General features: G+C 72.0%; 420 protein-coding genes and 7 tRNA genes (1 of these 427 only partly in view). 172 read left to right on the top strand and 255 right to left on the bottom strand.

Annotation, left to right across the window (positions count from 1 at the left end; all coding sequences use genetic code 11):
- Positions 1-216 carry the start of a type I glyceraldehyde-3-phosphate dehydrogenase gene (gene gap, locus ACH35V_RS12670; protein ID WP_395972192.1) on the bottom strand. It extends 789 nt beyond the left edge of the window, so only the first 216 of its 1005 coding nucleotides appear in the window; the start codon lies at positions 214-216; its stop codon lies off the left edge, out of view.
- 199 nt (positions 217-415) lie between these two features.
- On the opposite strand from gap, the gene ACH35V_RS12675 reads away from it, so the two are divergent.
- From ACH35V_RS12675 to ACH35V_RS12690, 4 genes are all read left to right on the top strand, one after another.
- Positions 416-1162: a hypothetical protein gene (locus ACH35V_RS12675; RefSeq protein ID WP_395972194.1), complete on the top strand. Its 747-nt coding sequence runs from the start codon at positions 416-418 to the stop codon at positions 1160-1162.
- Positions 1159-2436 (top strand): hypothetical protein, encoded by a 1278-nt coding sequence (locus tag ACH35V_RS12680; protein ID WP_395972196.1) that lies wholly within the window; start codon positions 1159-1161, stop codon positions 2434-2436. The genes ACH35V_RS12675 and ACH35V_RS12680 overlap by 4 nt, the downstream gene beginning before the upstream one ends.
- Positions 2437-2440: 4 nt before the next feature.
- Positions 2441-3664 (top strand): hypothetical protein, encoded by a 1224-nt coding sequence (locus ACH35V_RS12685; RefSeq protein ID WP_395972197.1) that lies wholly within the window; start codon positions 2441-2443, stop codon positions 3662-3664.
- An 88-nt stretch (positions 3665-3752) separates the two neighbouring features.
- Complete coding sequence (locus ACH35V_RS12690) at positions 3753-5612, top strand: heparinase II/III family protein (protein WP_395972198.1); 1860 nt, start codon at positions 3753-3755, stop codon at positions 5610-5612.
- Positions 5613-5614: 2 nt separating this feature from the next.
- Here the strand turns inward: ACH35V_RS12690 and whiA are convergent, their stop codons facing one another.
- The 4 genes from whiA to uvrC form a co-directional block, all read right to left on the bottom strand.
- Entirely contained in the window at positions 5615-6595 is a 981-nt protein-coding gene (gene whiA / locus ACH35V_RS12695; protein WP_395972199.1) for a DNA-binding protein WhiA, read from the bottom strand.
- Positions 6596-6657: 62 nt separating this feature from the next.
- On the bottom strand, positions 6658-7623 hold the full coding sequence (gene yvcK / locus ACH35V_RS12700) for a uridine diphosphate-N-acetylglucosamine-binding protein YvcK (RefSeq protein WP_395972200.1): 966 nt from the start codon (positions 7621-7623) through the stop codon (positions 6658-6660).
- A gap of 100 nt (positions 7624-7723) precedes the next feature.
- Positions 7724-8602 (bottom strand): RNase adapter RapZ, encoded by an 879-nt coding sequence (rapZ, locus tag ACH35V_RS12705; protein ID WP_395954401.1) that lies wholly within the window; start codon positions 8600-8602, stop codon positions 7724-7726.
- On the bottom strand, positions 8599-10659 hold the full coding sequence (gene uvrC / locus ACH35V_RS12710; RefSeq protein WP_395972202.1) for an excinuclease ABC subunit UvrC: 2061 nt from the start codon (positions 10657-10659) through the stop codon (positions 8599-8601). Before uvrC ends, rapZ begins: the two co-directional genes overlap by 4 nt.
- Before the next feature lie 171 nt (positions 10660-10830).
- Here uvrC and ACH35V_RS12715 point away from each other — a divergent pair, with 171 nt between their 5' ends.
- Positions 10831-11970, top strand: a complete 1140-nt coding sequence (locus ACH35V_RS12715) for a mechanosensitive ion channel family protein (RefSeq protein ID WP_395972203.1) — start codon at positions 10831-10833, stop codon at positions 11968-11970.
- On the opposite strand, the gene ACH35V_RS12720 is transcribed toward ACH35V_RS12715, so the two are convergent.
- The 4 genes from ACH35V_RS12720 to ACH35V_RS12735 all read right to left on the bottom strand — a co-directional run bounded on the left by ACH35V_RS12720 (position 11957) and on the right by ACH35V_RS12735 (position 17335).
- Positions 11957-12502 (bottom strand): Rieske (2Fe-2S) protein, encoded by a 546-nt coding sequence (locus ACH35V_RS12720; protein WP_395972204.1) that lies wholly within the window; start codon positions 12500-12502, stop codon positions 11957-11959. The two genes, ACH35V_RS12715 and ACH35V_RS12720, sit on opposite strands and share 14 nt — an antisense overlap.
- Before the next feature lie 124 nt (positions 12503-12626).
- Positions 12627-13031: a Rieske (2Fe-2S) protein gene (locus tag ACH35V_RS12725; RefSeq protein WP_395972205.1), complete on the bottom strand. Its 405-nt coding sequence runs from the start codon at positions 13029-13031 to the stop codon at positions 12627-12629.
- 456 nt (positions 13032-13487) lie between these two features.
- The gene (uvrA, locus tag ACH35V_RS12730) at positions 13488-16325 is read right to left on the bottom strand and encodes an excinuclease ABC subunit UvrA (RefSeq protein WP_395972206.1); all 2838 of its coding nucleotides are present in this window, start codon (positions 16323-16325) and stop codon (positions 13488-13490) included.
- A gap of 218 nt (positions 16326-16543) precedes the next feature.
- Positions 16544-17335 (bottom strand): MBL fold metallo-hydrolase, encoded by a 792-nt coding sequence (locus ACH35V_RS12735; protein WP_395972208.1) that lies wholly within the window; start codon positions 17333-17335, stop codon positions 16544-16546.
- 72 nt (positions 17336-17407) lie between these two features.
- Here ACH35V_RS12735 and ACH35V_RS12740 point away from each other — a divergent pair, with 72 nt between their 5' ends.
- Positions 17408-18154, top strand: coding sequence for a maleylpyruvate isomerase family mycothiol-dependent enzyme (locus ACH35V_RS12740; protein ID WP_395972209.1), 747 nt, complete (start codon positions 17408-17410; stop codon positions 18152-18154).
- 43 nt (positions 18155-18197) lie between these two features.
- Here the strand turns inward: ACH35V_RS12740 and ACH35V_RS12745 are convergent, their stop codons facing one another.
- The 3 genes from ACH35V_RS12745 to ACH35V_RS12755 all read right to left on the bottom strand — a co-directional run bounded on the left by ACH35V_RS12745 (position 18198) and on the right by ACH35V_RS12755 (position 23412).
- On the bottom strand, positions 18198-18920 hold the full coding sequence (locus ACH35V_RS12745; protein ID WP_395972211.1) for a Crp/Fnr family transcriptional regulator: 723 nt from the start codon (positions 18918-18920) through the stop codon (positions 18198-18200).
- A gap of 96 nt (positions 18921-19016) precedes the next feature.
- Positions 19017-22913, bottom strand: a complete 3897-nt coding sequence (locus tag ACH35V_RS12750; protein ID WP_395972212.1) for a tetratricopeptide repeat protein — start codon at positions 22911-22913, stop codon at positions 19017-19019.
- 4 nt (positions 22914-22917) lie between these two features.
- On the bottom strand, positions 22918-23412 hold the full coding sequence (locus ACH35V_RS12755) for a hypothetical protein (protein WP_395972213.1): 495 nt from the start codon (positions 23410-23412) through the stop codon (positions 22918-22920).
- A gap of 190 nt (positions 23413-23602) precedes the next feature.
- Here ACH35V_RS12755 and ACH35V_RS12760 point away from each other — a divergent pair, with 190 nt between their 5' ends.
- The 4 genes from ACH35V_RS12760 to ACH35V_RS12775 all read left to right on the top strand — a co-directional run bounded on the left by ACH35V_RS12760 (position 23603) and on the right by ACH35V_RS12775 (position 26830).
- Positions 23603-24268, top strand: coding sequence for an MBL fold metallo-hydrolase (locus ACH35V_RS12760; RefSeq protein WP_395972214.1), 666 nt, complete (start codon positions 23603-23605; stop codon positions 24266-24268).
- A gap of 159 nt (positions 24269-24427) precedes the next feature.
- Entirely contained in the window at positions 24428-25003 is a 576-nt protein-coding gene (locus tag ACH35V_RS12765) for an AAA family ATPase (RefSeq protein ID WP_395972215.1), read from the top strand.
- Between the two features lie 112 nt (positions 25004-25115).
- Positions 25116-26201: an S-(hydroxymethyl)mycothiol dehydrogenase gene (locus tag ACH35V_RS12770; protein ID WP_395972216.1), complete on the top strand. Its 1086-nt coding sequence runs from the start codon at positions 25116-25118 to the stop codon at positions 26199-26201.
- Complete coding sequence (locus tag ACH35V_RS12775) at positions 26198-26830, top strand: MBL fold metallo-hydrolase (protein ID WP_395972729.1); 633 nt, start codon at positions 26198-26200, stop codon at positions 26828-26830. The genes ACH35V_RS12770 and ACH35V_RS12775 overlap by 4 nt, the downstream gene beginning before the upstream one ends.
- A gap of 1 nt (position 26831) precedes the next feature.
- On the opposite strand, the gene ACH35V_RS12780 is transcribed toward ACH35V_RS12775, so the two are convergent.
- Complete coding sequence (locus ACH35V_RS12780; RefSeq protein WP_395972218.1) at positions 26832-28427, bottom strand: adenylate/guanylate cyclase domain-containing protein; 1596 nt, start codon at positions 28425-28427, stop codon at positions 26832-26834.
- Positions 28428-28583: 156 nt separating this feature from the next.
- On the opposite strand from ACH35V_RS12780, the gene ACH35V_RS12785 reads away from it, so the two are divergent.
- Together ACH35V_RS12785 and ACH35V_RS12790 are read left to right on the top strand one after the other, a co-directional pair.
- Positions 28584-28919, top strand: coding sequence for an SPW repeat protein (locus ACH35V_RS12785; protein ID WP_131962309.1), 336 nt, complete (start codon positions 28584-28586; stop codon positions 28917-28919).
- Positions 28920-28989: 70 nt separating this feature from the next.
- On the top strand, positions 28990-29559 hold the full coding sequence (locus tag ACH35V_RS12790; protein WP_395972219.1) for a TetR/AcrR family transcriptional regulator: 570 nt from the start codon (positions 28990-28992) through the stop codon (positions 29557-29559).
- A 24-nt stretch (positions 29560-29583) separates the two neighbouring features.
- Here ACH35V_RS12790 and ACH35V_RS12795 read toward each other — a convergent pair whose 3' ends face one another.
- Positions 29584-30078: a winged helix-turn-helix transcriptional regulator gene (locus ACH35V_RS12795; protein ID WP_395972220.1), complete on the bottom strand. Its 495-nt coding sequence runs from the start codon at positions 30076-30078 to the stop codon at positions 29584-29586.
- 94 nt (positions 30079-30172) lie between these two features.
- On the opposite strand from ACH35V_RS12795, the gene ACH35V_RS12800 reads away from it, so the two are divergent.
- Positions 30173-31549: an MFS transporter gene (locus ACH35V_RS12800; RefSeq protein WP_395972221.1), complete on the top strand. Its 1377-nt coding sequence runs from the start codon at positions 30173-30175 to the stop codon at positions 31547-31549.
- On the opposite strand, the gene ACH35V_RS12805 is transcribed toward ACH35V_RS12800, so the two are convergent.
- Together ACH35V_RS12805 and ACH35V_RS12810 are read right to left on the bottom strand one after the other, a co-directional pair.
- A complete protein-coding gene (locus tag ACH35V_RS12805) occupies positions 31546-32943 on the bottom strand; it encodes a VWA domain-containing protein (protein ID WP_395972223.1) in 1398 nt (465 codons plus the stop codon). The two genes, ACH35V_RS12800 and ACH35V_RS12805, sit on opposite strands and share 4 nt — an antisense overlap.
- On the bottom strand, positions 32943-33809 hold the full coding sequence (locus ACH35V_RS12810) for an AAA family ATPase (RefSeq protein WP_395972224.1): 867 nt from the start codon (positions 33807-33809) through the stop codon (positions 32943-32945). The genes ACH35V_RS12805 and ACH35V_RS12810 overlap by 1 nt, the downstream gene beginning before the upstream one ends.
- Positions 33810-33907: 98 nt before the next feature.
- Between ACH35V_RS12810 and ACH35V_RS12815 the strand changes: the two genes are divergently transcribed.
- Positions 33908-34261 (top strand): hypothetical protein, encoded by a 354-nt coding sequence (locus ACH35V_RS12815; RefSeq protein ID WP_395972225.1) that lies wholly within the window; start codon positions 33908-33910, stop codon positions 34259-34261.
- Between the two features lie 4 nt (positions 34262-34265).
- On the opposite strand, the gene ACH35V_RS12820 is transcribed toward ACH35V_RS12815, so the two are convergent.
- The 11 genes from ACH35V_RS12820 to ACH35V_RS12870 all read right to left on the bottom strand — a co-directional run bounded on the left by ACH35V_RS12820 (position 34266) and on the right by ACH35V_RS12870 (position 47992).
- Complete coding sequence (locus tag ACH35V_RS12820) at positions 34266-36452, bottom strand: acyl-CoA dehydrogenase (RefSeq protein ID WP_395972226.1); 2187 nt, start codon at positions 36450-36452, stop codon at positions 34266-34268.
- Positions 36453-36527: 75 nt separating this feature from the next.
- Positions 36528-37544 (bottom strand): TerC family protein, encoded by a 1017-nt coding sequence (locus ACH35V_RS12825; protein WP_395972228.1) that lies wholly within the window; start codon positions 37542-37544, stop codon positions 36528-36530.
- A 198-nt stretch (positions 37545-37742) separates the two neighbouring features.
- Positions 37743-38948 carry a glycosyltransferase family 4 protein gene (locus ACH35V_RS12830; protein WP_395972230.1) on the bottom strand — a complete coding sequence of 402 codons (1206 nt, stop codon included), beginning with the start codon at positions 38946-38948 and terminating at the stop codon, positions 37743-37745.
- On the bottom strand, positions 38941-40569 hold the full coding sequence (murJ, locus tag ACH35V_RS12835) for a murein biosynthesis integral membrane protein MurJ (RefSeq protein WP_395972231.1): 1629 nt from the start codon (positions 40567-40569) through the stop codon (positions 38941-38943). The genes ACH35V_RS12830 and murJ overlap by 8 nt, the downstream gene beginning before the upstream one ends.
- 42 nt (positions 40570-40611) lie before the next feature.
- Positions 40612-41577, bottom strand: a complete 966-nt coding sequence (locus tag ACH35V_RS12840) for a hypothetical protein (RefSeq protein WP_395972232.1) — start codon at positions 41575-41577, stop codon at positions 40612-40614.
- A gap of 4 nt (positions 41578-41581) precedes the next feature.
- Complete coding sequence (locus ACH35V_RS12845) at positions 41582-42538, bottom strand: copper transporter (protein ID WP_395972234.1); 957 nt, start codon at positions 42536-42538, stop codon at positions 41582-41584.
- Positions 42535-43773, bottom strand: coding sequence for a putative cytokinetic ring protein SteA (gene steA / locus ACH35V_RS12850; protein WP_395972235.1), 1239 nt, complete (start codon positions 43771-43773; stop codon positions 42535-42537). The genes ACH35V_RS12845 and steA overlap by 4 nt, the downstream gene beginning before the upstream one ends.
- Positions 43774-43876: 103 nt before the next feature.
- Positions 43877-45583 (bottom strand): DNA repair protein RecN, encoded by a 1707-nt coding sequence (gene recN, locus ACH35V_RS12855; protein WP_395972236.1) that lies wholly within the window; start codon positions 45581-45583, stop codon positions 43877-43879.
- A gap of 110 nt (positions 45584-45693) precedes the next feature.
- Positions 45694-46674, bottom strand: coding sequence for an NAD kinase (locus tag ACH35V_RS12860; RefSeq protein ID WP_395972237.1), 981 nt, complete (start codon positions 46672-46674; stop codon positions 45694-45696).
- Between the two features lie 112 nt (positions 46675-46786).
- On the bottom strand, positions 46787-47590 hold the full coding sequence (locus ACH35V_RS12865) for a TlyA family RNA methyltransferase (RefSeq protein WP_395972238.1): 804 nt from the start codon (positions 47588-47590) through the stop codon (positions 46787-46789).
- A gap of 9 nt (positions 47591-47599) precedes the next feature.
- Complete coding sequence (locus ACH35V_RS12870; RefSeq protein WP_395972240.1) at positions 47600-47992, bottom strand: hypothetical protein; 393 nt, start codon at positions 47990-47992, stop codon at positions 47600-47602.
- Positions 47993-48107: 115 nt separating this feature from the next.
- On the opposite strand from ACH35V_RS12870, the gene ACH35V_RS12875 reads away from it, so the two are divergent.
- Positions 48108-48449 carry an SCP2 sterol-binding domain-containing protein gene (locus ACH35V_RS12875; RefSeq protein WP_395972241.1) on the top strand — a complete coding sequence of 114 codons (342 nt, stop codon included), beginning with the start codon at positions 48108-48110 and terminating at the stop codon, positions 48447-48449.
- Position 48450: 1 nt separating this feature from the next.
- Here ACH35V_RS12875 and ACH35V_RS12880 read toward each other — a convergent pair whose 3' ends face one another.
- Both ACH35V_RS12880 and ACH35V_RS12885 read right to left on the bottom strand, forming a co-directional pair.
- Positions 48451-49452 (bottom strand): HAD-IIA family hydrolase, encoded by a 1002-nt coding sequence (locus tag ACH35V_RS12880; RefSeq protein WP_395972242.1) that lies wholly within the window; start codon positions 49450-49452, stop codon positions 48451-48453.
- A gap of 20 nt (positions 49453-49472) precedes the next feature.
- A complete protein-coding gene (locus ACH35V_RS12885; RefSeq protein ID WP_395972243.1) occupies positions 49473-49916 on the bottom strand; it encodes a tetratricopeptide repeat protein in 444 nt (147 codons plus the stop codon).
- Positions 49917-49988: 72 nt separating this feature from the next.
- On the opposite strand from ACH35V_RS12885, the gene ACH35V_RS12890 reads away from it, so the two are divergent.
- Positions 49989-51326, top strand: a complete 1338-nt coding sequence (locus ACH35V_RS12890) for a DUF1015 family protein (RefSeq protein WP_395972244.1) — start codon at positions 49989-49991, stop codon at positions 51324-51326.
- Between the two features lie 2 nt (positions 51327-51328).
- Positions 51329-52267 (top strand): MBL fold metallo-hydrolase, encoded by a 939-nt coding sequence (locus tag ACH35V_RS12895; RefSeq protein ID WP_395972730.1) that lies wholly within the window; start codon positions 51329-51331, stop codon positions 52265-52267.
- 7 nt (positions 52268-52274) lie between these two features.
- On the opposite strand, the gene ACH35V_RS12900 is transcribed toward ACH35V_RS12895, so the two are convergent.
- Positions 52275-54173, bottom strand: a complete 1899-nt coding sequence (locus ACH35V_RS12900; RefSeq protein WP_395972731.1) for a hypothetical protein — start codon at positions 54171-54173, stop codon at positions 52275-52277.
- Positions 54174-54603: 430 nt separating this feature from the next.
- Between ACH35V_RS12900 and ACH35V_RS12905 the strand changes: the two genes are divergently transcribed.
- Positions 54604-54888: a CD225/dispanin family protein gene (locus ACH35V_RS12905; RefSeq protein WP_395972245.1), complete on the top strand. Its 285-nt coding sequence runs from the start codon at positions 54604-54606 to the stop codon at positions 54886-54888.
- A 3-nt stretch (positions 54889-54891) separates the two neighbouring features.
- Positions 54892-55377, top strand: coding sequence for a DUF2752 domain-containing protein (locus ACH35V_RS12910; protein WP_395972247.1), 486 nt, complete (start codon positions 54892-54894; stop codon positions 55375-55377).
- Between the two features lie 6 nt (positions 55378-55383).
- Here the strand turns inward: ACH35V_RS12910 and ACH35V_RS12915 are convergent, their stop codons facing one another.
- The 10 genes from ACH35V_RS12915 to ACH35V_RS12960 form a co-directional block, all read right to left on the bottom strand.
- Positions 55384-55875, bottom strand: coding sequence for a metallophosphoesterase family protein (locus tag ACH35V_RS12915; RefSeq protein WP_395972249.1), 492 nt, complete (start codon positions 55873-55875; stop codon positions 55384-55386).
- Between the two features lie 313 nt (positions 55876-56188).
- Positions 56189-56614, bottom strand: coding sequence for a rhodanese-like domain-containing protein (locus ACH35V_RS12920; RefSeq protein WP_395972251.1), 426 nt, complete (start codon positions 56612-56614; stop codon positions 56189-56191).
- A gap of 87 nt (positions 56615-56701) precedes the next feature.
- Positions 56702-57577, bottom strand: coding sequence for a Gfo/Idh/MocA family protein (locus ACH35V_RS12925; RefSeq protein ID WP_395972253.1), 876 nt, complete (start codon positions 57575-57577; stop codon positions 56702-56704).
- A 34-nt stretch (positions 57578-57611) separates the two neighbouring features.
- Entirely contained in the window at positions 57612-58001 is a 390-nt protein-coding gene (locus ACH35V_RS12930; protein WP_395972254.1) for a hypothetical protein, read from the bottom strand.
- 84 nt (positions 58002-58085) lie between these two features.
- Complete coding sequence (narI, locus tag ACH35V_RS12935) at positions 58086-58808, bottom strand: respiratory nitrate reductase subunit gamma (protein WP_395972256.1); 723 nt, start codon at positions 58806-58808, stop codon at positions 58086-58088.
- A complete protein-coding gene (gene narJ, locus ACH35V_RS12940) occupies positions 58805-59470 on the bottom strand; it encodes a nitrate reductase molybdenum cofactor assembly chaperone (protein WP_395972258.1) in 666 nt (221 codons plus the stop codon). The genes narI and narJ overlap by 4 nt, the downstream gene beginning before the upstream one ends.
- Positions 59467-61197, bottom strand: a complete 1731-nt coding sequence (gene narH / locus ACH35V_RS12945) for a nitrate reductase subunit beta (protein ID WP_395972260.1) — start codon at positions 61195-61197, stop codon at positions 59467-59469. The genes narJ and narH overlap by 4 nt, the downstream gene beginning before the upstream one ends.
- A complete protein-coding gene (locus ACH35V_RS12950) occupies positions 61197-64862 on the bottom strand; it encodes a nitrate reductase subunit alpha (RefSeq protein WP_395972733.1) in 3666 nt (1221 codons plus the stop codon). Before ACH35V_RS12950 ends, narH begins: the two co-directional genes overlap by 1 nt.
- A 78-nt stretch (positions 64863-64940) precedes the next feature.
- On the bottom strand, positions 64941-66185 hold the full coding sequence (locus ACH35V_RS12955; protein WP_395972261.1) for an MFS transporter: 1245 nt from the start codon (positions 66183-66185) through the stop codon (positions 64941-64943).
- 89 nt (positions 66186-66274) lie between these two features.
- Positions 66275-66733, bottom strand: coding sequence for a MarR family winged helix-turn-helix transcriptional regulator (locus ACH35V_RS12960; protein ID WP_395972262.1), 459 nt, complete (start codon positions 66731-66733; stop codon positions 66275-66277).
- Between the two features lie 116 nt (positions 66734-66849).
- Between ACH35V_RS12960 and ACH35V_RS12965 the strand changes: the two genes are divergently transcribed.
- Positions 66850-68307 carry an MFS transporter gene (locus tag ACH35V_RS12965; protein WP_395972264.1) on the top strand — a complete coding sequence of 486 codons (1458 nt, stop codon included), beginning with the start codon at positions 66850-66852 and terminating at the stop codon, positions 68305-68307.
- 113 nt (positions 68308-68420) lie between these two features.
- Here the strand turns inward: ACH35V_RS12965 and ACH35V_RS12970 are convergent, their stop codons facing one another.
- From ACH35V_RS12970 to ACH35V_RS13010, 9 genes are all read right to left on the bottom strand, one after another.
- On the bottom strand, positions 68421-69275 hold the full coding sequence (locus ACH35V_RS12970; RefSeq protein WP_395972266.1) for an ABC transporter permease: 855 nt from the start codon (positions 69273-69275) through the stop codon (positions 68421-68423).
- Complete coding sequence (locus tag ACH35V_RS12975) at positions 69268-70128, bottom strand: ABC transporter permease (protein WP_395972267.1); 861 nt, start codon at positions 70126-70128, stop codon at positions 69268-69270. Before ACH35V_RS12975 ends, ACH35V_RS12970 begins: the two co-directional genes overlap by 8 nt.
- On the bottom strand, positions 70125-70958 hold the full coding sequence (locus ACH35V_RS12980; protein WP_395972268.1) for an ABC transporter ATP-binding protein: 834 nt from the start codon (positions 70956-70958) through the stop codon (positions 70125-70127). The genes ACH35V_RS12975 and ACH35V_RS12980 overlap by 4 nt, the downstream gene beginning before the upstream one ends.
- A 16-nt stretch (positions 70959-70974) precedes the next feature.
- Positions 70975-72099 carry an ABC transporter substrate-binding protein gene (locus ACH35V_RS12985; RefSeq protein ID WP_395972269.1) on the bottom strand — a complete coding sequence of 375 codons (1125 nt, stop codon included), beginning with the start codon at positions 72097-72099 and terminating at the stop codon, positions 70975-70977.
- 19 nt (positions 72100-72118) lie between these two features.
- A complete protein-coding gene (locus ACH35V_RS12990; protein ID WP_395972271.1) occupies positions 72119-73168 on the bottom strand; it encodes an alcohol dehydrogenase catalytic domain-containing protein in 1050 nt (349 codons plus the stop codon).
- Positions 73165-73902: an RraA family protein gene (locus ACH35V_RS12995; RefSeq protein WP_395972272.1), complete on the bottom strand. Its 738-nt coding sequence runs from the start codon at positions 73900-73902 to the stop codon at positions 73165-73167. Before ACH35V_RS12995 ends, ACH35V_RS12990 begins: the two co-directional genes overlap by 4 nt.
- Positions 73899-74804, bottom strand: coding sequence for an amidohydrolase family protein (locus ACH35V_RS13000; protein WP_395972273.1), 906 nt, complete (start codon positions 74802-74804; stop codon positions 73899-73901). Before ACH35V_RS13000 ends, ACH35V_RS12995 begins: the two co-directional genes overlap by 4 nt.
- A 174-nt stretch (positions 74805-74978) precedes the next feature.
- Positions 74979-75827 (bottom strand): alpha/beta fold hydrolase, encoded by an 849-nt coding sequence (locus ACH35V_RS13005; RefSeq protein WP_395972274.1) that lies wholly within the window; start codon positions 75825-75827, stop codon positions 74979-74981.
- 56 nt (positions 75828-75883) lie between these two features.
- Entirely contained in the window at positions 75884-76849 is a 966-nt protein-coding gene (locus tag ACH35V_RS13010) for a GlxA family transcriptional regulator (protein ID WP_395972275.1), read from the bottom strand.
- A 70-nt stretch (positions 76850-76919) separates the two neighbouring features.
- Between ACH35V_RS13010 and ACH35V_RS13015 the strand changes: the two genes are divergently transcribed.
- The gene (locus ACH35V_RS13015; protein ID WP_395972276.1) at positions 76920-77252 is read left to right on the top strand and encodes a cupin domain-containing protein; all 333 of its coding nucleotides are present in this window, start codon (positions 76920-76922) and stop codon (positions 77250-77252) included.
- 29 nt (positions 77253-77281) lie between these two features.
- Positions 77282-78106 carry a glutamate racemase gene (locus tag ACH35V_RS13020; RefSeq protein ID WP_395972277.1) on the top strand — a complete coding sequence of 275 codons (825 nt, stop codon included), beginning with the start codon at positions 77282-77284 and terminating at the stop codon, positions 78104-78106.
- 8 nt (positions 78107-78114) lie between these two features.
- Here ACH35V_RS13020 and ACH35V_RS13025 read toward each other — a convergent pair whose 3' ends face one another.
- The 4 genes from ACH35V_RS13025 to ACH35V_RS13040 all read right to left on the bottom strand — a co-directional run bounded on the left by ACH35V_RS13025 (position 78115) and on the right by ACH35V_RS13040 (position 81037).
- Positions 78115-78858 carry a GAP family protein gene (locus ACH35V_RS13025; RefSeq protein ID WP_395972278.1) on the bottom strand — a complete coding sequence of 248 codons (744 nt, stop codon included), beginning with the start codon at positions 78856-78858 and terminating at the stop codon, positions 78115-78117.
- Positions 78855-79448, bottom strand: coding sequence for a TetR/AcrR family transcriptional regulator (locus ACH35V_RS13030; RefSeq protein WP_395972279.1), 594 nt, complete (start codon positions 79446-79448; stop codon positions 78855-78857). The genes ACH35V_RS13025 and ACH35V_RS13030 overlap by 4 nt, the downstream gene beginning before the upstream one ends.
- A gap of 30 nt (positions 79449-79478) precedes the next feature.
- A complete protein-coding gene (locus ACH35V_RS13035) occupies positions 79479-80033 on the bottom strand; it encodes a dihydrofolate reductase family protein (RefSeq protein ID WP_395972280.1) in 555 nt (184 codons plus the stop codon).
- A gap of 98 nt (positions 80034-80131) precedes the next feature.
- A complete protein-coding gene (locus tag ACH35V_RS13040; RefSeq protein ID WP_395972282.1) occupies positions 80132-81037 on the bottom strand; it encodes an NAD(P)-dependent oxidoreductase in 906 nt (301 codons plus the stop codon).
- Between the two features lie 191 nt (positions 81038-81228).
- Here ACH35V_RS13040 and ACH35V_RS13045 point away from each other — a divergent pair, with 191 nt between their 5' ends.
- The 3 genes from ACH35V_RS13045 (at position 81229) to ACH35V_RS13055 (ending at position 85581) form a co-directional block, all read left to right on the top strand.
- Positions 81229-81639 carry a hypothetical protein gene (locus tag ACH35V_RS13045; protein WP_395972283.1) on the top strand — a complete coding sequence of 137 codons (411 nt, stop codon included), beginning with the start codon at positions 81229-81231 and terminating at the stop codon, positions 81637-81639.
- A 69-nt stretch (positions 81640-81708) separates the two neighbouring features.
- Positions 81709-82689 (top strand): 2-dehydropantoate 2-reductase, encoded by a 981-nt coding sequence (locus ACH35V_RS13050; RefSeq protein WP_395972284.1) that lies wholly within the window; start codon positions 81709-81711, stop codon positions 82687-82689.
- Between the two features lie 117 nt (positions 82690-82806).
- Complete coding sequence (locus ACH35V_RS13055) at positions 82807-85581, top strand: FAD-binding and (Fe-S)-binding domain-containing protein (protein WP_395972735.1); 2775 nt, start codon at positions 82807-82809, stop codon at positions 85579-85581.
- On the opposite strand, the gene ACH35V_RS13060 is transcribed toward ACH35V_RS13055, so the two are convergent.
- Positions 85578-86324, bottom strand: a complete 747-nt coding sequence (locus tag ACH35V_RS13060; protein WP_395972285.1) for an IclR family transcriptional regulator — start codon at positions 86322-86324, stop codon at positions 85578-85580. The genes ACH35V_RS13055 and ACH35V_RS13060 overlap by 4 nt on opposite strands.
- Before the next feature lie 116 nt (positions 86325-86440).
- Between ACH35V_RS13060 and ACH35V_RS13065 the strand changes: the two genes are divergently transcribed.
- Genes ACH35V_RS13065 through dmpG form a run of 3 tightly spaced genes read left to right on the top strand, consistent with a single transcriptional unit; the run spans position 86441 to position 89174 of the window.
- On the top strand, positions 86441-87253 hold the full coding sequence (locus ACH35V_RS13065; RefSeq protein WP_395972286.1) for a 2-keto-4-pentenoate hydratase: 813 nt from the start codon (positions 86441-86443) through the stop codon (positions 87251-87253).
- Complete coding sequence (locus ACH35V_RS13070; RefSeq protein ID WP_395972736.1) at positions 87247-88146, top strand: acetaldehyde dehydrogenase (acetylating); 900 nt, start codon at positions 87247-87249, stop codon at positions 88144-88146. Before ACH35V_RS13065 ends, ACH35V_RS13070 begins: the two co-directional genes overlap by 7 nt.
- Positions 88143-89174 carry a 4-hydroxy-2-oxovalerate aldolase gene (gene dmpG, locus ACH35V_RS13075; RefSeq protein WP_395972287.1) on the top strand — a complete coding sequence of 344 codons (1032 nt, stop codon included), beginning with the start codon at positions 88143-88145 and terminating at the stop codon, positions 89172-89174. The genes ACH35V_RS13070 and dmpG overlap by 4 nt, the downstream gene beginning before the upstream one ends.
- A gap of 25 nt (positions 89175-89199) precedes the next feature.
- Here dmpG and ACH35V_RS13080 read toward each other — a convergent pair whose 3' ends face one another.
- Positions 89200-89568 (bottom strand): STAS domain-containing protein, encoded by a 369-nt coding sequence (locus ACH35V_RS13080; RefSeq protein ID WP_395972289.1) that lies wholly within the window; start codon positions 89566-89568, stop codon positions 89200-89202.
- Positions 89569-89717: 149 nt separating this feature from the next.
- Here ACH35V_RS13080 and ACH35V_RS13085 point away from each other — a divergent pair, with 149 nt between their 5' ends.
- Together ACH35V_RS13085 and ACH35V_RS13090 are read left to right on the top strand one after the other, a co-directional pair.
- Positions 89718-90320, top strand: coding sequence for a TetR/AcrR family transcriptional regulator (locus ACH35V_RS13085; RefSeq protein ID WP_395972290.1), 603 nt, complete (start codon positions 89718-89720; stop codon positions 90318-90320).
- Positions 90321-90412: 92 nt separating this feature from the next.
- Positions 90413-91264, top strand: coding sequence for an SAM-dependent methyltransferase (locus ACH35V_RS13090; protein WP_395972291.1), 852 nt, complete (start codon positions 90413-90415; stop codon positions 91262-91264).
- On the opposite strand, the gene ACH35V_RS13095 is transcribed toward ACH35V_RS13090, so the two are convergent.
- On the bottom strand, positions 91261-92154 hold the full coding sequence (locus tag ACH35V_RS13095) for a universal stress protein (protein ID WP_395972292.1): 894 nt from the start codon (positions 92152-92154) through the stop codon (positions 91261-91263). The two genes, ACH35V_RS13090 and ACH35V_RS13095, sit on opposite strands and share 4 nt — an antisense overlap.
- Positions 92155-92192: 38 nt before the next feature.
- Between ACH35V_RS13095 and dacB the strand changes: the two genes are divergently transcribed.
- Positions 92193-93725: a D-alanyl-D-alanine carboxypeptidase/D-alanyl-D-alanine-endopeptidase gene (dacB, locus tag ACH35V_RS13100; RefSeq protein ID WP_395972293.1), complete on the top strand. Its 1533-nt coding sequence runs from the start codon at positions 92193-92195 to the stop codon at positions 93723-93725.
- On the opposite strand, the gene ACH35V_RS13105 is transcribed toward dacB, so the two are convergent.
- From ACH35V_RS13105 to ACH35V_RS13125, 5 genes are all read right to left on the bottom strand, one after another.
- Complete coding sequence (locus ACH35V_RS13105; protein ID WP_395972294.1) at positions 93722-94735, bottom strand: hypothetical protein; 1014 nt, start codon at positions 94733-94735, stop codon at positions 93722-93724. The genes dacB and ACH35V_RS13105 overlap by 4 nt on opposite strands.
- Positions 94732-97176, bottom strand: coding sequence for an AAA family ATPase (locus tag ACH35V_RS13110; RefSeq protein WP_395972295.1), 2445 nt, complete (start codon positions 97174-97176; stop codon positions 94732-94734). The genes ACH35V_RS13105 and ACH35V_RS13110 overlap by 4 nt, the downstream gene beginning before the upstream one ends.
- Positions 97176-98348 (bottom strand): exonuclease SbcCD subunit D, encoded by a 1173-nt coding sequence (locus ACH35V_RS13115; protein WP_395972297.1) that lies wholly within the window; start codon positions 98346-98348, stop codon positions 97176-97178. Before ACH35V_RS13115 ends, ACH35V_RS13110 begins: the two co-directional genes overlap by 1 nt.
- A gap of 16 nt (positions 98349-98364) precedes the next feature.
- Complete coding sequence (locus ACH35V_RS13120; RefSeq protein ID WP_395972298.1) at positions 98365-100116, bottom strand: ATP-binding protein; 1752 nt, start codon at positions 100114-100116, stop codon at positions 98365-98367.
- A 145-nt stretch (positions 100117-100261) separates the two neighbouring features.
- On the bottom strand, positions 100262-101686 hold the full coding sequence (locus tag ACH35V_RS13125) for a hypothetical protein (RefSeq protein WP_395972299.1): 1425 nt from the start codon (positions 101684-101686) through the stop codon (positions 100262-100264).
- A 263-nt stretch (positions 101687-101949) separates the two neighbouring features.
- Between ACH35V_RS13125 and ACH35V_RS13130 the strand changes: the two genes are divergently transcribed.
- Positions 101950-102567, top strand: coding sequence for a hypothetical protein (locus ACH35V_RS13130; RefSeq protein ID WP_395972300.1), 618 nt, complete (start codon positions 101950-101952; stop codon positions 102565-102567).
- A gap of 11 nt (positions 102568-102578) precedes the next feature.
- Here the strand turns inward: ACH35V_RS13130 and ACH35V_RS13135 are convergent, their stop codons facing one another.
- From ACH35V_RS13135 to ACH35V_RS13155, 5 genes are all read right to left on the bottom strand, one after another.
- On the bottom strand, positions 102579-103205 hold the full coding sequence (locus ACH35V_RS13135) for a dihydrofolate reductase family protein (RefSeq protein WP_395972301.1): 627 nt from the start codon (positions 103203-103205) through the stop codon (positions 102579-102581).
- On the bottom strand, positions 103202-103678 hold the full coding sequence (locus ACH35V_RS13140; RefSeq protein ID WP_395972303.1) for an SRPBCC domain-containing protein: 477 nt from the start codon (positions 103676-103678) through the stop codon (positions 103202-103204). The genes ACH35V_RS13135 and ACH35V_RS13140 overlap by 4 nt, the downstream gene beginning before the upstream one ends.
- Complete coding sequence (locus ACH35V_RS13145; protein WP_395972304.1) at positions 103668-104012, bottom strand: ArsR/SmtB family transcription factor; 345 nt, start codon at positions 104010-104012, stop codon at positions 103668-103670. The genes ACH35V_RS13140 and ACH35V_RS13145 overlap by 11 nt, the downstream gene beginning before the upstream one ends.
- 93 nt (positions 104013-104105) lie before the next feature.
- Positions 104106-104603, bottom strand: a complete 498-nt coding sequence (locus tag ACH35V_RS13150; RefSeq protein ID WP_395972305.1) for a DUF1992 domain-containing protein — start codon at positions 104601-104603, stop codon at positions 104106-104108.
- A gap of 572 nt (positions 104604-105175) precedes the next feature.
- A complete protein-coding gene (locus ACH35V_RS13155) occupies positions 105176-105886 on the bottom strand; it encodes a MerR family transcriptional regulator (protein ID WP_395972306.1) in 711 nt (236 codons plus the stop codon).
- Between the two features lie 69 nt (positions 105887-105955).
- On the opposite strand from ACH35V_RS13155, the gene ACH35V_RS13160 reads away from it, so the two are divergent.
- The gene (locus tag ACH35V_RS13160; protein WP_395972308.1) at positions 105956-106459 is read left to right on the top strand and encodes a DUF6194 family protein; all 504 of its coding nucleotides are present in this window, start codon (positions 105956-105958) and stop codon (positions 106457-106459) included.
- A 74-nt stretch (positions 106460-106533) separates the two neighbouring features.
- Here the strand turns inward: ACH35V_RS13160 and ACH35V_RS13165 are convergent, their stop codons facing one another.
- Entirely contained in the window at positions 106534-106893 is a 360-nt protein-coding gene (locus ACH35V_RS13165; protein WP_395972309.1) for a DUF397 domain-containing protein, read from the bottom strand.
- Positions 106890-107714 carry a Scr1 family TA system antitoxin-like transcriptional regulator gene (locus ACH35V_RS13170; RefSeq protein WP_395972310.1) on the bottom strand — a complete coding sequence of 275 codons (825 nt, stop codon included), beginning with the start codon at positions 107712-107714 and terminating at the stop codon, positions 106890-106892. The genes ACH35V_RS13165 and ACH35V_RS13170 overlap by 4 nt, the downstream gene beginning before the upstream one ends.
- A gap of 548 nt (positions 107715-108262) precedes the next feature.
- Between ACH35V_RS13170 and ACH35V_RS13175 the strand changes: the two genes are divergently transcribed.
- Positions 108263-108703, top strand: coding sequence for a hypothetical protein (locus ACH35V_RS13175; protein ID WP_395972311.1), 441 nt, complete (start codon positions 108263-108265; stop codon positions 108701-108703).
- Positions 108704-108769: 66 nt separating this feature from the next.
- Here the strand turns inward: ACH35V_RS13175 and ACH35V_RS13180 are convergent, their stop codons facing one another.
- Positions 108770-109273, bottom strand: a complete 504-nt coding sequence (locus ACH35V_RS13180) for a hypothetical protein (RefSeq protein ID WP_395972314.1) — start codon at positions 109271-109273, stop codon at positions 108770-108772.
- Between the two features lie 208 nt (positions 109274-109481).
- On the opposite strand from ACH35V_RS13180, the gene ACH35V_RS13185 reads away from it, so the two are divergent.
- A complete protein-coding gene (locus ACH35V_RS13185) occupies positions 109482-110120 on the top strand; it encodes a maleylpyruvate isomerase family mycothiol-dependent enzyme (RefSeq protein WP_395972315.1) in 639 nt (212 codons plus the stop codon).
- Positions 110121-110242: 122 nt separating this feature from the next.
- Positions 110243-110653 (top strand): RidA family protein, encoded by a 411-nt coding sequence (locus ACH35V_RS13190; RefSeq protein WP_395972316.1) that lies wholly within the window; start codon positions 110243-110245, stop codon positions 110651-110653.
- Positions 110654-110680: 27 nt separating this feature from the next.
- Here ACH35V_RS13190 and sigJ read toward each other — a convergent pair whose 3' ends face one another.
- From sigJ to ACH35V_RS13215, 5 genes are all read right to left on the bottom strand, one after another.
- Entirely contained in the window at positions 110681-111547 is an 867-nt protein-coding gene (gene sigJ / locus ACH35V_RS13195; protein WP_395972317.1) for an RNA polymerase sigma factor SigJ, read from the bottom strand.
- Positions 111544-112185: a carboxymuconolactone decarboxylase family protein gene (locus ACH35V_RS13200; RefSeq protein ID WP_395972318.1), complete on the bottom strand. Its 642-nt coding sequence runs from the start codon at positions 112183-112185 to the stop codon at positions 111544-111546. Before ACH35V_RS13200 ends, sigJ begins: the two co-directional genes overlap by 4 nt.
- A 100-nt stretch (positions 112186-112285) precedes the next feature.
- Positions 112286-113263, bottom strand: coding sequence for a sugar ABC transporter substrate-binding protein (locus tag ACH35V_RS13205; protein ID WP_395972319.1), 978 nt, complete (start codon positions 113261-113263; stop codon positions 112286-112288).
- A gap of 10 nt (positions 113264-113273) precedes the next feature.
- Positions 113274-114248: an ABC transporter permease gene (locus tag ACH35V_RS13210; RefSeq protein ID WP_395972320.1), complete on the bottom strand. Its 975-nt coding sequence runs from the start codon at positions 114246-114248 to the stop codon at positions 113274-113276.
- Positions 114245-115747, bottom strand: a complete 1503-nt coding sequence (locus ACH35V_RS13215; protein WP_395972321.1) for a sugar ABC transporter ATP-binding protein — start codon at positions 115745-115747, stop codon at positions 114245-114247. Before ACH35V_RS13215 ends, ACH35V_RS13210 begins: the two co-directional genes overlap by 4 nt.
- Before the next feature lie 462 nt (positions 115748-116209).
- Here ACH35V_RS13215 and ACH35V_RS13220 point away from each other — a divergent pair, with 462 nt between their 5' ends.
- Positions 116210-116911 carry an SDR family oxidoreductase gene (locus ACH35V_RS13220; protein ID WP_395972322.1) on the top strand — a complete coding sequence of 234 codons (702 nt, stop codon included), beginning with the start codon at positions 116210-116212 and terminating at the stop codon, positions 116909-116911.
- 15 nt (positions 116912-116926) lie between these two features.
- Here the strand turns inward: ACH35V_RS13220 and ACH35V_RS13225 are convergent, their stop codons facing one another.
- The 4 genes from ACH35V_RS13225 to ACH35V_RS13240 all read right to left on the bottom strand — a co-directional run bounded on the left by ACH35V_RS13225 (position 116927) and on the right by ACH35V_RS13240 (position 121252).
- Positions 116927-117988: a hypothetical protein gene (locus tag ACH35V_RS13225; protein ID WP_395972323.1), complete on the bottom strand. Its 1062-nt coding sequence runs from the start codon at positions 117986-117988 to the stop codon at positions 116927-116929.
- A gap of 269 nt (positions 117989-118257) precedes the next feature.
- Positions 118258-118758: a hypothetical protein gene (locus ACH35V_RS13230; protein ID WP_395972324.1), complete on the bottom strand. Its 501-nt coding sequence runs from the start codon at positions 118756-118758 to the stop codon at positions 118258-118260.
- Positions 118759-118991: 233 nt separating this feature from the next.
- Complete coding sequence (locus ACH35V_RS13235; RefSeq protein WP_395972325.1) at positions 118992-119267, bottom strand: carbohydrate-binding protein; 276 nt, start codon at positions 119265-119267, stop codon at positions 118992-118994.
- A gap of 578 nt (positions 119268-119845) precedes the next feature.
- Positions 119846-121252 carry an XRE family transcriptional regulator gene (locus tag ACH35V_RS13240; protein WP_395972326.1) on the bottom strand — a complete coding sequence of 469 codons (1407 nt, stop codon included), beginning with the start codon at positions 121250-121252 and terminating at the stop codon, positions 119846-119848.
- A 386-nt stretch (positions 121253-121638) separates the two neighbouring features.
- Between ACH35V_RS13240 and ACH35V_RS13245 the strand changes: the two genes are divergently transcribed.
- A complete protein-coding gene (locus ACH35V_RS13245; protein ID WP_395972327.1) occupies positions 121639-121863 on the top strand; it encodes a hypothetical protein in 225 nt (74 codons plus the stop codon).
- On the top strand, positions 121856-122464 hold the full coding sequence (locus tag ACH35V_RS13250; RefSeq protein ID WP_395972328.1) for a DUF2637 domain-containing protein: 609 nt from the start codon (positions 121856-121858) through the stop codon (positions 122462-122464). Before ACH35V_RS13245 ends, ACH35V_RS13250 begins: the two co-directional genes overlap by 8 nt.
- A gap of 117 nt (positions 122465-122581) precedes the next feature.
- On the opposite strand, the gene ACH35V_RS13255 is transcribed toward ACH35V_RS13250, so the two are convergent.
- From ACH35V_RS13255 to ACH35V_RS13275, 5 genes are all read right to left on the bottom strand, one after another.
- Positions 122582-125671, bottom strand: coding sequence for an ATP-binding protein (locus ACH35V_RS13255; protein ID WP_395972329.1), 3090 nt, complete (start codon positions 125669-125671; stop codon positions 122582-122584).
- Between the two features lie 500 nt (positions 125672-126171).
- Complete coding sequence (locus tag ACH35V_RS13260; RefSeq protein WP_395972330.1) at positions 126172-126411, bottom strand: hypothetical protein; 240 nt, start codon at positions 126409-126411, stop codon at positions 126172-126174.
- A 173-nt stretch (positions 126412-126584) separates the two neighbouring features.
- Positions 126585-128228, bottom strand: a complete 1644-nt coding sequence (locus ACH35V_RS13265; protein WP_395972331.1) for a hypothetical protein — start codon at positions 128226-128228, stop codon at positions 126585-126587.
- A 129-nt stretch (positions 128229-128357) separates the two neighbouring features.
- The gene (locus ACH35V_RS13270) at positions 128358-128879 is read right to left on the bottom strand and encodes an NUDIX domain-containing protein (protein WP_395972332.1); all 522 of its coding nucleotides are present in this window, start codon (positions 128877-128879) and stop codon (positions 128358-128360) included.
- A 12-nt stretch (positions 128880-128891) separates the two neighbouring features.
- Complete coding sequence (locus ACH35V_RS13275) at positions 128892-130334, bottom strand: helix-turn-helix domain-containing protein (RefSeq protein ID WP_395972334.1); 1443 nt, start codon at positions 130332-130334, stop codon at positions 128892-128894.
- Between the two features lie 344 nt (positions 130335-130678).
- Here ACH35V_RS13275 and ACH35V_RS13280 point away from each other — a divergent pair, with 344 nt between their 5' ends.
- Positions 130679-131251 (top strand): ATP-binding protein, encoded by a 573-nt coding sequence (locus tag ACH35V_RS13280; RefSeq protein ID WP_395972336.1) that lies wholly within the window; start codon positions 130679-130681, stop codon positions 131249-131251.
- Positions 131252-131659: 408 nt separating this feature from the next.
- On the opposite strand, the gene ACH35V_RS13285 is transcribed toward ACH35V_RS13280, so the two are convergent.
- The 3 genes from ACH35V_RS13285 to ACH35V_RS13295 form a co-directional block, all read right to left on the bottom strand.
- A complete protein-coding gene (locus ACH35V_RS13285) occupies positions 131660-131818 on the bottom strand; it encodes a hypothetical protein (RefSeq protein ID WP_395972337.1) in 159 nt (52 codons plus the stop codon).
- Between the two features lie 1024 nt (positions 131819-132842).
- Positions 132843-132917 (bottom strand) — tRNA-Val (locus ACH35V_RS13290).
- Between the two features lie 53 nt (positions 132918-132970).
- On the bottom strand, positions 132971-133396 hold the full coding sequence (locus ACH35V_RS13295; RefSeq protein ID WP_395972339.1) for a TIGR02611 family protein: 426 nt from the start codon (positions 133394-133396) through the stop codon (positions 132971-132973).
- A gap of 265 nt (positions 133397-133661) precedes the next feature.
- On the opposite strand from ACH35V_RS13295, the gene ACH35V_RS13300 reads away from it, so the two are divergent.
- The gene (locus ACH35V_RS13300; protein WP_395972340.1) at positions 133662-134069 is read left to right on the top strand and encodes an SsgA family sporulation/cell division regulator; all 408 of its coding nucleotides are present in this window, start codon (positions 133662-133664) and stop codon (positions 134067-134069) included.
- On the opposite strand, the gene sthA is transcribed toward ACH35V_RS13300, so the two are convergent.
- Together sthA and ACH35V_RS13310 are read right to left on the bottom strand one after the other, a co-directional pair.
- Positions 134066-135469 (bottom strand): Si-specific NAD(P)(+) transhydrogenase, encoded by a 1404-nt coding sequence (gene sthA, locus ACH35V_RS13305; RefSeq protein WP_395972341.1) that lies wholly within the window; start codon positions 135467-135469, stop codon positions 134066-134068. The genes ACH35V_RS13300 and sthA overlap by 4 nt on opposite strands.
- Before the next feature lie 47 nt (positions 135470-135516).
- Positions 135517-136119 carry a TetR/AcrR family transcriptional regulator gene (locus ACH35V_RS13310; protein WP_395972342.1) on the bottom strand — a complete coding sequence of 201 codons (603 nt, stop codon included), beginning with the start codon at positions 136117-136119 and terminating at the stop codon, positions 135517-135519.
- 109 nt (positions 136120-136228) lie between these two features.
- Between ACH35V_RS13310 and ACH35V_RS13315 the strand changes: the two genes are divergently transcribed.
- The 3 genes from ACH35V_RS13315 to ppgK are packed head-to-tail and all read left to right on the top strand — an operon-like array spanning position 136229 to position 138032.
- Entirely contained in the window at positions 136229-136972 is a 744-nt protein-coding gene (locus ACH35V_RS13315; RefSeq protein WP_395972343.1) for an SDR family NAD(P)-dependent oxidoreductase, read from the top strand.
- Positions 136972-137292 carry a DMT family transporter gene (locus ACH35V_RS13320; RefSeq protein ID WP_395972344.1) on the top strand — a complete coding sequence of 107 codons (321 nt, stop codon included), beginning with the start codon at positions 136972-136974 and terminating at the stop codon, positions 137290-137292. Before ACH35V_RS13315 ends, ACH35V_RS13320 begins: the two co-directional genes overlap by 1 nt.
- 44 nt (positions 137293-137336) lie before the next feature.
- Positions 137337-138032, top strand: a complete 696-nt coding sequence (gene ppgK / locus ACH35V_RS13325) for a polyphosphate--glucose phosphotransferase (protein WP_395972345.1) — start codon at positions 137337-137339, stop codon at positions 138030-138032.
- A gap of 54 nt (positions 138033-138086) precedes the next feature.
- Here ppgK and ACH35V_RS13330 read toward each other — a convergent pair whose 3' ends face one another.
- The 9 genes from ACH35V_RS13330 to ACH35V_RS13370 all read right to left on the bottom strand — a co-directional run bounded on the left by ACH35V_RS13330 (position 138087) and on the right by ACH35V_RS13370 (position 148971).
- Positions 138087-140873 (bottom strand): alpha-mannosidase, encoded by a 2787-nt coding sequence (locus ACH35V_RS13330; protein ID WP_395972346.1) that lies wholly within the window; start codon positions 140871-140873, stop codon positions 138087-138089.
- On the bottom strand, positions 140864-142069 hold the full coding sequence (locus ACH35V_RS13335) for a CehA/McbA family metallohydrolase (RefSeq protein ID WP_395972347.1): 1206 nt from the start codon (positions 142067-142069) through the stop codon (positions 140864-140866). Before ACH35V_RS13335 ends, ACH35V_RS13330 begins: the two co-directional genes overlap by 10 nt.
- 2 nt (positions 142070-142071) lie before the next feature.
- The gene (locus ACH35V_RS13340) at positions 142072-143226 is read right to left on the bottom strand and encodes an ABC transporter ATP-binding protein (protein WP_395972348.1); all 1155 of its coding nucleotides are present in this window, start codon (positions 143224-143226) and stop codon (positions 142072-142074) included.
- Complete coding sequence (locus ACH35V_RS13345) at positions 143226-144053, bottom strand: carbohydrate ABC transporter permease (RefSeq protein WP_395972349.1); 828 nt, start codon at positions 144051-144053, stop codon at positions 143226-143228. Before ACH35V_RS13345 ends, ACH35V_RS13340 begins: the two co-directional genes overlap by 1 nt.
- Positions 144050-144988: a carbohydrate ABC transporter permease gene (locus tag ACH35V_RS13350; protein WP_395972350.1), complete on the bottom strand. Its 939-nt coding sequence runs from the start codon at positions 144986-144988 to the stop codon at positions 144050-144052. The genes ACH35V_RS13345 and ACH35V_RS13350 overlap by 4 nt, the downstream gene beginning before the upstream one ends.
- The gene (locus ACH35V_RS13355) at positions 144960-146387 is read right to left on the bottom strand and encodes an extracellular solute-binding protein (protein WP_395972351.1); all 1428 of its coding nucleotides are present in this window, start codon (positions 146385-146387) and stop codon (positions 144960-144962) included. The genes ACH35V_RS13350 and ACH35V_RS13355 overlap by 29 nt, the downstream gene beginning before the upstream one ends.
- A gap of 79 nt (positions 146388-146466) precedes the next feature.
- Positions 146467-147303 (bottom strand): aminotransferase class IV, encoded by an 837-nt coding sequence (locus tag ACH35V_RS13360; protein ID WP_395972352.1) that lies wholly within the window; start codon positions 147301-147303, stop codon positions 146467-146469.
- Positions 147254-148051: a chorismate-binding protein gene (locus ACH35V_RS13365; RefSeq protein ID WP_395972353.1), complete on the bottom strand. Its 798-nt coding sequence runs from the start codon at positions 148049-148051 to the stop codon at positions 147254-147256. The genes ACH35V_RS13360 and ACH35V_RS13365 overlap by 50 nt, the downstream gene beginning before the upstream one ends.
- A gap of 215 nt (positions 148052-148266) precedes the next feature.
- Positions 148267-148971: a winged helix-turn-helix domain-containing protein gene (locus ACH35V_RS13370; protein WP_395972354.1), complete on the bottom strand. Its 705-nt coding sequence runs from the start codon at positions 148969-148971 to the stop codon at positions 148267-148269.
- 114 nt (positions 148972-149085) lie between these two features.
- On the opposite strand from ACH35V_RS13370, the gene ACH35V_RS13375 reads away from it, so the two are divergent.
- From ACH35V_RS13375 to ACH35V_RS13390, 4 genes are all read left to right on the top strand, one after another.
- Positions 149086-149157, top strand: a tRNA-Gly gene (locus ACH35V_RS13375).
- A 40-nt stretch (positions 149158-149197) separates the two neighbouring features.
- A tRNA-Cys gene (locus ACH35V_RS13380) sits at positions 149198-149268 on the top strand.
- A gap of 5 nt (positions 149269-149273) precedes the next feature.
- A tRNA-Val gene (locus tag ACH35V_RS13385) sits at positions 149274-149348 on the top strand.
- Between the two features lie 248 nt (positions 149349-149596).
- Positions 149597-151312, top strand: a complete 1716-nt coding sequence (locus ACH35V_RS13390; protein WP_395972355.1) for a family 20 glycosylhydrolase — start codon at positions 149597-149599, stop codon at positions 151310-151312.
- Positions 151313-151335: 23 nt separating this feature from the next.
- Here ACH35V_RS13390 and ACH35V_RS13395 read toward each other — a convergent pair whose 3' ends face one another.
- The 12 genes from ACH35V_RS13395 to ACH35V_RS13450 all read right to left on the bottom strand — a co-directional run bounded on the left by ACH35V_RS13395 (position 151336) and on the right by ACH35V_RS13450 (position 164651).
- The gene (locus ACH35V_RS13395) at positions 151336-151872 is read right to left on the bottom strand and encodes a bacterioferritin (RefSeq protein WP_395972356.1); all 537 of its coding nucleotides are present in this window, start codon (positions 151870-151872) and stop codon (positions 151336-151338) included.
- A 105-nt stretch (positions 151873-151977) separates the two neighbouring features.
- Complete coding sequence (locus ACH35V_RS13400; RefSeq protein ID WP_395972357.1) at positions 151978-154017, bottom strand: catalase; 2040 nt, start codon at positions 154015-154017, stop codon at positions 151978-151980.
- 106 nt (positions 154018-154123) lie between these two features.
- Positions 154124-155248 carry an acyl-CoA dehydrogenase family protein gene (locus ACH35V_RS13405; RefSeq protein WP_395972358.1) on the bottom strand — a complete coding sequence of 375 codons (1125 nt, stop codon included), beginning with the start codon at positions 155246-155248 and terminating at the stop codon, positions 154124-154126.
- A gap of 1 nt (position 155249) precedes the next feature.
- Complete coding sequence (locus tag ACH35V_RS13410; RefSeq protein WP_395972359.1) at positions 155250-156461, bottom strand: acyl-CoA dehydrogenase family protein; 1212 nt, start codon at positions 156459-156461, stop codon at positions 155250-155252.
- Between the two features lie 11 nt (positions 156462-156472).
- Positions 156473-158692 carry an acyl-CoA dehydrogenase family protein gene (locus ACH35V_RS13415; protein WP_395972360.1) on the bottom strand — a complete coding sequence of 740 codons (2220 nt, stop codon included), beginning with the start codon at positions 158690-158692 and terminating at the stop codon, positions 156473-156475.
- Positions 158693-158703: 11 nt separating this feature from the next.
- Positions 158704-159840, bottom strand: a complete 1137-nt coding sequence (locus ACH35V_RS13420) for a steroid 3-ketoacyl-CoA thiolase (protein ID WP_395972361.1) — start codon at positions 159838-159840, stop codon at positions 158704-158706.
- A gap of 26 nt (positions 159841-159866) precedes the next feature.
- Positions 159867-161069 (bottom strand): DegT/DnrJ/EryC1/StrS family aminotransferase, encoded by a 1203-nt coding sequence (locus ACH35V_RS13425; protein ID WP_395972362.1) that lies wholly within the window; start codon positions 161067-161069, stop codon positions 159867-159869.
- A gap of 71 nt (positions 161070-161140) precedes the next feature.
- Positions 161141-162325, bottom strand: coding sequence for a lipid-transfer protein (locus tag ACH35V_RS13430; protein ID WP_395972363.1), 1185 nt, complete (start codon positions 162323-162325; stop codon positions 161141-161143).
- Positions 162322-162753, bottom strand: a complete 432-nt coding sequence (locus ACH35V_RS13435) for a hypothetical protein (protein WP_395972365.1) — start codon at positions 162751-162753, stop codon at positions 162322-162324. Before ACH35V_RS13435 ends, ACH35V_RS13430 begins: the two co-directional genes overlap by 4 nt.
- The gene (locus tag ACH35V_RS13440) at positions 162750-163175 is read right to left on the bottom strand and encodes a Zn-ribbon domain-containing OB-fold protein (protein ID WP_395972366.1); all 426 of its coding nucleotides are present in this window, start codon (positions 163173-163175) and stop codon (positions 162750-162752) included. The genes ACH35V_RS13435 and ACH35V_RS13440 overlap by 4 nt, the downstream gene beginning before the upstream one ends.
- Positions 163172-163741, bottom strand: a complete 570-nt coding sequence (locus ACH35V_RS13445) for a MaoC family dehydratase N-terminal domain-containing protein (RefSeq protein ID WP_395972368.1) — start codon at positions 163739-163741, stop codon at positions 163172-163174. The genes ACH35V_RS13440 and ACH35V_RS13445 overlap by 4 nt, the downstream gene beginning before the upstream one ends.
- Positions 163742-163769: 28 nt before the next feature.
- Positions 163770-164651 carry a MaoC/PaaZ C-terminal domain-containing protein gene (locus ACH35V_RS13450; RefSeq protein WP_395972369.1) on the bottom strand — a complete coding sequence of 294 codons (882 nt, stop codon included), beginning with the start codon at positions 164649-164651 and terminating at the stop codon, positions 163770-163772.
- 241 nt (positions 164652-164892) lie between these two features.
- Here ACH35V_RS13450 and ACH35V_RS13455 point away from each other — a divergent pair, with 241 nt between their 5' ends.
- On the top strand, positions 164893-166569 hold the full coding sequence (locus tag ACH35V_RS13455; protein ID WP_395972371.1) for a class I adenylate-forming enzyme family protein: 1677 nt from the start codon (positions 164893-164895) through the stop codon (positions 166567-166569).
- 3 nt (positions 166570-166572) lie between these two features.
- Here ACH35V_RS13455 and ACH35V_RS13460 read toward each other — a convergent pair whose 3' ends face one another.
- Together ACH35V_RS13460 and ACH35V_RS13465 are read right to left on the bottom strand one after the other, a co-directional pair.
- The gene (locus tag ACH35V_RS13460) at positions 166573-167190 is read right to left on the bottom strand and encodes a TetR family transcriptional regulator (RefSeq protein ID WP_395972372.1); all 618 of its coding nucleotides are present in this window, start codon (positions 167188-167190) and stop codon (positions 166573-166575) included.
- A 36-nt stretch (positions 167191-167226) separates the two neighbouring features.
- Complete coding sequence (locus ACH35V_RS13465) at positions 167227-168072, bottom strand: IclR family transcriptional regulator (protein ID WP_395972374.1); 846 nt, start codon at positions 168070-168072, stop codon at positions 167227-167229.
- 279 nt (positions 168073-168351) lie between these two features.
- Here ACH35V_RS13465 and ACH35V_RS13470 point away from each other — a divergent pair, with 279 nt between their 5' ends.
- Positions 168352-168600: a DUF4873 domain-containing protein gene (locus tag ACH35V_RS13470; protein WP_395972375.1), complete on the top strand. Its 249-nt coding sequence runs from the start codon at positions 168352-168354 to the stop codon at positions 168598-168600.
- 362 nt (positions 168601-168962) lie between these two features.
- Positions 168963-170051 carry an MBL fold metallo-hydrolase gene (locus ACH35V_RS13475; RefSeq protein WP_395972377.1) on the top strand — a complete coding sequence of 363 codons (1089 nt, stop codon included), beginning with the start codon at positions 168963-168965 and terminating at the stop codon, positions 170049-170051.
- 61 nt (positions 170052-170112) lie between these two features.
- On the opposite strand, the gene ACH35V_RS13480 is transcribed toward ACH35V_RS13475, so the two are convergent.
- From ACH35V_RS13480 to ACH35V_RS13490, 3 genes are all read right to left on the bottom strand, one after another.
- Complete coding sequence (locus ACH35V_RS13480; protein ID WP_395972379.1) at positions 170113-170616, bottom strand: flavin reductase family protein; 504 nt, start codon at positions 170614-170616, stop codon at positions 170113-170115.
- Positions 170617-170692: 76 nt separating this feature from the next.
- Positions 170693-171355 carry a TetR/AcrR family transcriptional regulator gene (locus ACH35V_RS13485; RefSeq protein ID WP_395972380.1) on the bottom strand — a complete coding sequence of 221 codons (663 nt, stop codon included), beginning with the start codon at positions 171353-171355 and terminating at the stop codon, positions 170693-170695.
- Positions 171352-171987: a TetR/AcrR family transcriptional regulator gene (locus ACH35V_RS13490; protein ID WP_395972381.1), complete on the bottom strand. Its 636-nt coding sequence runs from the start codon at positions 171985-171987 to the stop codon at positions 171352-171354. Before ACH35V_RS13490 ends, ACH35V_RS13485 begins: the two co-directional genes overlap by 4 nt.
- A 191-nt stretch (positions 171988-172178) precedes the next feature.
- On the opposite strand from ACH35V_RS13490, the gene ACH35V_RS13495 reads away from it, so the two are divergent.
- From ACH35V_RS13495 to ACH35V_RS13510, 4 genes are read left to right on the top strand one after another with little or no spacing between them, the layout of a single operon-like run.
- Positions 172179-173498, top strand: a complete 1320-nt coding sequence (locus ACH35V_RS13495) for an ABC transporter substrate-binding protein (RefSeq protein ID WP_395972382.1) — start codon at positions 172179-172181, stop codon at positions 173496-173498.
- A 20-nt stretch (positions 173499-173518) separates the two neighbouring features.
- On the top strand, positions 173519-174433 hold the full coding sequence (locus tag ACH35V_RS13500; RefSeq protein ID WP_395972383.1) for a branched-chain amino acid ABC transporter permease: 915 nt from the start codon (positions 173519-173521) through the stop codon (positions 174431-174433).
- Positions 174434-174437: 4 nt separating this feature from the next.
- Complete coding sequence (locus ACH35V_RS13505) at positions 174438-176138, top strand: ATP-binding cassette domain-containing protein (protein WP_395972384.1); 1701 nt, start codon at positions 174438-174440, stop codon at positions 176136-176138.
- Positions 176139-176152: 14 nt separating this feature from the next.
- Positions 176153-176875 (top strand): ABC transporter ATP-binding protein, encoded by a 723-nt coding sequence (locus ACH35V_RS13510; protein WP_395972385.1) that lies wholly within the window; start codon positions 176153-176155, stop codon positions 176873-176875.
- A 61-nt stretch (positions 176876-176936) separates the two neighbouring features.
- Here ACH35V_RS13510 and ACH35V_RS13515 read toward each other — a convergent pair whose 3' ends face one another.
- From ACH35V_RS13515 to ACH35V_RS13535, 5 genes are read right to left on the bottom strand one after another with little or no spacing between them, the layout of a single operon-like run.
- The gene (locus ACH35V_RS13515) at positions 176937-177797 is read right to left on the bottom strand and encodes an alpha/beta fold hydrolase (protein ID WP_395972386.1); all 861 of its coding nucleotides are present in this window, start codon (positions 177795-177797) and stop codon (positions 176937-176939) included.
- Positions 177794-178969, bottom strand: a complete 1176-nt coding sequence (locus tag ACH35V_RS13520; protein ID WP_395972387.1) for an acyl-CoA dehydrogenase family protein — start codon at positions 178967-178969, stop codon at positions 177794-177796. The genes ACH35V_RS13515 and ACH35V_RS13520 overlap by 4 nt, the downstream gene beginning before the upstream one ends.
- Positions 178966-179814 (bottom strand): alpha/beta fold hydrolase, encoded by an 849-nt coding sequence (locus ACH35V_RS13525; RefSeq protein WP_395972388.1) that lies wholly within the window; start codon positions 179812-179814, stop codon positions 178966-178968. The genes ACH35V_RS13520 and ACH35V_RS13525 overlap by 4 nt, the downstream gene beginning before the upstream one ends.
- Positions 179811-180728: a VOC family protein gene (locus ACH35V_RS13530; RefSeq protein WP_395972389.1), complete on the bottom strand. Its 918-nt coding sequence runs from the start codon at positions 180726-180728 to the stop codon at positions 179811-179813. The genes ACH35V_RS13525 and ACH35V_RS13530 overlap by 4 nt, the downstream gene beginning before the upstream one ends.
- Positions 180725-181900 (bottom strand): hypothetical protein, encoded by a 1176-nt coding sequence (locus tag ACH35V_RS13535; RefSeq protein ID WP_395972390.1) that lies wholly within the window; start codon positions 181898-181900, stop codon positions 180725-180727. The genes ACH35V_RS13530 and ACH35V_RS13535 overlap by 4 nt, the downstream gene beginning before the upstream one ends.
- Before the next feature lie 181 nt (positions 181901-182081).
- On the opposite strand from ACH35V_RS13535, the gene ACH35V_RS13540 reads away from it, so the two are divergent.
- From ACH35V_RS13540 to ACH35V_RS13575, 8 genes are read left to right on the top strand one after another with little or no spacing between them, the layout of a single operon-like run.
- Positions 182082-183071 (top strand): oxaloacetate decarboxylase, encoded by a 990-nt coding sequence (locus ACH35V_RS13540; RefSeq protein ID WP_395972391.1) that lies wholly within the window; start codon positions 182082-182084, stop codon positions 183069-183071.
- Positions 183068-184483, top strand: a complete 1416-nt coding sequence (locus ACH35V_RS13545) for an FAD-dependent oxidoreductase (RefSeq protein WP_395972392.1) — start codon at positions 183068-183070, stop codon at positions 184481-184483. The genes ACH35V_RS13540 and ACH35V_RS13545 overlap by 4 nt, the downstream gene beginning before the upstream one ends.
- The gene (locus tag ACH35V_RS13550) at positions 184477-185253 is read left to right on the top strand and encodes an SDR family oxidoreductase (RefSeq protein WP_395972394.1); all 777 of its coding nucleotides are present in this window, start codon (positions 184477-184479) and stop codon (positions 185251-185253) included. The genes ACH35V_RS13545 and ACH35V_RS13550 overlap by 7 nt, the downstream gene beginning before the upstream one ends.
- Before the next feature lie 24 nt (positions 185254-185277).
- Positions 185278-185865 carry a cysteine hydrolase family protein gene (locus tag ACH35V_RS13555; RefSeq protein WP_395972395.1) on the top strand — a complete coding sequence of 196 codons (588 nt, stop codon included), beginning with the start codon at positions 185278-185280 and terminating at the stop codon, positions 185863-185865.
- Positions 185866-185876: 11 nt separating this feature from the next.
- Positions 185877-187319, top strand: coding sequence for an FAD-dependent oxidoreductase (locus tag ACH35V_RS13560; RefSeq protein WP_395972396.1), 1443 nt, complete (start codon positions 185877-185879; stop codon positions 187317-187319).
- A 2-nt stretch (positions 187320-187321) separates the two neighbouring features.
- The gene (locus tag ACH35V_RS13565; protein WP_395972397.1) at positions 187322-188125 is read left to right on the top strand and encodes an aspartate/glutamate racemase family protein; all 804 of its coding nucleotides are present in this window, start codon (positions 187322-187324) and stop codon (positions 188123-188125) included.
- Complete coding sequence (locus ACH35V_RS13570) at positions 188122-189453, top strand: FAD-dependent oxidoreductase (RefSeq protein ID WP_395972398.1); 1332 nt, start codon at positions 188122-188124, stop codon at positions 189451-189453. The genes ACH35V_RS13565 and ACH35V_RS13570 overlap by 4 nt, the downstream gene beginning before the upstream one ends.
- A gap of 38 nt (positions 189454-189491) precedes the next feature.
- Positions 189492-190079, top strand: coding sequence for a DUF1707 domain-containing protein (locus ACH35V_RS13575; RefSeq protein WP_395972400.1), 588 nt, complete (start codon positions 189492-189494; stop codon positions 190077-190079).
- A gap of 35 nt (positions 190080-190114) precedes the next feature.
- On the opposite strand, the gene ACH35V_RS13580 is transcribed toward ACH35V_RS13575, so the two are convergent.
- Complete coding sequence (locus tag ACH35V_RS13580) at positions 190115-190909, bottom strand: MMPL family transporter (protein WP_395972401.1); 795 nt, start codon at positions 190907-190909, stop codon at positions 190115-190117.
- Entirely contained in the window at positions 190857-191480 is a 624-nt protein-coding gene (locus tag ACH35V_RS13585) for a superoxide dismutase family protein (RefSeq protein ID WP_395972402.1), read from the bottom strand. The genes ACH35V_RS13580 and ACH35V_RS13585 overlap by 53 nt, the downstream gene beginning before the upstream one ends.
- Before the next feature lie 248 nt (positions 191481-191728).
- Between ACH35V_RS13585 and ACH35V_RS13590 the strand changes: the two genes are divergently transcribed.
- On the top strand, positions 191729-192373 hold the full coding sequence (locus ACH35V_RS13590) for a dihydrofolate reductase family protein (RefSeq protein ID WP_395972403.1): 645 nt from the start codon (positions 191729-191731) through the stop codon (positions 192371-192373).
- A gap of 67 nt (positions 192374-192440) precedes the next feature.
- Here ACH35V_RS13590 and ACH35V_RS13595 read toward each other — a convergent pair whose 3' ends face one another.
- The 6 genes from ACH35V_RS13595 to ACH35V_RS13620 form a co-directional block, all read right to left on the bottom strand.
- Positions 192441-193352 (bottom strand): hypothetical protein, encoded by a 912-nt coding sequence (locus ACH35V_RS13595; protein ID WP_395972404.1) that lies wholly within the window; start codon positions 193350-193352, stop codon positions 192441-192443.
- Between the two features lie 477 nt (positions 193353-193829).
- A complete protein-coding gene (locus ACH35V_RS13600; RefSeq protein WP_395972405.1) occupies positions 193830-194756 on the bottom strand; it encodes a ketopantoate reductase family protein in 927 nt (308 codons plus the stop codon).
- A gap of 17 nt (positions 194757-194773) precedes the next feature.
- Complete coding sequence (locus ACH35V_RS13605; protein ID WP_395972406.1) at positions 194774-195892, bottom strand: enolase C-terminal domain-like protein; 1119 nt, start codon at positions 195890-195892, stop codon at positions 194774-194776.
- Positions 195893-195954: 62 nt separating this feature from the next.
- Positions 195955-197499: an AMP-binding protein gene (locus tag ACH35V_RS13610; RefSeq protein WP_395972407.1), complete on the bottom strand. Its 1545-nt coding sequence runs from the start codon at positions 197497-197499 to the stop codon at positions 195955-195957.
- A gap of 62 nt (positions 197500-197561) precedes the next feature.
- The gene (locus ACH35V_RS13615; protein WP_395972408.1) at positions 197562-198629 is read right to left on the bottom strand and encodes a phosphotransferase family protein; all 1068 of its coding nucleotides are present in this window, start codon (positions 198627-198629) and stop codon (positions 197562-197564) included.
- 25 nt (positions 198630-198654) lie between these two features.
- On the bottom strand, positions 198655-199857 hold the full coding sequence (locus ACH35V_RS13620; protein ID WP_395972409.1) for an acyl-CoA dehydrogenase family protein: 1203 nt from the start codon (positions 199855-199857) through the stop codon (positions 198655-198657).
- Positions 199858-199968: 111 nt separating this feature from the next.
- Here ACH35V_RS13620 and ACH35V_RS13625 point away from each other — a divergent pair, with 111 nt between their 5' ends.
- Positions 199969-201168, top strand: a complete 1200-nt coding sequence (locus ACH35V_RS13625; RefSeq protein WP_395972410.1) for an RNA-guided endonuclease InsQ/TnpB family protein — start codon at positions 199969-199971, stop codon at positions 201166-201168.
- 41 nt (positions 201169-201209) lie between these two features.
- Here the strand turns inward: ACH35V_RS13625 and ACH35V_RS13630 are convergent, their stop codons facing one another.
- The 13 genes from ACH35V_RS13630 to ACH35V_RS13690 all read right to left on the bottom strand — a co-directional run bounded on the left by ACH35V_RS13630 (position 201210) and on the right by ACH35V_RS13690 (position 212737).
- Positions 201210-201725, bottom strand: coding sequence for a VOC family protein (locus tag ACH35V_RS13630; protein ID WP_395972411.1), 516 nt, complete (start codon positions 201723-201725; stop codon positions 201210-201212).
- A gap of 68 nt (positions 201726-201793) precedes the next feature.
- Positions 201794-202561 (bottom strand): enoyl-CoA hydratase/isomerase family protein, encoded by a 768-nt coding sequence (locus tag ACH35V_RS13635; protein ID WP_395972412.1) that lies wholly within the window; start codon positions 202559-202561, stop codon positions 201794-201796.
- Between the two features lie 3 nt (positions 202562-202564).
- Positions 202565-203332 carry an SDR family NAD(P)-dependent oxidoreductase gene (locus tag ACH35V_RS13640; RefSeq protein WP_395972413.1) on the bottom strand — a complete coding sequence of 256 codons (768 nt, stop codon included), beginning with the start codon at positions 203330-203332 and terminating at the stop codon, positions 202565-202567.
- 37 nt (positions 203333-203369) lie between these two features.
- Positions 203370-204152: an ABC transporter ATP-binding protein gene (locus ACH35V_RS13645; RefSeq protein ID WP_395972414.1), complete on the bottom strand. Its 783-nt coding sequence runs from the start codon at positions 204150-204152 to the stop codon at positions 203370-203372.
- Complete coding sequence (locus ACH35V_RS13650; RefSeq protein ID WP_395972415.1) at positions 204149-204952, bottom strand: ABC transporter ATP-binding protein; 804 nt, start codon at positions 204950-204952, stop codon at positions 204149-204151. The genes ACH35V_RS13645 and ACH35V_RS13650 overlap by 4 nt, the downstream gene beginning before the upstream one ends.
- 13 nt (positions 204953-204965) lie before the next feature.
- On the bottom strand, positions 204966-206072 hold the full coding sequence (locus ACH35V_RS13655) for a branched-chain amino acid ABC transporter permease (RefSeq protein WP_395972416.1): 1107 nt from the start codon (positions 206070-206072) through the stop codon (positions 204966-204968).
- Entirely contained in the window at positions 206072-206947 is an 876-nt protein-coding gene (locus ACH35V_RS13660) for a branched-chain amino acid ABC transporter permease (RefSeq protein ID WP_395972417.1), read from the bottom strand. The genes ACH35V_RS13655 and ACH35V_RS13660 overlap by 1 nt, the downstream gene beginning before the upstream one ends.
- 18 nt (positions 206948-206965) lie before the next feature.
- Positions 206966-208222: an ABC transporter substrate-binding protein gene (locus ACH35V_RS13665; protein WP_395972418.1), complete on the bottom strand. Its 1257-nt coding sequence runs from the start codon at positions 208220-208222 to the stop codon at positions 206966-206968.
- Positions 208223-208291: 69 nt separating this feature from the next.
- Positions 208292-208819: a DoxX family protein gene (locus ACH35V_RS13670; protein WP_395972420.1), complete on the bottom strand. Its 528-nt coding sequence runs from the start codon at positions 208817-208819 to the stop codon at positions 208292-208294.
- Positions 208816-209937: an alpha/beta hydrolase gene (locus tag ACH35V_RS13675; protein ID WP_395972421.1), complete on the bottom strand. Its 1122-nt coding sequence runs from the start codon at positions 209935-209937 to the stop codon at positions 208816-208818. Before ACH35V_RS13675 ends, ACH35V_RS13670 begins: the two co-directional genes overlap by 4 nt.
- A gap of 126 nt (positions 209938-210063) precedes the next feature.
- Entirely contained in the window at positions 210064-210663 is a 600-nt protein-coding gene (gene leuD, locus ACH35V_RS13680) for a 3-isopropylmalate dehydratase small subunit (protein WP_395972423.1), read from the bottom strand.
- Positions 210663-212069, bottom strand: coding sequence for a 3-isopropylmalate dehydratase large subunit (leuC, locus tag ACH35V_RS13685; RefSeq protein WP_395972424.1), 1407 nt, complete (start codon positions 212067-212069; stop codon positions 210663-210665). The genes leuD and leuC overlap by 1 nt, the downstream gene beginning before the upstream one ends.
- Positions 212070-212110: 41 nt before the next feature.
- Positions 212111-212737 carry a TetR/AcrR family transcriptional regulator gene (locus tag ACH35V_RS13690; protein WP_395972425.1) on the bottom strand — a complete coding sequence of 209 codons (627 nt, stop codon included), beginning with the start codon at positions 212735-212737 and terminating at the stop codon, positions 212111-212113.
- 143 nt (positions 212738-212880) lie between these two features.
- On the opposite strand from ACH35V_RS13690, the gene ACH35V_RS13695 reads away from it, so the two are divergent.
- Positions 212881-213438, top strand: coding sequence for a VOC family protein (locus ACH35V_RS13695; RefSeq protein WP_395972426.1), 558 nt, complete (start codon positions 212881-212883; stop codon positions 213436-213438).
- Positions 213439-213574: 136 nt separating this feature from the next.
- Positions 213575-214747, top strand: coding sequence for a 4-hydroxybenzoate 3-monooxygenase (locus tag ACH35V_RS13700; RefSeq protein ID WP_395972428.1), 1173 nt, complete (start codon positions 213575-213577; stop codon positions 214745-214747).
- Positions 214748-214768: 21 nt separating this feature from the next.
- Here the strand turns inward: ACH35V_RS13700 and ACH35V_RS13705 are convergent, their stop codons facing one another.
- Genes ACH35V_RS13705 through ACH35V_RS13715 form a run of 3 tightly spaced genes read right to left on the bottom strand, consistent with a single transcriptional unit; the run spans position 214769 to position 218015 of the window.
- Positions 214769-215557: an ABC transporter permease gene (locus ACH35V_RS13705; RefSeq protein ID WP_395972429.1), complete on the bottom strand. Its 789-nt coding sequence runs from the start codon at positions 215555-215557 to the stop codon at positions 214769-214771.
- Positions 215554-217065: an ABC transporter permease subunit gene (locus ACH35V_RS13710; protein ID WP_395972430.1), complete on the bottom strand. Its 1512-nt coding sequence runs from the start codon at positions 217063-217065 to the stop codon at positions 215554-215556. Before ACH35V_RS13710 ends, ACH35V_RS13705 begins: the two co-directional genes overlap by 4 nt.
- Positions 217062-218015: an ATP-binding cassette domain-containing protein gene (locus tag ACH35V_RS13715; protein WP_395972432.1), complete on the bottom strand. Its 954-nt coding sequence runs from the start codon at positions 218013-218015 to the stop codon at positions 217062-217064. The genes ACH35V_RS13710 and ACH35V_RS13715 overlap by 4 nt, the downstream gene beginning before the upstream one ends.
- Positions 218016-218176: 161 nt before the next feature.
- On the opposite strand from ACH35V_RS13715, the gene ACH35V_RS13720 reads away from it, so the two are divergent.
- From ACH35V_RS13720 to ACH35V_RS13730, 3 genes are all read left to right on the top strand, one after another.
- Positions 218177-218839 (top strand): response regulator transcription factor, encoded by a 663-nt coding sequence (locus ACH35V_RS13720; RefSeq protein WP_395972434.1) that lies wholly within the window; start codon positions 218177-218179, stop codon positions 218837-218839.
- The gene (locus tag ACH35V_RS13725) at positions 218836-219990 is read left to right on the top strand and encodes a sensor histidine kinase (RefSeq protein ID WP_395972436.1); all 1155 of its coding nucleotides are present in this window, start codon (positions 218836-218838) and stop codon (positions 219988-219990) included. The genes ACH35V_RS13720 and ACH35V_RS13725 overlap by 4 nt, the downstream gene beginning before the upstream one ends.
- A 74-nt stretch (positions 219991-220064) precedes the next feature.
- A complete protein-coding gene (locus ACH35V_RS13730) occupies positions 220065-220568 on the top strand; it encodes a GNAT family N-acetyltransferase (protein WP_395972438.1) in 504 nt (167 codons plus the stop codon).
- Positions 220569-220722: 154 nt separating this feature from the next.
- On the opposite strand, the gene ACH35V_RS13735 is transcribed toward ACH35V_RS13730, so the two are convergent.
- Together ACH35V_RS13735 and ACH35V_RS13740 are read right to left on the bottom strand one after the other, a co-directional pair.
- On the bottom strand, positions 220723-221226 hold the full coding sequence (locus ACH35V_RS13735; protein WP_395972440.1) for a lytic polysaccharide monooxygenase auxiliary activity family 9 protein: 504 nt from the start codon (positions 221224-221226) through the stop codon (positions 220723-220725).
- Between the two features lie 287 nt (positions 221227-221513).
- The gene (locus tag ACH35V_RS13740) at positions 221514-222704 is read right to left on the bottom strand and encodes an MFS transporter (protein WP_395972442.1); all 1191 of its coding nucleotides are present in this window, start codon (positions 222702-222704) and stop codon (positions 221514-221516) included.
- Positions 222705-222763: 59 nt separating this feature from the next.
- Here ACH35V_RS13740 and ACH35V_RS13745 point away from each other — a divergent pair, with 59 nt between their 5' ends.
- Positions 222764-223834: a winged helix-turn-helix domain-containing protein gene (locus tag ACH35V_RS13745; RefSeq protein WP_395972444.1), complete on the top strand. Its 1071-nt coding sequence runs from the start codon at positions 222764-222766 to the stop codon at positions 223832-223834.
- Positions 223835-223849: 15 nt separating this feature from the next.
- On the opposite strand, the gene ACH35V_RS13750 is transcribed toward ACH35V_RS13745, so the two are convergent.
- Positions 223850-224638 (bottom strand): SAM-dependent methyltransferase, encoded by a 789-nt coding sequence (locus tag ACH35V_RS13750; protein WP_395972446.1) that lies wholly within the window; start codon positions 224636-224638, stop codon positions 223850-223852.
- 103 nt (positions 224639-224741) lie between these two features.
- On the opposite strand from ACH35V_RS13750, the gene ACH35V_RS13755 reads away from it, so the two are divergent.
- Complete coding sequence (locus ACH35V_RS13755; protein WP_395972447.1) at positions 224742-226244, top strand: hypothetical protein; 1503 nt, start codon at positions 224742-224744, stop codon at positions 226242-226244.
- A 25-nt stretch (positions 226245-226269) separates the two neighbouring features.
- Here ACH35V_RS13755 and ACH35V_RS13760 read toward each other — a convergent pair whose 3' ends face one another.
- Positions 226270-227379, bottom strand: a complete 1110-nt coding sequence (locus ACH35V_RS13760; protein WP_395972449.1) for a LacI family DNA-binding transcriptional regulator — start codon at positions 227377-227379, stop codon at positions 226270-226272.
- A gap of 152 nt (positions 227380-227531) precedes the next feature.
- On the opposite strand from ACH35V_RS13760, the gene ACH35V_RS13765 reads away from it, so the two are divergent.
- The 3 genes from ACH35V_RS13765 to ACH35V_RS13775 are packed head-to-tail and all read left to right on the top strand — an operon-like array spanning position 227532 to position 231795.
- The gene (locus ACH35V_RS13765) at positions 227532-228752 is read left to right on the top strand and encodes a hypothetical protein (protein WP_395972450.1); all 1221 of its coding nucleotides are present in this window, start codon (positions 227532-227534) and stop codon (positions 228750-228752) included.
- Complete coding sequence (locus ACH35V_RS13770) at positions 228749-230371, top strand: amidohydrolase (RefSeq protein ID WP_395972452.1); 1623 nt, start codon at positions 228749-228751, stop codon at positions 230369-230371. Before ACH35V_RS13765 ends, ACH35V_RS13770 begins: the two co-directional genes overlap by 4 nt.
- Before the next feature lie 29 nt (positions 230372-230400).
- Complete coding sequence (locus ACH35V_RS13775; protein WP_395972454.1) at positions 230401-231795, top strand: amidase; 1395 nt, start codon at positions 230401-230403, stop codon at positions 231793-231795.
- Here the strand turns inward: ACH35V_RS13775 and ACH35V_RS13780 are convergent.
- Positions 231792-232352, bottom strand: coding sequence for a TetR/AcrR family transcriptional regulator (locus ACH35V_RS13780; protein ID WP_395972456.1), 561 nt, complete (start codon positions 232350-232352; stop codon positions 231792-231794). The genes ACH35V_RS13775 and ACH35V_RS13780 overlap by 4 nt on opposite strands.
- A gap of 49 nt (positions 232353-232401) precedes the next feature.
- Here ACH35V_RS13780 and ACH35V_RS13785 point away from each other — a divergent pair, with 49 nt between their 5' ends.
- The 3 genes from ACH35V_RS13785 (at position 232402) to ACH35V_RS13795 (ending at position 234617) form a co-directional block, all read left to right on the top strand.
- Positions 232402-232833, top strand: coding sequence for a hypothetical protein (locus ACH35V_RS13785; RefSeq protein WP_395972457.1), 432 nt, complete (start codon positions 232402-232404; stop codon positions 232831-232833).
- Between the two features lie 91 nt (positions 232834-232924).
- Positions 232925-233800 carry a S1 family peptidase gene (locus ACH35V_RS13790; RefSeq protein WP_395972458.1) on the top strand — a complete coding sequence of 292 codons (876 nt, stop codon included), beginning with the start codon at positions 232925-232927 and terminating at the stop codon, positions 233798-233800.
- A gap of 139 nt (positions 233801-233939) precedes the next feature.
- Positions 233940-234617, top strand: a complete 678-nt coding sequence (locus ACH35V_RS13795; protein WP_395972459.1) for a hypothetical protein — start codon at positions 233940-233942, stop codon at positions 234615-234617.
- Between the two features lie 14 nt (positions 234618-234631).
- Here the strand turns inward: ACH35V_RS13795 and ACH35V_RS13800 are convergent, their stop codons facing one another.
- The gene (locus ACH35V_RS13800) at positions 234632-235549 is read right to left on the bottom strand and encodes a class I SAM-dependent methyltransferase (RefSeq protein ID WP_395972460.1); all 918 of its coding nucleotides are present in this window, start codon (positions 235547-235549) and stop codon (positions 234632-234634) included.
- Between the two features lie 282 nt (positions 235550-235831).
- Here ACH35V_RS13800 and ACH35V_RS13805 point away from each other — a divergent pair, with 282 nt between their 5' ends.
- From ACH35V_RS13805 to ACH35V_RS13815, 3 genes are read left to right on the top strand one after another with little or no spacing between them, the layout of a single operon-like run.
- Positions 235832-236743 (top strand): SIS domain-containing protein, encoded by a 912-nt coding sequence (locus ACH35V_RS13805; protein ID WP_395972461.1) that lies wholly within the window; start codon positions 235832-235834, stop codon positions 236741-236743.
- Positions 236740-237663, top strand: coding sequence for a 1-phosphofructokinase family hexose kinase (locus ACH35V_RS13810; protein ID WP_395972462.1), 924 nt, complete (start codon positions 236740-236742; stop codon positions 237661-237663). The genes ACH35V_RS13805 and ACH35V_RS13810 overlap by 4 nt, the downstream gene beginning before the upstream one ends.
- Positions 237641-238492, top strand: coding sequence for a ketose-bisphosphate aldolase (locus ACH35V_RS13815; protein ID WP_395972463.1), 852 nt, complete (start codon positions 237641-237643; stop codon positions 238490-238492). The genes ACH35V_RS13810 and ACH35V_RS13815 overlap by 23 nt, the downstream gene beginning before the upstream one ends.
- Here the strand turns inward: ACH35V_RS13815 and ACH35V_RS13820 are convergent.
- The 4 genes from ACH35V_RS13820 to ACH35V_RS13835 all read right to left on the bottom strand — a co-directional run bounded on the left by ACH35V_RS13820 (position 238461) and on the right by ACH35V_RS13835 (position 242592).
- Positions 238461-239645, bottom strand: a complete 1185-nt coding sequence (locus ACH35V_RS13820) for a hypothetical protein (protein ID WP_395972464.1) — start codon at positions 239643-239645, stop codon at positions 238461-238463. The genes ACH35V_RS13815 and ACH35V_RS13820 overlap by 32 nt on opposite strands.
- The gene (locus ACH35V_RS13825) at positions 239642-240622 is read right to left on the bottom strand and encodes a WxL protein peptidoglycan domain-containing protein (protein ID WP_395972465.1); all 981 of its coding nucleotides are present in this window, start codon (positions 240620-240622) and stop codon (positions 239642-239644) included. The genes ACH35V_RS13820 and ACH35V_RS13825 overlap by 4 nt, the downstream gene beginning before the upstream one ends.
- A 73-nt stretch (positions 240623-240695) precedes the next feature.
- Positions 240696-241664 carry a hypothetical protein gene (locus ACH35V_RS13830; RefSeq protein WP_395972466.1) on the bottom strand — a complete coding sequence of 323 codons (969 nt, stop codon included), beginning with the start codon at positions 241662-241664 and terminating at the stop codon, positions 240696-240698.
- 85 nt (positions 241665-241749) lie between these two features.
- Positions 241750-242592: a hypothetical protein gene (locus ACH35V_RS13835; RefSeq protein ID WP_395972467.1), complete on the bottom strand. Its 843-nt coding sequence runs from the start codon at positions 242590-242592 to the stop codon at positions 241750-241752.
- A 102-nt stretch (positions 242593-242694) separates the two neighbouring features.
- On the opposite strand from ACH35V_RS13835, the gene ACH35V_RS13840 reads away from it, so the two are divergent.
- The 6 genes from ACH35V_RS13840 to ACH35V_RS13865 all read left to right on the top strand — a co-directional run bounded on the left by ACH35V_RS13840 (position 242695) and on the right by ACH35V_RS13865 (position 249709).
- Positions 242695-243369 carry a hypothetical protein gene (locus ACH35V_RS13840; protein ID WP_395972469.1) on the top strand — a complete coding sequence of 225 codons (675 nt, stop codon included), beginning with the start codon at positions 242695-242697 and terminating at the stop codon, positions 243367-243369.
- A complete protein-coding gene (locus ACH35V_RS13845) occupies positions 243366-244388 on the top strand; it encodes a hemin ABC transporter substrate-binding protein (protein ID WP_395972470.1) in 1023 nt (340 codons plus the stop codon). Before ACH35V_RS13840 ends, ACH35V_RS13845 begins: the two co-directional genes overlap by 4 nt.
- Positions 244388-245419, top strand: coding sequence for a FecCD family ABC transporter permease (locus ACH35V_RS13850; RefSeq protein WP_395972471.1), 1032 nt, complete (start codon positions 244388-244390; stop codon positions 245417-245419). Before ACH35V_RS13845 ends, ACH35V_RS13850 begins: the two co-directional genes overlap by 1 nt.
- On the top strand, positions 245416-246246 hold the full coding sequence (locus tag ACH35V_RS13855) for a heme ABC transporter ATP-binding protein (protein ID WP_395972472.1): 831 nt from the start codon (positions 245416-245418) through the stop codon (positions 246244-246246). Before ACH35V_RS13850 ends, ACH35V_RS13855 begins: the two co-directional genes overlap by 4 nt.
- A gap of 157 nt (positions 246247-246403) precedes the next feature.
- Positions 246404-248035, top strand: a complete 1632-nt coding sequence (locus ACH35V_RS13860; protein ID WP_395972473.1) for a sulfatase — start codon at positions 246404-246406, stop codon at positions 248033-248035.
- A gap of 15 nt (positions 248036-248050) precedes the next feature.
- Positions 248051-249709 carry an ArnT family glycosyltransferase gene (locus tag ACH35V_RS13865; protein WP_395972474.1) on the top strand — a complete coding sequence of 553 codons (1659 nt, stop codon included), beginning with the start codon at positions 248051-248053 and terminating at the stop codon, positions 249707-249709.
- Here ACH35V_RS13865 and ACH35V_RS13870 read toward each other — a convergent pair whose 3' ends face one another.
- The 4 genes from ACH35V_RS13870 to ACH35V_RS13885 are packed head-to-tail and all read right to left on the bottom strand — an operon-like array spanning position 249710 to position 255627.
- The gene (locus ACH35V_RS13870; RefSeq protein ID WP_395972475.1) at positions 249710-252550 is read right to left on the bottom strand and encodes a hypothetical protein; all 2841 of its coding nucleotides are present in this window, start codon (positions 252548-252550) and stop codon (positions 249710-249712) included.
- 52 nt (positions 252551-252602) lie between these two features.
- Positions 252603-253151 carry a carboxymuconolactone decarboxylase family protein gene (locus ACH35V_RS13875; RefSeq protein ID WP_395972476.1) on the bottom strand — a complete coding sequence of 183 codons (549 nt, stop codon included), beginning with the start codon at positions 253149-253151 and terminating at the stop codon, positions 252603-252605.
- A gap of 54 nt (positions 253152-253205) precedes the next feature.
- Entirely contained in the window at positions 253206-254018 is an 813-nt protein-coding gene (locus tag ACH35V_RS13880; protein ID WP_395972477.1) for an SAM-dependent methyltransferase, read from the bottom strand.
- Between the two features lie 52 nt (positions 254019-254070).
- Positions 254071-255627 carry an FAD-dependent monooxygenase gene (locus tag ACH35V_RS13885; RefSeq protein WP_395972478.1) on the bottom strand — a complete coding sequence of 519 codons (1557 nt, stop codon included), beginning with the start codon at positions 255625-255627 and terminating at the stop codon, positions 254071-254073.
- An 87-nt stretch (positions 255628-255714) separates the two neighbouring features.
- Here ACH35V_RS13885 and ACH35V_RS13890 point away from each other — a divergent pair, with 87 nt between their 5' ends.
- Genes ACH35V_RS13890 through ACH35V_RS13910 form a run of 5 tightly spaced genes read left to right on the top strand, consistent with a single transcriptional unit; the run spans position 255715 to position 259679 of the window.
- Complete coding sequence (locus ACH35V_RS13890; RefSeq protein WP_395972479.1) at positions 255715-256599, top strand: DUF4129 domain-containing protein; 885 nt, start codon at positions 255715-255717, stop codon at positions 256597-256599.
- Positions 256596-257090 carry a hypothetical protein gene (locus tag ACH35V_RS13895; RefSeq protein ID WP_395972481.1) on the top strand — a complete coding sequence of 165 codons (495 nt, stop codon included), beginning with the start codon at positions 256596-256598 and terminating at the stop codon, positions 257088-257090. The genes ACH35V_RS13890 and ACH35V_RS13895 overlap by 4 nt, the downstream gene beginning before the upstream one ends.
- Positions 257075-258058, top strand: coding sequence for an AAA family ATPase (locus ACH35V_RS13900; RefSeq protein ID WP_395972483.1), 984 nt, complete (start codon positions 257075-257077; stop codon positions 258056-258058). Before ACH35V_RS13895 ends, ACH35V_RS13900 begins: the two co-directional genes overlap by 16 nt.
- On the top strand, positions 258055-259353 hold the full coding sequence (locus ACH35V_RS13905) for a DUF58 domain-containing protein (protein WP_395972485.1): 1299 nt from the start codon (positions 258055-258057) through the stop codon (positions 259351-259353). The genes ACH35V_RS13900 and ACH35V_RS13905 overlap by 4 nt, the downstream gene beginning before the upstream one ends.
- Positions 259350-259679, top strand: coding sequence for a hypothetical protein (locus ACH35V_RS13910; protein ID WP_395972487.1), 330 nt, complete (start codon positions 259350-259352; stop codon positions 259677-259679). Before ACH35V_RS13905 ends, ACH35V_RS13910 begins: the two co-directional genes overlap by 4 nt.
- On the opposite strand, the gene ACH35V_RS13915 is transcribed toward ACH35V_RS13910, so the two are convergent.
- Both ACH35V_RS13915 and polA read right to left on the bottom strand, forming a co-directional pair.
- The gene (locus ACH35V_RS13915) at positions 259624-260124 is read right to left on the bottom strand and encodes an inorganic diphosphatase (protein WP_395972489.1); all 501 of its coding nucleotides are present in this window, start codon (positions 260122-260124) and stop codon (positions 259624-259626) included. The two genes, ACH35V_RS13910 and ACH35V_RS13915, sit on opposite strands and share 56 nt — an antisense overlap.
- Before the next feature lie 48 nt (positions 260125-260172).
- Positions 260173-262806 (bottom strand): DNA polymerase I, encoded by a 2634-nt coding sequence (gene polA, locus ACH35V_RS13920; protein ID WP_395972490.1) that lies wholly within the window; start codon positions 262804-262806, stop codon positions 260173-260175.
- Between the two features lie 63 nt (positions 262807-262869).
- On the opposite strand from polA, the gene ACH35V_RS13925 reads away from it, so the two are divergent.
- Complete coding sequence (locus ACH35V_RS13925) at positions 262870-263709, top strand: LLM class F420-dependent oxidoreductase (RefSeq protein WP_395972492.1); 840 nt, start codon at positions 262870-262872, stop codon at positions 263707-263709.
- 78 nt (positions 263710-263787) lie between these two features.
- On the opposite strand, the gene ACH35V_RS13930 is transcribed toward ACH35V_RS13925, so the two are convergent.
- Positions 263788-265299, bottom strand: coding sequence for a M20/M25/M40 family metallo-hydrolase (locus ACH35V_RS13930; protein WP_395972493.1), 1512 nt, complete (start codon positions 265297-265299; stop codon positions 263788-263790).
- A 257-nt stretch (positions 265300-265556) separates the two neighbouring features.
- Here ACH35V_RS13930 and ACH35V_RS13935 point away from each other — a divergent pair, with 257 nt between their 5' ends.
- From ACH35V_RS13935 to ACH35V_RS13975, 9 genes are all read left to right on the top strand, one after another.
- Positions 265557-268199 carry a nitrate- and nitrite sensing domain-containing protein gene (locus tag ACH35V_RS13935; RefSeq protein WP_395972494.1) on the top strand — a complete coding sequence of 881 codons (2643 nt, stop codon included), beginning with the start codon at positions 265557-265559 and terminating at the stop codon, positions 268197-268199.
- A complete protein-coding gene (locus ACH35V_RS13940; protein WP_138646391.1) occupies positions 268196-268639 on the top strand; it encodes a roadblock/LC7 domain-containing protein in 444 nt (147 codons plus the stop codon). The genes ACH35V_RS13935 and ACH35V_RS13940 overlap by 4 nt, the downstream gene beginning before the upstream one ends.
- A gap of 7 nt (positions 268640-268646) precedes the next feature.
- Positions 268647-269021 (top strand): DUF742 domain-containing protein, encoded by a 375-nt coding sequence (locus ACH35V_RS13945; protein WP_395972495.1) that lies wholly within the window; start codon positions 268647-268649, stop codon positions 269019-269021.
- 127 nt (positions 269022-269148) lie between these two features.
- Positions 269149-269748 carry a GTP-binding protein gene (locus ACH35V_RS13950; RefSeq protein ID WP_395972496.1) on the top strand — a complete coding sequence of 200 codons (600 nt, stop codon included), beginning with the start codon at positions 269149-269151 and terminating at the stop codon, positions 269746-269748.
- 71 nt (positions 269749-269819) lie between these two features.
- Positions 269820-270962, top strand: coding sequence for an acyl-CoA dehydrogenase family protein (locus tag ACH35V_RS13955; protein ID WP_395972498.1), 1143 nt, complete (start codon positions 269820-269822; stop codon positions 270960-270962).
- Positions 270963-270985: 23 nt separating this feature from the next.
- On the top strand, positions 270986-271804 hold the full coding sequence (locus ACH35V_RS13960) for a PaaX family transcriptional regulator C-terminal domain-containing protein (protein ID WP_395972500.1): 819 nt from the start codon (positions 270986-270988) through the stop codon (positions 271802-271804).
- Between the two features lie 188 nt (positions 271805-271992).
- A complete protein-coding gene (locus ACH35V_RS13965) occupies positions 271993-272790 on the top strand; it encodes a 4Fe-4S dicluster domain-containing protein (protein ID WP_395972737.1) in 798 nt (265 codons plus the stop codon).
- Positions 272787-273827 (top strand): NrfD/PsrC family molybdoenzyme membrane anchor subunit, encoded by a 1041-nt coding sequence (gene nrfD, locus ACH35V_RS13970; RefSeq protein ID WP_395972501.1) that lies wholly within the window; start codon positions 272787-272789, stop codon positions 273825-273827. The genes ACH35V_RS13965 and nrfD overlap by 4 nt, the downstream gene beginning before the upstream one ends.
- Positions 273828-273866: 39 nt before the next feature.
- Positions 273867-274463: a TetR/AcrR family transcriptional regulator gene (locus ACH35V_RS13975; RefSeq protein WP_395972502.1), complete on the top strand. Its 597-nt coding sequence runs from the start codon at positions 273867-273869 to the stop codon at positions 274461-274463.
- Here ACH35V_RS13975 and ACH35V_RS13980 read toward each other — a convergent pair whose 3' ends face one another.
- Positions 274464-275021, bottom strand: a complete 558-nt coding sequence (locus ACH35V_RS13980; protein ID WP_395972503.1) for a DoxX family protein — start codon at positions 275019-275021, stop codon at positions 274464-274466. It abuts the gene before it with no gap.
- Between the two features lie 209 nt (positions 275022-275230).
- Between ACH35V_RS13980 and ACH35V_RS13985 the strand changes: the two genes are divergently transcribed.
- Together ACH35V_RS13985 and ACH35V_RS13990 are read left to right on the top strand one after the other, a co-directional pair.
- The gene (locus tag ACH35V_RS13985; RefSeq protein WP_395972504.1) at positions 275231-275887 is read left to right on the top strand and encodes a hypothetical protein; all 657 of its coding nucleotides are present in this window, start codon (positions 275231-275233) and stop codon (positions 275885-275887) included.
- A gap of 136 nt (positions 275888-276023) precedes the next feature.
- Positions 276024-277712: a cytochrome bc complex cytochrome b subunit gene (locus ACH35V_RS13990; protein WP_395972505.1), complete on the top strand. Its 1689-nt coding sequence runs from the start codon at positions 276024-276026 to the stop codon at positions 277710-277712.
- 33 nt (positions 277713-277745) lie between these two features.
- Here ACH35V_RS13990 and ACH35V_RS13995 read toward each other — a convergent pair whose 3' ends face one another.
- From ACH35V_RS13995 to ACH35V_RS14010, 4 genes are all read right to left on the bottom strand, one after another.
- Positions 277746-278330, bottom strand: coding sequence for a TetR/AcrR family transcriptional regulator (locus ACH35V_RS13995; protein ID WP_395972507.1), 585 nt, complete (start codon positions 278328-278330; stop codon positions 277746-277748).
- 39 nt (positions 278331-278369) lie between these two features.
- Positions 278370-279074, bottom strand: coding sequence for a Crp/Fnr family transcriptional regulator (locus ACH35V_RS14000; protein WP_395972508.1), 705 nt, complete (start codon positions 279072-279074; stop codon positions 278370-278372).
- A gap of 64 nt (positions 279075-279138) precedes the next feature.
- Positions 279139-279927: a DUF427 domain-containing protein gene (locus ACH35V_RS14005; RefSeq protein ID WP_395972510.1), complete on the bottom strand. Its 789-nt coding sequence runs from the start codon at positions 279925-279927 to the stop codon at positions 279139-279141.
- A gap of 195 nt (positions 279928-280122) precedes the next feature.
- Positions 280123-281097, bottom strand: coding sequence for a helix-turn-helix domain-containing protein (locus ACH35V_RS14010; RefSeq protein WP_395972511.1), 975 nt, complete (start codon positions 281095-281097; stop codon positions 280123-280125).
- A 259-nt stretch (positions 281098-281356) separates the two neighbouring features.
- On the opposite strand from ACH35V_RS14010, the gene ACH35V_RS14015 reads away from it, so the two are divergent.
- Together ACH35V_RS14015 and ACH35V_RS14020 are read left to right on the top strand one after the other, a co-directional pair.
- Positions 281357-281998, top strand: a complete 642-nt coding sequence (locus tag ACH35V_RS14015; protein ID WP_395972513.1) for a dioxygenase — start codon at positions 281357-281359, stop codon at positions 281996-281998.
- 244 nt (positions 281999-282242) lie between these two features.
- Positions 282243-283412 (top strand): DUF2637 domain-containing protein, encoded by a 1170-nt coding sequence (locus ACH35V_RS14020; RefSeq protein ID WP_395972514.1) that lies wholly within the window; start codon positions 282243-282245, stop codon positions 283410-283412.
- A 19-nt stretch (positions 283413-283431) separates the two neighbouring features.
- Here ACH35V_RS14020 and ACH35V_RS14025 read toward each other — a convergent pair whose 3' ends face one another.
- From ACH35V_RS14025 to ACH35V_RS14060, 8 genes are all read right to left on the bottom strand, one after another.
- On the bottom strand, positions 283432-284031 hold the full coding sequence (locus ACH35V_RS14025) for a YbhB/YbcL family Raf kinase inhibitor-like protein (protein ID WP_395972515.1): 600 nt from the start codon (positions 284029-284031) through the stop codon (positions 283432-283434).
- Positions 284032-284214: 183 nt separating this feature from the next.
- The gene (locus tag ACH35V_RS14030) at positions 284215-285357 is read right to left on the bottom strand and encodes a hypothetical protein (protein ID WP_395972516.1); all 1143 of its coding nucleotides are present in this window, start codon (positions 285355-285357) and stop codon (positions 284215-284217) included.
- Between the two features lie 36 nt (positions 285358-285393).
- Positions 285394-287499 carry a hypothetical protein gene (locus ACH35V_RS14035; protein ID WP_395972517.1) on the bottom strand — a complete coding sequence of 702 codons (2106 nt, stop codon included), beginning with the start codon at positions 287497-287499 and terminating at the stop codon, positions 285394-285396.
- A 10-nt stretch (positions 287500-287509) separates the two neighbouring features.
- A complete protein-coding gene (locus ACH35V_RS14040; RefSeq protein ID WP_395972518.1) occupies positions 287510-288142 on the bottom strand; it encodes an SRPBCC family protein in 633 nt (210 codons plus the stop codon).
- Complete coding sequence (locus ACH35V_RS14045) at positions 288139-288495, bottom strand: ArsR/SmtB family transcription factor (RefSeq protein WP_395972519.1); 357 nt, start codon at positions 288493-288495, stop codon at positions 288139-288141. Before ACH35V_RS14045 ends, ACH35V_RS14040 begins: the two co-directional genes overlap by 4 nt.
- A gap of 42 nt (positions 288496-288537) precedes the next feature.
- Positions 288538-289149, bottom strand: coding sequence for an FMN reductase (locus tag ACH35V_RS14050; RefSeq protein WP_395972520.1), 612 nt, complete (start codon positions 289147-289149; stop codon positions 288538-288540).
- Positions 289146-290225 (bottom strand): LLM class flavin-dependent oxidoreductase, encoded by a 1080-nt coding sequence (locus ACH35V_RS14055; RefSeq protein WP_395972521.1) that lies wholly within the window; start codon positions 290223-290225, stop codon positions 289146-289148. Before ACH35V_RS14055 ends, ACH35V_RS14050 begins: the two co-directional genes overlap by 4 nt.
- A 79-nt stretch (positions 290226-290304) precedes the next feature.
- On the bottom strand, positions 290305-290886 hold the full coding sequence (locus ACH35V_RS14060; protein WP_395972523.1) for a YceI family protein: 582 nt from the start codon (positions 290884-290886) through the stop codon (positions 290305-290307).
- Positions 290887-290995: 109 nt separating this feature from the next.
- On the opposite strand from ACH35V_RS14060, the gene ACH35V_RS14065 reads away from it, so the two are divergent.
- The 5 genes from ACH35V_RS14065 (at position 290996) to ACH35V_RS14085 (ending at position 293207) form a co-directional block, all read left to right on the top strand.
- A complete protein-coding gene (locus tag ACH35V_RS14065) occupies positions 290996-291808 on the top strand; it encodes a universal stress protein (RefSeq protein WP_395972525.1) in 813 nt (270 codons plus the stop codon).
- A 156-nt stretch (positions 291809-291964) separates the two neighbouring features.
- Positions 291965-292921, top strand: coding sequence for a CHAP domain-containing protein (locus ACH35V_RS14070; protein ID WP_395972527.1), 957 nt, complete (start codon positions 291965-291967; stop codon positions 292919-292921).
- Positions 292922-292954: 33 nt separating this feature from the next.
- Positions 292955-293027: transfer RNA gene (locus ACH35V_RS14075), tRNA-Gly, on the top strand.
- A 29-nt stretch (positions 293028-293056) separates the two neighbouring features.
- A tRNA-Cys gene (locus ACH35V_RS14080) sits at positions 293057-293127 on the top strand.
- Positions 293128-293132: 5 nt separating this feature from the next.
- Positions 293133-293207: transfer RNA gene (locus tag ACH35V_RS14085), tRNA-Val, on the top strand.
- Between the two features lie 50 nt (positions 293208-293257).
- On the opposite strand, the gene ACH35V_RS14090 is transcribed toward ACH35V_RS14085, so the two are convergent.
- The gene (locus ACH35V_RS14090) at positions 293258-293656 is read right to left on the bottom strand and encodes a tyrosine-type recombinase/integrase (RefSeq protein ID WP_395972528.1); all 399 of its coding nucleotides are present in this window, start codon (positions 293654-293656) and stop codon (positions 293258-293260) included.
- A 462-nt stretch (positions 293657-294118) separates the two neighbouring features.
- On the opposite strand from ACH35V_RS14090, the gene ACH35V_RS14095 reads away from it, so the two are divergent.
- The 3 genes from ACH35V_RS14095 to ACH35V_RS14105 are packed head-to-tail and all read left to right on the top strand — an operon-like array spanning position 294119 to position 297586.
- Entirely contained in the window at positions 294119-295570 is a 1452-nt protein-coding gene (locus ACH35V_RS14095) for an amidohydrolase family protein (protein WP_395972529.1), read from the top strand.
- A 39-nt stretch (positions 295571-295609) separates the two neighbouring features.
- Positions 295610-296773: an FAD-dependent oxidoreductase gene (locus tag ACH35V_RS14100; protein WP_395972530.1), complete on the top strand. Its 1164-nt coding sequence runs from the start codon at positions 295610-295612 to the stop codon at positions 296771-296773.
- A 9-nt stretch (positions 296774-296782) separates the two neighbouring features.
- Positions 296783-297586, top strand: a complete 804-nt coding sequence (locus tag ACH35V_RS14105) for an alpha/beta fold hydrolase (RefSeq protein ID WP_395972532.1) — start codon at positions 296783-296785, stop codon at positions 297584-297586.
- 472 nt (positions 297587-298058) lie between these two features.
- On the opposite strand, the gene ACH35V_RS14110 is transcribed toward ACH35V_RS14105, so the two are convergent.
- The 14 genes from ACH35V_RS14110 to ACH35V_RS14175 all read right to left on the bottom strand — a co-directional run bounded on the left by ACH35V_RS14110 (position 298059) and on the right by ACH35V_RS14175 (position 315510).
- The gene (locus tag ACH35V_RS14110) at positions 298059-298361 is read right to left on the bottom strand and encodes a hypothetical protein (RefSeq protein ID WP_395972533.1); all 303 of its coding nucleotides are present in this window, start codon (positions 298359-298361) and stop codon (positions 298059-298061) included.
- 407 nt (positions 298362-298768) lie between these two features.
- Positions 298769-299689 carry an SDR family NAD(P)-dependent oxidoreductase gene (locus tag ACH35V_RS14115; protein WP_395972535.1) on the bottom strand — a complete coding sequence of 307 codons (921 nt, stop codon included), beginning with the start codon at positions 299687-299689 and terminating at the stop codon, positions 298769-298771.
- 198 nt (positions 299690-299887) lie between these two features.
- Positions 299888-301678, bottom strand: a complete 1791-nt coding sequence (locus tag ACH35V_RS14120; protein WP_395972537.1) for an AMP-dependent synthetase/ligase — start codon at positions 301676-301678, stop codon at positions 299888-299890.
- Positions 301679-301886: 208 nt separating this feature from the next.
- Positions 301887-302831 carry a hypothetical protein gene (locus tag ACH35V_RS14125; RefSeq protein ID WP_395972539.1) on the bottom strand — a complete coding sequence of 315 codons (945 nt, stop codon included), beginning with the start codon at positions 302829-302831 and terminating at the stop codon, positions 301887-301889.
- A 27-nt stretch (positions 302832-302858) separates the two neighbouring features.
- On the bottom strand, positions 302859-304127 hold the full coding sequence (locus ACH35V_RS14130) for a phosphotransferase family protein (RefSeq protein WP_395972540.1): 1269 nt from the start codon (positions 304125-304127) through the stop codon (positions 302859-302861).
- On the bottom strand, positions 304124-304921 hold the full coding sequence (locus ACH35V_RS14135) for an enoyl-CoA hydratase/isomerase family protein (RefSeq protein WP_395972541.1): 798 nt from the start codon (positions 304919-304921) through the stop codon (positions 304124-304126). Before ACH35V_RS14135 ends, ACH35V_RS14130 begins: the two co-directional genes overlap by 4 nt.
- Positions 304918-305778, bottom strand: coding sequence for a 3-hydroxyacyl-CoA dehydrogenase family protein (locus ACH35V_RS14140; protein ID WP_395972543.1), 861 nt, complete (start codon positions 305776-305778; stop codon positions 304918-304920). Before ACH35V_RS14140 ends, ACH35V_RS14135 begins: the two co-directional genes overlap by 4 nt.
- Positions 305779-305866: 88 nt before the next feature.
- Positions 305867-307375: a class I adenylate-forming enzyme family protein gene (locus tag ACH35V_RS14145; protein WP_395972739.1), complete on the bottom strand. Its 1509-nt coding sequence runs from the start codon at positions 307373-307375 to the stop codon at positions 305867-305869.
- A gap of 2 nt (positions 307376-307377) precedes the next feature.
- On the bottom strand, positions 307378-308601 hold the full coding sequence (locus ACH35V_RS14150; protein ID WP_395972544.1) for a thiolase family protein: 1224 nt from the start codon (positions 308599-308601) through the stop codon (positions 307378-307380).
- A 12-nt stretch (positions 308602-308613) separates the two neighbouring features.
- Positions 308614-309762: an acyl-CoA dehydrogenase family protein gene (locus tag ACH35V_RS14155; RefSeq protein WP_395972545.1), complete on the bottom strand. Its 1149-nt coding sequence runs from the start codon at positions 309760-309762 to the stop codon at positions 308614-308616.
- 57 nt (positions 309763-309819) lie between these two features.
- The gene (locus ACH35V_RS14160; protein ID WP_395972546.1) at positions 309820-310782 is read right to left on the bottom strand and encodes an LLM class flavin-dependent oxidoreductase; all 963 of its coding nucleotides are present in this window, start codon (positions 310780-310782) and stop codon (positions 309820-309822) included.
- A 57-nt stretch (positions 310783-310839) separates the two neighbouring features.
- Positions 310840-311547, bottom strand: coding sequence for an ABC transporter ATP-binding protein (locus ACH35V_RS14165; RefSeq protein ID WP_395972547.1), 708 nt, complete (start codon positions 311545-311547; stop codon positions 310840-310842).
- Positions 311544-314303 carry an ATP-binding cassette domain-containing protein gene (locus ACH35V_RS14170; RefSeq protein WP_395972548.1) on the bottom strand — a complete coding sequence of 920 codons (2760 nt, stop codon included), beginning with the start codon at positions 314301-314303 and terminating at the stop codon, positions 311544-311546. The genes ACH35V_RS14165 and ACH35V_RS14170 overlap by 4 nt, the downstream gene beginning before the upstream one ends.
- Before the next feature lie 31 nt (positions 314304-314334).
- Positions 314335-315510 (bottom strand): ABC transporter substrate-binding protein, encoded by a 1176-nt coding sequence (locus ACH35V_RS14175; protein ID WP_395972549.1) that lies wholly within the window; start codon positions 315508-315510, stop codon positions 314335-314337.
- Positions 315511-315930: 420 nt separating this feature from the next.
- Between ACH35V_RS14175 and ACH35V_RS14180 the strand changes: the two genes are divergently transcribed.
- Positions 315931-316824 (top strand): SDR family NAD(P)-dependent oxidoreductase, encoded by an 894-nt coding sequence (locus ACH35V_RS14180; protein ID WP_395972550.1) that lies wholly within the window; start codon positions 315931-315933, stop codon positions 316822-316824.
- 90 nt (positions 316825-316914) lie between these two features.
- Here ACH35V_RS14180 and ACH35V_RS14185 read toward each other — a convergent pair whose 3' ends face one another.
- From ACH35V_RS14185 to ACH35V_RS14200, 4 genes are all read right to left on the bottom strand, one after another.
- The gene (locus tag ACH35V_RS14185; protein WP_395972551.1) at positions 316915-317703 is read right to left on the bottom strand and encodes a nuclear transport factor 2 family protein; all 789 of its coding nucleotides are present in this window, start codon (positions 317701-317703) and stop codon (positions 316915-316917) included.
- On the bottom strand, positions 317700-318827 hold the full coding sequence (locus ACH35V_RS14190) for a CaiB/BaiF CoA transferase family protein (protein ID WP_395972553.1): 1128 nt from the start codon (positions 318825-318827) through the stop codon (positions 317700-317702). The genes ACH35V_RS14185 and ACH35V_RS14190 overlap by 4 nt, the downstream gene beginning before the upstream one ends.
- Positions 318824-319159: an enoyl-CoA hydratase/isomerase family protein gene (locus ACH35V_RS14195; protein ID WP_395972554.1), complete on the bottom strand. Its 336-nt coding sequence runs from the start codon at positions 319157-319159 to the stop codon at positions 318824-318826. The genes ACH35V_RS14190 and ACH35V_RS14195 overlap by 4 nt, the downstream gene beginning before the upstream one ends.
- A 72-nt stretch (positions 319160-319231) precedes the next feature.
- Positions 319232-320134: an acyl-CoA dehydrogenase family protein gene (locus ACH35V_RS14200; protein WP_395972555.1), complete on the bottom strand. Its 903-nt coding sequence runs from the start codon at positions 320132-320134 to the stop codon at positions 319232-319234.
- Between the two features lie 99 nt (positions 320135-320233).
- On the opposite strand from ACH35V_RS14200, the gene ACH35V_RS14205 reads away from it, so the two are divergent.
- Positions 320234-322009, top strand: a complete 1776-nt coding sequence (locus ACH35V_RS14205) for an acetyl/propionyl/methylcrotonyl-CoA carboxylase subunit alpha (protein WP_395972557.1) — start codon at positions 320234-320236, stop codon at positions 322007-322009.
- Positions 322010-322063: 54 nt separating this feature from the next.
- Here the strand turns inward: ACH35V_RS14205 and ACH35V_RS14210 are convergent, their stop codons facing one another.
- The 5 genes from ACH35V_RS14210 to ACH35V_RS14230 form a co-directional block, all read right to left on the bottom strand.
- Entirely contained in the window at positions 322064-322831 is a 768-nt protein-coding gene (locus tag ACH35V_RS14210) for an SDR family oxidoreductase (protein ID WP_395972558.1), read from the bottom strand.
- Between the two features lie 95 nt (positions 322832-322926).
- Positions 322927-324129, bottom strand: a complete 1203-nt coding sequence (locus tag ACH35V_RS14215) for a thiolase family protein (protein WP_395972560.1) — start codon at positions 324127-324129, stop codon at positions 322927-322929.
- A complete protein-coding gene (locus ACH35V_RS14220) occupies positions 324129-324833 on the bottom strand; it encodes a TetR/AcrR family transcriptional regulator (protein WP_395972562.1) in 705 nt (234 codons plus the stop codon). Before ACH35V_RS14220 ends, ACH35V_RS14215 begins: the two co-directional genes overlap by 1 nt.
- 2 nt (positions 324834-324835) lie before the next feature.
- Entirely contained in the window at positions 324836-326359 is a 1524-nt protein-coding gene (locus ACH35V_RS14225; RefSeq protein ID WP_395972563.1) for an acyl-CoA carboxylase subunit beta, read from the bottom strand.
- A gap of 29 nt (positions 326360-326388) precedes the next feature.
- Complete coding sequence (locus ACH35V_RS14230) at positions 326389-327147, bottom strand: enoyl-CoA hydratase/isomerase family protein (protein ID WP_395972565.1); 759 nt, start codon at positions 327145-327147, stop codon at positions 326389-326391.
- Between the two features lie 288 nt (positions 327148-327435).
- On the opposite strand from ACH35V_RS14230, the gene ACH35V_RS14235 reads away from it, so the two are divergent.
- Positions 327436-328218 (top strand): IclR family transcriptional regulator, encoded by a 783-nt coding sequence (locus tag ACH35V_RS14235; protein ID WP_395972566.1) that lies wholly within the window; start codon positions 327436-327438, stop codon positions 328216-328218.
- Between the two features lie 37 nt (positions 328219-328255).
- Here ACH35V_RS14235 and ACH35V_RS14240 read toward each other — a convergent pair whose 3' ends face one another.
- The 5 genes from ACH35V_RS14240 to ACH35V_RS14260 form a co-directional block, all read right to left on the bottom strand.
- Positions 328256-328744: a flavin reductase family protein gene (locus tag ACH35V_RS14240; RefSeq protein WP_395972741.1), complete on the bottom strand. Its 489-nt coding sequence runs from the start codon at positions 328742-328744 to the stop codon at positions 328256-328258.
- A gap of 16 nt (positions 328745-328760) precedes the next feature.
- Positions 328761-329969 carry an acyl-CoA dehydrogenase family protein gene (locus ACH35V_RS14245; protein ID WP_395972568.1) on the bottom strand — a complete coding sequence of 403 codons (1209 nt, stop codon included), beginning with the start codon at positions 329967-329969 and terminating at the stop codon, positions 328761-328763.
- A 25-nt stretch (positions 329970-329994) separates the two neighbouring features.
- Positions 329995-331491 (bottom strand): aldehyde dehydrogenase family protein, encoded by a 1497-nt coding sequence (locus ACH35V_RS14250; RefSeq protein ID WP_395972569.1) that lies wholly within the window; start codon positions 331489-331491, stop codon positions 329995-329997.
- Positions 331488-331886 (bottom strand): YybH family protein, encoded by a 399-nt coding sequence (locus ACH35V_RS14255; RefSeq protein WP_395972571.1) that lies wholly within the window; start codon positions 331884-331886, stop codon positions 331488-331490. The genes ACH35V_RS14250 and ACH35V_RS14255 overlap by 4 nt, the downstream gene beginning before the upstream one ends.
- Before the next feature lie 78 nt (positions 331887-331964).
- Positions 331965-333020, bottom strand: a complete 1056-nt coding sequence (locus ACH35V_RS14260) for a LuxR C-terminal-related transcriptional regulator (RefSeq protein WP_395972572.1) — start codon at positions 333018-333020, stop codon at positions 331965-331967.
- 122 nt (positions 333021-333142) lie between these two features.
- Between ACH35V_RS14260 and ACH35V_RS14265 the strand changes: the two genes are divergently transcribed.
- From ACH35V_RS14265 to ACH35V_RS14280, 4 genes are all read left to right on the top strand, one after another.
- Positions 333143-333880 carry a VOC family protein gene (locus ACH35V_RS14265; protein WP_395972574.1) on the top strand — a complete coding sequence of 246 codons (738 nt, stop codon included), beginning with the start codon at positions 333143-333145 and terminating at the stop codon, positions 333878-333880.
- Positions 333881-333900: 20 nt separating this feature from the next.
- Entirely contained in the window at positions 333901-334305 is a 405-nt protein-coding gene (locus tag ACH35V_RS14270; protein ID WP_395972575.1) for a nuclear transport factor 2 family protein, read from the top strand.
- Positions 334306-334332: 27 nt separating this feature from the next.
- Complete coding sequence (locus tag ACH35V_RS14275; RefSeq protein ID WP_395972576.1) at positions 334333-335313, top strand: RNA polymerase subunit sigma-70; 981 nt, start codon at positions 334333-334335, stop codon at positions 335311-335313.
- A gap of 67 nt (positions 335314-335380) precedes the next feature.
- Positions 335381-335992 carry a maleylpyruvate isomerase family mycothiol-dependent enzyme gene (locus tag ACH35V_RS14280; RefSeq protein WP_395972577.1) on the top strand — a complete coding sequence of 204 codons (612 nt, stop codon included), beginning with the start codon at positions 335381-335383 and terminating at the stop codon, positions 335990-335992.
- Positions 335993-336022: 30 nt separating this feature from the next.
- Here ACH35V_RS14280 and ACH35V_RS14285 read toward each other — a convergent pair whose 3' ends face one another.
- On the bottom strand, positions 336023-336739 hold the full coding sequence (locus tag ACH35V_RS14285; protein ID WP_395972578.1) for a VOC family protein: 717 nt from the start codon (positions 336737-336739) through the stop codon (positions 336023-336025).
- A gap of 72 nt (positions 336740-336811) precedes the next feature.
- Between ACH35V_RS14285 and ACH35V_RS14290 the strand changes: the two genes are divergently transcribed.
- The 3 genes from ACH35V_RS14290 (at position 336812) to ACH35V_RS14300 (ending at position 339150) form a co-directional block, all read left to right on the top strand.
- A complete protein-coding gene (locus ACH35V_RS14290; RefSeq protein WP_395972579.1) occupies positions 336812-337279 on the top strand; it encodes a MarR family transcriptional regulator in 468 nt (155 codons plus the stop codon).
- 120 nt (positions 337280-337399) lie between these two features.
- Complete coding sequence (locus ACH35V_RS14295) at positions 337400-338140, top strand: SDR family oxidoreductase (protein WP_395972581.1); 741 nt, start codon at positions 337400-337402, stop codon at positions 338138-338140.
- Between the two features lie 44 nt (positions 338141-338184).
- Entirely contained in the window at positions 338185-339150 is a 966-nt protein-coding gene (locus ACH35V_RS14300; protein WP_395972582.1) for an RNA polymerase subunit sigma-70, read from the top strand.
- Here ACH35V_RS14300 and ACH35V_RS14305 read toward each other — a convergent pair.
- The 4 genes from ACH35V_RS14305 to ACH35V_RS14320 all read right to left on the bottom strand — a co-directional run bounded on the left by ACH35V_RS14305 (position 339140) and on the right by ACH35V_RS14320 (position 345209).
- A complete protein-coding gene (locus ACH35V_RS14305) occupies positions 339140-340603 on the bottom strand; it encodes a hypothetical protein (RefSeq protein ID WP_395972583.1) in 1464 nt (487 codons plus the stop codon). The genes ACH35V_RS14300 and ACH35V_RS14305 overlap by 11 nt on opposite strands.
- A 265-nt stretch (positions 340604-340868) precedes the next feature.
- Complete coding sequence (locus ACH35V_RS14310) at positions 340869-341876, bottom strand: SMP-30/gluconolactonase/LRE family protein (RefSeq protein ID WP_395972584.1); 1008 nt, start codon at positions 341874-341876, stop codon at positions 340869-340871.
- Positions 341877-342113: 237 nt separating this feature from the next.
- Complete coding sequence (locus ACH35V_RS14315) at positions 342114-343658, bottom strand: protein kinase (protein WP_395972586.1); 1545 nt, start codon at positions 343656-343658, stop codon at positions 342114-342116.
- Between the two features lie 84 nt (positions 343659-343742).
- On the bottom strand, positions 343743-345209 hold the full coding sequence (locus ACH35V_RS14320; RefSeq protein ID WP_395972588.1) for an amidohydrolase: 1467 nt from the start codon (positions 345207-345209) through the stop codon (positions 343743-343745).
- 111 nt (positions 345210-345320) lie between these two features.
- On the opposite strand from ACH35V_RS14320, the gene ACH35V_RS14325 reads away from it, so the two are divergent.
- From ACH35V_RS14325 to ACH35V_RS14340, 4 genes are all read left to right on the top strand, one after another.
- The gene (locus ACH35V_RS14325; RefSeq protein ID WP_395972589.1) at positions 345321-346112 is read left to right on the top strand and encodes an alpha/beta hydrolase fold domain-containing protein; all 792 of its coding nucleotides are present in this window, start codon (positions 345321-345323) and stop codon (positions 346110-346112) included.
- A 52-nt stretch (positions 346113-346164) separates the two neighbouring features.
- The gene (locus tag ACH35V_RS14330; protein WP_395972590.1) at positions 346165-347193 is read left to right on the top strand and encodes a permease; all 1029 of its coding nucleotides are present in this window, start codon (positions 346165-346167) and stop codon (positions 347191-347193) included.
- A complete protein-coding gene (locus ACH35V_RS14335; protein WP_395972591.1) occupies positions 347190-347927 on the top strand; it encodes a TIGR03943 family putative permease subunit in 738 nt (245 codons plus the stop codon). Before ACH35V_RS14330 ends, ACH35V_RS14335 begins: the two co-directional genes overlap by 4 nt.
- Positions 347928-348033: 106 nt before the next feature.
- Positions 348034-348507 carry a nitroreductase family deazaflavin-dependent oxidoreductase gene (locus tag ACH35V_RS14340; protein WP_395972593.1) on the top strand — a complete coding sequence of 158 codons (474 nt, stop codon included), beginning with the start codon at positions 348034-348036 and terminating at the stop codon, positions 348505-348507.
- A 24-nt stretch (positions 348508-348531) separates the two neighbouring features.
- On the opposite strand, the gene ACH35V_RS14345 is transcribed toward ACH35V_RS14340, so the two are convergent.
- From ACH35V_RS14345 to ACH35V_RS14355, 3 genes are all read right to left on the bottom strand, one after another.
- Complete coding sequence (locus tag ACH35V_RS14345; protein WP_395972594.1) at positions 348532-349350, bottom strand: SAM-dependent methyltransferase; 819 nt, start codon at positions 349348-349350, stop codon at positions 348532-348534.
- A 102-nt stretch (positions 349351-349452) separates the two neighbouring features.
- Positions 349453-350553 carry a PQQ-dependent sugar dehydrogenase gene (locus tag ACH35V_RS14350; RefSeq protein ID WP_395972595.1) on the bottom strand — a complete coding sequence of 367 codons (1101 nt, stop codon included), beginning with the start codon at positions 350551-350553 and terminating at the stop codon, positions 349453-349455.
- Between the two features lie 261 nt (positions 350554-350814).
- Positions 350815-355395: an HAD-IC family P-type ATPase gene (locus ACH35V_RS14355; protein WP_395972596.1), complete on the bottom strand. Its 4581-nt coding sequence runs from the start codon at positions 355393-355395 to the stop codon at positions 350815-350817.
- A gap of 110 nt (positions 355396-355505) precedes the next feature.
- Between ACH35V_RS14355 and ACH35V_RS14360 the strand changes: the two genes are divergently transcribed.
- On the top strand, positions 355506-356534 hold the full coding sequence (locus ACH35V_RS14360) for a Ppx/GppA phosphatase family protein (RefSeq protein ID WP_395972597.1): 1029 nt from the start codon (positions 355506-355508) through the stop codon (positions 356532-356534).
- A 21-nt stretch (positions 356535-356555) separates the two neighbouring features.
- The gene (locus ACH35V_RS14365) at positions 356556-357119 is read left to right on the top strand and encodes a dihydrofolate reductase family protein (protein ID WP_395972598.1); all 564 of its coding nucleotides are present in this window, start codon (positions 356556-356558) and stop codon (positions 357117-357119) included.
- A 9-nt stretch (positions 357120-357128) separates the two neighbouring features.
- On the opposite strand, the gene ACH35V_RS14370 is transcribed toward ACH35V_RS14365, so the two are convergent.
- The 3 genes from ACH35V_RS14370 to ACH35V_RS14380 form a co-directional block, all read right to left on the bottom strand.
- Positions 357129-358412, bottom strand: coding sequence for an RNA polymerase sigma factor (locus ACH35V_RS14370; protein WP_395972599.1), 1284 nt, complete (start codon positions 358410-358412; stop codon positions 357129-357131).
- Between the two features lie 15 nt (positions 358413-358427).
- A complete protein-coding gene (locus tag ACH35V_RS14375) occupies positions 358428-358847 on the bottom strand; it encodes a YciI family protein (RefSeq protein ID WP_395972600.1) in 420 nt (139 codons plus the stop codon).
- Between the two features lie 126 nt (positions 358848-358973).
- A complete protein-coding gene (locus ACH35V_RS14380) occupies positions 358974-360362 on the bottom strand; it encodes an MFS transporter (RefSeq protein WP_395972601.1) in 1389 nt (462 codons plus the stop codon).
- A gap of 83 nt (positions 360363-360445) precedes the next feature.
- On the opposite strand from ACH35V_RS14380, the gene ACH35V_RS14385 reads away from it, so the two are divergent.
- Positions 360446-361054: a TetR/AcrR family transcriptional regulator gene (locus tag ACH35V_RS14385; protein ID WP_395972603.1), complete on the top strand. Its 609-nt coding sequence runs from the start codon at positions 360446-360448 to the stop codon at positions 361052-361054.
- On the opposite strand, the gene ACH35V_RS14390 is transcribed toward ACH35V_RS14385, so the two are convergent.
- Positions 361040-361537: a GNAT family N-acetyltransferase gene (locus ACH35V_RS14390; RefSeq protein WP_395972605.1), complete on the bottom strand. Its 498-nt coding sequence runs from the start codon at positions 361535-361537 to the stop codon at positions 361040-361042. The genes ACH35V_RS14385 and ACH35V_RS14390 overlap by 15 nt on opposite strands.
- Before the next feature lie 104 nt (positions 361538-361641).
- Between ACH35V_RS14390 and ACH35V_RS14395 the strand changes: the two genes are divergently transcribed.
- Complete coding sequence (locus tag ACH35V_RS14395) at positions 361642-362175, top strand: CGNR zinc finger domain-containing protein (protein ID WP_395972607.1); 534 nt, start codon at positions 361642-361644, stop codon at positions 362173-362175.
- Between the two features lie 7 nt (positions 362176-362182).
- Here ACH35V_RS14395 and ACH35V_RS14400 read toward each other — a convergent pair whose 3' ends face one another.
- The 6 genes from ACH35V_RS14400 to ACH35V_RS14425 are packed head-to-tail and all read right to left on the bottom strand — an operon-like array spanning position 362183 to position 367618.
- A complete protein-coding gene (locus ACH35V_RS14400) occupies positions 362183-363376 on the bottom strand; it encodes an acyl-CoA dehydrogenase family protein (protein ID WP_395972609.1) in 1194 nt (397 codons plus the stop codon).
- Positions 363377-363381: 5 nt separating this feature from the next.
- The gene (locus ACH35V_RS14405; RefSeq protein ID WP_395972611.1) at positions 363382-364443 is read right to left on the bottom strand and encodes an acyl-CoA dehydrogenase family protein; all 1062 of its coding nucleotides are present in this window, start codon (positions 364441-364443) and stop codon (positions 363382-363384) included.
- A 49-nt stretch (positions 364444-364492) separates the two neighbouring features.
- Positions 364493-364924, bottom strand: coding sequence for a nuclear transport factor 2 family protein (locus tag ACH35V_RS14410; protein ID WP_395972613.1), 432 nt, complete (start codon positions 364922-364924; stop codon positions 364493-364495).
- Positions 364924-365496: a Zn-ribbon domain-containing OB-fold protein gene (locus tag ACH35V_RS14415; RefSeq protein ID WP_395972615.1), complete on the bottom strand. Its 573-nt coding sequence runs from the start codon at positions 365494-365496 to the stop codon at positions 364924-364926. The genes ACH35V_RS14410 and ACH35V_RS14415 overlap by 1 nt, the downstream gene beginning before the upstream one ends.
- A gap of 2 nt (positions 365497-365498) precedes the next feature.
- Positions 365499-366731 (bottom strand): thiolase C-terminal domain-containing protein, encoded by a 1233-nt coding sequence (locus ACH35V_RS14420; protein WP_395972617.1) that lies wholly within the window; start codon positions 366729-366731, stop codon positions 365499-365501.
- A complete protein-coding gene (locus tag ACH35V_RS14425) occupies positions 366731-367618 on the bottom strand; it encodes an LLM class F420-dependent oxidoreductase (RefSeq protein ID WP_395972619.1) in 888 nt (295 codons plus the stop codon). Before ACH35V_RS14425 ends, ACH35V_RS14420 begins: the two co-directional genes overlap by 1 nt.
- 94 nt (positions 367619-367712) lie before the next feature.
- Between ACH35V_RS14425 and ACH35V_RS14430 the strand changes: the two genes are divergently transcribed.
- Together ACH35V_RS14430 and ACH35V_RS14435 are read left to right on the top strand one after the other, a co-directional pair.
- Complete coding sequence (locus tag ACH35V_RS14430) at positions 367713-369425, top strand: thiamine pyrophosphate-binding protein (RefSeq protein WP_395972621.1); 1713 nt, start codon at positions 367713-367715, stop codon at positions 369423-369425.
- 15 nt (positions 369426-369440) lie between these two features.
- Positions 369441-369779 (top strand): DUF6907 domain-containing protein, encoded by a 339-nt coding sequence (locus tag ACH35V_RS14435; RefSeq protein ID WP_395972623.1) that lies wholly within the window; start codon positions 369441-369443, stop codon positions 369777-369779.
- Between the two features lie 105 nt (positions 369780-369884).
- Here ACH35V_RS14435 and ACH35V_RS14440 read toward each other — a convergent pair whose 3' ends face one another.
- From ACH35V_RS14440 to ACH35V_RS14450, 3 genes are read right to left on the bottom strand one after another with little or no spacing between them, the layout of a single operon-like run.
- On the bottom strand, positions 369885-370802 hold the full coding sequence (locus ACH35V_RS14440) for an enoyl-CoA hydratase (RefSeq protein ID WP_395972624.1): 918 nt from the start codon (positions 370800-370802) through the stop codon (positions 369885-369887).
- Positions 370799-372322: a class I adenylate-forming enzyme family protein gene (locus ACH35V_RS14445; protein WP_395972626.1), complete on the bottom strand. Its 1524-nt coding sequence runs from the start codon at positions 372320-372322 to the stop codon at positions 370799-370801. The genes ACH35V_RS14440 and ACH35V_RS14445 overlap by 4 nt, the downstream gene beginning before the upstream one ends.
- Positions 372323-372330: 8 nt before the next feature.
- Positions 372331-372639 (bottom strand): hypothetical protein, encoded by a 309-nt coding sequence (locus tag ACH35V_RS14450; protein WP_395972628.1) that lies wholly within the window; start codon positions 372637-372639, stop codon positions 372331-372333.
- Between the two features lie 150 nt (positions 372640-372789).
- Between ACH35V_RS14450 and ACH35V_RS14455 the strand changes: the two genes are divergently transcribed.
- Positions 372790-373662, top strand: a complete 873-nt coding sequence (locus ACH35V_RS14455; protein WP_395972629.1) for a VOC family protein — start codon at positions 372790-372792, stop codon at positions 373660-373662.
- A 64-nt stretch (positions 373663-373726) separates the two neighbouring features.
- Here the strand turns inward: ACH35V_RS14455 and ACH35V_RS14460 are convergent, their stop codons facing one another.
- From ACH35V_RS14460 to ACH35V_RS14480, 5 genes are all read right to left on the bottom strand, one after another.
- Positions 373727-374614, bottom strand: coding sequence for an SDR family oxidoreductase (locus ACH35V_RS14460; RefSeq protein WP_395972743.1), 888 nt, complete (start codon positions 374612-374614; stop codon positions 373727-373729).
- A gap of 177 nt (positions 374615-374791) precedes the next feature.
- Positions 374792-375472 carry a TetR/AcrR family transcriptional regulator gene (locus ACH35V_RS14465; RefSeq protein WP_395972631.1) on the bottom strand — a complete coding sequence of 227 codons (681 nt, stop codon included), beginning with the start codon at positions 375470-375472 and terminating at the stop codon, positions 374792-374794.
- 62 nt (positions 375473-375534) lie between these two features.
- Positions 375535-376743: a CaiB/BaiF CoA transferase family protein gene (locus ACH35V_RS14470; protein ID WP_395972632.1), complete on the bottom strand. Its 1209-nt coding sequence runs from the start codon at positions 376741-376743 to the stop codon at positions 375535-375537.
- 20 nt (positions 376744-376763) lie between these two features.
- The gene (locus ACH35V_RS14475; protein ID WP_395972633.1) at positions 376764-378413 is read right to left on the bottom strand and encodes a class I adenylate-forming enzyme family protein; all 1650 of its coding nucleotides are present in this window, start codon (positions 378411-378413) and stop codon (positions 376764-376766) included.
- A 74-nt stretch (positions 378414-378487) separates the two neighbouring features.
- Positions 378488-379378 (bottom strand): acyl-CoA thioesterase, encoded by an 891-nt coding sequence (locus ACH35V_RS14480; protein ID WP_395972634.1) that lies wholly within the window; start codon positions 379376-379378, stop codon positions 378488-378490.
- A gap of 161 nt (positions 379379-379539) precedes the next feature.
- Between ACH35V_RS14480 and ACH35V_RS14485 the strand changes: the two genes are divergently transcribed.
- Together ACH35V_RS14485 and ACH35V_RS14490 are read left to right on the top strand one after the other, a co-directional pair.
- A complete protein-coding gene (locus ACH35V_RS14485) occupies positions 379540-380760 on the top strand; it encodes an amidohydrolase family protein (RefSeq protein WP_395972635.1) in 1221 nt (406 codons plus the stop codon).
- A gap of 92 nt (positions 380761-380852) precedes the next feature.
- The gene (locus ACH35V_RS14490; protein WP_395972637.1) at positions 380853-381380 is read left to right on the top strand and encodes a DoxX family protein; all 528 of its coding nucleotides are present in this window, start codon (positions 380853-380855) and stop codon (positions 381378-381380) included.
- A 244-nt stretch (positions 381381-381624) separates the two neighbouring features.
- On the opposite strand, the gene ACH35V_RS14495 is transcribed toward ACH35V_RS14490, so the two are convergent.
- Genes ACH35V_RS14495 through ACH35V_RS14505 form a run of 3 tightly spaced genes read right to left on the bottom strand, consistent with a single transcriptional unit; the run spans position 381625 to position 384559 of the window.
- On the bottom strand, positions 381625-382308 hold the full coding sequence (locus ACH35V_RS14495; RefSeq protein ID WP_395972639.1) for a TetR/AcrR family transcriptional regulator: 684 nt from the start codon (positions 382306-382308) through the stop codon (positions 381625-381627).
- A 26-nt stretch (positions 382309-382334) separates the two neighbouring features.
- Positions 382335-383483, bottom strand: a complete 1149-nt coding sequence (locus ACH35V_RS14500; RefSeq protein ID WP_395972640.1) for an acyl-CoA dehydrogenase family protein — start codon at positions 383481-383483, stop codon at positions 382335-382337.
- A 2-nt stretch (positions 383484-383485) separates the two neighbouring features.
- Positions 383486-384559, bottom strand: coding sequence for an acyl-CoA dehydrogenase family protein (locus ACH35V_RS14505; RefSeq protein ID WP_395972641.1), 1074 nt, complete (start codon positions 384557-384559; stop codon positions 383486-383488).
- A gap of 413 nt (positions 384560-384972) precedes the next feature.
- Between ACH35V_RS14505 and ACH35V_RS14510 the strand changes: the two genes are divergently transcribed.
- The 14 genes from ACH35V_RS14510 to ACH35V_RS14575 all read left to right on the top strand — a co-directional run bounded on the left by ACH35V_RS14510 (position 384973) and on the right by ACH35V_RS14575 (position 399075).
- Entirely contained in the window at positions 384973-386079 is a 1107-nt protein-coding gene (locus ACH35V_RS14510) for an ABC transporter substrate-binding protein (protein ID WP_395972642.1), read from the top strand.
- A 12-nt stretch (positions 386080-386091) separates the two neighbouring features.
- Positions 386092-386958, top strand: a complete 867-nt coding sequence (locus tag ACH35V_RS14515) for a branched-chain amino acid ABC transporter permease (protein ID WP_131963830.1) — start codon at positions 386092-386094, stop codon at positions 386956-386958.
- Between the two features lie 4 nt (positions 386959-386962).
- Positions 386963-388852, top strand: a complete 1890-nt coding sequence (locus tag ACH35V_RS14520) for an ATP-binding cassette domain-containing protein (RefSeq protein WP_395972644.1) — start codon at positions 386963-386965, stop codon at positions 388850-388852.
- Positions 388852-389622: an ABC transporter ATP-binding protein gene (locus tag ACH35V_RS14525; protein ID WP_395972646.1), complete on the top strand. Its 771-nt coding sequence runs from the start codon at positions 388852-388854 to the stop codon at positions 389620-389622. The genes ACH35V_RS14520 and ACH35V_RS14525 overlap by 1 nt, the downstream gene beginning before the upstream one ends.
- 4 nt (positions 389623-389626) lie before the next feature.
- Complete coding sequence (locus ACH35V_RS14530; protein WP_395972647.1) at positions 389627-391777, top strand: acetate--CoA ligase family protein; 2151 nt, start codon at positions 389627-389629, stop codon at positions 391775-391777.
- 5 nt (positions 391778-391782) lie between these two features.
- Positions 391783-392241, top strand: a complete 459-nt coding sequence (locus tag ACH35V_RS14535) for a MaoC family dehydratase N-terminal domain-containing protein (RefSeq protein ID WP_395972649.1) — start codon at positions 391783-391785, stop codon at positions 392239-392241.
- On the top strand, positions 392238-392660 hold the full coding sequence (locus ACH35V_RS14540; protein WP_395972651.1) for a MaoC/PaaZ C-terminal domain-containing protein: 423 nt from the start codon (positions 392238-392240) through the stop codon (positions 392658-392660). Before ACH35V_RS14535 ends, ACH35V_RS14540 begins: the two co-directional genes overlap by 4 nt.
- The gene (locus ACH35V_RS14545; protein ID WP_395972653.1) at positions 392657-393058 is read left to right on the top strand and encodes a Zn-ribbon domain-containing OB-fold protein; all 402 of its coding nucleotides are present in this window, start codon (positions 392657-392659) and stop codon (positions 393056-393058) included. Before ACH35V_RS14540 ends, ACH35V_RS14545 begins: the two co-directional genes overlap by 4 nt.
- A 14-nt stretch (positions 393059-393072) precedes the next feature.
- Complete coding sequence (locus tag ACH35V_RS14550; protein ID WP_395972655.1) at positions 393073-394242, top strand: acetyl-CoA acetyltransferase; 1170 nt, start codon at positions 393073-393075, stop codon at positions 394240-394242.
- A 59-nt stretch (positions 394243-394301) separates the two neighbouring features.
- Positions 394302-395060: an enoyl-CoA hydratase/isomerase family protein gene (locus ACH35V_RS14555; protein WP_395972657.1), complete on the top strand. Its 759-nt coding sequence runs from the start codon at positions 394302-394304 to the stop codon at positions 395058-395060.
- Between the two features lie 12 nt (positions 395061-395072).
- Positions 395073-395885 (top strand): enoyl-CoA hydratase/isomerase family protein, encoded by an 813-nt coding sequence (locus tag ACH35V_RS14560; protein WP_395972658.1) that lies wholly within the window; start codon positions 395073-395075, stop codon positions 395883-395885.
- A 96-nt stretch (positions 395886-395981) separates the two neighbouring features.
- Entirely contained in the window at positions 395982-397061 is a 1080-nt protein-coding gene (locus tag ACH35V_RS14565; protein ID WP_395972660.1) for an MBL fold metallo-hydrolase, read from the top strand.
- Positions 397062-397113: 52 nt separating this feature from the next.
- Positions 397114-398307 carry an amidohydrolase family protein gene (locus tag ACH35V_RS14570; protein ID WP_395972662.1) on the top strand — a complete coding sequence of 398 codons (1194 nt, stop codon included), beginning with the start codon at positions 397114-397116 and terminating at the stop codon, positions 398305-398307.
- Between the two features lie 108 nt (positions 398308-398415).
- Positions 398416-399075 (top strand): TetR/AcrR family transcriptional regulator, encoded by a 660-nt coding sequence (locus tag ACH35V_RS14575; protein WP_395972663.1) that lies wholly within the window; start codon positions 398416-398418, stop codon positions 399073-399075.
- An 18-nt stretch (positions 399076-399093) separates the two neighbouring features.
- On the opposite strand, the gene ACH35V_RS14580 is transcribed toward ACH35V_RS14575, so the two are convergent.
- The 13 genes from ACH35V_RS14580 to ACH35V_RS14640 all read right to left on the bottom strand — a co-directional run bounded on the left by ACH35V_RS14580 (position 399094) and on the right by ACH35V_RS14640 (position 413209).
- Positions 399094-399729, bottom strand: a complete 636-nt coding sequence (locus ACH35V_RS14580) for a TetR/AcrR family transcriptional regulator (RefSeq protein WP_395972665.1) — start codon at positions 399727-399729, stop codon at positions 399094-399096.
- A 125-nt stretch (positions 399730-399854) separates the two neighbouring features.
- Positions 399855-400925, bottom strand: coding sequence for a Zn-dependent alcohol dehydrogenase (locus ACH35V_RS14585; protein ID WP_395972666.1), 1071 nt, complete (start codon positions 400923-400925; stop codon positions 399855-399857).
- A 13-nt stretch (positions 400926-400938) separates the two neighbouring features.
- A complete protein-coding gene (locus ACH35V_RS14590) occupies positions 400939-402384 on the bottom strand; it encodes an aldehyde dehydrogenase family protein (RefSeq protein ID WP_395972667.1) in 1446 nt (481 codons plus the stop codon).
- A 31-nt stretch (positions 402385-402415) separates the two neighbouring features.
- Positions 402416-403186 carry a hypothetical protein gene (locus ACH35V_RS14595; protein ID WP_395972668.1) on the bottom strand — a complete coding sequence of 257 codons (771 nt, stop codon included), beginning with the start codon at positions 403184-403186 and terminating at the stop codon, positions 402416-402418.
- On the bottom strand, positions 403186-404109 hold the full coding sequence (locus ACH35V_RS14600) for a TIGR03619 family F420-dependent LLM class oxidoreductase (RefSeq protein ID WP_395972669.1): 924 nt from the start codon (positions 404107-404109) through the stop codon (positions 403186-403188). Before ACH35V_RS14600 ends, ACH35V_RS14595 begins: the two co-directional genes overlap by 1 nt.
- Entirely contained in the window at positions 404106-405644 is a 1539-nt protein-coding gene (locus ACH35V_RS14605) for a class I adenylate-forming enzyme family protein (protein WP_395972671.1), read from the bottom strand. Before ACH35V_RS14605 ends, ACH35V_RS14600 begins: the two co-directional genes overlap by 4 nt.
- Positions 405641-406387: an ABC transporter ATP-binding protein gene (locus ACH35V_RS14610; RefSeq protein WP_395972672.1), complete on the bottom strand. Its 747-nt coding sequence runs from the start codon at positions 406385-406387 to the stop codon at positions 405641-405643. Before ACH35V_RS14610 ends, ACH35V_RS14605 begins: the two co-directional genes overlap by 4 nt.
- Positions 406384-407160 (bottom strand): ABC transporter ATP-binding protein, encoded by a 777-nt coding sequence (locus ACH35V_RS14615; protein WP_395972674.1) that lies wholly within the window; start codon positions 407158-407160, stop codon positions 406384-406386. Before ACH35V_RS14615 ends, ACH35V_RS14610 begins: the two co-directional genes overlap by 4 nt.
- Positions 407157-408164: a branched-chain amino acid ABC transporter permease gene (locus ACH35V_RS14620; RefSeq protein WP_395972676.1), complete on the bottom strand. Its 1008-nt coding sequence runs from the start codon at positions 408162-408164 to the stop codon at positions 407157-407159. Before ACH35V_RS14620 ends, ACH35V_RS14615 begins: the two co-directional genes overlap by 4 nt.
- Positions 408151-409026 (bottom strand): branched-chain amino acid ABC transporter permease, encoded by an 876-nt coding sequence (locus ACH35V_RS14625; RefSeq protein ID WP_395972677.1) that lies wholly within the window; start codon positions 409024-409026, stop codon positions 408151-408153. The genes ACH35V_RS14620 and ACH35V_RS14625 overlap by 14 nt, the downstream gene beginning before the upstream one ends.
- 3 nt (positions 409027-409029) lie before the next feature.
- On the bottom strand, positions 409030-410208 hold the full coding sequence (locus ACH35V_RS14630; RefSeq protein WP_395972679.1) for an ABC transporter substrate-binding protein: 1179 nt from the start codon (positions 410206-410208) through the stop codon (positions 409030-409032).
- An 82-nt stretch (positions 410209-410290) separates the two neighbouring features.
- Entirely contained in the window at positions 410291-411484 is a 1194-nt protein-coding gene (locus ACH35V_RS14635; protein ID WP_395972681.1) for an amidohydrolase family protein, read from the bottom strand.
- Between the two features lie 12 nt (positions 411485-411496).
- Positions 411497-413209 carry an amidohydrolase family protein gene (locus tag ACH35V_RS14640; RefSeq protein WP_395972683.1) on the bottom strand — a complete coding sequence of 571 codons (1713 nt, stop codon included), beginning with the start codon at positions 413207-413209 and terminating at the stop codon, positions 411497-411499.
- Positions 413210-413429: 220 nt separating this feature from the next.
- On the opposite strand from ACH35V_RS14640, the gene ACH35V_RS14645 reads away from it, so the two are divergent.
- The 12 genes from ACH35V_RS14645 to ACH35V_RS14700 all read left to right on the top strand — a co-directional run bounded on the left by ACH35V_RS14645 (position 413430) and on the right by ACH35V_RS14700 (position 424886).
- Entirely contained in the window at positions 413430-413885 is a 456-nt protein-coding gene (locus tag ACH35V_RS14645; RefSeq protein WP_395972685.1) for a nuclear transport factor 2 family protein, read from the top strand.
- Positions 413886-413975: 90 nt separating this feature from the next.
- Positions 413976-415145 (top strand): acyl-CoA dehydrogenase family protein, encoded by a 1170-nt coding sequence (locus ACH35V_RS14650; protein WP_395972686.1) that lies wholly within the window; start codon positions 413976-413978, stop codon positions 415143-415145.
- 45 nt (positions 415146-415190) lie between these two features.
- The gene (locus ACH35V_RS14655) at positions 415191-416282 is read left to right on the top strand and encodes an acyl-CoA dehydrogenase family protein (protein WP_395972687.1); all 1092 of its coding nucleotides are present in this window, start codon (positions 415191-415193) and stop codon (positions 416280-416282) included.
- Between the two features lie 21 nt (positions 416283-416303).
- Positions 416304-417473 (top strand): ABC transporter substrate-binding protein, encoded by a 1170-nt coding sequence (locus ACH35V_RS14660; protein WP_395972689.1) that lies wholly within the window; start codon positions 416304-416306, stop codon positions 417471-417473.
- A 10-nt stretch (positions 417474-417483) separates the two neighbouring features.
- Positions 417484-418353, top strand: a complete 870-nt coding sequence (locus ACH35V_RS14665; RefSeq protein ID WP_395972691.1) for a branched-chain amino acid ABC transporter permease — start codon at positions 417484-417486, stop codon at positions 418351-418353.
- A gap of 25 nt (positions 418354-418378) precedes the next feature.
- Positions 418379-419407: a branched-chain amino acid ABC transporter permease gene (locus ACH35V_RS14670; protein WP_395972693.1), complete on the top strand. Its 1029-nt coding sequence runs from the start codon at positions 418379-418381 to the stop codon at positions 419405-419407.
- Positions 419404-420174: an ABC transporter ATP-binding protein gene (locus ACH35V_RS14675; RefSeq protein ID WP_395972695.1), complete on the top strand. Its 771-nt coding sequence runs from the start codon at positions 419404-419406 to the stop codon at positions 420172-420174. Before ACH35V_RS14670 ends, ACH35V_RS14675 begins: the two co-directional genes overlap by 4 nt.
- Complete coding sequence (locus ACH35V_RS14680) at positions 420161-420886, top strand: ABC transporter ATP-binding protein (protein ID WP_395972697.1); 726 nt, start codon at positions 420161-420163, stop codon at positions 420884-420886. The genes ACH35V_RS14675 and ACH35V_RS14680 overlap by 14 nt, the downstream gene beginning before the upstream one ends.
- Complete coding sequence (locus tag ACH35V_RS14685) at positions 420870-421673, top strand: SDR family oxidoreductase (protein WP_395972698.1); 804 nt, start codon at positions 420870-420872, stop codon at positions 421671-421673. The genes ACH35V_RS14680 and ACH35V_RS14685 overlap by 17 nt, the downstream gene beginning before the upstream one ends.
- 11 nt (positions 421674-421684) lie before the next feature.
- The gene (locus ACH35V_RS14690) at positions 421685-422773 is read left to right on the top strand and encodes a zinc-binding dehydrogenase (RefSeq protein ID WP_395972699.1); all 1089 of its coding nucleotides are present in this window, start codon (positions 421685-421687) and stop codon (positions 422771-422773) included.
- A complete protein-coding gene (locus ACH35V_RS14695) occupies positions 422770-423714 on the top strand; it encodes an SMP-30/gluconolactonase/LRE family protein (RefSeq protein ID WP_395972701.1) in 945 nt (314 codons plus the stop codon). The genes ACH35V_RS14690 and ACH35V_RS14695 overlap by 4 nt, the downstream gene beginning before the upstream one ends.
- Positions 423714-424886, top strand: coding sequence for an epoxide hydrolase family protein (locus tag ACH35V_RS14700; RefSeq protein WP_395972702.1), 1173 nt, complete (start codon positions 423714-423716; stop codon positions 424884-424886). Before ACH35V_RS14695 ends, ACH35V_RS14700 begins: the two co-directional genes overlap by 1 nt.
- A gap of 46 nt (positions 424887-424932) precedes the next feature.
- On the opposite strand, the gene ACH35V_RS14705 is transcribed toward ACH35V_RS14700, so the two are convergent.
- The 4 genes from ACH35V_RS14705 to ACH35V_RS14720 are packed head-to-tail and all read right to left on the bottom strand — an operon-like array spanning position 424933 to position 429508.
- Entirely contained in the window at positions 424933-425988 is a 1056-nt protein-coding gene (locus ACH35V_RS14705) for an Ldh family oxidoreductase (RefSeq protein WP_395972703.1), read from the bottom strand.
- On the bottom strand, positions 425985-426845 hold the full coding sequence (locus tag ACH35V_RS14710) for a fumarylacetoacetate hydrolase family protein (RefSeq protein ID WP_395972704.1): 861 nt from the start codon (positions 426843-426845) through the stop codon (positions 425985-425987). The genes ACH35V_RS14705 and ACH35V_RS14710 overlap by 4 nt, the downstream gene beginning before the upstream one ends.
- Positions 426846-426905: 60 nt before the next feature.
- Complete coding sequence (locus tag ACH35V_RS14715; protein WP_395972705.1) at positions 426906-428279, bottom strand: amidohydrolase family protein; 1374 nt, start codon at positions 428277-428279, stop codon at positions 426906-426908.
- On the bottom strand, positions 428276-429508 hold the full coding sequence (locus ACH35V_RS14720) for a CoA transferase (RefSeq protein WP_395972706.1): 1233 nt from the start codon (positions 429506-429508) through the stop codon (positions 428276-428278). Before ACH35V_RS14720 ends, ACH35V_RS14715 begins: the two co-directional genes overlap by 4 nt.
- A gap of 14 nt (positions 429509-429522) precedes the next feature.
- Between ACH35V_RS14720 and ACH35V_RS14725 the strand changes: the two genes are divergently transcribed.
- From ACH35V_RS14725 to ACH35V_RS14740, 4 genes are all read left to right on the top strand, one after another.
- Complete coding sequence (locus ACH35V_RS14725; protein WP_395972707.1) at positions 429523-430578, top strand: enoyl-CoA hydratase/isomerase family protein; 1056 nt, start codon at positions 429523-429525, stop codon at positions 430576-430578.
- A 131-nt stretch (positions 430579-430709) separates the two neighbouring features.
- Entirely contained in the window at positions 430710-431102 is a 393-nt protein-coding gene (locus tag ACH35V_RS14730) for a nuclear transport factor 2 family protein (RefSeq protein WP_395972708.1), read from the top strand.
- A 27-nt stretch (positions 431103-431129) separates the two neighbouring features.
- The gene (locus ACH35V_RS14735) at positions 431130-431978 is read left to right on the top strand and encodes an LLM class flavin-dependent oxidoreductase (RefSeq protein ID WP_395972710.1); all 849 of its coding nucleotides are present in this window, start codon (positions 431130-431132) and stop codon (positions 431976-431978) included.
- Between the two features lie 92 nt (positions 431979-432070).
- On the top strand, positions 432071-432901 hold the full coding sequence (locus tag ACH35V_RS14740; RefSeq protein ID WP_395972745.1) for an undecaprenyl-diphosphate phosphatase: 831 nt from the start codon (positions 432071-432073) through the stop codon (positions 432899-432901).
- A 79-nt stretch (positions 432902-432980) separates the two neighbouring features.
- On the opposite strand, the gene ACH35V_RS14745 is transcribed toward ACH35V_RS14740, so the two are convergent.
- Entirely contained in the window at positions 432981-433463 is a 483-nt protein-coding gene (locus ACH35V_RS14745; RefSeq protein WP_395972711.1) for a VOC family protein, read from the bottom strand.
- 196 nt (positions 433464-433659) lie between these two features.
- Between ACH35V_RS14745 and ACH35V_RS14750 the strand changes: the two genes are divergently transcribed.
- Positions 433660-434967 carry a pyridoxal phosphate-dependent aminotransferase gene (locus tag ACH35V_RS14750; RefSeq protein WP_395972712.1) on the top strand — a complete coding sequence of 436 codons (1308 nt, stop codon included), beginning with the start codon at positions 433660-433662 and terminating at the stop codon, positions 434965-434967.
- 45 nt (positions 434968-435012) lie between these two features.
- Here the strand turns inward: ACH35V_RS14750 and ligD are convergent, their stop codons facing one another.
- Positions 435013-435963: a non-homologous end-joining DNA ligase gene (gene ligD / locus ACH35V_RS14755; protein WP_395972713.1), complete on the bottom strand. Its 951-nt coding sequence runs from the start codon at positions 435961-435963 to the stop codon at positions 435013-435015.
- Positions 435964-436026: 63 nt separating this feature from the next.
- Positions 436027-437493: a serine/threonine-protein kinase gene (locus ACH35V_RS14760; RefSeq protein WP_395972714.1), complete on the bottom strand. Its 1467-nt coding sequence runs from the start codon at positions 437491-437493 to the stop codon at positions 436027-436029.
- A gap of 87 nt (positions 437494-437580) precedes the next feature.
- Here ACH35V_RS14760 and ACH35V_RS14765 point away from each other — a divergent pair, with 87 nt between their 5' ends.
- Positions 437581-440469 (top strand): AAA family ATPase, encoded by a 2889-nt coding sequence (locus tag ACH35V_RS14765; protein ID WP_395972716.1) that lies wholly within the window; start codon positions 437581-437583, stop codon positions 440467-440469.
- Between the two features lie 7 nt (positions 440470-440476).
- On the opposite strand, the gene ACH35V_RS14770 is transcribed toward ACH35V_RS14765, so the two are convergent.
- On the bottom strand, positions 440477-440752 hold the full coding sequence (locus tag ACH35V_RS14770; RefSeq protein ID WP_395972717.1) for a sulfurtransferase TusA family protein: 276 nt from the start codon (positions 440750-440752) through the stop codon (positions 440477-440479).
- Between the two features lie 78 nt (positions 440753-440830).
- Positions 440831-441526 (bottom strand): carbon-nitrogen hydrolase family protein, encoded by a 696-nt coding sequence (locus ACH35V_RS14775; RefSeq protein ID WP_395972718.1) that lies wholly within the window; start codon positions 441524-441526, stop codon positions 440831-440833.
- A 203-nt stretch (positions 441527-441729) separates the two neighbouring features.
- Between ACH35V_RS14775 and ACH35V_RS14780 the strand changes: the two genes are divergently transcribed.
- Together ACH35V_RS14780 and ACH35V_RS14785 are read left to right on the top strand one after the other, a co-directional pair.
- Entirely contained in the window at positions 441730-442071 is a 342-nt protein-coding gene (locus ACH35V_RS14780) for an STAS domain-containing protein (RefSeq protein ID WP_131969176.1), read from the top strand.
- Between the two features lie 164 nt (positions 442072-442235).
- On the top strand, positions 442236-444338 hold the full coding sequence (locus ACH35V_RS14785) for an alpha-1,4-glucan--maltose-1-phosphate maltosyltransferase (protein ID WP_395972719.1): 2103 nt from the start codon (positions 442236-442238) through the stop codon (positions 444336-444338).
- Position 444339: 1 nt separating this feature from the next.
- On the opposite strand, the gene ACH35V_RS14790 is transcribed toward ACH35V_RS14785, so the two are convergent.
- The gene (locus tag ACH35V_RS14790; protein WP_395972720.1) at positions 444340-445227 is read right to left on the bottom strand and encodes an STAS domain-containing protein; all 888 of its coding nucleotides are present in this window, start codon (positions 445225-445227) and stop codon (positions 444340-444342) included.
- 3 nt (positions 445228-445230) lie between these two features.
- Positions 445231-445572: a hypothetical protein gene (locus ACH35V_RS14795; protein WP_395972721.1), complete on the bottom strand. Its 342-nt coding sequence runs from the start codon at positions 445570-445572 to the stop codon at positions 445231-445233.
- A 356-nt stretch (positions 445573-445928) separates the two neighbouring features.
- Between ACH35V_RS14795 and ACH35V_RS14800 the strand changes: the two genes are divergently transcribed.
- Positions 445929-446611, top strand: a 683-nt coding sequence (locus tag ACH35V_RS14800; protein ID WP_395972722.1) for an alpha-amylase family glycosyl hydrolase, incomplete at its 3' end; no start/stop codon positions are given.

The following is a 446611-nucleotide window of genomic DNA, read 5'->3' on the forward strand; positions in this document are numbered from 1 at the left end:
CGCCTTGCCGCCCACGACGATCTCGTCGGCGGTGGCGTGCACGTCCTCGGGGAAACGGCCGAGAATGGTGTCGTACTTGAGCAAATGGGCGAGCGTGGCGTTGTCGGTCAGGTCGTTGACCGCCACGATCTCGATGTCGGCTCCGGACGCCTTCACGGCCCGGTAGAAGTTCCGGCCGATCCGGCCGAACCCGTTGATGCCTACTCGGATGGTCACGGAACGGCTCCTCGCACGTCGAATCGCCCGGTGGTCAGCCGGACTGTTAGCTACGTCTATCCGGGGATCTCCCCCAGGTCCATCCGGGGTTCTCCCCCAGCCTCGACCCTATCCAATGACCGGTGGGTAGCCCGACACCGGTGGCGCGGGAGATCCGCGGGTGCGGGCGTTTTGCCGATCATCAGTAGAATCCGGCTCCATGCGCCCCGGCCGGTTGTTCACCCTTTTTCTGAGCGGGGTCCTGACCTGCCTGTTCGCGGGCCTGGCAGGGCCCTCCGCCGCGGCGTCGGTGGAACGTGCCGACGAGCTGTCCCGCGCCGATCACCTCGCGGCGGCGCTGCGCCGCGACCCCGTGTACGTCACCGACCACGCGCCGCGGTCGCTGCCCCCGGACGCCGCCGCGCGGATCAAGGCGTCTGTCGCCCGGCTCGGCGTGCCCGCCTACGTGGCGGTGACGCCGACCCTCGGCCTCGGGGAGCAGAATCCGGGCGACTCGCTCTCACTCGTGGCGCTGCTCCGCGACCGGCTGGGCAAGGACGGGGTCTACGTCGTGGTCGACCCGTCCGGCGGGCACGGCGAGGCCCGGCAGTTCGGCGGCTCCCGGCGCCTTCCCGTGGACGACGCCTGGTGGGCCGCGAAGTTCGAACTGGCCCACGACGTGAGCGCCCCCGACATGATCGGGCGGTTCGTGGAGATCGCCCTGTCCGGCCGGGCCAGGGAGCGGCGCGATCATCCGGGTCCGAGGCCCGAGTCGGCGACCCGCAAGGCGCTGAACGCCGACGACAGAGCCGACCGGCGGGCCGACCGGATCGAGAAGGCCGCGTTCGGCGGCGGCGCGGCGCTCGGCGGGCTGCCGATCCTCGGCTTGCTCATCGCACGCCGCGTCCGCCGGGCGAAGAGGAGCGAAGGCAACGTCGGCCGCGGCCGGGGCAAGGGGCGGAAATGAGGCGGGCAGGGGTCGCGGCGCTGCTCGCCGTCCTGATCATGGCCGCAGGGCCGGTCGCCGCCGCCGAGCCGGTCGCCACCGCGGACGACCCGCCGCACGCCTACCGGCGCCTCGACCGGGTCGCCGCCGCGCTGGCCAAGGACCCGCTGTTCGTCGACCCCGACGCGAGCGGCGCCCTCGACGCGGCCGAGCGCGGACGGGTGCGCCAGGCCGTCCGGCGGACGGCGAAGCAGCTCGGCACCCCGGTCTACGTCGTCGTGATCCCGAACCCGCCCGACTCGGAGTCGCAGGGACGCAACGACGCTTTCCTGTTCGCCCTGCACGACCGGTCGCGCCGGGACGGGCTCTACCTGATGGTCGACACGCACGGGGGGCTTGACTCCGAGGCGTTCCAGGTGCCGCGCGACTACGACTACTCGTCCCTGGACGACGACGAGCCGGGTTCCTGGCGTCCGGCCGACTCCGACCGTCCGTTCGAGGGGCTCGTGGAGCGGCTCGTCCAGCGGATGAACGGCTACGCCGCGGCGCCCCCGGCGTCCCCGTCCACGCCGAGGCTGTACTCCAGCCCCGATCCGTTCGGGGAGGAGAACAAGCTGAGGCCGCGCGACGCCGAGGTCAAGAGCCCGCTCCTCACCGGGCTCCTGCTCGTCGGGCCGATCTCGGCCGCGCTGCTGTACTGGGCGGGCATCGGCGTCCTCGCCCTGGTCCGCAGGGGGCGATCGCCCGGTCCGGACGACGTCGTGAAGCATCCGCGGGCGCCGAGGAAGCCGAGCATGCGCTGGCTGCGGCGCAACGCGGCCGAGGAGGTGGGGCGGCTCCGCGACCTGCTCGCCACGGCCGAGGCGGAGCGCGGGCGCCTGTTCGCCGTGTCGGCCTACGACGCCGCGCAGATCCTCTACGACGACGCCAAGGACGACGAGGAGCGCGCGATCGATCTCGTCGGCGCGATCGTCCTGGCCCGGCAGGGGCGGATCGCGCTGACGCGGAACGTCGCCCTCCCGCCCGCCCCGTGCCTGGTGAACCCGCTGCACGGCGAGTCGACCGGGCGCGCGTACGTCCCGAAACTCGACGGCGACGGCGTCCTGCCCAAACCGTGCCCGCTCTGCGGCGCCTGCCAGGAGACCGAGCGCCGGACCGGGCTGCGGAGGCATCACCTCATGGAGATCGGGGGCCGTCCGCACACCGCGGTCCGCGGCGTGTGGCGTGACACGGCGTGGGGCGCCGACCGCAAGAAGTTCCTTCCCCGTGTGATGAGGTACCTCGGTGTTGAGTGAACCGGTGTCGAGCGCACCGTCCCCCGGCGAACGGCTGGCCGCCGCGCTGCGCCGCTCCCCCATTTACGTCGACCCTTCGATCGCGTCGGCGCTGCCGATGGCGGAGCGGCGCAGGCTCATCGCCAAGTTCAAGAAGGCGCCGGCGCCGATCTACGTGGTCCTCGTCCCGCTGGTCACGGGCGGGATCTGGGCGGACGCCGACCAGCTCGCCACCGTCGTCCACGACCGCCTCGGCCGCGACGGGATCTTCATCACGCTCCGCGAGGACAGCCAGGACCTGACGGCCCGCGAATGGGGCGGCGACCACCAGGCGCGCGACGCCGCCTGGGCGGTCACGCTGGACCGCGCGATGGACGACACCCCGCTCGCGGCCCGGCTGTCCCGCGTCGCCGACCTGATCATCTCGGGCACCGGCAAGCGGGAGTACGACCGGGTCTCCGCCGAGATCGAGCGCCGCTCCAAGGCCCGGCGGGAGGCGGCGAACCGCACCGGCGAACCCCGTTCCGCAGGGGCTGACGACGGCGGCCTCGCCCTTCCCCTCGGCGCGGGCGCGGCGGGCCTCGCCGTCGTGGGCGTCGGCGGGTTCCTGCTGTGGCGGCGGCGCCGGATGGCGTCCGTCCGGCGCGAGGGCAGCGGCCTGCTGATGCCCCGCACGGTGTTCGCCACGGCGCGGCGGGCGAACGAGGACCAGCTGCGCGAGCAGGCGTCCCACGAGGTCATCGCGTTCGGCGAGCTGCTCGACGAGACCGCGGTCCCGACCACCGGCGAGCGGGCCCGCGCCCTGATGACCGCCGCGCTGGACGCCTACCAGGCCGCGGGCAAGACCCTCGACGCCGCCCGGGGCGTCCCCGACCTGGCGGGCGTGCTGGTGCTGCTCGACCAGGGCCGTGACGCGTTCGCCTCCGCCCGGGCGGTCGCGAACGGCGAGCCGGAGATCCCGCCGGTCCCGCTCTGCTTCTTCAACCCGCTCCACGGGGACGCCACCGCCAAGATCGACTGGCGTCCGCTCGGGTCCCGCAAGAGCCTCCGGGTCCGGAGCTGCCGGCCGTGCGCCCGCGCGGCCCGCGGCAGGGAGACGCCGGACGTCCTCATGGACCGCCGGGACGGCCGCGACGTCCCCTACTACGAGGCCGACCCGGCGGACAGCGTCTGGGCTGAGACCGGTTACGGGCAGCTCCGCGACGACCTCGTCCACCGCGTCCTGCGCGGGGACGCCAAGCCGCGCTGAACGACGGCGCGCGCCGAGTTCCCGGGCTGTTCATCGTCCCGTCATCGGGGGCGGTCAGCCGGAGGGGCGCGTGAGGTGTCCTTGATATGTGATCACTCGATCTTGGCAGGGCGCCCGCCGGGCGGGGAGCGCCGTGCTGGTGCTGGCGCTGTCGGCGGGCTGCGAGCGGGCCGCCGCTCCGGCCGCACCGCCCGTGGTCCCGGTGACGGCGGCGGTCGCGGCCGACAGGTCCGTGTGCCTCGGCTACAACGGCCTCGACGGGCTGAACCCGGCCGCGGAGGTCCGCGCGGGCCGGTTCAGGGTGCCCGGCGTCCCGCCGGTGCGCGTCGCCACCGGCACGGACGTGGACTGGGGCCTCGACCCCTACGGCGACCGGACCTGGCAGCTGTGGCTCCACTCCCTCGAATGGCTCGGCGGCGCGATCAAGGAGTACGCGCGGACGGGCGACCCCGCAGCGCTGGACACGGCCGCCGGCATCGTCCGCGACTGGCTGCGCGACAACGGCGACCCAGGCCGGTTCGGCCGGCATCGGCGGGAGGCGATCTCCGAGGGCACCAAGTTCCGGCTGGCCACCCTGGTCTGCCTGCGCCGGCACCGGAGCGGCCGGTGGCTGGACCACGCCATCGCCGCGCACGCGCGGTGGCTCGCCGAACCCGGGCACTACTTGGGCCCCTGGAACCACGGCACCGACGAGTCGATGATCCTCATGACGGCGGGCTGCGGCATCGGCCGCGACGACCTCGCCGAGATCGGCCACCGGCGGCTGCGCGAGGCGATCCTCGACCCGCCGGGCGGCGCGCGGCCCGCCATCGACGCGGAGGGCGCCAACAACGAGCAGTCCGCGTACTACACGGTCTACAACCGGGGCCGGTGGCGGCTCGCGTTCCAGGTGATGCGCCGGTGCGGACATCCCGTCCCGGACGAGCTCGTCCGGCGGCACCGCCTGCTGGACGAGTTCGTCGCGTTCCAGACGACGCCCGCCGGGGACCTCGTCCAGATCGGCGAGTCGGAGGCGTCGGAGGCGTCGGAGATCGGCGCCCCTGGGGACGGCCCGATCAGGTACGTGGCGTCCCAGGGGCGCATGGGCACCCCGCCGACGCGGCGGGCGCGCGTGTACCAGGCCGGATACGTGATGGGACGCTCCGGATGGGGCCGCGACGGACGCGCGTACACCGATGAGATGGCCTACACGGCGCGTTTCGGCCCCGGCCGGTACGCGCACGGCCAGAACGACCACATGGCGCTGACCTTCCACGCGCTCGGCCGCGACGTCCTCGTCCCGAGCGGCCACATCGGTTACAGCGACCCGGCGTGGCAGGAATGGCTGCGCTCGCCCGACGCCCACAACACGGTCGTGGTGCGGGACGTCCCGTTCCGGCCGGACGCGGCGACGGCGCTGACCGGGCACCAGTTCCGGCCCGGCGCCGACACGTTCTCGTTCACCGACACGGCCTTCACGGGGACGACCCGGTCGCGGTCGGTGCTCGCCGCGTCCGATCCCGACGCGCTCTTGGTGCTGGACGACGTGCGCTCTGCCGTCCCGCACCCCGTGGAGCAGCTCTGGCACCTGCCCGCCGCGTTCACGGCCGTGCCGCGCGGGACGGGCGCCGTCGCCACCGCCGGACGGGTCCGCGTCCACTTCCTGCGGATACCGCTGCCCGGCACGCCGTCGTCACAGGCCCGGACCGTCCGCGGGTCGCTGAACCCCCGGCAGGGGTGGGTCGCGCCGGGGCACCGCAAGAAGACGCCCGCGCCGGTCGTGTCGCTCTCGGCGCGGGGATCGCGGGTGCGGATGCTGACGCTGATCGCCCCCGTCCGCGGCACGGAACGGCCGGACGTGCGCACCCGCTCGCTGCCCGGCGGCGGCGTCCGCGTGGACGCGGCGTTCTCCGGTTACCGGCTCGCCTTCGTGGCCAAGCCTGACGGCGGCCTCCACCGCGTCCGCTGAGGTCAGGGAGCGAGCATCTCCGCGGTCAGGTTGGCGTCCGTGCCGGGGATGCCCTGGTCGCCGGCGCGCTTGTCGGCCATGGCGAGGAGGCGGCGGATGCGGCCCGCGATGGCGTCCTTGGTCAGCGGCGGGTCGGCGAGCTGGCCGAGCTCCTCCAGCGACGCCTGCTTGTGCTCCAGCCGGAGCCGCCCGGCCTTGACGAGGTGCTCGGGCGCGTCGTCGCCGAGGATCTCCAGCGCGCGGGCGACGCGGGCGCCGGCGGCGACGGCGGCGCGGGCCGAGCGCCGCAGGTTCGCGTCGTCGAAGTTCGCGAGGCGGTTCGCGGTGGCGCGGACCTCACGGCGCATCCGGCGCTCCTCCCACGCCAGGACGCTGTCGTGCGCGCCGAGCCGGGTGAGCAGCGCGCTGATCGCGTCGCCGTCGCGGACGACGACCCGGTCGACGCCGCGGACCTCCCGCGCCTTCGCGTGGATCTTGAGGCGGCGGGCCGCGCCGACCAGCGCGAGCGCCGCCTCCGGGCCCGGGCACGTCACCTCCATCGACATGGACCGGCCCGGCTCGGTCAGCGAGCCGTGCGCGAGGAACGCGCCCCGCCACGCCGACTCCGCGTCGCAGGCCGCGCCCGCGACGACATGCCGGGGCAAACCTCGGACGGGCCGCCCGTTGTTGTCGATCAGACCGGTCTGCCGGGCCAGCGACTCGCCGTCCCGGAACACGCGGACGACGTAGCGGTTGCCTTTACGCAGCCCGCTCGGCGCGAGCACGACGACCTCGGAGGTGTGCCCGAACACCTCCGAGATGTCCTTGATCAGGCGCCGGGCCGCGACGCCGGTGTCGATCTCGGCCTCGATCACGATGCGCCCGCTGACCAGGTGCAAGCCGCCAGCGAAGCGCAGCAGCGTCGAGACCTCGGCCTTGCGGCAGCACGGCTTCAAGATCGTCAGCCTGCTTAGCTCGTCCTTGACCACACCGGTCATCGCCATGAGTTGGACCCCTCCCCCTATCGGACTCCCAGCAGTGTCGCCGATCGCGGCGGCGCCGGGCGTCACTCACTGAATATCTGTACGAAGGCTTGGGCCAGACGGGCGGGTTCATGGCGCGGGGACCCGTCTTCGGCGGCATCCTCGGCGGCGACGTCGGCGAGGACGAGCCGCCCGCCGATCTCCTGGACGGCCTTGTCGAGCGCGGCCGGGTCGTCCACCACCCCGCGGTCGGCGAGGACGACGTCCACGCTCAGGCCGGGCGCGTGCGCCCGCAGGACCTCCAGATGGGTCTGCGGGGAGAAGTCGTCGGTCTCGCCGGGCTGCGGCGCGAGGTTCAGCGCGACGGCGCGGCGGGCGCGGGACCCGGCCAGCGCGCGGGCCAGCGCCGGGACCTTCAGGTGCGGCAGGACGCTGGTGAACCACGAGCCGGGCCCGAACACGATCCAGTCGGCGTCGTCGACGGCGGCGAGCGCCTCCGGGCAGGCGGGCGGGTCGGCCGGGACCAGCGAGACGCCGAGCACGCTGCCGGGCGTCTTCGCGCACGCGACCTGCCCCTTGACGTGGGTGATCTCGTCGGGCCTCGCCGGGTCGGCGCCGCGCACCTCCGCGACGATGTCCATCGGGACGGCCGCCATCGGCAGGACGCGCCCGTGCGCGCCGAGCAGCCGCCCGACCCAGTCGAGCCCGTCGACGGCCGCCTCCTGCCCGAGCAGCTCCCACAGCGCGACGATGAGGAGGTTCCCGACCGCGTGGCCCTGCAGGTCGCCCTCGCTGCGGAAGCGGTGCTGGACGACGTCCCGCCACGTCTGGCCCCACTCGTCGTCGCCGCACAGCGCGGCGAGCGCCATCCGCAGGTCGCCGGGCGGCAGCACCCCCAGCTCGCGGCGGAGCCGCCCGCTGGACCCGCCGTCGTCGGCGACGGTGACGATCGCGGTCAGCCGGTCGGTGACGCGGCGCAGCGCCGACAGCGAGGCGTAGAGGCCGTGGCCGCCGCCGAGCGCGACGACCTTCGGGCCGTTGGGCTTCACCGTGCCGTCGACCTGCTCTCCTCGTCCGGGATCCCGCCGGGCGCCAGTTCTTTCCCGGGGGCGTGGGGGTCGTCCCCCAACAAGGGGCCGGACGGGGATTCTACTCGCGGCCGAGGTCGCGATGGGCGACCTGCACCTCGATGCCCTCGTCCCGCAGCCGGGCGGCGATCTGTTCCGCCATGGCCACACTACGGTGTTTGCCGCCGGTGCATCCCACGGCCAGGGTCACGTAGTGCTTCCCCTCGCGCTCGTAGCCGTCGGCGAGGAGCCGCAGCACCTCCGCGTACGCGTACAGGAACTCCTTGGCGCCGCGCTGCCCGAGGACGTAGTCGCGGACGGCGGCGTCGCGGCCCGTCTTCGGCCGCAGCTCAGGCACCCAGTGCGGGTTCGGCAGGAACCGGCAGTCGACGACGAGGTCGGCGTCGACGGGCAGCCCGTACTTGTAGCCGAACGACACGACGGTCGCGCGGAGGCTGGTCTCGCCGGTGTCGTTGCCGAAGAACCCGATGATCTTGTTGCGGAGCTCGTGCACGTTGAGCCCGCTGGTGTCGATCACCAGGTCGGCCTCGGCGCGGACCTCGCGGACCAGCTCCCGCTCGCGGGCGATGCCGTCGACGAGGCGGCCGTCGCCCTGCAGCGGGTGCGGGCGGCGGACGCTCTCGAACCGGCGCACCAGGTCGGCGTCGTTCGCCTCCAGGAACACCACGCGCGGGTGGACGCCGCGCGCCTCCAGCTCGGCGATGGAGGAGTGCAGGTCCTCGGTGAAGGCGCGGCTGCGGACGTCCACGACGACGGCGATGCGGGGCACGGCGTCCTTCACCCGGCCGCCGAGGTCGGCCATCGTGGCCAGCAGGCCGGGCGGCAGGTTGTCGACCACGAACCAGTCGAGGTCCTCCAGGGACTTGGCCGCCGTGCTGCGGCCCGCCCCGGACATGCCGGTGACGATCACGATGTCCGGGATCTTCGTCTCGCTGGTCATGACCCTCTCCCCGTGTGCTCCCCGTCGTTGCGGCCCGTCTCGGCGCCGCCCGTTCCGGCACCGCTCGTTCCGGCGCCGTCCGTCCCGGCGCCGTCCGTTTCAGCACCGTGCGTCCCGGCGCCCCCGCGCGGGACCGCGGCGCCGTGCAGCGCCGCGACGATGCCCTCGGCGCTGCGCAGGCCGATCCCCGGGACCTCGGCGACCTGCTCCGGCGTCGCGTCCTTCAACCGCTTCAGCGAGCCGAAGTGCTTCAGCAGCGCCGCGCGGCGCGCCGGGCCCAGACCCGGAACGTTATCGAGTTCGCTCACCGTCATGGACTTGGACCGCCGCTGCCGGTGGAACGTGATGGCGAACCGGTGCGCCTCGTCGCGGACCCGCTGGACGAGGAACATGCCCTCGCTGTTGCGCGGCAGGATCACCGGGTCGCCTTCGCCGGGCCGCCAGATCTCCTCCAGCCGCTTGGCGATCCCGCAGACCGCGATGTCGTCGACGCCCAGCTCGTCCAGCGCCCGCTGCGCGGCGGCGACCTGCGGCGGGCCGCCGTCGACGACGACGAGGTTGGGCGGGTAGGCGAACTTGCGCGGCCTGCCGGTCTCCGGGTCGATCGGCTGGTGCGCGCCCTCCTCGTCAGGATCGCCGAGGTGGTCGAGCTCGCCCATCTTCTCGCTCTCGGCGAGGTACCGCTTGAACCTGCGGGTGATGACCTCGTGGATGGAGCGGACGTCGTCCTGCCCCTCGACGGCCTTGATCGTGAAGCGGCGGTACTCGCTCTTGCGGGCCAGGCCGTCCTCGAACACGACCATCGACGCGACCACGTTGGTGCCCTGGAGGTTGGACACGTCGTAGCACTCGACGCGCAGGGGCGCGTCGTCCAGCTCCAGCGCGTCCTGGATCTCCTGGAGCGCGCGGCTGCGGGTGGTCAGGTCGGACGCGCGGCGCGTCTTGTGCTGCTTGAGCGCCTCGTGCGCGTTGCGCGCGACCGTCTCCAGCAGCGACTTCTTGTCGCCGCGCTGCGGGACGCGGAGCCGGACGGGCCCGCCGCGCTGCTCGGACAGCAGCTCGGTCATCGCCTCCTCCTCGGGCGGCAGGGCCGGGACGAGCACCTCCCGCGGCACCGATTCGCTCTCGCTGTAGATCTGGATGAGGAAGTGCTCGACCAGGTCGGCGGTGGTGACGTCCTCGACCTTGTCGACGACCCAGCCGCGCTGCCCGCGGATCCGCCCGCCGCGCACGTAGAACACCTGGACGGCCGCCTCCAGCTCGTCCTCCGCGAAGGCGATCATGTCGCAGTCGGTCCGGTCGGGCAGGACGACGGCCTGCTTCTCCAGCGCCCGCTCCAGCGCGCGGACGTCGTCGCGGAGCCGGGCCGCGCGCTCGTACTCCTGCGACGCGGCGGCCTCGCGCATGTCGCGTTCGAGGCGCTTGATGAACCGGGTGGTGTGGCCCGCCATGAAGTCGCAGAAGTCCTCGGCGAGGAGGCGGTGCTCGTCCGGCGTGACGCGGCCGACGCACGGCGCCGAGCATTTGCCGATGTAGCCGAGCAGGCAGGGCCGGTCGAGCTGGTGCTGCCGCTTGAACACGCCCGCGCTGCACGTCCGGACGGGGAACACGCGCAGCAGCTGGTCGACCGTCTCCCGGATCGCCCACGCGTGGGAGTACGGCCCGAAGTAGCGCACGCCCTTCCGCTTGGCACCGCGCATCACCATCACCCTCGGGAACTCCTCGTTCAGGGTGACGGCGAGGTAGGGATACGACTTGTCGTCGCGGTAACGGACGTTGAACCGCGGATCGAACTCCTTGATCCAGGAGTATTCGAGCTGGAGGGCCTCGACCTCGGTCGCGACGACCGTCCAGTCGACCTTGGCGGCGGTGCGGACCATGGTCTGGGTGCGGGGATGCAGCGCGGAGAAGTCGGTGAAGTAGGAGTTGAGGCGCTGGCGGAGGCTCTTGGCCTTGCCCACGTAGATGACCCGGCCGTGCTCGTCGCGGAACCGGTACACCCCGGGTGACTCGGGGATGGAGCCGGGTGCGGGTCGGTAGGTCGCCGGGTCTGCCACGTCCAAAAGCCTAGTGGGCGGCACCGACACGCCGTGCTCCCGCGCATGCCCTCCACGCGCCTCTCCGCGGGTGACGGAGATCTCGCCGTCAGGTTCACATGATCGCAAAACCCCGGGAAAGGGAGGGCCGGAAGAGGTTTCCGCGCGCAGCGGGAGGAGGTCGGTTCGAGCGTGTCCGCGTTCGGGGCCTGGATCGTGCTGGCGGCGGTGGTCACCGCGTCCGTGACCCTCGTGGAGGTGGGACGGCGGCTGCTGGCCGGACGGCTGTCGGCGCGCTGGCCTGGGGCCGGGCTCGCCGCCCGGCGGGTCGCCGCGCCGGCGTTCGCGTTCGCCGCGGTCGTGGGCTGCAGCACCGCGATGCCGTACCGGCTGCTCGCGGACCCGGCCGAGAGCGCGGTCCGGCAGGCGCTGCGGATCGCCGCGATCGGCGTGACGACGTGGCTGGTGCTGCGGATCGGCTACGCGCTGAGCGACCCGCCGCTCGAGCGGCTGATGCGGATCGAGGGCGACCGCAACCGGCGGGCCAGGAAGGCCCGCACGCAGATGCTGCTGCTGCGCCGCATCGCGGCCGTGCTGATCGTGGTGCTGGCGCTGGGCGCCGCGCTGTTCACCTTCCCGGCGGTGCGCACGGTCGGCGCCGGGTTGCTGGCGTCGGCGGGCGTCGCCGGGCTGGTCGTCGGGATCGCGGCGCGGCCGGTGCTGGGCAACCTGCTCGCCGGGCTGCAGCTGGCGTTCAGCGACGCGCTGCGGCTGGACGACGTCGTCGTCGTGCAGGGCGAGTGGGGACGGGTCGAGGAGCTGACCCTGTCCTACGTGGCGCTGCGGCTCTGGGACGACCGGCGGATGATCTTCCCGGTGTCGTACTTCACCGAGCAGCCGTTCGAGAACTGGACCCGGCACTCGTCCCGGCTGCTCGGGTCGGTGGACCTGCACGTCGACTGGACGGTCCCGATCGAGGAGCTGCGCGCCGAGCTGTACGCGGCGCTCCGCGACAACCCGCTGTGGGATCGCCGCGAGTGGATCCTGCAGGCGGTGGGCGTCCAGCCGAACGGGCTGGTCACGATCCGCGCGATGATGAGCGCGGCGGACTCGGCGAGCACCTGGGACCTGCGCTGCGACGTCCGCGAGCATCTCATCTCCCACATCCGCGACCGCTACCCCGAGGCGCTCCCCCGCTTCCGCGTCGAACCGCTGGAGACCGCCCTCGACGGCCGCGGCGACGGCGGCCGCGCCGCGCCCGACGGCGGCGGCGGCCGGGCCGGCCCCGGCGGGGACGGCCCGGTGCACGCGCGGACGGTCAGGCGAGCATGATCTGCCCGCCCTGGACGTTGATCTTCTTCTCCTCCAGGGGCTCCTCCGCGGGCGGGTTCGCCACCGAGCCGTCCGCGATCTTGAACTTGCTGCCGTGGCAGTGGCAGTTGATCGTGCCGCCGGACACCGAGCCGACGGCGCAGCCGCGGTGCGTGCAGGCGGCCGAGAACGCCTTGAACTCGCCCTGGGACGGCTGGCACACCACGACCTTGGCGTCCTTGAAGACCTTGCCGCCGCCGACCGGGATGTCGGCGGCCGCCGCGAGGGCCGTGCCCCCGCCACCGCCGCCGGTCTCCTGGCCGCCGCCGGAGCCGCCGCCCGTGCCGGTGTCCGCCGAGCCGCCCGCGTCGTCGTCGCCGGAGCCGCCGCAGGCCGCCGCCAGCCCGGCGACGCCCGCGAGGCCCGCTCCGACGAGCAGTCCTCTGCGGGTGCCGCCCCCGGCCGCCGCACCCCCCGGCGCGGCGGCCCCCGGCGCGGTGCCCCCCGGCGCCTGCTCCGTCTCGTCCAGTCGCGTCTCGGACCCCTCTGGCATACTCGCCCTCCGGTGACATCTCGATTCCCGTACGTCACCTGGGAGCACGGATCCGCGCCCGGGATGGTTCAATTCCGAACCAGTTCGGCGGGCGCCGGACGGCCGCCGAGCGGGCGCCGGACGGTCAGCTGACGACGATCCCGCCGCCCTTGACCTGCGCCGGATACTCCTTCAGCGGTTTCTCGGCCGGGCCGCGCTGCACCGACCCGTCCGCGATCTTGAATTCGCTGCCGTGGCAGTCGCACGTGATCACCCCGTTGGACACCCCGCCCACGGTGCAGCCCTGGTGCGTGCAGACCGCCGTGAACGCCTTGAAGACGCCCTGGCTCGGCTGCGTCACCACGATCTTCTCCGCCGCGTTGACCTTCCCGCCGCCGACCGGGACGTCGGCGGCCTTCGCGACCTCCTTGCCCTTGAGCTCCTGCGCGGACTTCTCCTCGTCGCCGCCGCACCCGACCAGGGCGGCGGCGCCGGCGACTCCGGCCCCGCACAGCACCGTGCGGCGGCCGATCCCCTCTGCGTCAGTCATGAGGTCCATGATCCTGGACGGCGGCCCCGGACCTGCGGCGACCCGCCCACGGGCGGCACTCCGCGGCGGGCGGCACCCGGCGGCGGGCGGCACCCGGCGGCGGGCGGCACCCGGCGGCGGATGTCCGGGCGGGCGTCCCGGAGGCCCCTCCCCTTGACCGGGAGGGGTCCCGGGAACAGCGGACCGGACCCGCGGCGTCCCTGCCCGCGGGGATGCCCCCGCACGCCGCCGGTCCGGCCGGTCCCGCGTTCGGAAGGAAGCTCGCGCCGCGGTTCCCCGCACTCGCGGCGCCGAGGTGGATGCCGTGGCCGCCCTCCGGTGCGCCTTCCCGCCCGTTCCGGACGGCCTTCCTCCTCCTGCGGGACGCGCTTTTCAGCGCCTCACCCCACAACACGGCCCCGCCCACCCGGAAGGTTCAGCGAACCCGGACGAAATTTCGGCCGTGTCCCGAACCGGTCAGGAAAGGATCTTGGCGAGGAACTGGCCGGTGTAGCTGGCCTCCTCGGCGGCGACGTCCTCGGGGGTTCCGGTCGCGACGACGGTGCCGCCGCGGGAGCCGCCCTCGGGGCCCATGTCGATGATCCAGTCGGCGGTCTTGACGACGTCCAGGTTGTGCTCGATGACGATCACCGTGTTGCCCTTGTCGACCAGGCCGTTCAGGACGCCGAGGAGCCTGCGGATGTCCTCGAAGTGCAGGCCCGTGGTCGGCTCGTCCAGGACGTAGATGGTGCGGCCCGTGGAGCGCTTCTGCAGCTCGGACGCCAGCTTGACGCGCTGCGCCTCGCCGCCCGACAGCGTCGGGGCGGGCTGCCCGAGCCGGACGTACCCGAGCCCCACGTCGTTCAGCGTCTTCAGATGCCGGTGGATCGCCGTGACGGGCTCGAAGAACGTCGTGGCCTGCTCGATCGGCATGTCGAGCACCTCGGAGATCGTCTTGCCCTTGTAGTGGACCTCCAGCGTCTCCCGGTTGTAGCGGGCGCCGTGACAGACCTCGCAGGGGACGTAGACGTCCGGCAGGAAGTTCATCTCGATCTTGATGGTGCCGTCGCCGGAGCAGTTCTCGCAGCGCCCGCCCTTGACGTTGAAGGAGAACCGGCCCGGCTGGTAGCCGCGCACCTTCGCCTCGGTGGTCTGCGCGAACAGCTTGCGGATGTGGTCGAACACGCCGGTGTAGGTCGCCGGGTTGGAGCGCGGGGTGCGCCCGATCGGCGACTGGTCGACGTGGACGACCTTGTCGAGCTGGTCGACGCCGTTGACGCGCTTGTGCTTGCCGGGGACGGTCCGCGCGCCGTTCAGCTTCTTGGCGAGCGCGTTGTAGAGGATGTCGTTGACCAGCGTCGACTTGCCGGAGCCCGACACGCCCGTCACGGCCGTGAGGACGCCGAGCGGGAACGACACGTCCACGTCGCGCAGGTTGTTCTGCTGGGCGCCCTTGACGGTGACCTCGCGGCCGCGCGTCCGCGGGCGGCGGATCTCCGGGACGGCGATCTCGCGGCGCCCGTCCAGGTACGCGCCGGTCAGCGAGCGCTCGGACTTCTTCAGGTCGTCGAGCGTGCCGGACACGACGATCTCGCCGCCGTGCTCCCCGGCGCGGGGGCCGATGTCGACGATCCAGTCGGCGGCCTCGATGGTGTCCTCGTCGTGCTCGACGACGATCAGCGTGTTGCCCATGTCGCGGAGCCGGAGCAGCGTCTCCAGCAGCCGGTGGTTGTCGCGCTGGTGCAGGCCGATGGACGGCTCGTCCAGCACGTACAGGACGCCGACCAGCCCGGAGCCGATCTGCGTGGCCAGCCGGATGCGCTGAGCCTCGCCGCCCGCCAGCGTCGCGGACGCCCGGTCGAGGGTGAGGTAGTCGAGGCCGACGTCCAGCAGGAACCCGAGCCGCGCGTTGATCTCCTTGAGGACGCGCTCGGCGATGTGCGTCTCGCGCTCGTTCAGCTCCATCGCCAGCAGGAACTTCGCGGCCTCGCCGATCGGCATCGCGGCGACCTCGGCGATCGACATCCCGCCCATGGTGACGGCGAGCACGACCGGCTTGAGCCGGGCGCCCTCGCACGTCGGGCACGGGATCTCCCGCATGTAGCCCTCGAACTTCTCGCGGCTGGCGTCGCTCTCGGACTCGGCATGGCGCCGCTGGATGTACGGGATCACGCCCTCGTAGGACGTGTAGTACGACCTCGTCCGGCCGTAGCGGTTCTTGTAGCGGACGTGGACCTGGGTCTCGTGCCCGCCCAGGATCGCCTTGCGCGCCTTGGCGGGCAGCCGCTCCCACGGCGTGTTGAGGTCGAAGCCCATCGCGTCGCCGAGCGCGGACAGCAGCCGCAGGAAGTAGTCGCTGACGTGCCCGTTCGACCACGGCTGGATCGCGCCCTCGCCGAGGCTGATCTCCACGTCCGGGACGACGAGCTCGGGGTCGACCTCCATGCGGGTGCCGAGCCCGGTGCAGTCGGGGCAGGCGCCGTAGGGCGAGTTGAACGAGAACGACCGGGGCTCCAGCTCCTCGAACGACAGGTCGTCGTAGGGGCAGTAGAGGTGCTCGGAGTACATCCGGGTGCGGTGCTCGTCGCCTTCGGGCAGGTCGACGAAGTCGAGGACGATCGTGCCGCCCGCGAGGCCCAGCGCGGTCTCGACCGAGTCGGCGAGCCGCTGCCGGGCCGAGTCCTTCACCGAGAGCCGGTCGACCACGACGGAGACGTCGTGCTTCTCCTGCTTCTTCAGCTTGGGCGGCTCGTCCAGGCGGATCATCTCGCCGTCGACCAGGGCCCGCGAGTAGCCCTTGGACTGCAGCTCGCGGAACAGCTCCAGGTACTCGCCCTTGCGCCCGCGGATCACGGGCGCGAGCACCTGGAAGCGGGTGCCGGATTCCAGCTCCAGCACCCGGTCGACGATCTGCTGCGGCGCCTGCCGGCTGATCGGACGGCCGCATTCCGGGCAGTGCGGGTGCCCGATCCGCGCGTAGAGGAGCCGCAGGTAGTCGTACACCTCGGTGATCGTGCCGACCGTCGACCGCGGGTTCTTGCTGGTCGACTTCTGGTCGATCGACACCGCCGGGGACAGGCCCTCGATGAAGTCGACGTCGGGCTTGTCCATCTGGCCGAGGAACTGGCGGGCGTAGGCCGACAGCGACTCCACGTACCGGCGCTGGCCCTCCGCGAAGATCGTGTCGAACGCCAGGCTGGACTTCCCGGAGCCCGACAGACCGGTGAACACGATCAGGGAGTCACGCGGGAGGTCGAGCGAGACGTCCTTCAGGTTGTGCTCGCGTGCTCCACGCACGATGAGTCGGTCATGCACGGCGTTCTTCCGGTTCCTGTTCTGGGCGCGGGTTCTGGGCGCGGCGATGGGGAGAGACACGTCGGTCTCAAGGCTAGCCAGGGGGTACGACAGAATCCCCGAGGCCATAACAGCGGCGGCCGCCGCCGCATTTCACGGTGCTCCCCGCCCGTCCGGGCGGCACCCTCGCACCGTACACGTGTTCGAACACCACCCGCCACCGGAACGCCCGGGTGCGCCTACTCGTCGTCGAGGGCGTAGGTGAGGTAGCGGTCGGCGGAGCGGCGGACGGCCTGCTTGCCGTCCGTGTACACGATCTTCTTCCACCAGGCGCCGTAGACGCGGTCGAAGTCGTGGGGCTCCAGGAGGCGCAGGGCACGGCGGACGGTGCGGGGACGCTCCGGGATGTAGTTCGGGTAGCTGTACATGAAGCTGACCCAGTCGCGGTCGTTGACGACCTGGAGGATGTCGCCGGAGAACACCGCGCGGGCCTCGCGCCAGTGCAGGACCTGGCCGCCGTCGAAGTGCACGCCCGCGTTGACGAGGGTGAGGCCGTCGGCGAGCTCGTGGGTGTCGCCCGTCCAGTAGACGACGGCGTCGTCGGGGCGGGCGACCCAGCGGCGGTCGGCCTCGTGGATGTAGACGGGCGCGTCGAACGCGTGCGCCCACTCGATCATGCTGCCGTAGAAGTGCGGGTGGCTGATCGCGATGGCGGAGATGCCGCCCAGCTCGGTGACCTGGCGGATCAGCTCGTCGTCGATGTAGGTGATCGCGTCCCAGAGGACGTTGCCGGACGGCGCGCGCAGCAGCAGGGCCCGCTGGCCGATGGCGGTGGACGGCTCGCAGCCGATGCCGACGACGCCGGGGCCCTCCTCGGCGACCCTTCCGCGGTGGTCGGCGCGCAGCTCCTCCAGGGTCGTCCAGCGCTGGCCGTCCCAGCCGACGTACTGGCGCTCGTCCTCGCAGATCGGGCAGTCGGGGCGCGGTCCGGCGTACTGGACGCCGCAGGTCAGGCAGATCGGAAGCTCCATGATCGCCATTGTGTGACACGGGGCGGAACCGTGCGACAGGATGGAGGCTCTTTTTGGGCTAGGGAGGGTCTCATGACTTGGCGCGAGGTCGTCGACGAGCTGGATCCGGGCATGGAACGGATCATCGGGACGCTGTCGGGGCTCAGTGACCAGGACCTGCGGGCCCCGTCGGCGCTGCCGGGGTGGAGCCGCGGCCATGTGGCCACCCACATCGCCCGCAACGCCGACTCGCTGTGGAACCTGCTCGAATGGGCGCGGACGGGCGTGGAGATCCCGCAGTACCCGAGCATGGACGTCCGCAACGCCGACCTGGAGGCGGGCGCCGGACGCGGGCGCGACGAGCTGATCGAGGACGTCCGCGCGACGGCCGCCCGGTTCGCCGAGCAGGCGCGGACGATGCCCGAGGACGCGTGGAACGTGCGGGTGAGCGCGATGCAGGGCTGGCCGCACCCGGCCTGGTTCACGCTGTACCGGCGCTGGCACGAGGTGGAGGCGCACCACGTCGACCTCGCCGCCGGGTACGGGCCCGCCGACTGGCCGGAGTCCTACGTCCGGTGGGCGCTCGGCAGGACGCTGACGGACATGGCCGCGCTGCCCGAGAAGCTGCGCGGCGAGCTCGCCGGGCACCGGATCACCGCGACCGACTCCGGCGAGTCCGCCGACCTGGGCTGGGCGCCGGGCGGGCCGGAGGCGTCCGGGTCGGGGCGGGCGCTGCTCGGCTGGCTGAGCGGCCGCTCGGACGGGGCCGGGGTGACGATCCGTCCGGACGGGCCGCTGCCGAAGCCGCCGCCGTGGCCCCACGAGACCACCGGGTTCTGACCCCGCCGGGTTCTGACCCCGCCGGGTTCTGGCCCTCGGTCCGTCAGTCCGTGTCGTGGCCGGCGAGCCGGTGGACGGCGTCGACGGAGCGGACGACGATCGAGTTGCGGGCCACGGTGAGCCCGCCGCGGACGGGCTCCGCCGCGAGGATCTGCGCGACCTTCCGGCGGCCCATCCCGGCCCAGCGGCCCAGGTCCTGCTGGGACACGGGGACCTTGACCTGGACGCCGCCCTCGTCCACGACGGCGTCCGGCTCGTCGGCCGGGCCGTCCGGGCGGTCCTCCTTGACCGGGGAGCCGAAGCGCGCCACCAGGCGCAGCAGCCGCGTCGCGAGGCGCCGCTCGGGGTCGTCGGGGAAGTGGGCGACGCGCATGTCGTTGGAGTCGCGCAGCCGCTCGGACAGGACGGCGGCGACCGCCCACACCGAGCCGGGATGCGCGTCGAGGACGGTCCGGAACCGCGCGGCGGGCAGCACGAGCGCCTCCACGCGGGTCATCGCCTCGACGTTGGCGTGCCGGACGCCGCCGTCCACGGCCTCCATCTCCCCGACCAGGTCGCCGGGGCCGAGGACGTCCAGGATGGCCATGTCGCCGTCGCGGTCCACCCACACCTTGACGGCCCCGGCGCGCAGCACGAAGACCTGGGACGCGCGGGTGTGCTCGCGCATGAGGAACGCGCCCGGCCTGATCACCACCGGGGCGCCGGCCCGCAGCAGCGCCTCCCGGGCGCGCGCGGGCAGCACGTCCCAGAACCGGGTGGTCTCCATCTCGCCTCCTCCGCCGAACCCGGGTCGGGACGAGGTCCCGCGCGGTCCGTCACGGTCCAGTGAACGCGGCGCTGCGTCGATGGACTAGGTCTTATGTCACATGTCGAGTGATCGATCCGATTCGAGCCAGCTGTCGAGGGCGCGGACGCGGCGGACGCAGTCGGCCGCCGCGGCCTGGTCGCCGAGGGCGAGATGGGAGTCGCGGAGCAGTTCCAGGGCCCGCCGCAGGCCACGCTGGTCGTCCATGTCGCGGCGGATGACGATCTCGGCGTTGACGTGCTCGGTGGCGCGGGCGTGCTTGCCGAGCAGCTGCGACGCGCGGGCCATGGTGTGCAGCGCGTACGCCTGCTCGCGGGTGTCGCCGAGCTCGGCGGCCAGGTCGAGGGCGCGCCGCCCGGTCTCCAGCGCCTCGTCGGCGTGGCCGAGGTCGAGGTGGATGACGGCGAGGTGGACGAGCGCGGTGCCCTCGGAGTGCCGGTCGCCGACCTCGCGGAGGTACTGCAGCGCCTCCAGCTCCCGTTCGAGGGCCTCCTCGGGGCGGCCGGCGCGGCGGAGCACGGCGGCGAGGGTGTCCATGCCGACGCCGAGGCCGTACCAGTCGCCGCCGTCCTCGCGGATCTTCAGCGCCTGCCGCGCGGCGCGCTCGGCGTCCGCGGGCAGGCCGAGGTGGGAGTAGGTGCGGGCCAGGCTGCCGAGCGTCCCGGCCAGACCGCCCTGCGCGCCGAGCTGGTGCCACAGGTCCAGGGCCTCCAGGCCCAGGACGAACGCCTCCTGGTGGCGGCTGAGGCGGCGCATGACGACCGACAGGTGCTCCAGGTCGTGGGCCTCGCCGTGCTGGTCGCCGATCTCGCGGCGGATCTCCACGGCGCGCAGCAGGTGCTCGCGCGCCTCCCGGTACCGGCCGAGTCGCCAGTGGACGATCCCGATCTGCGCGAGCGCCTCCGCCTCGCCGTGCCGGTCGCTGGTGTCGCGGTGCAGGCGCAGCGCCTGCCCGCAGTAGGTGAACGCCTCCGCGAACCTGGTGGCGTCGCACATGAGCATGCCGAGCGTGGTCAGCGTTCGGGCCTCGCCGTGGCGCGCGCCCAGGGCCCGGTAGGTGCGGAGGGCCTGTTCGGCGTCCTGCTGCGCCATGTCGCGCAGGCCGAGCGCGGCGTTCATGCGCGCCAGCTCCGTCAGTGCCTGGGCGGCGCCGTGCATGTCGGCGAGTTCCTGCCGGATGTAGAGGGCCTCCAGGGCGTGCGACACCGCCTCGTGGACGTTCCCCTGCCGCCGGTGGACCTGCGCGACGGTGAGAAGCGTCTCCGCCACGCCCGGCTGGTCGTCGACCCGGCGCCGCACGCGCAGCGCCTTGCCCGCGTGGTCGAGGGCCTTCTCGTAGTCGCCGAGGCCCAGGTGGGCGCGGGCGAGCGTGTCGTGGCCCTTGGCGACTCCGCCGTCGCCGAGGTCTCCGCCCTCGTCCCGCAGCTTCTCGTGGATGTTCAGGGAGCGGCGGGCGTGCTGGATCGCCGTCAAGTAGCGGCCCAGTGCCACGTGCACGTCGGCGAGTGTCGCGAGGGTGACCGCCTCCCCGTACCGGTCGGGCGGGTCGACGGCGCGGAACCCGCGCCGCGCGTCCTCCCCGTACCCGATGGCCTGGACGGACCCGCCCAGCTCGAAGTGCGCCATCGCCAGGTTGTGCAGCATCACGGCCGCGGCCGCCCAGTCCTCCTCGGTGCGGGCCGCGTGCAGGCCCGCCTGGTGGACGGCGATGTTGTCCTCGCTGTAGCGCCGGAACTCCTGGAAGTCGAAGAGGGCGTCGGCGAGCTCCCAGCACGTCCGGTGCAGGCCGAGCCGGGCGGCCTGGTGGACGGCGGCGACGAGGTTGCGCCGCTCGGACTCGAACCAGGCGAGCCCGGCCACGCGTTCGGCGGCGGTGGCCGGACGGCTCCGCGCCTCCCTCCGGTGCACCGCCGGACGGGGCCGCATCGCCAGCGCCGCCCCCGCCCCGCGCGCTTCGGCGAGGTACCCGGCGAGCAGCCGCCGCTGCGCCGCCATCAGCTCGCCGTCGGAGTCCTCCCGCAGGCCGCGCTGGCGGGCGAAGTCGCGCAGCAGGTCGTGCATCCGGTAGCGGCCCGGCCGGACGTCGTGGACGAGGTAGGCCTGCCTGAGCCCCTCCAGGCACTCGCGGGCCTCGTCGACCGTCCGGTCCTGGAGGGCGGCGAGCGCGGCGGGGGTGAAGTCGGGGCCGGTGATGAGGCCGAGCCTGCGGAACGCCTCCCGCTGGTCGCTGCGCAGGCTGCGGTAGGCGACGTCGAACGTCGGGCTGAGGACGGCCTGCAGCCCCGGCCCGGACGAGCCGTGCGACGCGCCCTCGCTCAGCCCGCCCCCGGTCAGGCCCGGCCCGTAGGGGGGCGCGTCCTTCGCGTCCCGCTCGGCCAGCTGCCGGACGGTCGCGGCGATCGACTCGCCGGGGTTCTCGGCCAGCCGTCCCGCCATGACGCCGAGCGCCAGCGGCAGGTGCCCGCATTCGCCGGCGAGCCGCACGACGGCCTTGTGCTCGTCCCGGACGCGGGCGTCCCCCGGCCCGAGCACGTTGGAGATCAGGTCGACGGCCTCCTGCGTGGCCATCTCCCGCAGCTCCAGCGTCCGGATGTCGGCGCCTTCGAGCAGGTCCGGCAGCCGCCGCCGGCTCGTCACGACCACCAGCCCGGACGTCGCCGCGGCCAGCAGCGGCCTGATCTGCTCGGGCCGCGACGCGTTGTCGAGGATCAGCAGCATCCGCCGGTCGGCCAGCAGCGAGCGGCACTGCGCCGCCAGTTCGGCCTCCGTCCGCGGGAGCTGGTCGCCGGGCACGCCCGCCGCGCGCAGCACCTGCCCCATCGCCTCCGCCGGGGTGACGGGGCTGCGGCGCGTGCCGCGCAGGTCGGCGAACAGGACGCCGTCCGGGAACCGGTCGACGACGCGGTGCGCCCAGTGCAGCGCGAGGGTGGTCTTGCCGACCCCGGCCATCCCCTGGACGAGCACGGCGCGCGGCCACTCGGACTGGCCGACCAGCAGGTCCAGCTTCCCGAGGCTGATCGCGCGGCCCGCGAAGTACGGGTTGTCGGCGGGCAGCAGGACCTGCGGCGACCCGCCGCCTTCGAGGCGCACCGGCTCGCGCGCCGCGATCCCGGCGGCGGCCTCGGCCTCCGGCTCGCGCGCGGGCTCGCGTTCCGCGGCGGGCCACTCGTCCCCCCAGGGGCTCGCGGCCCGGCGCAGCCGCTCGGTGTCGAGGACGGTCAGCGGCCGCGGCCTGCGGTCGAGGATCCCCCTGGACCGCCACAGCCGGAACCACCGCACCAGCGTCTCGCGCGAGATGCCCGCCCAGTTCGCCAGCTCCGCCTGGCTGAGCTTCAGCGGGATCCGCGTCCCCTGGCCGCCGGGGGCGGGCTCGCCGAACCGGTGGGCCAGCTCCAGCAGGTGGTAGGCGAGCCGCTGCGGATGGTCGGCGACCCGCACCGCGTGCCGCCGCCCGCCGAACGTGACGCTCTCGGAGATCGCGTGCATCATCGCCTCGGCGACCTGCGGGCTGGCGGCCAGCAGGCTGCGGAACTTGCGGCGGTCCACCCGCAGCGCAGCGACGTGGTCGAGCGCGGCGACCGTGCCGCGCTGCGGATGCCCCCACGGGCCGAGGACGCCGACGAGGTCCCCCGCCCCGAACAGGTCGATGATCGACTCGTCGCCGTCGCTGGAGTCGACGAACTCCTTGGCGACGGCGTTGCTGGCGGCGCGCGGCGACGCCTTGAACACCACGTACACGGCGGGCGCGACCGACCCCTGGTGGCACAGCATCCCGCCGGGCGGGATGTCGGTGCGGCGGCCCATCGCGCGCAGGGCCTGCCGGTCGGTCGGGGCCAGCCGCTCCCAGAAGCTGCCCGGACGGACGTCCAGGCTGAAGCGGGGCGCGGAGGGCGCCTCCCTGCCGAGGGCATCGGCCCGCGGGCCGGTCCCCCCGGCGGGAACGTCGTCGGTCACCCGGTCACCCTCCCGTCATCGCCGCCGCCATCGTCCAGAACAGGAACAGCACCGACGTCGCCACCGCCCACGCGACGGCCTGCCAGGACAGCTCGCCGCAGCGGTGCGCCGCCGACAGCAGCCGCCGCAGCTCCGCGTCCCGGACCCGGTCGTCCAGCGCGGCCGCCGACCCGAACGGCGTCCACGGTACGCCCGGGTCGACCGGCGAGCCGGTGCGGCCGCGGACGCCGGCGAGCACCGACACCAGCGTCCGCCGCGACCGGATCGCGTACGAGGCCGAGACGGCGAACGCCCCGGCCACCACCGGGAGCAGCGCGAGCGCCGCCGGCCCCGGCGGGCCGGCGGCCAGCCGGGACACGGTCCCCACCAGGACCAGGGCGAGGAACACCGCCGCGACGGCGGAGTCCCGGCCGCAGAGCCGGACCAGCGTACAGGCGTGCTGGAGGAGGTCCTCCGGCGTCTCCTTGTCCGGCGGTCCGGGACGGAACGCGGTAACCAACCTTCACCGTCCTCACCAGTGGACACGATCTTCCACTGACCATCATGCGGCGGCAAGACGGAAACGTCCGTCCGTGAGCGCACGGTTCGGCTGCGTCTGGCGACTCATTCGCGTCTCGGGAGGGCCGGGGTGGTCGCGACGGCCGATGATGGAAGATGGTCATCGCGAGCACCGACGGGAAAGGACCCCCATGACCTACACCGGGAACGTCGACGTCGGCGGCCGGCCCGACGTGCGGGAGCTGCCCGGGCTGACGGTCACGAAGGTGGCGGTCGGCCCCTACGACAACAACGCCTACATCCTGCGCTGCACCGCCACCGGCGAGCAGCTGCTGATCGACGCGGCCAACGAGGCGTCCCGGCTGCTGGAGCTGATCGGGGACGGGCCGCTCGCGCGGATCGTCACCACGCACCGCCACCAGGACCACTGGATGGCGCTGAGCGAGGTGGTGCGCGCCACGAGCGCCCCCGTCGTCGCGCATCCCCGCGACGCCGAGCCGCTGCCGGAGCCCGTCGCCGAGCCCGTCGAGCAGGGCGGCACCGTCCGGGTGGGACGCGCGACGCTCGACGTCATCCACCTGCGCGGCCACACGCCCGGCTCGATCGCGCTGCTGTACGACGCCGGCGGCGAGCTGGCCGAGCGCCCGCACCTGTTCACCGGCGATAGCCTGTTCCCGGGCGGCGTGGGCAACACCTGGGGCGACCCGACGCGCTTCAAGCGGCTGCTCACGGACGTCGAGGAGCGCGTCTTCGACCGGCTCCCGGACGCCACCTGGTTCTACCCCGGCCACGGCAAGGACTCGACGCTCGGCCGCGAACGTCCCTCGCTGCCCGAATGGCGCTCCCGCGGCTGGTGACCGGGAACGCGGCCGGCGCCGGTGATCGGGGGCCGGTGATCGGGGGCCGGTGATCCCCGCGTCCGCGACGGAACAAGCGCTCGTGAGCGTTCGTTGCTCCAACCACACCTCGGGCCGAGAAAGCCGATACGGGAGACGACCATCCACGAACTCCAAGCGGTGGACCCGGGACCCGTCCTGTGCTACCCGGCGGGCTCCCTGGTGCTCGTCGCCGGGCTCCCCGGAGCCGGCAAGACCACCCTGCTCGACCGCCTCTACGGCCTGCGCGGCGACGAGACGGCCCCCGTCCCCGCGGGCGACGTCCGCGTGATCGACTCCCGCCAGGCGCGCAACTGGTGGGCGCGGATCCTGCGCCCCCTGCCCGGCCGGCTGCGGACCCCGCTGATCCACTCCACCCACGTGTGGCGGATCGGGCGCGCGATCCTCGCGGGCCACGGCGTCGTCGCGCACACGCGCGGCACGTGGCCGCACATCCTGCACTTCTTCGCGTGGCTGGCCCGCCGGCGCGGGCACCGGCTGCACCTCATCCTCCTCGACGTCGACCCGGAGACGGCCCGCGCCGGGCAGGTCGCCCGCGGCCGCGTCGTCACGGCCGCGACGTTCGCCCGCCACTGCCGCCGCTGGTACCCCCTGGTCGAGCGCGCGCGCGACGGCGGGCCGCTGCCGCCCGCGACCGGCGTGACCGTCCTCGACCGCGACGCCGCCGACCGGCTCAAGACCATCCACTTCGTCTGACGCGGCCCGATTCGCCTGCCGCGGGCCCGGCGGCCCGCCCCCGCTCGACGTGCTCCCCCCGGCGACCGGATATACAAGGTCGTGGGACACCGAGACGACGAGAGGCGGGAGCATGGCGCAGCAGGTACGCGGGGTCGTCGCACCGGGCAAGGGGCGGCCGGTGCGGATCGAGACGATCAACGTCCCGGATCCCGGGCCCGGGGAGGCGGTCGTCGCGGTCCAGGCGTGCGGGGTCTGCCACACCGACCTGCACTACCGCGAGGGCGGGATCAACGACGAGTTCCCGTTCCTGCTCGGGCACGAGGCCGCCGGGGTGGTCGAGTCCGTCGGCGAAGGCGTGACCGAGGTCGAGCCCGGCGACTTCGTGGTGCTGAACTGGCGGGCGGTGTGCGGCCAGTGCCGTGCCTGCCTGCGCGGACGCCCCTGGTACTGCTTCGACACGCACAACGCCGCCCAGAAGATGACGCTGCAGGACGGCACCGAACTGTCCCCCGCGCTCGGCATCGGCGCGTTCGCCGACAAGACCCTCGTCGCCGCCGGGCAGTGCACGAAGGTCGACCCGGCCGCGAAGGCGGAGGTCGCCGGGCTGCTCGGGTGCGGCGTGATGGCGGGGCTCGGCGCGGCGATCAACACCGGCGGGGTCGGCCGGGGCGACTCGGTCGCGGTCATCGGGTGCGGCGGCGTCGGCGCGGCGGCCGTGCTCGGCGCCCGGCTCGCGGGCGCCGCGACGATCATCGCGGTGGACCTGGACGAGCGGAAGCTCGCCACCGCGTCCTCGCTCGGCGCGACGCACACCGTCAACGGCAAGGACAAGGACGTCGTCGAGACCGTCCGGGAGCTGACCGGCGGGTTCGGCGCGGACGTCGTGATCGACGCGGTCGGCCGTCCGGAGACCTACGAGCAGGCGTTCTACGCCCGCGACCTGGCCGGGACGGTGGTGCTCGTCGGCGTCCCGACCCCGGAGATGCGGCTCGACCTGCCCCTCCTGGACGTGTTCGGACGCGGCGGCTCGCTGAAGTCGTCCTGGTACGGCGACTGCCTGCCCTCGCGCGACTTCCCCATGCTCATCGACCTCTACCTGCAAGGACGCCTCGACCTGGACGCGTTCGTGTCCGAGACGATCGGGCTGGACGCCGTCGAGGCGGCGTTCGAGAAGATGCATCACGGCGACGTGCTGCGCTCGGTGGTGGTCCTCTGATGCCGGCCCGCGTCGACCATGTCGTCACGTCCGGGACGTTCTCGCTGGACGGCGGCACCTGGGACGTCGACAACAACGTCTGGATCGTCGGCGACGACACCGAGGCGATCGTGATCGACGCCGCGCACGACGCGGACGCGATCGCGGCGGCGCTCGGCGGGCGGCGGCTCGTGGCGATCGTGTCCACGCACGGGCACGACGACCACATCGACGCGGCGCCCGCGCTGAGGGCCCTCACGGGCGCGCCCGTCCTGCTGCACCCGGACGACCTGATGCTGTGGAAGCAGAAGCACCCGGACGCGTCCCCGGACGGCGACCTGTCCGACGGCCAGGTCATCTCGGTCGCGGGGACGGATCTGACCGTCCTGCACACGCCCGGCCACAGCCCCGGCGCGGTCTGCCTGCACGCGCCCGCCCTGGGGACGGTCTTCTCCGGCGACACCCTGTTCAACGGCGGCCCCGGCGCGACGGGCCGCTCGTTCTCCGACTTCCCGACGATCATCGAGTCGATCCGCGGCCGCCTCCTGACCCTGCCCGAAGACACCGAGGTGCGGACGGGCCATGGCGACTCCACCACCATCGGCGCCGAGGCCCCGCACCTGGACGAATGGATAGCCCGAGGCCACTGACCTAGGACGTGACCCGCCCGTCCGGACGAGGCGACGCCAGCCGCGTGGCCCGCGTCCGGCCCCGCAGGGTGACCTCGTCGCCGAGCGTCCAGTGCGCGGCCTCGTCCGGGCCGGCGCGCTCCACGAGCGACCCGGCGGCCAGCACCCGCTCCTCGGTGCCCTTGGCGAGGTCGGTGAGGCGGGCGGCCTCGTTCACCGGGTCGCCGATCACCGTGTACTCGAAGCGCTCCTCCGCGCCGATGTGCCCGGCGACGGCCTCGCCCGCGGACGCGCCGATCGCGGCCCGCAGCGCGGGGACGTCGCCGCGGAGCCGGCGGGCCAGCTCGCGGGACGCGGCGAGCGCGCGGCCGTGCGCGCCGTCCAGGTCGAGCGGCGCCCCGAAGATCGCGAGAGCGGCGTCGCCCTCGAACTTGTTGATCCAGCCGCCGTGCGCGCCGATGACCTCGACGACCACGGCGAAGAAGTCGTTCAGCAGCCGGACGACCTCGCCCGGCGGGCGGTCGGCGGCGAGCCGGGTGGAGCCGAGGATGTCCACGAACACGACCGCGACCTCGCGCAGCTCGCCGCCGAGGTCGATGCCGCGCTCGACGGCGACGCGGGCGACGTCCGCGCCGACCTGGCGGCCGAACAGGTCCCGGAGGCGCTCGTGCTCGCGCAGCCCGGCGGCCATGTGGTTGAACCCGGCCTGCAGCAGGCCGACCTCGCTGGCGTCGTAGACGGGCACCTCGACGTCCAGGTCGCCGCGCCGCACCCGGGCCAGGCCGAGCCGGACGGACTCGACCGGGTCGGCGATGGCGCGGGCGGCGCCGTAGGTGACGCCGAGGCCGACGACCAGCGCGATGCCGCCGAGCGCGAGGACGGCGAACGCGAAGTCCCGGACGGTGACCCGGGCGATGAGGAACGACCCGACCGCCACCGTGATCAGCCCGAGGATCGGGACGGCGGTGCCGAGCCCCCAGGCCAGCACGGAACGCGCCACGACGCCGGGCAGGCCGGTGCGGCGCGGCGGTTCGTTGCGCAGCGCCGTCGTCACCGCGCGGCGGAGCAGGCGTTCGGTCAGCAGGTAGACGACCGAGCAGGTGGTGAGGCCGCCGAGCAGGCTCGTCAGGCCGAGCTTGACGGCGAGCAGCCCGGAGAACGGCGCGTTGATGACGACCCAGCCGACCGTCCCGATGCCCCACAGGGTCAGGTGGACGGACATGAGCCGCAGCGGTCCGTACAGCAGCAGGGAGCGCTCGTGCCGGTCGGGTTCCTCGTGCCGTTCGACGAGGCGGCGGACGCGGCGGAAGAACCGCTCGCCGAGCAGGAGCCCGACGGGCATCGCGGCGGCGACGTAGGCGATGAAGACGACGAGGTTGACGAGCCGGAGCCGGTCGGAGACGTCGCCGACGGGGTCGGGGACGAGGACGGCGAACGCCAGCACGACGAGCGCGCCGACGAGGTTGGCGAGCCCGGTGGCGATCGTCACCAGGATCCGGGCGCGGCGCGCGATCTGGGCGCGCGAGTCGCCGGGGCCGCCGTCGATGAGCCGCCAGAGGGGGCCGAACGGCGTGCGCCTGGGCCGCGGTGGCGTCGGCTCCGCCGTGTCGGTCTCCATGAGCGTGCAGATTATCCGGTGATATCCGTATATCTCCCGGTCCCGATGCCGTCACCTCGGGGAGGGGCTGGTCACGCCGCCACGGAAGGTTGACCGGTCGGTCAGTCAGGGAACATCTGGAGCGAGAGAGTATCCCGACCCCGCGGAGGTGGCCGAATGCAGAAGTTCGCGTGGCAGGACGGGGTGGCCTTCCTGGCCGGCCTCGTCGCCCTCCTGGCCCCGGAGCTGTGGGGCGACAACGCCGGTCAGCAGCCGCTCATGGTGCTCGGCGCGCTGCTGGCCATGGCCGGCCTCTACGCGCTGCTCGGCAGCGCGGGCCCCACGGCCTGGACGGCGACCGCGTTCGCACTGCTGATCTTCGTCTCGCCGTGGGCGTTCGGCTTCGACGGCTCGGACGCCGCCGCGTGGACGGCGTGGATCACGGGCGGTGTCGCTACTATCGTCGGCGTGTGGGGAGCCACCCAGGCGCGCGGCGGCGAGGCCGCGGCCTGATCGAGACTCCGGGACGGTCCCGGGCGCGCTCGCGCCCGGGACCGCTCGGGCGTGCGGGGGGACGGTGCCGATGAGCGAGCCGACGGCCGATTCCCGGACCCGCATCCTGGACGCCGCCGAGGCGCTGTTCGCCGACCGCGGCTACGAGGCCAGCTCGACCGCGCGGATCGCCGGGCACGCGAACGTCCCGAAGGGCCTGGTGTTCCACTACTTCCCGCAGAAGATCGACGTGCTGGTGGCGCTGGTCGACGAGCGGACGTTCGTCGAGGAGCTGCCGGACGGCCCGGAAGCCGCGGTGGAGGCCGTCCCCGGCGACCCGGCGGGCACGCTGTCGCGGCTGGCCCGGCGGCTGCCCCTGCACGCCTCCCCCGCGATGCGCCGCATCCTGTTCCGCGAGGCCGACACGCACAAGTCCGTCCGGGAGCGGCTCGGGCGGCTCAACTCCGAGGTGTTCCTGCGGGCCCGCCGCGCGCTGGAGCTGGCCCATCCCGGCGCCCGCGGCGACCAGGCCCGCCTGGAGGCGGCCGCCGCCACGTTCACGGCCGTCCTGATCTACCAGGAGAACCTCGCGGGGCTCACCGGCCAGCACATCGATCCCGACGCCGTCGCCGAACTGATCGCCCGCGCCCTCGGCGCCTAGCGCGCCAACGCGGAACGGGGTCGGCTAGGTGCGGATCGGGTCGAGGAGCCGGTGCGGGGAGCGCAGGAGGACGCTGACCGGGTCGGTGCGGCGCCGGACGCCGGGCCCGGCGTGGATCTCCAGGTCTTCCGGCGGGACGTACCGCTCGCAGGCGGCGCACGTCCCGTCCGGTCCGATGCGGGTGCCGCAGGCGATGTGGACGAAGAGCCGGGTCGGCTCGGACGACAGGTGGTTCTCGGCCCAGCGGGCGAGCGTGTGGACGGCGGGCCACAGGTCCTTGCCCATCTCCGTCAGGACGTAGTCGTGGCCGTCCTTTTCCAGCAGCCCGGTCTCCACGAGTGACTGCAGGCGCGCCGACAGCACGGCGCGCGGGATGTCCAGGTGGACGAGGAAGTCGCTGAAGCGGCGCACGCCGTAGAAGGCGTCCCGGACGATCAGCAGCGTCCAGCGCTCGCCCACGACCTCAAGGGCGCGGGCGAGGGAGCAGTCCTGCGCCGCGTAGTCCTTGCCCAGTGCCATGCGCACCACAGTACCGCTCCCCCGGTTCATTGACCGAACCAAAGCGTGCTACCGTCGACCGGTCTGGTTCATTCACTGAACTTGAGGGGACGGGATGACGACTCTGGCGAGGCCGCGGCCCGCGCACCGCGCGCCCGGCTCCACCGCCGCGCTGGCCGTGCCCGCCGCCGCGACGCTGCTGGCCCTGATGAACTACACGGCGCCGATGGCCGTCCTGGCGGACACGGCGCGCGGGCTCCACGCAGGCGCGACGGCCCAGATCTGGCTGATGAGCTCGATCAGCCTCGGCCTGGCGGCGGCGCTGCTGGCCGTGGGCAGCCTGGCCGACGACCACGGCCGCAGGCGGGTGTTCCTGATCGGCGCCGGGGCGCTCGCCGCGTCCAGCGCCGTCTGCGCCGTGGCGCCGGACGCGGGCGTGTTCGTCGCCGGGCGGATCGTCCAGGGCGCGGCGAGCGCGGCGCTGCTGGCGACCGGGCTCGGCATCGTCGCCACGTCGTTCGCGCCGGGCCCGCGCCGGGCGCACGCGACCGGGGTCTGGGGCGCGATGCTCGGCCTCGGCATCGCGCTCGGCCCGATCGCCTCCGCCGGGCTGACCGAGGCGGGCGGCTGGCGGCTCTGGTACTGGACGGCGGCGCTGGCGTCGGTGCTGCTCGGCGGGGCGGCCCTCGTCCTGGACGAGTCCCGCGCCGCCCGCCCGCGCGGCCTCGACCTGCCCGGCCTGGCCACGATGAGCCTGGGCGTGGGCGCGCTCGTCGCGGCGATCACGGTGGGGCGGACGGGCTGGACGCGTCCGGCCGTCCTGGCGCTGTTCGCGGCGGCGGCCGTGCTGCTCGCGGCGTTCACCGCGATCGAGGCAAGGCGGCGGGAGCCGATGCTCGACCTCGGGCTGTTCCGGCGGCCCGCGTTCCTGCTGTCGGTCGGCGGGGCGCTCGTCGTCGGCCTCGCCGTGATCGGGGTGATGAGCTACCTGGCGACGATCATGGCGCTGGTGCTGGGGCTGTCGCCGGTCGCCGCGGCGCTGGTGCTGGCGATCTGGTCGGGGCTGTCGTTCGTCGCGGCGCTGCAGGCCCGCCGGCTCCCGGCCCGGCTGTCCGCCGGGCGCCTGCTCGGCGCCGGGCTCGCGCTCAGCGCGGCCGGGGAGTTCGCGATGCTGGGCCTGGCCCCGGACGGCCACTGGTGGCGGCTCGCCCCCGGCCTGGCCGTGTCCGGGATCGGCAGCGGCCTCGCCAACGCGATGCTCGCCCGGCTCGCCGTGGAGAGCGTCCCGGCCGACCGCGCGAGCATGGGATCGGGGGCCAACAACACCGCCCGCTACGTCGGCGCTTCGGTGGGCGTGGCGATCGTCGGCGCCATCGCGACCGGGTCGGGCGGCGGCGCGTCCGCCCTGGCCCACGGCACGAACGTCGCGCTGCTGGTGTCCGCCGTCGTCGCGCTCATAGGCGCCGCCCTCGCGATGGTGATCAGGGACTAGGCGAGTTCTTCGATGAACGCGGCGAGCTGGGTCAGGTTGCGGCACTCGTACATCGGGACGAGCTCGCCGTAGCGGGACGCGGCGGAGTCGCCCGTGTCCCACTGGCTTCGCGGCTCCGGATTGAGCCAGTAGGCGTGCCGGGCGCGGCCGGTCATCGAGCGCAGGATCGGCAGCGCCAGGTCGCCGTAGTTGGAGCGGGCGTCGCCGAGGATCAGCAGGGACGTCTTGGGCGTGATCGCGTCGCGGTACTTCTCGTCGAACACCGTGAACGCGTGGCCGTAGTTGGACCGGCCGGTGATCCAGACGAGGTCGGCCTCGGCGGCGAGGCGGGTCATGGCGTCCGCGACGTCCGTGCCCGGCGCGAAGAACCGGGTGATCTCGTCGGTGGCGTCGATGAACGCGAACGCGCGGACCTTGCTGAACTGCTCCCGCAGCGCGAACGTCAGCAGCAGCGTGAAGTGCGCGAACGCCGACACCGAGTCGCTGGCGTCGCACAGCACCACCAGCTCGGGCCGGTGCGGGCGGCGCGGCCGGTGGTGCGTGGTGAGCGGCACTCCCCCGCTGGCCAGGGACGCGCGGACCGTCCGGCGGAAGTCCAGCCGCCCGCGCCTGCCGCGCCGCTGCCTCTGGACGAGCCGCGCCGCGAGCCTGCGCGCCAGCGGGTGCACCTCGCGGCGCAGCGCGGCCAGCTCGTCGCGGCGGGCGGCGGCGAAGTCGAGCCGTTCCAGCGGCGGCCGGACGGCGAGGCGCGCGGTGCGCTCGACGCCGGTGTCCTCGGCGATGCGGCGCCGCGCCTCGCCCGCGACGAGGTCCTCGAAGCGGGCGATGCGGTCGCGGAACGTCCGGCGGGCGACCCGCTCGGCCATGCCGCCCCGCTCCCGCCCGGCGAGGACGGCGTCGAGCAGCCGCGCCATGAGGGTCTCCGGCGACAGGGCGCGCAGGACGCCGGACGAGAACCACGACTCCTGTCCCGGAGTCCGGCCGTACTCGGCTACGGCCTGGCGGGCGAACCGCCGCAGCCCGGCGTCGTCGCCGGACAGGAGGAGCTCCGCCAGCTCGTCCCGGCGGGCCTGCACTCGCGGGTCGAGGGGCGGCGGGACGGGGCGTCCGGCGTCGTCCAGCGTCCGGGCGGGACGCTCCGGGTCCGGCGCGGTCCCCGCGCCGTCGCCGACCGCGGCGGGGAACCACAGGTCGAAGAGCGCGTCGAACGCCGGACGATGCTGCGGCCGCTTGACCACCGTCGCGGCGTACGCGGCGCGCAGCGACTCGCGGTCGAGCAGGTCGACGGCCCGCATCGCGCGGACGGCGTCCAGGCCCTCCGCGACCGACACCGGCAGCCCGGCCCGCCGCAGCTCCGCGACGAACCCGGTGTGCCTGTCGATCAGGGAGGCCATCAGGCCAGACCCAGTTCCTTGACGGCGCGCTCCTGGTCGGAGACGTGCTTGAGGACGACGCCGAGCGTCCGGGCGACGGCGGCCTCGTCCAGGTCGTCCAGGCCGAGCGCGAGGAGGGTGCGCGCCCAGTCGACGGTCTCGGCGATCGACGGGGCCTTCTTGATCTCCAGGTCGCGGAGCGTCCCGACGGTTCGGACGAGCCGCTCGGCCAGGTCCGCCTCGATCCCCGGCACCTGCGCGAGGACGATGTCGCGCTCCCGGTCCGGCGCCGGATAGCCCAGGTGCAAGTACAGGCAGCGGCGCTTGAGCGCCTCCGACAGCTCCCGCGCCGCGTTCGAGGTGATGACCACGTACGGGCGGCGGACGGCGCCGACCGTCCCGAGCTCGGGGATCGTGATCTGGAAGTCCGACAAGACCTCCAGCAGCATGCCCTCTACCTCGATGTCTGCCTTGTCCGCCTCGTCGATCAGCAGGACGGTCGGGCCGGTGCGGCGGATCGCGGCCAGCAGCGGCCGCTCCAGCAGGAACTCCTCGGAGAAGATGTCCTCGTGGGTCTCCTGCCAGGCCCGGTCGGAGGGCGCGGCCTGGATCGCCAGGAGCTGCTTCTTGTAGTTGAACTCGTAGAGGGCGCGGGCCTCGTCCAGGCCCTCGTAGCACTGGAGCCTGATCAGCTCCGACCCCGTCGCCGTCGCGACGGCCTTGGCCAGCTCGGTCTTGCCGACCCCGGCGGGCCCCTCCACGAGCAGCGGCTTGCCGAGCGCCTGCGCGAGGTACACGGTCGTGGCGATCGATTCGTCCGCGAGGTAGCGGACCTCGGCCAGCCTGCGGCCCGCGTCGGCGGGCGAGGCGAACATTCCGTCGGTCATCCCTTGCCCTCCAGCGGATGCGTGCTACCTGCGGGGTACTCGGTGATTCGGTCCGGGGGGTGAGGCAGCGCGGGCCCGCCGTTGCCTATAACCGAATCATGACGATTCCTCGGCTGCCCCGCGACGACCTGACGGCGGCGATGGCGGCCCGGCGCGAGCTCGGCCCCGAATACGACGACGCCTTCATCGAGACGGTCGTGGACCGCATCGAGGAGGCCCTCGACGCGCGCTCGTCCGCCGCCGAGCCCAGGGCCAGGGCCAGGCCGCGTCCGGCGGCGGAGCGGTTCCGCGGCGACCGCGATCACAGCCTGGCCATGGCGGTGCTGTCGCTGCTCGCCGCGATCCCGCTGAGCGCCATCTCGGTCATCAACGCCGGCCTCCCCGGCCTGATGTTCACCCTCGCCGCGATCGTCCTGATAAACGTCACCTACACCTTCCGCCCTCGCCCCTGACGGCTCAGCCGCCCGGCTCCGGGTCGCGGGGGAGGCCGAGGAGGCGCTCGCCGATGATGTTGAGCTGGACCTCGGTGGTGCCTCCGTAGATCGTCATCGCGCGGCTGAACAGCATGGCCCGCGCCATGATGCCGCTCTCCGCCAGCGGGACCTCGGTGGCGGCGGCGGCGCCCTGCGCGGCCCAGCAGTGATCGGCGACGTCCTGGTTGAACTGGACGCCGAGGAGCTTGCGGACGCTGGCCTCCGCGCCCGGCTCCACGCCGTTCAGCTGCTTGAGGGTGGCGCGCAGGCCGAGCAGGTCGATCGACTGGCCCTGCGCGACGAGCGCGCCGACCTCGGGGGCGGCGACCGCGTCGACGTCGCGGCCCCGGAGGAACGTCAGCAACTCGGGGACGCCCATGCCGAGGCCGCCGCCGGTCGACAGCGACACCCGCTCGTTGGACAGCGTGTTCCGCGCGACCTGCCAGCCCCGGTTCACCTCGCCGACGACGCGCTCGTCCGGGACGAACACGCCGTCGAGGAACACCTCGTTGAACAGGGCGTCGCCGGTCAGCTCGCGCAGCGGCCTGACGTCCACGCCTTCGGACCGCATGTCCACGAGGAAGTAGGTGATGCCGTCGTGCTTGGGCGCCTCGGGGTCGGTGCGGGCGACGCAGAAGCCCCACTCGGCGTGCTGGGCGAGCGACGTCCAGATCTTCTGGCCGGTGAGCCGCCAGCCGCCCTCGACGCGCTCGGCCTTCATCGACAGCGACGCCAGGTCGGAGCCGGCGCCGGGCTCGGAGAACAGCTGGCACCACACGATCCGGCCGTGCAGGGTCGGGCGGAGGAAGCGCTCCTTCTGCTCGTCCGTCCCGTACCGGACGATGGACGGCACGAGCCATGCGCCGATCCCGATGTTCGGGCCCTTGACCTTGGCGGCCTTCAGCTCCTGCTGGATCAGGATCTGCTCGACGGGCCCGGCCGCGCGGCCCCACGGCTCCGGCAGGTGCGGAGCGGTCCAGCCGCCGTCGCCGAGCCTCCGGTGCAGCTCGTCCTTGCCGGTGACGGCGGCCAGTTCCGCGATCTCGGCGCGGATGCGCTCGCGGAGCGGCTGGGCGTCCTCGTCCAGTTCGAGGACGACCTCGCGGCGGCCGCCGTCCAGCGCGAGCGCCGCGATCTTGGCGGCCCACTCCTTGGACGGCCCGAGCAGCGCCCGCAGAGTCGAGGCGCGGCGCAGGTAGACGTGCGCGTCGTGCTCCCAGGTGAAGCCGATGCCGCCGAGGATCTGGATGGCGTCACGGGCCGTCCGGACGCCCGCGTCGGCGGAAATGACGGCGGCGACCGCGGCGGCGAACCCGGCGTCGGGGGCGTCCTCGTCCAGGGCGCGGGCGGCGTCCCAGGCGGCGGCGCGGGCCTGCTCCAGCGCGATCAGGCTGCGGGCGGCCTTGTGCTTGACGCCCTGGAACTGCCCGATCGGGCGGCCGAACTGCTCGCGGACCTTCGCGTACTCGGCGGCGGTGGTCACCAGCCAGCCGGCGAGGCCCGCGGCCTCCGCGCCGAACAGGGCGGCGGCGAGGTCCCTGACGCGGTCCGCGGTGACGCCGTCCAGCACGCGGTCCGGGGCGACGGCGAGGCCGGAGACCTCGACGGCGGCGACGCGGCGGGTGCGGTCGAGGCTGGCGACGGGCGTGACCGCGGCGTCGGCGGCGTCGACGGCCACCCACCGGTCGCCCTCCACGGGCAGGACGAGCACGTCGGCGAGCCCGGCGCCCAGGACCGTTCCGAACGTGCCGGTCACGACGAGCGAGTCGCCGTCGCGGCGGCCGGTCAGGGCGCCGTCCAGCGCGACGGCGCCGGTCTTCGACCCGTCGGCCAGGGCGGGCAGCAGCTCGGCGCGCACCTTCGCGTTGCCGGACGCGTCGATCGCCGCGCTCGCCAGGACGGTCGGCAGGAACGGTCCCGGCGCGGCGGCGCGGCCCAGCTCCTCCAGGACGACCGCCAGTTCCAGGAGGCCGTAGCCCTGGCCGCCGTGCTCCTCGTCGAGATGCAGGCCGAGCAGGCCCTGGTCGGCCAGGGACCGCCAGAACCCGGGCCTGGTCTCCGCCTCGGCGTCCAGCGCGGCCCGGACCGCCGCCGCGGGGATGTCGCGTTCGGCGAGGCCGCGCACCGAATCGGCGAGCGCCTCGTGCTCCTCGGTCAGCCCGATGCCCATGCCTCGACCCTCTCTCCCACCACTGTTGATTCTTATTCTAGAACAGGGTTCGGTCGAGTGGGGTGCGCGCGGGCGCTAGGCGTCGCGTGTCGCGGCGGCGTCCGCGTCGTCCGCCGCGATCGGCGCCTTCTCCGGCGCGTGCTCCGACGTCTTGCCGGACGGCTTGGCTCCGACGGTGAGGCTGGCGACGGTGGTGGCGGCGAGCGTCCCGGCGATCACCGCGAGGGACAGCCAGATCGGGATCTCCGGCGCCCACGACACGCCGTACTCGTGCATCGCGTGGAAGATCAGCTTCACGCCGATGAAGCCGAGGATGAACGCCAGCCCGTGCCCGAGGTAGACGAGCCGGTCGGTGAGCCCGCCGAGCAGGAAGTACAGCTGGACGAGCCCCATCAGCGCGAACGCGTTGGCGGTGAACACCAGGTACGGCTCGGTCGTCAGCCCGAAGATCGCGGGAATGGAGTCCAGCGCGAACAGCACGTCGGTGGACCCGATCGCGATCATGACGATGGCCATCGGGGTCAGGTACCGGCGGCCGTCCCGCCGGGTGACGAACCGGGAGCCGTCGTACTCGTCGGACGTGGGGATGACCCGCTTCGCCCAGCGCAGCAGCCGGTTCTCCTCGAACTCGTCGTCGTCCCCGCGGACGAGCCCGATCGCGGTCCAGATGAGGAACGCGCCGAAGATGAAGAAGACCCAGGTGAACGTGGAGATCGCCGCGGCTCCGACGGCGATGAACAGGCCGCGCAGCACCAGCGCGATCACGATGCCCGCCATCAGCACGGTGTGCTGGGCGTGCTTCGGCACCGCGAACCGGGCGAGGATCACCATGAACACGAAGAGGTTGTCGACGCTGAGGCTCTTCTCGGTGACGAACCCGCCGTAGTACTCCGCCGCGTACCGTCCGCCGGAGAACAGCCACACGCCGACGCCGAACAGCACGGCGAGGCCGATGTAGATCGCCGACCAGAACGCGGCGCGCCGGGTGGTGAAGTCCCGGGTGTCGTTGCGGTGGATCAGGAACAGGTCGGCGGCGATGACGGCGAGGATCCCAGCGATGGTGAGACCCCACACCAGGGGTGAGACGGCCAAGAGGTGCACCTCCAGCGGACGTGAACGAGCGCTGGAGGTCTCTCCCGCCCTGGACGAGCAACCTGGCCGCCCATCGGGCCCCGGCCCCGGGCCGGTATGGACCGACCGTATTGACGGAAACCGTGCGCGGGGATACTCCCCTCCACTGCCCCCTATAACGCGATCTTCTTCGCCGGAGTTCCCGACCCGGCGAATTCGTCAGATACGGGCGTCCGCAAGCTCCAGATAGAGGGCGGCGAGCTGGTCGACGGCGTCGTCCTCGCCAGGCAGTTGGGCCGAGCGCTGCGCGGCGGCGGAGGCGAGCCGGGCGGCGAGGGCCGGGTCGTCCAGGACGCGGCTCACCGCGCGTTCCAGCGCGTCCGCGTCGCCCGGCGGGACGAGCAGCGCCGCCTCGCTCTCGGGGCCGTGCAGCAGCGGGCCGCCGCCGTCCGCGGGACGCTCGCCCGCGCCGACCATGCCGGGGATGCCGCCGACGCGGGTCGCGACGAGGGGCCGTCCCGCCCGCAGGATCTCCTGGACGACCAGCGGCTGCCCCTCCCACACGCTCGGGACGACCGCCACGTCGGACGCGGCGAGCAGGCCGGGGACGTCCGGGCGGCGGCCGAGGAGCCGGACGGGCAGTTCCTCGGCCTCGATCCGGGCGCGCAGCTCGCCCTCCAGCGGGCCGTCCCCGACGATCGCGACGAGCGGCGGCGGGGTGCGTCCGGCCCAGGCGCGCGACGCGTCCAGCAGCGTCGGCAGGCCCTTCTGCTCGGCGAGCCGGGCCACCGTGACGATCAGCGGCCGCTTCCCCACGTCCAGCTCAGCGCGCAGGTCGGCGCGGACGGCCGGGCCGGGCGGCACCTTCGGCGCGGGCGCGGGGACGATCGCGTGCCCCACCGACCGGGCGCCGAGCGTCCGCATCCGCTCCTCCAGGTCGGGCGACACCCCGAGGACGCGGGTCGCGCCGCGCGCCACGACGCGTTCCAGCGCCCCGTAGACGGCGGCCGTCCGCCCGCCTGTGATGACGGCGTTGTGCAGCGTCACGACCAGCGGCGGACCGCCGCGGGAGAACCGCAGCGGGCCGGGTGCGATCCGCGCGCACGCCGCGACCGCGAGGGCGCCTGCCCGGAGCCCGTGCGCGTGGACGACGTCCGCGCCGCGCAGCAGCGACCGCAGCCGCGCCACGGCCCTGGCGTCGCTCAGCGGACGGGGCCGGTCCGCGACGTCGATCTCACTGAAGCGGACGCCGCCGCCCGCGAACCCGAACAGCTCCTCGGTCGACGCGGGCCCGCACACCAGCACGCGGGCGCCGCGCCCGGCCAGGCGCCGCGCGACGGACCGGACGTGCTTCCCGACGCCGCCCGCGGCGGTCCCGAGGACGATCGCGACGCGCAGCCCGTCCAGCTCGCTCGTGTCAGACATGACGGGTGATCCTCCGGCTCAGGACGGCCCGCAGGTCACGGCCGTCGATCACGAATGCGACGATCAGGAAGACGGCTCCGGCGGCGAGCGCGGCGAGCATACCGGTCCCGGCGCTGCGGAGTTCGCCGCTCGCGCCGGTCCCGCCCGCCCCGAGCAGCGCGGCGACCGCGTACCCTGCCGCGCCGCCCGCGGCGCCGCCCGCCAGCCCGGCCGCCAGCGCGCGCGGAATCCCCGCCACGGACGCGGCGCCTCGGGCGCGCAGGAGCGTTCCCAGCAGCAGCGCGCCCGCGACGGTCATCCCGGCCGCGTTGCCGGCGCCGAGCGCCGCGACCACCCACTGCCGGTCGGCCGACAGGACGAGCACGACGTCCGCGACCATCACGACCAGCCAGCCCGTGACGACCGCCGCCGCGCCCATCCGCCCCCGATGGCAGGCGAACAGCACACGTCCGAGATGCGCGACGAGCCCGTAGCCGAGCAGGCCGGGCGCGAACGCGAGCACCGCGCGGGACAGCACCTCCTGCTGGTCGGGGTGGCCGGGGTTGAACACCGCGCCGATCGGCACGGCGACCGCCGCCAGCGCCGCCGCGCCCGCGCACGACACCAGGATCACCGCGCGGGTGGTGGACGCGGTGACCTGGTCGAACCGCTCCTGCTCCCCGGCGCTCATCCGCGCCGACAGCATCGGGAACGCGCTGGTCGCGATCGGCACGGCCAGGATCGCCCACGGCAGCAGGTAGATCGCCCACGCGTACTGGTAGTTGGCGAGCGCGCCGCCCGTCCCCTCGTAGCTGAGCCGGACGACGAGCAGCGCCGACAGCTGCTGCGCCGCGACGGTCGCGAGCCCTGCGAGCGCGAGCCGCCGCACGCGCCGCGCGACGCCGTCCGGGAACCGCAGTGTGGGACGCAGCCTGAGCTTCAGCCGCCAGGCCGCGATCCCGGCGGTGGCGGCCATCGCGACGCCGCCGAGCGCCGTCCCGATCGACAGGGTCAGCTCCGCGTCCAGCGGGAGGCCCGCGAGGTCGTTCTCGTAGCCGCGGCCGAGCGGCGCGTACGCGACGTACGCGGCGATCACCACGAGGCTCGACATCAGCGGCGCCAGCGCGGGCGCGACGAACCGGCGGTGCGACTGCAGCAGCCCGTACAGGACGACCGCCATCCCGTACATCACCATCTGCGCCGACATGATCGCGAGCATGGTGGAGCCGACGTCCACGATCTGGTTCCGCGAGCAGCCCTTCAGGTCGCCGCCGACGAGCAGCTCCATGATCGGGCCCGAGCCGAGCGCCATCAGCGCCGACAGCGGGACCATCAGCACGACGATCCAGGTCAGCAGCGCCGACCCGATCCGCCGGACCTGCTCGCGGTCGCCGCGCTCGGCAGGGCCCGCCAGGACCGGCACGACCATGCTGGCGAGCGCGCCGCCCGCGACGATCTCGTAGACGATGCTGGGGAACTGCGTCGAGGTGAAGTACGCCTGGCTGAGGCACGACGTGGTGACCGTCTGCGAGAAGGCGTAGGTGCGGCCGAACCCGGCGAGCCGCGCCAGGACGGTGATGACCGCGATGACCACGGCCGCGCCGGCGAGGCCGCCGGTCAGGCGGCGCAGCACAGGGGACACGGTCGTCTGCGGCTCACTCGTCGGGGTCGGGGGGCGGCGCTGCTACGCGGGGTCCGCGGCGACGCCGTCGCCGGACGAGCGGAACGCGTCGTCCGGCTTCTCCGCCTCGCCCGCGGGGGGCGGGACGTGCACGGCGGCGGGACGGCGGCCGAGCATGTCGATGCGGTTCAGCACCGGGTTGCCCGCGATGACCTTGGTGAAGCTGACGAACTCGCTGGCCGCGTTCAGCCCGGCGAGCCCGGCCAGGACGGCGAGGCGCGGCGCGCGGCCGAGCCGGGTCGCGGACAGGCCGAGCAGCGCGCCGAGCGCGTTGGCGCCGGTGTCGCCGAGCATCGCGCGCTCGCCGAGGTCCTCGGGCAGCAGCGCGGCGGCGGCGCCCAGCGGCGCCGCCACGACCGCCGACCCGGACTTGGTCAGCGCGAGCGGCGCGCCGGTGATCAGGCCGACCTTGATCGCGCGTCCCGGACGCAGGTCGAACAGGTTCATCAGGTTCGCGCCCCCGGCGATGATCGCGCCGTTGAGGAAGGCGTCGAACGCGCGTCCCGTCCGGGACGGGGCGGGCGACCCGGCGATCGCGGCGGCGGCGAGGCCGGTCGCGCCGATGCCGAGGATCTTGACCGCGCCGCTGGTGACCTCGCCGCGCGCGAGCGCGGCGAGGTGCCCCTTGAAGCCGCGGGACGAGGACGACCCCGCGATGTCGTCGTACCCGCCGAGCAGCGCGGACCCGGCGCCCGCGAGCAGCGCGGCGGCGCGCATCCGGCCCTCGACGCCCGGCGCGAGGAGTCCGGCCGCGGCGGCGCCCGCGACGACCGCGGGCCCCTCCAGCAGCGTGACCGGCTCACCGCGGTGGTTGGTGCGCCCCCAGACCTCCTCGCCGGGGAGCCCGTTCATCCCGGGCGGGCGCCGCGTCAGCGCGACGTAGGCGGCGCGCGCGGCGGCGGCGCCGAGGCCCGCCCCGGCCAGCAGCCGCGCCGTACGCGCCGCGCCCGAGGTGCTGCGTCGCTTCATCACGTCACCCGTTCTTCCCCGCCGTGGGCGCGGGCGACGGCAGGTAGCCGCTGGCGCCGGCGCCCGTGCCGTACTGCCCGGACTTGCCGCTCATCTCGTTCTGCAGCGCCAGGATCGTCACGACCTGCCCGGAGGCGGTGTCCACCACGTCGACGGCGGAGACCGCGTCCTCGGCGTCGGAGTCACGCAGCGCCGCGATCAGCCCGCCCTCCTGCGCGGAGGTCGGCGGGCCACCGACGACGGTACCGCGCCCGGCGGCATCGAGTGCGGCGGCCAGCGAGATCAGCGCCTTGTTGTCCTCGCCGCCGCCGTCGTAGGCGTACGGGGTGGCGGGCCCGACCATCACGGCGAGCGTCGCGTGCTGCCCCGGCTTGCCGCTCTCGGTGATGTACCCGGCCTGCTTGAAGGCGTTCAGGACGGCGCCGCCGGACGCGTCCTCCCGGCCCGACTTGGCGGGGTCCTTGGTGACGATGGCGGCCGCCAGCACCGTGCCCGCCTTGTCGTAGGCGGACGCGTTGTCGGGGAACTCGACCCCGTCGGGCTTCAGCTGCCCGGCGAGCTCGTCGACCGTGGTGCGCTGGTCGTCGTCCAGGAACTTCTTCTGGACGGTGACGCGCCCGGTGACGGCGGCGCCCGCGTTCTTGGCGAGCTCCCCGACCCGCTCGATGCTGTCGTCGCCCGCGCCGGGCGTCTCGACGAGCACCAGCGACTGGCCCTTGAGCCGGTCGGCGACGATCTGCGGCGACAGCGCCTGGGCGAACTGCTCCTGCCCGTTCACCTGGTCCTGCAGGTGGCGCTGCTGGTTGCGGGCCTGCTGGGCGGTCTTGGCCGCCGCGTTGGCCTGCTGGCGCAGCGTCTCGCTGACCGAGTCCGACAGGGTGGTGGAGCCGAGCACGATGCCGAGCGCCAGCGCGAGGAAGATCGCGACGATGGAGACGAGGTGGTAGCGGAAATCGATCACGTGAAGAGTCCGGTCAGCCAGAAGACGAAGGCGTGCCAGCGGTCGGCGAGCAGGGGACTGATGACGTCCCCCGCCGGGGACATGGCGACGGCGGTGACGATGGCGACGAACGCGCCGAGGACGAGGAACAGCAGCGACCAGGTGGAGATCCGGCTGCGGTAGAGCCGGCTGACGCCCTTGGCGTCCACCAGCTTGCTGCCGACCCGCAGCCGGGTGAGGAACGTGCTGGCCATGCCGGCGCGGCCCTTGTCGAGGAACTCGACCATGTTGGCGTGCGTGCCGACCGCGACGATGAGCGTGGCGCCCTTGTCGTCGGCGAGCAGCATCGCGATGTCCTCGCTGGTGGCGGTGGCCGGGAACGTCACCGCCTCCTGGCCGAGCTCGTGGACGCGCTTCAGCCCGGGCGCCCGGCCGTCCCGGTAGGCGTGCACGACGATCTCGGCGCCGCAGGTCAGCGCGTCGTCGGACACCGAGTCCATGTCCCCGACGATCATGTCGGGGCGGTACCCGGCCTCCAGCAGCGCGTCCGCGCCGCCGTCCACGCCGATCAGGACGGGACGGTACTCGCGGATGTAGGGCCGCAGGGTCGCGATGTCCTCGCGGTAGTGGTAGCCGCGGACGACGATCAGCGCGTGCCGCCCGGCGAGCTTCGTGGCGACCTCGGGGACGCCGACGCCGTCGATGAGCAGGTCGCGCTCGCGCTTGACGTACTCCATCGTGTTGGCGACGAACGCCTCCAGCTGCGTGGCGAGACCCGCCTTCGCCTCCGTCAGCGCCGTCCCGACCGTCTCGGGCGTCTGCTCGGTGCCCTTGGCGACGACCTCCTCGCCCCGGTGCACCACCGGGCCCTCGACGCGGACCTGGTCGCCCTCATGCAGCTTGGTGAAGATCTCGGGGCCGACGTCGTCCACCAGCGGGATGCCCGCGTCCAGCAGGATCTGCGGGCCGAGGTTCGGGTAGCGGCCCGAGATGCTCGGCGCGACGTTCACGACCGCGCCGACCTCGCACGACACCAGCGCCTCGGCGCTGACACGGTCCAGGTCGACGTGGTCGATCACCGCGACCTCGCCGGGCTGCAGGCGCTTGGTGAGGTCCTTGGTGCGGCGGTCGAGCCGCGCCGTGGCGCTGACCCCGGGCAGGCCGTCGTCGCGGGCCAGGCCGAGCGAGAGCACGCGCCGCGGCAGCCGTTGCGAGAGCCGGACGCGCCGCTCTGTGGTGGGTGACGGCTCGTTCATCACTTGCCATCCTGCCAGAGCACGGGACCCGGCACTGGAAACGGCGAGTGTCCAGGCGTGTCCGTTCAATTACTCTCTGTAATTTTTGGGATGCGGTTACCGGTTACCGTTCGGCGGAGGCCATGTCGAGGAGTTCCTCGGCGTGGGCGCGTCCGAGCTCGGAGTCCTCCAGGCCGGCGAGCATCCGCGACAGCTCCCGGACGCGGCCCTCCTGGTCGAGGGTGGTCACGCCGCTGCTGGTGACCGTCCCGTCGTCGGACTTCTCCACCAGCAGGTGCCGGTCGGCGAACGCCGCGACCTGCGGCAGGTGCGTGACGACGATCACTTGCGCGTTGCGGGCGAGCCGCGCCAGCCGCCGCCCGATCTCCACCGCGGCCTTGCCGCCGACTCCGGCGTCGACCTCGTCGAACACGAACGTCGGGACCGGGTCGGCGCCGGCGAACACGACCTCGATGGCGAGCATCACGCGGGACAGCTCGCCGCCGGACGCGCCCTTGTGCAGCGGCAGCGGCTTCGCGCCGGGATGCGGCGCGAGCCGCACCTCGACCTCGTCCACGCCGTGCGGGCCGTACTCGCCGGTCGGGACGACGGTGACGCTGACGCGGGCGTGCGGCATCGCCAGCGCGGTCAGCTCCCCGGTGACGGCGTCGGAGAACCGCTCGGCGGCGCGGGTGCGGACCTCGGTCAGCTCCCCCGCCTCGGCGGCGAGCCGCTCGGTCAGCTCGGCGTGCTCGGCGCGCAGCTCGTCGATGCGGTCGTCGTCGCCCTCCAGCTCGGTGAGCCGCGCCGCCGACCGCCGCGCCCACTCCAGCACCTCGGCGGCGGTGGCGTCCGTCCCGCCGTACTTGCGGATCAGCGCGGTCACGTCGGCCCGCCGCTCCTGGACGACCGCGAGCCGCGCCGGGTCGGCGTCCACGGACTCGGCGTAGGCGGCGAGGTCGGTGCCGACGTCGTTGACGAGGTACCCGGCCTCGGCGAGCCGGTCGGCGAGCCCCGCCAGCTCCGGGTCGTGGTCGCGGACGGCGTCCAGCGCGTTGCGGGCCTGGCCGAGCAGCCCGGTCACGTTCGCGGCCTCGATCGCAGCGGACGGGTCGCCGAGCAGCGCCTCGTGCGCGGTGTCGGCGGCGCCGCGCAGCGCGTCGGCGTGCCCGAGCCGCTCCTCCTCGGCGGCGAGGTCGGCCTCCTCGCCTTCCTTCGGGTCGACCTTCTCGATCTCCTCCAGGCCGAAGCGGAGCATCTCCGCCTCCTGGGCGCGCTCGCGGGCGCGGGTGGTCAGCTCGTCCAGCAGCGCGGTGACCTGCCGGTGCCGCTGGTACGCCGCCGTGTACGCGCGCATCGGCTTGGTCAGCGCGGCGCCCGCGTACCGGTCGAGCGCGCCGCGCTGCCGGGACGCCTGCAGCAGCCGCTGCTGGTCGGACTGCCCGTGCACGGCGACCAGGTCGTCCGCGAGGTTGATCAGCACGTTCACCGGGACGGACCGGCCGCCGAGGAACGCGCGGGAGCGGCCCTCGGCCGACACCGACCGGGTCACGATCAGCGCGCCGTCGTCCAGCTCGCCGCCGGCCTCCTCCACGCGCTCCACCACGCGCCCGCCGGGGTCGACGATGATCCGGCCCTCGACGGTGGCGCGGTCCGCGCCCGGCCTGACCCGCTGCGGGTCGGCGCGCCCGCCGAACATCAGGCCGAGGCTGGTGACCACCATGGTCTTGCCCGCCCCGGTCTCGCCGGTCACGACGTTGAATCCCGGGGACAGGTCGAGCACGGCCTCATCGATCACGCCGAGGCCCTCGATCCGGACCTCATCGACCATCGGACGCACCAGCGTCACAACCCTCCGCAAAACAGTTCCCGGATCAGTGTCCCTCCGGGGGCCGAACCCCGCACCCCCGGGCGACTTCGTCGGATCAGTGCCTGTGGAGATTATCCCCTCTGATCGCCGGACGCCTCCCCGCCGATCGGGGGGCGGTCCGCGACCTGCGAGTCCTCCAGCGGAGGGGACGGGAAGGCCGGCTGCCTGACCCGGCCGCGCCAGCCCGTCACGGGCAGCCCGAACTTCGTCACGAGCCGGTCGGTGAACGGGGTGAGGTGCAGTCGCGCCAGCCGCACCGGCTCGGCGCCCCGCCGGACCTCCACCCGCACGCCCGGCTGCAGGTCGAGGGTGCGGCGCCCGTCGCACCACAGGACGGCGCGCGGCGTCCCCGGCAGCACCTCCACGGCGACCAGCGAGCGCGGCGACACCACCAGCGGGCGCGCGAACAGCGAGTGCGCGCTGATCGGCACGACCAGCATCGCCTCGACCTCCGGCCACACCACCGGGCCGCCAGCGGAGAACGCGTAGGCGGTCGACCCGGTCGGCGTCGCGCACACCACCCCGTCGCAGCCCCAGTTCGACAGCGGCCGCCCGTCGATTTCGGCGACGACCTCCAGCATCCGCTCCCGCTCGGCCTTCTCGATGCTCGCCTCGTTCAGCGCCCACGTCGTGCCCAGCACGGTGCCGTTGAGGCGGGCGGTGACGTCGACGGTCATCCGCTCCTCGACGTCGTAGCGGCGGGTCACGACCCGGTCGACGGTGGCGGCGAGGTCGTCGCGCTCCGCCTCGGCGAGGAACCCGACGTGGCCGAGGTTGACGCCGAGCAGCGGGGTCCCGGCGGTGCGGGTCAGGTCGGCGGCGCGCAGCAGCGTCCCGTCCCCGCCGAGGACCATGACGACCTCGGCGTCCTCGGCGGCCGCCGCGGTGCTCGGCATGACGTCCACGCCCGCGGCGCCGATCGCCGCGGCCTCGCCGTCCAGCACCCGGACGCAGATCCCGGCCTCGCTGAGCCGCTCGATGACCAGCTGCGCGCTGCGGACCGCCTCCGGCCGCCCGGTGTGCGTCACGACCAGCACCGACCTCTTGCTCATGCTCTCGCCCCACTCCCCGCCGCGCTCACGCGTGCTGCCCTCTGGACGGACATCGCTCCGAGGGACGTTCCCGGTTCGGACGCCTTCTGTACGCGCCGCGGCCCGAAGTCGATCATTGCGGGCCGTCCGCGACGGCCTTGGCGAGGTCGGCCTCGTCCAGCGGCGGGGCCTCCGCGCGCAGCCACAGGAAGTACTCCACGTTCCCGGACGGGCCCGGCAGCGGGCTCGCCGTGACCCCGCGGACGCCGAGGCCGAGCGTCTCCGCGTGCGCGGCCACGCCCCGCACCGCGCCGGCGCGCAGCTCCGGGTCGCGGACGACGCCGCCCGCGCCGACCCGGTCCTTGCCGACCTCGAACTGCGGCTTCACCATCATCGCGAAGTCGGCTCCGGGCGCCGCGCACGCGCGCACCGGCCCGAGGACGAGCTTCAGCGAGATGAACGACAGGTCGCCGACGACGAGATCCGGAAGCGCGTCGCCGAGCATCTCCGGGCGCAGGTCGCGGACGTTCGTCCGCTCCAGGACGGTGACGCGCTCGTCCGTGCGGAGGGACCAGGCAATCTGCCCGTAGCCGACGTCCACGGCGTACACGCGCGCGGCTCCGGCCCGGAGCAGGACGTCGGTGAACCCGCCGGTGGACGCGCCGGCGTCCAGGCATATGCGGCCTTTGACGGCCAGGCCCTCGAACGCCTGGAGGGCGCCGGCGAGCTTGTGGCCGCCGCGCGAGACGTAGTCGGGGCCTTCGTCGGCGTCCGCCACGACGATCGCGGCGCCGGTCTCGACCTGCGTGGCGGCCTTCTCCGCCGCCCGCCCGCCGACCCGGACCCGGCCGTCGCCGATCAGCCGCCCGGCGTGCTCCCGCGACCGCGCCAGGCCGCGCCGGACCAGCTCCGCGTCCAGGCGGCGCCTAGTGCCCATCGCCCCGGCTCATGGACGGGGGCGGAGCGCGTCGGGAAAGCCGGGACGCGTCGCCTGCTGTGCCTGGGTGGGCTGCGGCGCCTGGCCGGGGTGTACCGGCTCGCCAGGCTGTGGCGGCTGGGCGGGGCGCGGCACGTGCGGCGGCTGCGGCTCGTCCTGGTCGGCGGAGGCGAGGAGCTCCTGCAGCCGCTGGTGGACGTCCTCGTAGATCTCCACGTGCTCGGGGACGGCCCGCGCGCCCAGCTCGCCGAGGCGGGCGACGGCGGCGTCCACGCGCGGGTCGCCGGTCGGGCCGGGCGGCGGGACGGCCGGGAACTCCGGCTCCTCCGGGGCGGGCCGCGGCTCCGGCGCGCGCTCCGGGGCGGCCGGGACCGCCGGCTCCTCCGCGGCCTCGTCGGACATCACGTTTACCTCCCAGTAGACCCTCCGCGCCCGCGTGCGAGTCGCTTCCGCGTCATCCTGAACGCTACCGTCCCTGAACGACATCGTTGTCGAGGGAACGGGGAACGGCCTGACCATGGCGAACGAGGAGGAGTGCCGCGCGGCGCTCGGCCGCGTCGCGGCCCGCCTGGCGGAGGTGGACGCCGACCGGCTCGCCGAGCACGTGGTCGAGCGGACGATCAGCTGCCGCGTCCCGGACCTCGGGCTGGTCTACCGCACCCGGCTCCACGCGGGCGGCCTCGACCCGTTCGAGCTGGACGGCAACCCGAAGGACGCCGAGGTCCGCCTCACGGTGAACAGCGACGACCTCGTCGCCCTGGCCGCCGAGGAGCTGAACCCCACCAAGGCGTGGGCCGAGGGCAGGCTCAAGATCGAGGCGAGCATCTTCGACCTCCTCCGCCTCCGCAAGCTGCTGTGATCTACAGGCCGAGAGCGTTCAGAGGCGCGGTGAGGGCTTCCCTGGGCGGGGGCGTGTCCGTTTCCCAGGCGGCGGAGGCCAGGGCGCGGAGGCCGTCGTAGGGGTCGCCCGAGCCGTCGATCGTGAACGCTTCGCCGTCGCGGCGGGCCGTCCAGCCGCGGCAGCGGTGGCCGCCGCCCTCCCGGACGATCCCCGGGTGCGGGACGAGGAGGCCCGTCAGGTCGGGGGCCAGGTACGTGGGGCGCCGGTTCGGCGGGGCGGTGAGGGCCTGCATGGGGTCGGTGACGCCGGTGAACACGAGGAGGCTGTCGGCGCCGCCGTTGCGGGCGCCCTCGATGTCGGTGTCGAGGCGGTCGCCGACCACGAGCGGGCGGCGGGCGCCGGTGCGCAGGACCGACTCCTCGTGCAGCGGGCGTTCGGGCTTGCCGGTGACGATCGGCTCGACGCCGGTCGCGGAGCTGATCACGCGGAGCAGGGAGCCGTTGCCGGGATGCGGGGGCCCGTCGCCGCCGGGGATGGTCAGGTCGCCGTTGGAGCCGACGAACAGCGCGCCCCTGCTGACGGCCTGCGCGCCTTCGGACAGCAGCCCGTACCCGACGTCCGGGTGGAAGCCCTGGACGACGGCGGCGGGACGTCCGGCCGCGGTCGACACGGGGCGCAGGCCCTGCGCGTAGAGGGCGTGCCGCAGGCCCGTGCCGCCGACCACGAGCACCTCGGACCCGGCGGGCAGCCGCTCGGCGAGGAGGCGGGCGGCGGCCTGGGCCGAGGTCACCACGTCCTCCGCGTCCGCCGGGACGCCGACGTGGGTGAGGAGTTCGGCGACGGCGGACGGGGTCCGCGAGGCGTTGTTGGTCACGAACGCCAGCCGCTGCCCCGCCGCGCGGGCCTTGGCGAGCGACTCAGCCGCCGCCGGGACGGCCCTGCGGCCGACGTAGACGACGCCGTCGAGGTCGAGCAGGGCGACGTCGTACGCCTCGCACAAGGGCCGGTCGCTGCCTTTCATGAAACTCCTTGTCAACGCCGTCAGCGGCGGAATTTGAGGGTGGCCCTGGCGTGGCGGAGCGCCTTCGCGTAGTCGGGGTTCTCGGGACGCATCGCCGCGGCGAGCGCGAGATGCTCCACCGCGCCCTCGAAGTCGCCCATCCGGCTGAGGGACAGCCCGAGCCCGAACCGGGCGTAGTCCTCGGCGGGCTCCTCCTCGACGATCCCCCGGAAGCTCTCCGCCGCCGCGCCGAACTGCCGCACCCCGAACTGGGCGCGGGCGAGCGCCTCCCGGATGCTGTGCGACCTGGGCTCGGCGTCCGCGGCCCTGGTCAGCAGCTGCAGCGCCGCTCCCGCGCTGCCCGACCTGAGCAGTTCCAGCCCCCGCGTGTACCACTCGTAGACGCCGCCGGCGGGCGGGTCGGCATGCTCGCCGAGGTCGTCCCGCGGGGAATCCTCCGGCCTTTCCCGCCCTTGATGATTCATGTGGATCTCCCCTCGGAATTCGACCGTACCCGCCAAGCCTCCGGGCGCCCTCCGACCATTAGCATTCCCAGGATGGACGACGACCTTTCCTCCGGGCTCGACCTCGACGGGCTCCCCCCGGAGGAGTTCAGCGCCCGCGTTTTCGGGACGTCCGGGCCGCGGACGGGCGGCGGCCTGGAGCTCGCGCCCTTCCGCGGCGTCCGCTTCGTCCCCGAGATCGCCGGCGACCCGGCGTCGGTGACCATGCCGCCGTACGACCTGATCGACGAAGCGGCGGCGACGCGGCTGCTGGCGGAGGGCGGGCACAACATCGTCCGGCTGAACCTGCCGCACACGGCCGGGGAGAGCTACGACGCGGCAGGCCGGCGGCTGCGCCGGTGGCTGGACGAGGGCGCGCTCACCATCGACGCCGACCCGGCCCTGTACGTCTACGAGGCGGCCGACGGCGACACGGTCCTGCAGCGCGGCCTGATCGGCGCGCTCGGGCTGCGCGCGGAGGCGGACGGGGTCGTGCTGCCGCACGAGAACGTCTTCCCGGGTCCGGTCCGCGACCGGCTCGCGCTGATGACCGCCGCGAACGCCAACCTGGAGCCGATCTTCCTGGTGTACGAGGGCGGCGGCGACGCGGCGCGGATCGTGGACGGCGCGACCGCCGGGACGCCTCTGATGGAGTTCCTCGCGGACGACGGGCTCTCCCACCGGCTGTGGCGCGTCGACGACCCCGCCCTGCACGCGCGCGTCGCCGCCGATCTGCGCGACAGGCAGGCGCTCATCGCCGACGGCCACCACAGGTACGCCACCTACCGCGCCCTGCAGTCGCGCCGTCACTCCGCGGGCGACGGCCCCGGCCCCTGGGACTCGGGCCTGGCGATGCTCGTCGACTCCACGCGCTATCCGCCGAATCTGGACGCGATCCACCGCGTCCTGCCGGGTCTCCGTCCCGACCAGGCCGTGGAACGCGCACGCAAGGTTTTCCGCGTCACCGGCTTCCCGGATGAGGCCGCCGCCCTGGAAGCTCTGGCGGCCGCGCCGCGGCCGGCGTTCCTGCTCGGCGGCGGCGACGGCGTGCATCTGCTCACCGAGCCCGATCCCGATGCGTTGAGACGCTCCATGCCGTCCGAGCATTCGCCGCGCTGGCGCGGGCTCGACACGGCCGTTCTCGACCATCTCCTCATCGGGAACGTGTGGAACGTCCCGGAGAACGAGGACGCCATCGACATCGTGCACCACGACGCGTCGGCCGCCATCGCCCGCGCGCGGCGCAGCGGCGGGACGGCCGTCATCCTCAACCCGCTCAAGGTCGAGGACGTCCTGGCCGTGGCGGGCGAGGGCGAACGCGTGCCCCGCAAGTCCACGTCGTTCGGCCCCAAGCCGCGCACCGGCCTCGTCCTGCGCCTCCTCGAGCCGTGACGATGGACACCACGACCACGATCACGCCGCTCGGCGGGGACGTCTACGAGATCGACACGCGGATGGCCGGCTACACCGGGATCACCGCCGGATACCTGATCCTGTCCGACCGGCCGTGCCTGGTGGAGCCCGGCACGTCCGGTTCCGCGCCCGTCGTGCGGCAGGCACTGCGGGAGCTGGGCGTCGGGCCGGACGATCTCGCGTCCGTCGTGGTGACGCACATCCACCTCGACCACGCGGGCGGCGTCGGGGACATCGCGCGCATGTACCCGGGCGCTGAGGTCGTCGTCCACGAGAAGGGCGCCCGGCACCTGGTCGACCCGGAGCGGCTCATGCGCAGCGCCCGGATGGTGTACGGCGACAGCCTCGACACCCTGTTCGGCGAGCTGAAGCCGACGGACGCGGCGCGGATCCGGGCCGTCGAGGACACCGGCGCCGTCGACCTCGGCGGCGGGCGGCGCCTGGAGTCGCACTACTCCCCCGGCCACGCCAAGCACCACGTCGGCCTGATGGACTCGCAGACCGGCGACCTGTACGTCGGCGACGCCGCCGGCATCTACATCCCCGAGACCGCGGACGTGCGGCCCGCGACGCCGCCGCCCGACTTCGACCTCGACACCGCGCTGAAGTCGCTCGGCCGGTTCCAGGCGCTGGGCCCGCAGCGGCTGCTGTTCGCGCACTACGGGCCCGTGTCGGACGTCGGCGGGACGCTGGAGCGGTCGGCGGAGGAGCTGCGGATCTGGGTCGACACCGTCCGGGACGCCAGGGACCGGGGCCTCGACCTCGACCACGCGGTCGCGATGGTCGTCGACCGCACCAAGGACCGCTACGCCATCACGGCCGACGACGCCGACCCGGAGCTGGCCGCCAAATACGAGGTCCTGAACAGCGCGGAGAGCAACGTCGCGGGCATCATGCACGCCCTGAACAGGCACGCCTGACGGCGCGTCACCCGTCCTGCGGAGGGGGCTCCTCGCCGTCCGGTTTCGGCTCCAGGAACAGCGCGGGCGCCTCCGGGGCCTCCTCGTCCGGGGCCTCGACGGTCTCGGGCTCGGGCGGCCTGAACACGAAGTCGACCGGCGACACGTCCTCGACCTCGTCGGTCAGGACCTCTTCGGTCACGACCTCGTCAGTTGTGGGCTCGTCGGCTATGGCCTCTTCGGCGTCGGCCTCTCCGGCGTCGGCGCCTTCGGATTCGGCGTCGTCGGTGTCGACGATCTGGAGCCCGTCGAGTTCGGCGTAGCGCTCGGCGGCGTCGGTCTCGCCGTCCCGGTCGGCCGCGGCGGCGCGCGCGAACCAGTCGGCCGCCTCCGCTTCGCGTCCGGCCTCCGCGAGCGCGTCCGCGTAGGCGTAGAACAGCCGGACGGACCACGGCCGGAGCCGGCGGTCACGAAGCTCGGGGATCTGCAGCGTCACGACGGCGGCGTCGGGCTGCCCGAGGTCGCGGCGGACGCCCGACTCCACGATGCGCAGCTCGATGCGTCCCATCGGGTCGAGGTTCTTCGCCTCCGGCGACTTGATCAGGTCCAGGGCGCGTTCGGGACGGCCGAGACCGCGCTCGCAGTCGGCCATCACCGGCAGGTACGCGTCGTCGCCCATGCTCAGCCGCCGCGCGGCCCGCAGCTCCGCGAGCGCCTCCGCCCATTCGCCCGCGTGGTAGGCGGCGATGCCCGCCGCCTCCCGGACGACCCCGACCCGCGACGCGAGCCGCCGCGCGGCCCGCGCGTGCTTGTAGGCGCGCTCGGGCTCGTCCTCGGCGAGCCTTCCGGCCATCACCAGGTGGCGGGCGACCTTCGTGGCCAGCTCCTTCGGCAGCGTGCGCAGCTCGGCGCGGGCGTCGGCGTCCAGTTCCTCGCCGGTGACGTCGTCCGGAAGGAGCGGGTCGTCGTGCTTCGGCGCGGGGCGTTCACGCTCGTCGGAGCGGGGCCGCCGGTCGTCGCGCCGGTCTCGGGGCGGGCCGGATGGGCGTCCGCCGGTGGGGCGTCCGCCGCCGCGCCTGTCGCGGTCTCCCGGACGCCCGTCGCGCTTGCCGTCGAACCGGCGTCCGCCGCCGCCGCTGCTGCTGCCGGGACGCCGCTCGTCCCGGCCGCCGCGCTCGTCACGGTCTTGGAAACGGCGCCCTTGCGGGCGTCCCTCGTAGCGGCGCTCGCCCTGGCCGCCGCCCGTCCGGGGTCCGCTCGGACGCCCTTCGCGGCGCGGCCCGCCGCCGCCCGAACGCTGACCGCCGCCGCTTGGCCACCGCCCCTGGCCCTGGCTCTGACCTTGGCCTTGGCCGGTGCGGGGGCCTCGGGGCCCGGCGGGACGGCCTTCGCGCCGTTCACCGCGCGGACCGCCCGGACGGCTCTCCCGGCGGTCGTCGGAGCGTCCTTCACGCGAATCGCCGCGCCGGTCGTCGGAGCGTTTGAACGGACGGCCGGGCGTGCGGTCGTCGCGCTTGCCGCGCGCCTCCCGGTCCTTCCAGCCGCCGCCGGACGGACGTCCGCGATCGCCCTTCGGCCCGCCTGCGCGGAATCCGCCGGCCTTCGGTCCACCCGACTTCGGCCCACCTGATTTCGGGCCGCCCGTCCTCGGGCCGCCGCCCTTCGGTCCGCCGGCGCGGGGCCCGCCTGAGCGCGGTGCGCCCGAGCGCGGTGCGCCCGAGCGCGGTGCGCCTGATCGGGGTGCGCCCGACCGGGGCCCGCCTGAGCGGGGTGCGCTTCCGCGAGGACCGCCGCCGCTCTTGCCTGAGCCGGAGCCGCCGGGCCCGCCACGGGCGTCGCCCCCACGACGGGAAGGCGGTCTCCGCCCCCCGTCACCGCCCCGCCGCTCACGGTCCTCACCGCCGCGGGCGTCGTTTTCCGCGCTCATCACGTCCGTCACTGTTCTCGAAGATGGTTCGTGGACCCCTGCAACCCCTGCAGCCTACTTCGCGGCTCCACGGCATGCGTCGACGGCCGCCCGAAAAACGGCGCGACCTGTGCGTTGCAGCGATTTGCGAAAAGGGTGAGAAAAATCATCGCGCGGAAGGCTTCCGCTTCGATGCTTCCAGTGGCCATTCCTGCCGAATGCGCCGATCAGCCATTCCATCAGATCCGGCCCGATTGTCAAAACCGGGCCTTTCTCGGCCACGGCGACGTCATCGGACGCGGCCGGTCAAGCTACGCTCTCCCGGCGGGCACGTCAAATCGATGTCCGGCCCGATCCGCGTGGACGGATTCCTGCGGCTCGGCGGGAACCTGACGTGCGCGACGACCATCTACCTTCTTGGATTAACCAGCCCACGCACGGAGGTACCCCGATGTCCTACCCACCGCCGCCGCCCACGAGCCCCGAGTACGGGGCCGGCAGCCCGCCCCCGAATTACCTCGTCTGGTCGATCCTGACGACGATCCTGTGCTGCCTTCCCGCCGGGGTCGTGTCGATCGTCTTCGCCGCGCAGGTCAACTCCAAGTGGTCGGCCGGAGACCAGGCGGGCGCGTACAAGGCGTCCAACAACGCCAAGACGTGGGCGATCGTGTCGGCGGTCGTCGGCCTGATCGTCGGCGTCCTGTCCTTCATCTACACGCTGTCGAGCGGCGGCTGATCGATGGCGCCCGGCCGCCGGGCCGCCCCGCCCCGGCCGGGCGGGCGGCCATCCGGAGCCCGAGGGGAGCCCCGCGACCGCGCCGCGGTCGCGGGGGCGCTCCGCCTGCTCCGGCCGGGCGCCGTCCTGGTCGCCGCCGTCGCGGCCGTGTCCTATGTCGCCGCGGTCGACCCGAACGAGGACGGCCACTACCCGACCTGCCCGTTCCTCTCGGTGACCGGGCTGCAGTGTCCGGGCTGCGGCTCGATGCGGACCGTCCACGCCCTCGCCCGCGGCCGGATCGACGACGCCGTCGGGCTGAACGTCCTCGCCGTGGCGGCGATCCCCCTCATGGCGTTCTTCTGGCTCCGGTGGGCGCGGGCGCGCGCCCTGGACCGCCCGGTCAGGACGAAGGCGTCCCATCCCGCGCTGATCTGGGCGCTCTTCGGGACGATCATGCTGTTCTGGCTGGTGCGCAACCTGCCGTTCGGCTCGTTCCTCGCCGCGTGACCCGGGTCAGGTGACGGGGACGATCCTCGCGCCGGTGAGGCGGCCGGCGCGGATGTCGAGAAGGCCGATGGTGCCGTGCGGCTGGCGTCGCCGGTCGGTGGGCGATCCGGGGTTGAAGACGCGGACGCCGTCGCCGGTCTCGTCCAGCGGGATGTGCGAGTGCCCGAAGACGACGAGGTCGGCGCCGGGGAACCAGCGGCGCATCCGGGCGGTCCGGCCGCGGGCCTGGCCGCTGTCGTGGACCATCGCGACCGCGAGGCCGTCCAGGTCGAGTTCGAGGCGCTCGGGCGCGCCCCACGCGGCGACGTCCGGCCCGTCGTTGTTGCCTAGGACGGCGTGGACGGGCGCGTACTCCGCGAGCTCGTCCAGGACGGACGCCGTGCACACGTCGCCCGCGTGCAGGATCACGTCGGCGCCGCGCAGGTGCTCGGCCACCCGCGGCGGGCACGACTTCCAGCGCCGGGGCGCGTGGGTGTCGGAGACGGCCACCGCTCTCATGTGACCCATTGTGGTCCGGGCGCCGGACGCCGCTGTCACCGCGGTCTTCGGAGGCGATTCCCGGCGGGTGATTTTGCCACGGCGCGCCCTATACACCAGTGGGAAACAACTGTAAGCACCCTGTCATTACGTAGGGCTGACGGCCGGAGTTAGGCTCTGAATTCCTCGCGTTCGCCCAGGAGGATTCCGGCCGTACGCCCCCGGTCGTTCCGACACGGCGACCCAGCACCGCGAGGACAGTGGGACGGCCAGGTCCCGAGGTGGATGATCCACTCCCTTGCACCGGCCCCGGGACCCGGCCGCTCCCGCGCACCTACGCCCCTTCCGCCACCCCCGGGTCGGCGATCGTCGTGGTGCCGGCGCCGGTCGTCGGCAGGCCCGCGGCGCGCCACGCGCGGAAGCCGCCCGCGACGTCGGTGGCGCGGGTCAGCCCGAGGTCGCGCAGGGACGCGGCTGCCAGGCTGGAGGTGTAGCCCTCCGAGCACAGCACGATGACGCGCAGCCCGTGCCCGGTCGCCTGGGGCAGCCGCGCGTCGGACGCGGGGTCGAACCGCCATTCGAGGACGTTGCGTTCCACGATCAGCGCGCCGGGCACCTCGCCCTCGTCCGCCCGCTGGGCGGCGGGACGGATGTCGACCAGCACGGCGCCGCCGAGCGTCTCCGCGTGGGCCTGGGCGGGGTCGAGGCGTTCGAGCCGTTCGCGCGCCTCGGCAAGGACCTCATCGATCGTTCGAGCCATGCGGTCAAGCATGGCATCTCGGCGGGACCCGGCCTGTGAGCTGCGCCTCAGCCCGCGAGTTGCGCCTCGGCGGCGGCGAGCTGCGCCTCAGCCGGTGAGCTGCGCTTCGGCCGCGGCGAGGATCTCCTGGACGCGCAGGCCGTGCGCGGCGTCGAGCGGGGGCCGGGGGCCGCCGCGCACGGCGGCGGCGAACTCGGCGGCCATCACCGGGAACGCGTCGTCGTCCAGTTCACTCCAGTCGATCTGCGCGGTCCCCTTCCGCCCGTAGACCTCGACGCGGGGCGGTACGGGGTCGTCCGCCCGCGCCATCGACAGGGCCACCTGGCTCGTCGCGCCGCCTTCGTGCTCCAGCGTCAGCGCCACCCAGGCCAGCCGGTCGCCGTGCGCGTGGACGGCGGTGACCCGGCCGAGCGAGGCGTCCAGGAGGTCGATGATGTGGGGGCCGTAGTCGAGCAGCGGGCCCTTCTCCAGCCTCCAGGGGGTGGCGAAGGGGCCGCCCTTCAGCGCCGACGCGATGAACGTGCCGAAGCCGCCGAACGGCTCCAGTTCCCGTGCCCGGTCGACGAAGGCGCGGGCGGCGCGCGAGTAGCGGAGGCTGAACACCATCTGCGAGACGACGCCCGCGTCGGCGACGGCGCCGGCCAGGCGGCGGGCGCCGTCCAGGTCCATGGCGAGGGGCTTCTCCAGCAGGACGGCCTTGCCCGCGCGGGCGGCGCGCGCGGCGAGGTCGGCCTGCACGTCCGGGGGGACGCAGAACGCGACGGCCTCGCACGCGTCGAACAGGTCCTCGATCCGGGCGAACGAGGGCGCGCCGTGCTCGCCGGCCAGCGCGGCGGACGCGTCCGGCCGTCGCGCCCACACGCCCGCCAGCCGCGTGGACGGCCCCGCCGCCAGCACGGGCGCGTGCACCATCCCGGCCCAGGGCCCGGCCCCGACCAGCCCCACCGCCACAACGTCGCTCATGGGGCAAACCTAGACGATCGTTGCGTGACCCCGGTCAGCCGAGCTGGACGCCGAAGAACAGTGCGGCGAGCGCGCCCACTGCGCCAAGTGCGCCCCAGGCGGCGAGGCCGGCCTTGGACGTGGCGCGGGTGTGCAGGAACGCGGCGACCCCGGACAGCAGCACGAACACCAGCTTCACCTCCAGGGTCCGCTGCGCGGCGTCGCCGAGGTCGCCCTCGGTGAGGTTCCAGACGCCGGTGAGCACGAGGACGGCGAACGCGGGCCAGGCGATCGTGTTGAAGCGGCGCGCGGCGACCTTGGTGACGCCCTCGTAGCCGCGCAGCGCCGGGACGAGCGCGCCGAGCGTGATCTGCCCGCCGACCCAGATCGTCGCGGCGAGCACGTGAAGGAAGATCCGGATGTCGGCGGCGGTGACGGCAAGCACGAGTGGGACGCTATCGCCCGCGTCCGCCGCGTCCCGCACCACCCCGGGGAATCCCGGCCGGACGCGCCGGACGCGCCGGACGCGTCAGGTGATCCGTTCCCAGCCCCGCGGGGTGCGGTGCATGCCGAGCTGCTCGTCGCGGCTGCGGTAGACGATGTAGGGGCGGGTCAGGTAGCCGATCGGGGCCGTGAGCATGTGCACGAGGCGCGTGAACGGCCAGATGCAGAAGAGCGCGAGCGCGCTGAGGGCGTGGAGCTGGAACAGGATCGGGACGCCGGTCATGAGGTCGGGGTCGGGCTGGAAGTAGAAGATCGACCGGAACCACGGGGAGACCGTCTCGCGGTAGTTGTAGCCGCCGCCGAGCAGGTTCGCGACGACGGTGGCGGACAGCCCGAGCACGATCGTCAGCGTCAGCACCGCGTACATGAGCTTGTCGTTGCGGGTGGTGACGGAGAAGACCGGGCCGACCGTGCGCCGCCGGTAGACGAGGATCGCGAGGCCCGCGAGGGTGCAGACCCCGGCGACGGTCCCGAGGATCAGCGCGATGGCGTGGTAGGCGGTCTCGCCGATGCCGGCGGCCTCCGTCCAGCTCTCGGGGATGAGGATGCCGCCGATGTGGCCGAGCAGGACGACGAGGATGCCGAAGTGGAACAGCGGGCTGCCGACGCGCAGCAGGCGGCTCTCGTAGAGCTGGGACGAGCGGGTCGTCCAGCCGAACTTGTCGTACCGGTACCGCCAGATGTGCCCGAGGACGAACACCGCGATCGTGACGTAGGGCAGCGCGACCCACAGCAGGACGCCGGTCACGACGGCATCCCCAGGAGGACGGGCCCGGAGCCGCCCGGCCCGTAGGGCGCGAGGCCGACCTGTTCTTCGGGTGGGCCTTCGGCGATGAGGCGGGCGATGGCCTGTTCGGTGCGGCCGGTGAGCGGCGGGAGCGTCGCGGTGACCGCGTCCAGGACGGGCGTCCAGGGTGACGCGGATTCGGTGAGGGCGAGGCGGAGGAGTTCGAGTCCGGCGCGGTGTTCGAGAAGGAGGCGTCGGCCTTGGGCGAGGTCGCCGGTGGCGGCGAATTCCAGGACGACGGCGAGGTGGTCGGGGAGTTCGCCGTCGTCCAGGACGAGCCCGGCCGCCGCGTAGGCCTGTTTGAATCGCAGCAGCGCCATTCCGCGCTTGCGGGTGTCGCCGTAGGCGTAGTAGGTGAGGTAGAGGCAGCAGCGTTTGCGGTGGTCGAAGGTGGCGACGTAATCGGCCGCCAAGTCGGGTGGCGGTGTCTCGTCCAGGTGGTCGAGGAACCGGGTCAGGGGCGTCGCGGCCGGTGCGGGCAGGGTGTCGGCGGCGCGGCGCAACAGTGGGCGCTGTCCCAGCAGTTCGTCGTCGGGGTAGCCGAGCAGCAGCGACGCGGCTTGCCAGGCCGTGGCCAGTTGGGCGTCGGTGAAGCCCGGTTTGCTCGCGGATCTGATCCTCACGGTTTGGGCTCCGTTTCGGCGTCGCCGGAGTCGGCGGGCGGATTCCCTTCGGGAGGCTCGTCCTTGCGTTCGGGGAAGAGCCCGGCGGGGGCGCCCTTGCCGTCCCAGTTGAGGAGGTTGACGCGGTGGCGCTTGTCGGCGGGGTCGGCCGGGTGGTCGGAGGTCTGCCGCTGGCGCAGCATGTGGAAGTTCTCCACCGCGATCGGGTTGGCGCCGCCGGACGTCTCGCCGAACGGCCCCGACCCGCCGCCGCTGCCGGAGCCGCCCATGCCCGGGCCTCCCTCATAGTTCAGCGCGCAGTCGGTGGCGAGTTCTTCGAGGTCGTGGGCCTGCTCGGCGTGCGCGGTGGGGATGACGTACCGCTCGTCGTACTTGGCCAGGGCGAGCAGCCGGTACATGTCGTACATCGCCTCGCCGGTCATGCCGACGCGGGCGGGGACGGCCTCGTCGGGGTCGCGGCCGAGGTTGATGTCGCGCATGTAGGCGCGCATCGCGGCCAGGCGGTGCAGGACGGCGTCGACCGGCGCGGTGTCCCCGGCGGTGAACAGCTCGGCGAGGTACTCGACGGGGATGCGCAGCGCGTCGATCGCGGCGAACAGGTTGGCGGCGTGCTCGGCGTCGTGGCCGGTGTCGCGGACGACGTCCACCACCGGTGACAGCGGCGGGATGTACCAGACCATCGGCATCGTCCGGTATTCGGGGTGCAGCGGCAGCGCGACCTTGTAGGTGTTGATGAGTGCGTACACCGGGGAGCGCTGCGCCGCCTCGATCCAGTCGCCGGGGATGCCTTCGCGTTCGGCGGCCGCGATCACCTGCGGGTCGGCCGGGTCGAGGAACACCTCGCGCTGCGCCTCGTACAGGCCGGTGTCATCGGGGGTGGACGCCGCTTCAAGGACCTTGTCGGCGTCGTAGAGGATCAGGCCGATGTAGCGCAGCCGTCCGACGCAGGTCTCGGAGCAGACGGTGGGGATGCCGACCTCGACGCGCGGGAAGCAGAACGTGCACTTCTCGGCTTTGCCGGTGCGGTGGTTGAAGTACATCTTCTTGTACGGGCAGCCGGACACGCACATCCGCCAGCCCCGGCAGCGGTCCTGGTCGACCAGGACGATGCCGTCCTCGGTGCGCTTGTAGATCGCGCCGGACGGGCACGACGCCGCACACGACGGGTTGAGGCAGTGCTCGCAGATCCGCGGCAGGTAGAACATGAACGTCTGGTCGAACTCCAGCTTGACCTTGTCGGAGATCCGGGCCAGCACCACGTCCTGGTCGCCGTGCTCGGTCGAGCCACCCAGGTCGTCGTCCCAGTTGGCCGACCAGGTGATCTTCATGTCGTCGCCGGACAGCAGCGACTTGGGACGGGCGACGGGGGTGTGCTCCTGCAGCGGGGCGTTGGTGAGGGTCTCGTAGTCGTAGGTCCAGGGTTCGTAGTAGTCGGCGATGCCGGGGAGTTTGGGGTTGGCGAAGATGGTGAGCAGCTTGCGAAGGCGTCCGCCGCCCTTGAGCGCGAGGCGTCCGCGCTTGTTGAGCGTCCAGCCCCCGCGCCAGCGTTCCTGGTCCTCGTAGCGGCGGGGGTAGCCCTGGCCGGGACGGGTCTCGACGTTGTTGAACCACACGTATTCGACGCCGGACCTGTTCGTCCACGCCTGCTTGCAGGTGACCGAGCAGGTGTGGCAGCCGATGCACTTGTCGAGGTTCATCACCATCGCCATCTGCGCCATGACCCGCATCAGTACTCCACCTCCTGCGAGCGGCGGCGGATCACGGTGACCTCGTCGCGCTGGTTGCCGGTCGGGCCGAGGTAGTTGAACGCGAACGACAGCTGCGCGTATCCGCCGATCAGGTGCGACGGCTTGATGAGCAACCGGGTCAGGGAGTTGTGGATGCCGCCGCGCCGCCCGGACGTCTCCGCGCGCGGGACGTCGATCAGCTTGTCCTGGGCGTGGTACATGTACACCGTCCCCTCCGGCATCCGGTGGGACACGATCGCGCGGGCGACCACGACGCCGTTGCGGTTCACCGCCTCGACCCAGTCGTTGTCGCGCACGCCGATCTTGGCCGCGTCCGCGCCGCTCATCCAGATCGCCGGGCCGCCGCGCGCCAGCGACAGCATGAACAGGTTGTCCTGGTACTCGGAATGGATCGACCATTTGTTGTGCGGAGTCAGGTACCGGACGGTCAGCCCCAGCTCGCCCGTCTCGCCGAGTTCGGGCTCGCCGAACAGCGCGGTCATGTTCAGCGGCGGCCGGAACGTCGGCAGCTGCTCCCCGAGTTCGGCCATCCAGTCGTGGTCGAGGTAGAAGTGCTGGCGTCCAGTGAGGGTGTGCCAGGGCTTCAGGCGTTCGACGTTGATGGTGAACGGCGAGTAGCGGCGTCCGCCGCTTTCCGACCCCGACCATTCCGGCGAGGTGAGCACCGGGACGGGGCGGGCCTGGGTGTCGGCGAACGTGATCTGCGTGCCCTCGTGCTCGGCGGCCAGATCGGCGAGCCGCGTGCCGGTGCGTCGCTCCAGGGTGCGGAAGCCCTGCACGGCCAGGTGCCCGTTCGTCGTCCCGGAGAAGGCCAGGATCATCTCGCATGCCTGCACGTCCCGGCGCAGGGACGGGCGTCCGTCCGCCGGACCGCCGCGCACCACGCCGTTGGTGTGCTTCAGGTACTCGACCGGCCGCGCCAGGTCGAACGTGACGCCCTTGGTCGTCGCGCCGAGTCGTTCGGCGAGCGGGCCGAGGGCCGTCATCTTCGCCGCGACCGCCGGGTAGTCGCGCTCGACGGTGACGAGTTTCGGCATCGTCACACCCGGGACCGGCTCGCACTCCCCCTTCGCCCAATCGGCGACGCGGCCGTGCGGGGTGGCCATCTCGTCTTGCGTGTCGTGCAGCAGCGGCACCGCGACCACATCTTTGCGGACGCCGAGATGCCGCACGGCGAGGCGGCTGAACGCGGTGGCGATGTCCTGGAAGGCCCGCCAGTCGCTGCGGGTCTGCCACGGCGGCGCGATCGCCGGGTTGAACGAGTGCACGAACGGGTGCATGTCGGTGGTGTTGAGGTCGTGCTTCTCGTACCAGGTCGCGGCGGGCAGGACGACGTCGGAGTAGATGGTGGTGCTGGTCATCCGGAAGTCCAGCGACAGCAGCAGGTCGAGCTTCCCGGTCGGCGCCTCGTCCCGCCAGACGACCTCCTTCGGCCGGACGTCCGGGGCCGCCTCTGTCGCGCGGACGGCGTTGCCCGCGCCGAGCAGATGCTTGAGGAAGTACTCGTCCCCCTTGGCGGACGAGCCCAGCAGGTTCGACCGCCAGACCGTCAGCACGCGCGGGAAGTTCTCGGGCGCGTCGGGGTCCTGGCAGGCGAACTTCAGCCGGTCGGCCTTCAGCTCGTCCACGACGTGGTCGCCTGCCTGCTTCCCGGCTGCCTCCGCCTCGTCGGCCAGGTCGAGGGGGTTGCGGTCGAACGTCGGGTAGGACGGCATCCAGCCCAGCCGCGCCGCCTGCGCGATGACGTCGGCCGTCGAGCGTCCCGCGAGCTGCCCTCCGCCGGTCGCCGCCGAAAGGGTGCCCGCGCTGAAATGGTCGTAGCGGAACTGGCCGGTGTGCAGGTAGAAGAACGCGGTCCCGATCATCTGGCGGGGCGGACGCGACCAGTCCAGCGCGCCCGCGAGCTGCGCCCACCCGGTCACCGGACGGCATTTCTCCTGCCCGACGTAGTGCGCCCAGCCGCCGCCGTTCACGCCCTGGCAGCCGGTCAGCGTCGTCAGCGCCAGGAACGCCCGGTAGATCGTGTCGGAGTGGAACCAGTGGTTCGTCCCGGCGCCCATGATGATCATCGAGCGGCCATGCGACTCCTCGGCGTTGGCGGCGAACTCCCGTCCGATCCGCTCCGCCGCCTGCGCCGGGACGCCCGTGATGCCCTCCTGCCACGCCGGAGTGCACGGCTGCGACGCGTCGCCGTACCCGGACGGCCACGAACCGGGCAGCCCGTCCCGTCCGACCCCGTACTGGGCCAGCAGCAGGTCGTACACGGTTGTGACCAGATGACCACCGACGTCCCGCGCCGGTACTCCCCTGCGCACCGTCCCGGGCGCGCCGCCGGGAGCGTCGAAACGGGCCAGCTCGACCTCCACCGCTTCGCCGCCTTCGCAGGACAGCAGCGGGTCGGCGTCGCCCAAGTCCAGGTTCCACTTGCCCTGGCCCGACTCGCCGAACCGGAAGCCCAGCGACCCGTTCGGCACCAGCGGGCGGCCGGTCGCCGCGTCCAGGATCACGGTCTTGAACGCGGCATGCTCGGAATCGGCCTCGGCGCCCGGCAGGTCGGCGGCGGTGAGGAACTTGCCCGGCGTGTAGGCGTCGCCGTGCCGCTCCAGGCGCACCAAGAACGGCAGGTCGCTGTAGCGCTTCACATAGTCGACGAAATACGGGACCTGCCGGCCGACGAAGAACTCCTTGAGGACGACGTGCCCCATCGCCATCGCCAGCGCGCCGTCCGTCCCCGGCTGAGCGGCCAGCCACTCGTCGGCGAACTTGACGTTGTCGGCGTAGTCCGGGGACACCGCCACGACCTTCTGGCCCCGGTAGCGCGCCTCGGTCATCCAGTGCGCGTCCGGCGTCCGCGTGACCGGCAGGTTGGAGCCCCACATGATCAGGTACCCGGCGTCCCACCAGTCCCCCGACTCGGGTACGTCGGTCTGATCGCCGAACACCTGCGGGGACGCCACCGGGAGATCGGCGTACCAGTCGTAGAACGACAGCATCGTCCCGCCGATCAGCGACACGAACCGGGCGCCCGACGCGTGCGACACCATCGACATCGCCGGAATCGGCGAGAACCCCGCCACCCGGTCCGGCCCGAACTCCTTGATCGTGTGGACGTGCGCGGCGGCGATCATCTCCGTCGCCTCGTCCCACGACGCCCGCACCAGCCCGCCGCGCCCCCGCGCGCCCTTGTACGCGCGGGCCTTCTCCGGATCGGAGACGATCTCGCGCCACGCCGCCACCGGGTCACCCGTCCGCGCCCGCGCCTCCCGGTACAGCTCCAGGAGTACACCGCGTACATACGGATAGCGGACGCGTGTAGGCGAATAGGTGTACCAGGAGAACGACGCGCCCCTCGGGCAGCCGCGCGGTTCGTACTCCGGACGGTCCGCGCCCACCGACGGATAGTCGGTCTGCTGCGCCTCCCAGGTGATGATGCCGTCCTTGACGTACACCTTCCACGAACACGAACCCGTGCAGTTCACCCCATGCGTCGACCGCACCACCTTGTCGTGCGACCAGCGATCGCGGTAGAACGCGTCCGCCTCACGCCCGCCCTTCTTGGTCAGCGTCCGCAGATCCGGCGACACCCGCGCGCGCGTGAAGAATCTGCGCGTGCTCACGAGCGCGTCCTCCAGCGGCCCGTCCAGCCCCGGACGCCCCGGCCGTTCCGCCCGCGTGTCGTCGTCGCGCCTGCTCGTGCCCACTCTCGAATCCCTTCTCGCCCGCTAGGCGGCGGCCCGGTGGCCTTCGGCGGCGCGCCGGACGACCGTGGCGGTGAACACCGCGGCCCCCGCCGCCACGACCGCGAGCAGCGCGAGACCGACGGCGTAGGAGCCGTACGCCCCGTAGATCGAGCCCATCACCAGCGGCGGGACGAACCCGCCCAGGCCGCCCGCCGCACCGACCACCCCGGTGACCGCGCCGACCTTGTTCGCCGGAGCCAGCCGCGCCACCAGCGCGAACGTCGCTCCGCTGCCCGCGCCGAGCGCCGCCGCCATCGCCAGGAACGCGATCGTCCCCAGCGGCATCAACGGCGGCGCGAACGCCTGCACCGCCGCGCCCACGACCGTCACGACCAGGGACACGAGCATCACCTGCACCGCGCCGATCCGGTCCGACAGCCACCCGCCGACCGGACGCATCACCACCGCCAGCAGCACGAACCCCGCCATCCGGTTCGCCGCGTCCGACTGCGACAGCCCGTACTGCGTCTTCAGATACGTCGGCAGATACACCGAGAACGCCACATAGCCACCGAAGGCCACCGCGTACAGCGCCGACATCTGCCAGGTGACGCCCAGCCGCACCGTCGCCGCCAGCCGCTTGGCGAGCGGCTCGGTGGGCGGCGTCCGTCCGGGCGCCTCCTTCAGGACGAACCAGGACACCACCGCGTACAGCGCGAGCAGGACGGCCATCACCTCGAACGGGAACTCCATGCCGTAGCGGTCGACCTCTTTGACCGTCGTCAGCGCGCTGATCGCGGTGCCGCCCATCCCGGCCCCGAACACGCCGATCGCGAACCCGCGCCGCTCCGGCGGGAACCACGCGTTCACGAACGGCACCCCCACCGCGAACGCCGTCCCGCCGACGCCCAGGAAGAACCCGCCGACCAGGAGCGCCGCCAGCGACGAGTGCCCCAGAAGCCCGAGATACAGGACGGGCACGATCGTGATGAGCGACACCACGGGGAACATCACGCGCCCGCCGAACCGGTCGGTCAGGGCCCCTACCGGGATCCGCCCCACCGACCCGACCACGACCGGCACCGCCACCAGTAGCGACTGCTCGAACGACGACAGCTCCAGCGAGTCCTTGAACCGCGGCCCCAGCGGGCTCAGCAACGCCCACGCCCAGAAGTTCACGGCGAACCCGAGCGTGGCCATGACCAGCATGACCATCGGCATGGCGCCGGCGCCGGACCGTCCCGGCCGCGCCGGTCCGGGCCCGGTCTCCTGCCGCGTCCTCGTCACCGTGCCGTCCCGCCTTCGCAGTCACCACCTCGGTCGCCGGGGATCTTCCCGGGGCTTCCGCGGATAACCGTGATCGGCTTCGGGCCGGGTCACTCGGGGCGGGGCCAGGCGCGTCCGGAGAGGCGTTCGATGTCGGTGTTGAACCGCTTGAGGTAGGCGGCGAAGGCGGCGACGTCGTCGGGCGTCCAGCCGGCCAGGACCTTGTCCAGGCCGCGGATGACGCCGTCGCGGTGCTCGGCGAGGCGCCGCTCGCCGGCGGCGGTGATGCGGAACTTGCGGGCGATGCCGCCGCCGGGGTCGGGGATGCGCTCCAGCAGTCCGGCGCGCGTCATCGCCGACGTCTGCCGGTTCAGGGTGGACTGGTCGAGCCCGAAGGCGTCGCTGAGCTCGCGGATCGACATCGGCCCTTCGGCGCGGACGCGGCTGAGCAGGATGTACGCACTCCGCTCCAGGTGCCCATGGTCCGCCCCGGCGCCGGCGGCGACCGCGAGGGAGTACCGGCCCAGCAGCATGGTCTCGTACTCGATCAGGTGCGTGGGTCTGTCCATCCCGGTCCTTCGCTCGGCCCCTATGTGCATCGTACACATGGGTCATATGTATGATGCACATCGTGTGTATCGTACATACACACAACACCTGAGCCGCCGAACCTGGAGAGACACACGTGGACGACCCCACACGCGCCGGCGCGCCCGCCGGACGTCCCGGCGGGATCGTGGCGGTGCTGGCGGTCGCCGGCGTCATCGCCGCGCTGATGCAGACCCTGGTGGTCCCGCTCATCGGCGAGTTGCCGCGGATGCTGCACACCACCGCGTCCAACGCCTCCTGGGCGGTGACGGCGACGCTGCTCGCCGGGGCGGTCGCGATCCCGGCGACCGGGCGGCTGTCCGACCTGTACGGCAAGCGGCGCATGCTGCTGATCTGCACGGTGCCGCTGATCGCGGGCTCGGTGCTGTGCGCGGTGGCCGGTTCGCTGGCCCCGATGGTCGTCGGGCGCGCCCTGCAGGGCATGGGGATGGGGATCGTCCCGCTCGGCATCAGCGCGATGCGCGACCTGCTGCCGCCCGAGCGGCTCGGATCGGCCATCGCGCTGATGAGCTCGTCGATGGGCATCGGCGGCGCGCTCGGCATGCCCATCGCGGCGGCGGTCGCCGAGAACACCAGCTGGCGGGTGCTGTTCTGGGGCGCGACCGTCCTCAGCGTCCTGATCGCCGCGCTGATCTGGCGGCTGGTGCCCGCCGTGCCCGCCCGCGCCGGGGGACGGTTCGACGCGGTCGGCGCGGCCGGGCTCGGCGCCGGGCTGATCTGCCTGCTGCTGGGCGTGTCCAAGGGCGCCGACTGGGGCTGGACGAGCGGCACCACCCTCGGCCTGTTCGCCACCGCGATCCTCGTCCTGCTCGCCTGGGGCTGGTGGGAGCTGCGCGCCGCCGACCCGCTGGTCGACCTGCGCGTCACCGCCGGACGGCAGGTCGCCCTCACCAACGCGGCGTCCGTCCTGGTCGGGTTCGCCATGTACGCGCAGTCGCTGATCGTGATGCAGCTGCTGCAGCTGCCCGAGGCCACCGGCTACGGGCTCGGGCGGTCGATGCTCGCCGCCGGGCTCTGGATGGCGCCCGCCGGGCTGGTGATGATGGCGGTGTCGCCGCTCGGCGCGCGGCTGTCGCGGGCGCGCGGCCCCAAGGTGACGCTGTGCGCCGGGAGCCTCGTCATCGCGCTCGGCTACGGCTCCTCGGTCGGGCTGCTCGGCTCGTTGTGGGGCGTGCTGGTGGTCACCTGCGTCATCACCGCGGGCGTCGGGCTCGCCTACGGCGCGATGCCCGCCCTCATCATGAGCGCCGTGCCGCAGTCGGAGACCGGCGCCGCGAACAGCTTCAACACCGTGATGCGGTCGGTCGGCACGTCGGTGTCGGCGGCCGTCGTCGGCGTCGTCCTGGCGCAGATGACGACCGACCTGGGCGGCCACGCGCTGCCGTCCGAGAACGGCTTCCACACCGGCATGCTGATCGCGGGCGGCAGCGCCCTGGTCGCCGCCGCGGTCACCCTCGCCCTGCCCGCCGCCAGGGCCCGCCCCGCCACATCCGGCGCCGTCCCGGCGGAAGCCCCCGCCAGAACCCGCACCTGACAAAGAGCGCGGCTGGGGGTAAAGCCGGGCGAGCGGACGTCGGCCGATCACGGGGGATGATGTGCAGGGCTTTTCCGGTGCCCCGCCAGGGAGGGCCGCTGGCGGCCCGCCGATCAGCGGGACGACTCGAAGAAGCGTTCCGTGCCGGCGCGGATCAGGGTGAAGAGGATCTTGTTCTGCAGGACGCCGAGGAGCATCAGCACGGTCAGCACGGAGAACTCGGCGGCCACGTTGATCGCCTCGCTGTAGGTGAGCAGGAGCTGTCCCAGGCCGCCCGCAGAGGGCGCGACGAACTCGCCGACGATCGCGCCGATCAGCGCGAAGGCCATGCTGATCTCCAGCCCGGAGACGATGCCCGGCACGGCGGACGGCAGCGAGATGCGGAAGAAGCGCTGCCGGCGGTTCGCGTCGAACGCCGTCGCCATCTCCAGCCGCGACTCCGACACGGTGGACAGCGCGGCCAGCGTCGCGATCACGGCGGGGAAGAACGCCAGCATCGCGGCGAAGCTGAACTTCATCGTCAGGCCGAAGCCCAGCCACAGCGCGCACACCGGGGCGAGCGCGATCTTCGGCAGCGACTGGAACGCGACCACGTACGGGTAGAGGACGAACCGGACGATCCGCGACTCCGCCATCAGCAGGCCGAGCAGCACGCCCGACCCGGCGCCCAGCACGAACCCGATCAGCGCGGCCTTCCACGTCTCCCAGGTGCTCTGCCCGACCTGCTCCAGGAAGATGTCCGAGCGCATCACCTCGAACACGTCGGTCGGCGCGGGGATCACGACCCCGCTGATCTCGAACCTGGAGATCACGAGCTGGATCAGCAGGACGCCGGCCAGGCCGACCACCAGGGGCGGAAGAAGCAGGAACGCGGCCCTGGCGAGCGGGCCGGAGCGGAACGGCCGCCTGGTCGCCGGGGGCTCCCGCGTCTGGACGCGCCGGTCCGGCGCCTCGGTCACGTTATTCATTGGGCATGCGCTCCAAAACGAAATGCCGGGCGAGGCGGACGAGCAGCGCCAGCGCCAGCCCGACCACGACCAGGATCATCAGCACGGCGAACTCCTCGGCCAGCCGGAACTCGCTCTGGTAGACCTGCAGGATCACGCCGACGCCGGCGTTGGCGCTGATCAGCTCGCCCGCGATGGCGGCGAGGAACGACAGCACCACCGAGATCTCCAGGCCGGAGAAGATCGGCACCACCAGTCCGGGGAAGACGATCTTGCGGCGGATCTGGGCCCTGGACGCGCCGAACGCGGTCGCCATCTCGATCCGGCCCCGGTCGGTCTCCGCCACGCCCGCCATCGTGCTCACCAGGATCGGGAACAGCGTCGCCGCGCCGACCAGCCCGATCTTGGACTCCATGCCGAGCCCGAACCAGATCACGAAGATCGGGGCCAGCGCGATCGGCGGCAGCGCCTGCAAAGCCAGGGCGTACGGGTAGAAGCCCTGGCGGAGGATCCTCGACTCGCCGAGCAGGACGCCGAGCACCACGCCGACGACGAAGCCGATCAGCAGGCCGAAGAACGCCTCGCCGAGCGTGGTGCGCAGCGCGGTCAGGTACTCGCCCCATTCGCCGGACGGCCCGAGCGCCTTGACGACCGCGTCCAGCTTCGGCACCGAGCTGCCGTCGCCCTGCACGTCGGACGGGAAGACCTGCCAGGCGGCGAGCAGGACGGCCGTGACCACCGCGAGGCTGCCCCACCGTGCCGCCGCACCGCCCCGCGAGGGTGCGGCGGCCGGACGCCAGCGGCCTCGCGCGGCCGGACGCCCGGGGCCTCGCGCGGCCGGACGGCCAGGGCCGGTCGCCGGTCCGGCGGTCATCCGCCGACCCCTGCCTCGGAGGCGAACAGCCGGTCGCGGACCTGCCCGCACACCTCGGCGAACTCCGGGGTGGACATCAGCTCCTTCGTCCGCTCCTTCGGGAACGGCGGCGTGACGACCTCGACCACGGTCCCCGGCCGCTCCGAGAGGATCACCACGCGGGTCGACAGGAGCACCGCCTCGTCGATCCCGTGCGTGATGAGCAGGGCGGTCTTCTCCGTCTCCCGCCAGATGCGGTTGAGGTCGATGTTCATCTGCTCCCTGGTCAGGGCGTCCAGGGAGCCGAACGGCTCGTCCAGCAGCAGCAGTCCCGGGTCGTCGGCGAGCGCCCGGCAGATCGCGACGCGCTGCCGCATCCCGCCCGACAGCTCCTTCGGACGCCGCGACTCGAACCCCGCCAGGCCCGCCCGCTCCAGCAGGCCCGACACGCGTTCGCGGGCGGCGTCGGTGACCTTGCCGTGGAGCTCGACGGGGAACAAGCAGTTGGACATCACGTCCCGCCAGGGCAGCAGCGTGGCGTCCTGCAGCGCGATGCCGATGTCGCGGCGCGGCCCGGTGACCGGCTCCCCCCAGACCCGCACGGACCCTTCGGTGGGACGCAGCAGGCCCGCGATCATCTTCAGGATCGTGCTCTTGCCGCAGCCGCTGGGGCCGACGATGCTCACGAACTCGCCCGGCTCGACGGTGAGGTCGACGTCCTTGACCGCCTCGACGTCCCGGACGGCCCGCCGCCCGCGCCCCCGTCCGGGGAACACGTGGCGCAGCCCGGCCAGTTCGACCGCGTGCTCCGCCGTCGTCATGTCAGGGGTCGTCGGTTCAGGGGTCGTCATGTCAGGGGTGGTCATGTCAGCCCTCGAACTTGTAGTTCTTGGCGGTGTTCTTGATCTGCTGGCTGTCGAATGCGTTGAACGCCTTCACGAACTCGTTGGTCACGAAATCCTCGGCCTTGAACGCGGTGGGCGTCAGCTTGGTCGAGGCGGAGAATTCGCTCCACGCCTTGATGCCCGGCTCGGGGAATTCGCCCCAGGTCTTCTTGGCGTCCGGGTCGCCGCTGGTGATGTGCTGGGTCCGCAGTGCGAGGATCCGCTTGTTGTCCTCCATCTTCTTGTCTTCCGGGACGCCCGGGATGTTCGTCTTCGGGTAGACCTCGTACATCATCTTGATGGCGGCCTCCGGGTTGGCCGTGGCGAAGACGTTCGCCTTCGCCATCGCCCGCCCGAATCCCTCGATCACCTTCGGGTTGGCCTTCATGAACGACTGCTTCGCGGAGAACCCGGTCGAGAACAGCTGCTGGCCGAGCGCCGACTTGAAATAGCGCAACTTGGCACCGAGGTTCTCCATCGCCGCGTACTGCGAGTCGAAGAGCATCAGCGCGTCCACCCGCTTGGCCTTCAGGGCGTGATAGGCGCCGGCCTCAAGGCCGACCGACACGAACTGGACGTCGGTGTCCGGGTTCAGGCCCTGCTCGCGCAGCAGCGCCTTGGCCAGCGGGATCGTCCCGCTGCCGAGGCTCTGCGCGCCGATCTTCTTGCCCTTGAAGCCGGCCCAGTTCTGGATGGGGCTGCCGGACTCGACGGCGAAGCTGGCCACCTGCGACCGCGCCCAGTTGAAGAACATCCGCTGGTCTGACTTGTTCTTCACCGCGTCCGGGATGAGCGACTGCGGCACCGGCGCCGCCATTTCCATCTGCCCGGCGGCGACCGCCTGGATCGCCTGCGTCGAGCCGGGCGTGAACGTCGTCTCGACCTTCAGCCCCTCCTCCTTGAAGTAGCCGAGGTAGCGGGCCACGGGAATGGCGGCGAAGCTGGAGTTCATCGCCTTGATGGCCAGGGCGACCTTCACCGTGCGCAGGTTCTCGCCGGTCTCCTTGGAATTGCCGCCTTCGTCGCCGCACCCGGCCGCCGCCAGCGCGACGGCGACGGACGACACCAGGACGCGAAACGCCAGAGAGCCCGCTCTACGAGGTCCCATCTTCGATTCCTCCCACAATTCATCCGGCGGTGTCGGGGACGAGGAGAATCCGCCCGGTCGCCGAGCCGCTCTCCAGGATTTCGTGTGCTCTCGGCGCCTCCGACATGGGAAGCACATCGGTCACGACCGGGGTGACCACGCCCCGTTCCATCAGCGCCAGCACGTCCTCCAGCTGCCGCCGGGTGGTGCTCGCCGCCGACCTGATCGAGATGTCGCGGCCGCGCCACCCCACCAGGTCCGCGTCCACCCGGGGCGGCGTCTTCTGCACTTCTCCGACCAGCACGAGCCGCCCGTGCAGCGCGACGGTCTTCACGCTCGACGGGAACGACGCCGCGCCCACGTTCTCCAGGACGACGTCGCAGCCCCGCCCATCGGTGACGTCCATGACGTCCTTGCTGTAGTCGGCGCCGCGCTCGACCAGGACGATCTCGTCCGCGCCCGCCTCCCGGACGGCCTCGACCTTGTTCGGCGACGTGGTCTGCGCGACGACCCGCGCCCCGGACGCCTTCGCGAGCTGGACGGCGTGCAGCCCCACCCCGCCGCCCGCCCCGGTGACCAGCACCGTCTCCCCCAGTTCCAGGCGCGCGACGTCCCGCAGCGCGTTGAGCTGGGTGCCGACGGCGCAGGACGCGATCGCGACGTTCGGGGACGTGATCCCCGGCGGCACCTTCACCAGGCTGCCGTCCGACACCGCCACCAGCTCGGCGTAGCCGCCGTTCAGCCCGACGTCGCCGAGGAACACCTTGCGCGGGCAGCGCGTCTCCCGCCCCATCCGGCATTCCCGGCATTTGCCGCAGACGCGCTGCCGCTGGTTCGTGACGACCCGGTCGCCGACCGCGAAGCCCACGACGTCGGCGCCGGTCTCGACCACCTCGCCGACGACCTCGTGCCCGGGGATGATCGGGAAAGTGCCCGGCATCTGGCCGCGCCGGACGAGCACCTCGTGCATGCACGCCCCGCACGCCTCGACCTGCACCACGCATTCGTCGGGCGCGGGTTTCGGGGGCTCCGCGTCCGTCCACGTCATCACGCTGGGCGGTCCGGTCTCCTTGGCGACGACGGCCTTCATCGGCTCTCCGTTCTCTCGGTCATGGACCCGTCCCATGCGGCGTCGACGAAGCGTCCGCCGTCGGCGGGGAAGTTTCCGGCCCAGTCGCGCACCGCGAACAGCGACTCCCCCTCGCGCACGCGCGGTGTCAGCGTCGTGGTCTCGCGCAGGTCCCGGGCGGCCGCGGCGTCGGCGACTTCCGCGGCGTCCTCCAGCGGGACGACCGCGACGCCGTCGCCGTCCGCCACGATGAGGTCGCCGGGCCGCACGTACGCGCCGCAGCACACGACGGGCACGTTGCCCCACCCGGCGCGCGTCTTGCCGGTCGCGGCAGGGGTCACGCCCAGCGCCCACAGTGGGAACCCGACCCGCTCGATGTCCGCGATGTCGCGAGCGTGCCCCTCGATCACCGCGCCCGCGAGCCCGCGCGCGGCCGCCGACTCGCTGACGTTGGCGCCCCACACCGCCGAGTCGACCGGCCCGTGCTGCGACGTCCACACCAGGAAGTCGCCGGGCCCGGCCACCTCCAGCATCGCGTGCAGCGTGAGGTTGCTCCCGGACAGGTCGAGCGCCGTGACCGCCCGCCCGACCGCGCGCGTCCCGGGCGCCAGCGGACGGACGCCGCGCAGCAGGTTCCGCTGCCCCATCGCCTCATGGACGGACGCCACCGCCAGCCCGTCATACGCCCGCAGCACCTCGTCGGGCGGCCGGGGCGCGCGGGTGAAGACCGTCCCTCGCGGATGCAACCTGGTCATCGCGGCTCCGCCGGGAAGTCGGCCAGCCCGGCAGGGTTGGCGACGAGGATGCGGTGCCGGTCGGCCTCGTCCGGAACGATCTGCTCGATCAGGTCGACCAGCACCCCGTCATCGGGCATCTCGCGCACGTTCGGATGCGGGAAGTCGGTGCCCCACAGGCAACGCTCCGGCGCCTGCGCCGCGAGCAGGCGCGCCAGCGCGACCGCGTCCGCATACGGCGCGCCCTCGGCGGACAGCCGGTCGGGGGCGCTGAGCTTGACCCACACGTCCCCGGTGTCGAGCAGCCGCCGCAGCGCCCGCACCTGCTCGCCGTCCAGCCCGGTGCCGAGATCGACCCGGGCCATGTGGTCGATGACGGCGGGCAGCCCGGTGAGGCGGAGCGTGTCGTACATGTCCACCACCGCGTCGCCGCCGATGTGGAACGCCACGTGCCAGGCGTGCGGCCGGACGAGATCCAGCACCGCCCGCAGCTCATCGGGGGAAAAGCCGGGCCCGAGATGCGGCATGAACTGCACCCGGACACCGCGCACGCCCGCCTTGTGCAGCGCGGCGACCTCGGCGGGCGTGCTCCGCGGGGTCAGCAGCGCCACGCCCCGGTACCGGTCGGGGTAGGTGCGCAGCGCGTCCAGCAGCGCCGAGTGATCGGTGCCGTGCGCGGCGGACTGGACGATGATGGCGCGGTCCAGGCCCAGCAGGTCGTGCCGGCGGCGCAGGTCGTCCTTCGACACGTCGGGCGGGTCGTAGGCCCGGTCCTCGGGATAGGGGAAGACGTCGCCGGGACCGAAGATGTGGCAGTGCGCGTCGCAGCTTCGCGGCGGCAGCCGCAGGTCGGGGACCTTCGGGTCCGGGTGAGGCGGGGCGGCGACCCTCCGGCCGCCCCGCGTCGCACCGTGGGATGCCATGGGACTCGTTTCACGTGGACGGATGTCGGGGGATGAAGACGAGAGGGACTATCGAATATAGTTCGCCTGACGCACAATTGTGCGCCAGTTGAAGCGAGTGTGCACGACCGGGCATGACTGGTCAAGGGCCCGGACGCGCTACGGCCCGGGCCCCTCCTCCGTCCGCCGGACGGGTCAGTGCGGCTTCGCGAGGATCTCGGCGACTCGGTCCGGCATCGACAGGAACGGCGAATGCGAGGAATCCAGCGTCACGACGGACGTCGGGTTCTCCGGGAAAGCGGCGTCGGCCTCGGCGACGAGCCTCCGCTGGACGGCCGGCCGGAGCGCCCGGTCCCGCTCGCAGACGACGTACGTGCGCGGCACCGAGCCCCAGCCGTCGCGGGTCAGGCGGGTGGCGTCGAGCTGCATGGCGAGCGGGCTGTCGGGCGTCAGCAGCCCGATGGCCGCCTCCGCCGCGTCGGGGGCGAGGTCGTCGAAGAACGCGGCCCGGAGCCGCCGCCGGTAGCCGGCGTCGGCGGAGGCCAGATCGAGCCGCAGCGCGCCGATCACGCCCGGATCGCCCCGCATGACCTGCGCGACGAGGCTGTCCGCGTTCTCGGGCGAGCGGGCGTAGTCGTCGGACGGGACGCCGGAGCCCGGCATGAACGCGGCCAGGTACACCGCGTGCGCCACCAGCTCCGGCGCCTGCTGCACCGCCCGCGTCAGGACGGCCCCGCCCATGCTGTGGGCCACCGCCGTGACGGGCCCGTCCTGGGCGAGCCGCCGGATCTGCGACACCAGCAGGTCTCCGGCCTCGTCAAGGTCGACGTGCGACACGGGCGAGACCTCGGTGGCCAGCTCATCGGGATCGAACGGACGATTGACGAGGCACGCGGGCCGACGGGCGCGCAGCCCGTGCCCCGCCAGATCGACCGCCTGCGCCACGCGACCGGCGGCGGCGACCCGGGCGATGACCTCGCTCCAGCACCAGGAACCGAACCAGAAACCGTGCACCAGTAACAGGGGCGTGGGACGTGGAGACATGGTCACTCCTCGGTGACATTCGGGGGGCTATCTCCCCGACGATGTCACGCCCGTGATCAACGCGCTTTCGTCCCGGCCCGGGTCGTTCGGAAGGCCCGGCGGTAGGCGCCGGGGGTCGTGCCGAGGCTGTCGATGAAGCGTCTGCGGAGGTTGGTGGCCGAGGACAGGCCGGTGCGGCGGGCGATGGCGTCCAACGGCAGGTCGGTGGATTCCAGCAGGTCACGGGCCGCGGTGACCCGCTGGGCGAGGAGCCACTGGCCCGGGCTGGTGCCGAGCTGGTCCGCGAACCGCCGGGCGAGGGTGCGCCCCGAGAGGCCCGCGTGCGCGGCCAGGCTCTCGATGGTCAGCGGCTCGCCGAGCCGTCCGGCGGCCCACTCCAGCAACGGCGCCAGCGTGCCGTCGATCTGCGCGGGGTGCGGCGGCGCCGAGTACTGCAACTGCCCGCCCTCGCGGTGCGGCGGCATGACCATGGTCCGCGCGACGTGGGCGGCGTAGCGGGCGCCCTGGTCGCTGCGGAGCAGATGCATGCACAGGTCGATCCCGGCTCCGGCGCCCGCGCTGGTGGCCACGTCGCCGTGGTCCACGTACAGGACGTCCGGGTCGACCTGGACGCGCGGGAAACGTGCCGCCAGCTCGTCCACCAGCGCCCAGTGGGTGGTGGCCTCTCGTCCGTCCAGCAGGCCGGCGTGCGCCAGCGCGAAGGCGCCGGAGCAGATGCTGACCACCCGCGCTCCGCGTGAGTGCGCGCCGCGCAGCGCCCGGACGACCGCGGGCGAGGGCGGTTCGGTGGCGGGCAGCCAGCCCGGGACGACCACGGTGTCCGCCCGGCCGAGCGCGTCCAACCCGTCGGTCACGAGCATGTCGTACCCGGCGCGCGTGGGGACGGGACCGGGGCGCTCGGTGCAGACGCCGAAGGCGTACCGCGTCGGCAGTCCGGGCCGCTCGATCCCGAACATCTGGGCCGCGCAGGCGAGTTCGAAGGTCGATTGCCCTGGACGGACGAGCGCCGCGACGCGATGCATGGCAAGAAAGTACCGCAGGATGTCTTTCCTGACACTCGGCGGGACGGCGGAGGGCGGCCAGGCTGGTCCCATGACGACAGAGCAGAACGCGCCCGCCTGCGTGTGGTCCGCCGTCCGGGACGCGCCGGTCAGGGAGCTGTTCCCCGGCATCCGGTTGCGGTCGCTGTGGAAGGGGGACGGCGGCGCCACGGCCCACGTCCTGGAGATGGACGCGAACACCCGCTGGCAGGGCGTCGACGTCCACGAGCCGGGTCCCGAGGAGGTCTTCGTGGTCTCCGGCGTCTTCAACGACGGGCACCGGGACTATCCGGCCGGGACCTTCATCCACGCCCCCGCGGGTTCCTCGCACGTCCCGCAGACGACGACGGGTTGCACGCTGTTCCTCTTCTACCCGGAGGGGTAGGCCGTCGCGGGCTTGATAGCTTGACCGGCGTGAAGGTGGCATTGATCGACTCGGGGCTCGGGCTCCTCTCCACCGCCGGTTGGCTGCGGCATCTGGCTCCGCAGCTCGATCTGCTCCTCCTCATGGACCCCGAGGGGGCGCCCTGGGGCCCGCGGACGACGTCCTTCATCACCGACCGCCTGTTCAGCGCCGCTCGTGCCGCGGTCGAGCGGGACGCGGAGGCGATCGTGGTCCCCTGCAACACCGCGACGGTCACCGCGATCGACGTCCTGCGCGAGCAGTTCGAGCCCGAGGTGCCCGTGATCGGGACCGTTCCCGCCGTGAAACCGGCCGCGGCGGCGGGACGGAGCATCGCGGTGTGGGCGACCGTCCGGACGACGGCGAGCAGCTACCAGGCGCGCCTGATCGCCGAGTTCGCGAACGGCAAGCCGGTCGAGCAGGTCGCCTGCCCCGGCCTGGCCGAGGCGATCGACCACGGGGACGTGGCCGCCGCGTCCAAGGCGATCGACGACGCGGCCGGACGGACCCCCCACCACTGCGACGCCGTGGTCCTAGGCTGCACGCACTATCCCCTGGTGGCACCGGAGATTTTGCAGCGTCTACCGGCAGGCACGGCCCTCTACGACAGCGCGGAGGCGGTCGCCCGCCAGACACTGCGGCGCCTGCTCCGGCCCACCGTCCCGGACGGCACCGTCGGCGGCGTCGCCGTGATGCTGAGCGGCCACGGCGGAGACCTCCCGGCAAGCGCCCACGCCTACCCGGTCGGCCGCGCCCTCGCCGCCGCAGGGCAGGTGTCCCGCGAGACCCTTCTCCCCGAGTCCTCCCAGGCACCGCCCGTGGAAGAGCGGGCCTAGCCGGGCGTTCAGGCGGGTTCGGCGAGGAGTGCGATCACGGCGTTGAGGGCCGTCCCGATGCCGATCCCGCCGACCGTCCATCCGAGGGCCTTGGCGGTGTTGCGGGTGAACCAGTCGTTGATCCGCCGCAGCACCGGCTCGGCCCGGTCGTGCGCGGCGATCCGGACGGCGCCGAGCAGCACGGCCGGAAGGATCATCACCGCGCAGTAGCCGGCCAGCGCCCCGCCGGTGACCTGCCAGGTCAGATCGGCATTCGCGATGAGCCCGACGGCCGCCAGATAGGGCACCATCGTGACGACCTCCAGCGCCGTCGCCGCCAGCGCGAGGCTCATCAGCCCGCGCACGCCCCGGCCGCCGGCGCCCTCGCCGTCCGGGGAGGCGCCCGTCATGGCCGCCGCCCGCCAGCGTCGCAGCCGGCCCGGCTCCCCCGCCCTACCGCGGGCGTGTGCCTCCAGCCGGTAGCTCCAGGCGATGACGGCGAGACCGACGACGAGCTGCGCGATCCGCAGATGCGTCGAGGGGACGCCGTCGAAGGCCCCCCGGACCGCGTCCAGCGCCGCATCGGCCCCCAGCACCAGCAGGACGCCGACGCAGAAATAGAACACCGCGACCGTGGCCAGGTAGACCGCGATCCGTCCGGCGCGCACGCGACCCGGGGTGAGCAGCAGCCAGATGGGGATCAGCAGGGTGCCGAAGCTGGTGCTGTCCAGCAGCCCGAGCCCGGTCAGCGCCAGTGCCAGCGTCGCGCTCATCGGCCGAACAGCCGGTCGACGTAGGCGCCCAACGCGGCGCTGATGCTGGACGCGTCGAACCCCTCCCCTGTCGCGGCGTGGTGCAGGCACAGGCCGTCCACGAACGCGACCAGCGCCGCCGCCTCGGCCTCGACATCGGCGCCCGCAGCCAGTTCCCCGGCCCGCTGCGCGCCCCGCAACGCCTCCTCGACGCCCCGCAGGAGCCGCGCCGTGGCGTCCCGGTGGATCGCGGCCATGCCGTCGTCGGTGAGCGACGCCTGCACGAAGCTCAGCCAGACCCGCAGCTCGGCGCGCCGCTCGTCCGTCAGCGGCAGGAACGTCTCCATCAGCCGCACGACGAACTCGCGGATCGGCGGCTGGACCGGGACGGCGGCGGTGCGCTCCTCGGCACGCCGGTAGACGTACTCGATCCCGAACCTGAGCAGCTCGTCCTTGGAGCGGAAGTACCGCTGGACGAGCCCTACGGACACCCCGGCCGTCCGCGCCACGTCGGCGAGCGTGGTCCGCGCGAGCCCCCGTTCGGCGACCACGCTCACCAGCGCAGACGCCACCTGCCCACGTCGCGTGTCGGCATCGGCATGCTGCGTCACAAGGAAAATAATACCGCAATATTTTCAGCGTCAAGCCCGCACGTAGCAAAGGAACATGGTTCCCGACGCGAAGGAACGATGCTCGACCAGGCGCAGCGGCAGCTCCTCACCCACGGGCAGGAACGGCTTGCCGCCCCCGACGATCACGGGGAACGCGTACACCCAGAACTCGTCGATCAGGTCCAGCAGGGACGCGGCCAGCTCCGGCCCGCCGATCTCAAGCGTGCCGTCGATCTCCTGCTTGAGGCGCGTCACCGTGGCCACGGCGTCCTTGCGCCGGACGAGCGTGACCCCCTCGGGGACGCTCTGCAGGCTGTCGGAGAAGACATACCGTGGCGTCTCCTGGTAGAGCCGGGCGAATTCCCGCTCGACGGCCGGGGCGCCTTCCTTGCCGAGCTGCTGCGTCCAGGGCTCCTCCATCATCTCGTACAACCGCCGCCCGAACAGGAACGCCGCAGCCCGCCGGGCCTGGTCGTTCGCCGCCTGATGGACGTCCTCGGCCGGCTCCAGAAACCCGATGCCGCCACCGGGATCCTCGATGTAGCCGTCGACCGAGGTGTGCATCCCGTAGATGATCTTCCCCACGAATCTCCTCCTCGCTCCCAGAAATCGCCGCCAAAGTGATGACCCGACCGCTCCCTAAAACTCATCACAACAGCGAAATCGAACCCATCAGATCGCCCCTATGGGCGGTTCTGGGAGTTGGTGAAGTGGTCGATCAGGCGGGAGTAGTTGTCGTTGGCGTGGCCCTGGGCGACGGCTTTGGCGACCAGGGCCAGGGTGTAGGCGGGGAGGTCCTCGTTGATGCCTCGGGCACGGCTTTCCTGGACGAGGTCTTCTACTGAGGGCAGGTGGTGCTTTAGGGCGCCGTACTCGACTGCGTGTTCGTTGCGGTCGATCGCTTCGGCGATTGACGGCAGGAAGGACAGCAGGGCGGAGACCGATGCGGTGGCGTCCTCTAGGAAGCGGCCCGCTTGGATGCCCTCGTCCGACAGGAGCGCGGCGGCATGCAGGAAGCCGTTCAGCGTCCCCCACATGGTGCCGTGCACGGCCATCCCGTACAGGACCGGCGCGCGGGGGTCGTCGGCGATCAGGCTTGCCCGGCCGCTCAGGAGTTGCAGTGCCGGGTGGAAGCGGTCGTACACGGATTTCGCGCCGCCGTAGAAGACGACGGCGTCCGGGTGGCCGATGCCGGGGGCGATCGTCATGATCTGGCCGTGCAGATATTGCGCGCCCTGCTCGGCTGCCCATTCGGCCACAGCGGTGACCTCCGCGGACGTTCCGTCGGTCAGGTTGAGCACGGCTCGTCCGGCGAGGGCGTCGGCCTCCGACTCCAGGATCTCGCGGGCGGCGGTGTTGCCTTTCACGTTGACGACCACCAGCGGGCTGGCGGCGACGGCCTCGCGGACGGTCTCCGCCCGCTGTGCCCCCTTGGAGACCAGGGCGTCGGCCTTGTGGGGCGTCCGGTTCCAGACTGTGGTCGGGTGGCCGCCGTCCAGGAAGGCGGTCGCCAGCGCGGAGCCCATCTCGCCCAGGCCGATCACGGTCACGGCGGGGCGGGTGTCGTCGGTCTCGGATGTGTCGGACATGAGTCTCCCCCCAATGCGGCGGCTCGGGTCTCGCGCCGCCGCGGCTTGTCGATCACCGACCACGCTAGAAACTCGACCTCGCTTGAGGTCAAGGGACGGTTCCGGAACCCCTGGAGAACAGGGCGTTGACGGGGTGGGGCTTCCGCTGGATGCTGGCGATCATGAAACGGAAGGCTCCGGAAGGGAGCGGCATGTTACGCCGAAGACTGGTACGGATCGGCTCGGCCCTGGTCGCGAGCGTCGCCCTGGTGGTCGCGATGAGCGCGCCCGCCACCGCGGACGGTCCCACCGTGGGGAAGGCCACGGTGTGGGGGGAAGGCACGTTCGTGACCAACGGTGAGCACCTCTACGTCCTCGACAAGGACGCGGACGGCTACTCCGTGCACGCCAAGCTCCAGCGCTGGACGAAGATCAACATCGGCGACATCTGGGACTGGCGGGACTTCCGGACCGGCTGCTACGACACGACCAGCATCGGCAGTCCCGAAAGTCACTGCAATTACTCGATCGACGAGAACCAGGGAATCCGGGTCTGCATAGTCCGGAAGAAGGACGGGAACCAGTACGGGTCCTGGCAGTGCAGTCTCCGCACCAATTCCTGACCGACCTCGGGCAGGTGATCGGCGGTGGCCGGGCAGCCCCCGGCGCCGTCGAGCTGAGGAGGACGTCCCATGAGGGTCTGCGTGTTCGGGCTGGGTGCGATCGGCGGGCTGGTCACGGCCCGGCTTGCTCGTGGCGGCGCCGACGTCGTGGCGGTGGCGCGCGGGGCGACGTCGCAGGCCGTCCGGAAGCGGGGCGGGCTGGTGCTGGTGGACGAGGCCGGACGGTCCGAGCCCATCCCCGTGGACGTCGTGGAGGACCCCGCCGAGCTGGGCCCGCAGGACGTGGTGGTCGTCGCGGTCAAGGCGACCGCGCTGCCGGCGGCCGCCGGTGCGATCGCGAAGCTCGTCGGGGCCTGGAGCGTGATCGTGCCCGCCATGAACGGCGTCCCGTGGTGGTTCTTCCACGGCCTCGACCAGGACATCCGGCTGAACTCGACCGACCCCCGCGGAGTGGTGTCGGTCATGCTGCCGCCGCGGCAGGTCATCGGGACCGTCCTGCATCTGGCGGCGTCGTGCCCCGAGCCGGGCGTCGTCCGGCATACGGCGGGTGAGCGGGTCATCCTCGGCGAGCCGCTCGGGGGCTGGTCCGAGCGGGGCGAGTCCATCGCCGCGCCGCTGCGGCGGGCCGGGTTCGACGTGGAGGTCGCCGAGCGGATCCAGCTGAGCGTGTGGTTCAAGCTGTGGGGCAACATGACCTTGAACCCGCTGTCGCTGCTGACCGGCGCGACCATGGACCGGATGCTGGACGACCCGCTCGTGCGCGCGTTCGCGACCGAGTGCATGCGGGAGGCGGCGGAGGTCGGGGCGCGGATCGGGCTGCCGATCTACAGCGACCCCGAGGACCGGCACGCGATCAGCCGCGGGCTCGGCGCCGTCCGGACGTCGATGCTCCAGGACGCCGACGCGGGCCGGGCCGTCGAGCTGGACGCGCTGGTGACGTCGGTGACCGAGCTGGCCCGCGAGGTCGGCGTCCCGACGCCGTCGATCGACGCGCTGCTGGGACTCGCCCGGCTGAACGCGCAGGTGCGGGGCCTCTACCCCGCCCCGTGACCTAACGTTGGAAACGTGACCGATCGTCCCGAGAGCAGCACCGAGCGCGGCGAGCTGGCGGCCGCGCTGCGCGGGGCCGGGGTCGGCGGGGTGGACGACTCCGCGCTCGCCCGGTCGATGTACTCGTCCGACGCCTCGCTGTACCGGGTCCCGCCGCGGGTGGTGGTGACGCCGCGGGAGGCGGGCGAGCTGCCGGCCGTGCTCGGCGTGTGCCGGGACGCGGGCGTGCCGCTGACGATGCGGGGCGGCGGGACGTCCATCGCGGGCAACGCGGTCGGTCCCGGCGTGGTCGTGGACCTCAGCAGGCACCTGAACCGCGTCCTGGAGATCGACCCGGAGGCGGGGACGGCGCTGGTCGAGCCGGGGATCGTCCAGGCGCGGCTGCATCAGGTGGCGGGGCGGCACGGGCTGCGGTTCGGGCCCGATCCGTCGACGCGGACGCGGGCGACGCTCGGCGGGATGATCGGCAACAACGCGTGCGGGTCGCGGGCGCTCGGCTACGGGCGGACCAGCGACAACGTGCTCGGGCTCGACGTCGTCGCGGGGTCGGGCGAGCGGCTGCGGCTCGGCGACATGCCGGGCGCGGGGGGCGAGAGCGCGGCTCTCGATCGGCTGCGGGGGCTCGTGGGCGAGCGGCTCGCGGTGATCCGGACGGAGTTCGGGCGGTTCGGACGCCAGGTGTCCGGCTACTCGCTGGAGCATCTGCTGCCGGAGAACGGGTTCGACGTCGCGCGGGCCCTGGTGGGGAGCGAGGGGACGCTGGCGCTGACGATGGCGGCGCGGATCCGGATGGTGCGGGAGCCCGCGTGCCGGCTGCTGGTCGTCCTCGGGTACGGGTCGATGGCGGAGGCTGCCGACGCCGTCCCGGCGATCCTGCCGTTCGGGCCCGTGGCGTGCGAGGGGCTCGACTCGCGGATCACCGGGGTGGTGCGGGAGCGGCGCGGGCCCGACGCGGTGCCGCCGCTGCCGCGCGGGTCCGGGTGGATGCTCGTGGAGCTCGCCGGGGCGGACATCGGTGCGTTGCGCGCGACCGCGCAGCGGGTCGTGAAGGAGTCGGGCTGCGTCGACTCGATGTTCGTCGAGGACATGGCGCTCGGCGACGCGCTGTGGCGGATCCGGGAGGACGGGTCCGGGCTCGTGGCGCGGACGCCCGGCGGCGAGCAGGCCCACGCCGGGTGGGAGGACTCGGCCGTCCCGCCGGACCGGCTCGGCGAATACCTGCGGGAGCTTGAGGCGCTGCTGGACGGTTACGACCTGTTCGGCGTTCCCTACGGGCATTTCGGCGACGGGTGCATCCACGTCCGCATCGACTTCCCCTTCGGCCGGGACGGCGCCGACGGGACGCGTGTTTTTCGGAGTTTCCTGAACGAGGCGGCGACGCTCGCGGCACGGCACGGCGGCACCATGTCGGGCGAGCACGGCGACGGACGCGCCCGGAGCGAATTGCTGCCGCACATGTATTCGGCGGAGGCATTGGCGTTGTGCTCGGCCGTCAAGGACGTCTTCGATCCGGATGACCTGCTGAATCCTGGAATCATCGTCCGTCCGGCGGCGGTGGACGCCGATCTGCGTCCGGCGCAGGTCGTCCCGCTGAAGCGCGGGCTGGGCCTCGCCTTCCGGGACGATCGCGGCGATCTCTCCCGGGCCGTGCACCGCTGTACGGGAGTGGGCAAATGCCGGGCGGACAACACCGGCGCGGGCGGCGTCATGTGCCCGTCCTACCTGGCGACGAAGGAGGAGAAGGACTCCACGCGCGGGCGGGCGCGGGTGCTGCAGGAGGTCGTCAACGGGAAACTCGGGCCGGACGGCTGGAAATCCGAGGCCCTGCACGACGTGCTCGACCTGTGCCTGTCGTGCAAGGGGTGCGCGTCCGACTGCCCGACCGGGATCGACATGGCGTCCTACAAGGCGGAGGCGCTGCACCGGCGGTACCGGCGGAGGATCAGGCCGCGTTCCCACTACGCGCTCGGCTGGCTCCCCCGCTGGACGCGCCTCGCCGCCAGGACCCCGGCGGCGATCAAGGCCATGAACGCGGCGATGCGGGTGCGGGCGCTGAAACCGCTGGTCGCGTGGGGTGCGGGCATCGACCGCCGCCGGACGCTGCCCGCGTTCGCGCCGGTGACGTTCCGCCGCTGGTTCGCGTCCCATGAGTCAATCGAGGGGCGGAACGGCGACGTCGTCCTGTTCGTCGACAGCTTCACCGACGCCTTCTCCCCCGACGTCGGCAAGGCGACCGTGAAGGTCCTGGAGCACGCCGGATACCGCGTGTCCGTCACCGAACGTCCCGTGTGCTGCGGGATCACCTGGATCTCGACCGGCCAGCTGGACGGGGCGCGCGCGCAGGCCGGGCGCACCGTCCGGGCGCTGCTCCCCCACGTGCGGCGCGGCGCGAAGGTCGTCGGGATGGAGCCGTCCTGCACGGGCGTCCTGCGCTCCGACGCGGAGGAACTGCTCAGCGGAGTGGACGCGGCCGCCGCCCGCGAGGTGGCCGCCGCGACCCGCACGCTCGCCGAGCTGCTCGCCGAGACCCCCGGCTGGACGCCGCCCGACCTGTCCGGCGTCGAAGGGATCGCCCAGCCGCACTGCCATCACCACGCCGTCATGGGCTGGACGAAAGACGCCGCCCTTCTCAAGAAGGCGGGCGCCGACGTCGACCGGCTCGGAAACTGCTGCGGGCTCGCCGGAAACTTCGGCGTCGAGAAGGGCCATCACGACGTGTCGGTCGCGGTCGCCGAGGAGCAATTGCTCCCGGCCGTTAGGAAAACAGGGGAAAACGACGTCGTCCTGGCCGACGGGTTCAGCTGCCGCACCCAGCTCCGCGAGCTCTCCGACCGCGACGGCGAGCATCTCGCGCAACTCCTCGCCCGCCATTTGCCGGACAAGGAGAGCTAAGGCTCCCCGCCCAGCGTGCGCGACAGCGTGAGCGCCGCGGTGTGAACGGCCGGGGCGACCACGGCCAGCCGCATCTTGGTCGACCAGCCCGACACCGACAGCGCGCCCAGCGCCAGGCCGTCCGGCCCCAGGACGGGGCTCGCCGCGCACACGATTCCCTTCCCCGACTCCTCCCGGTCGTAGGCGACGCCCTCCCGCCGGATCCTCTCCAGCTCCTTCGCGAGAAGCCCCGGCGCGGTGACGCTCCGCTCGCTCGTCTTGACGAGATCCGCCTCCAGGACGCCCTTCACCACGTCCGCCGGGGAGAACGCCAGGATCGCCTTCCCGACCCCCGTGACGTGCGCGGGCAGCCGCCCGCCGACCTGGGACGGCAGCCGCGGCCCGCCCGACGAGCCGAGGATCTCCACGTAGACGACCTCGCCGCCCTCCAGCACCGCCAGGTGGACGGTCTGCCGCGTCGCCTCCCGTAGGTCCGACATGTACGGGACGGCGGCGTCGCGCAGCACCCGCTGCCGCGGCACCCGCTGCCCGATCTCGAACAGCTTCAGCCCGAGCCGCACCCGCGTGCCCTGCCGCTCCAGCAGCCCCGCCTCGACCAGGTCGAGCGCGATCCGGTGCGCGGTCGACTTCGGCAGGCCGCTGCGGCGGGCGAGCTCGGCGGCGCCGAGGCCGTCGTCGTCCGGGCGGAACGCGGCCAGCACGGCGACGGCGCGGCGCAGGAACGAGTCGTCGCCGGACGTCATCGAGGCTCCATGCAAGAAGTGTCCCACCACGCGGGACGTCCGCGTTGCCCGCATCGCCCCAGGTGGGAAAGGCTCGCCCTGCACCCAGACGATGCGCGACGACGAAAGGACGGTTCATGGACCCGGGTTCCGTGGAGAAGGCCGCGGCCGCTCTGCTCGACGCGTACGCGACCCGCACCCCCATCGCGCCGCTGACGGCGGGCCATCCGGACATGTCGGTGGCCGACGCCTACGCGGTCCAGCTCGCGCAGGTCGAGGCGTGGACGCGGGCGGGCGCGCGGATCAAGGGCCACAAGGTCGGGCTGACGTCGGCCGCGATGCAGCGCCAGATGGGCGTGGACCAGCCCGACTTCGGCGTCCTGCTGCACACGATGTTCTTCCAGGACAGCGCCCCGATCGACACCGGCCGGTTCCTGCAGCCGCGGATCGAGCCGGAGATCGCGTTCGTGCTGGGCCGCCCGCTGTCCGGTCCCGGCGCGACGGCTGCGGACGCGGTCGCCGCCGTGGAGTACGTGCTGCCCGCGCTGGAGATCATCGACTCCCGCATCGCCGACTGGAAGATCACGCTGCCGGACACGATCGCCGACAACGCCTCCAGCGGCGGCGTGGTGCTCGGCACCCGTCCCGTCCGGCTGGACGGGCTGGACCTGTCGCTGATGGGCTGCCTGCTCCGCCGCGACGGCGACCTGGTCGACACGGGCGCGGGCGGCGCGGTGCTCGGCTCGCCGATCAACGCGCTGGTGTGGCTGGCGAACGTCCTCGGGGAGCGCGGCGTGGCCCTGGAGGCGGGACACGTGGTGCTGCCCGGCTCGATCACGGCGGCCGTCCCGGTCGCGCCCGGCGAGACGCTCACCGCGGAGTTCGCCGGGATCGGCGCCGTGACCGCGAGATTCGGAGAGTTCGGATTCGGAAAGGAGGAGGCATCGTGAGCAGACTGACCGCGGCGATCGTCGGGCCGGGCAACATCGGCACCGACCTGCTGGTCAAGCTGATGCGCAGCGAGCTGATCGACGTCCATTCGATGGTCGGGGTCGTCCCGGAGTCGGACGGCCTGGAGCGCGCCCGCAAGCTCGGCGTCCCAGCGTCGGCCGAGGGGGTGGACTGGCTGCTGTCCCAGCCGACGCTCCCGGACATCGTGTTCGAGGCGACGTCGGCGAAGGCGCATCTGGCGAACGCGCCGCGCTACGCGGAGGCCGGGGTCACCGCGATCGACCTGACGCCCGCCGCGACGGGGCCGCTCGTGTGCCCGCCGGTGAACCTGGACACGCTGTCGGACGCCCTCAACCTCAACATGATCACGTGCGGCGGGCAGGCGACGATCCCGATCGTGCACGCCGTGTCGTCGGTGGTGCCGGTGCCGTACGCGGAGATCGTCGCGTCGATCGCGTCCCGCTCCGCCGGTCCGGGCACCCGCGCGAACATCGACGAGTTCACGCAGACCACGGCCCGCGCGATCGAGAAGGTCGGCGGCGCAGGACGCGGCAAGGCGATCATCATCCTGAACCCGGTCACCCCGCCGATGATCATGCGGGACACGGTGTTCTGCGCGATCCCGCCGGACGCCGACACCAAGGCCGTCGCCGCGTCGGTCGAGAAGATGGTCGCCGAGGTGCAGACCTACGTCCCCGGCTACTCGCTGCGCGCGGAGCCGCAGTTCGACGAGCCCCAGGACATCTGGAACGGGATGGCGCGCGTCGCGGTGTTCCTGGAGGTGCGCGGCAACGGCGACTACCTGCCGGAGTGGGCCGGCAACCTCGACATCATGACCGCGGCCGCCGCCCGCGTCGGCGAGCAGCTCGCGCGCAGGAAGGCCACCACATGAGCAGCGACACGCAGAAGATCCGCATCACCGACTCCACCCTGCGGGACGGCAGCCACGCGATGGCGCACCGCTTCACCGAGGAGCAGGTCCGCGGGGTCGTGCACGCGCTGGACGGCGCCGGGGTCGAGGTCATCGAGGTCACGCACGGCGACGGCCTCGGCGGCTCGTCGTTCAACTACGGCTTCTCGCTGGAGGACGACGTCAAGCTCGTCGCCGCCGCCGTGGACGAGGCGACCCGCGCGAGGATCGCCGTCCTGCTGCTGCCGGGCCTCGGCACGGTCGAGGACCTGAAGCTGGCGCACGACGCGGGCGCGTCCGTCGCGCGGATCGCGACGCACTGCACCGAGGCGGACGTGTCGCTGCAGCATTTCGCCGCCGCCCGCGACCTCGGCATGGAGACGGTCGGGTTCCTGATGCTGTCGCACCGGGTCGGCCCGGAGGAGCTGGCGAAGCAGGCGCGGATCATGGTGGACGGCGGCGCGCAGTGCGTCTACGTCGTCGACTCCGCCGGGGCGCTCGTCCTCGGCGACGCGCAGGAGCGGATCAGCGCGCTGGTGAAGGAGATCGGGCACGAGGCGCAGGTCGGTTTCCACGGGCACCAGAACCTGTCGCTGGGCGTCGCGAACTCCGTGCTGGCGCAGCAGAACGGCGCGCTGCAGATCGACGGTGCGCTGTGCGCGCTGGGCGCGGGCGCGGGCAACTCGCCGACCGAGGTGCTCGTCCCGACGTTCGAGCGGCTCGGCGTCCCGACGGGCGTGGACGTGCAGGGCGTGATGGCCGCCGCCGACGAGGTGGTGAAGCCGTTCCTGCACCGGCTGCCGTTCGCCGACCGGGGCGCGATCACGCAGGGCTACGCGGGTGTGTACTCCAGCTTCCTGCTGCACGCCGAGCGGGCGGCGGAGCGCTACGGCGTCCCGGCGCACGAGATCCTGCAGAAGGTCGGCGAGGCGGGCTATGTCGGCGGCCAGGAGGACATGATCATCGACGTGGCGCTGCAGCTCGCCGCCGAACGCGACCGCGCGTCGTAGCGGGCCCGCGATCGCGCGCAAGCCGCTACGGGAGCCAGGAGTGCAGTTCGTCGATGGCGTCGTGGACGGAGGGGCGGGTCTCCAGGACGGCCCGTCCGGCGAACGCCTCGCAGGCGTCGGGGTAGTTGGCGGCGACGAGGAAGCCGCCCGACTGGCGGATGCGCCCGGCGCCGTCGGCGAGCGCGTCGACGCCGGCGGAGTCGCAGCCCACGACGCCGCGCAGGTCCATGGCGACCAGCACGCGGCCCTCCAGCCGCCCGATGCGGTTGATCCAGCGGTTCAGCCGGGGGACGTTGCCGTCGACGAGGTGGCCGCCCAGCCGGACGACGATGCAGCCGCGCTCGATGGTGATGTCGATCGACATGGGCAGTGCGGAAGCCGCGTCGTCGCTCACCTCAGCCTCCGAGCGGGACCGCGCCAGATCTTGAAAAGGCTCATCCTCGCACAGTGCGAGGAGGCCCTGCGAGAGGGCCCGCGAAGCGACCGGCCGACTCACCGCGAACGATCTTTGCACGGTGCAACCGTTGGGATAGCTTGGGCGGCATGACCGACGAGGACCCGCCCGGCGCGCGCCGCCCGGCGACTCCTCGCGGGCGGGCGCGCCGCGACCAGCTGGTGCGGATCGGCCTCGATCTGCTCGCCGAGGGCGGCTGGCCCGCGATCACGGCCCGGGCCGTCGCGGACCGCGCGCGGATCAGGCCGGGCCTCCTGCACCACTACTTCAACGGGCTGCCGGGCCTGCACGTCGCGGTGGCGCAGCGGGCCGGCGAGATGATCATCGATCCGGTGGTGGACGCGCTGCTGGCCGCGCCGGACACGCCGGCCGCGGTGCAGGCGCTGCGCGATCTCGTCCCGGACATGATCGCCGGGGAGCGGAACCTGCGGCTGGCGGCGGAGCTGCTGGTCAGGGCGCTGCGCGATCCGCGGATGGGCGCCGAGCGGCGGGACTGGACGCGGGCCGTCCGCGGCCGGGTCGCCGCCCGCCTGGAGGAGCTGTGCCCGGACTGGCCGCCGGCGCGCCGGGAGGGCACCGCCATGCTGGTCACCGCGCTGCTGGACGGCCTGATGCTGCAGCTGATCCTCGACCCGGGCCTGCCCGCCGACCCGGCCCTGGACGCCACCGCCGCCCTCGTCGGAATACCATGATCGTTTCTTAACCGTTTCCCGGTGGAACGGGACAGGGCCCGCTATTCTGAGATGCTGGACAATTCGCTTTTCGGACGTCTCAGGAGTGCGCCGTGGCCGCAGACGAGGTCATCCCCGCCGAGATCCACCACGACGTGCCCACGGCCGCCCGCATCTACGCCTGGGCCCTCGGCGGAAAGGACAACTACCAGGCCGACCGGCAGTTCATGCTGCAGAACCTGCCGGAGTTCCCCGAGTTCATCGACCTCGCCCGGCAGAACCGGCAGTTCCTGTACCGGGCCGTCCGGTACCTGGCGCAGGAGGCCGGCATCCGGCAGTTCCTCGACATGGGGTGCGGGCTGCCGGCCGACGAGAACGTGCACGAGGTCGCGCGGAAGTTCGCGCCCGACGCCCGCGTCGTCTACGTCGACATCGACCCGATCGTGCTCGTGCACGCCCGCGCGCTGCTGGCCGCCGACCGCTCCACCGCCGTGATCACCGCCGACATGCGCGACCAGGAGGAGCTCCTCGCCCACCCGGACGTGCTGCGCCTCATCGACTTCGACGAGCCGCTCGCCGTGCTGTTCCTGTCCGTCGGCCACCACCTGCTCGACGAGGACGACCCGCGCCGCATCCTGCGCACCGTCATCGACCGCGCCGTCCCCGGCAGCCACCTGGCGTTCACGCAGATCGTCTGCTCCGACCCCGAGCGCGCCGCCGACATCGACGCCCGCTCCAACGGCGCCGGGCTGCGCTGGCGGACCCGCGACCGCGCCGAGACGGCCGCGCTGATCCCGGACGGGCTGAAGGCCGTCGAGCCGGGCCTGGTCGACATCGTCCAGTGGCGTCCCGACCCGGAGCAGCCGCCGCTCGCACCCGTCCCCGCCGAGCTGCGGCCGTACGCGGGCGCGTCGAAGCTGGGACGCGACCTCACCGAGTACGGCGGCGTCCTCCGCAAGATCTAGGCCCGGCGGCCCGGGACGATCGCGACGGGGCACCGCGCGTGGCCGAGCATGCGGGTGCTGGTCGCGCCGAGCGGGTCCGAGCCGGTGCCGCGGTCGCCGAGGACCAGGAGCCCGGCGTCCTCGACCGCGTCCCGCAGCGCCTCGCACGGACGCTCCAGCAGCAGCGACACCCGCATGCCGATCGCCGGATGGCGCTCCCGCCACGGCGCGACGGCCTCCTCCAGCTCGGCGGCGCGCGTCTTCTCCAGCAGCTCCCGGTCGTTGAACAGCGCCAGCTCGGAGTCGGTCACCGCGCCGGGCTCCCAGCAGCCGTAGACGACGTGCAGGTCCCAGTCGCGCAGCGCCGCCTCCTCGAAGGCGAACCCGAGCGCGGCCGCGCTGCGCTCCGTCCCGTCGACGCCCGCCACGACCAGCTCGCCCCGCCCGCCGCAGCCGTCCGGGACGACGATCACCGGCCGGTCCGCCCGCGCGGGGACCTCCAGCGCCGTCGCCCTGTCGCCCGGCCGCTCGCGCGCGCCGATCACGACCAGCTCCGCGGTGCCGGACGCGTCCAGCAGCGCCTCCGCCGCAGGTCCGCGCATCAGCCGCCCGTGCACCGCGCCCGGCGCGCCGAGCTCCCGCGCCCGCCGGACGCCCTGCTCCAGCAGGTTCTCCCCCGCCCGCTTCCTGATCGCCTCGGCGTCCCGGTCCACGTGGCCGCTCGCGTAGGGCCAGTGCCAGCAGTGGCACAGCACCAGGTCGAGGCCGCGCCGCCCCGTCTCGTCGACCGCCCAGCGCAGCGCGGCGTCGTTCTCCGCCGTCCCGTCGAAGCCGAACAGGACGTGGGGTCGTTGAATCCTCTCTCCTTCGTCCATGTGCCTGCCCTCCTTCTGCCAAGTCTGCGCGCTCACCGCGCGTAGTAGAAGGGGGACGCCTAGACTGCGGCGACATGATCATCCGTAGCCTCGGGGCGGCCGTGGTGCTGGCCGGAAGCGTGATCGCCGGAGGCGCCACCGCTCTCCCCGCCGGCGCCGCCCCTGGTGAGGGCCTCGCCGGAGACCTGAAAAGCGACCTCGACGCCATTCTCAAGGATTCGCGTCTCAAGGGCGCGAAGGTCGGCGTGGTCGTTCGGGACGCGCAGTCCGGAAGGGTCCTGTACGACCGGAACGGCGGCGGGAAGGTCATGCCTGCGTCGAACAACAAGCTGCCGACGTCCGCCGCCGCGTTCGGCATCCTGGGCGCGGGATACAGGTTCCGGACGACGGTCAGCACCAAGGGCGGCAACCTTTACCTCAAGGGCACCGGCGACACCACCATGCGGGCGTCCGACTACGACCGGCTCGCTGCCTCCGTCGCCGGGAAGGGCGTGAAGGAGGTCAGGGGCGATCTCGTCGCGGACGACACCTGGTTCGACGCCGACCGCGTCCCGGACGGCTGGGACCCGGCCGACCTGCAGTACGCCTACGCCGCGCAGACGTCCGCGCTCACCGTCTCCCCCAACGCCGACTTCGACGCGGGCTCGATCGACGTCACCGTGGCCGCGACCCGTCCGGGCAGGCCGGTCAGGGTCGGCCTGCGTCCGGCGACCGGCGTGGTGAAGATCGACAACAGGGCCACGACCGGGGCGGCCGGTTCGCCGTCCACCCTCGCGGTGAAGCGGCGCAACGGCTCCAACACGATCAGGATCACGGGCAGGCATCCGGCCGGCGCGCCGAAGGCCAGTGTCCTGCGGACGGTGGCGGGCCCCACGCGCTACGCGGCGGACGTCTTCCGCCGGGCGTTGAAGGCGCACGGCGTCCGCGTGGCGGGCAGGACCGAGCGGGGCCGGACGCCCGCGGGCGCCGAGACGATCGCCACGCGCACGTCCATGCCGCTGTCGCAGCTCGCCAAGCCGTTCATGAAGCTGAGCAACAACGTCATGGCCGAGACCCTCGTCAAGGCGATCGGCCGGAAGGTGCGCGGCAAGGGCACCTGGGCCGCCGGGCTGCCCGCGGTCACCGCGTACGCCGGGCGGCTCGGCGTCGACACGTCGCAGGTCGCCATGACGGACGGCTCGGGCCTCGCCCGGTCGAACCGGACGACGGCCATGCAGCTCAGCACCCTGCTGCGAAACGCGCGGGAACAGGCGTGGTTCCCGGCCTGGTACGCGTCGCTGCCCGTCGCCGGGAAGCCCGATCGCCTGGTCGGCGGGACGCTCGCGAAACGGATGAAGGGCACCGCCGCGGAGGGGAACGTCCACGCGAAGACGGGCACGCTGACCGGCGTCACGGCCCTGTCCGGCTACGTCGAGGACCCGGACGGCCGCACGCTCATCTTCTCGACCGTTTTCAACGGCTACTCCGGAAGCGCCCCCAAGGACATCGAGGACGAGATCGCCGTCCGCCTCGCCGGCGGGAGCCCCGTCCTGCGAAGGACGACACCGACGACGGACGACGACGGGGACGGGGACGGCCTCGAACCGACGTGGAGGCGGAGCCGCTAGGAGCGGCGGCCTGTGGCGGTGCGGAGGGCCCGGTAGAGGAGACCGGCGTCGCCCAGGCGGTGGCGGAGGAGCTTCTCCAGGCCGCCGATCGGGACGAGGTTCTGCGGCGCGCGCGGGTCCTTGTAGTCGATCCCGGCCAGCGCGGGGATGATCGCCGCGCTGTGGTCGGCGAGGTCGACGACCGCGTCGCGGGGCAGGTCGGGCGCGGCCTCGCAGCGCGCGATGCCCGCCCACGGCGCGGTGGACGGCGTCGGCAGCCGCAGGTACCACGAATGCCGCGCCCAGCCCGTCGTCATCAGGAACACGGGCGTGCGCTGGCCCGGCCGCAGCGCCGTGAGGACGGCCGTCTCCGCCCCCGTCAGGTAGGCGGCGTGGTGCGTCTTCACGTAGCCGATGGTTCGCGGGAGGTGGGCGCGGCCCCGGAGCGGGCCGTCCACGATGAGCAGGTCGTCGTCGTGGCCGGACGCCGTCCGGTAGCGGGTCGCGAGGCCCACCTCGATGTCGGACAGCTGCCGCTGCAGCGCCAGGGAAAGCTGCTCGGCGGCCCCGCCCCCGGCCCGCACCGCGGCGTACGTGCCCGCCCATGTGACCAGGTCGGCGGCGTGTGGGGACGGCGTGAACAGCGAGCGGCGCACGTCCACCTCGGCCAGTTCGGCCGGGCGGCCGGGTGTGCAGCGCACGAGCCCGGCGGCGCAGGACGCGGCGATGCCGGGCGCGGGCATGTCGCCATCCGGCCCGCCGTCGGGCCCGCCGTCCGGGTGGCCCACCCAGACGCGGGCCTCGATGCGGCGCACCCCGTCCGCGACGATCAGCCCGGCGGGCGGGAGGCCCCCGGCGGCCGGGCTGATCGGGCGCCACCGCCCGGACGGCAGCTCCACGTCCAGGTCGAGCCGGACGGACGTCGCGTCCAGCTCGCCGATCGCCTCCGCGGTCAGCGAGGTCGCGTACCCCGGGTCCCAGGGGTCGACGGTGATGGCGGCGGCCGTCGCGGCCGGCGGTGCCGTGGTCACGTGAGCTTCTTCTCCAGATGCGAGCCGGTGTGGTCGCGTGACACGTCGAACCGGACGGGAACGCGCTCGGCGAGCGCCGGAACGTGCGTCACGATCCCGACCATACGGTCACCCCCCGACGTCAGCCGTTCCAGCGTCGTCGCGACCGTGTCGAGCGTCGCCGGGTCGAGGGTGCCGAAGCCCTCGTCCAGGAAGATCGAGTCGAGGCTGCGGGCCGCGCCGCCGCCGAGGCGGGCGATCTGGTCCGAGAGCGCCAGCGCGAGCGCGAGGGACGCCTGGAACGTCTCGCCGCCTGAGAGCGTCCGGACGCTGCGCCGCAGCCCCGCCTCGGTGTGATCGGTCACCTCGATCGCGTTCTTCTCGTCGAGGACGAACTCGAACTGCCCGCCCGACAGCTCCCGCAACGTCGCGGACGCGGTCTCGACCAGCAGCGCCAGTGCCTCGCCGCACAGCCAGTTCTCGAAGTTGTTGGCGCGCAGGTGCCGGGCGAGTTCCTGCGCTACGGCGGTGTCCTGCCGGTGCTTGCGGATCTCGTCCGTCAGCTCTTCGGCGCGCCGCCGGTCGCGCTCCACGTCCGCCAGCCGGTTCTCCGCCCGGTTCCGGGCGTTCAGGACGGCCTCGCGGACGGTCTCCGTGTCGATCGACGCGGGCACGGCGATGTCGTGCGCGTCCAGGTCGGCGGCGAGCGCGCGGCGCCGGTCGTCCCGCCGGGCACGCAGCTCAGTCAACTCGTTCGCGAGGGTCTCGGCCGCTTCGCCGCGGCGCGCCGCCTCCTGGTCGCGCCAGGCGAGCAGGGCCGTCCAGGCGGCGTGCAGGTCGGCCCGGTCGACCGCCGGGGCGCCGAACTCGACGACGGTGTCGCGGGCGTCGTCCAGTTTGCGCAGCGCTCTGCCCGCCTCGTCGTTCAGCCCGGCGAGGAGCCGTTCGGCCTTGGTGAGGTCGTCGCGGGCGGTGAGCAGATCCCGCCGGGCCCGTCCGGCCTCCTCCTCGGCGGCGCCGATCGCGTCCAGGCGGCGCCGGACGTCGTCCGCGTCCGGGTGCGCGCGGATGTGCTCGTCCTGCGCGCCGAGCTGCCGCCGCAGCCCGTCCAGCTTCTCGTCGCGACGGTCCGTTTCGCGTTCGAGTCTGCGGTGCTCGTTCTGCGCGTTTTCGAGGTCGCGGGTGCGGGCCTTCACATTGCGGTCGGCCGCGCCGAGCGCGGGCGGGGCGTGCCGCTCCGGGGCATGAGTGACCTCGCGCAGGCACACCGGGCACGGTTCGCCGACCGCCAGCCGCTGGACGAGATCGGCGGCCGTGTGGGCGTCGCGCGTGCGCTGCACCTCGTCCCGCGCCTGTTCGAGGTTCGCGACGGCAAGGGCCACGTCGGCTTCCGCATCGGCCGCCGCCCTGCGCGTCTCCTCCGCCTCCGCGCGGACGGTCCCGATCTCGGCGGTGAGCCGGGCGTGGTCGCGGTGCGCCCTGGCCGCCAGGTCCAGGACGGCCTTGTCGCCGAGCCCGGCGAGCCGATCGCGCGCCGCGGACTCCGCCTCCTCGTACCGGGCCGCCTCGCGCGCGAGCCGTTCCGCCTCGCCGGTCGCGGCCTTGAGGTCGCCCGCCAGGGTCGGGACGTCCTCGGGCATGGCGAGGACGGTCAGCGCGTCGAGCGAGCGCGCCGCGTCCGCGGCCTCCGCGCTCCGGTCGCGGATCGCGTCGTCGGTGCGCCGCAGCTCGTCCAGCGCCGAACGGACCTGGTCACCGAGGGTCCGCAGGCGCTCCACCCGCTGCCTCGCCGCCGTCTCGGCCGCCTCGTCCGCGCCGCTGAGCTTCGCCAGCTGGGCCTCGGCCGCCTGCGCCCGCGCCTCGGCGGCCTTGGCCTCCTCCCCCGCCCGCCGCATGATGACCTCGAACGTCCCGGCGTCGAGGAGCTGGACGAGGAGGTCCTGCCGCTTCCTCGGCTCGGCCTGCAGAAAGTCGGCGAAACGGCCCTGCGGGAGGACGACGCACTGCGTGAAATAGCGGAACTCCAGGCCGGTGACGCGTTCGACTGCGTCGGTCACCCGGTCGCCGTCCGCGATCGTCCGGACCTGCGCGGCCAGCATCTCCTCGATGCCGTCCGCCGGGTCGACGGACGGGTCCAGCTCGTCCAGCCGCGCCTCTTTCGTCGTCACCGACTGCTTGGTGCGGGCCAGCGCCCGGACGACCCCGTACCGGCGTCCCGCCGCCTCGAACACCAGCGCCACCCGGCCGGAGTTGGCGGACGGCGCCAGCGCCAGCCGGATCACGTTCTCCTTCCCCCACCGGGGCACCGACCCGTACAGGGCGAAGCAGATCGCGTCGATGACCGTGCTCTTCCCCGACCCCGTCGGCCCGACCAGGACGAAGTAGTCGACATCGTGCAGGCTGACCGACGTCGGCTCGCGGTAGCTGCAGAAGTCGTCCATGTGGACGCACAGCGGACGCATCAGCCCTCCTGCCCGTGCTCGTCGAGTTCGTCGTAGAGCCGGTCGAACAGCGCCACGACTCGTTCGTCCTCGTGGCCCTTGTGGTCGAGGTAGGCGCGGAACAGCTCCCGCGGCGTGGGGGCCGCGTCCCCGCCGACGGTCGTCCGGCGCCGCGCGGCCGTGGGCCGGAACGCCTCGTCCACGTCCACGGTCAGCGCGTTCGGGAGCACCTCCCGGACGTCGTCGGCGAGCCCGGCGCGCGGTTTCTCCGCGACGACGACGCGCAGCCAGGCGTCCCCGAGACCGTCCGCCATCGCCTCCAGCTCGCCCAGCGTGCCGGTCACCGTGCGCAACACGCGGGCGCTCGTCAACGCCACCTCGCGGACGTCGGCGGGACGTCCCGGCACGGCCTCCACCACCAGCGCGCCCGGCGTGTTCAGCTCCTCCCCGAAGTCGACGGCGATCGGCGACCCGCTGTACCAGATGGGGCACGGGCCGGGCATCCGCTGCCGCCGGTGCAGGTGGCCGAGCGCGGCGTAGTGCGCGGACGGCGGGAACGCCGCCGACTCGAAGTAGTACGAGAAGATCGTCTGCGCCTCGCGCTCGCCGCCGCCGAGCCTCCCGCCGGGCAGCGTGCCGTGCGCCGCGATCAGGTTGACGGTGTCGGCGCGAAAGCCCTCGGTCAGCGCCTCCGCGAGCTGCGCGAACCGGTGCGCGTAGTCGCGGTTGTGCTGGTCGGGCGTGCCGGTGAGCGCCTCCAGCGCCCGGACGACGTACCGCTGCGACAGGAACGGCATCGCGGCCAGCCTGACCGGCTCGCCGGTGCGGGCCGTCCACGACAGGAGGCCGCCCGCGTCCGGACGCCGGAACCGCCCGATCACACGGATGCCGAGCTGCCGCAGCACCGGCCGGTACACGTCGTCCAGCAGCCGGGGGTCGTCGTGGTTCCCGGCGAGGACGACCACCTCCCGGCCGCCTTCCTGGAGCGCCATCAGCGTCTTCATCACCAGCGCCTGCGACGGCGGCGTCGGGACGGCGCCGTCGAACACGTCCCCGGCGACGATGACCGCGTCGACGTCCTCCTCCCGGGCGACGCCGACCAGCTCGTCCAGCACCTTCACGTGCTCGTCGAACCGCGACCGGCCCCGGAGCACCTTGCCCACGTGCCAGTCGGCGGTGTGCAGGAACTTCATGTCCGCTCCAGGCTCCTCAGAAGGGGGGAACTTCGTCGTCGTCGCCCGCGTCCCCGAGCCCCGCGAACGGGTCGCGCGACGCCGCCCGCGACCGCCCCGACCGCGACGGCTCGCGCGGTTCGGCCTCGGCCGGCCTCGTCGCCCACGCCGGGAACGGGAAATCGACGGCGAGCGGCACGGGTATCTCCGGCTGCCCGACGAACATCGTCCCGGGCTTGGCGATCGTGGCCCGCGCCCGCGCCGCCGGAGGCAGCCAGCCGTACTCGCCGCGCGCCGCCTCCGCAGCGTCCAGCCGTCCCGCCACCCGCACGGCGCAGTTCGCCACGATGCGGCGCTCCACCTCCGACGCCGTCTGCTGCGCGCCGATGAGGATCACGCCGAGCGACCGGCCCCGCTCCGCCACGTCCAGCAGGATCTCCTTGATCGGGGAGCCGCCCTCGCGGGGCGCGTACTTGTTCAGCTCGTCCAGCACCACGAACAGCAGCGGCCGGGCGCTGCCCGTGCTCTCCTTCCGCGCGAACTCGCCGCGCAGCACCACCCCGACGACGAACCGCTGCGCGCGATCGGGCAGGTTGTGCAGGTCGACGACGGTGAGCTGCGCGCCCGTGTCGATCGACGCGTCCGACGACAGGTCGCCCCGGACGATCGGCGACAGCGCCCGGACCGACGACCGCAGCCGCCGCAGGAACGCGTTCACCGTCCCGAGGCCCATGAGCCCGGCGCCCCACCCGTGCCGCGTGCCCTCGTCCGTCAGCGTCTCCTCGACGAACCGCACCAGGTCGTCGTAGGTGCGGCAGACCTTGGGCTCCGCGTCGTCGGAGCTCCGCAGCTTGACGGCGCCGCCGACCGGCTCCGCGAGCCTCGCCAGCCGGGCCGCGACCTGCCCGATCAGCATCGTGTACTGCGCCCGCTCGTCCTCGGAGTCGGCGAAGACGAACCGCAGCAGCTCCTGCCGGCAGAACTCCGCGAGCGTCCAGTAGAACGGGCTCACGTCCTGGGTGCGCGCCGACACGTGCGGGGTCCCGTTGGGGTCGCCCGGACGCGGCGGCGCGAACACGTGCACGCTCCCGAACGGCCCCGGCTCCAGCCCCAGCTTCCGGTAGGCGGCCCGCGCGTCGTCGTCCAGGCGCTTGTTGGCGTGGTCGAGGAACAGCAGGTCCTCGCCCTTCACCGAGAAGATCAGCGCCTTGGTGTTGTGCGCCTCGGCGCCCAGCGCGCCCGAGTTGAAGATCGAGTACAGCAGGAAGGTCGCGAAGGACGTCTTGGTCGCCACCCCGGAGATCCCGGAGATCGACACGTGGGCGCCGCGCGTCCCGTCGAGGAACTCCAGGTTCACGTGGATCGGCTCGCCGTCCCGGCCCAGCCCGACCGGCACCCGCCGCTCCATCACGTCGAAGTACAGCGCCCGTTCCCGCTCCTGCTCGCCCGCCCTGCGCGCGACCGCGCCGGGCAGCGGCGGCACGTACACCTCGGGCTCGACCCGCGTCACCGTCACCTCGACCGACTCCACGACCGCCGCGGGCAGGACGCCCTGCGCGATCAGGAACACGTCCGAGTCGTACGCCGCCCCCTCATGCCTCGCCTCGACGCTCGTGACGACCCCGGCGATGAGCACCTCGCCGCGTCCGGGCACCTCCCGGGTCGCCGCGACGACCTCGTCCAGCTGGACGACCGTCCCCGGTTCGAGCCCGACCCAGAACGACAGCGGCGTGGCCGACTGCGTCCCCAGCACCCGCCCGATGACCCGCCCCGCCGCCTCTTCGCCCATGCACCCCACCCAGACACCACGTGAACCACCAGATCACGGCAGGGTAACCACACCTCCGGACAAACTCGCACCACCCTCACCAACTGACCGCATCCAGCCACTCCCCGTAACAGCCCGGTAGCGGCGCATCCCTCACACCGGCGGGTCAGCGGGTGATCAGGGGTGTGAAGGCGGCGCGGACGTCGGTTTTGGACGGGTTGACGTAGCGGTCGGGGTCCGGGCCGAAGTCATCGAGGAAAGATGAGCTGTATTTGATGACGGACGGGCAGCTCCTGCCGCCGATCTGCACTTTCCGGTTGACGACGAGTTTTCCGGTCCGCAGCTCGTACACCTTTACCGGGAGCGCGATCTTGTGGAAGCTCACCTGGTACAGCTTGCCGGAGCTCTTGCTCCGATAGGTGCACGTCTCGACGGTGCTGCCCTGTTTCCGCTCCCCGACGCAGACGATGAGTTCGGCGTCGGCCGCGTCCTTGGCCTTCCATTTGCCGGGGAGGTCGTCCGTGTATTCGTCGTTGCCGTAGAACAGCGTCCGGTTGACGCCCTTGCCGTACGGGGCGGCGCCGCTGTACTTCGCCGGTGAGCTGCAGTAGCTGGGTTGCTCGTCGGACGACCCTTCAAGGAGGGTCCGGACGTTCGCCAGCTCGATCGACAGCGTGGCCTGCCTGACCCCCTTCTTCGCCGCGTCCGCGCGTCCGTCCTGGGGGTACTGGTCGAGCAATTGCTGATATCGCGCGCGTGCGTTCGTCCATTCCTTGGCCTGCATGAGACTGTCACCGCAGCCGACGAGCGCCGCGGGCGCGGCCCGCGTGACGGCGGCCGCCGATCGGTCGAGCGGGTTATCGCTGGGCCGCCGGTTTCGGAGCCAGTCGGTGACCGTGACCGTGCGGCACGCGTCCGGTGTGGGCAGGCGGCCGAGGAATCCGTCGATGGACGTCCCGACCGTTCGCCTATTGCCGGGTTCGGCTAGAACCGAGGCGAGAATGTCGAATCCAGCGTTCAGGGAATTGGTGTCCCCAGTGGCCAGTCCGGTGGTGAGCTTCGCTTCGGCCGTTCGGAGCCGCCGACATGCCTCGACGGTTTCATCGCTCCGTGAAATCACCGGCGCTCCCGCTATGCGGTGTCCGAACCAGGCCCTCGGCCCGGCGCTCAGCACCTGCGCGCAGTCGCCGTCCTCGCGGGCTTCGGCGACGCGCTGCTCGATCCTGGACGCGTCGAACCGCAGAAGTCCCACCGCGAGTAAGACCGGCACCGTGACGGCGAGCGCGACCATCCGCTGCCCGCCGACCGTGACCCGCCCGGCGCGTCCGCCCGCCGCGGACCATCCATGTGCGACGACGGCCGCCCACCAGAGAATCACGATGGCTTCGCACCACCACTGAGCAGCCGAGATAAGAATTGAGAGGAGAACAAGGGTGATGATCCCGGTGCTCACGGCCGTTTTGCGCCGCCCCAGGATGAGATATCCGACGCCCAGCAGAGAGGCGTTGCCGATTGCGACGGCCAGCGGGTCGTGAACGCGCACCGGCGGCGGCGCGGGCTCCGGCGAGGCGTACATCGGACGATCAAACATGGGCGCTTCCCATCAGCCGCGGATTTCGCCCATTGTTCGCCCGCGCTCCCGGGAGGGGTCCCACAAAAGCGTGCCGCTCAGGCGCGGAAACTCATCCGGCTTCCATTGCGGGGTCGCCTGGGCCCGCGGTTTGTAACGTGACAGGTCGCCCTGGAGATCATCTGATATTGCCTTGAATGCGGGGAGGTCGTCATATGCAGGGGCACGGATCACCTCACCCGGGCGGCCGCCCGGGGCCCCTGTCGCCGCAGGTGAACGGCCGAGTGATCACCGTTCCGGCGCTGGCCAGGTCGGCGGCCGCCGCCTGCGGCGCGGTGGCCGGTACGGCGGTGGCCGTTCCCCTCGCCGTCCTCCTGTTCTTCGTTCTGTTCATTCACGTCGGCATTCCGCTCCTCGAGGAGATCGTCTCCGGCGAACTGACGCCTGAGATGTCGCTCGTCGAGACGATCATCATCGGGTTCCTCCTGATAGTCGTGCTCGCGGTGCTCATGATCTACCTGATCCTCGCGCTGGTGGCCCCGATCTTCGTGCTGGTACCACTGCTGTCGACCGCGATCGCGCTGCGCCTCGCGGGCGGGGGCGCGATCCTGCGCTCGCTCTGGCTGATGCTGGCGATGATCGCCGTGTACACGGTGGTGGCCCTGCCGGCGGCCTCCGCCGTCGAGGTGGATGTGCAGTGGTGGGCCTGGGCGGCGATCGTCGCCTTCAGCGCGTTCGGAGGCAGGCTGGTCGTCGAGCTGTGGAGGCCCGACCTGGCCGGCAGCCCGCAGAGTTTCCGGAGTCTCTGGAGGCGCTGGAAGACCCTCGTCCTGGCCTGGTCGGTCACGGCCGTGGTCGCGACCGGCGTGAGCCTGGTGCTGTTCGTCCTCAAGATGACCTAGCCGAGCGTCCGTCAGACGAAGGCCGTCACGCCCTCGTACTCCGCCACGGGGGCGGCGCCGACGGCTTCGTACTGGAGCAACAACACGCCGTTCACCGTCACCTCATGGTGGGTGAGCCGCAGCCCGGCGGGACGGGTCGGATGATCGAGAAGCCGCCGTCCGGACCCGATCACGGTCGGCGCGACGGCGAGCCGGAGCATGTCGACGAGCCCCGCCGCCAGCAGGGCGTTGCCGAGCCGCGCGCTCCCATGGATCTGGAGTTCCCGTCCGGGCCGCGCCTTCAGCTCTCCGACCGTCTGGACCGGGTCGCCGCGCAGAACCGTCGTCGGCTTCCAGCTCCCTTCGCGCAAGGTGCTGGTCACGACGTATTTGGGCAGCGAGTTCATCCGCTCGGTGTACGGGTCGTCCGGGTCGGTGATCTGCGGCCAGTCCCGGGCGAACGCCTCGTAGGTGCGGCGCCCGAACAGCAGGCCGTCCGCGAGGTCCAGCCACTCGGACGTCTGCTGGACGAAGAGTTCGTCCATGTGCGGCACGAGCCAGCCGCCCCGCTCGAACCCGCCGCTCGTGTCCTCGGACGGCGAACCGGGCCCCTGGCTGACCCCGTCCAGCGTGACGAACTCGGTGAGCACGATCTTCATCTCGACGCCCCGCTCTCCGCGAACTCGGCGAGCTGCCCGGCGACCGTGCCCCACCCCTCGGCGAAGCCGAGCTTCTCGTGGCGGGCGCGGGCCTCCGGGTCGCCGTGCCGGACGACGATCCGGTAGTCCGTGCCGTCCGGATGATCGGCCAGGCTGATCTCCGCCGTCATCGGCACCGGCGCCGGATCGGCCGGACGCCACGCGCTGTCGATCGCGTTCGTGAACACGATCCGCTCCAGCTCGTCCACGACCAGGAAGATCGCGTCGACCTGCGGGACGAACTCCGCCCCGTCCTCGCTCATCCGCGTCACGAACGCCCCGCCGGGCCGGACGTCCAGCCGGTCCACCCGGCACACGGCCGGGGCCGGGATCCACCACTTCTCCAGCCGGGACGGGTCGGTCCACGCGCTCCACACCACGGCGCGCGGCGCGCGGATGACCCGCTCCAGGGCCAGGTCAAGATCAGGATTCATCGGTCTTCTCCTTCGCATCGGTGACGAGGCGTTCGAGCCGGTCGGTCCGCCCCTCCCAGATCCGGCGCTGCTCGGCGAGCCAGTCGTCCACGAGGGCGAGCCGCTCGCGGTTGAGCACGCAGGTGCGCACCCGTCCGGCCTTGACCGTGCGGATCAGGCCGTTCGCCTCCAGCGTCCGCACGTGCTTCATGAAGGACGGAAGGGTCATCGGGAACTCGCGGGCCAGCTCGCCCACGCTCGTCGGACCGCGCCCGAGCCGCCGGATGACGTCCCGCCGCGTCGGGTCGGCGAGCGCGACGAACACACCGTCGATCTCCGCCGAATACTGTGCCATGAGGCTAAGTATTGCGCCCCAAGATACTTAGCGCAAGAGCAAAGTATTGAGCCCGGACGCCGCCGCCCGTCCAGCCTTTCCAGACCGTCCTGCTCAGCCGCGACGCCGCCGCCGACCGCGCAGCCTCCACCTGCCGCCGCTCGGCTTGCCGTCGCCCTCCCCCACCGCGCCCCGCGGCCGTTCCGCGCCCGCGCTGTGGGCCTCCCGCCACTTCGCCACGACCTCGTCGACGTCGATCGGCCGGTACCCGAGCGCGGGGCCCGGCGGAGGCATCCGCAGGTTGGCGGCGATCTTCTCGTTGACCGGTTCCAGCAGCCGCCGCACGCTCCGCTCGGACGGCGCCTTGAGCGCCTCCTCCAGGACGTCCTCGATCTCTTTGCGCAGCGCCAGGGTCGGATGGATCATGGCCACGAGACCCTCACTGGCCAGTTTCTGCTTGATCCACCAGTTGTCGTCCAGCGGCCTGCCCGCGTCCGGCAGCGGCTTGCCCGAGCCCGGCAGCCCGTCGAACTCGCCGCGCTCCTCCGCCTCGCGGATCTGCCCGTCGATCCAAGACTCAAAGCTGAGCCCCGCGGGCTTTCGCTCCGTCATAACCCCATTGTCCCATCCCCTCCCCGGCCCCCCGAGGACGGTCAGGTCCTTCATGACGTCAGCGGGCCGGACATCGGCGGGCGGCGTTGGACGCCGGCGTCACGCTCATCGACACCGCGATCGCCTACGGGACGGCGGAGGCTCAGAATTCGCCGGTGGGCAGGACGCCTTCAAGCGGCGCGGGAATGCGAAGGTCTTCACCAAGAACGACCGAGGCGCTGTGCGTGTAGTCGTCACCGCGAGGCTCGGAGAAGATCGTCGCCTTGTCCTCCAGCCTGTCGATCTCTTGCGGTCCCGTGATCCGCCGGAGGTCACCTCCAGGACCATCGCCACGCCGTCGGGCTTGCTGTGCCACTCACGTCCGGCGAACGCGCCCTTGGGTGCGGCGATCCCGCCGGGCACGTACTCGCCTTCGGGGCTGATCAGCGTCAGATTGCGGTGCAACCTCAACCCGTGAACCTCGCGCACCCAGTCATCGACCGCCACGACGACGGTCTCGTGCCGCCCGCTGTCTGGCTAGGGGGTCAGGCCAGGTCCAGGGTTCCGGACTTGACCTTGGACGCGAACGCCTGTCACGCGGCCGGAGCGGATTCGATGATCCGCGCCAAGTACGCTCCTGCTCGCAGAAGGGCGAGCGTGCGGTGGGTGATGGTGTCCAGTCGGGTGTCGAGCGCTGCGAGCGTGTGGCTCACGTCTTTGAGGTCGCGGATCGCTGTGATCGCTCGCTGTACGTCCGGGATGCGATAGCCACCGGCTCGGAGGGCAGCGGCGACGCGTGCCTCCCGGATGGCGGTGAGGGTGTAGCGCCGCGCTGTCCCCGATCGAGTGCTGACCCGATCGGGCGCTACCAGACCGGCTTTCTCCCAGAAGCGGAGTGCGGACGCTTTGACTCCAAGGGCTTGCGACAGTTCGGTGATGGTCATGGAGTCGCCTTCAGCGGGCTCGGCATCGGTCGTCGCCTCGGCCGGGATCGACTCCAGCGCAAAGCGTGCCGCGAGCGCCTGCTCTCGCTCGTCGTTGAGCCTGGCATGGAAACCGCAGATCAAAGCCACCCCCTGGCCTGGCGGCTGGAGGCGAACCTCTCGCATCGCCCGTCGAGCTTCGACAGGTCCCACAGCATGAGCGAGATCGCGGTACGCGCTGAGGGCGCGGACGTGTGCCGCATCGAACTGCCGGTACCCGTTGCTTGACCTGGCGGCAGCGGGGATCACACCTAGCGCCTCCAGATCACGAACCTGCTGCACGGAGTATCCCGACGCTGCCGCGACAGCACTGGTGTTCATGGGCGACGCCCTTCCGCCCGCTCGGTTCATGCGAACCCTCCATAAGCAGTTCAAGCACACACTTGAACCATGAGCATGGAGCAACTCCTTGAGACCGTCAGAGCATTCGATGGGGTACTTGAGCTTGCCCCCGCCGAAGGCAGCGCCTTCCCCGAGATCGCCTGGGGCGACCACTTCTTCTACTACGCGCCCGGCGGCCAACTGCCACAGCGCGAACAGCCCTACGCCACCATCGTCACAAAGAACTACCCTGGCGATACCCTGTGCGACCTCGACCACCCCGAGCGTTGGCGCCTGAACATCCACGTCGGCACGGACGCGTTCGTCACGCTCACAGGTGAGGAGCCCCGCGACCATGTGCTCACCAGGGACTACACCGCCACGGACGCCGTCCTCCCGCACCCGGTGTATCGCACGCAAGGCTGGGTTTCGATCACCAATCCAGGCGTCGGCACACTCTTGCTCGCAACCCGTCTCCTGCGCCAGGCACATGAAGATGCCAAGCGTCGGGCGGAGCGCCGGAGTGCCGACCAGCCAGTAGCCGGAGACGTAGGTCCAGGCGGTGACCGGTGACGCACCGCAACGCGCCGCTCTCAGCGGAAGGCAGACGCCGTCTGGTCGAGCGGTGCCGCTGTCTGGCTAGGGGGTCAGGCCAGGTCTAGGGTTCCGGACTTGACCTTGGACGCGAACGCCTGCCACGCGGCGGGGCCGAACACCAGCTTCGCCCCGTCCGGGTCCTTCGAGTCCCGCACGGCCACCGCCGCCGCCAAATCCGCCACCTCGACGCACGCACCTCCGGTGTTGTCACTCCGACTGCTCTTCATCCATTCCGCAGACGAGACCGGCACCATTGGCGCCACCTCGACACACTGGTGGCCGGTGTCAGTGCTGTAGCTACTCTTCTGCCAATTCACTGGTATCGACGCAACTTCAACACACTCCGCGCCCGACGAATCGCTATGACTGCTCTTACGCCAGATGCACGATGACAAGTTGACCACGCTCATAGACCCTCCAGGACCGTGCGAACGAACCGCACGGAGTCGCCAGCCGGTAGTGCGGCAGATCGCACTTGATCGAAGGCTACGGCACGTTCGTTCACGTCGCGAGGGTTCTCCAGGAGGGGACCGTATCCACCTCCGCTGTCCATGTAGCACATGCTGGCGCGTTCCTTGAAGTCCAAAAGCACGAATCCGCTCGCCTGGTAGACGGGGGCGTCGTCTCGGACGACCTGGAGCGTGATATGCGGCTCGTTCGCCAGATCCCGAAGCCGTTCGAGCTGTCCGCACATCACCTCGCGACCTCCCACCATCCGTCGGAGAGCGTACTCACTCAGCACAAAAAGGAACCATGGCGAGTCTTCTCTGGTCAGCAACACCTGGCGCTCCATGCGGACCGCAAGCAACTCCTCGATCTTCCCGGCCCGCTGACCGACCTCCAGCACCGTTCGGGCGTACTCGGGCGTCTGCAACAGGCCGGGAACCAGCAAAGGCGCGAACGCCTTGACGTACGACGCGTCGCCCTCAGCCTCGGCATAGGGCCGGAACCCAGGGGGCAGTACCTGCAATTTGCCGAGTTCCTGAATCCATTCCCAGATTCGGAAGAAGGTCCCGTTCGTCCCGAAGAGGGTGTCACACGCCTGGGCGAATTCTTCAGAAGGCGCGGCATTGCCCGATTCGATCTGGCCGATCCACTGCGGCGTGAATCCCAGCCTCTCGCTGAGCTGCGGCCGGGACAATCCGGACGCTTCACGACAAGCGCGCAATTCCGTGCCGAAGTACTCGCTCGGCGAGGCGGGGACGCCGGGGTCACGGGGGCGACGGGGCATGGGGGAGCCTCCAAGATCCGAAAGTGATGCGACTTTCTCATCGCACGCGGGGACTTTCTTACACCGGGCTTCTTGCTCTTCCAGAACATAACCCGATCACAGGAAGATGGGGAGTGGTAACACAGAGAAATCGGACCAAAGGTTCAACTGATCATGAAATCGCCCGTTAACGTCGCGGACCAGGCGTTGACCCAGCTCCGCAAGGACTTCCGGGGTCATCGAATCTGGCGCGCGACACGCCACGACGGACTACTCGGAGACTGGGTCGCCACTCTGCACGACCCAAAGGCCGGTGTAGACGCGACCATTGTTCGTAGCAGCGCAGAAGAGCTTCGTAAGGCGCTCGCCGTCGAGCTCAGTCGCGCCACCGGTCGACCCACGGGTCAGCGCAGCAAGTGGGACCGTTGGTAGTCCGATGGAGCGGACCGCTAAGCGTCGATGCGGCCGTTCGCGCCACGCCCATAACCGTCCATCTCGACCGACTCGTAGAAGAACTCACGCGAAAAGGGTGGAAAGCCGTCCCCTGCTATGAAGGGCCGGAGCCGCTCGTGCGCGTCACTGAGCCGTCCGTCCCGCAGTTCAGTGAGAGCGTCACCCTCGTCCCCGGAGGAGGGAGGTCCAACCTGTGGTGGTTCAGGTCGAGCACGGGTGAGAACCTGGCCCCGCACACCAAGCCGGACGTCGCCGCGGCGGGGGTGGTGCGGATTCTCATCCCGTATGTGACGACGATCCTCGCGGCTCAGTCACACCGCCGGCTGGGGGCGGAGGCAGACAGGCCGCACCCCACTCCCCCGCCCCGCTCGGATCCCTCGCATGGGGCCGCGATCGCCGAACTGCAAAGACGGTTCGACGGCGTCGTCTGCTGGTGGGGTGCGCATACCTATGAATGGTGGGCCATCGTCCCGGGCGGAACGCAGTGGCGGATCGTCAATGCGGAGGACCCTCCGGGCCTCGCGCGGGCCATCATTCAGGCCCGCTCCCGTCGATGACCGTTGTGCAGTAGGAAAAGCCCCGTCCGGAAAGTCCGGACGGGGCCGCTTGCTATTTCGCGACGGTCAGAGCTTCGCTGTGCCCTGAAGTCCCCAGGTCTTGTTGCCGTCACCGTCGTCGTTGACGTTGGCCACGACGTGCCCATCGGCGGTGTTGCCGCTGATGTTCACGTAAGACCCCGAGGCGGGAAGCCTGCAGGTCTTCGAGCCGGAACTGCTGCCATTGATCTCCGCGGTGAAGTCGCAGGTCTTCGTCTTCACGTCGGAGTCGTTCTGCTCGATCCGGACCTGCACGTCGAAATTCTCGAACTTGCCAGACCCCGAGTCGCCCCAGGTGACCTTGGCGGTCGCCCACTTGTAGCTGTTGCTGCCCCCCGGGCCGCCCCAGTTGCGGTTGAAACAGAGCTCGACCTTGACGTCGGCGTTGAACCCGTTGGTCGGGTACTCCTTCGAGCTGGTCGCGCACCTGGCGTCGGCGTTGGCCGGGCCTGCGAGCGCGAGGGTGCCGAGCCCGGTCAGCGACGTCGCGACGAGTCCCGTCGCGAGAATCCGGCCCATCCGCTGCTTCACGTAGTCTCCTTGTCCCACAATGAAATCGTGAACTTTTGGTCCACTGCAAAGGAACTTACCGGACGTCCGTTTTAAAGATCAACTTGGGTGTTTTCCGTGATTCACCCCTCACTGACAGCTAGCGCCATTGAGGCGCCGCCACGTCCGTCCAGCACTGCGCAAGCCGCAGGTTGCCGGAACGCGCAGGTGTGCGTTAGGGAAGGTGCTCATGGATCTGAAGCCGCTGGCGCGGGACGAGCGGGCCGATCTCGCGGCGTTCCTCGCGACGCTGACGCCCGAGCAGTGGGAGGCGCCGTCGCTGTGCGAGGGATGGCGGGTGCGGGACGTCGTCGCCCACATGATCAGCTACGAGGAGCTGAGCGTCCGGGATCTGGCGGGACGGTTCGCCAAGGGACGCTTCACGCTGAACCGGACGAACGCCGTGGGCGTCGCCGACTCCAGCGCGCTGACACCCGACGAACTCCTGGCGATGTTGCGGAAGCGCCTCCAGCCGACGGGCCTGACCACCGGGTTCAGCGGCCTGATCGCGTTGACCGACGCCGTCATCCACCATCAGGACATCCGCCGTCCGCTCGGCATGTCCCGCGAGATTCCGGCGGAGCGGCTGCTGCTCGCGCTGCGGGGCGCGCTGAGGTTCCCGGTGATCGGCGGCTTCTGGAGGGCGCGGGGAGTGCGGCTCGTGGCCACCGACCTCGACTGGTCGAGAGGGTCCGGGCCGGACGTGCGGGGCCCGGCCGAAGCGTTGCTGATGGTGGTCGCGGGGCGGCGCGGCATCGTCCAGGAACTCTCGGGTCCGGGACGGCAGAAGCTCGCCGACCGCGTCGAGAGACCACCCGGGCACAGTTGAGCCCCATCCACTACGACAAGGGCACTGAGCACCGCCGAACTGGCTGAACGACAAGCTCAGCGACAAGGCACCCGGCCAGAAAACCTGAGGCGTAACGGAAGATCCTTTGAGATGGTGGCCACATGGGCCGTGCCGTCACGTTGATCCGTTCGTCCTCCTTGTCCGACGTCGCCGAGTACGCCTACGCGGCCACGGCGCCCGCCGGATCCCGCCTGATCTTCCTTGCCGGGGCCTGCCCGCTGAACGAGGACGGATCCACGGCGGCGGTTGGAGACTACGCAGGTCAGGCGGCGAAGGCCGTCGAGAACATGCAGACCGCCCTGGCGGACTCCGGTGCGTCCTTGCAGGACGTCATCAGCACCAGGGTCCTCGTCGCGTCCAGCAGGCAGCAGGACCTGGGGATCGCCTGGGAGGTGGTCCGGGCCTCCTTCGGTGATCACGACGTTCCCAGCACGTTGATGGGCGTCACGGTGCTGGGTTATGAAGATCAACTCGTGGAGATCGAAGCCATCGCCGCTGTCCTCGACTCCTGAGGCGGCGACCAACCGCCCCGGCGGGGGCTATCTAGCGAGGTCGGCGGGCTCCTTCAAGCGTGTCAGCTTCTGCGGGTTGGCCACCGCGTGGATTCGGGTCACGCGGCCGGCCTCGACGACCAGGCTCACCGCGGCCACCCGGCCGTCGATCTCGATCCGGGCGGCGGGCGCGCCGTTGAGCCAGACGGCCGACACCGTCCGGCCAGGCTGCGCGAGCGACTCCGCGACGAGTTCGGCCCCATGGATCGGAGCCCGCGCGGCAGGCGCGAGCCCGCCGCCGTCGGCGATCAGGACCACGTCCGGCGCCATGACCTCGATCAGCTCCTTCACCTGCCCGGTGCGCACCGCGGCCAGGAACCGTTCCACCACGGCCCGCTGCTCCGACCGGCTCACCCGCACCCGGGGCCGCCGGGCCGCCACCCGCTCGCGGGCCCGGCGGGCGATCTGCCGGACCGTGGCCGCGGGCTTGTCCACGGCCACGGCGATCTCGCCGTAGGGAACGTCGAAGACCTCGCGGAGCACGAACACCGCACGCTCCACCGGAGCGAGGGTCTCCAGGACGGTCAGCATCGCGATCGAGACGCTTTCCGCGAGGGCGCTGTCCTCGGCGACGTCGGGGCTGGTCAGCAGCGGTTCCGGCAGCCACTCGCCGACGTAGTCCTCGCGCCTGCGCGACAGGGTCCGCCGCTGGTTGAGGGACTGCCGGGTGACGACCCGGATGAGGTAGGCCCTCGGGTCGCTCACCTGCGCGTGGTCGATGCCGGCCCACCGCAGCCAGGAATCCTGCAGCACGTCCTCCGCGTCGGCCGCCGACCCGAGCATCTGGTAGGCGACGGTGAACAGCAGGCTGCGGTGGGTGAGGAACGGGTCCTCGGCCGTCGCGTCCCCGATCATGCCGTCGACGCCGCCGCACCCGGCTTCTCCGGGCCCCCGGCCGACGGGCCCCCGGCCGACGGGCCCCCGGCCGACGGGCCCCCGGCCGACGGGACGTCGGCCAGCGGGATTTCGCAGGCGTCGGAGAAGCCCTGCGAGGTGACGCCGTTCGCCACGTTGGCCCTGGTCGCCATGTTGACGTAGGCGATGTGCACGGTGAGCTCGACCATCGCCGCCGGGCCGAGCCGCTCCAGCAGGCCCGCGTACTGCTCGTCGGTGACGGTCGGCGGCGTGGCCGACATGGCCTCGGCGTACTCCATCACGTCCCGCTCCAGCGGGGTGAACACGTCCGAGGTCCGCCAGCGCGGCACCTGGCTCGCCTTGGTCAGGTCCAGATCGTCGTTGCGCGCCTGGAAGTAGCCGGCGTCGAGGCACCAGCTGCAGCCGACCTGCGCCGCGACGGCCATGTGCGCGAACGACTTGAGGCTCTTGTCGGCCGCACCCCACGCGCCCGCCTTGGCGCCGAACTCCAGGTTGTCCCGGGCGACCGCGGGGGTGTGCCACAGCACTTCGACGTTCTCGGGAACGTCGCCGAGCTGCCTGATCATGCTCTCCTTGATGTCGGCGGGAAGCTCGGCCTTCGGTACGCGCAACGCCACGACGTTCTCCCTTTAGGTGTGCGTTCTGGCTGGTCGACATGAAGACACCGCCGGGCCCTCGAACGTGACACCACTGGGAAGCGATCGCGTCGACGAGCACCTAGACGCAGTAGGGCGGCGCCTTGTCCGCGTTGGCCTTGGTGACGACCATCTGGGGGACGTTGTCGATCTTCTTGGCCGACGCGTCCTTGCGGAGCAGCGCGACGACGTTCTCCACGGCCATCTCGCCGATGTCCTTGGGCGTGTTGCTGACCGTCACGGCGAACCGCCCGGCCTTGATCGCCTGGACGCCCTCGTCGGTGCCGCCGTTGCTGAGGATCTTGATGTCGGTGCGGCGCGCGGCGCGGAACGCCGCCTCGGCGCCGAGGGCCATGTCCTCGTTCTGGACGAGGACGTACTTGACGCGCGGCCGGGCCTGGAGGAGGTTCTCCGCCACGTCCTGCGCCTTGGCCCGCTGCCAGAACGCGGGCTGCTCGAACACGACCTTCGCCCGCGGCCCGCTGCTCTTCTTGAACGCGGCGGTCATCAGCTCGGCGGCGCCGCCGGGGGCGCCGCCGATGACCGCGACCTCGGCGGGGCGGCCGCCGGTGTCCTCGGCCAGCCAGGCGCCGAGCGAGCGTCCGACCTGCTCGACGTCGGCGACGACCGCGCCGAGGATCTTCGACTGGTCGATGCCGCCCGTGACGCCGGTGAGGAAGATCGGGATGCCCGCCCGGTTGGCGCGGCTCACGCCGCCCCGGAGCGCGTCGACGTTGACGGTCTGGACGACGATGACGTCGACCTTCTTGACGATCATGTCGTCGATGTTCGCCAGCTCCCGGCCCGGGTCCGTCACGGAGTTCGCCGTCAGGACCTCGACGTCCTTCTTCGCGGCCCGCGCGTGCAGCGCCTTCTGCAGGCACATGTGGAACTGGATGCGGTTCCCGTTGACGAAGCCGATCGTGATCTTCTTCCCGGACGGGACGGCGGCGTTCCCCGCGTCGTCGTCCACCGAGCAGGCGGTGACACCGAGGGCGACGGCGAGCGCCACGGCCTGGACCGTGACGCCGCGGACGCGTCCGCGTGCGAAATCGAGCATGAGGACCCTTTCAGCCGAATCGGCCGCGCAGATGGTTGGTGATGGCCGCGATCAGCAGGACGCCGCCGACCGCGACGTCCTGGAAATGCGCGTCCACCTGGAGGAGGTTGAGCGAGTTGGCGACGACGCCGAGCAGCACGACCCCGAGGACCGTCCCGACGACGGTGCCGCTGCCGCCGTGCAGCGCCGTCCCGCCGATCACGACGGCGGCGACGACGGTCAGTTCCAGTTGCAGCCCGCCGGTCCCGGGGCTCGCCGCGCCGAGCCGGGCCACGAGCATGACGCCGCCGAGCCCGGCGAGCAGGCCGCCGAGCGTGTAGAGCAGCAGTTTCGTGCGCGCCACCGGGATGCCCGCCAGCCGCGCCGCGTTCTCGTTGCCGCCGATGGCGAACGCGTTGCGGCCGAACGCCGTCCAGCGCATGACCAGCCCGGCCGCGACGCAGACGAGCGCCGCGACCACGACCGTCGCGGGCACGACGCCGAGCACCTCGCCGAACCCGAGTCCCGCCAGGTGGTCGCCGATCGACACGCTCTGCCCGTCGATGACCAGCAGCGCCGCGCCGCCGAGGACGGTGGACGTCGCGAGCGTCGCGACGAACGGCGCGACGCGGAACAGCGTCACGACGGTGCCGTTGACGAGGCCGATCCCGGCGCCGACCGCGAGGCCCGCGAGCATCGCCGTCCACTCCCCCGTCCCGGACGCGATCAGCCGCGCGACGACCCCTGCGGTCACGGCCGCGATGGAGCCGAGCGAGAAGTCGATCCCGCCGGCGGTCATGAGGAGGGTGAGCCCGGCGGCCAGGACGGCGGTGACGGCGACCTGCTGCGACACGTTGAGCAGGTTCGCCCCGGTCAGGAACGCGGAGCTGTTCAGCGCGGTGATCAGACCGATGACCAGCAGGACGGACAGCAGCCCCAGATGCCGGGTCAGCCCCGCCGGGAGGCTCACGCCGATGCGGTCGCGGAGGATGCCGAGGGCGGTCATGGCGTCGTCCGTCCCCCCGCGATGAGCGCGACGAGTTCGTCGCGGGTGACCCGGGCGATGGGGCGGTCCGCGACCGTCCGGCCGTTCCGGACGACCACGACCCGGTCGGCGAGCGCGACGACCTCGTCGACGTCGCTGGACGCGAGCAGAACCGCGGCCCCGCGCCCGGCCAGCCAACGGACCAGCCGCTGGACGTCGGCCTTCGACGCCACGTCCACGCCGCCCGTCGGCTCTTCCAGCAGGCAGGCGGTCACCGCGGTGTCGAGCCAGGCGGCGAGCAGCACCTTCTGCTGATTGCCTCCGGAAAGCTCGGCGACGGGCGGGTCGGCGTGGATGGCCGTGATGCCGTACCGGTCGCGGGCGGCGCGCGCGTGCCCGCGCATCCGGCTCCACCGCACCAGCCAGGGGCGGCGGAGCCCGCGGCGGACCAGGTCGAGGTTCTCGTCCACGCTGAGCCCCGGGACCAGGCCGCGGCCGAGCCGGTCGCCGGTCACGCAGCGCATCCCCGCCGCCAGCGCCGCGCCGACACTGCCGGACGGGACGTCGCGTCCGGCGATCCGCACCCGTCCGGCCTCGGCCCGGCGGAGCCCGCTGAGCAGCGGAAACAGCTCGGCCTGCCCGTCCCCGGACGGCCCGAGCACGGCGGTGATCTCCCCCGCGCGAACCTCCAGATCGAACGCTTGGAGGCGCCCGGCGGTCAGCCCCTTGAGTTCCAGCACCGGCCCACCGGCGACACGGGCTTCGTCATCGACCTTCTTGCGGAGGCGGTCGCCGCCGGCCATCGCCCGGACGAGTTCGTGCAGGTCGACGTCCGCTGCCGGGACGGTGACGATTCGCTTGCCGTCTCGCAACACCGTGATCCGGTCGGCGAGGTCGAGGACCTCGTCCAGGTCATGGGAGATATAGACGACACCGGTGCCGCGAGAACGCAGAGCGCGCACGAGCCGGTGAATCCGGAGAGCGTCGGCGGCGCCGAGTGACGCGGTGGGCTCGTCCAGAATGAGAATGCGGCGGCCCCGGTGCACCTCCCGCGCGATCTCGACCAGAGTCTGCTCGGCCGGGCCGAGGGTGGCGGCGACCCGCTCAACGCCGATCCCGATACCGAGTTCCCCGAGCGCCCGAGCCGCCTCGCGCCGCGCCTCTCCCCACGACACCGCGCCGAACCGGGTGGGAAGGCGTCCAAGAAGAAGATTCTCGGCGATGGTCAGCCCCGGGACCAGCGACCGCTTCTGATGAACAATGCTCACACCGGACGCATGGGCGCGCCTCGGCGTTAACGCAGCGTGGCGTCGTCCGGCGATATGCACGGCCCCTTCATCGGGAACAATGGCACCGCACATCGTCTCCACAAGCGTGGATTTACCAGCACCATTCATCCCGACAACGGCGTGGACCTCGCCCGCCGATAACGTGAAATCGACGCCGGTCAGCGCGTGCGCTCCGCCGAACGTCTTGCACACACCGCGCAACTCCAACACCGGCGCGGCCGCCCCGGCCATGTCAGGCACCGCCCGTCCGGGCAGAGGCTTGCGCCCAACGGGCGGCCGTCACGCCGGCGATGCTCACGACGCGGCCTCCGTGACCTCTGCGACGCGGACCCCGGTGTCCGACGCCGACCGTCCATGCGGACGTCGGCCGCCCGCCACCCAGGTGTGCAGTTTGCTCGTCATCGCCCGTAATGTCAGCGATGTGGTTGTCGTCCTCACTCTAGAACCACCAGGTCTACCTAGACGACCTGCTCGGCGAAATCGGTTGACTTCAATCGGGACTCGGGAAGGCAACAAAAACTGACCAATTTCCAGATGAAGGCCCATGATGGGCACTTGGGTCCACTCACCGTTCGGGAATGACGCCGCCGCCGACTTCGCACTCGACCCGGACGCGCAACCGTCCGCCCATGCGTAGCCTGTCCGTGGGTTGATCGAGACCTGCACGGATCACGCGACTCTGGGAGGCCGCACGTGACCGACTCTCCTGTAGCCCTCATCACCGGGGGCGGAAGCGGCATCGGGGCGGCGACGGCCCGGCGACTTCTGGACCAGGGGCATCGGGTGACCGTCACCGGACGCGGCGCGGAACGTCTGCGCCGGTTCGCCGAAGAACTGGGTGAACCGGCGGGCCTGCTGACGCTCGTCGGGGACGCGGCCGATTACCAGGACGTCCAGGCGGCCGTCAGCGCCACCGTCGAGGAGTTCGGACAGCTGAACACCGTCGTGGCCAACGCCGGATTCACCTCATTCGACCACGTCACCGACGGGGACCCCGCCGTGTGGCGCGACATGGTGCTGACCAACGTGCTCGGCCCCGCGCTGCTGATCAGGGCCGCCCTGCCGGCCCTGCGCGAAACCCGCGGCCGGATCGTGCTCATCGGGAGCGTCGCCGGCGTCGTCTACAGTCCCGGCAACATCTACGGCGCGACCAAATGGGCGGTGACCGGCCTCGCCGAGAACACCAGGCGCATGGTGACGGACGACGGCATCGGCGTGACCTTGGTCAACCCCGGAGCCACCGAGACCAACTTCTTCGACGCCGCCGGCGGCCCGCCGGACCGCGCGATGATGACCGCCGACCAGATCGCGGGCGCCATCGTGTGGGCGATCGACCAGCCGCACGGCGTCGACGTCAACACCCTCACGATCCGCCCTGTCCCCTCGCCCCTGTGACTCCGTCCTGTCCGGCTACGACCTTTCCACCGGCGGCATGGAACGCACGACGACTCTGCGGATGAGCTGCACATCGGTGAGAGGCCCCGTGGACGCGGCGAATCCGAACTTGAAGGTCTCCGGCATGGGCTCGGGAGCGGGAAATCTCAGAACCCGCTTGAAGCCATTGCCGTCGCGAAAGTCGATGTCGACCGTCACAACCGGATCCCGTCCGGACGGCACTGCCACCCGGACGACCCTTTTCACCGGTTCCAACAGCCGTTCAGCCCGCGTCGGCGTGATTTCGGCGGGCATCGTCCTCAAGGTCCCGTGCAACCGTCCGGGGAGCGACGATGGCCAGGGCCCGGTCGTCCTCTTGTTGGTGGTCGTGGCGGCGAGCAGGCAGTATCCGGTGACGCCGTTTCCGGGCCCGCGAGCAGTGACGATGTTGGGTCCCGGCGCAGGCAGACGAAACGACGTCCCGGCCGGAGAGCGCCGCTCGCACCCATTCCCGCGCCCTTCTCCGTCACCGAAGTATTCGCCCAGCACGTCAAGTCCGATGCCGAGATACCCACCGTCCACCCCCGGAACGAACTGGGCATCGGGGTCGCCGCCCGGCAACTTCTGGGCGTAACCGAGGCTCCCGCCGAACGCGCCCGGCGTGCTGAGCCGCCGAGCACCGTCCGTCAGAAAGAACGAGATTCCGTCAGCCGGCGACCGCGTGGTATTTCCGTACTGCCACTGCTCGAAAACCACCTCCAGACCACCCCTGGCCGGGATCGGCGAGTCGAACAGCGCAGCGCCGGTCACCTCGGGGTGGGCGTCCGTGAGCTGCAGATACCCACGCGGCGCCGCGCCGCCCGGCGGCACCGGACCAACCGGATCCAGGCGACACCCCCTGAGCGGATGATTCTCAGCTTCCGCCTCCACCTTTCCGCGCCGCGCACCCGTCAGGCAGGCCGCCCCGTACCCGATGAAGCGCGAATCCGCAGTGACTCCGGTGAACGCCTCCTCGACCAGCACCGAGCCCGGCCGCTGGCCCGACGCCGTCGCATGCCCAAACGACGCGAGGGCGACGGTACCGACCCCGACCGCCACCGCAACCCGAGCCCACCCATGCCTCATGCCGCTGCTCCCACGAAGATTCGAAGCGTTCTTCCGCCGCCCCCAATCTGAACACACGCTTACTAGGTGATCCCCCCATTGCCACGACCACAGCGATAACCAAAGCCAATCCTTACAGAACACCCGCCATTTCATGAGATGGTCACGGCATCACCACGCCAGAGCAAACAGCCGCAGGCTCGATAAACCGACACGGCACCGACGTCCACACTGCGGTGTCCCAGTCGGCCCAGGACCCACCCTTATCGGCTGGGTCGGGAATCTGACGTTGGAGGTTCCGACCGCGGGTCCACTCGATGTGCCCGCTGCGGGAACAGCGGCCACATTTGTTCGAGGCGTTCGGTGCTCAGCGACCCTTCGAACACCACCAGGTCGGGCGCGGGCCGCGTACAGCGACCGCCTTTGTGCTTGTACTCGTGCAGGAAGTACGGGCAGCGTCCAGGACTCTGATACCCGTGACCTTTGGGACGCACTTCGACGACCTGGCCGCACCACCGGCAGCGGCACCACCATTCCCAGTGGATCGACAGGTCCAGCGCCTCAAGGGGGATGAGCCCGGCCCGGCGGACGGCGGCGGCCACTTCGGCGGGCACCGACGGGTCGGCCAGGTAGCGCTGCCCTCGCGCCCACTCCTCCTCGACGGCCGCGGCCGCAACCAGATAGGGCTCGCCGGTCGCATCCTGGCGGCGACGAATACGACGTTGCTGGTGACGGGAAGGGCGACGGCGGGGCTCTGCGGTCATGGCGTCCTTGGACGGAGTCCTACGCACACCGTCGGACGACGCGAACCGGGGGTATCACGCGTCGTCCGAGACGCTTTGTCGTCGGCGCACCAGCGGCGTAGGCGCTAGGTGCTCAGACCGGCAGGCGTGATCTGCCTGAACGGCAATATAGCGTTCCGCTCCACCCGCGCTCAGCCGAATCACCGAGGTCGGGCCCCTGACCACAAGGCCAAGGCCCGCCGGGAGGGCATGGGTTACGTCGCGCGCCAGAGCGTGGGGGTGTCCTGGGGTTGCCAGTCGGCCTGCGCGGTGTGCGATTGGCGGCAGACGTAGTCCGCGCCGCGATGGGTCACCGCGTCGCCGGGACGGTAGTAGACGCCGGGTGTCCATGCGGCGGCGCCGGGCCTTCTCCTGGGCGGCGGCGTCGGCGTGACGCGTCCAGTAGCGGACGCCGTCGGCGTGGCGGTCGACGGCGTCGGCGACGAGGTCGACGGCGTCTCGGACGGCGTGGCGGTCCCCTTCCGCCCCACCCCGACCGAATCCGGCGGCGCGGGGCTCTGCGTCCGAGCCCCGGCATCCGGATCCCCACCGGTCGTCGCCGGAGCAGCGGACGGCCCTGAGGAATCGGACGGCCGAGCAGCCGCATACCCAACGGCCACGAAGAGCACGATCGCGAGGACGACGCCGAGCACGACGTATCGCCGCTGCGCAGGAGTTTTAGAGGGAGGACGCGCGTGGGCCATCAGCAGCCCCGTCCTCTCCCACGTACACCCGCGACGGCCGTCCGGTGCACTCGACCTCCCCGTTTCCCCGCCGCCCGGCCATGAGCCGCCGGTACCGGCCGCCGAGCGCGGACAATAGTGACACAGCCCCGCGAACCGTGTCACCTGGACATTCCGCCAGCATCCCGGATCAGGTTCACCCCCCTGGCAGCGACGCCAGACGCGACCACAACCGGCCCTCAGGCGCGTGCGGCTGCTCGACCCTGTGACTTGTCCCGTGTTCGTGCGGCATCGTGACTCTTGCTCAGCAGGACGGCCACAATGGTGGCTTCTTCGACGCGATACCGTCCCGGCTTGGTCGCTTCAGTGGCGTGCCCACTGGTGGCCTAGCGCGCGGTTTGCTGCAGTTGGCGAAGGTGGTCCAGATACTCGACGGCGCTGGGGTCCGTCCCGTACCGGTCCTTGATCGCGGCTCCGAGCTCCTGGGACACCATCAGCAGACTAGGTAGCGACCGGCGCTCACCCTGGAGCGCCCGCTCACCGAATTCCACGGCCCTTTCGAGGTCGCCTTCTCTAGCAGCGATCAGCCCAAGTGTTATGCGGGCTTCTGCGTTCCGCATCGGTGAGCGTTCAACACCACTGGCGTCGGTGCCCAGGCGGATGACGTCCTCGGCGTAGGTCTCAGCAAGCCTGTTCTCGGCCGCGGTGGAAGGCTGGTCGTTGCCGAGCCACCGGTAGCAGTCCATGGAGTAGAAGTCCCACCTGGCCGGATCGACGACGAAGTGGTGATCAAGGTTCTCCGGGTAGGGCAGCCGCTCCAGCAGCGTCCGCCCTAGGTCGAGCGCTGCTTCGACCTGCCGGCGGTCGCCGATACGGGCCCACGCCTTCGCCTTCTGGGCATGGAGTTGGACGGCCGCTCGCGAGTCGGGCGCAATAGCGCATCCCGTTTCTGCGGACACGATGACGTCTCGGTAGTCCCCTTGGGTGAGAGCGAACCAGGCGCGCATCTCGTGTGCCCACGCCATCACCTCAGCGTCGCCGGCTTCCGCGCCGAGCCTCAACGCGGCCTGCCGAGTGGCTTCGGCCGCCGGCCAGTCGTTCGTGTCGTACTCGACGCATCCGACCAGTGCGGCAAGCCATCCGGCCAGGGAAAGGGTCTCTTGACGGTGAGCCAGGGGCAGCTGCCGGTCGAGCAACGCTGTGATGCGGCGCAGCCAGGCCCGTCCCTCGACGAGCAGTTGGTCAGCGGGCTTGTGCGGATACTCGCTGCACAACCGATCCACGGTGATCCGGAGGCCTTCGAGCATGGCGGGGTCCACGGAGGACGCTCGCAAGCCGGTGAGGATCTCCTGGGTGTCCATGCCGGTTCCGGCGATGAGTTCGGCGTCGCCGTCTCGTCCGCCCGCCATGGGCCAGATGGCAGCGGTGACAGTGCCGAAAGTCTTCGCGATGATCGGCCGGTGGTCATCGTCGGGGCATGAGTCGCCGCTCTCCCACGCATGTACGCAGCGCAGCATCGACGCCTCGTCCGGCAGTGGACGGCCCGCATGGGCCCGTAAGGCGTCAATGAACTGGGGCCTGCTCCAGCCGCGGGCGGCTCGTTCAGCGGTGATCCGCCTGGCCCACCCCGGGCGCTCCTCCGTCACAAGATGCTCCACCTGGTTCCGTGTCGGTTCCAGTCTGCGCACGTCGCAGGCGATGACGCGAGGCGTGATGAGCAATATCCACGCCTCGGCAGCCCGAACGGCCCCGAAACGGGACGTGCCGCCCAAGCCATCGGCCGCGGACGTCATGCCCGCTGGCGGACCCGATGAGGGACGTCGGCGCTACGGCGATGGACGGCCTACCAGAGTCCGTCGTCAGGTTCTTCGGCAGGCTCCATGCGCCTGGGACGCCCAGAAACGGCGAAGAGGCCGCTTCCGGAAGATCGGAAGTAGCCTCTGAGCTTGGTCTATGCAGGGTGGGCGATACTGGGTTCGAACCAGTGACCTCTTCGGTGTGAAGCAAATCAGGCGAATCGATCTTCGTCGAGGTCAACTCAGAGCCAAATGGGGTGCCCCTCACCTGCATCAACGCCCGGATGGGGTCGCGGTGAGTCGGGATGGGTCCCATGCCGTTCGACGGCATTGGCTCCCGTTTCGGCTCCCGCGGCTCCCTCCGGAGCGGGAGAGGAGCCCACATGGCAATCAAGATCAACGACACCCGCATGATCCTCACGGTGAACGACGCCGTGATCGGCAACGCCGCTCTCGTCGATGGAGTCTGGCACGTCAGCACGTGGCCAACGCCCCTCAACCGCCACCAAGCAATCACGGCCCTCACCATCGCCGAACTCCTCGCCACGGGGCACAACGAGAATGACCCGCTGGTGATCACGTTCCGGGAGGAGTTGGCCCATGGCTGATCGCCTCACCCGGATCACCACCGGTCTCGCCGTGGGCATCGTCGCAGTGATCGCAGCCGTGATCTCGTACCGGCACGCGTACGAGTTGGTACGCACCCATGGCGAGACCGGTCTTACGGCCCGGTTGGTTCCGTTCACCGTGGACGGCCTCATCTGGGCAGCCTCCATGGTGATCCTCGACGCGAGTCGCCGGAAGCAACGCGTACCAACGTTGGCCAAGTGGAGCCTCGCTGTGGGCATCGTGGCCACCATCGGTGCCAATGTGGCGCACGGCCTAAACCACGGCCCCACCGGTGCCCTCGTCAGTGCATGGCCGGCACTCGCCCTCGTCGGCTCATTCGAACTGCTGATGACGCTCACACGGGACGCCACGTCACCAGCAGGAACGTCCGAACAGGCCGGGGCCATGGAGCCAGCGTCGATGGAGTCCGAACCAGACCGCACCAAAGTGGAGCACACCCCCGAACAAGCGGTTCTCGCTGACTACATGGCGAGCCTGAACGGTCCGGGAAAGCCGCTCTCGCAACGGGCACTTGCCGAGCGGCACGGCATCGACCGACGCAAGGTCAAACAGATCATCGCCAACGTGGTGCAGAGCTGAACCATCACGGTTAAGACGAGTCCTCCGCTGATCCGAGCCTCGGGGCAGCGGAGGTCTTGTGTATTTGCATTCTCCATCGCAGCCACAGAAATACTCCCTTTCGCGCGTACATTCACGCTATTCATCATTTAGTGTCGCAAGCATCGCTTTTGCGATTGACAGGTCGTATCGGCCGCCAATTTCCTCAAACGCACTAATAGCTTCCGACAAGAGAGCTACTCGCGCCTCATGTGAAAGCTGATCAACGCTAGCGGCGCTAAGGAGTGCTTGGCCATAACGACGCTTGGTGCTGTGCTCACGCGCGAATGCAAGGGCATCGTCTAGCTTCTCTTGAGCACCCGGGTGCCCCAGCACGCAAGTAAGGCGCGCTATCGCGACACGGACCGTGGACTCCTCCTCCGGGTCGCCGACGGCCTGTGACAATGTAAGGGCAGGCTCCAAGTAGGAGAGGCCGATCTCAGGATTAGTATAACCCGCGGCTTGACCTATTCCTTCTAGGGCCATAGCTACTCCGCGCAAATCGTCTTGTCGAGAGCAGATCGCAAGATCTGCCAGATGACACCGGACGGCGGCCGCAAAGTGGCCTTGTTTTGTGAGAGTAATCCCGAGATCATGAAGACTGCGACTCATATTGGCGCGGTCATCTATTTCGCGGAAAACCCTAAAAGCCTCAACGAGTGCGGCCCTTGCCTCTTCAAGATGCCCTGAAAGTTCAAAAGCTCCGCCAAGGCTCGTTAACGTCCAGGCGACGCCCCACTGGTCATTGTTTGATCTGCAATATTCGAGATCCTTCTCGTACCATTCGATGGCTTCTGTGTACCTGCCATAATCGCGGTAACAGGATGCCATATTATGCGCGCACGAAGCGAGTCCCTGTTGAAATTTGATCGAAGAATATATCTCGTACGCTCTCTCAAAACATGCAAGTGCTTCATCTAGATGCGCCGCGCCCCTCAAGGCATTACCTCGGGCATTCAGGGCCTCGGCGCAGAGCAGTGGATCTGTCTCATCGCCAATGATATCAAGTAACCGATCAGCGCAATGAAGGGCGCCCTTGAAATCTCGGACAGAGAGTTTCGCATTTGTCAGTGTAGTCAAAAGAATCAGGTGCCCTGATTGGTCCAAGTGATAACGGGTAAGTTCAATGGCAGCCTCAACGGTGTCAATCAACGAACGCCATTGACCCCTCATCTCCACATAGCGTTGGAGGGAAATGGCCACCACAATTAGATCATCCGATAGCTCATTCTTAACGAGTAGCCCGATAGCCCCCACGACAAGACTCCACTCCCGGTCCAACCAACGGATAGGGAGCCCGGCCTGCGCGGCCTGCTGTTCTTCGGGATTGAGCGTCTGGAAACCTTCTGTGTCGAGTGACCGTCCAGCCCGGCGCGCCACGCGGAGCACTTCTATTGATACTCGAATTTCTGCAGCAGAGAGGCCATCCTGATGCTCCTCTTCCGCGAGTCGCTCGGTCGCGTATAGGCGAATTAGATCGTGGAAGCGATACCTGCCATCCGCGTCTGCAAGTTCCAAAAGGTTTAGTTGAAGCAACTCTTCGAGTCTGCGTTCCACCTCTTGCCGATCAAGATCACAGGCCGCAGCACCGACAACAAGCGGAAACGATGTATCTGGGATAATAGAGAGACGCCTGAATACCATGCGTGTGCGCGAGGTCAATTCTCGATAGGAGAGGCCAAAACTTGCACGTACACCAACACTATCCCCAGGTGAAAGCCGATCGAGTCGGCTGGCCTCGTCGGCAAGCCGCTTTGCATAGTAAGCGATTGACCACTTACCCCAACTACCGAGCGTATTAGCTGAAATTCGTAGAGCAAGTGGCAGATAGGCGCAGAGTTTGGCAATCTCGGGTGCGTGTATATTCTCACGGAGATCTGTGCGGCCGGAACAGGTCGTCAGCACATCTATGGAACTCTGGCTACTTAGCACATCCAACTCAAGCTGATGACCTCCGACTAGCCCGACGACAGAATTGCGACTCGTCACGATCACGAAACACGTTTCTGTTGGGGGAATCAGATGTTTTATGTGCTCGCTGTCGCGAGCGTTATCAAGCAAGACGAGGGCCTTAAGACCTCTTATCCTCGATCTGAACAGTGCGGCGAGTTCAGCCACGGTTCCGGCTAGCTGCCCCTCCGCTAGCCCCAGGGTGCGCAGGAATCCGACAAGAGCATCCTCAGGCGTAAGTGGATCGTGGTCGAAACCCCTGAGGTCGACAAATAGTTGGATTTGATTGAAATCTGACTTCGCTTCATAGGCGAGGCGTACTGCCAATGCTGTCTTACCGACCCCAGGCTTGCCCACTATTGAAACAAGCCCACCACTTAGCGGACTATGATCTGCCCTCGCCCCGAAGACGATGCGACGCAGTTCATGAAGCTCTTCTTCTCGGCCCAAGAAGGTCGGATCGTCATGCGGTAGTTGATTTGCAATGACATCGTGTCGACTTGTCGCACGGATGTCGTCGCTACTCGCCAAACGAATTCCTGAGCGCTGATATATTCGCCGTCGCAGCATATTTGCATCGATGTTAGCTGCTCTCGGCCCTAGCTCCTCGGCAACTGAGCACAAGTGTGAAAAGACATCAGACGGGGTTAAATCACCATGCGGTACGTATGCCGCAATTCGGTCAAGAGCCCATCTTGTGTCTCGGCCGTCGTGCTCGACTTCCACCAGCCATACGTGGAGTGCAGCTAGAAGCCGAAAAGCTACTTCTGCAGCACTGGAATCACTTATAATCGGGGCCAGTTTAACCGATTTCCTGACCGCGAGCTCGAAAAGGTCGAAGCGGCCACGGATATCCGATGAAATGCTACCGCTGCGGAGCAAAATTTGAAGACTCTCAAGGTCGGGCTGCGCTCGTGCGAGTTCTGTGAGCTCCCTGAGTTGTTGTGCGCTACCTGCTGGCCCACCTACAGCTAGTCCGAAGAGAAGTCCACCGCTGTCAATATCGGCGGCTTGCTCCTCAATTGCTTGCCTCATGGTTGTGACGAGCTGAATAAACTCATCGCTGGAGGGTTTCGGTAGCGTCCTTTTGACCTGGAACTGGATCCTAGGACCGTTGGGGCCGCGCTGTGTATATACGACAATGTCATCCAACTGGTAACCGGCAGATCTCTGTTGTAGCCCGATTCTTTCGATCGGCACTTGCACGCCAAATGGTGGATGCGCTCGATCGAGCATCATGGCGAATAGCACAGCAGCGAGACGATACTCGAAGATGATTCCCGCTCCGCCGGTTGCCTTAGGGGAGGATGGGCTTGTGGGCACTGTCGCGGTACGCTCCTAGCTTTCGAGGTTCTTTACTGCGGGTGGATTCTTGCCTGGTCACTGGATGCTCTCGGGTAACTTCTTGCCGTAGGAGCATTATGCCAGAGGAGACCGACAGTCTTGGGTGGTCTGCTGCATGCTGCACTGCGCGGCTCGTGATCGCTTGAGACGTTCGCAGATCCCATGTCTGCGAGTGGCATGGGCGCGAGCACGGTGGGCGCAAGTGAACCCTGTGAGCTCATGGGTTCATCCTGGTGGTACACGGTTAGCTTCTATGAACTGGTGATTGACGTAGATCGGGGCGGACTCATGGCCGCAGCGTTGGCGCAGCATCGTTGAGACAGGGCTGCTGTTGTCGCATGACCGGCTGTCCCGTCGGTGTCTGCGTCATAGGGTTGAGGCAGCGCGATCTTCCGTTAGCTCAAGGGGAGCACATCATGGCTGACTACGTGCAAGTTCTGACGACGACGGACAGCGAGGAGCACGCGCTTGAGCTTGCCGCTGGCATCACTGAAGACGGACGTCCAACGTTTCTCGCCCTTCCTCATACGGGAGATGGCCAGCTCGACCGTGTGCAGCCACCATTGCGCCTCGGATACAGCGATGGCGTACGGGTTGTCGGCGGGCGACCAGTCGTCGGGCGAGGTGGCAGTCATAGGGTCAGTCTGCTCCGCTGCGGTTGGGGATGCCACAGAGTTTCTGTACCCTCGGTCACTGAGCGGCCACTGGATCGGTTCGGGCTCTAGTAAGCCTTGCAGACTTCCGTATTAGTGAACCTTTGGCCACTAGGATTGCATCGGTAGGTTGAAATCTCGCCTGGTGTTTGCGCTTAGTTCTCCAGAAGTAGGGTTGCGCTACGAGCCGCGCCATCCCGCAGTTTGAGGATATCAACACGATCGGATGTCAAAAGACGGACGGCATCAATAGCTACGTCTAGAGCTTCGTAGCAGAGTGGGTACTCGCCTTCCTTGGGCTTGCCGCTGCCGTGGACGACCTTACTCCGGAGCGCGTAGATCTTGCCTAGTCTCGTCTTGAACTCTTTCCGCTCTTGGAGCGATTCTTTGAGGAGGCTGGCCAAGCACATAGTAACGCGGAAGGTTGGCTCACCTTCCTTAGTGCCAAAAAGGTTTTCCCAGGCGATGACAGAATCGATGAGTACGTCTGAAGGTTCCCGTCGTTCGGCAACGGCCCGCAGGATACGAGAAAGCGCAAGCTCAATAGTATCTACATGCTGAGCGTCAAGCCGCTGGTACCACTCACCCCAAGATTGGGCTTCCGCTTCCGTCAATTGAGTCGGCATGATGGGACTCCCCATGCGAGGATCCGACCACGAAATATCAGTACCCTGCCCGAGCGGCTCGTCGAAGTATCGCCAGGTCGGAACTAGTTGTGCTCGCGGTACACGCTTCGTCGCCAGCATCAGGCTAAAGCGCAAGCGGGTTGACACTTGCTCTAGCACAGGAGGAGGGCGCATATCTTCAGGAAATGGGAGCTCGATATTCTGTTGACGTTTCTCTACTCGCACCTTGTAGAAAAAGCTGCATTCGAGGAGCACATCGCCATCATAATTGATTGTTGTGCTGTTCCCCGAAGAATCTGTGCCACCGAGCTTCCCTTTGAGTGACTCAGGCACGATTTTTCGATCTGATTCATTGACAGGTCGGACAGTTGCCTCACCAAAGTTCAGGTTGGCATTACTGGGCAGCAACACACCAGCAAAGGCAAGTTTGGCGGAAACAATGCCCTGCCTCCCGGCGAATACGTTGCGCACTAGCCGTAGCTGCTCCATTGCCTCGGTGGCAAATGCTTGTGGAGACGGCGCATCCTGAGTATGTCGCCATGCTGCTATGAGGATCGTAGCTGGCAGCATAGACAGCTGCACACCGCCCGCCCTACCCGTATTTCGATAAACCATAGCAACACGACCCGAATGCTTCTCCTCCGCCGCAAAGGCGTCTCGGAAAGTGGGATCACTCAATATGAGATTTGAAAACTCTTCTGCCTGAGGGTGGCGCAGAATCAGAGAATAGACCTGGCGACTAACCTCTTGCAAGATCGGCATCTGCCCACCGAAGGAATCTAGAGGAAAAAGGAAAGCCGGATAGCATTCAACAGCCAGCACGCCCATTACAGCCTCAAGGGAGTCTTGCGACTCAGGCACGGGCTCTGCGCCGCTAACATGCTGACGCAACACCCCTACGACTGGCTTACCATTGCTGTCGACCTGTGTGAGCCAGTTGCGCAGTGCTTCATTCTTAGCGGCCTCGTCTAGATTTTCCGGAAGCTGCTGCTTCATACCTGAGAGGATATTAATTATCTCGATCCGCTTCTCGGAAGGCGAAAGATCTCCAGAAAGCATTTCTTCAAGGCTTCGCGAGGTGCAATCCAGTAGATATTTGAGCAGCCTGTCCCCAATGGCGTCCTGGAGCCAAGACAATGCAGACGGAACAAACGAACGATTAGTTTCACTCATAATTGCACCGTTCTCCTTTTCGCTGAGCTTCTTTGCATTTTCTCATTCTCGCCTTAGAAATATTATCTCCGTTGCCTGCTATGCAAGCAAGTGGCTATTGGTAGCTCACCGCAGTATCTGATGAACGGACTACTGTCGTCGCCCATCCTGCAAATACACCGCCCTCCCCGACCGCACCGCCTCCAACGCTGCTGCCACTCGCCGCCACACATACGGCCGTAGCCGTTCGGCGGCTTCGTCCTCAGTGCAGAAGACGAAGGCCCGCAACTCGTCGTCATGCAGGGTGAGGCCCGCGATCTGTTCCTGTGCGAGCACGCCACCATCAAATATGAACATCAGTGAGTCGTCCCACGGCCCGTGTGGCGACACCCAGTCGACGCACAGCACACGCCCGGGATGGATGTCGAATCCCAGCTCTTCCTTGAGCTCCCGCCGCGCGGTCTCAGCCGGTGGCTCGTTGGCTTCGCCCATCCCACCAGGCAAATCCCAGTCCGGCTTGTACTTCGGATCCACCAGAAGCAGCCGGCCGTCGTCGTCGCGGATGAGTACGTCTGCACCCACGCGCTTGCGAGGCTGGGTGGCATTGCCCTCGGCGAGGTGTGCCCGCCATGCGTCGGGGTCGCGCTCGTAAAGCGGCTTCTTCGCGGTCATCAGTTCCTCGGCTCATCCACTCGTGCTGGCGTCGCTGCCGAGCCAACTGTAGAGACCAAGTCGGCCACGGACGGCCTCATCAAGGGAGGGTAGGAACTCAGCGACCGTGGTGTTTGAGCGGTAGGGCTCCAGCAAAGCATGCAGCTCCTGGAGCTGCTGAACGACCAGGTGCGAACTCAATCCCTGGATGACGTCGACGACCTCGCGGGCCAGTGAACACGCCTCGTCGGGCTTGCCCTGGGCGATGAGCACCGTGACCAGCAACAGCTTGGCAAAGGCCCGGCTGCGAGTGTGGCCGTCGGCGCGCAGTTCGATGATGCGCCTCGCTTGGTACTCAGCCTCGTTCAAGTCGCCGAGCTGGCGCATGCAGCGGGCGGTCTCGCTGGCGAGCGAACCGGTGTCGAAGGGACTGACCCACGGCGACGGAGCTTCGGCAGGGGCGCGGGCCAGTGCCCTCTCGGCGCGTTTCAGCGCATCTGAGCAGGCGGCATCTTCGGCTCGCACGGCCAGTCCGCGCGCCTCCATCGCGTAGAGCCGGGCCGAGAGCGCTGGTGCTGGCGGAGCCTTGACAAGCACCGTGTGGCCTTGCCGGGCGAGCGAAATAGCGTCGTCCGGTTCCTCCAGGTGCAGGGATAGGTGACTCAAGCTGGCGTACACATGCGCGCTGAGCTGCGGATCGCCGCCCATCTGCGCCAGGTCGAGCGAACGGCGGAAGTGCTGACGGGCGATCTCGTCGTGCCCCGCGTCGTGCGCCATCCAGCCCGCCATCTCGGTGAAGCCACCGGCGGCGGTGAACACGCTCATGCTTCCCTTGCCTGCGCGACTCCCGAAGAGCCGGGGCGCGAGCGCCGATTGCAAGTAGCCCGTCACCGTGGTGTACAGGTGTCCACCGCCTACCTGGCGATCTGCTGCTCGAAAGGCGTGCAAGGTGGCCATATCCGGGTCATGGGTCGCCTGGACGATGTCGCCGAGTGGGCTCAGGGTCGCGTACTTCACCGCGGTCGGCAGCGAGGGAGGCGCGGGCTGGCGAGGACGCGGCACGACACCGACCGGCAACTGGCGTTCCTCCGGCAGTTTGAACCAGAGCAACCCTGCTGGGATACCGAGCGTGCGTGCCCAGGGAATGAGCCGATCTAGGTCGGTGACCGGCGGGCCGCTCTCGATGCGGCTGAGCTGGGCCTGTGTGATGTGCAGCCACTGGGCGATCAAGCCCTGTGACAGCGGCCGAGGCCCGTGGTGCGGGTGGTGGCGGTATGCCCGGATGACTTTCCCTAAGTGCCAGGTGTCCAGGGCCGCGCGGAGTGGCTCGGCGTCCCAGAAGTTCGTGGGCACGGCGGGCGGGGCGATGAACCGGTCACGCGCCTTCGCCTGACATGGCGCGCATTGTGATCCCTGATTATCTCGGGCAAGGCGAGTACCGCATTTATGGCAAATGCGGGCATTCTCGGTACTCATTACCGACAGTAACTCCCTGCGCCTGGCCGATTACGCCAAGTATATGCCGCCTGGTAGCGGCTTGTCCCACCGTTTATACCTCGGGCGTATAGCCCGTATGCGCAACTAGCGTAGCCCGGCGCGGCCCCAGACCACAGGCTAGTCACCCACCGCAAAGCACTACCTAGGCGGAGGGCACATGCGCACTGCTGGCAGGTTGGTAAGGGAGGGGCCTGCCAGCCGTGTTCAAACGCAGGGCCGACGCCGTATGCGAACTCCCGTCCCCCATACGCGGGATTTGCGCGAGCCATGCTCCGGCGTCGGCCCTGCTGCCACCCCGCCGGCACTTCACTGAGGGCTGCATCATGAACACCTGGTCGCACCAAAGTCACCTGACACTGGCCGCCATGCCGAATGCGGCGTATTGGGCACGATGCCACCTCGAGAATGTTCTTGCTGAGTGGCATGCCGAAGCATTGCGGGCCGATGCCAAGCTGGTCGTGAGCGAGTTCATCAGCAACGCGGTGCGGGTCGTGGGCACGCTGGATGTCCAGACGCAGGCGGCATACGTCCAGGAACCGCGCGCCGTTTCCTATGTCGAGCTGGCACAGCTCGAGCAGGTCAAGCTACGCCTTTACTACGGCAGCGGGCTGCTCCTCATTGAAGTCTGGGATGGCAATGAGGAGCCACCTGTCGAGCAATTGCCGGACTTTGAGTCCGAGAGCGGTCGCGGGTTGTTCGTGGTGCGGGCATTTTGCGAACGGTGGGGATGGTATCCCACCTTCACGACCGATCTGAGCGGCGAACGACGCCAATCCGGGAAAGTCGTGTGGGCCGAGCTGTTGGCCGTGAGTGAAGGCAAATCAAAGCCACAAGGGCACGGCACGCGTCGGAGCCCTTGTACTCGACCACCGCAGTTCGGACAGGAAGGGAGGTGACCGCCATGTACGGTGACGGCGGCCAGGGCGGCTGATCCGCCCCAAAAAGAAAGCAGCGGCCCGAGGCATTCCCCGCCTCGGGCCGCTGCCATGTCCGTTCGGTGACATACATCGTGAGGTTCACAGCAAGATCATCTTTGGTATACTTAATCTTGACGCATGCAACCGTTACAACGCCTCTACCGGACCAAACTCGCACTGCTCGCCACGATCACCACCGTGGCCGGCGTTGGGGCATTGTTCCTGGCGCAGTGGGCAACGAACGCTGGTCCGCTCTGGTTGCACACTTGGCCACTCACCGAGATCGGGTCAACGCTGCTGGGTACCGGGCTTATCGTCATTGCCTTCGAGTATCTCGACCGCGAAGACAGCGAAGCCCGCGCCATGCAGCGGCTGGATCAGGCCATCTCAGCGAAGGCGCCAGCCATCCGTGACGCCGTCATCCAGGGGTTCGCCTTCAACGCCGATGACCTGTCCCGGGTTGCCTCGCCGGAGACACTCGACGAGATCAGCCGCAACGTCCTGGCGCTCCAGCTCGGCGACCGTCAGCTCGCCGAGGACGTCCACGCCGACCTCCGCCAACTAGTCATCCGCTCCCCTGAACGCCGCGCCGACGCCGATGTATCGATCGACCTAGCGCCGTGGGAGGATGGCCCGGCAAGCGACGAGGATGCCATGTTCGTGGCGACGGTGCGCTGGGAGTACCGCACAACCCTCACCAGCTCGGTCATGCGCTTCTCCGCAGTGTCTGATCCGGAGGAGTACCGCGAACTGCTGGACGACCCGACCTCGTCGCTGGCCTGGTTCTTCAAGCCCACCGGCGAGCTACACGGTGGGTCACCCGAAGCCTTCCAGCTTGTCCAGTTCACGGTCGATGGCGCGTCGCGCCGCATCCGCCGCAGCAAGCGCAGAGCCAGCCAGACGTACATGGTCGACCTCGCTCCCGTACACGACGAGAAGCCTGCTGCGTCGGCGTCACCTGGCGAGGTGACGATTGCCTACACCTACAAGGTGCTTGTTCGCCGGCATGGGCACCTGTTCGCACTGAAAGTTGGGGCGCTTACCAATGGTTTCAAGGTGGCACTACGGTATGGCGGGTGCGGGATTCGGAGCGTCAGCACATTGGACTTTATTGCTAGTGCGGAACCGACCCGGCTTGCCGAGACTCCTGAGTCTGTGCCGACGCCTGCGGTGAAGCTCAGTTTTGACGGGTGGGTGATGCTTGAAGACCCGCAGGCACTCTATCTGCGCTGCAACGACGAGCAGCGGCGGATGCTGAACCAAGCACTGTTTACGGGGCTGTACATCGACGAGGAGGCCGATGGTGACCTGAGTGTGGCTCATCAGCTTAAGGAGCCGTTTGGGGAGCTGCATGCTTTGCAGCAGGGGCAGGACACCGAGGCGGGCAGCGGCTCGCAGACAGCCCCGGAGGATGCGGTGCGGCTCATCGGAGACGGCAGCGAGGGACTGGACAACGAACCCCGAGGCGAAAGCAGCACCCTCATCCTGACGGAGGAAGGTGCTGGTTCGGACTCTCTGGGTGTGCTACTGGGTGGCCTTTGGAGGGTTAAGGGTTCCAGTAGGTCTGTTGTGGTGGGCGATACTGGGTTCGAACCAGTGACCTCTTCGGTGTGAACGAAGCGCTCTCCCACTGAGCTAATCGCCCTGGACGTCCGAAACTCTAGCGCATGTTGGGGGTTGCGTGCGCATGCGTACGGGTCAGGTCCAGAAGGTGGGGTCGTCGATGTTCCAGGGGACGACGAAGCCGTAGATCGCCAGGTAGGCGGTGAGGGCGGCGGCGGCCAGGACGGCGGTGAGGGTGCCGAGGAGGAGGTTGCGGCGGCGGGCGCGGGGGTCGAGGGCCTTTTCCTTGGCGCGGTCGGCGGCGGCCTTGGCGCGGTGGAGGGCGCGCTGGGCCCAGGCGAACTCGGTGGCGAGGATGGCGAGGCCGACGACGATGCCGAGGATGCCGGGGCCGGGGGTGACCATCATGATGAGGCCGCCGAGGAGGACGGCGGAGCCGACCGCGAAGACGCCGAGGCGCCAGGCCGTGTTGAGGAGCCGGTTGCGCCGGACGCGTTCGCGGAACCGGTGGATGCGGCGCGGCTCCGCGGGCGGGGCGTCCTTTTCGTTCTTGATTGCCACGGCTTTACCTTAAAGGCAGGTGAGCGGGGGTGGGAACGGGAGGTTTTACCTGGGCGATCGTCGCACAGGGCGGGTGCACAAGGGCGGAAACATCCGTCTTTGCGCAGGTCAGGCGCGGTGAGATGAGTCACAAAGGTCTGGGACGCCGGAATGTTCAGGCGCGATCAGGCAGTTAGGCGTCATAGATCGCGGGGATGTCCGTGGGGAGGAGAAGCACTCACCGGGGAGCCCCGCCTGCGGGACACGACGTTAGAGGGAATGGCCTATGAACACCACCGTCTCAGCGCAGCTGGGCCTTCGACTCGTCGTCCCCGACCGTACGACCGTGCCCCTGCTCGCCGGGCTGGACTACGCGGCCGACGATCCGTACGCGATCCGGATGGCGTTCTTCGTGGGCGATGACGAGCCGGTGGAGTGGATCTTCGCGAGGGAGCTCCTGACGGTCGGCATCGTGCGGAAGGTCGGGGACGGGGACGTCGAGGTCTGGCCTGGCTCCGACGACGGCTCGCTGAACATCGCGCTGTCGTCCCCGTTCGGGGACGCGCTGTTCGAGGTGCCGCTGTCGCCGCTGGCCGACTTCCTGCACCGGACGTACCAGGCCGTCCCTGCGGGCGAGGAGACCGAGTTCATCGACATCGACGCCGAGCTGGAGAACCTGCTGTGGCCGTCCTAGGAGGACAGGCGGGCGATGTGACGCATCTTGTTCATCGCGTCGAGGGCGGCGACCTTGTAGGACTCGGCCAGGGTCGGGTAGTTGAACACGGCGTTGACCAGGTAGTCGACGGTGCCTCCGCAGCCCATGACCGTCTGGCCGATGTGGACGAGTTCGGTGGCGCCCGTGCCGAAGACGTGGACGCCGAGGAGGCGTCGGTCCTCGGGTGAGACGAGGAGTTTGAGCATCCCGTAGGAGTCGCCGATGATCTGGCCGCGGGCTAGTTCGCGGTAGCGGGACACGCCTACCTCGAAGGGGACCTTGGCCTCGGTGAGGGCGTCCTCGGTGCGTCCGACGAAGCTGATCTCGGGGATCGTGTAGATGCCGATGGGCTGGGTCTCGTGGATCTCCGCTACGGGCTCGCCGCAGGCGTGGTGGGCGGCGAGGCGGCCCTGCTCCATGGACGTCGCGGCGAGGGACGGGAAGCCGATCACGTCGCCGACGGCGTAGATGTGCGGGACGTCGGTGCGGTAGTGCTCGTCCACCTTGATCCGGCCGCGGTTGTCGGCGGCGAGGCCGGCGGCGTCCAGGCCCAGGTCGTCGGTCATGCCGTAGCGTCCGGCCGAGTACATGACGGTGTCGGCGGGGATGCGCTTGCCGCTTTCGAGGACGGTGATCGCGCCCTGCGGCATCCGCTCGACGGACGCGACGCTCTCGCGGAACCGGAACGTGACGGCCAGATCGCGCAGGTGGTACTTGAGCGCCTCGACGATCTCCAGGTCGCAGAAGTCCAGCATCCGCTCGCGCCGCTCCACGACGGTGACCTTGGTGCCCAGCGCGGCGAACATCGAGGCGTACTCGATGCCGATGACGCCGGCGCCGACGACGACCATGGTCTCGGGAATGCGGTCCATGTTGATGATGCCGTCGGAGTCGATGATCGTCCGGTCGTCGAAGGCGACGGTGTCGGGACGGGCCGGACGGGTGCCGGTCGCGATGACGACGCGGTCGGCGGTGATCTTCTGCTCGCGGTCGCCGTTGCCAGTGATCCCGATCACGTTCGGCTCCAGGAACCGGCCCCGGCCGGCCACCACGGTGACGCGGTTGCGGGCGAGCTGGCTGCGGACGACGTCGGTCTCCCGGCCGATGACGTGCTGCGTCCGCATGCCGAGATCGGCGACCGTGATGTCCTCCTTGACCCGGTAGCTCTGGCCGTAGAGCTCGCGCTGGTTGAGGCCGGTGAGGTACAGGACGGCCTCGCGGAGCGTCTTGGACGGGATCGTCCCGGTGTTGATGCAGACGCCGCCGATCATGTCGCGGCGGTCGACGATGCCGACCCTGCGGCCCAGCTTGGCGGCGGCGATGGCGGCGCGCTGCCCGCCGGGGCCCGAACCGAGGACGAGGAGATCGAAGTCATTCACGTCCTCCAGTCTGACGGGACGCGGCCGTCCCGTTAAAGGGCTGTCGCTCAGGAGCGGCTGGTGATCAGGCTTTCGGCCAGTGCGTCCAGGCCGGTTTTGATGCGGTCGAGGGGCATGCCGCGGGTGCGGCGCTGGTAGAGGAACAGGTTCGCGGCGAAGGGCGCGAGGAGCGCGTCGGCGAGGTAGGGGGCGTCCGCGCCGGGGCGGATCTCGCGGAGGAGCATCGCGACGTGCCGGTGGTACAGGCCGTAGGAGCCGTCCCGGAAGCGGGCGTCGGACGGGCCCGACTCGGCCATGAGGAGGAGGTCCGCCTGGGCCTCGGTGCGGTCGGCGAGGGCGTGCAGGAACGCGCGGAGGCGGCCGGACGGGAGCGCGCCGGGCCCGAGCGGCGGCGGGCCCTGGATGAACGCGGCCTGGAAGTCGCGCTCGCGCTCGTCGATCACGGCGTAGACGAGGCGGGCGCGGTCGCCGAAGCGGCGGTAGACGGTGCCGACGCCGACGCCTGCGGCGCGGGCGACCTCGTCCATGGAGACGGCCTCGGGGCCGCGGGTGGCGATCAGCTCGGCGGCGGCGCGGAGGATGCGGCGCCGGTTGAGCGCCGCGTCCGCGCGTTCGGCGGGCGGGCTTCCCACGACCGGCAGCTCGCGCATTCCGTCCCCTCTCGGCACAGCACAGCAGACTAACCGGACTTGTATCCGGAGAACTCTCCGGTTAACCTCGCTAAGCGGAAACTTCTCCTATTAGTGCCGGAGGCTTGAAATGACGGATCAGCTTGCGGGACGGGCCGCCCTGGTGACCGGCGGCGGGCGCGGCATCGGCGCCGCGATCGCGCTGCGGCTGGCGCGGGAGGGCGCGGACGTCGCCGTGACGTATGTGCGGGCCCCGGAGCGGGCGGCCGAGGTCGTGCGCGGGATCGAGGCGGAGGGACGGCGCGGGCTGGCCATCGCCGCCGACGCGTCCGACCCGGCGGCCGCGGCCGGGGCGGTGGACCGGGCGGCGGCGGAGTTCGGACGGCTCGACATCCTGGTCAACAACGCCGGGATCGCACCTTATGGGCCATTGGAGGACGTGACGGCCGAGGAGATCGACCTGACCCTCGCGCTGCACGTCCGGGCGGCGTTCGTGGCGGCGCAGGCGGCGGCCCGCCATCTCGGTCCGGGCGGGCGGATCGTCAACATCGGCAGCAGCCTCGCCGAGCGCGTCCCGTACCCGGGCTGGACGCTGTACGCGATGAGCAAGTCGGCGCTGACCGGGCTGACCCGCGGCCTGGCCCGCGATCTCGGGCCGCGCGGGATCACCGCGAACGTCGTCCAGCCGGGGTCGACCGACACCGAGATGAATCCGGCCGACTCGGCGGACGCCGAGTTCGAGCGGGGGTTCACGGCGCTCGGCCGGTACGGGCGCGCGGAGGAGATCGCCGCGATGGTCGCGCATCTGGCGGGTCCGGGCGGCGACTACGTGACGGGAGCGGCGATCGCCGTGGACGGAGGGTACGCGGCCTGATGGCCTGGGTGCTGCTCGTCGTCGCCTCGCTGATGGAGCTGGTGTGGGCGACGGCGCTGAAGGAGTCGGACGGCCTGACGAAGTTCTGGCCGACGGTCATCGGGCTCACGGTCGCGGTGCTCAGCGTCGTGGTGCTGGCGCTGTCGCTGCGAGTGCTGCCGGTCGGCACGGCCTACGCGATCTTCGTCGGGCTGGGCGCGGTCGGCGTCGCGGCGGCGGGCATGGTCGCGTTCGGCGAGAGCACGTCGCCCGTCCGGCTGGCGTTCCTCGCGCTCATCCTCGTCGGCGTGATCGGCCTGCAGCTCGTCGAGGACTCGTAGGCCCGCAGCTCGTCGGTCCGGCGCGCATCGGGCAGAGTGAAGGCATGGCCACGGAGATGCTGGGGATCGACATCGGCGGGTCGGGGATCAAGGGGGCGCCGGTCGATCTGTCGGACGGCTCGTTCACCAGGGAGCGGTTCCGGGTGGACACGCCGCAGCCGTCCAAGCCGAAGGCGGTCGTGCAGGTCCTCGCCGAGATCGTGGAGCATTTCGGGTGGGAAGGACCGGTCGGCGTCACCTATCCGGGAGTGGTGATCGACGGCGTGACGCTGTCGGCGGCGAACGTGTCCAAGCACTGGATCGGGCTGGACGCGGCGTCCATGATCGGGGACGCGACCGGGCGGGACGTGACGCTGCTCAACGACGCCGACGCCGCCGGGCTCGCCGAGATGCGGCTCGGCGCGGGACGCGGCCGCCGCGGGACGGTCGTGGTGCTCACGCTGGGGACCGGCATCGGCAGCGCCCTGTTCACCGACGGCGTCCTCGTCCCGAACACCGAGTTCGGGCACCTGGAGATCGGCGGTCGGGACGCCGAGGAGCGCGCGTCCGCCAAGGCCCGGGACGACGAGGGGCTCGGCTGGGAGAAGTGGGCCAGGCGGCTCGGCGTGTACATGCGGCATCTGGAGGCGCTGATCTCCCCCTCGCTGATCATCGTAGGCGGCGGGGTGAGCAGGCGGTCCGCGCATTTCGTCCCGCTGATCACGGGGTGCGGGCGGAGATCGTGCCGGCGCGGCTGGTGAACAACGCGGGCATCGTGGGCACGGCGATGGCCGCCTCCCACGCGCACGCCCCGTCTAAGGTCTGAGCCGGACCGTCGCGATCTCCCAGGGGCGCAGTGCCAGCGTGGCCGTCCCGTCGTGGACGTCGATGGGCAGGCCAGGGCGTCCGCGCAGGTCGACGCGGGTGACCTCGGTGAACGGGCCGTGCAGGACGGCCGTTGTGGGCTCCTCGGACTGGGCGACCAGCCGAGTCTCGATCCAGCCGTCACGGGCCCGGAGCGAGGTCATGACGACGCCGTCGCCCTCGATCGCGACGCCCTCGCGGGACGGCGGGGGCGGCGCGGCGGCGGGGCCGTAGCCTGCGGCGGTGAGCAGGTCGTGCCGGTATGTCTCGGCCGCCTGGAGGACGTCGGGGCCGGGCCGTTCGGCGACGTAGGGCATGATCGCCAGGCCGACCGTCCGGAGGCCGCGGCACTGGGCCTGCGGGGTCGGGAGCTGCGGGCCCGCGGGCTGGTCGCGGTAGGCGTTGCGGTCACGCGACAGGTAGCCGATCGAGCGGAGCAGGGTGAGCGCCAGCTCCCGTCCGCCGCTGATCACCTCGTACTCGGTGACGTGCTCCAGCAGGACGGCGAGGCCACCCGCCGCCACGAATCCCGACGCCGGGAACGTCGGCACGGGACGCTCCCCGAAACCGCCCTCGGCCGTCAGCCCGCGCTCGGTGATCGTGAACTGGCCTTCGGCGAACGAGGAGGCCGCCTGGCGTGGCAGCGGCATGTGCAGGCGCACGCGGTGGTCTTCGCAGCGGTTGTCGAACGTGACGCGCAGCCGCAGGAACGGCTCACCGGCGCGGAGTTCGGCGCGGGTGGTGACGGTCACGTCCTCCTCGGCCTCTGATCGCGCGTCGCCGTCGAAGTCGCCCGACGCGGGCCAGCGGTACGTGCGGGTGATGTCGTAGGCGGCCAGCAGGGGCCCGCTCCAGACGGGCTCGATACGCACGGTCAAGGGGTCTTCGATGAGGCGGTCGGTGGCGGGTGGGGCGTGGTTGTAGGAGTCGCCGAGGTCGCCGCCGTCCATGATCCGTCCGACGCCTTCGATGATCTGGCCGGACGGGGTGCGCAGGCCGAGCGTGCCGTCTTCCTGAATTTCCGCGCGGAGAAGGCCGTTGTCGAGGACGTTCTCCGTCGCCGTGACCGGGCCGTCCGGTGCGGCCGATGCGGCGGCCGGGGTCACGGTCGTCAGGCCCAGTGCGGGGACGTCGACCAGCGCGGCGACCGTGCGGCGCGGGTCGGCCAGGATACGGACGCGCCACTCCCCCTCCGCACCGCGCAGCGCCTCCCGCACGTCGCCGATGTCGAAGGGCGCGTCGGCGCGGGACGTCACATGGAAGGTGAGCGTGCGGTCGTCTTGTGACACCGTCCAGTCACGGATTTCCTGCCCGAACAGCACCCGCCCGTAGACGCGTTCCAGCACGATCGGCAGGTCGGTGGCCGGATGGACGGCGTCGTCCAGCACGGTCGGCGCGGTGTCGAGGGTCTGCGCGGGCACGGGACGCCCGTCGCCGGTGACGAGACCCGGCTCCCCATCCGGCGCCGGGACGTCGACCGTGATCAGGCCGGTGCGGGGCACCGGGGTCGGGTTGAACACCAGGTGCGAGCCAAGCGGGACGGACGCCGCGCGTTCGGCGGTGACGAGGTCGCAGACGGCGCGTCCGAGCTGCTCCGCCTCCGCCATGTGCGCCGCGACCTGCTCGGCCGTCTCGTCGCTGCCGCAGCCGGTCACGGAGTCGTGGCAGCTCGTCTCGATGAGCCGCCGCCACGCGAGGTCGAGGAACGTCCGCGCGTCGCCCGCGTACCAGAGGGCGGTGAGCGGCTCGGCGTACCGTTCGACGAGCCGCTCGGCGCGTCCGAGCAACTGCTTGAGCCGGACGCGCGCCGAGATCACGCCCGGCAGGATGTTGGCGCGGGCGTGCGACCGCAGCTCGCCCCGGACGCGGAGCAGCCCGTCCACGGACGCCTCCTCCCCCGCGAAGTACCCGGCGAGGGTGTCGAGGCGCATGCCGGGGCCGGCGGCGGAGATCCGGTCGGCGAGGTCGGCGGCGGGCGCGGTGTGGTCGGCCCCGTACATGGCCAGCAGCGGACCGCCGCGCGGATACCAGCGGCCCATCGCCTCGGCGAAACCGGCGGCGCGGCCCGGGAGCAGCGACGCACCGTCCTCCAGCCCCCGCCCACCACCGTCCAACGGACGAGCTGCGCTCGACGGCCCGTGCCCGAACTCCTCGAACATCGACGCGGCGTTGCCGTAGCCGCCTTCGGGGAGGTACTGGGTGCGGATCGCCGTCCCGTCCGGCGCCTCCCAGGCGAACGCGTGCGCCCGGACGCGGTCGGGGACGCCGCGCCACACGCACGCGTGCTCGATCCCCGCCAGCTTCAGGATCTGCGGCGTCTGCGCGCAATGCCCGAACTGGTCGGGCAGGTAGCCGACCATCATCGCGGCGCCCAGCTCCTCCGCGCGCCGCATCCCCAGCTCCAGGTTCCGGACGATGTTCTCCCCCGAGCACAGGAACTCGTCGTGCAGGATCTGCCAGGGCCCGACCGCCAGCCGTCCCTCGGCGACCAGCGCGGCCACGCGTGCGCGCCGTTCGGGACGGATCTCCAGGTAGTCGTCGACCGCCGCCATCTGCCCGTCCAGCGTGAAACGCCAGCGCGGGTCGGCGTCCATGTGGTCGAGGACGCCGTCGAGCAGCGACACGAGCCGGAGCCGGAAACGCTGGAACGGCAGGTACCACTCGCGGTCCCAGTGGGTGTGGGGGACGACGACGATCTCCGGGGCCTCAGCCCGGTCCGGGGCGGTCTCTACCCGCACAGTGCGATCACCTCGTTCTCGTGGGTTTCCAGGCGGTGCATTCCCGGGCCGTCCGCCGGCATCAGGACGCGGTCGCCTCGGACGGCGGCGCGCCGCCCGTCCGGCCGGACGAGGACGGTCCCGTCCGCGTCCAGCGCGATCAGCTCGCCGTCGACGCGCAGCAGGACGGGCGCGTCCGGCCCGGCGGAGATCGACGTCCGCCCGGCGGCCAGGCCCGCCAGGACGCCCGCCGCTCCGCCGTCCTCGGCGAGGACCCAGGTCACCGGCTCGCCGACGTTCTTGAACTGGTCCGGGTCGTGGAAGTCGCTGCCGCCGAGCGGGACGACGCCGTCCGGACGCCAGACGTCCGCCCAGGCCAGCGGCGCGCCCCAGCGCCGGTCCCACCAGGTCGGATGCCAGATCTCGGCGAACCGGGGCCGGGACGCCGCGGGCAGCGGGCGGCGCCAGGCGCAGTCGCCGCTCAGCGGATGGTTGATCGACATGAGCCCGCCGCGCGCGTCCGCGAACGCGGCCCAGTCGGCGCTCGGGCGCCGGAAGTCGACCCAGCCGGTGTCGCCGAACACGTTCGCGTGCCCGAGGTCGGTGGTGACCTCCTGGCCGGGCAGCAGCGTGATCCCGGCGTGCGCCCCGGCGGCGGGCAGGTGCGGATGGTGGCTGACGGTGTTGTGGTCGGTGACGGCGAGGAAGTCCAGCCCGCGGGACGCGGCGAGGCACGCCAGTTCGTGGACGGTGAGCGTCCCGTCGCTGTGGACGGTATGGGAGTGCAGGTCGCCGGCGAGCCAGCGCATGCCGTCCGATGCGGGCAGATCCCGGCGCGGCGGACGTTCCGGCCGTGGCGGCGGCGTCTCGTCCGGGCGCGGCGGAAGCGTCCCGGACGTGGTGACCTTGACCTCGTACGGGACGCCATCGGGCGGTATCCGGTGCAGGCCGAGCCAGACGTGCCAGGTGCCCGGTTCAAGTTCGCCTGGCAGGTACCCCGGCGTCGCCCATTCGGCGGCCACCGTGTACTGGCGGCGTGCGCCGCCGGACCAGCCCCGGAACCCGTCCGGCCCGTGGCAGCCCAGGTCGATGACGCCTCCCTCGAAGGACAGCTCGACCGTGACCGACGCCGTGCCGGGCGGGACGTCGAAGGGCAGTTCGCGGAGCCCGTCCTCCAGGCGGTCTTCCAGGCTCCAGCGCCCTCGATGCACCGTCACCGTCATCCTCCCTGTCCCCCGTCCTTGATCGTCGGAGCCATCGCGGCGTCCGGCCCCGCCGCCTCCGACTCCGCCGCGTCCGGCTCCGCCGCCGTCACGAGTTCGCCGTCCCGGTAGAGCAGGACGCGGCCGGGACGCGGCACCGCCCAGCCCTCGGTGCCCGGTTCGGGCTCGCGGCCCTCTGCCACGACGACGCGCACCGGTCCGTCCTCCCCGTCCAGGGTCACTAGCGAGGACCCGCCCAGGTGCTCGATGACGGACACCACTCCGCCGAACGCCCCGTCCACCATGGCCTCGCTGAAGTCAAGGTATTCCGGTCGTACCCCGCAGACGACGTCCGTTCCGTCCGGGATCTCCGTGCGCACGTCGTCCGGGACGGGCAGCCGCGCCCCGCCGACGGCGACGGACGCGTCCCGCACCGTCCCCGGCAGCAAATTCATCGGAGTGGAGCCGATGAAACCGGCGACGAACAGGTTCGCGGGGCGCCGGAACACCTCGACCGGCGTGCCGAGCTGCCGGATCCGCCCGGCCTCCATGACCGCGATCCGGTCGGCGAGCGCGAGCGCCTCCGCCTGGTCGTGGGTGACGAAAACGGTCGTGATCCCGAGGTGCAGCTGGAGCCGTTTGAGCTGCGTGCGGGCCTCCAGCCGGAGCCGCGCGTCCAGGTTCGACAGCGGCTCGTCCAGCAGGAAGATCCGCGGTTCGGCCACGAGCGCGCGGGCCAGCGCGACCCGCTGCTGCTGGCCGCCGGAGAGTTCGGCGGGACGGCGTCCGTCCAGGCCGAGCAGGCCGAGGAGGTCGGCGGCGTCCTTGGCGCGCCGATGCCGCTCCGCCCGGGCGACCCGCTTGACGCGCAGCGGGTAGGCGATGTTGTCCAGGACGTTCATGTGCGGGAACAGCGCGTAGTCCTGGAACACCATGCCGACCTCGCGGCGTCCGGGAGGGAACCTCGTCACGTCGGCGCCGGCGAGCCGGATCGTCCCGCCGGTCGCGGTCTCCAGCCCGGCGATCGTGCGCAGCAGCGTCGTCTTCCCGCAGCCGGACGGGCCGAGCAGCGCGAAGAACTCGCCCTCCGCCACGTCGAGGCCGAGCGTGTCCAGGGCCCGGACGCCGCCCGGGTACACCTTCGTCAGCCCCCGGATCGTGATGTCGGCCATCAGCGCTTGATCCCTCCGTGGAAGCGGAATCCGTAGCGGCGGCTCACGAACAGGTACATGAGCACGACCGGCAGCGAGTACAGCAGCGAGAACGTGGAGATCAGGGGCAGGTCGGGCTGGCCGCCCTCGGTGTAGAACGTGTACATGATCACCGAGGCGGGGGCCTTGTCGGGGTCGCGGAGCAGCAGGAACGGCATCAGGAAGTCGCCCCACACCTGCGCGACCGTCCACACGGTGACGGTGGCGAGGCCCGGCCGGATCACCGGGACGACCACGTGCCGCAGGATCTGCAGCGGCGACGCCCCGAACACCCGCGCGGCCTCCTCGTAGGACGTGGGCGTCGCGTCGGTGAAGTCCTTCAGCAGGAAGATCGCCGCCGGGAGCAGCCCGCCGGTCAGCACCAGGATCACGCCGAGCCGCGAGTCGATCAGGTGCAGGTTGAAGGCCAGCAGGAAGATCGGCACCATCGCGGCCGTCCCGGTGATGATGGACGACAGCAGGAGCAGGACGTAGAGCAGCGCGTCCCGTCCGGGCACGCGGACGCGGCTCAGCGCGTACGCCGCCAGCGCCGCCGCCGTGACGACGAGCGCGGCCGTCCCCGCGGCGAGCAGCACCGAGTTGCGCAGCGACGCGAGCGCGTACGGGTTGTCCATCAGGATCTGGAAGTTGTGCAGGGTGAACTCGGGCAGCGACGCGGAGATGCCGGGATCGGCGTCGAACGGCGCGAACGCGAGCCAGAGCAGCGGCAGCGAGAAGAACCCGAGGACGGCCGAGACGAACGTGGCCAGCCCGATCCTCCGCAACGCCTCCCGGACGGTCTCGTTCACGCCACCGCCGCCTTCCTGGAGCGGTCGCGCAGGGCGCGCAGGTACAGCAGCGCGATCACGAGGTTGATCAGGATCATGATCAGCGAGATGGCGGCGCCGAAGCCGAGCCGTCCGTCGCCGAGCGCCGTCCGGTACACGTACGCCGACATGATCTCCGAGCGCCCGTCCGGGCCTCCGGCCGTGATCAGGAACGGGGTGAAGTCGTTGAACGTCCACAGGCTGACCAGCAGCAGGCTCGTCAGGACGTGCCCGCGGATGCGCGGCAGCACCGCGTCCCGCAGCGTCTGCCACGTGGACGCGCCCGCCAGCCGCGCCGTCTCCAGATGGGACGGCGGGACGTTCCCGATCGCCGCGCCGTACAGCATCATCGAGAACGCGGTGCCGCGCCAGATGTTGAACACGACGATGCAGGCCATCGGATGGTCGAGCAGCCAGGCCGTGCCCGGCGTGCCGAGGAGCGCGTTGAGGGTGCCGCCGTCGCGGTCGAGCAGCGCGATCCAGAGGAACGCGATGACCGACCCCGGCAGGATCCACGCGAGCAGCACCAGGCCCTCCACCAGGCGGCGCAGCGGCCCCCACCGGTCGCGCATCACCCACGCGATCGCGAACCCCAGGACGGTCTGCCCCAGCACCGCGGACCCGACGACGAACTGCAGCGTCAGCCACAGCGACCGATGGAAGTCGCCGTCGCCGAGGACGTCGCCGTAGTTGTCCGCGCCGACGAACTTCGGATCGCTCGCCGCGATGCCGGTGAGCCGGTAGTCGGTCGTGCCGAGGTACAGCGTCCAGAGGGCCGGAAACACGAGGAACACAGCGACGAGGACCAGCGCGGGAGCGACGAACGCCGCGGCCCGGCCGCGTCCCAGCCCCGCCGCGTCGTCCCTGGCGTGCCGTGCGGGTTCGAGGTCAGCGCGGGGTGACGTTGGCGGCGCCACCGACGATCCCTTCCAGTTTCCTCGTGTATTCGGCGGCGGCCTGGTCGGGGCTCTTTCCCGCCACGACGCTCGCGGTGGCCTCCTGCAACGCCGTCGAGACCTCCGGATAGACCGCGAGGCCAGGACGGTACGACGTGACGGGCAGGACCTTCTCCGACACGAACGTCAGGAACGGGTCGCCCGCGAGGATCTCCTTGTTCACGTCCGTGCGGGACGTGAGCTCGGGCGTCCCGGCCGTCCGCGCCTTGGTCATCTCCGCGGAGTTCATGAACGCGAGCAGCTCGAACGCCTGCTGCGGATACTTCGTGTTCGGGTTCATGACGGTGACCGCGCCGCCCGACATGCTCACGAACGACTGCCCGCGGACGCCCTTGCCCGGGGCGACCGCAGGGATCAGCGCGTAGCCGACGTCCTGGTCGCGGGTCCTCATCTTCGCGACGCCGGTCTTCGGGTTGACGACGTCCCGCCAGAAGTAGTCGCCCTCCGCCAGGATGCCGATCTTGCCCGCGGCGAACTCCTCGAACGACTTGTCGCGTCCCTTCGCCTCCTGCTGGAGCTTCGGGTCGCCGAGGCCCTCGGGCCCGTAGATCTGCGCGTACAGGCCGAGGACCTGCTTGACGGCCTGCCCGCCGCCCGTCCACTTGCCATCGGCGTAGATCTCGGCGCCGGCGCCGGCCAGCATCGGCAGGACGCCCTGCATGCTGGTCGCCTCGCCCATCGCGGTGCCCGCGTTGAGCTGGATCGGGGTCACGCCGGGGAGCTTCTTCAGGGCGCGGCCGGCCGTGATGACGTCCTGCCAGCTCTGCGGCTGCCAGCCGCCCGGGAGCCCGGCCTGCGCGAACAGCTTCTTGTTGTAGAACAGGAGGCGCCCGTCCGTCGCGGGCGGGATTCCGTAGCGCTTCTCCTCGAACATGGCCAGCTTCTGGACCGTTCCAGGGATGGTGGGCCAGCCGTCCCACGCGTCCGCGGGCGCCCCCACGACCTCCGGCAGCGGCCTGAGATACCCGGCCTGCGCGAACTCGCCGACCCAGATGCCGTCGACGTCCATGACGTCGGCGCCCGACCGGGACTTCAGGTCGAGCGCCAGCTTCGTCTTGTACGACTCGTCGTCCACGCCCTGGCCGCGGAACGTCACCTTCGCGGTGACGCCCTTCGCCTTCTGCGCCGCGACGAACCGCGGGATCACCGTCCTGGTGATCCACTCCGCCTCTTCGGTGTTCTTGCCGCCCTCGATGGCGTTGCGGGTGATCGTCAGGGAGTAGCTCTTGGCGTCCTTGCCCCGGTTCGGATCGGTCGAGGACCCGCCGTCACCGCACCCGGCGAGCGCCGCGCCCGCCATCACGAGCGCGGCCGCCGCGCCGATCCGCCTCTTGGAGAAGTCCCTGCCGGAATGGCCCATGCGTGACCTCCTACAAGCGTCACCACATACGGTGAACGAATAGGTCGATCACGTAAAGGCGTCCGGGGCCGCGTCTTGGTTAAGGGTCCATGAGCTCGGCGGAACGGGCGGCGAACGCGGCCATGGCCTTCGCGGTGATCGGGCCAGGCGCGGCGGGCAGGACCGTCCCGTCCACGGCGCGGATCGGCTGGACGTCCCGGGTCGTGGACGTCAGGAACGCCTCGTCCGCGCGGTACAGGTCGTCCAGCGCGACGTCCTCCTCCTCGCCGCCGCACCACTCCAGCGTCAGCGCGCGCGTCACCCCCGCCAGGCAGCCGGACGCGAGCGGCGGCGTGACGAGCCGCCCGCCGAGGACGACGAAGACGTTCGTGCCCGTCCCCTCGCACAGGTTCCCCGCCGTGTTGCCGAAGATCGCCTCGCCGCCGCCGCGCTCCCTGGCGTAGGCGAGGGCCAGCGCGTTCTCCGCGTAGGACGTGGTCTTGAGCCCGGACAGCGCGCCGCGCTCGTTGCGCGTCCACGGCACGACCGTCACGTCCGCCGTCGCCGGGAACGGGGTCTGCGGCGCCGCGATGATCGACACCGTCGGCCCCGCGTCGCCGCGCGCCGACCCGAGCGGCCCCGGGCCGCTGGTGTAGGTGATGCGGACGCGGCCCAGCGGCCACTTCGGCGCCGCCGCCAGCACTTCGAGGGTCCCCTGGGCGAGGGCGTCGTGGTCGGGCTCGGGCAGGCCGAGGCCGGCCGCGGACCGGGCCAGCCGCCGCAGATGCCGGGTCAGCGCGAACGGCTCCCCGTCCGTCGCCTTCACCGTCTCGAAGACCCCGTCGCCCACCAGCATGCCGTGGTCGAAGACCGACACCGTCGCGCGCTCAAGGTCGACGAGTTCCCCGTTCAGCCAGATCGGACCCTGCGCCGTCACCGGAAGCCACCTCCAAAAGCCGAGCCGCCTTCAGCTCGGTCTCGCGCCATTCGCGAAGCGGATCGGACCCCCACGTGATGCCCGCGCCGGTGCCGAACCGGAGCAGGCCGCCCTCCGCCCAGAAACTCCGGATCCCGACCGCGAGGGCGCCGCGCCTGGAGTCCGCGTCCACCCAGCCGATGGCCCCACAGTACGGGCCGCGCGGCACCGGTTCGAGCACCTCCAGCAGGTCGAGCGCGCTCGCCTTCGGCGCGCCCGTGACCGAACCCGGAGGAAACGTCGCGGCGATCAGCTCCGGCCACCCTCCCCCGGCCATCCGCGCCCGGACGGTCGACACCAGATGGACGAGCCCCGGATGCTCCTCCACCTCGCACAGCCCCGGCACCTCCACCGAGCCGACCTCCGCGACCCGGCCCAGATCGTTCCGGACGAGGTCGACGATCATCACGTTCTCGGCGTCGTCCTTGGCGGTCAGCCCGTCCACGGTCTTCGCCGTCCCCTTGATCGGACGGGACTCGACGACGTCCCCGTCCCGGGACAGGTACAGCTCGGGCGAAGCGGACGCGACCTCCAGGCCGGGCACCTTCACCGTCATCGCGTAGGGCGCCGGATTCCCGCTGGCGAGCCTCGCTCCCAGCCCGGCGATGCTCGACTCGCCAGGCAGCTCCGCCGAAAGCACCCGGCACAGGTTGGCCTGGTAGACGACACCATCAGCGATAGCGTCCCGAATCCTCTGGACGCCCGCCATATAGGCACCCCGATCAAGCGAACTGCTCCACTCCCCCGGCCGCGCCCACACACCCCCCGGATGCTCAGCCGCCTCCACACTCTCGAACCGGGCACACGTGGCCTCCCCCTCATAGGTGACGACCACGGCCCACCAGCCCTGCGAATCCAGCGCCCCCAGGTCACTCGTCACATCGACAAGCCCCGTCGCCAGCAGACCCCCCGCATAAGCGAAATTCACGGCAGCACACACCCGAACGAATCGGCCAGCCCCGCCAGGCCCTTCTCCGTCACGACCAGGGCCCGGCGCGTCGTCCCCCGCTCGAACCAGCCCAGCTCGATCATCCGCGCCGTCAAAGCCGCTCCCAGCGCCCCGTTCAGATGGGGGCGGCGCTCCGTCCAGTCCAGGCACTGCCACGCGAACCTGCGCCGCGCCTTCCGCAACGCCGCCAGGTCCAGGCCCAACGCCCCGAACCGCTCCGCGCCCTTCTCCGTCACCTCGAACGACTCATCGTCCACGGCCTCGATGAGCCCGCCGCCCACCAGCGCGGCGAACAGCGCGACGCCCGCCGCCCCGGCCAGATGGTCGTAGCACGTCCGCGCCTCGTGCAGCCGCCGCGCGTCCCGCGACTGCCGCAGGCTCCGCACCTCGACCGGCGGGCTGATCCGCGACAGCGCCTCGATCACCTCCGCGACCTCGCCGCCCCGCAGCCGGTAGTACCTGTGCCGCCCCTGCTTGACCACCGTCACGAACCCGCCGTCCAGCAGCCGCGCCAGATGCGCGCTCGCCGTCGGCGCGCCGACGCCCGCCGCCCGCGCCAGCTCCCCCGCCGCGAGCGGCCGCCCCTCCAGCAGCGCGGTCAGCATCGCCGCCCGCGCCCGGTCCGCCAGCAGCGCCGCGACCGGCGCGAAGTCCGCACTCAGGACATGCTCCGAGCCCATGCCCCGACTCTAGGCGACCCGCCTTTCGCCGCACGTCGAAGCGTCCGCCCGCGAAACCGGTTTGGGGAACCGCCGAGGACGCGCTAAGGTTTTCCCCGTCGCCGCGAGGCGCAAGCGGAAGTGGCTCAGGGGTAGAGCATCACCTTGCCAAGGTGAGGGTCGCGGGTTCAAATCCCGTCTTCCGCTCTGAGGGGCCTTTCAGGCTATGACCAGAAGGTCTCCTTCTGGTGGAGTGGCCGAGAGGCGAGGCAACGGCCTGCAAAGCCGTCTACACGGGTTCAAATCCCGTCTCCACCTCGCAAGGGCGATTAGCTCAGTGGGAGAGCGCTACCTTGACACGGTAGAGGCCACTGGTTCAATCCCAGTATCGCCCACCACACACCTCCAGGTCACAGCACCTGCCACCGTTCCACGGCGACCGTGGGACGCGTCTCAGCACCGATCGGTGCGCGGCTTCGGCGGACTCGGTGGGTTTCAGGGCACCCCTTGACAGCGGGGCGGGAAGCGTTCTAACTGGCAACAAACCTTTCAATTCCCCGCCGCTGAAGGGTCCGCTCCGATGAACTCCGTCCGGCTTCCGCGCGCGCGATCGCGCTCCAAGCAGCTCTTGGTCATCCTCTCTTTGGTGGTGCTGCCAGTGGCCAGTGCGGGGCCGGCGGTGCGTGCGGGCGTGCAGCAGGCGCCCGCCGCCCGGGTCGCGAGCATGCAGGACGTCGTTCCGGTGCCGGTCAAGACCGAGCCGGCCACGGGCGCCGACCACGCGATCACGAGCGAAACGGCGATCTATGTCCAGGCCGGTTCGGCCGGGGTGGGCGACTATCTCGCCGCCCTCCTGCGGCGATCGACCGGCTACCCGCTGCCGGTCAAGACCGCGCCCTCCGCGCCCACCGACGGCATATCGCTGCTGCTCACCGGTGCCGACCCGACCGTGGGCAACCAGGGCTATCAGCTGGACGTCACGACGTCCGCGGTGGTGATCCGGGCGAATCAGCCCGCCGGACTGTTCGCGGGCGTGCAGACGCTGCGGCAGCTTCTCCCGGCCGCGGTCGAGAGCACCAGCACGCAACCGGGTCCGTGGGTGGTCCCGGGCGGCCGCATCGTCGACCATCCGCGGTACGCCTATCGCGGCGCCCACCTCGATGTCGCCCGGCATTTCTTCACCGTCGACGAGGTCAAGCGGTACGTGGACGAGATCTCCCTGTACAAGATCAACCATCTGCATCTGCATCTGACCGACGACCAGGGCTGGCGGATACAGATCAACAGCTGGCCTCGGCTGGCGACGTACGGCGGCGAGCTCGAAGTCGGCGGCACCCCGGGCGGGTACTACACCCAGGACCAGTACCGGGACATCGTCGCCTACGCGCAGAGCCGCCACATCACCGTCGTCCCCGAGATCGACATGCCCGGCCACACCAACGCGGCGCTGGCCTCGTACGCGGAGCTCAACTGCAACAACGTCGCGCCGCCGCGCCGCACCGACATCGAGGTCGGCTACAGCTCGCTGTGCATCGGCAAGGACGTGACCTACCGGTTCGTCGCCGACGTCATCCGCGAGGTCGCGGCGCTCACCCCCGGCCCCTACCTCCACATCGGCGGCGACGAGGCCAACTCCACGTCCCAGCAGGACTACGTCACGTTCCTCAACAAGGTGCTGCCGCTCGTCCAGCAGCAGGGAAAGACGGCGATGGGCTGGCACGACATCGTCGACGCGACCCCGCCCACCTCGGCCGTACCGCAGTATTGGCAGACGGGGACGTCGCACGCGGGGGTCCAGGCGGCGGCGCGTCGCGGCAACAAGATCCTCATGTCACCCGCCAACAAGGCCTACCTCGACATGAAATACAACTCCAGCACCCGTCTCGGGCTGAGCTGGGCGGGCTTCATCGAGGTGCAGACCGCCTACGAGTGGAATCCAGGCGCGTACCTGACCGGCGTGAGCGAATCTCAGGTGTTCGGCGTCGAGGCGCCGCTGTGGTCGGAGACTCTGCAGAACATCGACGACATCGAGTTCATGGCGTTCCCCCGGCTGGCGGCCATCGCCGAGCTCGGCTGGTCGCCGCAGTCCACCCACAACTGGAGCGCCTTCCGGCAGCGGCTGGCGGCGCAGGGACCGCGGTGGCAGGTCATGGGCATCGACTTCTATCGATCGAGCCAGGTGCCGTGGGACACCGGCGACCCGGGGGCGTGCTCCGCGCTCGCGTGGGACGCCTCGGCGGCATACGCCGGCGGTCAGCAGGTGTCGTACAACGACCACACCTGGACCGCCAGATGGTGGACGCGGGGTGACGTGCCCGGCGACAACGCCCAGGACGTCTGGACCGACGACGGGCCGTGCTGACGCCCGGAGCCCAGGTGGACGGGTCAGATGCCCAGCAGGTCGGTCAGGTCGTCGGCGTGGTCCTCTTCTTCGGCCAGGATGCTCTCCATGATGCGGCGGCTGGTCGGGTCGGCGTAGCCGAGCCAGCGGATGATGTCCTGGTAGGACTGGATGACGATGCGCTCGGCGAACAGGTTCTCCTTGAGCATCGCGGTGAGGTCGGTGTCGGCGTACGTCGTGTACGGCGTGTGCGAACGCCGTGTGAGGGTCTCGGGATCGAAGTCCGGGTCGCCGCCGAGCTGGCTGATCCGCTCGGCGATCCGCATCGCGTGGTGGCGCTCCTCCTTCCCGTGCTCGTGGAAACCCTCGGCGACCTGGGCGCTGTCGATGCCGGAGCAGGCGATGGCGTTCTGGGTGTAGCGCATCCAGCACACGAGCTCGGTGGCGAGGACGTCGTTGAGAACCTCGATGACCTTGCCGACGTCCCGCCCGTAGGTACTCGTCACGGGTCCGGCGTCCATCTTGGAACGGGCGCGCTCGCGGATCGCCTCCACATCGATGCTGAAGCTGCTTTCGGACATGTTCTCTCCTTCTGATCACGGACACCCCACCTGCCTGCTACCCAGCGTGATCTGATTACTCCTCTGCGTCATGGCGGGGTGGCGTGCCCGGACGGGCGGGTGCCGTTAGGCGGGGAAGGCGGCGAGGTCGCGGTCCCAGTGGCGGTGGGCGGCGACGGCGTCGGTGAACCGCTCGGCGAAGTCGTCGCCGGCGGCGGCGTCGACCACGCCTTGGCGTCCCGGCAGGTTCGCGGCCTCCAGCAGCGCTTCGGCGCCGGGCAGGACGCCGATGGCCTTGCCGTGCTTGAACGCCTCCCGGACGAAGTGGACCGCATACCCGTCGGGGACGAGGTCCTGCCCGCCGGCGGCCAGCACCGCGTCGTAGAGCACCGACGTGGCCGCGCTGAGCTGCTTGTCGACCTCGAACGTCGCCGCCGTGCCCTCGTGCGGGGCGACGACGTCGCAGATCGCGCCCCGGACGCGCAGGGCCTCCAGCACCGGCCGCACGGCGTCGGCGTCGCTCCGGTCGCCGACCAGCACCGCGATCTTGCGGGTGGCGACCGATCTGGGCTGGTCGTCCATGCTGAGCGCCGGGGACGAGCGGCCGTGGTTGGGGACGGTCGCCTCGGGCGGAGGGAAGCCGAGTCCCCGCGCGACCTGCCGCGCGAGGTCGCCGTCCACGTTGACCAGGCGCTCGACGACCTTCTCCTTGATGTAGCGGCGCTCCACGTGGCCGAGCTCGAACAGGAACGCGTTGACGATGTGGGTCTTCTCCCAGCCGGCCATGCTGTTCCAGAACAGCGTGGCCTGGCTGTAGTGGTCGTCGAAACTCGGGCTGCGGCGGCGGATCACCTCTCCCGACACCTGTTCCTGGTAGTGCCGGAACACCCCCTCCATGTTCCCGGTGTCGGCCGCGGTCGCCGGGCAGCCGCCGCTGATGGAGTTCTTGGAGTAGGCGGTGTCGCTGTCGTGGATCATGTGCTGGTGGAAGCCGTCGCGCTGGTCGTTGTGCACGGGCGCGATGGGCCGGTTGATGGGGATCTGCTGGTGGTTGGGGCCGCCGAGCCGCGTGATCTGCGTGTCGAGGTAGGAGAAGTTGCGGGCCTGCAGCAGCGGGTCGTTGGTGAAGTCGATGCCGGCCACGATGTTGGCGGTGCAGAACGCGACCTGCTCGGTCTCGGCGAAGAAGTTGCGCGGGTTCCGGTTGAGGACCATCCGGCCGATCGGACGCAGCGGCACCTCCTCCTCCGGAATGATCTTGGACGAGTCCAGCAGGTCGAAGTCGAACCTGTGCTCGTCCTGTTCGGCGACGAGCTGGACGCACAGCTCGTACTCGGGGAAGTCGCCGCGTTCGATGGCGTCCCACAGGTCGCGCCGGTTGAAGTCGGGGTCGTTGCCCTGGACGCGCAGCACCTCGTCCCACACCAGCGAGTAGGTGCCCAGCTTCGGCCGCCAGTGGAACTTCACGAACGTGCCCTTGCCCTGGGCGTTGACGAACCGGAAGGTGTGGACGCCGAATCCCTGCATCATCCGGTAGCTGCGCGGGATCGAGCGGTCCGACATCAGCCACATGATGAAGTGCATGGTCTCGGGCTGCAGTTGCACGAAGTCCCACAGGGTGTCGTGCGCGGACTGCGCCTGCGGGATCTGGTTGCGCGGCTCCGGCTTGACCGAGTGGACGAAGTCGAGGAACTTGACGCCGTCCTGGATCGGGAACACCGGGAAGTTGTTGCCGACCAGGTCGTAGTTGCCGTGCCGCGTGTAGAACTTGGTCGCGAACCCGCGGACGTCGCGCACCGTGTCGCTCGACCCGCGCTCCCCCGCGACCGTGGAGAACCGCACGAACGTCGGCGTCACCAGCGACGGGTCGGACAGGAAGTCGGCGCAGGTCAGCTCCGACAGCGACTCGTAGACCTGGAACTCGCCGTAGGCCCCCGACCCGCGGGCGTGCACCACCCGCTCGGGGATCCGCTCATGGTCGAACCGGGTGATCTTCTCGCGGAGGTGGAAGTCCTCCAGCAGGGTCGGGCCCCGGTCCCCCACCTTGAGCGAGTTGTCGGTGTCCTCGACCCCGATCCCCTGGTCGGTCGTGTAGCGGGTGCCGTCCTCCTGCACCCGGTAGTGATCGAGCTGCCGCTGCTTGTCATTGCCGCCGTCAGCGGGCACTGGAACCTCCCTGATACAGCCAGCCGGTCTGCGTGGGGGGCCGCCATCGCCATACCCCGAAACTCGTCTGACTACCGAGTGTGATTAATTCATCACTCAGGCCAGGTCAGGCCGGGGCTCCGATGGGGGCGGCGCGGTCCAGGCGGTCGCCGAGGGCGGCGGCCGTGGCGTCGGCGGCGCCCAGGGAGAAGGCGATCTGCCGTCCCCACAGGAAGTAGCGGTGGACGGGGTAGTCGACGTCGGCGCCGATGCCGCCGTGCAGGTGCTGGGTGGCGTGGACGACCCGCAGTCCCGCCCGCGACGCCCACCATTTCGCGACCAGCGCCGCGGTTTCGGCGGCGTCCTCCTCTCCGGTGTCCATGAGCCACGCCGCCCGCCGGGTGGTCAGCCGGATCGCCTCGGTGTCCAGGTGGGCGTCGGCGGCGCGCACCGCGACCGCCTGGTTCGTCGAGAGGGGGCGGCCGAACTGCTCGCGCTGGGACGTGTACTCCGCCGTGACCCGCAGGGCCTGCGCGCAGACCCCCGCCTGCAGCGCCGAGAGGGCCACCCGGGCACGGCGGCGGGCCCAAGAGAGGACCTCGGCCCCGTCCGCCGGCAGCAGGTTCGCGGTCTCGACGGCGACGCCGTCGCAGCGGACGGAGGCGCGGCTCTCCCTGCTGGTGGCCGCGAGTCCGGTCAGGGCGAGGCCCGCGCCGCCGGTGGGCACGATCGCCATCACGGTCGTTCCGTCGTCCAGCCGGGCCGGGACGAGGAGGGCGCCGGCCTCCCGCGCGGCGGGGACGGAGAGGAGCTCTCCCGTGAGCGACAGTCCGGTGGCGGTGCGCGTTCCCGCCAGTCCCGCGTCGCCCGTGCTCTCCTCCAGCTCCGGGGTGATCAGCAGTGATCCGTCCAGGACGTGGGGCAGCCAGGCACGGGCTTGTTCCGGCGTGCCGAACCGGGCGATCGTCAGGGCGGCGGTGACCACGGGCCATACCGGGACCGGCGCGACCTGCCGGCCCTGCTGCTCCAGCACGGTCGCCAGGCCGAGCATGCCGAGGCCGGCGCCGCCCGCCTCCTCGGGCAGCGCGATGCCGAGGAGACCGGCGCCCGCGAGCGTCTTCCACAGGGCGCGGTCGAAGCCGCCGTGGTCGTTCTCGGCCGCCACGACGCGGTCCAGGGTCGCGAGGTCGGCGAAGATCTCGCCCGCCAGGTCGTGCGCGGCGGCGAGGTCGCCGTCCAGGTCGAACTCCATGTCAGCTCCTTGCGGAAGTGGTCTTCGGCTCGGAACGGCGGCGCGCCGCGAGCGTCATGCCGAGGCTCCTGGACGCGACGATCTCGCGCATCACCTCGTTGGTGCCGCCGCCGAAGGTGTTGTTCTGCGCCCGGCGTCCGAGGGACTCCACCCGGCCCTCCAGCGCGGCGCCGGGCGTGCCGGGCCGCAGCAGGCCGGCGGCGCCGAGCACCTCCTGGAGCCTGCCGTAGGCGGTCACCACCGCCTCGGTGCCGAAGATCTTGGCGGCCGCCGAGTCCCCGCCGCCGAGCGTGTTCGCCGCGACGTCCGCCACCAGGCGGAGGCTGAACAGCTCGGCGGCGCTGAGCAGCGCGTACACCTCGGCCAGCGCCTGCCGCACCCACGGCAGGTCGTAGACGGTGCCGTCGCCGAGCCGCTCCCGCCTGGCCCAGGCGAGGACCTCGTCGAACAGCTCGTTGGCGATGCCGCCGCGGGCGGCGAGGGCGACGCGCTCGTGGTTGAGCTGGTCGGTGATCAGGTGCCAGCCCTGGTTCAGCTCGCCGACCAGGTTCGTCAGCGGCACGCGGACGTCCTCGTAGTACGTCGCGGCCGTGCTGATGCCGCCGACGGTCCTGATCTCGGTGGCGGCGAACCCCGGCGTGTCCGTGGGGACCAGGACGACGGAGATCCCCTGGTGCCGGGGCGCGCCGGGGTCGGTGCGCACCGCGAGCCACACCCAGTCGGCGAAGATCGCCGCGCTGGTGAAGATCTTGTTGCCGTCGATGACGAGCTCGTCGCCCTCGATGCGGGCGCGGGTCTGGAGCGAGGCGAGGTCGGTCCCGGCGCCCGGCTCGGTGTAGCCGATGGCGAAGATCAGCTCGCCCGCGAGGATCCTGGGCAGGAAGTAGTCCTTCTGCTCGCGCGTGCCGTGCTTCAGCAGCGAAGGGGCGACGGTGTTCAGGGTGACGAGCGACAGCGGCGCGCCGGCGCGGATCACCTCGTCGTAGAACACGTAGAGCGCCTCGGGGTCCTCGCCGCGTCCGCCGTACTCCGCCGGAAAGCCGAGTCCGAGCCAGCCGTCCTCGCCCATGCGCCGCAGGATCCGGCTGAAGGTCGGGCCGCCCTCGGTCTGGTCGGCGAGGTCGCGCCGGTCCTCGGCGGTGATGATCTCGGCGAAGTAGGCGCGCAGCTCGGCGCGCAGCCGCTTGGAATCCGCCGACAGGTCGGGATGCACTGGCCGCTCCTTCAGGTGTCCTGGCGCGGCAGCCCGAGGACCCGCCGCGCGATGACGTTGAGCTGGATCTCGATCGTCCCGCCGCCGAACAGGACGGACGGGAGACCGATGTGGTCGATGGCGTAGCCGCCGGCGGAGACGGTCCCGGCCGGTCCGAGCAGGGAGATCAGCGCGCGGGATCCGTCCCGCTGGGCGATCGCGCTGAACACCTTCTGCACGCTGGTCTCGGCGCCGAGGTCGCGGCCGGACAGCCGGGCCAGGGCGCCGCGGAGGGCGAGGGCCGACAGCGCCGTCTCGCGGGCGGTGTTGCGGCCCAGCACGCGCACGGCCTCCTCGCGGGAGGCCGCGTGGTCGCCCCGCTCGATCAGCGCGCGGACGGTCCCGGCGGAGCCGTGGGTCAGCATGCCGCCCATGCTCAGCCGCTCGTTGGACAGCGTCGTCGTGGCGAGCCTCCATCCGTGGCCGGGCTCGGAGACGAGGCACTCGTCGGGGACGAAAACGTCGTCGAGGAAGACCTCGTTGAACTCCGAGCGGCCGGTCGCCTGCTTCAGCGGGCGGACGTCGACGCCGGGCGTCCTCATGTCGACCAGGAAGTACGACAGGCCGCCGTGCTTGGGCGCGTCCGGGTCGGTGCGGGCGAGGCAGACGCCCCAGTCGGCCTCGTGCGCCCCGGACGTCCACACCTTCTGGCCCGTGATCGACCAGCCGCCGGGGACCCGTCCCGCCCGGGTGGTCAGCGCCGCCAGGTCCGAGCCCGCGCCCGGTTCGCTGAACAGCTGGCACCACACGACCTCGCCGCGCAGCGTCGGCTGGACGAAGCGCTCCCGCTGCTCGGGCGTGCCGTGCTCCAGGATCGTGGGGAGCACCCATTCGCCGATGACGGTCGTGGGCTGCGAGATGCCGCGCCGCGCGAACTCCTCCGCGATCACGGACTGCTCGCCGGGACCGGCGGCCAGGCCGTACGGCGGCGGGTAGTGCGGCGCCACCAGCCCGGCCTCGGCCAGGCGCGCCCGGCGCGGCCCGCCGCGCACGGCGAAGCGCTCGTTCTCCCCGGGGGCGGCGGGCAGGGCCTCGACCTCGTCGAGGACGCGCCGCACGCCGGCCCGCAGTTCGGGGAACGCGTCCTCGTCGACGAACGTGAAGTCCCGGGCGCCGGTGAGGGCGGCGGCGCCGAGCCGGCGGGCCCATTCCTCCTCGGCGCCGGCCGACGAGGCGATGCTGAGCGCGCGGCGCCAGTACAGGTGCGCGTCGTGTTCCCAGGTGAAGCCGATGCCTCCGTGCAGCATGACGCACTCGAAGGCCGCGTCGATCCCGGCGGGCAGGGCCGTCACCGCGGCCGCGGCGGCGGCCAGCCGCCGCTGGTCGTCCGGCTGGTGCTCGGCGCGTGCCGCGTCCCAGGCGGCGGCGCAGGCCGTCTCGGCGCGGACGAGCATCAGGGCCGCCTTGTGCTGGACGGCCTGGAAGGCGCCCACCGGCCGGCCGAACTGCTCGCGGGCCCGGACGTACTCGACGGCGGCGGCCAGGCACCACGAGGCGATCCCGGCCGCCTCGGCGGCGAGGACCGTGGTGACGATCAGGTCGGCGCGCGACTGGTCCGGCGGTTTCAGGACGTCGTCGTCCGACACCCGGTGATCCGCCAGTTCCAGGCGTCCGACCGGCCGGGTCAGGTCGGTCCCCTCGTCCGCGTGTACGACGGCCGTCTCCGCCGGGGCGAGCCGGAACCACAGCGTGCGGCGGGCGTCGCCCGCGACGGCGGCCCGGACCACGATCTCCTCGGCTCCGGGCAGGCCGAGCACCGGCAGGCAGGCGCCGTCCACCCGCCAGCCGTCCGCCTCCCGCGTCGCGACCAGCCCGGACGTGGTGACCAGGGCCCCGGTGGCGCCGCCGGCGTAGGCCGCGAGCAGCCGGTCCCGGGCCGCCGACGCCGCGGACGCGGCCACGACGGCGCCGGCGATCGCGGTCGGCAGGAACGGGCCCGGAACCAGCGCCCGGCCGAGCTGCTCGGTCACGACGGCCAGCTCCATGAGCCCGGCGCCCGCGCCGCCGTGCTCCTCGGGCAGGTGCACCGCGTGCAGCCCCTGCCGGACGAGCGCGTCCCAGTGCCGGGGGCGCTTGCCCGCCCCCAGGCCGGCGAGGTCGTCCCGGGTCGCCGCCATCGGCGCGTGGCGCCGGGCGAAGGCCGCGGCGGAGTCGGCGAGGGCGCGGTGCTCGTCCTCGATGGGAAGCGGCATGGGGTTCCTCGTCAGAGTCGTTCGAGAATCAGGCAGGTGGTGGCGGCCGCCGCGCAGATCGCGATCATCGCGGTGTGCGCGTCGCGGCGCTCCAGCTCGTCGACGGCCGTGGCCAGCAGCCGGATGCCGGTCGCGCCGGCCGGGTGGCCGATCGCGATCGCGCCGCCGTTGACGTTCAGCCGGTCCGCGGGCACGTCCAGCTCCCGCGCGAAGGCCATGGGGATGGACGCGAACGCCTCGTTGACCTCGAACAGGTCGATGTCGGCCGTCGTCATGCCGGTCCGCTCGAAGAGCCTGCGGGCGGCCGGGACGGGGCCGTCGAGCAGCAGCTCGGTGCTCCCCCCGACCACGCACTGGGCGAGCAGCCGCGCCCGCGGCGCCGCCCCGAGCTCGCGGGCCCGCTCGGCCGACATCAGCAGCGCGGCGCTCGCCCCGTCGGAGACCTGGGAGGACGTCCCGGCGGTGTGCAGCCCGTCGGGGACGGTCGGCCGCAGCCCGCCCAGCGCCTCCATGCTCGTCTCCCGCAGCCCCTGGTCGCGGGTGACGAGCGCGCCGCCGCCCTCGCCGTCCGGCGCCTCGACCGGAATGACCTGGCGGTCGAGCGCCCCGGCCGCCCAGGCCGCCCGCGCGCGTTGCTGGGAGCGCAGCCCGAAGGCGTCGATCTCCTCGCGGGCGATGCCGTGGACGGCGGCGATGCGGTCCGCCGCGGTGTACTGGTCCGGCTGGTCGATGCTCCAGGTCGCGGGCCGGGGCGAGCCCTTGCCGAGCTTGATCTCGCCGGCGACGGCCAGCGGGACGCTCGACATCACCTCGACCCCGCAGGCGACGCCGACGTCCAGCGCGCCCATCGCGATCTGCCCGGCCAGGAGCTGCACCGCCTGCTGGGCGGTGCCGCACTGGGCGTCGATCGTGGTCGCCCCGGTGCGCGGGGGCAGGCCCGCGTGCATCCACGAGGTGCGGGTGACGTTGCCGAACTGCTCGCCCGCCGGCGTCACGCACCCGCCGACGACCTGCTCGGCGAGCGCGGGCTCGACCCCGGCGCGGTCGAGGACGCCGCGCTGGACGAGCCCGAGCAGCTCGGCGGCGTGCAGCCCCGAGAGCCATCCCGCGCGCTTCCCGAACGGCGTGCGGACCGCGTCGATGATCACTGGGCTCGTGCGGCCCGCGGACCGGCTCACCGGGCGCTCGCGAAGCGGTGGATCGACTCGACGATGCGGGTGACGTGCTCGTCGGTCAGCCCGTGGCTCATGCCGAGGGTCATGCCGCGTTCGAACACCGCGTCGGCGACGGGCAGCCCCCCGTCGGGGACGCGGTGCTCGACGCCGGCCATCATGGGATGGCGGGTGATGTTGCCGCTCCAGACGGTCCGGGTGTCGATCCCGTCGGCCTCCATCGCCTCCTGCAGGTCGCCGCGGGAGAACGGGGCGTCCGCGTCGACCATCACGGGGTAGCAGAGCCAGGCGGTGTCGAGGCCCGCGGTCTGCCGCGGCGGGGTGAAGAAGGCGGGGTATGCGGCGTAGGCGGCGGTGTAGGCGTCGAAGATCTCGCGGCGGCGCTTGTGGTTCGCCTCGAGCCTGCCGAGCTGGACGACGCCGTACGCCGCGCCGAGCTCGGACGGCTCGAAGTTCCACGGCAGCAGGTCGAAGATGAAGTCGTTGTCGTACTCGACGCCGTCGAGGTCCTCGCGGAACGCCCGGCCGGCGCCGCCGCCGAACAGGTTCGGCTCGGAGCGGCGGCCCCAGCGGCGCAGCAGCAGCGCGCGGTCCCGCGACTCCTCGTCGTCGACCATCACCATCCCGCCGGTGCCCGCGCAGGTGATGATGTGCGCCATCGAGAAGCTGGTGACGCTGATGTCGGCGCGCGCGCCGGTTGGCGTGCCGCGCAGCTTCGGCCCGAGGGCGTCGCAGCAGTCCTCGATCACCTTGAGGCCGTGCCGGTCGGCGATCGCGCGGATCGCGTCCCAGTCCGGCGCGTTGCCGCCCAGGTTCGGGAACAGCACGGCCCGGGTCCGGTCGGTGACCAGCGCCTCGATCCCGCCGGGGTCCACGTTGTAGGTGTCCGGCTCGACGTCGGCGAAGACCGGGACCAGGCCGGCGCGGACCAGGGGCGCGACGTCGGTGGAGAACGTCAGCGGCGAGGTGATCACCTCGCTGCCCCGGGGCAGGCCGAGCAGCTCGACGGCCAGGTACAGCGCGGACGAGCCGGAGTTGCACATGACCCCGTACCGCTTGCCCGACAGCGCGGGGATCCGGGTTTCCAGCTCCGCGACGTTCTTGCCGATCCGCAGCCCTTGGGGGCCGCTGCGCAGGACGTCGACGACGGCCTGGATCTCCTCCTCCCCGTGGGTCGCGCGGGCATAGGTGATGCGTTCGGTCACGGTGGCTCCTTGTCTCCGGTGGTGGGGCGCGGCGTCCGGCGGCAGGGCGCGGCCGGTCGGCGGTCCGAGGGTCAGCGGTCCGCGGTGAGGACGATCGCGCTGTGCGGCACCGGCGAGCCGCCGGTGACGAGCACGTTGCCGATCTCCTTCGCGGGCTGGTTGACGGACGTGCCGCGGATCAGGCGCACTCCCTCGGCGATGCCGTTGACCCCGTGGATGTAGCCCTCGCCGAGCTGGCCGCCGTGCGTGTTGATCGGGAGCCGGCCGCCGAGGCCGACCTCGCCGGCGGCGATGAAGTCCTTCGCCTCGCCCCGCCCGCAGAATCCGTACTCCTCCAGCTGGAGCAGCACCATCGGGGTGAACGCGTCGTAGAGGACGGCCGCGTCGATGCCGTCCGGGCCGATGCCCGCCTGGTCCCAGAGTTGCCGGGCGACCAGCTCCACCTCGGGCATCTCGTCGATGTCGGGACGGTAGTAGCTGCTCATCGAGATCTGCTGCGGGCCGACGCCCTGGGCCGCGCCGGTGATGACGGCCGGGGGGTGCGGCAGGTCGCGGGCGCGCTCGGCGCTGACGATGACGAGGGCCTGCCCGCCGTCGCTCTCCTGGCAGCAGTCGAGCAGCCGCAGCGGGTCGGCGATCATCCGGGAGTTCTGGTGGTCCTCAAGGGTGATCGGACGCTCGTGGAACCACGCCTTGGGGTTGCGGGCGGCGTGCTCGCGGGACAGCACCGAGACCCGTCCGAAGTCCTCGCTGGTGGCGCCGTACTTCTCCATGTAGCGCCGGGCCAGGAACGCCTCCTGCTGCGCCGGGGTCAGCAGCCCGTACGGGTTGATCCAGTTGCGGTACTCCTGGTCGGTGTTCGCGGTGTAGGCGAACGGCGGCGGGCCGGCGCCGAACCGGTGCCCGGACCGCTCGTTGAAGGCCCGGTACACCACGACCACGTCGGCGACGCCGCCCGCGACGGCCAGGGCCGCCTGCTGCACGGGGGCGCAGGCGCCTCCGCCGCCGTGCGGTATCCGGCTGAAGAACCTCAGCTCCGGGATGCCGAGGGCGCGGGCCACGGCGATCTCCGGGTTGGTCTCCATGGTGAACAGCGCGAACCCGTCCACCTCCTCGACGCCGATCCGCGCGTCCGCCAGGGCGGCGAGGACGCTCTCGCACGCGAGCCGCCATTCGCTGCGGCCGGAGTTCTTGGAGAACTCGGTGGCCCCGATGCCGGCGATCGCCGCGGCTCCGGAGAATCCGCCGTCCCTCATCGGTCCCCTCCCTTGATCGGCGTCACGCCGTCCTGGATCGGCGCCACGACCACGTCGGCGGTCACGTGGGTCCCGCGCGAGTTCCGGCCGGTCACCCGGACGGTCACCGAGCCGCCGGTCACGCCGGTCACCTCGCCGGTCAGGCGCATGGTGTCGCCCGGGAAGTTGGGCACGCCGAGGCGGAGCGCGACCCGGGTGATCCGGGCTTCTGGACCGGTCCAGTCGGTGATGTAGCGGTCGACGAAGCCGTTGGTGGAGTTGATGCTCATGAAGATGTCGGGCGTGCCCCGCTCGCCGGCCTTGCCGGGGTCGTGGTGCACGTCCTCGAAGTCCTGGGAGGCGATCGCGGTCGCGACGATCAGCGTCCGGTCCAGCGGGAGGTCCAGGTCGGGCAGCGCCGTGCCGACCGCGCAGTCCGGGAAGGTCATGCCCGGTCACCTCCGGGCAGGGTCAGCCGGGGCAGGATCTCGCCGTGGGCGTGCTCGGCGAACCCCACCTCCAGCTCCATTCCGATCTTCAGCTCGTCGAGGCCGACGCCGGAGATGTCGGCCACCAGCCGGGTGCCCTCCTCCAGGTCGACCAGCCCGACGGCGAGCGGGTAGTCGAACGCGCCGTCCTTCGGGTGGTGCAGGACGGTGTAGCTGTGCAGCGTGCACCGGCGGCTGGCGTCCACGCTGTCCCAGGCCAGGGACCGGCAGGAGGCGCAGGCGGGGGCGGGCGGGTGCCGGAGCGTGCCGCAGTCGGTGCAGCGCTGGATCGCCAGGCGGCCCGCGCGGGCCGCGGTGAACCAGAACTCGTTGTCCTGGGTGATGATCAGATGGGGGACGGCGGTGCGGACGGCGTCGCTCATCTGCCCTCCTCGGTGTCGGGGTGGACGGTGTCCGGGTTGAACCGCAGCAGCCGGAACCGCTCCTCGACGAGCAGGTCGCCGTGCCGGTCCACGTAGCGTTTGCGCAGCGTGATGAACACCCCGTCGCCGAGCCCGGTGCGTTTCACGGGCGAGACGTCCTCGATGGCGAAGTGGGCGGTCACGTGGTCGCCGGGATGCAGTTCCCGGACGTAGTCCTGCTCCACGTTCGTCGCCACGACCGAGGTGAAACCGGCCTCGTCCAGCACCGCGAGCAGCCGGGAGTAGGCGAAGTCCTCGCTGACGCCCTCCGCCCGGAGCCGGTGGATCTCCCGGTGGCGGCGGTACCCGGCCATCACCCAGGTCGAGATCATCGCGGGCGGGCAGACGACGTCGCGGCGGCCGGTCGCGCGCGCGGCCTCCGGATCGACGTACACAGGGTTGAGGTCGTCGTGCGCCTCGACCCAGTTCCGGATCATCGCCGCGTTCACGTCGTACCTCGCGACCCGGGGCGGCTCCGCCACCTCGCCCGCGAACGGCGCGCAGCGCGCCTCCACTTCATGCACCATGGACCCTCCTGGAAATCGTCGTCCGCCGTCAGGTCACGTGCGCGACGGCGTGGGTGAGCACGGGCGCGTCCCCTCGCTCGGGGCAGGCGGCGGAGAGGGTCAGCGTGTTCCCGTCGCGCCACACCGAGGTCCGGATCGTCTGGCCCGGATGGAGGGAACCGGCGAAGCGCGCGCCGATGCTCCGCAGCCGGGCGGTGTCGCCGTCCAGGACGCCGTCCACGACGGCCTTGGCGACGATGCCGTACGACGCCAGCCCGTGCAGGATCGGCCGCTCGAAACCGGCCGCCTTCGCGAACTCCGGGTCGGCGTGCAGCGGGTTCAGGTCGCCGTTGAGGCGGTAGAGCAGCGCCTGGCCCGGGGTCGTCCGCGATTCCAGGACGTGGTCAGGCGCCCGCTCAGGTACCGACCACGTGGATTCCGGCCCCGGTTCACCGCCGAAGCCGCCTTCGCCGCGGGCCCAGATCTGCGTCTCGGTCGTCCACAGCGGCTCTCCCGACGGGGCGGTCGCGGCGCCCTCCAGCACGATCACCGCCGCCTTGCCCTTGTCCCACACGTGCGTCACGCGCGACGACACGGTCGCCTCGCCGGCCACGGGGATCGGACGGTGCACCGTCAGCGCCTGCCCGGCGTGCAGGACGCGGCGCAGATCGACGTCGATGCCGGGCAGGCTCATCGCCGGGACTCCCCCGTCGCCGGACGAGACGCCCTGCCCCGCGACCATGGCGAAGGTGGGCAGGACCCGCAGGTCCCGCTCGAAGGTGTAGCGCAGCTCGGGGTCGGCGTCCGGGCCGGCGTCGGCGTCCGGGCCGGCGCCCAGTGACAGGTGGTAGAGCAGCACGTCGCGGCGGTTCCAGGCCAGCGTCCTGCGGGCCGGGGCGGCGGACAGCGCCTCGTCGATGTCGATGCCCATCGGTCAGATCCCGCGTCTCGGTGATGCGTCACGGTTCAGCGCCATGCACGCAGCCTGCCGAGCGGCGTCCCGGGAGCGGGCCCGGATCCCACTGAGTGGCGGCGGCCCCCGCGTACCCGAGAATGGGAATTCCCCGTCCGGCCCGCCGTCTTGCTCAGCGGGAGCGGAGCGCCGGGGCGGCGGGCGGCCAGGCCAGGATCGGCCGTCCGGACACCCCGGCCGTCGACGTCTGGAGCAGCCCATGGATTCCGCAGCCGAGTTCCCCGACGCCGCCGAGGTCATGGCCGCGCTCACCGGGCCGGGCGGGGAGTTCGAGCCGGTGGCCACGCCGATCCTGGGCGCCCGGCTCGCCGCGCTCCCCAGCCGGTACCGCGCCCTGCACGAGGTGCTCGCCGAGGCCGCCGCCTGGGGCGACCGCGACTACATCGTGACCGCGACCGAGCGGATCGGCTTCGCGGAGTTCGCGGACACCGTGTCGGCCGTGGCCCGCGCCCTCCGAGACCGGTACGGCGTCCGTCCCGGCGACCGGGTCGCGATCGCCGCGGCGAACAGCCCCGCCTGGATCACGGTGTTCTGGGCGACCGTCTCGATCGGCGCCGTGGCGACGGCGTGCAACGCCTGGTGGTCGCGGCGCGAGCTGGCGCGGGCGCTCGACCTGACCGAGCCGCGGGTGATCGTCGCGGACGAGCGCCGCGCCGCCCTCCTGGACGACGCCGCCGTCCCGGTCATCGAGCTTCCCGCCGGTCTCGACGCCCTGGCGGCCGGGCACGCCGGCGCGCCAATGCCGTCGTCCGAGGCCGGGCCGGACGACCCGGCCGTCATCATCTTCACCAGCGGCACGTCCGGACGGGCCAAGGGCGCGGTGCACAGCCACCGGAACCTGCTGGCCGTCGTGGAGTACCACCGGTTGAACGACGCGCTGGCACAAGCCTTCGGGAGCCCCGTCGCGCCGGAGGACAAGCGGTATCTGCTCGCGTCCCCGCTCTTCCACATCGCAAGCCTGCACAACCTCGCCGTCCCGCGCCTCGCCACCGGGAGCACGGTGGTCATGCACACCGGCGCCTTCGACGCCGGGCGCGTCCTGCGGCTGATCGAGCGGGAACGCGTCACGCACTGGGGCGCCATGCCCACGATGGCGCACCGGCTGCTGGACCACGGCGACCTGTCCGGCTACGACCTGTCGTCCCTCACCGCCTTCTCCCTGTCCTCGGCGCCGTCGTCGCCCGCGTTCAAAGAACGGCTGCGGCGCGGGCTGCCCTTCGCCGCCGGCTCGCTGGTGGACAGCTACGGCCTGACCGAGTCGTGCACGGCGGTGACCGTCGCCACGGCCCAGGACCTGGCGCGGTGGCCGGGGACCCTCGGACGGCCCGTCGTGACCGTCGAACTCGAGATCCGGGGCCCGGACGACAGGCCCGTCCCGGACGGGGTCGAGGGCGAGGTCTGCGTCCGCAGCCCGTTCAACATGCTCGGCTACTGGAACGACGACGACGCGACCGCGCGGGCCATCGACGCCGACCGGTGGCTGCACACCGGGGACCTCGGCGTCCTGGACGACGGCCGCCTGCGGCTCAGCAGCCGCCGCTCGGACCTGATCATCCGCGGCGGGGAGAACGTCTACCCCGCCGAGGTGGAGGGCGTCCTCGCCGAGCACCCGGCGGTGGCCGAATGCGTGGTCCTCGGCGTGCCCCACGAGGAACTGGGCCAGGAGGTGCTGGCCGTCGTCGTCACCCGGGACGGGACGAGCGTCACCGAGGCCGAGCTGACCGAGCATGCGCGCGCGGCCCTCGCCTACTACAAGGTCCCGGCGCGCTGGCGGATCACGACCGAGCCGCTCCCCCGCAACGCGACCGGCAAGGTCGTGCGCAGGGAGGTCGCCGTCGCCGACCCGGCGGCGTCCGGCGGGGGCGCGGGCCGCTGACCGTCAGGCCGCCGCGCCGCCCAGCCGCGCGCCGAGCAGCATCTCGCAGGAGACGCGGATGTCGGCGTCCGCCTCCTCCGGCGACAGCCTCTCGTTGAGGCAGGACAGCAGGACGCCGTACCAGCACGATTCGAGGAGCCGCATCAGGCGCTCGTCGGCGGGCTCCGGAGCGTCGACGCCGGCGACCCGCAGCAGCATGTCGCGGAACGTGCGGTCCGACGACCAGGGGCCGTTCGCGATGGTCTGCGCGGTCTGGTCGGCCTGGAGGACCGCGCGCGCCAGCCGCGGCCGCCGCATCATCTGCTCCCTGGCCCGCACCAGGACCTTCACCACGGCTTCGAGGGGGGCCTCCGGCTCCGGCCGCGTCCGGGACGCCTCCTCCGAGAGCCGTTCGATCTGCTTGCGCTTCACGGCGGTGAACAGATGGATCTTCGAGGGGAAGTAGCGGTACAGGGTGGCGAGCGCGACCCCGGCCTCGTCGGCCACGTCCTGCATCTGGACCCGGTCCAGGTCGTGCACGGACCCGAGCTTCCGCGCCGCCCGGAGGATGCGCTCGTGGCGGTCCTTCTGGCGCGGCGACCTGGGCTCCGCCGCCGGGCGTGCGTCGGCGATGCGTGCCACTGCGTCTCCTTCGGTCGATGCCGTCGATTCTGCCGGTCAGATCCAGTCGCCGTCCCGGCCGATCGCGATGAGGCGGGCCAGCGTCTCGGCCGACCAGGTCTGCTCGGCCGGCGAGTTCTGCTCGGACGGCACGGTCTGCTCGGGCGCGCCGGCGGGCCGGCGGGCCCGGCCTTCGGCCTGCGAGACGAGCTCTCCGGAGATCGTCCGGGCGGCGGCGGCCACCAGCGGGGCGACGGTCTCCAGCCGGCACTCGGCGTCCCCGACGAGCGAGACGGCCCCGACCGGACGGTCCGGGCCGCGCACGGCCGCGGCGACGCAGGCGATGCCGGGGCTGTGCTCGCCGCGCTCGAAGGCGATCCCGCCGCGGGCGCGGATCCGGTGCATCTCCTGGTACAGGGTGCCCGGGTCGCCGATCGTGCGCTGAGTCAGCCTGCTCATCGAGTCGCCGACGCGCGCGTCGACCTCCTCGGCCGGCAGCCAGGCCAGCATCGCCTTGCCGAGCGCGGTGGAGTGGGCCGGGGCGCCGCCGCCCACCCGGGAGGGCACCTCGGCGGCGAACCGGCCGCCCGCCTTGTCGAGGTAGCGGACGCGGGCGTCCTCCAGCACGGCGAGGTGCACGACCATGCCGGTTCTGAGCAGCAGTTCGTGCAGCACCGGGGCCGCGGCCGCGCGCAGATCGACGAACCCCTGGGCGTCGCCGCCGAGCCGCAGGGAGCGCCGGCCGAGCGCGTAGCCGGACGCCGAGTGCTCCAGCCACGCCGTCTTCACCAGCTGATCGAGGATCCGGTGCGTCGTGGACCTCGGGAGGCCCGTCGACTGGGCGATCTCTTCGAGCGTCAGCCGCATGGTCGAGCCGCGGAACAGGTCCAGGATGAGCGTCATCCGTTCGACCATGGACGGAGGAAGCTCCGGCGAGCTGCATCGCGGCCGCCCGACCGTCGCGGCTGAGGTCATCCCGACCACCCCAAAACTAAAGTCAATTCTGGTTTCCGCTTCGCACGGTAGCGCTCACGTGGGCAGAAGGGAAGCGTCCGGACGAACTCCGCCCACCGGGCAGCGATGTCGCGCCGTCGTTCCCCACACCCCGAGAACGTCGGAACCGAGCGCTATGGTGCGTCTCATGACGACACTCCACAGCAGCCCTCCTGAGACGACCCGAGCGTGAGCCGCTACCGGGGACCGGCCACCCTGATCAGCAGCGACGGGGCCGAGGTCGAGGTCTACGTCGACCTGCGCTCCAAGCAGCGGGAGTGGTCCGGCACCGCGACCATCGGCGACTTCGACGCCACCGGTCTCGACGACCGGACGCTGCGGCTTCCAGACGGCCGTGAAGCACAGGTCACGCTCGGCAACTCGGCAGCCTGGTCCGACGTCATCGCCCTGACCGGAACCGGCCCACCACCCTTCTGAGCAGCCCGTCCTATTGGCGAGCCAACGCAAGCGCCTGCCCGGGCGCGGCCGGCCTCTCGTCGGCGACCGCTGTGGAGCTTTGTCGCGATCACCTCTTTTCGGCGCGCCCGGGAATCGGCGTGGCGCCTGCGGACAGTGGGCCGGACCTCTTGCCAGTGCGGCCCGGTCGGCCGTAGGGTCGCCCGAGTTCCTGTAGTGATTACTACAGAGAAAGGTCCTCGTCGGTCGTCGGCGACTCCTTCGCCGCGTCCCCAGCGAAAGAAGAGGTCGTCATCATGTGCGATGAGTCACGTCTGCAGTTGTCTCGCAGGGGGTTGTTGCGCTCTGCCGGTGCGGCGGCCGGTGCGGTGACCGTGTCCGGTGTGTTGAGCGGTACCGCGGCGGCGGCGGGGCCGTCCTCCCCGGGCGGCGCGGAGGGGTACGGGACTCGGCTCGTCCTCCTCGGCACTTCCGGAGGGCCCATCTGGTGGAAGGGGTCGGACCGGGACGGCGTGTCCTCCGCGCTCGTCGTCGGCGACGCCCTCTACCTGGTGGACTGCGGGAACTCGTCCGTCCACAACCTGCGGGACGCGGGGCTGCTCGGGCCGGGCGAGGGCAAGAACGACCTCGGGCACCTGCGCGCCGTGTTCCTCACCCACCTGCACTCCGACCACATCGCCGACTACCCGGGGCTGCTGCTCTACGGCATCTGCGGCGGCGGGCTCGGCCGGGACGACCGGCCCGTGCGGGTGTTCGGCCCGGGCAGGCGCGGGGCGCTCCCGGCGGTGTTCCCGCCGGCCCGGCCCGTGCCCGATCCGGTGAACCCGGCCGCCCCCACGCCCGGGACGGTCGACATGACCGCGTCCCTGGTCGCCGCGTTCGCCACCGACTTCAACGACCGGCTCTTCGACACCGGGTCCCCGGCCGTGACCGCCCGGGTGAGCGCCCACGACATCGCGCTGCCGGACGGCGCCGCGCCTGGTCAGAAGGTTCCGCGTCTGCACAGGCCCATCCGGGTCTACGAGGACGACCGGGTGCGCGTGACGGCGACGCTCGTCGACCACGGGCAGATGTTCCCCGCGTTCGGGTTCCGGTTCGACACCGACGACGGCTCGGTGGTGTTCTCCGGCGACACGACGGTCTCGGACAACCTGGTGGACCTGGCCGGAGACTGCGACGTCCTCGTCCACGAGGTGATCGACCGGGCGTGGGTGGAGCAGAGCATCGCGGCGCTGCCCGTCCCGCAGGAGACCAAGGACGGCTACATCAACCACATGATCGGCGCTCACACCACCACGGAGCAGGTCGGGAAGGTGGCGCGGCGGGCGGGGGCGCGCAAGCTCGTCCTGAACCACTTCACGCCCGGCCACCTCCCGGACGGGCGGTGGCGCCGGGCGGGCCGCGACCTCGGCGGGCCGGTCGTCCCCGGGCGCGACCTCATGCAGATCGGCGTCGGGCGCAGGAGGCGCTGACCCGCGCCCCGGCGCGACCCGGCGCGACCCGGCCGGTCGGGTCGCACAGGGTCGCGCCGGGTCAGTGCGGGGTGAAGGTGCCGTAGGAGCCGCGGTGGAACAGCAGTGGCGTGTCGTCGTCTCCCAGCTGGAGGTGGACGACGCGTCCCACGACGATCTGGTGGTCGCCGGCGTCGTGCAGCTGCTCGGTGACGCAGTCGATCCAGGCGACCGCGCCGTTGATGACCGGGTTCCCGGCAGGGGACGGACGCCAGCCGATGTCGTGGAACTTGTCGGTCTTGCGCATCGCCACCGCGCGGCAGACGTCCTCCTGGGCGGCGGACAGGACGTTCACGCAGAACCGCTCGCCCGACTCGCGCAGCGCCCGCCACGAGCTGGAGTTCTTGTCGGGCAGGAAGGCCACCAGCGGCGGGTCGAGCGACACGGAGGTGAACGAGCCGACCGTCATGCCGATGGCCGTGCCGGTAGCCCCGAGCGCGGTGACGACGACGACGCCGGTCGGGTACCGGCCCAGCACGTGACGGAAGCAATCCGGGTCGATGGCGCCGTTCGCGGTCAGCGGCATGGCGGAGCTCCTCCCTGTAGCGATCGCTACAGAGACTGCCATGAGCGACCCCGGCGTGACAACCGTGTCCCGGGGCTCAGTCCGCGACGGCCGCCTCGACGATGGCCACGATGATCTCGATGAAGTCGTCCGGGTCCCAGTCGTCGTGGATCTGGTGGGCCAGGAACAGCCCGTCGGTCGAGGCGAGGACGATGCGGGCCAGGTCCATCGCCAGCTCCGGGCGGCGGGCCTGCAGCTCGGCGTCGAAGTACGAGGTGAACCAGGCCGCGATGCTGCTCGCCACCGCGTCGCGGGTGGACAGGAAGTACTGCCGCGCCTCCGCCTCCACCTCGCGGGACTCCAGCAGCAGCAGGTGGCCGATGCGGAGGAAGTCCGGGGCGCCTGGCAGGGTGCGCGCCGAACGCGACAGGATCGCGCGCAGCCCGTCCGCCAGCGGGCGCTCGTCGCGGGGGTCGCGCTCCCAGCGCGGCTGGGCGGCGATCCACTGCTCGAAGCTGTGCCGGACGACCTCGGCGATGAGGTGGTCCTTGTCGCGGAAGAACCAGTAGACGGAGCTGGCCGGGAGGCCGGACCGCTTGGTGACCCGGGAGATCGTGGTGCCCTCGTAGCCGAGCTCCGAGGCGATCTCGGCGGCGGCCTTGAGGATGCGGATCCGGGAGATCTCCCGGTCGTCGGCGGGACGGGACGCGCGGCGGGACGACGGCGACGCGCGGCGGGAGGACGGCGGCACCGCGCTCACTTCCCCTCACCGAGCCAGGCCATGGCCTGCGCGTGCACGCCCGCGGCGATCAGGTCGACGAGCCGCTCCAGGTCCCAGTTCCGGCCCGAGTGGACGCCGATGTAGAGCCCGTCCATGACGGCGAGGTGGAACCGCGACATCCGGTCGGCGACCTCGCGCGCCCGCTCCGGCGCGCCGCCGGGGAGCACCTGCTCCCACCAGTCCCGGATGGCGGCGCGGGTCTCGCCGCGGACCTCGATGTAGCGGCGGCGCGCGGCCGGCTCCTTCGGACGGTTCGCGAGCCCGAGCATCAGCCCGAGCCGCCAGAACTCGGGACGGTCGGCGATAGCGTGCGAGGCCCGCTGCAGCCGGTCCCGGACCTCCTCGGCGGGGTCGGCGATGCCGACCCGCTCCTGCCAGGTCGGGGCGGTCTCCCGCCAGCGCCGGTAGCTGAACTCCAGCGTCTCGGCGAGAAGCTCGTCCTTGTTGCGGAAGTGCCAGTAGACGGAGCTGGCCGGCAGCCCGGTGGCCTCCGTGACCAGGGCGATCGAGGTGCCGTCGTAGCCGCGCTCGGCGGCGATGGCGAGGGTCGCCTCCAGGATCCGCTCCCTCGACTCCTCGCCCCGTTGGTGGCGGCGCGCCGTCTTCCGCATCTGCTGTCGCTCCTCTGGCCTGTGAAAACTCGGCCCCGGCAGGGGGTTGTGCCGCCCATCACATCATGGGTACGGTCACAACGCGTCCCTGTAGTGATCACTCCAGTAAATGTAGTGATCAATACGGAATCTTCGGACGCGGTTGCTTCGTGGCAACGCCGCGGCGTTGGTCAGCGAAACGGAGAAGAAACATGCTCATCCCTCGCAACGGACCCCGCCGCCGGCGGCTGCTCGCCCCCGTCCTCGCCGCGCTCACCGCGGCCGCGACCCTCGCGGCCTGCGGCTCGGGCGACACCGGCGTCAGCGCCGAGGACGCCAAGAACCAGGCAACCGACCTGGTGAAACTCCTCGGCGTCAAGGACGGCGCCGACCTCGGCGGCAAGGTCGACTTCAAGCTCGGCGCCGCGCTGACCCTGTCCGGCCCGTCCGCCGCCAACGGCGAGTCGATGCGCAACGCCATCGAGCTCGCGGCCAAGCAGATCAAGGCGGCCGGCGGTCCCACGATCCAGTTGAGCGTCAAGGACATCAAGGGCCCCGACCCCGTCGCCGCCAAGCAGGCCGCGTCCGAGCTGGCGTCCGAGCGCGTCCCGGCCAAGATCACCTCGATGGGCGACGGGCTCGGCGCGATGCTCGCCGACACCGACAAGAACAAGATCCTCAGCCTGGACGGCGTCGGCGGCGCCCAGGTCTTCACCAAAGGGACCCAGTACTTCTACGGGACGCGCGAAGTCGCGCCGTCCGACGCGGTGCCCGGCGCCCTGGAGTGGTTCAAGCGCACCCGCCCGGAGGGGCGGACGGTCGGCCTCGTCGGCGTCGACCTCGGCCCGCTGAACGCGGCGATCCAGGCCGACATGAAGGCGAAGATCGAGGCCGCGGGCCTGACCTTCAACGGCCTCTGGGAGACCGTCGCGCCCGGCTCGCAGGACTACGCGAGCATGATCTCGAAGGTCAAGAAGAACGAGCCCGACCTGCTCTGGGTGGCCTTCGGCGGCGCCGCGCCAGGCGCGTTCACCGCGCAGGCCAAGGGCGCCGGGATCGGCGCCGAGCTGCTCGGGATCGAGTTCACGCAGGAGGCGGTCAAGGCGTCCAAGGGCGTGCTCGACAAGGACGGGTTCAAGTTCGCGATGGACTACTTCGACGCGTCCAAGCCGTCCAACCCGCTGGCCAAGCTGTTCGCCGCGGCCTACGAGAAGGCGTACGGGGAGCCCGCGGACTTCTACGCCGCGAACGCCTACGAGGAGACCCTGATGGTCTGGGACCTCATCCGCCGCGTCGTGGCCGCCGGAGGGAACCCGTCCGACAGCGCCCAGCTCAAGGCCGCGCTGGAGAAGGACCCGAAGTTCGCGTCGGTCTACGGCGGCGACGGCGGGACGGTCGGCACCCTGCAGATCGACCTCGCGACGCACGGTGTCGCGCGCCGTCCGATGGGCGTCTTCGAATACAAGGACGGCAAGGTCAAGGCGCTCGCCACCTACGACGTCAAGGGTCAGGACTTCCGCCTCGCGGACTGATCGGTGCTCAGGGGGAAGTCATGCATGACCTGCTGGACGCCGAACTCTGGCAGCTGACCGCGAACGGCCTCGTCCGGGGCGCGTTCTACGCGGCGCTCGGGGCCGGGCTGGCGCTCGTCATCGGGGTCACCGCCCGCTTCCATTTCGCGTACGCGCTCACCTACACCGTGGCGCCCTACGCCGCCTTCTGGGCGATGGACGGTCTCGGCGTGCCCTTCTGGCCGTCCGCGCTGATCGGGCTGGCCGCGGCGGTCGCGGTGAGCATGCTGCTGGAGGCCGGCGTGTACGAGCCGGTCGCGCGCCGCGCCGCCGACCGCGCCATGCTCGCCGTGCTGGTCACGTCGATCGGCGTCAGCACCGCGGGCATCGCGCTGCTCCAACTCAAGTTCGGCACCAGCGGCGTGCCGTTCTACGGGCCCGACCAGGTGCGGCACGACGCCGGCCCGGTGCGGGTCTCCAATTTCGAGCTCTACCTGGTGGCGACGTGCCTCGTCCTCGTCGCGGCGCTGGCGGCGTTCCTGGCGTTCACTCCGATCGGACGTTCGATCAAGGCGGTGCGCAGCAACCCGGGCCTGGCGTCCGTGCTGGGGATCGGCGTCCGCCGGGTCAACCTCGTCTGCTTCGCGATCGCCGGGCTCGTCTCCGGGGCGTGCGCGCTCTGGTACGGCCTGCTCTACACGGTGCAGCCGACCATGGGCGACACGACGGTCATCTACGGCTTCGTCGTCGCCTTCCTGGCCGGGACGCGGTCCTCCCCGCTGCGCGCGCTGCCGGTGGGCGTCGGGCTCGGGCTGCTGGAGCAGTGGGCGTCGATCTGGCTGTCGCTCCAGTGGACGCAGACCGCCGTGTTCACCGTCCTCACCGGATACCTCGCGTTCCTCGCGGTGAAGGACCGGCTGCCCCCAATTCGTCTCGTGCCGGTGCGGAGGGCCTGACGCCATGTGGATCAACTATCTGGACCAGGCGCTGCTGCTCGCGGCGCTGGCCGTCAGCGTCAACCTGCTCGTCGGCTACGCCGGGCAGGTCTCCGTCGCGCACGCCGCGTTCGCGGGCGTCGGCGGGTACGCGGTCTGCTTCCTCGCGGGCGTGCACGGCTGGCCCTACCTCGCGTCCCTGGCCGTGGCCGTGCTGGTCGCGACCGCGTTCGGCGTCGTGATCGGGCTGATCGCGCTCGGGCTCGCGCAGGAGTTCCTGATCCTGATGACGCTGGCGTTCTCGCTCGGGATCATCGGCGTCTTCGCCACGTTCGACTCCCTCGGCGGCGTCATGGGCATCACCGGCGTCGGCGGCCTGCGGCTGTTCGGAGTGGAACTGGACGGCCCGTCCGACTGGCTGGTCCCGTCGGCGGCCGTCCTCGCGCTGGTCTTCGCGGTCTGCCACCGCCTCGGCGAGTCGCCGTACGGACGGGTGCTCAAGGGCATCCGCGAGGACGCCGTCGCGACCCGGGCGCTCGGCAAGAACACCTTCGGCCGCAAGGTCGGCATCTTCGCGATCACCAGCGGGCTGACCGGGCTGGTCGGCGGCGTCTACGCGGGCTGGCTCGGGCAGGCGACGCCGTCCGCGTTCGGGTTCCCGCTCGCGATGGCGGTCTTCGCGATGGTGATCGTCGGCGGCAACGCCAACCTGCTCGGCTCGGTCGTGGCCGGTGTCGCGCTCACGATGATCGAGCCGGTGCTGCGCGAGGTGCTCGGCGTGCAGAGCACCCAGGCCGCGCTGTGGCAGGTCGTGCTGTACGGCGCGCTGCTGGTGCTCGTGATGATCGTCCGGCCGCAGGGCCTGTTCCCGGAGCGCTCCCGGCGGGTCGTCGCGCCCGGCACGGCGGCGGGTCGGGCAGCGGTGTCGCCTCGCGCGCCGTCGGAGCGGGTCGTGGACGCGGACGCGGAGGTGGTGCTGCGCGCGGACGGGCTGTCGAAGCGCTTCGGCGGCATCACCGCCGCCAAGGACATCGCGCTCGAACTGCGGCGCGGCACGATCACGGCGCTCGTCGGCCCGAACGGGGCCGGGAAGACGACGGCGTTCAACCTGCTCACCGGCACCGTCGTCCCCGATGCCGGGTCGGTGCGGCTGAACGGCGCGGAGCTGGTCGGGATGCGCCCCGACCTGATCGTCCGGGCGGGGCTGGTGCGCACGTTCCAGGACGTCCGGCTGCTGGACCGGCTGACGTGCCTGGAGAACGTCATGCTCGCCGTGCCCGGCCAGCCGGGCGAACGCCTCGGCCGCCTGTTCGTACCCGGACGCCACGTCTCCCGCGCCGACCGCGACGCCGCCGCGCAGGCGATGGAATGGCTCGGCTTCGTCGGCATGGCCGACCACGCCGGGACGCCCGCCGGCGCGCTCTCCTACGGCCAGTCGAAGCTCGTCTCGCTGGCGCGGGCGCTCGCCACCCGCGCGGACGTCCTGCTGCTGGACGAGCCCGCGTCCGGTGTGGACGCGGCCTGGGTCGACACCATGCTCGCCATGGTCGCCGCCGTCCGGGACGAGGGCCGCACCGTCTGCCTGGTCGAGCACAACCTCGACGTGGTCCGCGAGCTGTCCGACCACACCTACTTCATGGAACTCGGCGAGATCACCGCGTCGGGCACGATCGCCGAGCTGACCGGCTCGGCCCGGCTCGCCGAAGCCTACTTCGGCGCACAGTGAGGGGAGGGCCGCCGATGACCACGGTGCGGGACGCGCCACTGCTCGACGTGAGCGACCTGGTGGCGGGCTACGGCCGCAAGGAGGTGCTGCACGGCGTCGCCCTCCGCGTGGCCGCGGGCGAGATCGTGACGCTGATGGGCCACAACGGCGCGGGGAAGACCACCACGATCAGGTCGGTGCTCGGCGCCGTCCGCCCCAGGTCCGGGACGGTCCGGATCGCCGGACGCGACACGACGCGCGATCCCGTCCGGCGGGTCGTGGCGGCGGGCGTGGCGATGATCCCGTCCGAGCGGTTCGTCTTCCCCGACCTCTCGGTGCACGACAACCTGCTCCTCGGCGCGGCGAACGCCCCGTCCGGCTCGGACACCGCTGAACGCCTAGCAGCCGTCAAAGAACTGTTCCCGATCCTGGACGAGCGCGAAAAGCAACCGGCCGGATCGATGTCGGGCGGCCAGCAACGGATGGTGAGCCTCGGAATGGCACTAATGGCCCGCCCCCGGCTCCTCCTGCTCGACGAGCCGTCCCTCGGCCTCGCGCCGTCCGTCGTCGAGGCCATCGTCGGACGCCTCCGTTCGCTCGCCGACGACGAGCGCATCGGAATTCTCCTGCTGGAACAGAACGTCAAGCAGGCCCTCCAGGTCACGGATCGCGCCTACGTAATGCGCTCAGGCCAAATAATCCTCGAGGAGACCGCCGAACAGATGAAGCGCCGCACCGATTTCTGGGATCTGTTCTAAGGACGCGCTCAACGGCCCCGGGACGAAGTCCCGGGGCCGTTGCGTGGGCGGTATCGGCTTCTCAGATCTGGCCGTCGACGAAACCCAGCAGGAGGTTCTCGAACGTCTCGGGGTGTTCTATCTGGGTCCAGTGGCCGCACTGGCCGATGACGTAGAGATTGGCCTTCGGGAGTGAGTCGGCGAAGTAGCGGCTCGCGTCCACCGGGATGATCCGGTCGTCGCGGCCGTGGACGCACAGCACGTCGTGCGTGATGGTGGCGAGTTCTTCGCGGGTGAAGAACCGGCGGGCGCCGTTCGGGTCGAAGGACGCCTCGTGCGATCGGCGGACGTCGTCCCGGTTCACATACGCCATCCGCTCCGCCACGACCCGGTCGACGGTGTCGCGCAGCGGTTCGAGGTCGTACACGAATTCGCTGAGCAGCCCTTTCAACGATTCCGCGCTCGGTGACGCGTAGAACTCGCGGAGATGCTTGAGGCCGGGGCTGACCGGCATGTCCGGCGCGCCGCCGCTGCCCATCAGCAGCACCTTGCCGACCAGGTCCGGGCGGGCCAGCGTCATGAGAATGGCGAGCTGGCCGCCCATCGAATTGCCGACCAGATGGACCTTTTCCAGGCCCAGGACGTCCACCAGAGCTAGAAGTGCCTCGGCCCGCAGTTCGTTGAAGGGGCCCATCCCGCGCGGTGCGTCTAGTGGGTGCGCGGAGTCGCCGAAGCCGATCTGGTCCGGCGCCAGGCACCAGAAGCGGTGCCCGAGATCGGCGATTATCCGTTCCCAGTTCGACAGGCCGGTCGCGCCGGGGCCGGAGCCGTGCAGGAAGAGCACGGCCTCCGGGCCGCGTTCGCCGGTCTCGTGCAGGCGGAAGGACAGCTCGTCGCCGCGGACGCGGACGGTCACGTCCGATGAGGTGATGGTCGAGGTCACAGGTGCACCTCGGCGGGGTTCTCGGCGCCGAGATGGCGTCCGCCCCAGGCTTTGGCGAGCGGGTCGCCGAAGAGGAAGGCGTGGCTTCCGGCGGCCACCGCGTCCTGGAACTTCGCCTGCAGCGGGTGGTCGACGAACGCCGAGCGGCCGGACGACACCCGCATCAGCGCCTGGACGGTGTCGAGCGCCGCGTTCGCCGACCGGGCGACGTCCCACCGCCAGAAGGCGCGCTGCTCCAGCGACGGGATCTCGCCGCGCCCGGCGTGCTCCATCAGCTCGCCGGCCGTGCGCCGCACCTTCAGGACGGCGGCGTCGAGCTGCCAGGCCGCCTCGGCGACCTGGTTCTGCACGGTGGCCTCCTCGCGGAGGAGCTGACCGTAGTTGGTGCGGCGGCCGCGCGTCTCGGTGACCCACTGGTCGTAGAAGCCGAGGCACGCGCCGACCGCGCCCGCCGCGATGATCAGGTTGAAGACGACGGCCCAGGGCGTGCGGTAGAGAGGCCCGTCGTTGAGCTCCTGGCCGGGCAGCGGGGTGCCGAGCCCGTGCGTGTAGAACACGTGCGACTGGCCCCGGTGCTCGGGGACGAACACGCCGTCCACCACGATGTCGTCGGACCCGGTGCCGCGCAGTCCCGCGACGTTCCAGGTCTGCTCGATCCGGTAGTCGCCCTCGTCGAGGAGCACGGACGTGAAGTCGGGGTATTCGGCGCCGTCCAGCTCGCGCCGTCCGGCGATGCCGCCGAGGATGACGCCGGAGCAGATGCCGCTGCCGGACGAGAAGCTCCACCGTCCCGACACCTGATAGCCGCCGGGCACCTTCTCGATCTTGCCGGTCGGGGTGTAGGACGAGGCGATCCGCCGCGCCGGGTCGGCGCCCCAGACCTCCTTCTGCGTCTCGTCCGGGAACAGGGCGAGCTGCCACGGGTGGACGCCCACGACGGACGCCACCCACCCGGCGGACGCGGACGCCCGCCCGATCTCGATCACCGTCTCCGCGTACTCGGCGAGATGGACCTCGCCGCCGCCCCACCGGGCGGGCTGCAGCGCGCGGAGCACGCCCGTCGATTCGAGCGCCTCGACCGCGTCCGCGGTGAGTCTGCCCTGCTCGGCGCTCGCCGCGTCGGCCGCCGCGAGCGCGGGCGCGGCCGCCCGCGCCTTGTCGATCATGCTCATCGTTCCCGTCCTCCGAGGAAGGTCCGCAGGATCGCCTGGAAGCGCGCGGCCTGCTCGATCTGGGTCCAGTGCCCGCACTCGTTGAGCACGTACAGGTCGGCCTGCGGCAGGTGCTCGGCCAGGTAGTAGCCGCACTCCAGCGGGACGATCACGTCCTGGCGGCCGTGCACCACGAGGGCCGGCTTGTCGATCTTCGCGAGGTCGTCCGGGGTGAAGCTCAGCATCTCGGGCCCGAACATGGCCCGGTGCCCCGCCTCGATCCACGGGCGCTCCACGATCGGCATCCGCTCGGCCGCGACCTTCTCCACCGTGTCGCCGAACGCGCCCTTGTCGTGGACGAACTGGATCAGCAGCTCCGCCATCGCCTCGACGGTCGGGTCGTCGAAATAGGTGATCAGCTTGATCAGTTCCGGGGTCGGCGCCAGGCCGGGCATGCCGCCCGAGCCCATCAGCACGATCCCGTCGACCAGGCCGGGCCGGAGCTGCGCCATGCGCAGCGAGTACATCCCGCCCATCGAGTTGCCGACGAGGACGACCTTCTCCAGGCCGAGCGCGTCCACGAGCTGGAACAGCGCGTCGATGCGGACCTCGGCCTGCGCCGCGAAGCCCTGCGGCTGCGGGTCCGGGTAGCTGGAGTCGCCGAAGCCGAGAATGTCGGGCGCGACGCAGTGGTAGTCGTCGCCGAGCCCCTCGATGACCTCCCGCCAGTTCGACGCGGCCGTCACCCCCGGCCCGGAGCCGTGCAGGAAGAGCAGGGCGGGCGCGCCCGGCGTGCCGGTCTGGTTGACGCGCAGATGGCGGCCGTTGCCGATCGCGACGTCCTCGACCCGGATCGCGGCGGTCATTCGCCCGCCCCTGGGATCGTGCGGAAGATTCCGGGCGGGCCGTCCAAGTACGCCTGGGAGCGGTGGTGGCCCCAGATGGACGGCAGGTCGTGGGTGCCCGCGACCCAGGTGAGGTCGTCCACGGTGATCCCGCCGTACCCGTACTCGATCTGCATCGAGGACGGCGTCTGCACGTAGATGGACGTCATCAGGTCGTTGGTGTGCCGTCCGAGCGACAGCAGGATCTCCCGCTCCGGATCGGCCGTGAACAGGTCGATGGCCGCGCCGAGGTCGTCGAACGACTCGACCTCCAGCATCAGGTGGTTGATGCCGGTCATGCCGGGGATCTCGGCGACGGCCAGCGAGTGGTGGCGGCCGTTGCAGTGGTAGAAGCGCAGGTTGAAGACGTCGCTCTTCACCCGGTCGGAGAGGCGGAAGCCGAGCGTGTCGGCGTAGAACGCGTTGGCCTTCTCCAGGTCCGGGACGATCAGCACGACGTGGCCGAGACCGAGGTCGCCGGTGACGAAGCGGCCGCGCATGGGGCGTCCCGGGAAGAACGAGTTCGGATGCGAGTGCTGGCCCCAGACCAGCTCGTGCCGGTTCCCGAACGGGTCGGCGAACCAGTACAGCTCCGGGACCTGCCGCTCCTTCAGCTCGTCCGCGCCGCCCGCGTGCACCTCCACGCCCTTGCCGCGCAGCTCCGCGACGTAGGCCCGCAGGACGGTCTCGTTGGCGCAGTCCCAGCCGACGTAGCGGAGCTCGTCCTGCTCCGCCGGGTGGACGGCGATGCGGTAGCCCCGGTCGTCGACCTTGACCCGGACGGCGCCGTCCGCCCCGTCCTCGGCGATGACCGCGCCGAGCAGCCGGGTGGCGTAGTCGCGCCACTCCCCGGCCTTCGGGGACGCGATCCCCAGGTACGCGAGTTGCGAAATCACAGCATGACCTCCGGAGCGGACGAGTCGAGAAGCGCGGCGCCGTAGTACCGGCCGACGCCGTCGGAGACCAGGAACGCGTGCCCCAGCTCGGCGATCACGTCCTGGTAGACGCGGTGGAGGGGGTGGCCGACGAAGACCGTCCGGCCGGACGCGGCGCGCATCAGCCTGTTGATCGCGAAGCCGACCTCCTGGCAGCCCTTGGTGATGTTCCAGCGCAGCCGGGCCCGCTGCCGCTTGTCGAGGTGCACGCCCGCCTCTGCGGCGTCGGTGATCGTGTCGATCGCGTCGTACATCTTCATGACGGCCGCGTCGTGCACCCATTCGGCCTCGGCCAGATGCATCTGCATCAGCGGGTCGTCGGCGTAGGTGCCGCCCCAGTTCGCCTTGCGGACGCGGGTGTCGGACGTCCAGTCGTCCAGGACGCGGCGTCCGAGCCCCAGCATCGGCGCGACGAGGACGAGGTTGAACATCACCGCCCACGGCACCTTGTAGAGCGCGGCCGGGTTCGTCTCCATGCCGGGGGCGGGACGGTCCGGGTTGTACTCGTACAGGGGGCTGGACAGGAAGCGGCGCCGGGGGATGAACGCGTCCGCGACGACGATGTCCTTGCTGCCCGTGCCGCGCGAACCGCGGACGTGCCAGGTGTCCTCGATCTCGTACTGGTCGCGGTGCAGCAGCGCGGAGCCGTAGTTCGGCACCTCGACGCCGGGCGCGGCCTCGACCTTCCCGGCGAAGCCGCCGAGGATCACGCCCTGGGCGTGGTCGCAGCCGGACGAGAACGACCAGCGTCCGGACACCCGGTAGCCGCCGTCGACGGGCTCGATCTTCCCGGTCGGGGCGTAGGAGGACGAGGCGTTCCAGTCCGGGTCGGACGCCCAGATCTCGGCCTGCGTCTCCTCGGGGAACAGCGCGAGCTGCCACGGGTGCGAGCCCATGACCCCGGCCACCCAGCCCGCCGAGGGCGCGATCCGGCCGAGCTCGTACACGGCGGTGAGGTGCTCCCGCAGCGACAGCTCGGCGCCGCCCCAGCGTTTCGGCTGCAGGCCGCGCAGGAGGCCGGTCTCCCGCATGAGCGAGAAGGCCCGGCCGGTCAGCGTGCGCTGCTCGGCCGACAGGTCCTCCTCGGCGCGAAACTCCGGCTCCAGCCGGCGGATCTCGTCCAGGACGGTCATCGGCGTCAGTTCCTTCGGTGGTCGAGGGCGGGCGATCCGGGCGTGACCGGCATCTCTGTAACATTCACTACATGGACGGTAGAACGATCGCTCCAGGGAACGCAAGTGTTCAGCAGGTAAATCAGGAACTTGCGCTTCCGCGATGACTGATGTCACGGTTAGCGTCTGTAGTAATCACTACATGGAGGAGCTCGTCGTGCCGCACACCCCGCCCTGGGAGCCGGGCCTGCTCGCGTCGCTGACCGGCGTCGGCCCCGGCCCGAGCGCCCGCGACAGGCGCCTCGCGCTGCGCTCCGCGCTGGCCGCGGCCGTCCCGGGCGCGGGGGGCGAGCCGCTGGTGCTGCCCGGAGTGACCGACGCCCTCGGCGCCCGGCTCGCCGAAGAGGCGGGCTTCGCCGCCGCGTACGCCACCGGCGCCGGGCTGGCCAACGCCGGCTACGGGCTGCCCGACATCGGGCTGATCTCCCAGGCGGAGGTCGCCGGCCACGCCGGACGGCTCGCCGAGGCGACCCGCGTCCCGCTGGTCTGCGACGCCGACACCGGCTACGGCGGGCCGCTCGCCGCGATGCGCACCGTCCGGCTGCTGGAGCGCGCCGGGGTCGCGGGCCTCCAGCTCGAGGACCAGGAGACGCCGAAGCGGTGCGGGCATTTCGACTCGCACGCGCTGATCCCGTCCGGGCACATGCAGACCAAGATCGCGGCGGCGTGCGCGGCGCGGACGGACGACGCGCTGGTGATCATCGCCCGCACGGACGCCCGCTCCGTCCACGGGATCGACGAGGCGATCGAGCGGGGCCGCGCCTACGCGGAGGCGGGCGCCGACGTGCTGTTCGTCGAGGCGCCGCGGACCGTCGCCGAGCTGGCCCGCGTCGGGCGCGAGCTGGCCGGCGTCCCGCTGGTCGTCAACGTCGTCGAGGGCGGCAAGACCCCGCAGCTCACGGTGGCGGAGTACGCGGAACTCGGCTTCGCGGTCGTGCTGTTCGCCAACTACCTGATGCGCTCGATGCACTTCGCCGGACGCGAGGCGCTGGCCCATCTGCGGGAGCACGGGGAGACCGCGTCCCGGGCCGGGCGGATGGTCGGCTGGGCGGAGCGGCAGAACCTGTTCAACCTGCCGCGGTTCAGCGCCGCCGAAAGCGCGCTGGACCGGGAGTACGGGAGCTTCGGGTGAACGGCGTCACCGGCGTCAGCGGCCTGCCGGTCGAGACCGAGTTGCCCGAGCGCGTCGGCGTCCTGGTCCTGGGCGCGGGGCTCGCGGGATGCGCCGCGCTGCTGGCCGCCGCCGAGGCGGGACGGTACGCCCTGCTGCTGGAGAAGACCGGTGAGATCGGCGGCTCCACCGTGAAATCCGCCGGGCTCTCCGCCTTCGCCGGGACGGACGAGCAGGCCGAGCAGGGCATCGCCGACTCCGTCGACCTGCTCCGCGAGGATCTGCTGGACGTCGGCGGGCGGCGCAACGACCCGGCGCTGGTCGACCTGTACTGCGAGCATCAGCTGGAGACGTACCGCTGGTTGAAGGGGCACGGCGTCCAGTACGGGGAGATCCACGCGGCGTCGGGGCAGTCGGCGCCGCGCAGCCATCCCGCCGACACCACCCGCATGCTGGACCTGCTGCTCAGGGCGGCCGGTGAGCGGGGTGCGCGGATCATGCTCGACGCGCCCGGGGAGCGGCTGCTGCACGACGGCTCGCGGGTCACGGGCGTCCGGCTGGCGGACGGACGCGACGTGCGCGCAGACGCGGTCGTCCTCGCCACCGGCGGATTCTCCATGAATCCGGAACTGCTCGCCACGTTCGCGCCGCAAATGGAGCACGCGCTGCGCCAAGGCGGTGCGGGCAATCAGGGCGACGGCCTGAAAATGGCCATGGCGCTGGGCGCCGGGCTGCGCGACACCCCTTGCATCAAAGGCACTTACGGCCATTATCACGTCGAGCACCCGGACGAGGACGGCACCGGAATCCTCGCCGTCTACAAGGGCGCCATCGCGGTCAACCGCGAAGGGAACCGGTTCGCCGACGAGTCGAGGAACTACAAGGAGATCGGGGACGCCGCGCTCGTCCAGCCCGGCGTGACCACCTGGCAGGTCTTCGACTCCCGGACGATGGCGCTGGCCAACGACGAGGTGCCGATCTACGAGTTCGCCGGACGCGAACGCGCCGGAATGCTCGCCAAGGCCGCCACGATCGCGGGGCTCGAAGCCGAGATCGGCCTTCCCGAGGGCTCCTTGCTGCGCACCGTCGAGGAATACAACGAGGCGATTCTGCGGGGCCGTCCCGATCCATTCGGACGGACGCATCTGTCCGGCGGGGTCGGGAAGCCAACGCCGATCGATCGCCCGCCCTATTACGCGCACCCGTCGGGCACGGTCGTGCTCGCCACGTACTGCGGGCTCACGGTGGACACGCGAATGCGCGTCCTCGACTGGTGGGGCGCGCCGATCGGGCGCCTCTACGCGGCCGGTGAGGTCACGGGCGGATTCCACGGCGCGGGCTACATGACCGGCACGTCCATTGGGAAGTCGGGTGTTTTCGGCCGCCTCGCCGGTCACCACGCCGCGGCCGAGGAAAGCGAGCTCGAATGGTGAGGCCGGCGGAATTGTTCGACCTGTCCGGGCAGGTCGCGCTGGTGGTGGGCGCGGCGTCCGGCGGTCTCGGCGAGCGCGCGGCGCGGGCCCTCGCGGACGCGGGCGCGCGGGTCGCCGCCGCCGACCTGGCGTCGCGCGCCGCCGACCTCGCCGCCACCGCGAGCGCCTGCGGGGCGAGCGAACACGAGGTCGACGTCACCGACGAGGCGTCCGTCGCGGCCGCTATCAACGGCGTTATCACCGAGCACGGACGGCTCGACGTCGTCGTCAACGCGGCGGGCGTCATGCTGCGCAAGCCCTACGACGAGACGACGGTGGACGAGTTCGAGCACGTCGTCCGCGTCAACCTCACCGGGACCTGGCTGGTCGGGCGCGAAGCGGGCAAAGCCCTCACCCGGCAGGGCCGCGGCGGGCGCATCGTCAACCTCACCACCGTCTACGCCGAACGTGTCGGGCCGGTGCCGGAGTCGGCGTACTACGCGTCCAAGGCCGGGGTGGTGAACGTGACACGCGCGCTCGCCGCCGAACTCGGCCCGCACGGCGTCAACGTCAACTGCCTGGCCCCGAGCGTCTTCTACCCCACGCAGATGACGGCCGCGCTCGGCGACCAGCCCGACCGGCTGAAGTGGTTCGGCGACCGCACCATGCTCGGCCGCCTCGGCGACCCCGACGCCGACTTCGCCGGCCCCCTGCTCCTGCTCGCGAGCCCCGCCGCCGCGTACATGACCGGTCAGGTCGTGTACGTGGACGGCGGCTGGTCCGCGTGGTAACCCCTTCCGACCGAGGAGACTGTGATGACCGCCGCCAAGAAGGCCCTGCTCATGCTCGACTACCAGGTCGCGCTGTGCGAGGAGGGCCCGCATCTGCGGATGCCGCCGCTCGCCGCGCAGATCGCCGAACGCGGCGTCCTGGCGACGGCGGAGCGGGTGCTCGCCGCCGCCCGCGCCGCCGGGACGCTCGTCGTGCACGTGCGGCTCGCCTTCGACGCGTCCTACAAGCTGCGCACGAACCGCCTGCCGCGCTTCGACCCGTACGAGGAGCAGCGCGCGATGCTCGCCGGCTCGCCGGAGGCGCAGATCGTGAAGACGCTCGCGCCGGGCGAGGGCGAGCCCGTCGTCGACAAGGGCTGCGTCGACCCGTTCGTCGGGACGCCGCTGCGCGACCTGCTGGCCGCCGAAGGGGTCGCGGAGGTCGTCCTCGGCGGCGTCGCCACCAACCTGGTGGTCGAGTCGGCGGCGCGGCACGCCTCCGACTCCGGCCTCCAGGTGACGGTCGTCGAGGACATGTGCGCCTCGTTCCGCCCGGACTTCCACGAGTTCTCCGTGACCCACATGCTGCCGCTCTTCGGTTCCGTGATCGGCTCCGCCGAGCTCGGGTTCTGAGGGGGACGGCCGTGCGGACCCACACCTATGACGTCGTCGTCGTCGGCGGCGGAGTCGCGGGCCTGTCCGCCGCCGTCGCGGCGGCGGAGAGCGGCGCCCGCGTCGCGGTCCTGGAGCGCTCCCCGGAGGCCGAGACCGGCGGCAACACCCGCCACACCGAGGCGTTCCTGCGCATGAAGTCGCTGGACGAGGTCGCCGACGGATTCGAGGACGCCCTGGTCGACGACTTCATGGGCCACCCGGACCCGTCCATCGTCAATGACGCGGCACTCCCGCCGCGGCGGCGTAGCGCGCTCTACCGCGCCGCCCACACCGTCGACCCCGACTACGTCGCGACGCTGGCCGAGAACGCGCCGCCGACGCTGCGCTGGATGTCCGGGCACGGAGTCAGGTTCGACTTCATGCCCACCCCGTTCCTCACTCAGTCGACGACCCGGATGGCGCCGGTGGGCGGCGGGCAGGCCATCGTCGAGACGATGGGCGAGGCCGCCCGCGGGCTCGGGGCGGAATTCCATTTCGAGACCACGGCCCGCCGGCTCACCTCCTCCGGGCAGGGCGTCGGCGGCGTGTTCGCGCACACTCCCACCGGCCCGGCGGTGTTCGAGGGCGCGGTCGTCCTGGCCAGCGGCGGTTACCAGGGGAACTTCGAACTGATGGCCCGCTACCACGGCGACAGGGCGCTGACCTGCCGTCCGGTCGCCAGGGGCGGCAACTACAACAAGGGCGAAGGGCTGGAGATGGCGCTCGCGCTCGGCGCCGCCACCGCCGGGAACTTCGCCCTCTTCCACGCCGAGCCGATCGACCCGCGCAGCGGCGCGCCCGAGGCCGCGGTCTTCTGCTTCCCCTACGGCGTGCTGATCAACAAGGAGGGGCTGCGGTTCGTGGACGAGGCGCGCGGCACCGTCGACGCCTGGTACGAGCGGACGACCCGCTCCATCCAGGCCCAGCCGGACGGGATCGCCTGGGTGATCCTCGACCAGCGGGGCCTGGCGGTGCCGAACCTGATGGCCGGGGTGCGCACCGACGTCGCGCCCGTCACCGCCGCCACGATCGGTGACCTGGCGCGGCGGCTGGAGCTCCCCGCCGCTGCCGTGGAGTCGACCATCTCGGCGTACAACGCGGCCTGCCCTCCCCCGGACGGATTCGACCACGCCCGTCCTGACGGGCTCGCGACCGGCGGGCTCGTCCCCGCGAAGTCGAACTGGGCCCGTCCCATCGCGGACGGGCCGTTCGCCGCCTACCCGATCATGGCGGCGAACGTCTTCAGCTTCGGCGGCCTCAAGACCACCGCGGCCGCAGAGGTCGTCGACCGCGATGGCCGTCCCATGCCCGGCCTGTACGCGGCCGGGGAGCTGACCGGGCTGTACTACTCGAACTACACCGGCTCCACCTCGGTGCTGCGCGGCGCGACGTTCGGACGCATCGCGGGCGCGAACGCCGCCGCAGGGGGTTGAGCATGCGGATCTGGCACCAGTCGTTCACGGTCCTGGACGACGTCCCGCACTACCGCGACGCCCTGGCCCGGCACCTGCGGTCGCAGGCGGCCCCCAGTACGGAGATCGACCTCCATGGGATGAAGCCCGGCACGTACCCGTCCGACTATCCGGGAACGCACATCGGCTACGCCTACCTCGCCGGGCTGCACAAGGAGCAGTTCGCGCACGCGGCGCTGCGGGCGGAGGACGAGGGATACGACGCCTTCCTGATCGCGACCATCCCTGACACCGCGTACGAGGAGGTCCGCACGCTCGTCGACATCCCGGTCGTCGCGTTCGGCCAGACCTCGGTGCTGATGGCCGCACAGCTCGGCGACCGCGTCGGCATCGTCAACTTCATCGGCGCCCTCGAACCTCAACTGCGCCGGAACATGCGCGACTACCGGCTGGACTCGCTCGTCGGCCCCATCGTCCAGGTGGACGCGCAATTCACCGATGTCATGGCCGCCTACGCCGACCCTCAGCCGCTGGTGGACGCCTTCGTCCGGGCCGCGCGGAAGGCGATCGAGGCGGGCGCGAACGTCATCGTCCCCGGCGAGGGGCCGCTCAACGTGTTCCTCGCCGACCGGGGGATCTCCCGGGTCGACGACGTCCCGGTGCTGGACTCCCTCAGCACCTGCGTCCGCGTCGCGGAACTCCGCGCCGCGCAGTTCCGGGCCACCGGCCTGGCCCCGGCGCGCACGGGATTCCACGGCGCGCGCCCGCCCCGTCCCCTGGTCGACGCCGCCCGCGACTTCTACGGGACGTCGAGGACCCTGGGATGACCGTTTGGGACGCCGAAGTGGACGTCGCCGTCGTCGGAGGCGGGGCATGCGGCGTGATGACCGCCCTCCGCGCGGCACGGAACCCGGCCGTGACCGTCGCCGTCTTCGAGAAGTCCGCCCGCGAAGGATGCAACGCGGCCATCTCCTCGGGCTCCCTCGCCGCCGGAGGCACCCGCTGGCAGGCCGCCGCGGGCATCGAGGACTCGCCGGAGCGGCACGCCGAGGACATCCTCCGGGCCAGCGGCGACGAGGAATGGCGTCAGGTGGTGGAGGCGCTCTGCGGGGCGGCCCCGGAAATGGTGCACTGGATCGCCGACACCGGTTATCCCATAGAACTCGGCACCGACATGCCCCGGGCCGGAATGACGGCCCGGCGCCTGCACACCGACACCGGACGCCTGGGCGGCGGCCGCCTTATGCGCCACCTGCGCGCCCTTATCGATAAACACGGCAACGTCGCCTTCGTCGACGAGGCCCCCGTCATCGACCTCGTCTCCCACCTGGGCGAGGCCACGGGCGTCGTCGTGTCCCAGAACGGCTCCCCGCAGCGAATCCGGGCCGGTGCCGTCGTGCTCGCCGCCGACGGTTTCGCTGGAAACCGGGCGCTGGTCGAAGAGCACCTCCCCCACCTCGGGACGCCCTTCTACGGCGGGGTTTCCACGTCCACCGGCGACGCACTCGGCTGGGCGCTGCGGCTGGGTGGGCAATTGCGGAACATGGGCGCCGCACTGCGTTCCGGCCTGGTCGTCGTCGACCACGGCACCCGCGTGTCCCCCGCGCTGCCGTTCAATGGCGCCGTCCTGGTCAACCTGGACGGCGAGCGCTTCGTCGACGAGGAATCGAAGGGCTATTCGTCCATGGCGGGCGTCCTGCGGCGGCAACCGGGCGAACGCGCCGCGATGATCTGGGACGCCACCGCAATGGCCGCCACCCGCGAGTCGGAAATGATGCGCGAATGCCTAGCCGCAGGCGCCATCCACGATCACCCGACCATCAAAGACCTGGCCGCGTCCCTGCACCGAACACCGGAGGAAACCGAGCGCGCGCTAATCCCATTCCCAGGCCGCCGCCACCTGACCGCGCCGTACCACCTCGCCTGGGTCACCCACGGCCTGCTCGCCACCCAGGGCGGTCTCGTGATCGACCCGTCCGGACGCGTCCTGACCGCTGCGGGCGAACCGATCCCCGGCCTGTACGCGGGCGGCGGCACCGCCTGCGGCCTAGCAGGCCCTCACTCCGACGGCTACCTGTCCGGCAACGGCCTGCTCGCAGCCTTCGGCATGGGCTGGCTCATAGGCGACAACCTCTCCAGCAAACATAGATCGTAGAATTTCGGTGGCGTTCACCACGTCGCCGAGGAGGCCGGATGTCGCCAGATCCGCCGAGGCCACCCGCGCTGCGCGCGTCCGACGCGGACCGCGACCGGGTCATGGAGCTGCTGCGCGCCGCCGTCGCCGACGGCCGGCTCGACCCGGCCGAGTTCGACGAGCGGCTGGACGCGGCCCTCGCCGCCCGCACCATCGACGCGCTGACCCCGCTCACCGCCGATCTGATCGCGACCCCGGGCCGCGACGGCGCACCCATGTCGCCGTTCACCGGGACGCCGGCCGAGCCGCCCGCCGAACGACTCACCATCAAGGAGCGGCACGGCTCGGTGCGCCGCGAGGGCCGCTGGACGCTGCCGCACCGGCTCGTGCTCCGCACCGCATGGTGCGGCGTGATGCTCGACCTGACCAGCGCGGTGCGCACCGGCCCCGAACTGGTCATCGAGCTGCGGGTGAGCGGAGGCAACGTGGAGTTGATCCTGGCGCCGGGCATGGCGGTGGACGCCAACGAACTGTCAGTGCGGCACAGCAGCATCGCGATCGACAGGAACGCGGACGACGACGCACCGGAGACGCTGCACATCCGCCTGACAGGCCGTCTACGGCACGGCCACCTCACACACCGCTAAAGCGCCCTCTGCACATTCGTGCACCGCAGCCGTAGTCAGGTCGCCCGGCTGACCGGTGCGGGGGTGCGGTGGCGGTGCGGGAACCACCAGTTCCAGTGGCCCATCAGGCGCATCGCCGCGGGGACGAGGACCAGCCGTATCACTATGGCGTCCACCGCGATGGCGACGGTGAGCCCGACGCCGATCATCGCGACCGGGACGACCTGCGCGGTGGCCAGTGCCCCGGTGACGATGGTCAGCAGCAGCGCGGCGCTGGTGATGATGCCGCCCGTGCGCTGCAGTCCGGTGGCGACCGCGTGGACGTTGTCGCCGCTGCGCAGCCACTCCTCCCGCACGCGGCTGAGGAGCAGGGTCTCGTAGTCGGCCGACAGCCCGAAGGCCACCGCCAGTACTAGGACGGGGGTCGTGGACGACAGCTGCCCGGTCGCGGGCACTCCCAGGATCGGGGTGAGCCCTCCGTCCTGAAAGCCCCAGACCAGCACGCCCAACGACGCCGTGAGCGACAGCGCCGCCACCGCCAGCGCCTTGATCGGCAGGAGGACGGACCGGAACGCCGCCGCGAGCAGCGTCCCCGTGCTGACCACGATGATCAGCAGCGTCCACGGCAGCGCCCCGGCGATCAGGTCCAGGTCGTCCATCACCTCGGCGGTCGCCCCGCCCACGAGCACGCCGCCCGCGCCCCGCGGCGGCGGCAGGACGCGGACGGCACCATCAACGACATTGCGGAAATGGTCCGCCTCCGCCTCAACGCGACGTCCGCGTCCAGGGGCCCTGGTGTCAGTTCTCCTGGTCCTTGATGACTCCGCACGCGCTGCGGCCCCCTGAGTCACCGGCCTTCAGGGTGTCCGCGTCCGGGCCCTTCTTGCCTCCTGACTCGTACCGCTCCGGGATGTTTCCGTGGTTGTCGGCCAGCGCGTGGACCACGATCGCGCTGCCGTCGGCGTCCAGGAGGTCCTGGGTCTTGAACCGGTCGGTGAGCGTCTCGGCCGTGCCCCGCCCGTTCTGCCCGACCTGCAAGTTCGGGAGGTCGCCCGCGTGGGTTCCATGAGTGTGGGGGCCGCCCACGTCCAGGTGGGGCCCGGCGGTGAAGAACGGGCTGACCTTGCCGGTGCTGGGGTCGACGGCGGCGGGATCGCACTTGCCGACCGCGTGCACGTGGAAACCGTGGAAACCGGCGGGCAGGTTCCACACCTGGACCGACACGCGCTGGCGTCCCCAGCCGGCTCCCGTGACGGTCAGCCTCCCCACTTCCTTGCCTTGGACGTCCGTCACCTGCGCGGTCAGGCCCTGGCGGCCATCGCCGGTGGCAGCCTGGACGGCCGCCGATATCCCCACCACCCCCGCCGCTCCCCCGAGTGTGGCCAGCACGGCCAAGTGAGCGACCGAAACGACTCTCTTCATATCCGTCTCTTCCTAGGAGTGGGACGACCCTCTACCACGCAAGTCTTGGTAGTGGCAGCCGCACCGGGACGGCAACGGCGATCTCCGAATCCGGCAGCCTTCAACAAGATCCCGTCACCGAGCGCCAACTGGCCGCCGCCTGTGCGAGACGCTCGCCCGGGGGGATGCCGGTGATGTCGCAGCGATGATTCTGCCGACGCCCGCAGGTCTACCTCGTGGCGGGACAACCAATTCATCGGGAGCATGCAATGGGCCTGATCCACATCGAAATGTTCGCGACCCTCGACCTGGTCGGGCAGGCGCCCGGCGCCCCCGGCGAAGATCCGCTGGGATTCGAGTTCGGCGGCTGGCAGGCGCCGCTGCTGGACGAGGTCGGCGGCGCGCAGGTCGGCGCCGCCTATGAGGGCACCGACGCGCTCCTGCTCGGCCGGCGGACGTACGACATCTTCGCCGCCTTCTGGCCGCACCAGGAGGGCGGCCAGGACGACGAGATCGCGACGCTGTTCAACCGCGTCCCCAAGTACGTGGCCTCCCGCGGCAAGCCCGACCTGTCATGGGCCGGGTCCACGCAGCTCGGCCCGGACCTGGCCGCCGCAGTGCGCGAGGTCCGCGACCGGCACGAGAACGTGAAGGTCGTCGGGAGCCTGAACCTGGTGCAGACGCTCCTGCGGGAGAAGCTCTTCGACCGTCTCGACCTGTGGGTGCACCCGATCGTGCTCGGCGTCGGGAAGAAGGTGTTCGACGGCGGCGCGGTGCCCACGAACCTCGCCCTTCTCGAACCGCCGGTGGCGACGCCGTCGGGCACCGTGTACCTGCGCTACGGGCTGGCCGACGGCACGCCCGGGACGGGGGACATGAGCGCCCCCGACCGCGGCGCCGGGCAGACCGGCTGACCCCGGCCGGCCAGGTTGGTCCGGTTGGTCCGGTTGGTCCGCCCCGGACGTCAGGCGCCGGGGCGGGCTAGCGGGTTCGCTGCGGGATCAGCTGCAGTCGCACGTTCTCGTCGTAGGGAATGACGAACGTGGAGATCCGGGCGGTGGAGTCGGTGGGCTTCCAGGTGAGCGGAATGAGGAAAAGGCGTCCGCCCGAGGCCGGGAGAAGGCGCAGGTTCTGATAGCGGTGCCGGTAGGCGACCTTGTCGCCGAAGTCGGCGTGCCTTGTTTCCTGCGGGACGTCGACCAATGGTTCCTTGGTGTAGATGACCACCTCGGGAAGTTTGCCGAGGTTTTTCGCGTCGTCGTAGGCGCGGGCGATTCCGACTTCTCCGGCGAGGCTGTTGGCGGCCCAGAACAGGCCCATCACGCCGATCGCGATGGCTGCCAGGCGTCCGCCGCGTTCGATGCCGTCCATCGCCGGTTCCTGGGTGCCGGCGTGGCGGGCCAGCCAGAACCCGTATACCAGCAGCGGGGCGCACGCGGTCAGCGACAGCGGGGTGACCCCGGGGGTCTCGTTCCGCGCCACCTCGGTCGACAGCAGCCCGACCAGGGCCCGGACCAGCAGCGCCAGGCCGATCAGGGCGATGCCGACGCCGAGCCGGCGGGCCTGGCGCGGCCGGGACGGCAGGATCGTTCCGCTGATCAGCGCGTGCGCGCCCAGCACCACGAGTGCGATCAGGAGCAGCAGGGCCGCCGCCGGATACGCCACCTCGACGCCGAATTTCAGCAGATCCTGATTGGCCAGCTCGGTCAGTTGCAGATCGACGCCGAAATACCGGAAACGCTGCAACGTGGCGACATAGCCGTACCAGATCAGCACGGCGGCGATGAGCGTCGTCGGCGGGCCGAAGGTGCTCAGGGCGGCCAGCCGCTGGGTCCAGTCCTGCGCGGGATCGGGCGCCGGTTCCTCGGCAGGACGCCGCCGCTCGGCCCTCATGCGTGCTCTCGCCAGCCGGTCGGACCCGCGGTCAGCACTGGCCAAAGCCGGACTCTCCAAAGTACGGCTCCACCGAGTTGGGCACCCATTCCACGCAGGCCGGGAGGTCGGTGGTGGATTGCCATGTGGCCCGGACGGGGCGGCCGGGACCCGGCTGGGCTCCGCGGATGTTCTGGCACGGCCCGACGGCGGTGTCCGTGCAGAGTTTCGAAAGGGACCAGGTGACCCTCAATGTGTATTTGGCCGGGAGAGCGGGCCGCGAAGTGGACGACAGGAATTGCGGGCCCATGCCGCAGCCCTCGGTGGGCGAGATCACCGAATTCGGCGCGCACGGTTTCGGTGCGGCGGACCCCAGTCCGGCGCATCCGCTCTCGCTTCTATAGGTCACCTCAGCGAAAGCCGCAGCCAATCTGGCGGCCTCCGACATGTCCGCGTCTCGCGCCTCAGGCCCCCCAACGATCTGCACGCTGAAATTCTCTATCGGTCATTCGCCCAAGCGGTCTCGCGGGCGCGGACCAGGGCCGTCAGCGTGGCGTTGACCGGGGCCTCCCGGCCCGCCTTGGCGGCCTCGCGGGGCACCGCGCCGTTGATGAACATGATCTCGCTGACGCGCCGGGCCTCGTGGTCGAGGAGCGCGGACGGCTTCGCGGCGGGCATCTGCGCCCCGAAGTCGCGGACGAACTCGACGGGTTCCGGCGCCGAGACGGCGACGCCGAGAGCCCGCGCGGTGTCCCATGCCTCGGTGGCCGCCGCGCGGCTGACCGGGCCCATGTGCTCGTCGTCCATGACCTCGCCGACCGTCAGCCCGGTCAGCGCGCATGGAGCGCTGTAGGCGACGTTGCAGATGAGCTTTTCCCATTGCATCGCGGCGATGTCGGAAACGGCTTGCGCGTCGAATCCGCCGAGCCGCCAGGCCGCGGCCACGCGCTCGACCTCGGAGTGGCCGAGCCCGCCGTGGCCGCCGAAACGGAGCGCGCGCATCGCATTGTGGTGGACGATCCCCGGGCCTTTCACCGACGCGCCGAATCCGCTCGCTACCCCGACGGCGAGCCGGTCGCCCCCGAGTTCCGCGGCGACGACGTCGGCCGAGCCGAAACCGTTCTGAATGGTGAGGACGACGGTCGCGGGCCCGATGAGCGGCCGCGCTTCGGCCGTCGCGGTTCCGACGTCCGCCGCCTTTACCGCGAGGACGACGAGATCCACCGGGTCATCGGGAGCGGAAGTGTGCGCCTGGACCGAGACCCGGAATTCGCCGTCCGGCCCGGACACTTGAAGCCCGTTCTCGGCGATGGCCGCCATGTGCGCGGCCCACCTGTCGACGACGAGTACGTCATGGCCCGCAGACGCGAGCCGTCCGGCGTACACCGACCCCATCGCCCCGCAGCCGACCACCGCAATTCTCATGGCTTCCCTCTCCATGCTCATCCGACCAACCGCGCGATCTCCGTCGAAAGGCCCGGCTTCGCTTCGAGGCCGAAGCCGGGGTCGTCGGCGGGACGGATCCGGCCGTCCGCCAGGCGGCAGCCGGGGCCGTAGCCGCCGAACGGCTGGAACACCCCCGGATAGGCCTCGCAACCGCCGAGGCCGAGACCCGCCACGATGTGCAGGTTGATCAGGTGCCCGCCGTGCGGGAACGCCGACCTGCGGTCGAACCCGTGCTCCTCCATCAGCTCGATCATCCGCACGTACTCGGTGAGCCCGTAGCTGAGCCCGGCGTCCATCTGGAACACGTCCAGGCCCGCGCGGACGCCGCCGAAGAGCAGCAGGTTCTTCACGTCCTGGACGGAGAACAGGTTCTCGCCGGTGGCGACGGCGCCCGGGTAGACCTCCGCGAGGCGCCGGTGCAGGTCGAAGTCGAGCGGGTCCACGGCCTCCTCGTACCAGCGGAGCCCGTATCCGGCGACGGCCTCGGCGTACGCGTGCGCCTGCGTCCAGCCGAACCGCCCATTCGCGTCGACAGCGACCGCGGAGCCGCCGCCCATCGCCTCGACGGCCGCCTCGACGCGCCGCAGGTCGTCGGCGAGCGGCAGGCCGCCGATCTTCATCTTCACGGCCGGGTACCCGCCGTCCCGGTAGCCGCGCAGTTCGGCCGTCAATTGCCCGATGTCGTCGCCGGGACGGTAATAGCCTCCGGCGGCATAGACGGGGACGCCGTCGCTTTCCGGGGCGCGTCCGTACGTCTTGCCGATGACGGCGTAGGCCGGTTCGCCCGTGTATTTGGCGAGCAGATCCCAGCAGGCGAGTTCGACGGCGGCGGCAGCGGCGGCGCGGTCGCCGTGGCCGCCGGGCTTCTCGTCCTTCATGGCGCGCTTCAGGACGCGTCCCGGATCGAGAAGCCCGGTGTCGGGGGCGAGCAGCGAATCCGGGTCGGCGGTGAGCACGCGCGGGATCATCCGGTCGCGCAGGATCCCGCCCTGGGCGAAGCGTCCGATGGAGTTGAACGCCACGCCGGTGAGCGGACGTCCATTCCTGCGCACATCGCTGATCACCGCTACCAGGGAAACGGTGTGGTCGGCGAAGCTGACCACGGAATTGGCCACGTTCCCCTGCAGCGGAACGGATGTCTCTCGAATCTCGACGATACGCAAAGGCGGTCCTTCTGCTAATGCGCGCCTGAGACGCGCGGGACGGCCAGCTCGCGGAGCCGCCGTTTGAGCACCTTGCCGCTGGGCGTGCGGGGCAGTTCGCCGACCAGGTCGACCCGGGTCGGGCATTTGTAGTGCGCGAGCCGTTCCCGGCAGAAGGCGATCAGCTCCGGCTCGGTGAGCACGGCGCCGTCCCTGGCGACGACCATCGCGGCGACCGTCTCGCCCCAGCGCTTGTCGGGGACGCCGACGACGGCGGCCTCCGCCACGTCCGGGTGCTCGGCCAGGACGTTCTCGACCTCGACCGGATGGACGTTCTCGCCCCCGGTGATGATCATGTCGGTGATGCGGTCGGTCAGGAACAGGTAGCCGTCCCCGTCCAGGTGGCCGGCGTCGCCGGTGCGGAACCAGCCCCCGGCGCGGAAGGCGCGGGCGTTGTCGGCCTCGCCGCCGAGGTATCCGGGAGTGAGGAGGGCGCTGCGCATCCAGACCTCGCCGGTGGCTCCGGCGGGCAGCTCGCGCTCGGTCTCGGGGTCGCGGACCTGGATCTCCACCCCGTCCGCGGCGCGCCCGGCGGACGCCAGCCGCGCGCCTCCCCGCCGGTGGTCGTCGGGGCCGAGGAATGTGATGGGCCCGCAGGCCTCGGTCATCCCGTAGCTCTGGACGAGGTCGCAGCCGAGCACCGCCTGAGCCTCCTCGATCACGGCGGGCGGCATCGGGGACCCGCCGTAGATCAGCGTCCCCAGGCTGCTCAGGTCGGCGCCCGCCACCGCGGGGCTCTGGACCAGGGTCTGGACGACGGCCGGGACGCTCAGCATGTGCGTGGCCCGGACGTCCTGCAGCACGCGCAGGACCCCCTCCGGCGACGCGTCGGTGAGGAACACCGACCTGGCGCCCCGGCCCAGGCAGTAGAACAGCCAGCCCGTGCCCGAGACGTGGAACAGCGGGGACGGGACGCACACCGCCGATCCCGGGCCGACCTCCCACGGCGCGGACGACGCCAGGTTCGCCGCGATGTTGCCGTTGGTCAGCTGCACCGCCTTCGGCTGGCCCGACGTCCCGGAGGTGTAGATGAGCAGGGTCGCGGCGCCGGGGTCGGCCGGACGCGGGTCGGCGACCGCGGGCCGCCCGTCCAGCCAGGCGTCGTAGCCTCCGGCGACACTGAGGTCGCCGCCGAGCACCACGGCGTTCTCTCCGGCGGCCTCGTCCGTCACGCCGAGGGCGGGCAGGTACGCGGCGTCGCTGACGATCGTTCCCGGCCGGGCGTGATCGAGGACGCGCGCCAGCTCGCCCGGCGCCAGCCGCCAGTTGAGCGGGACGGCGGGGACGCTGCGCCGGTTCGCGCCCACCATCAGCTCGGCCCAGACGGCGGAGTCCCGGCCCAGGTAGGCGACGGGGCCGCGGGCGCCCTCCAGCGCGTTCGCGACCTGCGCGGACCGGTGCGCGAGCGCGCCGAAGGTGAGCAGCCTGCCGCCCGCGTTGCCGGTGGCCGGACCCTCGGGCGCCTCCCGGGCCCAGTGATCGGCCATATCGGCCAGCGAACCGGTGAATCGGTCGTCCATGAATGCGCCTCCGGGTCACCCGTTATTAGCAGAAATCTGACGTCGTTTCCAACTGGCCGCCCTCAGCGGGCGTCGAGACGTTGCAGGCCGCGCTCGGCGATCTCGCGGACCTCGCCGTCGAGGTCGCCGAACTCCTGCCCGGCCATCGCGCCCGCCCGGACGCGGACGGCGATGCCCTGGGTGATCACCGCGCACTTGAAGTGCGCCAGCGCCTCGTAGAAGGGCAGGTCGGGCAGCTCCACGTCCGCCTGGCGCGCGTAGCGGGCGGCGATCTCGCCGCGCGGCGGGAAGCCGGGCAGCGCGGTGACGGCGGGGGTCAGCCGCAGCCCCGGCTCGCCGGGCTCCTGCCAGTAGAAAAGCAGCAGCGCGAGATCGGTCAGCGGGTCGCCGAGCGTGGACATCTCCCAGTCGAGGACGGCCCGGACCGTGCCGGGGTCGTCCGCGTCCATCACGCAGTTGTCGAGCCGGAAGTCCCCGTGGACGATCGCGTTCCGCTGCGACGCGGGCACCGATTCGGCGATGCGGCGCCCCAGCTCCTCGACGGGCGCCACGGCTTCGGTGCGGGAGCGCTGCCACTGGTCGTTCCACCGCCGGACCTGCCGGGCGAGGAAGCCGTCCGGCCTGCCGAAGCCGTCCAGCCCGACCGACTTCGGGTCGACGCAGTGCAGGGCCGCCAGCGCGTCGACCAGCGCGCACGCCAGCTCCGCGCGCTGTCCGGGGGCGTCGGCGTACCCGTCGGGGATGCGGTCCCGGATGACGTGGCCGCTCACGCGCTCCATGACGTAGAAGGGCGAGCCGGTGAGCCCGCCGTCGTCGCTGAGGACGATGCGGGGAACCGGCACCGGGGACGGGCCGAGCGCCCGCTGGACCCGCGCCTCGCGTCCCATGTCGTGCGCGCTCGGCAGCAGCTCGCCGGACGGCGGCCTGCGCATCACCAGCTCACCGGCCGCGCTGGCCAGCAGGAACGTCAGGTTCGACTTCCCCCCGGCCAGCAGCGTCGCGGTCAGCCCGGCCCACCGCGCGTCGCCCGTCGCCGCGGCCACGGCGGGTCCGAGCAGGTCGGGACGGACGAGCTCGTCCAGCCCGGCCCCGGCTCCCGCGGCCTCCGGCCCGGCTCCGTCCGTCACCATGCCCCGCCCCTTTCGCCGTCCACGCTCACGCTCCGAAGTCCCAGCCGTTCCCGCGCTCGAACTCGCGGAGCAGCCGCCGCCCGACGTTGACCACGTGCACCTCGTCCGCGCCGTCGTAGATGCGCCCGAACCGCGCGGCGCGGTACATCCGGCTCAGCGGGGTGTCGCCGGTGAGGCCGGCCGCCCCGTGCACCTGGACGGCCCGGTCGATGACGTCGTGCAGCATCCGCGCCCCGACGACCTTGATCGCGCCGATCTCGACGCGCGCGTCGTGGCCGCGGTCGATCCTGCTGGCGGCGTCCAGGGTGAGCAGGCGGCAGGACTGGATCTGCGCCCAGCTCTCGAACACGTGCTGCTGCATCAGCTGCCGGTCGCCCAGCTTCTCGCCTTTCAGCATCCGGCTGTTCAGCCGGTCGCACATCAGCTCGAAGGCCCGCTGCGCCTGGCCGAGCCAGCGCATGCAGTGGAAGATGCGTCCGGGGCCGAGCCGCTCCTGCGCGATCGCGAAGCCCGCGCCGCGCTCGCCGAGCAGGTACCCGGCGGGCACCCGCACGTCGGTAAAGGACAGCTCGTAGTGCCCGCCCTCGATCCCGAGCACGGGCGTCTCGCGGACGATCCGGTACCCGGGCGTGTCCGTCGGGACGACGATCAGCGAGAACGCGCGGTGCGGCGGCGCGTCGTCCGGCTCCGTCCGGCACAAGACCGTGGTGAAGGCCGCGTCACCGGCGCCCGTGATGAACCATTTGCGGCCGTTCAGCACCCACTCGCCGTTCTCCAGCCTGGCGGAGGTCTCGAGCTGGGTCGGGTCGGAGGACGCGACGTCCGGCTCGGTCATGGCGAAGCTCGGCCCGATGGCGCCCCGCACCAGCGGGTCGAGGAACCGGTCGCGGACCTCGCCCTCGGCGTGCCGGCGGAGCATGAGCGAGTCCTGGAGCGTCCAGGTGCCGAGGGCGTACTGCCCGAAGTCCGAGCGGCCCTGGACCTCGTTCACGTAGACGTAGTCGAGGAACGGCATCCCGCCGCCCCCGATCTCCGCCGGGTGCCCGAGCGCCCACAGCCCTTCCTTCTTCGCCTGGGACTGCAGCTCCGCGAGCAGCTCGCGGGATTCGGGGGTCCGCACGTCCAGCGCGTGCTCGACGGGTTCGACGCGCTCGGTGAGGAACCGGTGGACGGCCTCGCGCAGCGGCAGCACGTGCTCGGGGACCGAGAACGCGCTCGGCGGCTTCATCGGATACCTCCAGCGTGGAAACCCCGTCCTTCAGGTCGGGGAGGAAACGTGGAACGGTGCGGCATGATGACTGTCCGGGGTTTGTCGGTGGCGTTCGGTAGGTTGCGGGACATGTCCCGGTACCGGCTGTGCCCGACCCCCGCCCAGGAGGCGCTGCTCCTGGAGCATTGCGGACATGCCCGGTTCGTGTGGAATCTGGCGGTGGAGCAGCATGCGTGGTGGACGCCGCGGCGGGGCCCGGCCCCGGGCTATGTCGCTCAGGCCCGTCAGTTGACTGAGGCCCGCGCGGCCAATTCGTGGTTGGCGGCGGGGTCGCAGACGGTGCAGCAGCAGGCGCTCAGAGACTTCGCCCAAGCGATGGCGAACTTCTTTGCGGGCACGCACCGCCGCCCTACCTGGCGCAAGGCCGGTGTGCATGAGGGGTTCCGGATCGTCGGGGCCCGGGGCCGGGCTTGGGACGTTCGGCGGTTGTCCCGCCGTACCGGTGAGGTGCGGGTGCCGAAGGTGGGGTGGGTGCGGTTGCGCTGGTCGCGGCCTGTCCCGCCGGGGGTGAAGTCCTTTCGGGTGGGTCGTGACCGCGCCGGGCGGTGGCATGTCGCGTTCACCGCGGTCCCCGCCCCGGTTCCCGCGCCCGGTAACGGTGCGGCGGTTGGCGTCGACCGGGGCGTGGCCGCCTCGGCCGCGCTGTCCACGGGCGAGACCTCCACCGTGCCGGGGTTGAGGCCGCGTGAGAAGGTCCGGCTGAAGCGGCTGCTGCGCCGTCTGGCCCGCGCCCGGCGGGGATCCAACCGCCGCGCCCGCCTCAAAGCTGCCATCGCACGGCTCAAAGCGCGTGAGGCCGACCGCCGCAAGGATTGGGTGGAGAAGACCAGCACGGATCTGGCACGCCGGTTCGACCTGATCGCCGTCGAGGACCTGAACGTCCGCGCCATGACCCGCTCGGCCAGGGGCACCATCGACGCCCCCGGCACCAACGTCCGCGCCAAGGCAGGGCTCAACCGCTCGATCCTGGCCAGCGGATGGGGACGCCTGGTCACCCGGCTGGAGCACAAGGCACCCGGACGCCTCGTCCGGGTCGACCCGGCCTACACCTCGCAGACCTGCCATGCCTGCGGGCACCGCGCCCGGGACAACCGCGAGAGCCAAGCGGTGTTCCGGTGCGTTGCCTGCGGGCACCGCGACAACGCCGATGTCAACGCCGCCTGCAACATCCGAGACACCGCCGTGGGACGCACGGTGGCTGCGCGGGGAGGCGGGGCGCCGGCCCGGCCGGTGAACCGCGAACCTCAACCCGTTCTCCTCTCTGTGTAGCGGACGGGTTGGAATCCCCCGCCTTCAGGCGAGGGAGGACGTCAATTCACCATCGACTTGTGCCGGCTGTGGTCGACGTCGTCGAGGGTCGCGGTCAGGAGCCGGTGCGCCTCCGCCGGGTCGGCCTCGAAGCCGGGCGTGTCGATGCACAGCTCGACCATGATCCCGTTGGGGTCGATGTAGTACAGCGAGCGCAGGTAGTCGTGGTCGACCTCCATGTACGGCTCGACCCCGGCGGCCTGCATCCGGCCGCGCACCTCCTCCACCTTGGCGGCGGTGACGTTGAACGCGATGTGGTTCACCCAGCGGGGCAGCTTGTTGCCGATGGAGATCTCCGAGCTCCAGCCCTCCCGCTCCCCGGCCTCGTGCAGGTCGAAGAACGCGATGCAGCTGCCGTCGCCCGTGTCGTGGAAGGTGTGGCGGAAGAATCCGCCGCTTGGCCCCGCCGCCACCTCGGTGTGGACGAGCGGGAATCCCATCAGCTCCTCGTAGAAGCGGGTGGTCGCCTCCAGATCGCGGCAGGCGTAGGCGACGTGGTGGATTCCGGGAGCGGGCACGTGAGTACCTCCGTATCGAAGAAGGGGAATTCTGTTTCTGAAGGGGTTCTGCGGGTTCTGAGGGCGGCTCAGCGGCCGGTGAACGAGGGGTCCCGGCGTTCGGTGAATGCCGTGACGCCTTCGCGGAAGTCCGCCGTGCCGTGCAGCAGTGCCTGGTCGCTGGCCTCGTGGCGCAATATCGCGTCCAGGCTCTGGTGGCCGCCGGCGAGCATGGCCTTGGTGAACGCGACGGCCATGGGCGGCTGCTCGGCCAGCCTGCGGGCCACGTCCATGGCGGCCGGCAGCGCCTCCCCCGGCGCGGCCGGGTAGTCGGCCAGGCCGATGCCGGCGGCCTCGTCGCCGCGCACCGGCTCGTCGAGGAGCAGCATCCGGCGGGCCCTGCCGTCGCCCACGCGCTTCGGCAGCGACCACAGCAGGCCCAGGTCCGCCATCAGCCCGAGGCGCGGGAAGGCGCAGCGGAACGTCGCGTCCTCGGCGGCGACGACGAGGTCGCAGGCCAGCGCCAGGGACAGCCCGGCGCCGACCGCGTGCCCTTCGACCGCGGCGACCACCGGCTTCGCGCCCGCCGCCAGGGTGCGGACGGTGCGGTGGAGCGCGTTCAGGTTGCCGTAGGTCCCGGCGACGGTCGCGTTCTCCAGGACGGCGATGTCGACCCCGGCGCAGAACGTCCCCTCCGACCCGGTGAGGACGAAGGCGCGTATCTCTGGATCAGCCAGGCCGTCGTCCAGGCGCTCCTGCAACGCGGCCATCGATTCGAGGGTGAACGCGTTCCGCTTCGCCGGACGATTGAGCCTGAGAACGCGCACCGCGCCGTCGTCGTCAACTGAAACGGCCATCTCTCACACCGCCGTCCAGCCGCCGTCGACCGACAGGACGCTCCCGGTGACGTAGGCGGACGCGTCCGACGCAAGGTAGACGAGCGCTCCGTCCAGCTCGTCGGCGCGCCCGCCCCGGCCCATCGGAATGGTGCGGCGGATGTAGGCGCGGCCCTCCTCGGTGGCGAAGAGCTCCTGGCTCATCTCCGACTCGAAGTAGCCGGGCGCGATCGCGTTCACGCGCACGCCGTCGCGCGCCCACTGCGAGGCCAGCTCGCGCGTGAGGTTGACGGCCCCGGCCTTGCTCGCGCAGTAGCCCCCGTGCGGGATGCGCTTGGACCCGACCAGCCCCAGCGCGGACGCGATGTTCACGATGCTGCCCCCGCCCTTCTCGGCCATCGCGAGTCCGGCGTACCGGGCGCAGGTGTAGAGGCCGACCAGGTTGACCTCCAGGATGCGGCGGAAGTCGTCGGTGGTCTCCTGGGCGACGGTCTTGACGTGGGTCGTGCCCGCGTTGTTCACCAGCACGTCGAGCCGTCCCGCCCAGTCCTCCGCGCGGGCGACGAGGGCGCGGACGTCGGCCTCCACCGTCACGTCCGTCGTGACCGGCAGCACCCGGTCCTCGCCCAGGTCCCGTGCCAGTTCCTTGAGTTCCTGGGTACGCCGCGCCGCCGCCACGACCCGGGCTCCGCGCCCGGCCAGGCACTGGACGAACCGCCTCCCCAGGCCGGACGAGGCGCCGGTGACGACCACGCCGCGGCCGGTGAGATCGAACAGATCTGGCTCCGCCACGCAATCCTCCATTTCGCTGTTCACGCCGGATCGGATTTCATGCCGGATCGGCCTGGGCGCTGCCGAGATATGCCGCGAGGACTTCGGGGTTCGCGCCGATCTCGGCGGGCGTGCCGACCGCGACGAGGCGGCCGAAGTCCAGGACGGCGATCCGGTCGCAGATGTCCATCACCACGCCCATGTTGTGCTCGATCAGCACCACGGTGAGGCCGAGGCGCTCATTGGCGTCGAGAATGGCGTCGACCATCGACTCGACCTCGTCGTGCGTCATTCCGGCGACGGGCTCGTCCAGCAGCAGGACGTCGGGCTCGGCGGCCAATGCCCGGCACAGTTCGACCTGGCGCTGGGTGCCGCCCGGAAGCTCGCCCATCCGCGTGTCGCGGAGCGCGCCGAGACCGAACATCTCCAGGACCTCTTCGGCCTTGGCCCTGCTCTCGCGCTCTTCGCGCGCGGCCCATCCGTACCAGAGCATTCCGCGCAGCACGCCTGCCCGCTGCTTGCTGATGCATCCGAGAAGGACGCTGTCCAGGACGGTCATGGTGGGAAAGGACTCGACGTTCTGGAACGTCCGTCCGATGCCTCGCGCGTTGATGCGGTCGGGACGCGCGCCGCGAATTTCCCGGCCGCGATGGCGGATCGAACCCTGCTGCGGCCGGTACACGCCCGAGACGCAGTTGAAGAGCGAGGATTTCCCCGCGCCGTTGGGGCCGATGATTCCGAACGTCTCCCCTTCCCGGATCTCCAGCGAGACGCCGTCCAGGGACCTGACCCCGCTGAAATTGAGGGTGACGTCCTCGAGTTCGAGAACCGTGGTGGTCATCGGGCCGCCCTTTCCGCCGTCCGCCGGGCGCGCCGGCCGCTCACGTCCTGCCCGCCGAGGTAGTACTGCGCGACCCGCTCGTCGCCGGCGAGTTCGGCGGCCGGGCCGCCGGTCACGATGCGGCCGGCCTCCAGCACGTAGCCGTACTCGGCGACCTCGAACGCCAGCAGCGCGTTCTGCTCGACCAGCAGGACGGTGGTGCCCTTGGCGTTGATGGCCCGGACGACGTCGCGGATCTCCTCCACGATGCGGGGCGCCAGGCCGAGGCTCGGCTCGTCCAGGACCAGCAGCCGCGGCTGGGTCATCAGCGCCCGGCCGATCGCGAGCATCTGCTGCTCTCCCCCGGACAGGAAGCCGGCCCGCTGCCCGAGCCGCTGCCGCAGGACCGGGAACAGGTCGAGGATCTCCTCGTACGTCGCGTCCCGGCGGCCGTCGTCGCGGCGCAGGGTGTGCGCGCCGGTCAGGAGGTTCTCGCGGACGGTCAGGTTCGGGAAGACCTGGCGCCCTTCGAGGACCTGCGCCACCCCCCGCCGGACGACGGCGGACGCGTCGGCGCCGGTGATGCCGTCTCCGTCGAGGCTGACCCGCCCTTTGTGGATCACGCCCTGGTGGGCCTTGAGGAGGCCGGAGACCGCGCGCAGCAGCGAGGTCTTCCCGGCGCCGTTCGGCCCGACCAAGGCGACGATCTTCCCGGCGGGCGCCGTCAGCGAGACGTCTTCGAGGACGACGCCGCCCGTCCGGTAGCCGACTGTGAGGTCCTCGACGGCGAGTCCCGCCGCCGCCGCTTTCTTCTCAGTCATCCGGGTGCTCTTCTCAGGCATCTGACCGCCCCTTCCGCCCGACCGCGTTCAGGACCCGTTCGGAGATGCCGGCGAGTCCCCGCGGCTCGAAGACCAGCACCGCCACGATGGCGAGCCCGTAGAGGCAGTTCGCGAGGACGTCGACCGACACCCCGCCACCCGCCGACGGGGTGGTGCTGATCCCGGGGACGACGCCCGCCAGGAGCGTCACGACCTGCGGGATCGCGGTGACGAACACCGCGCCCGCGATGGCGCCGCGCAGCGATCCGACGCCGCCGATGATGATGATCGCGAGGAGCTCGACCGACATCATCAGGTCCCACTGGTCGGGGACCGCGTACGTCTGGTACGAGACCATCAGGGCGCCCGCGAGGCCCGCGTACGCGGCGGCGACGCCGAACGCCGCGCTCTTCATCCGGGCGACGGGGACGCCGACGACCCCGGCGGTCAGGTCGCGGTCGCGGATCGCCGCGAAGCCGCGTCCCGGCCGGGTGCGGCTGAGGTTGCGGGCCGCCAGGGCCGCCACCGCGAGGACGGCGCACGCGAGGTAGAAGAACTGCTGGTCGCCGGTCAGCATGAACGGGCCGGCGATCACGTCGTCCAGCAGGTCGTGGCCGAACAGCTCGACGGGCTGCGCGGCGCGTCCCTTGGTGCCGCCGGTGAGGCCCTCCCAGACGTCCCACACGTACTCCGCGACGAACAGGACCGCGAGGGTGACGACCGCGAGGTAGAGCCCGCGCAGCCGGGCGGCGAACGGGACGACGAGCAGCCCGACCGCCGCGCTGACCAGGCCCGCCGCCGGCAGCCACACCCAGATCGGCAGGCCCTGGTCGGCGCCCAGCCAGATCGCGGTGTAGCCGCCGACCGCGACGAACGCGGAGTGGCCGAGCGAGACCTGCCCGGCCAGGCCCGTCAGCACGTGGAGGCCGAGCGCGGCGATCGCAGAGATCGCCGAGAACACCGCGATCGCCTGCCACTGCGGCGTGCTGAACAGGGGGACGGCGAGGAGCACGACCACGGTGGCGATGCGCGCGCCGCGGGACGTCCACGAATGCTCCGGACGGTCCGCCGGCGACGACACGACGTCCGCGTCGGCGCGGGTCTTCACGGTGGAGGTCATCAGATGCGCTCCGCCTCGTGGTGCCCGAAGAGTCCCGAGGGACGCAGCGTCAGGACCAGCAGCATCGCCACGTACGGAAGCACCACGTGCACGCCGCCGTACTCCGCCAGGTACCCGGACCCGAGCACCAGCATCAGCCCGACGCTCATGCCGCCGACGACCGCGCCCGCCAGCGAGTTGAACCCGCCGATCACGAGCGCGGGCAGCGCCCCGAGGGCGGTGTCGACCATGTCCGGGGAGACGCGGCGCGGGAACGCGCCGAGGAAGATCCCGCCGGCGACGGCCAGCACCCCGGCGATGCCCCAGGACACGGTCTGGACCCAGCGCATGTTGATGCCCTGCGCCAGGGCGGCCTCGTGGTGGTCGGCCGCGGCCCGCAGGGCGAGGCCGTGGCGGGTCTTCTGGAAGAACAGCCAGAGCGCGGCCAGCAGGACGAGGGAGACGCTGATGATCCAGACGCCCGTCCAGGAGAGGGCGACGCCGCCGACGCGCAGCACGCCCCGTCCCATCGGCCCCTCGGTGGACCCGCGCGGGTTGACGCCCCACGCCATCGCGACCACGGCCTGCCCCATCACGGACAGGCCGAGCGTCGCCATGATCACGACGTAGAGGGAGCGTCCCGCCAGGCGGCGCAGGATGACCTTCTCGCACACGATCGCGAGCGCCACCATGCACACCAGCGCGACCAGGACGCCCCAGCCGAACCCGTACGGGACGAGCGCCGCGACGATGTAGGCGCTGATCATCACGAACACCGGGTGCGCGAAGTTGAACACGCCCGAGCTCTTGAACACCATGACGAAACCCAGGCCGATGAGCGCGTAGATGCAGCCCAGGGCCATGCCCTGGAAGCTCAGCTGGAGGAAGTTGTCCATGATCGCCTCAGTGGCCCGTCAGCTCTTGGAGCCGTCGGCGAGCCGCCACTTGGCGGCCAGGTCCGTCGCGCCGAAGCCGGTGACCGGCACCGGCACCCCGCTCCTGGTGTCGATCTTGTTCATCCGGGTCTGCCGCGACGGGATCCGGGTGTCGGCGTCGCCCGCCCCGTACTTGAGGTCGGGGCTCAGCCCGTCCGTCGTGACGTTCAGCCCGGACATGGCGGCCACCACGCCCTTCTGGGTGAGGTCCTTCTCCTTGCACGCCTTCTCCAGTGCGGCGACCGCGACGGACGCGTCCACCCAGCCGGCGATGACGAGCTGGTCGGGCTTGGTGCCGGGCGCGACCTTCTCGACGTTCTGCTTCACCTCGGCCATCGCGGGGACGTTCTCGGTGTAGAGGACGCTGCTGGTCACCACGTGCAGCTTGTCGACGAGGCGGCCGAGCTGCTTCGCCATCGCGGTCTCGTAGCCGGAGTCGACGGTCAGCCAGTGGGGCGAGTAGTCGAGCTGGGACGCCTGGCTGAGGATCGGCCCGGTCTTGGAGGCGATGCCGTGGATCCACACGGTCTCGGCGCCCGCCTTCTTCATCTTCAGGACCTGGGCGGTGAGGTCCTCCGCCTTCACGTCGTAGGCGGCCTCGGCGACGACCTCGATGGCCGGGTCGTTGGCCTCGACGTAGCGGACGGCCTTCTGGCCCTCCTGGCCGAACGCGTCGTCCTGGTAGATGACGCCGACCTTGAGCTTGCCGTCCGAGCCGGCCTGCTCCTTCTTCGCCCAGTCCAGCCCGTTGATGACGTACATCGGGAACGGGGTGGTGAACAGGTAGACGTTCTCCAGCTTGATGACCTCGGCGGCGCTGGTCGCGGCGAGCGTCGCGATGCCGTCGCGGGCGATCTGCTGGCTCAGGCCGTAGATGCTCGTCGCGCCGAGCAGCTGCCCGATCATGACGATGTCCTTGACGTTCGCGCGGTACGCCTGCACCGCCACGGCCGGGTCGTACTTGGTGTCGGCGCGGACGGACTTCAGCTGCCGCCCGCACACGCCGCCGGCCGCGTTGGCCTTGGCCAGGCGCGCGTCGAACCCGGCGGCGCCGGCGATCGCGCCCGCGGCGACGGGGCCGGTGTAGCCGTTGAAGAGGCCGATCTTGATCTCGTCGTCGGTGACGCCGGCGTCGACCTTGACGCCGTCCTTGCTGGTCGACGCTCCCGGGGTGGCGCAGGCGCCGGCGAGCGCGGCGGTGACCGCCAGGGAGATGCAGGCGAGTCGTGTTTTCACAGGGGGTACCTCGTCATCCGCTGAAGGCTGCCGGGAATGGTGGATGTCGGTGTCGAGCTTTTCCGGTTGCTATTCGTGGGGATTCGAAGCCGCAGCTCGCAGGTGAGACTGGCGGCGTATGAGCGTCAGGGTGACCGCGACCACGACCACGGCCAGCAGGAGCGCCGATTCGGGCAGGCCGGCGAGATCGTCGATTCCCGCGAGACGGTCGATGGAGATGCGTCCGGGCCCGGTGAACAGGAGGGCGAGGGCGGCGGCCGCGAAGACCGCGGGCAGCTCGACTCCCTTGTCGCTCTCCCACAGGCCGTTGGGGACGTGCAGCGAGGCGGCGACGAGCATCACGCCGACGACCGTCGCTCCGGCGGCGGGCGTGAGGAACCCGGCGACCAGCGCGAGCCCTCCCGCCACTTCGAGGACTCCGGCCAGGGTCGCCATAGGCCGTCCCGGACGGAACCCGCCCTTCTCGAAGGCGAGCGCCGTCTGCGCCAGGCCCGGCCCGTCCAGCAGGCCGAACTTCTTCAGCCCGTGACCCGCCAGGTAGAGCCCGAAGACCGCCCGCAGCGCGAGGAGCCCGATGTCGGCCGACGTGCCCGTCATGCCAGGCGCGCCGTGGTCCAGGCGGCGATCAGGTCGGCGAGTTCCGCCCGCGCCGCGTCGCCTCCGTCTCTGCGGAAGTAGTGGTCGCCCGCGATGACGTGGGACTCCTTGTCCTCGGATCCCAGCGCCTCCAGGATCGCGTCGGCGTCGCTGGGGAACACGCCGGTGTCCATGTCGGCGTTCACCACGAGCGCGGGCTCCTTGATGCGGGCGAGGTGCGGCGTCGCCCGGGTCTGGGAGTCCTCCAGGCTCCAGAGGGAGAGCCAGGTCCGCAGCGTGCAGGTGCCCGCGATGCCGAAGACCGAGGCGTTGGCGCGGGCCGGCTCGCCGGCGTAGCAGGAGTTGGGAGGACGCCGGGTGGGCTCGATCGTCGCGTCCACCATGCGCGGGTCGGCCCAGGTGCGGTGGACGTTGAACAGCCGGTCGCCGAACCCGGCGTCGCGGAGGCGGCGCATCTCGTCCTTCACCCAGCGGGTGATGCGGTGGTTGCGGCGTGCCTGGGCCTCGCGGTACCGGGCGAGGAACTCGTCCGAGTAGGGCGCGGGGTTGCCGGGGTCGAACAGGCTGAGCGCGGGGTCGGTCGAGACCGGGTCGGACTCGTCCACGACCGACGGGTCCATCCAGGCCGTGAGGACCTCGGGACGGCCGAGGTGCGCGGCCGTCGAGATGTAGGCGTCGGCGGCCGGAAGGTCCAGCACGCCCCGCGCGGGGCGCATGCCGTCCAGCGGCGTGACGTTGGGCTCCTTGGCCTGCGACTGGTAGGCGGCCATCAGGGACCCGCCGCCCGAGTTGCCCAGCAGGACGACCTGCTCGACGCCCGCCTCCTCCCGCAGCCACCGGACGCCCTGGCCGATGTCGACGAGGGCGTGGTCGAGCAGAAAGTGGCTCTCGGCGCCCCGGAAGCGCGTGTTCCAGCCAAGGAAGCCCAGGCCGCGCTCAGCGAGGAAGTCGGCGAGGTAGTGCTCGGAGAAGTCGACCGAGTAGTGCGTCGCGATCAGCGCGATCTTCGGCGTCCGGCCGGCCGGGCGGTGGTACAGCCCCTGGCACGGGTGTCCCCCGGCGCCGGCCCGGCCCGCCGTGGGCGAGGCGAGGCCGACGAAGAGTTGTTCCACCGCCATGGTGATACTCCCAAAGTAAACCTGACGTCGTATTCGTACCTTAGCCGCGGGTTCAGGGGATGTCCATACGTTGATCTGGGCACATTCACCGCCGGGCGCTCGCCCGGCCGGGCGAGCGCGGGCCGGTCAGGGACGGCCGGTGGGCAGCCAGGGCGGCCGGGCCCGCTCGTGGGCGGCGATGGCCTCGTGCCGGGCGAGGGTCAGGTCGATCTCGTCCAGCCCGTTGACGAGCCGGTGGTGCGCCGAGTCGTCCAGCTGGAAGGGGGCGTCGCGGATTCCGGCGGCCGGGCAGTGGACGGAACGTTCCACTACGTCCACCACGATCTCGGTCGCGGGGTCGTCGGCCGCGGCGGCGAGGAGCGCGCGGACGACGTCGGGCGCCGCCTGCACCGGGACCAGGCCGCTGTTGGGCAGGTTGCCGCGGAAGATGTCGGCGAAGCCGGGCGCGACGATCGCGCGGAAGCCGTAGTCGCGCAGCGCCCACGGCGCGTGCTCGCGGGACGACCCGCACCCGAAGTTCGGGCCGCTGACCAGGATCGACGCCCCGCGGTACTCCGGCCGGTTCAGCACGAACCCCGGGTCGCGGCGCCATTTCTCGAACAGGCCGTCCTCGTAGCCGGTGCGCTCGACCCGCTTCATCCAGTGCGCCGGGATGATCTGGTCGGTGTCCACGTCGCCGCGGTCGAGCGGGACGGCGCGGCCGGCGACCCGCGTGACGGGCTCCATCAGCGCGCCCCTGGGAGATCGGCGGCGCTCGCCAGGTGGCCGAGGACGGCCGAGGCCGCGGCGGACTCGGGCGAGACCAGATGGGTGCGCGCACCCGGGCCCTGGCGCCCCTCGAAGTTGCGGTTGGACGTGGACGCGCTGCGCGTCCCCGGCTCCACGACGTCGCCGTTCATCCCGACGCACATGGAGCACCCGGACGAGCGCCACTCGAACCCGGCGGCGCGGAACACCTCGTCCAGGCCCTCCTCCTCGGCCCGCCGCTTGACCCGCGTGGAGCCGGGGACGACCAGCGCCCGGACGGTCGGCGCGATCCGGCGGCCGCGCAGCACCCCGGCGGCGGCGCGCAGGTCGGCGAGGCGGCCGTTGGTGCACGAGCCGATGAAGACGGTGGAGATCGCGATGTCGCGCAGGGCGGTGCCGGGCGCGAGGTCCATGTAGTCCAGCGCGCGTTCGGCGGCGGCGCGTTCGGCGGGGTCGGCGAAGGACTCCGGGGCGGGCACCGTCCCGTCGATGCCGGTGGTCTGCCCGGGGTTGGTCCCCCAGCTCGCCTGCGGGCCGATCGCGGACGCGTCGATGACGGCCTCCCGGTCGAACGCCGCGCCGTCGTCGGTATGGAGGGTGCGCCAGTCGTCCAGCGCGCGTTCCCAGAGGCGCCCGCGCGGGGAGCGCTCGCGGCCCTCCAGGTAGGCGAAGGTGGTGTCGTCGGGGGCGATCATGCCGCTGCGCGCCCCGGCCTCGATGGCCATGTTGCACACGGTCATGCGCCCCTCCATCGGCAGCGCCGCGATCGCCTCGCCCCGGTACTCGATGAGCGCGCCGGCCCCTCCGGCGGTGCCGATCCGGGCGATGATCGCGAGCGTGAGGTCCTTGGCGGCGGTGCCGGGACGCGGCGTCCCGCGCAGCGTGACGGCCATGGTGCGCGGCCGGGGCATCCACAGCGTCTGCGTGGCCAGGACGTGCTCGACCTGGCTGGTCCCGATGCCGAACGCGATCGCGCCGAACGCGCCGAGCGTGGCGGTGTGGCTGTCGCCGCAGACGATCGTCATGCCCGGCTGGGTCAGGCCGAGCTCGGGGCCGATGACGTGCACGATGCCCTGCCCCGGCGAGCCGAGCGGATGCAGCTCGATCCCGGCGCCGCGGCAGTTGTCCTGCTGGATCCGCAGTTGCCGGGCGCTCAGGCCGTCCAGCAGGGACAGCGCGTCGGGCGCGGTGGGCACGTTGTGGTCGGCGGTCGCCACGGCGAGGTCGGGCCGCCGGACGGGGCGTCCGGCCAGCCGCAGCCCCTCGAACGCCTGCGGCGAGGTGAGCTCGTGCAGCAGCTGCAGGTCGATGTAGAGAAGGTCGGCGTCGCCGCGCTCGATGACGTGCCGGTCCCAGACCTTGCCGGCGAGCGTTGCAGGGGTCACGGTTCACTCCAGGAATGCGCGGCGGGGGCCCCGGCGGGCGGTCAGCCGGGGTCGGCCCGCCAGTAGATCGCCCGGTACCACATCTCGCCGAGGGTGCGGACGGCGTCCTCGTCGTCGATCTCGGCGTCCTCGCCCGCCCCGGCGAGCAGGTCGTAGCAGAACTGGTTGAGCATCGCGACGATCGCCCTGGCCGTGAGCTGCGGATCGGCGCCGGGGCAGTACCCCTCCCGCTGGGCCCGCCGGACGCTCTCGGCGATGCCCTGCACGGCGTCGTCGCACAGCTCCCGCCAGTGCCCCGCGAACTCCTCGTTGATCATGGCGAGCTGGAAGACGCCCACCATCTCGGCGAGCCGCTCGCGGTAGGTCTCCCAGTGCGCGCGCGCCGACTCCATGACGCGCTCGCGGTGCGGGACGCCGTGCTTGTAGGCGACGACCGCCCGCGCCTTGGCCTCCTTGCGGAAGTCGTCCGCCCAGTGGGCGAGCAGGTCTTCCTTGGAGTCGTAGTAGTTGTAGAAGGAGGCGGGCGAGCGTCCGGCCTCCTGCGCTATGTCCGCGACCGTCATCGCGAGGAAGCCCTTGCGGGCGATGATCCGGCGCGCGGCCGCCTCGATGGCGGCGAGCGTCTTGCGCCCGCGCTGCGTCGGACGGGGGGTCTGATCCTTCTCCACACCTGAACCTAACATCGGGTTTTCTCCCGCTGGAACACGCCGCGCTGGGGAGCGCGCCGGACGGCCTGCCGGGGCCTGACACGGCCAGATATGAACCTGATGTTAGCATCATATGAGCCGACCGCACCCCCCGGGAGTGATCATTGAGTAACGAGGAACCGCCCTTCCGCGTCCGCGGCTTCAACCACGTCGCGCTCGTCTGTTCCGACATGCGGCGCACGGTCGAGTTCTACGGCGGAGTCCTCGGGATGCCGCTGATCAAGACCATCGACCTGCCGGACGGCATGGGCCAGCACTTCTTCTTCGACGCGGGCGGCGGCAACTCCCTCGCGTTCTTCTGGTTCCCGGACTCCCCCGCCGCCGCGCCCGGCGTCGCCGCGCCGGTGACCGTCCCCGGCTTCGGCGAGTGGATCAGCGCGATCGGCTCGCTCAACCACGTGGCCTTCGACGTCCCGGCCGACAAGTTCGAGGAGTACCGCACGCGGCTCAAGGCCAGGGGCGTCAAGGTCGCGCCGATCGTCAACCACGACGACAGCGAGACGCAGGTCGCCGAGCACATGCACCCCGGCGTCTACGTACGCTCCTTCTACTTCCAGGACCCGGACGGCATCCTGCTGGAGTTCGCGTGCTGGCTGCGCGAGTTCACGCCGGAGGACGTCCGGCACGCCCCGCGCACCGCCGCCGACCGCGTGCGCCACTGACCGCGTGCGCCACTGACCGCGTGCGCCACTGACCTGGACCGCCGGGGGACGGCGGCTGCATGTGGGCCGCGGCGAGTCCCATACCGGTCGGCCTCAGTGCCCACACCGGCCGGGCTCGGTGGGGTAAACCTCGACCATGCGCGAGAGCACGCGGGTCGCCGTCATCGGAGCCGGTCCGGCGGGACTGACCCTGGCCAACCTGCTCCGGTCAGCCGGCGTCGGCTGCGTGGTGCTGGAGCGGCAGAGCCGGTCCTATGTGGAGCGGCGCCAGCGCGCGGGCGTGCTCGACCACGCCAGCACGCGGATCTTCGAGGAGTGGGGGCTCGCGGACGCCTTGCTGGCCGGCACGCCCGAGGACCGCGTCCTCGAGATCCGCGTCGACGGGGAACCTCGCGTCCTGGACATGCACGCCCTCTCGGGTGGCAGGACGGGCCGGGCCATCCCGCAGCAGGTACTCGTCGCGCGCCTCATGGCCGCCTTCCTGGACGGCGGCGGCGACTTACGGTTCGACGCGGACGAGGTGACCCCCCACGACCTCGAAGGCACCGGCCCCAAGGTCACCTATCGCGACGCTGACGGGGCCCTGCACGAGATCGCCTGCGACTACATCGCGGGATGCGACGGCTACCACGGCGTCACCCGGGCCAGCGTGCCCGCACACGCCATGACCACCTACTCCTACGACCACGGCATCGGATGGTTCACCGTCCTCGCCGACGCGCCGCCGCCGCGCCGCCCGCTCTTCGCGATCAGCACCCACGGCTTCGCCGCGCAGTTCCCGCGCGGTCCGGCGGCCTGCCGCCTCTACCTCGAATGCGCGCCGGACGACGTACCGGCCGACTGGGACGACGACCGGATCTGGGAGCAGTCACGGCTCCGCCTCGGCGACGAGGCACTGCCCACCGGTCCGATCACCGAGAAGAACGTCGTGGAGATGCGCAGCTTCGTCGCCGACCCGATGCGGTACGGGAGGCTCTTCCTCGTCGGCGACGCCGCGCACATCATCACGCCCATGGGCGGCAAGGGGATGAACCTCGCGATCGCCGACGCGGACGTGCTCGCCCGCGCACTTCGCGCGGCCGTGCACGACGGCGATGAGAAGCCGCTCGCCGCGTACTCCGACACCTGTCTCAAGAGGGTGTGGAACCAGCAGGAGTTCTCCCGCTGGCTGACCGAACTGACGCACGAGGCCGGTGACTCCGCGCTCGCCGGGACGTTCCGCCGCCAGCTGGCCAGGGCCCGGCTGGACCGGCTGTTCGCGTCCGGTCCCGCTGGCCGCGCGTTCGCGGACCTCATGGCGGGCGGCTAACGTCCGGCGCGGGCCCTCGGGCTAGGGGTCGCGGATGTGCAGGAGCAGGGAGGCGGCCATGAGCGTGGCGGCGGCCCATGCGGCGGTCACGCCGAGACCGGTCCAGGGGCCGATGGGCAGGCCGCGGACGTCGCCGGTCGCCTGCACGGCGAGCCCCACGCCGGGCCCGATCCGCTGCAGCAGCCGCTGCCAGTGCGGATCGCCGATCACCTGGGCGAGGACGGGGAAGAGGTAGAGCAGTCCGAGGACGACCCCGATCCCGGTCGCGGAGTCCCGCAGGATGGTGGCGACGCCCAGGCTGAGCAAGGCGATCAGGATCAGGTAGAGGATCGATCCGGCGGCCGCGCGCAGCGTCGGCCCGTCGGCCAGGGACAGGGCGGGGTGGCCGTGGGCGTCCGTGAAACCACGGCCGGGGAGGATGAGGCGTCCGGCCAGCAGCGACCCGAGAACCGCGGCGGTCCCGGCCGCCGCCACGACGCCGGTGAGGGCGACGGCCTTGGCCGCGAGTGCGGTGATCCGGTGCGGCGTCGCCGTCAGGGTGGTGCGGATCATGCCCGTGCCGTACTCGCCGGCGATGACCAGGACGGCCAGGACGGCGACCGGCGCCTGGCCCAGCTGGACGCCGATGAGGCTGAGCCTGGTGAGGTCGAGCCTGGTCGGGTCGCCGCCGCAACCCGCGGACGTGCAGGTCACCACCGACGTCGCCGCCGCGCTGAGGGCCACCGTCGCCGCGATGGCGCCGAGCAGCAGCCAGAGAGGGGCGGCGACGGTTCGCAGCTTCGTCCATTCCGCGTGGAGGGCCGGTGTCATGCGTCCCTCCGGTGGAGAAGGACGGCCGCGACCGCCAGGCTGACCACCGCGTAACCGGCCAGAACGGCGAGCCCGGCCCACGGCGCAAGCGGGTAGTAGCCGTTGGACGGCGTGTAGACGCTCGCGACCTGGTGATGCTCCACCAGCGTCTGCTGGACGGCGAAGGCCGCCGCCGGTGTCACCCGTCCCAGCCAGTTCGACACGCTCGCCGGCATGAACGGGATGGCCATCAGGATGTAGGGCAGGACGACGGCGACGACGACGCCGGTGACCGCCCCGGCGCCGTGCCGGAAGATCGTGCCGGTGGCGAGGGCCAGGATCGAGGCGGCGGCCAGCAGCGCCGCGATCCCGAGCTGCAGGCGCAGCTCGGTCGAAGCCGCCGTCGGGAAGATGAAGACGCCGTTGGCGCGGGCGAGCCGCTCGCCGAGCGGAATCGCGGCCGCCGCTCCCGCCAGCCCGGCGACGAAGGTGACGGCTCCCAGCACGATCGCCTTGGCCATCAACACCCGAGGCCGCCTGGGGCTCGCGGCGAGAGTGACGTGGATCAGGTTTGTCCTGTACTCCGTGGTGATGAACAGCGACCCGACGACGATCACCGCGATCAGCGCGGCGAACGTGCCGGTGAGGATCTCTCCGAGGGTGCCGCCTGTCGGCAGGGACTCGCGGACGGCGGGCGCTATGTCTCCGGCGCCGGTCACCGTGAAGCGGCCGTCAGAACCGGTGAACGAACCCGAGGTGTTCTCCGGGTAGCCGGCGAAGGTGGGAGATTCGGGTCCGATCTGGTCGCCCGTCCAGCCGCCACCGGCCCAGCGCCCCTGGACGCGAAGATCCCCGAAGACGGCCGTGGACACGCTTCCGCGCGTGCTCTTGCCGTGCACGGAAGGCGGGGACGCGACGAACAGCCCAGCCTGCGCGGACGGCCCGAGCCCACGCACTTGGACGGCGCCCACCTTCGTCCAGTGCGCACCGTCGGCGGAGGCGTAGCCGGTGATCGTGTCGCCTGAGCGCTCCAGCCGCAGCAGGCGGGGGGACGCGGCGGAGACGGGGCCGGGGAGGCCCGCGGTGTCGTTGACGTAGCCGTGCTGCATCCGCACGCCGTGGCCGCCGGTGACCATGATCGCGGCGTACGGCGACCCCTGGCGGGTGCCGTCCTTGATGATGAGCCCGGCCTTCGCCCACGGCACGCTGCCGGGCCGCAGCTCGGCGGGGCCGGTGGGGATGCTGCTCGCGAGCGCGGAGACGGAGACGGTGATGCCGCCGTTTCCGGCCAGCGGACGGTGCACGAAGTAGAAGCTGTCGGTGACCGGCTCGCCGCCGGGCCCGGTCGGGACGGGCGGTGCGCCTTTCTGATCGCTGCTGACCCCGGCGAACAGGGCGAACAACACCACCAGCAGAGCCGCCGCCACTATGCCGACGACCCAGCCCGGGACCGTCCGGAACTTGGTCCATTCCGCGTGGAGCAGCCGGGGGAAGCCGTCCGGCCCGCCGGACCGGTGAGCGGGGATCATCGTGATGCCTCCGTGGACGTCACCGCGCGGAACTCGACCGCCTCGCGAGTGAGCTCCAGGTAGACGTCCTCCAGGGTGGCGCGATGGGCCGACACCTCGGAGAACGGCACCGCGCCCTGGCCGAGCAGGGCCACGATGCGGTCCGCGGACAGGCCGGACACGGTGACGGTGTCGCGGCCGGTCGCCACGACGGTCCCGCCGGAGTGCGCCAGCACCCTCGTCGCGTGCGCCTTCGCCGTCGTCCGCACGGCCACCCGGCGCCCGGACGCCGCCGCGATCAGGTCGGCCACGGCGGCGTCGGCGATGGCCCTCCCGCGTCCGGCCACGACGAGATGGTCGGCCGTGCCCTGCAGCTCGCTCATCAGGTGGCTGGAGACCAGCACAGCGCGGCCCTCGGCGGCGAGCGACCGCAGGAATCCGCGCGTCCAGACGATGCCGTCCGGGTCCATGCCGTTGAACGGCTCGTCCAGCATGACGATCGGCGGATCGCCCAGCAGGGCCGCGGCGATCCCGAGCCGCTGGCGCATGCCGAGCGAGTAGCCGCCGGCCTTGCGCCGGGCCGCCGGGCCCAGGCCGACCAGTCCGACGACCTGGTCCACCCGCCGCGCGGACAGGCCCTGCGAATGCGCCAGCCACATGAGGTGGTCGCGTCCGGTGCGGCCGGGGTGCAGCGCCGCCGCGTCCAGCAGCGAACCGACGTGGTTCAGCGGGCGCCGAAGGGCGCGGTACGGCTTCCCGCCGATGAGGGCCGTGCCCTCGTCGACGGCGTCCAGGCCCAGGATCGCGCGCATGGTGGTGGACTTGCCGGCCCCGTTCGGCCCGACGAAGCCGGTCACCACGCCCGGACGGACGGTGAAGGACATGCCGTCGAGCGCCAGGACGGCCCCGTACCGCTTGCGCAGCCCGGCGACGACGATCCCCGGGCCGCTCGCGGTCTGAAATCGACTCATGGCCTCGGTTCTACGGGGCGGCCGGTTCCACCGGGGTCGCGGCCGCTGCGACCCGGTTGCGACCGTGGACCTGGCATCGTTGGCGGCATGGCACCTCGACCTGGCGGCCGGTCCCGCCGCGCCGCCCGCTCGATCCGCACCGGGGACGGGGGTGAGTGGAGGTGAGGGTTCTCGTCGTCGAGGACTTCGAGGTCCTGGCACGCTCCATCGGGACCGGGCTGCGCCGCGAGGGCATGGCGGTCGACGTCGTCCTGGACGGGACCGACGCCCTCGACCGCCTCGCCGTCACCCGCTACGACGTGGTGATCCTCGACCGCGACCTGCCCGGCGTCCACGGCGACGAGATCTGCCGGCGGCTCGCCGGCGACCGGCGCGAGACCCGCGTGCTGATGCTCACCGCGTCCGGCACGATCCAGGACCGCGTCGACGGGCTGAGCCTCGGCGCCGACGACTACCTGCCCAAGCCGTTCGCGTTCGCCGAGCTGGTCGCCCGCGTCCGCGCCCTGGCCCGCCGCGCCACCCCGCCGCTGCCGCCCACCCTGGCGTGCGGCGACATCACGCTCGACCCGGCCCGCCGCATCGCGTTCCGGGCCGGGCGGCGGCTCGAACTGAGCCCGCGTGAGTTCGCCGTCCTCGAATGCCTGCTCGCCGTGCCGGGCCTGGTCGTCTCCGCGGAGGAACTGCTCGAACGCGTCTGGGACGAGGCCGCCGACCCGTTCAGCAGCGCCGTCAAGCACACCGTGCACCGGCTGCGGGCGAAACTCGGCGACCCGCCCGTGATCGAGACCGTCCGCGAAGGCGGCTACCGCATCGGATCGTCATGACCGCCCCGCAGCCGGCGAGGAGGTCGCTGCAGACGCGGCTCGCGCTCGCCTACGCGGCCGGAATCTACGCGGCCGGGGTCTTCGTGCTCGTCGTCGTCGCGGTCCCGCTCGCCAGCGTGGACGCGGGCACACCCAAAGGCCGCCCTTCATCGGACGTGCCCGCCGAGAACGGGCCCGGGATCGGTCTCGCGCAGCTCCTCGCGGGTTCCGCTGTCGCCCTGGTCGTCCTGACTCCCGTCGCGCTGGCCCTCGGCTGGTTCGTCGCCGGACGGTTCCTGCGCCCGCTGCGCGCCATCACCGCCACCGCCCGGAGCATCTCCGCCGGAGACCTCCACCGCCGCCTCGACCTCGGCGAACCCGCGGACGAACTGACCGAGCTCGGCCACACCCTGGACGACCTGTTCGCCCGCCTCCAAGCGTCCTTCGACGCCCAGCGCCACTTCGTCGCCAACGCTTCGCACGAGCTGCGCACCCCTCTCGCCGGCCTGCGCACCCTCCTTGAGGTCGCCCTCGCCGACCCCGATGCCGACGCCGACACCCTCCGCTCCGCGTGCCAGGAGGCGCTCGCGCTCGGCGGACATCAGGAGCGGCTCGTCCAGGCGCTGCTCGCCCTGGCCACCAGCGAACGCGGCGTCACCCGCTGGGACACCGTCGACCTCGCCCGAATCGTCGAGGGAGTGCTCGCCTCCCGCCGCGACCACGCGACGGAGCAAGACATCGACTTCGCCGAACACCTCGCGCCCGCGCTGACGGCCGGGGACCCGGGACTGGTCGAGAGCCTCGTCGCGAACCTCATCGACAACGCCGTCCGCCACAACCACGCAACGGGGCACGTGCGGATCACCACGCAGACCTCTGGTGCGCAGGCGATCCTGACGGTCGCCAACACGGGGCCGGTCATCCCGGACGACCAGGTGCAGCGCCTCTTCCAGCCCTTCCAGAGGCTGGCGCCCGCCCGTGACGGCCGTCGCGACGGCTACGGAATCGGCCTCGCCATCGTCGACGCCGTCGCACATGCCCACCACGCCGACCTGACGACGACCGCACGTCCCGAAGGCGGGCTGTCGATCACCGTCCGGTTCGCCGGCGTCACGCCGGACGCGGAAACGGCGGGGCCTCCCCGCTCCAGGCGGCCCGGAGCAGGCGCGTGACGCCCGCCGCGGGTGACGGCTGCGGGGCCGCGAAGCCGGGTATGGCGGAGGTGCGGATGGCGGAGACTGGAGTCGTGATCGAGTTTCGGATTCGCGCTCCACGGCCCGGCGACGGTGCGGGGGTCGCGGTGGCGTGGTGCGATTTCGCCGAGTTCTACCAGGAGATGGATCCAGAGTCGTTCCGGTCCCCGAGCCGTGACGGCCTTGACGTCTGGCTTGAGGGCAAGCTGCTGACCGACGACGAGGACAGATTCGTCCGGGTGGCCGACCTCGGCGGGCAGGCGGTCGGCTTTGTCGGCGCGATGTTCATGGAGCCGCATGAGGATGCGGATCGCCAGCCGGTCCGAGAACTCTCGCTGCCCCGGGTTTTCGTCAACGCGCTCGCCGTTCAGCGCGGCCATTGGCGGTCGGGAGCCGGGGCGGGTCTGATGGCGGCGGTGGAGCAGTGGGCCAGGGCGCGAGAAGCGCAACTGATCACCTTGGACACTTACGCCGCCAGCCCGGTATCGGTTCCGTTCTATGAACGCCGGATGGGATACGAGCGGCAGGGCATCATCTTCGCCAAACGGCTCCGCTAATCGGCGCGGGCGGGTCGGCGCCGCAGGAGGTAATTGCGATTGCCTCGACTCGGTGCCGTTCGCGGGGGTGACCGGTGACATCGGCAGGACGGTCGGCAGCGCACCCGTCGCGAGCAGCACCGTGCCGAGGAGGTCAGGACAGGGGATCCGCGTGCTACTGCACCTGCAGGTCGACGCAGGCGTAGAAGGCGTTGCCGGTGTCGGCGATGTTCCAGACCGCCAGCACCTTCTGCCGGCCGGTCACTCCGCCGAGATTGACCGTGTGGGACGAGCTTTGCGCGCTGTACTTCCCGAGGCTCCTGCCGCCGATGAAGTACTCGTAGTCCCTGGTGGCGTGGCGGGCGGTGAACGTCCAGGAGAAGGTCACCGAGTTGCCGACCGTGGTGGCCCGCCACGGCTTGCTGTCGTCGTCGAGATCGGAGAAGCGGCCGTTTCCGCCGCTGCAGCTTTGCAGGCCTTTCGGCCCTTCGACGCTCTGCGGCTCCCACTGGATCTGTCCGCACTGGACGATTCTTTGCGCGCACTGGGCCTGCCGGCTCAGCGGCGACGAGACATAGCCGTGGGCGTAGGCCGAGGTGGCGGGGAGCACCACGGTGACGAGGGGGGCGATTCCCACGCCTGCCGCTACGGCGGCAAGCTTGCGCCTTGATGATTTCATGCAGGGGGTCCTTGCTTTTCGGGGTGGGTGATCAGGCTTCTGTCGCGAGGGCCTTTTTTGGGGCGGCGGGGGATGGAGGGGAGCGAGGCATGATGACTCCATCAATAGGAAATTTCCTATTGGATAGTTGAACGTTAACCGGGCGTCCGATAAGGGGCAAGGCTTCGCTGGTGAGCGCGGATTGGCACGGGACATGCCCCCGCAGGCCAGCGACCGAACCACTTCGCGGCCCGCGAAATAATCGTCAGATTCTCCCGACTTTCGGGCGATCGGACGGCAACTTCTGCCTACAGGGGTGATTCGCGGAGTCCCGGCCCGGCGGGCAGGGGGCGCAGGCCGGAGGCGAGCGCGAGGGTGACGGCCACCGACGCGGCGGCCATGATCGCCATCGCGGTCGCGGGAGAGGTCGCCTGCGCCACGCCGCCCGCGAGGGCCGCGCCGACGCCCTGCATGGTGAGCATGCCGGACGCCTGCAGCCCCAGGGCATGGCCGTGCATGGAGATCGGGGTCAGGGCCATGAGGCGTTCCTGCAGCAAGAGCGTCGCGGCGTAGCCGATGGACGCGAGGAGGACGGCCGCAGTCCCGAGCGGCAGCGGCGGGTCGACGGCGAACAGCAGGTACGGGGCGGCCAGCAGGAGGCGCAGCGACGGGCCGAGGCGTTCGCGCAGGCGATGCGGGACGAAACGTCCCGTCACGGTGTCGCCGATCAGCATGCCGACCGCCGCCACGGCGAGCAGGAGCCCCGCGTGCTGCGGCGAGTAGGAGACGAAGAGGGCCTCGCAGCCGACGATCAGGCCGTTCGGCACCCACATCGCCAGGTAGGTGCAGCGGCGCGGCGCCGACGAGAGCAGGTGCGCGTTGGTGCGCCAGGTCAGGGCGAGGCTCGGACGGCCGGTCGCCCTGGGCGGGCGGCGGCTCAGCCCGGCGAGCGCCGTCACCGCGGTGAGCAGGTAGAGCACGGCGCCGGTGAGCAGGGCGCCCCGCGGCGAGAACGCGACGACCAGGACGCCGCCGGCCGCGAAACCACAGATCTGCGTCGTCCCCACGGCCATGTTGAGCACGGAGCGGCCGAGGAGGTAGCCGTCCTCGGGAAGGATCTCGCTCAGCAGGCCGTAGCGGACGCCGCCGCTGAGCGACGCCACCAGCCCGAGCCCCAGCACGATGGCGAACAGCGCCGCCAGCGGCAGGCCGGGAATGGCGAGGACGGCCGTGCCCGCGCTGAAGATCAGGGCCATGCAGGCCAGGGCCGTCCGGGGCGGGAGGCGGTCGGCGGCCGACAGGAGGGTCAGCGCGCCGACCATCTGGGCGAACGAGCCGCCGAACATGCTCAGCGCCGACAGCAGCGGCGACCGGGTCGACTCGTACACCAGCGTGCCGAGCGCCAGGGCGCCGACCGTCTGCGCGGACATCTGGATCGTGAACGACGCGAAGAGCGGCGTGTACTCGGGGGTGCGGAACAGATCCCCATACGTGCGCATGATCCCAAGGCTCCGGAAATCCGGGCCGGCGCCGGTAATGTTTCGCGTGGAGGCGAAACATGGGCTGGTGGCTGGTCAACGCGGACACGCTCGCGGGCGGCCGGTTCGTGGTGTCGGCGCTGGCGGAGACGTCCGCGTCCCTGCGCCTCCTGGACGCGGGCGCCGCCGCGCATCCGGGCGAGCGGGCCTGGCTCGACGCCCATCTGGCCGCGTACCGGCGGCTGCTCCGGCGCGACCCCGTCACCGCCGCGCTGCTTGAGGCCGCGCTCGGCGTGAAGACCAAGTGGACCGCCGACTTCCTCACCCCGCCGCACCCGGGCACCGGGTCGCCGACGTTCCAGGAGGAGCTCGCGACCGTCCGCCGGACGCCGCCCGAGCGGGCGCACGCCGACCTGGAGGTCTCGCTCGGGCGCCCGCTGCCCGCCGCGCTGCGCCGTCCCGACGCGACCGAACGGCTCGCCGGCCTGCTGGAATGGGTGTGGACGCACACCGTCGAGCCGGACTGGGAGCGCCGCCGCCGCGTCATCGAGGCCGACGCGGTCGCGCGGGCCGGGCAGCTGAGCCGGGGCGGGTGGGCCGCCGCGCTGGACGACATGCGCCCCGGGATGCGCTGGCTCGGGGACGGCCGCCTGCAGATCAACGTGCGCGACTTCCCGCCGCGGGACGTCTCCGGCGCGCGGCTGCTCTTCGTCCCGGTCACCCCGCGGACGGGCTGGGTGGCGTGGGAGGAGCCGGACCCCGACCGGTACATGATCGTCTACCCCTGCTCGGGCCCGCTGGCCGGGGCCAGGTCCGGGTCTGGGGCCGGGGCCAGGTCCGGGGCCGGGGCCAGGTCCGGGGCCGGGGCCAGGTCCGGGGCCGGGGTCAGGCCGGGGGCGGACGCCGCCGCCGTGCCCGAAGCGCTCGAACGGCTGCTCGGCGCCGCGCGGGCGAGCGTCCTCATGCTGCTCGCCTCACCGCTGAGCACGACGCAGCTGGTGGCGCTGACCGGTCAGGGGCTCGGCTCCGTCGGCCGCCATCTCAAGGTGCTGCTCGACGCCCGCCTGATCGACCGCCGCCGGGCGGGACGATCCGTCCTCTACTACCGGACGGACGCGGGCGACGCCCTCGTGGCGGCGCAGACGGCATGACGGAGCGGAGCGACGTCAGGGCTTGCGTGCGACGCCGCCGGAGCACGACACCTCGGGGACGTCCTCATGCCCGGGATCGGGCCGCCAGTCCGTCACCGGGACGACGCCGGGGTCGACCAGGTCCAGCCCGTCGAAGTAGCGGGCGATCTGCTCCTGGCTGCGCGGTTTGTAGGGGGCGGCGCCGCTGCCGGCGTTGTAGGCGCTGATCGCCTGGGTGTAGGCCGGGTCGCGGTCGGTGCCGTCGTAGGCGGCGAGGTAGCTGCCGGACGGCAGCGCCGCCATGAGCCGCGCCACGATCGACCGCGCCTCGTCGAAGTCGCTGACCAGGCCCAGGATGCCCATCAGCATCAGCCCGACCGGCCGGTCGAGGTCGAGGGTGCGGGCGGCCTCGGCCAGGATCGCGTCGGGGTCGTGCACGTCCGCCTCGATGTAGTCGGTGACGCCCTCGGGGGTGCTGGTCAGCAGCGCTTTGGCGTGCGTCAGGACGAGGGGGTCGTTGTCGACGTAGACGATCCGGGCCTGCGGGACGAGCCGCTGCGCCACCTCGTGGGTGTTGTCCACGGTGGGCAGCCCGGTGCCGATGTCCAGGAACTGCTCGACGCCCGCCTCGCCCACCAGGTACCGCACCACCCTGCGCAGCATCTGCCGGGACTGCTGGGCCATGTCGACCATCCCCCGGAAGACGGAGATGACCTGCTCGCCGGCCCGCCGGTCCACCGGGAAGTTGTCGGTGCCGCCCAGCAGGAAGTTCCAGACGCGCGCCGAATGCGGCACGGTGGTGTCGATCTTGTCCTTCGGCTCCATGAGAGAGACGTACCCAATCGGCGGGAAAGGTCTAATCTGTCGGCGAAGTCGATCAAGCGCGGCGAGGGCCGGGCCCGGCGCCGGTCGCATGGAGGGATGACGGATGCGTGGACGAATCCTCCGGACGGCGGTGATCCTCGCCATCGCGATCGGTGCGGTGCCGGGCGTCCCGGCGACGGCGGCGGCAGCGCCCGCAGCGACAGCGGCAGCGCCCGCAAAGCATGAAGCCCCGCTGTTACGGTCCACCGATCCGGGAGCGGAGCGCTTCAGGCCGGTCGGACGGCTGAAGGCGTCGAGCCAGTGCACGGCGACGCTGATCTCGCCGCCCGGCCGCCCCGGGACGACGGCCGCCCTCGCCCCGGACCCGGAGGCCCGCGCGCTGGTCCTCACGGCCGGGCACTGCGTCGGACGGTTCTCGGCCAACGAGGTCCGCACCGGCGTGGACGCGCCCGACGACTGGACGTTCACCCCGGCCTACTACGTCGACACCGTCGATCGGCACCGGTCGTTCCCGGTCGCCTCGATCCGGTACGCCACCATGAAGGGCGTCGATCTCGCCGTCGTCGAACTGGCCGCGAGCTACGGGGATCTGGCCGCCGTCGACGTCCGTCCCCTGGAGACCTCGTCGGCTCCGCCACCGGAAGGCGCGTCCATCGAAGTGGTGCACGCGCCCGTGGACGGCCTGCCGCACGACCAGCAGTATCTCCGCCGCTCCCATTGCCGCAGCGCCGCGCGCACTGACGTGGCCGAGTCGCCCTGGATCTGGCACGGGGCCTCCCCCAACGACTGCGCTGGCGTCGCGGGCGGCTCGTCCGGCGGGCTGGTCGTGCAGCGGGACGGGCGGCGGGTCGTGGCGGTGCTCAACACGACCGTCGAGAGCAGCGTGTCCGGGGTGTGCAGGCTGGGGCGGCCCTGCGAGATCGGGCCCGGCGGCGCGGTGATCCGTCCCGGCACCTCGTACGCGATCGGCGTGGCCCCGCTCTCCGGCTGCCAGCTCGACGACCTCGGCGCCCCGTCCTGCCGGCTCGACCCGGGGCTGGGCGCTACGCCGTCGGACACCAGGGGCGCCGTCCGGTCGGAAAAGGCCACGTGGAACGCGACGCTCGACGCCAAGGGCCGGACGCACGCGCGGATCAAGACCGGCCCGCTCGGCCGGACCGACTGCCGCAACCCCGCGGGCTACGGCCCCCCGTTCGCCATCAGCGACCGGCCGACGATCAACGACCCGCTTCCGGCCCGGGAGGACTTCTACGTCCTGTGCGTGATCAGCGGCCAGGACTCGGAATGGGTCCCGGCCCGGTTCGCCTCGTTCACGACCGTGCAGGTGGACGACACCCCGCCGACCGTCCCGCCGGTGGTGAGCGCACGCGACCTCGGCGCCCAGTGGGCCGTGGAGCCGATCTTCCAGATCTTCGAGATCGTCCACTACGACATCAAGTACGGCGCCCCGGACGCGACCGACTGCGCCGACCCGGCCGGATACCAGCCGTACCGGCGCTTCCCCGCGTTCCTCGCCAAGACCCAGGCGTGGCGGTACTGCGCGATCGGGTACGACCTCGCCGGCAACGCCACCCCGCCGAAGGCGGTCGACCTGAACCCCGCCTAGCGCGGGCCCGGGGCGGGGCGGCCGGTCAGGCGCCGGTGTAGGGGGACGCGCTCGACTCGCGCACCCGCAGCTCCGGGGCCAGCGTGATGCGCTCGGGAGGCTCGCCGCGCATCATGCGGACGAGGAGGTCGACGCCCTGCGCGCCGACGTCGAACATCGGGTTGCGGACGCTGCTGAGCGGGATCGTGAGCTGCGCGGCGATGGGCACGTCGTTGAAGCCGACGACGGCGACGTCCCGCCCGGCGCGCAGGCCGCGCTCGCGGAGCACGCCGAGCACGCCGATGGCGGCGAAGTCGCTCACCGCGAAGATCGCCGACGGGTGGGGCGCTCGGTCCAGCAGCCGCTCGGCGGCCAGCGCGCCGCCGGCCGCGTCGAAGCTCGCGTGGACGACGCGGTCACCCGGCACGGGGTGGCCGCGTTCGGCGAAGTAGCGGGTGAACGCGGTCGTGCGGTCGATGCCGTTGGCGGCGTAGGGCAGCCCGGCCACGACGCCCACCCGGCGGTGCCCGAGCGCGTAGAGGTGCTCGGCGGCGAGCCGGCCGCCCGCGAGGTCGTCGCAGGTGACCGAGGGATGGTCGCCCGCCCGCCGGTTGACCAGCACGAACGGGACGCCGTGCGCGGCGAAGTCGGCGAGGAACGCCCCGTCCACGTGCGCGTCGCCGAAGATCATTGCGTCGACGCGGCGGGACAGCAGCATCGAGATGTGGGCCTGCCGGGTGGCGGGGTCGTCCCAGGAGTTGCTGACCATGGTGTGGAAGCCGTGCCGGGACGCGGAGCGCTCGACGCCCTCGTAGATCGAGGCGAGGACCTGGTCGGTGAGCCGGGCCATCATGACGCCGAGGAGCCGGGAGCTCTGCCGCCGCAGCCCGGCCGCCTGGATGTCGGGCACGTACCCGACCTCCCGCGCCACCTGCCGCACCCGCTCGGCGGTCGCCGCCGAGGCGGCCCGCGCGCCGCTGGTGGTGCCGTTGAGCACGCGGGAGACCGTGGACACGTGCAGCCCGGTGAGTTCGGCGATCGTCTTCAGCGTCGCCCGCCCGCCGGACGCCGCGGGCGCGTCCGGCCCCTCCGGCCCGTTCGCCCCCGGCGGCTCTGGATCGGCGGCCTTTCCGTCCCTCGCCCCTTGCAAGACCACCCGTTTTCCCTGGCCGTACTCGTCGGCCGATTTCCTGGGACCGGCTCTTGACAGCGTCCAGGCTAGCAGTTTCTCATTGAGCAAACGTTATAGCCAAACGTTTGCGTAGGCTGGTCGGCATCCGGCCGGCCCCGTCCAGGGAGGTCACACCCATGGCGACCGAAGTGATCGCACCGCGTCGGTCGCGGCTGGTGACCCAGCTGCTGCTCGTCTGCGGCGGGGCCGTGCTGCTCAACCTGCTCATGCGGGCCGCCGAGGACGGCCTGCCGAGCACCGCGCCCGAGGCGGCGAGCCCGGCGGGACGCGGGCTCGGCGAATGGGCCCTGTGGATCCTGGGCGACACCAACGAGGCGCAGTTCTACAAGACCTCGCTGGGCGGGATCGGCCTGCTGCTGTTCGCCGCCGCCGCGCACTACGCGGCGCGGCGGCGGCTGCGGGCCAGGGGCTTCGACATCGCCTACGGCACCGGGCTGTGGCCCTGGCTGCTGGCCGCGGCCGGGCTCTCGCTGCTGCTGTCCAACCTGCTGTGGGGCTGGACGCTCGCGCCCGACCTCTGGCAGCCGACGTTCGTGCCGTTCGTGTCGGTGGCGCCCTCGGTCGTCCTCGTGTACGGGGCGGGCTGGCGGGTCGCGCTGACCGCCGCCGGGCTGGGCACGGTGCTCACGACGCCGGTGTCGATCCTCGTCGTCGAGCACTTCTGCACGCCGCTGGATCTCCCGGCGGTCATCGGGAACGTCACCGGCATGTGGGTGGGCGCGCTGCTCGCGTTCCTGATCTGCCGGGGGCTGCCCTGGATGACCCTCCCGCCGCCCCCGCCCGAGGGCCCGGCGGGCGAGGGGGTCGACGCGGAGCCCGATCCGGTCCCCGAGCGTCCCGCCGAGGGCGGCGACGGGCTGCCGAAGTGGTGGCTGCCGCGCCGGGCGCTGGCGGACTTCAGCGAGGCGCAGTTCTACGGGAACGAGTGGGCGTCCCTCGGCCTGGTCGGCGGGGCGGTGCTGGCCTGGGCCGTCAACACGACCGGCCCGGCCTACGGCAGCGGGGTGTTCCCCGACCTGCTCACCGCGCAGATCCTCACCGCCGTCCTCGGCGTGTGGCTGTGGGCGGGTGAATGGCGGCGGCACGGCTGGTACCCGACGTTCGTGCCGGTGGTGTCCTTCGCCCCGGCGGCGGTGATCGTCATGGAGGGCGGCTGGCCGGTGATCCTGTTCGCCGCCGTCACCGGGGCCGCCGCCGGACCGCCGCTCGCCCGCGCGATCGCCGCGCGGCTGCCCGCCGACTTCCATCCGTTCATCGGCAGCGTCATGTCGATGACCGTCATCACCACGATCGGAGTGCCCGTGCTCAAGCTGCTCGACTCGGCGGGACTCGTATGAGCCCGCACGCCATCCGTCCCCGGATCTTCTCGGCGCGCCGGATCATCACGATGAACGGCGACGAGCCCGAGGCGGTCGCCACTCTCGGCGAGCGCGTCGTGGCCGTGGGCGCCCGGCGCGACCTGCGCGACCGGTTCCCGGACGCCGAGGACGTCGACCTCGGCGGCGGCGTGATGCTGCCCGGATTGGACGACGCGCACGCCCACCCCTCCGTGCTGGCCGACGGCGGCCTCTACGTGGACCTGGCGCCGACCGTGACCGGCAGCGCCGAGCAGGTGCGGCGGGCGCTGGCCGACCGGGCGGCCGCCACGCCCGAAGGCGAATGGGTGGTCGGGCACAACTTCGACGTCTCCCGCACCGAGGACGGCCGGAGCGTGAACCGGACGCTGCTCGACCAGGTCTCCGAGCGGCACCCCGTCCTGATCATCCACTACTCGTACCACGGCGCCGTCGCCAACTCCCGGGCGCTGGCCGCCGCCGGGTACGCGGAGGACACGCCCGACCCGGTCGGCGGCGAGCTGGTGCGGGACGGCGGGCGGCTCACGGGCGTCCTGTACGAGCGGGCCTGGATGGAGGGCTACCTCGGGCACGGTTCGCGGCCCCCGCTCGTCCCGCAGCCGACGATGGAGGCGCGGGTCGAGTCGCTGCGCCGGATGCTCACCCGGATGAACTCGGTCGGGATCACCTCGGTGACCGACGCCATGGTCCATCCCGCCGACTGGGCGCTCTACCAGGCCGCACGCGACGCCGGCGCGCTGACCACGCGGGTCGGGATGCTGCTCTGGTACGAGTTCTTCGAACCGGCGCGGGCGCTCGGCATGCGCACCGGGTTCGGCGACACGATGCTGCGCTTCAACGGCGTGAAGATGATGACGGACGGCGCGGTCTCCGGCGGCACCTGCCTGTGCCGGAAGCCGTACCAGGGCGCGCTCGGCGAGCGCACCGCGGGCATCCAGGTCATGCCGGACGAGGAGATCGCCGAGGTCGTCCACCGGGTGCACGCGGCGGGCAGCCGCCTCGCCGTGCACGCCAACGGCGACCTCGCGATCTCCAAGGTCCTGGACGCGATGGACGCCGCGATCGCCGCCGCTCCCCCGCGCCCCGGCCAGACGCACCGCATCGAGCACTGCTCGGTGGTCGATCCGGAGCTGGTGGCGCGGATCCGTGCGCTGGGCGTGATCCCGGTGCCCTTCGGCGCGTTCATCTCGTACCACGGCCGCAATCTCGTCGGCCATTACGGGATGGAGCGCGCCGCGCGGATCAGCCCGCACCGCACCTTCCGCGACGCGGGCATCACGGTGGCGGGTTCGTCCGACTACCCGTGCGGGCCGCTGGAGCCGCTGTACGCGCTGCAGTCGCTGACCACGCGCCGCGCCCAGGACGGGACCGTCCTCGGCGAGGACGAGCGGCTCACCCCGTACGAGGCGCTGGAGGTCTACACGGCCGGGTCGGCGGCGGCGTCCGGGGAGCAGGACGACAAGGGCCGGATCGCCGTGGGCCGCCTCGCCGACTTCACCGTGCTCGGCGAGGACCCGCTGCGCGCCGAGCCGGAGGCGCTGGCGGAGATCCCGGTGCTGTCCACGTGGGTCGGCGGCCGCCGGGTGTGGCACGCCGGATGACCTGTATCGCAACCATCTAGGAGGTCCCGATGTCCACCTTCGCGCCGGAGGACGGCCGCACGATCCGCGACCTGCGCGCCCTGTACGACGCCGGGGAGACCACCCCGGTGGACGCCGTCGAGGCCGCGCTCGCCCGGATCGCCCGCGACGGCGTCGACGACGGGCTGCGCGCGTTCGCGCACCTGCGGGCCGAGCAGGCCCGCGAGGAGGCGAAGTCGGCGGCGCGGCGGCTGGCGGCCGGGGCCTCGCTCGGCCCCCTCGACGGCGTCCCGATCGCCGTCAAGAGCATGGTCGCGATGGCCGGGATGCCGCAGGACGCGGGCTCCCGCGTCCTGGCGGGGCAGTACGCCGACCGCGACGCGACGCTGGTCGGCGCCCTCAAGGAGGCCGGCGCCGTGATCGTCGGCACGACCACCATGGACGAGTTCGCGCTCACCACGCTCGGCCCGGCCCGCAACCCGTTCGACCGGGGCCGGACGGCGGGCGGCTCCAGCGGCGGGTCGGCGGCGGCGGTGCGGGCCGGGATGTGCTTCGCGGCCATCGGCACCGACACCGGCGGCAGCGTCCGGATCCCGGCGGCGTGCTGCGCGGTCGTCGGGCTCAAGCCGACCTACGGCCTGCTGCCCACCGACGGGATCATCCCGCTGGCCTGGTCGCTCGACCACGCCGGGCCGATCGGCCGGACGGTCGCGGACGTCGCGGCGATGTTCGGCGTCCTGCTCAGCGGCGTCACCGGCTCCGGCGGCTCCGGCTCCGGTTCCGGTTCCGGTCCCGGCTTCGGGGCCGGCGACTCAGGCCCGGCGGCCGGGCTCGGCGGAATGCGCATCGGGATCCCGTCGGACGAGTACCTGAGCGTCGCCGACCCGCACCTGCTCGCGGACTTCCGCACCGCGCTCGCCGCCGCGGCGGACGCGGGCGCCGAGGTCCTCCGGATCGAGCTGCCCGATCAGGAGGAGGTCAAGGGCGTCCACTGGCCGGTGCTGTCCGCCGAGATGGCCGCGTACCACCTGCGCCGGTTCGGGGCGTCCGAGAACCGCTACAACGCGCCGATGAAGGACGGGATCTCCGCAGGGGCCACCGTCACCACCGAGGAGTACCTGACCGCGCAGCGCGGCCGTCCCGTCCTGCGCGCCAAGGTGGACGCGGCCCTGTCCGGCGTGGACGTCATCGCCCTGCCGACGATGGCGATCGACCCGCCTGAGATGGGCCGGACAGAGGTCGAGCTGGACGGGCGTCCCGAGGACGCGGTGGCCGCCATGGTCCGGCTGACGTCGCTCGCCAACCACACCGGGCACCCGGCCGTGTCCGTCCCGCCGGGCACCGCGCCCGCGGGCCGTCCCGCCGGGGTGCAGCTCATCGGCCGCCACTACGACGAGCAGCGCCTCCTGTCGGTCGCCGCCGGTCTGGAGGCCCTGGGCGGCTAGGCCTCGTCCGCGGGGTCGCGGGGGATGCCCAGCTCGGTCATGGCCTGGTCGATGAACGAGGCCGGGGGCTCGTCCGTCGCGCCGATCCTGCGGAGGGCGGCGACGCCGAGGTAGATGCCGTACCCGGCGACGACGCGGCGGCGGGCCAGGCCGGGCGGGACGCCGAGCTGCTCCAGCGACGCCTGCATGTAGCCGAGCCGCCGGGCGCTCACCCGGCGGGCCACCTCGCCGACGACCGGGTCGTCGGCCTCGCTGATCAGGCGGAAGGAGATCGCGGCGTCGACGGGATCGGAGAGGGCGCTCTCCAGCAGGGTCCGCATCCGCCGCGCGGGGTCGCCGATCTCGTTCAGCTCGGCGATCACGGCCTCGGTGTCGCGCTCCCAGCGCGCGAGCGCGGCCTCCAGCAGCGCGCGGCGGTTGCGGAAGTGCCAGTAGAAGCTGCCCTTCGTCGCGCCCAGCCGGACGGCGAGCGGCTCCACCGCGACCGCGGCGAGGCCCCCGCCGGACAGGGCCTCCAGCGCGGCCCCGGCCCAGTCGTCGGCTGTCAGTCGGGTCACATTGCCAGTCTTCCATACGGCGGCGTACGGTGAGAACATACGCCACCGTATGGAGGATCGGATCATGGTCTACAACATGCACGAACGCCTCGTCCGCGCCGAGCCCGCGCGGGTCTGGGAGCTGCTCACCACGATCGGCTCCGCGGACGACCGGCTGTGGCCCGAAGGGAAGGGGTCTTTCCGGCTGCCTGAGGGGCTCGCCCCCGGCGCCCCGGTCGAGCACTCCTCGCTCCGCTACCGCGTCCAGACGGTCGAGCCCGGCCGCAGGCTCTGGTTCGACACCGGCAAGCAGCTCAGCGAGGGGCACGGCTTCACGCTGACCGAGCGGGACGGCGGCACGCTCGTCCGGCACGAGCTCAAGGGCCGCACCGGCGGGCTCTTCCGGCTGATGTGGCCGCTGGTGATCCGGCGGCAGCACGACGTCGTGATCGAGCTGGTCCTCGACAACCTGGAGCGGGAGGCGGCGCGCGCCGCGCTGTGACACGATCAAGGTGCGTAATGATCATCATCGGCGGCGCGTCCCCCCGCTCCCCGTCCCCGGTCGCGCCGCCCCGCACCGGAAGGACATGCACGTGCGCACCCTCCGCCCAACGCTGATCGCGTCGGTCGCGGCGCTGCTCTGGCTCGGCTTATCCGCGCCGGCCGCGCTCGCCGCACCGACCGCACCAACAGCACCGACCTCCCCCGCCGAGCCCCGGCCACCGGCGCCGGACGCCACCATCTCCCCCATGATCATCGGCGGGGAGGACGCGCCCGAGCCGTACTCGTTCATGGTGTCCCTGCAGACCGTCCAGTCGGGGCACTTCTGCGGGGGCAGCCTGCTCACCGCCGACTGGGTCGTCACCGCCCTGCACTGCGTCAGAGGCAGGCAGCCCGAAGACCTCCGGCTCCGCGTCGGGAGCCTCCGCCTGGACGGCGGCGGAAGCGCCCGCCTGGCCGAGCAGATCGTCCTGCACCCCGACGGCAGCCCCGCGCGATTCGACATCGCGCTCGTCAAGCTCGACGAGCCGGTCGCGAACGCGCCGGTGGCCCTGGACGTCCGCCAGCCCGTCGACACCCCGGCCCGGCTGCTGGGCTGGGGATGCACGCAGGTCGGCATCTTCTGCGGCGACGAAGGCACCCCTGAAGTGCTGCAACAGCTCGATTCGGCGGCCCGCGCGCCGGCGTCCTGCGTGAACGTCCAGGCGCCCATCGACGCCGACTCGGAGGTCTGCACCGGCAACCCGGAGACGGCCACCGGCCCCTGCTTCGGCGACTCGGGCGGGCCCATGCTGCGCCGGACCGCTGACGGCTGGCGGCTCATCGGCGCGTTCAGCCGGGTCGAGGTGCTCCCCCAGAATCCCGACGACCCCCCGCAGTTCCCCGACTGCAGGACGGGCATGGGCATCTACACCGACGTGACCGTGCACCGCGCCTGGATCGAGAGCGTGATCTCCCCGACGGTCTAGGCCCGGCCTAGGCCCTGCGGACGGGGCGGCAATCCGCCCTGCGGGCTAGTGGGCTCCGCCGCACGGGGGAAGATCGCCCCGGGGCTGCGCTGCGAACGTGTGGGAGCGGACGAGGGACGTCCGCGAAAGGGGAATCCACATGTCGCGGAACAGACGCGCACTGGTCGCCGGGCTCGCCGCGCTCGGCGTCGTCGTGACGGCGGCGGGCGGGAGCGCCGCGGCGGACGGCGGCGCGCCGGCGAAACCCGCCGGCGCGCCGCAGGCCGCCGAGGAGGCCCACGTGACCGGGGACGCGTGGCTCAAGTACCCGGGCGACCCCGAGTACCCGTACCGGCGGTTCATCGTGGACGCGCACGGCGGCCCGTGGAAGCTCGTCGACGGCAAGATGGTCATGGGCGCCGCGCGCGGCACGGTGAAGTTCGACCACTACGCGCCCGACGTTCCCGGCGGGCCGTCCAAGCACCACTGGGGCTGGATCAAGGTCGACTACGTGATGGCGACCGGGCCGGTGGCGGTCGTGTCCGGGATCCGGCAGGAAGACACGCACGAGGTCCCGCCGAACCAGAAGCGCGCGAACCTGACGTTCTACCAGTCGCCGCGCGGCCACCGGTTCGACCGGATGGGGTTCTCGTGGGGCGTCGTGATCCCGCACTGCCAGCAGATGGGGACCGGACCGGCGCCGTTCAGCGAGAACAGCTCCGGCCCGTTCGGGAAGTGGCTGAAGGGCTACACGGTGAAGGACGCGCCGCTGCGGCTGCCGTCCGGTGACTTCCAGCCGCCGGACATGCCGGCCGACTGCTCGTTCGCCGACCAGTAGGCCCGGCGGCGGGGCTATGAGCCGGGGTTCCGGCGGCGGACGGCTCTCGGCAGCGCGGTGACCGACCGGCCGACCTTGAAGCTGACCGAGTTGCGGACGTTGGCGAGCTCGTCGCGTGCGCGGGCGAGGCGGTCCTCCGTGCGGGCCAGCTTGTCCTGCGACTTGGCGAGCCGCTCCTTCAGCCGCTGGACCTCGCTCGACGGCGCCCACCTCCCCTTGACGCGGAGGAGGCGGCGTCCGGCGACCTGCTGGACCTCGTGCCAGACGTTGTCCTGCGCCGCCAGCCACTCCAGAAGCTCGTCCTGCACCGTTCCGACGTCGCCCCAGGTGCCGTAGAGCTTCTGGGTGGTGACGCAGATCGGGCGCAGGCCGTCCACGGCCACCGCCTCCCAGACGGCGGCGGAGACGCCGGGCGTGTGCTCGGACCGGTAGTCGTCGCACACGATGATGCCCGCGGCGGGCAGCATGACGTGCGCGGCCTGGATGTCGCCCGCCACGTGCTCGTAGAGGTGGGACGCGTCGACGTGCACGAAGCGGCAGGTCTCGGGCTCGACGTGGTCGAGGATCACCGACGTGGGCGCCTGGATGATCTCGGGCAGCCGGTCGTGGAAGGCGCGGTAGTTCGACTCGAAGGCGGTGCGGGTCAGGGTGGCGTACGAGCCGTTCATCTCGGCCTGGTTGGAGTCGTCCGGGGCCTCGGAGTCGAAGAGGTCACAGACGGTGAACGCCTCGCCGTCGCGCCGGTGGCGGCCCATGAGGATCGCGCTCTTGCCGAGGTAGGAGCCGAGCTCCACCAGGTCGCCGGTCTCGCCGAGGCGCTCCTGGCGCTCCAGGAACCAGGTGAACAGCATCTGGTCGATCTTGGGGAACCATCCCTTGACGTCGTCGAGGGCGGCGGGGGGCGCGGGGGGCGCGGTCTCTTGCCTGGTCATGCGGGTGACAGCTCCAACGTCAGCGTGATCGGGGGCGAGGGGGACGAAGAGGCGGCGGCCGCGCCCTCCGTCGTTCCCGCGCCTCGTTGGCGGGTGTGTACGACGCTGCCGGATTGGCGGGATCCGGGAGCCGCCATGATAGGCGCTGCGCGCGATGTCGCAATCCGCGACCGCCGTACTACTCGTCCGCGTACCCGGCGACGTTCCATGTCTTGTGCCTTGCTGCACGTTTATGAATGATTGAGGATAGTTTTGAACTGAAACGTGCAGATGCGAGGACTCATGGGCGACAGCCGGATCAGCGTCGAGATCGCCGCCCAGCCGGAGTGCTGGCGCCGGGCCGCCCGGCTCGCGGAGAGCACGAGCGGCGCGCTGCCCGGACGCGGCGAGCGGGTCGCCGTGATCGGCTGCGGGACCTCGTGGTTCATGGCCCAGGCGTACGCGGCGCTGCGGGAGGCCGCCGGGCACGGCGAGACCGACGCGTTCGCCGCCTCGGAGGCGCCGCTCGGCCGCCGCTACGACCGGGTGCTGGCGCTGACCCGGTCCGGGACGACGACCGAGGTGCTCGACGTCCTCGGCCGGCTCGCCGGGAAGGTCCGGACGACCGCGATCACCGCCGTCCCGGACGCGCCCGTGGCGGAGCGCGCCGACGAGGTGATCGTCCTGGACTTCGCGGACGAGGAGTCGGTCGTCCAGACGCGGTTCGCCACGTCGCAGCTGATCCTGCTGCGCGCCCATCTCGGCGCGGACGTGGCGGGCGCGATCGCCGACGCGGAGGCCGCCGTCCGCGACCCGCTCCCGCCGGAGCTGCTGGACGCCCGCCAGTTCACCTTCCTCGGACGCGGCTGGACGGCCGGCGTCGCGCAGGAGGCCGCGCTCAAGATGCGGGAGGCCGCCGGGTTCTGGACGGAGGCGTACCCGGCGATGGAGTACCGGCACGGCCCGATCAGCATCACCGGCCCCGGCCGCGCGGTGTGGACGTTCGGAAAGCTCCCGGACGGCCTGGCCGGCGAGGTGCGGGCGACGGGCGGGCTGCTGCGCGCGTCCGGCGCCGATCCGCTGGCGGAGCTCGTCCGCGTCCAGCGCGTGGCGGTCGCGCTGGCCGAGGCGGCGGGCCTGGACCCCGACCGCCCCCGCCACCTCACCCGCTCAGTGATCTTGGATGACGCGGTGATCCTGGACGACGGCGCATGATCCTCACCGTCACCCTCAACCCCGCGCTGGACGACACCTACGAGGTGCCGGACGTCCGGTTCGGCGAGGTGAACCGGGTGGCGGCGGTCCACCGGCGGCCGGGCGGCAAGGGCGTCAACGTGGCCCGCGTCCTGCACGGCCTCGGCCATGAGGTGACGGCCGCGGGGCTGGCGGGCGGCGTCGCGGGACGCCGGATCGAGGAGGGCCTCGCGTCCCTGGGCGTGCCCGCGTCGTTCACGCGGACGTCCGGGGAATCGCGCCGGACGGTCACCGTCGTCGGCGCCGAGGTCACGGTCTTCAACGAGCCGGGGCCCGCGGTGACCGGCGAGGAGTGGGCCGCCTTCCTCGGCGGATACGAGCGGCTGGCCGGGGACGCCGCCGTGGTGGTGCTGTCGGGGAGCCTCCCGCCGGGCGTCCCGCCGGACGCCTACGCCGAGCTGGCCCGCCGCGCCCCCGCCCCGGTGATCCTGGACGCGGACGGGGAGCCGCTGCGGCTCGGCCTCGCCGGGCGCCCCGCCGTGGTGAAGCCGAACGCCGGGGAGCTGGCCCGCGCGACCGGCGTCCGCGACCCGGCCGCCGGGATCCGCCTGCTCCGCGACGCGGGCGCGGGCGCCGTCGTCGCCTCGCTCGGCGCGGACGGGGTCCTCGCCTGGACCCCGGACGGCTTGCTCCGCGCGGCCCTGGACCGTCCGGAAACCGGCAATCCCACGGGCTCGGGCGACGCCCTGGCGGCCGGTCTCGCGGCGGGCCTGGCGGAGGGTCTGCCCTGGCCGGAGCGGCTCCGGAACGCGGTGGCGCTGGCGGCGTGTTCGGTCCGCTCCCCCGTCGCCGGTGAGGTCGACGCCGGCGAACTCCCCGCGCTGCTCTCGCGTGTCGCCGTCCGGACCGAGGAGGGCCATGCCGCTCGCAGCCATGAGTGACGTCGTCGCCGGGCCCGCCGCGCGGGGGCGCGGGCTCGGGGCGTTCAACGTGATCCAGCTGGAGCACGCGGAGGCGATCGTCGCCGGGGCGGAGCGCGCAGGCGCGCCGGTGGTGCTGCAGGTGAGCGAGAACTGCGCGGCCTACCACGGCGCGCTCGCGCCGATCGGCCGGGCGGTGCTGGAGGTCGGGCGCGCCGCCGCCGTCCCGGTCGTCGCCCACCTGGACCACGCGACGTCCGAAGACCTCGTTCGCGAGGCCGTCGCGCTGGGGTTCGGGTCGGTGATGTTCGACGCGTCCCGCCTCGGCCATGACGCGAACGTGGCGAGGACGGCCGAGGTGACCGCCCGCTGCCACGCCGACGGCGTCTGGGTGGAGGCGGAGCTGGGGGAGGTCGGCGGCAAGGACGGCGTGCACGCCCCGCACGCCCGCACCGACCCCGGCGAGGCGGCCGGCTACGTCGCGGCGACCGGCGTGGACGCGCTGGCCGTCGCGGTCGGGACGTCGCACGCGATGCTCACCCGCGACGCCGTCCTGGACCTGGTGCTGATCGCCCGGCTGCGGGCGGCGGTGCCCGTCCCGCTGGTGCTGCACGGCTCGTCCGGCGTGCCGGACGAGGCGCTCGCCGCCGCCGTCCGGCATGGCATGACGAAGATCAACATCGCGACGCGGCTGAACGCGGCCTACACGGCGGCGGTCCGCGCCCGGCTGGCCGCGGACCCGGGCCTGGTGGACCCGCGCCGCTACGTCGCCCCGGGCCGCGACGCCGTCGCCGCCGAGGTCGCGCGCCTCCTGGCGGTCATCCGCCCGGCGGGGCGGCACGGGACGTGACGCGCGTGACGATGGCCGGAGCCGTGCCCGCGTCCCCTGCCTCCGCACTGGAGATCCTGTATCCGGCGGGTGGGAGGAACAGGGCGGGGAGCGGGACGTCCAGGGCGCGGCTGAACGCGAGCAGTTCGTCGGCGTCGAACCGGCGGGGCGGCGTGAAGGTCTCCGCGCGCTCGACCTGGTCGGCTGTCCAGGCGGTCCCGGTGAGCGAGGTCAGCTTCTCGGCGAGCGCCGCCGTCGGGAGGTCGCGGACGAGTCGCCACTGGCGGACGTTCGCGGCGACGATCTCGTTCATGCTGGCCCCCGCCGTCGGCGAGGCGGGCTCGGCGGGAGCCGGGCGGCGGGCGGGTTTGCGCTTGTTCGTGAGTTCCCTGACCACGGTCGCCGGGACGGCCAGCGCGAGCAGCGCGGGCAGCGCCCACGGGTAGGAGGACGTGTGCGCCGTGAACCGGGCAGGACGGTCGACGCCGGTCAGCTCCCCCACGACCGTGTACCGGCCGAACGCGGGACCGGGCAGCGTCACGTCGACCTTGTAGGTGCGCTCCTCGCCGGGCGCGAGCGTCCCGATCCTGGGGCCGTCCAGGATGCCGGTCGGCTCGGCGCCGCGTCCGGCCGCCAGGGTGAGCGGCGGGTCGGTGACGGGCACCGCGCCGGTGTTGCGGACGGTGAACGTCACCGTCCGCGAGGCGGGCCCGGCGAACCACGCGGCGGACGGCCCGCCCCCGCTCACCCGCACCCCCGACACGGTGAGGTCCCGCGCCGGACCGGCGGACACGGTGCGCCGCTGCGCCGCCGTGAGCACCGGCACGCCCTCGATCTTCAGCGGGACGGTGCGCGCCCGTCCGCCGGTGACCGGGCGGGCCGACACGACGCAGGGGCAGCCGATCGGCGGCCTCACCACGGTGATCATCGCGGTGCCGCGGCCCTGCCCGTTCACGAACGTCGTCGCCGCGGCGGCCACCGCGCAGTCGGCGGAGCCGCGCTCGCCGCCGTTGCCGCACAGCTCGATCAGCACGTTCCCGGCGGGCCAGGCGGCGAGGTCGACGGTGACGGTGTCCCCCGCCTTCGCCTCGGCGCGGTCGATCTCGACGGACGGCCCGGGCGCGCCGAAGAGGAGGGACGGGAGGGCGAACGTCGCGGCCAGGAGCGCCTTCATGACCGCGTCCTGCGGCGGCGCAGCAGGAACAGGGCGGCGACGGCGATCACGAGCACGCCCGCGGCCGTCCAGGGCGCGGCCCACCATCCGGCCGTGCGGACGGTCGGGCGCGCCGCGTCCGGTGAGGCGACCATCGCGTCGAGCGGCGTCAGCTTGAGCGTCGCGGTGAGCGGCCCGGCGGGGAACACGCCCCGGACGCGGTCGGTGAACGTGTAGGCGTTGCCGGGCAGCAGCTCGGGCACGCGCCGGGTGGCGGCGCGTCCGAGCCCGATGCCGAACGGGCCGCTGACGCCGATCCGCGTCGTCGCGGCGAGCCGCACGTTGCCCGCGTTGCGGACCCGGTATGTGACCAGGACGCTCCCCGTCCCGAGCAACGCGCTCTCCGGCGCGACCTTCAGCGACTCCACCTGCAAGGACGAGGACAGTGCCCCGTTGACGCGCGCGTAGACGCGGGCGGCGACGCGGCGGTCGACGTTGACGCGCTGCCCCTGCGCTCCGGTCGTCTGCTCGGTGACGGCGGCGATCACCCCGCCGGAATGGTCGCCGGGAGTGGCTCCCGGGGGCACCGTCAGCGTGAACGGCACGCGCGCGGATCCGCCCGGCTGGACGGTTCGGGCAGGCGCGCCCGCGATGGAGATCCAGGTGCCGACGCCCGTGGCCTGCCGGTCGGCGGTGAGGAGCGCGAACGAGCCGTCGGACGTGTTGAAGGCGTCCGTGGCGTACACGCGGAACGCCAGCGGGCGGTCGCTCAGGTTGGTGATCACGACGCTGTCGCGGACCCGCCGGCCCGGCGAGAGCGTGTACACGAAGAAGTCGCGCCGGGCCTGGCCCTTCGCCCCGGACGGCTTGACCGACCACGCGAGCCCGCCCGGCGCAGGCGTCCCAGCGGGCGCGGCGGCGGCCTGCGCCGGAGCGGCGAGGGAGAGCGCGAGCGTCAGCGCCGCCGCCAGGGTCGCCGCGCCACGGAATGCTTTCATCTGGTTCGCCCCGCGTACTCTCTGTCCGGGCGGGGTGGGGATGCTTCGACCATTCCCACCCCGCCTCCGCCTCTTAGGAAAGGGTCAGGGTGAGGGTCGCGGTGTAGTCGCCGGGCGAGGTCCCGGCCGGGACGCCGAGGTCCAGCCCGGCGCCCGCCTGGAACACGCCGCCGCTGCTCCCGGCGGCGGACGACGCCAGCGTCCGGGCCGTCCCGAGCGGGCCCGCCGTGCCCGGGACGACCGCGCCCCGCGAGCCGTCGTCCACGACCTGCGCGGTCGGGCTCCACGCGAGGTTGGCCTTCGGGATCGTCGCGCCCTGCGCGTGGCTGAAGTCCGTCACCTCCCCGACCAGGTTCCAGCCCGCCTGGGTGCCGCGCGCGTCGGTGACCGTGGCGGTGCGCAGCGCCCCCGTGGAGTGCTGGCCCGGCGCGACCGTGCTGAGCTGCGCGGTGTCGCCGTCCAGGGAGAGGGTGAGGGCGCCGTTGTGCACCTTCGTGGACAGCTTCTGCTCGCCGTTGCCCACCGGGTCAGGGCCGCCGGGGCCCGGGCCAGGGTCTTCGCCGCCGACGAACGTGACGGGCGTGAAGCTGTCCTGGCTGCGGTCCGCCGAGCCGTGCGCCGCCATCGTGATGACGTAGCACTGCGTCGTCAGGCAGTCGACGGCCTTGCCGCTGCCGTCGGTGTACTTGGCCTTGACGCCGGCGAGGGTCAGGGCGAAGGTGCCGTCGGCGTTGAGCTTGTTCTCTCCGGCGCCGTTCTTGTGCACCCACTTGGACGCCTGGAATGCGCCGGCGTTCGTCCAGTAGTCGGGGACCTTCGGCCCGAACACCACGTAGACGCCGAGGCCGCCGTTGGCGGCGGGGTCGAACCCGCCGCCCTGGACGGCGAGGTCCTGCCCGGCGGGGTCGGCCCCGGTCGCCGGGGTGACGGTGGTGGCGGGACCTGCGGCGAGCGCGGGCGCCGCGCCGAGCCCGATCGTGATCAGCCCGGCGGCGGCGATGACCGCGCCGCCGCGGGTGAATCGTGTGGTCGCCTGTCTCATGGCTTCCTCTCGCGGGGAGAACGGAAGGCAAGAACTTAGGTAAGCCTTACCTAAATCGAGGGCTGTATCGGAGTCCCGGCCGGAATCAAGGACTGTGACCGAGATCGCGATGCCGCCCGGACCGCGCTGACCGGCGGCGCAGCAGGGTCCGCGCGATCAGCGCGGCCCCGGCGGCGGCCGCCGTCGCGACCCAGAACGGCCACGGGGACGCGGCCCGTCCGCCCGATGCCGTCTGCTCGAACGCGCCCGCTGGAGAGGCGCCGGCGAGCGATGCGCCGTCCGGTGCCGCCGCGGGCGAGGCCGTGCCGAACGGGCCGGTCGTCGCGGGTGCGCCCGGAGCACCCTGCGCGCCCCCTCCGGAACCCGATGCCGCACTCCCCTGGCCGCTTCCGGCCGGACCCGCCGGGCCGCCGGAGCCGGTCGCCGACCCCGGCCCGGAGCCGGAGCCGGCCCCGGAGCCCTTGAAGCGGATCGGCGTGAAGGTGTCCTGGCTGCGGTCGGGGACGCCGTGCGCCGCCATCGTGATGACGTAGCACTGCGTCGCCAGGCAGTCGACCTTCCTGCCGTCGCCGTCGGTGTACTTCGCCTTCACCGAGAGCGTCACCGAGAAGCCGCCGGAGGCGCTCATCCGCGCCTGCCCGCCGCCGGAGCCGCCCGGATGCACCCAGTTCGCCGCGAGGTAGGCGTTGGAGTTCGACGTCCAGTCCGGGCGGCGCGGCCCGAAGACGACGTACACGCCGAACTTGTTGTTCCGCACGGGATCGAAACCGGAGCCGCGGACCGTGACCGCCTGCCCCGCCGGGTTCACGCCCGACGTCGGAGACACCTGAACCGACGCCGCATGGGCGGGCAAGGGCGCGGCCACGAGCAGGGCGGCGGTCGTCGCGGCGACGACGGCGCCGCGCCGGGACGCTGTGAAGTTAGGCAAGGCTCACCTCTTAAAAGTTAGGCAAGCCTAAGCTAATGTATTCGGCGAATCTTGGTAAAGGCCCTGGTGGGCCGCGAATCGCCTCCGAGGGACTGACGCCCGATGCACGCAACACGCACCACCGCACGTCCGATCGCGGCGTTCGTCCTGACGGCCGCGGCCTGTGCCGGCGGTGCCGCCGCGTTCACTCCGGCCGCGCACGCGGGTGCGCACGCGGACGCGGACGCCGGGAAGGCCACCGGACCGTCCGGGCAGACCCTCACCGTCTCGCAAGTGGACGGCCTGCCCACCAAAGGCGCCACCGTTCAGGTCAAGGGGGCGGGGTTCGACACGCGCAAGGGCATCTACGTCGCATTGTGCAAGGACAACGGGGCCGGGAAAGTGCCGTCGCCGTGCGGCGGGGGTGCGGACACGTCCGGGACGGCCGGGGCGTCGCAGTGGGTCTCGTCCAACCCGCCGCCGTACGGGAAGGGGCTCGCCGTGCCGTACGGGCCGGGCGGCGCCTTCGACGTGAAGATCCGCATCGGGTCGGCTCTCTCCGGGTCGGTCGACTGCACCGAGGTGCGGTGCGCCGTGGTGTCCCGGTCCGACCACACGCGCGCCTCCGACCGTTCGCAGGACGTCAGGGTGCCGGTGACGTTCGGAGGCGACGGCGGAATCCCTGTATGGGCCTGGGCCGCCATTGGCGTCGGCGGGGTCGCCGTGGTCGGTGGCGGTGCGCTGCTCGTCCTGCGCCGCCGCCGGGGCCCGGCCGCGCCCGCGGGAGCGGCGGCGTGATCCGATCGAGCAAGGCGGTGGCGGCGGTCGTGCTGGGCGGTGCGCTGCTGCTCAGCGGGTGCGGGATCGGCAAGGCCGGGGTGTCGGGGGGCGGCGCCGATCCGGCCGCCCGGTGCGGGGCGGGGACGGTGTCCGCGCCGAACGGGAATCCGCAGCCCGTCGGGAAGCCGGACGAGCCGAAGCTACCGGTCACCGTCCGGTCCGCCGACGGCAGGGACGTGACCGTCCGCGACGCGCGGCGCGTCCTCGCCGTCAACCTGTACGGGTCGCTGGCCGAGATCGTCTACGGGCTCGGGCTCGGCGACCGGCTCGTCGGGCGCGACATCTCGACCACGTTCCCGGCCGCGCGGGCGCTTCCGCTCGTCACCGGGCAGGGGCACGACCTGGCCGCCGAGGGCGTGCTCAAGCTCGACCCGTCCGTCGTGATCACCGACAAGAGCATCGGGCCGCCGGAGGTGCTCGACCAGATCCGGCAGGCCGGCGTCCCCGTCGTGCTCGTGGACGACCGCCAGACGCTCCCCGCGATCGGCCCGCACATCCGCGCGGTGGCCGGGGCGCTCGGCGTCCCGGACGCGGGCCGGAAACTCGCCGCCCGGGTGGACGGCCAGATCAAGGAGGCCGCCAAATCGGCGTCCGGGGCCCGGGTCAAGGTCGCGTTCCTCTACGTCCGGGGCAGCGCGGGCGTCTACCTGATCGGCGGCAAGGGCGCCGGGTCGGACGCGATGATCGAGGCCATCGGCGCGGCGGACGCGGGCTCGTCCCTCGGCCTGTCCGGCTTCCGGCCGCTGACCAGCGAGGGGCTGATCAACGCCGCGCCGGACGTGCTGCTGGTGATGACCGCCGGACTCAAGTCGGTCGGCGGCGTCTCCGGCCTGCTCAAGCTGCCCGGCGTCGCGCAGACCCCCGCCGGGCTGAACCGGCGGATCATCGACGTGGACGACGGGACGCTGCTGTCCTTCGGCCCGCGCACCGGCGAGACGATCTCCGCGCTCGCCACCGCCGTCCACCGGACGTGCTGATGCGGCGCGGTCCCGTACTGCTCGTCGCGCTCGGCGTGGTGCTGGTGGTGCTGTGCGTCGTCGCGGCCGGGATCGGGCAGGTCAGCGTTCCGCCCGACCAGGTCGTCGGGTCGATCCTGCACCGCGCCGGGATCGACGCCGGGCCGCGTCCCGCCGCCGCGCAGGGCGACAACGCGCTGTGGATCGTGCGGTTCCCGCGCGTCGCGCTGGCCGTCGTCACCGGCGCGGCGCTCGGCTGCTCCGGCGCCGTCATGCAGGGCGTGTTCGGCAACCCCCTCGCCGAGCCCGCCGTCATCGGCGTGTCGTGGGGCGCGGCGGTCGGGGCCGCCACCGTCATCGTGTTCGGCCTGACCGTCCTCGGCAACTGGACGATCGTGGCCGCCGCGTTCGCCTGCGGCCTGGTCACCACGCTGCTGGTGTACGCGGTGTCGCGGTCGGCGGGACGGACCGAGGTGGTGACGCTGCTGCTCACCGGCATCGCGGTGAACGCGGTCGCGAGCGCGCTGCTCGGGCTGCTGATGTTCGCGGCCGGGAACGACGCGCTGCGCGCCATCACGTCCTGGAACCTCGGGAGCCTGGCGGGCGCGAACTGGGACGCCGTCGCGACCGTCGCGCCGCTCGCCGCCGCCGGAATCGCGGTCGCGCTCGGCTGCGCGCGGCGGCTCGACCTGCTGGCGCTCGGCGAGCGCACCGCCCGCCACCTGGGCGTCGACGTGGAGCGGCTGCGCTTCACCGCGATCGTCCTGATCGCGCTGCTGACGTCGGCGGCGGTCGCGTTCGCGGGGGTGATCTCGTTCGTCGGGCTGGTCGTCCCGCACCTGGTCCGGATGGTCGCGGGGCCGGGACACCGGATCCTCATCCCGGCGAGCGCGCTCGGCGGCGCGGTCGTGCTCGTCGCGGCGGACATGGTCGCCCGGACCGCGATCGCCTACCAGGAGCTCCCGCTCGGCGTGCTGACCGCGCTGCTCGGCGGCCCGTTCTTCTTCTGGCTGCTGCGCCGCGCCCGGCACGGCTCGGGAGGCTGGGCGTGATCGGCCTGCGCGTCCGGAGGCCGATCACGCCCCGTCCCGTCCCGGCCGGGTCGGCGGCGGTCGAGGTGCGGGACCTGCGCGTCGAACGCGGCGCCCGGACGGTCCTCGCGGACGTCGGCCTGACCGTGCGGACGGGCGAGGTGCTGGCGCTGGTCGGCCCGAACGGCGCGGGGAAGTCGACGCTGCTGGCGGCGGTCGGCGGGGACGTCGCGTCCACCGGGGACATCACGGTGGACGGCAAGCCGCTCGGCGCGTGGAGCCACGCCGAGCTGGCGATGCGGCGCGCGATCCTGCTGCAGCGGCAGACCGTGTCGTTCCCGTTCACCGTCGCCCAGGTCGTCGGCATGGGCCGCGCGCCCTGGGCCGGGACGCCGCTGGAGGACGACGACGAGTCCGCCGTCGCCGAGGCGATGCGCCAGACGGACGTCACCGAATTCGCGGACCGCCCCTACCCGCAGCTCTCCGGCGGCGAGCAGGCCAGGGTCGCGCTGGCCCGCGTCCTTGCGCAGCGGACCGGCGCCCTCCTGCTGGACGAGCCCACCGCCGCGCTCGACCTGCACCACCAGGAGATGGTGTTCGGCGTCGTCCGGGAGCGCGCCGCCGCCGGGGCCGCCGTCGTCGCCGTCGTGCACGACCTCGGCCTCGCCGCCGCGCACGCCGACCGCGTCGCCGTGCTCGCCGGGGGCCGCCTCGCCGCCTGCGGGCCGCCCGGCGACGTCCTCACGGCGGAGCTGCTCAGCGACGTCTACCGGCATGACGTCGAGGTCGTCCCGCATCCGCGCACGGGACGCCCGCTGATCCTGCCGCGCCGCTCCGGCCCGGGGTGATGGCCTCACCCCGGTGATCAGTGGAAGCGTTGAACCCGCGGCCGCGCGACGTCCGTGCTGTGGGTGTCGCGAGACGGCGGCCGGACGAGCTGGGGAGGACGCGCTGACCACCGATAGCCGCGCGGAGCGGGAAGAAGCGGAGCGGGACGAGAAGGCAGTGCCGACGCCTCCGGCGGATGAGCGGAGGGGGCGGCGGCGCGTCGCGGCGCGGGCCGTCACCGTCGCGGCGTTTCTGTTCGTGCTGGTCGCGCTCGTCCTGCCGGACGAGTTCGCGCACCTCACCCCGGCGGCGTTCGCGCGCATCCCGGTGGAGGGGATCGCGGGGGTCGTGTTCATCCTCGCGGCGCCGGAGCGGGCGCGGCGGTACGGCGCGTTGACGGCGGGCGGGCTGCTGGGCGTGCTGACCGTCCTGAAGGTCATGGACATCGGCTTCGACGCGGTGCTGGTCCGGCCGTTCGACCTGGTGCTCGACTGGCCGCTGCTGCACCCGGCCGTGGAGTTCGTCGAGGAGTCCGCCGGAGGGGCCGGTGCGATCGGCGCCGTGGTCGTCGTGGTCGCGCTGATCGCGGCAGTGGTCGTGCTCATGGCGATGGCGGCGCTGCGGCTCAGCCGCGTGGTCGTCCGGCACGGCGGGAAGGCGGCCGGGACGGCGGCCGTCCTCGGCGTGACCTGGGTGGTGTGCGCGGCGCTCGGGGTGCAGTTCGTGGACGGGGCGCCGGTCGCGGCCCGGAGCGACGCCGTCCTCGCCTACGACCACGCGCGGCAGGTCCGCGACAGCCTGAACGACAAGGAGGAGTTCGCCAGGGCCGCCGCCGTCGACGCGTTCCGCGACACTCCCGCCGACAGGATGCTGACGGGCCTGCGCGGCAAGGACGTCCTGCTGGCGTTCGTGGAGAGCTACGGGCGCACCGCCGTGGAGAACCCGCAGTACGCGCCCCAGGTCGGCGCCGTCCTCGACGCCGGGACGCGGCGGCTCGCCGACGCCGGGTTCGCCGCGCGGAGCGGCTGGCTCACCTCCTCGACGGCGGGCGGCGGGAGCTGGCTGGCGCACGCGACCCTGCTGTCCGGGCTGTGGGTCGACAACTCGCAGCGGTACCGGACGCTCGTCCAGAGCGACCGGTTCACGCTCAACCAGGCGTTCCGCCGCGCCGACTCGCGGACGGTCGCGCTCATGCCCGCCATCACGCGCGCCTGGCCGGAGGGGTCGTTCTTCGGCTACGACAAGGTCTACGACAACCGCAACCTCGGCTACCGGGGGCCGCGCTTCAGCTTCGCGACCATGCCCGACCAGTACACGCTGTCGGTTCTGCAGCGCGCCGAGCTCGACCGGAAGGACCGGGGGCCGGTGATGGCGGAGACGGCGCTGGTGTCGAGTCACGCGCCGTGGGCGTCCGTCCCGCGGCTCGTCGGGTGGGACCAGGTCGGCGACGGCTCGGTGTTCACCGGGATGGGCAAGGGCTACGACGCGGCATGGCCGACCGGCGGACGCGTCCGCACCGAATACCGGAAGTCGATCGAGTACACGCTGAACACGCTCGTCTCGTACGTGGAGACCTACGGCGACGACGACCTCGTGCTCGTCTTCCTCGGCGACCACGAGCCCGCGCCGCTCATCACCGGCCCGGACGCGGGACGCGACGTCCCGATCACGATCGTCGCCAAGGACAGGGCCGTCCTCGACAAGGTCTCCGGATGGGGCTGGCAGGACGGTCTCCGCCCGGCGAAGAACGGCCCGGTCTGGCCGATGAGCAACTTCCGCGACCGGTTCCTGACCGCGTTCGGCGGGTGAGGAGGGCGTGGCGCGGTGACGTCGCTGTCCGCTGAGCCCGAAGACGCCTCGGCGCCTGCGCGCGAGGCACCGGCGCGCCGCCGTCGGCAGTGGCTGCTCGGCCTCGTCGTGGTGGCGCTGCTGGCGGAGATGGCCTTCGCGATGGTGTCCACGGCCGTGCGGCAGAGCCCGACGATCGACGAGCCGGTGTACGTGGCGGCCGGTGTGATCTACCTGAAGGAGCGCGACCTGCGGCCCAACGCCGAGCATCCGCCGCTCGGCAAGCTGATCATCGGCGCCGGGGCGGTGCTCACCGGCCCGCGTCTCGACCCGGCGTTCCCCGGAGACCAGCAGGCGGTCGGACGGCATCTGCTGTACGAGTCGGGCAACGACGCGCAGGGCCTGCTGCTGGCGGCGCGGCTGCCGGTCATCGTCCTGACGCTGCTGTTCGGGCTGGTCGTGTTCGCCTTCGCCCGCGACCTCACCGGCCCCGGCGGCGGGCTCGTCGCGCTCGCCCTGTACGCCTTCTCCCCCGACGTCATCGCACACGGTTCGCTGGCCACGCTGGACGTGCCGATGGCCGGGTTCCTGCTCACGTCGGTGTGGCTGCTGTGGCGGGCGCGGCGACGTCCACGGCTCTGTCTCCCACTCGCCGGGGCGGCTCTCGGCGCGGCGGTCGCCACCAAGATGAGTGCGCTGCCGACAGTTCCGGTGTTGCTGGTGCTGGTGGTGTTCTCGGTCTGGTCGGCACGCGGACGGCGCATCGTGGGCGGCTTCGCGTGGGCGGGCGGGGTCGCCCTGGTGGTGGTCGCGGTGGTGTGGGCGTCCTACCTGGTCGTGGACCCGCGGCTCCGCTGGACGGCGCCCGCCGACGTCCCGGCCGTCGACGGGCTGCGCGGCCTCGCCGCCGCCTGGCTGCCCTTCCCGGAGCCGTTCCGCGACGGCATGCGCGTCCAGTTCGGCTTCGAGGACCTGCGCTGGACCGGGTTCCTGTTCGGCGACGTCTACGTGGGCTCCCGCTGGTACTACCTTCCGGCCGCGCTCCTGGTGAAGACGCCGCTGGGGATGCTCGCGCTGTGGGTGATCGGGATCGCCGCGCTGTGCGCGGTGCCGCGGCTTCGTCCAGCCGCGCCGTACGTTCTCGTGCCCGCCGCAGTGCTGCTGGGCGCCGCGATGACGGGCTCCCGCGATCTCGGCGTCCGGTACGCCATCGCCGTCCCGATGTTCCTGGCGGTGGCGGCGGGCGCGGCGGGCGCGGCGGCCGCGCTCCGATGGCGGTGGACGCCCGCCGTGACGGGCGCGCTGCTGCTGTTCGTCGCCGTCAGCTCGCTGCGGACGTACCCGTTCTACCTTCCCTACTCCAATGAGGCGTTCGGCGGCCCGTCCAAGACCCATCTGCGCCTGCACGACTCCAACGTCGACTGGGGCCAGGACCTCCGGCGTCTCGCCGACCGCCTCCGCGACCGGTATCCGGGTGAGCAGGTGTGGCTCGCTTACAAGGGCAGCGGCGTCCCGTCCTACTACGGCATCCGCGCGTCCGACCCGCTCGGCGCGCCGCCCGGACGGGTGCGCGGGCTGCTCGTGGTGTCCGACAGCTGGATCGCCAAGTCGGACCCGAGGCTGACCCCGCTGATCGCGACGAGCGAGCCCGTCGACGAGGTCGGGCACTCCATCACGATCTTCCGCCGCCGCTGATCAGCGATGGGCGCGGGCCCAGAGCGCCGTCCACCCGCCGGGCGGCAGCCACGACGCGGGGACGCGCAGCCCGTGCGCGGCGATCTCGTCCCAGAACCGCGTGGTGTCGGCGCCGAGTTCGCGGGCTACGGCGAGGGCGCGGCGCCGCCACGGGCCGTCGTCGTCATCGAGGGCGGTGGCCGGGAACCCCGGGACGCGCACGGAGCGCGGAGCGGTCACGGTCGCCAGCTCGGTCTCGGGCGCGGCGCAGGTGACCGCGACGGTCAGGGCGCAGAGGAGCGGCGCGGTCGTGCGCCGCGCGACGGCGGCGGCGAGGGCCGGGTCGTCCTGGACGGCCAGGACCCCGATCGCCAGACGCGCCCGCCGTCCGGCCAGGTCGAGGGCGTAGGCGTCGGCGATGGCGGGGAGCTTGACGAGCCTGCGCAGCGCCTTCGGGAGCGGTGGCTCGCCGAGCAGCAGCGGGAGCTGGTCGAAGCGGTCGCGCAGCGCCGGGTCGAGGGTGTCGAGGGCCGTGCCGAGCGGGCGGCTCCCGGTCGCCGTCCACAGCCCGACGAGATCGACGGCGCCGCTCTCCAGCGCACGCCGGACGGCGCCGGTGAGCCGCTCCACGCCGAGGCGGCGCAGCCGGACGAGCGCGGCGTCCGGCGGGGTCGCGGCGAGCGCGGCGAAGACGCCGAGGACCTCGGGGGCGGTCTCCCGCCAGGCGCGCTCCGCGAGCGGCCCGAGCACCGGGCCGACGTCCTCGACGAGGCGCGGCGCGGCACGCCGCCGGGGAGCGGGCCGGACGGGCGGCAGCTCCTCCGAGACCTGGACGGGCTCGGTCTTCACCGGGCCCGGGATCGCGGCGACCCAGTCGCGGAACCGCCGCTCCAGCTCCTCGTCCGGGTCGTCGTTGAACCGCGCCGCGATCTCGCTGACCCGCCATCCCCGCGACGCGGGCCGCAGCGGCAGCAGCTCGGCGTTGGCGACCAGCAGCCCGTGCTTGTCGTAGAGGCCCGCGAGCCCGCTGCGGCCGCTCCTGGCGTCGTCGAGGTAGACCGGCCCGGCGATGCAGTTGCCCATGTACTCCGACCATTCGGACAGGTCGCGGGCGCTGCGCGCGATCCTGAACCGGACGGAGGCGCCGGGGACGGCCGTCCCGTCCCGCTCCAGCAGCGCGGCCGGGACGGCGAAGTCGCCGGTCAGGGCCTCGGCGATCGCGGTGCCCGCCAGCAGCCCGGCGGTGAGGCCGGTCCAGCTGCGGGCGCCGCGCGGCGGGACGCCGCCGAGCGCGACGAGCTGCGCCGCGCCGGACACCGCGAGGGTGACCGAGTCGAGCCGCGGCGCGAGCCGCTCGGAGACGGGCTCCGGGTCGTGCTCGAACCACGGCTCCCCGGTGCCGGGCGTGGCCTGCGCCCGCTCGTGCCCGTGCAGCCGGGCGAGGGCGTCGACCAGGTCGGCGTACCAGAGCAGATCGCCGGCCATCTCCACGGCGGCCGGGTCCTGGCCGGACGTGAGCCGTTCGTGCAGCGGGGCCGCGTTCTCCAGCAGCGGGCCCGTCCACGGCGGGATGCCGGCCCACTCGGCGGGCGGGCGGGCGTACCCGGCCGCCTGCCGCCAGCTGTGCAGGCCGGTCGCCGCCCATTGCCGCAGGTATTCGGCCGAAGGGCCGCGCAGCTCCCGCATCGCCAGGCCGACGTCCTCGATGATCAGGAGGGCGAAGGCGCGGGCGCACGACAGGCGCGGCCGGACGTAGGCGGCGAACCTGGCGTCGCGCGGCTTGCCGCCGGAGAGCTTGCGGTGGATGTCGCGCACGTAGGCGGCGGGACGCGCCGGAAGGCCGGTCAGGCCGGGGACGCGCCGCGCCGAAGCCGTCGCGTGCAGGTCGTCCACCTCCGCCGCCGCGGCGGCGATGACCCTGGCCGAGCGTTCCAGGCCGTCCTCCAGGCCGTGGTCGGCGACCGCGACGGCGGTGCGGAGCAGGGCCGTGGCGCCGAGGGCGTCATCGATGATCCAGTTGAGCCGGCGCCGCCAGTAATGCTCGTCCGGCACCCAGCGCGCGGCATCGGCGAGCGACGGTTCGGCGACGCCCAGCGCGTGCCGCACCCGCCACAGGATCTGCTCGTCCTCGAAATGGGTGCGGCGTTTGCGCAGGTCGGGCACCCGGTCTCGGTTGCTCTGCGTCGCCAGCCGCCGCTTGCGCCTGGCGACGCCCTCGTGGTGCTGCAGCACCCGCGCCCACAGGTCCAGGATCAGGTCGAGCCGCCGGGGCCGCGGCACGTCCCGGAACACCTGCCGGAGATGCTGCCCCAGGACCGACGGCTGCCCGCCGGGAATGAGGTCGGCGTCCTCGGGCGCCTCCAGCGCGAGGACGCGTTCCAGCTGCTCGGGACCGAGGACGTCGCTGGCCGCGACCGCCAGGTGCAGCGCCGCCCACCGTCCCTCGCCGACCGCTCGCGCGGCCGCCGCGCCCACCCGTTTCGTGACCGCCGGACCGAACAGCGCGACCAGGTACCCGGCGCGATCTCCCAGCTTGTGCGCGTTGTCGAGGCCGATGACGCGCAGCGCCGCGAGGACGGCGTCGCGCTGATCGCCGCGCGCACCGTCCAGGCGCGCGGAGCGGAAGCCCCCGCCGAGGTCGACGCCCGCGCCGGCCGCGACCGCTCCCCCGGCCCTGACCAGCCGCGCCAGTTCCGTGACGGCGTGCTCGACGTCCTGGCCGGAGGCGTCGTCCGGGCCGAGCGCGACGGGCTCGCCGGGGCGCGCGGCCGTGCCGTCCGGCAGCCGGACGGGGCCCGCGGGACGCGCGGCCCAGGCGCACCGCCCCGAGGCCACGACACCGCCCGCGAGCCTGATCTTCACGCGCCCCATCATCCCCGTCCCGGACGTCCCGGCCAACGGGGTTTCGGCGGGGTCAGCGCGGGCGGGGCAAGCTCGCGTACCCGTGCGCGACGAGACGCTCGGCCGCCTGCGTGTAGGCGGCCGGGTCGGCCGGGACGCTGGTGCCGAGGCCGTCGACGTACCGGTTGTACATGCAGAACGCGGCGGCGATGAGCACGGCGTCGTGGATCTCGACGTCGGTGGCGCCCGCCTCGCGGGCCGCGGCGATGTGCTCGTCGCCGACCTCCCGGCCGCCGCGCTGGACGGCGGCGGCGATCCCGAGGAGCGCCCTGAGCTTCCCGCCGACCGGCGCGGTGGCCGGGTCGGCGTGGACCTGCTGGACGAGCGTCGCGCCGCCGTCCAGCTGCGCGGCCGCGCACGCCCCGTGGGAACCGGCGCAGAAGCGGCACCCGTTCAGCTCCGACACGTACGCCGCGATCAGCTCACGCTCACCGCGCTCCAGCGGGCTCGGGCCGCGCAGCAGGGCCTCCGCGAGCGCGCTGAGCGGGCCCGCCGTCTCGGGCCGGTACCGGAGCAGGGACGGCAGCCCGGGGACGGCGTCGTCCAAGTCGATGTGCGCCACGGGACCGCCCTCCACGGAAGTACGCCTGGTCCCTTGATCCTCTACCGAACGCCGTCACGCGGGTAGTTTTCTCGCCACTCCACAAAAGGTCATGGTCTCCTGCGGCTCGCCCCACGGGTTGGGCTCGGGACGCCACCGCGAGCACGACACGACACCGGGCTCCAGCAGTTCCAGGCCGTCGAACAGAGCCTCGATCTCCTTGCTCGTCCTGGCCTTGATGGGGTGCGGGGTGCCGCTCTCGTTCCACGCGCTGACGGCGAGGCGGGTCACGTCCACGTCCAGGCAGGCGTGCGACAGCGCCACGAAGCTCCCCGGCGCCAGCGGGCCGACCAGCCGCCCGAGGATGCGCCGGAGCTCGTCGTCGTCGGTGACGAGGTGGAGCAGGGCGAGCATCATCAGCCCGACCGGCCTGCCGAAGTCGAGGGTCGCGGCTGCCTCGGCGAGGACGCGGTCCGGGTCGCGGACGTCGGCGTCGATGTAGTCGGTGGCGCCGCCCGGCGCGCTGGTGAGCAGCGCCCGCGCGTGGACGAGCACGAGCGGGTCGTTGTCGACGTAGACGACGCGGGACTCCGGCGCGACCCGCTGCGCGATCTCGTGCGTGTTGTCGACGGTGGGCAGCCCGGTGCCGACGTCGAGGAACTGGCGGACGCCCTCCTCCCCCGCGAGGTGCCGGACGCACCGTCCGAGGAACAGCCGGTCGGTCCGCGCCGCCGCGACGATCCCCGGCACCTGCCGCGCGACGCGCTCCCCGGCCTCCCGGTCGACCTCGTAGTGGTCCTTGCCGCCGAGCCAGTAGTCCCACACCCGCGCCGAGAGGGGCCTGTCCGCTCTGGTGGGGTCGGGGTGCGCGGTGTCGTCCGTGGCCATGCGGCTCCTCCTTCGCCCGTGACGGCGGGCCCGTGAGGCGGGATGACCGACGCTACACCGAACGGCCACACGCCCTGTCAAGGACCCCCGCCACCGCCTCGGGGTCATAGGAGGGGAGCACGCCCGCTAGGTGGCCGTCCGGGCGGACGACGTGGACGGTGTCCGGCCCTGCCTGCAACGCCGCCCGGAGGACGCCCTCTACGTCGATGTCGTCCAGCGTGTGGACGCGGTGCGGGACGCCGGTCGGCAGCTCCGCCGCATGCCGCTTCGCGGTCAGGACGACGAACGCCGTGCCGAGCAGGCGGCGCAGCCGGGTCGGCTCGCCGGAGACGACGCACGGTCCGTCCGGGCAGATCACGCCCGGCACCGGCGGGCGGACGGCCCCCGGCCCGCGCGGGAACTCCTCGGCCGCGCCGGACGGCGTCGTCAGCGGCGAGTCCAGGTACCAGAACGGCTCGGCCAGGCGGCCCGAGTCGATGACCTTGTGGGCGGCGGGGTCGGTCCGCGCCTTCTCCAGCGCCTCCAGGCGGCGGGCGCGCTGCCCGGGCGTGTGCGGGACGAGGAACTCCATCGTCCGCGTGGTCACGCGGAGGTTCTCCCCCGCCGCAGCCCTCCGCTCGACGTCGTAGCTGCGCAGCAGGCTCTCGGGCGCCCAGCCGCGCCGGACGAACGCGAGCTTCCACGCCAGGTTCTCCGCGTCCTGCACGCCCGAGTTCAGCCCGCGCGCGCCGAACGGCGCGTACAGGTGGGCGGCGTCCCCGGCGAGGAACGCGCGGCCCGACGCGAACGTCGCCGCGCGCCGCTCGTGGAACCGGTACACGCTCGACCACACGATCTCGTACGGGACGTCCCCGACGATCTTCCGGATGCGGGCGTCCAGCGCCCCGGACGCGCGCTCGGCGTCGAGGTCGTGGTCGCCGGGCACCTGCCAGTCGATGCGCCACGTCCCGTCCGGGCACTGGTGGACGAGGACCTGCCGCCCCGGATTCCACTCCGGGTCGAAGAAGAACCGCCGCTCGCTCGGGAACGGCAGCTCGGCCCGGATGTCGCAGATGAGGAACTTGTCGGCGAACGTCCGTCCGGGGAAGGGGATGCCGAGCAGCCGCCGGACGGTGCTGTGCCCGCCGTCCGCGCCGACCGCGTGGCTGCCGCGGACGGTCGCACCCGCGTCCACCTGCACGCCGCGTTCGTCCTGGTGGAGACCGCAGACGGGATGCCCGTACCGGACGTCGGCGAGCGGGTCGGCGTCGGCGAGGTCCCGCAGGTGCGCCTCGACCTCGGCCTGCGAGATGTTGAGCCACGGCGGCACCGCGCTCCGCCCGGCCTCGGGGAACGTGACGGAGAACAGCTCCTCGCCCCGGTAGTAGGTGCGGCCGGTCGTCCACGTCACGCCGCGGGAGATCATCCGCTCGGCGCAGCCGACCCGGTCCAGGACGTCGAGGACGTCCCGCTGGAAGCAGATCGCCTTGGACCCGGACGGATCGCGCCGCGCCGCGGCCTCCAGCACCACGCTCGGCACGCCGTGCCGGGCCAGCAGCAGCGCCGTGACCAGGCCGACCGGCCCGGCGCCGACGATCACGACCGGTTCGCCGTCACTCCAGGAGCCCACCTCTGAATGGTGCCCCGGCACGGGCGGCGATGGCCAGGGGCGGCCATACTTGATCAAGTCGGGCCCGGCCCGTGCGCACAATGGCGTATGTCCCGCGTGCGAACGCCGACCCGCCGGGAATTGGGCAGGGCGGGTGCCGCGGCGCTCCTCCTCGCGGCCGGCGCGTACGGGCTGCGGGCCTACACCGGCCTGTGGCTGGACCTCTACGTGCACCGGCCCTCGACGTCGTCGCTGATCGCGCTCGCGGCGCTGGACGCGGTCGCGGTCGTGCTGGTGTTCGCCGCCTTGCGCAGGCGCCGCGACGGGCCGGGCGAACCGGTGTTCGGCCGCTGGACGGCTCCCCTGGCGGCCGGTTTCGTACTTCTCGTGCTGGGGCTGCCCCTAGGGCTGGCGGTCCTCGCACTGCGCGGGCCCCTCCATGTGGAGCTGCCCCCGCCGGATTACGGCCCGAAGCACGAGTGGCCGAGGGAGGACCTGGAGCGCGAAGCCCCCTGGCAGGTCCCCCCGGCGGCCATGGCGGCCGTCCTCGCCCTCGCGATGATCGCACTGATCGTGTCGGCGGCCTGGGTGGCCGTCCGGTACCGGCGCCGGCGGTGGCGGAACCGCCTCGGCGGGCACCGCCGCCCGCCCGCGGCGCCCGCCGGGCCGCCGTCCCCGGACCGGTTCGAGGAGGCGGCGGCGGCCGGGAGCCGGGCGCTCCGGGCCACCGATGACGCGCGGGCCGCCGTGATCGCCTGTTACCTCGCGATGGAGGGCGTCCTGGCGGAGGCGGGCGCCGCCCCGCACGACAGCGACACCCCGGCCGAGGTGCTGGCCCGCGCCTCCGGCTCCGGCCTGGCCGGGCTGGACGCCGCGACCCGGCTGACCGGCCTGTTCAGGGAGGCCCGCTACAGCGACCGTCCGGTGACCGAACGGCACCGGGCGCAGGCGGCGGCCGCGCTGGAGTCGCTCCGCGCCGGGAGCCGGGCATGAGAGCCGCCGCGCTGGCGGCGGCCGCCGGGTGCGGGTTAGCCGCCGCCTACCTCGCCGCCGGCGCCGCGGCCGTGGTCATCCTGGCCGCCGGGCTGGCGGTCCTCGGGCTGCTCGCCGCCCGGGCGGCGCTGCCCGCCGCGCTCCCGTCCCGCCCGGCCGTCCGGACGCCGGGCGAACCGGACGAGCTGCGGGAGTTCCCCTCGTACCGGCGGGTCCGCGAGGCGGTGTCGTGGTCCCAGGTGTCCGCCAGGCACTACGACTCCGTGACGCGGCCGCTGCTCGTGCGGCTGTTCGCCGCCGCGCTGGCCGAGCGGCACGGCGTCGACGTCCACCGCGAGCCCGCGCGGGCCAGGGAGCTGGTGGGCGACGACGTGTGGCCGTTCGTCGTCCCGGACCGTCCCCGCTCCACCGACGCGCTCCCGCCGGGCCCGGACCTCGCCGGCCTGCGAGCGGTCGTGAACCGACTGGAGGAACTGTGGCCGAACGACTGACCATCGACTCGCCCGCCGCCGCCGCGGCGCGCTGCCGGGACGTCATCGCCGAGGTCGAGAAGGCCGTCGTCGGCAAGCACGCCGCCGTCGAGCTGGTGCTGACGGGTGTCCTCGCGTCCGGGCACGTGCTGATCGAGGACCTCCCGGGCCTCGGGAAGACGCTGCTGGCCAGGACGTTCGCGACCGTCCTCGGCCTGGACTTCGCGCGCGTCCAGTTCACGCCGGACATGCTGCCCGCCGACCTGACCGGCGCCGCCGTCTACGACCCGCGCACATCGGACGTGGTGTTCCGGCCCGGCCCGGTGTTCACCCAGTTCCTCCTCGCTGACGAGATCAACCGGACGCCGCCGAAGACCCAGGCCGCGCTGCTGGAGGCCATGGAGGAGCGGCAGGTCAGCGCGGACGGGGAGACCCGCCCCCTGCCCCGGCCCTTCATCGTGCTGGCCACCGACAACCCGATCGAGTACGAGGGCACCTATCCCCTGCCGGAGGCGCAGCTCGACCGGTTCGCGCTGCGGATCAGGCTCGGCTACCTCTCCGCCGACAAGGAGGGCGAGATGATCGCCCGGCGGCTGTCCCGCGGCGCGGCGCCGCCCGCCCTGCGCGCGCTGGCCGGGCCGGACGACGTGCTCGCCATGCGCGAGTGCGTCGAGCGCGTCCACGTCGACGACGCGATCGTCCGGTACGCGGTCGCGATCTCGGCGGCGACGCGCGAGCACCCCAAGGTGACGGTCGGGGCCAGCTCGCGGGCGACGCTCGGCGTCGTCCAGGTCGCGCGCGCGCACGCGCTGCTCGCGGACCGCGACTACGTGCTGCCGGAGGACGTGAAGGCCGTCGCGGCGCCGGCGCTCGCGCACCGGCTCGTGCTGCGGCCGGAGATGTGGGTCCGGCAGATCAGCGGCGAGGACGTCGTCACCGAGATCCTCGGCCGGGTCCCCGTGCCGCGCGCCGCGGACCAGCCGGCATGAGGCCGCCCCCGCCCGACCCGCCCCCGCCGGACGCGCTCGCGCTGACGTGGCGGCCCGCGCCGGTCGCGCACGGCCTGGCCACGATCGCCGTGCTCGCGGGCCTGGCCGCGCTGCTGCTGTCCCGCCCGAACCTCCTGCTCCTGGCCGCCCCGCCGATCGGGGTCCTCGCCGCCGGGCTCGCCGCGCGCCGCCCGGACGCCGTCGCGGTCCGGACCACGGAACTCCCCCGGCGGTGCTTCGAAGGCAAACCTGTCGAGATCACCGTGACCGCCGACGCGGGGACCCCGCTGGACGAGATCGCGCTGCGCCTGGCCCCGGCGCCCGCGTTCGGCGTCGACGTCACGTCCTACACCGAGGACCGCGCGGCCGGGACCGCGCGGGCCACGTTCGCGCTGCGGCCCCGATACTGGGGCCGCCACACGCTGCCCCGGGTCACCGTCGGCTGCCGCGGCCGCCACCGCGTCGGCGAGGCCCGGACGGCGCTGCCGCTCGGCGAGATCAGCGTCTATCCCGCCGGGCCGCCGGTCCGTCCGCGGCTCGTGCCGCTCGACCTGCTGCGGCGGCTCGGCGACCACGTCGCCCGCGCCGCCGGGTCCGGGACGGAGTTCGCCGGCATCCGCCCGTACCTGCCGGGCGACCGGGCCAGGGACGTGAACTGGAAGGCCAGCGGCCTGCGCGGGCGGCTGCACGTCACGACGCGGGCCGACCAGCGGCAGGCCGAGATCGTCCTCGCCCTGGACGCCTACACCGACCTCGGCGAGCCCGGCGGGACGCTGCTCGACCGCGCCGTGCGCGGTGCGGCGGCCGTGGCGACGGCATACCTGCGCGGCGGCGACCGCGTGGGGATCGTCGCGTTCGGCGGGACGCTGCGGTGGCTGGCGCCCGGCCAGGGCGAGCACCACTTCTACCGGCTCGCCGAAGCCGTCATGGACGCCCGGAACGCGGGCGGCGACGCCACGTCCGACCTCCGCCGGGTACCGCGGTCCGCGCTGCCGCCGGGCGCGCTGGTGATCGTGTTCTCGCCGCTGCTGGACGACCGGGCGGTGCGCACCGTCCAGGACCTCCGCCGCCGCGGCACGCCCGTCGTCGTCATCGACACGCTCGACCGGGAGCCGCCGGGCGGCGGGCGCGAGGAGTACCTGGAGCCGTCCCTGCGGCTGTGGCGCCTCGACCGGCGGGCGCTGCGGGCCGGGCTCGCCGACCTCGGCGTGCCCGTCGTGCCCTGGACGCCCGCGGACTCCCTGGACGTCGTCGTCGGGTCGTTCGGGCACCGGGTCTCGGGCAGGCACTCGTGATCCGCTTCCGGCCCGGCGCGACGACGGCGGCCGCGGCGGCCGTCGTGGCGGTCTGCGCGGTCTGGGACCCGGGCGTCCCGGCGGCGGCCGCGGCCGGGCTGCTGGTGATGGCGCTCCTGCTGCTCGCGGACGCCTTCGGCGCGTACGGCGGCCCGGGGCGCTACCTGCCGCCGCTGATCGCCGGCGGTTCCTGCACCGTCCTGGTCGCGGCCGTGCTCGCGCTGCCGCCCGCGTCCGGCGCCCCGGTCGCGGTGGCCGGGCTGGCGGCGCTCATCGGGGCGTTCCGGCTGACGTACTCCGGGCGCGGTCGGCGGCCTCGGCGATAGTGCGGTCGGCGACCCGCTTGTCCTGCCAGCCCCGCACGTCGGAGCCCTTGCCCGGCTCCAGGCTCTTGTAGATGTCGAAGAAGTGGCCGATCTCGTCGAGGACGTAGTCCTGCACGTCCGGCAGGTCGCGGAGCCCGGCGTAGCGGACGTCCCGCGCCGGCACGCTGAGGATCTTGGCGTCGGGGCCGCCCTCGTCGTGCATCCAGAACACCCCGAGGCTGCGGACGGTGATCTCGCAGCCGGGGAAGGTCGGCTCCTCCAGCAGCACCATCACGTCCAGCGGGTCGCCGTCCTCGGCGAGCGTGTCCGGGATGTAGCCGTAGTCGGCCGGGTACTGGGTCGAGGTGAACAGCATCCGGTCCAGCCGGATCCGGCCGAGCCGGTGGTCCATCTCGTACTTGTTCCGCGATCCTCGCGGGATCTCCACGACCATCTCGATGTCCATCGGTTTCCCTCCCGGGAAGGCCCTGCCCGGCGGGGGCGGGCTCGATCGTCAGTGGGCGGCGGCGTCCCAGTCCGCGCCGGTCCCGATCGCGACGTCCAGGCCGACCGACAGCGGATAGGCGGTGGTCATCCGGTCGCGGACGATCTCCGCCACCGCGTCCCGCTCCCCCGGCGCGACCTCCAGGACGACCTCGTCGTGGACCTGGAGGAGCAGGCGGCTGCGGAGCCCGGCGGCGGTCAGCGCCCCGTCCACCCGCAGCATAGCGATCTTGACGATGTCGGCGGCGGAGCCCTGCACCGGCGCGTTCAGCGCCATCCGCTCGGCGGTCTCGCGGCGCTGCCGGTTGTCGCTGGTCAGGTGCGGCAGGTAGCGGCGGCGGCCGAGGAGCGTCCGGGTGTAGCCGGTGACGCGGGCCTCGGCGACGACGTGGCCGAGGTAGTCGCGGACGCCGCCGAGCCGCTCGAAGTAGGCGTCCATCAGCGGGCGCGCCTCCGCCATCGGGACGCCGAGCTGCCGGGCCAGCCCGAACGCCGACAGCCCGTAGGCGAGCCCGTACGACATCGCCTTGATCTTGCGGCGCATGTCGGGGGCGACGGCGTCCGGGGCGACCCGGAACACCTGCGCGGCCATCGTGGTGTGCAGGTCCTCGCCGGACTCGAACGCGGCCAGCAGCGTCGGGTCCTGCGACAGGTGCGCCATGACGCGCAGTTCGAGCTGGCCGTAGTCGGCCGTCATCAGCGACTCGAACCCGGCGCCGGGCAGGAACGCGCGGCGGATGCGCCGGCCCTCCTCCGTCCGGATGGGGATGACCTGCAAATTCGGTTCGATGGACGAGAGCCGCCCGGTCGCCGCGACCGTCTGCTGGAACGTGGTGTGGATGCGGCCGTCCGCGCCGATCTCCCTGATCAGCCCGGCCACGGTCGTGCGCAGCCGCGCCTGGTCGCGGTGCCGCAGCAGGATCTCCGGGAGGCCGTTGTCGGTCTGGGTGGCGAGCCAGGTCAGCGCGTCCACGTCGGTGGAGTGCCCGGACTTGATCTTCTTCGTCTTCGGCAGCCCCAGCTCGCCGAACAGCACCTCCTGGAGCTGCTTGGTCGAGCCCGGGTTGAAGGGGTGCCCGGCGATGTCGGCGGCGTCGTCGGCGGCGCGCTCCATCGCGGCGGCGAAGTGCTTCTCCAGCTCGTCCAGCAGGCCCGCGTCGACGTGGACGCCCGCGCGCTCGGCGCGGGCCAGCAGGCCGGACAGCGGCAGTTCGACGTCGCGGAGCACCTCGTCCATGCCGGTGGACGCGAGGTCGGCGGTGAACTTCCCGGCCAGGTCGAGGACGGCGCGGGCGTTCAGCATCAGCCCGGCCGCGCCCTCGGTCGGCGGGCGGCGGCCCAGGTGGCGTCCGGCGAGGTCGGCGATGCCGTAGGCGGCGAGGCCCGGCAGGAGCAGGTACGCGGCCATCGCGGTGTCGGTGGCGACGCCGTCGAGGCGCCAGCCGCGCTCGCCGATGACGCGCAGCAGCGACTTCACGTCGTGCAGCGCCTTCGGGCGGCCGGGGTCGGCCAGCCAGCCCGCGAACGCGCGCTCGTCGTCCGCGGTGAGCCGGGACGGCTCGAACGACGCGGCGTGGTCGTCGCCGGTCGCGAGGGCGATCCGGGTGATGTCGCCCGCGCCGCGCACCCACGTGTAGTCGGCGGCGAGCCCGGTCAGCCCTGTCGCGCGGGCCTCCAGCCAGGCCGCCAGCTCGCCCGGCTCCAGCTCGCGGCCCTCGATCGTCTCCGGTTCGGCGGCCTCCGCGGGACGGCCGCCGCCCGGGTCGGCGGCGAAGAGGCGCTGGCGGAGGCTGGCGTTGCGGAATTCCAGCTCGTCCAGCAGGGACGTGAACGCGGACATGTCGTAGGGCCGCCGCCGCAGATCGCCGAGTTCGACCGGCAGGTCCAGGTCGCGGACGAGCTCGGTCAGCCGCCGGTTCAGCCGCACGGTGTCGGCCGCGGCGCGCAGCTTCTCGCCCGCCTTGCCCTTCACCTCGTCCGCGCGGTCCAGCAGCGCGGCGAGGGAGCCGAACTCGCGCACCCACTTCGCGGCCGTCTTCTCGCCGATGCCGGGGATGCTCGGCAGGTTGTCGGACGGGTCGCCGCGCAGCGCCGCGAAGTCCGGGTACTGCGCCGGGGTCAGCCCGTACTTCTCCTCGACGGCGGCGGGCGTGTAGCGGATCATCTCCGCGGCCGTCCGGTAGAAGTACAGGACGGTGACGTCGTCGCTGACGAGCTGGAGCACGTCCCGGTCGCCGGTGACGATCAGCACCTGGAGGCCGTCCGCCTCGGCCCGGACGGTCAGGGACGCGATGATGTCGTCGGCCTCGTAGCCGGGCGCGCGCAGCACGGGCATGCTCATCGCGGCGAGGAACCGGTCGAGGATCTCCAGCTGGCTGCCGAACTCGTCCGGCGACTTCGCCCGCCCGGCCTTGTACTCGGGGAACGCCTCGGTGCGGAACGTCCGGCGCGACACGTCGAACGCGACGGCCGCGTGCGTCGGGCGCTCGTCGCGCAGCGCGTTGGCCAGCATGTTCGCGAACCCGTACACGACGTTCGTGGGCTGACCCGCGGTGGTGCTGAAGTTCTCGACGGGGAGCGCGTAGAACGCCCGGTAGGCCAGCGAGTGGCCGTCCAGGAGCAGCAGGCGGGGCCGGTCTTCCATGGTCACATCCTGGCACCTGGGTACGACGGCATGAAACGACCGGACGAGGTGTTAGGGCTGCACATGACCAAGACCCAACTGGGGCGCATCGGCATCTGGCGCCCGTGGAACCAGCTCGACCCGGCGCTGGCCGAGGAGGTCGAGGACCTCGGCTACGGCGCGATCTGGGTCGGGGGCTCACCGACCGGGGACCTGGAGGACGTCGAACGCCTGCTGGCCGCGACCGACCGCATCGTCGTCGCGACCGGCATCGTGAACATGTGGAAGACGCCGGCCGAGGAGGTCGCGGCGTCCTACCACCGGCTCGACGACGCGTACGGCGGGCGGTTCCTGCTCGGCGTCGGCATCGGCCATCCGGAGCGGACGCGCGAGTACCGCAGCCCGTACGAGACGATCGTCCGCTACCTCGACGGCCTGGACGCCGGGAACGTCCCCGCCGAGGGGCGCGTGCTCGCCGCGCTCGGGCCGAAGGTGCTGCGGCTGGCGGCGGAGCGCGCCGCGGGCGCCCACCCGTACCTGACCACGCCCGACCACACGCGCGTCGCACGGGAGGCGCTCGGCGGCGGGCCGCTGCTCGTCCCGGAGCACAAGGTCGTGCTCGACCCCGATCCCGTCCGCGCCCGCGCGCTGGGCCGGCGGACGCTCCAGCACTATCTCGGGCTCGGGAACTACGTCGCCAGCTTCAAGCGCTTCGGCTTCACCGACGCCGACGTGGCGGACGGCGGCAGCGACGCGCTCGTGGACGCGGTCATCGCGCACGGCGACGCGGACGCGGTGGCGGCGCGGCTGATGGGCCATCTGGACGCGGGCGCCGATCAGGTGGCCGTCCAGGTGCTGACCGAGCCCGGCGGCGATCCGCTTCCCGCTCTGCGCTCGCTCGCCGAGACCCTGCCGCTGCGCTAAAGAACCGCTGCCGCGCTGAAAGAAATCGAGGGACGCGCCCGGCCTGCGGGCGCGTCCCCCAAAGCGGAACCGGCTGGCTTACCGGGTCGCGTAGTGGCCGATCTGGTCGGGCAGGGCGCGCCTGGCGGGCGCGTGCCGCCGGACGAACTCGTTGCCGTTGACCGTCAGGGTGCTGAGGGCGAACGCCTGGGTGACCGCGGCGGCGCCGTCGATCATCTGGTCGAAGCCCTTGAGGTCGACGTTCCCGTAGGTGTCGCAGGCCGAGTGGTAGCACGGGTCGTACGCCTTGCCGGCCGTGCCGCCGTACACCTTGGCCTGCTCGGCCGTCTTGATGCCCTCGGCGCCGGTGAACAGGCCGCCGGCGGGGATGCCCACGGTGATGAAGGCGTTGTAGTCCGACCGCCCGTTGAACGGCGACTGGTCGCTGGCCAGCTTCTTGCTCGCGAAGTGGTCGTGGAACGCCTTCTCGATCGCGCCGGACCCCGCGGGCGGCGGGACGGTGCTGCCGCCGGTGCTGTTGTCGCCGTCGTAGACGAACCGCACGAAGTTCGGCGAGCCGATCATGTCGAAGTTGAGGTTGAGCGCGATCTTGTTCCGCTCGGCCTCGGGGAGGTTGTCCACGTAGTACTGCGAGCCGAGCAGGCCCTCTTCCTCGGCGCCCCAGAACGCGAACCGCACCTTGTTGTGGAGCTGCTTGGGCTTGAGCTTGCCGATCTGCTTGGCCATCTCCAGCAGCGCCGCGGTGCCCGACCCGTTGTCGTTGATGCCGGGGCCCTCGGCGACGCTGTCGTTGTGGGCGCCGACGACCACGACGTTGTCGGCCCGTCCGCGCTCGGTGTCGGCGATGACGTTGGCGGCCGTGCGCTTCTGGGTGAACGTGTCGGTCTTGACCTTCAGCGTCACGCCGCCGTTCTGCGCCTGCTGGACCAGCGCCTTGCCGACCGCGTTGGTCGGGCCGACCACCGGGACGCCGTACGGCTTGCCGAGCGTGCCCGCGACCGGACCCGGCTGGTCGGGCAGCTGGTAGATGACGACGGCGGCCGCGCCGGCGGCGATCGCGTTGTCGGACTTGACGGAGAAGAAGCACCCGCCGCGCTGGATCAGCGCGATGTTGCCCTTGGGGAAGCCCGCGAAGTCATCGGCCTCGCACCCGCTGCCCAGGCCGGTCGCGCCCGGGTCGACGGGGCTCGCGGCGGCGGTGACGTCGCCGGCGCCGGAGTACTGCAGGCTCTGGAAGTCGGTTCCCGGCACGAACGTCTTCGGCTCGGGCGCGGTCTGGGCGAAGGAGGGTTCGGAGACCTCCTGCCAGAAATCGAACTCGAACTGCTGGACCGTCGGGCTGTATCCGGCCCGTTTCAGCTGGTCCGCAAGGTACTTCACAGTGATCACGTTGCCGGGTAGTCCGGCGGCCCTGTTGCCGCCGTTGGCGTCCGAGATCTTCTGCAGGTTGTTCTGGTGATGTCGGACGTTCTTCAGTGTGACGAGGTCGGCCAGCGCCGGATTGTTCGGCGCCGCCAGGACCGGGCCCGCCGCCAGCGTGGTCGCGGCGAGGGACAGCCCGAGAAGCGTTGCTAGCGCGGCTCTGCGCATGACTCGGTCTCCGTTGGTGGGGGGACGAAGCATGCCGCAGCCTTGCACGACGACATTTCGCACAACAAGCCACAACTCTCACATATCGCGGCCAACATCGGCCTTGAAAGAATTCAGAAAGTAAGCGCGAGATCGCCGTCCGCACACGGAATGGGCCCGACTTGTCCGAAATCGGTTCGGCCTCTGGCTTTCCCCACGTCAGCGTCTATAGGCTCCGTGCACTTCGGTGATGACCGATATACGCATGGGAGTGACCAGTGTCGAAGTCGGAGGCAGCAGGCTCGCCGCGCGGCCGGTCGCGCACGTATCCGATCTGGCGGAGGATCGCGCTGCTCCTCGCGGTGCCGCTGACCGCGCTGTTCGTGCAGTGGGGGATGCCGGCCGCCGTCACGGTGTCCAACGCGCTGCAGCGGTTCGACTTCGCGACCGTGTACAACAACGTCGCGACGCCGGCCACGAAGGTGACCGAGACGCTGCAGGAGGAGCGGGCCGGCGCCGTCCAGTTCCTGCACCGGTTCAAGATCGCGGACCGGCAGCGCTTCGGCGAACTGGTGGCCAGGACCGACGCGGCGGTCGCCGCGTTCCGCAAGCAGGCCCTGTCGTCCGACACCAGGGGCGCGATGGACGACGTCATGACCACGCGGGTGCGCAAGCTCAGCGACGCCTACAACCACCTCATCACGCTGCGGGAGCGGGTCGGCATCGGCGGCACCACGCCGCTCGGCGCCATCGAGGGGTACAGCCAGGTCGCCGACATCACGATCCGCCTGCTGACCACGCTGGTGAGCGTCGACGACAGGACCGTCTACCTGCACACGACCTCGCTGCTGCACAACTTCTGGGCCCGCGAGTTCATGCTGCGCGAGCACGCGCTGCTGTCCACGCTGGGCGCCGGCCAGATGAGCGCCAGCAACCGCGCGGCGTTCGCCGCCTGGTCGGAGGCCCGCATCCAGTACTTCGAGCTGGGCCGCGCGCAGGCCACTGGCGAGATCGAACAGATCATGTACGATCTTGCGAACTCGGGGGAGTTCACTGCGTATACGACGCTGGAGAACAATGTCGTGAACAACGGCATCGTCCCCGACCCCGCCGAGTGGCGCGGCGCGATCGGCGCGCTGTCGCCGAAGTGGTCGAAGGACGCCGCGACGGCCGAGTCCGTGGTGAACAACAACGACGTCAAGCCCGCCGGAAACCGGATCATGCTCCAGTTCTTCGTGATCGGCGTGGTCGGGCTGCTGGGCGTGATCGCCTCGGTGATCCTCTCGCTGCTGTTCGCGCGGCGGCTCAGCGCCGAGCTGCGCGAGCTGCAGCAGTCGGCGCAGCGGCTGGCGAACGAGCGGCTGCCGCGGGTCGTGGCCCGGCTGCGCCGCGGCGAGCAGGTGGACGTGGAGGCCGAGTCGCCGCCGCCGAAGACCGGACGGACGAAGGAGGTCGCCCTGGTCGGCGAGGCGTTCGGCACCGTCCAGCGGACCGCGGTCGCCACCGCGGTCGCCGAGTCGGACCTGCGCGCGAGCATCAACCGGGTCTTCATCAACCTGTCCTGGCGCAGCCAGTCGCTGCTGCACAGGCAGCTCAGGCTGCTCGACCAGATGGAGCGGCGGGCCGCCGGCCCCGACGAGCTCGAGGACCTGTTCCGGCTCGACCACCTCACCACCCGCATGCGCCGGCACGCCGAGGGCCTGGTCATCCTCGCCGGGTCGCCGACCGCCCGGGCCTGGGACCATCCGGTCGCCGCCGAGGACGTGGTCCGCGCCGCGGTCGCCGAGATCGAGGACTACACGCGGGTGGAGCTCACCGGCACCGCGTCGGTCGCCGTGACCGGCGACGTCGTCGCCGACATCATCCACCTGCTCGCCGAGCTGATCGAGAACGCGGCCGTGTTCTCCCCGCCCACCACCGAGGTGACGGTCAAGGTCGAGACCGTCGCCAACGGCCTCGCGGTCGAGGTCATCGACCGCGGCATCGGCCTGCACCCCGACGAGCTGGACGAGCTCAACCTGCGGCTGGAGGGCGGCGGCGAGTTCGACCTGATCGACACCGAGCGCCTCGGCCTGTTCGTCGTCGCGCGGCTGGCCGCCAGGCACGGCGTCAAGGTGTCGCTGCAGCCGTCCGCGTACGGCGGCACGACCGCGGTCGTCCTGATCCCGCACGCGCTGGTCACGATGGACGACGACCTGGCGCGCGGCGGCCCGATCCCGGGGACGGCCCGCACGATGGTCGCCGCGATGGCCGCCGGCGACGGGCGCCAGCGGCTCGGCCGCCCAGCCCGCCCGGCGATCCCGGCCGCGATCGTCCAGCCGCAGTCGGACGAGACGCAGGACGACCCCCGGGACGAGCCGCCCGCCGGGCCGCCGCCGATCGTGACGTCGCCGTCGCCCACGCTCGACCAGCCCGCGCCGTGGTTCGACGACAACTCTTCCCCATACGAGTACGAGCAGGCCGCACCGTACGAGCAGAACACGCCTCAGTACGACGCGCCTCAGTACGAGACGCCCCACTACGAACGGACTCCTTCGCTCGACCCGCCCACCGTCGCGTTCGAGCGGCCCGCGGTGTCGTTCGGCCAGGCCGCGCCGTCCGGCCCGGCCGGGCCGCACGGCGACCGTCCCCGGCCGCCCGGCGGCGGCGAGGAGCCGGCCGACGTGGAGTCCAGCGAGGTCACCGGCAGGCTGCCGCGGCGCGTGCGCCAGAGCAGCCTCGCCCCGCAGTTGCGCCGGGGGGCCGCCCCCCAGCGCGCCGAGCCCGCCGAGGTCGCCGTGCCGGACGACGACTTCGACGAGCCCAGCCCGGAACTCAGCCGCGCCCTCATGTCCTCACTACAGTCGGGATGGTTGCGCGGCAGGGTCATGGACGACGAACCGGAAGAACCCGGTCCACGCGATGAATGGGGGGAACGATGACGCAGCAGGGCCATGCGTCCGGCGAGCTCGACTGGCTGCTCGAAGACCTGGTGCAGCGGGTCGGCGAGGTCCATCAGGCCGTCCTGCTGTCCAGGGACGGCCTGGTGATGGGCGCCTCGAGCGGGGTCACCCGCAAGGACGCCGAGTTCCTCGCGGCGCTGTCGTCGGGGTTCCACAGCCTCGCCAACGGCGCCCGCGAGCACTTCAAGGCCAAGCAGGTGCGGCAGACGGTCGTCGAGCTCGACGGCCTGCTGTTCTTCGTCATGCCGGCGGGCAACGGGAGCTGCCTGGCGGTGCTGAGCGACGCCGGCGGCAACGCCGGGCTCGTCGCCTACGAGACGACCATGCTGATCAAGCGGGTCCGGCGGCATCTGGCGACGTCGCCGCGCGCCGCGGCCGAGGCTCAGGATCCGACGCTGCGTACGGGCGCCTCGGGCTGAGGCCGCCGTGGAGACCCCGAGAGAGCGCTGGGTCGGGCTGGACGCGGGCCCGATCGTCCGGCCGTACGCGGTGACCCGGGGACGCACCCGTCCCCGGGGGATCGTCATCGACCTGGTGACGATCCTCGTCGCCACCGGCCGGACGCCCGGCGACCGGGTGTGGCTGTCGCGCGAGCAGCGGCGGCTGCTGGAGCTCTGCCGGCAGCCGTCCACGCCCGCCGACCTCGCCTCGGAGATCGACCTGCCGTTCCGCGTCGTGCAGATCCTCCTGGAGGACCTGCACCAGTACGGACTGATCGAGGAGACGACCCGCACCGAGCAGCCCGACCGCCCCGACCCTCGAATCCTGATGAGAGTGCTCGATGAACTTCGCCGCCTCTGACCGCGCTTCGGGCGAACCCCGGGGGGGCTGGGAACCCGCTCCCAGGAACGAGCCCGCAATGCCGATGTCAGCTCCCCTTCCCGCCCCGCCGATGTCACCCCCGATGCCACCGCCGATGTCACCGGCCATGCCGCCGTCAGTCGCGCCGTCGGGGGCGCCGTACGGGCAGGACGTCGACGTCCCGCTGCACACGCTGAAGATCCTGGTGGCCGGCGGCTTCGGGGTCGGCAAGACGACGCTCGTCGGGTCGGTCAGCGAGATCCGCCCGCTGCGCACGGAGGAGACGCTCACCGACGCGTCCGTCGGCGTGGACGACCTCGGCGGCGTCGAGCGGAAGACGACCACGACCGTCGCGATGGACTTCGGGCGGCTGACGTTCTCCGGCGGCGTCCGGCTCTACCTGTTCGGGACGCCGGGCCAGGAGCGGTTCTGGTTCATGTGGGACCAGATCTCCTACGGCGCGGTCGGCGCGATCGTGCTGGTCGACACGCGGCGGCTCACCACGAGCTTCGCGTCCATCGACTTCTTCGAGCAGCGGCGGATCCCGTTCGTCATCGCCGCCAACGTGTTCGACGGCGCCCGCCGCTACCGGGTCGAGGAGATCCGGGACGCGCTGGACGTCGACCCGGACGTCCCGATCCTGCTGTGCGACGTCCGGCACCGGGACACGGCGAAGGGCGTCCTCGTCGCGCTGGTCGAGCACGCCCTCCAGTCGTCGCGGCGCTGACCCCGGCCCACGCGCCGGGGACGGCGGCCGGCCGGGCGGCGTTACTGTTGGGGGCGCGAAAGGAGCCGCCCATGCCCGCCACCCGCCAGCTGCCCACCCCCGAGGCCGAGGACCTGATCGCGCTGACCCGCGAGATCGCGGCGAAGGAGCTGGCGCCGCGGGCCGCCGACGCCGAGCGCACCGGGACGTTCCCGCGCGAGGTGTTCACGACGCTGGGCCGGGCCGGGCTGCTGACGCTGCCGTATCCGGAGGAGTTCGGCGGCGGCGACCAGCCGTACGAGATCTACCTCCAGGCCCTTGAGGAGATCGGCGCGGCCTGGGCGAGCGTCGGCGTGGGCGTCAGCGTCCACGCGCTGTCCTGCTTCCCGCTGTTCGCCTACGGGACGGCCGAGCAGCGCGCCCGCTGGCTTCCCGACCTGCTGTCCGGCGAGCGGCTCGGCGCGTACTGCCTGTCGGAGGCGCACGCGGGCTCCGACCCTGCGGCGATGCGGGCCAGGGCCGTCCGGGACGGCGACTCCTACGTCCTCAACGGCGCGAAGGCGTGGACGACGCACGGCGGCAAGGCCGACTTCTACACCGTCATGGCCCGCACGTCGGACGACGGCGCGCGCGGCATCTCCTGCTTCCACGTCCCCGCGGGCACGCCCGGCCTGGAGTTCGACCGGCCCGAGGACAAGATGGGCCTGATGGGGTCGACGACCGCGACCGTCCGTTTCGTGGACGCCCGCGTCCCGGCCGGCAACCTCATCGGCCGCGAGGGCGAGGGCCTGACGATCGCGCTCGCCGGCCTCGACGCCGGACGGCTCGGCATCGCCGCCGTCGCCACCGGCCTCTCCCAGGGCGCGCTCGACACGGCCGTCGCCTACGCCAAGGAGCGGGAGGCGTTCGGCCGCGCGATCATCGAGCACCAGGGCCTGGCGTTCGTGCTCGCCGACATGGCCGCCGCGGTCGAGTCGGCGCGCGCCACCTACCTGTCGGCGGCGCGGCTCAAGGACGCGGGCCGCCCCTACGGCCGGGAGGCGTCGATCGCCAAGCTGGTCGCCACCGACAACGCGATGAAGGTGACGACGGACGCCGTCCAGGTCCTCGGCGGCGCCGGCTACACCCGCGACTTCCCCGTCGAGCGGTTCATGCGCGAGGCCAAGGTCATGCAGATCTTCGAGGGCACGAACCAGATCCAGCGCCTGGTGATCTCCCGCCACCTCGCCCGCTGAGCAGGCCGGAGGAGGCGGAGCGGATGGCCCCACCCGGCGAGTTCGGCACGGCGAGCGCCCGGTCGCTGCTGCTGACGGTGCTGGGCGAGTTCGTCCTCCCCGGCGGCGGGCCGGTCTGGACGGCGGCGCTGCTGCGGGCGCTCGGGCTGCTCGGCGCGGAGGAGAAGGCCGTCCGGCAGGCGCTCGCCCGCAGCGCCGCCGACGGCTGGATCGCCGGTGAGCGCCGCGGACGGCGCACCGCCTGGCGGCTGACGCCGTCCGGGGTGCGGCTCCTCACCGACGGCGCCGAGCGCATCTGCGGCTTGGGGCGACCCGGCGGCGACTGGGACGGGCAGTGGCTGGTGGTCCTCGCCACCGTCCCGGAGACCAGCCGCAAACTCCGCCACATGCTGCGCACGCGGCTGGCCTGGAACGGTCTCGGGAACCTCTCCCCCGGCGTGTGGGTCAGCCCGCATCCGGGACGGGAGCCCGAGGTGCGCGAGGTCCTCGCCGAGATCGGCGTCGCGGGCACGTCCACGCTGTTCGCCGGGCGGCTCGGCGACCTGTCCGAGGCGCGGCGCGTGGCCCGGCAGGCGTGGGACCTGGACGCGATCCAGCCCGCCTACGACGACTTCGCCGACGCCGTCCGCGAGCTGTGCCCCGCCGGCGATCCCGGGACGTTCGCCGCGCACACCCGGCTCGTCCAGGAATGGCGCCGGTTCCCGTTCCTCGACCCGGGGCTCCCGGCGGAGCTGCTGCCGGACGGCTGGAGCGGCTTCCGGGCGTCCGCGCTCTTCCACGAGCGCCACGCCGCGTGGCGTCCCGCCGCCGAGCGCCAGTGGAAGGCGATGGCGGACGGCTGACCCCGCGCCGGTGGTGTAGGAGGCGCGCCGCGGGGAAGTCGGAGAAGGTCGCCGCCGCGGTCGGGAGGTCTGGGATGGGCAGCTTGGTGGGACGGAACCTGCTCGCCGGAGCCGAACCCGATATCGCCGCGGACGCGGCTCGTCCCAACCCGGCCGCCGATGCTGGCCATCCCGACCCGCCGCCCAGGATGGGCTTCTTCACCGACACGTCCGTGTGCATCGGGTGCAAGGCGTGCGAGGTGGCCTGCAAGGAATGGAACGCGGTGCCCGAGGACGGCCTGGAGTTCACCGGCATGTCCTACGACAACACGCAGGGGCTCGGCGCCGACACCTGGCGGCACGTCGCGTTCATCGAGCAGAACAAGCCGATGGGCAACGCCGAGACCGGCGCGGACGGTGCGCAGGACTTCCGGTGGCTGATGGCGTCCGACGTCTGCAAGCACTGCACGCACGCCGCCTGCCTGGACGTCTGCCCCACCGGTTCGCTGTTCCGCACCGAGTTCGGCACGGTCGTCGTCCAGGAGGACATCTGCAACGGGTGCGGGTACTGCATTCCCGCGTGCCCGTACGGGGTCATCGACCAGCGCAAGGGCGACGGCCGGGCGTGGAAGTGCACGCTGTGCTACGACCGGATCGGCGCGGACATGGAACCGGCGTGCGCGAAGGCGTGCCCGACCGACTCCATCCAGTACGGACCGCTCGACGAGCTGCGCGAGCGGGCCGCCCTGCGCGTCGACCAGCTGCACGACCTCGGCGTCGACGACGCCCGCCTGTACGGCCACGACCCGGACGACGGCGTCGGCGGCGACGGCGCGTTCTTCCTGCTGCTGGACGAGCCCGAGGTGTACGGGCTGCCGCCGGACCCGGTCGTCACGACCCGCGACCTGCCGTCCATGTGGAGGCACGCGGGCGCGGCGGCGGCCGCGATGCTCGGCGGGCTCGCCGCCGTCTTCGCCGTCCACGGCCGCGCGGGAGGCCGGCGATGAGCACATCGGACGTCGGCAAGGACGGCATGAGCGGTGAACGTCCAGGCCGGGAGGCGCAGATCGGCGGGGGCCTGCGGCGGCGCGGCCGGAGGCGCGGCAGGCACCGGGGCGAGAAGGCGATGGTGCCGGACGCCGAGTTCACCTCCTACTACGGCAAGCCGATCCTTAACCCGCCGGTCTGGAAGGCGTCCGACGTCGCCGCGTACTTCTTCCTCGGCGGCCTCGCCGGGGCGGGTTCGGTGCTGGCGGCGGGCGCGCACCTCACCGGGCGTCCCGTCGCGGCGCGGGCGTTGAAGATCTCGTCGGTGGCCGCGCTCGGCGGGTCCACGGCCGCGCTGATCCACGACCTCGGACGGCCCGAGCGGTTCGCCAACATGCTGCGGGTGATGAAGCCGACGTCGCCGATGAGCATGGGGTCGTGGCTGCTGGCCGCCTACGGCCCGGCGGCGGGCGCGGCGGCCGTCCTGGACGTCACCGGCCTCTTCCCGCGCCTCGGCGGGGCGGCCACGATCGGAGCCGCCGCGCTGGGCCCGGCCGTCTGCACCTACACCGCCGTCCTGGCCGCCGACACGGCCGTGCCCGCCTGGCATGAGGCGCACCGCGAGCTGCCGTTCGTGTTCGCAGGTTCGGCGGTGGCGGCCGCGTCCGGCATGGCCCTGATCGCGGCCCCGCCCCGCGAGACCGGGCCGATGCGCACCGCGGCGGTGCTCGGCGCGGCGCTGGAGCTGGCGGCCGCCAAACTGCTGGAGCGTCGAGCCGGACTGGCCGCCGAGCCGTACAAGGAGGGCAAGGCCGGCCGGTTCGTGCGCGCGGGCGAGATCCTGTCGGCAGCGGGCACCGCCGGGGGCGTCCTGCTCGGCGGGCGCGTCCCGTCCGGTCGGCGCGGCCGTGCGGCGGCGGCGCTCAGCGGGGCGGCGCTCCTGGCGGGCTCGGCCTGCACGCGCTTCGGCGTGTTCCACGCCGGGATCCAGTCGGCGCGCGACCCCAAGTACACGGTGATTCCGCAACGGGAGCGGCTCAGGGCCGCAGGTGGATAGGCTGGCCCCTCACCGCAGGCGCAGGAGAGGGGCCGTCCCGTGCCCGGTCAGGCCGCCGAGCGAACGCTGATCATCGAAGCCGCGTACCGGTGCCTCGCCGACGCGCAGGGCGCGCCCGTGTCCATCACCGAGATCCTGACCGCGGCGGGCCTGTCGACCCGCGCGTTCTACCGGCAGTTCGAGTCCAAGGACGCGCTGCTGCTGGCGATGTTCCGGCGCGACGGCGGCCGGGTGATGGCCGAGCTCCGCGAGCTCGCCGCGGCCGCCGCGTCCCCGGCCGAGGCGCTGGGCGCGCTGATCGCGGGGATGCTCGGCATCACCGCCGACGAGCAGCGCCGCGCGCGCGTCGTGGCGCTCACGTCCGGCGACGCGACCCGCGCCCGGGGCTACGCCGGGGAGCGCGGGCGCGTCATCGCCGAACACGAGGCGATCATCGCCGGGATCCTCGCGGCCGGCCGGGCGGACGGCTCGTTCCCGTGGGCCGACCCCGGCCCCGACGCGCGGTTCGTCCGCGCGGCGCTCGGCCAGGCGTTCGAGGACCAGATGGCGGGGACGGCCGAGGCCACCGCCGCCGAGGCGGCGGCCCAGATCACGAGGTTCGCGCTGCGGGCCCTGGGCGCGCACCCGCCCGGCTGATCAGGCCGCGGACTCGTCCCGGGCCTCCTGGGCCTTCGCGGCCTTCGCTGCCGGACGCCAGAAGACGGCCAGCAGGAGCGCCGCGCCGATGCCGCCCGCGAGCGCGCTGATCGCGAAGCCCGTCCAGCCGGAGAGGTCGTCGGACACCCCGAGCGCCCGGTCGAGGGACACCGCGCCGCCGCCGAGCGCCCCGGCCGCGCACGCCACCATGATGATCATCACGACGTACTCGTAGCCCTGGCCGGGCCGGAAGATGAAGAAGCCGTTGCGCAGGTGCGCGGTGACGAACGCGACCGCCATCGTGCCGACCGCGCCCGCCGCGGCGAGCGGGGTGAGCAGCCCGAGCAGCAGCAGGACGCCCGCGCCGAGCTCGGTGCCGGTGGCCATCAGCGCGTGCAGGCGACCCGGCCGCAACCCCATCGACTCGAACCAGCCCGCGGTGCCCTCGATCTTGCCGCCGCCGAACGCGTGGTTCCAGCCGTGGGCGACGAGCGTGCCGCCGACGGACACCCGCAGGATGAGGGACGCGATGTCGGCGCCCGCCGCGTCCACTGCCATGAGCGGCCCCTTTCCGGCTCGGGGAGGTGACGTCCCCCCGTGCATTGACCCCCGACAACGTACAGGGCGGCCGAATACCGGACGAACCGTGGGGCAGATCACAGGAGTCACGCTCTGGATCGCGTCACATTTCGGGGTGCTCGGCGCATCTTCTGTTCGGGCGCCCCTCCGGAGGCGGCGCCCGGGGAGCGGAGAGCTTGGGAGGCGGCATGGGCACCGAGCCACGGCGGTTCGACCTGACGATGCTGTACGCCGCGTACGACGCCTTCCGCCGCCACACGGCCCGGCTGGAGGCCGCGGCGGGCGCGGACGGCCCGCTCGCCGATGCGGCGGTCAGGAACGGCTGGGCCCTGTTCAAGTTCCACTGGCACGTCCAGGACATCGCGGAGAAGCGCACCCTGTGGACGGTCATGTACGCCAAGGAACCGGACCCTGAGCCGAGCGGCGGCGGAAGGCGGCTGGGAGTCGTCCTGGACGCGATGGCACTGCGCGCGCTGCGCGTCGTCCCGATGATGGACGGAGTGGACGCGGCGCTGGAGCACCGAGACCGCGCGATGTTCGCCCGGTACGCGCGGGACCTCCACGCCGCCGTGGACACGCTCCTGGAGTTCAAGGAGTCGAACGTCCTCCCGCTGATCCCGGACACGCTCACCGCGTTCGAGTGGGGCACGTTCGACGTCGAGTTCCGCGGCGAGCTGGGCCTGCGCGGGCTCGGCGTGTTCCTGCCGTGGCTGCTGGACGGCGCGCCCGACCCCACCCGCCGCGCGGTGCTGCGGCTGCTGCCGCCGCCGATCCGGGTCGTCTACCGGGCGCGCTGGCGGCCCCGCTACCGGCGGCGGCACCGACCGGCCGTGCACGCCGGCTGAGCCCGCCGGCCGAGCCCACGCCGGCCCGGACAGGCGGTGTGACGCGGTCCACATCGCGGGATGTCACATTCTCCTGCCCTAGCCGGTCTTATGCGCAGAGGCGCATGTGTCCGACGGCGACGAGAGGACGTTGACGATGGCGGAGAATCCGGCGGCCGGCGGCCGGCCCGGCGCGCGGCCGGGCGGGCGGGCACCATCGAAGCTCGTGGACGGATCCGCGCGGGCCGTCGACGAGCGGTTCGGCACGAACGGCTTCGTCCGCAAGGCCATGCGCAAGGCGTTCCCGGACCAGTGGACCTTCCTGCTCGGCGAGATCGCGATGTACTCGTTCGTGGTCATCCTGCTGACCGGGGTGTACCTCACGCTGTTCTTCAAGCCGAGCATGCACGAGGTCATCTACAACGGCTCCTACACGAAGCTGCAGGGCGTGAAGATGAGCGAGGCGTACGCGTCCACGCTCGAGATCAGCTTCGACGTGCGGGGCGGGCTGCTCGTCCGGCAGATGCACCACTGGTCGACGCTGATCTTCATGGCGGCGATCCTCATCCACATGCTGCGGAACTTCTTCACCGGCGCGTTCCGCAAGCCGCGCGAGCTGAACTGGCTGATCGGCATCCTCATGTTCATCCTGGTGATGCTGAACGGGCTGTTCGGCTACTCGCTGCCGGACGACCTGCTGTCGGGCACCGGACTGCGGATCCTGGAGGGCGTGCTCGCGGCCATCCCGCTGGTCGGCACCTACGCGGTGATGTTCGTGTTCGGCGGCGAGTATCCGGGGACCGACATCATCCCGCGGCTGTACATCGTCCACGTGCTGCTGATCCCGGGCATCCTCGCCGCGCTGATCCCGCTGCACGCGATCGTGCTGACGTGGCGGCAGACGCACACGCAGTTCCCCGGCAAGGGGAGCTCGAACACGACCGTCCGCGGGTACCCGTTCTTCCCGGTGTTCATCGCCAAGACCACCGCGTTCTTCCTGTGGGTGATCGGCGTGACGGCCCTGCTGGCGGCGTTCTTCCAGATCAACCCGGTCTGGCTGTTCGGCCCGTACGACCCGGGCGCGATCAGCTCCGGGTCGCAGCCGGACTGGTACATGGGCTGGCTGGAGGGCGCGCTGCGGACCATGCCGGGCTGGGAGATCAACGCGTGGGGCCACACGGTCACGATGAGCGTGGTCGTCCCGGCGCTGGTGGTGCCGGGGCTGCTGTTCACCGGCCTCGCCGTCTACCCGTTCCTGGAACGCTGGGTGACGGGCGACCACGAGATCCACCATCTGCTCGACCGTCCGCGCGACGTCCCGGCGCGCACGGGCATCGGCGTCGCGGGCGTGGTGTTCTTCGGGATGCTCTGGCTGGCGGGCGGCAACGACGTCCTCGCCGAGCGGTTCCACATCTCGCTGTTCGCGACGACGTGGTTCTTCCGCTTCGCGATCATCCTCGGGCCGATCATCGGCTACATCGTCGCCTACCGGATCTGCGTCGGGCTGCAGCGCCGCGACCTCGGCGTCGCCGCGCACGGGCTGGAGACCGGCGTCATCCGCATGTCGCCGGACGGGAAGTTCAGCGAGGTCGAGCGGCCGATGACGGACGAGGCGATCGCCGCGATCACCGACCCGCGTCCGGCCGTGGCGGTCCCGCTGGACGTGCCGCCGCCGATCGAGGGCGTGGAGAGCCCGCGCGCCCGCAGCAGTGTGAAGCGGGTGCGCGCGGCGCTGAACCGCCGGTTCCGGGCCGATCTGGTGGCCGTCCCGGAGCGGCATCCGGACGAGGACGGCAACGGCCACGCGATCACCGAGGGAGAGTCGGAGTCCGTTTCGCGCCGGTGAGGCCGGTCAGGCAGGACAGGCCGGTCAGGCCGGTCAGCGCTCGAAGAGGACGCGGATGACGGGACGGGCCGCCGCCACGGGGTCGTCGCCGACGCCGGACAGCGCGCCGCTCAGCCAGAGGTGCGCGAAGCCGTGCACGATCGACCAGGCGGCGAGCCCGGCCGTCCGCTCGTCCTCGGGGCGGTCGCCCGCCGCGAGGCCGCGGACGCCCGCGGCGAGGACCCGGTCGGCGCGGTCGCGGGCGGCGGCGACGTCCGGGTCGTCGGCGCGGTAGAGCGCCGGCGTGAACATCACCTCGAAGTACGCCCGGTGCTCGACGGCGAAGCGGACGTAGGCGAGGCCCACGTCGTGCAGGTCGTCGCCGGCGGCTTCGAGCGCGTCCGCGAACCGGGTGTAGCCCTCGGCGGCGACGGCGGTGAGCAGGCCCGCCTTGTCGCCGAAGTGGTGGGCGGGCGCGGCGTGCGAGACTCCGGCGCGGCGGGCGAGCTGGCGGAGGCTCCACGCGGCCGCGCCCTGCTCGGCGATCGCCTCGACGGCGGCGTCCAGGACGGCCCTGCGCAGGTTCCCATGGTGGTAACCGGCGTGGTCGCTCGCGTGGTGGCTCGGCTGGTCCGTCATGCCGGAAAGTCTATCTTTCCAGTGGCAAGTTTCGTGCGCTCAGTCGGATTCCTTGGCGAACTCGCGCAGGCCCGGCAGGTCGACGACGGTGATCCTGCGCCAGCCGGTCCGGATGAGGCCCTCGCGGCGCAGGCCGTTGAGGGCGCGCGCGACCGTCTCCCTGGACGCGTCCATCCAGCTCCCCAGCTCCTCCTGCGACAGCGGCGGCCCGATCTCGATCGAGCCGTCCGGCGCGGGCGGGACGTGGTGCGCCGACAGCTCCGCCAGGTCGGTCAGCAGCGCCGCGAGCCGCTGCGCGCCGCCCCTGCTCATGTGGGCGGTCAGCCGCCGGTCGGAGTCGTCGAGCCGCTGGACGAAGGTGCCGGTGACGAGCATCCACACGTCCGGGTGGACGTCCAGGAAGCCGGTGAAGCGGGCCGCCGGGACCACCAGCGCGCGGACGGGCGACAGCGCCGTCACCGTCGCCGACCGGGTCCGGCCGCCGAGCACCGCGCTCTCGGCGAGCAGGTCGCCCGGCCCCCGGACGGCCAGCACCACGTCGTGGCCGTCCTCGGTCGCCGAGGTCACCTTCGCCCAGCCCCGCTCGATGACGATCACGTGGTCGGACTCGTCCCCCTGGTACACCAGGGGCGCCTTCACCGGGTACTGCCGGGGCCGCCCCGCGGCGCGCAGCGCGGACCGCTGCGCCGGATCGAGCGCGGCCCAGAACCCCGGGCGCGGGGCGGGCGCCGCGTACGGTGCCACCAGCCGCCTCCCTTGCCTGTGGCCTACCAGAAACAGTAAACCCGACGAGGGCGCCGCCCGCGCGTCACGTGCCGGGCGGCGGCCCGGTCTCGATCGTCAGCGCCTCGTGGTCGAAGGACAGATGGCCCCTGATCCTGCCCGCGTCCTCCAGCGGGTCCTCGTAGGACCAGGCGGCGTCGTCCGCGCCGTCCAGCGACCAGTACGTCGCCTCCCCCTTGTACGGGCAGTAGGTCCGCTTCGCGCTCTCCCGCAGCAGGTCGCGCCGGACGTCCGCGGCCGGGATGTAGAACCGGTTCGGCAGGCCCGTCTCCGACAGCAGCTTCGGCCGCTCGGTCTCGGCGACGACCTCGCCGTCCCGCAGGACCCGGACATGCCGGGACGTGTCGCGGACGTCCACGCGGTGGAACGGGTCGCGCAGATGGCCGCGGACCTTCTCGTCCTCGTCGTACCAGGCGTCCATCGGGTCCCAGTAGAACGCCATGAGCCCGTGCAGCCACGCCGCCTCCGGCTTCGGCTCCGGATACGCCCACACGGCGTTCTCCGCCGTCCGGCCGCCGGCGCGGATCGTCCAGTACGCGGCGTCGCCCTTGAACGGGCAGTGCGTCGTGTGCGCGGTCTTCTCCAGGAGGCCGGTGCGGACGTCGTCCTCCGGGACGTACAGCACGGGCAGCAGCGCCGTCTCGTGCAGGAGCTTGCCGCGCTCGGTGTCCAGGACGGTCTCCCCCGCGAACCGCGCGCGGACGCGGCGGGGGAAATCGTGCATGAACAACTTGTGCTTGGGGCCGTCGATCGTGAAGTTGACCTCGTCTCCGGGCGAGCCCGCGAGCGGCCCCGGCCGCATGGTCAGCGACATGCAGTCCCTCCCAACTTGCCGTGCGTTCCGACGGGAACCGGGCCCGCGCGTGCGGCGGCGGGCCCGTATCGCGGCCGCGGCGCCGTCGGCAGAATGTGACAGTCTTCGCGCCGGCCCGTATCCGCGCAGACCCCACGTTCCCCGGATCGCCCGAACGATGCAAACCGATCCGGGGCCGGCGGGTCACCGGTGGCGTCAGCCGTCCCGCAGGATGCCGGTGGTGGCGGCGCGGTACGCGGTCGGGGTCACGCCGTACGCGGCGCGGAAGGCGCGGCTGAACGCCGCCGCGTCGGGCAGGCCCCAGCGGTTGGCGATCGCGCCGATCCGCTGCGTCCCGAGGAACGGGTCGCTGAGCTCGCGCCGGCAGTGCTCCAGGCGGCGGGTGCGGACGTAGCGGGCGACGGTCGTCCCCGCGGGCTGGAACACCCGGTACAGCTGCCGGACGGAGATGTGGTGCGCCTCGGCGATCGTCGCCGGGCACAGCGCGGGGTCGTGCAGCCGTCCTTCGATCCATTCCTTGATCGCGCGCAGCATCTCGGCTCCCTCCGGTGACGGGGACGGCGGCGCGCCCAGCCATTCGCTGGCCGCGCCGGTGACCAGCTCGACGATCGCGCCGCCGAGGTGGTGGGCGTAGGGCTCGTCGGTCGCGGCGCCGTCCCCGACGCCGTCCTCGGCGAGCGCGCCGAGCAGCGAGGAGACCAGGCGCCCGTGGCGGGTGCGCTCGGCGAGCAGGGTGCCGCCGAAGGACGCCAGGCGCTCGGGCGGCAGCGGGACGGCCCGGTGCGGGATCACGACCGTGAAGATGTGGTGCTCGTCGAACGAGATCTCGACCGGGCGGGTGAGGTCGTAGAACACCACGTCGCCGACGCCGACGCGGGCGTGCCGGCCGTTCTGGCGCAGCACGCAGGAGCCGCGCAGGACGAGGCCGAGCTTGTAGCACTCCCTGGTGTCGCGGGCGATCTGGCGGGCGCTGCGGCGTACCGCGTGGGCGGGAGCGTACACGTCGCCGGCCTCCACCGGGCCGAGCGTGCGGCCGACCAGCCGGGCGGAGAACCCGCTGGTCAGACGCGGGTGAATATGAAAAGGACCGAAGGCTGACGTGATCAGGTGACGCCAGTACTCGGCCTGATCGCGGGCAGCATGATCCGAGGTGTCAGCGAGCGTTGACATGACGCTCCTCCGAGGTGGGCGGGCGGGGGGTCTCGGACGCCACCCGCCAGGTTTCTACGAGGTGTCGGGAAGGTCAATGAGCGAGTCGGCACGACGCTCGCGGCGGGCTTTGTCACTCGACGCCAAATGTCGGGCAGGGAAACCCAAGACCAACCCCTCGTGACCGGCCTATACATGTCGCGACGACTCCTGGGAGCCCCGCCAGCCGGACATCGGAAGATCCCGAAAAGTCCGGAAAGACCTCGAGAGGAAACCCCCCATGCCAGAGGACGAGAAGGAACAGCTGGAATCCGGCATCAGCCGGAAGAACTTCATCGTCGCCGCGGGCATCGGCGCGCTCGCCGTGCCCACGGCCGTGACGGCTGTGACCTCGGCGACCGCGGAGGCCGGCACGCAGCCCCGGCGGCTGCCGCTGACACCGAAGTGCACCGACGGCGACGACGAGCCCACTCCCGCGCAGACGGAGGGCCCGTACTTCACCCCCGGCTCGCCTGAGCGGTCGGACATCAGAGCCGGCAAGCAGGGGACCCTGCTCACCGTGACAGGGATCGTCTACTCCCAGGACTGCAAGCCGGTGAACCGCGCGCTGCTCGACTTCTGGCAGTGCGACGCCGCCGGCGTGTACGACAACCGCGGCTACGTCCTGCGCGGCCACCTGTTCTCGGGCGCCGACGGGCGGTACACCCTGACGACGATCGTGCCCGGCCTCTACCCGGGGCGTACCAAGCACATCCACGTCAAGGTCCAGGCGCCGAACGCGCGGATCCTGACGACGCAGATGTACTTCCCGAACGAGCCGCGGAACAACACCGACACGATCTTCGACCCACGCCTCCTGATGACGATGAGCCAGGGCCCGACCGGAATGACCGGCACCCTCGACTTCGTCATCCGCGTCTGACCGCGTACTGAGGCACGGTTCCGTCGCTCCCGCGGAATCCAGTCCCCGCCCGGGCACCGGCGCGCCCCGGCGGGGACTTCCGCATGCCCGGACGAGAACCGGACGAGAACCGGACGAGAATCCGGCCCGTCCGGCCCGGATGAAACCTGGAAGTGATCCAAAACCGCCGCGAAGCGCGAAAGAAATGGATAGTCTCCCACCGATCACTTTCCGTTGTGTAAGGAAAACTGGGAGCACACGCGGCATGAGCGCTGCCAACAAGGCACAGGTCATCACGCGGTGGGGGGCCATCGCCTTCATGGCGGCCGCGGTCCTGACCGCGACCGCGGGCGGCTTCGCCCAGTCCTACGCGGGCCTCTACCACTGGGCGATGGAGCACGGCCTGCGCGGCTGGAAGGCCGAGTCGTTCCCGCTGCTGGTCGACCTCTTCATCATCGTCGGCGAACTCGGCCTCTTCCTGCTGGCCATCGACGCGTTCGTGCTGCGCCGCCGGCACCTGATGAGCTGGCTCGACTTCTCCCTGCCGCTGACCATCGCCATCGCGGGCTGGACGGCGAGCCTCATCTTCAACGTCGGCCACGTCGGCCAGCAGTCGTTCTCCTACCAGGCGACGGCCGCCGTCCCGCCGATCGTGTCGATGCTCGGCCTGTTCGTCCTGCTGCGGACGCTGCACCGGTACGTGTCGCGCGAGGTCGAGGCGGAGAACGAGAAGCCCAAGCCGCCCGAGGCGCAGGCGCGCGCCATCGCCGGGCCCGTCACGCTGAACCAGATCACGCTGATGCCGATGCGGAACACCGGCCCGTTCCCGCGCATCCAGGTCCCCGGCCATTCCGGGCGAGCGATCGAGTCGGGCTCGTCGGCGTCCGCCACCGCGACCCGGCAGGCGGCGGACGGAACGTCCAAGGACGCGGAGTCCACGGACGAGCCCGCCCCGAGCCCGGCCGCCCAGCCCGCAGCCGCCCGGCCGCCCGCCGAAGCGCCCGCGGGCGCGCCTGCGCCCGCACCCGCGCCCGTTCCGGATCCCGAGCCCGAACTGGCCGTCGTCAGCGCCGCCGCGCGCGGGAGCGTCAACGGCCGCAGCGGCTACGGCGCCGCCGCCGAGGAGCCCGCCGCCCCGGCCGCCGCACCGCCGGTCGCCGACCCGGAGACCCTGCGGGCCCTCGTCATCGACGTCCTCGAACGGCGGCACGGCGACGTCGCCGCGACCCTCGCCGAGGTCAGGGCCCAGGGCCACGTCTGCGGCGAGGCCGACATCCAGCGGATCAGCGACAACCACTGGTTCCCGTACGCGGTGTACCGGCTGCTGGCCAAGCACCACGGCGACGGCGAGCTGGTCGCGCAGGAGCTGATGTCGCAGGGCATCCTCTACGACCAGGCCGCGCTGGACGAGCTCGTCCGCTCCTGGCGCGTCTGACGCCCGCCGCCGTCCGGGTCTACGACTCTCCGGAGATCACGGCCGAGCCCAGCGACGCCTGGGTGATGCTGTTGGCGGCGGTCTGGATCGTCGAGTTCTCGTTGAGCTCCGTCAGCTTCGCCCGGTTGAGGGCGTAGACCGTGAACGTGTAGGCGTTCACCGACGAGGGCGAGCACGGGCCCTGGTATCCGAACAGGCTCGCGCTTCCGCGGTAGTAGATCTGCCTCGACCCGGCGGGGACCGAAGGCTGGTAGACGTGCTCGACGTTCTGCGGCAGCTCCGCCACCGTCGCCGGGATGTCGTAGATGATCCAGTGCAGCAGGTTGCGGTTGTCGACGTCCCGCATGATGATCGCGTAACTCTGCGTCTCGGCCGGACCGCCCGTCCACGCCAGCGGCGGTGACTCGTTCTTCTTGCGGGGGTCGTTGTCGCCGCTGCTGGTGCACTCGTGGACGACCGGGATCCGCCCGCCATTGGTGAAGGCGGTGCTCGTGATGGCCAGCGCGGCACCGGCCGTCCCGGCGTCGGGCGACGCGGACGACGGCGATGTGGCGGCGACGGTGGTCCCGCCCGCGCAGACGACGAGCAGGGCGGACAACACGACTCGCTTGATGGTCACGGAGGGCTCCTAGAGGGTTGCGAAAGCTGACTCCCCCGCCCTTCACCCACGTGGTTCTGGCCGCAGCGTAGGAAACAGTGCCAACGTGCGCCATTGCACGCAGTGCCGGATGGGAACCTGCTTTTGTCCCTCCCTGCCAAACCCGAACCCGGCGCGGATTTCGGCAGGGCGGCCCGGCGTCCCTTAGTAGGCGTACGCGGTTCCGCACAGCGGGATGTCGGCGGCGGAATCCGAGAGGTCTCCGCCGATGGCCCTGCCGAACGGGTCGACGCCGCTCAGGCAGGCGTACCGGGGCGGGTCGTTCACGGCGACCAGGCCAATCGACTGCGCGACGCCCGGCTTGGGGGCGATCGTCTTGGTGACGCGCGGCGGCTCGCCTTCGGCGAAGGTGAAGAGGATGGTGGTCGCCGGGACGCCCTTCTGCATCATGCCGTAGCCGGTATGGCCGTCCAGGTCCATCACGGCGTTGGTGACGACGGTGGAGGCGTCGGGCCGCCGGAACAGGACGCGGCCCGCGCGCAGGTCGGCGCCCTGCGCCTCGGTGTCGAGCGCGTGCACGGCGGCGTTCCCGATGTCGCGTGCGGGCGGCTCCCCCGGCCTGCCGCTCCCGACGTCGATCCCGGGCGTGGCGTCCGGCCGGACGTCGCTGAGGACGTAGCCGAGCGTCCGGTCGTCCTCCGCCCAGACGATCTGGCTGACGAGCGTCCGGCCGGGCGTGCTCCACGTGCGGCGGCGCCCGGACTCGACGTCGAGGACGGTCACGGCGGCGCCCGACGGCGCGGCGGCCCTCTGGCCGTCCGCGCAGGGGGCCGTGGTGTAGGCGAGCTTGTCGCCGTCCGGGCTCATCGCCAGCCCGCCGACGCGGGCCGGGACGACGTCGTTCGTCAGCGGCGCGATCCCCTTCGCGCGGCCGCCGCCGGTGAGCGCGAGGCGGTAGAGCCGCGATTCGCACGGCTCGTCCCGGGTGGAGGCGACCACGAACGTCCCGCCGGGACCTCCGATGATCTCCCGCGCCTCGCCGGCGGACGGCGACGGCGGCCGGACCGAGTCCACCGGCCGGTACCGTCCGTCCCGCCGGAACGCCTCCACCCTGATCCACGGCGCGGGCGCGTCCTGCGGCGCGGCCCTCTGGACGCTTCCCACGCTGAGGACGAAGCGCGGCTCACGGCCGCCGAGCCACGCGCCGGCCGGGACGTCGTCGGTCAGCAGCTGCACCGCGCCGATGGAGGCCGCGACCGACGCGGCCAGGGCGATCGGCGCCGCCCATCGTCGGAGCCGCCAGGACGGGGGTTCGCGGTCCTGCGGCTCATCCCGTTCGTCAGCCATCGGGTGATCATGCCGTGCCGGCCGCCCGTCGTGGGGCTATTCAGCATGATTCGTGGCGGGATCGCGCGGATCGGTGAGGAGGCGGGACGCGAGGGCGCGCAGCTCGCGGTCCTCGGTGAACGCGCGCCAGCCGCCGCCCCAGTGGTGGCGCCGGTCGGAGTCGAGCAGCGTCTCCGCCGCACTCTGGACGCCCGGCGTCCCCGGCCCCAGCTCCGCGAGGTACCGCATCGCGGCCCACCGGACCGGCAGGTACCGGCCGCGGGCCAGCTCGTGGACCTCCCGCGACAGCACGTCCGCCGCCCTGCGGGTGTCGCCCGTGACCCGCTGGTAGGCGTGGGCGGCCATGACCCTCGTCCAGTCCGCGCGGACGTCGAGGAGCGCCCGCAGCCGTGCGGCGTGGACGGCCGCGAGCGGCCCGAGGTCGGCGACATGGTCGAGCGCGGCGGGGGCGCCGCCGTCCCCGGAGCCGGCGCGCTCGAAGTAGTCCTCCACCGCGGCGAGCAGCGGACCCGGGTCGCCGGTCACCTTCCAGAAGGCCCACGGCCGGACGACCTTCCCCTGCCCGGCGACCCAGTCGTTCTCCGGCTCGAACGGCGCGGCGAGGGCGGAGGCGGCGTCGGCGGCGGCCGGGCCGATGGCGGCGAGCGCCTTCGCGGCGTGGACGGCCGCGTCCGTCCGCAGGAGCGGGACGAGGTCCGGGACTGCGGGCGCCGCCGCCGGGCCCCACTCCTCCAGGACCCCGGCGAGGCCGCGGGCGAGGGCGGGCTCGCCGAGCCGCGCGCGGATCGCCGGGAGCAGGACGTCGGCGTGCCCGCCGAGCGGCGCCAGCACGTGACGCATCGGCGGGGAAACCGGGCTGAACGGAGCGGACGAGCCGGACGCCATGTCGAAGGCGGGCGGCTCGCCGCCGAGGCGCTCGACGAGGCGCGGCAGGCAGCGCGGATCCCGCCGCCGGGCCAGGCCCCATGCGGCGAGGTCGGCGACCCAGTCGTCGCCGTGGCGGAACAGGCGGGCGTCGTCGTCCAGGCGGGCGGCGAGCAGGTCCGGGCGGGCGCCGGGCGGGCCTGCGTCGTCCTCGTCTTCGTCGAGCGCCGCGAGCAGGTGGGTCGCGTAGGCGCGCACGGCCGGCGCCGCGTCGGCGGACGCCCTGGCCAGGTCGGGCAGGAGCCGCCGCGCGGGCGAGCGCCAGTCGCTGACGACATCGGCGACGATCATGACGGCCCCGATCCGCCGGTCGGCGTCCGGCGCGCCGAGGAACGCGGCGGCCAGGTCGGCGCGCGCGGCGGCGGCCGCCGCCGGAGCAGCGGGGTCGGTGTCCTCAGCACTGACTCCGGGGCTGGACGCCGCGAGCCGGAACGCGATCCAGCCGAGCAGCCGGGCCGCGACGCCGCCGTAGAACTCGGCCAGGTCGGCGCGCGTGTCCCCGACCCACGGGACGTCCCGCCACACCGCGACGTCGCCGCGGACGGCGTCGACGATCGCGCCGAGATCGGGACGCTGCGCGCCGACCGCCTCCGCCAGCGCGATCTGCGCAGCCAGTCCGACCTGCCCGACCTGCGTGCTGTCGGCGTCGCGCAAATCCCGGAGCCAGCCGAGGGCCTCCGGCAGGACGTCGGCGGTGCAGCCCTTCGCCAGCTCGCCGGTCGCGAGGACGATGCCGATCCGCACCGCGCCGTCGTCCTCGGACGGCCACCGTGCGCGCAGCGCGGGGACGATCACGTCGGCGTCACCGGTCGCGCCGGACAGCGCGCTCGTCAGCTCCCGCCGCACCGCGACGTCCAGATCATCGAGCAGCGCGAGGACGCGCGGGAGGGCGGCGGCCCACGCGTCCGGCCACCCGCCGTCGACGCCCCGCACCGTGTTCGCCTCGTGGACGAGGCGTCCGATCAGCTCCAGCACGCCGGGCCGCACCGCGATGGCCGGCGATCCGGCCATCGCGGTCAGGTAGGGCAGCGCGGCCGTGGCGGCGGAGCAGACGAACCCGCCCTGGTGGAAGATCTTGACGTCGAGATCGTCCAGGTCGCCGCCGGGATCGGGTCCTTCGGCGATGCCGCGCAGCAAGCCGGGGACGTCGCCCGCCGGGCCGTAGGCGTGCCGGAGCGCGGTCCAGTCGATGTCGTCCAGGCCACGGAGCAGCGTCACGAACCGGAGATCATTCCACGCTTCCGGTGTAGGCCGCGATCGTGTTGTCGGCGGCGCTCCGGGCGGCCGCCTCGTCGTCCCCCGATTCGACGTGGGCCATGAACCAGCCCTCGCCGCTCAGCCGCGTGAACTCCTTGCCCTCGTCCGACATGGCCCACTCGGGGCCCATGTCCGACCGGACGTCCGCGTCTGACTCCAGGTGCAGCGTGAGGCCGAGGAGCCCCTGCTCCCAGCCGATGCCGACCGCGCCGGGGCCGTACTGCTCCCAGTGGTCGTCGACGTGCGCGATGTGCTCCAGCTCCAGGCGGGCCCGGCCGCCGTCCTCGGGCGTCAGCCGCACGTCGATCCAGCTGACCTGGCCGCCGAACTCCCACGTCGCGAAGAAGTTCTTGGGCGGGTCGCAGCGCTCGATCGTCCCGCTGGCGTTGCCCTCCAGGTCGAACCGGCCGCCGAGCCGCAGCTCGCCGGAGCAGGGCAGGAACCAGCGGGAGATGCGGTCGGCGGTGGTCACCGCCTCCCACAGGTCCTCGACGTCGGTGTCGTAGGCCCGGCTGATCGTCACCGTCCGCGCGGTCCCGGCCTCCATCACCCGCTCGCCGACCCGGCGCCGCACGGCGTTGATCTCGCCCGTCACATCGATCATGATTCGCTCCCTGAGTCGCTCCGATCCAGGCGGCGGGCGCGCTTGCCGCGCGCGATCTCCGTCGCCAGGGCGTCCAGATGCGGCGTCCAGTACCGGCGGAACCGGTCGAGCCAGGCGTCGATCTCCCGCAGCGGACCGGAGTCGACGGCGTAGAGCCGCCGCGTCCCCTCCGCCCGCACCACCGCGAACCCGCCGTCCCGCAGCACCTTCAGATGCTGCGACACCGCGGGCTGCGAGATCCCGAACTCCTCCCGGATGACCGCCGACACCTCCCCGGACGACCGCTCGCCGTCCGCGAGCAGCTCCAGGATCCGGCGCCTGACCGGGTCACCCAGCACATCGAACGCGTGCACGGCCACAAGTTACAGCCTTCACTTATATAAGCCAAGCCTTAATCATGGTCGGCCGGACAGGAGGTCCTCGAACGGGACGGGATCATCGTAGGGATCGGCCTTCGCGGGCGCGGGACGGGCGCTCATCAGCGCGGCCAGCTCGCCGGCCGCGCGGGTGACGCGGTCGGCGAGGCGGTCGGCCCCGCCCCAGTCCTCGGACGCCGCGTACACGGCGGTCGGGACGACGGCGGCGCGCAGATAGGCGAACAGCGGCCGCATCGCGTAGTCGATGGCCAGGGAGTGCCGTTCGGTGCCGCCGGTCGCGCCGAGCAGCACCGGCGTGCCGTCCAGGGCGTCGCGCTCCAGGACGTCGAAGAACGTCTTGAACAGCCCGCTGTAGGACGTGCTGTAGACGGGCGTCACAGCGATGAGGCCGTCCGCGTTCGCGACCGTCTCGACGGCGGCCCGGAACGTCCCGGACGGGAAGCCGGTGAGGGTCGCGTCGACCATGGCGTGCGCGTAGTCGCGCAGCTCGATCGTCTCGACGGCGACGTCCCCGCCGCCCGCGGCGTCCCCGCCCAGGGCCGTGGACGTCGCCGCGGCCAGCCGGTCGGCCAGGAGCCGGGTGGACGACGGCTGCCCCAGCCCGGCGGAAATGACGGCGAGCGCGGTCATCGGGCCTCCTCCGTGATGCGGGAAGCGTGGGTCGGGGCGGTCGCGGGGACGTGAGCCGGACGCAGCGCCTCGAACTCCCTGCGCAGCACCGGGACGACCTCTTCCCCCAGCATGTCGATCTGCTCCAGGACGGTCTTCAGCGGCAGCCCCGCGTGGTCCATCAGGAACAGCTGCCGCTGGTAGTCGCCGAAGCTGTCGCGGAACGTCAGGGTCTTGTCGATGACCTGCTGCGGGCTGCCCACGGTCAGCGGCGTCTCGGCGGTGAACTCCTCCAGCGACGGGCCGTGCCCGTACACCGGGGCGTTGTCGAAGTAGGGCCTGAACTCGCGGACGGCGTCCTGGGAGTTCTTCCGCATGAACACCTGCCCGCCGAGCCCGACGATCGCCTGGTCGGCGGACCCGTGGCCGTAGTGCTCGTAGCGCCGCCGGTAGAGGCCGATCAGCCGTTGGAAGTGCTCCTTCGGCCAGAAGATGTGGTTGGCGAAGAAGCCGTCGCCGTAGTAGGCGGCCTGCTCGGCGATCTCCGGGCTGCGGATCGAGCCGTGCCAGACGAACGGCGGCACGCCGTCCAGCGGGCGCGGGGTCGCGGTGAAGGACTGCAGCGGCGTGCGGTGCTTGCCCTCCCAGTCGACGACGTCCTCGCGCCAGAGGCGGTGCAGCAGGTGGTAGTTCTCGATGGCGAGGTCGATGCCGTCGCGGATGTCCTTGCCGAACCACGGGTAGACGGGGGCGGTGTTGCCGCGTCCCATCATCAGGTCGACCCGGCCGTCCGCCAGATGCTGGAGCATGGCGAAGTCCTCGGCGATCTTCACCGGGTCGTTGGTGGTGATCAGCGTGGTCGCCGTGGACAGGATGAGGCGCTCGGTGCGGGCGGCGACGTAGCCGAGCATCGTCGTCGGGGAGGACGGCACGAACGGCGGGTTGTGGTGCTCGCCGGTCGCGAACACGTCCAGGCCTACCTCCTCGGCCTTGTCGGCGATCGCGACCATGGCCTTGATCCGCTCGGCCTCGGACGGGACGCGCCCGGTGGTCGGGTCGGGCGTGACGTCCCCGACGGTGAAGACCCCGAACTGCATGCCGGCCTCCCAATAGTAGAACGTTCAATCATTCTACCGGAACCACGCGACCCAGGCCCGTATTCCAGGCCCGTCCCGCCTAGACGCGGGCGTCCTCCGAGGCCAGGACGGCCTGGATCTCCAGCGCGATGGCGATCTCGTCGCCGAGCATGACCTTGTCGCCCTGGAAGGGGATGTTGAACTCGATGCCGAAGTCGCGGCGGCTGAGGGTCCCGGTCGCGGTGAAGCCGGCGCGGGTGCCGCCCCACGGGTCGGGCCCGGCGCCGTGGAACTCGGTCAGCAGCCGGACCGGACGCGTCACGTCCTTGATCGTCAGGTCGCCGTCCAGGTGGTAGCGGGGCGTGCGGGCCCGGCGGCCGATCGCCGCCCGCGTCACGCCGGTCGCGGCGAACGCCATGACCGGGTGCTTGGCCACCTCGAGGAAGTCGGACGAGCGGATGTGCTCGTCGCGCTCCGCGCTGCGGGTGTCGATCGAGGACATCCGGATCTCGGCGCGGGCGGTGGAGTCGAGCGGATCGTCCGCGATCACCACCTCGCCGCCGAAGTCGGGAAACGTGCCGCGGACGGTGGTCATCAGGTGCCGGATCGTGAAGGTGATCTCGGAGTGGACCGGGTCGATCGTCCAGCGGCCTGGTTCGAGGTCCGACGCCTCGGGCCCCATGTCACATCCCCCCAAAGATTGACAACCAGGAAAAACTACCTCAAATTGCCCCTGGTCTGACCGGCGCCCTGCGGGGAATGCTTGATCGCATGATCGGAGCTCGGGTCGCATGATCGGGGACCACGTCCTCGCCGGATACGTCAACGACGCCGGCGGCAGGGAGGCCCTCGACCTGGCGTGCGCGATGGTCGCGCTGACCGGCGGGCGGCTGAGCGTGGCGACCGTCCACCCGCCGGACCTGCCCGCCGCCGCCGGCGAGGCCCGCACGCTGCTGGACCAGGCCGCGGACCTGCTGGACGACCAGCCCGCCGACCTGCACGTCCAGGCGGGACGCAGCGTCGGCCGCGGCCTTACCGTGCTCGCCAGCCGGATCGGCGCGGACCTCATCGTCGTCGGCTCCCCCGAGGGCGGCGCCCGCGGCCGCATCGGCGTCGGCGCCGCCGCCGACCACCTGCTGCACTCGGCCACCGAGGCCGTCATGCTCGCCCCGTCCGGCCACAGCCCGCCGGACGAGCTCGCCCGCCTCACGGTCATGTACGTCCGGCGTCCCCAGTGCGACGACGCCGTCATCCGCGCCGCCCAGGCCGCCGAGAGCCTGGAGGTCCCGCTCCGCCTGGTCACCCTGGCCGTCGGCGACGTCGGGAACGGCGGGCCCGACCGGCTCCGCGACGACCTGGCCCTCGCCATCCGCCTCGCCGTCGGCTCCGCCGACCTGCCGCCCGAAGAGGTGTCCGCCGAGCTGGCCGAGGGCGACGACGTCGCCGACGCCCTGGACGACGTCGACTGGCAGGACGGCGAGCTCCTCATCTGCGCGTCCAGCGAGGACGCCGCCGCGCACCGCGTCTTCGTCGGCGAGGTGGCGCTCAAGGTCCTGCGTGCGGCGCCCTGCCCGGTCACCGTCCTCCCGCGTGGCTACTTCTGACTGGTCCCTTCTGGCCGGTTCCCCGGAACAGGTTGCCGCCCGTGCTTTACCTTCGCTACATTCCGTCGAGACCGGAACGTGACCTTGGAACGCGGCACGTTCCCTACCCCGGTCGGGCGGCACCCTGCCCGAACGAGCGCGTCGGCAGGGAGCGACATGGACCCCATCGGCAAGAAGCTGCTCGACATCGCCACGAAGGAGCTCGGCTACACCGAGAAGGGCGACGGCTACACCAAGTTCGGCGAGTGGTACCGCAAGAACGTCGACGGCGACCACGACGAGTACTTCTCCACCGCCCCCTGGTGCGACATGTTCCTCGCCTGGGCCGCCGACAAGGCCGGGGTCACTGAGCAGACCGGGCAGTTCGCCGCCACGTCCGACCACGCCAAATGGTTCAAGAAGAACGACGCCTGGGGCCGCGAGCCCGAACCGGGCGCCATCGTCTTCTACGACTGGAGCGGCTCCCGCGACCTCGACCAGATCGACCACGTCGGCATCGTCGAGAAGGTCGACGGGCGCACCCTGCACACCATCGAGGGCAACGCCGACGGCTACAAGCTCATGCGCAAGACCCGCGACATGGACCACGTCGTCGGCTTCGGCTACCCCGCCAAGATCAAGGTCGCGGCCAAGTACGCCCCCAAGCACGCCGCCCCCGCCCCCACCGTCGACAAGGTCGGCTCGCCCGCCACCTCGACCAACGCCCTCGAACGGGAGCACACCTCCCCGCAGCAGCTCCCCTCCCAGGAGGTCGTCCTCGGCGGCATCCTCGCCTTCATCCTCTGCGGCACCCTCGCCGTCACCGCCGGGCGCGCCGCCGCCGCGAAGGCCCCGAGCGCGGCGCCGATCCGCGTCCGCAAGCGCGGCAAGCACCACCGCCCGTCCGTCCCCGTCGCCCTGCCCGCCGACCTCACCCCGGCCGACCTCGACTCCGCCGACGCCGGCACCGCCGTCATGCCGGCCCTCTCCCTCGCCGCCGCGCACGAGGCCGAGGACCGCGAATTCTGGGGCCGCATCGCCCATCTCGAGGAGGACGGCGAGCTCGCGTTCTGGAACTCGCTGCACGCCGACCTCGCCGAGTCCCAGTACGCAACAACGCCGGGATTCCGCTAGAGTTGTGCCTGCGGGTCGCCCACCGGCCCGCTCGCGGACGTGGCTCAGCTGGTAGAGCATCACCTTGCCAAGGTGAGGGTCGCGGGTTCGAATCCCGTCGTCCGCTCTGAGAGGCCCCCGAACAGGCCTCGCTCTGGTGGAGTGGCCGAGAGGCGAGGCAACGGCCTGCAAAGCCGTCTACACGGGTTCAAATCCCGTCTCCACCTCGCAAGGGCGATTAGCTCAGTGGGAGAGCGCTACCTTGACACGGTAGAGGCCACTGGTTCAATCCCAGTATCGCCCACCACACTCCTGCGCAAGTCAGGGGCCTTGTTTGTGTCGTTGACGAGCGAGGCCTCAGGCCTTTTGGGCGATGATCTTACCCTCGACCGCTGGCACGGCTCGCAGGGCCAGCGGTGAGGTCTCCCAGCGCTTCTGCAGGGTCCGAAAGACCTGCTCTTTCATCACGGGCGTCACGTGCTCGTAGACGTCGGCCATCCCGGGCAGTTTGTGCCCGAGCCGGGCGGCGCGGGCGACATCGGGGATGCCGTCCTCGGCCAGCCAGGTCCGCTGGGTATGTCGTACCTCGTGGAAGGTGAAGCCCCGCAGCACCGGTGGCCGACGTCGGTCCGGGTCGGAGTTGTCGGGATCACCGTCCCATGCCGGCCGCCAGAACCGGCGGGCGAAGTGGCTGCGGCGCAGCTGCCCGCCCTTGTCCCCCACGATCACGTAGGGGTGCTCAGCCTGCTCCAGCAAGGGTTCGTACGCTCCGACCAGCGGGCCCCGCTGTAGGCGTCCAGCAGGGCCAGCACTAACCCGCGATAGCCGAAGCTTCCGTAGAGCCGCAGCGCCGCCCGCAGCACCTGGACCGGTGAGGCGACCTGATGCTCGACCCCGCCCGGTAGTGACGCGAATGCCCTGGCATGGGCTAGCCGGGATCTTCCGCGCCCGTACAGCCACATTCATGATCGTGGAGAACGAGGCGAACACCGGCGCCACCGTGGACTCGGCCAGCTTGTCGTGGAGTTCGTTGAGGCGCTCGCCCTGATCGCCGCCGGCACCCGGCCGACCGGGGAGTTTGTGATCACCGTCACACCGGGTGACCTAGCGCTATGACGGTCCGGATATAGCACCGTCCGTAACCGGCATTGGGAATCGACCGCTCCGGTGTGCTCAAGATATGGACACACAAGCGCCCACGTTTCCGGAGGTCAGCTCATGAGCGTCTCACGTATCGTGATCACCGGCGGCCATGTCATCACGATGGATCCGGCCCTCGGCGACCTGCCGGGCGGCGCCGTCCTGATCGAGGACGACCTGATCGCGGCGGTCGCGCGGGACGCGGCGGAGTTCCAGGGCGCCGACGCCGAGACCGTCGACGCGGCCGGCGGGATCGTGCTCCCCGGCATGATCGACAGCCACCGGCACACCTGGATGGCGCTGATGCGGGCCGTGTCCGCCGACGAATCGCTGCCGGAGTTCCTCGCCGGCACCTTCTACGGCACCGGCTCCTTCCTGGAGGCCGCGGACCTCGGCGCGGCGTCCACGGTCGGCGCGCTGGAGGCGCTCGACGCCGGCGTCACGACGATCATGGACTGCAACGACTGCGTCAACACCCCCGAGCACGCCGACGCGAACGTGGACGCGCTGCAGGCCGCCGGGATCCGCGCCGTCTACAACTACGGGATGCAGGCGTACGAGTTCCCGCGCGCGTTCGCCTCGCACGACGACCGGCTCAAGGACGCGTCCCGCCTGCGCCGCGAGCGGCTCTCCGCCGACGACGCGCTCGTCACGATGGGGATGCTGCTCACCGACTTCGGCATCCTCCCGTTCGGCGAGATCGCGGCGGAGATCCGGCTGGCCCGCGAGCTCGGCGTGCTGCGCGCCTCGCACACCGCGGCGGCGACGACGTCCATTCTGCTGAAGGGGCTGCGCGAGCTCGCCGACCACGGCCTGCTGATCCCCGGGCACGTGCACATCCACTGCCCCGCGCTGGACGAGCAGGAATGGCGGCTGATGGCCCGGCACGACCAGCGGGTCACCATCGCGCCCGAGACCGAGATGCAGATGGGCATGGGCTTCCCGCCCTTCCGCGCCGCGATGGACCACGGCCTGCGTCCCGGCGTGTCCACCGACATCGTGTGCGTCGGATCCGGCGACCTGTTCTCGCAGATGCGCCTCGGCCTCCAGATGCAGCGCATGCTCGACAACGCCAAGGTGCACGCCACCGGCACCATGCCCTGGACGATCGACCTCACCACCCGCCACGCGCTCGAATGGGCGACCGTCAACGGCGCGCACACCCTCGGGCTCCAGGACCGCGTCGGTTCGCTGACCCCCGGCAAGAAGGCCGACGTGATCATCGTCAGGCCCCGGATGGACCTGGTGCGCCCGAGCCACATGGCCGGCACGGTCGTCCTGCAGTCCACGGCAGCGGACGTCGACACGGTCATGGTGGACGGCGTCGTCCGCAAGCGCGGCGGCACGCTCGTCGGGCAGGACCTGGCGGCCGTCCGCGCGCGGGCGAACGCGGCGCTCGACCGGATCCACGAGGGCCACGCGCGGCTGCCGAAGCACGGCGCCGAGGAGATCGCCGGATGGTTCGGCGCCGCCGAGCGCATGGCCAGCCGCAACTTCAGCGACGCCTACGCCGACGGCCTCCCGGCCTGACCGCCGTCCGCCTCCCATCGACCGGAAGGGAACCGAACCGTGCCACCGACCAGGACCGCGGAAGTGATCGGAGCGGGCCTCGCCGGGCTCACCGCCGCCACCGCGCTGGCCCAGCGCGGCTGGTCGGTGCGGCTGCACGAGCGCGAGTCCGAGATCCGCGCGATCGGCGCCGGGATCTACGTCTGGGGCAACGGCCTGGCCACCCTGGAGGCGCTCGGCATGTACGAGGAGGCCGCGGCCGGCGCCCATGTCGGCACCGCGCTCGAAACCCGCGACCACCGCGACCGCACCGTCGAAGAGCTGCCGATCAACGGACCCGGGCAAGCTCGCGTCCTCACCATCATGCGGGACCACCTGATCGACACGCTGATCGGCGGGGCGCGCAGGGCCGGCGTGGAGATCCGCACCGGCTCCGAGGCCGTCGAGGCGACCCCCGACGGCCGCGTCCTGCTGCGGTCCGGCGAGACGGCACGCGCGGACGCCGTCCTCGCCGCCGACGGGGTCAACTCCCGCATCCGCCGCCAGTACGACGTCGTCGCCCGCCGCGCCGCCATCAAGCAGGGCGCGACCCGGCTGACCGTCCCCCGCTCCGCGGAGTTCGTGCCCGCGGCCGACCAGGGCAACTACATCGAGTACTTCAGCGGCCGCCGCCGCGTCCTCTACACCCCCAGCAGCGAGACCAACCTCTACGTCGCGCTGGTCGCCGACGAGGACGACCGCCCCGCCAGCCGGATCCCGATCGACACCGCGTCCTGGATCCGGTCCTTCCCCCACCTGGAGGCGCTTCTCGGCGCCTGCGCCGGCGTCGCCGGACGCTGGGACACCTTCCAGTTCCTCACGCTCACCCGCTGGTCGATGGGCAGGCTCGCGTTCCTCGGCGACGCGGCGCACGCCCAGCCGCCCTACCTCGGCCAGGGCGGCGGCTGCGCGATGATGAGCGCCCTCGGCCTGGCCGACGCGCTCGGCGACCCGTCCGCGCCCGTCGACCAGCGGCTACGCGACTGGGAGTACGCCGAGCGCCCGACGATCGAGCACACCCAGCGCTGGTCCTACCGCCTCGGCCACCTGAACAACCTGCCCGACGCCGCCCGCTCGTCCCTGCTCAGGGGGAGCCGCCTCCTTCCGCGCCTCGGCGCGTCCCGCATGCGCGCGGCCCTGACCGTCCCGACCGGCGCGGGACGCTTCGCCGGAACGTCCCGCTGAAAGGAAGACATGACCGACCTCAAGACCATCGACGTCGCGGGCCACCCGATCACCTACCAGGACCGGGGCCCGTCGGACGCGCCGGCCGTCGTCCTGCTGAGCGGCTGGTGCCACGACCACCGGCTGTTCGACCAGCTCGTCCCCTACCTCGAGGACCTGCGCGTCCTGTGCGTGGACTGGCGCGGCCACGGCGAGGACCGCTCCCCCGTCGGCGACTTCGGCTACGCCGAACAGGCCGCCGACACCCTCGCCGTCCTCGACGCGCTGCGCGTGGACCGGTTCCTGCCCGTCTCGCACTCGCACGGCGGCTGGGCCAACCTGGAGATCGCCGAACGGACCGGCACCGCACGCGTGCCCCGCCTCATCGTCGTCGACTGGCTGATGACGCCGCCGTCACCCGACTTCGCCGCCGGGCTCGCCGCCGTCCAGGACCCCGACCGCTGGACGGAGGCCCGCCAGGCCCTGTACGACGTGTGGCTCAACGGACACCACCACGAACGCGTCCAGCGCCACCTCGACGAGGAGATGTCCGGCTTCGGCTTCGAGATGTGGGCCCGCTCCTGCCGCGTGATCGCCGGCGCCTACGCCGAGTTCGGCTCCCCCCTCCAACGGATGGCCCGGCTGAGCGAGCACCGCCCGATCAAGCACCTGTTCTCCCAGCCGACCACCCGCTCCTACGAACAAGCACACATCGACTTCCGAACCGAACACCCCTGGTTCGACTACCGCCCCCTGAACGGCCCGACCCACTTCCCCACACTCGACTCCCCCAACAAGGTCGCCGCAGAAATCCGCACCTACACGACTACGTAGAGCCGACACTACGTATCCATAAGGTCGATACCGAGACCCACCCAGCACGCCAGCGGCGACGATCCGGCGTGGGTTCACTGGGTTAGTCCTCGGGCAGAGAATTACCCCATGAAGCGGGGTGAGTAAAACGCAAGGGCACCAGTTCCGTTTCGTCACCGATAGTCCAGCCTGAGCATTCACAAAAATCTTCAGGTCGTTGGCGCGGAAGAGCGCGATCTCACCCGGCCCATCGCCCTCCAAGCTCTTGTCGAGGCTGGCGAGAAGCCCAGGGAGGACGGCTGACAGCCGGTCCTCACGCACGTAGAGATTCCTCGGCTGATCCGGCTTGCGGAGCTAGGCGCTGGCGTGACCGTGACGGCACCTATACCCGGCGCGCCCGTTGACCTGGTGCGCGTCCATCCGCCGCATGCAGATCCCGCACATCACCAACCCGGCCAACATATAGACACGGTAGCCACCGTCCCGCGTGCGCTCACCAGCCCAGGATGTTGCCCGCGTCGTCATAGGTGTAGGTGGCGTTGCGGTCGTTGCCGACGACGTTCTCGCGGCGGGTGCTGGAGATGGAAAGGCGCTGGGTGCCGTGTTGATAGGTGAGGGTGTTCCAGGTCCGTTTGTCGCCAGAGCCCAGTTCGACCAGTTCGGGTTCGCCGGTGGGGGTGTACTCGGTCGATCCCACATAGGTGGCCTGCCCGCTGATCAACCGGATGGGGCGCTGGTAGTCGTCGTAGGTGCGGGTGAGGGTTTCCTGGGGCAGCCCGCCCGCTGCGGGTAGCACGTCCTGGTGGGGTGTGCCGTCCAGGTTGTAGGTCTGGGCGTGGGTGTAGGCACCGGCGACCAGGCGTTCCTGTGTGCGGCGACCGAGTCCGTCATAGGAGAAATGGTTCTGAGACTCGACATCCCCGGGGAGTTGACGTTGAACAATGCGAGCTCGGGGGCGCCGCAACCGAATAGGTGGCGTAGGCCTTGTCGACCTGACCGCGGTCGTCGTAGAAGGTGTCGGAGACCAGGCGGCCTTCGGGGCCGGTGGTCTGGGCTTGTCGAGGGCGCACGTGTCCGTCGTAAAGAGCAATGGAGGGCCGCTGACCGCCGGAATTGGTGAGCGTCTTTGTTGTGCCGGCGACGATCTGACCATCGGTGATGCGTATGGTGATCAGGGTATTGCCGCGGATTCTGCACGCAGGCTCATTTCGTTCCCAGCCGTACTGCAGCGTCGATACGAATCGTCTCCCCGTTGAGCATCGGGTTGTCCACGATGTGTTCTACGAGCGCGGCGAACTCGTCGGCCGCACCAAGCCGTGCGGGATGGGGGACCTGCTCGCGCAGCGTGGCCACTTGTGCCGGCGTGAGCCCGTCGAGGATGGGAGTGTCGAAAATGCCCGGCGCCACGGTCATCATCCGGATCTTCAAAGGCGCGAGGTCGCGAGCAACGGGCAGCGTCATCGCGACGATGCCGCCCTTCGCCGCGGCATAGGCGGCCTGTCCGCGCTGCCCGTCGTAGGCGGCGATCGAGGCTGTCGCGACAACGACGCCGCGTTCGCCGCCGACCGGGTCAAGTTTGGCCATCTCCGCCGCAGCGAGCCGAATCAGATTGAAAGTCCCGACCACGTTGATGGTCAGCGTGTCAGCGAAGCCATCGATCGGTGCGGGACCGTTGCGACCGACGGTCTTGTGAGCCGTGGCCGTTCCCGCGCACGCGACGGCCACCCGCAGTGGAGCGACGGCAGCGGCCGCGGCGACCGCCTCCTCCACCGCCGCCTCGTCACGGACATCGCCCGGCACGAAACGCGCGGCTGCTCCCAGTTCGCGGGCCATATCTTCGCCTCGCGAGGCGGGCAGGTCGAGGAGGACCACGAAGACGCCGCGCGTAGCCAATCGCCGCGCTGCGGAGAGCCCGAGTCCGGAAGCGCCTCCCGATATCACCGCTGAAATTCCTTGGACGTCCACAATTACCCTTCGTTCAAAACCGAACGCGTTTAACATCCAGATGTATGGTTTGCGTCGATCGATAAAGGCGGCGAGAACCTTCTGTGCGTTCTCGCTGGTTTGACTGGACGGTTTGCGCGAGCCCTTCGGTGAGGCTTCACCTCGTTCCACGGCCATCATGGGAGGCAGGCGGACGTGGCATCACCGCTGACGATGTCCGCAGTGGCACGGAAGTGGTCACCGGTGGTGAGCCCGCTGAATCAACCGGCCCGGCCACTCACCAAGATTGTGTTGTGGCGCTCGGGTGAGCTGGTGGTTGAGGTTGGGGACTCCTTCCCGCGCCGAATCGCGATCGGGGTCGCGGAGCCCATCTGTGGCTCATGTGTACAACTCCTCGATGACTTCTGCGTATCGGCTGAGAATTTCGCGACGACGCAACTTGGAGGTCGGCGTCAGCAGTTCACCTGGCAGCCATTCTTCTTCAACGACCCGAAACTTCTTGATCTGCTCTGGGTGATTGAGCCGTGCGTTCGCTGCGGCCACGGCATCCTCTAGCGCGGAACGTAGCGCCGGGTCGCCGACAAGTTCCGACAACGACGAAGCGTTCGATCCGGTTCGGCGCGCCCATGCCCGAGCGTACTCCAGGTCCAAAGTCAACAGGGCTACGTTGTACGGTCGGCCGTCCCCGATACAGCAAGCCTGGCAGATCAGTTTCGACGAGCCCAGGATCGCCGCCTCCACAACGGCGGGCGAAATGTTTTTACCCGCGGAACTGATAATCAATTCTTTCTTGCGGCCGATAATTCGCAGGAAACCCGCGTCGTCGAACTCGCCCAAGTCACCGGTGTGCAGCCAGCCCTCCGGGTCGATCGCGGCGCCGGTCGCCTCCACGTTGTTGTGGTAGCCGAGCATGATGGCAGGGCCACTCATGAGAACCTCACCGTCATCAGCGAGAGTTATGTTCATGTATTGGGTCGGTCGTCCAACAGTGCCGAAACGCATCGTGTCGGGCGGTGAGGCGGTGCCGGATCCGGCGCTCTCCGTAAGGCCATAAGCTTCGCCTAGCGGGACACCGAGGGCATGGAAGAACTCCATCAGCGCGGTGGCGTTCGGAGCCATGGCCACGACACCGACCGTCATCCGGTCAAGTCCGACCCTGCGCTTCCACGGGCCGAACAATTTATTTCGGGCTTGGAGGATCTCGTTTGTCCGAGCCACGTCGACGGCCTCTCCCCGACGCCGTCGTTGTACCAGTTCGAGACTTTCGGCGAATGCGTCCCGGACCGCCGTGGCCCTCTCGCTCGTCAGGCCCAGAACCCAAGTTTCGAAATCGGAGCGGAGCTTCTCGAAGAGCCGTGGCGGAGCGAACAGGTAACCGGGACGGATAGCGGACAGGGCACCTGGCATGGTGCGTGGATCATCCACCGTGACGATCTCGAGTCCGCGAACGAGCGGGATCACGTACCCACCGATCCGATCCGCCACATGCGCCGACGGCAACCACGAAGCCACCGTTACTCCCTCGGCGATCTGGAGGTCCACCACCGAGGCGACCGCCGCGGTGAGCAGGTTCCTATGGCTCAGGACCACGCCCTTGGGCGGACCGGTGGTCCCACTCGTGTAGATGATCGTGGCCGGGTCGTCGGCGCAGAGCGGGGGCAGCGACGTCGGCGGCAAGGATTTGGTTCGTTGGCCGGCGTCCGATATGTACTCAGCCAACGACGCCCAGCCCGGCCGCTCAGGTTCGTCCACTTGTACGCGGAGAGCCGGTAGTCGGACGTCTGCCAGCGAGGCAATGCGCGTCGACTCAGCGACTATCATGACGGCATTTGAGTCGCTTAGGGCGTGCTCGTGCTGCTCCGGCGATGAGCTGGCATAGAGCGAAAACGGCACCGCACCTAGTTTCACCAGTGCCAAGTCGACGACAAAGAACTCGGGGCTGTTGCCGATCAGCAGCGCTACGCGGTCACCGGAGCGGATCCCCAGCTCCTCGAATCCCGCGGCGATGCGGTTCGAAACCTCGTCCACCTCGCGCCAGGTCCACCTGAGCGACCGGTCCACCGTCCGTACCGCCAAATCTTCAGGACGGCGGCGCACCGTCCTGGAGAGCGCGGTAACGAGCGTCGAGTCGGCGCCCACCAGATCCCTCGGGTCGTACGCCTGTTCCATCAGAGCACCACCCTTGCTCTTGCGCGGATTGTGGTCGCAACAACTCCGCACCCCTCTCGCTCTGACCTCAAGGGGCCCCTTCTTAGCCGCACCCCGCTGGCGCGAGATGCGCAACCCCTGCCGTGGTGATCGCCCCAGGGAATCAATGGTTCCTCCGTCGGGAAGTTCACTGAATGGCAAGTCCGACGCCATATTCGCCCGCTGAGCTTCAGGAGCCGCCGGGCATAAGTCTCGCGTAGCCCTCGGTCCGTCGATAGGTCCGCAGCCGACCCGGCGACCAGGTGTCCTGGTCTTCGCCGTACATCGTGGTCCCGTCGGGCAGTGTCCAGGCCACGGAGGAGACGAAGACGACGTACGGGCTGGTGTAGAGCGTCATCTGGCCGCGGACCGTGCCGGTGATCTCGCGACGGCCGGTCGGGTCCTCGACGATCAGACTGATCGACACGGGCCTGCCCCTGTCGTCGCGGTCGACCGTGCGTTCGGCGAGCGTGAAGTCGCGCGTCACTCCATCGGCGAGAGAGAAGCCGGTCATGAAGCGTGGCCGGTCGTCCGAGTCGAACCGGACCGAGCAGTGGAATCCGGAGCCCTGCCTGTCGGCACCGTAGCTGTAGCCGAGTCGAGTGAGCTGTTTGTTCTCCCGGCGCGGACCCCATGTGCGATCGCGCATCTCGACACCGTCGATGGGGATGCTCCGGCCCTGCAGGGTGATGACGCCTCGCGTCCGGCCGAACTGGTCGATATGGCCGACGCCGTCGCGCACGCCCAGTTCGTGCGGCGGGTGGACCGCCGTGAAGGTGATGTCGGCGGAGAACTCCCCGCCGTCGTCGAACCGCAGGCGGTAGGAGGTCAGCGGTTCGAGCACCTCGAAGCTCAGGCCGTTCGGCAGCCGGAAGTCGCAGGGGCCGGCTACGTCCTGCGGAATCGGCAGCTGCCACGCCTGCTTGTAATAGAGCATCTCCCAGGGCTCGGCCGTCCCCGGGCCGAAGACATAGATCCCGCACGACATGACCCCGAGCTCCGGGCGGAACAGCGGGTAGAACCATACGACGAGATCATCTTCGGGCACGTTGGCCGCGAACCAGGCGGTCTCGGCCCAGTGCTCGGGGTCCTTCACGGCGGGGTGGAAGCCGTCGTCCTTCGGTGTCATGGGCATGGCGAAGGTTCCTTCGCGTGGTGGTGGCTATCGGAGAGTCGGCAGTGGGGTACGGGTCATGCGGACCGCGCGTGGGAACGGGGACAACTCCGCCGCGGCCGTTTCGGCGAGCGCGTGGAGCCGATCCTCGCGCCCGGCGGTTGCCTCGTGCCGTCCCGCTCCGGGCGCCGATGAGTGGCTTGCGGCCGAGGCCGTCCCCGACTCCCAGGTGGTGGCGAGCTGGTCGGCAAGGCGGTGCATGAGCTTGGTCCGTCGTGTCGCGTCGGCGTCGTTCTGGACCGACGGCAGCAGTTCGGTGAGCCCCAGGGCGATCTCCTTCATGACATCACCGCCTGGTCGGCTGACCGTCGGCGCGGCGCTCAACTCGGGTACGGGAAGGCCGGCGACGGTCGCTACCTGTACGAGCAGGGCCCATTGCAGAGCCGGCCTGAGCGAGAGGTGGACGAACCGTCCGCGTCCCGGCCGGCCGTGCTCGATCGCCGAGAGCACGATGATCAGGTTTCGCATCAGGACGACGGCCTGCCAGTAGGCCAGTCGACCCGGGTCGAGCGCCATCTGCGGAAGTCGCCTCCCGTAGACGTCGCGGACCTCGTCGGCGAAGTCCGGGATGGTGACGCCGAACATCCAGGCCCTGACCGCGATCCATGCCAGGTCGTCGTGCACGTCCCCCACATGCGCGAACTCCCAGTCGAGCAGTGCCGTCACGTGTCGACCGTCGTGGAGGAAGTTCGCCGGTCCCGGGTCGCCGTGGCACAGCACGAGTGGCCCCTCCCCCGGATGGCACTCGAGGAGGACGTCCCGGGCGAACTCGACGAACGGGGAGGGGCGCGCCGCCTTTTGCCGGTGCACGTCCCACCACAGGTCGATGTCAGCCCGGGAATGGGTCGCGAACCCGGGCAGTGATAGCTCACTCACGTTCAAGGTGTGCAATTTCGCCAGCTCGCGTAGGTACGGCGCGAGAAGCTCGGGTCGCCACCGGTCGTCGCCCTCGGCCCAGTCGGTGATCAGAGCGTCGCCGGCGGGACTGACCGCCCTCAACCGCGGCACGGCGAGACCCTGACCGGCCAGTGCGGCGTACACGGTCTGTTCTCGGTTCAGGCTGAGCGCGGTTCCGCTCAATGGGCCGCTCCCGGTCTCGCAGCGAACGGCGAACGGCCGCACCGCTCCGTCGGCGCCCTGCACCATGGCCTTCCAGACGATGCGGGAGTTGCCCGCTGACAGCCGGGTCACCTCGACGACCCTCGCTCCGAGCACATCCTCGACCCAGGGCTGGAGCGCCGGCCAGGTGCCGCTCATCGTCGCCGGTACGGGGTCCGGTTGAACCTGGGGGGTCTCTTCTCCAGGAAGGCCCTGAATCCCTCCTCGAAATCCTCGGACTCGAAGGTCTGGAGGAAGAGATCTCGCTCGAGGTCGAGGCCCTTGGCCAGAGGCAGGGCGGTGCCCTGGTCGATGGCCGCCTTCGCGGCCTGCACGGCGACCGCCGGGAGTTCGGCGAGCGTCCGCGCCAGCCGTACGGCTTCGGCGACGACCTCGTCGGCGGGGAAGACCTGCTCGACCAGGCCGACCCGCAAGGCTTCGGAGGTGTCGATCACGCGGCCCGAGAAGAGCAGATACTTGGCGACGCCGACTCCGACCTTGCGGCTCAGCCGCTGGGTACCGCCGCCGCCGGGGATCAGCCCGAGCCTCGTCTCGGTGAGCCCGAACCGGACGTCCTCCGCGGCCAGGACGACGTCGCAGAGCAGAGCCAGTTCCAGCCCTCCACCCACCGCGCTCGCCTGCACGGCGGCGATGACGGGGATCGGCAGGGCTTCGATCCGGTCGAACAGGACTCGGCTGCGGGCCGCCCGCTGCGGCATCGCGCCCGTCTTGATCAACTCTTCGAACTCCGTGATGTCGGCGCCTGCCACGAACGCCTTGGACCCCGTTCCCGTGATGACGACCGCACGGACGTCGTCGGCGGCCTCCAGCCGGTCGGTCTGCTTGGACAGCTGGTCCAGGACGTCTCCGCTGAGTGCGTTGACTGGAGGATGGTCGACCCGGACGATGGCGACGCCGTCGGTGACCTCGAGGTGGACGAGTTCGGCAGTCACTTGCTCTCCTCGGGATAGTCCCGCAGTCCGCGGCCGGTCTTGCGGCCCAAGTGCCCCGCGCTGACCAGGGACCGCAGCATCTGCGGCGCACGGAACCGATCACCGTAGTGGTGCGTCATGGCCTCGGCCGCGTAGAGCACCGTGTCGAGGCCGCCCAGGTCCATCGTGTCCAGCGGCCCCATCGGGTGGTTGAACCCGAGGACGCAGGCCTTGTTGACGTCCTCGACGGTCGCGATGCCCTCCTCGACGATCCGCATCGCCTCCAGGTTGAACAGCAGGATCAGCCGCGAGGTGATGAAGCCCTGGTTCTCCTTCTTGCAGACGACCGTCTCCTTGCCGCATGCGGCGGCGAGCTCCTGAGTGGCGTCGAGCGTGGCATCGGAGGTGGCGATTCCGCGCACGATCTCGATGAGCCGCATCACGGCCGGCGGATTGAACCAGTGCGTGCCTATCACCTGCTCCGGCCTCTGGGTCGCCGAGGCGATGGCGCTCACGCCGAACTGCGAGGTGTTGGTGGCCAGGATCGCGTGATCGGGGGCCGCGGCGTCCAAGCGGGCCATGATGTCGCGCTTGAGCTCGAGATCCTCGGGGACGGATTCGATGGCGTAGTCGATTCCGGCGGCGGCGGCGTCCAGATCGGTCGTGGACGCGATCCGGGCACGCGCGGCGGTCGCCTCGCCCTCGGTCAGCGTTCCGGCCTTGACGAGCCGGCCGAGGCTCTTGTCGATCCGGTCCTCGCCACGGTGGAGTGCCTCCTTCGTGACGTCGACGAGCCCGACCTCGAATCCCGCCTGAGCGAGTACCTGTGCGATGCCGTTCCCCATGGTCCCGGCGCCCACGACGAGTGTCTTCTTCACCGTTGGTTCCTTACCTGCTGTTGGACGGACGTTCCCGACTGCCCCGGCTCACCCGACGTTAGGGCCGACTCGCCGACGTTAATGCTGCTCACCTGACGTGTCCGTTGTCGTAGAACTGTTCGTTGAGAACATGACGCATGACCTTTCCGCTCATCGTGCGAGGAAGCTCGGGCACGATCTCGATCCGCACCGGACGCTTGTAGTCGGCCAGGTCGCTGAGCACCGAGGAGAGGTCGTCCAGGGAGAGTTCGGGGTGGTCGGTCACGACCACGGCCACGGGCCGTTCACCGAACTTGTCGTCGCGGGTGGCCACGACCGCCACCTCGAGCACGGCGGGGTGACCTGCCAGGACCCGTTCGATCTCGGCGGGGTAGACGTTGAGCCCGCCGGAGATGAGCATGTCCTTCTTCCGGTCCACGATCTTGACGAAGCCCTCGTCGTCGCGTTGCGCAAGGTCACCGGTCTTCAACCAGTTCCCGTCGAATGCCGCGTCGGTGGCTTCCGCGTCGTGGAGGTAGTGCGACATCACCGTGGGCCCCTGGATGAGGAGCTCTCCGGTCTCACCGGCCCCGCACTCGCTCCCGTCCTCCGCGCGGATGCGGACCCGGTGGTGCAGTACCGGGATCCCCGCGTATCCGATCTTCCGTCGTGCTTCGCCAACCGGCAGCTGCAGGGTCAGTCCCGATGCCTCGGTCAAGCCGTAGGAGCCGACGAGGGCGATCCCTCGCGCGTGCCAGGTGGCGATCAGCGACTCGGGAATCGGCGAGCCGCCGCTGCGGGCGACCCGGAGGCCATCGAGCTTGGCGGTGCCGAATCTCGGGTGCTGCGCCATCTTGGCGTAGACGAGCGGGACCTGCGAAAGCATGGTGACCCCGTCATGCTCGATGAAGTCGAAGATCTGGTCCACCTCGGCGGCCCGGGCCAGCAGGATGCCGGCGCCGGAGGCGATCATCGGCATCGCGGTCGGCAGCAGCGGACCCGCGAAGGCGAGGGGCACGGCGATCAGTACCCGGTCATCGCTGCGGACATCGTCGCACCGGGCTGATGCTTCGGCGACGGCCATGACATTGGCATGGGTGAGCACCGCTCCCTTGGGATGGCCGGTGGTCCCGCTCGTGAACAGGATCGCGACCGGATCGTCCCGGGCGACGTCCTCGGCCGTGTGAACCGTTCCGTGGGACGTCAGCTCGTCGATCGAGTCGCCGTCGCCGTCGATCCGGGTGGTCCGTTCCACGGGCACCAGCTCTGCGAGCTCGGCGGCAGCGCCAGTGAAGGCGTCGTCATGGAACAGCCAGGACACCGCGGTGTGCTCGACCTGGAACCGGAGTTCGGCGTGGGTGAGCCGGGTGTTGAACGGCACCACGATGGCGCCGAGACGGGCGATCCCGAAGACGGCGTGCAGGTATCCGGGATGGTTGTGCGCCAGGATTCCCACCCGGTCGCCCTTGCCCACTCCGTGGTGCCGCAAGCCGCCGGCGATACGGCCGACGGCGCCTTCGAAATCAGCCCACGTCTCGCTCGCGCCCTCGAAGAGGATCGCCGGGCTCGCCGGTGTGTACCGGGCGTTGAACTCCGGCCAGCTGGAGATTCCGCCCATGCTCACCGTTCCCTCCTCGGTTCGGAGTGCTCGCGCTGCAGGGCGATGCCGTCCCCTTGGGCCAGTCCACCGCAGATCGCCGCGACCCCGCGTCCGCCTCCCATTGCCTCCAGGCGTCGGGCGAGTGTGAGGGCCAGCCGAGCTCCTGACGCGCCCGCCGGGTGCCCGATGGCCACTGCGCCTCCGTTGCCATTGGTCCGTTCCAGGACGGTCGACTTCGCGATACCGGTCCGCTGTTCGAGCACGGTCGCGGACGCCAGGGGCACGCAGGCGAACGCCTCATTGATCTCGATGGCGTCCACCTCGTCCAGGGTCCACCCGGCGCGCTCCAGAGACTTCTCGACGGCGTCGGCGGGTGCGATCGCGATCTCCCGCATCGGGCGCGCGATGCTCGCGGTTCCCGCGATGGAGGCCAGCGGCCGCAGCCCATGCTGCTCGGCGAAACTCCGGCTGACGATCACGACGAAGGCCGCGCCGGTGTCCTGGCCGGGCGCGGTGCCCGGCGTCACCAGCGCCGTCCCGAGGACCGCCGGCAGCGCGGCGAGCTTGTCCAGTGACCCGCCGCGGCGGGGAAGCTCGTCGTGGTCGAGGGTGGACGCGCCATTGTCGAACGGCACGATCTCGTCGTCGAAGAAGCCCCGGTCGAGCGCCTCGAAGTACGCCTGATGGGAACGCAGGGCCCAGGCGTCGGTCTCGGCACGCGTTACACCGAGCTCCTGGGCGACCTCACTCGCGTCGAGCGCGACCGGGTTCCCTCCGATGTCCGCGCCGGGATCGGACATCGGGTCTTTGAGGACGGGAGCACCCCGCTTGATCCCCCACCTCACGTCCGAGGGCACCAGCATCGGCGCGCGTCCCATGTTGTCTGTTCCGCCGGCGACCACGACGTCGGCCTGACCCGTCGCGATGTCCCTGGCCGCCATGGAGATCGCCGTCATCGAGGAGCAGCAGGCCCGGTCGATCGTGAGCGACAGGCGGTCGACCGGAATACCCGCGCGTACGGCCGCGACTCGCGCCGGGATGGTGCCGTCCATGGCCACCTCCGACGGCGTCGTGACCCCCAGGTAGGTCACGTCGACCTGATCGGGCCGGACACCGACCGACTTCAGGGTCTGGGTGATCGTGTAGGCGGCCAGGTCGACGCTCGGGACAGAGCGCAGGGCGCCGCCGAACTTGCCGAAGGGCGTACGGCGGCCGCCGAGAAGAACTACGTCGTGTGTACTCATGGGGACCACCTCCTAGTAGGACCGCGGCAGGCCGAGCGCCGCGGTCGCGATGTGGTTCAGCGCCAACTCGCGGGCAACCGGGACCGTCTGGTTGAGCCGCAGGTGCGCGAACCGCTGATACACCATGGACTCGGCGGTGAATCCGCTTCCACCGAATGCCTGCAGAGCGGCGTCGGCAGCTGCGAGCCCCGCGTCGCATGCCGCCACCTTCGCAGCGTTGCACAGGACACCCGCACCAGCGGCGCCCGCAGCCGCGACGGAGGCCGCGCGCTGGGTCATCAGCCACGCTCCCTCAAGCCGTACCCATGCCTCGGCGAGCGGATGCTGGACCGCCTGGTGCTGACCGATCGGCACGTCGAAGACGACTCGGGACTGCGCATGCGCCACCGCCCTGGCGAGCGACCAACGGCCCATGCCGATGGCTTGCGCGGCGACCGCCAGGCGCTCGGGGTTCAAACCGTCGAAAAGCGCGCGCGCTCCGGCGCCGGCCGTTCCGACGACGGACTCGTCGCCGACCTCGACGTCGTCGAGATGCACCGTCCACTGGCGCTCGAACGTCGCCATCTCCAGCTTCACCGGGGCAAGGCTCAGCGCCGGGTGCGGAAGCGGAAGGAGGAAGAGCGTGATCCCTCCGCTGTCGGCGTCCTTGGCCGCGACGATCAGCGCCTCGGAGTCGTCGATCGCCGAAATGTAGGTCTTCTCCCCTGTGATCCGCCAACCGCCCTCCACGCGTCGAGCGGTCGTCGTCATCCGGTTGAGGTTGGAACCGGCCCCCGCTTCCGTCATCGCGAAGCAGAAGCGTGCGCTCCCGTCCGCGATCTTCGGCAGCCATGTGCTTCGCAGCTCCTCGCTCGCGTGGCTGGACAGGATGCCCGCGGCCACCCCCTGGGAGATGGCCAGGCGCCCGCAGGGCAGGCCCCCGGCCGCGATCCGCTCGATCGCCAGACAGAGGTCGAAGAGGTCGCCGGCACCGCCGTAGTCCGCGGCGATGCCCAGGCCGGTGATGCCCGCCTGCCGGACGAGCCGCCACTGGTCGGCGGTCGCCTCCAGATCGTCGAAGCGGCGGTCCTCGAAGCGGCGCCCTAGTTCGAAGGCGAGCGATGCGAGCGCCTCCTGTTCCTCGGTGAGGACGACGAGGCGGGACTCCGAGATGCCACTCATGTCAGCGTGACTCCTTCGCGGTTGTGTTCGGCACGCGTGTGACCCGCGGTGCACTGCTCAGACATCTTCGATGGCGGCCCGGAACGTCGAGGACCACAGTTCGACGTGTCGCTGCATCGGCTCGGCCGGCACTCCGGGAAGCATCGCCCAGGTGAACACGGTTCCGACGTTGCTCCCCGTGTAGTGGTCGCAGACCAGCTCCGCCGCGTGATCGGGGGTGGCGATCAGCAGTCCGCGCATCCCGCGGTCCAGGCCGCCCGCCCTTGCTTCGACGGCCCCGGCGGGGGCCGGGGGACGCGCCCCTGACCGCACAGCCTGGGAGTTGTAGGACGCCCAGAGGTACTCGTACGCCTCTTCGACGACCGGTGCGACGCGTTCGGGTTCCTCACTGAGGAAGATGTTCACAGGCCCGGCCATGTGAGCGGCGCTGAGGTCGAATCCTGCCTCGAACAGCCCCTCGATGTAGGGCGCTTCGAGCCTGCGGTCGGCCGAGAGCAGCCGAAGGCCGGCCTGCCCTGTCCGACGCGCGGCCCGTGGACCACCGCCCGCCACCCAGAGCGGGAGCGACGGCTGCACGGGTCGCGGCGTCAGGCCGGGCGAGCGGAGCGCGGACCTGACCTCATCGACCTTGTCGAAGAGGATCTTCAGGGGTTTTTCGAACTGGGTCTGGAAGAGGGCGTATTCATGAGCCAGATATCCCGATCCCAGGCCCAGTTCCAGTCGGCCGGCACTGATGACGTCGACGACCGCCGCCTCCTCGGCGAGGTGGACCGGGTGCCGAAGTGGTGCGAGCGTCGCGGCCGTTCCGACGCGCACCCGGGTAGTCCGGGCGGCGACCGCGGCGGCGAAGACGAGAGGCTGTGGGAGATAGCCGTCATCGACACCGTGATGCTCACTGAGCCACACCGAGTCAGCGCCCAGCGCCTCGCCCAGCTCACAGGTCCGCAGGGCTCGTTCGTACACCGACGAGTGAGCGGACCGGCCGGGGTTGCGCAGGTCGAAGTACAAGCCGACCTTCATCGGTCCCCACCGTCGGCCGAGGAGAGCATGGCGGGGGCCGTCTCCCCCGTCTGGCCATCAGACATAGAGCTCACTGATCTCCTGCATCCGGTCCGTGAGCGCCGAGGACGATTCGGTGATCTCGATCCGGCCACGCCGCATGACGGCAGTACGGTCGGAGACGGCGAGCGCCTTCCCCACCTGCTGCTCGATCAGCAGCACTCCCAGCCCTCGCTCCTGGGCGGCGGTCGTCAGGACGTCGAAGATGCGGTCCACGACCATGGGAGCCAGGCCGAGCGACAACTCGTCGGAGATCATGATCTGAGGGTGTCGGGCGAGGGCCCGCGCGACGGCCAGGATCTGTTGCTGTCCGCCGGAGAGGAGACCCACGCGACGCTTGAGGTGGGGCTTGAGTTCCGGGAAGAGTTCCAGCGCCTCGTCCGGCTCGACACCGCCGACGCGGAGGTTGTCGCGGACGGACAGCCCCATGAACACACACCGCTCTTGGGAGATGTAGGCGGTTCCCCGTCGAGCGCGCTGGGACAGAGAAGACCCGTGCACGGCCCTGCCTGCCACCTCGATCGTGCCCGCCGTCGGCTTGAGCCGTCCCGCGAGAGCCATCGCCGTCGTCGACTTGCCCGCACCGTTGCGTCCGAGCAGTGCCAGCACCTCTCCGGCACGGATCTCCAGGTCCAGGTCCTGCAGGACCGCGACGGAGCCGTATCCGGCGGACAAACCGCGGGCGCTGAGCAGCACCGGCTTCTCCGGCGTCCCGGGCTCGTTCACTTCGCCACCGCCCCTTCGCCCTGGACGTTGGGGTCGTCCGCACCCCGGCCGATGTACGACGCGATGACCTCGGGTGACGCCCTGACCTCCTCGGGCGATCCCGACGCGATCACCTTTCCGAAATCCAGAGCGGTCACCACGTCGCTCGTGCCCAGCACGAGGTCGACGTCGTGCTCGATGAGCAGTACCCCGATCCCTCTCCCGTGCGCCACGAGGCGTATGGCCCTCGTCAGCTCTCGGCGTTCGGTGTCGTCAAGGCCCGAGGCGGGTTCGTCCAGAAGGATCACCTGTGAGTCGGTGGCCAGGGCCCGGGCGATCGCGGCCAGGCGTTGGCGGCCGAACGAGAGCTCGCCGACACGCCGATGGAGGTCACCCTCGAGATCGAGCATCCGCACGATCTCCCGAGCCGCGGGCGGCAGGTCTCTCCGCGACGGAAGGACCAGGTCACGCAGCAGTGTCGGTCCCGCGGAGGATTCGGTCGCGACCCGGATGTTGTCCTCGACGTCCAGGTCCGGAATCAGCTCGACCGACTGGAACGAGCGGCCGATGCCGATCCGGGCGCGCTGCCACGGCTTGAGTGGACCGAGACCCTGATCGCCGAGGGTGATCCGACCCGTGCGCGGCGAGACGAAACCGCTGATGACGTCCAGCAGCGTGCTCTTGCCGGCTCCATTCGGACCGATGAGACCGTGCACCGTGCCCGGTTCGAGGGCTAGGTCGACGTCGGTGAGCGCGTGGACGCCTCCGAAGGACACGGAGACACCGCGAACCTCTAGCGGCAGACAATGGCGAGCAGGCTTCGCGCTTGGCTTCGACGCGGTAACCGTCTCCGGCTCCAAAGAGTGAGCGGCGGACGCGGACGGTTCTTGAGCCGGTTGCGACGGCATCTCATGGCCCGGCGTGGATGAGGGCCCTCGCCGCAGACGGCGTCTGACCGGCCGGGCCGCGTCCAGAAGCACTGAGGCGATGCCGTCCTGGTTGAGCACGACCGTGGCGAGCAAGGCGATCCCACCGATCAAGGGAAGCCACGATGACTGCCCGCCGATGATCGTCTCGACCAGTTGCGTTCCGATGCCACCGGGGGCGAACCCCATGCCGAGCAGCGGTCCCGCGATGAAGCCGAGTCCGCCGATGACCGTCCACGCCAAGACCTCGACCGAGGACTCGAAAGTGAAGCCGCCGAACTCCACCGAGGGGCTCCGGAAGACGTACAGCACTCCCCCGAGCGCGGCGATGAAGGTGGCGATGGAGAATGCGGTCGCCTTGACCAGACCGACCCTGATTCCCAGCGCGGCGCTCGCACGCTCATTGCCGCGGACGGCGACGAACCGGCGGCCGGTGGCGCCCCGCCGCAGGTTCGCCGCCAGGACCGCAGCGATGACGAACACCGCTGTCGCCAGGGCGAGGTACCGCTCCGGGTAGATGATCGGAGACAGGTCCCATCCGGCCAGGGACGGTGACGGGACGCTCTGTATCTGGCTCTGGCTGAAGACGGCGGCGTACAGGGCGACGGCGAACGACACCGTGATCACGGCGAGGCTGGCGCCTCGCATGCGCATGGCCGCGATCGAGAGCAGCAGACCGATCGGGATGGTGAGGGCAGCCGACGCCAGCAACAACACCGGGAAGGGCACGTCGAACCGCTGGGAGAGCTGGACCGCGATGTAAGCCCCGCAGCCGGCCAGGCTGAACTGCGCCAATGACAACTGGCCGGCATATCCGGTGATGACCACTGCCGACAGCATGACAATGGCGATGATCATGCTGGTGAGGACGGCGTCCACCCACTCCGGGTCCCCGTTCACCACGAACGCGACCGAGACGCCGACCCAGAGGACCGCCCACCAGCCGATGCGCCCGCTGCCCAGTGACGGCAGCCGCATCCCCACGAACCCGCGCTCCGGGATGGCCGACCCCCTGACCAGCATGAGGACCACGATGATGGCGAAGCTCGCGATCCCGGCGATCCCTCGGACGTCGATGTTCTCGCTTGCGATCGCTTGGACCACCTGCACGACCAGGGCGCCGATCAGCGTGAGCGGGAAGGACAGCAGTCCGCCGAACAACGCCGCGCCGAGACCCGGCACGAGCAGGGCGTTCAGGGTCACGATGTTGGCGCCCGCAACGGGGGCGAGCATGGCTCCGGCGAGACCGGCCAGGCATCCCCCCAGAAACCAGTTGGCGCTCGCGACCCGGGTGCTGGAGACGCCGAGGGCGGCGGCGGAGACGGCGTTCTCGGCGACGGCGGCTGTGCGCACGCCGAAGGACGTGTAGCGGTACGTCGCCCACAGCGCAGTGGTCACGCCGATACCGATGAGCAGCAGCCACAGGCGATCCGCCCCCACGGTCGCCCCGCCGGGGAGCCCGACCGTTCCGGACGGGAGGAGCGCGGGGACCGTGCGGGTGGTGCTGCCGTACGTCAGCAGCAGAGCCGACTGCACAACGATCATCACGCCTATGGAGCCGATGAGCTGAGTCAGCTTGGCCGCGTCACGCAACGGATGCATGACCGCCACGTGAATCAGCGCACCGACCAGGCCCGACCCCAGGACCGCCACGGCAAGGGCGACGATCGAGGGGATTCCCCAGTTGACGACCGCGTCCCAGTAGAGGAGCGCGCCGAGTGAGGCCTGAGCGCCGTGTGCGAGGTTGATGACGCCCGTGCTGCGGTAGATGAGGACCAAGCCCAAGGCGAACATCGCGAGCATCGCCCCCGGGCCCAAGGACTGGACCACGGTCGTGATGAGGTCGGACATGAGAGGTGGGTTCTCCAGATCGGTTCTGTTGTCAGGAGCCGCTCTTGATCGCCTCGACCGGCTCGCCTTGCTTGATCGCTCCACCCTTGATGACGCCGGGGTACACGGTCCATGAAGGGATGCGGGGGTAGTCCTGGACCGGGCCCGGCTTGGCGAACGACACCTTCTCGGCCCACGCGACCGTCTCACCGTCGATGGAGTTCAGCGCCTTGACGAAGGACTTGCGGGTCACGTCCCCGTCGATCTTCTTCATCGCCAGAGCCGCCAACTGGACCCCGGCCCAGGCACGCATGCCGAGAGAGGTGGCGGGCTTGCCCGGTGCGAACTTCTTCATCTCCGCGGCGAAGGCCGCCACACCGGGCGCGTCGGAGGGCACGAAGGGGTTGGCCGAGACCACGACCGTGCCTTCGGCGGCGGCGCCGCCCTCCTTGAGCATGTCCGGGTTGATGATGCCGTTGGTGATGACCAGGGGCATGGAGGTTCCGGACTTCTTGAGTGCCTGCCAGAGCCGGACCTGGTTCACGGCGTCCACGTTGCCGGCGATGGCGGCGGCCCCGGACGCCTTCGCGCGGGCGATGTAGGGCGCGAAGTCGACCGCGTCCGGCGGGATCAGGACCTGGCCCATCACCTTCGTGCCGCTCTGCTCCGCGCCGCGCTTCAGGCCGGTGAAGGGAGCGGCCGCGTAGGCCTCGTCGAGCTGGACCGGAACGAGGCTCTCGGCCTTCAGGTAGGTACGCGCGACCTCCGGGAACGCGACGAAGTTGAGCGAGCCGGAGTCGAGCGGGTAGCTCATGGCGCTCTTCCCGTCGATCTCCTGGAGAGGGGCGGGGACGAGCGCGGGCAGGCCCGCGGCCTCCAGAATCGGCCACGCCGTCGAGCCGTACGACGTGATCAGGCCGACGACGCCCACGGCACCGTCACGAACCGCCGACTGCAGGCACCGGCGCAACTCCTCCTGATCGTTCCGGTCGTTGCAGACCGTCAGCTCGATGGTCTTGCCCGCCACACCGCCGCGCTCGTTGAGCGCCTTCACCGCGGCACGAGCGGAGTCCTCCATGAAGGGAAGCGAGTAGGCGCGTGACTCCAGAGTCGAGACGAGAGCCAGCTTCAGCGTGTCACCGGACCCGGCCTCGCCCTCCCCGCGGCCACAACCGGCGAGCGCCAACGAGCAGGCAAGGCCGGCAGCGGCCCACATGCGAAGGTTCATGACTTCCCTTCCGTCCCACGCCAGTTTTACTGAATGGTAAGTCGAATCCATCTGCCGTGCAAGGGGCTGCCGAAGCCCGTTTCGGAGTTCGCCGGGCCGGCCGGGCGAGCGTTGCGAAGCCGAACACCGCAGGAACCCGCCGGTCTGAAGATCGCCTCTCGTTATTCGTGATCGACGTGGCCGGCCCGCTTCCGCCGCCGGCCGGCCCGCCGGGTTCGCCCTGACCGGATCCTTGAGGCAGTCCGGTGGCCACCCGGGGACGCCGTGACTCACTTGATCGCCGCGGCTCGGCTTGCCGGCGTGGCGCGAGCATCGCTAATTTACCGATCAGACAGTAAACGTCCGATCAGGTCCGCTGACGTGAAAGGGCACGAGGCCGATGAAGGCTGGCAGGTCGTCCGCGCTGGTCGGTAGGCGTACATGAAGGAATCCCTCCTCCACGGCCAGGTCGCGATCGTGACCGGTGCAGGCGCGGGTCTGGGCAGGCACTATGCGCGGCTGCTCGCCGAGTTGGGAGCGGCTGTAGTCGTCAACGATGTGTCTGCGCACGCGAGCGACGTCGTCCGCGAGATCGAGCGGCACGGAGGACGCTCCACGGTGAGCAACCACGACGTGTCGGATCCTGTCCAGGCCGGCGAAATGGTACAGACAGCGCTCGACGCGTTCGGTGGGCTCCACATCGTCGTGAGCAACGCCGGAGTCATCGACCGCACGGCATTCATCGACATGGACTCTGCCGTGTTCGACAGGGTGATGAAGGTCAACGCCTACGGCGCTTTCAATGTGCTCCGCGCATGCTGGCCGGTCCTCGTCGAGCAGAAGTACGGGAGGGTGGTCGCCGTCAGTTCGTCCAGCGCCTTCCTTCCCGCCGCGGGCATCGCCCACTATGCGGCGTCGAAGGGCGCGGTCCTCGGATTGGCGAAGTCCCTTGCGATGGAGGGTGCGGAACACGGCATCACCGTGAACGTCCTCGCGCCGAGCGCCCTGACAACGATGACGGCCGCCGGCCCATCCGCCCACGATGAAGAGGCCTTGAAGCGGGCCGAGGCGATGATGTCCCCGAGGCTCGTGGCTCCAGTGGTGGCCTGGCTGGTGCGTCCAGAGAACGCGTTGAACGGTGAAGTCATCGAAGCGGCGGCCGGCCGCGCGGCGATGAACTTCGTCGGTTCGACCCGGGGCTTCTGGAGTCCGGACCTGACGGTCGCAGAACTCGTCGAGCACAGCGACACGGTGTTCGACCTGCGAGACTTCGCTGTGCTCAAGGACATCACCGAGCTCAACGCGTGGTTGACGACTCGCACGACAGGCTGGTGAGCCGCACCAGGCCCCGGACCTCTGAGCCGAGCAGTCGGGTAGTGGGGCCGTCGGCGGCGACACGTTGCCCGCCGTCCGGCGTGCCAGCACTCACGTCAGCTCTTGCATGCGGCGCAGCATGGAATGCCGGTCGCTGACGAGCTGGCCGGTGAGCTGCTCGTTCACGTCGACGACGCCGGTGACGAAGAGCTCGGCGGAGCGGCCGATCCACTGGTCCGAACCGGTGAGTCCACCGGTGTACGTCCCCTGGATCATGGCGTGGAAGGCGACCGTGCGGCCGGCGGAGAAGAGGTCGAGGATCTCGGCCCGTGCTCGGTCCCACTGGGCACGGGACGTGCCGTCATCCCAGCGCGGGCCGGAGCCGTCGAGCCAGCGCCCGGATTCGATCCATCCCGCGACGCGCCATTCGGCGTCCGGCCTCGGTGCGACGACCTCGATGCTCCATGGGTCAATCCCGGGAGGGTCGATGGCCGCTGCGATCCCGCTGGCCAACTGCTGCTTGCGAGAGTAATAGTCCTGCTCCACCCGGCACTCGGTGAGGACCTCGCCGTTCCAGCGGTACAGGCTCACGCCCTGCCACGCGGCCGCACGCCCGTCGTGGATGGATCGGCCGTGCTCGGTGAAGTGCAGCGCGGCACGATCACCATTGGTGACCAGGCGGTGGACGGTGAATCCAAGCGTCGGGTACTGCCGGTATTGACGCTTGGCCGCCCGCTGGTACTCCTCCTGCCGTCCGCGCAGGACCGAGGTACCCATGCGCAACACGTAGTCGTCGGCCATGATGCGGTCACTAACGGAGAAGTCGTGCGCCGCCGTGTACGCGTAGGCGTAGGTCCACAAAAGGTCGCTGAGGGTACGGGGCTGGTCTGTGACGGTCATCGCGGAGCCCTGTCGGAGAAAATCTCGTCTACCGGCGCGGATTCGAGGGGTGTCGGCGAGCGTGGTGCGCCCGCGGGCGTGCGGGAGAAGCGCGGGGCGGGCGCGGCCTGCACGACGCCGCCCACTTCGACGAAGGTTGATCGCGCGGTCAGGTGCGGGTGGCGTGCGGCCTCCGCGTAAGTGAGCACGGGGGTCACGCAGGCGTCGGTGCCATCGAATTTCTCGGCCCATTCGTCCCTGCTTCGTTCCGCGAACCGGGCCTGGAATGCGTGGCGCATGGTGGGCCATGCGGCGCGGTCGTACTGGTCTCCCCAGGTCGGCTGAAGGCCCAGCCCGTCGAGGAGGGCACGGAAGAACTGCGGTTCCAGCGCTCCCACTGCAATGAACCGGGCATCGGCGCAGGAATAGGTGTCGTAGAAAGGTGCGCCGCCGTCGAGCAGATTGGCTGCCCGCTCGTCGGCCCAGCCTCCGGTTGCCCGTAGAGCAAGGAGGGGCTGGCTCAGCAGCACCGCACCGTCGACCATGGCCGAGTCGACGACCTGGCCGCGGCCGGAGCGTGCACGTTCGTAGAGTGCGGACAGGATGCCGACCAGGAGCAGCATGGAGCCACCGCCGTAGTCGCCGACAAGGTTGAGGGGCGGTGCGGGTGGCTCGCCCGCTCGTCCCATGGCATGCAGTGCGCCGCTAAGGCTGATGTAGTTGATGTCGTGCCCGGGTGTCTGGGCGAGCGGTCCGGTCTGGCCCCATCCGGTGACTCGGGCGTAGATGAGGGACGGGTTGCGCACGGTGAGTTCTTCGGGTCCCACGCCGAGGCGCTCCGCGACGCCGGGGCGCATCCCCTCCACGAACACGTCAGCCCGAGCCGCGAGCGACGTGACGGTGGCGCGGCCTTCGGGCGTCTTCAGGTCGGCGGCGACCGACCGGCGTCCGCGCAGGCCGTGGTCGGGCTCGCCGGGGTCTCCGATCTTGAGTGCGCGCCCCGGCGGCCGCTCGATGCGAACCACGTCGGCACCGAGGTCGGCGAGGACCTGGGCCGCGTGCGGCAGCGGGCCGATCGCGTCGAGTTCGACGACCCGCAGCCCCACCAGCGGCCCGCTGCGTGCTCCGTCCGGTGCGGCGTTCACGACTGCGGCTCCTTCGTCAGGCGCGGGACTGCGGCAGGTGCTGCGGCGTCCCCGAGCGCTCCGCAGCGACTGACCACCTCGGATGCGCCGGTCTCGTCGGCCGGTTCCGGCAGCCAGGAGACGTCCGCGCCAGCACCGAAGGTCGCCTTGGCGGAGCCGAGGACGATGGCGGTGACCGCCTCGTCCGCCCAGGCGTCGTCGAGCTCACCGGCCAGGTCGGCGAGCAGACGCCCGCCGACGACGTTCATGGACCGATCGGGACGGTCGAGTTCGAGGACGGCGACACCGTCCCCGTCACTGCGACGGATGGTCCGTTCGAGTTGAGTGCTCATCAGTCTCCGGTGATTGCGTTCATGGGCCTGTCGACGATGCGCCGGTCGATGTGGTGGGTGTGATCGGCGCGGTCACAGGCCGATCGAGCGGCCGATGATCTCCTTCATGACCTCTGTCGTCCCGGCGTGCTGGAAGCTGCCGATCCGGGCGCCGAAGGCCTCCCGCGTGGTGGCATGCGCCAGGCTGAGCTCGTAGGCGCGACGGGCCTGGGCTGTCGCCTGCACCGCGACGGCCAGCCGTTCTTGCACGAGGTTGCTCATCATCACGTAGAAACCACGGTTCTCCTCGCCGAGCAGGTGGTCGGCGGGAACCCGGACGTCAGCGAAGAACAGCTCGGCTGTGTCGGCGGCGTGCTGGCCGATCTTCTGGAGCTTGGCGCCGCGGGAGAATCCAGGACGATCCGCCTCCACGACCAACAGGGAGATTCCCTTCCGTCCGGCCGTCGGCGCGGTCTTCACCGCGACCACGACCAGGTCGGCGTTGAGACCGTTGGTGATGAACGTCTTACTGCCATTGACGACGTACTCCGCGCCGTCGCGTACCGCGGTGGTGGCGATGTTCGCGACGTCGGAGCCGGCACCCGGCTCGCTCATGGCCAACGCCAGGATGGTCTCTCCGGAGATCACACCCGGCAGCCACCGCTCGCACTGCTCTGGCGTGCAGTCGCCCAACAGATAGGGCAGCGCGATGTCGGCCTGCAGCGACAGGCCCAGGCCGACGGAGAGGACGTCAGCCGCGGCAAGCTCCTCGGAGAGGATGGCGTTGTAGCGAAAGTCGGCTACCCCGGCTCCTCCGTACCTCTCGGGCGCCGACATCCCGAACAGCCCCAGCGTCCCCGCGGCGCGAAAGAGTTCGCGGCCGACGAGGCCTTCCTGCTCCCACTTCCCGCGGTTCGGGGCCACGTGCTCCTCAACGAACCGCCGCACGCTGGCCCGGAACGCGTCATGCTCCTCGCCGAACAGGTCTCTCTTCACGGGCCTCCTCCCCCACCTCTTTTTACTGAATGGTAAGTCGAATGCTAGGGTGGGGCAAGTCGGTCCGCGGGTGGAGAGGTTGTCCTGGTGTTCGAGTCAGTGCTGGTCGCCAACCGTGGCGAGATCGCCGGCCGGATCATCCGAGCATGCCGAGAGCTGGGCGTGCGGTCGGTCGCGGTGTACTCCGAGGTCGACGCTGATGCACCGTTCGTGACGCTGGCCGATGAGGCCTACTTGCTGGGCCCAGCCCCGGCGAACGCCAGCTACCTCGCCATCGAGCGGATCATCGCGGTGGCGCGCGAAGCCGGCGTCGACGCGATCCACCCGGGGTACGGGTTTCTAGCTGAGAACGCGGCGTTCGCGCACGCGGTCGCCGATGCCGGTCTTGTGTTCATCGGGCCCGCGCCGCGCGCCATCGAGGTCATGGGCGACAAGCTCTCCGCACGCCTGGTCGCACTCGAGGCCGGGGTACCGGTCGTGCCCGGTACTGCCGACCCGGTGACGGAGGTAGAGGAGGCCCTCGCGTTCGGCGCGGCACACGGGTATCCGGTCGCGGTGAAGGCCATGTTCGGCGGCGGCGGACGCGGCATGAAGGTCGTCCGCGAGGCCGGCGAGATGGCCGATGCCCTCGAGAGTGCCCAGCGTGAGGCCGCCGCCTCGTTCGGCCGGGGCGAGTGCTACCTCGAACGGTACCTCGAGCGGCCCCGGCACATCGAGGTCCAGATCGTCGCCGACCAGGACGGGACGACCGTGCACCTCGGCGACCGCGACTGCTCGCTGCAGCGGCGCCATCAGAAGCTGATCGAAGAGGCGCCGGCGCCCGGGCTCAATCCGGAGGTGCGCACCGCGATCGCCGACGCGGCGATCAAGGTCGCCCGCGCCATGGCGTACGTCAACGCCGGCACCTGCGAGTTCCTCCTCGACGCCGACCAGACGACCTTCTACTTCCTCGAGATGAACACTCGCCTGCAGGTGGAACACCCCGTCACCGAGCTGGTCACCGGAATCGACCTCGTCCACACCCAGCTGCGGATCGCCTGTGGTGACGGGATGGGATTCAAGCAAGAGGACGTGACCGTCCGGGGGCACGCGATGGAGGCCCGGATCAACGCCGAGGACCCGCACCGCGGTTTCCTCCCAACACCGGGACTGATCACCACGCTCGACCCGCCCCTGGGCCCGTGGGCCCGGTTCGACACCGCAGCCCGCAGCAACTACGAGGTGCCGTCACAGTACGACTCGATGATCGGCAAGCTGGTGGTGTGGGCCGCAGATCGGGACCAGGCGCGTGCCCGTCTGCGGCTGGCCCTGGACGAATTGAGGATCACCGGCATCCCGACGACGGTGCCGTTCCACCAGCTTGCGGTCGACCACCCCGCCTTCGCTGCCCTCACCCACTCCACCATGTCCGTCGAACGCGAATGGGAACTCGACCAGATGCCCGCCTCGTCGACGGAGTCACCCAGCAAGGACCTCACGGCAACGGCACCGCCCTCGAACCGCGGTCATGGCCACCGAACATCGCGCGAGGTCGCGCTCACCATCGGAGGTGAGACGACGTACGTGACGGTCTATGGCACCACAACGCCGCGCATCGAGGACGGCGGCATGTCGCGGCGGCAGCGTGAGCGCGCCGCGGGCGCCGGTAACGGCGGCTCCGACGGTCCGCGGCTCACCGCGCCGATGCAGGGTGTCGTGGTCAAGCTCGCGGTCGAAGACGGCACCACCGTCACTGCCGGGGACCTGATCTGCGTACTCGAGGCCATGAAGATGGAGAACCACATCCATGCTCACCGCGACGGTGTCGTCCGGTTCCCGCACGCCGCCGGCACAGCGGTCGAGAAGGGCGCGATCTTGGCCACGATCGGCGAGTGAGGACGAATTCCCTCGTCCCACACACGAGGAGCACACAACAGGCCCGCGAAAACGTCATGTGAGCGTGACGTAGCCTCCATCAACCGGCAGGACGACGCCGGTCATCCACGACGACGCTCGCGAGGCGAGGAAGATCGCCGTGCCCGCCATGTCCGAGGGCAGGCCAGTGCGGCCTAGCGGCGTAGCCTGGTCGAGCTCGTCGCGGCCGGCGGCGAAGGCGAACTCCATCATCCGCGACTCCACGAACCCGGGTGCGATCGCGTTGACCGTGATGTGGTCGCGGGCCAACCGCCCCGCGAGGTGCCGGGTGAGCTGGTGCACCGCCGCCTTGGACGCGGAGTAGGCATAGGACTCCCACATGGGGACATGCATTCCGTCGACCGAGCCCAGGTTGATGATTCGGGCCGGGTGCTCCGGTGAAGCCGCAGCGCGCAGGAGGTCGAGGCACGCCACCGCAAGGTGGAACGGCCCCTTGAGGTTGACGGCGAGCACCTTGTCCCAGCCGGCGTCGGGATACTCCTCGATCGGAGCGCCCCAAGTCGTGCCGGCGTTGTTGATCAGAACGTCTAGCCGGTCCACGTGATCGCGCATGTCGTCGGCGAGCTTGCGGCACCCGTCCTGAGTGGACACATCACCGGGAAGCGCGACTGCGCGCTCGCCGAGGTCGGCGGCCAAGCCCCGGCATTCCCCGACGTTGCGCGCCGAGATCCAGACGGTCGCGCCCGCGGCATGGAAGCCGCGCACGATCATCTCCCCGATGCCCTTGGTACCACCGGTGACGAGGATGTTGCGTCCGGAGACGTCGAAGAGGTCGTTGGTCACGGTTTCTCCTGGTCCTCATGGGTGGTGGACACCCCTGTGTCAACACCCTTGAGCTCGTCGCGCCGACCGAAGCGGCCATTGACCCAACTCGGGTGTCACAGCCGCTCGACGATGGTGGCGTTCGCCATGCCTCCGCCTTCGCAGATCACCTGCAGGCCGTAGCGGCCCCCGGTTTCCTCCAGGACACTGACGAGGTTGGCCATGAGCTTGGCGCCGGAGGCGCCGAGAGGGTGACCGTTGGCGATGGCGCCGCCACGCATGTTGACCTTGGCCGGGTCGGCGCGGGTCTCGGCAAGCCATGCCAGGACGACCGGCGCGAACGCCTCATTGACTTCGAACGCGTCGATGTCGTCGATGCTGATCCCGGCCCGCGTGAGGACTTTCCCGGTCGCGGGGATGACGCCGGTGAGCATGAAGACCGGGTCGTCGCCGACCACGGCGAACTCGCGGACCGCGGCGCGTGGCGTGAGCCCGAGCGCTTCGGCTCTGCCGCGCTCCATGATCAGCACGGCGGCGGCGCCGTCGGAGATCTGGGAGGCACCGCCGGCGGTCACCACCCAGTTGATCTGGGGATACCGCGCCGCCAGTTCCTCGGAGTAGAAGGCGGGCTTGAGAGCTGACAGCGTCTCGGGCGTCGATTCCGGTCGGACGCCCTCATCGGCGGTGACCATCTCGCGGGTGCGGCCATCGCCCCGGTCGGCCGGGGTCGGCAGAATCTGGCCGTCGAGTACACCGGCGGCGGCCGCGGCGGCGGCCCGCTGGTGCGACTGTGCGGAGTACTCGTCGAGTGCGGCGCGGGACAGGGCCCATTTCGCTGCGATCAACTCTGCGGAGATGCCCTGGGGAACCAGGCCGCCCTGGGCCAGGTATCGCTTGGCCACCGCGGGACCCGCGGGATCCTGGCCCACGGAGGAGGAGAACATCGGCACGCGCGACATCGACTCCACCCCAGCGGCGATCACGACGTCGTACGCGCCGGCGATCACGCCCTGGGCCGCGAAATGGAGGGCCTGCTGAGACGAGCCGCATTGGCGGTCCACCGAGGTCGCGGGCACCGTCTCGGGGAAACCTGCGGCCAGCACGGCATTCCGGCCGACGTTGAAGGCCTGCTCGCCGACCTGGGACACGCAACCGGTGATGACGTCGTCGATGGTCTTCGGGTCGATCCCGGTCCGATCGACCAGGCCGCGGAGCACATGTGCCAACAGGTCTGCCGGGTGCCAGCCGGTGAGCGCACCGCCCTGGCGGCCGCGTCCGATCGGAGTCCGAACGGCGTCGATGATGACTGCTTCGCGCATTACTGCTCTTTCTGTGCCCGTCGACGTGCCTGCCTTTGGTCCTTGTCGCGCGTGCTCGTGCTGGGGTCAGCGTGGCGCGTCGGATCCTGTTCGCGGACGGGCGACACCCGGTAGCCCGAAAGCAGGAGTTCGGCCACTTCCTGGGCCACCTTTTCGCGAGAGAGCCGGCCGCCCGGCGCGTACCAGGTGTAGGACCAGATGGAGGCACCCAGCAGGGTCGCGGTCGCGACCGCTGGGTCGATGTCGAGGAACTCGCCCTTCTCGACGCCCTCGACGTACAGGGCGCGGACGACACGCGTGTACTCTCGCTCCCGCTCCTGAACGTCGCTCTCCCTCTCCGGGGACAACATGCCGCGAGAGTTGTAGAACACGGTGTTGGCTTCAAGGTTCTCCAGCACCGCGCGCGTGTTCTCTACAAGCAGGTCGCGCAGCCGCTCGGTGGGGCTGCCGGAATCCTCCGCGATCAGGCGGATCCGGGCCAGAGCGCTGACGACGATCTCATCGACGATGGCGAAGAGAATGTCCTCTTTGCTCTTGAAGTAGTAGTAGATCGCGGGCTTGGTGAATCCCACGACTTCGGCGATGTCGTCCAGGGATGTCGTGTGGTAGCCCTGATTTTTGAACAAAGCCGTCGCGGTCTCCAAAATCTGTTTCTTGCGCTCGGGCTTGGCTCGCTTCTGTGTCTTCGTTCCGCCTGCAGCCATGGCTACTTCACCCTGTCCCTGTCTCCCCAACCGAACTCGATGCCGGTAAGGATCGCTCGACGAGTTTCGATCGGGTCGATGATGTCATCGAGATAGGTGTGCGCCGCAGCCTCCCACGGAGCCGATTCGTCGAGCCAGTGCTCGGTCAGCTCCGCTTCGAGCCGATGGCGCGCCTTCAGACCGCCCTCGGCCTCGGCCTTCTCCAGACGTCGTCGATTGACCGTCTTCACGCCGATGTCGGGCGCCATGAATCCCATCTCCGCGGTCGGCCAGGCGACCAGCAAGTCCGGCCGGGTCGGCCGACCCCCCATGGCGTAATGCCCGCCTCCGTATGCCTTTCGGATGATGACCGACACCTGGGGGACTTTTGCCCGCGCCAGGCGGGCGACGAGCTTTTCGTACCGCAGCACGATGCCCTGGCGCTCGGCTTCGATACCGATCATCAGGCCGGGGACGTCCTGCAGGAAGACCAGCGGCAGGTTGAAGGTGTCGCACGTGTGCGCGAAGTCGTGGATCTTCTCCAGCGCCCGGGCGTCCAGCGCGCCGGCACCGAAGCGAGGCTGGTTCGCGATCACGCCGACCGGTTGTCCGCCCATCCGGGCGAGCGCGGTGATCACCGCCTTCCCCGCCTGGGGACGCCACGGGAGTACGGTGTCGCCGTCCACCACCGCCGAGATCACGTCGAACATGTCGTAGGCCTGGCGCGAGTTGGTCGGCACGATCTCCCGCAGCGACTCCGCCGATCCCAGCGGGGCCACCGCGGGCGCCATCGGAGCGGGTCGAGCGGCGTTGTTGGGCAGGTAGGACAGATACGCCGCGATCGCGTCGAACGCTTCCTTCTCGCTCGGCACCACGAGGTGCGCCGTCCCCACCTCCTGGGCGTGTTCCGGGCCGCCGAGGTCGTGGTCGCTGACCTGCTCACCGATCGCTCCCTCGACCACCGACGGGCCGGAGAGTGCGATCGAGGAAGACTCGGTCATCACGGTCACGTGCGCGGTACCGGCGTGGAGCGCCGAGTCGCCGTACCCCGGACCCAACACCGCGGCGATGCGCGGGATCTCCGCGTAGCCCTCGGGCACCTGCAGGAAGGTGGTGAAGTCCAGCGGCAGACCGGAGAAGCGCCATCCCATGACGTCGGGGATCCGGCCGCCGTCGGCGTCGCACAGAAGGATCAGCGGCAGTCCCTTCTTCGCCGCGACCTCCGCGATCCGGTTCTGCTTGCGCATGCTGACCGGCGCCGTGGTCCCCGCCAGTGTGGTGGCGTCGATTGCGATCACGCACACCTGGCGACCATCGATGCGACCCCATCCGGTGACTGCGCCGTCGGCGGGGATGGGCCGCTCGTGCCGCAGCTCGGGCTCGGCGAGCAGACCGAGCTCGTAGAACGATCCCTCGTCGAGCAATCCCTCGATGCGCTCGCGGACGGTGAGCCGGCCCGAAGCGTGATGGCGTTCAACCTTCTCAGGCCCGCCCATCCCGTAGGCGATCTCTCGTCTGCGCCGCAGCTCGGTGAGGCGCTCGGTCATGCTGGGGAACTCCGATGCGGCCACAGCCCTCACCGATCCTTGAACTGCGGGGCTCGCTTGTCGCGGAAGGCCGCGACTCCTTCGCGCTGGTCCTCGGTGCTGTGCAGCAGCGAGGTGGCCTCGAGGCTGTAGTCGTATCCCTCGTCGCTGCCGCGGTTGAGGATCCTCTTGGCCACCCGAAGTGCCGTCGCCGGCTTGCCGGCGATCCGCCGGCCGAGTTCGATGCTCTTTTCGAGGTGCTGTCGCTCGTCGACCACCAGGTTCACCAACCCCGCGAGCCGAGCCTCTTCACCGGACAAGTGTTCGCCGGTGTAGATCATGTACTTCAACCAGTGGAGGTTCGTGTTGGCCGGGCCGCGCACCACGCCCAGACCGGGCATGAGTCCCACGGACGCCTCGGGAACCCCGAACCGTGCGGTCGTGTCGGCGACGACCAGGTCAGTGATCATCGTGAGTTCGCAACCGCCGCCGAGCGCGTATCCGTGCACAGCCGCGATTGTCGGCTTGGACAGCCGCTCCCACGCTCGGAACCCAGCGAACGCGACTTCCTGGAAGCGGCGACGAGCCGGGACGTCAGCGAGGTCGCCGAAGCCGTCGATGTCGCCGCCGGCACAAAAGTTCCTCCCTTTGCCCGCGACCACCACGGCCCGGACGGTGTCGTCTGCCTCGGCGTCCATGGCGAGGGCCTGGATGTCGGTCCAGAACTCGTAGGTGAGGCTGTTGGACTTCTCCGGCCGGTCGAACATCACCAAGGTGACGCCCTGATCGTCTACCGAGACCTCCAGCATGCCGTACCGTGTCCGCACCGCCGCCCCTTCGCTAGTTTTACTGAATAGTAAGTCGAATCTCGCCGCGAGGTCAAGATGATCTGACGACTCTCGCAAGGAGCCAGTAGCACCCGCGAGACGTACCGAACAGTCGGTCAGTTGGCTACTACCTGCAGCGATGCCCAGCCCCCACGACACGCCCACCGCAGCCACGGCGACCGGCCCGCGAGTCGGCCAGCAGGTTGTGACCGGGGGGCCATTGTTGGTCCGGTGGGTGGACTTTGGGCGTTGACAGGGACGTTTTCGCAGGTGAACCATCGGGCAATGGACGCCGTGCTGGAGTCGCCCGCCGAGAGCGGGAGCGTGCTGGGCAAGGCCCGGCTCATCCTCGAGGCGTTCGGGCTCGACGACGAGGACCTCGGTCTCTCGGAGCTGACGCGCCGGACCGGCCTGGCGAAGTCGTCCGTGCACCGGCTCAGCCAGGAGCTGGTGCGCTGGGGGTTCCTGGAGCGGCGCGGCGGCAGGTACCGGCTGGGCATGCGGCTGTTCGAGATCGGCCAGCGGGTGCCGCGGCAGCGCATCCTGCGGGAGCTCGCCCGGCCGTTCATGGAGGACCTGCTGCAGGCCACCGGCCAGACGATCCATCTCGCCGTCGTCGACGGGCTGGAGGTCCTCTACCTGGAGAAGGTCTCCGGGCACCGGCAGGTCGGGCGTCCGTCCCGGGTGGCGGGGCGCATGCCCCTGCACTGCACCGCCACCGGCAAGGCCCTGCTGGCGTTCGGGCCGCGCCGCCTCTTCGACGAGGTCGTGGCCGGGCCGCTCGCCCGGCCGACCCCGCGCACGACGGTCGCGCCCGGCCTGCTGGAGCAGGAGTTGAGGCGCGCCCGCGAACTCGGGTACGCGGTGGAGTACGAGCAGGCCCGCATCGGATACATGAGCGTCGCCATTCCCCTGGCGGGCGCCACCGGGACGACGGTCGCGGCCCTGTCGGTCACCGGGCCCGTCGCGGCGGGCAGGGCCGAGCGGTTCGCCGGTCTGCTGGACGCGGCGGGCCGCGGGGTGACCAAGCTGCTCGGCGTCCGGGACGTGTGAAACGCGAACACGGGCACCGGATTCCGGTGCCCGTGTCTCAAACGGGTGCCAGCCGGCGGAAGCGGCTCGTGTGGAACACCAGCGGAGGGGTGTCCGGCCTGGCGAGCAGGCCGAGGACCTCCAGCAGGACGATCAGGTGATCGCCCGCCGGGATCTCGTCGTGAAGACGGCAGTCCAGCCAGGCGGCGGCGTCGAGGACGAACACGCCGCCGCCCGGCCTGGGCTCCCAGTCGACCCCGTCGAAGCGGTCGCCCTCCTTGCGGGACAGGCGCAGGCAGGCCTCGTTGTGGCTCTCGGCGAGGACGCTCAGCCCGAGCCGCGGCGCGCGCCGCAGCCGCGGCCAGGTCGCCGAGGTGTTCTGGACGCAGATCGACACCAGCGGCGGGTCCAGGGACACCGAGGTGAACGAGCTCGCCGCCATCCCCGCCGGCGCCCCGTCGATCAGGGCGCACACCGCCGTCACGCCCGACGGGAAGCACCCGAAGGTCCGGCGGAGCGCGGCGACGTCCGCCGCGGCCTGCTGCATCTCGGTCACCCGTCGCTCAGGCCGTGGCCAGCGAGGGGGCCTGGGACGGGTCGAGACCCATCGTGATCAGGCCGGCCATCTCGGCGCAGGCGTAGGCGTTCGGCGGCATGATCGCGGCGGTGGTGACGTCGCGCAGCATGCGCTCGTAGCCCCGGGGGCGCATCAGGGCGGTGAGGCCGCCCGCGGTGGTGCCGAGCTCGACGACGCGTCCGATCGCGTCCGCGAGCATCAGCTTCGCCTGGAGGTACGCGTGGCAGGTGGCGAGGCCCGGGCCCTCCGTGTCCGCCTTCCACGCGGCCCGGTACATCATCAGCCGCGCGGCCTCGACGTGCGTCGAGATGCGCCCGACCGCCGAGCTGATCGACGGGTGGTAGCCCATCGGCTGGGCGTAGCCCTTCGCCGTCCGGGTACCGAGGTTCTCCGCGAGCCAGCTCACCATCGCCTCGGCGAGGCCGAGGTAGCAGGCCGTGTAGCCGCCCCACGTGACGGCCGCCTGCGCGACGATCCAGTTGTTGACGAAGTCGCCGATCGGCCCGAGGACGAGTTCCGCCGGGACGTGCGCGCCGTCGATGCTCACCTTGTTGCTGCGCGTCGCCCGCATCCCGAGCGTGTCCCAGACGTCGTCCACCACGATGTGCTCGGGCTGGGCGACCGGGAGCAGGAACGCGACGACGAGTGCCGGATCGTCGCTCCAGTCGGGGCGGGCGAGCATGAAGGCGTAGTCGCTCGCCTCCCAGATCGAGGCGTACATCTTCGTCCCGCTCACGCGCAGGCCGCCGCCGGGGGTGCGGGTCGCCGTCACCGTCGGCAGGAACGAGCCCGGCAGCAGGCTGGACGAGGACGGCTCGGACAGCGGCGCCGAGATCAGCGCGCCGTCGTCGATCACCAGCGCCGCGACGTGCTTCCGCGCCGCGGCGTCGAACGACGGCAGCTCCCCCGCCAGGCGGGTGGCCACGTAGTGCATGTTGAATCCGAGGGCGGTCGACGCGTCGCCCTGCGCGAGCTGCTCGACGGTCGCCAGCCACGCGGTCGACCGCACGCCGAGCCCGCCCAGGTCGGCGGGGAACCCCGCCCCGTACAGGCCCGCCTCGCGCAGTTCGGCGAAGCTCTCCGCCGGGATCAGGCGCCGCTCGTCGGCGTCGGCGGCGCGCTGGGCCAGCACGTCCGCGAGCCGTTTCCCGGTCTCGGCCATTCGCCGGCTCTGCTCGTCCAGCTGGAAGTCCATGGTTCCTCCACGTTCGTGCGGCGCGTCAGTCCCACATGGGGGGACGCGCGGTGTCGAGACTGACGTTGACGACCTTCACGGCCTGGTACTCGCGGACGGTCTCCGCGGCGCCCTCGCGGCCGAAGCCGCTGGCCTTGACCCCGCCCTGCGGCTGGCCGAGGGGCGTGGCGAACCAGGTGTTGACCCAGACCATCCCGGCCTGGAGGCGTCCGGCGATGCGGTGCGCCCGGGCCAGGTCGGACGTCCACACGCCGCTTGCGAGGCCGTAGGCGACGGCGTTCGCGCGGGTGACGGCTTCGGTTTCGTCCGTCCAGCGCTCGACGGTGAGGACGGGGCCGAAGAACTCATCGCAGGAGGCGCTCGTCTTGCCGTCCGGGTCGGCGAGGACGGTCGGCCGGTAGAACGCGCCGCCGGCGAGCTCGCCGTCCAGGTCCGGGACGCGGTGGCCCGCGCATACTCTGGCGCCCTCCGCGACCGCCTGGTCGACCGCCTCGATGACCCGGTCCCGGTGCGCGAGGCCGATGAGGGGGCCGAGCTGCGTCGAGGGGTCTAGCGGGTCGCCGACGCGGATCCGGTCCGCCCGCGCCGTGATCCGGTCCAGCAGTTCGTCGTGCACGGCGGCGTGGGCGAGCAGCCGGGACGCGGCGAAGCACACCTCGCCGTTGGCGGCGAAGACGCCGGTCAGCACGTCCTCGGTCAGGGTGTCGAGGTCGGCGTCCGGGCCGACGATGAGCGAGCCCTTCCCGCCAAGCTCCATGAGCGCGGGGGTCAGCCGGGCGCCCGCGCGGGCGAGGATCGTCCGCGCGCTCGCCGTCCCGCCGGTGAAGCTGATCTTGGCGACGCGGGGGTCGGTGACCAGCGCGTCGCCCGCGGTCGCGCCGAGGCCGGTGACCACGTTGACGACGCCGGGCGGCAGCAGGTCCGCGATCGCCTCCGCGAAGCGGACGGTGCTCACCGACGCCAGCTCCGACGGCTTGACCACGACCGTGTTGCCCGCGGCGAGCGCGGGCGCCAGCTTGTGCGCGACGGAGATGAGCGGCGAGTTCCACGGCACGATCGCGGCGATGACGCCGAGCGGCTGCCGCGTGGTGTAGACGTGCGACGACTCCGGCGCCCCCTGCACCGTCTCGCCGTGGATGCCCCGCGCCATCCCCGCGAAGTACCGGAAGATCTCGGCCGCGGTCGGCACGTCGATCAGCTCGGCCTCGCGGATCGCCCGCCCGTTCTCGGTGGCGAGCAGCGCCGGCCAGTCCGCCGCCGTCGCGGTCAGCCGGTCGGCGATGGCCCACAGCGCCGCCTGCCGCTCCGCGAGGGACGTCGTCCGCCACGTCTCGAACGCCTCGGCCGCGGCGGTCACGGCCTCGGCCACGACGGCGGCGTCGCAGTCCGCGATCTGCGCCCACGTCCGTCCGGTCGCCGGCTCGACCGCCGGGATGACGTCCTGGACCGGCCGCGCCTTCCCGCCGATGATCGCCGGCAGCGGCCGGTCGACGGTCAGCCGTCCGGTGCCGACCGCGGTCATGACTCCAGTCCGATGTGGACGGAGTGGAACGGGTTGTCGATGACGATGCGCCACGTGCCGTCCGGCCTGCGGCGGAAGACGTTGGAGTCGACCGCGCTCATCTCGACCGGCTTCCCGTCCGGCCCGGTCCCGGACAGCTCCCAGCGCAGCGCGACCAGGACGATGTCGTCGGCCTCGACCCGGTGCAGCTCCTCGATCGTCAGGTGCGGCTTGAGCGCGAGGAAGTCCGCGAGCGCCGCGCGGAGCTGGTCCATGCCGCGCGCCGGCGGGGTGCCCGGGCCGGTCTGGAACACCGTGTGCTCGTCCCACACGGAGAGCGCGGCGTCCAGATCACCGGCGTTCATCGCTTCGACGAACAGATCGTTCAGCTCGGTGACGCTGTTGTGTGATCCCATGCCTGGGACGCTATTCATCGTCCGTTCCCGGCGGCATCGCCCGTTCGTGGGGAATGCGCGGGTCACCCGAAGGTGGGATCACCGCAGCAGCAGGCCCGCCAGCTCCACCCGGGAATGCACGCCGAGCTTCTGGTAGATCGACTTGAGATGGTGCTTGACGGTGTTCGGGCTGATGTGGAGGCGTCCGGCTATCTCGTGGTCGCGTTTTCCCGCGGCGACGAGTTCGGCGATGGCCGCCTCGCGCTCGGTGAGGAGCCGGCGCAGGGCCGGGGGCGGCGCCGCCGTCCGGGACTGCGCCGACAGGATCGACACGATCAGCGAGGGACGCTCGGGCAGGGGCGCCGACGTCACCGTGATGTCGGTCGCGGCGTCCTGCCCCGCGGGCCGCACCGTGAGCCGCCGGGTCGCCGCGCCGCCGTCGATCGCCGCGTCGAGGGACGGCCACGCGCCGTCCGCGGCGTCGAGCAGCGCACGCGCGGGCCGGTTCGCGTGCCGCTCGGCCCGCTCCAGGTCGGTGACAACGACCGCCTGCCCGCTCGCCTCCAGCGCGCCCCACCACGCCGCCCGCTCGGCGTCGATCGCCGTCACCAGGTCCGTCGCGGCGACCGCCGCCTGGAACATCCGCGCCGCCGTGGTCGCCCTGCGCCGGTCGCCGTCGTCGAAGGCGGGCTCGCCCTCGTTGCGGGCGAAATTGATCGTCCCGACGATCTCCCCGCCGCTGATCAGCGGCGCGCACATCACGTGCGCCATGTCGTAGTGCCGGAACAGCCCCTGGACGATCGGCGCCTCCCGCCACCCCTCGGCGGGCTTGACCAGGGAGTCGTCCCAGGCCCGCCGTGCCGCCACCGCCCCGCGCAGCACCGGGTCGACGGCCCGGCCGAACCGCTCGTAGCGGCGCGCGTAGAACCGGCTGAGCCCGCGCACCGACGACGCCCTGGGCCGGCCCGTCCGCTGGTCGAACAGGTAGACGCCGTAGGCGAAGGACGGCACGTGACCGGCGACCCAGTCGAAGTAGCGGTCCTGCAGCTCGTCCAGCCCGCGGGCGGTGACGAGCACCTCCAGCCCGGAGCTCAGGCACTCTTCGTCGGCGGCCGAAGCGTCGCCGACGCCCATGTCGCCGATGTCGTCGCCCATCCAGCGAGTATGCGCCGCCGATAAGCCATCACGCCAGACGCCGCGGCCGACGATTCGTCGTCGGCCGGGCCGCCCCGCCTCCAGACCGGTTCCGCACCCGCCTGGGCCTATGATCAGCCGGTATGGCGCTGCGACTCATTCAGGTGAACATCAAGGCCCGGGACGACTCGGCGCTCGGCCGGTTCTGGGCGGACGCGCTCGGCTGGGACGTCTCCAGCGAGGGACCGGGCGTGACCAACCTCGCGCCCCCCGGCTTCACCTGGCCGGACCCAGCCGCCTTCTACATCGACTTCGTCGCCGTCCCGGACCCCGAGACGGTGAAGTACCGCGTCCACCTCGATCTCGCCACCGCCTCCGCCGCCCACCAGGCGGAGCTGGTCGCACGCCTGAAGGATCTCGGCGCGACGCCCGCCGACGTGGGCCAGGGCGACGTCCCGTGGACGGTCCTGGCCGACCCGGAGGGCAACGTGTTCTGCGTGCTGGAGCCCCGGGAGGTCTACCGCGACACCGGGCCGATCGCCGCGGTCGTGGTCGACTGCGCCGACCCGCGGGCCATGGCCCGGTTCTGGGACGAGGCCCTGGACTGGACCCTGCACGAGGCGTCCGACGATCACGCGACGCTGCGCTCCGCCGCCGGTGTCGGGCCGTATCTGGAGCTCCAGCGCGCACCCGACGTGCGGTCATGGTGGAACCGCCTGCACGTCGACCTGCTGCCGCACCCCGTCGACGGCAAGGAGGCGGAGGTGACCCGGTTGCGGGCCCTCGGCGCCGCCGACGTCGACCTCGGCCAGGGCGACGTGCCGTGGACGGTCCTCGCCGACCCGGAGGGCAACGAGTTCTGCGTCCTCGGCCGCGCCTGACGCGGGTAGCATCTGCCCGCATGACAGCAGAGTCGCCGGCGCAGACCGTCCAACGCTTGTTCGCGCTGCTCGCCGAGGGGAAGCCCGCGGATGCCGCAGCGCTGTTCGCCGACTCGGTGTCGTTCTCGATCCCGCACCCGCCGGGCATTCCGTGGGTGCCGGAGGTCGACTCGGCGGACGGCATGCGGGTGTTCTTCGAGCTGCTGGGAGCCCATGTGCAGCCCAAGGAGTTCGACCTCCGCCATGTCATCGCCGAGGGCGCCGACGTGGTGTTCATCGGACGCATGGTCTCCGAGGTCAGGAAGACGGGCCGGGACATCGACACCGCGTTCGTCCTGCACACCACGGTCCAGGACGGCCGGATCACCCGCTACCACCTCTACGAGGACACCCACGCCGTCGCCAGGGCCTACTTCAACGACTGACGGGGGTGGCTCGTGCGGGGAGGCGGGGTGGCGATCGAGGAGCTGGAGGCTCTGCGCGTCCCGCTGACCGGCTACTGCTACCGGCTCCTCGGCTCTGCGGCCGACACGGACGACGCGGTGCAGGAGACCCTGATCCGGGCGTCGTCCAAGCGGGACCAGTACGACCCGAGCAGGGCGCGGTTGAGCACTTGGGTCCATCGGATCGCCACGAACGTCTGCGTCGACATGCTCCGGGCGGCGAAGCGGCGTGCCCTGGTCATGGACGTGGGGTCGGCGTCGGGGTCGGCGTCGTCCCAGAACTCGGGCCTCGGTGCGCCGCTCCCCCCAGAGGTGTGGGTGGAGCCGATGCCCGACTCGCGTCTGCTGGACGTCCAGAACCCCGGTGACGTGGTCGTGGAGCGGGAGTCGGTTCGCCTGGCGTTCATCGCGGCGCTCCAGCACCTCGCTCCACGTCAGCGGGCCGTCCTGGTGCTGCGTGACGTGCTGGTGTTCACCGCCCAGGAGACAGCCGAGATCCTCGACACGACCGTGCCCGCGGTGAACAGCGCGCTGCAGCGTGCCCGCGCCACGCTGGACGCGAACCGGCCCGATCCCTTCGACCTCTACGACCCCGAAGACGCCGGGCAGCGTGACCTGCTCCGCCGGTACGTGGCCGCATTCGAGGCCCATGACATCGCCGGGCTGACCGCGGTGACGCGCGAGGACGCGGTGGCCTCGATGCCGCCGTTCCAGTGGCGGCTGGAAGGCGCAGGGGAGATCGCCTCGGTCGCTGGCAACAGCGATTCCTGCGCGGGCGCGCGGCTGGTTCTCTGCCGCATCAACGGCGCCCCCGGGTTCGGGCAGTACCGGCCCGATGACGACGGCGTCCTGCGTCCGTTCGCGCTGGTGTCGGTCGACATACGGGACGGGCAGCTCACCCAGCTGGTGACGTTCCTCGGCACGCAGCACCGTTTCGCCGAGTTCGGCCTCCCCGAGTCACTCCAGGGTGCGGGGCAGGCCACCGTGTGAGCGATGAGTTGTCGCATGCCGCGTCGTACAAGTCGATGAACACCCGACGACGTGGAAGGACAACCCGATGGAAACACCCTCGACCCACCTGACCGGCGAGACCCGGGCGGAACGGGAGCGGCTCGCCGGCCTTTTCGGCGACCTCGCGCCGGAGCAGTGGGACGTGCCGTCCCTGTGCGACGGCTGGCGGGTCCGCGAGGTGGTCGCCCATATGACGATGCCGTTCCGGACCAAGCCGCTCGGGATGATGGCGGGCCTCGTCCGGGCCCGGTTCTCGTTCAACCGCTACGCCGACCGGGACGCCCGGTCGACGGCGCGGGCGATGAGCGAGGCCGAGCTCCTCGGCCTTCTCCGGCGCAACATCGAGCACCCGTGGCGGCCGCCCGGCGGCGGGCAGGCGGGCGCGCTCAGCCACGACGTCATCCACGGCCTGGACGTCACCGAGCCCCTCGGCCTCCCCTCGCCGCCGCCCGAGCGGCTCGCGCTGGTCCTGGCGTCGGCCGGTGACAAGCAGCTGAAATACTTCGGCGTCGACCTCGGCGGGCGGAGGCTGACCGCCACCGACGCGGACGTCTCCGTCGGCGAAGGCTCCGTGGTCATGGCGATGACCGCGAAGGAGATCCTCCTCGTGGTCACCGGACGGCGCGCGCTCACCGAGGCCCGCGAGAGAAGCCGGTAATCCCCCCGGCTCCGGGGCCGCGGCCGGGTCTCAGGAGGATCGGGCGGCGAGTTCGGCCAGGCCGGGGGCGCCGGAGGGGGCGCGCAGCGCGATCTCCTCGCCGTCGCGCGTGGTCAGCCCGACGCCGCGCAGCCCGGCGGGGCCGTCGACGAACCGCAGCGGGAGTGCTGCGAAGGTCTCGGCGCCGACGTGCTCCTCCAGTTCGGCCGGGTCGCCGCCCACCTCCAGCCAGCAGATCTCGCGCAGCGGACGCTCGTGGTCCATGGGGGCGCGGCGGGCGGGGTGCTCCGCCATGTCCTCGTGGAAGTACCAGTTCGGGAGCCCCCGCCCCCAGGTCGTCGCGACGTTCCCCGGGGCCATGGTGGTGGCCCAGGTCGAGCCGTCCGGCCGGCGGGCGCCGGGCGCCGTGACCACCTCGCCGCCGAAGCGCCGCGCGACCTCCTCCAGGTCCGCGCGGCTGCGGGCTCTGAGGTTCCAGGTCATCCAGTGGTCGCCGAGACGGGTCGTCTCCTCGAACCAGGTGCGGAACGCGTCCACTCCGGGCGCCACGTCGGCGTGGTGGTCGATGACCGACTCGACGTTGACGTAGGCGTCGCCCGGCAGCGGGATGGTGCGGTGCGCGGTCGGGACGGCGTCCAGCCATCCGCCCTCGTGGCTGCGCAGCCCGGCCTCCGCGCGCAGCCGCTCGGCGCCGGCGTAGAGGTGGCGGACGCCGAGCGTGAAGTGGTCCAGGTCGTAGACGGCCATGAGATCCCTCCGGCATAATAAGCCTTGCTATCAAAATAGATTTGAAAGCAACACTAAATCTCGGAGGGTTCGATGTCAACCGACGGCCCGACCGTCGACGAGGGCGTGCGCGAGATGCTCCGGCTGATGCCGCGGCTGGTGGCGCGGGCCAAGCGGATGCCGGTCCCGGAGCAGCTGCGCGACTTCGCGCTCACGCCCCGGCACCTGTCGCTGCTCGCGCTGCTGCTCTACGACGAGTCCGCCACGGTCAAGCGACTCGCCGAGCAGCTCCAGCTCGCCTCGACGACGGTCAGCCTGATGGTCGGCGACCTGAGCCGGCAGGAGATCCTGCTGCGGCGCGAGGACGACCGGGACCGCCGCCGGACGATCGTGAGCATCGCCGACGCCCACCGTCCCGCGATCGAGGACTGGCTGGGCGCGGGCGCGGCGGCCTGGCGCACCGCGTTCGAGCCGCTGTCCCCCGCCGAGCGGAACCTGGTGATCAACGCCCTGCGCACCTACGAGCGCGAGACGATGGCGCTGACCCGGCAGCCCGACTGACGACCTCCCGGCACGACGTGTGGTCCACATCACGTCATGGATTTCGAAGTGGGGCGACGGATTTCGCCGCGGCGGCTGGTCTTGACGCGGAACCCGACCGAGACCACTTCGGAGCGTCCGATGTCCCTTTCCTTCAAGACCGCCGTCGTCACCGGCGCCAGCCGCGGCTTCGGGCGCGCGATCGCCGCCGCGCTCGTCGCCGCGGGCACCGACGTCGTGGGCATCGCCCGCGGCGAGCAGGACCTGCGCGCCGTCCGCGACGAACTCGGCGACGCCTTCACCCCCGTGGCCGGCGACGCCACCGGCGAAGCGCTCGCGCAGCAGGTGATCCGCGAACACCGTCCAGGACTGGTCGTGCTCAACGCGGGGGCCACGCCGCACATGGCGCCCGTCCACGAGCAGACCTGGGAGACCTTCAGCCGCAACTGGCACGCCGACACCAGGCACGTCTTCACCTGGACGCGGGCGGCGCTGCGGGAGCCCCTGGCCCCGGGCGGCGTGGTCGTCGGGATGTCCAGCGGGGCGGCCCTGGCCGGATCCCCGCTCAGCGGCGGGTACGCCAGCGCCAAGGCGGCCGTCCGGTACATCCGGGGGTACGCCGCCGACGAGTCGGAGCGGGCCGGCCTGGACCTCCGGTTCGTCACGCTGCTTCCGCAGCTGACCCCGGTCACCGGGCTCGGCTCGGCCGGGGTCGCCGGCTACGCCGCGCGGCAGGGCGTCGACCGCGAGACGTTCATCGCGGGCATGTCCTCGATCCTCACTCCGGAGCAGGTCGCCGAGGCCGTCGTCGAACTCGCCGGCGACCCCGGCGGCGGTCCCGAGTACCTGATCAGCGGCGACGGACTGCGTCCGGTCGGATGAAGCCGCCGCCTACAGTGGACGTCACCGCTTCCCCTGGAGTAGCCGTGGCGCCGACGGACACCGAGTTCGCCGCCTCGACCGAGCCGTTCCGGGCCGAGCTGCTGGCGCACTGCTACCGGATCCTCGGCTCGATCCACGACGCCGAGGACCTGGTGCAGGAGACCTACCTGCGGGCGTGGCGCGGGTTCGGACGGTTCGAAGGGCGGTCCTCGACGCGGCGGTGGCTGTACAAGATCGCCACCATGGCCTGCCTGACGGCGCTGGAGACGCGCTCCCGGCGTCCGCTCCCGTCCGGCCTCGGGGCGCCCTCGGACGATCATCGCGTGCCGGTGGCCCCGCGCGAGCCGGCGGTGGCCTGGCTCCAGCCGGCGCCGGACGCCCTGCTCGGCGCCGGCGACCCGGCGGCGATCGTGAGCGGGCGCGCCGGGGTCCGGCTCGCCCTCATCGCCGCGCTCCAGTACCTGCCCGCCCGGCAGCGGGCCGTCCTGACGCTGCGGGACGTCCTGGCGTTCCGCACGGCCGAGGTCGCCGAGATGCTGGACACGACGGCCGCGGCCGTCGACAGCGCGCTCCGCCGCGCCCGCGCCCGCCTCGCCGAGATCGGCCCGGTCGAGGACGACCTGGCCGAGCCGGACGAGCGGACCCGGCGAACCCTCCTCGACGACTACGTCGACGCGTTCACCCGGGCGGACGCCGGCGGGCTGGTGAACCTGCTGCGCGCCGACGTCGAGGCCGAGATGCCGCCGATCCCCACCTGGTTCACCGGCCGGGACGCCGTCGTCGGGTTCCTGGCCGCCAGGGTGCTGCGGAAGGACCGGTGGCGGATGGTGCCCACCGCCGCCAACGGCCAGCCCGCCCTCGCCGCCTACGAGCGTGCGCGCGACGGCCGGTACGAGGCGCACGGCGTCGAGGTCCTGACCCTGAGGAGCGACCGGATCGCCCGCATCACGGCGTTCCACGACCCGAACCTGGTGCGGACGTTCGGCCTGGCGCCGACGCTCACGTCCTGAAGCGGCCGCTCTGCGGCGCCTTCACCTGGCGGTCGAGGACTTCACGCATCGAGCGGCCGGCGGCGTCCTGGAGGACGTCCTCCAGCCAGCCGGTGTCGATCGCGTCCGGCTCGATGCGGTTGAGCCGTGCGAACGCCGCGAGCAGATCGGGCGCGAATTCCTCCGGCAGCACGTATTCCAGCATCTCGAAGATCGAGGGCTGGACGAGCCAGTCGCCGATCGCACGGTTCAGCAGGCCGGCGAATTCCTCGTCGGTGAGCAGGGCCCAGGCGATCGCCTGCCCGGATTCCTCGTCCAGCAGTGCGCCGAAGGCTCTGGAAAGCGCGCCCTCGCCGCTTCCACTCAGGTAGTCGGCACGGAATTCGGCGAACTTGCGGAGGTGCACCCCGATCAGCTTTTCACGTTCGGCCATCAAGGAGGCGAGGGCCTTCAGCACCGCGTCGCCGACCAGGCGGCGGATACCGCCGTTGCAGGCCGTGTCGATCTCCATCGCCCGCATGACGTCGAGAATGTCGCACGCCCACGTGATCCCGCCATAGTCCGGCTCTGAGCCGAAGACGAGCCCGCGGGTGGCGAAGCCCGCGGCGTCCAGGACGAGTGATCCGCTGTCGCCGGCCATCGCGGTGACCTCGCCCGGCTCCGAGCGGATCGCGAACAGGGTGCCTCCCACCCCGCACTTGACGCGCTTACCGGCCCTGTTGGTCATCAACACCGTGGAACCGATGGCTTCCACGGTGCCGGGTTTGAGCTGCGTGCGGAATCCGCGACGGACGACTTGCATGTCCAGGGACGGCGGAAGGACGACGAACGGGTGCTTTCCGGCGATGCTCAGGATCTCGGGCCGCGCCCTCACCTCGGGCAGAAGCCCGACGATCCCGGCGTCCACGGAGAACTCATACGCGTGGCCGGCACCGAGTGGTGCGGGCCACCACGGCTCGACGCGCCGGGTGGATCCGATGGCCTCCACACCGGCGGGCTGCCACACGGTGGGCATGCTCGGGAGCTGATTGGGCGTCTCCGGACGAGTGAGAACGTGGTTGTTGGTGAGAAGGACCGGGTCCATCGGCCAGTGGCGGTCGTAGAACACGCCCCCGCAGGTGCCGGTGCTCCCCCAGCTCGTTCCGAGCATGCAGCCGCCCACGACGGGGCGCAGTTTCCCGTCGGTGACGTCGCGGAGTTCCGGTGGCGCGGTCTGGACGACGTCCGTGGGGACCCTCTCGTCGCTCACGGTCAGTTCCCGGGGGACGCGGTGGAACATCTGAAGATTGGCCGGAGGCTCCTTCCGGGTGACGTAGACGACGACGCCGGTGGTGTCGGTGCGGCGGCCGCCGACGATTTTGCGGGCGACGCCTACACCGAACACATTGGGCAGTCCCAGCAAGTCGTCGGCATACACGCGGGCGGCGGCGAGTGCCGCCACCGGAGGTTCGGGCTCATGCGTGAGTTGTGACATTGTTCGCGCTCCTCGTTCCTAGGCGAGGCGTGGCGCTCAAGTCGAAAGGGGCGGCTATTCACGTCTCCGTCCACCGTAGGCACGGACCGCCCCGCAATTCACGTGTGCCGGGGTCAATTGTCTCCCCAGCTCTCGCCCAAGTCCTTTACCCGGCAGGCCCGGCCCGGCGTAGTCCTAGGGGGGCCCTGGTCGCCGGCGGGACGTACGTCCCCCCGGTACCCCGCGACCAGGGCCCGAGGCCGCGCCTAACTGGATGACGAGCTGATCAGAATCCGCGGACGACGGCGATGGAGAACGGGAGTTGCGGGGTGCCCGGTCCCGTGGGGCCGCCCTTGTCGAACTGGGAGCGGACCACGTAGAGCTTGCCGTCCTTTCGCAGCAGGGTCGTCGGGGTCCCCAGCGCCGGGTCGGTGAGCCGCCGGGACATCCGGGCCGTCCGGCCGTCGGCGCCGATGCGCCACCGGCTGATCGCGTTGGCGTCCGTGATGGGGTGGACCACCCACAGCGTGCCGTTCCGCAGTTCCATGCCGTCGCCCGTGGTGACGTCTCCCCCGCTCAGGGCCACCTTCTCGACCTTGCCCGAGGGCAGGGCGATGCGGTACAGGTCGCCGCCGGTCATGTCGACCGTCAGCAGGTAGCGTCCCGACGGCTCGGCGACGATTCCGTTGAGGGTGATCGTGTTGGGCTCGTGCGGCTCCACCACCTCGGACAGGTCGAAGGCGGGCGTCAGCGGCACCTCGCCGCCCTGCTCGCCGGCGTCCGCGAGCTGCTTGGGCGTGACGCGGTAGACCACGGTCTGCCGGCTCTCGGTGATGTAGGCGGTGCCGTCCGGCGTGATGGCGATGTCGTTGACCAGGCGCGTCGCCTGGCCGGGGACGACGAAGCGGGCCAGCAGGCGGCGGGTGGGGATGTCGTAGACCGCGAGCCCGGTGAGGCGGTCCATCACCCACAGGCGCCTGGCCCGGTCGACCTCCAGCCCGAGGGCCTGCGAGCGTCCGTCGCCGCGCGCGGGGAGGAACTCCTCGGCGACGCGCTGCCCCGGCTTGGCCCTGAAGATCGCGCCGCCCTCGAACGACCCGACGTAGAGGTCTCCGGTGTGCGGATCGGCGGCGATCCCCTCGGGGTAGACCCGGTCGCCGGGGAGTTCGAACGCCGTGGAGATCCGGGCCCGGCCGTCGGCCGGGGTCCCCGCCGCCTGTGCGGCGGAGCCGAGGAGCAGCGGTGCGGTGAGGGTCGCGACAACGATGACGTGTCGCCGAACTGTGCGGTACATGACCACCTTCTCCGTGGGGGTTTCCTGTCGCTGGCTTCGTCCAGCGGAGCGATCCGGTGCCGCTCCCGCCTTCTCTCCCGACGCAACGTAGAGACCTGTAGGGAACCGAAGGGTTTCCTGCCAGGCAGGTTAGGTAGGCGGCCAGGTCAGGGTCTACGTAATACGTCGATTGTCCGATGTCGGACATACTCTGGCAAGAGGGCGCCGAGGACGACATCGGTGGTGGTCAGGCGGGAGTCAGCAGGCTCGGTGCGCGCTGACCGGTTGTCCGGCGTGGTGCAGGTAGCGCGCTGTGCCGCCGACGCTGTCGAAGGCGACGGCCATTCCGGTCGCGATGTGGTTCGCGGACGACGTGGCCTGCCGCTCGACGTAGGCGCCGCATCCGTCCTGGCCGTTCCGCACCGAGGAGGCGGCCGAACTCCACGTCCCGGAGAACGAGCCGGACTGCCCGTAGACGGAGACGGTCACCTTTCCGCAGCCCGAGCCATAGGTCCTGACCTGGGCGAATGCGGTGTTGCCGAAATTGCCGTATCGGATGCGGTAGAGGCAGGCCGCCTTTTTCAGCTGCGGGGTGAGTTCCGTCGACGCCCATTTGTAGGTGGTGGCCGATCCCCCTGCCCTGCCGGGCTTCGGGGTGGTTTCCGAGCCTCCGGCCGGGGCGTGGGACGCGCCGGGATTCGCGCCGGCGGGCGGTGTTCGGGAGGTGACGGTTGCGGTCGGGCTCGATGGGCGCGCCGACGGCATCGCCGTCGCTCCTGGTGCCGGGGGCTGATTTCCAGCGCGCGCCGGGTCGTTGTCGGGTTCGGCCTGGGTGGACGGCAGCAGGGTGGCGGTGACCAGGGCCGCCGCGCCTGCCGCGCCGATGGCCGTGGCCGCCGTGATGGCGGCGCGGCGCACCCGGCGCGGGGGTGGGGGCGCCTCGGTTGTGGGTCTGGCGGCCGCGGCGGCGGCCTGGAGGCTGACCTCGCTCTTCGGCTCGCGCCGCAGCAGCCCGAGCAGGAGGTCCTCGCTGTCCGGACGCCGCGCGGGGTCCTTGTCCAGGCAGCGGACGACCAGGTCGCGCAGCCGTCCGCGCAGGTCGCCGAGGTCCGGCTCGTCATCGGAGATGCGCCGCATGACCGCCTCGATCGTGGCGGCCGCGAACGGGGACCGGCCGGTCGCGGCGAACACCACGGTGCAGCCCCACGCGAAGACGTCGACGGCGGGCCCGGCGCGTCCGCCGGCGAATAACTCGGGCGCCATGTAGGCAGGCGTGCCGACCACCTGGCTGGAGTCCTCGCCCGCGCCTTCCAGGACGCGGGAGATCCCGAAGTCCACGACCCGCGGGCCCTGCGCCGACAGCAGCACGTTGCCCGGCTTGAAGTCGCGGTGGACGACCTTCGCCTGGTGGATGGCCACCAGCGCGGTCGCGGTCCCGATCGCCAGCCGTTCCAGGTCGGCGCCGGTGCGGACGCCGCCCTGCCGCACCGCCCGCAGCAGCGAGACCCCGTCGACGAACTCGCTCACGAGGTAGGGGACGGAGCCGTCGAGGTCGGCGTCCAGCACGCGGGCCGTGCAGAACTCGGCGACGCGCTTGGCCGCCGCGACCTCGGCGGCGAACCGCTCACGCGCCTTGGCGTCGCCGTCGAGCCGGACCTTCAGGCATTTGACGGCCACCCGGCGGCCGTCCGGGTCCTCCGCGAGGTAGACCACGCCCTGCCCGCCCTCGCCGAGCCGCGCGACCAGCCGGTACCCGCCGACCGCGGCCGGATCGTGGGCCTGCAGCGGGGAACCATCGGTCATGTCGCGCTCCGTTCGGCCCTCGGCACCGCATCGAGATCGTAGTGCCAGAGCCGCCCGCCCGCGCCTTCGGTACCGAACCCGGCGTCAGGACACGGGCGGGTAGCGGACGGGGCCCTCCGAGGCGATCTTGCCGTTGGCGATGGTCATCAGGCGGGTGGCGCTCGCGAGGCGCTCGGGGGGCATCGTCAGCGGGTTCTCCTTGATGACGACGAGGTCGGCGTAGTTGCCGGGCTCCACCGTGCCGCGGTCCCGCTCCTCGAACGAGGCGAACGCGGCGCGGGAGGTGACCAGGCGCAGCGCGGTGGGGACGTCGAGCCGCTGGTCCGGCAGCCAGCCGCCGGGCGGGGTGCCGTCGAACTCGGTGCGGGTCACCACGCGCTGCAGCCCCCACATCGGGTCGAGCGCCTCGATGTCGAAGTCGCTCCCGCCGACCATCGGCACCTTCGCGCGCAGCATGTCCCGCCACCGGTAGGCGTACCGCAGCCGGTGCCGTCCGAGCGCGTCCTCGGCGAACCGCTGGTCGGACGTCGCGAAGCTCAGCTGGATGCTCGCGATCACCCCGCGCCGGATCATCCGCTCCAGCAGGTCGTCCTCCGCGACCTGGACGTGCTCGACCGCCCACCGGTCCCGCGGCGACACGTCGTTGTGCTCGTAGGCGTTCAGCGTCACCTTCAGCCCGCGGTCGCCGATGGCGTGGGTGGTGATGTTGAAGCCCAGCTCGCGGGCGCGGGCGACATCGCGGTCGGCACGCTCCTGGGCCAGGAACAGGATGCCCTTGCGGGGGAAGCCGTACGGGTCGTCGCTGTAGGGCTGGCGTAGCGCGGACGTCCTGGGGCCTAGCCATCCGTCCGAGTAGAGCTTCACTCCCAGGACTTTGACCCAGTCGTTGCCCGAGCCCGTGCGCAGGCCCATCCGGGCGGCCTCCTCCATGCAGCCCCAGGCCACGCGCACCAGGAAACGCACTTTGAGCTTGCCTTCGTCGGCGAGCTGGAAGAGCGCGTCCAGGGCGCCGAGGTCGCGCAGGCCCGCTTCCACGACCGTGGTGACGCCCTGCTTGGCCACCTCGTCCTGCATGACCAGCAGGTCGTTCTTCATCTTCTCGGTGACCGGGCTGTGGGTGCACTGGTCGACGGGGGTCTCGCCGCGCGCGTGGATGTCGACGTGCCGCTGCCCGGTGCGCCTGCGCGCCTCGAACGCCTCGTCCTCGTCGTACGGCTTCCACGCCGGCCGGTACGCCTCCGGGCCCACGCCGGTCAGCGCGCGCTGGATGAGGTGGGTGTGCTGGTCCCGGAATCCGGGGCCGACGAAGGCCCCTTTCAGGTCCACCCGGCGCGTGCGGTCTCCCGCGCATTCCAGCACGTGCCGGTCGGAGCCGACGGCCACGATCCGCTTTCCCTTGACGGCGACCGCCTGGGCGGTTCCGTCGCCCGTCCAGACGACGCCCGAGTGAAGCACCAGGTCGGCGTGGTCGCGCGGGCGGCCGGCGGCCACGGTGCCCGCGGCCGCACCAGTCAGGACGAGAGCGGATCGACGGGTCATCGGTGATGACATGGCACACTCCTCACATTTCGCTCATGATCAATGTGAGGCCGCCGCGTCCGCTTGTCGACCCCGGAGGACGAACGGGCTGGTCAGAAGAATGGGAACGGTTATCATTGCGTCATGATGACCTCTCCCCACGAGCGCATGGTCTTGGACGTCGAGTACGCCATCGCCGATGGTGAGCGGCTGCTGCTCGACCTCTACATCCCCGAAGGGTCGGGACCGCACCCCGTCTCCCTCTGGGTGCACGGTGGAGCATGGCTCTTCGGCGACCGCTGCAGCGGCGCCACATCGTTCGCCGCCGGGCTCGCCGAGCGGGGCGTGGCGATCGCGAGCATCGACTACCGCCTCGGCGAGGCCGGGGCCTTCCCCGCCTCCATCGACGACGTCCGCGCCGCCGTCCGCTGGCTGCGCGCCCACGGCGCCCGGCACGGGCTGGCCATCGGGCGGATCGGCGCGTGGGGCGCCTCGGCCGGCGCGCACCTGTCGCTGATGGCCGCGCTCGACCCGCGCGGCGACCGCATCGACGCCGTCGTCGACTTCTTCGGGCCGACCGACCTGGTGGCCCGCCTGGCGCGCACCGAGCTGGAGCGCGAGGTGCTGCCCGACCCGCCCGACGCCCGCTACCTGCGGACCACCGTCAAGACGCTCGACCCGCACTGGGCGCGTGCCGCCAGCCCGCTGTACCAGCGCCTCGACCACGCGCCGCCGACGCTGATCGTCCACGGGGACCGCGATCAGCAGATCGCGCTGGACCAGAGCCTGCGCATGCACCAGGCCCTGGTCGCCGCCGGACGCGACTCGCAGCTGCTCGTCCTCGGCGGCGCGGGGCACGAGGACGTCCGGTTCCAGGAATCGTGGGTCCTCGACACCACGGCCGCCTTCCTCCGCCACCATCTGACCGGTGGCTGACGCGCCCCGGCAACGGCCATTCCGCACCCGCCCTCTGGAACGATTGACGGTCATGAGCGACGGAGCCGGTCTCCGGACCGCCGATGAAGATCTGCTGCCTCCCCCGGACTGGGGCCGCTCCCCCGCCTCCCCGGGGACCCGCGCGGCGTGGGCGTTCGGCCTGCTGGCGGCCGTGCTGGTCACCGGCCGGGTATGGGTGGCGCCGGGCGTCGACGCGCGTGCGCTGGACGCCTGGACGACGATGTTCGTGGCCGTGTGCGTGCAGGCGCTGCCGTTCCTGGTGTTCGGGGTCGCGCTGTCGGCGGCGATCACCGCGTTCGTGCCGCCGTCGGTGTGGCGGCGGGTGCTGCCGCGCCGGCCGGGGGCCGCGGTCCCGGTCGCGGGCGCGATGGGGGCGGTGCTGCCGGGCTGCGAGTGCGCGTCGGTGCCGGTCGCGGGCGGGCTGATGGCCCGCGGGGTGGCCCCGGCCGCCGCGCTCACCTTCCTGCTCGCCGCCCCGGCGATCAACCCGATCGTGCTGACCGCCACCGCCGTCGCCTTTCCCGGCAGCCCGGAGATGGTCGCCGGCCGGTTCGCCGCGTCGCTCGCGGTGGCCGTCCTCGCCGGATGGACGTGGCTGCTGGTGGGCAAGGGCGAGTGGCTCACGGTGCCGTCCCGTCCGCGGGCGCAGGGGGCGGCCGGACGGGTGGAGGCGTTCCGGCAGTCGATGCGGCACGACATCATGCACGCCGGAGGGTTCCTGGTGGTCGGGGCCGCCGCGGCCGCGACCATCAACGCGGTGATCCCCGCCGCCTGGGTGACGGGGGTCGCCGGGATTCCCGTGGCGTCGGTGCTGCTGCTGGCGCTGCTGGCGGTGCTGATGTCCATCTGCTCGGAGGCGGACGCCTTCGTCGCGGCGAGCCTGCCGCAGTTCTCGACCACGGCCCGGCTGGCGTTCCTGGTGGTCGGGCCGATGGTGGACCTGAAGCTGATCGCCCTGCAGGCCGGCTTCTTCGGGCGCCGGTTCGTGGTCCGGTTCGTCCCGCTGACGTTCGTCCTCGCGGTGGCGGTCAGCGCGCTGGTGGGAGGGCTGCTGGGATGAGCAGGGCCGGGCAGAACCTGCTGCTGATCCTGATCGGCGCGGCGGTGCTGTGGATCACGCTCGGCACCGGCGAGTACGTCAACTACGTCCGGCCGGGGTTCCGGTTCGTGCTGGTCCCGGCCGCGCTGGCGCTGCTGGCGCTGGGCGCCGCCGGTGTCCGCCGCGACTGGCGGGCGGCCAGGGGCTCCGCGGACGACGGCGACCACGGTCACGACCATTCGCGCGGGCCTCGGGTGGCCTGGCTGCTGTGCCTGCCGGTGCTGGCGGTCTTCGTGATCGCGCCGCCCGCGCTCGGCTCGTTCACCGCCGCGCGGGACGCCGCCCGCACGGCGCCGCCGCCGGCCGCGCCGTCCGGCGGGTTCCGCCCGCTGCCGCGGACGGGTCCGCCGGCGCCGATGACGATGGGCGAGTTCATCGGCCGCGCGTTCGAGGCGCAGTCCGGCGGTCCCGCGCGGTTCCAGGGCGTCCCGGTGCGGCTGACCGGTTTCGTCTCGCCGGCCGCGAACGGCGAGCGCGGCTGGCGGCTGATCCGGCTGAAGATGGCGTGCTGCGCGGGCGACGCCGTCCCGTTCCCGGTGATCGTGCGCGGGCTCCCCCGTCCGCCGGAGGACGCGTGGGTCCAGGTCGTCGGCGTCTGGCAGCCGCCTCCGGCCGGGCGGCGGGCGACGGCGGTCCAGGAATTGCAGGGACGGTCACTGCAGCGCATCAAGAAGCCCAGGAGCCCGTACGAGTGACCCGCGTCCGCGTCAAGAGACCGATCAGGAATCGAGAAGCGGGCATGACCGGGCCGCATCTAGCGTGAGCGCCATGACCAGTGAGGTGACCGACGGGAGGCGTCCGATGGCAGAGAATCAGGCGGACGGCGGCGGGAAGCGCAAGCCCGGCACGCCAGGCGCGTTCTCACGCTGGATGCAGCAGCGCATGAACGCCCGCATGAACCGCAAGGTCCGGCGCGGACGCGCGAAGTTCATGGGCATGGACGTGCTGATCTTGCACACCGTGGGCCGCCACAGCGGGGAGCAGCGGGAGACGCCGGTGGCGTGGTTCCCCGACGACGATGAGGACGCCCGGCTGATCGTCGCGTCCGGCGGCGGGAGCCAGCACCCGGACTGGTTCGCCAACCTGATGGCGCACTCCGACGAGGCGTCGATCGAGCTGCCGGGGCGCGGCTCCGTGGCGGTGACGCCGCACCGGCTCGAAGGCGACGACCGCGAGCGGGCCTGGCAGCGCATCGCCACCGCCCAGCCGCGCATCGCGAAGTACCAGAGCAAGTCCGACCGGCAGTACCCGGTCGTCCGGCTCACCCCGCGCTGATCGCGGCCCCCGTCCGGGGGCCGGTCAGGGTTTGCGCGCCACGCCGCCGAACTGGTCGGTCTCGGGGGGCTCGCCGAACCGGGTGTCGTCCGGACGCCACCGCGTGCAGGAGACGACGCCGGGCTCGACCAGGTCCAGGCCGTCGAAGAGGGCCTCGATCTGCCGCGGGGTGCGGTGGGTGCCGGGCGGCTTGCCGAACTTGTTCCACTGGCGGATCGCCTCGGCCATCTTCTCGCCCGTGATCTCGATGGTCGGGTGCGCGATGGCCAGGTGGCTGCCGGGGGCCGTCCGGTCCATCAGCCGCCCGACGATGGAGCGCGCCTCGTCGTCGTCGGTGACGTGCCACACGACGCCCAGCATGGTGATCGCGACGGGCTCGGAGAAGTCGAGGGTCGCCTCGGCGCCGCGCAGGATCGCGTCCGGGTCGTGCATGTCGGCGTCCAGGTAGTCGGTCGCGCCCTCGGGGGTGCTGGTCAGCAGCGCCCGCGCGTGCACCAGCACCAGGGGGTCGTTGTCGACGTAGACGATCTTGGACTCGGGCGCCACGTCCTGGGCGACCTGGTGGGTGTTGTCGACCGTCGGCAGGCCCGTCCCGATGTCCAGGAACTGCCGGATGCCCGCCTCGCCGGCCAGGTAGCGCACGACCCGGCCGAGGAACAGGCGGTCCGCGCGCGCCTGCTGGACGATGTCGGGCAGCACCGCCTCGATCTGGTCGCCGAGCTGCCGGTCGACCTCGTAGTTCTCCTTGCCGCCCAGCCAGTAGTCCCAGATCCGGGCCGAATGCGACACCGTGGTGTCGATCGCCGGGGCCGGCCGGGGATGGGGTGTGCGCTCTTCGTCCACGAGCCTCTCCTACCTCTCAGCCTGCGGCGCGGAGCTCTCATCGTAGAGCGCCCGCCGTCCGTGGACCGGACGGCGGGCGATCGCGAGACGTCACGCGGTCGGTCAGCGGGCGACCTTCGGGAAGCGGAGGATGCGGTCGTCGGTCTGGGCGGGCTGGCCGCGGCCGTCGCGGTTGCTGGTCATCACCCAGAGCCAGCCGTCCGGGCCCACGGCGACCGTGCGGAGCCGTCCGTACGTTCCCTGCAGGACCGCCACGGGCTGGCCGGACGTTCCGCCGTTGCCGTTCAGCGGGACGGTCCAGAGCCTGCGGCCGCCGAGCGCGGCGGCGTAGAGCGTGTCGCCCGCGACGGCGCCGCCGCTGGGCGACGCCTCACGCGTGGACCAGACGGCGATCGGGTCGTGGTAGGTCGGCTCGCCGCCCTTGCCCTCGACGTTCGGCCAGCCGTAGTTGTCGCCGGCCTCGATGTGGTTGATCTCGTCCCAGGTGTTGTTGCCGAGCTCGACGTTGTACATGTGGCCGCCGGGCCCCCAGGCGAGGCCCTGCACGTTGCGGTGCCCGAGGGTGTAGACGACCGAGTTCGGGGTGGGGTTGTCCGGGGGCGCGGTGCCGTCCGGCTTCATGCGCAGGATCTTTCCGGCCGGGCTGCTCGGGTTTTGCGAATTGGCCGTCCGGCCGGCGTCGCCGGTGCCGACGTAGAGCATCTTGTCGGGGCCGAAATGGATTCGGCCGCCGTCGTGGAAGGAGTTCTTCGGAATGCCGGAGAAGATGATTTCCTGCTGGGGCGACGCCGCGAGCTTGAACCGGGCGATCCTGTTGTCGGACGCCGCGGTGTAGTAGGCGTAGACGTATCCGTCCTGCGCGTAGGTCGGCGACACCGCGATGCCCAGGAGGCCGCCTTCGCCGGTGGGCGTGACGCCGGAGAGCCGGGCCACCTCGGTCGGCGCCGAGCCGGGCTTCATCTGCAGGATGCGGGCGCTGTTCCGTTCGGAGATGAGCGCGCTGCCGTCGGGCAGGAAGTCCAGGCCCCACGGGACCGTCAGTCCGGTCGCGGCGACGGTGGGCTTGGTGAAGTCGAAGGCGGGGTCGGCCTTCCGCGCGGACGGGCCGGCCTCCGCGTGGGTCGCCGGGGAGACGGGGACTGCGAGCACGGCCGCGACGGCGAGGGCCGCGGCGGGAGCCAGCGTGCGCGATTTACGGGGCATCTTCTCTCCTAAGTCACCCCCGAACCAATAAGTGACCTCGGCTGCTGCCCCGTGGTGACGAGCGATTTCGCAGTTCACGGGCACCGGGGAGCGGTTCTGGCGCGCCTCTGTCAACGGTAGAGCGGGGGGTCGTTGGGGCAGCGCAACCGAGGGGAGCGCTCGGTATCGAACTACAAACTACTCGGCCGTCCGGCACCTGTGAAGCGCCGGTTTTTCACCTTTCAACGAGCGGCGCGCGGGGAAATCGAAAATGCGATTCGCTCAGCCCGTTCCGGCGGACGGGAGGAAACGCGGGGCCACGGCGGCTCCCAGCGTCGCGGCCGCCGCCGCCGTGGTGACGATCGTCCAGGCGCCGGGGCCGAGCGGGGTGCAGCCGAAGAACTGGCTGACGCCGGGCGTCTCGACCACCGCGAACAGCGCCCCGGCGGACACCGCGCAGGTGGCGAGGACGAGGGGGCTGCGCCAGCGGGCGATGAGCGTCTGCCCGAGCTGGGCGCCGACCAGCGCGGCCAAGCCCATCGTGGACGCGCGGCGGCCGCCGTCCGGGACGAGCCCGGTCAGCCGGCCCGCCTGCCACGACAGCAGGGCGGCGGCCGCGGTGGCGGTGCCGCGGACGGCCAGCGCGCGGCGCATGTCCTCGCCGGTGAAGCCGCGGACCGGCGCCCCGCCGAGCGGCGCCTCGGAGTCGCCGCCCGCCGGGGTGATGGCGACGGCGAGCGCCGGGAGCATGTCGGTCAGCATGTTGACCACGAGGAGCTGCCGGGTGCTCAGCGGCGCGTTCCCGCTGAGGGCCGTCCCGAGGACGGTGAACGACACCTCGCCCGCGTTGCCGCCGACGAGGATCGCGGCGGCGTCGCGGACGCTGTGCCACAGGGCGCGGCCCTCGCGCAGCGCGTCCAGGATGAGCGCGGTGTCGGGCGCGGTGAGGACGAGGTCGGCGGCGCTGCGCGCGGCGCCCGACCCGCGCCCGGCGACCGCGACGCCGACGTCGGCGCGGCGGATGGCGGCGGCGTCGTTGGCGCCGTCGCCGGTCATCGCGACGACCCGCCCGGCCCTGCGCAGGTCCTTCACGATGCGCACCTTCTGCGCCGGGGAGACGCGGGCGAAGACCGCGGCCTCCTGGACGGCGGCGAGCCGCTCGGCGGCGGACATCGCGTCCAGCTCCGCCCCGGTGACGACCCGGTCGGCGCCGGGGATACCGAGCTCGGCGGCGACGGCGGCGGCGGTCGCCGGATGGTCGCCGGTGACCATCGTGGTGCGCACTCCCGCCTCGCCCAGCCGCTGCACGGCCTCCTCGGCGGTGGGACGCGGCGTGTCCGCGATGCCGACGAAGCCGAGCAGCGTGAGGTCCTCGACGTGGTCCGCGATCTCGCCGCGGACCTTCTCCGGGTCGTGGACGGGCCGCTCGGCGATGGCGAGGACGCGCAGCCCCTGCCCGGCCAGCCGCCGGAACGTCGCGGCCGCGGCGCGGCGGCGGGCGGCGGTCATGGGCTCGTCGCGGTCGGCGGGACGCCGGGGCAGGTGGATCCGGGCGCAGCGGGCGAGCAGCACCTCGGGCGCGCCCTTGACCGCGAGGACCGTCCGGTCGCCGTCGCGTCCGAGCGAGGCGGAGAACCCGCGGGTGGTCTCGAAGGGGAGCTCCTCGTCCAGCGACCAGCGGTCGTCGGGCGGCAGGTCGCCGGCCCGGTTCAGCACGGCCCGGTCGGTGGCGTGCGCGACCCGTCGGCCGCGCGGGGGCGGGCAGGCGCGGGCGGCGACGCGGAGGATGCGCCGCCCGCCGTCGCCGGTCAGCGGGAGCGGACGGGCGGGCCCGGCCGCGCGGACCAGGCGGAGCCTGCCCTCGGTGAGCGTGCCGGTCTTGTCGAAGCAGAGCGTGTCGACCCGTCCGAGCGCTTCGAGCGCGCGGGTGGTGCGGACGAGCACGCCGAGCCGCGACAGCCGCCGCGCCGCCGCGAGCTGCGAGGCGGTCGCGACCAGCGGCAGCCCTTCCGGGACGGCGGCCACGGCGACGGCGACCCCGGAGCCGAGCGCCCGGCGCAGCGGCAGCCCGCGCAGCATGCCCAGCGCGGTGACGGCCGCGCCGCCGAGCACGGTGGCGGGGAGCGCCTGGTGGGTGAGCTCCGCCAGGCGCGTCTGCATGCTGGACGACGCGTCCGCCGCCCCGGCGAGCGCGGCGGCCCGGCCCGACTCGGTCGCCTCGGCGGTGGCGACGACCAGGGCGACCGCGTCGCCCGCGACGACCGTGGTGCCCTCGTAGACCATGCAGTGCCGGTCCGCCGGGTCGCCGCCGGGCGACGGCTCGACGTTCTTGTCGACGGGCACCGACTCGCCGGTGAGGGTGGCCTCGTCCACCTCCAGCGACTCGGCCCACAGCAGCCGGGCGTCCGCCGGGACGACGTCCTCGGACCGCAGGACGATCACGTCGCCGATCCGCAGGCGTCCGGCCATGACCTGCTCGGCGGCGGCCGACCGCAGATGCGCGAACGCCTCCGCGCCCGCCGCGCCGGGGCGCGGGGACACGTCCGCGCCGGGCCGCAGCCTCCGCGCGTGGACCTGCTGCCCGAGGAGCAGCTCGCCGAGCGCCTTCTCCGCGCGCATCCGCTGCGCGCCGCCGATGAGGGCGTTGCCCGCCATGACGCCGGTGACCAGCAGCGCGTCCACGCTGGAGCCGACGACCGCGGAGGCCGCCGCGCCGAGCGCGAGGACGGGCGTCAGCGGGTCGTCGAGCTCCTGCCGGACGGCGGCGGTCAGGCGCATGCCCGCCCCGGCCGGCCAGACGACCGTCTTGTTCAGCAGCGGCACGCCCGCCAGCCGTGCGCGCACCGCGGTGAGGCGCGAGTCTGCGCCGTCCGGCTCTGCTTCGTCGGCGGCCGGGCGGGACAGGCGCCGGACGGCCTCCTCCGCGGTGAACGCGTGCCACGCGTCGCGGACGACGGGCGGCGGCAGCGGACGGTGGTCGAGCCGCCGGGCGCTCACCGCGTTGGTCAGCATCGCCGCCAGGGCCGCCGCGTGCACCGGCGGCAGGTCCTGCCAGGACGTGACCACGCGGCCCAGCGGCCCGCGTCCGGCGCGGCGGCCGGGACGGCGGCCCGCGATCAGCAGCGCGCCCAGCGCGGACGCGCTCAGCGACAGCTCCGCCGCGCGGTCGCTGGCGCGGCGCGCGGGCCGGACCGCCGTGAGCAGCCGCCACGCCTCCGCGAGCCCCGGCCCGCACACCAGGTCGGCGCGCCAGTCGGCGGGCCCGCCCCCGCGCAGGACGCCGACTCCGACGTCGGCCGCGTCCAGCGCCAGGTCCTGTCCGGACGACACGGCCAGCACCACATGGCCCTCGCGCTGCAGCGCCCGGACCGACTCCGCCAGCTCCTCGACGGCCAGCGGGGAGTCGTCGCCCCAGGCGACCAGCTCGCGGGTGCTGGCGTGCTCGGTCAGGAAGACCACGTCGGCCGCCTGGTGCGCCGCCGACAGCAGCGCCTCGGCCAACGGGTCCAGGGAGCAGCCGACGCGGACCCGTCCGAAGAGTCCGCCGTCCTCGTCCGTCAGGTCCAGGGTGACGCCCTGCGGGTCGGCGGGGGCGCCGGACGGGGCGTCCGCCGCGCGCACCAGGCGCCATTCGGCGCCTCCGTCCCAGGGGCCCGGACCCGCCAGGTCGTCGGGGTCGCGGCCCGCAAGCACGGCGCCGGCGGCGCGCCACACGCCCGCGTCGTCCAGGTCCTCGCCGGTGGCGACCGCCGACAGCAGCCGCAGCTCGCCGTCGCACAGGACCGAGGAGTCGATGACGACCGCGCTGACCCGGTCCAGGCGGCGCAGCGCGAACGGGTCCAGCACCACCGTGTCGCGTCCCGCCAGGTCGTGGGCCAGCACGGCGGCGAACGCGTCCCGGCCGTGCCGCGCCGCCTTGGCCACGGTCGCCAGCAGCAGGTCGGCGACGGCGGAGGCGTCGCGCGTGCCCGCGAGGACGCCCGCCCCGCCGAGCAGGTGCCCCAGCGCGGTGCGGTTCCCGGCCTTCTCCACCGGCCCGTCCGGCAGCGGGCACGGACGCTCGGCGCGGGCGCCGCACTCCTGCGGCTGCCGTCCCGCCGCCGCCAGCCGCGGCTCCCGGCGCCGCCACGCCGCGCGGCGCGCCCCGATCTCGTGGAGCTGGAAGACCCGGTGGACGGCGTCGGTGACCGGCGGCGCGACGCCGTGCCCGGCACCCTGGACGACGGCGTTCGCGACCCCGAGCAGGGCGTCGCCGCGCAGCACGCCCAGCCGCCGCTCCACGGCCGTCCGGACCTGCGGCATCGAGTCCGCCACCGCGACCGCAGCGCGAACCGGGCTCGGCACCGGCGGGAGGGCCAGCAGCCTGGCGGCGACGGCGCCGACCGTCCCGGCGACGTCGGCCGCCAGGGCGGACGTCGCCGCGGCCCAGGCCATCTCGTCATCGGGCCACCGGGTGTGGGCGTCTGTGTCCCTGTCGCGCGGGTCGAACCGGCCGACCCGGCGCGCCTCTTCCACGTCCTCGACGACCTCGACCAGGGCGTCGACGCCCACGCCTTCCTCGTACGCCACCAGGACGTGGCCGGTGACCGCGTTGACCTCCGCCCAGTTCACGCCGTCCAGCCGCCGCAGCGCCTCGGTCAGCGCCCGCACGTACCGCCGGTGCCGCGGCCCTTCGCCCGCCAGGCCGTTCACCTGGATGTGCGCGCGTCCCGCGTGGGCCCACACGCGCCGCCCGCGCCCTCCGGCGGCCAGGGCCGCGAACGCGCCGGCGGTCCGGGACGCCTTCTCCGCCGCCGCCTCCGCCGCCGCGACCGGGACGCTCAGCACCGACCTGGCCAGGGACGCGCCCGGAATCCCCACCACCGCACCTCCCCGACGGAACGCCGACCGGGTACCCGCGACCGCGTCCCGCAAACAGCGGCGGCACCGGAGCACGCGCCAATGAATCCGCTTCATGCGGGTAATGCGTCGGCATGCGAATCGGTGTGCTGGACGTCGGGTCGAACTCCGCCCATCTCATGGTGGTGGACATCAGCGTCGGCGAGCCGCCGCGGCCGGTCGCGGCGGTCAAGCGCCCGACGCGGCTCGCCGAGGCGATCGACGCGGGCGGGGCCGTGACCGGCGGCGCGGTCTGCCGCCTGGTGGGGTCGGTCGGGGAGGCCGCGTGCGCCGCGACCGAGCAAGGCGTCGAGGAGCTGATCGCGTTCGCGACGTCCGCGGTGCGGGACGCGGCGAACCAGGACGAGATCGTCGCCCGGGTCGCGGCGGCGACCGGCGTGCGGCTCGGGTTCCTGTCCGGCCGGGACGAGGCGCGGCTGACGTTCCTCGCCGCCCGCGCCTGGTACGGCTGGTCGGCAGGACGGCTGCTGCTCGTCGACATCGGCGGCGGGTCGCTGGAGATCGCGCACGGGGACGCGCAGGAGCCGGCGCTGGCGCTGTCGCTGCCGCTCGGCGCGGGACGGCTCACCCGCGAGCAGCTGCCGGGCGACCCGCCGTCCCGCAAGCACGTCCGCAGGCTGCGCCGCCGCGTGTACGAGGAGCTGGCGGACGCCGCCGCCGAGGTGGAGCCGGGGCTGGACGGCGGCCTCCCGGTTCGGCCGGTGGCGACGTCCAAGACGTTCACGCAGCTGGCCCGCCTCACCGGGGCGCCCAAGCGCAAGGCCGGCCCGTACGCGCCGCGCGTGCTGGAGCTGGAGCGGCTGCGCGAGCAGATCCCGGTGCTGGCGTCCAGGACCGCCGCGCGCCGGGCGAAGCTGCGCGGGGTGTCGCGGCCCCGGGCCGCGCAGCTCCTCGCGGGCGCGATCGTGGCCGAGGCCCTCATGACGACGTTGAAGATCGGCCGGGTGGACATCTGCCCGTGGGCGATCCGCGAGGGCCTGGTGGTGCGGCGTCTGCAGGCGATGTCCGATCCCGCAGCGGCCGACGACGAGACGGCGCGCCTGACCCAGGCCGTCCCCGCCCCGCCCCCGGCCGGACGCCCGCCGCTCCGCGCCGTCCCCTAGGCTCGTGCACAGGGGGTAAGCATGCGGAAACTCGTAGTCACGGAGAACATCACGCTCGACGGCGTGATCGACATGGCGGAGGGCTGGTTCGACCCGCTCGCCGAGGACGTCGACCAGACCGACATCACGGCGGCGACCACCGAGCATCGCGAGGCCGCCGACGCGCTCCTCGTCGGCCGGAACACCTTCGAGGCCTTCCGCGGCTTCTGGCCGAAGCAGAAGGACGACCCGACGGGCGTGTCCGACTACTTGAACGCGGTGAGCAAGTACGTCGTCTCCAGCACCGTCAAGGACCCGGAATGGCAGAACTCCACCGTCCTGCGCGGGCCCCTCGTGGACGAGGTCAACGCGCTGAAGGCGGCCCCGGGGCGCGACATCGTCGCGACGGGCAGCGTCCAGCTCGTGCACGCGCTGATCGCCGCGGACCTGGTCGACGAGTACCGGCTGTTCGTCTTCCCGGTGGTCGTCGGCCACGGGGCGCGGCTGTTCGAGACGGCGGCGGCACAACTGCGGCTCCTGGAGACGCGGCGGTTCGTCTCCGGCGCGGTCCTGCTGCGCTACGCGCCGGAGGTCGCCCGCCCCTAGCCGGGACGGTCAGCCCAGGTCGGCGAGCTTGCGTTCCAGCACGGCGCGTTCGCGCTCGTTGCCGCACAGCCGCACGGCGCGCTTCAGCTCGGTGCGCGCCTCGCCAGCGTGTCCGAGGCGGGCGAGCAGTTCCCCGCGGACGCCGGGCAGCAGGTGCGAGGCCGGCAATGCGCCGGCGGCGGCCAGCTCGTCCACGATCGGCAGCGCCGCGGACGGCCCGTCCGCCATGGAGACCGCGACCGCCCGGTTGAGGTCGACCACCGGCGAGGGGGCGAGCCGTCCGAGCGCCTCGTAGATGAGGACGATGCGCTTCCAGTTCGTCTCGTCCACCGACGGCGCGACGGCGTGGCATTCGGCGATCGCCGCCTGGAGGCCGTAGGCGCCGAGGCCCCGGCCCGCCTTCTCCGCCCGGGTGAGGGCGGCGCGGCCGCGGCGGACGGCGGCGCGGTCCCAGCGGCGGCGGTCCTGGTCCGCCAGCAGGACGGGCTCGCCGTCCGGGCCGGTGCGGGCGGGGAAGCGCGCCGCGGTCAGCTCCAGCAGCGCCAGCAGGCCGTGCGCCTCGGGCTCCTCCGGCACCAGCCGGCCCAGCACCCGGGCAGCCCGCAGCGCCTCGCCGGCGAGGTCGAACCGGATCAGGTCGCCGCCGGAGCTGGCCGAGGACCCCTCGGTGAAGATCAGGTAGATGACGCCGAGGACCGAGCCGAGCCGCTCGGCCCGCTCGTCCGCCGGCGGAGCCCGGAACGGCACCCGCGCCGCCGCGAGCGTCTTCTTGGCCCGGGTGATGCGGGCCTGCACGGTCGCGGTCGGGACGAGCAGCGCCCTGGCGATCTCGTCGCTGGTCAGGCCGCCGACGACGCGCAGCGTGAGCGCCAGCCGCGCCTCCCGCGACAGCACCGGGTGGCAGGAGATGAACATCAGCGCCAGGACGTCGTCGTCGATCTGGTCCGGGTCCCACAGGACGTCGTCGTCGCGGGCCGGGTCGGCGGGCTCGCCGCCCGCGGCCGCGCCGCCCTCGCCCAGGCGGTGGGCGAGGGCGGCGTACCGGTCGTCGAGCGCGGCGCGGCGGCGGTACGCGTCGATCGCGCGGCGCCGCCCGACGGTGAGCAGCCATCCGGCCGGGCTGCGCGGGACGCCGTCGCGCGGCCACGTCACCAGCGCCTCGGCCAGCGCCTCCTGCGCGAGATCTTCGGCGAGGGCGAAGTCCCCCGTGTACCGCGCGAGCGCGCCGACGATCCGGGCGGACTCGATCCGCCAGACGGCGGCGACGGCCTCACGTCCCGTCGGGTCGGCCATCTCCGCACCTCACGTTCAGAGCTGGCCGTGCGTCTCGCGCCACTCCCGCTCCTTCTTGATCCACTCGTTGTCCTGCGGGAACTCGTCGACCTCGGTGACCCGGCGGATCTCGGTCTTGAAGCCGGGCCCGGTGAGCGGCATCCGCTTGGCCCACTCGACGGCCTCCTCCTTCGACGCGACGCTGAGGATGTAGAAGCCGCCGAACAGCTCCTTCGTCTCCCCGTACGGCCCGTCGGTGACCACGGGCGGCTCGGACGAGTAGTCGACGACCACGCCCTCGCTCGCGTCGGCCAGCCCCTCCCCGGCCAGGACCACGCCCGCCCGGATCATCTCCTGGTTGAACCTGCCGACGGTCTCGATCATCTCGTCGTGGTCGATGTCGCCCATGTTCGCGAAGGCCTCGTCGGTGGCGCGCATGATCAGCATGTACTTCATGGTTCCGTCTCCCCTCGGGATCGTCCGGGCCCCTCTCCGGGACCTTCTCATCCCTAGGTCGAACGGGGGCCGGCGCGGATCGACACGGCCCCCGATCTTTTTTGAAAGCCTTCCCGGCCTGCGCCGTCAGCGTGCTCGGCCGGGGGTCAGGACGGCCGCGGCGACCGCTCCCGCGGCGGCTGCGACGGCGGCGAGGACGAAGCCGTCCGTGAACCCGTCCAGCGTGTCGCCGACCAGGCTCGCCGCCGCGACGCTGGAGATGACGGCGGCGCCGATGGACGCGCCGAACTCGTGGAACGTGCTGACGATCCCGGACGCGATCCCGGACTCGTGCGGCGCCACCTGGCCGAGCGCGGTCGCCGACGCGACGACGAACATCGCGCCCGTCCCGGCGCCCGCGACGGCGGTGCCGGCCACGACGGTCGCGGGGTTCATCGACAGGGCGGGGACGGCCATCCCGATCGCCGCGACGACCAGCCCGGCGACCGCGAGCGGACGCGCGCCCGCGCGGGCGATGGCGCGGCCGGTGAGGTTGGCGCCGAGCATCGTCGCGACCGCGACCGGGAGGAACAGCAGGCCGGTCCGCAGGGCGCCGAAGTCCTCCGCGTGCTGGAAGTAGAACGTGCCGAGGAAGAACACCGCGATCATCAGGGCGGTCGCCATCAGGATCAGGAACGTGCCGGTGGCGACCGGGCGCCGCACCAGCAGCGCGAGGTCCATCATGGGCGAGCGCGCGGTCCGCTGCCGGATCACGAACGCCACGTAGCCGGCGGCGGCGAGCAGCACCAGCGCCCCGGACGCGGCGGTGAGCCAGCCGTGGTCCCCGGCGCGGATGAACGCGTAGATCAGCGACCCGGACGACGCGGTGACCAGCAGCGCGCCGAGCACGTCGAGCCGGGGGCGCGGCACGGCCACCGCCTGGTCCGGCAGCATCCGGGCGAGGGCGGCGAGGATCACCAGGCCGATCGGCACGTTGACGTAGAAGACCCAGGGCCAGCCGGGTCCGGCGGTGAGCGCGCCGCCGAGCAGCACGCCGAGGGCCGCGCCGCCGCCGCCGAGCGCGGACCAGACGCCGAGCGCCTTGTTCCGCTCGTCGCCGTCGAACAGGCGCACCACGAAGGACAGGGCGGACGGGGACATCAGCGCGGCGCCGGCCCCCTGCGCGATCCGGCCGCCGAGGAGCAGGGCCGCCCCGCCGGCGAGGCCGGTCGCCAGCGACGCCGCCGTGAAGATCAGCAGGCCGGCCAGCACCACCCGCTTGGCCCCGAACAGGTCGGCGGCCCGGCCGCCGATCAGCATCAGCCCGCCGAACGTGAGGGTGTAGGCGCTGACCGTCCAGGTCACGGCCTGGCGGCCCAGGCCGAGGTCGGTCTCGATGTGCGGCAGCGCGATCGCGACGACGGTGACGTCGAGGATCAGCATGAGCTGCGCCACGCCGAGGAATCCGAGGATGCGCCACCGCAGCGGGTGCGCCGCGCCGTCCCGCGCGGCCGGGTCGTGGGTCTTCTGCGTCATCTCAGGCTCTCCTTAACTCGTACTTGGCCGTACAACTTTTGCAGAGTAACACGTATTCCCGTGTACGAGTTAGGATGGGCGCCATGCCCAATCGCCCGCCGCCCACCGCCGCTTCCGGCCGCCGCCGGCGCGCAGACGCCGAGCGCAGCATCGCCCGCATCGTCGCCGCCGCCCGCGAGAGCCTCAGCCGAGACCCGAACGCCAGCATCGACGACATCGCCAAGGCCGCCGGGGTCGGCCGGATGACGCTCTACGGCCACTTCCGCAACCGGGCCGAGCTGGTCGAGGCCGCCCTGACGGACGCGCTGCGCGCCGGCGACGAGGTGCTGTCGGCCGTCGACCTGACCGGGGACGCGCGCGAGGCGCTCACCCGGCTGCTGGATTCGAGCTGGGCGCTCGTGGCCGAGTCCACGGCGCTGCTGACGGCGGCGCAGGGCACGCTTCCGCCGGGACGCGTCCGCAAGCTGCACGCCGCCCCGGCGGAACGCGTGGAAGAGCTGATCCGCCGCGGTCAGGAGCAGGGCGTGTTCCGCACCGACCTGCCGATCGCCTGGCTGGTGGGCGTCCTCCAGTACGTCCTGCACGGCGCGGCAGAGGAGAACCGCACCGGACGCCTGGAGCTGGACGACACCGCCCGCATAGTCACCGCGACGGTGCAGTCGATCCTGGCCGCCCCCTCAGCGAACGGCTAGCGCGCTCAGTGCCTTGGCGTACCGGAGGACGGGGACGGGCACCGTGCCGCCCGCCGAGGTAGGCGCCGCGTAGGTCATGGCGCCGGTGTTCCGCCATCCGTGGAACTCGTAGAAGCGGCGGGCCCGCGCGTTGCCGGGCACCACGGCGAGCCACGCCTCCTCGTGCTCGCCCGCGAACCGCTCCTCCGCGCTTCGCAGCAGCGCGCCGCCGACGCCCCGGCCGCGGGCCGCCCGGTCGACCGCCAGCTGGACGACCTCGCCCTCGGCGCGACCAAGGATGATCATGCCCAGGACACGGCCGCCGCCGTCGGCGGCCACGATGGTGGAGTCCGCGTACGTCGCGGCGTGGACGGCGAAGTGCTCGGGGCCGCGCGCGTCCATCAGCTCGGCGGGGACGTGACCGGCGTGGCCGTCGAGCCACGCCGCGCGCCACATCGGGGCGAGCCTCGGCAGGTCGGCCGTCTCGGCGGGCCGCAGGATCATCGCCGTCACCTTCTCCCGGACGTCCTGTCACTGGCGTATCCTCTTACGACAGTTACACGGTAACCGGGGCGGAGGTCACTGGTCAATTGCTTCTAGACAGTTACATGGACGCGGGGGCGCTCGTCGCCGTCGATCTCGTCAACCGGATGGTGATCCGTCCCGAACCGGCCGCGGACACGGCCGTCCTGCGCGAGGTCCTGGCCGTCGACCCGCCCTCGGTCGCGCGGCTCGCGCCCGGCCACGTGCCCGGCTTCGCTGCCCTCGCCCGCGACCTGCGGGCCGTCTTCGACGACCTGGGCGGCGGGGACGAGGACGCCGCCGCCGACCGGCTGAACCGGCTCCTCGCCGCGCACCCCGCCCACCCGCACCTGGCGAAGGAGGACGGACGGTGGCGCCTGCACCACCACCCCGCCGACGCGTCCCTGGTGCCGATGTGGACGTCCATCTGCGCCGAGGCGCTGGCACGGCTGCTCGGCGGCGGTCACGCCGACCGCGCCGGCTCCTGCGCCGACGACCGGTGCGGACGGGTCTTCGTGGACACCAGCCGCAACGGCAGCCGCCGCTTCTGCTCGACCACCTGCCAGAACCGCGTCAAGACCGCCGCCCTGCGCGCCCGCCGCGCAGCCCTCGGCGATTGAACCGGCGTCAGCCGCCGCGCGGGTAGCGGGCGTACCTGGGCAGGCCGAGGACGCGCTCGGCGATGATGTTGCGGTGCACCTCGGTGGTGCCCGCGTAGATCGCGGTGCCCTGAGCGAAGCGGTGGGCCCACTCGATGACGCCGTCCTCCAGCGCGCCGTTCTCGCCGCGTCCGATCAGCGCCTTCGGGCCGACCAGGTCGATGATGTCGGCGGAGTCGCGGATCAGCAGCTCGGACGCCAGCACCCGGCCCATCGGCGGCGGGGTGTTGCGGGACGCCTCGACGTCCAGCGCGACCTGCCCGAGCCGGGCGCGGACGAGCGGGTCGTCGATGGGCCGCGCGCCGTCCGCCCGGACGTCGGTCACGGCCCAGTGCAGGGTGTGCTCCAGCAGCCGCTCCAGCGTGTGGAAGTACGTCAGCCCGGACGGGTTGATCTCCGCGAGCCCGTGCGCGTCGTCGCGGCCGATGCCGTGCTCGGCGCGCAGCGGCTCGGACAGGACGGCCCAGCCGTGCCCGCGCGGCCCGAGCCGGTAGTGGTCGGGGACCTGGACGTCGCCGTAGTAGACGACGTTGGTCCGCTCGCCGCCGAGCGTGTGGACGGGCCTGATCTCGACGCCCGGCGAGTCGAGCGGCACCAGGAACATCGTGAGGCCCGCGTGCTTGGACGCGTCCGGCTCGCTGCGGGCGAGCAGGAAGGCGTACTGGCAGTTCTGCGCGCCGGTGGTGAACATCTTGGAGCCGGAGATCGTCCAGGTGTCGCCGTGGAGGACGGCCTTCGTCCGGACCCCGGCCAGGTCGGAGCCGGTGTCGGGCTCGGTGTAGCCGAGGCAGACGCACACCTCTCCCCTGGCGATCCCCGGCAGCACGTCCGCCTTGAGGTCGTCGTTGGCGTAGGCGCGGATGCCCGCCACCGACAGGCCGGTCGTGCCCTTGGTGATGCCGGGCGCGTCGCGGCGGCGCAGCTCGGTGTCCAGCAGGTGGACGCGCAGCGGGTCGAGCCCGGCGCCGCCCTCCTCGACCGGCCAGGCGGGGAAGACCCAGCCCTTCGCGCCGAGGGCCCGGTGGAAGGCGCGGTTGTGCCCGGCGCCGGTCTCCCATTCCTCGTCCAGGACGTCCTGGGTGAGGTGCTCGTCGAGGAACCCGTTCACCTCCTTCACGAAGGCGGTGAGGTCCTCGTCCAGTTCCAGCACGCTGAAGTCCATGTGTGTCAGCTCCTCACGCGGTCGGCGAGCAGGTCGCCGATGGCGGACAGCTCGGCCCTCGGGTCGCCGGCGAGCACGCTCCAGCCCTTGGCCCGGCGGAAGTAGAGCTGGACGTCCGACTCGACCGTGAACCCGAAGCCGCCCTGGACGTGCGTCGCGACGGTCACGGCCCGGGTCGCGGCCTGCGCGGCGTAGGCGAACGCCATCGGGACTAGCTCGCGCCGGGTGCGCGGTTCGTTGGCGGCGTACCAGGCCGCCTTGCGGGCGAGGTTGCGGGCGCCGACCACCGCCGTGTGCGCGTCGGCGAGCGCGTGCGAGATCGCCTGGAAGGCGCCGATGGGCGTGTCGAACGCCGTGCGGTCCTTGACGAAGTCGAGGCCGAGCGCGAGGACGCCTTCGCCGAGCCCGGCCAGCGCGGCGGCGGTGAGCAGCTTCCACTCGCGCAGCGCGCCCTCGTACAGCTCGCGCGCCTTGTCGCCGTCCGCGAGGACCACGCGGTTATCCGGTGCGGGACGCCACCAGGCGATCGGGGCGCGGCCCTGGTTCCCGACCGGGGGCGGCGGCTCGGCGGCGTTGTGCAAGACCAGTTCGCCGCCCGTCAGCGCGATGACCGCGCCCGTGACCGCGCCCGCCGGGACGAGCTGCGCGGCGCCGTCGGCGTCGGCGGGACGGAGCGCGAGCGTCGGGAACCGGCCGCCGGCCGCCGCGCCGTCGATCCACGTTCGCGCGACGTCCGGTGCGGCGTCGGCGAGCAGGCGGAGCGCGACGGCCGCCTCGATCAGCGGGACGGGCGCGACGTGGCGGCCGAACGCGCCCGCCACCAGCGCGAGGTCCAGGACGGACGCCCCGCCCCCGCCGAGCGCCTCGGGGATCCCCATGGTGACCGCGCCCGTCTGGGCGAGGGAGCGCCACAGCGTCTCGTCGTACCCGAGCGGCTCGGCGTCCCGTACTCGCGAGCTGGGGCATTCCCGGAGGAAGAACTCGGCGAAGACCGCCTCGACGTCCTGCTGGTCCTCGCTGAGCGTGTAGTCGTTGCGTCTGAGCTCCGGGCGGCGCGCTGTCTGCACGGCATCTCCTTCCGGTCGCCTAGAATCTACCAGTCGTCTGGTAGTTTGCCTAGCCCGGGGCGGCGCGGCCGTCGACGGCGACGCGGCGGTGTGCGAACAGCCAGCGATCGCCGATCAGGACGTATTCGTCCAGGTAGCGGCCCCAATGGTCGAGGCCGTGCGGCATCAGGACCTGGAAGTAGCTGCGGCCCTTCGCCCGCCCGCGATCCAGCAGATCGATCTGGTGGGTGGCGGTGAAATGCCGCACGTAGGGCGGGACGCCACGCGCCTGCGCGGCGGCCCGCCAGCGGTCCCCGGTGCCGGTGAAGATCGTGGCGATCTCGTCGCGGCCCCGGTAGGCGCGGCCGTCGCCGACGTCCATCGTTGCGTCCGGCGCGAACAGCTCCAGGAGCTGCTCGAACCGCCCGCTGTCGCCGTTGGAGTTGTAGCGGGCCACCAGGTCGCGGATGCTCTCCCGGGCGGCCGTCTCCCACGGCTCCATCAGGACCCCCGCTCGGCGGCGCGCGACGCGGCGCGTTCGGCGGTGCGCGTCGGGGCGCGCCACGGGGCGTGCTCGGGCGGCTCGCCGCTCAGCCGGAACTGCGGCAGCGCCAGGCCGTCGCCGAGATCGGTGAAGCACACCCGGACGCGCAGCCCGATCGCGACGTTCGCCTCGTCCTCGGGACGGGACGGGTCGCCGCCGTCCACCAGGTTCGCGATCTTGCGCAGCGAGACGGACTCGTCCTCGGCGCCGCCGCGCCACGGCACGCCGCGCTGCTCGTCCAGCTCGACCAGCACCACCGGGTACGGCACCCAGTCGGCGAACGCGGGGTTCACCGCCCGCGCGACGATCTGGTAGCTGTAGATCACCCCGGTGCCGGCGACCGGCCGCCACTCCCACTCCAGGCCCGTGCAGAACGGGCACGCCGCGCCGATCTGCCCGCGCATCAGCCCGCAGTCCGCGTTCGTGCAGCGCTGCACGACCAGCTCGCCGCGTCCGGCCGCCTCGAAGTACCCCCGGTGGTCCGAGCCCGCCGGGTCCGCCGCGATGTCGAAGCCCTTGTAGACCGCCACCGCTACCTCCTCATGATCAGCGCGCTGGACACCGCCGGGGTCCCCCAGCCCATGTTCATCGCCAGCTCCACGTCCCGGACCTGGCGGCAGCCGCCCTCGGCGTGGTCGTAGGTGTGCCGCCCCTCGCGCCAGCCGGGGCAGGAGTCGTCGGCCTGGTGGCGCAGCTGCCGGACGTTCTCGATCACCAGGTTCATGCCGTGCGTGTAGCCCTCGCAGAGCTGCCCGCCGCTGGTGTTGTTCGGACGCGCCCCGCCCAGCTCGATCGTCCCGCCGGACACGTACTCGCCGCCCTCGCCCTCCCCGCAGAACCCGTACCCCTCGAACAGCAGCACGGGCGTGAACGTGAAGGCGTCGTAGCAGCCGGTGAGCTGGACGTCGGCGGGCTCGACCCCGGCGTTGCGGAACGCGATCCGCCCGCCGTAGTAGCCGGCCTGCCGGGTGATCGGGTCGCACTGGTAGTGGGCGAGCGGGTCCTGGTAGGGCTTGTTGGCCCGTCCGACCACGGACATGATGTGCACCGGACGCTGCCGCAGGTCACGCGCCCTGTCCGCGGACGTCACGATCACGCAGGTCGCGTTGTCGGTCTCGATGCAGCAGTCGAGCAGGTGGCAGGCGGGCTTGACGATCCAGCGCGAGTCCAGCACGTCGTCCACGGTCACGCGCTCGCGGTAGTAGGCCCTCGGGTTGTTGGACGCGTGCTTGGCGTGCGCCACCTTGACGTGCGCGAGCTGCTCGTTCGTCGTCCCGTAGGTCTGCATGTGCCGCGCGAACGTGAACTGGAACCGCTGCGCCGGGCTGCTGACGCCGTACGGCGTCGTGTCGAGCGCGTCGCCGACGAGCCGTGCGGGGCCCGGCCCGGTGGGGGCGGGACGGCCGCCCATCCGCAGCGACGAGTAGCCGTTCATCGACCGGAACACCGCGACCGTGTGGCACATGCCCGCCTCGATCGCGCCCATCGCCAGCCCGATGATCGTCTCGGTGCTGGACCCGCCGCCGTAGGTGTCGGTGTAGAAGTTGAGCCGGACGCCGAGGTCGGTCGCGATCGTCTGGGACAGCGTCGAGTCGCCGACCTGGTAGCAGAGCATCCCGTCGACGTCGGACGCGTCCAGCCCCGCGTCGTTCATCGCGGCGCGGACCGCCTCCACGCCCATGCTCCGGGTGGTGCGTCCCGAGCCGCGCACGTAGGCGGTCTCCCCCACCCCGACGATGCAGTACTTGTCCTTGAGGCCGCCCATCAGCCGTCTCCCGTCCGCGCGATCACCTCGTCGGCGAAGCGCTTGATGCCGTCCAGAACGTCCTCCCTGGTGATCCGCCCGGTGTGTTCCCGCACCGGGGACGCGATGACGCGGGTCACGCCCAGCTCCTCCGCGCGGCGCACGCCGTCGACGTCGGCGGGCACGCTGCACGTGACCTCGAACGGCTCGCCGGCGCGGCCCGCCTCCTCGCGGGCGGCGCGCACCACGGCCAGCATGCGGGCGACGTCGTCGAGGTCCTTCGCGCCGATCTCGATCCAGCCGTCGCCGAGGCGGCCCGCCCTGCGCAGCGCGGGCGGGGAGGTGCCGCCGACCTCCACCGGGATGCCGCGTCCGGCGCCGCGCCGCTGCACCGGCTTGGGCTCGAACGCGACCGGCCCGAACGCGTAGTGGCGGCCCTCGTGGGTGATGGTCTCCTCGCTCCAGAGGCGGCGCAGCAGCGGGATGATCTCGTCGGTGCGGCCGCCCCGGTCGCGGAACGACTGGCCGACGATGCCGAACTCCTCCTCCAGCCAGCCGACCCCGATGCCGAGCGTGACGCGTCCGCCCGACACCCGGTCGAGCGTCACCACCGACCGCGCGGTGGCGATCGGGTGCCGCAGCGGCAGGACGTACACGTTCGTCGCCAGCCGGATCCGCTCGGTCGAGGCGGCGATGGCCGCGAGCACCACCCACGGGTCGAACATGGGGGTGCGGGGCTCGATCGGGGGGCGCCCGTCCGGGGTGTAGAGGTAGGTCGCGGGGATCTCGGCGGGGAGCACCAGATGTTCGGGCACCCACACCGACTCGTAGCCGTGCTCCTCCGCCAGCCGCGCGGCCTCCGGCTGGTGCCGCGGACTCAGCCCGTACATCGGCAGCCCGAACTTCATGTCCCGTTCCTCCCGTACGACGGTGCGCAAGGCGATCCTATATCTACCAGACGGTTGGTTGACTAGCCGGATCGGGGGATGGCATCGTGAGGACATGCCGACACAGCGGATCTTCACGACGCCGACGCCGGTCCCCGAGGCGATCGCCACGGTCCTCGCCGAGGCCGGGATCGACACGGTCTTCGGCGTCCCCGGCGGCGAGACGGGCCGGATCTTCAACGCGCTGGAGAAGTACCGGGACTCCATCCGCACGATCGTCGTCCGGCAGGAGTCCCTGGCCAGCGCCATGGCGGAGGTGTACGGGCGGCTCACCGGCCGTCCAGGCGTGCTCATCGGCCAGGGCCCCTGGGTGCTCGGCTACGGCGTGATCGGGACGCTGGAGGCGCACCTGTCCAGCAGCCCGATGCTCCTGCTGACCGACTTCTCGGACGGCGCCGGGCTCACCCAGCACGGCTCGTACCAGACGGGCACGGGCGAGTACGGGAACTGGGACGCGCGGCAGAGCTTCGCCGGCATCACCAAGGAGGTCGTGGACGCGCGCGGCCCGGCCGAGGCGGTGCACGGCACGCAGCTCGCGATCCGGCACGCGCTGACCGGACAGCCGGGGCCGGTCGCCGTCCTGTACTCGGGCGCGGCGCTCGCCGGGGACGTCGGCCCCGAGTCGCGGCCCCGCCTCTACCCGACCGCCGGTTACCTGCCGCAGCCGTCCCCGCCCGCTTCCGCCGAGCGCGTCGAAGCCGCGGCCGAGGCCGTCGCGGCGGCGCGCCGGCCGGTCGTGATCGCCGGGAACGGCGTGCGGATCGCCCGCGCCGAGGACGCCCTGCGCCGCTTCGCCGAGACGCTCGGCGCGCCCGTCGTCACCAGCCCGTCCGGGAAGGGCTGCATCGCCGAGACGCACGACCTCGCGCTCGGCGTGTACGGCACCTTCGGCACCGGGGCCGCGAACGCGGCGGTCGGCGGCGCCGACACGGTGATCGCGGTCGGCACCAAGCTCAGCTCCGGCGACACCGCCATGGAGAACCCGGCCCTGCTCGACCCGGAACGGCAGACGCTCGTCCACGTGGACGTGGAGCCGCTCAACGCCGGACGGTCGTTCCCGAGCGAGCACGTCCTGCTCGGCGACGCCGCCGCCACGCTCGACCGCCTCACCGAAGCGCTCGGCGGGGGCGGCACCGGAGGCGGACGGGAGCGCGTGGCGGAGCTGCGGGAGCGGCACGGGCATTTCGACCACCCGGCGGCCGCGTCCGACGCCGTCCCGATCATGCCGCAGCGGCTCATCGCCGAGCTGTCCCGCGCGATCGGCGACGACGGCATCGTGACCTGCGACGCGGGCGAGAACCGCATCTTCATGACGCACTACTACCGGACGCCGAACGCGGGCGGCTTCCTGCAAGCAGCGGGCATCGGGCCGATGGGCTACGCGATCCCGTCCGCGCTGGGCGCCAAGCTCGTCCACCCCGGCCGGCGCGTCGCCGCGGTCACCGGCGACGGCGGCTTCGCGATGACCATGAACGGCCTGATGACGGCGGTCGAGCACGGCATCCCCATCGTCACCGTCGTGTTCAACAACGCGGCGCTCGGATGGGTCGTGCACGGCGGCTCGTCGATGTCGCACTTCAACGACTTCGACCATGCGGCGATCGCCCGGTCGATGGGCTGCCGGGGCGTCCGCGTGGACGACCCGGCGCACCTCGGCGACGCGCTCCGCGAGGCGTTCGCCGAGGACCAGCTGCCTACCGTCGTCGACGTCCGGATCTCGATGGAGACGTCGTTCCGCGATGTCACGTCACCCCTGGTGCGTGGTTGAAGGAGGAGAGGACCCATGCCCCTGGCCTCGAAGGACGCCTGCGCGCGGGACCAGCGCTGCCCCGACTGGTGCACGCTGGACCACTCCGGGACGCGGACGGCGCTGCTGCACGAGAGCGAGACGCAGGGCCTGTCCCTGTCGCACCGCCACGACGTGCGGCTGCCCGAGTCGGTCGACGTCAGGGTCGTGCAGTACGAGCCGGACGAGACCGGCGACGCCGCTGAGTCCGCGTCGCCGTCGGTGGAGCTGACCTACCACGTCGGCTCCCGCTACCGGGTGATCAGCCTGTCGCCGTACGAGGCCCGTCAGCTCGCCGGCGTCCTGCTGGCCTGCGCCGACCACACCGACGAATAGCCCGTCCACCGTAAACAGCCCGCTCATCCGAATGGCCGCCTCCGGGATCTCCGGTGGCGGCCATTCGGGTGAGCGGGGCCTTGTGAGCGGGCCTGGAATCCGCCGCTAGGCGGGGGCCTCGGCGGTGTCCTTCTGGGCGGGCTTGACGGGCGGGGCCGAGCGCCAGTCCGGGATGCCGTGCTCGGGGGTGGCGACGATGCTCTCGCCCTTGGTCTCGTTCGACCAGTGCGCGTGGTTCAGCTCGTGCAGGGTGAAGCAGGAGTTCAGCGAGTTGTAGAAGCCCATGTTGTCGACGGTCTGGTTCACCGACTCCTTGATCAGCAGCGCGGCCATGGTGGGCAGCGCCGCGATCCGCCGGGCCAGCGCGACCGTCTCGTCGCCGAGCCGGTCCGGGGCGAACACCTTGCTGACCATGCCGAGCCGGTGCGCCTCGTGGACGTCGATCGAGTCGCCCGTGAGCAGCAGCTCCTTGGCCTTGCGCGGGCCGAACTCCCACGGGTGGCCGAAGTACTCGACGCCGCACATGCCGAGCCGGGTGCCGACGACGTCGGCGAACTTGACCTTGTCGTCCGCGACGATCAGGTCGCACGCCCACATCAGCATCAGCCCGGCCGCGTACACGGTGCCGTGCACCTGCGCGATGGTGATCTTGCGGAGGTTGCGCCAGCGGCGGGTGTTCTCGAAGAAGTAGTGCCACTCCTGCAGCATCATCTTCTCGATGCCGGTGCGGGAGCCGCCGTTGATCCGCGTGGTCGGGTGCTGGTCCGGTCCCGGGCTGTACTCGGCGCGGGCCTCGGCCGAGCCGATGTCGTGGCCGGACGAGAACATCGGGCCCACCCCGCCGAGGATGACGACGCGGACGGCGTCGTCCTGCTCGGCGCGCAGGAAGGCGTCGTTCAGCTCGACCAGCAGGCCGCGGCTCTGCGCGTTGCGGGTCTTCGGCCGGTTCAGCAGGATCCGGACGATCGTCCCGCCGTCGAGCTCCTCGTACGTGACGAACCTGTAGTCATGCTTGTCGGTCACGGCGTGCTCTCCTCCTGTTCGCCGAGCAGGTCCGCGCGCAGGTCGCGGCGGAGCAGCTTGCCCGTGTCGGTGTAGGGCAGTCCGGTGCGGAATGCCACGTGCTCGGGGGTGCGGGACGAGCGGAGCCGCGCCCGCACCCAGTCCTGGAGTTCGGCGCGGTCGGTGTCTCTGCCGTCGTGAAGGACCACTGCGGCGACGACGCGTTCGCCCCATTCGGTGTCGGGGAGGCCGACGACGGCCGCGTCCGCTACGGCTGGATGCGCGGCGAGGACGTCCTCGATCTCGCCGGGCGAGATGTTCTCGCCGCCGCGGACGATCACGTCGTCCAGGCGGCCCTCGACGTAGAGGTAGCCGGCGTCGTCGAGGCGGCCCTCGTCCCTGGTCGGGAACCAGCCGTCCGCGCGGATGGCGCGGCGGTCCAGGTACTCGCCCGCGACCTGCTCGCCGCGGACCCAGATCTCCCCGGCCGCGCCCGCCGGGACCCGCTCTCCGGACGGGTCGCGGATCTCGACCTCCACCGACGGCACCGGGACGCCGACCGAGCCCAGCCGCCGCCGGACGTCCGGGTCCGCGCTCCCCAGCGCCGCGCGATGGTCCCCGGGGCCAAGGACAGCGATCGTGGAGCTGGTCTCCGTCAGCCCGTACGCGTTGACGAACTCCACGTGCGGGAGCAGCCGCATCGCGCGCTCGATCACCGGCACCGGCATCCGGCCGCCGCCGTACGACAGCGTCCGCAGCGCGGGCAGCGGGCCCGGGCGTTCGGGGAGCGCGTCAAGGATCCGGCCGAGCATGGTCGGGACCACCATCGCGTGCGTGACCCGCTCCCGCTCGGCGAGCCGCACCCATTCGCGCGGGTCGAACGACGGGAGCTGCACGATGCGGCGCCCGGCGTAGACCGAGGTCAGGACGGCCGAGATGCCCGCGATGTGGTACGGCGGGACGCTCACCAGCGTCGCCTCGTCCTCCGCCGCGCCCATGAACTCCACCGTGGACACGACGTAGGACGCCAGATGCCGGTGCCGCAGCACGGCGGCCTTCGGTTCGCCGGTGGTGCCGCTGGTGAACAGCAGCACCGCGATCCCCTCGGGATCCACGCCTGATGGCACGGGCCCCGCATCGGTGGTGGTCGCGTCGAGGAATGTCGCCGTGTCCACTGGGGCGAGCGCTTGCTGGAGGGTGCGGACGCGTCTGGTGAAGGCGGGGTCGGTGACCGCGACGCCGGGGACGACGCGGCGCAGCACGGCTGCTAGGCGTTCGTCCGCCAACCGGTAGTTCAGCGGCGCCATCGGCACCCCGGCGAACGCGGCGCCGAAGAGGAGCAGCGGCACGGCGGGCGAGTTCACGCCCACCAGGACGGCGTGGCGCGCGTCCCGTCCGGCGAGCCAGGTTCCGGCGCGCCGGGAGCGCTCGTGCAGTTGCGCGTACGTCAGCGTCTCGGACGGGTCGCCGTGCCCGGGGCCGAGCGCGACGCGGTCGCCGAACCCGTCGGCCGCCATCTGGAGCAGGAGTGTGACGTCCATCGGCCGGCTCAGTCGGAGGACGGCAGCGGCTTGGCGTCCTTGATGCCGAGCGGCTCCTCCGCCTCCGCGAGCGAGCCCGCGCCCGCCTTGGTGCACAGCAGCTCGAACCGCCCGCCGGCGCCGACGTAGCGCTTGCCGAGCAGGACGCCGTCCGCGAAGCCGGGTTCGGGCGCGGCGTCCGGCGGCGCCGTGGCGTCGATGGCGATCATCGGACGGCCGCCGCAGCGCAGGTCCACCTCCCCGCCGCTCGACCTGACCACCACGACCTCGGCGTCGCACACCGCGCTGCGCAGGCGCGAACCGATGCTCAGTATCACTGCAGACCCCCTCCGACCGGTGAGAACCCGGCCTCCGGCATCTCACGAACGAACGATTAAACAACCAACCGTCTGGTAGATATGTTAGGGCCGGGCGAGCGGATTCGCCAGGGCCGGGGCAAGGAGAGGGCCGAGAGAGGGAGCGGAACGTTGTTCGAGATCGGCAGGTTCTACCACGCGATCCACATGGTCTCCGACCTGGACGCCGCCGACGACTGGTACGACCGGGTGTTCGGCGTCGAGCGCTTCTACAAGGGCCATCTGGCCGTCGAGAAGCGGGACGCGTCGCTCGTCGTCATCGCCGACTTCGTGATGGAGCCGATGATGTCGAGCCGGCTGCCGGGCGCCGAGGCGACCCCCGTCGGCCGGTTCTACGCGAGGTTCGGCCAGCACCTCCACTCGCTCGCCTGGTACGTCAAGGACCTGCGGGGCCTGTACGAGCGGCTGCGCTCGGCGGGCGTGCGCGTGACCGGGCCGGGCGGCGCGGACATGGAGTCGGACGAGTTCCCCGGCTCCCTCTACACCCATCCGCGGGACAGCCACGGCGCCATCGAGTTCGTGGACGTCGAAGCCGTGAGCGGCCTGGAGGACCCGCGGTTCCGGCCCGGGTTCTCGACGTCCTACTGGAGCGACGTGCATCCGCTGGGCGTCGAGCGCGTCGCGTACATGACCCTGGTCGTCCGCGACCTGGAGCGGGCGGTCGCGTTCTACGCGGGCGCGCTCGGCGGCGAAGTGCTGCGCCGGGGCCGGGGCGCGGACGCCACCGACAGCGTGTTCGTGCACGTCGGCGAGGACACGGTCATCGAGCTGGCCCGTCCGGACGACGAGCGGAGCCGGGCCGGACGCGACCTCGCCCGCAACGGCGAGATCATGCACTCGGTCACCTTCAAGGTCCGCGACCTGGACGCCGCGCGGACGCATCTCGCGTCGTGCGGGGTGCGGATCGCCGAGCGCCAGTCCGACGACCTCGTCCTCGACCCGGACGACTGCTTCGAGGCCGTCCTGCGGCTCACGGAGGGCTGACACACCGGCCGTGGCGTTCGCCGGGAACCCCGTCCCCGGCAACCCCACGGCCGGTCCCCCCCGGTCAGCCGAGGGTGATGTTCGCGCGGGCCCTGGCCACGAGCTCCGGCATGACGGCGGCGAGCTCGTCGGGGTCCCAGCGCTTCCCCTTGTCGACGACCGGGCCCTCGTTCCAGCCTTCGAGGACGCTGATCCGGCCGCCGTGGACGTTGAAGACGCGCCCGGTGACGTCCTTGGACCCGGTCCCGGCGAGCCAGGCCACCAGCGGCGCGATGTTCTCGGGGTCGAACGGGTCGAAGTCGTCGCGCGCGGCCATCCGCTCCTGCCCGCGCGGCGTGATCATGCGGGTGCGCGCGGACGGGGACACCGCGTTGACCGTGATCCCGTAGCGGGCCAGCTCCAGCGAGGCGATGATCGTGAACCCGGCGATGCCGGCCTTGGCGGCGCCGTAGTTGCTCTGCCCGGTGTTGCCGAACAGGCCGGACACCGACGAGGTGTTGATGATGCGGGCGTCCACCGGCTCGCCGGCCTTGGAGCGTTCCCGCCAGTGCCGGGCGGCCTCCCGGGCGACCAGGAACGTGCCCCGCAGATGGACGGCGACGACGGAGTCCCACTCGTCCTCGGTCATGTTGACGATGGTGCGGTCGCGCAGGATGCCCGCGTTGTTCACCACGGCGTGCAGCGCGCCGAAGCTGTCGAGGGCCAGCCGGACGAGGCCCGCCGCGCCGTCGGCGGTGGAGACGTCGTGACCGCTGGGCACGGCCTCTCCCCCGGCCGCGATGATCTCCTCGGCGACCTCCTTGGCCGCGGCCGAGTCGGGGTTCGCGCCGTGCACGTCGCCGCCGAGGTCGTTGACCACGACCCGGGCGCCCTGGCGCGCGAGCTCCAGCGCGTGCCCGCGGCCGATGCCGCGTCCCGCGCCGGTCACCACCGCCACCCGGCCTTCGCACATCCTCGCCACTGCCGTTCTCCTCTGCTCGTCGAGTCGAAGGAGGGCGACCCCTCCAGCCGGGGCGGTCACGGGCCGCGCCCGGCGCCGCCCGCCCTCTGCTAGACTACCAACCGTCTGGTGGATATCCAATTGCCGGCAAGGGTTTATCCGAGGGCTCGGCAGAACGGCCGGACCGGTTTACCCGGTTTCGCCGGACGACTTCGCCACAACCTCGTCGGAACCGCCGAGACCGCGGATGAAAAAGGTCGCGTACCAGTCGGCGAGTTCGGCGAAGGAGAGCCGTCCCGAAGGCTTGAACCACGTCTGCGTCGTGTTCATCAGCTCGAACAGCGTGCTGGTCACGACGCTGGGGTCGATGCCCGAGTCGAAGTCGCCGTCGCGCATTCCCTGCTCGATTATCTCCTTGGCGAACGCGCTGAATTTGTCGCGTTCGGCGATGACCTCCTTGAGGCGCTTGCCGCGCAGCCGGCCGAACTCGCTCTCCGCGACCCCGCGCCAGAGGCGCTGCTTGCGGTTGAGCGCCATCCACCGGCGAATGAAGGCCCGCAGCCGCACCGGCGCGGCGGCCTCGGCGATCGCGGGCTCCTCCACCAGGGAGGGCTGGTGGGCGTCCAGCGCGCGCTGCACCAATTCAAAGAGCAAGTCTTCCTTGTTCTTGAAATAGTAGTACATGCTGCCCTTGAGGATGCCGACCGTATTGGCGATGTCCTGCAGGCTGGTGGCCTCGTAGCCCTTCTGCGAGAAGATCTTCGCAGCCGCTTCGACAATCTCTTCCCAGCGCTGTTCTCCGGCCACCCGTGATTTGGTGGCGGTGCGCTGTCGTCCCTGGGACACGCTCAAAATCATCATTCCCTTCATCGATTCGGCGTGCCCGCAGAGTCTACCAAGGGCGGAGTCGCGAAATCGCCGGTACAAGCATGTCAGGCGATGGCTCCGGACTCCTTCAACCGGCCGATTTCCGCCCAGTCGTGGCCCAGCTCCAGCAGCACCTCTTCGGTGTGCGCGGCGGCCTCGGGCGCTGGCCGCAGTTCTGGTTGCCGTCCGTCGAACCGCACCGGCGCCCGGACGAGAGTGATGTCCTGCCCGGACGGGTGCTTGACGTCGGTGACGTAGCCGTTCGCGGTGACCTGCGGGTCGTCCAGGACCTCGGGCAGCGTCTGCATCGCCTCCCACGGCGCGCTCAGCGGCGCGAGGCGCTCGCGCCACTCCGCGAGCGTCCCGGCGGCGAACGTCGCGGTCAGCTCCGCGACGCACTCGGCGCTGTTCGCGTTCCGCTCGGCCGCACCAGCGAAGCGAGGGTCGTCGACAAGGTCCGGACGGCCGAGGTGGCGGCACAGCGGCGCCCACCACCGGTCGGACTCCAGCATCAGCAGCGCGATCCAGCGCCCGTCGCCCGTGCGGTAGACGTGCGAGATCGGGTTCGGGACCTTGACCTCCCGGCGGCTGAAGTCGCCGCCGATCGCCTTGGAGTACACGACGTCGCTGGAGTTGACCCAGAGCGCGGTGCCGAGCAGCGACACGTCCACCTCGGACGGCGTCCCGGTGGTGGCGCGGCGGTAGAGCGCGGCGGCCACCCCGAAGGCGAGGTTCATGGCGCCGGTCTTGTCGCCGAAACCGGGACGCTGCCGCGTCGGACGGTCCGCGCCCTCCTCGGTGAGCGCGTGCGCGATGCCGCTGCGGGCCCAGAACGCGCTCATGTCGTAGCCGGGCTTGCCGCTCTCGGGGCCCTCGGGACCGACCGCGTCCGCGCGGACGTAGATGATGCCGGGGTTCACGGCGCGCAGGTCGTCGACGTCGATGCCGAGCTTGGCCCGGTTGCCGGGCAGGAAGCTCGTCATGAAGACGTCGCAGCGCGCCGCCATCTCCAGCAGCAGCGCGCGCCCCTCCGGCTTGGAGATGTCGAGGCCGACGCTGCGCTTGCCGCGGTTGGTCTGCTCCATCGTGATGCTGATCCCGCCCATGCTCGGCGCGTAGCCGCCGGTGGACAGGCCGCGCTGCGGGTCGCCGCGCAGCGGATGCTCGACCTTGACGACGTCGGCGCCGAAGTCGGCCAGCACGGCGGCGGCCGCGGGCACGAACGTCCAGGTCGCCACCTCCAGCACGCGGATCCCGTCGAATATGCCGTCCATCTCTCGCAGCTCTCCGTTCCTCACGCGGGCGCGGAGCCGGCCAGGGACTCCCGCAGGGCGTACTTCTTGATCTTTCCGGACGCCGTCCTCGGCAGGTCGTCCACGTACTTCCAGATCCGCGGGATCTTCTGCGGGGCGAGGCCGCCCGCGCGCAGGAACGCGGCGAGGCCGTCCGGCTCCACGGCGGCGCCCGGCCGGAGCTGCACGAACGCGGCGGGCTGCTCGCCGAGCCGCTCGTGCGGCGCCGGCACGACCGCCGCGTCCAGGACCTCGGCGTGCCGGACGAGGGCGTCCTCGATCTCGCGGACGGAGATCTTCTCCCCGCCCCGGTTGATGATCTCCTTGGACCGCCCGGTGACCTGGCAGGAGTGCCGGACCTCACCGTCGCCCATGTCGTGCGCCGTGAGGATCCCGAGGTCTCCAGTGCGGAACCAGCCCTCGTCGGTGAAGCCCTCGCGGGTGTGCTCCGGGTCGATGTAGCCGAGCGCGAGCTGCGGCCCCCGGACGAGGAACTCCCCCGCCTCGCCCGCCGGCAGCTCGGCGCCGTCCGGGCCGAGCACCCGGACCTCGCAGCCGGGCATGATCCAGCCGTCGGTCGCCAGCCGGATGTGCGGCGGGTCGAGGCGCGGGCTGCTGCCGGTGACGCCCGGACACTCCGTCATCCCGAACGCCCTGGCCGGGGCCAGGCCCTTCGCCTCGGTCGCCTCGGCGAGCGAGGTCGGGATGGACGAGCCGCCGCACGGGTAGCCGCCGGGCAGCGGCAGCTTGTCCATGCCGCGGCGGTCGAGGGCGTCCACCAGCTCCTTCATGAACACGGCGGCGCCCGCGGACGTCGTGACCTTGTAGGCGAGGATGTCGTCGATGGCCTGGTCGGCGTCCCACCGGTCGCGCAGGACGACCGAAGCGCCCGTGTAGAGGGGCACGGCGATGGCCGACAGGAGGCCGGTGGCGTGCGCGACCGGCGCGGGCATGTAGGCGCGGTCCGTCCAGGTGGTCCCGGACGTGCGGGTCGAGCGGACCGGCGACGCGATCAGGCCGCGGGTGCTGTGCACGACCGCCTTGGCGCCCGACGTCGTCCCGGAGGTGAAGCCGATGAGCGCGGGCGCGTCCGGGTCGATGTCGGTCGCGATCTCGGGCTTGCCGGTCATGGTCGACTCGAAGGGCGTCCAGCCGGTGGCGGTGCCGCGCAGCACCACCCGGACGGACGGCTCCCAGCGCGCCATCCGGCACGCCTCGTCGATCAGCTCGGGATGGCGGCAGTTTCGGAAGTCGGCGGCCGTCACCACGCAGGCCGGACGCACCGCGGCGACGATCGCGGCGACCTCGTGCTCGCGGTAGATCGGCACGACCGGGGCGCTGATCGCGCCCGCCGCCCAGATCCCGTACGCGACGGCCAGCGACTCCCACCAGTTCGGCGCCTGCCAGGCCACGACGTCGCCGGGGCCGACGCCGCGGGAGCCCAGGAACCCGGCGAAGCGCCCGGCGGTGTCGGCCAGCTCCCGCCAGGTCAGCCGGACGTCGCCGTCGTACACGGCGGTCAGCGCGCCGAACTCCACCCGGTTCCGCTTCATCAGCGAGCCGATGGAGACGGGGACCTGATGCCCGTTCCGCTCGTAGCGGGCGTTCAGTCCTGGCGGTCTCGGCGCGGGCGCGAACTCGAACGATCCCATCGGGCTCCCCTCCACGTTCCTGGCCTGCTGCGGGGTCCGGGGTTCCGGACCTGAGCCGGAGTCTCCGGGCCGGTTCAGAGGACGCTCGCCTTGCCGCGGCCGCCGCCCGCCGCGCCGGGACGCGTCGCGAAGCTGCGGATGATGGCGTCCTGCGCGAACGACGCGACCAGCCGCCCGTCGCGGGCGAAGGCGTGGCCGCGCCCGTAGGAGCGGCCGCGTCCCGCGTACGGGCTCTCGTGCGCCAGCAGGATCCAGTCGCTCATGTCGGCTTCCTCATGGAACGTGACACTATGTCCGAGGATGCCGGTTGAGAACTTGTCGTGCGCGTCCGCGATGGTCAGCTCGGGGTGCGGGCGCATCGCGGCGCCGATCAGGAATCCGGCGCTGGCGTGCGCCAGCATCGCCTGCGCGACCGCCGGTTCGGTGACGGAGGCGTTCGGCATCCGCGTCCAGACCGACAGCTCGGTCGTCTCGGCGGACGCGCCTCCCGATGCGGTGGTCGAGCCGTTGAGGTCGGCGCCGCCGGCGACGCGCAGTTCGCGGCCGACGTACGGGTCGGTCACCGATTCGAGCGCCTCGGGCGGCTCCACGTCCGGCATCGGCGCGGCATGCCGGATGAGGTCGTCGTCGTCGGCGGTGAGCAGGGCCATCGCCCGGGCGCAGAGCCGTCCGCCCTGCGTGACCGTCACGGTGGCGCTGGCCATCGTGCGTCCGGCGTGCAGGAACTCGACCTCGAAGTCGATCGGCTGGGCCTTGGACGCCGTGCGCGCGAACAGCGCGTGCACCGTCTTGACTCGCTTCCCGGCGGCGGGCTCGCCCCGCGCGGCGGCGACGGCGCACTGCCCGATGAGCTGGCCGCCGAACACCACGTCGCGTTCCGGGCTGTCCACGCTGTCGCCGCGGAACCGGTTCGGGTCGAGCCGCTCCAGGTCGAGTGCGCTCGCGAGGTCGGCGACGATGCCCATCCGGTACCTCCAGGCTTCCCGGGACGATGCCCGCAACGTTGCCCGCATCCTAAGCGCGGAAGATCGGATTGTCTACCAGTCGGCTGGTAGATAGCTGTCGCTCGTTGACTACCAGCCGACCGGTTGACAAACTGGACCTTGACCCACGTGAGAGGACTGACATGACGACCATGCAGACTCCCGATCTCAACTGGCTGATCTCCGTCGACGACCATGTCATCGAGCCCGGCCATGTCTGGACGGACCGCGTCCCGGCCAAGTACAAGGACGTCGCGCCGCGGCTCGTCCAGGACGAGGAGCACGGCGAGGTCTGGGTGTACGAGGACCGCAAGGTCCCCTCGTCCGGGCTCGCCGCGTCCGCCGGGCGCAAGAAGGAGGAGTTCACCCCGAACGCGATCCCCTACTCGGAGATGCGGGCGGGCTGCTACGACTCCGTCGCGCGGCTGGAGGACATGGACCGCGCGGGCATCCTCGCGTCCCTCTGCTTCCCGTCCGTGCCGCGCTTCTGCGGCCAGCTGTTCTGGGAGGCGGAGGACAAGGAGCTCGCGATGCTCTGCGTCCAGGCCTACAACGACTTCATGATCGACGAGTGGTGCGGGTCGGCGCCCGGCCGCTACATCCCGCTCGTGATCGTCCCGCTGTGGGACCCGAAGGCCGCCGCCAAGGAGATCGAGCGCACCGCCGCCAAGGGCGCGCGGGGCGTCGCCTTCTCCGAGAACCCGGCGCCGCTCGGGCTGCCGACCATCCACGACCCGAAGCGGTACTGGGACCCGGTGTTCGCCGCGGCCCAGGAGACCGAGCTGATCGTGTGCATGCACGTCGGCTCGTCGTCCACCATGCCGAAGATCAGCCCCAACTCGCCGTTCATGGCGAACATGACGTGGGGCGCCAACCGCACCTCGGGCGCCCTGCTCGAATGGCTGTTCAGCGGCGTCTTCCAGCGGTTCACCAGCCTGAAGATCGCGCTGTCGGAGGGCAACATCGGCTGGATCCCGTACTTCCTGGAGCGCGCCGAGCAGGTCCTCGACCACCAGCGCGCCTGGATCCAGCGCGGCGAGGCGTTCGGCGGGTCGCTGGAGGGCAAGCACGCGGTCGGGTCGCTCGACCTGGACAACTTCGACCTGCGGCAGACCTATCACGACCACGTGTTCGGCTGCTTCATCGACGACATCCACGGCATCCGGAACCTGGACGTCATCGGCGAGGACAACGTCATGATCGAGACCGACTACCCGCACTCGGACTCGACCTGGCCCGACTGCATCAAGCTGGCGCAGGAGCGGCTCGCCGACATCGACCCGCAGGTCGCCTACAAGGTGCTGCGCGGCAACGCCGAGCGCGTCTTCCGCTTCACGCCCGCCGATCCCCCGGTGAAGGCCTAGCGGCGCGCCCGCGGAGTCGCGGCGTGCCGCCTTCATCGGCGGCCTCGGCTCGATGGGGGCGGCACGCCGCGCGTTTCGCAGAAAGGACAGAGATGGACGAGGTGGCGGCCGGGCTTCTGCTCGTCCGGGTGGTCGCGGGGCTGACGCTCGCGGCCCACGGCTACAACAAGTTCTTCGGCGGCGGCCGCATCCCGGGCACCGCGCGCTGGTTCGAGAGCATCGGGATGCGTCCGGGACGGCTGCACGCCCTCTTCGCGGCCTCGACGGAGATCGGCGCCGGCGTGCTGTTCGCGGCCGGGCTGCTGACGCCGCTGGCGGCGGCCGGGTTCGTCGGGCTCATGCTCGTCGCCGCGTGGACGGTGCACCGCGAGAACGGCTTCTTCAGCGCCGGCAACGGATGGGAGTACAACCTGATCCTGGCCGTCGTCGCCGCCGGCGTCGCCACGACCGGGCCGGGCGCCTGGTCGCTGGACGAGGCGATCGGCCTGGACACCGCCGGCTGGGGTCTGCTGGTCGCGGCGGGCGGCGGCCTGGCCGCGGGCGCGGGCCTGCTCGCCGCCTGCTACCGCCCGGCACCGCACCGCCAGGAGACCGCCACCGCCCAGGCGGAGACCGCCTGACGCCGGTCGGCAGCCGCCTGACGCCGGGCGCGACCGTTCGACGAGCGGCGTTCGTTCGACGAGCGGCGTTCGTTCGACGGGCGACGGTCGTTCGACGGGCGACGGTCGTTCGACGGGCGACGGTCGTTCGACGAGCGGCGGTCCCCTGACGACGGGCAGCGGCCGTTCGACGTGGGGCGGCCGTTCGACGTGGGGCGGGCGTTCGGCGGCTCGGGAGATCGGAGGTTCAGCGGCGAACGGAGGCTCAACGTGGGTGCGGGCCGTCGCCGTCGGCGGCGGCCCGCGGGGCGTCCGCGAACTGGATGCCCGGCCCGGCCGGCTCGGCGGCGTCGGCCGCGAGGACGGGACGCACCCCGAGGAGCGAGCCGTAGATCTCGATGGCCTTGGCGATCAGCGCGTCCGCGTCCTCCAGCGTCTCGCAGTCGGCGACCTCCCGGGCGATCCCCCCGATGGAGCCGGTGACGATCGAGGACAGCGCCCGGTCGGCCAGCGGATCGCTGAGCTGGAGCAGCTTGGTGTTCTGCCGGGCCCATTCCTGGCTGAAGCGGCGGGCCACCCCGGCGAACCCTGCGGGGGCGTCGCCGTCCGAGACCATCCGGACGAGGCCGCTGTGGTGCCAGGCGCTGGTCAGGTAGGCGCGGGTGCCCGCGAGGAACAGGCGGCGGCCGTCCATCACGCCCGCGGCGCGCAGTAACGTCACCGCCTCGCGGGTCCGGCCCGACTGCGCGTCCATGTAGCGGGACCACAGCGCGTGGTACACGCCGTTCTTGCTGCCGAAGTGGTAGTAGAGCGCGCCGACGCTCGTGCCGGCGCGCTCGGTGATGTCGGTGACGCTCGTGCCGTAGAAGCCCCGCTCGGTGAACAGCTCCTCCGCCGCGTTCAGCAGGGCCTGGGCCTGACCGTTCTCCCCGCCATCGGACTTGCGCATAGGCCCCATTCTCCCGCCGCCGCGGCTCAACGGGACGGTTTGCGGGGCATCGAGAGGATGTGCCATGCCAGGAGATTTCGCTGGATCTGGGACGATCCGCCGTACACGCTGATGGGACGCGACCGGAAGTACCCGGCGAGCACCTCGGGGGCCGCGCCGGTCACGGCGTCCGCACCTGCCAGGTCCAGCGCGAGGTGGTACAGCGACTGCTCGGCCTGCGACCACAGCAGCTTGCCGACCGACCCCTCCGGGCCCGGCTCTCGTCCGGACACGCGCAGCGAGAGCTGCTGCGCGACATTCAGCCGCAGCGCCTCGCCGAGGACGTACGCGCGGGCCAGCTCCCTGCGGACCTCGGGACGTCCGGTGAGGCCCTTCGCGGCGGCCTTCTCCTCGATCGCGCGCAGCGTCTTGCGGTAGTTGGAGATCATGCCGACGTCGGCCGGGCCGCGCTCGTAGGTGACGGTCGTCATCGCGATGTGCCAACCCTGGCCGGGCGCGCCGAGCATCTGGTCGGCGGGGATCTCTACGTCGTCCCAGAAGACCTCGCTGGTCTCCGGCTCGCCGTCGGCGAGGACGATCGGCCGGGTGGTGATCCCGGGGGTCTTCATGTCGACGAGGAACGCGGAGATGCCCTTGTGCTTGGGGGCGTCAGGGTCGGTGCGGGCGAGGAGCAGGCACCAGTCGGAGTACTGGCCGCCGCTCGTCCACATCTTCTGGCCGTTCACGACGTACCCGCCGGACGCCTTCTGCTCGGCGCGGGTCTGGAGGGCGGCGAGGTCGGAGCCCGCGCCCGGCTCGGAGAAGCCCTGGCACCACTGGATCTCGCCGCTCAGCAGCGTCGGCAGGAAGCGCCGCTTCTGCTCCTCGCCGCCGTGCGTGTAGATGGCCCGGCCGAGGTAGTTGACCTGGCCCGGCACGGGCGGGCTGTCGGACGCGCCGACCTCCTCGTTGAGGATCGCGTCGTAGACGGGGCTGAGGTCCTGGCCGCCGTACTCGCGCGGCCAGGCCATGCCCATGTAGCCGGCGTCGTAGAGGCTGCGGTGCCACCGGCGCCGGATCGCCGCCTTGGTGTCGTGGTCGGCGGCGGCGTCGTAGTCCGCCGGGGCGTTCGCGGCCAGCCACTCGCGCAGCCGGGCGCGGAACGCGGCCTCCTCGGGGGTGTCCCGAAAGTCCATGATCAACCCTCTTCCGGCTTGGGGAGTTCGCCCAGGCGCAGGTCGGCGACGCTTAGCAGGCTGTGCGCGGCGTCGCCGAGCACCTCGCGGTCGAGCAGGACGCGGCGGGCGTACAGGTGCGCCACGTGCTCCCACGTGTGCCCGATGCCGCCGTACACCTGCATCACCGTCTCGGCGACGTCCAGGGAGGCGATGGCGGTGTAGGCCTTCGCGGTGTGCGCGGCGAGCAGCGCCTCGTCCGGGGCGGCCTCGTCGGCGGCCCAGGCGGCGTAGCTCACGCAGGCGGACGCGGCCTCGCAGTGGACGAGGGCGTCCGCGCACATGTGCTGGATCGCCTGGAACGAACCGATCAGGGTGCCGTAGGCGACGCGCTCCTTGGAGTAGGCGACGACGCCGTCCAGAGCTGCGCGCATCGCCCCGACGGCGTCGGCGGCGATCACGGTCAGCGCGAGCGCCCGCCACCGGCTGAGGTCCGCCGGCTCCAGCGGGCGGCCGATCTCCTCGGCGTCCGCCGCGGCGGGGGCGGTGGCGAAGCGGGCGATCTCCCGGGTGAGGTCGGCGGCGGGCCCCCGGTCGGCGGCGTCGCCGAGCGGGACGCGGACGAGCCTCGGCGCCGGGCCGCCGTCCGACAGCGCGAGCGCGTGCCCGGCCCCCCAGCAGTCGAAGGCGATCGCCGTCCCGAGGCCGGCGACGGTGGCGATCCCGGACAGGTCCGGGGTGAGCAGGACGGCATGGCGCTCGGCGCCCTCGGCGGCCCGCTGGAGCAGGTCGGGGGGCGCGCCGGCGAGCGCGAGCAGCTCGGTGGCGAGGACGGCCGACCCGAGGTAGGGCAGCGGCGCGAGCGCGCCGCCGAGGGCCTCCGCGACGATCATCGCGTCGACGCCCGAGCCGGTCGGCGCGCCGGAGCCGTCCCGGACGCGCAGCCCGAGCATCCCGGCGTCCGCGAGCGCGCCCCAGCCCTTCGCGCGGTCGATCTCCCCGATGTCCCGCGGATTTCCCGCTCTCACCGAACCGGCCAGCGAACTCATCATTTCCCGCAGCATCTGCTGTTCATCGTTCAGCAGCGCAAGAACCATTGTTGGCTCCCTGTGAGCACGAAAAAGCGCGGCAATGTGCCGGACGTCAAAAGCATTCCGAGAGAGTACCTCGGAACTACCAGACGACCGGTAGGCAACTGAACCCTGTTCAGGGATACCCCGCGGAGCTCCGCGCTGTCAACCCTTCGGCCCTGAACTGCATACTTAGCAGCGTTCTCGTACATGCGAACTCGTGCCCGCCAGACCGTTGACGCCCGGCGGGCCGGATGTTAGACAAGACTGAATCACGTTCACCTTCACAGAATCCCTTTTGAGCGGAGGACGTCATGCTCGCTCTATCACGGGGCATGAGAATTCTCATCGCAATGGCGATGGGAACAATTATGGCCACCGTCACGGCATGTGGAAGCGGCTCCGCGGATTCTGCGGGGACCGGCCCCTTCGTCTTCTACGTGTCGATCGACACCTCGGGCCCGACAGCGATCCTGGGCGGCGGCCTGCTCGGCGGCGCCCGCGCCGCGATCGCGGACATCAACGCCAAGGGCGGCGTCAACGGCCGGGAGATCAAGCTGGAGGTCTCCAACGACCAGAACAACCCGACCAAGGCGGTCAGCGAGCTCCAGCGCCGGCTCGCGAAGGGCAAGCCCGACCTCGTCTACCCGGGCGGGTCCAGCGCGGTGTCGATGTCGATGCTGCCGATCCTCACCCGCGACAAGGTCCTGTCGGTCGGCGCCACCAGCAGCATCCAGCTCAACGACCCGAAGAAGTTCCCCTACCACTTCGGCGTCACCCCGCCGAGCGCGGCGTACGTGCCCACGTTCGTCCAGCTCGCGCAGGCCAAGGGCTACAAGAAGGTCGCGATGATCTACTCCGACGACGCGACCGGGCAGAGCTCGTTCAAGCAGTACGAGGGCCCGCTCAAGCAGGCCGGCATCGAGCTGGTCAGCGCGAGCTACGACGCCACCGCGCTCGACATGACGCCGCAGCTCCAGCAGCTGAAGGCGCAGAACCCGCAGGCGCTGATCGTCAACGGCTACGGCACCGCGGTGCTGTACGTCCTGCGCGGCCGGTCGCAGCTCGGCTGGACGCTCCCGTCCTACGGCGACCAGCTCGCCAGCCCGTCCCCCATCGCCGGCAAGGTCACCGCGGCGCAGATCCAGAACTACCAGGTCATCATGCAGACGTCCTCGCTGGCCGGGGACGAGCAGCACCCCGGCCTGGGCAAGGTGATCCAGGCGTTCAAGGCGTCCGAGTCGGCGAAGTACCTGACGCAGGCGGGCCTCGCGCTGTTCACCACCACCTACGACCTGCTCCAGTACGTCGCCCACGTCGCGGGCCAGGAGAAGACCACCGACGGGGAGAAGCTGGCGAAGGCGTTCGAGAAGTTCAAGACGCCCGCGAGCCCGCCCTGGGTCGGCAAGGGCCCCAAGGGCGAGGTGACCCAGTTCGAGTACACGCCGGCGAACCACTTCCCGAAGACGAGCGCCACGTCGTTCAAGTACGTCCCGCCAGGGACGTACGACGGCAACGGGTTCTACGTGCCGGGCAAGGGCTACTGAGGGCGGGGTTCGATGACGACCATCTGGTCCGGGCTGGCCACCGGCGCCCTCTACAGCCTGGTGGCCATCGGCTACAACGTCGTGCTGCTGGCGTCCGGCGTGGTGAACTTCGCGAACGCGTACCTCATCATGATCGGAACGTTCCTCGCCTATGTCGGCCTGGTCGACTGGGGCCTTCCGGTCGCGGTGACCGTCCTGCTTGCGGGCGCGGCCGTCGCGGTGATCGCGGTGGTGGAGGAGCGGATCGCGATCCGGCCGCTGCTGCGCCGGCACGGCACGCACGCCGCGCTGATCACCACCGTCGGCGTCGGCACGCTGCTCGGCGGGATCGCGTCCAAGATCTGGGGCACCGAGCCGCTGAAGGTGCCGTCGCCGTTCTCCAGCGAGCCGCTGACGCTGCTCGGCGGCACCATCCAGCGCAACGACCTGGTGCTGATCCTGCTCGTGGTGGCGCTCGGCGTCGGCCTGCACCTCTGGTCGCGCAAGACGCTGCTCGGGCTGGCGTCGCTGGCGACCGCGGAGAACCGGCAGGCGGCGATGGCGCGCGGGCTGAACGTGCGGGCGCTCGGCATCGGCGCGTTCGCGCTGGCCGGGCTGATCGCCGGGCTGTTCGCCGTGTTCGTCGCCGGACGGACGTACGCGCACTTCCATCTCGGCGAGACGCTCGCCCTGTTCGGCTTCGTGGCCATCGCGATCGGCGGGTCCGGAAGCCAGCTCGGCGGGCTGATCGGCGGGTTCACGATCGGGCTGCTGTACGCGGTCACCGCCCGCTACGTGGGCGACTCCTACCCCCAGATCGTGGTGTTCGCGGTCTTCCTGCTCATCCTGCTGACCCGGCCGCGCGGCCTGTTCGGCGGCGCGGCGGAACGGCAGGTATGAAGCGATGACGACCCTTTCCGCATCCCGCAAGACCATGTCCCTGCCGATGCTGCTGCGCGGCGGCATGCCGGTCGCCGGCGTCGTCGCGACGGCGCTCGTGCTGTTCGCGCCGCTGCTCGGCCTCAACGACTACTGGGCCCGCACCGTCCTGCTGATAGCGATCCTGTCGCTGCAGGTCAGCGGGCTGAACATCGTCCTCGGCTACGCGGGCGAGCTCGCCGTCGGCCAGGTCTTCCTGTACGCGGTCGGCGCGTACGTGACCGGCTACCTCGGGGTGACGCACGGCATCACCGACGTGGGCCTGATCATGGCGTGCGCGATCGCCTGCGCGATCGTGGTCGGGCTGATCACCGGCATCCCCGGGCTCCGGCTCGGCGGCTGGTCGCTGGCGATGCTGACGTTCTTCCTCGTCCTCATCATCCCGAACCTGGTGAAGGTGCTGGAGTCCTACACCGGCGGCACCAACGGCCTGGCGCCGCCCGTCCCGACCCTGTTCGGGACGGCGCTCAGCCGCGACGCCCTCTACATGCTGATCATCGCGGTGACGGCGGTGTGGTTCCTCATCGCCCGCAACATGATCCTGTCGCGGCACGGCAACGCGTTCCTGGTGCTCAAGCAGAGCCCGGTGCTGGCGAGCTCGCTCGGCATCTCGGTGTTCCGGCTGAAGCTGCTGGTGTACGTGACCGGCGCGATCCCGGCATGCCTGGCGGGCGTGATGTTCGCCTGGCTGGACGGGTTCATCGCGCCGGAGACGTTCACGTTCACGCTCGCGCTGAGCATCCTGGCGGCGTCGATCGTCGGCGGGTCCACCTCGATCTACGGGGCGCTGGCCGGGGCGGCGATCGTCCAGATGGGGCAGCAGTCGTTCAACTCGTTCCAGGAATGGCAGCTCATCATCTACGGCGTCTTCCTGCTGGTCGCCGGGATCCTGCTGGCCGACGGCCTCACCGGGCTCGCCCGCAAGTGGCTGCGCTGGGCGGCCCGCAGGTTCGGGTTCGCCGGGTTCATGGCGGCGGCGCCCGCGCCGGCCGACGGCCCCGCGTCCGGCCCGGCGAAGGCGGACGTGGGCGCGCTGCCCGGGGTCAGGCTGCGGACGGAGGGCCTGTCGAAGGCGTTCGGCGGCAACCGCGCGCTCCGCGAGGTGAGCATCGACGCCGAACCCGGCCAGGTCACCGCGCTGATCGGGCCGAACGCGTCCGGCAAGACGACCCTGCTCAACCTCGTCTGCGGCTTCTACCGTCCCACCGCGGGGGCGATCAGGCTCGGCGACCGGGACCTCGGCGGCCTGCGGCCGTACGGGATCGCCCGCGCCGGGATCGCGCGGACGTTCCAGACGCCGCTGATCCCGAGCGGCATGACCACCAGGGACTTCGTCGCGACGGGCCGGTACATCTCGCACCGGGTGCGGGTCCCGTCGGCGGTGCTGCGGCTGCCCGGGTTCCGGCGCGGCTACGCCGCCGACGACGCCGAGGCCGTCCGGCTGCTCGGGCTGCTCGGCATCGCCGACGTCGCCGGGCAGGAGGTCGACTCGCTGCCGCTCGGCACCCGCCGCCTCGTCGAGGTGGCGCGGGCGCTCGCGGCCCGTCCCGCGGTGTTCCTGTTCGACGAGGTCGGCTCCGGCCTGGACGAGGGCGACCTCGCCGGGCTGGAACGCGCCATCGGCCTGATCCGCGACGCGGGCGGCACGGTCGTGCTGGTCGAGCACAACTTCCCGCTGGTGCTGAAGCTCGCCGACCGGATCCACGTCCTCAGCCAGGGCGGGCTGCTGGTGTCGGGCACCCCGGCGGAGATCCAGGCCGACCCGCGGGTGCTGGAGGAGTACACCGGCTCGAAGGCCGCCGGGCAGACCGGACAGGCCGGGCCGTCCGAGGAGAGCAGCGGAGGTGAGGGCTGATGCTGGAGGTCAGCGGGCTCAGCGGAGGCTACGGCGACATCCGGGTGCTGTGGGACGTCGACCTGCGCGTCCGTCCGGGACGGGTCACCGCCGTGCTCGGCCGCAACGGCGCCGGGAAGACGTCGCTGCTGAACGCGATCGCCGGGTTCGCGCCCGCCGTGACCGCCGGCACGGTCACCTTCGCCGGCCGGGACGTCACCGGCCTAGCACCGCACCGCCGCGTCCACGCCGGGCTCGGCTACGTCCAGGAGGGCAAGCAGGTCTTCCGGCGCCGGACGGTGGAGGACAACCTGCTGCTGGGCAGCTTCACCCTCGCCACCGGCGGCCTCAGCCGCTGGACCGGCGGACGCAAGCGCAGCGCCGCGCGGCGCGAGGCGCTGGACCGGCAGTACGAGCGCTTCCCGATGCTCGCCGAACGGCGGCACACGGTGGCCGGGAGCCTGTCCGGCGGCCAGCAGCAGATGCTCGCCATCGCGCAGGCGCTGATGCCGGGGCCGCGGCTGCTGATGCTGGACGAGCCGTCCGCCGGGCTCGCCCCGGTGATCGCCGCCGAGGTCTTCGAGATGATCACGGCGCTGCGCGCGGACGGCCTGTCCCTGCTGCTGGTCGAGCAGGTCGTGGAGTACGCGATGCGGGTCGCCGACGACGTCGCGGTCGTGGACAACGGGCGGATCGCCGCCGCGGGCGACGCCAGGTCCTTCGACGACACGGCCGTGATCAACGAGATCTATCTGGGTGTGGGAGCCGGTGACGGCCGACATGGGAGTTGACGCAGTGGGCGAAGCAGGCGCAGCAGGCAGGCGGGCGACGGGGATCGAGCGGCTGCTCTCCCCCCGGTCGATCGCGATGGTGGGCGCGTCCAACCAGGTGGAGCGGATCGGCGGGCAGGTGTACGGGAACCTCGCGCTGTCGTTCAAGGGCGAGCTGTACCCGGTGCATCCGCGTGACGAGACGATCCAGGGCGACCGGGCCTACCGGTCGGTCGCCGACCTGCCGGAGCCGGTGGACCTCGCGGTGATCGCGGTGCCCGCGCAGCACGTGACCGGGGTGGTCGAGCAGTGCGGCAAGCGCGGCGTCGGCGGGGCGGTGGTGCTGACCGCCGGTTTCGCCGAGGCCGGCGAGGCGGGCGAGGCGCTCCAGCGGGAGCTGGCCGAGGTCGCCGCGCGCACCGGCGTGCGGGTGACCGGGCCGAACTGCATCGGCTACCTCAGCTCGGCCGGCGGGGTCGCGGCCAGCTTCGCGATGCCGCCCGGCACGCCGCTACCGCCGCCGGGGCCGGTCGCGCTGGTGTCGCAGAGCGGCGGGTTCGGGTCGTACATCGCGGAGAAGGCGCAGCTCGCCGGGCTGCGGCTGGGCTGGTTCGTCAGCACCGGCAACGAGGTCGACGTCAACATCGCCCAGGTGCTGCGCTACCTGGTTGAACAGGACGAGACGCGGGTGCTGCTGGCGTTCAGCGAGACGCTCCGCGACCCGGACGTGTTCGTCGAGACCGCGCGGCGCGCCGCCGAACTCGACAAGCCGCTGATCATGCTGAAGGCCGGGCGGTCGCGAGAAGCGGCACGCGCGGCGCTGAGCCACACCGCGTCCGTGGTCGGCTCGGCCGAGGTGTTCGACGCGGTGTGCCGCCAGTACGGCGTCGTCGTCGCCGACACGATGGAGGAGATGCTCGACCTCGGGATGATCTTCCAGGACGGGCGGCGGCCGCGCGGCGACCGCATCGGCATCATGACGACGTCCGGCGGGGCAGGGGTGCTGCTCGCCGACGGCGCCGGGATGTCGGGGCTGACCGTCCCGGAGTTCCCGGCGGAGGAGCGGGACGCGATCGCGGCCAAGATGCCGCAGCCGTTCTACGGGTCGGCGTCCAACCCGGTCGACACCACCGCGCAGATCACCGCCGCGCCCGACCTGTTCCAGACGGTGCTCGGCGAGGTCGTCGGCGGCTCGGTGGTCGACATGGCGACCACGGTGACGTGGGCGCGGCCCGGCCCCGCCAACGACGCGATCATCGAGACGTACCGGTCGACGGACAAGCCGTTCGCGGTGCTGTGCACGGCCTGGCTGGACGAGTTCCAGAAGGCCGGGGTGCCGACGTATACCGATCCGAAGCGGGCCGTCCACGCGCTGGCGACCCTGGCCAGGCACACGCTGCGGCGCCCGCCGCCCGCGCCGTCGTTCACGCCCGACGCCGACCGCGCCGGACGGGTGCGCGGAATGCTGGGCGAGGCGCGGACGCTGGGCGACGGCGTGCTGCTGGAGTCGACGTCCAAGCGGGTGATGGCCGAGTACGGGATCCCGGTGACGCGCGAGACGTTCGTGCGGGGCGTCCGCGACTCGGGGCCCGACGAGGTCGCGGCGGCGGCCGAGGCGCTCGGCGGGCCGGTCGCGCTGAAGGTGATGTCGTACCAGCTTCCGCACAAGTCGGACGTGGGCGGGCTGCGGCTCGGGCTCTCCGGCGCGGACGCCGTCCGGGCCGCCTACCGCGAGATGCTCGCGGAGGTCGAACGGCGCGCCCCCGAGGCGATCATCTCCGGGGTGCTGGTGCAGGAGATGGCCCCGGCCCGGCTGGAGATCGGCTGCGGGATGCGCCGGGACCCGGTGTTCGGCCCGATGGTCGCGCTCGGCCCCGGCGGGATCATGATCGAGATGCTGGCGGAGACCGCGCTGCTGCGCCCGCCGTTCGACGCGGACGCCGCCCGCGCGGCGATCGGCGGCCTGCTCGGCGGGCGCCTCGTCGGCGGCTCCCGCGGCCTCTCCCCCGCCGAGCTGGACCTGCTCGCCGCGACGATGACGGGCCTCGGGCAGCTGGCCCTCGAGGTGCCCGAGATCGGCGAGATCGACGTCAACCCCGTCCGGGTGGCGGACGGCTCCGCGGTCGCGGCGGACGCCCTCATCGTGCTCGCGTCCGACGACGGAGAGGAGGGCTGACCGGGATGGCCGACTTCGGCAAGATCGGCTTCGAGTGGCCGCCCTACACGATCGAGGTGGAGCGCGGGAAGATCGCCGAGTTCGCGGCGGCGATCAAGGCGTCCGACCCGGTCTACACCGACCGCGAGGCGGCCCGCGCGGCCGGGTACGCGGACGTCCCCGTCCCGCCGACGTTCAGCGCCGTCGGGCAGCACTGGGCGCCGAAGGTCTCCGTCGAGGAGGACCTGGGCGTCGACCTGAAGCGGGTGCTGGCGGGCGGGACCGACTGGGAGTACCTCGGCGACATCGTCGCGGGCGACGTGCTGACCGTGCGCGGACGGGTCGTCGACATGGTGGAGAAGCAGGGCGGCCGCGGCCCGATGACGCTGATCATCCGGGAGAACACGTTCGTCAACCAGCGCGGCGAGACCGTGCTCCGGCTGCGCGGCACCATGATCGAACTCGGCCCGGGGAGCGCCTCGTGATCGCGCCGGGCGCCCGCGCTGACGTGGTCAGGGTCGGCCCGCTGACCAGGACCGACTTCGTCCGGTACGCGGGCGCGGGCGGCGACTTCAACCCGATCCACCACGACGACGGCTTCGCCGCGTCGGCCGGATACCCGTCGGTGTTCGGGCACGGGCTGCTCACCGCCGGGATCCTGTCCGGCTTCGCCTGCGACTGGCTCGGACGCCGGAACCTGCGCGCGTACGGCGTCCGCTACGTCGCGCAGGTCTGGCCGGGCGACACGCTGATCCTGTCCGGCGAGATCACCCGCGTCAGCGGGAACGTCGCGGACGCCGAGCTGCGGGTGGAGCGGGAGTCCCCGGACGGCGAGCGCGCGGTCGTCCTGCGCGGCACCGCCAGCGCCGTCTACCCCGAGGCCGATCGCGAGGAGGAGAAGTGAGCGAACCGGTGGAGCCCGCCCCGCACCCCGCCTACCTGGAAAGGCTCGACAAGGGCGTGCTGGCCTACCAGCGCTGCGACGACTGCGCGAAAGCCGTCTTCCACCCCCGCGTGACGTGTCCTGGCTGCGGGAGCGGGCGGCTGGCCTGGCGGGAGAGCGCCGGGCGCGGCACCGTCTACTCCGCGAGCGCGCTCGCCCGCCGCGACGCCGAGCCGTACTCGGTGGCGCTGGTCGACCTGGACGAGGGCTTCCGGATGATGAGCACGGTCGTCGGCGTCCCGGCCGGGGACGTCCGCATCGGCATGCGGGTGCGGGCGCGCATCGAGCCGCGCGACGGCGACCGCGCCCCCCGCCCGGTGTTCACGCCCGCGGAGATCGGGCGGGAGGCCGGACGATGACACGGGGCGGGACGATGACACGAGGCCGGACGATGAGGGGCGCGGCGGCGATCGCGGGCGTGGCCGAGTCCGACCTCGGCGAGGTGGGCACCGGCCGGTACGCCATCGACCTGGCCGCGCAGGCGGCGGCGCGGGCGCTGGACGACGCCGGCCTGACCAAGAACGACGTCGACGGCCTGTTCACCGCCATCGCGGGACGCGGCATGGCGCCCCTCGACGTCGGCGAGTACCTCGGGATCAGGCCGCGCTACAGCGACGGCACGATGGTCGGCGGCAGCGCGTTCGTGTCGTTCCTGCACCACGCGGCGCTGGCGATCCACTCCGGCGCGTGCGAGGTCGCGCTGCTCGTCTACGGCAGCACGCCCCGCGCCGACTCCGGCCGGGCCCGGCTGGGAATGGGCCCGCCCGAGCTGCCGAACTACGAGGCCGCCTACAAGCCGCGGCAGCCGATCACCGGCTACGCGCTCGCCGCGGCCCGGCACATGCACCAGTACGGCACCACCCGGGAGCAGCTCGCCGAGGTCGCGGTCGCGGCCCGGAAATGGGCGCGGCTGAACCCGGTGGCGTTCGAGCGCGGCCCGCTGACCGTGGAGGACGTCCTGTCCAGCCGGGTGATCTCCAGCCCGCTGTCGAAGCTCGACTGCTGCCTGGTCACCGACGGCGGCGGCGCGGTCGTCGTCACCACGCCGGAGCGGGCGCGGGCGGCGCGCAAGCCGCCCGTGTACCTGCTCGGCGCGGGCGAGGCGCACTGGCACCGGTCGATCTCGCAGATGCCCGACGTCACCGTCACCGCCGCGACCGAGTCGTCGGCGCGGGCGTACGAGATGGCGGGCATCGGCCCGTCGGACGTGGACGTCGCGGAGGTGTACGACGCGTTCACCATCAACACGATCCTGTTCATGGAGGATCTGGGCTTCTGCGCCAAGGGCGAGGGCGGCGCGTTCGTCGGCGAGGGACGGATCGCGCCCGGCGGCGAGCTGGCCGTCAACACGAGCGGCGGGGGCCTGTCGTACTGCCATCCCGGCATGTTCGGCATCTTCACGATCATCGAGGCGGTGCGGCAGCTCCGCGGGGAGTGCGGCGACCGGCAGCGGGACGGCGCCGAGGTGGCCGTCGCGCACGGCAACGGCGGCCAGCTCTCCAGCCAGGTGACGGCAGTTCTGGGAGTGGAGGCGACATTGTGACGGTCGAACCGATCACGGCCAGGCTCGGCGGCTCGCGGAACCGAAGGAGGGCGCATCCGATGACGGCCGTGCTGACCGAACGCTACGGCAGCGTGCTGCTGGTGACGCTGAACCGGCCCGACGTGCTGAACGCCGTCGACGGGACGGTGATCGAGGGCATGGCGGTGGCCTGGCGGGAGGCCGCCGACCCGGCGGTCCGCGCGGTCGTCGTGACCGGCGCGGGCCGGGGCTTCTGCGCGGGCGCCGACCTGAAGGCGGAGCGGCGCCCGGACGCGGGCCCGGCGGGCGGCGGCCTGCGCGCCACGTTCAACGCGGCCATGCTGGCGCTGGCCGCGCTGGACAAGCCGGTGATCGCGGCGGTGAACGGCCCGGCGGCCGGGTTCGGGCTGTCGCTGGCCTGCGCGGCCGACCTGCGGATCGCCTCGCACGCGGCGCGGTTCGTCCCGGCGTTCGCGGACATCGGGCTGGTCCCGGACGGCGGCGGCTCGTACTACCTGGCGCGGCTGCTCGGCTACTCCCGCGCCTTCGAGCTGCTCACCACGGGACGCCGCCTGGCCGCGGCGGAGGCGCTGGAGTGGGGCCTGGTCAGCGAGGTCGTCGAGCCCGTGGCGCTGGTGCCGCGGACGCTGGACCTCGCCGCGCGGCTGGCCGGCAAGCCGGGCCTGGCGGTGCCGCTCACCAAGCGGCTGCTGTCCGGGGCCGCGCGGGCGCACCTGGCCGAGCAGCTGGAGGAGGAGGCGCGGGCGCAGGAGGCGGCCGTGGCCGCCCCGGGCCGCGCCGCGGCGCGCGCCGCCAAGATCGACGAGATGAAGCGCTGAGAGGGAGGGCACGTGCCCGATTACGGCAGGTTCAGCAAGGTCCTGGTGACGCAGGACGACCGGCTGCTGACGGTATCGCTCAACAACCCGGACCGGCTGAACGCCATGGGCGGCGGGCTGGAGCGGGAGCTGTCGGAGGTGCTGCGGCTGGTCGCGGAGGACACGTCCGTCGGCGCGGTGCTGCTGCGCGGCGAGGGCCGCGCGTTCTGCGCGGGCGGCGACGTCAAGAGCTTCAACGAGCAGACGAGCGCGGCGGAGCAGGAGCCGCCGGCGAGCCGCGTCCTGAACACGATGAAGGCCACCGAGATCCTGGACACCCTCCTGGCGGTGCCGCAGCCGATCGTCGCGGCCGTGCACGGCTACGCGATGGGCCTCGGCGCGACGATCGCGCTGTTCTGCGACGTGGTCGTCGCGGCCGAGGACGCCAAGATCGCCGACAGCCATGTCGCGGTCGGGCTGGTCGCCGGGGACGGCGGCGCGGTGATCTGGCCGCTGCTGATGCCGCTCGGCGCCGCCCGCTACCACCTGATGACCGGCGATCCCCTCACCGGCGCGGACGCCGCCCGCTACGGGATGGTGCTGCGCGCCGTGCCCGCGGCGGAGCTGCCCGGGGAGTCCGAGCGCATCGCGCGCAAGCTCGCGGACGGCGCGCCGCTGGCCGTCCAGGGCACGAAGGCGACGCTGAACAAGATCGTCCGGGATCGGATGGCGCTGAACCTGGAGAGCGGGCTGCTCCTGGAGGGCGCCACCTTCGTCAGCGAGGACCACAAGGAGGCGGCCGCCGCCTTCGTCGAGAAGCGCAAGCCCAAGTTCCAGGGCCGCTAGCCGCCGGCGCGCACCCGGCCCCGGTTCGGTCACCTACCAGACGGCTGGTTCATACTGGGGCTGGGGTGCGACGCCGTCGAGTTGGGGGTTCCACAAGTGAGCGAGGACGTGCCCGGTCCGCTGGACCGGGCCCAATGGGAGGCGTGGAGCCGCAAGCTGCTGCCTCCCGTGCAGGAACTCGGCGGCGGGCTGTGGTCGATACCCGTCCCGCTGCCGCTGGAGGCGCTGCGCTACGTGCTGGTGTACGCGCTGGAGCTGGACGACGGCGTCGCGATCATCGACGCGGGCTGGGACACCGACGAGGCGTGGAGCGCCCTCACCGGGGGGCTCGGCGCCGCCGGGTTCGGCATCGGCGACGTCCGCGCCGTCCTGGTCACCCACATCCATCCCGACCACTACGGCCTGGCGCACCGCATCCGGGAGGAGTCGGGCGCGTGGGTGGGGCTGCATCCGGCGGACGCGGCGCTGCTGGCGGTGCGGTACGACGACGTCGACAGCCTGATCGAGGACAACCGCGTCCTGCTGGAGCGCATCGGCACGCCGGAGGAGCAGGCGCGCGAGCTGGCGAGCGCGTCGATGGCGATGCGCCGGTTCGTGTCGGTCGCCAAGCCGGACCGGCTCATCGAGGACGGCCAGCGGCTCGGCTTGCCGGGCTGGGACCTGCGCGCGGTCTGGACACCCGGCCACTCCCCCGGCCACCTGTGCTTCGCCGACGAGGGCCGCGGGGTGCTGTTCTCCGGCGACCACGTGCTGCCCAGGATCACGCCGAACATCTCGATGCATCCGCAGCAGCGCGCCAACCCGCTCCAGGACTTCTTCGACTCGCTGCGCAAGGTGGACGCGCTGGACGTCCACGACGTCCTCCCGGCCCACGAGTACCGGTTCGCCGGGCTGTCCGGACGGGTCGCGCACCTGCTGGCCCACCACGAGGAGCGCCTGGACGAGATCGAGAAGGCGCTGGGCGAGCGTCCGGGCGCGGGCTGCTGGGAGATCAGCAGCCGGCTCACCTGGTCGCGTCCCTGGTCGTCGTTCGACACGCACTCCAAGCGCGCCGCGACGGGCGAGACGCTCGCGCACATGGTGCTGCTGGAACAGCGCGGGCGGCTGGTGCGCTCGGGCGGAAGGCCGGAGCGCTGGTGGCCTCCCGCCCTGCTGGAGACGTCCAATGGGGCCTGACTTACCTACCAGTCGTCTGATAGATTTACGGGTACGGAAGAGGAGGTCCTTCATGCCATCTCGCCAACTCGGCTTCCCGGTGTTCGACGCCGACAACCACCTGTACGAGAAACGCGAAGCGCTGACGAGGTACCTGCCCGACGAGTACAAGGGGGCCATCGACTACGTCGATGTGCACGGCCGCACCAAGATCGTCGTACGCGGGCATATCAGCGACTACATCCCGAACCCGACGTTCGACCGCGTCGGCAAGCCCGGCGCGCAGGAGGAGTACTTCAAGCACGGCAACCCCGAGGGCAAGACCCTCCGGCAGATCATCGGCAGGGGCATCGACTGCCCGCCCGCCTTCCGCGAGGCCGGCCCGCGCCTGGAGCTGATGGACGAGCTCGGCCTCGGCTACTCGCTGATGATGCCGACCCTCGCCAGCCTCGTCGAGGAGCGGATGCGCGACGACCCCGACCTGTGCTCCGCCGTCATCCACGCCCTCAACCGGTGGATGTCGGAGGACTGGCCGTTCGCCCACGAGGGCCGCATCTTCTCCACGCCCATCATCACGCCGGGCCTGGTCGACAAGGCCATCGCCGAGCTCGAATGGGTCCTCGGCAAGGGCGCCAAGGTCATCCTGATGCGTCCCGCGCCCGCGTGGGGCTACCAGGGGCCGCGCTCGTTCGCGCTGCCCGAGTACGACCCGTACTGGAAGCTGGTCGAGGAGTCCGGCGTCCTCGTCGTGCTCCACGCGTCCGACAGCGGCTACAACCGCTACTGGAACGAGTGGGAGGGCAAGCAGCTCGAGATGCAGGCGTTCGCGCAGCCCATGCCGTTCACGGCGGCGATGCGCAACGCCCACCGCGAGATCCAGGACGCGGTCACCTCGTTGATCTTCCACGGCGCGCTGTGGCGGCACCCCGGGGTGCGGATCGCGCTGATCGAGAACGGCGCCGGCTGGGTGCCGCACCTGCTGTCGCACCTCGACGAGACCTACGGCACGATGCCGCAGGTGTTCCCCGAGCCGCCGTCGGAGACGTTCAAGCGGAACTTCTGGATGCACCCGTTCCACGAGGAGGACCCGCGCGACCTGATCAAGCTGCTCGGCGCCGACCACATCATCTTCGGCTCCGACTACCCGCACGTCGAAGGGCTCGCCGACCCGCTGTCCTACGTCGACGAGCTGTCCGGCATCCCGGACGCCGACATCCGCAAGATCATGGGCGGCAACATGATGGGCCTGCTGGGCGTCGCCGCCTGACCCGTCGCCGTCCGGCCCGGACGCAGCGGGCCCCTGCCCGTTCCCCCTTTCGCGGCAGGGGCCCGCTGCGACCGCGGTTCCGCCCCGCCTTCATCTAGGGTGCTGAATGTGAACGACGACACGCCCGCGCACCGGAAACCGGCGGAGGACCGGACGCCGGCCGAGGAGCGGCCGTCCCGGCCGCGGGGCCGCCGCACGGCCGCGCTGCTGCTCGACGCCGCCGTGGAGGAGTTCACCGCGCACGGCTACCACGACGCCCGCATCGCCCGGATCGCCGAGCGCGCGGGAACGTCCTACGGCACCTTCTACCTGTACTTCACCGACAAGACCGACGTGCTCTGGGAGTCGCTGGAGCCGATGCGGATCGGGCTGGCCGAGGCGCTGGAGTCGCTGGAGCCGCTGACGGCGGGCCCCGAGGGCCGCCAGACCCTCGAAGCGTGGGTGCGGCGGATCTGCGACCAGCTCCAGCGGCACATGCCGATGTTCCGCGCGCTGGTCGAGGCGCAGGCCGCGTCGGAGGAGATCGCCCGCAACGGCGTCGAGATGCTGGGCGGCTACCGCCGGATCATCGCGTCCCGGATCAGGGAGAGCGACGCGATCGGCGTCGACCCCAACCTCGCCGCGCTGGTGATCTACGCGACCGTGGAGCGGACGAACTACACCTACTACTACGGGTCGCTGGTCGCGAGCTACCGCGAGATCGTCACCGTGCTGACGGAGTTCATCCACCGGTCGCTGTTCGGCGCGCCCGCCCCGGCCGCCGCCTGACCCCTCGGGGCCGGGACGTCACCGGCCGCCGATGCGGAGCCGGGAGCCCCCGGCGACGGCCTGGCCGAAGAACGCGCGCTGGAGCATCACCGACAGCGTGTCGTGCAGCCGGTCGATGTTCACCTCGGAGTACTGCGAGTGCGCGTAGAAGTGTATGCGCTCCACGACGACGTACAGCAGCGCCGCACGCAGCTCGGTCGGCACGTCGGACTCGACCCGGGCCGCGTCGATCGGCCCGGAGAACGCGTTGACGAGCTTCACGAACGCGGTGCCCGCCTCCTCGGCCAGCACGGGGTCGTGCGGCGCGACGTTGTCGGTCCAGGCCCGGATCACGCCGCTGAACCGGACGTGCACCGCGTCGTAGTCGGACAGGAACAGCTTCAGCCGGGCCCGCGCGTCCTCCTCGGGACGCAGCGCGCCGAGCCGGTCGGCGAGCGCCCGCAGCGCGCGGAAGCAGTCGCCGCTCAGCTCGTGGAACAGCGCCCGCTTGTTCTCGAAGTACCGGTAGAACGTGGCCCGGGAGGTGCCGGCCAGCCGGATGACGTCGTCGACCGTGGTCTTCTCGTACCCGTGGCGGGCGAACGCCGCCAGGCCGGCCTCGGTCAGCCTCGACCGGAGTCCGCTCTCCTGGCCGGCCGGAACCGGTTCGGCCAACGGGCTCGACCCCCTCGACTCGTGCCGCCTGGTGACATGGATGTTTCCGGGCATCCTGGGTGAAGCCGGTAGTGCCCATTGCCCAAGGCTCGCGTGGTGTTTACAGACATGTCACTTTAGCCGTCTCAGGCGAGTGCCAGGACCCCGCGGTTGAGCCGTCCGCCGGCCAGGTCCTCGATCGCCGAGCCGATGTCGGCGAGGTCGTAGACGCGGCTCACCATCGCGTCCAGCTCGAACCGCCCGGTCAGGTACAGGCCGGTCAGCAGCGGGATGTCGTGCTGGGGGCGCGCCGTCCCGTACCGGCAGCCCATGATCGTCTTGTTCTGGTAGAGGGAGGCGACCTGGAACGCGGCCTCGGCGTCGCGGGGCGGGACGCCGAGCAGCACGCAGGTGCCGCCCCAGGCCAGCAGGTCCACGGCCTGCCTGATCAGGGCGGGGTGGCCGACGCATTCGAAGGCGTGGTCGACGCCGTCCGGGAGGCCGAGGCCGCGCACCGCCGCGGGCACGTCGTCCGTGGCGGACGCGTCGACGAAGTCGGTCGCGCCGAACCGGCGGGCGACCTTCTCCTTGGCGGGGTTGGCGTCCACGACGACGATCCGTCCCGCCGCCGCCAGCCGGGCCGCCTGGACGACCGACTGCCCGATGCCGCCCGCCCCGATCACCAGCACAGTGTCGCCGGGCCGCACCTGCGCGCGGTTGAGCACGGCACCGGCGCCCGTCAGCACGGCGCAGCCGATCAGGCACGCCGCGTCCAGCGACACGCCCTCGTCGATCACGACGGCCTGCGACTCGTGGACGACCGTGCGCTCGGCGAACACCCCGGCGTTCGCGAACTGGTACGCCCGCGCGCCGCCGACGGTGAACCGGTCGTCGCGGACGCCGAGCGAGTCGCGGCACAGCGTCGGCTCGCCGCGGTCGCACGCGGCGCACCGGCCGCAGTTCCCGAGCGTCGTCAGGACGACGTGGTCGCCCGGCGAGACGTGGGAGACGGCCGCTCCGACCTCCTCCACGACCCCGGCGCCCTCGTGCCCCATGACGACCGGGGTGGGGAACGGGATCGTCCCGTTCACGACCGACACGTCGCTGTGGCACAGGCCCGCCCGGTGGACCCGGACGGCCACCTCCCGCGGCCCCGGCCCCCGCACCTCGACGTCGTCGCGGATCTCCAGGTCGCCCGTCCATACGATGCCGCGCATCACGGCCCTCCCGTCAGCCCGGCCATACCAGGCTCTGCAACTCGGTGTAGGCGTCCAGGGCGAAATCGCCGCCGTCGCGTCCGACGCCGCTCCGCTTGAAGCCGCCGAACGGGGTCTCGGGGTTGCGCGCGACGGTGTTGATCCCGACGTTCCCGGCGCGGAGCCGCCGGGCGACGCGCATCGCCCGGACGGTGTCCCGCGACCAGACGTAGTCGTAGAGGCCGAAGTCGGTCGCGCCCGCCAGCGCGATCCCCTCCTCCTCGTCGTCGAACGGCAGCGCGACCACGACCGGCCCGAAGATCTCCTCGCGGACCGCCCGCATCCCGGCCGTGCACCCGGCGATGAGCGTCGGCGCGACGTAGAAGCCCCGATCGAGGGGTGGGCGTTCCCCGCCTGCCACAACGGTGCCGCCCTCCACCGCGCCGGAGCGGACGTAAGACTCGATCCGCTCCCGGTGCGCGCCGCTGATCACCGGCCCGACGGCCGTGTCCGGCGCGGCCGGGTCGCCGACGACCAGCGCGCCCGCGATCGCCGACAGCCGGTCGACCATCTCCTCGTAGACGCCGCGCTGGGCGATCAGGCGGGTGGGCGCGGTGCAGATCTGCCCGGAATGGAAGGTGTAGGTGCTCGCGGTGCCGAGCGCGGCGGCCTCCAGGTCGGCGTCGTCGAAGACGAGGCTGGCGCCCTTGCCGCCGAGTTCGAGCAGCAGGCGCTTGCAGTCGCGTCCCGCCGTCTCGGCGATCGCCGTGCCGACCGCCGTGCTGCCGGTGAAGCTCACCATGTCGACGTGCGGCGAACCCACCAGCGCCTCGGACGGCTCCGGTCCCGGCGCCACCACGAGGTTGACCGCGCCCGGCGGCATCCCCGCCTCGTGCAGGGCGCCGACGAGCATGATCACGCCGAGCGGGTCCTGCGGGGCGGGCTTGACCACGACCGTCGCGCCGACCGCGAGCGCCGGGCCGATCTTGCCGACCACGTTGGTGAGCGGGACGTTGTAGGACGTGACGCACGCGACGACCCCGACCGGCTGCCGGACGGCCATCGCGTTGACCAGCCCGCCGCGTCCCACCGGATCCGGCGCGGGCGGCAGCGGGACGTCCCGCACCGCGCTGTGCGCGTAGCGGCGCAGCCGGGCGACCGCCGCCGGGACCTGCGCGGTCCGCGTCATGGCGGTGGTCGCGCCGGTCTCGGCCTGGACGAGCGCGAACAGCTCGCCGTAGCGGGCCTCCAGCAGGTCGGCGGCGCGGTCGAGCAGCCGGGCGCGTTCGGCGGGCGGGGTCTGCGACCAGGCGGGGAACGCATTCGCGGCGGCTTCGGCCGCCCGCGCGGCGTCGGCGGCGGACGCGCTCGGCGCCAGGCCCACGACCTCCTCCGTCGCCGGGTTGACGATCGGGTAGGCGCCGTCCTCGCCGTCCACCGGCTCGCCGCCGATCCAGAGGCGCGCCTTGACTTTCACCACAGGGGCTCCTTGACCTTCACCACAGGTGGCCTCACCACAGCTCGTCGACGTAGGTGTCGGTGCCGACGACGGTCGGCAGGAACGGCGCCGCGAACGTCACCCGGCCCGCGCCCGCGTCCTCCACGGCCTTGGCGTAGTCGTGGACGGCGTCCCAGCGCTCGCGCGGATCGGTCTCCATGAACACGAGCTGCACGACCCGTTCCGCGCTGCCGCCCGCCGTGCCCAGCGCCATCGGCGAACCGCCGTCGGCGGGGCCGCCCCTGGGCGTCCAGGACGCGACCGTGTCGATGCCGTCGGCCGCCAGCAGCGCGGCCTCGGGGCCTTCGGCGGAGCCGCCGTCCCCGGGTTCGGTGACGACGACCGCGAGTCCCTTGTAGCCGTGGTCGAGGGCCAGCTCGATCGGGACCCCGTCGTCGTCGGCGTACCGGGCCGACTCGAAGGTGTAGATGCCGGTGTGCGCGTGGGTGCGCTCGGCGAAGCCGCGTTCGTTGCCGTACAGCCACCAGACGCGCTCGCCCGCCCACGCGGTGTGCGCGTCCACCTTGCCCTTCAGGTACCAGTAGATCGCCAGGTAGGAGCCCGCGTCGAGGGGCTCGGCGAACGGGCTGTCCGCCGGGAACCGCAGGTCCTTGAGGGCGCGGGGCGCGACCCAGCGGCTGCCGGCGATGGCGTGCGGGCCGTCCATGACGCCCGCGTAGTAGTGGTCGCGCTCGTACCACCGGTTGTAGGCGACCTCGTGCCCGCGGTGCGGGTCCACCATCGTGAACAGCATCGCGCCGACCTTGACGGGATAGTCGTCCATCAGGCCCCTCCTCCTCCGACGCCGCTGACCAGCGGCATGACCTCGTGCGCGAACGCGGCGATCTGGTCGACGAGCTCCTCGTGGCCGCGGACGGGGAAGGACATCTGCAGGTGGGTGACGCCCAGGTCCGCCTCCGCCCGCAGCGCCGCGGCGATCTTCTCCGGTTCGCCCGTCACCGTCCGCTCGGGGACCGCCTCGGCCGGGACGCCGACGTAGACGCTCGCGCCGCCGCCGACGACGAACGGCGCGTCCGCCCGTCCGGCCGCGTCCAGCATCACGCGGAGCCGGGCGACGGCCGCGGCGGTGCCCTCGGGCGGCGGGCCCTGCGGCAGCCAGCCGTCGCCCAGCCGCGCCGCCCGGTCGACGGCCCGCGCCGACGAGCCGCCGATCCAGATCGGCGGGCCGCCCGGCTGGACGGGACGGGGGCTCTGGCCGCCGTCGCCGCCGCCCCACTCGTCCGCGAACTTGCCGCGGATGGCGCGGACCGCCTCGTCCGTCCGGCGGCCGCGCTCGCGGAACGGGACGCCGAGCAGGTCGAACTCGCCTTCGAGGTGCCCGGCGCCGACCCCGAGCACGACGCGGCCCCCGGAGAGCGCGTCGAGCGTGGCGAACGCCTTGGCGGTCAGCAGCGGATGCCGGTACGCGACGACGTAGACGTGCGACAGCAGCCGCACCCGCTGGGTGATCCCGGCCAGCCAGCCGAGCGTGGCGACCGTGTCGTACCAGGTCGTGGTCATCCGGGGCGCGTGCTCGCGCGGGATCGCGACGTGGTCGCAGACGGCGACGTAGTCGAAGCCGTGCGCGTCGCACGCCTGCGCCACCGCGGCGATCTCGTCCGGCCCCGCGCCGTGCTCCCAGGGCTGGGCGAACAGCGTCGACTGGGCCTGGACGGGCAGTTGCAGCCCGAACGTGACGGGGCTCATGGCCGCTCCCCGGAGGTCAGCCGGTCCCGCAGCCGGAACTTCTCGATCTTCCCGGTGGCGGTGCGGGGCATCCGCTCGATGAACACGATCTCCTCGGGGATCTTGAAGTGCGCCAGCCGCTCGCCCGCGTGCGCGCGGACCTCGTCCGCGGCGGGCGGGCGGGCCGGGTCGGCGGCGACCGCGAACGCCGTCACCCGCTCCCCCAGCACCGGGTCCGGCATCGCCAGCACCGCGGCCTCCGCCACCCCGGGATGCTCCCGCAGCACCGACTCCACCTCCATGGACGAGATGTTCTCGCCGCCGCGCCGCACGATGTCCTTCTTGCGGTCGACGAAGAAGAAGAACCCGTCCGCGTCGAAGTAGCCGAGGTCGCCGGTGTGGAACCAGCGGTCGTCCAGCGCGGACGCGGTGGCCTCCGCGTCCTTGAGGTAGCCGGCGAAGCCGATCCGCTCCCGGTCGAAGACGACCTCGCCGGTCTCGCCCGGGGCGGCCTCCGTCCCGTCCCGGCGGATGATCGCCATCCCGGAGCCGGGGAACGGGCGGCCCGCCGAGCCGGGGCGGCGCGGCTCGTCCAGCCGCGTGTAGGTGCCCATGCCCGCCTCGGTCATCCCGTACCAGTCGATGACCGGGGCGCCGAAGCGCTCCTCGATCGCCGGGGCGCCGCCCGCGCAGCCGAGCACGATCAGCACCCGGAATGCGTGCGTGCGCTCATGCAGCGCCGGAGGGCGGCCCATGAGGATGTTGACGATCGGCGCGAGCGTGAACAGGTACGTCGGCCGGTAGAGGTCGACCAGCCGCCAGAAACGGCCCGCCGAGAACCTTCTCGGGAACACGGCGGCGGCGCCGTAGGCCAGCGCGGACATGAGCCCGCCGAACCCGTTGCCGTGGAAGAACGGCGTCACGATCAGCGCCCGGTCGGACGCCGTCAGGCCGAACATCTCGTTGTAGTCGATCCCGGTGGCGGCCTTCGACTCCGACACCACGGCCTTGGGCCGTCCGGTCGTCGTCCCGGACGTGTACATCAGCAGCGCCGCCGACGCGGGCCCGCTCTTCGGCAGCCGGTCGCGGGGGTCCGCCGGAGCCATGGCGATCAGCTCGCCGTAGGAGATCGCGGACGGCGGCGGCTCGGTCTCCCCGTCCTCGACGGCGATCACGTGCGCGAGGCCGGGGATCTCGGCGGCCAGCGCGGTGGCGCGGGCGGCGAGGTCGGCGTCGCAGACCACGGCGACCGAGTCGGAATGGGCGCAGACGTACTTCGCCTCGGCGTCCGTCCACTCCGGGTTGGCGGCCACCGTGGCGAGGCCCGCGGCGGCGGCGGCCAGGTAGGTCTCCACCCATTCGGGACGGTTCCGCGCCCACACGCAGATCCGCGCGCCGGGCTGGATCCCCAGCTTGACGTGGAGCGCGGCGCCCAGCGCCGTCGCGTTCTCGATCAGCTCGCCGTAGGTCCGGACGCCGTCCTGCTCGGACAGCACGGCCAGGCGGCCGGGGTCGGTCTCGGCGTGTCCGGCGATGATGTCGAAGAGGGTGGTCATCCAGCCTGCCTCTCGGTGTCTGCTTCGCGGGCTAGGTAGGAGGCGAGGAGGCTCTCACGGTCGGCGAGGTCGGCCGCCGCGCCGCTCATGGCGATCTCCCCGGCGGCCAGCACGTAGGCACGCTCGCAGAGGTCCAGCGCCAGCCCGGCGTTCTGCTCCACGACCAGCACCGAGATCCTGCTGCGGACCTCGCGCAGCGCCGTGTACACGGTGTCGACGACGGCGGGGGCGAGGCCGAGGGACGGCTCGTCCAGGAGGAGCAGGCGGGGCGCGGCGAGCAGGCCCCGGCCGATCGCCATCATCTGCTGCTCGCCGCCCGACAGCGTCCACGCGCTGCGCCGCCGCAGCTGCGTCAGCGCCGGGAACAGGTCGTAGACGTCGGTGAGCGTGAACTCCGGGGTGCGCCCGCTGCGGGCCACGGCGCCGACCAGGAGGTTCTCCTCCGTGGACAGGCTGCGGAACGGCATCCGGCCCTCCGGGACGTGCACGAGCCCCGCCCTGGCGATCGCGTCGGGCGACGTCTTCCGCAGGTCGGAGCCCGCGAACCGGATCTCGCCGCGACCCCGTTCGAGCCCGGACAGGGCCCGCAGCGTGGAGCTCTTGCCCGCGCCGTTGGCGCCGAGCAGCGCGACGGACTCGCCCTCGCCGACGTCCAGGTCGATGCCGCGCACGGCGTCCACCTGCCCGTACGACACCACCAGTCCGCGGACCTCAAGCAGTGGACGCGGCTTCGCTCCGGTCATCGGGCCTCCCCCAGGTACGCGCTGATCACTTCGGGATGGGCCCAGACCTCCGCGGGCGTGCCCGCGGCGATGCGGCGGCCCGTCTGCAGCACGACGATCCGGCGGCAGAGCCGCTCCAGGAAGGCGATCTTGTGCTCGACGAGCAGCAGGCTGGCGCCCAGCTCGGCGACCTGCTCCAGCAGCTCCACCAGGCGCTCGGTCTCGACGGAGCTGAGCCCGGCGGCGGGCTCGTCCATCAGCAGCAGCCTGGGCTGCGCGACCAGCGCCCGCGCGATCTCCAGATGGCGGCGCTCCCCGTACGCCAGCCCGGCGGCGGGCTGGTGGGCCCGGTCGAGCAGGCCGACGCGGCGCAGCGCCTCGGCGCCCTCCGTCCAGCGCGCCCGGTCGCGCGCCCACATCGAGCGGCGGAGCAGCCAGGCGCTCGCGGTGGTCCGCCGCCCGCGGTCCCGGGACGCGACCATGACGTTCTCCAGGCAGGTGAGCCCGGGATCGACCTGCGGCGTCTGGTAGGTGCGGAACACGCCGTGCCGGGTGATCCGGCCGGGCTTGCCGATCGGGATGTCCGCGCCGTCCACGCGGACCGCGCCGGACGCGTCCACCAGCCCGGACACCACGTTCAGCAGCGTCGACTTCCCGGACCCGTTCGGCCCGACCAGGCCGACGACCTCGCCGGGACGCACGTCCAGCGACACCCCGTCGACCGCCGTCACGCCGCCGAACCGCACGGTGATCTCATCGCACTCCAGCAAGGGAGTCCGTGTCTCGGTGCTCATTTGCGCCGTTCCTTCAGCCGGGCCCGGACGGTGTTGGGCAGCGAGGCCAGCCCGCCGGGCAGCATCACGATCACCAGCAGGATGATCAGCGCGTAGACGAGTTCCTTGTAGTCCGCGAGGTCGCGCAACCACTCGGGGATGAGGGTGAGGATGACGGCGCCGACGGGCGGCCCCCACAGCGAGCCGCTGCCGCCGAGGAGCAGCATCAGCAGCACGTCCAGCGAGATCTCGACGTGGAACGAGGTCGGGTCGATGAAGGCCGAGGTGTGCGCCAGCAGCGATCCGGCCCCGCCCATGTACGCGGCGCCGATGCCGAAGGCCGCCGCCTGGAGGCGCAGGGTGGACAGGCCGGTGGTGCGGGCGACGTCCCCCATGCCGCGGGCGAAGATCAGGTCCCGCTGCACCGGGGACCGCTCCACCAGCACGGCGAGGCCGAGGCCGACGACGAGGACGCCGAACGACAGGTAGAAGTACTCCCGCGGCGTGTCGAGCATCAGCCCGAAGATGCTCGTCTCGATGCCGAAGCGGCCGGTGCCGCCGCCGGTGAAGCTCGTCCAGTTCCGCATGACGATCATGGTCAGCTCGCCGAAGGCGAGCGTGGCGATGGCGAACTGGATCAGCGGGCTGCGCGACAGGGCGAGCTTCAGCAGCGTCCCGATCAGCCCGGTGACCAGCACCGCCGTCACGAACCCGACGAGGAACCCGCCGTGCTGCGAGGCCCACACTGAGGTGTAGGCGCCGATGGCGTAGAACCCGACGGTGGCGAGGCTGAACTGCCCGGCGAGGGTGAGCTGGAAGTAGAAGCCGAGCGCCAGCAGCCCGTAGATCGCCGACGTGATCATGATGCCGGTGCCGTACAGGCCCTGGACGCCGAGGGGCAGCAGCGCGCCGAGGATCGCGACGGCGGCGAGCAGCTCCCGCTGCCGCCGATCGAAGATCACCGGCTTGGTCGGGGGCGGCCCGGCCTTCCCGGTCCGGCGGGCGATGCCGTCAATAGCGGACACGGACGACCTCCCCGAACAGGCCGCTGGGCCGCAGCACCAGCGCGATGAGCAGGATCAGGTACGGGTAGGCCTCGACGTAGTCGGCGGAGATGTATCCGGCGGCCATCTGCTGGACGATCGCGATCCCGAACGCCGCGAGGACGGTCGCGCCCATCCGGTCGAAGCCGCCGAGCACCGTCGCGGCGAACGACGACAGCAGCAGCGTGAACCCGAGCTGCGGCGACACCGTCAGCGTCGGCGCGACGAGCACGCCGCCGAGCCCGGCGAGCGCCGCCGACAGCCCGAACATCAGCACCGACAGCCGGGTCACCCGGATGCCCTGCAGCAGCGCGGTCTCCCGGTCCGCGGCGAGCGCCCGGACCTGCCGTCCGATCGACGACCTGTGCAGCATCAGCATCAGCCCTGCGAGCACCACGCCGGTGACCCCGACGATCAGGACGCTCTGATACGGGACGGCCGCGCCCGCGACATGCCAGACCGACCCGCCGAACGGCGACGGCAGCGTCTTCTGGTCGTTGCCCTGCCACAGGATGATCAGCGAGCGCAGCCCGAGCGCCAGCGCGAACGTGGAGATGACGACCGCGAGGATCGGCTGCCTGCGCAGCGGCGCGTACCCGATGCGCTCCATCGCGACGCCGACGGCGAAGACCAGCGCGACGACGATGACGTACGCCAGGACCGTGGCGACGCCGTGCGCCACGACCAGCCAGACGCCGAAGTAGGCGCCGAGGGTGAGCAGGTCGCCCTGCGCGAAGTTCACCACCCCGGTCGTCTGGTGCAGCAGCACGATGCCGAGCGCGATGAGCGCGGCGATCGCCCCCTGCGCGACGCCGGACGCCAGCAGGCCGACGAAGTGGCCCATCGGTCAGCCCGCCCGGCTCGTCAGGTTGTCGTACTTCTGCAGCAGCTTGCGGCCGTTCAGCCCGCCGGACGCGTCGATGATCACGTCGGAGTGGTAGAGGTCGTTCTCCTCGTCCGCCTTGTAGGCGCCGCACACGCCCTGGTGCTGGACGGACTCCAGCGCCTTCGTGAGGGCCTCCGGCTCGGTCGAGCCGGCCTTCTCGACGGCGGCGGCGAACACCCGGAAGCCGTCGTACCCCTGGGCGAGCTGCGGGTTGGTCGGACCGGGGCCGTACTTCGCCTTGTACGCCGCGACGTACGCCTTCGCCTCCGGGGTGTCGGACAGGTCGGGGTCGCAGGCGATCACGTAGTGGTAGCCCTTGAGCTCGGCGGGCGGGTTGAGGTTGCCGCCGAGGATGGAGCCACCGCTGTTGTCGCCGAAGTGCGGCGCGGTGAGCCCGTTCTGCCCGCGCTGCCGCAGGTACAGCGAGTTGATCGTGGGGAAGCTCCAGGACACGGTGGCGTCCACGCCGCGGAAGGCGAGGACGGCCTCGGTGAGGTCGGTCGCCGTCTGCGGGACGCGCCGCTCCACGATGTTCGTGACGCCGCCCGCGGTGAGGCCCGCCCGCAGCAGCCGGGCGGCCTCGTCCGACCCGGGGTCGGTGCTGGCCAGCAGCCCGACCTTCTTCGGTTTGCGGTTCTTGACCATGTAGTCGGTGAGCGCGTGCGTCTGCATCGCCTCGGTCGGCCCGTACCGGAAGATGTTGTCGACCTTCAGCGTCGACTTGCCGAGCGTGTGCGACTGCGCGAAGTGCATCGTCGGGATCCCCGCCGACTTGAGCAGCGGCGCGGCGGCCTTCACCTGCGCGGTGGTGGCGAGCCCGACGATCGCGGCGGGATTCTCGGTGAGCGCCTTCTTCACCGCAGTGACGCCCTGCTGCGGGGTGAGGCCCCCGTCGTAGGCCTTGTACTCGACCTTCCGGCCGTCGATGCCGCCCTTGGCGTTGATGTGCTCGACCGCCAGGTCGATGGCGTAGTGCCGGTCCTTGGTCGCGTACTCCCCCGACTCCGCGCCCATCCAAGCGATCTTGATCGGTTCGTTGGAGCCGGCACCGGAACCGCTGTCGCCGCAGCCGGCTGCCGCGGCGGCCAGGACGGCGGCCGCGGCGACGGCGGCGGGCGTGATCGTTCTCCTGTGCGACATGCCCGTGGTCTCCTCTGTGCGATGGGGCAGGGGGTGAGGGAGCCGGTCCAGGCGGCAGCCGGTCTGGGCGGGCCGTACCGGTTCAGGCGGCGATGCCGTAGCGCTCCAGGCCGAAGGCCCGGATCGCGTTGCCGCGCAGCAGCTTGTAGATCTCCGCGTCGTCCAGGCCCGCCTTGTCGCAGATCCGGGCCGCGACGCCGGCCGAGTCGGGGTAGGTGCTGTCCGCGTGCGGGTAGTCGGTCTCGAAGCAGATCTGGTCCATGCCGATCACGTCGCGGTTGGCGAGACCGGTCTCGTCGTCGAAGATGCAGCCGTACACCCGGCCGCGGATGTAGCTGGTCGGAGGCTCGGGCAGGTCGGTGCCGAACGAGTTGTCCGAGCGCTCGTGCCAGAGCTTGTCGGCGCGTTCCATGACGTACGGCATCCAGCCGACCTGCCCTTCGGAGTAGGCGAGAGTCAGGCCGGGGAAGCGCGCGAGGGTCCCGGAGAAGATGAAGTCGAGCATCGACCCCATCGCGTTCTGGAACGTCAGCGTGGAGCTGATGATGAACGGCGCGTCCGGGGACGTCCCCGGCATGCTGGACGACGACCCGATGTGCAGGCACACCACGGTCCCGGTCTCCTCGCAGGCCGCGAAGAACGGGTCCCACGCACCCGAGTGGATGGACGGCAGGCCCAGCGGGTGCGGGTTCTCCGAGAACGTCACCGCGTGGCTGCCCTTGGCGGCGCAGCGGCGGACCTCCTCGGCGGCCAGGTCCGCGTCCCACAGCGGCACCATGGTCAGCGGGATCAGCCGGCCGCGCGCCGGGCCGGCGCACCACTCGTCGATCATCCAGTCGTTGTAGGCGCGGACGCACAGCAGCGCGAGCTCCTTGTCGTCCCGCTCCATGAACGCCTGCCCGCAGAACCGCGGCAGCGTGTTGGGGAAGCAGAGCGACGCCTCCATGTGGTTGGCGTCCATGTCGGCGAGCCGCTCGGCCTGCTTCCAGCAGCCGGGCCGGATGTCGTCGAACGTCACGGCGCCGAACCCGACGTCGTCGAACCCGACCGCGGCCGACAGCTTCATCAGCGGCGTGACGAGGTCGTCGTAGAGCCAGACGTCGGCCCAGTCGCCGTCCGGGTCCTCCCGCCAGCCGCCGGGCATCTGCAGCCGGCCCTTCTGCCGGACGATCCGCGGCCCGCGGTCGAGGAAGCGGCGCGGCAGCCGGGACGTCCAGAGGTCGGGCGGCTCGACGACGTGGTCGTCGACGGAGATGATGCGCGGGATCGTGGTCATTGCATCCTCCAGTCAGGCGGTGGCGACGGTCGCGGTCTCCTTGCCGGATCGCAGTACCGTGCCAGGCAGCGCCCCGGTCGGCGCGCCGTCGCGGATCGTCTCGGCGCCGTTGACGAAGACGTGCCGGACGCCGATCGACTCGGCGATCAGCCGCGGGCTCTCGCCGGGCAGGTCGGGGACGAGCGTCGCCGGTCCGGCGTCGACGGTCTCCGGGTCGAACACCACGATGTCGGCGTGGCTGCCGGGTTCGAGGCGCCCGCGTCCGCGCAGCCCGAACAGCCGCGCCGGGACGTCGGTGATCAGCTGCACGGCCCGTTCCAGCGAGACGAGCTTGCGGCCGCGCAGCGAGTCGGCCAGGAACCGGGTGAAGTACGGCGACCCGCACATCCGGTCGAGGTGCGCGCCCGCGTCGGAGCCGCCGAGCATCACGTCGGGGTGCTCCCACACCAGGCTCCGCAGCGCCCAGTCGTTGTCGGTGTCGCTGGTCGGCTGCGGCCACAGGACGGTGCGGAGGCCGTCCTTGCAGACGATGCCGGCCAGCGTGGTGAACGGGTCCTCGCCGCGTTCGGCGGCCATCTCGTCGACGCGGCGCCCCACCGTCTCGGCGAGGTCGGGGTGGAACGCGTCGCCGATGACGTAGTTGCCGAACTCGGCGAGGCGGGCGAACGAGCTGGTCCGCGCCTTCGCCAGCATGTCCTCGCGGACCTGCGGGTCGCCGAGCCGGGCGACGCGCTCCTCGACGCTGCCGCGCAGCACCTCGTCCCAGCCGGGGATGAGCCAGAGCGCGCAGAACGTCCCGAAGCTCATGTTCATCGGGACGAGGATCGGCATGGTCAGCGCGACGACCCGGCCGCCCAGCTCGCGGGCCCGCGCGGCGGCCCGCAGCTGGTGCGCGATCTTGGTGGCGTCGTCGGCGGCGACGGTGAGGACGTTCCAGTTCAGCGGGCGGCCGGCGGTCGCGCTCATCGTCGCGAACAGTTCGATCTCCTCGTCGCTGAACCGGTCGAGGCAGCCCTGCACCATCCCCTCCAGGGTGGTGCCGGGGTACTCGCCGACGATCCGGCAGAGGTTGATCAGCTCCTCCGGCGCGGCCCAGCGGCTGGCGACCGGCTTCCCGTCGCCGTCCTTGTGGGTGGACGAGCGCGTCGTGGACAGCCCGAGCCCGCCCGCCTCCAGCGACCGGCGCAGCACCGCCTCCATCTCGGCGACCTCGCGCTCGGACGCCTCCCGCCCGATGGCGTCCGGGCCCATCACGTAGCGGCGCAGCGCGCAGTGCCCGACGAGGAAGCCCGCGTTGACGCCGAGGTTGCCGTCCAGGCCGGTGAGGAACTCCTCGAAGCTCTCCCACGTCCAGTCGACGCCCTCTTCGAGCGCGGCGAGCGGCATGCCCTCGACCTGGGCCATCATCCGGCGCAGGTAGTCGCCGTCGCCCTTGTGCAGCGGGGCGAGCGTGAAGCCGCAGTTGCCGCCGATGACGCTGGTGACGCCGTGCCAGCTGGACGGCGTCGCGAACGGGTCCCACCACAGCTGCGCGTCGTAGTGGGTGTGCGGGTCGATGAAGCCGGGGCAGACCACGAGGCCGTCCGCGTCGAGGGTTTCGCGGGCCGGTTCGTCGAGTTCTCCGATCGCGGCGATGCGCCCGTCGCGGACGCCCACGTCGGCGCGCAGCGGCCGTCCGCCGCCGCCGTCGACCACGGTCGCTCCGGTGATGGCAAGGTCGAGCATCGCTCCTCCTTGGTCGCTCCGGCCGTTGAATGACGAGTATGTATCGGTCCAAGCCCGCTGACAAGACATGAATGTCAACTACCTTCGGCACACCGCTGCAACGCCGTATAACAAGGTGATTCAGATGTCCAGACTGGTTTTGGGGCGGGCTCGGACCTACCCTCCTCCGGCTGAAGACAAGACGCGCATGTCATGTTGGATCGAGATCGAGGAGGAACCGATGGAGAGCATCGAGGCGATCGTCCGGCGGCTCGACGCCGAGTCCGGCGCCGGGCGGGTGATCCTGCGGTACGCGCACGGCCTCGACCGCCGCGACTTCGGCATGGTCTGGGACTGCTTCCATCCGGACGCGCACGTCGAGGGCACGTCGTTCGGCGGGCCGCTGCGGTCCTACCTGCCGCGCCTTCTCGACGGCGTCCGGAGCTATCCCCGCACGATGCACTTCATGGGCAACCAGCTCCGCGAGGTGGACGGCGACGACCTCGTCCGGACGGAGACGTACTGCATCGCGCACCACTTCGCCGACGCCGAGGGCCGCCGGGAGGCGCTGGTCATGGGCGTCCGCTACCTGGACGAACTCCGCCTCGACGACGGCCGCTGGCGGATCGCCGCCCGGCGCGTGCACGCCGACTGGAGCCGCGGCGCCACCGCCTCCACGCAACCAGACGACCGGTAGTTACATCTACCAACCGTCTGGTAGACATCCGGCGGCCGGCGGGCTACCATCCGGATCATCGACGCGCCCGCCCGACCGAGGAGGCCCGCAGTGGAGTTCGCCTTCAGCGCCGAGGAAGAGCGGTGGCGGCGGGAGGTCCGGGCCTTCCTCGACGCGGAGCTCCCCGCCGACAAGGAGTTCAACCACGAGTTCACCGAGGACGAGGAGCTCTGGGAGTTCGCCCGCGAGTTCACGAAGAAGGTCGGCAAGAAGGGCTGGATCGGGCTCACCTGGCCGCGCGAGTACGGCGGGCTCGGCCGCCCGCTGACCGAGCGGCTGATCATGGCGGAGGAGTTCGCCCGGCGGGACGCCCCGTTCGTCAACATGATCGGGTACGGGCTGGCCGCCGGGACGCTGCTGATCGGCGGCACCGAGGAGCAGAAGCACCGCTTCCTGCCGGAGATCGCCCGGTTCGACACCTTCTGGGCCGAGGGGCTGACCGAGCCGGGCTCGGGCTCCGACCTCGCCTCACTCACCACCCGCGCCGTCCGCGACGGCGACGACTGGATCGTCAACGGGCAGAAGACGTACACGACCTGGGGCCACCGCGCCGACGTCATGTACCTCGCCGCCCGCACCGACCCGGACGCGCCGCGCCACCGCGGCATCAGCATCTTCTGCCTGGACCTCACGCTGCCCGGCGTGTCGTTCTCCCGCCTCGACAACCTCGGCGGCGGACGGCAGAACCACACCTACCTCGACGACGTCCGGATCCCCGGCGACATGCTGATCGGCGAGGTCGGCAAGGGCTGGTCCTACATCATGAGCGCCTTCTACGCCGCCGGCGGCATCTCCGCCCGGCACTGCGAGATCCAGCGCATGCTCGACACGGTCGTCGCGTATTGCGAGACGACCGTCCGGCGCGGGCGGCCGCTGATCGACGACCCGATCGTCCGGTCCAAGCTCGCGGAGCTGGCGATGATGGTCGAGACCGAGCGGCTGCTGGCCTACGAGTCCCTCGGCGACGCCCTGAACGGCCGCACCCCGGCGTTCGCGGGGGCGCTGGGGCATGTCGTCCACAAGGAGAACCAGCCGCGGTTCGCGCAGCTGATCAACCAGATCGTCGGGCCGCTCAGCCAGCTGCGCACCGGCAGCCGGTGGGCGCCGATGCACGGCGACGCCGAGGCCTGGTACCGCGCCTCGTACGCCAACCACGCGGGCGGCACCTCGCAGGTCAAGCGGATGGTGCTGGCCACCCGCGGCCTGGGGCTCCCCCGCTGATCCGCCTCCCCCGCCGATCCGTCTCCCCGACAGGAGGATCCCCGCATGGACGTCGCCCCGGAGGAACGCCAGGTCGAGCTGGCCGCGGTCGCCCGGCGGCTGTTCGCCGCACGCTGCCCGGCGCAGACCGTCCGGGACCTGGAGGAGAGCGAGGAGGGCCACTCCCCCGACCTGTGGCGCGAGATGGCCCGGCTCGGCTGGCTGAGCCTCAGCCATCCCGGCACCGGCTCGGGCGTCGCCGACCTCGTCGCCCTCTACACCGAGATGGGGCGCGCCCTGGTGCCCAGCCCGCATCTCCCGTCAGCGGTGATCTCCGCGCACGCGCTTCTGGCGGCGGGCGGACGCGACGCGCTCGTCGCCGCCATGACCGAGGGCGAGACGATCGTCGTCCCAGCCCTGGCGGAGGAGTCGGGCGAGTACACCCCGGACGCGCTCACCGTCCGGGCCGAGCCCACCGGGACGGGTCATCGACTGAGCGGCACCAAGCTGCTGGTCCCGTTCGCGCACGTCGCGTCATGGCTGCTGGTCGCGGCGCAGGCGCCCGAGGGCGTGACGCTGTTCCTGGTCGACCCGTCCGGATGCGCCGTCGAGCGGCTGCCCAACATCGCGGGCCATCCGCTGTTCGCGGTCACCTTCGACGGCGTCGAGGCGGCAGCCGGCGCGCTGGTCGGCGAGCCGGGACGGGGACACGACCTGCTCGCCCCCGCGCTGGACCGGGCCGCCGTGCTCCGCTCCGCCGAGATCGCCGGGGCGGGCGAGGCCCTGCTGGAGATCACGGTCCGGTACGCGCGGGAGCGCGAGCAGTTCGGCGAGGCCATCGGACGGTTCCAGGCCGTCCAGTACCTGTGCTCCGACATCGCCGTCGACGGCCACCTCACGGCGCTGCTGGCCCGCCAGGCCGCTTGGGCGCTGGACCAGAGCCGCCCGGCGCGCCGCGAGGTCGCCGCCGCCAAGGCGTACGGCAGCCGCGCCGCACAACGCATCGTGCACTGCGCGCACGAGGTGCACGCCGGGATGGCGTTCATGCTGGAGTCCGACGTGCAGCTGTTCACCCGCCGCGCGAAGCACTGGGAGTTCGCCTTTGGGGGCGCGGACGACCACGACGACGAACTGGTGACCGCGCTCCAAGAAGCGTGATTCGCGAGAGGAACCCCCCAAATGCGCGTCCAGAAGTCCGGGTCTCTGCACGTCCTCGTCCTCGCCTCCCTCTGCTGGTCCGCCGCTGCGGGCTGCGGCCACCTCGGCGGCGGCGCCGCCTCGGACGACACGATCGACATCGGCGCCCTCGTGTACCAGACGGGCCCGCTGGCGCAGAAGGGCGCCACCGACAACATCACGATGGCGGCCGACGACGTCAACGCCGCGGGCGGCGTCGACGGCCGCAAGGTGAAGATCAAGTTCTATGACATCGGCGGCCTCACCCCGCAGCAGGGCCGCACCGCCGCGCAGCGGGCGCTCGCCGACGAGCCGGACGCGCTGATCGGCCCGTCGGTGTCGGCGCAGACCAACGCGTTCCTCGGGCTGCTGCCGAAGGCGGAGGTGCCGCTGATCAACGTCTCCGCGCAGCGGGAGAGCGACCCGGGCCAGCCGCAGGGCAACCCGTGGACGTTCCGCATCTACCACCGCGTCGACCGGATGGCGGAGGCGATCTCGCGCGTCGTCGCCGAGCGGCTCAAGGCGAAGAACGTGGTGGTCACGCACTCCACCGACGACACCAGCACGCACGTCAAGGACGACGTCGTCAAGGGCCTCAAGGCCAAGGGCATCACCGTGGCGCGGACCGCCTCGTACACGCCGGAGGCGACGGACCTGACGAACGCGGCGCTCGCCACCCGCGGCGCGGACGCGGTCGTGGCGCTCGGGTATCCGCAGCCGCTGGGGCTGATGGTCAAGCAGATGCGGGCCAACGGCATCCGGCTCCCGATCGTGTTCGACCCCGGCGCGGAGGCGGGCGTGAAGCTCCTGTCCCCCGGCGACCTGGCGAACACGAGCCTCGTCGCGGCCTGCCGCCCGCAGGCGACGCGGGACCGGGACCCGGCCGCGAAGAAGTTCATGGACGACTACACCCGCGAGCACCCCGGCTCGTACGTCAACGGCTACTACTACGAGGCCGTCAAGCTCATCGCAGAGGGCGTCAAGAACGCGAAGAGCCTGGAGGGCCCCAAGCTCCGCGAGGGCCTCGCGTCGATCAAGGGGTTCAAGGGCGTCTGCGGGGAGTCGACCGCCGACGCCGACCAGAACTTCATCCACGACTACAAGATCGTGAAGCTGGACGGCGGCCGGGAGAGTCTCGGCGGCGTCGTCTCCGGCCTCACGGAAGCGTACTGAGGCGGCCGCGATGGACAGGTTCATCGCACTGCTGTTCGCGGGGTTCTCCACCGGGGCGGTGTACGCGCTGGTCGCGTCGGGGATCGTGCTCGTCCACAAGGCGAGCGGCGCGGTCAACTTCGCGCAGGGCGACCTGCTGACCCTCGGCGCGTTCGTGTACCTGGCGTTCACCGGGGGCATGGCGCCGATGGCGGCGGTGGCGCTGACGATCGTCGTGCTGTTCCTCGTCGGCGGGGCGATCGAGCGGATCGTGTTCGTGCCGCTGCGGGACCAGCCGAGACTCACCGTCGCCGTCGCGACGTTCGGGATAGCGCTGGCGATCCAGGCCGGGCTCACCGTGTGGCAGGGGTCGGACCCGCAGTCGGTGCCGTCCGCGTTCGGGCACGGGTCGGTGGACGTCCTCGGCACGCCGCTGCCCGTCCTGTCGCTCTGGACGATCCTCATCACCGCGATCGTGTTCGCCGGCATGTACGCGCTGTTCCAGTTCACCCAGGTCGGGCGCATGGTCCGGGCGCTCGCCGCGGACCGCGAGGTCGCCGTGCTGTACGGGGTCCCGGCCAGCGGGCTGAACTTCCTCACGTTCGGGCTGTCGGGGGCGCTCGCCGCCCTCGGCGGGGTGCTGCTCGGCCCGTCGATCGCGATCAGCCCGATGATGGGCTTCAGCATCGTGCTGTTCGTCTTCGCCGCGGTCACCATCGGCGGCTTCGACAGCATGGGCGGGGTGGCCGCGTCGGCGGTGGTGCTCGGGGTGGCGCAGCAGCTGCTCACCGGCTACGTCTCCAGCGCCTACACCAACGCCTACCCGTTCCTCGTCATGCTCGCGCTGCTGCTGGTCAGGCCGACCGGGCTGGCCCGTCCCATCGCCGCCGAGCGGTTCTGACCGGACGACAGGAAGGGGAACCGCGATGACGGCGACACGCGCGACGACAACACGCGCGACGACAACCTTGGGTTCCGGGCTCGTCTGCTACCTGGCCGTGGGCTGGGTGATCGCCACGGGCGGCGACGGCTACCTGCTGACGGTGGCCTCGCTCGCGGCGGTGAACGTCGTGCTGGCGGTCGGGTTCAGCATCGTCTACGCGCAGAGCGGCCAGTTCAGCTTCGCCACGGCGGGCTTCGCGGCGGTCGGCGCGTTCGGCTACGCCTGGTTCGCCGGGCACATGCCGGCCGAGGCGGCGATGGCGGCGGCGGTGGCGACCACGACGGTCTTCGGGGTGGTGGTGCGGCTCGCGACGATCCGGCTCAGCCGGCTGTACTTCGCGATCGCGTCGGTCGCGGTCGGCGGGCTGATCACGATCGTGCTGGTCAACTGGCAGTCGCTGTCCGGCGGGGCGTCCGGGGTCGGCCCGGTCCCGGCGGTGACGTTCGGGCTCGTGGACGGCGCCGAGCTCGCGGGCGTCTTCCTGATCGCCTGGCTGCTGTCGGCGGTCTCGATCGTCGCGGGCTCGCTGCTCTACCGGTCCGCGTGGGCCCGGGACCTGCTCGTGGTGAAGGACCTGCGGCACATCGGGCAGAACGACGGGCTGCCGATCCGGCGGCTCGAGCTGGAGGCGTACGCCGTGCACGCGGCGTTCACCGGGCTCGCCGGGGTGATGCTGGCGAGCACCGGCACGTTCATCTCCATCACCTCGTTCGACGTCTCCATGGCGCTGCAGGTGCTGATCATGGTCGTGCTGGGCGGGTCGGGCCGGGTGCTCGGCCCGGTCATCGGCGCCGCCGTCGTCACGCCGCTGCCCGAGATCCTGCACGGCGCGGGCAAATGGTCGGGGATGATCTACGGCGTCCTGCTGCTGATCGTCCTGGTGGCGATGCCGGACGGCGTGCTCGGCGTCTGGGACCGGTCCCGGGCGTGGGCGCGGTCCCGGCTCCGGGGAGCGGCCCCGGTCCGCGCCGCCGACGCGGAACCGCTCGGGGTCCAAGGAGGCAGGCCGTGAACGCGCTGGAAGTACGGGACGTCCGCGTGCACTTCGGAGGCGTCTACGCGCTCAAGGGCGTGTCGCTGACGGTGCCGTCCGGGATGTGCGTCGGGCTGACCGGCCCCAACGGGTCCGGAAAGTCCACGCTGGTCAACGCGGTGACCGGGGTGGTGGACGCGGAGGGCGCGGTCAGCGTGCGGGACCGTCCGCTGCAGCTGTGCAGGCCGGGCCGCGCCGCCCGGCTGGGGGTGCGCCGCACGTACCAGACGCCGCGGGTGCACCCGAAGCTCACCGGGATCGAGAACGTCTGCACCGGCCACCGGCTGGCGACGGGCCGCAGCGCGACGGCCGCGCTGTTCCGGCGGTTCGGGGCGGGCGCCGCGGAGCGGGTGCGGCAGCGTGACGCCGCCGCCGCGCTCGACCGGGTCGGCGGCTCCGCGGCGGCCGGGATCACCGGGTCGGTGATGACGTACGGGCAGCGGCGGCTGGTGGAGCTGGCCCGCGTCCTGGTCGCCGAGCCGCGGGTGCTGCTGCTGGACGAGCCGTCCGCCGGCCTGAACGACGCGGAGGTCACCGCGCTGCGGTCGCTGATCGCGGACCTCGCCGCCGAGGGCGTCGGGGTGCTGCTCATCGACCACCGGATCTCGCTGCTCAACGAGGTCTGCGACCGGCTGGTGGTGCTGGAGGAGGGGCTGAAGCTGCACGAGGGCGAGCCCGCGGACGTGTGGCGCCACGACCGGGTCCGCGCCGCCTACATCGGGGAGCTGGACGATGCTGGAAATTGACGGGCTGTCCGTCCGGTACGGCCCGGTGCGGGCCGTGGAGGACCTGAGCCTCACCGTCGCGGCGGACGCGGCCGTGGCCGTCCTCGGCCCGAACGGCGCGGGGAAGACCTCGACGCTGCGGGCGGTGTCGGGGCTCGTCCCGCACCGGGGGTCGGTGCGGCTGGACGGCGCCGTCCTGCCGGGCCGGTCGCCGCGGCGGATCGCGCGGGCGGGCGTCGTCCACGTCCCGGAGGGCAGGCGGGTCTTCGGCAGCCTCAGCGTCGAGGAGAACCTGCGGGTCGCCACGGTCGCGGGACGCGGCCGGGAGGCGCGGTTCACCATCGCCGACGTGTACGACCTGCTGCCCGCGCTGGCGTCGATGCGCGGGCGCGGCGCGTGGGCGCTGTCTGGCGGCGAGCAGCAGATGCTGGCGATCGGCCGGGCGCTGGTCGCCTCGCCCGCCGTGCTGCTGCTGGACGAGCCGTCGCTCGGCCTCGCGCCGTCGGTCGCCGACCGGATCTACGACACGTTCCGGCGGCTGAAGGGCGCGGTGGGCCTGCTGATCGTGGAGCAGGTCGCGTCGCGGGTGCTGGGGATCGCCGACACGGTCGTGGTGATGCGGGAGGGCCGCCCGGTCGGCAGCGGGCCCGCCGCGGAGTTCGCCGACCCGGTGCGGCTCGCACGGCTGATGATCGGCGTCGGTGAGGAGGACGAACGTGCCGCAGACGTATGACGGAACCCGGTTGCTGGCGGGCCGGACGGTGGTGGTCTCGGGGGTGGGGCCGGGGCTCGGGCTGCAGACGGCGCTCGCCGCCGCGGCGGCCGGGGCCTCGGTCGTGCTGGGCGGACGATCCGGGGAAATGCTCGGAAAGGTCGCCGCGGAGGTGCGTGCGACCGGGGCGCGGGTGGCGGAGGCGATGTGCGACGTCACGTCCGACGCCGACTGCGCCGCGCTGGTCGAGACGGCCCGGCGCGAGTTCGGCGGCGTCGACTGCGTGGTGAACAACGCGTTCGCGTCGGCGCCGCACGGGACGACGCTGGAGAACTCCGGCCTGGAGCCGTGGCTGGAGACGATGGACGTCACCCTCTTCGGGTCGCTGCGGATGACGAAGGCGGCGCTGCCCGAGCTGCGGCGCAGCAAGGGCGCGGTGGTGTTCGTCGGCTCGCAGAGCATGCGGCGGATCAAGGCCGGGCGCGGCCCGTACGCGACGGCGAAGGCGGCGCTGGTGACGGCGGCGCAGGTGCTGGCCAGGGAGGTCGGGCCGTACGGCGTCCGGGTCAACACGATCGTCCCGGGCCGGATGTGGGGGCCGACGCTGCGCGGCTACATCGACGGGCTCGCCGCCGAGCGCGGCACGAGCGCCGAGACCGAGACGCGGAGCATGGTCGCCGACAACGCGCTGCCCCGGCTGACCAGCGACGAGGAGTGCGCCCGCGTGATCGTCTTCCTGGCGTCCGGCCTGTCGTCGGGGATGACGGGCCAGACCGTCGACGTCAACGCGGGCGAGACGTTCCATTAGGAGGTGGCCGGATGGACGCGGCGAGATTCATCGTGCAGACCGGGCCGGAGAAGTACGAGCTGCGCGAGCGGGCGCTGCCGGAGGTCGGCGCCGACGACGCGCTGCTGGCAGTCGAGGCGTGCGGGATCTGCGGCACCGACGTCGAGGTGTTCGAGGGGCGGACCGCGGCGCGGCTCCCGCTGGTGCCGGGGCACGAGCCGGTCGGCCGGGTGGTGGCGATCGGCGCGGCGGCGCGGGCCAGGTGGCGGCTCGACGAGGGCGACCGGGTCGCGGTGCACTCCACGCTGACCTGCGGACGCTGCCGGACGTGCCGGGCCGGGCTGCGGGGCTGCACGGCGCCGGAGTTCGCGGACGGCACCATCTACGGTTTCCGCGGCCCCGACATAGGGCCGGGCCTGTGGGGCGGGTTCTCCACGCATCTCTACCTGGCGCCCGAGGCGATCCTCGTCCCGGTGTCCGGGTCGGTGAGCGTGGCAGCGGCGTCGCTGTTCAACGTCCTGGCGAACGGGGTCGACTGGGCGCTCGACCTGGGCGGCGCCCGGTACGGGACGTCGGTGGCGATCCTCGGTCCGGGGCCGCGCGGGCTGGCGTCGGTGATCGCGGCGAGCGCGGCGGGCGCCGGGCCGATCGCGGTGACCGGGCTGGCCGCCGACCGCGAGCGCCTCGACCTGGCGCTGGAGCTGGGCGCCGACCACGCGCTGGACGTGACGGACACGTCCGCCGCCGACGCCGTCCCGGCGGCCCTCGGCCAGGCGCCGGACATCGTGATCGACACCACGCCCGGGTCGCTCGCGTCCGTCACCGACGCCGTCCGCATGGCGGGACGGAAGGGCACGGTCGTGCTGGCCGGGCTGAAGGGCGCCGACGGCCTCGCGCCGTTCCCGGTCGATCTCGCCTGCGCGAAGAGCCTCACCGTGAAGGGCGCCGTGTCGCGGTCGCTGCGCTCGATGGAGCAGGCGGTCGCGCTGATCGAGTCGGGCCGGTGGCCGCTGGAGCGGTTCGCCAGCCACGCCTTCTCCCTGGAGAACGCGGAGGACGCCCTCCGGGCCCTCATGTCAGATGACAAGCCCCTCCACGCACGAATCGAGCCTTCCTCATGAGCCTTCATCCCGTCGTGGAGACGCGAACGCACCAGGTCACCGTGCGGCGGCTGACGGACGTCGCGGTCCTCGCCGAGGAGTTGGAGTTCCCGGAGGGCCCGGTGGCGCTCGGGGACGGCAGCGTCCTCGTCACCGAGATCGCGGGCGGGCGGCTCACCCGCGTCCGTCCCGACGGGGGCAAGGAGGTCGTCGCGGTCACGGGCGGCGGGCCCAACGGCGCGGCCCTCGGACCGGACGGCCTCGTCTACGTCTGCAACAACGGCGGCAAGTGGCCGGACGTCTGGCAAGGCGGCCGGATGGAACGCGTCGACATGGCCAAGGGCACCACCGAAGTCCTGTTCACCCAGTGCGACGGGCGCCCGCTGTCGGGCCCGAACGACATCGTGTTCGACGCCGGGGGCGGCTACTGGTTCACCGACACCGGCAAGATCCAGGGACGTCGGCGCGACCTCGGCGCCGTGTTCTACGTGTCGCCGGACGGCGAGATCAGCGAGGCGGTCCATCCGGCGGAGACGCCGAACGGGATCGGGCTGTCGCCCGGCGACGGGCGGCTGTACTACGCCGAGACCTCGACGGCCCGGCTCATCGGACGCGACGTCCCGGCGCCGGGCAAGCTGGACGACGCGCCGCCGCGCGACCCGTCCACCCTCACCGGGCAGCTCCCCGAGCTGGCTTACTTCGACTCGCTGGCGGTGGACGCGGCGGGCAACGTCTGCGTCGGCACGCTGATCCAGGGCGGCGTCACCGTCATCTCCCCGGACGGCGCGCGGGTGACGAAGTACCTCCTGCCGGACGAGCTGTCCGACCGGATGGTCACCAACATCTGCTTCGGCGGCCCGGACATGTCGACCGCCTACCTCACGCTCGCCGAGCACGGGCGGCTGGTCTCCTGCCCCTGGCCGGAGCCCGGCCTGCCGCTGCACTTCCAGCAGGGCGTGTGATGGGCGCGCGGGTGAAGCCGTTCACGATCGACGTCCGCCAGGACGTGCTGGACGATCTGCGGTGGCGGCTGGAACGCGTCCGTCCGGCCGGCGAGGTGGCGGACGCCGGCTGGGAGTACGGGACGAGCGGCCGCTACCTGCGCGAGCTGGTCGCGTACTGGCGCGACGGCTTCGACTGGCGCGCCGCCGAGGCGAAGCTGAACGCGCTCCCCAACAGGTGGGCCGACCTGGGCGGGCTGGGCGTCCATGTCGTCGCCCGGCGCGGGACGGGCCCGGACCCGCTGCCGATCGTGCTGATCCACGGCTGGCCCAGCGGCTACCTGGAGATGACGAGGCTGATCCCGCTGCTCGCCGACCCGGGCGCGCACGGCGGCGACCCGTCCGACGCGTTCCATGTCATCGTCCCGTCGCTGCCGGGCTTCGGGTTCTCCGACGCGCCACGCGAGCGGGGCTTCGGGTACGCGCGGATGGCGGAGACGCTGTCGCGGCTGGTCACCGAGGGCTTCGGCCATCGCCGGTACGGCCTGCACGTCACGGGACTCGGCGCGTACATCGGCGGGCGGATGGCGTTCGCCGACCCCTACGCCGTGGCGGGCCTGCACACGCACGACCCGGTGCTGCTGCCGCCGCCGTCGTTCGATCCGCCGTTCGGGCCCGCCACGTCCGCCGAGGTGAAGTTCCTCGCCCGGTCGCGGTCGTGGAGCGCCGAGGAGGGCGCGTACGGAGCGGTGCACCGGACGAAGCCGTCCAGCCTGGCGCACGCGCTCAACGACTCACCGGCGGGACTGCTGTCCTGGCTGCTGGACAAGCACCGGACGTGGAGCGACTGCGACGGCGACATCGAACGCCGGTACTCCAAGGACGATCTGCTCACCAGCGCCACCCTGTACTGGGCGACGGGCAGCATCGGCTCGTCCATCCGCGTGTACTACGAGCGGGTGCGCGCCGACCCGCCGATCGCGCCCGGCTCCCGCCTCCCGGTCCCGACGGGCGTGGCGATGCCGCCCGAGCTGCCGGGCACCCCGCCGCGCCAGGCCCCCCGGGAGATGGTCGAGCGCACCCATGACGTCCGGCATTGGGCCGACCTGCCGGCGGGCGGGCATTTCGCATCATGGGAGGAGCCGGAGGCGGTCGCGCAGAGCATCCGCGCGTTCTTCCGCCCGCTCCGCTGACCGGGGTCCCGGGGTCCCGGGGTCCCGGGGTCCCGGGGTCCCGGGGTCAGCGCAGCTCGTCGCCGAGTTCGACGCCGAGCCGGGCGGCGAGCGCGGCCAGGTCGGCGCGGACGGGCCCTGCGAGGGGCACCCCTTCCGCCCTGCGCTCCCGTTCGCGCTCGGCCTCCTTCTCGCCGGGCAGCCACACGCGGTCGACGCCCGGACGCCGCGGCGCCGTCCGGATCTCGGCGCCGATGCGGTCGACGCGCCGCGCGAACTCCGCGGGGTCGGTGAACGCGCCGACGTCGATCGCGCCCAGCACGGCGGTGTTGCCGCCCGGCTCGTCCGGGCGGTGGCCGGTGAGCTGCGCGTCCGACAGCCAGCCGCCGAGCACGCCGGTCAGCAGCGAGACGCAGAGCGCCAGGCCGTATCCCTTGTATCCGGCGACCGGCAGGAGCGTCCCGCCGCCGAGCACCGCCGCCGGGTCGGTCGTCGGACGCCCGTCGCCGTCGAGGAAGGCGCCTTCGGGCAGCGGCTCGCCACGCTGCGCGGCGACGAGGACGCGTCCCCACGTCGACACGCTCATCGCCGAGTCGTACACCACCGGCGGGTCGCCGGGGAACGCGAACGACAGCGGGTTGTTGCCGACCATCGGCACCGAGGCCCCGGTCGGCGCGATCAGGGCGAGGACGTTCGTCGCGGAGAAGCCGATCATGCCGTGCTCGGCGGCCGTGACGCTGTAGTCGGCGGCGGCCCCGAAATGGTTGATGTTGCGGACGACGACCAGCCCCATCCCGGACGCGGCCGCCTTCTCCATCGCCAGCTCCATGGCGGCGGACGCGCCCACGGCGCCGAGCCCGTTCCCGCCGTCCAGCAGCGCCGTCGCGGGGTGGTCGCGGACGATCTCGATCTCGGGGTCGGCGGCGATCCCGCCCGCCTCGATCCGCTCCACGTACGCGCTCAGCCGGATGAGGCCGTGCGTCTCGACGCCGCGCAGGTCGGCGGTGACCAGGTTCCGCGCCACCCGGGACGCGCCCGCGTCCGGCACGCCGACGCGCCGCAGGATGCGGGTCGCGGCGTCGATCAGCGTCCCGGCCGGGATGGTCTCCAGTGCGGTGGTCACGGCGCCGTCCTCTCCCGGCAGGCGTTGCTCAGCCTGCCGATTCCGTCGATCTCGACCTCCATGACGTCGCCGTCGCGCAGAAGCCGGGGCGGAGTGCTCGCCGCGCCCACGCCGGGCGGCGTCCCGGTGGCGATGACGTCGCCGGGCCGCAGGGTGAACGCCCGGCTGAGCCGCGCGATCAGCTCCCGCACGGGGAAGATCATGTCGGCGGTGCTCGCCTCCTGCCGCACCTCGCCGGAGACCCGGCACCGGACGGTCAGGTCCTGCGGGTCGGGGATCTCGTCGGCCGTGACCAGCCACGGCCCCATGGGGCAGAACGTGTCCAGGGACTTGGCGCGGACCCACTGGCCGTCGTCGCGCTGCAGGTCCCGCGCGGACACGTCGTTGAGGCACGTGTAGCCGAGGACGTGGTCGAGCGCGTCCCGCTCGGACACGCGGCGCGCCTCCGCGCCGATGACGACGGCGAGCTCGGCCTCGTAGTCGACCTGCGAGGTCACCGCCGGGTCCCACTCGACGACGTCGCCGTGGGCGGCGAGCGAGCTGGGGAACTTGGCGAACACGACGGGCTCCTTGGGGACGTCCAGGCCGCCCTCCGCCGCGTGCTCGGCGTAGTTGAGCCCGATCGCCACGATCTTCTCCGGCACCCGCACCGGCGGCAGGAACCGCAGTTCCGCCGCCTCGGCCTCCGGCAGGTCGGGCCACGCGACCGCCAGCCAGGCGACGTCGTCGGGCGAGGTCACGGCGGTCGGGAGGCCGGAGTCCGGCGGGACGATCCGGACGCGGCCGGTCCCGTCCTCGTCCCGTCCCGCGACCGCGAGCGTGTCGGCGCCGTTCCGGCGGATGGCGGCGAGCCTCATCGTCACTCCATGATCGGGGCGGTCAGGGCCCTTCAACCATCGCAGCCGCGGCACCTCCAGTCAACCAACCGACTGGTAGATTACATCGCCGATCAGGGTGAGCCGGACGGCGTCGGCTGCCGGGGCCGCCAGCGCCGCCCGGGCCGGGACGTGCAGCAGGACCAGGTCGGCCGGGCCGCCCGGACGCAGCCGCCGCGGAACACCGCCCGGGTGCTCGGGAGGGGCGAGGTAGGCGTCCAGGGCCCGGCGCGGCGGCAGCCGTTCGGCCGGGTTGAGCGTGCGGCCGGACGCGGCGGCGATGACGGCCCACGGGTCGAGCGGCCCGTACGGGGCGTCGGACGACAGGGCCACCGGGACGCCCGCCGCGATGAGCGACCGGCAGCGGTAGAGGTCGGGATGCTCGTCCGCCGGGACGTCGCGCGCGTAGTCGCCGCCCCGGTCGGCGAGGAAGCCCGGCTGGGTGACGACCGCCAGGCCGAGGTCCGCGATCTCGCCGATCAGCTCGCGCGGGACGAGCGCGGCATGCTCGATCCGGTCGCCGGGGACGGACCCGGCCTCCCGCAGCGCCACCAGCAGCAGGACGAGCGCCTCACGGGTGACGGCGTGGACGGCGACCGGACGTCCCGCCGCGCGCGCCCGCCGGATCCGCCCGATGAGATCGCCCAGCGCGGGCAGCCCGGAGTCGGCCAGCACGATCTTCCACGGATCGCCCGCGCGGGCTGTGAGCGGGGCGCCGAGCAGGTGGACGCGCTGCGGCAGCGTCCCGTCCCGCACGTCGGCCGTGATCGCCGCGAGCGCGTCCGGGCTCAGGTCGGGTGTGGCGTCGGTCACGGCGGTGACGCCGAGCCGGGCGAGGTCGCGGCCGACGTCCGCCAGCCCCGGCGGCGCGCCGGGCGGGAGCCGTGATCGCAGCCAGTCGTCGGCCCGCCAGATCCGTCCGGTCGGCGCTCCGGCGGCGTCGCGCTCGATCCCGGGATGGTCGGCCTCGTCCAGGCGGACGGCCCGCGCGGCGCGGGTGTTCAGCATCCACATCGCGCCGCTGCGGTGCTGGACGCGGACCGGATGCCGGGAGCAGAGCCCGTCGAGGACGGCGCCGGTGAGGTCGCCCGCGACCGACTCGTGGTAGCCGACGCCGCGGATCCAGCCGTCCCGGCCGGGGGACGCGGCGGCGAGCGCGTCGGCCAGGCCCGCCCGGCTCGTCACGTCCGGCGGTCCGCAGCGGACGGAACGCCGCGCCGCCGCCAGCGCGTGCAGGTGCAGATGATGATCGACCAGGCCGGGCAGCAGCAAACCGCCCCGGCATTCGACGACCTCCTCCCCGGCCTCGCGGGGCACGGACGCGGCGATCTCCGCGATCCGCCCGTCCCGGACCCGGACGTCGGCGCGGCGGCCGTCGAGGAGTTCCGCGTCGCGCAGCAGCAACCGCCCGGTCATGGGACGGGGATCCGCAGTTCGCGCAGCACCTCGGCGGTGTGCTCGCCGCTGCGGGCGGCGCGTCCGGCGGGCGTCCGATGCCGGGGCGGCGCGACGGCGACCGGGCCGCCGCTCGTGTCCACGACCCAGCCGTCACCGCTGCGGCGCGCCGCCGGGGACGGCGACGGGCTCGGGTCGAGCGTGGCGGCGACGACGCCGGTCATGGAGATGTCGTGCAACGAGCCGGTCCCGCCGGGCGGCGAGGTGAGGGCGCGGGCCGCCGCGGTGAGCCCGGTGAGCGGGTCGGCGATGGCGTCGCCGCAGAACAGCGGGACGCCGCCGGGCTCGCGGGCGACGAGCCCGGCGCCCGCGGCGATGTCGTCCCCGAACCCGACGCGGTCGGTGGCCCGGCCCGCGGCGGTGATGGAGATCCAGGTCGTCCCGGCGGCGGCGGAGGCGTGCGCGTCCAGGCCGAAGCGGGCCAGGGCCCGGGGCCTGGACGCCTCGATCACGATGTCGGCCCTCTCGACCAGGGCCCGCAGCGCATGGCGGCCGGACCGCTCACCGGGATCGAGCACGACCGACCTGTGCCCGGCGTGCAGGAGCCGGTAGAAGCCGGGATGCCCGCGGCGTGCCCCGTCCGGACGCGCCGGGGTCTCCACCTTCACCACCCGTGCGCCGGCGAGGCCGAGCAGGTGCGCGCACAGCGGGCCCGCCCACAACGCGCTGAAGTCCACGACCAGCAGCCCGTCGACGGACCGTCCCCGCGCAGGCGGCGGCGTCGCTTCGCCGGACGGCGCAACCGAGGCGACCGGCCCCGCCGCCAAACCCAGCAGCCCGGCTCGTTCGGCCAGCTCCGCGCCCGTGTGCGTGCGCAGCCACGCTTCGACCGGGGGCCATACGTCGTCGTGCGGGAGTTCGGCGCCGATGAGCGCGCCCAGCAGCATCGGATCGTCCGGGCGGACGCACGACACCGCCGCCCAGCCGTCGGCGGTCGGCAGCAGGCGGCAGCCGCCCCCGGCCGACACCGAGCCGCGCCGCGAGGCCCCGGTGAACGCGGCCCGTTCGGCGAGCAGCGCGGCCCCGTCCACCTGGACCGCGCCGCCGGTCAGCTCGGCGACGCGCGCCGCCGCGACCCGCGCGTGCGTCGCGGCCCGGCCGGGCGGGACCAGCGGCGGACCGTCCGGCCGTCCGGTCAGCGCGACGGCCCCGCTCGCGGCCCAGTCGGCCGCCGAATCGGACTCGGTCATGGTCTACTGAGCCTATGGTTCCGGTGCCGACGACCGACCCGGCGGGGCTGGCAGCGGGCGCCGCGAGCCTCCCCCTCGTCGACGCCTCCGGCGACCTGGAGACGCCGCTGCTCGCCGTCGACCTGCGTCACGGGGCCGTCCCGGAGCACGTCCTCGGCGACGCGGTCGAACGCGCCCGCGACGGCGACCGGCTGCTGGTCGGAGTGACCGGCCATGACGTCGAAGCCCCGGCCACACGCGCCCTCGCCGAAGCCCTCGACCTCACCCTGACCGAAGGCGACGCGCACGACGACGCGCCGCTCGTCCCGGTGCCGGACGCGGAGGCCGCGCTCGCGGACGTCGCCGCCGCCGTGTCCGCGCATCCCCAGGCGGCGCTGGTGCTGGCGCGCCTGCTCCGCATCACCCCGGCCCTCCCCGTGCGGGCCGCCCTGGACGCCGAGTCATTCGCCTACTCCACGCTGCTCGGCGGCGCGGAGTTCGCCCGGTGGCTCGGCGCGCGCGACCCGCGTCCCGAGGCGCCGCCGGTCCCCGATCCGGTCCTGCTCGACCGCGACGGCGACCAGCTCACAGTGACCCTGAACCTGCCGGGGCGCCGCAACGCCCTCGGACGCAGGCTCCGCGCCGCGCTGATCGACGCGCTCGAACTGGCGCTCCTGGACGACACCGTGAAGCGGGTCGTGCTCGAAGGCGCCGGGCCGGTGTTCTCCTCCGGCGGCGATCTCGCCGAATTCGGCACCGCGCCGGATCCGTCCACCGCGCATCTCGTCCGGACGTCCGCGAGCCCCGGCCTGCTCGTCCACCGGCTGGGCGGGCGAGCCGAGGCCCGGGTGCAGGGGGCGTGCGCGGGCGCGGGCGTGGAGATCCCCGCGTTCGCGGCGACGGTCCGGGCCGCGCCCGGCACCACCTTCCGGCTGCCGGAGATCGGGATGGGGCTCGTCCCCGGAGCGGGCGGGACGGTCAGCATCCCCCGCCGCATCGGCCGCTGGCGCACACTCCACCTCGCCCTGACCGGCGCCCCGCTCGACGCCCCGACCGCCCTGGCCTGGGGCCTCGTCGACGCGGTCGCCTGAACCACGACGCGGTCGCCTGAACCACGACGCGGCCGCCTGAACCACGACGCGGCCGGTGGCGGACGGCGAGCGGCTCTGACAATATTCTTCTCGTTCACTAGTCAATAATCTGACTGTCGGGGGACGGGCACATGCATCCATTCCGAGCGGCCGCCGAGGCCGGCGACCACGAGGCGATCGAGGCCCTGCTCGCCGACGACGTCGTGTTCACCAGCCCGGTCGCGTACAAGCCGTATCCCGGCAAGGCCATCACGGCGGCGATCCTGCGCGCCGTCCTGCGGGTGTTCTCCGACATCCGCTACGTCCGGGAGATCGGCGGCGCGGGCGGCCGCGACCACGCGCTGCTCTTCGAGGCGAAGGTCGGCGACCTGGAGCTCACCGGCTGCGACTTCCTCCGGCTGAACGACAACGGCCTGATCGAGGACCTGACGGTCATGGTCCGGCCGCTGTCGGCCGCCAACGCCCTCGCGGCGGCGATGGCCGCGGAGTTCGAGCGGGTAGAGCGCGAGGCCGCCGCCGGCTGACCGCGGGCGCCCGGATAACCTGGTCCGGTGCGTTTCGGGGTGAACGTTCCTAACTTCGGGCCCGGCACCGACCCGGGCGTCCTCCGCCAGTGGGCGCGGACGGTCGAGGACCTCGGCTTCGACCTGCTGATGGTCTCCGACCACGTCGTCCTCACGCCGGACGTGAGGGCCCAGTACCCGCCGCCGTTCTACGAGCCGTTCACGACGCTGTCGTGGCTGGCGGGCGTCACCGAACGGGTGCGGCTCGGCACCACGGTGCTGATCGTCCCGTACCGGCATCCGCTGGTCACCGCCCGGATGGCCGCCAATCTCAACGACCTCAGCGGCGGGCGGCTCGTCCTCGGCGCCGGCGTCGGCTGGGCGCGCGAGGAGTTCGCGGCGCTCGGCGTCCCCTACGAGCGCCGCGGCGCGCTGACGGACGAGCACCTGACCGCGATCCGTGCCGCCTGGCGGGACGCCGACGACTACCGCGCCGGGGAGATCCCGATCTGGGTCGGCGGCAACAGCGACGCCGCGCTCCGCCGCGCCGTGCGCCTCGGCGACGCGTGGCACCCGCTGCACCCGGCGCTCCCCTGGCTCGGCGACGCCGTCGAACGCCTCAGGGCCATCGCCGGCGATCACGGCCGCCCGGTTCCCGAGCTGCAGCCGCGCATCGTCCTGAGCCTGACGCCGTCGCCGGTCACCGGCCCGGAGCGGCGCGCCGGCGAGGGCACCCTCGACCAGGTGGCCGACGACCTGGAGCGGCTCCGGCTGCTCGGCGCCGACACCGTCGTCCTCGATCCGTTCGGCGGCGACCCGGCCGAGACCCTGCGTCCCGGCGACGCCTGGGACGCCCTCGCCGCCGTCGCCGCGCGGGTCCCGGTTAACGCGCGGTGAAGATGTTTCGCGCATCGGACGTAGTGATCGGTTTCCCTTAGTAGGCTCGCCGCGGGCAGTCGCAGGTCAGGAGAGGAACCGGATCATTGAGCGTGATCAACGTCGGGCAGGCCATCGTCCTCGGGATCGTGGAGGGCCTGACCGAGTTCCTCCCGGTGTCCTCGACCGGTCATCTGAAGATCGCCGAGGGGCTGATGGGCATCCCGGTCGAGGACCGCGCCGTGATCGGGTTCACCGCCGTCATCCAGTCCGGGGCGATCGCGGCCGTCCTCGTGTTCTTCTTCACCGACATCCTCCGCATCGCCAAGGCGTGGGGGCGCGGCATCGTCAAGCCGTCCGAGCGGTACCACCACGACTACAAGTTCGGCTGGTGGGTGATCTTCGCGACGCTGCCCGTCGTGGCCGTCGGCGTCGCCGCGGACGACCTCATCCACGGCCCGCTCGCGTCGCTGTGGGTGGTCGCCGGGTCGCTGATCGGCGGCAGCGTCGTGATGTGGCTCGCCGACCGGTACGGCAAGCACAAGCGCGGCGAGGACGACACGTCCTTCACCGACGCGATGCTGATCGGCTCGTCGCAGATCCTCGCGATGCTGTTCCCGGGCTTCTCCCGGTCCGGCGCGACCATGTCGACCGGGCTGCTCCTCGGCCTCGACCGGGTCGCCGCGACACGGCTGTCGTTCTTCATGGGCATCCCCGCGCTGACCGGCGCCGGGATCTACGAGCTGCCCGGCGCGGTGGGCACGGGGGCGGGCACGCTGCCGCTGGTCGTCGGCACCGCCGTGTCGTTCATCGTGGCGTACGCGTCCATCGCCTGGCTGCTCCGGTTCGTGCAGCGGCACACCTTCACGTCGTTCGTCGTCTACCGGGTCGCGATCGGCCTGCTCCTGTTCGCCCTCCTCGGCGCGGGAACGCTGGACGCCTGAGCCCCGCATGGCAGACGCCACGAGGGGCATCGCGGCGCGATGCCCCTCGGGCCGGACGCCCCTCGGGGCCGTCCGCCGCTCAGCCGCCCGCGTGGGCCTTCTTCAGTTTGGCGATGTCGAGCTTGCCGACGGTCGAGAGCATCTCCTGGGAGGCGCGCTTCGCCTTCTCCGGGTCGGGGTCGCTCATCAGCTCGTACAGCACGGTCGGGATGACCTGCCAGGACAGGCCGAACTTGTCCTTCAGCCAGCCGCAGTAGGACTCCTCGCCGCCCTCGGTGAGCCGGTCCCAGTAGTAGTCGACCTCGGCCTGGTCGTCGCAGGGGATCTGGAACGAGACCGACTCGTTGAACTTGAACTCGGGGCCGCCGTTGAGGCCGACGAACTTCTGCCCGTTCAGCTCGAACTCGATCGTCATCACGGATCCCGGCTCGCCCCGGCCGCCCTCGCCGACGCGCTGGACGTCGCCGAGCCTGGAGTTCTTGAAGATGGAGACGTAATGGTTCGCCGCCTCCTCGGCCTGCCCGTCGAACCACAAGCACGTCGTCAGCTTCTCGTCGCCCATCGGTACCTCCCTGTATCGGATCGTTCTCAGCAATGCAGACCAGGCGCGTCCCGGAAACTCATCGGCCGGCGGACGCTGAACCCGGGCGGACGCTGAACCCGGACGGCAGCGGGGCCGTACCCCTGGGGCGACCCACCCGACACCGGACGCCGCCCTGGGCCGCGGCGGGCGTCCCCGCCGCGCGAGGAGCACATCCGTGTCATCGGACGCGATCGATCCGGGAGTCCTGCGCCGGAACGCGCACAGCCCGTCCTTCTTCGCCCTCCAGCGCGCCTCGTCCGGGCGGCGGGACCTGGTCGACTTCTGCATCCCGTGCAATCCCTACTTCCCGACGCCCGGGATGTTCTCCCAGCTCGCGGGCGCGATGGAGCAGATCCTGAAGTACTACCCGAGCGACGCCGACACGATCGCCGCCGAGCTGTGCGACACGCTCGGGCACAACCCGCAGACGGTGGTGATGGGCAACGGGTCGACGGAGCTGATCACCTGGATCGACCATCTGCTGGTCCGGGAGAGCCTCGCCACGCCGATCCCGACGTTCGGGCGGTGGACGGACCAGCCGCTGGAGACCGGCAAGCGCGTCGACATGTTCCAGCTCCACGAGATGCGCGGGTTCGAGCTCGACGTGGACGCGTTCGTCCACTTCATCCGGATGCGCGGCTCACGGGTCGCCGTCGTCTGCAACCCGAACAACCCCGACGGCGGCTACGTCCCGCGGCGCGAGGTCGCCCGGCTGCTGGACCTCCTCATCGACCTGGACCTCGTCGTGGTGGACGAGTCGTTCCTCGACTTCGTGGACGCCGAGCCGCACACCAGCGTCGCCGACGAGGCCCGGATCCGCCCCAACGTGATCGTCCTGAAGAGCCTCGGGAAGAACTTCGGGCTGCACGGCGTCCGGTTCGGCTACATGGTCGCGAACCCGGCGCTGGCGCGGACGGTCCGGTCGGCGCTGCCGAAATGGAACCTGAACTCCTTCGCGGAGGTCGTGGTGTTCCTCCTGCGCGAGCACGCCGCCGAATACCGGGAGAGCCTGCGGCTGCTGGTCCGCGACCGGCTGCTGATGTCGCAGCAGCTCGCGGGCCTGCCGGGGCTGAAGGTGTTCCCGTCCCAGGGCAACTTCGTCCTGGTGAAGCTGCCGGACGGCAAGGACGGCGTCGCGCTGCGCGACCATCTGATGGGGCGCCACGGGGTGTTCGTCCGGGAGTGCGGCAACAAGCTGGGGTCGTCGAGCCAGTTCGTGCGGCTGGTCGTCCGGCCGCAGAAGGACGTGCGGCGGCTGCTGATCGGGCTCGGCTCCTTCCTTTACGGAACCGCGTCCGAGGAGCCGCCCGACAACGTCGTCTCCCCCGGCCACGGCTGGGGCGAGGCCCCGGCGTCCGGCGCGGCGCCGGGCGGGGAGGCGGGCGCGACGGCGGCGAACCATTTCGCCGGGACGACGCCGCCGCACCGCGAGCCCGTCCCGCGCGAGCCCGTCCCGCGCGAGGACTTCCGGACCGCGATCTGAGGACCGCGGCCCGGCACGGCGGGGCGTCAGGTGTTCCGGCGGGCGTCAGGTGTTCCGGCGGGCGCGGGCCCGGCGCTTGCCCTCGTGCATGGCCTGGACGCGCGCGATCGGGATCGTGTGGCCCTCCGCGACCAGATCGTCGGGGAGCCGCTGCGGCGGCGGCATCAGCTCGCCCCACGGGTCGCGGTCGCCCAGCAGGCCGGCCGCGTTCCGGACGGTGAAGTCGCGCGGCGCGACGCCGTCGAGCTCGTCCCACGAGAGGGGGAACGAGACCGTCGCGCCGGGGCGGATGCGCGGGCTGTAGGCGGCGACGACGGTCGCCCCGGCGGCGCGGGTCGAGTCGAGGAACACCTTGCCAGCGCGGTCCTCCCGGATGAAGGCCGTCGTGGCGAGCGCGGGATCGAGGCGCTCGGCACGGGCGGCCAGGGCCCGGGTCGCGGCGGCGACGTCGTCCGCGGGCTGCCCGTCCAGCGGCACGAACACGTGCACGCCCTTCGCGCCGCTGGTCTTGACCGCGCCGCGCAGGCCGCAGTCGTCCATCGCGCGGCGCACCAGGTGGGCGGCCCGGACGACCGCGTCGAACCCGCCGCCCTCGGGCGGGTCGAGGTCGATGACGAGATGGGTCGGACGGTCCCACGCGTCCGCGAGGACGAGCGGCGGGTGGTACTCGACGGCGCGCTGGTTCGCGAACCACAGCAGCGTCCGGCGGTCGTCGCACAGCGCGTAGGAGACCTCGCGCTGGGACGTCTCCGCCCACACCGACACCGTCCTGACCCACGACGGCGTGTACTTCGGCGTGTTCTTCTGCATGAAGGGTTCCTGGCCGGGCCGCACGCGCTTGACCGACAGCGGCCGCCCGGCGAGCTGCGGGACGATGCGTCCGGCGACGGCGTCCAGGTAGTCGACCAGGTCGCGTTTGGTGGCGTCCGCCCCGTCGAACAGCGGCTGGTCGAGGTTCGTCAGCCGGACCCCGTCCCGTTCCTCTTCAGCGCTCACCCGCCCAGCTTCGCACGCCCGTCCGTCAAAACCACAGGGGCGCCGGAGGGTCTGGTCGAGTGCTCAGAGGGTCTGGTCGAGGGCGAGGTCGGCGGCGCGGCGCAGGGCGCGCAGGTCGGCGGCGCCGGCGTTCGGGGTCGAGCAGGCCGCCGAAGCGATGACGTTGCCCTTCCGCGCGTTGACCACGGCCCAGGAGTCCTTGGTGCGTCCGTCGCAGCTCTCTTCGCCCACTCCGGTGCGCGACGTGGGATCGCCGGTGCAGCCGAAGTCGGTGCCTCCGTTCAGGGCGTGGCGGGCCCATTCGACGCCGGTCTCCGGGTCGTCCGGCTTGTAGAGGTTGAGCTGGATCTGGAAGGTGTTCTTCGGTGGGAACCGGGCGGTCCCGAACGCGCACAAGCGCCATTCCCCGTACTGGTCCTTGTTTCCTTGCGGGATGCGCTTGCCGTTCGCGGCGCCCATGTCGGTCAGGACCTTCTTGCCGTCGCCGGAGTCGTACAGCGTGCAGGTGTCGGGGAGGGAGGTGGCGGTGACCTCTGTTTTCAGGAGCTGCCGTCCCACCAGGACGCCTCCGACCGCCACCGCCGCCACGACGGGCAACGCGATGGCCGGAACGAGCCACGGCCACACGCGCCGCTTGCGCGGCCAAGCCGCAGGAAGGGTCTGCGCCACCCGCGGTGCCGGTCCCGGCGGCGGGACAGGCGGCGGCACGAACGCCGGCACGGGCGTGAACGCGGCGTACTGGCCGGTCAGCCTGGCGACCAGCTCGGACGCGGCCGGACGGTGCGCCGGGTCCTTGGCCAGGCAGGAGCGGACGACGTCGCGCAGCCGCCCGTCCATGCCGGACAGATCGGGTTCCCCGCTCAGGATCTGGTGGAAGAGGGCCTGCATCCCGTCCCGCGCGAACGCCGGGCGCCCGGTCGCGGCGAACACCATCACCGCGCCCCACGCGAACACGTCGGCCGCCGCCGTGACGGGACGCCCCTCGATCTGCTCGGGCGCCATGTACGCGGGCGTCCCGATCGGCCCCTTCGTCAGCGACGACGTCATGTCCAGGGCGCGGGCGATCCCGAAGTCGATGATGCGCGGCCCGTCCGGTCCGAGCAGCACGTTGTGCGGTTTGAAGTCGCGGTGGACGATCCCGGCCGCGTGGACGGTCGCCAGCGCCGACGCCGTGTCGACGGCCAGCCGCTCCAGGGCCGCGCCCCGCCGCGGGCCCTCGGTCCGCACCGCGTCCTGGAGGGACGGCCCGTCCACGTACTCGCTGACGACGTAGGCGACGGTCTGGTCGAGCCGCACGTCGACGATCCGCACCGTGCAGGAGGGCGCGACCCGGCGGGCCGCCTCGACCTCCCGCTCCATCCGCCGCAGCGCGTCCCGGTCCAGTCCGCGCAGCACCTTGACCGCGACCCGCTCCCCGGCCGGGTCGCCGCCGAGGTACACCACCCCCTGCCCGCCTTCCCCGAGCCTGCCCATCAGCTCCCACGGGCCGACATGGCTGGGGTCGCCGGGCTCCAACGGCGTTGCGGACATCCGACTCCTTCACGGCGGGACGCTGGCGATCTCCCCTTTTACCGCATTCCGCACGGAGTGGGGCACGCTTGTACGGTGAACGCTCATGTGACGAGTCCCCTGTTCGTCGGGCGCGTCCGGGAATCGGCCGCGCTCGGCGACGCCTACCGCGCCGCGCGGGACGGGTCGCCGTCCGCGGTGCTGCTGGGCGGCGAGGCGGGCGTGGGGAAGACGCGGCTGGTCGGCGAGTTCGGGGCGCGGGCCAGGGCGGACGGGTCGCGGGTCCTCGTCGGCGGCTGCCTGGAGCTCGGCACCGAGGGGCTGCCGTTCGCGCCGTTCACGGCGGCGCTGCGCGGGCTCGTCCGGGAGATCGGCGTGGACGGGGTGCGGGACCTGCTCCCGCGGGGCGCGGGCGCGGAGCTCGGACGGCTGCTGCCCGACTTCGGCGAGGCCGACGCCGACACCTTCACCGGCGAGGCCAGGGCCCGGCTGTTCGAGCTGGTGCTGACGCTGCTGGAGCGGCTCGCCGCCGCCGCGCCGGTCGTGCTCGTCGTCGAGGACGCGCACTGGGCCGACACGTCCACCCGGGACCTGCTGACGTTCCTCGTCCGCAACCTGAGCGCGGGCGCCGCGCTGCTGGTCGTCACCACGTACCGGACGGACGAGCTGCACCGCACCCATCCGCTGCGGCCGCTGCTCAGCGAGCTGGAACGGGTGGAGCGGGTGCGGCGCGTCGAGGTCGCGCGGCTCGGCCGGGACGAGGTCGGCGAGCTGGTCCGCGGCGTCCTCGGCGACGCCGGGACCGTGCGGGTCGCGGCGGAGATCTTCGCGCGCAGCGACGGCAACCCGCTGTTCGCGGAGGCGCTACTCGGCTCGCGCGACGACCCGGAGCTGCCGGAGTCGCTGCGGGACCTGCTGCTCGGCGCCGTCCACCGGCTGCCGGAGGAGACCCAGGAGATCCTGCGCGTCGCGGCGGGCGGCGGCGCGCGGATCGAGCACGAGCTGCTCGCCGCGGTCGCCGGGGTGGACGAGCGGGCGCTGACCCGCGGGCTGCGCCCGGCCGTCGCGTCCAACACCCTGGTCGTGGACGGCGACGGGTACGCCTTCCGGCACGCGCTGATCCGCGAGGCCGTCCACGACGACCTGCTGCCCGGCGAGCGGACGCGGCTGCACGTCCGGTACGCGGAGGTGCTGGAGGCGCGTCCGGAGCTGATGCCGGCCCGGCAGCGGATGATCACGCTCGCGCACCACTGGCACGCGGCGCACGAGGCGGGCAGCGCGCTGGCCGCCGCGTGGCGGGCGGCCGGCGAGACGCACAAGGCGCTCGCCTACGCCGAGTCGCTGCGGATGGCGTCGCGCGTGCTGGACCTGTGGGACCGGGTGCCGGACGCGGCGGACCGCATCGGCGTCCCGCACGCCAAGGTCATCGAGAAGGCCGTCACGCTCGCCGACCTCGCCGGGGAGCCCGACTTCGGGATCAGGCTCGCCACCGCCGCCCTCGCGGACACCCGCGGCGGCGCCTCGCCCGCCGACCCCATGCGCACGGCCCGCCTGTACGAGCGGCGCGGCCTGATGGCGATGCGGCTCGGCCGGGACGAGGCGATCGACGATCTCCGCGAGGCGGCCCGGCTCGCGCCCGCCGACCCGCCGAGCCGGACCCGCGCCCGCGTCCTCGCGACGCTCGCCTACCAGACCCACGCGCTGCCCGGCATGCGGGACGAGGCGCTCGCCGCCGCCGAGGAGGCCCTGTCCGTCGCGCGGGCCGTGGGCGACGTCCCGGTGGAGATCCACCTGGACCTCTGGTTCGCGTGGGACGACCTGTTCCGCGGCGGCGGCGCGGAGGAGTTCCTCGCGCGCGTCGAGCGGGCGGCCGGCCGGGCCGAGGAGGCTCGCGCGTTCGAGCCGCTGCTGCGGGCGCTCACCAACCGGTCGGACATCCTGGAGATGGCCGGGCGGTCGGCGGAGGCCACCGAGGTCGCCGCGCTCGGCGTGGCGAAGGCGGACGAGTACGGCCTCGCCAGGACGACCGGGACGTTCCTCGCGTTCAACACCGCCGAGCCGCTGATCTCCCTCGGCCGCTGGGACGAGGCGCTCGCGGTCATCGACCGGGCCGTCGCGCAGGACCCGCCCGCGCTCATCCGGGGCAGCCTGAACTTCCTCGCCGGCGGCATCGCGGCGGACCGCGGCGACCTGGACGCGGCGGAGCGGGCGGCCAGGGCGGCCCGGCGGCGGATCCCGCACGGCGCCGCCCGCCGCGCCCAGGACCTGTTCCCCGTCTGCCGCCTCGACGCGCTGATCGCCCTCGGACGCGGCCGCCCCGCGGACGCCCTGGAGGCGCTCGGGCCCGTCCTCGACGATCGCGGCCTGCCGGACGAGTCCCGCTATGCCCTCCCGGGACTCGTCGTCGCGGCCACCGCCTGCGCCGACCTCGGCGACCCGGGCCCGCTCGCCGCCGTCCGGGCCCGTGCGGACGGGATCCGCGTGTACGGGCCCGTCCAGGAGGCGCACCGGCTGACGTTCCTCGCGGAGGCGGCCCGCGCCGAGGGCGTCCTCGACCCGGACGCGTGGGACGCGGCGGTGAAGGCGTGGGACGCGCTCGCCCGGCCGTATCCGCTCGCGCTGGCGCTGACCCGCGCGGCCGAGGCGTCCGCCGGCCACGACCGGGACGGCGCCGCCGCGCGGCTCCGGCGCGCCGCCGCCATCGCCGGTGATCTGGGGGCCGTCCCGCTCCGCGAGCGCGTCGACCTGCTGGCCCGCCGCGCCCGCGTCGACCTGGGCGGCGCGCCCGCGTCCCGGCCCGGTCTGGGCCTGACCCCGCGCGAGGCGGAGGTGCTGCGGCTGGTCGCCGAGGGCCGCAGCAACCGCGACATCGCCGAGGCCCTGTTCATCTCCGCCAAGACGGCGAGCGTGCACGTGTCCAACATCCTAGCGAAGCTAGGCGTCTCCACCCGCACGGAGGCGGCGGCCACGGCCCACCGCCTGCGCTTGTTCGACTAGCGCCTGGTCAGCGGGGTCGCCAGGGGGATTCCGGGGAGGTCGGACGGGGGTCGGCGGCCACCTGGAGGGCGTAGGTGGGGCGTTCGGCGGCGTCCAGCGGGCCGAGGTAGGCGTGACCCGTCAGATGGCACCAGGCGGGCAGGTCGATGGGGGCCGCCGGATCGATGGCGATCAGGTGGATGACGGTGCCGGGGGCCAGACCGGCGATGTGGCCGCGCAGCTCAAGGAGGAGCCGCACGCAGGAGCGGTCGCCGCCGTCGATCACGACTGGGTCCGAGCTCATTCCCTCTCTCCCGGTCCGGTTCTTCGCGAACCTAGCAGTGACTCGGGAGAAATTTGGAACTAAGGCACGATATAGCGGTCAGAGCAGTGCGGCGCGGGCGAGCGCGCCGGGTTCGGGTCCCGCCTGGGCGACGACGAGGCCGTCCGGGGTGCGGATGCTGGAGTGCCCGGCGGCCGGGTCGTAGCCGCCGCCGGCCCGTCCCGCGAAGCTCGCGAAGGCGACCCAGACGCCGTGGGCGGTCGCGGCGCGGTGGGCGCGCTCCTCCACGACGGCGGGATCGTCGTCGCACACTCCGGCGAGGTAGGCGTCGATGCCCAGGGCGGCGGTGTCGGCGAGGTGCTGCGGGACGCCCGTGTCCTTGCAGATGGCCAACCCGAAGCGCCTGCCGTCAACGGTGATGACGGCGGGTTCCTTGCCGGGCTGGAAGCGTTCGGCTTCGGCGTCGCCCAGGTTCATCTTCCGGTAGGCGACGGTGACGCCGTCGGCGTCGACGCGGAGCATCGCGATGTGCGAATCGACCGGGGCACCCGCCAGGGCGACGGCGCCCGACTCCGCGCAGGCGTCGACCAGGGGCGTCAGGCGCGGGTCGGCGGGTTCGATGTTCTCAGCGCCGAGTTCGTATCCACTCAGGGAAAGCTCAGGAAACAGGACCATCCTGGACCGTGCGGCGCGGATCGTTCGGGCGTGCACGGCGACGTTGGCCTCGACGTCGCCGGGCGTGCAGGGCGGCTGGGCCGCGGCCAGGGTCAGCGGCACGGGCGGCGGCACGGGCATGCGGGCCTCCAAAAGCGACAAATCAGGATCAATAAACGATGAACGGGATCGTCGGTGATATGGGTGATCGACGTCCTAGACTTGACCGCTTCTTTCAGGTTCCGTCCAGGTTCGGGGCTTACAGTCGCAGTGAGGTACCCCCCGCTGTCATCCAGGTGAGGAATTCGACTTTGGGGCGGACCATGGATCTCGGAGTGGCACGAGTGGAGATCACGGATACCTGCGGAACGCTGACGTTCCCGGACGAGGTGGACGTGAGCAACGGCGAGGCGATCCTCGAGCAGGCCATGCGACTCCTCGACTCCGGGACGCCGGCCCTGATCCTCGACCTGACCGGCTGCACGTTCTGCGACTCCAACGGGCTGAACGTGATCACGCGCTCGCAGGTGCGGGCCACCGAGCTCGGCGTGCCGATGTGGGTGGTGCTGCCGTCGCGCGGCATCGTCCGCCGGGTGTCGGACGTGGCGGGCCTGCAGCGCCGCGTCGCCATCGCACCGGACGTGACGACCGCCCGCGAGGCGCTGGCGGCGTCCGCGCACACCTGAGTGGCACGCTCCACCATGGCGTGGCCGCCCTCCTGAAGCCCGCCGTGCGGCGACAGGCGATCTCTTTGCATGATCTTGTGATGGCGCTGATGGCCGGGACTTGCGGACGGGGCATGGATGCCTAGGACCGACGGGCGCCGAAGATCGGGAGCGGGAGCGCACACATGCAGGTGAAGCTGGAGGCGGAGCTCGGCCGTATTCCGATCCTTGAGGTGTCGCCGGTGGTGGGGTGCGGCCGGTGGCCGGCCAAGGCGGTGGTGGGTGAGTCGGTCGTGGTGTCGGCGACGGTGTTCCGTGAGGGGCATGAGCGGTTGGGTGCGGCGGTGGTGTTGCGGACGCCGGAGGGCGAGGAGTTGCCGGGTGTGCGGATGAGCGAGATGGGCGAGGGTTTGGATCGTTGGTCTGCGGTGGTGACGCCGACGGAGATGGGGTCGTGGTCGTTTCGGGTGGAGGCGTGGGGTGATCCGATCGCGCATTGGTGGCATGACGCGCAGATCAAGGTGCCGCGGGGGCAGGACGTCGAACTCATGCTCGCCGAAGGCGCCGCACTGTTCACGCGCGCGGCCGAGGCCGTCCCCGGCAAGGACCGGCCGACCGTGGAGCGGCTCGCGAAACGTCTCGGGGACGAGACCGTCCCGGTCACCGACCGGCTGGACGCCGTGGACGACCCGGACGTCGAGGACATTCTGGTGCGTCATCCGTTGCGGGACCTGCTGACCCTCAGCGACTGGTACCCCCTCACCGTCCACCGCCAACGCGCCCTCTACGGAGCCTGGTACGAATTCTTCCCCCGCTCCGAAGGCGCCACCTTGGACCCCCTCGGACGCCGCGGCCCCACCTCCGGCACCCTGCGCACCGCCACCAAACGCCTCCCCGCCATCGCCGACATGGGCTTCGACGTCATCTACCTCCCACCCATCCACCCCATCGGCACCACCTTCAGAAAAGGCCCCAACAACACCCTCGACGCCGGCCCCTACGACCCAGGCTCCCCCTGGGCCATCGGCTCCCCCCACGGCGGCCACGACACCATCCACCCCGACCTGGGCACGCTGGACGACTTCGACGCCTTCATCGACCACGCCGCCTCCTGCGGCCTGGAAGTCGCCCTCGACCTGGCGCTGCAATGCTCCCCCGACCACCCCTGGGTGAGCCAGCATCCCGAATGGTTCACCACCCGCACCGACGGCACCATCGCCTACGCCGAAAACCCACCCAAGAAATACCAGGACATCTACCCCCTCAACTTCGACCACGACCCCGACGGCCTCTACGACGAGGTACGGCGCATCGTCCGGCACTGGATGAACCACGGCGTACGGATCTTCCGCGTCGACAACCCCCACACCAAACCCATCGCCTTCTGGGAACGCCTCCTCGCCGACATCGCCGCCACCGACCCCGACGTCCTCTTCCTCGCCGAAGCCTTCACCCGCCCCGCCCTCATGCACACCCTCGCCAAAATCGGATTCCACCAGTCCTACACCTACTTCACCTGGCGCAACTCCCCCCAAGACCTCCGCGACTACTTCACCGAACTCACCGGGCCCGCCGCCGACTACATGCGCCCCAACTGCTTCACCAACACCCCCGACATCCTGAACCAATACCTCCAGCACGGCGGCCGCCCCGCCTTTGAGATCCGCGCCATCCTCGCCGCGCTCCTCTCCCCCACCTGGGGGATCTACGCCGGTTACGAGTTGTGCGAGAACACCCCGGTGCGGCCCGGCAGCGAGGAATACCGCGACTCAGAGAAATACCAGTACCGCCCCCGCGACTGGGACACCGCAACCCGCACCGGCACCACCCTCGCCCCCCTCATCACCCGACTCAACACACTCCGCAACACCCACCCCGCCCTCCAACAACTCCGCAACACCCACTTCCACCACATCGACCAACCCGAACTCCTCGCCTTCTCCAAACGCCACCTCAACGACACCGTCCTGACCGTCATCAACCTCAACCCCCACCACCCCCGCGAAGCCACCCTCCACCTCGACCTACCCGCCCTCGGCCTCCCCAACGACCCCGAACTGGCCTACACCGTCACCGACCAACTCGACGGCGCCACCTACACCTGGACCCAATCCAACTACGTCCGCCTCGACCCGCACACCAAGCCCGCACACATCCTGACGTTCGAGAACGCGGACGACGGACGTGTGCGGGCCGGTGAGAACCGCGACCCAAAGCGGACAAGGGCGGCGGCGACCCCGACAAGGAAGAAGAGGAAGGCCGCGAAGAGTCCGGGCAGCGGCAGCTGAGTCAGACGGGCTCGGCGGCGGGCAGGCGGTCCTGGATGGAGCGGCACCCGGTGAAGACCGAGCCGAGGCCCTCGCGGTCGATGACCTCGCGGAGCCTGGCGGGCAGCGCCGGCAGCGCGAGGCAGCCGCCGTCGGCGGCGACGCGCCAGCGGATGCCGAGCAGGATCGGCAGCGGGTCGCAGCGGACGCAGAGCCGGTCGTGCATACGCACCATGAGGTGGCGCAGGTTCCCCTCGACGAGCTTGGTGAGCGTCTCCCCGAGCCGCGGCACCGTGACCTCGTCCAGCATCCCGGACAGGTGGACGACGGTGTGGTCGCCGTCGCCGGCCGCCGTCGTGGTGATCATGAGTTCGGACGGGGCGGGCGGGTTCGGCGCGAGCCCGGCGTCGCCCGGGTGCAGGGCCCGGATGGCGTCCAGGACGTGCGTGGTGTCGACGTCTCCCGCGCCGCCGTCCGGGGCGGGCGCGGCCGTGGCGGACGCGATGTCCGGGAACACCGGGACGAGCTGCGCCAGGCCGGTGAGCTGCAGCGCCTGCCGCACGTGGGCGGACGGCCCGGGCACGACGGCCCGCAGCGCGCAGCCGAGCAGCTGCGCGCGCGTCTCGGCCCGGGCCAGCAGGACGAGCCCGGCCGCGTCCAGCAGCACCGCGTCACCGAAGTCGACGACGACTCCCCCGCGCGGACCGCCGGGACCGCCGGAGCCGCCGGAGCCGCCCGCGCCGTGACGCCGTCCTCGCGGCGGGGCCGCGGCGGCGGCGAGGGACAGCGCCTTGCTCACCCCTTCCCGGATCCCCGCGTAGTTCTGCCAGCTGATCTGCGCGGGCAGGCTCAGCACGATGAACCCTCGCCGGGTCTCGATGCTCAGGCCCGGCACGGTCGTGTCCTTCATGTGTCACATCCCGATCGGGGTTCTCGTGGCCGCGCGGGCGGGCCGGGGCGAAGCGGTGGCGGTGGCGGTGGCAGCGGTCAGGGCGGGAGCGTGGGAGCCGGGCGGACGCGATACGGGCCGCTCGTCCGGATGGCCGTCCGGATAGCGGCCGCCCCGGACGACGCCCGTCAGCCGGGACGCCGCGAGGCGTTCGATGATCCGCTCCTCGGGCCGCACCCCCAGATGGGCGCAGCAGCACCACAGGTCGTCCACGCAGCGGCGCACGTTCTCCGCCGGAACATCGGCGAAGCGAACGCGCAGCCGCGCCACGAGCTCATCGCGCGTCGGTACGACCGATGGCGACATCTCCCAGCGCTCCACTGTCCCTCCGATCGCTTGCGGACGGTCGTATTCCGTCCGAACTGAGCAGAACCCGCCGGTCAGGCGGGTTCTGAGCTTGGAGGCGACCTACCCGGGGCATGCGCCGGAAAAAGCGACGAACCTAAAAACACGGACATGACACAACCGTCGCGCGGCAAGTATTCGGGCCGCCCGCGGCGTGGGGCATGGCGCCCGCCGCGACGGGCCTCCCGGGCCCGTCGCCGACACGATGCTCACGGAGCGTACTGAATCTTTTACGGATGGTTGCCAGTCGTGAACGTCCTGGGCGCGGGCTGCGGGCATTGCTGATCTAGATGTCTCCAACACACCCGGGGTGGCCCATGCACGGACAGCCGAAGAACCTCACCTGCACCACGCCCGACCAGGTCACCGCGCCGGGGACGGAGACCGAGGCGCCGGGGACGGAGGCCGGGGCGCCGCAGACCGGGGCACGCGAGGGCGGTGCGCCTTCCGTGCGGCCCGTCCCGGACGGGTTCAACCCGGAGACGCCGCGCACGCCGCACTGGTTCAAGACGGCGGTGTTTTACGAGGTTTCAGTGCGCGGGTTCGCCGACTCCAACGGCGACGGATACGGAGACCTGCGGGGCCTGATCTCCAAACTCGACCACCTGCAATGGCTCGGCATCGACTGCCTCTGGCTGCTCCCGATCTACCAATCACCGCTCAAGGACGGCGGCTACGACATCGCCAGCTACACCCAGATCCTGCCGGACTTCGGGGAACTCGGGCACTTCGTGGAGTTGATCGAGCAGGCGCACGCCCGCGGGATCCGGGTCATCGCGGACCTGGTCATGAACCACACCTCCGACCAGCACCCCTGGTTCCAAGCCTCCCGCACCGACCCCGACGGCCCCTTCGGCGACTTCTACATGTGGCACGACACCGACACCAAATACCCCGACGCCCGCATCATCTTCATCGACACCGAAACCTCCAACTGGACCTACGACCCCACCCGCGGCCAGTACTACTGGCACCGCTTCTTCTCCCACCAACCCGACCT

It is taken from the genome of Actinomadura sp. 1N219, assembly GCF_044326405.1.
Lineage (GTDB): Bacteria > Actinomycetota > Actinomycetes > Streptosporangiales > Streptosporangiaceae > Spirillospora.

What these genes read in the sequence shown, in the direction of transcription:
- ACH35V_RS12675 (WP_395972194.1), top strand. Translation starts at nt 416, where the DNA reads ATGCGCCCCGGCCGGTTGTTCACCCTTTTTCTGAGCGGGGTCCTGACC.
- ACH35V_RS12680 (WP_395972196.1), top strand. Translation starts at nt 1,159, where the DNA reads ATGAGGCGGGCAGGGGTCGCGGCGCTGCTCGCCGTCCTGATCATGGCC.
- whiA (WP_395972199.1), bottom strand. Translation starts at nt 6,595, where the DNA reads ATGGCGATGACCGGTGTGGTCAAGGACGAGCTAAGCAGGCTGACGATC.
- rapZ (WP_395954401.1), bottom strand. Translation starts at nt 8,602, where the DNA reads ATGACCAGCGAGACGAAGATCCCGGACATCGTGATCGTCACCGGCATG.
- ACH35V_RS12720 (WP_395972204.1), bottom strand. Translation starts at nt 12,502, where the DNA reads ATGCCAGAGGGGTCCGAGACGCGACTGGACGAGACGGAGCAGGCGCCG.
- ACH35V_RS12725 (WP_395972205.1), bottom strand. Translation starts at nt 13,031, where the DNA reads ATGACTGACGCAGAGGGGATCGGCCGCCGCACGGTGCTGTGCGGGGCC.
- ACH35V_RS12735 (WP_395972208.1), bottom strand. Translation starts at nt 17,335, where the DNA reads ATGGAGCTTCCGATCTGCCTGACCTGCGGCGTCCAGTACGCCGGACCG.
- ACH35V_RS12740 (WP_395972209.1), top strand. Translation starts at nt 17,408, where the DNA reads ATGACTTGGCGCGAGGTCGTCGACGAGCTGGATCCGGGCATGGAACGG.
- ACH35V_RS12745 (WP_395972211.1), bottom strand. Translation starts at nt 18,920, where the DNA reads ATGGAGACCACCCGGTTCTGGGACGTGCTGCCCGCGCGCGCCCGGGAG.
- ACH35V_RS12760 (WP_395972214.1), top strand. Translation starts at nt 23,603, where the DNA reads ATGACCTACACCGGGAACGTCGACGTCGGCGGCCGGCCCGACGTGCGG.
- ACH35V_RS12770 (WP_395972216.1), top strand. Translation starts at nt 25,116, where the DNA reads ATGGCGCAGCAGGTACGCGGGGTCGTCGCACCGGGCAAGGGGCGGCCG.
- ACH35V_RS12780 (WP_395972218.1), bottom strand. Translation starts at nt 28,427, where the DNA reads ATGGAGACCGACACGGCGGAGCCGACGCCACCGCGGCCCAGGCGCACG.
- ACH35V_RS12785 (WP_131962309.1), top strand. Translation starts at nt 28,584, where the DNA reads ATGCAGAAGTTCGCGTGGCAGGACGGGGTGGCCTTCCTGGCCGGCCTC.
- ACH35V_RS12790 (WP_395972219.1), top strand. Translation starts at nt 28,990, where the DNA reads ATGAGCGAGCCGACGGCCGATTCCCGGACCCGCATCCTGGACGCCGCC.
- ACH35V_RS12795 (WP_395972220.1), bottom strand. Translation starts at nt 30,078, where the DNA reads ATGGCACTGGGCAAGGACTACGCGGCGCAGGACTGCTCCCTCGCCCGC.
- ACH35V_RS12800 (WP_395972221.1), top strand. Translation starts at nt 30,173, where the DNA reads ATGACGACTCTGGCGAGGCCGCGGCCCGCGCACCGCGCGCCCGGCTCC.
- ACH35V_RS12805 (WP_395972223.1), bottom strand. Translation starts at nt 32,943, where the DNA reads ATGGCCTCCCTGATCGACAGGCACACCGGGTTCGTCGCGGAGCTGCGG.
- ACH35V_RS12810 (WP_395972224.1), bottom strand. Translation starts at nt 33,809, where the DNA reads ATGACCGACGGAATGTTCGCCTCGCCCGCCGACGCGGGCCGCAGGCTG.
- ACH35V_RS12815 (WP_395972225.1), top strand. Translation starts at nt 33,908, where the DNA reads ATGACGATTCCTCGGCTGCCCCGCGACGACCTGACGGCGGCGATGGCG.
- ACH35V_RS12820 (WP_395972226.1), bottom strand. Translation starts at nt 36,452, where the DNA reads ATGGGCATCGGGCTGACCGAGGAGCACGAGGCGCTCGCCGATTCGGTG.
- ACH35V_RS12830 (WP_395972230.1), bottom strand. Translation starts at nt 38,948, where the DNA reads ATGTCTGACACGAGCGAGCTGGACGGGCTGCGCGTCGCGATCGTCCTC.
- ACH35V_RS12840 (WP_395972232.1), bottom strand. Translation starts at nt 41,577, where the DNA reads ATGAAGCGACGCAGCACCTCGGGCGCGGCGCGTACGGCGCGGCTGCTG.
- steA (WP_395972235.1), bottom strand. Translation starts at nt 43,773, where the DNA reads ATGAACGAGCCGTCACCCACCACAGAGCGGCGCGTCCGGCTCTCGCAA.
- recN (WP_395972236.1), bottom strand. Translation starts at nt 45,583, where the DNA reads ATGGTCGATGAGGTCCGGATCGAGGGCCTCGGCGTGATCGATGAGGCC.
- ACH35V_RS12860 (WP_395972237.1), bottom strand. Translation starts at nt 46,674, where the DNA reads ATGAGCAAGAGGTCGGTGCTGGTCGTGACGCACACCGGGCGGCCGGAG.
- ACH35V_RS12865 (WP_395972238.1), bottom strand. Translation starts at nt 47,590, where the DNA reads ATGGGCACTAGGCGCCGCCTGGACGCGGAGCTGGTCCGGCGCGGCCTG.
- ACH35V_RS12870 (WP_395972240.1), bottom strand. Translation starts at nt 47,992, where the DNA reads ATGTCCGACGAGGCCGCGGAGGAGCCGGCGGTCCCGGCCGCCCCGGAG.
- ACH35V_RS12875 (WP_395972241.1), top strand. Translation starts at nt 48,108, where the DNA reads ATGGCGAACGAGGAGGAGTGCCGCGCGGCGCTCGGCCGCGTCGCGGCC.
- ACH35V_RS12880 (WP_395972242.1), bottom strand. Translation starts at nt 49,452, where the DNA reads ATGAAAGGCAGCGACCGGCCCTTGTGCGAGGCGTACGACGTCGCCCTG.
- ACH35V_RS12885 (WP_395972243.1), bottom strand. Translation starts at nt 49,916, where the DNA reads ATGAATCATCAAGGGCGGGAAAGGCCGGAGGATTCCCCGCGGGACGAC.
- ACH35V_RS12890 (WP_395972244.1), top strand. Translation starts at nt 49,989, where the DNA reads ATGGACGACGACCTTTCCTCCGGGCTCGACCTCGACGGGCTCCCCCCG.
- ACH35V_RS12895 (WP_395972730.1), top strand. Translation starts at nt 51,329, where the DNA reads ATGGACACCACGACCACGATCACGCCGCTCGGCGGGGACGTCTACGAG.
- ACH35V_RS12900 (WP_395972731.1), bottom strand. Translation starts at nt 54,173, where the DNA reads ATGAGCGCGGAAAACGACGCCCGCGGCGGTGAGGACCGTGAGCGGCGG.
- ACH35V_RS12905 (WP_395972245.1), top strand. Translation starts at nt 54,604, where the DNA reads ATGTCCTACCCACCGCCGCCGCCCACGAGCCCCGAGTACGGGGCCGGC.
- ACH35V_RS12910 (WP_395972247.1), top strand. Translation starts at nt 54,892, where the DNA reads ATGGCGCCCGGCCGCCGGGCCGCCCCGCCCCGGCCGGGCGGGCGGCCA.
- ACH35V_RS12915 (WP_395972249.1), bottom strand. Translation starts at nt 55,875, where the DNA reads ATGAGAGCGGTGGCCGTCTCCGACACCCACGCGCCCCGGCGCTGGAAG.
- ACH35V_RS12920 (WP_395972251.1), bottom strand. Translation starts at nt 56,614, where the DNA reads ATGGCTCGAACGATCGATGAGGTCCTTGCCGAGGCGCGCGAACGGCTC.
- ACH35V_RS12925 (WP_395972253.1), bottom strand. Translation starts at nt 57,577, where the DNA reads ATGAGCGACGTTGTGGCGGTGGGGCTGGTCGGGGCCGGGCCCTGGGCC.
- narH (WP_395972260.1), bottom strand. Translation starts at nt 61,197, where the DNA reads ATGCGGGTCATGGCGCAGATGGCGATGGTGATGAACCTCGACAAGTGC.
- ACH35V_RS12960 (WP_395972262.1), bottom strand. Translation starts at nt 66,733, where the DNA reads ATGGACAGACCCACGCACCTGATCGAGTACGAGACCATGCTGCTGGGC.
- ACH35V_RS12970 (WP_395972266.1), bottom strand. Translation starts at nt 69,275, where the DNA reads ATGAATAACGTGACCGAGGCGCCGGACCGGCGCGTCCAGACGCGGGAG.
- ACH35V_RS12975 (WP_395972267.1), bottom strand. Translation starts at nt 70,128, where the DNA reads ATGACCGCCGGACCGGCGACCGGCCCTGGCCGTCCGGCCGCGCGAGGC.
- ACH35V_RS12980 (WP_395972268.1), bottom strand. Translation starts at nt 70,958, where the DNA reads ATGACGACCCCTGAACCGACGACCCCTGACATGACGACGGCGGAGCAC.
- ACH35V_RS12985 (WP_395972269.1), bottom strand. Translation starts at nt 72,099, where the DNA reads ATGGGACCTCGTAGAGCGGGCTCTCTGGCGTTTCGCGTCCTGGTGTCG.
- ACH35V_RS12990 (WP_395972271.1), bottom strand. Translation starts at nt 73,168, where the DNA reads ATGAAGGCCGTCGTCGCCAAGGAGACCGGACCGCCCAGCGTGATGACG.
- ACH35V_RS12995 (WP_395972272.1), bottom strand. Translation starts at nt 73,902, where the DNA reads ATGACCAGGTTGCATCCGCGAGGGACGGTCTTCACCCGCGCGCCCCGG.
- ACH35V_RS13000 (WP_395972273.1), bottom strand. Translation starts at nt 74,804, where the DNA reads ATGGCATCCCACGGTGCGACGCGGGGCGGCCGGAGGGTCGCCGCCCCG.
- ACH35V_RS13005 (WP_395972274.1), bottom strand. Translation starts at nt 75,827, where the DNA reads ATGTCTCCACGTCCCACGCCCCTGTTACTGGTGCACGGTTTCTGGTTC.
- ACH35V_RS13010 (WP_395972275.1), bottom strand. Translation starts at nt 76,849, where the DNA reads ATGCATCGCGTCGCGGCGCTCGTCCGTCCAGGGCAATCGACCTTCGAA.
- ACH35V_RS13015 (WP_395972276.1), top strand. Translation starts at nt 76,920, where the DNA reads ATGACGACAGAGCAGAACGCGCCCGCCTGCGTGTGGTCCGCCGTCCGG.
- ACH35V_RS13025 (WP_395972278.1), bottom strand. Translation starts at nt 78,858, where the DNA reads ATGAGCGCGACGCTGGCACTGGCGCTGACCGGGCTCGGGCTGCTGGAC.
- ACH35V_RS13040 (WP_395972282.1), bottom strand. Translation starts at nt 81,037, where the DNA reads ATGTCCGACACATCCGAGACCGACGACACCCGCCCCGCCGTGACCGTG.
- ACH35V_RS13045 (WP_395972283.1), top strand. Translation starts at nt 81,229, where the DNA reads ATGTTACGCCGAAGACTGGTACGGATCGGCTCGGCCCTGGTCGCGAGC.
- ACH35V_RS13050 (WP_395972284.1), top strand. Translation starts at nt 81,709, where the DNA reads ATGAGGGTCTGCGTGTTCGGGCTGGGTGCGATCGGCGGGCTGGTCACG.
- ACH35V_RS13055 (WP_395972735.1), top strand. Translation starts at nt 82,807, where the DNA reads ATGTACTCGTCCGACGCCTCGCTGTACCGGGTCCCGCCGCGGGTGGTG.
- ACH35V_RS13060 (WP_395972285.1), bottom strand. Translation starts at nt 86,324, where the DNA reads ATGACGTCCGGCGACGACTCGTTCCTGCGCCGCGCCGTCGCCGTGCTG.
- ACH35V_RS13065 (WP_395972286.1), top strand. Translation starts at nt 86,441, where the DNA reads ATGGACCCGGGTTCCGTGGAGAAGGCCGCGGCCGCTCTGCTCGACGCG.
- dmpG (WP_395972287.1), top strand. Translation starts at nt 88,143, where the DNA reads ATGAGCAGCGACACGCAGAAGATCCGCATCACCGACTCCACCCTGCGG.
- ACH35V_RS13085 (WP_395972290.1), top strand. Translation starts at nt 89,718, where the DNA reads ATGACCGACGAGGACCCGCCCGGCGCGCGCCGCCCGGCGACTCCTCGC.
- dacB (WP_395972293.1), top strand. Translation starts at nt 92,193, where the DNA reads ATGATCATCCGTAGCCTCGGGGCGGCCGTGGTGCTGGCCGGAAGCGTG.
- ACH35V_RS13110 (WP_395972295.1), bottom strand. Translation starts at nt 97,176, where the DNA reads ATGCGTCCGCTGTGCGTCCACATGGACGACTTCTGCAGCTACCGCGAG.
- ACH35V_RS13115 (WP_395972297.1), bottom strand. Translation starts at nt 98,348, where the DNA reads ATGAAGTTCCTGCACACCGCCGACTGGCACGTGGGCAAGGTGCTCCGG.
- ACH35V_RS13120 (WP_395972298.1), bottom strand. Translation starts at nt 100,116, where the DNA reads ATGGGCGAAGAGGCGGCGGGGCGGGTCATCGGGCGGGTGCTGGGGACG.
- ACH35V_RS13125 (WP_395972299.1), bottom strand. Translation starts at nt 101,686, where the DNA reads ATGTTTGATCGTCCGATGTACGCCTCGCCGGAGCCCGCGCCGCCGCCG.
- ACH35V_RS13135 (WP_395972301.1), bottom strand. Translation starts at nt 103,205, where the DNA reads ATGAAGATCGTGCTCACCGAGTTCGTCACGCTGGACGGGGTCAGCCAG.
- ACH35V_RS13140 (WP_395972303.1), bottom strand. Translation starts at nt 103,678, where the DNA reads ATGAATCCTGATCTTGACCTGGCCCTGGAGCGGGTCATCCGCGCGCCG.
- ACH35V_RS13145 (WP_395972304.1), bottom strand. Translation starts at nt 104,012, where the DNA reads ATGGCACAGTATTCGGCGGAGATCGACGGTGTGTTCGTCGCGCTCGCC.
- ACH35V_RS13150 (WP_395972305.1), bottom strand. Translation starts at nt 104,603, where the DNA reads ATGACGGAGCGAAAGCCCGCGGGGCTCAGCTTTGAGTCTTGGATCGAC.
- ACH35V_RS13155 (WP_395972306.1), bottom strand. Translation starts at nt 105,886, where the DNA reads ATGAACACCAGTGCTGTCGCGGCAGCGTCGGGATACTCCGTGCAGCAG.
- ACH35V_RS13160 (WP_395972308.1), top strand. Translation starts at nt 105,956, where the DNA reads ATGAGCATGGAGCAACTCCTTGAGACCGTCAGAGCATTCGATGGGGTA.
- ACH35V_RS13165 (WP_395972309.1), bottom strand. Translation starts at nt 106,893, where the DNA reads ATGAGCGTGGTCAACTTGTCATCGTGCATCTGGCGTAAGAGCAGTCAT.
- ACH35V_RS13170 (WP_395972310.1), bottom strand. Translation starts at nt 107,714, where the DNA reads ATGCCCCGTCGCCCCCGTGACCCCGGCGTCCCCGCCTCGCCGAGCGAG.
- ACH35V_RS13185 (WP_395972315.1), top strand. Translation starts at nt 109,482, where the DNA reads ATGGATCTGAAGCCGCTGGCGCGGGACGAGCGGGCCGATCTCGCGGCG.
- ACH35V_RS13190 (WP_395972316.1), top strand. Translation starts at nt 110,243, where the DNA reads ATGGGCCGTGCCGTCACGTTGATCCGTTCGTCCTCCTTGTCCGACGTC.
- sigJ (WP_395972317.1), bottom strand. Translation starts at nt 111,547, where the DNA reads ATGATCGGGGACGCGACGGCCGAGGACCCGTTCCTCACCCACCGCAGC.
- ACH35V_RS13205 (WP_395972319.1), bottom strand. Translation starts at nt 113,263, where the DNA reads ATGCTCGATTTCGCACGCGGACGCGTCCGCGGCGTCACGGTCCAGGCC.
- ACH35V_RS13210 (WP_395972320.1), bottom strand. Translation starts at nt 114,248, where the DNA reads ATGACCGCCCTCGGCATCCTCCGCGACCGCATCGGCGTGAGCCTCCCG.
- ACH35V_RS13215 (WP_395972321.1), bottom strand. Translation starts at nt 115,747, where the DNA reads ATGGCCGGGGCGGCCGCGCCGGTGTTGGAGTTGCGCGGTGTGTGCAAG.
- ACH35V_RS13230 (WP_395972324.1), bottom strand. Translation starts at nt 118,758, where the DNA reads ATGACCGCAGAGCCCCGCCGTCGCCCTTCCCGTCACCAGCAACGTCGT.
- ACH35V_RS13240 (WP_395972326.1), bottom strand. Translation starts at nt 121,252, where the DNA reads ATGACGTCCGCGGCCGATGGCTTGGGCGGCACGTCCCGTTTCGGGGCC.
- ACH35V_RS13245 (WP_395972327.1), top strand. Translation starts at nt 121,639, where the DNA reads ATGGCAATCAAGATCAACGACACCCGCATGATCCTCACGGTGAACGAC.
- ACH35V_RS13250 (WP_395972328.1), top strand. Translation starts at nt 121,856, where the DNA reads ATGGCTGATCGCCTCACCCGGATCACCACCGGTCTCGCCGTGGGCATC.
- ACH35V_RS13255 (WP_395972329.1), bottom strand. Translation starts at nt 125,671, where the DNA reads ATGATGCTCGATCGAGCGCATCCACCATTTGGCGTGCAAGTGCCGATC.
- ACH35V_RS13260 (WP_395972330.1), bottom strand. Translation starts at nt 126,411, where the DNA reads ATGACTGCCACCTCGCCCGACGACTGGTCGCCCGCCGACAACCCGTAC.
- ACH35V_RS13265 (WP_395972331.1), bottom strand. Translation starts at nt 128,228, where the DNA reads ATGAGTGAAACTAATCGTTCGTTTGTTCCGTCTGCATTGTCTTGGCTC.
- ACH35V_RS13270 (WP_395972332.1), bottom strand. Translation starts at nt 128,879, where the DNA reads ATGACCGCGAAGAAGCCGCTTTACGAGCGCGACCCCGACGCATGGCGG.
- ACH35V_RS13275 (WP_395972334.1), bottom strand. Translation starts at nt 130,334, where the DNA reads ATGAGTACCGAGAATGCCCGCATTTGCCATAAATGCGGTACTCGCCTT.
- ACH35V_RS13280 (WP_395972336.1), top strand. Translation starts at nt 130,679, where the DNA reads ATGAACACCTGGTCGCACCAAAGTCACCTGACACTGGCCGCCATGCCG.
- ACH35V_RS13300 (WP_395972340.1), top strand. Translation starts at nt 133,662, where the DNA reads ATGAACACCACCGTCTCAGCGCAGCTGGGCCTTCGACTCGTCGTCCCC.
- ACH35V_RS13310 (WP_395972342.1), bottom strand. Translation starts at nt 136,119, where the DNA reads ATGCGCGAGCTGCCGGTCGTGGGAAGCCCGCCCGCCGAACGCGCGGAC.
- ACH35V_RS13315 (WP_395972343.1), top strand. Translation starts at nt 136,229, where the DNA reads ATGACGGATCAGCTTGCGGGACGGGCCGCCCTGGTGACCGGCGGCGGG.
- ACH35V_RS13320 (WP_395972344.1), top strand. Translation starts at nt 136,972, where the DNA reads ATGGCCTGGGTGCTGCTCGTCGTCGCCTCGCTGATGGAGCTGGTGTGG.
- ppgK (WP_395972345.1), top strand. Translation starts at nt 137,337, where the DNA reads ATGGCCACGGAGATGCTGGGGATCGACATCGGCGGGTCGGGGATCAAG.
- ACH35V_RS13340 (WP_395972348.1), bottom strand. Translation starts at nt 143,226, where the DNA reads ATGGCCGACATCACGATCCGGGGGCTGACGAAGGTGTACCCGGGCGGC.
- ACH35V_RS13355 (WP_395972351.1), bottom strand. Translation starts at nt 146,387, where the DNA reads ATGGGCCATTCCGGCAGGGACTTCTCCAAGAGGCGGATCGGCGCGGCG.
- ACH35V_RS13365 (WP_395972353.1), bottom strand. Translation starts at nt 148,051, where the DNA reads ATGGCGGGCGTCCAGAGGATTCGGGACGCTATCGCTGATGGTGTCGTC.
- ACH35V_RS13370 (WP_395972354.1), bottom strand. Translation starts at nt 148,971, where the DNA reads ATGGGCTCGGAGCATGTCCTGAGTGCGGACTTCGCGCCGGTCGCGGCG.
- ACH35V_RS13395 (WP_395972356.1), bottom strand. Translation starts at nt 151,872, where the DNA reads ATGTCCGAAAGCAGCTTCAGCATCGATGTGGAGGCGATCCGCGAGCGC.
- ACH35V_RS13405 (WP_395972358.1), bottom strand. Translation starts at nt 155,248, where the DNA reads ATGGAGTTCGACCTGGACGGCGACCTCGCCGCCGCGCACGACCTGGCG.
- ACH35V_RS13415 (WP_395972360.1), bottom strand. Translation starts at nt 158,692, where the DNA reads ATGCCGCTTCCCATCGAGGACGAGCACCGCGCCCTCGCCGACTCCGCC.
- ACH35V_RS13430 (WP_395972363.1), bottom strand. Translation starts at nt 162,325, where the DNA reads ATGAGGGACGGCGGATTCTCCGGAGCCGCGGCGATCGCCGGCATCGGG.
- ACH35V_RS13435 (WP_395972365.1), bottom strand. Translation starts at nt 162,753, where the DNA reads ATGACCTTCCCGGACTGCGCGGTCGGCACGGCGCTGCCCGACCTGGAC.
- ACH35V_RS13440 (WP_395972366.1), bottom strand. Translation starts at nt 163,175, where the DNA reads ATGAGCGACGCCGTCCGCACCGCCGTCCCCCATCTGATCATCACCCAG.
- ACH35V_RS13445 (WP_395972368.1), bottom strand. Translation starts at nt 163,741, where the DNA reads ATGGTGCATGAAGTGGAGGCGCGCTGCGCGCCGTTCGCGGGCGAGGTG.
- ACH35V_RS13450 (WP_395972369.1), bottom strand. Translation starts at nt 164,651, where the DNA reads ATGGGCATCGACATCGACGAGGCGCTGTCCGCCGCCCCGGCCCGCAGG.
- ACH35V_RS13455 (WP_395972371.1), top strand. Translation starts at nt 164,893, where the DNA reads ATGGATTCCGCAGCCGAGTTCCCCGACGCCGCCGAGGTCATGGCCGCG.
- ACH35V_RS13465 (WP_395972374.1), bottom strand. Translation starts at nt 168,072, where the DNA reads ATGACGCTCATCCTGGACCTGTTCCGCGGCTCGACCATGCGGCTGACG.
- ACH35V_RS13480 (WP_395972379.1), bottom strand. Translation starts at nt 170,616, where the DNA reads ATGCCGCTGACCGCGAACGGCGCCATCGACCCGGATTGCTTCCGTCAC.
- ACH35V_RS13490 (WP_395972381.1), bottom strand. Translation starts at nt 171,987, where the DNA reads ATGCGGAAGACGGCGCGCCGCCACCAACGGGGCGAGGAGTCGAGGGAG.
- ACH35V_RS13495 (WP_395972382.1), top strand. Translation starts at nt 172,179, where the DNA reads ATGCTCATCCCTCGCAACGGACCCCGCCGCCGGCGGCTGCTCGCCCCC.
- ACH35V_RS13500 (WP_395972383.1), top strand. Translation starts at nt 173,519, where the DNA reads ATGCATGACCTGCTGGACGCCGAACTCTGGCAGCTGACCGCGAACGGC.
- ACH35V_RS13505 (WP_395972384.1), top strand. Translation starts at nt 174,438, where the DNA reads ATGTGGATCAACTATCTGGACCAGGCGCTGCTGCTCGCGGCGCTGGCC.
- ACH35V_RS13510 (WP_395972385.1), top strand. Translation starts at nt 176,153, where the DNA reads ATGACCACGGTGCGGGACGCGCCACTGCTCGACGTGAGCGACCTGGTG.
- ACH35V_RS13520 (WP_395972387.1), bottom strand. Translation starts at nt 178,969, where the DNA reads ATGAGCATGATCGACAAGGCGCGGGCGGCCGCGCCCGCGCTCGCGGCG.
- ACH35V_RS13525 (WP_395972388.1), bottom strand. Translation starts at nt 179,814, where the DNA reads ATGACCGCCGCGATCCGGGTCGAGGACGTCGCGATCGGCAACGGCCGC.
- ACH35V_RS13535 (WP_395972390.1), bottom strand. Translation starts at nt 181,900, where the DNA reads ATGACCGTCCTGGACGAGATCCGCCGGCTGGAGCCGGAGTTTCGCGCC.
- ACH35V_RS13540 (WP_395972391.1), top strand. Translation starts at nt 182,082, where the DNA reads ATGGAGGAGCTCGTCGTGCCGCACACCCCGCCCTGGGAGCCGGGCCTG.
- ACH35V_RS13550 (WP_395972394.1), top strand. Translation starts at nt 184,477, where the DNA reads ATGGTGAGGCCGGCGGAATTGTTCGACCTGTCCGGGCAGGTCGCGCTG.
- ACH35V_RS13555 (WP_395972395.1), top strand. Translation starts at nt 185,278, where the DNA reads ATGACCGCCGCCAAGAAGGCCCTGCTCATGCTCGACTACCAGGTCGCG.
- ACH35V_RS13565 (WP_395972397.1), top strand. Translation starts at nt 187,322, where the DNA reads ATGCGGATCTGGCACCAGTCGTTCACGGTCCTGGACGACGTCCCGCAC.
- ACH35V_RS13570 (WP_395972398.1), top strand. Translation starts at nt 188,122, where the DNA reads ATGACCGTTTGGGACGCCGAAGTGGACGTCGCCGTCGTCGGAGGCGGG.
- ACH35V_RS13575 (WP_395972400.1), top strand. Translation starts at nt 189,492, where the DNA reads ATGTCGCCAGATCCGCCGAGGCCACCCGCGCTGCGCGCGTCCGACGCG.
- ACH35V_RS13585 (WP_395972402.1), bottom strand. Translation starts at nt 191,480, where the DNA reads ATGAAGAGAGTCGTTTCGGTCGCTCACTTGGCCGTGCTGGCCACACTC.
- ACH35V_RS13590 (WP_395972403.1), top strand. Translation starts at nt 191,729, where the DNA reads ATGGGCCTGATCCACATCGAAATGTTCGCGACCCTCGACCTGGTCGGG.
- ACH35V_RS13595 (WP_395972404.1), bottom strand. Translation starts at nt 193,352, where the DNA reads ATGAGGGCCGAGCGGCGGCGTCCTGCCGAGGAACCGGCGCCCGATCCC.
- ACH35V_RS13600 (WP_395972405.1), bottom strand. Translation starts at nt 194,756, where the DNA reads ATGAGAATTGCGGTGGTCGGCTGCGGGGCGATGGGGTCGGTGTACGCC.
- ACH35V_RS13610 (WP_395972407.1), bottom strand. Translation starts at nt 197,499, where the DNA reads ATGGACGACCGATTCACCGGTTCGCTGGCCGATATGGCCGATCACTGG.
- ACH35V_RS13615 (WP_395972408.1), bottom strand. Translation starts at nt 198,629, where the DNA reads ATGGTGACGGACGGAGCCGGGCCGGAGGCCGCGGGAGCCGGGGCCGGG.
- ACH35V_RS13620 (WP_395972409.1), bottom strand. Translation starts at nt 199,857, where the DNA reads ATGAAGCCGCCGAGCGCGTTCTCGGTCCCCGAGCACGTGCTGCCGCTG.
- ACH35V_RS13625 (WP_395972410.1), top strand. Translation starts at nt 199,969, where the DNA reads ATGTCCCGGTACCGGCTGTGCCCGACCCCCGCCCAGGAGGCGCTGCTC.
- ACH35V_RS13635 (WP_395972412.1), bottom strand. Translation starts at nt 202,561, where the DNA reads ATGGCCGTTTCAGTTGACGACGACGGCGCGGTGCGCGTTCTCAGGCTC.
- ACH35V_RS13645 (WP_395972414.1), bottom strand. Translation starts at nt 204,152, where the DNA reads ATGACCACCACGGTTCTCGAACTCGAGGACGTCACCCTCAATTTCAGC.
- ACH35V_RS13650 (WP_395972415.1), bottom strand. Translation starts at nt 204,952, where the DNA reads ATGACTGAGAAGAAAGCGGCGGCGGCGGGACTCGCCGTCGAGGACCTC.
- ACH35V_RS13655 (WP_395972416.1), bottom strand. Translation starts at nt 206,072, where the DNA reads ATGACCTCCACCGTGAAGACCCGCGCCGACGCGGACGTCGTGTCGTCG.
- ACH35V_RS13660 (WP_395972417.1), bottom strand. Translation starts at nt 206,947, where the DNA reads ATGGACAACTTCCTCCAGCTGAGCTTCCAGGGCATGGCCCTGGGCTGC.
- ACH35V_RS13670 (WP_395972420.1), bottom strand. Translation starts at nt 208,819, where the DNA reads ATGACGGGCACGTCGGCCGACATCGGGCTCCTCGCGCTGCGGGCGGTC.
- ACH35V_RS13675 (WP_395972421.1), bottom strand. Translation starts at nt 209,937, where the DNA reads ATGGCGGTGGAACAACTCTTCGTCGGCCTCGCCTCGCCCACGGCGGGC.
- leuD (WP_395972423.1), bottom strand. Translation starts at nt 210,663, where the DNA reads ATGGAGCCCGTCACGCGGGTCGCCGGCCGCGCCGTCCCGCTCGACCGC.
- ACH35V_RS13700 (WP_395972428.1), top strand. Translation starts at nt 213,575, where the DNA reads ATGCGCGAGAGCACGCGGGTCGCCGTCATCGGAGCCGGTCCGGCGGGA.
- ACH35V_RS13705 (WP_395972429.1), bottom strand. Translation starts at nt 215,557, where the DNA reads ATGACACCGGCCCTCCACGCGGAATGGACGAAGCTGCGAACCGTCGCC.
- ACH35V_RS13710 (WP_395972430.1), bottom strand. Translation starts at nt 217,065, where the DNA reads ATGATCCCCGCTCACCGGTCCGGCGGGCCGGACGGCTTCCCCCGGCTG.
- ACH35V_RS13715 (WP_395972432.1), bottom strand. Translation starts at nt 218,015, where the DNA reads ATGAGTCGATTTCAGACCGCGAGCGGCCCGGGGATCGTCGTCGCCGGG.
- ACH35V_RS13725 (WP_395972436.1), top strand. Translation starts at nt 218,836, where the DNA reads ATGACCGCCCCGCAGCCGGCGAGGAGGTCGCTGCAGACGCGGCTCGCG.
- ACH35V_RS13735 (WP_395972440.1), bottom strand. Translation starts at nt 221,226, where the DNA reads ATGAAATCATCAAGGCGCAAGCTTGCCGCCGTAGCGGCAGGCGTGGGA.
- ACH35V_RS13740 (WP_395972442.1), bottom strand. Translation starts at nt 222,704, where the DNA reads ATGCGCACGTATGGGGATCTGTTCCGCACCCCCGAGTACACGCCGCTC.
- ACH35V_RS13745 (WP_395972444.1), top strand. Translation starts at nt 222,764, where the DNA reads ATGGGCTGGTGGCTGGTCAACGCGGACACGCTCGCGGGCGGCCGGTTC.
- ACH35V_RS13750 (WP_395972446.1), bottom strand. Translation starts at nt 224,638, where the DNA reads ATGGAGCCGAAGGACAAGATCGACACCACCGTGCCGCATTCGGCGCGC.
- ACH35V_RS13755 (WP_395972447.1), top strand. Translation starts at nt 224,742, where the DNA reads ATGCGTGGACGAATCCTCCGGACGGCGGTGATCCTCGCCATCGCGATC.
- ACH35V_RS13765 (WP_395972450.1), top strand. Translation starts at nt 227,532, where the DNA reads ATGGCGACCGAAGTGATCGCACCGCGTCGGTCGCGGCTGGTGACCCAG.
- ACH35V_RS13770 (WP_395972452.1), top strand. Translation starts at nt 228,749, where the DNA reads ATGAGCCCGCACGCCATCCGTCCCCGGATCTTCTCGGCGCGCCGGATC.
- ACH35V_RS13775 (WP_395972454.1), top strand. Translation starts at nt 230,401, where the DNA reads ATGTCCACCTTCGCGCCGGAGGACGGCCGCACGATCCGCGACCTGCGC.
- ACH35V_RS13785 (WP_395972457.1), top strand. Translation starts at nt 232,402, where the DNA reads ATGGAGGATCGGATCATGGTCTACAACATGCACGAACGCCTCGTCCGC.
- ACH35V_RS13795 (WP_395972459.1), top strand. Translation starts at nt 233,940, where the DNA reads ATGTCGCGGAACAGACGCGCACTGGTCGCCGGGCTCGCCGCGCTCGGC.
- ACH35V_RS13800 (WP_395972460.1), bottom strand. Translation starts at nt 235,549, where the DNA reads ATGACCAGGCAAGAGACCGCGCCCCCCGCGCCCCCCGCCGCCCTCGAC.
- ACH35V_RS13805 (WP_395972461.1), top strand. Translation starts at nt 235,832, where the DNA reads ATGGGCGACAGCCGGATCAGCGTCGAGATCGCCGCCCAGCCGGAGTGC.
- ACH35V_RS13810 (WP_395972462.1), top strand. Translation starts at nt 236,740, where the DNA reads ATGATCCTCACCGTCACCCTCAACCCCGCGCTGGACGACACCTACGAG.
- ACH35V_RS13815 (WP_395972463.1), top strand. Translation starts at nt 237,641, where the DNA reads ATGCCGCTCGCAGCCATGAGTGACGTCGTCGCCGGGCCCGCCGCGCGG.
- ACH35V_RS13820 (WP_395972464.1), bottom strand. Translation starts at nt 239,645, where the DNA reads ATGAAGGCGCTCCTGGCCGCGACGTTCGCCCTCCCGTCCCTCCTCTTC.
- ACH35V_RS13825 (WP_395972465.1), bottom strand. Translation starts at nt 240,622, where the DNA reads ATGAAAGCATTCCGTGGCGCGGCGACCCTGGCGGCGGCGCTGACGCTC.
- ACH35V_RS13830 (WP_395972466.1), bottom strand. Translation starts at nt 241,664, where the DNA reads ATGAGACAGGCGACCACACGATTCACCCGCGGCGGCGCGGTCATCGCC.
- ACH35V_RS13840 (WP_395972469.1), top strand. Translation starts at nt 242,695, where the DNA reads ATGCACGCAACACGCACCACCGCACGTCCGATCGCGGCGTTCGTCCTG.
- ACH35V_RS13850 (WP_395972471.1), top strand. Translation starts at nt 244,388, where the DNA reads ATGCGGCGCGGTCCCGTACTGCTCGTCGCGCTCGGCGTGGTGCTGGTG.
- ACH35V_RS13880 (WP_395972477.1), bottom strand. Translation starts at nt 254,018, where the DNA reads ATGGCCACGGACGACACCGCGCACCCCGACCCCACCAGAGCGGACAGG.
- ACH35V_RS13890 (WP_395972479.1), top strand. Translation starts at nt 255,715, where the DNA reads ATGTCCCGCGTGCGAACGCCGACCCGCCGGGAATTGGGCAGGGCGGGT.
- ACH35V_RS13895 (WP_395972481.1), top strand. Translation starts at nt 256,596, where the DNA reads ATGAGAGCCGCCGCGCTGGCGGCGGCCGCCGGGTGCGGGTTAGCCGCC.
- ACH35V_RS13905 (WP_395972485.1), top strand. Translation starts at nt 258,055, where the DNA reads ATGAGGCCGCCCCCGCCCGACCCGCCCCCGCCGGACGCGCTCGCGCTG.
- ACH35V_RS13915 (WP_395972489.1), bottom strand. Translation starts at nt 260,124, where the DNA reads ATGGACATCGAGATGGTCGTGGAGATCCCGCGAGGATCGCGGAACAAG.
- polA (WP_395972490.1), bottom strand. Translation starts at nt 262,806, where the DNA reads ATGGAAGACCGGCCCCGCCTGCTGCTCCTGGACGGCCACTCGCTGGCC.
- ACH35V_RS13925 (WP_395972492.1), top strand. Translation starts at nt 262,870, where the DNA reads ATGACCAAGACCCAACTGGGGCGCATCGGCATCTGGCGCCCGTGGAAC.
- ACH35V_RS13930 (WP_395972493.1), bottom strand. Translation starts at nt 265,299, where the DNA reads ATGCGCAGAGCCGCGCTAGCAACGCTTCTCGGGCTGTCCCTCGCCGCG.
- ACH35V_RS13940 (WP_138646391.1), top strand. Translation starts at nt 268,196, where the DNA reads ATGACGCAGCAGGGCCATGCGTCCGGCGAGCTCGACTGGCTGCTCGAA.
- ACH35V_RS13950 (WP_395972496.1), top strand. Translation starts at nt 269,149, where the DNA reads ATGCCGCCGTCAGTCGCGCCGTCGGGGGCGCCGTACGGGCAGGACGTC.
- ACH35V_RS13955 (WP_395972498.1), top strand. Translation starts at nt 269,820, where the DNA reads ATGCCCGCCACCCGCCAGCTGCCCACCCCCGAGGCCGAGGACCTGATC.
- ACH35V_RS13960 (WP_395972500.1), top strand. Translation starts at nt 270,986, where the DNA reads ATGGCCCCACCCGGCGAGTTCGGCACGGCGAGCGCCCGGTCGCTGCTG.
- ACH35V_RS13965 (WP_395972737.1), top strand. Translation starts at nt 271,993, where the DNA reads ATGGGCTTCTTCACCGACACGTCCGTGTGCATCGGGTGCAAGGCGTGC.
- nrfD (WP_395972501.1), top strand. Translation starts at nt 272,787, where the DNA reads ATGAGCACATCGGACGTCGGCAAGGACGGCATGAGCGGTGAACGTCCA.
- ACH35V_RS13980 (WP_395972503.1), bottom strand. Translation starts at nt 275,021, where the DNA reads ATGGCAGTGGACGCGGCGGGCGCCGACATCGCGTCCCTCATCCTGCGG.
- ACH35V_RS13985 (WP_395972504.1), top strand. Translation starts at nt 275,231, where the DNA reads ATGGGCACCGAGCCACGGCGGTTCGACCTGACGATGCTGTACGCCGCG.
- ACH35V_RS13990 (WP_395972505.1), top strand. Translation starts at nt 276,024, where the DNA reads ATGGCGGAGAATCCGGCGGCCGGCGGCCGGCCCGGCGCGCGGCCGGGC.
- ACH35V_RS13995 (WP_395972507.1), bottom strand. Translation starts at nt 278,330, where the DNA reads ATGACGGACCAGCCGAGCCACCACGCGAGCGACCACGCCGGTTACCAC.
- ACH35V_RS14005 (WP_395972510.1), bottom strand. Translation starts at nt 279,927, where the DNA reads ATGTCGCTGACCATGCGGCCGGGGCCGCTCGCGGGCTCGCCCGGAGAC.
- ACH35V_RS14010 (WP_395972511.1), bottom strand. Translation starts at nt 281,097, where the DNA reads ATGTCAACGCTCGCTGACACCTCGGATCATGCTGCCCGCGATCAGGCC.
- ACH35V_RS14015 (WP_395972513.1), top strand. Translation starts at nt 281,357, where the DNA reads ATGCCAGAGGACGAGAAGGAACAGCTGGAATCCGGCATCAGCCGGAAG.
- ACH35V_RS14020 (WP_395972514.1), top strand. Translation starts at nt 282,243, where the DNA reads ATGAGCGCTGCCAACAAGGCACAGGTCATCACGCGGTGGGGGGCCATC.
- ACH35V_RS14030 (WP_395972516.1), bottom strand. Translation starts at nt 285,357, where the DNA reads ATGGCTGACGAACGGGATGAGCCGCAGGACCGCGAACCCCCGTCCTGG.
- ACH35V_RS14040 (WP_395972518.1), bottom strand. Translation starts at nt 288,142, where the DNA reads ATGATCGATGTGACGGGCGAGATCAACGCCGTGCGGCGCCGGGTCGGC.
- ACH35V_RS14050 (WP_395972520.1), bottom strand. Translation starts at nt 289,149, where the DNA reads ATGACCGCGCTCGCCGTCATTTCCGCCGGGCTGGGGCAGCCGTCGTCC.
- ACH35V_RS14055 (WP_395972521.1), bottom strand. Translation starts at nt 290,225, where the DNA reads ATGCAGTTCGGGGTCTTCACCGTCGGGGACGTCACGCCCGACCCGACC.
- ACH35V_RS14060 (WP_395972523.1), bottom strand. Translation starts at nt 290,886, where the DNA reads ATGGGGCCCGAGGCGTCGGACCTCGAACCAGGCCGCTGGACGATCGAC.
- ACH35V_RS14065 (WP_395972525.1), top strand. Translation starts at nt 290,996, where the DNA reads ATGATCGGGGACCACGTCCTCGCCGGATACGTCAACGACGCCGGCGGC.
- ACH35V_RS14070 (WP_395972527.1), top strand. Translation starts at nt 291,965, where the DNA reads ATGGACCCCATCGGCAAGAAGCTGCTCGACATCGCCACGAAGGAGCTC.
- ACH35V_RS14095 (WP_395972529.1), top strand. Translation starts at nt 294,119, where the DNA reads ATGAGCGTCTCACGTATCGTGATCACCGGCGGCCATGTCATCACGATG.
- ACH35V_RS14105 (WP_395972532.1), top strand. Translation starts at nt 296,783, where the DNA reads ATGACCGACCTCAAGACCATCGACGTCGCGGGCCACCCGATCACCTAC.
- ACH35V_RS14115 (WP_395972535.1), bottom strand. Translation starts at nt 299,689, where the DNA reads ATGATGGCCGTGGAACGAGGTGAAGCCTCACCGAAGGGCTCGCGCAAA.
- ACH35V_RS14120 (WP_395972537.1), bottom strand. Translation starts at nt 301,678, where the DNA reads ATGGAACAGGCGTACGACCCGAGGGATCTGGTGGGCGCCGACTCGACG.
- ACH35V_RS14125 (WP_395972539.1), bottom strand. Translation starts at nt 302,831, where the DNA reads ATGCCCATGACACCGAAGGACGACGGCTTCCACCCCGCCGTGAAGGAC.
- ACH35V_RS14130 (WP_395972540.1), bottom strand. Translation starts at nt 304,127, where the DNA reads ATGAGCGGCACCTGGCCGGCGCTCCAGCCCTGGGTCGAGGATGTGCTC.
- ACH35V_RS14145 (WP_395972739.1), bottom strand. Translation starts at nt 307,375, where the DNA reads ATGGGCGGAATCTCCAGCTGGCCGGAGTTCAACGCCCGGTACACACCG.
- ACH35V_RS14150 (WP_395972544.1), bottom strand. Translation starts at nt 308,601, where the DNA reads ATGAGTACACACGACGTAGTTCTTCTCGGCGGCCGCCGTACGCCCTTC.
- ACH35V_RS14155 (WP_395972545.1), bottom strand. Translation starts at nt 309,762, where the DNA reads ATGAGTGGCATCTCGGAGTCCCGCCTCGTCGTCCTCACCGAGGAACAG.
- ACH35V_RS14160 (WP_395972546.1), bottom strand. Translation starts at nt 310,782, where the DNA reads ATGAAGGTCGGCTTGTACTTCGACCTGCGCAACCCCGGCCGGTCCGCT.
- ACH35V_RS14170 (WP_395972548.1), bottom strand. Translation starts at nt 314,303, where the DNA reads ATGTCCGACCTCATCACGACCGTGGTCCAGTCCTTGGGCCCGGGGGCG.
- ACH35V_RS14175 (WP_395972549.1), bottom strand. Translation starts at nt 315,510, where the DNA reads ATGAACCTTCGCATGTGGGCCGCTGCCGGCCTTGCCTGCTCGTTGGCG.
- ACH35V_RS14180 (WP_395972550.1), top strand. Translation starts at nt 315,931, where the DNA reads ATGAAGGAATCCCTCCTCCACGGCCAGGTCGCGATCGTGACCGGTGCA.
- ACH35V_RS14185 (WP_395972551.1), bottom strand. Translation starts at nt 317,703, where the DNA reads ATGACCGTCACAGACCAGCCCCGTACCCTCAGCGACCTTTTGTGGACC.
- ACH35V_RS14195 (WP_395972554.1), bottom strand. Translation starts at nt 319,159, where the DNA reads ATGAGCACTCAACTCGAACGGACCATCCGTCGCAGTGACGGGGACGGT.
- ACH35V_RS14215 (WP_395972560.1), bottom strand. Translation starts at nt 324,129, where the DNA reads ATGCGCGAAGCAGTCATCATCGACGCCGTTCGGACTCCGATCGGACGC.
- ACH35V_RS14220 (WP_395972562.1), bottom strand. Translation starts at nt 324,833, where the DNA reads ATGGCTGCAGGCGGAACGAAGACACAGAAGCGAGCCAAGCCCGAGCGC.
- ACH35V_RS14225 (WP_395972563.1), bottom strand. Translation starts at nt 326,359, where the DNA reads ATGACCGAGCGCCTCACCGAGCTGCGGCGCAGACGAGAGATCGCCTAC.
- ACH35V_RS14230 (WP_395972565.1), bottom strand. Translation starts at nt 327,147, where the DNA reads ATGCTGGAGGTCTCGGTAGACGATCAGGGCGTCACCTTGGTGATGTTC.
- ACH35V_RS14240 (WP_395972741.1), bottom strand. Translation starts at nt 328,744, where the DNA reads ATGCAGCAGGCCGCGGCGGACGTCGCCGCGCTCCGCCGGACCTTCGGG.
- ACH35V_RS14245 (WP_395972568.1), bottom strand. Translation starts at nt 329,969, where the DNA reads ATGGACTTCCAGCTGGACGAGCAGAGCCGGCGAATGGCCGAGACCGGG.
- ACH35V_RS14250 (WP_395972569.1), bottom strand. Translation starts at nt 331,491, where the DNA reads ATGACCGCGGTCGGCACCGGACGGCTGACCGTCGACCGGCCGCTGCCG.
- ACH35V_RS14255 (WP_395972571.1), bottom strand. Translation starts at nt 331,886, where the DNA reads ATGGGATCACACAACAGCGTCACCGAGCTGAACGATCTGTTCGTCGAA.
- ACH35V_RS14260 (WP_395972572.1), bottom strand. Translation starts at nt 333,020, where the DNA reads ATGGGCGACGACATCGGCGACATGGGCGTCGGCGACGCTTCGGCCGCC.
- ACH35V_RS14265 (WP_395972574.1), top strand. Translation starts at nt 333,143, where the DNA reads ATGGCGCTGCGACTCATTCAGGTGAACATCAAGGCCCGGGACGACTCG.
- ACH35V_RS14270 (WP_395972575.1), top strand. Translation starts at nt 333,901, where the DNA reads ATGACAGCAGAGTCGCCGGCGCAGACCGTCCAACGCTTGTTCGCGCTG.
- ACH35V_RS14280 (WP_395972577.1), top strand. Translation starts at nt 335,381, where the DNA reads ATGGAAACACCCTCGACCCACCTGACCGGCGAGACCCGGGCGGAACGG.
- ACH35V_RS14285 (WP_395972578.1), bottom strand. Translation starts at nt 336,739, where the DNA reads ATGGCCGTCTACGACCTGGACCACTTCACGCTCGGCGTCCGCCACCTC.
- ACH35V_RS14290 (WP_395972579.1), top strand. Translation starts at nt 336,812, where the DNA reads ATGTCAACCGACGGCCCGACCGTCGACGAGGGCGTGCGCGAGATGCTC.
- ACH35V_RS14295 (WP_395972581.1), top strand. Translation starts at nt 337,400, where the DNA reads ATGTCCCTTTCCTTCAAGACCGCCGTCGTCACCGGCGCCAGCCGCGGC.
- ACH35V_RS14305 (WP_395972583.1), bottom strand. Translation starts at nt 340,603, where the DNA reads ATGTCACAACTCACGCATGAGCCCGAACCTCCGGTGGCGGCACTCGCC.
- ACH35V_RS14310 (WP_395972584.1), bottom strand. Translation starts at nt 341,876, where the DNA reads ATGTACCGCACAGTTCGGCGACACGTCATCGTTGTCGCGACCCTCACC.
- ACH35V_RS14315 (WP_395972586.1), bottom strand. Translation starts at nt 343,658, where the DNA reads ATGACCGATGGTTCCCCGCTGCAGGCCCACGATCCGGCCGCGGTCGGC.
- ACH35V_RS14320 (WP_395972588.1), bottom strand. Translation starts at nt 345,209, where the DNA reads ATGTCATCACCGATGACCCGTCGATCCGCTCTCGTCCTGACTGGTGCG.
- ACH35V_RS14325 (WP_395972589.1), top strand. Translation starts at nt 345,321, where the DNA reads ATGATGACCTCTCCCCACGAGCGCATGGTCTTGGACGTCGAGTACGCC.
- ACH35V_RS14330 (WP_395972590.1), top strand. Translation starts at nt 346,165, where the DNA reads ATGAGCGACGGAGCCGGTCTCCGGACCGCCGATGAAGATCTGCTGCCT.
- ACH35V_RS14335 (WP_395972591.1), top strand. Translation starts at nt 347,190, where the DNA reads ATGAGCAGGGCCGGGCAGAACCTGCTGCTGATCCTGATCGGCGCGGCG.
- ACH35V_RS14340 (WP_395972593.1), top strand. Translation starts at nt 348,034, where the DNA reads ATGGCAGAGAATCAGGCGGACGGCGGCGGGAAGCGCAAGCCCGGCACG.
- ACH35V_RS14350 (WP_395972595.1), bottom strand. Translation starts at nt 350,553, where the DNA reads ATGCCCCGTAAATCGCGCACGCTGGCTCCCGCCGCGGCCCTCGCCGTC.
- ACH35V_RS14360 (WP_395972597.1), top strand. Translation starts at nt 355,506, where the DNA reads ATGCGAATCGGTGTGCTGGACGTCGGGTCGAACTCCGCCCATCTCATG.
- ACH35V_RS14365 (WP_395972598.1), top strand. Translation starts at nt 356,556, where the DNA reads ATGCGGAAACTCGTAGTCACGGAGAACATCACGCTCGACGGCGTGATC.
- ACH35V_RS14370 (WP_395972599.1), bottom strand. Translation starts at nt 358,412, where the DNA reads ATGGCCGACCCGACGGGACGTGAGGCCGTCGCCGCCGTCTGGCGGATC.
- ACH35V_RS14375 (WP_395972600.1), bottom strand. Translation starts at nt 358,847, where the DNA reads ATGAAGTACATGCTGATCATGCGCGCCACCGACGAGGCCTTCGCGAAC.
- ACH35V_RS14380 (WP_395972601.1), bottom strand. Translation starts at nt 360,362, where the DNA reads ATGACGCAGAAGACCCACGACCCGGCCGCGCGGGACGGCGCGGCGCAC.
- ACH35V_RS14385 (WP_395972603.1), top strand. Translation starts at nt 360,446, where the DNA reads ATGCCCAATCGCCCGCCGCCCACCGCCGCTTCCGGCCGCCGCCGGCGC.
- ACH35V_RS14390 (WP_395972605.1), bottom strand. Translation starts at nt 361,537, where the DNA reads ATGATCCTGCGGCCCGCCGAGACGGCCGACCTGCCGAGGCTCGCCCCG.
- ACH35V_RS14395 (WP_395972607.1), top strand. Translation starts at nt 361,642, where the DNA reads ATGGACGCGGGGGCGCTCGTCGCCGTCGATCTCGTCAACCGGATGGTG.
- ACH35V_RS14400 (WP_395972609.1), bottom strand. Translation starts at nt 363,376, where the DNA reads ATGGACTTCAGCGTGCTGGAACTGGACGAGGACCTCACCGCCTTCGTG.
- ACH35V_RS14410 (WP_395972613.1), bottom strand. Translation starts at nt 364,924, where the DNA reads ATGGAGCCGTGGGAGACGGCCGCCCGGGAGAGCATCCGCGACCTGGTG.
- ACH35V_RS14420 (WP_395972617.1), bottom strand. Translation starts at nt 366,731, where the DNA reads ATGGGCGGCCTCAAGGACAAGTACTGCATCGTCGGGGTGGGGGAGACC.
- ACH35V_RS14425 (WP_395972619.1), bottom strand. Translation starts at nt 367,618, where the DNA reads ATGAAGTTCGGGCTGCCGATGTACGGGCTGAGTCCGCGGCACCAGCCG.
- ACH35V_RS14430 (WP_395972621.1), top strand. Translation starts at nt 367,713, where the DNA reads ATGCCGACACAGCGGATCTTCACGACGCCGACGCCGGTCCCCGAGGCG.
- ACH35V_RS14435 (WP_395972623.1), top strand. Translation starts at nt 369,441, where the DNA reads ATGCCCCTGGCCTCGAAGGACGCCTGCGCGCGGGACCAGCGCTGCCCC.
- ACH35V_RS14445 (WP_395972626.1), bottom strand. Translation starts at nt 372,322, where the DNA reads ATGGACGTCACACTCCTGCTCCAGATGGCGGCCGACGGGTTCGGCGAC.
- ACH35V_RS14460 (WP_395972743.1), bottom strand. Translation starts at nt 374,614, where the DNA reads ATGTGCGAAGGCCGGGTGGCGGTGGTGACCGGCGCGGGACGCGGCATC.
- ACH35V_RS14465 (WP_395972631.1), bottom strand. Translation starts at nt 375,472, where the DNA reads ATGAAGGGAATGATGATTTTGAGCGTGTCCCAGGGACGACAGCGCACC.
- ACH35V_RS14470 (WP_395972632.1), bottom strand. Translation starts at nt 376,743, where the DNA reads ATGGACGGCATATTCGACGGGATCCGCGTGCTGGAGGTGGCGACCTGG.
- ACH35V_RS14475 (WP_395972633.1), bottom strand. Translation starts at nt 378,413, where the DNA reads ATGGGATCGTTCGAGTTCGCGCCCGCGCCGAGACCGCCAGGACTGAAC.
- ACH35V_RS14480 (WP_395972634.1), bottom strand. Translation starts at nt 379,378, where the DNA reads ATGGGCATCGTCGCCGACCTCGCGAGCGCACTCGACCTGGAGCGGCTC.
- ACH35V_RS14485 (WP_395972635.1), top strand. Translation starts at nt 379,540, where the DNA reads ATGACGACCATGCAGACTCCCGATCTCAACTGGCTGATCTCCGTCGAC.
- ACH35V_RS14490 (WP_395972637.1), top strand. Translation starts at nt 380,853, where the DNA reads ATGGACGAGGTGGCGGCCGGGCTTCTGCTCGTCCGGGTGGTCGCGGGG.
- ACH35V_RS14495 (WP_395972639.1), bottom strand. Translation starts at nt 382,308, where the DNA reads ATGCGCAAGTCCGATGGCGGGGAGAACGGTCAGGCCCAGGCCCTGCTG.
- ACH35V_RS14500 (WP_395972640.1), bottom strand. Translation starts at nt 383,483, where the DNA reads ATGGACTTTCGGGACACCCCCGAGGAGGCCGCGTTCCGCGCCCGGCTG.
- ACH35V_RS14505 (WP_395972641.1), bottom strand. Translation starts at nt 384,559, where the DNA reads ATGGTTCTTGCGCTGCTGAACGATGAACAGCAGATGCTGCGGGAAATG.
- ACH35V_RS14515 (WP_131963830.1), top strand. Translation starts at nt 386,092, where the DNA reads ATGACGACCATCTGGTCCGGGCTGGCCACCGGCGCCCTCTACAGCCTG.
- ACH35V_RS14520 (WP_395972644.1), top strand. Translation starts at nt 386,963, where the DNA reads ATGACGACCCTTTCCGCATCCCGCAAGACCATGTCCCTGCCGATGCTG.
- ACH35V_RS14525 (WP_395972646.1), top strand. Translation starts at nt 388,852, where the DNA reads ATGCTGGAGGTCAGCGGGCTCAGCGGAGGCTACGGCGACATCCGGGTG.
- ACH35V_RS14535 (WP_395972649.1), top strand. Translation starts at nt 391,783, where the DNA reads ATGGCCGACTTCGGCAAGATCGGCTTCGAGTGGCCGCCCTACACGATC.
- ACH35V_RS14550 (WP_395972655.1), top strand. Translation starts at nt 393,073, where the DNA reads ATGACACGAGGCCGGACGATGAGGGGCGCGGCGGCGATCGCGGGCGTG.
- ACH35V_RS14555 (WP_395972657.1), top strand. Translation starts at nt 394,302, where the DNA reads ATGACGGCCGTGCTGACCGAACGCTACGGCAGCGTGCTGCTGGTGACG.
- ACH35V_RS14570 (WP_395972662.1), top strand. Translation starts at nt 397,114, where the DNA reads ATGCCATCTCGCCAACTCGGCTTCCCGGTGTTCGACGCCGACAACCAC.
- ACH35V_RS14585 (WP_395972666.1), bottom strand. Translation starts at nt 400,925, where the DNA reads ATGCGCGGCATCGTATGGACGGGCGACCTGGAGATCCGCGACGACGTC.
- ACH35V_RS14595 (WP_395972668.1), bottom strand. Translation starts at nt 403,186, where the DNA reads ATGGACGACTATCCCGTCAAGGTCGGCGCGATGCTGTTCACGATGGTG.
- ACH35V_RS14600 (WP_395972669.1), bottom strand. Translation starts at nt 404,109, where the DNA reads ATGAGCCCCGTCACGTTCGGGCTGCAACTGCCCGTCCAGGCCCAGTCG.
- ACH35V_RS14605 (WP_395972671.1), bottom strand. Translation starts at nt 405,644, where the DNA reads ATGACCACCCTCTTCGACATCATCGCCGGACACGCCGAGACCGACCCC.
- ACH35V_RS14610 (WP_395972672.1), bottom strand. Translation starts at nt 406,387, where the DNA reads ATGACCGGAGCGAAGCCGCGTCCACTGCTTGAGGTCCGCGGACTGGTG.
- ACH35V_RS14615 (WP_395972674.1), bottom strand. Translation starts at nt 407,160, where the DNA reads ATGAGCACCGAGACACGGACTCCCTTGCTGGAGTGCGATGAGATCACC.
- ACH35V_RS14625 (WP_395972677.1), bottom strand. Translation starts at nt 409,026, where the DNA reads ATGGGCCACTTCGTCGGCCTGCTGGCGTCCGGCGTCGCGCAGGGGGCG.
- ACH35V_RS14630 (WP_395972679.1), bottom strand. Translation starts at nt 410,208, where the DNA reads ATGTCGCACAGGAGAACGATCACGCCCGCCGCCGTCGCCGCGGCCGCC.
- ACH35V_RS14635 (WP_395972681.1), bottom strand. Translation starts at nt 411,484, where the DNA reads ATGACCACGATCCCGCGCATCATCTCCGTCGACGACCACGTCGTCGAG.
- ACH35V_RS14640 (WP_395972683.1), bottom strand. Translation starts at nt 413,209, where the DNA reads ATGCTCGACCTTGCCATCACCGGAGCGACCGTGGTCGACGGCGGCGGC.
- ACH35V_RS14645 (WP_395972685.1), top strand. Translation starts at nt 413,430, where the DNA reads ATGGAGAGCATCGAGGCGATCGTCCGGCGGCTCGACGCCGAGTCCGGC.
- ACH35V_RS14655 (WP_395972687.1), top strand. Translation starts at nt 415,191, where the DNA reads ATGGACGTCGCCCCGGAGGAACGCCAGGTCGAGCTGGCCGCGGTCGCC.
- ACH35V_RS14660 (WP_395972689.1), top strand. Translation starts at nt 416,304, where the DNA reads ATGCGCGTCCAGAAGTCCGGGTCTCTGCACGTCCTCGTCCTCGCCTCC.
- ACH35V_RS14665 (WP_395972691.1), top strand. Translation starts at nt 417,484, where the DNA reads ATGGACAGGTTCATCGCACTGCTGTTCGCGGGGTTCTCCACCGGGGCG.
- ACH35V_RS14670 (WP_395972693.1), top strand. Translation starts at nt 418,379, where the DNA reads ATGACGGCGACACGCGCGACGACAACACGCGCGACGACAACCTTGGGT.
- ACH35V_RS14680 (WP_395972697.1), top strand. Translation starts at nt 420,161, where the DNA reads ATGCTGGAAATTGACGGGCTGTCCGTCCGGTACGGCCCGGTGCGGGCC.
- ACH35V_RS14690 (WP_395972699.1), top strand. Translation starts at nt 421,685, where the DNA reads ATGGACGCGGCGAGATTCATCGTGCAGACCGGGCCGGAGAAGTACGAG.
- ACH35V_RS14695 (WP_395972701.1), top strand. Translation starts at nt 422,770, where the DNA reads ATGAGCCTTCATCCCGTCGTGGAGACGCGAACGCACCAGGTCACCGTG.
- ACH35V_RS14700 (WP_395972702.1), top strand. Translation starts at nt 423,714, where the DNA reads ATGGGCGCGCGGGTGAAGCCGTTCACGATCGACGTCCGCCAGGACGTG.
- ACH35V_RS14710 (WP_395972704.1), bottom strand. Translation starts at nt 426,845, where the DNA reads ATGAGGCTCGCCGCCATCCGCCGGAACGGCGCCGACACGCTCGCGGTC.
- ACH35V_RS14715 (WP_395972705.1), bottom strand. Translation starts at nt 428,279, where the DNA reads ATGACCGGGCGGTTGCTGCTGCGCGACGCGGAACTCCTCGACGGCCGC.
- ACH35V_RS14720 (WP_395972706.1), bottom strand. Translation starts at nt 429,508, where the DNA reads ATGACCGAGTCCGATTCGGCGGCCGACTGGGCCGCGAGCGGGGCCGTC.
- ACH35V_RS14725 (WP_395972707.1), top strand. Translation starts at nt 429,523, where the DNA reads ATGGTTCCGGTGCCGACGACCGACCCGGCGGGGCTGGCAGCGGGCGCC.
- ACH35V_RS14730 (WP_395972708.1), top strand. Translation starts at nt 430,710, where the DNA reads ATGCATCCATTCCGAGCGGCCGCCGAGGCCGGCGACCACGAGGCGATC.
- ACH35V_RS14745 (WP_395972711.1), bottom strand. Translation starts at nt 433,463, where the DNA reads ATGGGCGACGAGAAGCTGACGACGTGCTTGTGGTTCGACGGGCAGGCC.
- ACH35V_RS14760 (WP_395972714.1), bottom strand. Translation starts at nt 437,493, where the DNA reads ATGTCCGCAACGCCGTTGGAGCCCGGCGACCCCAGCCATGTCGGCCCG.
- ACH35V_RS14770 (WP_395972717.1), bottom strand. Translation starts at nt 440,752, where the DNA reads ATGAGCTCGGACCCAGTCGTGATCGACGGCGGCGACCGCTCCTGCGTG.
- ACH35V_RS14775 (WP_395972718.1), bottom strand. Translation starts at nt 441,526, where the DNA reads ATGCCCGTGCCGCCGCCCGTGCCGCTGACCCTGGCCGCGGCCCAGCCG.
- ACH35V_RS14785 (WP_395972719.1), top strand. Translation starts at nt 442,236, where the DNA reads ATGCAGGTGAAGCTGGAGGCGGAGCTCGGCCGTATTCCGATCCTTGAG.
- ACH35V_RS14790 (WP_395972720.1), bottom strand. Translation starts at nt 445,227, where the DNA reads ATGAAGGACACGACCGTGCCGGGCCTGAGCATCGAGACCCGGCGAGGG.
- ACH35V_RS14795 (WP_395972721.1), bottom strand. Translation starts at nt 445,572, where the DNA reads ATGTCGCCATCGGTCGTACCGACGCGCGATGAGCTCGTGGCGCGGCTG.